The sequence below is a fragment of the Halomonas sp. 7T genome, assembly GCF_025643255.1.
GTDB lineage: Bacteria > Pseudomonadota > Gammaproteobacteria > Pseudomonadales > Halomonadaceae > Vreelandella.
Genome location: NZ_CP087112.1, coordinates 2009595 through 2470967 on the forward strand (window position 1 = coordinate 2009595; position 461373 = coordinate 2470967).

General features: G+C 54.6%; 424 protein-coding genes, 17 tRNA genes, 5 pseudogenes and 1 riboswitch (1 of these 447 cut by a window edge). Of the genes and pseudogenes, 198 read left to right on the top strand and 248 right to left on the bottom strand.

Going from position 1 to position 461373, the window contains the following annotated elements; genetic code table 11:
• Positions 1 to 438, top strand: a pseudogene (locus LOS15_RS09330) (carboxy terminal-processing peptidase) (it extends 1649 nt beyond the left edge of the window).
• An 81-nt stretch (positions 439 to 519) separates the two neighbouring features.
• On the opposite strand, the gene LOS15_RS09335 reads toward LOS15_RS09330, so the two are convergent.
• From LOS15_RS09335 to LOS15_RS09350, 4 genes are all read right to left on the bottom strand, one after another.
• Positions 520 to 816: a metalloregulator ArsR/SmtB family transcription factor gene (locus LOS15_RS09335; protein ID WP_411537750.1), complete on the bottom strand. Its 297-nt coding sequence runs from the start codon at positions 814 to 816 to the stop codon at positions 520 to 522.
• Positions 817 to 1049: 233 nt separating this feature from the next.
• Positions 1050 to 1125, bottom strand: a tRNA-Asn gene (locus LOS15_RS09340).
• Between the two features lie 39 nt (positions 1126 to 1164).
• A tRNA-Asn gene (locus tag LOS15_RS09345) sits at positions 1165 to 1240 on the bottom strand.
• Between the two features lie 69 nt (positions 1241 to 1309).
• Positions 1310 to 1385: transfer RNA gene (locus LOS15_RS09350), tRNA-Asn, on the bottom strand.
• Positions 1386 to 1567: 182 nt separating this feature from the next.
• Between LOS15_RS09350 and miaB the strand changes: the two genes are divergently transcribed.
• The 5 genes from miaB (at position 1568) to lnt (ending at position 7005) form a co-directional block, all read left to right on the top strand.
• Complete coding sequence (gene miaB / locus LOS15_RS09355; RefSeq protein WP_263065470.1) at positions 1568 to 2911, top strand: tRNA (N6-isopentenyl adenosine(37)-C2)-methylthiotransferase MiaB; 1344 nt, start codon at positions 1568 to 1570, stop codon at positions 2909 to 2911.
• 85 nt (positions 2912 to 2996) lie between these two features.
• Positions 2997 to 4088, top strand: a complete 1092-nt coding sequence (locus LOS15_RS09360) for a PhoH family protein (RefSeq protein WP_263065472.1) — start codon at positions 2997 to 2999, stop codon at positions 4086 to 4088.
• Positions 4085 to 4546, top strand: a complete 462-nt coding sequence (ybeY, locus tag LOS15_RS09365) for an rRNA maturation RNase YbeY (RefSeq protein ID WP_263065474.1) — start codon at positions 4085 to 4087, stop codon at positions 4544 to 4546. The genes LOS15_RS09360 and ybeY overlap by 4 nt, the downstream gene beginning before the upstream one ends.
• An 81-nt stretch (positions 4547 to 4627) precedes the next feature.
• Positions 4628 to 5512 carry an HlyC/CorC family transporter gene (locus tag LOS15_RS09370; protein WP_263065475.1) on the top strand — a complete coding sequence of 295 codons (885 nt, stop codon included), beginning with the start codon at positions 4628 to 4630 and terminating at the stop codon, positions 5510 to 5512.
• A 35-nt stretch (positions 5513 to 5547) separates the two neighbouring features.
• Positions 5548 to 7005 carry an apolipoprotein N-acyltransferase gene (gene lnt, locus LOS15_RS09375; RefSeq protein ID WP_263065476.1) on the top strand — a complete coding sequence of 486 codons (1458 nt, stop codon included), beginning with the start codon at positions 5548 to 5550 and terminating at the stop codon, positions 7003 to 7005.
• 104 nt (positions 7006 to 7109) lie between these two features.
• On the opposite strand, the gene phaC is transcribed toward lnt, so the two are convergent.
• The 3 genes from phaC to LOS15_RS09390 all read right to left on the bottom strand — a co-directional run bounded on the left by phaC (position 7110) and on the right by LOS15_RS09390 (position 10182).
• On the bottom strand, positions 7110 to 8960 hold the full coding sequence (gene phaC / locus LOS15_RS09380; protein ID WP_263065477.1) for a class I poly(R)-hydroxyalkanoic acid synthase: 1851 nt from the start codon (positions 8958 to 8960) through the stop codon (positions 7110 to 7112).
• A gap of 103 nt (positions 8961 to 9063) precedes the next feature.
• Positions 9064 to 9474, bottom strand: coding sequence for a phasin family protein (locus tag LOS15_RS09385; protein WP_263065478.1), 411 nt, complete (start codon positions 9472 to 9474; stop codon positions 9064 to 9066).
• Between the two features lie 294 nt (positions 9475 to 9768).
• Positions 9769 to 10182: a VOC family protein gene (locus LOS15_RS09390; RefSeq protein ID WP_263065479.1), complete on the bottom strand. Its 414-nt coding sequence runs from the start codon at positions 10180 to 10182 to the stop codon at positions 9769 to 9771.
• A gap of 87 nt (positions 10183 to 10269) precedes the next feature.
• On the opposite strand from LOS15_RS09390, the gene LOS15_RS09395 reads away from it, so the two are divergent.
• The gene (locus LOS15_RS09395; RefSeq protein ID WP_263065480.1) at positions 10270 to 10569 is read left to right on the top strand and encodes a putative quinol monooxygenase; all 300 of its coding nucleotides are present in this window, start codon (positions 10270 to 10272) and stop codon (positions 10567 to 10569) included.
• Between the two features lie 83 nt (positions 10570 to 10652).
• Here the strand turns inward: LOS15_RS09395 and LOS15_RS09400 are convergent, their stop codons facing one another.
• From LOS15_RS09400 to prmB, 3 genes are all read right to left on the bottom strand, one after another.
• A complete protein-coding gene (locus tag LOS15_RS09400) occupies positions 10653 to 11045 on the bottom strand; it encodes a hypothetical protein (protein ID WP_263065481.1) in 393 nt (130 codons plus the stop codon).
• Between the two features lie 61 nt (positions 11046 to 11106).
• Positions 11107 to 12198: a chorismate synthase gene (gene aroC, locus LOS15_RS09405; RefSeq protein WP_263065483.1), complete on the bottom strand. Its 1092-nt coding sequence runs from the start codon at positions 12196 to 12198 to the stop codon at positions 11107 to 11109.
• Between the two features lie 13 nt (positions 12199 to 12211).
• Positions 12212 to 13135 (bottom strand): 50S ribosomal protein L3 N(5)-glutamine methyltransferase, encoded by a 924-nt coding sequence (prmB, locus tag LOS15_RS09410; protein WP_411537752.1) that lies wholly within the window; start codon positions 13133 to 13135, stop codon positions 12212 to 12214.
• A 230-nt stretch (positions 13136 to 13365) separates the two neighbouring features.
• On the opposite strand from prmB, the gene LOS15_RS09415 reads away from it, so the two are divergent.
• The gene (locus LOS15_RS09415; protein WP_263065485.1) at positions 13366 to 13929 is read left to right on the top strand and encodes a Smr/MutS family protein; all 564 of its coding nucleotides are present in this window, start codon (positions 13366 to 13368) and stop codon (positions 13927 to 13929) included.
• Between the two features lie 6 nt (positions 13930 to 13935).
• Here LOS15_RS09415 and LOS15_RS09420 read toward each other — a convergent pair whose 3' ends face one another.
• Positions 13936 to 14976: a patatin-like phospholipase family protein gene (locus LOS15_RS09420; RefSeq protein WP_263065486.1), complete on the bottom strand. Its 1041-nt coding sequence runs from the start codon at positions 14974 to 14976 to the stop codon at positions 13936 to 13938.
• Positions 14977 to 15010: 34 nt separating this feature from the next.
• Positions 15011 to 15889, bottom strand: coding sequence for an alpha/beta fold hydrolase (locus LOS15_RS09425; protein WP_263065487.1), 879 nt, complete (start codon positions 15887 to 15889; stop codon positions 15011 to 15013).
• Positions 15890 to 16281: 392 nt separating this feature from the next.
• Here LOS15_RS09425 and LOS15_RS09430 point away from each other — a divergent pair, with 392 nt between their 5' ends.
• Positions 16282 to 16725 carry a LexA family protein gene (locus LOS15_RS09430; RefSeq protein ID WP_263065489.1) on the top strand — a complete coding sequence of 148 codons (444 nt, stop codon included), beginning with the start codon at positions 16282 to 16284 and terminating at the stop codon, positions 16723 to 16725.
• On the top strand, positions 16722 to 18068 hold the full coding sequence (locus tag LOS15_RS09435; protein ID WP_263065492.1) for a Y-family DNA polymerase: 1347 nt from the start codon (positions 16722 to 16724) through the stop codon (positions 18066 to 18068). The genes LOS15_RS09430 and LOS15_RS09435 overlap by 4 nt, the downstream gene beginning before the upstream one ends.
• Here the strand turns inward: LOS15_RS09435 and LOS15_RS09440 are convergent.
• Both LOS15_RS09440 and LOS15_RS09445 read right to left on the bottom strand, forming a co-directional pair.
• On the bottom strand, positions 18030 to 19493 hold the full coding sequence (locus LOS15_RS09440; RefSeq protein ID WP_263065493.1) for a sodium-dependent transporter: 1464 nt from the start codon (positions 19491 to 19493) through the stop codon (positions 18030 to 18032). The two genes, LOS15_RS09435 and LOS15_RS09440, sit on opposite strands and share 39 nt — an antisense overlap.
• 89 nt (positions 19494 to 19582) lie before the next feature.
• Positions 19583 to 20806, bottom strand: a complete 1224-nt coding sequence (locus tag LOS15_RS09445) for a YbfB/YjiJ family MFS transporter (protein WP_263065495.1) — start codon at positions 20804 to 20806, stop codon at positions 19583 to 19585.
• Positions 20807 to 20992: 186 nt separating this feature from the next.
• On the opposite strand from LOS15_RS09445, the gene LOS15_RS09450 reads away from it, so the two are divergent.
• From LOS15_RS09450 to LOS15_RS09460, 3 genes are all read left to right on the top strand, one after another.
• Entirely contained in the window at positions 20993 to 22324 is a 1332-nt protein-coding gene (locus tag LOS15_RS09450; protein WP_263065497.1) for a M20/M25/M40 family metallo-hydrolase, read from the top strand.
• A 368-nt stretch (positions 22325 to 22692) separates the two neighbouring features.
• Entirely contained in the window at positions 22693 to 22908 is a 216-nt protein-coding gene (locus tag LOS15_RS09455) for a hypothetical protein (protein WP_263065498.1), read from the top strand.
• A gap of 319 nt (positions 22909 to 23227) precedes the next feature.
• Positions 23228 to 24025, top strand: coding sequence for a MipA/OmpV family protein (locus LOS15_RS09460; RefSeq protein ID WP_263065500.1), 798 nt, complete (start codon positions 23228 to 23230; stop codon positions 24023 to 24025).
• 99 nt (positions 24026 to 24124) lie between these two features.
• Here the strand turns inward: LOS15_RS09460 and LOS15_RS09465 are convergent, their stop codons facing one another.
• Entirely contained in the window at positions 24125 to 24811 is a 687-nt protein-coding gene (locus LOS15_RS09465) for a type 1 glutamine amidotransferase domain-containing protein (RefSeq protein WP_263065501.1), read from the bottom strand.
• 144 nt (positions 24812 to 24955) lie between these two features.
• Here LOS15_RS09465 and LOS15_RS09470 point away from each other — a divergent pair, with 144 nt between their 5' ends.
• The 9 genes from LOS15_RS09470 (at position 24956) to radC (ending at position 32190) form a co-directional block, all read left to right on the top strand.
• Positions 24956 to 25741 carry a CLCA_X family protein gene (locus tag LOS15_RS09470; RefSeq protein ID WP_263065503.1) on the top strand — a complete coding sequence of 262 codons (786 nt, stop codon included), beginning with the start codon at positions 24956 to 24958 and terminating at the stop codon, positions 25739 to 25741.
• 586 nt (positions 25742 to 26327) lie between these two features.
• On the top strand, positions 26328 to 26702 hold the full coding sequence (locus tag LOS15_RS09475) for a DUF6746 family protein (RefSeq protein ID WP_263065505.1): 375 nt from the start codon (positions 26328 to 26330) through the stop codon (positions 26700 to 26702).
• A 387-nt stretch (positions 26703 to 27089) separates the two neighbouring features.
• Positions 27090 to 28286 (top strand): tyrosine-type recombinase/integrase, encoded by a 1197-nt coding sequence (locus LOS15_RS09480; RefSeq protein WP_263065507.1) that lies wholly within the window; start codon positions 27090 to 27092, stop codon positions 28284 to 28286.
• Between the two features lie 198 nt (positions 28287 to 28484).
• Positions 28485 to 28823, top strand: a complete 339-nt coding sequence (locus tag LOS15_RS09485; protein WP_263065509.1) for a hypothetical protein — start codon at positions 28485 to 28487, stop codon at positions 28821 to 28823.
• Between the two features lie 98 nt (positions 28824 to 28921).
• The gene (locus LOS15_RS09490) at positions 28922 to 29890 is read left to right on the top strand and encodes a DUF932 domain-containing protein (protein ID WP_263065511.1); all 969 of its coding nucleotides are present in this window, start codon (positions 28922 to 28924) and stop codon (positions 29888 to 29890) included.
• A 121-nt stretch (positions 29891 to 30011) separates the two neighbouring features.
• Positions 30012 to 30182 (top strand): hypothetical protein, encoded by a 171-nt coding sequence (locus LOS15_RS09495; RefSeq protein WP_263065512.1) that lies wholly within the window; start codon positions 30012 to 30014, stop codon positions 30180 to 30182.
• 22 nt (positions 30183 to 30204) lie between these two features.
• A complete protein-coding gene (locus LOS15_RS09500; protein ID WP_263065513.1) occupies positions 30205 to 30960 on the top strand; it encodes an ERF family protein in 756 nt (251 codons plus the stop codon).
• Between the two features lie 33 nt (positions 30961 to 30993).
• The gene (locus LOS15_RS09505; protein WP_263065514.1) at positions 30994 to 31605 is read left to right on the top strand and encodes a lambda exonuclease family protein; all 612 of its coding nucleotides are present in this window, start codon (positions 30994 to 30996) and stop codon (positions 31603 to 31605) included.
• Between the two features lie 87 nt (positions 31606 to 31692).
• On the top strand, positions 31693 to 32190 hold the full coding sequence (gene radC, locus LOS15_RS09510; RefSeq protein ID WP_081137418.1) for a RadC family protein: 498 nt from the start codon (positions 31693 to 31695) through the stop codon (positions 32188 to 32190).
• A 179-nt stretch (positions 32191 to 32369) separates the two neighbouring features.
• Here radC and LOS15_RS09515 read toward each other — a convergent pair whose 3' ends face one another.
• Genes LOS15_RS09515 through LOS15_RS09525 form a run of 3 tightly spaced genes read right to left on the bottom strand, consistent with a single transcriptional unit; the run spans position 32370 to position 34357 of the window.
• On the bottom strand, positions 32370 to 33185 hold the full coding sequence (locus LOS15_RS09515; RefSeq protein WP_263065517.1) for a hypothetical protein: 816 nt from the start codon (positions 33183 to 33185) through the stop codon (positions 32370 to 32372).
• A gap of 16 nt (positions 33186 to 33201) precedes the next feature.
• Entirely contained in the window at positions 33202 to 33936 is a 735-nt protein-coding gene (locus LOS15_RS09520) for a HupE/UreJ family protein (protein ID WP_263065519.1), read from the bottom strand.
• 52 nt (positions 33937 to 33988) lie between these two features.
• Positions 33989 to 34357, bottom strand: coding sequence for a hypothetical protein (locus LOS15_RS09525; RefSeq protein ID WP_139790094.1), 369 nt, complete (start codon positions 34355 to 34357; stop codon positions 33989 to 33991).
• 130 nt (positions 34358 to 34487) lie between these two features.
• On the opposite strand from LOS15_RS09525, the gene LOS15_RS09530 reads away from it, so the two are divergent.
• Complete coding sequence (locus LOS15_RS09530; protein ID WP_263065521.1) at positions 34488 to 34763, top strand: metal-sensing transcriptional repressor; 276 nt, start codon at positions 34488 to 34490, stop codon at positions 34761 to 34763.
• 33 nt (positions 34764 to 34796) lie between these two features.
• The gene (locus LOS15_RS09535) at positions 34797 to 36167 is read left to right on the top strand and encodes an MFS transporter (protein WP_081137409.1); all 1371 of its coding nucleotides are present in this window, start codon (positions 34797 to 34799) and stop codon (positions 36165 to 36167) included.
• A gap of 67 nt (positions 36168 to 36234) precedes the next feature.
• Here LOS15_RS09535 and chrA read toward each other — a convergent pair whose 3' ends face one another.
• Positions 36235 to 37611: a chromate efflux transporter gene (chrA, locus tag LOS15_RS09540; RefSeq protein ID WP_081195074.1), complete on the bottom strand. Its 1377-nt coding sequence runs from the start codon at positions 37609 to 37611 to the stop codon at positions 36235 to 36237.
• A gap of 81 nt (positions 37612 to 37692) precedes the next feature.
• On the opposite strand from chrA, the gene LOS15_RS09545 reads away from it, so the two are divergent.
• A complete protein-coding gene (locus LOS15_RS09545; protein ID WP_263065525.1) occupies positions 37693 to 38661 on the top strand; it encodes a chromate resistance protein in 969 nt (322 codons plus the stop codon).
• A 370-nt stretch (positions 38662 to 39031) separates the two neighbouring features.
• On the opposite strand, the gene LOS15_RS09550 is transcribed toward LOS15_RS09545, so the two are convergent.
• The 5 genes from LOS15_RS09550 to LOS15_RS09570 form a co-directional block, all read right to left on the bottom strand.
• On the bottom strand, positions 39032 to 39556 hold the full coding sequence (locus LOS15_RS09550; RefSeq protein WP_081137403.1) for a DUF4411 family protein: 525 nt from the start codon (positions 39554 to 39556) through the stop codon (positions 39032 to 39034).
• Positions 39556 to 40728, bottom strand: coding sequence for an ImmA/IrrE family metallo-endopeptidase (locus LOS15_RS09555; protein WP_170919469.1), 1173 nt, complete (start codon positions 40726 to 40728; stop codon positions 39556 to 39558). Before LOS15_RS09555 ends, LOS15_RS09550 begins: the two co-directional genes overlap by 1 nt.
• Before the next feature lie 532 nt (positions 40729 to 41260).
• A complete protein-coding gene (locus LOS15_RS09560; protein WP_016915536.1) occupies positions 41261 to 41455 on the bottom strand; it encodes a DUF2933 domain-containing protein in 195 nt (64 codons plus the stop codon).
• Entirely contained in the window at positions 41452 to 43731 is a 2280-nt protein-coding gene (locus tag LOS15_RS09565) for a heavy metal translocating P-type ATPase (protein WP_263065529.1), read from the bottom strand. Before LOS15_RS09565 ends, LOS15_RS09560 begins: the two co-directional genes overlap by 4 nt.
• Positions 43732 to 43810: 79 nt before the next feature.
• Positions 43811 to 44365 (bottom strand): Spy/CpxP family protein refolding chaperone, encoded by a 555-nt coding sequence (locus LOS15_RS09570; protein ID WP_263065531.1) that lies wholly within the window; start codon positions 44363 to 44365, stop codon positions 43811 to 43813.
• An 868-nt stretch (positions 44366 to 45233) separates the two neighbouring features.
• On the opposite strand from LOS15_RS09570, the gene LOS15_RS09575 reads away from it, so the two are divergent.
• The 6 genes from LOS15_RS09575 to cls all read left to right on the top strand — a co-directional run bounded on the left by LOS15_RS09575 (position 45234) and on the right by cls (position 51851).
• Entirely contained in the window at positions 45234 to 46661 is a 1428-nt protein-coding gene (locus LOS15_RS09575) for a multicopper oxidase family protein (protein ID WP_263065532.1), read from the top strand.
• A gap of 52 nt (positions 46662 to 46713) precedes the next feature.
• A complete protein-coding gene (locus LOS15_RS09580; RefSeq protein ID WP_263065533.1) occupies positions 46714 to 47577 on the top strand; it encodes a F510_1955 family glycosylhydrolase in 864 nt (287 codons plus the stop codon).
• Between the two features lie 15 nt (positions 47578 to 47592).
• Entirely contained in the window at positions 47593 to 48423 is an 831-nt protein-coding gene (lgt, locus tag LOS15_RS09585; protein ID WP_083007736.1) for a prolipoprotein diacylglyceryl transferase, read from the top strand.
• The gene (locus LOS15_RS09590) at positions 48420 to 49460 is read left to right on the top strand and encodes a L,D-transpeptidase family protein (protein ID WP_263065536.1); all 1041 of its coding nucleotides are present in this window, start codon (positions 48420 to 48422) and stop codon (positions 49458 to 49460) included. The genes lgt and LOS15_RS09590 overlap by 4 nt, the downstream gene beginning before the upstream one ends.
• A gap of 133 nt (positions 49461 to 49593) precedes the next feature.
• The gene (locus LOS15_RS09595) at positions 49594 to 50376 is read left to right on the top strand and encodes a ferric reductase-like transmembrane domain-containing protein (protein ID WP_016915544.1); all 783 of its coding nucleotides are present in this window, start codon (positions 49594 to 49596) and stop codon (positions 50374 to 50376) included.
• A gap of 125 nt (positions 50377 to 50501) precedes the next feature.
• Positions 50502 to 51851 carry a cardiolipin synthase gene (gene cls, locus LOS15_RS09600; protein WP_263069676.1) on the top strand — a complete coding sequence of 450 codons (1350 nt, stop codon included), beginning with the start codon at positions 50502 to 50504 and terminating at the stop codon, positions 51849 to 51851.
• A 550-nt stretch (positions 51852 to 52401) separates the two neighbouring features.
• On the opposite strand, the gene nadS is transcribed toward cls, so the two are convergent.
• From nadS to merR, 3 genes are all read right to left on the bottom strand, one after another.
• Positions 52402 to 52671, bottom strand: a complete 270-nt coding sequence (gene nadS / locus LOS15_RS09605) for a NadS family protein (protein ID WP_083844211.1) — start codon at positions 52669 to 52671, stop codon at positions 52402 to 52404.
• A gap of 27 nt (positions 52672 to 52698) precedes the next feature.
• On the bottom strand, positions 52699 to 53988 hold the full coding sequence (locus tag LOS15_RS09610; RefSeq protein ID WP_263065539.1) for an ISL3-like element ISPpu12 family transposase: 1290 nt from the start codon (positions 53986 to 53988) through the stop codon (positions 52699 to 52701).
• Between the two features lie 95 nt (positions 53989 to 54083).
• Entirely contained in the window at positions 54084 to 54539 is a 456-nt protein-coding gene (gene merR, locus LOS15_RS09615; RefSeq protein ID WP_008609174.1) for an Hg(II)-responsive transcriptional regulator, read from the bottom strand.
• Positions 54540 to 54610: 71 nt separating this feature from the next.
• Here merR and LOS15_RS09620 point away from each other — a divergent pair, with 71 nt between their 5' ends.
• The 6 genes and pseudogenes from LOS15_RS09620 to LOS15_RS09645 all read left to right on the top strand — a co-directional run.
• Positions 54611 to 54961: a mercuric transport protein MerT gene (locus LOS15_RS09620; protein ID WP_001294660.1), complete on the top strand. Its 351-nt coding sequence runs from the start codon at positions 54611 to 54613 to the stop codon at positions 54959 to 54961.
• Positions 54962 to 54976: 15 nt separating this feature from the next.
• Positions 54977 to 55252, top strand: a complete 276-nt coding sequence (gene merP, locus LOS15_RS09625) for a mercury resistance system periplasmic binding protein MerP (protein WP_106452759.1) — start codon at positions 54977 to 54979, stop codon at positions 55250 to 55252.
• Positions 55253 to 55277: 25 nt separating this feature from the next.
• Positions 55278 to 55685: an organomercurial transporter MerC gene (merC, locus tag LOS15_RS09630; protein WP_000522993.1), complete on the top strand. Its 408-nt coding sequence runs from the start codon at positions 55278 to 55280 to the stop codon at positions 55683 to 55685.
• A gap of 38 nt (positions 55686 to 55723) precedes the next feature.
• Positions 55724 to 57406, top strand: a complete 1683-nt coding sequence (gene merA, locus LOS15_RS09635; protein WP_263065545.1) for a mercury(II) reductase — start codon at positions 55724 to 55726, stop codon at positions 57404 to 57406.
• A 17-nt stretch (positions 57407 to 57423) separates the two neighbouring features.
• The gene (gene merD, locus LOS15_RS09640; protein ID WP_001277463.1) at positions 57424 to 57789 is read left to right on the top strand and encodes a mercury resistance co-regulator MerD; all 366 of its coding nucleotides are present in this window, start codon (positions 57424 to 57426) and stop codon (positions 57787 to 57789) included.
• A gap of 11 nt (positions 57790 to 57800) precedes the next feature.
• Positions 57801 to 58847: pseudogene (locus LOS15_RS09645) on the top strand (Tn3 family transposase); the annotation flags it as partial.
• Positions 58848 to 58853: 6 nt separating this feature from the next.
• Here the strand turns inward: LOS15_RS09645 and lspA are convergent.
• Both lspA and LOS15_RS09655 read right to left on the bottom strand, forming a co-directional pair.
• A complete protein-coding gene (gene lspA / locus LOS15_RS09650) occupies positions 58854 to 59357 on the bottom strand; it encodes a signal peptidase II (RefSeq protein ID WP_049015781.1) in 504 nt (167 codons plus the stop codon).
• Positions 59358 to 59360: 3 nt separating this feature from the next.
• Entirely contained in the window at positions 59361 to 60257 is an 897-nt protein-coding gene (locus LOS15_RS09655) for a cation transporter (RefSeq protein WP_072676343.1), read from the bottom strand.
• Between the two features lie 95 nt (positions 60258 to 60352).
• On the opposite strand from LOS15_RS09655, the gene cadR reads away from it, so the two are divergent.
• The gene (gene cadR, locus LOS15_RS09660; protein WP_004364961.1) at positions 60353 to 60760 is read left to right on the top strand and encodes a Cd(II)/Pb(II)-responsive transcriptional regulator; all 408 of its coding nucleotides are present in this window, start codon (positions 60353 to 60355) and stop codon (positions 60758 to 60760) included.
• 627 nt (positions 60761 to 61387) lie between these two features.
• Here the strand turns inward: cadR and LOS15_RS09665 are convergent.
• The 3 genes from LOS15_RS09665 to LOS15_RS09675 all read right to left on the bottom strand — a co-directional run bounded on the left by LOS15_RS09665 (position 61388) and on the right by LOS15_RS09675 (position 64191).
• Positions 61388 to 62098, bottom strand: a complete 711-nt coding sequence (locus LOS15_RS09665; RefSeq protein WP_016915552.1) for an inovirus Gp2 family protein — start codon at positions 62096 to 62098, stop codon at positions 61388 to 61390.
• A gap of 263 nt (positions 62099 to 62361) precedes the next feature.
• Positions 62362 to 62562, bottom strand: coding sequence for a helix-turn-helix transcriptional regulator (locus tag LOS15_RS09670; protein WP_016915553.1), 201 nt, complete (start codon positions 62560 to 62562; stop codon positions 62362 to 62364).
• 78 nt (positions 62563 to 62640) lie between these two features.
• A complete protein-coding gene (locus tag LOS15_RS09675) occupies positions 62641 to 64191 on the bottom strand; it encodes a helix-turn-helix domain-containing protein (RefSeq protein WP_263065552.1) in 1551 nt (516 codons plus the stop codon).
• Positions 64192 to 64513: 322 nt separating this feature from the next.
• Here LOS15_RS09675 and LOS15_RS09680 point away from each other — a divergent pair, with 322 nt between their 5' ends.
• Entirely contained in the window at positions 64514 to 65209 is a 696-nt protein-coding gene (locus LOS15_RS09680) for a hypothetical protein (RefSeq protein ID WP_263065553.1), read from the top strand.
• 1114 nt (positions 65210 to 66323) lie between these two features.
• On the opposite strand, the gene LOS15_RS09685 is transcribed toward LOS15_RS09680, so the two are convergent.
• From LOS15_RS09685 to LOS15_RS09740, 12 genes are all read right to left on the bottom strand, one after another.
• Positions 66324 to 66411 (bottom strand) — tRNA-Ser (locus LOS15_RS09685).
• Between the two features lie 93 nt (positions 66412 to 66504).
• A complete protein-coding gene (locus tag LOS15_RS09690; RefSeq protein ID WP_263065555.1) occupies positions 66505 to 67023 on the bottom strand; it encodes a thioesterase domain-containing protein in 519 nt (172 codons plus the stop codon).
• A 13-nt stretch (positions 67024 to 67036) separates the two neighbouring features.
• On the bottom strand, positions 67037 to 67597 hold the full coding sequence (locus tag LOS15_RS09695; protein WP_263065557.1) for a nitroreductase family protein: 561 nt from the start codon (positions 67595 to 67597) through the stop codon (positions 67037 to 67039).
• Positions 67598 to 67643: 46 nt separating this feature from the next.
• Positions 67644 to 68477 (bottom strand): NADPH-dependent 7-cyano-7-deazaguanine reductase QueF, encoded by an 834-nt coding sequence (gene queF, locus LOS15_RS09700; protein ID WP_263065559.1) that lies wholly within the window; start codon positions 68475 to 68477, stop codon positions 67644 to 67646.
• Between the two features lie 65 nt (positions 68478 to 68542).
• Entirely contained in the window at positions 68543 to 69316 is a 774-nt protein-coding gene (locus tag LOS15_RS09705; RefSeq protein WP_263065560.1) for an ABC transporter permease, read from the bottom strand.
• Positions 69313 to 70275, bottom strand: coding sequence for an ABC transporter ATP-binding protein (locus LOS15_RS09710; RefSeq protein ID WP_263065561.1), 963 nt, complete (start codon positions 70273 to 70275; stop codon positions 69313 to 69315). The genes LOS15_RS09705 and LOS15_RS09710 overlap by 4 nt, the downstream gene beginning before the upstream one ends.
• 186 nt (positions 70276 to 70461) lie before the next feature.
• Positions 70462 to 70536, bottom strand: a tRNA-Gly gene (locus tag LOS15_RS09715).
• 33 nt (positions 70537 to 70569) lie between these two features.
• Positions 70570 to 70645, bottom strand: a tRNA-Glu gene (locus LOS15_RS09720).
• Between the two features lie 97 nt (positions 70646 to 70742).
• Positions 70743 to 70817: transfer RNA gene (locus LOS15_RS09725), tRNA-Gly, on the bottom strand.
• Between the two features lie 26 nt (positions 70818 to 70843).
• Positions 70844 to 70919: transfer RNA gene (locus LOS15_RS09730), tRNA-Glu, on the bottom strand.
• 20 nt (positions 70920 to 70939) lie between these two features.
• Positions 70940 to 71014, bottom strand: a tRNA-Gly gene (locus tag LOS15_RS09735).
• Positions 71015 to 71039: 25 nt separating this feature from the next.
• Positions 71040 to 71115, bottom strand: a tRNA-Glu gene (locus LOS15_RS09740).
• A gap of 322 nt (positions 71116 to 71437) precedes the next feature.
• On the opposite strand from LOS15_RS09740, the gene msrB reads away from it, so the two are divergent.
• From msrB to htpX, 4 genes are all read left to right on the top strand, one after another.
• Positions 71438 to 71836 (top strand): peptide-methionine (R)-S-oxide reductase MsrB, encoded by a 399-nt coding sequence (gene msrB / locus LOS15_RS09745; protein WP_263065563.1) that lies wholly within the window; start codon positions 71438 to 71440, stop codon positions 71834 to 71836.
• A 96-nt stretch (positions 71837 to 71932) separates the two neighbouring features.
• Entirely contained in the window at positions 71933 to 72886 is a 954-nt protein-coding gene (ylqF, locus tag LOS15_RS09750; protein ID WP_263065564.1) for a ribosome biogenesis GTPase YlqF, read from the top strand.
• 57 nt (positions 72887 to 72943) lie between these two features.
• Positions 72944 to 74191, top strand: coding sequence for a pyridoxal phosphate-dependent aminotransferase (locus LOS15_RS09755; RefSeq protein ID WP_263065565.1), 1248 nt, complete (start codon positions 72944 to 72946; stop codon positions 74189 to 74191).
• A gap of 88 nt (positions 74192 to 74279) precedes the next feature.
• Positions 74280 to 75185, top strand: coding sequence for a protease HtpX (htpX, locus tag LOS15_RS09760; protein WP_263065567.1), 906 nt, complete (start codon positions 74280 to 74282; stop codon positions 75183 to 75185).
• A gap of 79 nt (positions 75186 to 75264) precedes the next feature.
• Here htpX and pdxB read toward each other — a convergent pair whose 3' ends face one another.
• Positions 75265 to 76410 carry a 4-phosphoerythronate dehydrogenase PdxB gene (gene pdxB, locus LOS15_RS09765; RefSeq protein WP_263065568.1) on the bottom strand — a complete coding sequence of 382 codons (1146 nt, stop codon included), beginning with the start codon at positions 76408 to 76410 and terminating at the stop codon, positions 75265 to 75267.
• A gap of 83 nt (positions 76411 to 76493) precedes the next feature.
• Between pdxB and LOS15_RS09770 the strand changes: the two genes are divergently transcribed.
• Positions 76494 to 76775, top strand: a complete 282-nt coding sequence (locus LOS15_RS09770) for a hypothetical protein (protein ID WP_263065569.1) — start codon at positions 76494 to 76496, stop codon at positions 76773 to 76775.
• Positions 76776 to 76786: 11 nt separating this feature from the next.
• Here LOS15_RS09770 and LOS15_RS09775 read toward each other — a convergent pair whose 3' ends face one another.
• Positions 76787 to 77122: a glutaredoxin family protein gene (locus LOS15_RS09775; protein ID WP_263065571.1), complete on the bottom strand. Its 336-nt coding sequence runs from the start codon at positions 77120 to 77122 to the stop codon at positions 76787 to 76789.
• Positions 77123 to 77142: 20 nt separating this feature from the next.
• Positions 77143 to 79353, bottom strand: coding sequence for a bifunctional 23S rRNA (guanine(2069)-N(7))-methyltransferase RlmK/23S rRNA (guanine(2445)-N(2))-methyltransferase RlmL (rlmKL, locus tag LOS15_RS09780; RefSeq protein WP_263065572.1), 2211 nt, complete (start codon positions 79351 to 79353; stop codon positions 77143 to 77145).
• A gap of 420 nt (positions 79354 to 79773) precedes the next feature.
• On the opposite strand from rlmKL, the gene rmf reads away from it, so the two are divergent.
• Positions 79774 to 79983, top strand: a complete 210-nt coding sequence (gene rmf, locus LOS15_RS09785; protein ID WP_263065573.1) for a ribosome modulation factor — start codon at positions 79774 to 79776, stop codon at positions 79981 to 79983.
• 97 nt (positions 79984 to 80080) lie between these two features.
• Here rmf and LOS15_RS09790 read toward each other — a convergent pair whose 3' ends face one another.
• The 5 genes from LOS15_RS09790 to LOS15_RS09810 form a co-directional block, all read right to left on the bottom strand.
• Complete coding sequence (locus LOS15_RS09790; protein ID WP_263065575.1) at positions 80081 to 81097, bottom strand: quinone-dependent dihydroorotate dehydrogenase; 1017 nt, start codon at positions 81095 to 81097, stop codon at positions 80081 to 80083.
• Between the two features lie 155 nt (positions 81098 to 81252).
• Entirely contained in the window at positions 81253 to 86076 is a 4824-nt protein-coding gene (locus LOS15_RS09795) for an NAD-glutamate dehydrogenase (RefSeq protein WP_263065576.1), read from the bottom strand.
• Positions 86077 to 86244: 168 nt separating this feature from the next.
• Positions 86245 to 87363 carry a tRNA (uridine(54)-C5)-methyltransferase TrmA gene (trmA, locus tag LOS15_RS09800; protein ID WP_263065577.1) on the bottom strand — a complete coding sequence of 373 codons (1119 nt, stop codon included), beginning with the start codon at positions 87361 to 87363 and terminating at the stop codon, positions 86245 to 86247.
• 58 nt (positions 87364 to 87421) lie between these two features.
• Positions 87422 to 88219, bottom strand: coding sequence for a glutamate racemase (gene murI, locus LOS15_RS09805; RefSeq protein ID WP_263065578.1), 798 nt, complete (start codon positions 88217 to 88219; stop codon positions 87422 to 87424).
• 114 nt (positions 88220 to 88333) lie between these two features.
• Positions 88334 to 88879, bottom strand: a complete 546-nt coding sequence (locus LOS15_RS09810; RefSeq protein WP_263065580.1) for a hemerythrin domain-containing protein — start codon at positions 88877 to 88879, stop codon at positions 88334 to 88336.
• Positions 88880 to 89150: 271 nt separating this feature from the next.
• Here LOS15_RS09810 and LOS15_RS09815 point away from each other — a divergent pair, with 271 nt between their 5' ends.
• Entirely contained in the window at positions 89151 to 90494 is a 1344-nt protein-coding gene (locus LOS15_RS09815; protein ID WP_263065582.1) for a replication-associated recombination protein A, read from the top strand.
• A 34-nt stretch (positions 90495 to 90528) separates the two neighbouring features.
• Here LOS15_RS09815 and lolA read toward each other — a convergent pair whose 3' ends face one another.
• Both lolA and LOS15_RS09825 read right to left on the bottom strand, forming a co-directional pair.
• Complete coding sequence (gene lolA / locus LOS15_RS09820; RefSeq protein WP_263065583.1) at positions 90529 to 91182, bottom strand: outer membrane lipoprotein chaperone LolA; 654 nt, start codon at positions 91180 to 91182, stop codon at positions 90529 to 90531.
• 186 nt (positions 91183 to 91368) lie between these two features.
• Positions 91369 to 94626: a DNA translocase FtsK gene (locus tag LOS15_RS09825; protein WP_317629606.1), complete on the bottom strand. Its 3258-nt coding sequence runs from the start codon at positions 94624 to 94626 to the stop codon at positions 91369 to 91371.
• Between the two features lie 116 nt (positions 94627 to 94742).
• On the opposite strand from LOS15_RS09825, the gene aat reads away from it, so the two are divergent.
• From aat to infA, 3 genes are all read left to right on the top strand, one after another.
• Positions 94743 to 95489 carry a leucyl/phenylalanyl-tRNA--protein transferase gene (aat, locus tag LOS15_RS09830; RefSeq protein WP_263065585.1) on the top strand — a complete coding sequence of 249 codons (747 nt, stop codon included), beginning with the start codon at positions 94743 to 94745 and terminating at the stop codon, positions 95487 to 95489.
• Between the two features lie 34 nt (positions 95490 to 95523).
• On the top strand, positions 95524 to 96258 hold the full coding sequence (locus LOS15_RS09835) for an arginyltransferase (protein WP_263065587.1): 735 nt from the start codon (positions 95524 to 95526) through the stop codon (positions 96256 to 96258).
• Between the two features lie 149 nt (positions 96259 to 96407).
• Positions 96408 to 96626: a translation initiation factor IF-1 gene (infA, locus tag LOS15_RS09840; RefSeq protein ID WP_007111068.1), complete on the top strand. Its 219-nt coding sequence runs from the start codon at positions 96408 to 96410 to the stop codon at positions 96624 to 96626.
• Between the two features lie 233 nt (positions 96627 to 96859).
• Here infA and clpA read toward each other — a convergent pair whose 3' ends face one another.
• The 3 genes from clpA to LOS15_RS09855 all read right to left on the bottom strand — a co-directional run bounded on the left by clpA (position 96860) and on the right by LOS15_RS09855 (position 102070).
• Positions 96860 to 99136, bottom strand: a complete 2277-nt coding sequence (clpA, locus tag LOS15_RS09845) for an ATP-dependent Clp protease ATP-binding subunit ClpA (RefSeq protein ID WP_263065605.1) — start codon at positions 99134 to 99136, stop codon at positions 96860 to 96862.
• Positions 99137 to 99274: 138 nt separating this feature from the next.
• The gene (gene clpS / locus LOS15_RS09850) at positions 99275 to 99583 is read right to left on the bottom strand and encodes an ATP-dependent Clp protease adapter ClpS (RefSeq protein ID WP_263065607.1); all 309 of its coding nucleotides are present in this window, start codon (positions 99581 to 99583) and stop codon (positions 99275 to 99277) included.
• A gap of 252 nt (positions 99584 to 99835) precedes the next feature.
• Positions 99836 to 102070, bottom strand: a complete 2235-nt coding sequence (locus LOS15_RS09855; RefSeq protein WP_263065609.1) for an NADP-dependent isocitrate dehydrogenase — start codon at positions 102068 to 102070, stop codon at positions 99836 to 99838.
• A gap of 254 nt (positions 102071 to 102324) precedes the next feature.
• Here LOS15_RS09855 and LOS15_RS09860 point away from each other — a divergent pair, with 254 nt between their 5' ends.
• The 9 genes from LOS15_RS09860 (at position 102325) to LOS15_RS09900 (ending at position 111148) form a co-directional block, all read left to right on the top strand.
• Entirely contained in the window at positions 102325 to 102927 is a 603-nt protein-coding gene (locus LOS15_RS09860; protein WP_263065610.1) for a pseudouridine synthase, read from the top strand.
• Positions 102924 to 103364 (top strand): NUDIX hydrolase, encoded by a 441-nt coding sequence (locus tag LOS15_RS09865; RefSeq protein ID WP_263065611.1) that lies wholly within the window; start codon positions 102924 to 102926, stop codon positions 103362 to 103364. The genes LOS15_RS09860 and LOS15_RS09865 overlap by 4 nt, the downstream gene beginning before the upstream one ends.
• Before the next feature lie 87 nt (positions 103365 to 103451).
• Positions 103452 to 104594, top strand: coding sequence for a tRNA 2-thiouridine(34) synthase MnmA (gene mnmA, locus LOS15_RS09870; protein ID WP_263065612.1), 1143 nt, complete (start codon positions 103452 to 103454; stop codon positions 104592 to 104594).
• The gene (gene hflD, locus LOS15_RS09875; RefSeq protein ID WP_263065614.1) at positions 104591 to 105229 is read left to right on the top strand and encodes a high frequency lysogenization protein HflD; all 639 of its coding nucleotides are present in this window, start codon (positions 104591 to 104593) and stop codon (positions 105227 to 105229) included. The genes mnmA and hflD overlap by 4 nt, the downstream gene beginning before the upstream one ends.
• Positions 105230 to 105311: 82 nt before the next feature.
• Entirely contained in the window at positions 105312 to 106697 is a 1386-nt protein-coding gene (gene purB / locus LOS15_RS09880) for an adenylosuccinate lyase (protein WP_263065616.1), read from the top strand.
• A gap of 74 nt (positions 106698 to 106771) precedes the next feature.
• Positions 106772 to 107950 carry a cupin domain-containing protein gene (locus LOS15_RS09885; RefSeq protein ID WP_263065617.1) on the top strand — a complete coding sequence of 393 codons (1179 nt, stop codon included), beginning with the start codon at positions 106772 to 106774 and terminating at the stop codon, positions 107948 to 107950.
• A 2-nt stretch (positions 107951 to 107952) separates the two neighbouring features.
• The gene (locus LOS15_RS09890) at positions 107953 to 108375 is read left to right on the top strand and encodes a GNAT family N-acetyltransferase (protein WP_263065619.1); all 423 of its coding nucleotides are present in this window, start codon (positions 107953 to 107955) and stop codon (positions 108373 to 108375) included.
• A 396-nt stretch (positions 108376 to 108771) separates the two neighbouring features.
• Positions 108772 to 110370, top strand: a complete 1599-nt coding sequence (locus LOS15_RS09895; protein WP_263065621.1) for an isocitrate lyase — start codon at positions 108772 to 108774, stop codon at positions 110368 to 110370.
• A 310-nt stretch (positions 110371 to 110680) separates the two neighbouring features.
• On the top strand, positions 110681 to 111148 hold the full coding sequence (locus LOS15_RS09900) for a glycine zipper 2TM domain-containing protein (protein WP_263065623.1): 468 nt from the start codon (positions 110681 to 110683) through the stop codon (positions 111146 to 111148).
• Positions 111149 to 111268: 120 nt separating this feature from the next.
• Here LOS15_RS09900 and LOS15_RS09905 read toward each other — a convergent pair whose 3' ends face one another.
• Positions 111269 to 111550, bottom strand: a complete 282-nt coding sequence (locus tag LOS15_RS09905; RefSeq protein WP_263065625.1) for a hypothetical protein — start codon at positions 111548 to 111550, stop codon at positions 111269 to 111271.
• Positions 111551 to 111730: 180 nt separating this feature from the next.
• On the opposite strand from LOS15_RS09905, the gene LOS15_RS09910 reads away from it, so the two are divergent.
• Positions 111731 to 112213 (top strand): peptidylprolyl isomerase, encoded by a 483-nt coding sequence (locus tag LOS15_RS09910; RefSeq protein WP_263065626.1) that lies wholly within the window; start codon positions 111731 to 111733, stop codon positions 112211 to 112213.
• 63 nt (positions 112214 to 112276) lie between these two features.
• Here LOS15_RS09910 and nikR read toward each other — a convergent pair whose 3' ends face one another.
• A complete protein-coding gene (gene nikR / locus LOS15_RS09915) occupies positions 112277 to 112678 on the bottom strand; it encodes a nickel-responsive transcriptional regulator NikR (protein ID WP_263065628.1) in 402 nt (133 codons plus the stop codon).
• Positions 112679 to 112783: 105 nt separating this feature from the next.
• Between nikR and LOS15_RS09920 the strand changes: the two genes are divergently transcribed.
• From LOS15_RS09920 to LOS15_RS09940, 5 genes are read left to right on the top strand one after another with little or no spacing between them, the layout of a single operon-like run.
• Complete coding sequence (locus LOS15_RS09920; protein ID WP_263065630.1) at positions 112784 to 114373, top strand: ABC transporter substrate-binding protein; 1590 nt, start codon at positions 112784 to 112786, stop codon at positions 114371 to 114373.
• Entirely contained in the window at positions 114364 to 115344 is a 981-nt protein-coding gene (locus tag LOS15_RS09925) for an ABC transporter permease (RefSeq protein WP_263065632.1), read from the top strand. The genes LOS15_RS09920 and LOS15_RS09925 overlap by 10 nt, the downstream gene beginning before the upstream one ends.
• Positions 115341 to 116141, top strand: a complete 801-nt coding sequence (locus tag LOS15_RS09930) for an ABC transporter permease (protein ID WP_263065633.1) — start codon at positions 115341 to 115343, stop codon at positions 116139 to 116141. Before LOS15_RS09925 ends, LOS15_RS09930 begins: the two co-directional genes overlap by 4 nt.
• A 45-nt stretch (positions 116142 to 116186) precedes the next feature.
• Positions 116187 to 117005, top strand: coding sequence for an ATP-binding cassette domain-containing protein (locus LOS15_RS09935; protein WP_263065635.1), 819 nt, complete (start codon positions 116187 to 116189; stop codon positions 117003 to 117005).
• Positions 116998 to 117615 carry an ABC transporter ATP-binding protein gene (locus LOS15_RS09940; protein ID WP_263065637.1) on the top strand — a complete coding sequence of 206 codons (618 nt, stop codon included), beginning with the start codon at positions 116998 to 117000 and terminating at the stop codon, positions 117613 to 117615. Before LOS15_RS09935 ends, LOS15_RS09940 begins: the two co-directional genes overlap by 8 nt.
• Here the strand turns inward: LOS15_RS09940 and LOS15_RS09945 are convergent.
• The 4 genes from LOS15_RS09945 to LOS15_RS09960 form a co-directional block, all read right to left on the bottom strand.
• Positions 117605 to 118795, bottom strand: coding sequence for an MFS transporter (locus tag LOS15_RS09945; RefSeq protein WP_263065638.1), 1191 nt, complete (start codon positions 118793 to 118795; stop codon positions 117605 to 117607). The two genes, LOS15_RS09940 and LOS15_RS09945, sit on opposite strands and share 11 nt — an antisense overlap.
• 52 nt (positions 118796 to 118847) lie before the next feature.
• Complete coding sequence (locus LOS15_RS09950; protein ID WP_263065639.1) at positions 118848 to 119483, bottom strand: C40 family peptidase; 636 nt, start codon at positions 119481 to 119483, stop codon at positions 118848 to 118850.
• 106 nt (positions 119484 to 119589) lie between these two features.
• Positions 119590 to 122055, bottom strand: a complete 2466-nt coding sequence (locus tag LOS15_RS09955; RefSeq protein ID WP_263065641.1) for a YbeU/YbeR family protein — start codon at positions 122053 to 122055, stop codon at positions 119590 to 119592.
• A gap of 181 nt (positions 122056 to 122236) precedes the next feature.
• The gene (locus tag LOS15_RS09960; RefSeq protein WP_263065642.1) at positions 122237 to 122479 is read right to left on the bottom strand and encodes a GlsB/YeaQ/YmgE family stress response membrane protein; all 243 of its coding nucleotides are present in this window, start codon (positions 122477 to 122479) and stop codon (positions 122237 to 122239) included.
• A gap of 158 nt (positions 122480 to 122637) precedes the next feature.
• Between LOS15_RS09960 and LOS15_RS09965 the strand changes: the two genes are divergently transcribed.
• The 4 genes from LOS15_RS09965 (at position 122638) to LOS15_RS09980 (ending at position 126271) form a co-directional block, all read left to right on the top strand.
• Entirely contained in the window at positions 122638 to 123507 is an 870-nt protein-coding gene (locus LOS15_RS09965) for a D-hexose-6-phosphate mutarotase (protein WP_263065643.1), read from the top strand.
• Positions 123508 to 123594: 87 nt separating this feature from the next.
• A complete protein-coding gene (locus tag LOS15_RS09970; RefSeq protein WP_263065644.1) occupies positions 123595 to 123786 on the top strand; it encodes a hypothetical protein in 192 nt (63 codons plus the stop codon).
• A 53-nt stretch (positions 123787 to 123839) separates the two neighbouring features.
• Positions 123840 to 125228, top strand: coding sequence for a YcjX family protein (locus LOS15_RS09975; RefSeq protein ID WP_263065645.1), 1389 nt, complete (start codon positions 123840 to 123842; stop codon positions 125226 to 125228).
• Complete coding sequence (locus LOS15_RS09980; RefSeq protein WP_263065647.1) at positions 125225 to 126271, top strand: YcjF family protein; 1047 nt, start codon at positions 125225 to 125227, stop codon at positions 126269 to 126271. Before LOS15_RS09975 ends, LOS15_RS09980 begins: the two co-directional genes overlap by 4 nt.
• Positions 126272 to 126292: 21 nt before the next feature.
• Here the strand turns inward: LOS15_RS09980 and LOS15_RS09985 are convergent, their stop codons facing one another.
• A complete protein-coding gene (locus LOS15_RS09985; protein WP_263065648.1) occupies positions 126293 to 127090 on the bottom strand; it encodes a Cof-type HAD-IIB family hydrolase in 798 nt (265 codons plus the stop codon).
• 181 nt (positions 127091 to 127271) lie between these two features.
• On the opposite strand from LOS15_RS09985, the gene LOS15_RS09990 reads away from it, so the two are divergent.
• Positions 127272 to 129221 (top strand): exoribonuclease II, encoded by a 1950-nt coding sequence (locus tag LOS15_RS09990; protein WP_263069680.1) that lies wholly within the window; start codon positions 127272 to 127274, stop codon positions 129219 to 129221.
• 89 nt (positions 129222 to 129310) lie between these two features.
• On the opposite strand, the gene rfbC is transcribed toward LOS15_RS09990, so the two are convergent.
• The 14 genes from rfbC to sdhC form a co-directional block, all read right to left on the bottom strand.
• A complete protein-coding gene (gene rfbC, locus LOS15_RS09995; RefSeq protein ID WP_263065649.1) occupies positions 129311 to 129859 on the bottom strand; it encodes a dTDP-4-dehydrorhamnose 3,5-epimerase in 549 nt (182 codons plus the stop codon).
• A 3-nt stretch (positions 129860 to 129862) separates the two neighbouring features.
• Positions 129863 to 131209, bottom strand: a complete 1347-nt coding sequence (locus LOS15_RS10000; RefSeq protein ID WP_263065650.1) for an NAD(P)H-dependent oxidoreductase — start codon at positions 131207 to 131209, stop codon at positions 129863 to 129865.
• Between the two features lie 7 nt (positions 131210 to 131216).
• A complete protein-coding gene (gene rfbF, locus LOS15_RS10005; protein ID WP_263065652.1) occupies positions 131217 to 131993 on the bottom strand; it encodes a glucose-1-phosphate cytidylyltransferase in 777 nt (258 codons plus the stop codon).
• Entirely contained in the window at positions 131990 to 133108 is a 1119-nt protein-coding gene (locus tag LOS15_RS10010; RefSeq protein ID WP_263065653.1) for an NAD-dependent epimerase/dehydratase family protein, read from the bottom strand. The genes rfbF and LOS15_RS10010 overlap by 4 nt, the downstream gene beginning before the upstream one ends.
• A 40-nt stretch (positions 133109 to 133148) precedes the next feature.
• A complete protein-coding gene (locus LOS15_RS10015) occupies positions 133149 to 134171 on the bottom strand; it encodes a glycosyltransferase family 2 protein (RefSeq protein WP_263065656.1) in 1023 nt (340 codons plus the stop codon).
• A gap of 454 nt (positions 134172 to 134625) precedes the next feature.
• Positions 134626 to 135498, bottom strand: coding sequence for a succinate--CoA ligase subunit alpha (gene sucD / locus LOS15_RS10020; RefSeq protein ID WP_263065657.1), 873 nt, complete (start codon positions 135496 to 135498; stop codon positions 134626 to 134628).
• A complete protein-coding gene (sucC, locus tag LOS15_RS10025) occupies positions 135498 to 136664 on the bottom strand; it encodes an ADP-forming succinate--CoA ligase subunit beta (protein WP_263065659.1) in 1167 nt (388 codons plus the stop codon). Before sucC ends, sucD begins: the two co-directional genes overlap by 1 nt.
• A gap of 151 nt (positions 136665 to 136815) precedes the next feature.
• Positions 136816 to 138255 (bottom strand): dihydrolipoyl dehydrogenase, encoded by a 1440-nt coding sequence (lpdA, locus tag LOS15_RS10030; RefSeq protein WP_263065661.1) that lies wholly within the window; start codon positions 138253 to 138255, stop codon positions 136816 to 136818.
• A gap of 110 nt (positions 138256 to 138365) precedes the next feature.
• Complete coding sequence (odhB, locus tag LOS15_RS10035) at positions 138366 to 139952, bottom strand: 2-oxoglutarate dehydrogenase complex dihydrolipoyllysine-residue succinyltransferase (RefSeq protein WP_263065662.1); 1587 nt, start codon at positions 139950 to 139952, stop codon at positions 138366 to 138368.
• Between the two features lie 38 nt (positions 139953 to 139990).
• Positions 139991 to 142825 (bottom strand): 2-oxoglutarate dehydrogenase E1 component, encoded by a 2835-nt coding sequence (locus LOS15_RS10040; protein WP_263065663.1) that lies wholly within the window; start codon positions 142823 to 142825, stop codon positions 139991 to 139993.
• A 340-nt stretch (positions 142826 to 143165) separates the two neighbouring features.
• Positions 143166 to 143876, bottom strand: a complete 711-nt coding sequence (locus tag LOS15_RS10045; RefSeq protein WP_263065665.1) for a succinate dehydrogenase iron-sulfur subunit — start codon at positions 143874 to 143876, stop codon at positions 143166 to 143168.
• Positions 143877 to 143903: 27 nt separating this feature from the next.
• Positions 143904 to 145676 carry a succinate dehydrogenase flavoprotein subunit gene (gene sdhA, locus LOS15_RS10050; protein WP_263065667.1) on the bottom strand — a complete coding sequence of 591 codons (1773 nt, stop codon included), beginning with the start codon at positions 145674 to 145676 and terminating at the stop codon, positions 143904 to 143906.
• A 3-nt stretch (positions 145677 to 145679) separates the two neighbouring features.
• A complete protein-coding gene (sdhD, locus tag LOS15_RS10055; RefSeq protein ID WP_263065669.1) occupies positions 145680 to 146027 on the bottom strand; it encodes a succinate dehydrogenase, hydrophobic membrane anchor protein in 348 nt (115 codons plus the stop codon).
• Positions 146021 to 146398 (bottom strand): succinate dehydrogenase, cytochrome b556 subunit, encoded by a 378-nt coding sequence (gene sdhC / locus LOS15_RS10060; protein WP_263069682.1) that lies wholly within the window; start codon positions 146396 to 146398, stop codon positions 146021 to 146023. The genes sdhD and sdhC overlap by 7 nt, the downstream gene beginning before the upstream one ends.
• Before the next feature lie 488 nt (positions 146399 to 146886).
• On the opposite strand from sdhC, the gene gltA reads away from it, so the two are divergent.
• Both gltA and LOS15_RS10070 read left to right on the top strand, forming a co-directional pair.
• Positions 146887 to 148173: a citrate synthase gene (gene gltA, locus LOS15_RS10065; protein ID WP_263065670.1), complete on the top strand. Its 1287-nt coding sequence runs from the start codon at positions 146887 to 146889 to the stop codon at positions 148171 to 148173.
• A gap of 122 nt (positions 148174 to 148295) precedes the next feature.
• Entirely contained in the window at positions 148296 to 149177 is an 882-nt protein-coding gene (locus LOS15_RS10070) for an NAD(P)-dependent oxidoreductase (RefSeq protein WP_263065672.1), read from the top strand.
• Positions 149178 to 149546: 369 nt separating this feature from the next.
• Here the strand turns inward: LOS15_RS10070 and LOS15_RS10075 are convergent.
• The 3 genes from LOS15_RS10075 to gltX form a co-directional block, all read right to left on the bottom strand.
• Positions 149547 to 149622 (bottom strand) — tRNA-Glu (locus tag LOS15_RS10075).
• Between the two features lie 40 nt (positions 149623 to 149662).
• A tRNA-Ala gene (locus LOS15_RS10080) sits at positions 149663 to 149738 on the bottom strand.
• Between the two features lie 117 nt (positions 149739 to 149855).
• On the bottom strand, positions 149856 to 151334 hold the full coding sequence (gene gltX / locus LOS15_RS10085; protein WP_263065674.1) for a glutamate--tRNA ligase: 1479 nt from the start codon (positions 151332 to 151334) through the stop codon (positions 149856 to 149858).
• A 298-nt stretch (positions 151335 to 151632) separates the two neighbouring features.
• On the opposite strand from gltX, the gene LOS15_RS10090 reads away from it, so the two are divergent.
• Positions 151633 to 152157 carry a helix-turn-helix domain-containing protein gene (locus LOS15_RS10090; RefSeq protein ID WP_263065675.1) on the top strand — a complete coding sequence of 175 codons (525 nt, stop codon included), beginning with the start codon at positions 151633 to 151635 and terminating at the stop codon, positions 152155 to 152157.
• A gap of 20 nt (positions 152158 to 152177) precedes the next feature.
• Here LOS15_RS10090 and LOS15_RS10095 read toward each other — a convergent pair whose 3' ends face one another.
• From LOS15_RS10095 to LOS15_RS10110, 4 genes are all read right to left on the bottom strand, one after another.
• Positions 152178 to 152762, bottom strand: a complete 585-nt coding sequence (locus LOS15_RS10095) for a hypothetical protein (protein ID WP_263065677.1) — start codon at positions 152760 to 152762, stop codon at positions 152178 to 152180.
• A gap of 346 nt (positions 152763 to 153108) precedes the next feature.
• Positions 153109 to 153309 (bottom strand): helix-turn-helix domain-containing protein, encoded by a 201-nt coding sequence (locus tag LOS15_RS10100; protein WP_263065679.1) that lies wholly within the window; start codon positions 153307 to 153309, stop codon positions 153109 to 153111.
• 139 nt (positions 153310 to 153448) lie between these two features.
• Positions 153449 to 153595: a hypothetical protein gene (locus LOS15_RS10105; RefSeq protein ID WP_263065680.1), complete on the bottom strand. Its 147-nt coding sequence runs from the start codon at positions 153593 to 153595 to the stop codon at positions 153449 to 153451.
• Positions 153596 to 154056: 461 nt separating this feature from the next.
• A complete protein-coding gene (locus LOS15_RS10110) occupies positions 154057 to 154659 on the bottom strand; it encodes a YajG family lipoprotein (protein ID WP_263065681.1) in 603 nt (200 codons plus the stop codon).
• An 838-nt stretch (positions 154660 to 155497) separates the two neighbouring features.
• Between LOS15_RS10110 and dusA the strand changes: the two genes are divergently transcribed.
• Positions 155498 to 156529 carry a tRNA dihydrouridine(20/20a) synthase DusA gene (gene dusA / locus LOS15_RS10115; RefSeq protein ID WP_263065683.1) on the top strand — a complete coding sequence of 344 codons (1032 nt, stop codon included), beginning with the start codon at positions 155498 to 155500 and terminating at the stop codon, positions 156527 to 156529.
• Positions 156530 to 156577: 48 nt separating this feature from the next.
• Here dusA and LOS15_RS10120 read toward each other — a convergent pair whose 3' ends face one another.
• Positions 156578 to 158026, bottom strand: a complete 1449-nt coding sequence (locus LOS15_RS10120; protein WP_263065684.1) for a catalase — start codon at positions 158024 to 158026, stop codon at positions 156578 to 156580.
• 164 nt (positions 158027 to 158190) lie between these two features.
• Positions 158191 to 159222, bottom strand: coding sequence for a succinylglutamate desuccinylase/aspartoacylase family protein (locus LOS15_RS10125; RefSeq protein ID WP_263065686.1), 1032 nt, complete (start codon positions 159220 to 159222; stop codon positions 158191 to 158193).
• 239 nt (positions 159223 to 159461) lie between these two features.
• Between LOS15_RS10125 and LOS15_RS10130 the strand changes: the two genes are divergently transcribed.
• Both LOS15_RS10130 and LOS15_RS10135 read left to right on the top strand, forming a co-directional pair.
• A complete protein-coding gene (locus LOS15_RS10130; protein WP_263065688.1) occupies positions 159462 to 160073 on the top strand; it encodes a TetR family transcriptional regulator in 612 nt (203 codons plus the stop codon).
• A 66-nt stretch (positions 160074 to 160139) separates the two neighbouring features.
• On the top strand, positions 160140 to 161072 hold the full coding sequence (locus LOS15_RS10135) for an alpha/beta fold hydrolase (protein ID WP_263065690.1): 933 nt from the start codon (positions 160140 to 160142) through the stop codon (positions 161070 to 161072).
• Between the two features lie 13 nt (positions 161073 to 161085).
• Here the strand turns inward: LOS15_RS10135 and LOS15_RS10140 are convergent, their stop codons facing one another.
• From LOS15_RS10140 to LOS15_RS10160, 5 genes are all read right to left on the bottom strand, one after another.
• A complete protein-coding gene (locus LOS15_RS10140) occupies positions 161086 to 161763 on the bottom strand; it encodes a hypothetical protein (RefSeq protein WP_411537023.1) in 678 nt (225 codons plus the stop codon).
• A 200-nt stretch (positions 161764 to 161963) separates the two neighbouring features.
• Positions 161964 to 165155 (bottom strand): efflux RND transporter permease subunit, encoded by a 3192-nt coding sequence (locus LOS15_RS10145; RefSeq protein ID WP_263065691.1) that lies wholly within the window; start codon positions 165153 to 165155, stop codon positions 161964 to 161966.
• Positions 165155 to 166423, bottom strand: coding sequence for an efflux RND transporter periplasmic adaptor subunit (locus LOS15_RS10150; protein ID WP_263065693.1), 1269 nt, complete (start codon positions 166421 to 166423; stop codon positions 165155 to 165157). Before LOS15_RS10150 ends, LOS15_RS10145 begins: the two co-directional genes overlap by 1 nt.
• Positions 166424 to 166558: 135 nt before the next feature.
• Complete coding sequence (locus LOS15_RS10155) at positions 166559 to 168025, bottom strand: TolC family outer membrane protein (protein ID WP_263065694.1); 1467 nt, start codon at positions 168023 to 168025, stop codon at positions 166559 to 166561.
• 192 nt (positions 168026 to 168217) lie between these two features.
• Positions 168218 to 170122: a sigma-54 interaction domain-containing protein gene (locus LOS15_RS10160; RefSeq protein ID WP_263065696.1), complete on the bottom strand. Its 1905-nt coding sequence runs from the start codon at positions 170120 to 170122 to the stop codon at positions 168218 to 168220.
• A 298-nt stretch (positions 170123 to 170420) separates the two neighbouring features.
• On the opposite strand from LOS15_RS10160, the gene LOS15_RS10165 reads away from it, so the two are divergent.
• From LOS15_RS10165 to LOS15_RS10185, 5 genes are all read left to right on the top strand, one after another.
• On the top strand, positions 170421 to 171833 hold the full coding sequence (locus LOS15_RS10165; RefSeq protein ID WP_263065697.1) for a CmpA/NrtA family ABC transporter substrate-binding protein: 1413 nt from the start codon (positions 170421 to 170423) through the stop codon (positions 171831 to 171833).
• Between the two features lie 2 nt (positions 171834 to 171835).
• Positions 171836 to 172693: a nitrate ABC transporter permease gene (ntrB, locus tag LOS15_RS10170; protein WP_263065698.1), complete on the top strand. Its 858-nt coding sequence runs from the start codon at positions 171836 to 171838 to the stop codon at positions 172691 to 172693.
• 54 nt (positions 172694 to 172747) lie between these two features.
• A complete protein-coding gene (locus LOS15_RS10175; protein ID WP_263065699.1) occupies positions 172748 to 173707 on the top strand; it encodes an ABC transporter ATP-binding protein in 960 nt (319 codons plus the stop codon).
• Positions 173700 to 174140 (top strand): cyanase, encoded by a 441-nt coding sequence (cynS, locus tag LOS15_RS10180; RefSeq protein ID WP_263065700.1) that lies wholly within the window; start codon positions 173700 to 173702, stop codon positions 174138 to 174140. Before LOS15_RS10175 ends, cynS begins: the two co-directional genes overlap by 8 nt.
• A gap of 156 nt (positions 174141 to 174296) precedes the next feature.
• Positions 174297 to 174608 (top strand): NGG1p interacting factor NIF3, encoded by a 312-nt coding sequence (locus LOS15_RS10185; protein WP_263065702.1) that lies wholly within the window; start codon positions 174297 to 174299, stop codon positions 174606 to 174608.
• A gap of 4 nt (positions 174609 to 174612) precedes the next feature.
• Here LOS15_RS10185 and LOS15_RS10190 read toward each other — a convergent pair whose 3' ends face one another.
• Positions 174613 to 175224, bottom strand: coding sequence for an NUDIX hydrolase (locus tag LOS15_RS10190; RefSeq protein ID WP_263065704.1), 612 nt, complete (start codon positions 175222 to 175224; stop codon positions 174613 to 174615).
• A gap of 92 nt (positions 175225 to 175316) precedes the next feature.
• On the opposite strand from LOS15_RS10190, the gene LOS15_RS10195 reads away from it, so the two are divergent.
• The 4 genes from LOS15_RS10195 to LOS15_RS10210 are packed head-to-tail and all read left to right on the top strand — an operon-like array spanning position 175317 to position 178929.
• Positions 175317 to 175976 carry a CoA pyrophosphatase gene (locus LOS15_RS10195; protein WP_263065706.1) on the top strand — a complete coding sequence of 220 codons (660 nt, stop codon included), beginning with the start codon at positions 175317 to 175319 and terminating at the stop codon, positions 175974 to 175976.
• The gene (locus tag LOS15_RS10200; RefSeq protein ID WP_263065708.1) at positions 175973 to 176641 is read left to right on the top strand and encodes a 2OG-Fe(II) oxygenase; all 669 of its coding nucleotides are present in this window, start codon (positions 175973 to 175975) and stop codon (positions 176639 to 176641) included. Before LOS15_RS10195 ends, LOS15_RS10200 begins: the two co-directional genes overlap by 4 nt.
• 3 nt (positions 176642 to 176644) lie before the next feature.
• A complete protein-coding gene (locus tag LOS15_RS10205) occupies positions 176645 to 178195 on the top strand; it encodes an ATP-binding protein (protein ID WP_263065709.1) in 1551 nt (516 codons plus the stop codon).
• Positions 178196 to 178239: 44 nt separating this feature from the next.
• A complete protein-coding gene (locus LOS15_RS10210) occupies positions 178240 to 178929 on the top strand; it encodes a response regulator transcription factor (protein WP_263065710.1) in 690 nt (229 codons plus the stop codon).
• Between the two features lies 1 nt (position 178930).
• On the opposite strand, the gene LOS15_RS10215 is transcribed toward LOS15_RS10210, so the two are convergent.
• A complete protein-coding gene (locus LOS15_RS10215) occupies positions 178931 to 179899 on the bottom strand; it encodes a L,D-transpeptidase family protein (protein ID WP_263065712.1) in 969 nt (322 codons plus the stop codon).
• A 547-nt stretch (positions 179900 to 180446) separates the two neighbouring features.
• Between LOS15_RS10215 and LOS15_RS10220 the strand changes: the two genes are divergently transcribed.
• On the top strand, positions 180447 to 180887 hold the full coding sequence (locus LOS15_RS10220; RefSeq protein WP_263065714.1) for a PRC-barrel domain-containing protein: 441 nt from the start codon (positions 180447 to 180449) through the stop codon (positions 180885 to 180887).
• A 145-nt stretch (positions 180888 to 181032) separates the two neighbouring features.
• On the opposite strand, the gene LOS15_RS10225 is transcribed toward LOS15_RS10220, so the two are convergent.
• The 3 genes from LOS15_RS10225 to LOS15_RS10235 all read right to left on the bottom strand — a co-directional run bounded on the left by LOS15_RS10225 (position 181033) and on the right by LOS15_RS10235 (position 183204).
• Positions 181033 to 181458, bottom strand: coding sequence for an OsmC family protein (locus LOS15_RS10225; protein WP_263065716.1), 426 nt, complete (start codon positions 181456 to 181458; stop codon positions 181033 to 181035).
• 108 nt (positions 181459 to 181566) lie between these two features.
• Complete coding sequence (locus LOS15_RS10230) at positions 181567 to 182415, bottom strand: flagellar motor protein MotB (RefSeq protein ID WP_263065717.1); 849 nt, start codon at positions 182413 to 182415, stop codon at positions 181567 to 181569.
• A 3-nt stretch (positions 182416 to 182418) separates the two neighbouring features.
• Entirely contained in the window at positions 182419 to 183204 is a 786-nt protein-coding gene (locus LOS15_RS10235) for a MotA/TolQ/ExbB proton channel family protein (RefSeq protein ID WP_263065718.1), read from the bottom strand.
• A gap of 245 nt (positions 183205 to 183449) precedes the next feature.
• Here LOS15_RS10235 and LOS15_RS10240 point away from each other — a divergent pair, with 245 nt between their 5' ends.
• Positions 183450 to 184355 (top strand): DMT family transporter, encoded by a 906-nt coding sequence (locus LOS15_RS10240; protein ID WP_263065719.1) that lies wholly within the window; start codon positions 183450 to 183452, stop codon positions 184353 to 184355.
• On the opposite strand, the gene LOS15_RS10245 is transcribed toward LOS15_RS10240, so the two are convergent.
• From LOS15_RS10245 to LOS15_RS10270, 6 genes are all read right to left on the bottom strand, one after another.
• On the bottom strand, positions 184309 to 185157 hold the full coding sequence (locus tag LOS15_RS10245; protein ID WP_263065721.1) for an MOSC domain-containing protein: 849 nt from the start codon (positions 185155 to 185157) through the stop codon (positions 184309 to 184311). The genes LOS15_RS10240 and LOS15_RS10245 overlap by 47 nt on opposite strands.
• Positions 185158 to 185262: 105 nt before the next feature.
• Positions 185263 to 186258, bottom strand: a complete 996-nt coding sequence (gntR, locus tag LOS15_RS10250) for a gluconate operon transcriptional repressor GntR (RefSeq protein WP_263069687.1) — start codon at positions 186256 to 186258, stop codon at positions 185263 to 185265.
• Between the two features lie 153 nt (positions 186259 to 186411).
• Entirely contained in the window at positions 186412 to 186936 is a 525-nt protein-coding gene (locus LOS15_RS10255; protein ID WP_263065722.1) for a gluconokinase, read from the bottom strand.
• Between the two features lie 12 nt (positions 186937 to 186948).
• Positions 186949 to 188229 (bottom strand): TRAP transporter large permease, encoded by a 1281-nt coding sequence (locus tag LOS15_RS10260; RefSeq protein WP_263065723.1) that lies wholly within the window; start codon positions 188227 to 188229, stop codon positions 186949 to 186951.
• Between the two features lie 2 nt (positions 188230 to 188231).
• Entirely contained in the window at positions 188232 to 188861 is a 630-nt protein-coding gene (locus tag LOS15_RS10265) for a TRAP transporter small permease (RefSeq protein WP_263065725.1), read from the bottom strand.
• A 72-nt stretch (positions 188862 to 188933) separates the two neighbouring features.
• Entirely contained in the window at positions 188934 to 190007 is a 1074-nt protein-coding gene (locus LOS15_RS10270; RefSeq protein ID WP_263065727.1) for a TRAP transporter substrate-binding protein, read from the bottom strand.
• A 249-nt stretch (positions 190008 to 190256) separates the two neighbouring features.
• Between LOS15_RS10270 and LOS15_RS10275 the strand changes: the two genes are divergently transcribed.
• From LOS15_RS10275 to yghU, 3 genes are all read left to right on the top strand, one after another.
• On the top strand, positions 190257 to 190706 hold the full coding sequence (locus LOS15_RS10275) for a MarR family winged helix-turn-helix transcriptional regulator (RefSeq protein WP_263065728.1): 450 nt from the start codon (positions 190257 to 190259) through the stop codon (positions 190704 to 190706).
• A gap of 156 nt (positions 190707 to 190862) precedes the next feature.
• Positions 190863 to 191288: an organic hydroperoxide resistance protein gene (locus LOS15_RS10280; RefSeq protein ID WP_263065730.1), complete on the top strand. Its 426-nt coding sequence runs from the start codon at positions 190863 to 190865 to the stop codon at positions 191286 to 191288.
• 207 nt (positions 191289 to 191495) lie between these two features.
• Complete coding sequence (gene yghU, locus LOS15_RS10285; protein WP_263065732.1) at positions 191496 to 192353, top strand: glutathione-dependent disulfide-bond oxidoreductase; 858 nt, start codon at positions 191496 to 191498, stop codon at positions 192351 to 192353.
• Positions 192354 to 192440: 87 nt separating this feature from the next.
• Here the strand turns inward: yghU and LOS15_RS10290 are convergent, their stop codons facing one another.
• From LOS15_RS10290 to LOS15_RS10340, 11 genes are all read right to left on the bottom strand, one after another.
• A complete protein-coding gene (locus LOS15_RS10290) occupies positions 192441 to 192962 on the bottom strand; it encodes a DUF421 domain-containing protein (RefSeq protein ID WP_263065733.1) in 522 nt (173 codons plus the stop codon).
• A gap of 105 nt (positions 192963 to 193067) precedes the next feature.
• Positions 193068 to 193394 carry a hypothetical protein gene (locus tag LOS15_RS10295; protein ID WP_263065734.1) on the bottom strand — a complete coding sequence of 109 codons (327 nt, stop codon included), beginning with the start codon at positions 193392 to 193394 and terminating at the stop codon, positions 193068 to 193070.
• Positions 193395 to 193428: 34 nt separating this feature from the next.
• Positions 193429 to 194418 carry a lipid A deacylase LpxR family protein gene (locus LOS15_RS10300; protein ID WP_263065735.1) on the bottom strand — a complete coding sequence of 330 codons (990 nt, stop codon included), beginning with the start codon at positions 194416 to 194418 and terminating at the stop codon, positions 193429 to 193431.
• A gap of 206 nt (positions 194419 to 194624) precedes the next feature.
• Positions 194625 to 195164 carry a YaeQ family protein gene (locus tag LOS15_RS10305; RefSeq protein WP_263065737.1) on the bottom strand — a complete coding sequence of 180 codons (540 nt, stop codon included), beginning with the start codon at positions 195162 to 195164 and terminating at the stop codon, positions 194625 to 194627.
• Between the two features lie 236 nt (positions 195165 to 195400).
• Positions 195401 to 196174: an enoyl-CoA hydratase/isomerase family protein gene (locus LOS15_RS10310; protein WP_263065738.1), complete on the bottom strand. Its 774-nt coding sequence runs from the start codon at positions 196172 to 196174 to the stop codon at positions 195401 to 195403.
• Between the two features lie 110 nt (positions 196175 to 196284).
• Positions 196285 to 197133, bottom strand: coding sequence for a 3-hydroxybutyryl-CoA dehydrogenase (locus tag LOS15_RS10315; RefSeq protein WP_263065739.1), 849 nt, complete (start codon positions 197131 to 197133; stop codon positions 196285 to 196287).
• Positions 197134 to 197149: 16 nt separating this feature from the next.
• The gene (locus tag LOS15_RS10320) at positions 197150 to 198781 is read right to left on the bottom strand and encodes an acyl-CoA synthetase (RefSeq protein WP_263065741.1); all 1632 of its coding nucleotides are present in this window, start codon (positions 198779 to 198781) and stop codon (positions 197150 to 197152) included.
• Positions 198782 to 198832: 51 nt separating this feature from the next.
• Positions 198833 to 200206 (bottom strand): solute carrier family 23 protein, encoded by a 1374-nt coding sequence (locus LOS15_RS10325; protein ID WP_263065742.1) that lies wholly within the window; start codon positions 200204 to 200206, stop codon positions 198833 to 198835.
• Positions 200207 to 200390: 184 nt separating this feature from the next.
• Complete coding sequence (locus LOS15_RS10330) at positions 200391 to 202181, bottom strand: acyl-CoA dehydrogenase (protein WP_263065743.1); 1791 nt, start codon at positions 202179 to 202181, stop codon at positions 200391 to 200393.
• Positions 202182 to 202300: 119 nt separating this feature from the next.
• Positions 202301 to 203677 carry an MFS transporter gene (locus LOS15_RS10335; RefSeq protein WP_263065744.1) on the bottom strand — a complete coding sequence of 459 codons (1377 nt, stop codon included), beginning with the start codon at positions 203675 to 203677 and terminating at the stop codon, positions 202301 to 202303.
• Between the two features lie 136 nt (positions 203678 to 203813).
• Positions 203814 to 204452, bottom strand: a complete 639-nt coding sequence (locus LOS15_RS10340; RefSeq protein WP_263065746.1) for a class I SAM-dependent methyltransferase — start codon at positions 204450 to 204452, stop codon at positions 203814 to 203816.
• A 39-nt stretch (positions 204453 to 204491) separates the two neighbouring features.
• Here LOS15_RS10340 and LOS15_RS10345 point away from each other — a divergent pair, with 39 nt between their 5' ends.
• From LOS15_RS10345 to LOS15_RS10360, 4 genes are all read left to right on the top strand, one after another.
• On the top strand, positions 204492 to 204896 hold the full coding sequence (locus LOS15_RS10345) for a VOC family protein (protein WP_263065747.1): 405 nt from the start codon (positions 204492 to 204494) through the stop codon (positions 204894 to 204896).
• Positions 204897 to 204992: 96 nt separating this feature from the next.
• Entirely contained in the window at positions 204993 to 205409 is a 417-nt protein-coding gene (locus LOS15_RS10350; protein ID WP_263065748.1) for a DUF4870 family protein, read from the top strand.
• A 3-nt stretch (positions 205410 to 205412) separates the two neighbouring features.
• Complete coding sequence (locus LOS15_RS10355; protein ID WP_263065750.1) at positions 205413 to 206348, top strand: lysophospholipid acyltransferase family protein; 936 nt, start codon at positions 205413 to 205415, stop codon at positions 206346 to 206348.
• A gap of 12 nt (positions 206349 to 206360) precedes the next feature.
• Positions 206361 to 206711, top strand: a complete 351-nt coding sequence (locus LOS15_RS10360; protein ID WP_263065751.1) for a DUF4870 family protein — start codon at positions 206361 to 206363, stop codon at positions 206709 to 206711.
• A 35-nt stretch (positions 206712 to 206746) separates the two neighbouring features.
• Here the strand turns inward: LOS15_RS10360 and LOS15_RS10365 are convergent, their stop codons facing one another.
• On the bottom strand, positions 206747 to 208156 hold the full coding sequence (locus LOS15_RS10365) for a mannose-1-phosphate guanylyltransferase/mannose-6-phosphate isomerase (RefSeq protein WP_263065752.1): 1410 nt from the start codon (positions 208154 to 208156) through the stop codon (positions 206747 to 206749).
• Positions 208153 to 209751, bottom strand: a complete 1599-nt coding sequence (locus LOS15_RS10370; protein WP_263065754.1) for an alkaline phosphatase — start codon at positions 209749 to 209751, stop codon at positions 208153 to 208155. Before LOS15_RS10370 ends, LOS15_RS10365 begins: the two co-directional genes overlap by 4 nt.
• 249 nt (positions 209752 to 210000) lie before the next feature.
• On the opposite strand from LOS15_RS10370, the gene LOS15_RS10375 reads away from it, so the two are divergent.
• The 4 genes from LOS15_RS10375 to LOS15_RS10390 are packed head-to-tail and all read left to right on the top strand — an operon-like array spanning position 210001 to position 215066.
• Positions 210001 to 211527 carry a glucan biosynthesis protein gene (locus LOS15_RS10375; RefSeq protein WP_263065755.1) on the top strand — a complete coding sequence of 509 codons (1527 nt, stop codon included), beginning with the start codon at positions 210001 to 210003 and terminating at the stop codon, positions 211525 to 211527.
• Complete coding sequence (gene mdoH, locus LOS15_RS10380; RefSeq protein WP_263065757.1) at positions 211520 to 213478, top strand: glucans biosynthesis glucosyltransferase MdoH; 1959 nt, start codon at positions 211520 to 211522, stop codon at positions 213476 to 213478. The genes LOS15_RS10375 and mdoH overlap by 8 nt, the downstream gene beginning before the upstream one ends.
• Positions 213478 to 214290, top strand: coding sequence for an FkbM family methyltransferase (locus LOS15_RS10385; protein ID WP_263065759.1), 813 nt, complete (start codon positions 213478 to 213480; stop codon positions 214288 to 214290). The genes mdoH and LOS15_RS10385 overlap by 1 nt, the downstream gene beginning before the upstream one ends.
• Positions 214287 to 215066: a creatininase family protein gene (locus tag LOS15_RS10390; RefSeq protein WP_263065760.1), complete on the top strand. Its 780-nt coding sequence runs from the start codon at positions 214287 to 214289 to the stop codon at positions 215064 to 215066. Before LOS15_RS10385 ends, LOS15_RS10390 begins: the two co-directional genes overlap by 4 nt.
• Before the next feature lie 4 nt (positions 215067 to 215070).
• On the opposite strand, the gene ribA is transcribed toward LOS15_RS10390, so the two are convergent.
• A complete protein-coding gene (gene ribA / locus LOS15_RS10395) occupies positions 215071 to 216177 on the bottom strand; it encodes a GTP cyclohydrolase II RibA (RefSeq protein WP_263065762.1) in 1107 nt (368 codons plus the stop codon).
• 175 nt (positions 216178 to 216352) lie between these two features.
• Here ribA and LOS15_RS10400 point away from each other — a divergent pair, with 175 nt between their 5' ends.
• Positions 216353 to 217117: a RibD family protein gene (locus LOS15_RS10400; protein ID WP_263069689.1), complete on the top strand. Its 765-nt coding sequence runs from the start codon at positions 216353 to 216355 to the stop codon at positions 217115 to 217117.
• Positions 217118 to 217240: 123 nt separating this feature from the next.
• On the opposite strand, the pseudogene LOS15_RS10405 reads toward LOS15_RS10400, so the two are convergent.
• The 4 genes and pseudogenes from LOS15_RS10405 to LOS15_RS10420 all read right to left on the bottom strand — a co-directional run.
• A pseudogene (locus tag LOS15_RS10405) lies at positions 217241 to 218071 on the bottom strand (lysylphosphatidylglycerol synthase transmembrane domain-containing protein); the annotation flags it as partial.
• 3 nt (positions 218072 to 218074) lie between these two features.
• Positions 218075 to 220036: a glycosyltransferase gene (locus LOS15_RS10410; protein ID WP_263065764.1), complete on the bottom strand. Its 1962-nt coding sequence runs from the start codon at positions 220034 to 220036 to the stop codon at positions 218075 to 218077.
• A complete protein-coding gene (locus LOS15_RS10415; protein WP_263065765.1) occupies positions 220033 to 220431 on the bottom strand; it encodes a 6-pyruvoyl trahydropterin synthase family protein in 399 nt (132 codons plus the stop codon). Before LOS15_RS10415 ends, LOS15_RS10410 begins: the two co-directional genes overlap by 4 nt.
• A 31-nt stretch (positions 220432 to 220462) precedes the next feature.
• The gene (locus LOS15_RS10420) at positions 220463 to 221455 is read right to left on the bottom strand and encodes a zinc-dependent alcohol dehydrogenase (protein ID WP_263065766.1); all 993 of its coding nucleotides are present in this window, start codon (positions 221453 to 221455) and stop codon (positions 220463 to 220465) included.
• A 273-nt stretch (positions 221456 to 221728) separates the two neighbouring features.
• Here LOS15_RS10420 and LOS15_RS10425 point away from each other — a divergent pair, with 273 nt between their 5' ends.
• Positions 221729 to 222526 (top strand): CDP-alcohol phosphatidyltransferase family protein, encoded by a 798-nt coding sequence (locus LOS15_RS10425; protein WP_263065767.1) that lies wholly within the window; start codon positions 221729 to 221731, stop codon positions 222524 to 222526.
• Here the strand turns inward: LOS15_RS10425 and bluB are convergent.
• The 9 genes from bluB to fabV all read right to left on the bottom strand — a co-directional run bounded on the left by bluB (position 222498) and on the right by fabV (position 232401).
• A complete protein-coding gene (gene bluB, locus LOS15_RS10430; RefSeq protein ID WP_263065769.1) occupies positions 222498 to 223202 on the bottom strand; it encodes a 5,6-dimethylbenzimidazole synthase in 705 nt (234 codons plus the stop codon). The two genes, LOS15_RS10425 and bluB, sit on opposite strands and share 29 nt — an antisense overlap.
• Before the next feature lie 184 nt (positions 223203 to 223386).
• Positions 223387 to 224745 carry an N-succinylarginine dihydrolase gene (gene astB / locus LOS15_RS10435; RefSeq protein WP_263065770.1) on the bottom strand — a complete coding sequence of 453 codons (1359 nt, stop codon included), beginning with the start codon at positions 224743 to 224745 and terminating at the stop codon, positions 223387 to 223389.
• Positions 224742 to 226214: a succinylglutamate-semialdehyde dehydrogenase gene (astD, locus tag LOS15_RS10440; RefSeq protein WP_263069692.1), complete on the bottom strand. Its 1473-nt coding sequence runs from the start codon at positions 226212 to 226214 to the stop codon at positions 224742 to 224744. The genes astB and astD overlap by 4 nt, the downstream gene beginning before the upstream one ends.
• Before the next feature lie 74 nt (positions 226215 to 226288).
• Positions 226289 to 227320, bottom strand: a complete 1032-nt coding sequence (astA, locus tag LOS15_RS10445) for an arginine N-succinyltransferase (protein ID WP_263065771.1) — start codon at positions 227318 to 227320, stop codon at positions 226289 to 226291.
• Positions 227320 to 228384 carry an arginine N-succinyltransferase gene (locus LOS15_RS10450; RefSeq protein WP_263065772.1) on the bottom strand — a complete coding sequence of 355 codons (1065 nt, stop codon included), beginning with the start codon at positions 228382 to 228384 and terminating at the stop codon, positions 227320 to 227322. Before LOS15_RS10450 ends, astA begins: the two co-directional genes overlap by 1 nt.
• A gap of 35 nt (positions 228385 to 228419) precedes the next feature.
• The gene (locus tag LOS15_RS10455) at positions 228420 to 229634 is read right to left on the bottom strand and encodes an aspartate aminotransferase family protein (protein ID WP_263065774.1); all 1215 of its coding nucleotides are present in this window, start codon (positions 229632 to 229634) and stop codon (positions 228420 to 228422) included.
• Between the two features lie 100 nt (positions 229635 to 229734).
• Positions 229735 to 230709, bottom strand: a complete 975-nt coding sequence (locus LOS15_RS10460; protein ID WP_263065776.1) for a GlxA family transcriptional regulator — start codon at positions 230707 to 230709, stop codon at positions 229735 to 229737.
• A 200-nt stretch (positions 230710 to 230909) separates the two neighbouring features.
• Positions 230910 to 231125 (bottom strand): hypothetical protein, encoded by a 216-nt coding sequence (locus tag LOS15_RS10465; RefSeq protein WP_263065777.1) that lies wholly within the window; start codon positions 231123 to 231125, stop codon positions 230910 to 230912.
• 70 nt (positions 231126 to 231195) lie between these two features.
• On the bottom strand, positions 231196 to 232401 hold the full coding sequence (gene fabV / locus LOS15_RS10470; protein WP_263065778.1) for an enoyl-ACP reductase FabV: 1206 nt from the start codon (positions 232399 to 232401) through the stop codon (positions 231196 to 231198).
• A 158-nt stretch (positions 232402 to 232559) separates the two neighbouring features.
• Between fabV and LOS15_RS10475 the strand changes: the two genes are divergently transcribed.
• Complete coding sequence (locus LOS15_RS10475; RefSeq protein ID WP_263065779.1) at positions 232560 to 232946, top strand: hypothetical protein; 387 nt, start codon at positions 232560 to 232562, stop codon at positions 232944 to 232946.
• A gap of 19 nt (positions 232947 to 232965) precedes the next feature.
• On the opposite strand, the gene LOS15_RS10480 is transcribed toward LOS15_RS10475, so the two are convergent.
• Together LOS15_RS10480 and LOS15_RS10485 are read right to left on the bottom strand one after the other, a co-directional pair.
• On the bottom strand, positions 232966 to 233451 hold the full coding sequence (locus LOS15_RS10480) for a glutathione peroxidase (RefSeq protein WP_263065781.1): 486 nt from the start codon (positions 233449 to 233451) through the stop codon (positions 232966 to 232968).
• A gap of 72 nt (positions 233452 to 233523) precedes the next feature.
• Entirely contained in the window at positions 233524 to 234141 is a 618-nt protein-coding gene (locus LOS15_RS10485; protein WP_263065783.1) for a LysE family translocator, read from the bottom strand.
• Between the two features lie 188 nt (positions 234142 to 234329).
• Here LOS15_RS10485 and LOS15_RS10490 point away from each other — a divergent pair, with 188 nt between their 5' ends.
• Positions 234330 to 235061: a YebC/PmpR family DNA-binding transcriptional regulator gene (locus LOS15_RS10490; RefSeq protein ID WP_263065784.1), complete on the top strand. Its 732-nt coding sequence runs from the start codon at positions 234330 to 234332 to the stop codon at positions 235059 to 235061.
• 4 nt (positions 235062 to 235065) lie between these two features.
• Here LOS15_RS10490 and LOS15_RS10495 read toward each other — a convergent pair whose 3' ends face one another.
• The 3 genes from LOS15_RS10495 to LOS15_RS10505 are packed head-to-tail and all read right to left on the bottom strand — an operon-like array spanning position 235066 to position 237880.
• Entirely contained in the window at positions 235066 to 235824 is a 759-nt protein-coding gene (locus LOS15_RS10495; protein ID WP_263065786.1) for a DUF429 domain-containing protein, read from the bottom strand.
• The gene (locus tag LOS15_RS10500; protein WP_263065787.1) at positions 235821 to 236651 is read right to left on the bottom strand and encodes a mechanosensitive ion channel family protein; all 831 of its coding nucleotides are present in this window, start codon (positions 236649 to 236651) and stop codon (positions 235821 to 235823) included. The genes LOS15_RS10495 and LOS15_RS10500 overlap by 4 nt, the downstream gene beginning before the upstream one ends.
• 8 nt (positions 236652 to 236659) lie before the next feature.
• Positions 236660 to 237880 carry a hypothetical protein gene (locus LOS15_RS10505; protein ID WP_263065789.1) on the bottom strand — a complete coding sequence of 407 codons (1221 nt, stop codon included), beginning with the start codon at positions 237878 to 237880 and terminating at the stop codon, positions 236660 to 236662.
• A gap of 152 nt (positions 237881 to 238032) precedes the next feature.
• Between LOS15_RS10505 and LOS15_RS10510 the strand changes: the two genes are divergently transcribed.
• A complete protein-coding gene (locus LOS15_RS10510; protein WP_263065790.1) occupies positions 238033 to 238305 on the top strand; it encodes a hypothetical protein in 273 nt (90 codons plus the stop codon).
• An 85-nt stretch (positions 238306 to 238390) separates the two neighbouring features.
• Here LOS15_RS10510 and LOS15_RS10515 read toward each other — a convergent pair whose 3' ends face one another.
• The 6 genes from LOS15_RS10515 to ybaK form a co-directional block, all read right to left on the bottom strand.
• Positions 238391 to 238924: an NUDIX domain-containing protein gene (locus LOS15_RS10515; RefSeq protein WP_263065791.1), complete on the bottom strand. Its 534-nt coding sequence runs from the start codon at positions 238922 to 238924 to the stop codon at positions 238391 to 238393.
• Between the two features lie 93 nt (positions 238925 to 239017).
• Positions 239018 to 240025, bottom strand: a complete 1008-nt coding sequence (locus LOS15_RS10520) for a zinc-dependent alcohol dehydrogenase family protein (RefSeq protein WP_263065792.1) — start codon at positions 240023 to 240025, stop codon at positions 239018 to 239020.
• Between the two features lie 104 nt (positions 240026 to 240129).
• The gene (locus tag LOS15_RS10525; protein ID WP_263065793.1) at positions 240130 to 242001 is read right to left on the bottom strand and encodes an ABC transporter ATP-binding protein; all 1872 of its coding nucleotides are present in this window, start codon (positions 241999 to 242001) and stop codon (positions 240130 to 240132) included.
• A gap of 93 nt (positions 242002 to 242094) precedes the next feature.
• Positions 242095 to 242970, bottom strand: a complete 876-nt coding sequence (locus tag LOS15_RS10530; RefSeq protein WP_263065795.1) for a PA4780 family RIO1-like protein kinase — start codon at positions 242968 to 242970, stop codon at positions 242095 to 242097.
• A gap of 33 nt (positions 242971 to 243003) precedes the next feature.
• On the bottom strand, positions 243004 to 244401 hold the full coding sequence (gene dbpA / locus LOS15_RS10535) for an ATP-dependent RNA helicase DbpA (RefSeq protein ID WP_263065797.1): 1398 nt from the start codon (positions 244399 to 244401) through the stop codon (positions 243004 to 243006).
• Between the two features lie 123 nt (positions 244402 to 244524).
• Complete coding sequence (ybaK, locus tag LOS15_RS10540) at positions 244525 to 244992, bottom strand: Cys-tRNA(Pro) deacylase (RefSeq protein ID WP_263065799.1); 468 nt, start codon at positions 244990 to 244992, stop codon at positions 244525 to 244527.
• 107 nt (positions 244993 to 245099) lie between these two features.
• Between ybaK and LOS15_RS10545 the strand changes: the two genes are divergently transcribed.
• Positions 245100 to 245285, top strand: coding sequence for a DUF3008 family protein (locus LOS15_RS10545; protein ID WP_263065800.1), 186 nt, complete (start codon positions 245100 to 245102; stop codon positions 245283 to 245285).
• Between the two features lie 67 nt (positions 245286 to 245352).
• Here the strand turns inward: LOS15_RS10545 and LOS15_RS10550 are convergent, their stop codons facing one another.
• Entirely contained in the window at positions 245353 to 245622 is a 270-nt protein-coding gene (locus LOS15_RS10550) for a hypothetical protein (RefSeq protein WP_263065802.1), read from the bottom strand.
• A gap of 104 nt (positions 245623 to 245726) precedes the next feature.
• Positions 245727 to 246590 (bottom strand): cation diffusion facilitator family transporter, encoded by an 864-nt coding sequence (locus LOS15_RS10555; RefSeq protein WP_263065804.1) that lies wholly within the window; start codon positions 246588 to 246590, stop codon positions 245727 to 245729.
• Positions 246591 to 246697: 107 nt separating this feature from the next.
• On the opposite strand from LOS15_RS10555, the gene LOS15_RS10560 reads away from it, so the two are divergent.
• Together LOS15_RS10560 and LOS15_RS10565 are read left to right on the top strand one after the other, a co-directional pair.
• Positions 246698 to 247567 (top strand): LysR family transcriptional regulator, encoded by an 870-nt coding sequence (locus tag LOS15_RS10560; RefSeq protein ID WP_263065805.1) that lies wholly within the window; start codon positions 246698 to 246700, stop codon positions 247565 to 247567.
• A 227-nt stretch (positions 247568 to 247794) separates the two neighbouring features.
• A complete protein-coding gene (locus LOS15_RS10565) occupies positions 247795 to 249204 on the top strand; it encodes a PhoH family protein (protein WP_263065807.1) in 1410 nt (469 codons plus the stop codon).
• Positions 249205 to 249307: 103 nt separating this feature from the next.
• Here LOS15_RS10565 and LOS15_RS10570 read toward each other — a convergent pair whose 3' ends face one another.
• The 10 genes from LOS15_RS10570 to LOS15_RS10615 all read right to left on the bottom strand — a co-directional run bounded on the left by LOS15_RS10570 (position 249308) and on the right by LOS15_RS10615 (position 262238).
• Positions 249308 to 250312 (bottom strand): YihY/virulence factor BrkB family protein, encoded by a 1005-nt coding sequence (locus LOS15_RS10570; protein WP_263065808.1) that lies wholly within the window; start codon positions 250310 to 250312, stop codon positions 249308 to 249310.
• Positions 250309 to 252081: a complex I subunit 5 family protein gene (locus LOS15_RS10575; protein WP_263065809.1), complete on the bottom strand. Its 1773-nt coding sequence runs from the start codon at positions 252079 to 252081 to the stop codon at positions 250309 to 250311. Before LOS15_RS10575 ends, LOS15_RS10570 begins: the two co-directional genes overlap by 4 nt.
• The gene (locus tag LOS15_RS10580) at positions 252078 to 253583 is read right to left on the bottom strand and encodes a proton-conducting transporter membrane subunit (protein ID WP_263065810.1); all 1506 of its coding nucleotides are present in this window, start codon (positions 253581 to 253583) and stop codon (positions 252078 to 252080) included. The genes LOS15_RS10575 and LOS15_RS10580 overlap by 4 nt, the downstream gene beginning before the upstream one ends.
• Complete coding sequence (locus LOS15_RS10585; protein WP_263065811.1) at positions 253580 to 255070, bottom strand: complex I subunit 5 family protein; 1491 nt, start codon at positions 255068 to 255070, stop codon at positions 253580 to 253582. The genes LOS15_RS10580 and LOS15_RS10585 overlap by 4 nt, the downstream gene beginning before the upstream one ends.
• A complete protein-coding gene (locus tag LOS15_RS10590) occupies positions 255067 to 255765 on the bottom strand; it encodes a hydrogenase subunit MbhD domain-containing protein (RefSeq protein ID WP_263065813.1) in 699 nt (232 codons plus the stop codon). The genes LOS15_RS10585 and LOS15_RS10590 overlap by 4 nt, the downstream gene beginning before the upstream one ends.
• A gap of 76 nt (positions 255766 to 255841) precedes the next feature.
• A complete protein-coding gene (locus tag LOS15_RS10595) occupies positions 255842 to 256507 on the bottom strand; it encodes an alpha/beta hydrolase (protein WP_263065815.1) in 666 nt (221 codons plus the stop codon).
• A gap of 73 nt (positions 256508 to 256580) precedes the next feature.
• On the bottom strand, positions 256581 to 258350 hold the full coding sequence (locus tag LOS15_RS10600; protein ID WP_263065817.1) for an SLC13 family permease: 1770 nt from the start codon (positions 258348 to 258350) through the stop codon (positions 256581 to 256583).
• Positions 258351 to 258642: 292 nt separating this feature from the next.
• Positions 258643 to 258846: a cold-shock protein gene (locus LOS15_RS10605; RefSeq protein ID WP_009101184.1), complete on the bottom strand. Its 204-nt coding sequence runs from the start codon at positions 258844 to 258846 to the stop codon at positions 258643 to 258645.
• A 198-nt stretch (positions 258847 to 259044) separates the two neighbouring features.
• Positions 259045 to 260700: a GMC family oxidoreductase gene (locus tag LOS15_RS10610; protein ID WP_263065825.1), complete on the bottom strand. Its 1656-nt coding sequence runs from the start codon at positions 260698 to 260700 to the stop codon at positions 259045 to 259047.
• A gap of 26 nt (positions 260701 to 260726) precedes the next feature.
• Complete coding sequence (locus tag LOS15_RS10615; RefSeq protein ID WP_263065827.1) at positions 260727 to 262238, bottom strand: CoA-acylating methylmalonate-semialdehyde dehydrogenase; 1512 nt, start codon at positions 262236 to 262238, stop codon at positions 260727 to 260729.
• A gap of 139 nt (positions 262239 to 262377) precedes the next feature.
• On the opposite strand from LOS15_RS10615, the gene LOS15_RS10620 reads away from it, so the two are divergent.
• The 3 genes from LOS15_RS10620 (at position 262378) to LOS15_RS10630 (ending at position 265644) form a co-directional block, all read left to right on the top strand.
• Positions 262378 to 263280 (top strand): LysR family transcriptional regulator, encoded by a 903-nt coding sequence (locus LOS15_RS10620; RefSeq protein ID WP_263065829.1) that lies wholly within the window; start codon positions 262378 to 262380, stop codon positions 263278 to 263280.
• Between the two features lie 107 nt (positions 263281 to 263387).
• Positions 263388 to 264017 (top strand): peptide-methionine (S)-S-oxide reductase MsrA, encoded by a 630-nt coding sequence (gene msrA, locus LOS15_RS10625; protein ID WP_263065830.1) that lies wholly within the window; start codon positions 263388 to 263390, stop codon positions 264015 to 264017.
• A 244-nt stretch (positions 264018 to 264261) separates the two neighbouring features.
• Positions 264262 to 265644 carry an NAD-dependent succinate-semialdehyde dehydrogenase gene (locus LOS15_RS10630; protein ID WP_263065832.1) on the top strand — a complete coding sequence of 461 codons (1383 nt, stop codon included), beginning with the start codon at positions 264262 to 264264 and terminating at the stop codon, positions 265642 to 265644.
• Positions 265645 to 265749: 105 nt separating this feature from the next.
• Here LOS15_RS10630 and LOS15_RS10635 read toward each other — a convergent pair whose 3' ends face one another.
• The 5 genes from LOS15_RS10635 to LOS15_RS10655 all read right to left on the bottom strand — a co-directional run bounded on the left by LOS15_RS10635 (position 265750) and on the right by LOS15_RS10655 (position 273038).
• On the bottom strand, positions 265750 to 266226 hold the full coding sequence (locus tag LOS15_RS10635) for a phosphatidylglycerophosphatase A (protein WP_263065834.1): 477 nt from the start codon (positions 266224 to 266226) through the stop codon (positions 265750 to 265752).
• Entirely contained in the window at positions 266226 to 266963 is a 738-nt protein-coding gene (locus LOS15_RS10640) for a tellurite resistance TerB family protein (RefSeq protein ID WP_263065836.1), read from the bottom strand. Before LOS15_RS10640 ends, LOS15_RS10635 begins: the two co-directional genes overlap by 1 nt.
• A gap of 115 nt (positions 266964 to 267078) precedes the next feature.
• On the bottom strand, positions 267079 to 270144 hold the full coding sequence (locus LOS15_RS10645; RefSeq protein WP_263065838.1) for an AAA family ATPase: 3066 nt from the start codon (positions 270142 to 270144) through the stop codon (positions 267079 to 267081).
• Positions 270141 to 271289: an exonuclease SbcCD subunit D gene (locus LOS15_RS10650; RefSeq protein WP_263069694.1), complete on the bottom strand. Its 1149-nt coding sequence runs from the start codon at positions 271287 to 271289 to the stop codon at positions 270141 to 270143. Before LOS15_RS10650 ends, LOS15_RS10645 begins: the two co-directional genes overlap by 4 nt.
• Before the next feature lie 108 nt (positions 271290 to 271397).
• Entirely contained in the window at positions 271398 to 273038 is a 1641-nt protein-coding gene (locus LOS15_RS10655; protein ID WP_317629643.1) for a DASS family sodium-coupled anion symporter, read from the bottom strand.
• Between the two features lie 271 nt (positions 273039 to 273309).
• Between LOS15_RS10655 and LOS15_RS10660 the strand changes: the two genes are divergently transcribed.
• Entirely contained in the window at positions 273310 to 273948 is a 639-nt protein-coding gene (locus tag LOS15_RS10660; protein ID WP_263065840.1) for a CDP-alcohol phosphatidyltransferase family protein, read from the top strand.
• A gap of 190 nt (positions 273949 to 274138) precedes the next feature.
• Complete coding sequence (locus tag LOS15_RS10665; protein ID WP_263065841.1) at positions 274139 to 274468, top strand: hypothetical protein; 330 nt, start codon at positions 274139 to 274141, stop codon at positions 274466 to 274468.
• A 127-nt stretch (positions 274469 to 274595) separates the two neighbouring features.
• Here LOS15_RS10665 and LOS15_RS10670 read toward each other — a convergent pair whose 3' ends face one another.
• Positions 274596 to 274925 carry a hypothetical protein gene (locus tag LOS15_RS10670; RefSeq protein ID WP_263065842.1) on the bottom strand — a complete coding sequence of 110 codons (330 nt, stop codon included), beginning with the start codon at positions 274923 to 274925 and terminating at the stop codon, positions 274596 to 274598.
• A gap of 233 nt (positions 274926 to 275158) precedes the next feature.
• Here LOS15_RS10670 and sstT point away from each other — a divergent pair, with 233 nt between their 5' ends.
• Positions 275159 to 276382 carry a serine/threonine transporter SstT gene (gene sstT, locus LOS15_RS10675; RefSeq protein WP_263069696.1) on the top strand — a complete coding sequence of 408 codons (1224 nt, stop codon included), beginning with the start codon at positions 275159 to 275161 and terminating at the stop codon, positions 276380 to 276382.
• A 68-nt stretch (positions 276383 to 276450) separates the two neighbouring features.
• Here the strand turns inward: sstT and LOS15_RS10680 are convergent, their stop codons facing one another.
• A complete protein-coding gene (locus LOS15_RS10680) occupies positions 276451 to 277755 on the bottom strand; it encodes an MFS transporter (RefSeq protein ID WP_263065843.1) in 1305 nt (434 codons plus the stop codon).
• 132 nt (positions 277756 to 277887) lie between these two features.
• Here LOS15_RS10680 and LOS15_RS10685 point away from each other — a divergent pair, with 132 nt between their 5' ends.
• The 3 genes from LOS15_RS10685 to LOS15_RS10695 are packed head-to-tail and all read left to right on the top strand — an operon-like array spanning position 277888 to position 279466.
• Positions 277888 to 278418, top strand: a complete 531-nt coding sequence (locus LOS15_RS10685) for a helix-turn-helix domain-containing protein (protein ID WP_263065844.1) — start codon at positions 277888 to 277890, stop codon at positions 278416 to 278418.
• Positions 278415 to 279137 (top strand): AzlC family ABC transporter permease, encoded by a 723-nt coding sequence (locus LOS15_RS10690; protein WP_263065845.1) that lies wholly within the window; start codon positions 278415 to 278417, stop codon positions 279135 to 279137. Before LOS15_RS10685 ends, LOS15_RS10690 begins: the two co-directional genes overlap by 4 nt.
• On the top strand, positions 279134 to 279466 hold the full coding sequence (locus LOS15_RS10695) for an AzlD domain-containing protein (protein ID WP_263065847.1): 333 nt from the start codon (positions 279134 to 279136) through the stop codon (positions 279464 to 279466). The genes LOS15_RS10690 and LOS15_RS10695 overlap by 4 nt, the downstream gene beginning before the upstream one ends.
• A gap of 9 nt (positions 279467 to 279475) precedes the next feature.
• On the opposite strand, the gene LOS15_RS10700 is transcribed toward LOS15_RS10695, so the two are convergent.
• The 4 genes from LOS15_RS10700 to LOS15_RS10715 all read right to left on the bottom strand — a co-directional run bounded on the left by LOS15_RS10700 (position 279476) and on the right by LOS15_RS10715 (position 282759).
• The gene (locus LOS15_RS10700; RefSeq protein WP_263065848.1) at positions 279476 to 280807 is read right to left on the bottom strand and encodes a serine hydrolase domain-containing protein; all 1332 of its coding nucleotides are present in this window, start codon (positions 280805 to 280807) and stop codon (positions 279476 to 279478) included.
• A gap of 74 nt (positions 280808 to 280881) precedes the next feature.
• Positions 280882 to 281763 carry a class A beta-lactamase gene (gene bla, locus LOS15_RS10705; RefSeq protein ID WP_263065850.1) on the bottom strand — a complete coding sequence of 294 codons (882 nt, stop codon included), beginning with the start codon at positions 281761 to 281763 and terminating at the stop codon, positions 280882 to 280884.
• 211 nt (positions 281764 to 281974) lie between these two features.
• On the bottom strand, positions 281975 to 282496 hold the full coding sequence (locus tag LOS15_RS10710; protein WP_263065852.1) for a DUF2442 domain-containing protein: 522 nt from the start codon (positions 282494 to 282496) through the stop codon (positions 281975 to 281977).
• Positions 282490 to 282759, bottom strand: a complete 270-nt coding sequence (locus LOS15_RS10715) for a DUF4160 domain-containing protein (RefSeq protein ID WP_189463936.1) — start codon at positions 282757 to 282759, stop codon at positions 282490 to 282492. The genes LOS15_RS10710 and LOS15_RS10715 overlap by 7 nt, the downstream gene beginning before the upstream one ends.
• A 166-nt stretch (positions 282760 to 282925) precedes the next feature.
• Between LOS15_RS10715 and LOS15_RS10720 the strand changes: the two genes are divergently transcribed.
• The 3 genes and pseudogenes from LOS15_RS10720 to LOS15_RS10730 all read left to right on the top strand — a co-directional run bounded on the left by LOS15_RS10720 (position 282926) and on the right by LOS15_RS10730 (position 284285).
• Positions 282926 to 283747 carry an aldo/keto reductase gene (locus tag LOS15_RS10720; protein WP_263065855.1) on the top strand — a complete coding sequence of 274 codons (822 nt, stop codon included), beginning with the start codon at positions 282926 to 282928 and terminating at the stop codon, positions 283745 to 283747.
• 37 nt (positions 283748 to 283784) lie between these two features.
• On the top strand, positions 283785 to 284036 hold the full coding sequence (locus tag LOS15_RS10725; RefSeq protein ID WP_263065857.1) for a type II toxin-antitoxin system Phd/YefM family antitoxin: 252 nt from the start codon (positions 283785 to 283787) through the stop codon (positions 284034 to 284036).
• Positions 284033 to 284285: pseudogene (locus LOS15_RS10730) on the top strand (Txe/YoeB family addiction module toxin). Before LOS15_RS10725 ends, LOS15_RS10730 begins: the two are co-directional and overlap by 4 nt.
• A gap of 100 nt (positions 284286 to 284385) precedes the next feature.
• Here the strand turns inward: LOS15_RS10730 and LOS15_RS10735 are convergent.
• Complete coding sequence (locus tag LOS15_RS10735; RefSeq protein ID WP_263065859.1) at positions 284386 to 284895, bottom strand: hypothetical protein; 510 nt, start codon at positions 284893 to 284895, stop codon at positions 284386 to 284388.
• A gap of 236 nt (positions 284896 to 285131) precedes the next feature.
• A riboswitch (TPP riboswitch) is annotated at positions 285132 to 285291 on the top strand.
• An 83-nt stretch (positions 285292 to 285374) separates the two neighbouring features.
• Here LOS15_RS10735 and tenA point away from each other — a divergent pair.
• Complete coding sequence (gene tenA, locus LOS15_RS10740) at positions 285375 to 286043, top strand: thiaminase II (RefSeq protein ID WP_263065860.1); 669 nt, start codon at positions 285375 to 285377, stop codon at positions 286041 to 286043.
• Between the two features lie 59 nt (positions 286044 to 286102).
• Complete coding sequence (gene thiC, locus LOS15_RS10745; RefSeq protein ID WP_263065862.1) at positions 286103 to 288019, top strand: phosphomethylpyrimidine synthase ThiC; 1917 nt, start codon at positions 286103 to 286105, stop codon at positions 288017 to 288019.
• A gap of 16 nt (positions 288020 to 288035) precedes the next feature.
• Here the strand turns inward: thiC and LOS15_RS10750 are convergent, their stop codons facing one another.
• The 5 genes from LOS15_RS10750 to LOS15_RS10770 all read right to left on the bottom strand — a co-directional run bounded on the left by LOS15_RS10750 (position 288036) and on the right by LOS15_RS10770 (position 293529).
• Positions 288036 to 289115, bottom strand: a complete 1080-nt coding sequence (locus LOS15_RS10750) for an NAD(P)-dependent alcohol dehydrogenase (protein ID WP_263065863.1) — start codon at positions 289113 to 289115, stop codon at positions 288036 to 288038.
• Between the two features lie 152 nt (positions 289116 to 289267).
• Positions 289268 to 290896, bottom strand: coding sequence for a BCCT family transporter (locus LOS15_RS10755; RefSeq protein WP_263065864.1), 1629 nt, complete (start codon positions 290894 to 290896; stop codon positions 289268 to 289270).
• A gap of 357 nt (positions 290897 to 291253) precedes the next feature.
• Entirely contained in the window at positions 291254 to 291793 is a 540-nt protein-coding gene (locus LOS15_RS10760) for a porin family protein (RefSeq protein ID WP_263065866.1), read from the bottom strand.
• A 188-nt stretch (positions 291794 to 291981) separates the two neighbouring features.
• Positions 291982 to 292491, bottom strand: a complete 510-nt coding sequence (locus tag LOS15_RS10765) for a porin family protein (protein ID WP_263065867.1) — start codon at positions 292489 to 292491, stop codon at positions 291982 to 291984.
• A 117-nt stretch (positions 292492 to 292608) separates the two neighbouring features.
• Positions 292609 to 293529, bottom strand: a complete 921-nt coding sequence (locus LOS15_RS10770; protein ID WP_263065868.1) for an EamA family transporter — start codon at positions 293527 to 293529, stop codon at positions 292609 to 292611.
• A 153-nt stretch (positions 293530 to 293682) separates the two neighbouring features.
• Between LOS15_RS10770 and LOS15_RS10775 the strand changes: the two genes are divergently transcribed.
• Positions 293683 to 294867 carry an acetate/propionate family kinase gene (locus LOS15_RS10775; RefSeq protein WP_263065869.1) on the top strand — a complete coding sequence of 395 codons (1185 nt, stop codon included), beginning with the start codon at positions 293683 to 293685 and terminating at the stop codon, positions 294865 to 294867.
• Positions 294864 to 297047 (top strand): phosphate acetyltransferase, encoded by a 2184-nt coding sequence (gene pta, locus LOS15_RS10780; protein ID WP_263065870.1) that lies wholly within the window; start codon positions 294864 to 294866, stop codon positions 297045 to 297047. Before LOS15_RS10775 ends, pta begins: the two co-directional genes overlap by 4 nt.
• Positions 297048 to 297154: 107 nt before the next feature.
• Here the strand turns inward: pta and cyoE are convergent, their stop codons facing one another.
• Positions 297155 to 298078 carry a heme o synthase gene (cyoE, locus tag LOS15_RS10785; protein WP_263065872.1) on the bottom strand — a complete coding sequence of 308 codons (924 nt, stop codon included), beginning with the start codon at positions 298076 to 298078 and terminating at the stop codon, positions 297155 to 297157.
• Between the two features lie 266 nt (positions 298079 to 298344).
• The gene (locus tag LOS15_RS10790; protein ID WP_263065874.1) at positions 298345 to 299097 is read right to left on the bottom strand and encodes a DeoR family transcriptional regulator; all 753 of its coding nucleotides are present in this window, start codon (positions 299095 to 299097) and stop codon (positions 298345 to 298347) included.
• Between the two features lie 279 nt (positions 299098 to 299376).
• Here LOS15_RS10790 and LOS15_RS10795 point away from each other — a divergent pair, with 279 nt between their 5' ends.
• The 7 genes from LOS15_RS10795 (at position 299377) to cdd (ending at position 306276) form a co-directional block, all read left to right on the top strand.
• Positions 299377 to 300222, top strand: coding sequence for an outer membrane protein OmpK (locus LOS15_RS10795; RefSeq protein ID WP_263065876.1), 846 nt, complete (start codon positions 299377 to 299379; stop codon positions 300220 to 300222).
• Between the two features lie 33 nt (positions 300223 to 300255).
• A complete protein-coding gene (locus LOS15_RS10800; RefSeq protein ID WP_263065878.1) occupies positions 300256 to 301539 on the top strand; it encodes a NupC/NupG family nucleoside CNT transporter in 1284 nt (427 codons plus the stop codon).
• A gap of 82 nt (positions 301540 to 301621) precedes the next feature.
• Complete coding sequence (deoC, locus tag LOS15_RS10805; RefSeq protein WP_263065879.1) at positions 301622 to 302428, top strand: deoxyribose-phosphate aldolase; 807 nt, start codon at positions 301622 to 301624, stop codon at positions 302426 to 302428.
• Positions 302429 to 303781, top strand: coding sequence for a thymidine phosphorylase (gene deoA / locus LOS15_RS10810; protein ID WP_263065880.1), 1353 nt, complete (start codon positions 302429 to 302431; stop codon positions 303779 to 303781).
• Complete coding sequence (locus LOS15_RS10815; RefSeq protein ID WP_263065882.1) at positions 303781 to 305025, top strand: phosphopentomutase; 1245 nt, start codon at positions 303781 to 303783, stop codon at positions 305023 to 305025. Before deoA ends, LOS15_RS10815 begins: the two co-directional genes overlap by 1 nt.
• 92 nt (positions 305026 to 305117) lie before the next feature.
• The gene (gene deoD, locus LOS15_RS10820; protein ID WP_263065883.1) at positions 305118 to 305843 is read left to right on the top strand and encodes a purine-nucleoside phosphorylase; all 726 of its coding nucleotides are present in this window, start codon (positions 305118 to 305120) and stop codon (positions 305841 to 305843) included.
• A 25-nt stretch (positions 305844 to 305868) separates the two neighbouring features.
• The gene (cdd, locus tag LOS15_RS10825; RefSeq protein WP_263065885.1) at positions 305869 to 306276 is read left to right on the top strand and encodes a cytidine deaminase; all 408 of its coding nucleotides are present in this window, start codon (positions 305869 to 305871) and stop codon (positions 306274 to 306276) included.
• Positions 306277 to 306376: 100 nt separating this feature from the next.
• Here the strand turns inward: cdd and LOS15_RS10830 are convergent, their stop codons facing one another.
• Both LOS15_RS10830 and LOS15_RS10835 read right to left on the bottom strand, forming a co-directional pair.
• Positions 306377 to 307066 carry a CBS domain-containing protein gene (locus LOS15_RS10830; protein ID WP_263065886.1) on the bottom strand — a complete coding sequence of 230 codons (690 nt, stop codon included), beginning with the start codon at positions 307064 to 307066 and terminating at the stop codon, positions 306377 to 306379.
• A 170-nt stretch (positions 307067 to 307236) separates the two neighbouring features.
• Positions 307237 to 308667 (bottom strand): hypothetical protein, encoded by a 1431-nt coding sequence (locus LOS15_RS10835; protein ID WP_263065887.1) that lies wholly within the window; start codon positions 308665 to 308667, stop codon positions 307237 to 307239.
• A gap of 114 nt (positions 308668 to 308781) precedes the next feature.
• Here LOS15_RS10835 and LOS15_RS10840 point away from each other — a divergent pair, with 114 nt between their 5' ends.
• Positions 308782 to 309783, top strand: a complete 1002-nt coding sequence (locus LOS15_RS10840; protein WP_263065888.1) for a J domain-containing protein — start codon at positions 308782 to 308784, stop codon at positions 309781 to 309783.
• A 66-nt stretch (positions 309784 to 309849) separates the two neighbouring features.
• Positions 309850 to 310281, top strand: coding sequence for a hypothetical protein (locus LOS15_RS10845; RefSeq protein ID WP_263065890.1), 432 nt, complete (start codon positions 309850 to 309852; stop codon positions 310279 to 310281).
• On the opposite strand, the gene LOS15_RS10850 is transcribed toward LOS15_RS10845, so the two are convergent.
• Positions 310237 to 312621, bottom strand: coding sequence for a mechanosensitive ion channel domain-containing protein (locus LOS15_RS10850; RefSeq protein ID WP_263065892.1), 2385 nt, complete (start codon positions 312619 to 312621; stop codon positions 310237 to 310239). The two genes, LOS15_RS10845 and LOS15_RS10850, sit on opposite strands and share 45 nt — an antisense overlap.
• 127 nt (positions 312622 to 312748) lie before the next feature.
• Between LOS15_RS10850 and LOS15_RS10855 the strand changes: the two genes are divergently transcribed.
• Entirely contained in the window at positions 312749 to 313756 is a 1008-nt protein-coding gene (locus LOS15_RS10855; RefSeq protein WP_263065894.1) for an amidoligase family protein, read from the top strand.
• A 26-nt stretch (positions 313757 to 313782) separates the two neighbouring features.
• A complete protein-coding gene (locus LOS15_RS10860) occupies positions 313783 to 314454 on the top strand; it encodes a gamma-glutamyl-gamma-aminobutyrate hydrolase family protein (protein ID WP_263065895.1) in 672 nt (223 codons plus the stop codon).
• Positions 314455 to 314482: 28 nt separating this feature from the next.
• On the opposite strand, the gene tpx is transcribed toward LOS15_RS10860, so the two are convergent.
• Positions 314483 to 314986 (bottom strand): thiol peroxidase, encoded by a 504-nt coding sequence (tpx, locus tag LOS15_RS10865; protein ID WP_263065896.1) that lies wholly within the window; start codon positions 314984 to 314986, stop codon positions 314483 to 314485.
• Positions 314987 to 315098: 112 nt separating this feature from the next.
• Here tpx and LOS15_RS10870 point away from each other — a divergent pair, with 112 nt between their 5' ends.
• A complete protein-coding gene (locus tag LOS15_RS10870; RefSeq protein ID WP_263065897.1) occupies positions 315099 to 315809 on the top strand; it encodes a glutamine amidotransferase in 711 nt (236 codons plus the stop codon).
• Here LOS15_RS10870 and nfi read toward each other — a convergent pair.
• Entirely contained in the window at positions 315802 to 316494 is a 693-nt protein-coding gene (gene nfi / locus LOS15_RS10875) for a deoxyribonuclease V (protein WP_263065898.1), read from the bottom strand. The genes LOS15_RS10870 and nfi overlap by 8 nt on opposite strands.
• 139 nt (positions 316495 to 316633) lie before the next feature.
• The gene (locus tag LOS15_RS10880; RefSeq protein WP_263065900.1) at positions 316634 to 318346 is read right to left on the bottom strand and encodes a DEAD/DEAH box helicase; all 1713 of its coding nucleotides are present in this window, start codon (positions 318344 to 318346) and stop codon (positions 316634 to 316636) included.
• A 543-nt stretch (positions 318347 to 318889) separates the two neighbouring features.
• Between LOS15_RS10880 and LOS15_RS10885 the strand changes: the two genes are divergently transcribed.
• Positions 318890 to 319087: a CsbD family protein gene (locus LOS15_RS10885; RefSeq protein WP_263065901.1), complete on the top strand. Its 198-nt coding sequence runs from the start codon at positions 318890 to 318892 to the stop codon at positions 319085 to 319087.
• A gap of 93 nt (positions 319088 to 319180) precedes the next feature.
• Positions 319181 to 319663, top strand: a complete 483-nt coding sequence (locus LOS15_RS10890; RefSeq protein WP_263065902.1) for a PRC-barrel domain-containing protein — start codon at positions 319181 to 319183, stop codon at positions 319661 to 319663.
• A gap of 122 nt (positions 319664 to 319785) precedes the next feature.
• Here the strand turns inward: LOS15_RS10890 and LOS15_RS10895 are convergent, their stop codons facing one another.
• The 3 genes from LOS15_RS10895 to LOS15_RS10905 all read right to left on the bottom strand — a co-directional run bounded on the left by LOS15_RS10895 (position 319786) and on the right by LOS15_RS10905 (position 323000).
• Positions 319786 to 320784, bottom strand: coding sequence for a glutathione S-transferase family protein (locus LOS15_RS10895; RefSeq protein ID WP_263065903.1), 999 nt, complete (start codon positions 320782 to 320784; stop codon positions 319786 to 319788).
• Between the two features lie 81 nt (positions 320785 to 320865).
• The gene (locus tag LOS15_RS10900; protein WP_263069698.1) at positions 320866 to 321786 is read right to left on the bottom strand and encodes a LysR family transcriptional regulator; all 921 of its coding nucleotides are present in this window, start codon (positions 321784 to 321786) and stop codon (positions 320866 to 320868) included.
• Positions 321787 to 321971: 185 nt separating this feature from the next.
• Positions 321972 to 323000, bottom strand: coding sequence for an IS630 family transposase (locus LOS15_RS10905; RefSeq protein WP_054645368.1), 1029 nt, complete (start codon positions 322998 to 323000; stop codon positions 321972 to 321974).
• Positions 323001 to 323334: 334 nt separating this feature from the next.
• Here LOS15_RS10905 and LOS15_RS10910 point away from each other — a divergent pair, with 334 nt between their 5' ends.
• Positions 323335 to 325002, top strand: coding sequence for a peptidoglycan DD-metalloendopeptidase family protein (locus tag LOS15_RS10910; protein ID WP_263065909.1), 1668 nt, complete (start codon positions 323335 to 323337; stop codon positions 325000 to 325002).
• A 139-nt stretch (positions 325003 to 325141) separates the two neighbouring features.
• Here the strand turns inward: LOS15_RS10910 and LOS15_RS10915 are convergent, their stop codons facing one another.
• On the bottom strand, positions 325142 to 326785 hold the full coding sequence (locus LOS15_RS10915; RefSeq protein WP_263065911.1) for a murein L,D-transpeptidase: 1644 nt from the start codon (positions 326783 to 326785) through the stop codon (positions 325142 to 325144).
• 119 nt (positions 326786 to 326904) lie between these two features.
• Between LOS15_RS10915 and LOS15_RS10920 the strand changes: the two genes are divergently transcribed.
• From LOS15_RS10920 to LOS15_RS10940, 5 genes are all read left to right on the top strand, one after another.
• The gene (locus tag LOS15_RS10920; RefSeq protein WP_263065913.1) at positions 326905 to 327630 is read left to right on the top strand and encodes a murein L,D-transpeptidase catalytic domain family protein; all 726 of its coding nucleotides are present in this window, start codon (positions 326905 to 326907) and stop codon (positions 327628 to 327630) included.
• A 174-nt stretch (positions 327631 to 327804) separates the two neighbouring features.
• Positions 327805 to 328893 carry a CZB domain-containing protein gene (locus LOS15_RS10925; RefSeq protein WP_263065915.1) on the top strand — a complete coding sequence of 363 codons (1089 nt, stop codon included), beginning with the start codon at positions 327805 to 327807 and terminating at the stop codon, positions 328891 to 328893.
• A gap of 92 nt (positions 328894 to 328985) precedes the next feature.
• Positions 328986 to 330005 (top strand): patatin-like phospholipase family protein, encoded by a 1020-nt coding sequence (locus LOS15_RS10930; RefSeq protein WP_263065917.1) that lies wholly within the window; start codon positions 328986 to 328988, stop codon positions 330003 to 330005.
• 215 nt (positions 330006 to 330220) lie between these two features.
• Positions 330221 to 330907 carry an SDR family oxidoreductase gene (locus tag LOS15_RS10935; RefSeq protein ID WP_263065918.1) on the top strand — a complete coding sequence of 229 codons (687 nt, stop codon included), beginning with the start codon at positions 330221 to 330223 and terminating at the stop codon, positions 330905 to 330907.
• A 109-nt stretch (positions 330908 to 331016) separates the two neighbouring features.
• Positions 331017 to 332009, top strand: a complete 993-nt coding sequence (locus LOS15_RS10940) for an LLM class flavin-dependent oxidoreductase (RefSeq protein ID WP_263065920.1) — start codon at positions 331017 to 331019, stop codon at positions 332007 to 332009.
• A 30-nt stretch (positions 332010 to 332039) separates the two neighbouring features.
• On the opposite strand, the gene LOS15_RS10945 is transcribed toward LOS15_RS10940, so the two are convergent.
• On the bottom strand, positions 332040 to 332672 hold the full coding sequence (locus tag LOS15_RS10945) for a LysE family translocator (protein ID WP_263065921.1): 633 nt from the start codon (positions 332670 to 332672) through the stop codon (positions 332040 to 332042).
• Between the two features lie 85 nt (positions 332673 to 332757).
• Between LOS15_RS10945 and LOS15_RS10950 the strand changes: the two genes are divergently transcribed.
• Positions 332758 to 333270 (top strand): GNAT family N-acetyltransferase, encoded by a 513-nt coding sequence (locus LOS15_RS10950; RefSeq protein ID WP_263065923.1) that lies wholly within the window; start codon positions 332758 to 332760, stop codon positions 333268 to 333270.
• 158 nt (positions 333271 to 333428) lie between these two features.
• The gene (locus LOS15_RS10955; RefSeq protein ID WP_263065924.1) at positions 333429 to 335042 is read left to right on the top strand and encodes a diguanylate cyclase domain-containing protein; all 1614 of its coding nucleotides are present in this window, start codon (positions 333429 to 333431) and stop codon (positions 335040 to 335042) included.
• On the opposite strand, the gene LOS15_RS10960 is transcribed toward LOS15_RS10955, so the two are convergent.
• Both LOS15_RS10960 and LOS15_RS10965 read right to left on the bottom strand, forming a co-directional pair.
• Entirely contained in the window at positions 335020 to 335583 is a 564-nt protein-coding gene (locus LOS15_RS10960; RefSeq protein WP_263065926.1) for a DUF1415 domain-containing protein, read from the bottom strand. The genes LOS15_RS10955 and LOS15_RS10960 overlap by 23 nt on opposite strands.
• Positions 335584 to 335664: 81 nt before the next feature.
• The gene (locus LOS15_RS10965) at positions 335665 to 336333 is read right to left on the bottom strand and encodes a GntR family transcriptional regulator (RefSeq protein ID WP_263065927.1); all 669 of its coding nucleotides are present in this window, start codon (positions 336331 to 336333) and stop codon (positions 335665 to 335667) included.
• 205 nt (positions 336334 to 336538) lie between these two features.
• Between LOS15_RS10965 and LOS15_RS10970 the strand changes: the two genes are divergently transcribed.
• The 7 genes from LOS15_RS10970 to LOS15_RS11000 all read left to right on the top strand — a co-directional run bounded on the left by LOS15_RS10970 (position 336539) and on the right by LOS15_RS11000 (position 344404).
• Positions 336539 to 337096, top strand: coding sequence for a chromate transporter (locus LOS15_RS10970; protein ID WP_263065928.1), 558 nt, complete (start codon positions 336539 to 336541; stop codon positions 337094 to 337096).
• Entirely contained in the window at positions 337093 to 337623 is a 531-nt protein-coding gene (locus tag LOS15_RS10975; RefSeq protein WP_263065930.1) for a chromate transporter, read from the top strand. The genes LOS15_RS10970 and LOS15_RS10975 overlap by 4 nt, the downstream gene beginning before the upstream one ends.
• Before the next feature lie 131 nt (positions 337624 to 337754).
• Positions 337755 to 338735 (top strand): Bug family tripartite tricarboxylate transporter substrate binding protein, encoded by a 981-nt coding sequence (locus LOS15_RS10980; RefSeq protein ID WP_263065932.1) that lies wholly within the window; start codon positions 337755 to 337757, stop codon positions 338733 to 338735.
• A gap of 54 nt (positions 338736 to 338789) precedes the next feature.
• Positions 338790 to 339260: a tripartite tricarboxylate transporter TctB family protein gene (locus LOS15_RS10985; RefSeq protein ID WP_263065933.1), complete on the top strand. Its 471-nt coding sequence runs from the start codon at positions 338790 to 338792 to the stop codon at positions 339258 to 339260.
• 15 nt (positions 339261 to 339275) lie between these two features.
• Positions 339276 to 340790 carry a tripartite tricarboxylate transporter permease gene (locus tag LOS15_RS10990; protein WP_263065935.1) on the top strand — a complete coding sequence of 505 codons (1515 nt, stop codon included), beginning with the start codon at positions 339276 to 339278 and terminating at the stop codon, positions 340788 to 340790.
• A 53-nt stretch (positions 340791 to 340843) separates the two neighbouring features.
• The gene (locus tag LOS15_RS10995; protein ID WP_263065936.1) at positions 340844 to 342448 is read left to right on the top strand and encodes a gamma-glutamyltransferase family protein; all 1605 of its coding nucleotides are present in this window, start codon (positions 340844 to 340846) and stop codon (positions 342446 to 342448) included.
• Positions 342449 to 342553: 105 nt separating this feature from the next.
• Positions 342554 to 344404, top strand: coding sequence for an ABC transporter ATP-binding protein (locus LOS15_RS11000; RefSeq protein WP_263065938.1), 1851 nt, complete (start codon positions 342554 to 342556; stop codon positions 344402 to 344404).
• A 432-nt stretch (positions 344405 to 344836) separates the two neighbouring features.
• Here the strand turns inward: LOS15_RS11000 and LOS15_RS11005 are convergent, their stop codons facing one another.
• Complete coding sequence (locus LOS15_RS11005) at positions 344837 to 346249, bottom strand: GGDEF domain-containing protein (protein ID WP_263065939.1); 1413 nt, start codon at positions 346247 to 346249, stop codon at positions 344837 to 344839.
• Between the two features lie 298 nt (positions 346250 to 346547).
• Between LOS15_RS11005 and LOS15_RS11010 the strand changes: the two genes are divergently transcribed.
• A complete protein-coding gene (locus LOS15_RS11010) occupies positions 346548 to 347195 on the top strand; it encodes a response regulator transcription factor (protein ID WP_263069699.1) in 648 nt (215 codons plus the stop codon).
• A 94-nt stretch (positions 347196 to 347289) separates the two neighbouring features.
• Here the strand turns inward: LOS15_RS11010 and arfA are convergent, their stop codons facing one another.
• Entirely contained in the window at positions 347290 to 347439 is a 150-nt protein-coding gene (gene arfA / locus LOS15_RS11015) for a ribosome alternative rescue factor ArfA (protein ID WP_263065941.1), read from the bottom strand.
• Between the two features lie 202 nt (positions 347440 to 347641).
• Between arfA and LOS15_RS11020 the strand changes: the two genes are divergently transcribed.
• On the top strand, positions 347642 to 348574 hold the full coding sequence (locus tag LOS15_RS11020) for a cation diffusion facilitator family transporter (protein WP_263069700.1): 933 nt from the start codon (positions 347642 to 347644) through the stop codon (positions 348572 to 348574).
• Between the two features lie 45 nt (positions 348575 to 348619).
• Here the strand turns inward: LOS15_RS11020 and LOS15_RS11025 are convergent, their stop codons facing one another.
• The gene (locus LOS15_RS11025) at positions 348620 to 349393 is read right to left on the bottom strand and encodes a metallophosphoesterase (RefSeq protein WP_263065943.1); all 774 of its coding nucleotides are present in this window, start codon (positions 349391 to 349393) and stop codon (positions 348620 to 348622) included.
• An 18-nt stretch (positions 349394 to 349411) separates the two neighbouring features.
• Entirely contained in the window at positions 349412 to 350203 is a 792-nt protein-coding gene (locus LOS15_RS11030; RefSeq protein ID WP_263065944.1) for an alpha/beta fold hydrolase, read from the bottom strand.
• A 717-nt stretch (positions 350204 to 350920) separates the two neighbouring features.
• On the opposite strand from LOS15_RS11030, the gene LOS15_RS11035 reads away from it, so the two are divergent.
• Positions 350921 to 351043 (top strand): hypothetical protein, encoded by a 123-nt coding sequence (locus LOS15_RS11035; protein ID WP_263065945.1) that lies wholly within the window; start codon positions 350921 to 350923, stop codon positions 351041 to 351043.
• 99 nt (positions 351044 to 351142) lie between these two features.
• On the opposite strand, the gene speG is transcribed toward LOS15_RS11035, so the two are convergent.
• Both speG and LOS15_RS11045 read right to left on the bottom strand, forming a co-directional pair.
• Positions 351143 to 351673 carry a spermidine N1-acetyltransferase gene (gene speG / locus LOS15_RS11040; RefSeq protein ID WP_263065946.1) on the bottom strand — a complete coding sequence of 177 codons (531 nt, stop codon included), beginning with the start codon at positions 351671 to 351673 and terminating at the stop codon, positions 351143 to 351145.
• Positions 351674 to 351736: 63 nt separating this feature from the next.
• Complete coding sequence (locus LOS15_RS11045; RefSeq protein ID WP_263065948.1) at positions 351737 to 352957, bottom strand: NAD(P)/FAD-dependent oxidoreductase; 1221 nt, start codon at positions 352955 to 352957, stop codon at positions 351737 to 351739.
• A gap of 103 nt (positions 352958 to 353060) precedes the next feature.
• Between LOS15_RS11045 and ltaE the strand changes: the two genes are divergently transcribed.
• Both ltaE and LOS15_RS11055 read left to right on the top strand, forming a co-directional pair.
• Positions 353061 to 354065, top strand: coding sequence for a low-specificity L-threonine aldolase (gene ltaE, locus LOS15_RS11050; RefSeq protein ID WP_263065950.1), 1005 nt, complete (start codon positions 353061 to 353063; stop codon positions 354063 to 354065).
• 361 nt (positions 354066 to 354426) lie between these two features.
• Entirely contained in the window at positions 354427 to 356220 is a 1794-nt protein-coding gene (locus LOS15_RS11055; RefSeq protein ID WP_263065951.1) for a 7TM diverse intracellular signaling domain-containing protein, read from the top strand.
• 66 nt (positions 356221 to 356286) lie between these two features.
• Here LOS15_RS11055 and LOS15_RS11060 read toward each other — a convergent pair whose 3' ends face one another.
• The gene (locus LOS15_RS11060) at positions 356287 to 356844 is read right to left on the bottom strand and encodes a cytochrome b (protein WP_263065953.1); all 558 of its coding nucleotides are present in this window, start codon (positions 356842 to 356844) and stop codon (positions 356287 to 356289) included.
• A gap of 83 nt (positions 356845 to 356927) precedes the next feature.
• Positions 356928 to 357800 (bottom strand): LysR substrate-binding domain-containing protein, encoded by an 873-nt coding sequence (locus LOS15_RS11065; protein WP_263065954.1) that lies wholly within the window; start codon positions 357798 to 357800, stop codon positions 356928 to 356930.
• Positions 357801 to 357900: 100 nt separating this feature from the next.
• Here LOS15_RS11065 and LOS15_RS11070 point away from each other — a divergent pair, with 100 nt between their 5' ends.
• Positions 357901 to 358788, top strand: a complete 888-nt coding sequence (locus LOS15_RS11070) for a DMT family transporter (protein ID WP_263065956.1) — start codon at positions 357901 to 357903, stop codon at positions 358786 to 358788.
• A 10-nt stretch (positions 358789 to 358798) separates the two neighbouring features.
• Here LOS15_RS11070 and LOS15_RS11075 read toward each other — a convergent pair whose 3' ends face one another.
• Complete coding sequence (locus LOS15_RS11075) at positions 358799 to 360205, bottom strand: hypothetical protein (RefSeq protein ID WP_263065958.1); 1407 nt, start codon at positions 360203 to 360205, stop codon at positions 358799 to 358801.
• 313 nt (positions 360206 to 360518) lie between these two features.
• Here LOS15_RS11075 and LOS15_RS11080 point away from each other — a divergent pair, with 313 nt between their 5' ends.
• Complete coding sequence (locus LOS15_RS11080; protein ID WP_263065959.1) at positions 360519 to 360899, top strand: septal ring lytic transglycosylase RlpA family protein; 381 nt, start codon at positions 360519 to 360521, stop codon at positions 360897 to 360899.
• Positions 360900 to 361208: 309 nt separating this feature from the next.
• Positions 361209 to 362197 (top strand): annotated as a pseudogene (locus LOS15_RS11085) (NADP-dependent oxidoreductase).
• A 68-nt stretch (positions 362198 to 362265) separates the two neighbouring features.
• On the opposite strand, the gene LOS15_RS11090 reads toward LOS15_RS11085, so the two are convergent.
• Complete coding sequence (locus LOS15_RS11090; RefSeq protein ID WP_263065960.1) at positions 362266 to 364314, bottom strand: TonB-dependent receptor family protein; 2049 nt, start codon at positions 364312 to 364314, stop codon at positions 362266 to 362268.
• A 199-nt stretch (positions 364315 to 364513) separates the two neighbouring features.
• On the opposite strand from LOS15_RS11090, the gene LOS15_RS11095 reads away from it, so the two are divergent.
• Entirely contained in the window at positions 364514 to 364687 is a 174-nt protein-coding gene (locus LOS15_RS11095; protein ID WP_009722289.1) for a YqaE/Pmp3 family membrane protein, read from the top strand.
• 88 nt (positions 364688 to 364775) lie between these two features.
• On the opposite strand, the gene LOS15_RS11100 is transcribed toward LOS15_RS11095, so the two are convergent.
• Positions 364776 to 365267 carry a nucleoside deaminase gene (locus LOS15_RS11100; protein ID WP_263065966.1) on the bottom strand — a complete coding sequence of 164 codons (492 nt, stop codon included), beginning with the start codon at positions 365265 to 365267 and terminating at the stop codon, positions 364776 to 364778.
• 133 nt (positions 365268 to 365400) lie between these two features.
• Between LOS15_RS11100 and LOS15_RS11105 the strand changes: the two genes are divergently transcribed.
• The gene (locus LOS15_RS11105; protein WP_263065968.1) at positions 365401 to 365616 is read left to right on the top strand and encodes a TIGR02450 family Trp-rich protein; all 216 of its coding nucleotides are present in this window, start codon (positions 365401 to 365403) and stop codon (positions 365614 to 365616) included.
• Positions 365617 to 365835: 219 nt separating this feature from the next.
• Complete coding sequence (locus LOS15_RS11110; protein WP_009095703.1) at positions 365836 to 366042, top strand: cold-shock protein; 207 nt, start codon at positions 365836 to 365838, stop codon at positions 366040 to 366042.
• Positions 366043 to 366158: 116 nt separating this feature from the next.
• Here the strand turns inward: LOS15_RS11110 and LOS15_RS11115 are convergent, their stop codons facing one another.
• Positions 366159 to 367016 carry a putative RNA methyltransferase gene (locus tag LOS15_RS11115; RefSeq protein ID WP_263065973.1) on the bottom strand — a complete coding sequence of 286 codons (858 nt, stop codon included), beginning with the start codon at positions 367014 to 367016 and terminating at the stop codon, positions 366159 to 366161.
• A 63-nt stretch (positions 367017 to 367079) separates the two neighbouring features.
• Entirely contained in the window at positions 367080 to 367835 is a 756-nt protein-coding gene (locus LOS15_RS11120; RefSeq protein ID WP_263065974.1) for a helix-turn-helix domain-containing protein, read from the bottom strand.
• Between the two features lie 133 nt (positions 367836 to 367968).
• Between LOS15_RS11120 and LOS15_RS11125 the strand changes: the two genes are divergently transcribed.
• Positions 367969 to 371109, top strand: a complete 3141-nt coding sequence (locus tag LOS15_RS11125) for an acyl-[ACP]--phospholipid O-acyltransferase (RefSeq protein WP_263065976.1) — start codon at positions 367969 to 367971, stop codon at positions 371107 to 371109.
• 82 nt (positions 371110 to 371191) lie between these two features.
• Here LOS15_RS11125 and LOS15_RS11130 read toward each other — a convergent pair whose 3' ends face one another.
• On the bottom strand, positions 371192 to 372940 hold the full coding sequence (locus LOS15_RS11130) for a mechanosensitive ion channel family protein (RefSeq protein ID WP_263065978.1): 1749 nt from the start codon (positions 372938 to 372940) through the stop codon (positions 371192 to 371194).
• Positions 372941 to 373290: 350 nt separating this feature from the next.
• Here LOS15_RS11130 and LOS15_RS11135 point away from each other — a divergent pair, with 350 nt between their 5' ends.
• From LOS15_RS11135 to LOS15_RS11160, 6 genes are all read left to right on the top strand, one after another.
• Positions 373291 to 373992, top strand: coding sequence for a response regulator transcription factor (locus tag LOS15_RS11135; protein WP_263065979.1), 702 nt, complete (start codon positions 373291 to 373293; stop codon positions 373990 to 373992).
• A 3-nt stretch (positions 373993 to 373995) separates the two neighbouring features.
• Positions 373996 to 375561: a sensor histidine kinase gene (locus LOS15_RS11140; RefSeq protein ID WP_263065980.1), complete on the top strand. Its 1566-nt coding sequence runs from the start codon at positions 373996 to 373998 to the stop codon at positions 375559 to 375561.
• Between the two features lie 84 nt (positions 375562 to 375645).
• A complete protein-coding gene (gene msrP, locus LOS15_RS11145) occupies positions 375646 to 376662 on the top strand; it encodes a protein-methionine-sulfoxide reductase catalytic subunit MsrP (protein WP_263065981.1) in 1017 nt (338 codons plus the stop codon).
• Entirely contained in the window at positions 376662 to 377282 is a 621-nt protein-coding gene (gene msrQ / locus LOS15_RS11150) for a protein-methionine-sulfoxide reductase heme-binding subunit MsrQ (protein WP_263065983.1), read from the top strand. The genes msrP and msrQ overlap by 1 nt, the downstream gene beginning before the upstream one ends.
• A gap of 169 nt (positions 377283 to 377451) precedes the next feature.
• A complete protein-coding gene (locus LOS15_RS11155) occupies positions 377452 to 378921 on the top strand; it encodes a metal-dependent hydrolase family protein (RefSeq protein WP_263065984.1) in 1470 nt (489 codons plus the stop codon).
• A gap of 8 nt (positions 378922 to 378929) precedes the next feature.
• Positions 378930 to 379673, top strand: a complete 744-nt coding sequence (locus tag LOS15_RS11160) for a hypothetical protein (RefSeq protein ID WP_263065986.1) — start codon at positions 378930 to 378932, stop codon at positions 379671 to 379673.
• Positions 379674 to 379730: 57 nt separating this feature from the next.
• Here the strand turns inward: LOS15_RS11160 and LOS15_RS11165 are convergent, their stop codons facing one another.
• Positions 379731 to 380501, bottom strand: coding sequence for a potassium channel family protein (locus tag LOS15_RS11165; protein WP_263065987.1), 771 nt, complete (start codon positions 380499 to 380501; stop codon positions 379731 to 379733).
• Between the two features lie 65 nt (positions 380502 to 380566).
• Positions 380567 to 381604 carry an SO_0444 family Cu/Zn efflux transporter gene (locus LOS15_RS11170; RefSeq protein WP_263065989.1) on the bottom strand — a complete coding sequence of 346 codons (1038 nt, stop codon included), beginning with the start codon at positions 381602 to 381604 and terminating at the stop codon, positions 380567 to 380569.
• A 73-nt stretch (positions 381605 to 381677) separates the two neighbouring features.
• On the opposite strand from LOS15_RS11170, the gene LOS15_RS11175 reads away from it, so the two are divergent.
• The 3 genes from LOS15_RS11175 to LOS15_RS11185 all read left to right on the top strand — a co-directional run bounded on the left by LOS15_RS11175 (position 381678) and on the right by LOS15_RS11185 (position 383101).
• Positions 381678 to 382124 (top strand): MerR family transcriptional regulator, encoded by a 447-nt coding sequence (locus LOS15_RS11175; protein ID WP_263065991.1) that lies wholly within the window; start codon positions 381678 to 381680, stop codon positions 382122 to 382124.
• Positions 382125 to 382193: 69 nt separating this feature from the next.
• On the top strand, positions 382194 to 382721 hold the full coding sequence (locus tag LOS15_RS11180; protein WP_263065992.1) for a hypothetical protein: 528 nt from the start codon (positions 382194 to 382196) through the stop codon (positions 382719 to 382721).
• Between the two features lie 83 nt (positions 382722 to 382804).
• The gene (locus LOS15_RS11185; RefSeq protein ID WP_263065995.1) at positions 382805 to 383101 is read left to right on the top strand and encodes a DUF1330 domain-containing protein; all 297 of its coding nucleotides are present in this window, start codon (positions 382805 to 382807) and stop codon (positions 383099 to 383101) included.
• 152 nt (positions 383102 to 383253) lie between these two features.
• On the opposite strand, the gene LOS15_RS11190 is transcribed toward LOS15_RS11185, so the two are convergent.
• From LOS15_RS11190 to LOS15_RS11235, 10 genes are all read right to left on the bottom strand, one after another.
• On the bottom strand, positions 383254 to 384045 hold the full coding sequence (locus LOS15_RS11190; RefSeq protein ID WP_263065996.1) for a PhzF family phenazine biosynthesis protein: 792 nt from the start codon (positions 384043 to 384045) through the stop codon (positions 383254 to 383256).
• 124 nt (positions 384046 to 384169) lie between these two features.
• Positions 384170 to 385108, bottom strand: coding sequence for a nucleotidyl transferase AbiEii/AbiGii toxin family protein (locus LOS15_RS11195; protein ID WP_263065997.1), 939 nt, complete (start codon positions 385106 to 385108; stop codon positions 384170 to 384172).
• Complete coding sequence (locus tag LOS15_RS11200) at positions 385092 to 385910, bottom strand: type IV toxin-antitoxin system AbiEi family antitoxin (protein ID WP_263065998.1); 819 nt, start codon at positions 385908 to 385910, stop codon at positions 385092 to 385094. The genes LOS15_RS11195 and LOS15_RS11200 overlap by 17 nt, the downstream gene beginning before the upstream one ends.
• 157 nt (positions 385911 to 386067) lie before the next feature.
• On the bottom strand, positions 386068 to 387201 hold the full coding sequence (locus LOS15_RS11205; RefSeq protein WP_263065999.1) for a Fic family protein: 1134 nt from the start codon (positions 387199 to 387201) through the stop codon (positions 386068 to 386070).
• Between the two features lie 326 nt (positions 387202 to 387527).
• A complete protein-coding gene (locus LOS15_RS11210; protein ID WP_263066001.1) occupies positions 387528 to 388049 on the bottom strand; it encodes a hypothetical protein in 522 nt (173 codons plus the stop codon).
• A complete protein-coding gene (locus tag LOS15_RS11215; RefSeq protein ID WP_263066002.1) occupies positions 388049 to 389113 on the bottom strand; it encodes a hypothetical protein in 1065 nt (354 codons plus the stop codon). Before LOS15_RS11215 ends, LOS15_RS11210 begins: the two co-directional genes overlap by 1 nt.
• 113 nt (positions 389114 to 389226) lie before the next feature.
• Complete coding sequence (guaA, locus tag LOS15_RS11220; protein ID WP_263066003.1) at positions 389227 to 390804, bottom strand: glutamine-hydrolyzing GMP synthase; 1578 nt, start codon at positions 390802 to 390804, stop codon at positions 389227 to 389229.
• A gap of 98 nt (positions 390805 to 390902) precedes the next feature.
• Positions 390903 to 392372 carry an IMP dehydrogenase gene (gene guaB / locus LOS15_RS11225; protein ID WP_263066004.1) on the bottom strand — a complete coding sequence of 490 codons (1470 nt, stop codon included), beginning with the start codon at positions 392370 to 392372 and terminating at the stop codon, positions 390903 to 390905.
• Between the two features lie 154 nt (positions 392373 to 392526).
• Complete coding sequence (locus LOS15_RS11230) at positions 392527 to 393213, bottom strand: phosphate signaling complex PhoU family protein (RefSeq protein WP_263066006.1); 687 nt, start codon at positions 393211 to 393213, stop codon at positions 392527 to 392529.
• A gap of 24 nt (positions 393214 to 393237) precedes the next feature.
• Positions 393238 to 394437 (bottom strand): Na/Pi symporter, encoded by a 1200-nt coding sequence (locus tag LOS15_RS11235; protein ID WP_263066008.1) that lies wholly within the window; start codon positions 394435 to 394437, stop codon positions 393238 to 393240.
• A 287-nt stretch (positions 394438 to 394724) separates the two neighbouring features.
• On the opposite strand from LOS15_RS11235, the gene xseA reads away from it, so the two are divergent.
• The gene (xseA, locus tag LOS15_RS11240) at positions 394725 to 396068 is read left to right on the top strand and encodes an exodeoxyribonuclease VII large subunit (RefSeq protein ID WP_263066009.1); all 1344 of its coding nucleotides are present in this window, start codon (positions 394725 to 394727) and stop codon (positions 396066 to 396068) included.
• A gap of 31 nt (positions 396069 to 396099) precedes the next feature.
• On the opposite strand, the gene LOS15_RS11245 is transcribed toward xseA, so the two are convergent.
• The gene (locus LOS15_RS11245) at positions 396100 to 396261 is read right to left on the bottom strand and encodes a hypothetical protein (RefSeq protein ID WP_263066011.1); all 162 of its coding nucleotides are present in this window, start codon (positions 396259 to 396261) and stop codon (positions 396100 to 396102) included.
• 415 nt (positions 396262 to 396676) lie between these two features.
• Between LOS15_RS11245 and LOS15_RS11250 the strand changes: the two genes are divergently transcribed.
• A complete protein-coding gene (locus tag LOS15_RS11250; RefSeq protein ID WP_263066013.1) occupies positions 396677 to 397531 on the top strand; it encodes an SDR family oxidoreductase in 855 nt (284 codons plus the stop codon).
• Between the two features lie 17 nt (positions 397532 to 397548).
• Here LOS15_RS11250 and LOS15_RS11255 read toward each other — a convergent pair whose 3' ends face one another.
• Together LOS15_RS11255 and LOS15_RS11260 are read right to left on the bottom strand one after the other, a co-directional pair.
• On the bottom strand, positions 397549 to 398433 hold the full coding sequence (locus tag LOS15_RS11255; RefSeq protein WP_263066015.1) for an alpha/beta fold hydrolase: 885 nt from the start codon (positions 398431 to 398433) through the stop codon (positions 397549 to 397551).
• 45 nt (positions 398434 to 398478) lie between these two features.
• Positions 398479 to 399081 carry a TetR/AcrR family transcriptional regulator gene (locus LOS15_RS11260; protein WP_263069701.1) on the bottom strand — a complete coding sequence of 201 codons (603 nt, stop codon included), beginning with the start codon at positions 399079 to 399081 and terminating at the stop codon, positions 398479 to 398481.
• Between the two features lie 210 nt (positions 399082 to 399291).
• On the opposite strand from LOS15_RS11260, the gene LOS15_RS11265 reads away from it, so the two are divergent.
• Genes LOS15_RS11265 through LOS15_RS11280 form a run of 4 tightly spaced genes read left to right on the top strand, consistent with a single transcriptional unit; the run spans position 399292 to position 405773 of the window.
• Positions 399292 to 400527: an efflux RND transporter periplasmic adaptor subunit gene (locus tag LOS15_RS11265; protein WP_263066016.1), complete on the top strand. Its 1236-nt coding sequence runs from the start codon at positions 399292 to 399294 to the stop codon at positions 400525 to 400527.
• A complete protein-coding gene (locus LOS15_RS11270) occupies positions 400524 to 403622 on the top strand; it encodes an efflux RND transporter permease subunit (RefSeq protein ID WP_263066018.1) in 3099 nt (1032 codons plus the stop codon). The genes LOS15_RS11265 and LOS15_RS11270 overlap by 4 nt, the downstream gene beginning before the upstream one ends.
• Positions 403622 to 405052, top strand: coding sequence for an ATP-binding protein (locus tag LOS15_RS11275; protein ID WP_263066019.1), 1431 nt, complete (start codon positions 403622 to 403624; stop codon positions 405050 to 405052). The genes LOS15_RS11270 and LOS15_RS11275 overlap by 1 nt, the downstream gene beginning before the upstream one ends.
• A gap of 10 nt (positions 405053 to 405062) precedes the next feature.
• Entirely contained in the window at positions 405063 to 405773 is a 711-nt protein-coding gene (locus tag LOS15_RS11280; protein ID WP_263066021.1) for a response regulator, read from the top strand.
• A gap of 9 nt (positions 405774 to 405782) precedes the next feature.
• On the opposite strand, the gene LOS15_RS11285 is transcribed toward LOS15_RS11280, so the two are convergent.
• Positions 405783 to 406697: an alpha/beta hydrolase gene (locus tag LOS15_RS11285; RefSeq protein ID WP_263066023.1), complete on the bottom strand. Its 915-nt coding sequence runs from the start codon at positions 406695 to 406697 to the stop codon at positions 405783 to 405785.
• Positions 406698 to 406882: 185 nt separating this feature from the next.
• On the opposite strand from LOS15_RS11285, the gene LOS15_RS11290 reads away from it, so the two are divergent.
• Both LOS15_RS11290 and betT read left to right on the top strand, forming a co-directional pair.
• Positions 406883 to 407278 (top strand): hypothetical protein, encoded by a 396-nt coding sequence (locus LOS15_RS11290; protein ID WP_263066025.1) that lies wholly within the window; start codon positions 406883 to 406885, stop codon positions 407276 to 407278.
• Positions 407279 to 407496: 218 nt separating this feature from the next.
• Positions 407497 to 409545 carry a choline BCCT transporter BetT gene (gene betT / locus LOS15_RS11295; protein ID WP_263066026.1) on the top strand — a complete coding sequence of 683 codons (2049 nt, stop codon included), beginning with the start codon at positions 407497 to 407499 and terminating at the stop codon, positions 409543 to 409545.
• 87 nt (positions 409546 to 409632) lie between these two features.
• Here the strand turns inward: betT and adhP are convergent, their stop codons facing one another.
• Together adhP and LOS15_RS11305 are read right to left on the bottom strand one after the other, a co-directional pair.
• Positions 409633 to 410661 (bottom strand): alcohol dehydrogenase AdhP, encoded by a 1029-nt coding sequence (adhP, locus tag LOS15_RS11300; protein ID WP_263066027.1) that lies wholly within the window; start codon positions 410659 to 410661, stop codon positions 409633 to 409635.
• Positions 410662 to 410781: 120 nt separating this feature from the next.
• Positions 410782 to 412302 (bottom strand): aldehyde dehydrogenase family protein, encoded by a 1521-nt coding sequence (locus LOS15_RS11305; protein WP_263066028.1) that lies wholly within the window; start codon positions 412300 to 412302, stop codon positions 410782 to 410784.
• Positions 412303 to 412419: 117 nt separating this feature from the next.
• On the opposite strand from LOS15_RS11305, the gene LOS15_RS11310 reads away from it, so the two are divergent.
• Positions 412420 to 413109, top strand: coding sequence for a LuxR C-terminal-related transcriptional regulator (locus tag LOS15_RS11310; RefSeq protein ID WP_263066029.1), 690 nt, complete (start codon positions 412420 to 412422; stop codon positions 413107 to 413109).
• Here the strand turns inward: LOS15_RS11310 and LOS15_RS11315 are convergent.
• The 12 genes from LOS15_RS11315 to LOS15_RS11370 all read right to left on the bottom strand — a co-directional run bounded on the left by LOS15_RS11315 (position 413106) and on the right by LOS15_RS11370 (position 427360).
• Positions 413106 to 414485: a hybrid sensor histidine kinase/response regulator gene (locus LOS15_RS11315; RefSeq protein WP_263066030.1), complete on the bottom strand. Its 1380-nt coding sequence runs from the start codon at positions 414483 to 414485 to the stop codon at positions 413106 to 413108. The genes LOS15_RS11310 and LOS15_RS11315 overlap by 4 nt on opposite strands.
• Positions 414454 to 415620 (bottom strand): nitric oxide-sensing protein NosP, encoded by a 1167-nt coding sequence (gene nosP, locus LOS15_RS11320; RefSeq protein ID WP_263066031.1) that lies wholly within the window; start codon positions 415618 to 415620, stop codon positions 414454 to 414456. The genes LOS15_RS11315 and nosP overlap by 32 nt, the downstream gene beginning before the upstream one ends.
• The gene (locus LOS15_RS11325) at positions 415598 to 417844 is read right to left on the bottom strand and encodes an ATP-binding protein (protein WP_263066033.1); all 2247 of its coding nucleotides are present in this window, start codon (positions 417842 to 417844) and stop codon (positions 415598 to 415600) included. Before LOS15_RS11325 ends, nosP begins: the two co-directional genes overlap by 23 nt.
• A complete protein-coding gene (locus tag LOS15_RS11330; RefSeq protein ID WP_411537758.1) occupies positions 417834 to 418331 on the bottom strand; it encodes an oxidoreductase in 498 nt (165 codons plus the stop codon). The genes LOS15_RS11325 and LOS15_RS11330 overlap by 11 nt, the downstream gene beginning before the upstream one ends.
• 210 nt (positions 418332 to 418541) lie before the next feature.
• Complete coding sequence (locus tag LOS15_RS11335) at positions 418542 to 419378, bottom strand: DUF2189 domain-containing protein (RefSeq protein WP_263066037.1); 837 nt, start codon at positions 419376 to 419378, stop codon at positions 418542 to 418544.
• Between the two features lie 288 nt (positions 419379 to 419666).
• On the bottom strand, positions 419667 to 420095 hold the full coding sequence (locus LOS15_RS11340) for a universal stress protein (RefSeq protein WP_263066038.1): 429 nt from the start codon (positions 420093 to 420095) through the stop codon (positions 419667 to 419669).
• An 11-nt stretch (positions 420096 to 420106) separates the two neighbouring features.
• Positions 420107 to 422710 (bottom strand): TRAP transporter permease, encoded by a 2604-nt coding sequence (locus LOS15_RS11345; RefSeq protein ID WP_263066039.1) that lies wholly within the window; start codon positions 422708 to 422710, stop codon positions 420107 to 420109.
• A gap of 132 nt (positions 422711 to 422842) precedes the next feature.
• Positions 422843 to 423823 (bottom strand): TAXI family TRAP transporter solute-binding subunit, encoded by a 981-nt coding sequence (locus LOS15_RS11350; RefSeq protein ID WP_263066041.1) that lies wholly within the window; start codon positions 423821 to 423823, stop codon positions 422843 to 422845.
• 347 nt (positions 423824 to 424170) lie between these two features.
• Positions 424171 to 424545 (bottom strand): DUF2798 domain-containing protein, encoded by a 375-nt coding sequence (locus LOS15_RS11355; RefSeq protein ID WP_263066043.1) that lies wholly within the window; start codon positions 424543 to 424545, stop codon positions 424171 to 424173.
• Positions 424512 to 425816: a TRAP transporter large permease gene (locus LOS15_RS11360; RefSeq protein ID WP_263066044.1), complete on the bottom strand. Its 1305-nt coding sequence runs from the start codon at positions 425814 to 425816 to the stop codon at positions 424512 to 424514. Before LOS15_RS11360 ends, LOS15_RS11355 begins: the two co-directional genes overlap by 34 nt.
• A complete protein-coding gene (locus LOS15_RS11365) occupies positions 425806 to 426285 on the bottom strand; it encodes a TRAP transporter small permease (protein ID WP_263066046.1) in 480 nt (159 codons plus the stop codon). Before LOS15_RS11365 ends, LOS15_RS11360 begins: the two co-directional genes overlap by 11 nt.
• Positions 426286 to 426349: 64 nt before the next feature.
• The gene (locus tag LOS15_RS11370) at positions 426350 to 427360 is read right to left on the bottom strand and encodes a DctP family TRAP transporter solute-binding subunit (RefSeq protein ID WP_263066047.1); all 1011 of its coding nucleotides are present in this window, start codon (positions 427358 to 427360) and stop codon (positions 426350 to 426352) included.
• A 239-nt stretch (positions 427361 to 427599) separates the two neighbouring features.
• Between LOS15_RS11370 and LOS15_RS11375 the strand changes: the two genes are divergently transcribed.
• Positions 427600 to 428466, top strand: a complete 867-nt coding sequence (locus tag LOS15_RS11375) for a DMT family transporter (RefSeq protein WP_263066048.1) — start codon at positions 427600 to 427602, stop codon at positions 428464 to 428466.
• Positions 428467 to 428490: 24 nt separating this feature from the next.
• Here LOS15_RS11375 and LOS15_RS11380 read toward each other — a convergent pair whose 3' ends face one another.
• The 5 genes from LOS15_RS11380 to pyk are packed head-to-tail and all read right to left on the bottom strand — an operon-like array spanning position 428491 to position 433077.
• Entirely contained in the window at positions 428491 to 429015 is a 525-nt protein-coding gene (locus LOS15_RS11380) for a DUF192 domain-containing protein (RefSeq protein WP_263066050.1), read from the bottom strand.
• Positions 429012 to 430154, bottom strand: a complete 1143-nt coding sequence (locus tag LOS15_RS11385) for an ABC transporter ATP-binding protein (protein ID WP_263066051.1) — start codon at positions 430152 to 430154, stop codon at positions 429012 to 429014. Before LOS15_RS11385 ends, LOS15_RS11380 begins: the two co-directional genes overlap by 4 nt.
• On the bottom strand, positions 430147 to 430815 hold the full coding sequence (gene modB / locus LOS15_RS11390; RefSeq protein ID WP_263066053.1) for a molybdate ABC transporter permease subunit: 669 nt from the start codon (positions 430813 to 430815) through the stop codon (positions 430147 to 430149). The genes LOS15_RS11385 and modB overlap by 8 nt, the downstream gene beginning before the upstream one ends.
• On the bottom strand, positions 430815 to 431588 hold the full coding sequence (gene modA / locus LOS15_RS11395) for a molybdate ABC transporter substrate-binding protein (protein WP_263066055.1): 774 nt from the start codon (positions 431586 to 431588) through the stop codon (positions 430815 to 430817). Before modA ends, modB begins: the two co-directional genes overlap by 1 nt.
• A gap of 4 nt (positions 431589 to 431592) precedes the next feature.
• A complete protein-coding gene (gene pyk, locus LOS15_RS11400; protein ID WP_263066056.1) occupies positions 431593 to 433077 on the bottom strand; it encodes a pyruvate kinase in 1485 nt (494 codons plus the stop codon).
• Between the two features lie 213 nt (positions 433078 to 433290).
• On the opposite strand from pyk, the gene uraD reads away from it, so the two are divergent.
• On the top strand, positions 433291 to 433833 hold the full coding sequence (gene uraD / locus LOS15_RS11405; protein ID WP_263066058.1) for a 2-oxo-4-hydroxy-4-carboxy-5-ureidoimidazoline decarboxylase: 543 nt from the start codon (positions 433291 to 433293) through the stop codon (positions 433831 to 433833).
• A 141-nt stretch (positions 433834 to 433974) separates the two neighbouring features.
• Here uraD and LOS15_RS11410 read toward each other — a convergent pair whose 3' ends face one another.
• Positions 433975 to 434331, bottom strand: coding sequence for a phasin family protein (locus tag LOS15_RS11410; protein WP_263066060.1), 357 nt, complete (start codon positions 434329 to 434331; stop codon positions 433975 to 433977).
• Positions 434332 to 434593: 262 nt separating this feature from the next.
• The gene (locus LOS15_RS11415) at positions 434594 to 435298 is read right to left on the bottom strand and encodes a glutathione S-transferase N-terminal domain-containing protein (RefSeq protein WP_263066061.1); all 705 of its coding nucleotides are present in this window, start codon (positions 435296 to 435298) and stop codon (positions 434594 to 434596) included.
• Positions 435299 to 435682: 384 nt separating this feature from the next.
• Here LOS15_RS11415 and LOS15_RS11420 point away from each other — a divergent pair, with 384 nt between their 5' ends.
• Complete coding sequence (locus LOS15_RS11420) at positions 435683 to 437374, top strand: L-lactate permease (RefSeq protein ID WP_263066063.1); 1692 nt, start codon at positions 435683 to 435685, stop codon at positions 437372 to 437374.
• 98 nt (positions 437375 to 437472) lie between these two features.
• Here the strand turns inward: LOS15_RS11420 and LOS15_RS11425 are convergent, their stop codons facing one another.
• Together LOS15_RS11425 and glcC are read right to left on the bottom strand one after the other, a co-directional pair.
• A complete protein-coding gene (locus LOS15_RS11425; protein WP_263066065.1) occupies positions 437473 to 437997 on the bottom strand; it encodes a gamma carbonic anhydrase family protein in 525 nt (174 codons plus the stop codon).
• Between the two features lie 58 nt (positions 437998 to 438055).
• Positions 438056 to 438835: a transcriptional regulator GlcC gene (gene glcC, locus LOS15_RS11430; protein ID WP_263066067.1), complete on the bottom strand. Its 780-nt coding sequence runs from the start codon at positions 438833 to 438835 to the stop codon at positions 438056 to 438058.
• 263 nt (positions 438836 to 439098) lie between these two features.
• On the opposite strand from glcC, the gene glcD reads away from it, so the two are divergent.
• From glcD to LOS15_RS11450, 4 genes are all read left to right on the top strand, one after another.
• Positions 439099 to 440598 carry a glycolate oxidase subunit GlcD gene (gene glcD, locus LOS15_RS11435; protein ID WP_263066069.1) on the top strand — a complete coding sequence of 500 codons (1500 nt, stop codon included), beginning with the start codon at positions 439099 to 439101 and terminating at the stop codon, positions 440596 to 440598.
• A gap of 51 nt (positions 440599 to 440649) precedes the next feature.
• Positions 440650 to 441750 carry a glycolate oxidase subunit GlcE gene (gene glcE, locus LOS15_RS11440; RefSeq protein ID WP_263066071.1) on the top strand — a complete coding sequence of 367 codons (1101 nt, stop codon included), beginning with the start codon at positions 440650 to 440652 and terminating at the stop codon, positions 441748 to 441750.
• Between the two features lie 14 nt (positions 441751 to 441764).
• Positions 441765 to 442997 (top strand): glycolate oxidase subunit GlcF, encoded by a 1233-nt coding sequence (gene glcF, locus LOS15_RS11445; RefSeq protein ID WP_263066073.1) that lies wholly within the window; start codon positions 441765 to 441767, stop codon positions 442995 to 442997.
• 73 nt (positions 442998 to 443070) lie between these two features.
• Entirely contained in the window at positions 443071 to 443472 is a 402-nt protein-coding gene (locus LOS15_RS11450; RefSeq protein ID WP_263066075.1) for a GlcG/HbpS family heme-binding protein, read from the top strand.
• Positions 443473 to 443601: 129 nt separating this feature from the next.
• On the opposite strand, the gene LOS15_RS11455 is transcribed toward LOS15_RS11450, so the two are convergent.
• From LOS15_RS11455 to LOS15_RS16975, 6 genes are all read right to left on the bottom strand, one after another.
• Positions 443602 to 443678, bottom strand: a tRNA-Asp gene (locus LOS15_RS11455).
• Positions 443679 to 443722: 44 nt separating this feature from the next.
• Positions 443723 to 443798, bottom strand: a tRNA-Val gene (locus LOS15_RS11460).
• Positions 443799 to 443847: 49 nt separating this feature from the next.
• A tRNA-Asp gene (locus LOS15_RS11465) sits at positions 443848 to 443924 on the bottom strand.
• 35 nt (positions 443925 to 443959) lie between these two features.
• Positions 443960 to 444036: transfer RNA gene (locus LOS15_RS11470), tRNA-Asp, on the bottom strand.
• A 48-nt stretch (positions 444037 to 444084) separates the two neighbouring features.
• A tRNA-Val gene (locus LOS15_RS11475) sits at positions 444085 to 444160 on the bottom strand.
• Positions 444161 to 444248: 88 nt separating this feature from the next.
• Complete coding sequence (locus tag LOS15_RS16975; protein WP_317629608.1) at positions 444249 to 445019, bottom strand: alpha/beta family hydrolase; 771 nt, start codon at positions 445017 to 445019, stop codon at positions 444249 to 444251.
• 161 nt (positions 445020 to 445180) lie between these two features.
• Here LOS15_RS16975 and ccoN point away from each other — a divergent pair, with 161 nt between their 5' ends.
• From ccoN to fnr, 11 genes are all read left to right on the top strand, one after another.
• On the top strand, positions 445181 to 446605 hold the full coding sequence (gene ccoN, locus LOS15_RS11480; RefSeq protein ID WP_263066077.1) for a cytochrome-c oxidase, cbb3-type subunit I: 1425 nt from the start codon (positions 445181 to 445183) through the stop codon (positions 446603 to 446605).
• A gap of 19 nt (positions 446606 to 446624) precedes the next feature.
• Complete coding sequence (gene ccoO / locus LOS15_RS11485) at positions 446625 to 447233, top strand: cytochrome-c oxidase, cbb3-type subunit II (protein ID WP_263066078.1); 609 nt, start codon at positions 446625 to 446627, stop codon at positions 447231 to 447233.
• A 3-nt stretch (positions 447234 to 447236) separates the two neighbouring features.
• Positions 447237 to 447458 (top strand): cbb3-type cytochrome oxidase subunit 3, encoded by a 222-nt coding sequence (locus LOS15_RS11490; RefSeq protein ID WP_263066080.1) that lies wholly within the window; start codon positions 447237 to 447239, stop codon positions 447456 to 447458.
• Positions 447455 to 448384, top strand: a complete 930-nt coding sequence (ccoP, locus tag LOS15_RS11495) for a cytochrome-c oxidase, cbb3-type subunit III (protein ID WP_263066081.1) — start codon at positions 447455 to 447457, stop codon at positions 448382 to 448384. Before LOS15_RS11490 ends, ccoP begins: the two co-directional genes overlap by 4 nt.
• A gap of 165 nt (positions 448385 to 448549) precedes the next feature.
• Positions 448550 to 449986, top strand: coding sequence for a cytochrome c oxidase accessory protein CcoG (gene ccoG, locus LOS15_RS11500; protein ID WP_263066082.1), 1437 nt, complete (start codon positions 448550 to 448552; stop codon positions 449984 to 449986).
• A 9-nt stretch (positions 449987 to 449995) separates the two neighbouring features.
• Positions 449996 to 450517, top strand: coding sequence for a FixH family protein (locus LOS15_RS11505; protein WP_263066084.1), 522 nt, complete (start codon positions 449996 to 449998; stop codon positions 450515 to 450517).
• Positions 450514 to 452997, top strand: coding sequence for a heavy metal translocating P-type ATPase (locus LOS15_RS11510; protein ID WP_263066085.1), 2484 nt, complete (start codon positions 450514 to 450516; stop codon positions 452995 to 452997). The genes LOS15_RS11505 and LOS15_RS11510 overlap by 4 nt, the downstream gene beginning before the upstream one ends.
• Positions 452994 to 453221, top strand: a complete 228-nt coding sequence (gene ccoS / locus LOS15_RS11515) for a cbb3-type cytochrome oxidase assembly protein CcoS (RefSeq protein ID WP_263066086.1) — start codon at positions 452994 to 452996, stop codon at positions 453219 to 453221. Before LOS15_RS11510 ends, ccoS begins: the two co-directional genes overlap by 4 nt.
• The gene (locus LOS15_RS11520; protein WP_263066087.1) at positions 453218 to 453913 is read left to right on the top strand and encodes a sulfite exporter TauE/SafE family protein; all 696 of its coding nucleotides are present in this window, start codon (positions 453218 to 453220) and stop codon (positions 453911 to 453913) included. Before ccoS ends, LOS15_RS11520 begins: the two co-directional genes overlap by 4 nt.
• Positions 453914 to 454088: 175 nt before the next feature.
• Positions 454089 to 455516: an oxygen-independent coproporphyrinogen III oxidase gene (hemN, locus tag LOS15_RS11525; RefSeq protein ID WP_263066088.1), complete on the top strand. Its 1428-nt coding sequence runs from the start codon at positions 454089 to 454091 to the stop codon at positions 455514 to 455516.
• A gap of 58 nt (positions 455517 to 455574) precedes the next feature.
• Positions 455575 to 456327 carry a fumarate/nitrate reduction transcriptional regulator Fnr gene (gene fnr / locus LOS15_RS11530; RefSeq protein ID WP_263066090.1) on the top strand — a complete coding sequence of 251 codons (753 nt, stop codon included), beginning with the start codon at positions 455575 to 455577 and terminating at the stop codon, positions 456325 to 456327.
• Here the strand turns inward: fnr and ttcA are convergent.
• The 4 genes from ttcA to LOS15_RS11550 all read right to left on the bottom strand — a co-directional run bounded on the left by ttcA (position 456314) and on the right by LOS15_RS11550 (position 461170).
• Complete coding sequence (gene ttcA / locus LOS15_RS11535) at positions 456314 to 457225, bottom strand: tRNA 2-thiocytidine(32) synthetase TtcA (RefSeq protein WP_263066092.1); 912 nt, start codon at positions 457223 to 457225, stop codon at positions 456314 to 456316. The genes fnr and ttcA overlap by 14 nt on opposite strands.
• A 122-nt stretch (positions 457226 to 457347) precedes the next feature.
• Positions 457348 to 458574, bottom strand: a complete 1227-nt coding sequence (locus LOS15_RS11540; RefSeq protein ID WP_263066094.1) for a cation:proton antiporter — start codon at positions 458572 to 458574, stop codon at positions 457348 to 457350.
• 113 nt (positions 458575 to 458687) lie between these two features.
• The gene (locus LOS15_RS11545; RefSeq protein WP_263069703.1) at positions 458688 to 459347 is read right to left on the bottom strand and encodes a DNA polymerase III subunit epsilon; all 660 of its coding nucleotides are present in this window, start codon (positions 459345 to 459347) and stop codon (positions 458688 to 458690) included.
• 5 nt (positions 459348 to 459352) lie between these two features.
• On the bottom strand, positions 459353 to 461170 hold the full coding sequence (locus LOS15_RS11550) for a putative nucleotidyltransferase substrate binding domain-containing protein (RefSeq protein ID WP_263066096.1): 1818 nt from the start codon (positions 461168 to 461170) through the stop codon (positions 459353 to 459355).
• Positions 461171 to 461373 lie beyond the last annotated feature (203 nt).

The following is a 461373-nucleotide window of genomic DNA, read 5'->3' on the forward strand; positions in this document are numbered from 1 at the left end:
CTGGGACACCGTGCAAAACGTTCAGTACCGCCGCTACGGCTCCCCCGAAAACGTGCTTGACGCACTGCTTGCCCGGCATGAAACACGGGCCGACGAGAACCCTAACTTCCGCTACCTCGAGCGCCAGTCGACGCTTGCCCGCCAGCTGCGCGAACAGCATACCAGCGTCAGCCTGAATCGCGAACAGCGCCAGCGCGAGCTGGAGGCACGAGAAGCGGAGCAACTCTCCCTTGAGAACCAGCGTCGTCGCGCCTTGGGACTAGCAGAGCTAGAAGAGTGGATGGATGCTAGAGTTGATAGCACCGAGCCTGGCATGGCATGGCAGATGAGAGCGACAGCGATGACATGCCCGTTGATCGCGCTCATGCACTGGAGGCTGCCGAAATTTTACTTGATTACGCCCACTTGGAAGCTAACCAGCGCATGGCCAAACGCTAAGTAATAGCGTGGCCTAGCCTAAGCACGAAGACGCCAGCCCTAGGGCTGGCGTTTTTGTGTGTGCTTACTGACTCACTATCGTTAGCAGAGAGCGGCACGCCGAGCTGGGCGATCTCCCATGCGCGCCAAACGCTGCGTTAGCGCCGCTAGCTTCACCGCGCTCCCCTGCGCACCCGATTCGATGATTGACTGCGCCCAGGCAGGCAGCTGCGGCGCTAAACGGTAGTAGACCCACTGCCCTTCCCGCTGATCAATCAGCAAACCACACTGGCGCAGCTGCGCCAAGTGGCGAGACACCTTCGGCTGAGACTCCTCCAGCGCATAGGTCATCTCGCAAACACAAAGCGATTGCTCTTTGGCAATCAGCAATACCAGCATTAATCGCGTTTCATCACTTAAACATTTAAATACCTGCAACGCTTCCAGGCTAGACACTCTGACCACAACACTCTTCCCAACCGGTGAATAATACCCATAGTTTACGCTAATAACACAGCCAACCATAAGACACAAAAAACCACCCAAGATGCCAAAGGCAACGGGTGTTTGTATCAATAAATAAGCAGAAGTTTAAAAGGGTGCGTGCTTAGAAAGGTACATTGTATGCTAAATGGCTCCCCGAGCAGGACTCGAACCTGCGACCCAATGATTAACAGTCATTTGCTCTACCAACTGAGCTATCGGGGAACGTTTACCGTGAACGGTAACTACAGCAGAACAGCAAATTGGCTCCTCGAGCAGGACTCGAACCTGCGACCCAATGATTAACAGTCATTTGCTCTACCAACTGAGCTATCGAGGAACAATGTAATTGCTGCTGTGTTTAAAGCGAAGCCATTAGCGTAAACATAAAAAAACTGCCTTAGCGTTTTGGCTCCTCGAGCAGGACTCGAACCTGCGACCCAATGATTAACAGTCATTTGCTCTACCAACTGAGCTATCGAGGAACTGCTCAAACACGGTGCGTAGTATACTGATAGAAACGCCTAGGTCAAGTATCGATTCCTGGCGAACGCTAGCCCCTGGTTTATTGTGCCCGTATAATGCCTCTATTCCACGGCAGCCTTTCGCTGCTCACGAGTTTTCATTCATCCCTCGTCCCCCGACGACCCATAGACGACAGGTACCGATGGCGAAGAAGCTTTTCATCAAAACGCACGGCTGCCAAATGAACGAGTATGACTCCTCCCGTATGGCGGATATGCTCGGCGAATCTCACCAGCTTGAACTGACCGATAATGAAAAAGAAGCAGACGTGATTCTGCTTAACACCTGCTCGATTCGCGAAAAGGCGCAGGATAAGGTCTACCACCAATTGGGACGCTGGAAAAAACTTAAAGACGCCAACCCCGACCTAGTGATTGGCGTGGGTGGCTGCGTGGCGAGCCAAGAAGGTGAAGCGCTGCGTAAGCGCGCCCCCTTTGTGGATATGATCTTCGGCCCGCAAACGCTGCACCGCGTGCCTAAAATGCTCGACGCCCGCAACAACAACCAAATTGCAGCGGTGGATGTCACTTTTCCAGAAATCGAAAAATTCGACCACCTGCCCCAGCCCACGTCTGATGGCGCAACGGCGTTTGTTTCGATCATGGAAGGCTGCTCCAAGTACTGCACTTTCTGTGTCGTGCCCTACACCCGTGGCGAAGAAGTATCGCGCCCGTTTGAAGCCGTGATGGATGAAGTCATCCACCTAGCCGACCAGGGTGTGCGCGAAATCAACCTGTTGGGCCAGAACGTGAATGCTTACCGCGGCGATAACGACGATGGCGATGAGATCGACCTTGCCGAGCTGATTGCCTGCGTTGCTGCCGTAGACGGTATTGACCGCATTCGCTTCACTACCTCGCATCCGGTGGAGTTCACCGACAGCTTGGTCGACGCCTTTGCCGACATTCCAGAGCTGGTGAGCCACCTGCATCTTCCAGTGCAGTCTGGCTCTGACCGCATTTTAAGCGCTATGAAGCGGGGCCACACTGCCGACGAGTACATCGAAAAGATGGAGCGGATTCGCGCTAATCGCCCGGATATTAGCTTCTCTTCTGACTTTATTATCGGCTTCCCTGGCGAAACTGAAGAGGACTTTGAGGCGACGATGGATCTGATCCACCGCATCGGCTTTGACCACTCCTTCAGCTTCGTTTACTCAGCGCGCCCCGGCACACCTGCGTCGGGTCTGCCGGATGAAACACCAGAAAGCGTTAAAAAGCAGCGCCTTGCCATTTTACAAGAGCGCATTCTGCAGCAGGCTGCACAAATCAGCCGCCGAATGGTAGGCACGACCCAGCGAGTGCTGGTCTCCGGTTTCTCACCAAGAGACCCAGGGCAGCTCTCTGGTCGTACCGAAAACAACCGCGTGGTTAACTTCCGCGCGGCCAATCCTACCGAGCTGATTGGCTACTTTGTTGACGTGGAAATCACCGAAGCACTGCCCAATTCACTGCGTGGTGAACTGGTCTCTGCAGAGCGTTATTAATTATTCGCTATCCTAGGTAATTGCCCCGGCACCGCCGGGGCAGTAAGCTGAAGCTCACACACATCAACTAACGGGTTTCTTACTCTTGAGCCAGCCATCACCTCAGGCCAATCGCATTATCACCCTAAGCCTTGAACCCAATGACCCGCAGCGGCTTGCCAGCCTATGCGGCCAACAGGACGAGCACCTAAAACTGATTGAGAGCCGCCTGGACGTGACACTTCGCAACCGGGGCAATATTTTTCAATTAGCCGGTGCTGCCAATCGTATTAAAGCAGCTGCTAACGTGCTGGAGCATCTCTACCGTGAGACAGCGGCTGACGAACTTGACGCCGACACGGTGCACCTGTTCCTTCAGGAGTCCGGCTTAGAAGCACTTGAGGAAGAGCAGGACAGCGAAGGCGGTGGTGATGAAGTGGTGATGCGAACGCCACGCACCATGATTAAACCTCGCGGGTTAAATCAGCAGCGCTACGTACAGAGTATTCGCGAGCACGATATTAACTTCGGCATTGGGCCAGCAGGTACGGGGAAAACCTACTTGGCGGTTGCCGCCGCAGTAGAAGCGCTTAACCAGCAGGAAGTGCGGCGTATTTTGCTAGTTCGTCCAGCGGTGGAAGCCGGTGAAAAACTGGGCTTCTTGCCGGGTGATCTTGCCCAAAAAATCGACCCTTACCTGCGCCCGCTTTACGATGCGCTGTATGAAATGATTGGTTTCGAACAGGTCGCCAAGTTAATTGAGCGTCAGGTCATCGAGATCGCACCGCTCGCCTATATGCGCGGACGCACGCTGAATAATTCCTACATTATTTTGGATGAGAGCCAAAACACCACGCCGGAACAGATGAAAATGTTCCTCACGCGGATTGGCTTTGGTTCGACAGCGGTGATTACCGGCGATATCACTCAGGTGGATTTACCGCGCGGGCAGCGTTCCGGCTTGTCTCAAGTGCTGGATGTGTTGAAAGACACCGCCGGAATCGGCGTCACTCACTTTGCGGCCAAAGACGTGGTGCGCCACCCGTTGGTTCAGCGCATCATAGAAGCCTACGATGAGTTTGAGTCCCAGCAGGAAGTGGAAGAGCGTGCCCGCCGCGAGGCCCGGCAGCAGGAGCGCGACGCCCGTATGCAGGCGCTTGAGCGCACCAATGATCGCGCTAGAGATACCTACCGATGAGCGACCTTCTGATTGATCGGCAAGTGGCCATTGACGAGCCACAGCTACCCTCTCTTGAACAGCTCACCCTTTGGGTGGGCTGTGTGTTTTCACGTCACCCAGAGGATGAGCGTTTAGAGCTGACGATTCGCCTGGTGGATAGCGCCGAAAGCCAAACACTTAACCGCGATTACCGAGGTAAGGATAAGCCCACCAACGTGCTCTCCTTCCCGTTTGAAAATCCACCCGGTATGACGCTGCCACTACTGGGCGATCTGATTATTTGTCACAATGTCGTTGCCCAAGAGGCCAGCGAGCAGCAAAAGCCGCTGACGCATCATTATGCCCATATCGTCATCCACGGCACCCTGCATTTAATGGGCTACGATCATATTGACGAGCAAGAGGCGGAGGAGATGGAACAGATCGAGCGCGAACTTCTCGCCTCCCTGGACATTCCTGACCCTTATAATGAGTAACCACCGTGACGACCTATCCGCCACGTGTTACGTCTAGCACCTGCCTGTAACTGTCTGCCCGCAACTGAGAGATGAGACGCAATGAGCGAAGACCGATCGAGCACTCCTAATCAAAAATCATGGCTCGAGAAACTCTTTGGCGCCCTTTCTGGTGACAATGATGAACCCAGCTCACGCGATGAGCTGATGACCTTTTTACGCCACACCGCAGGAAAACTGAAGCTGGACCAAGACGCCATTATGATTATTGAAGGCGCGCTTGAAATCAGCGACCAACAGGTGCGGGAAATATTAATTCCGCGCTCCCAGGTGTCGGCCATTACCCTTGATCAAACCAGCGATGGTTACCTGCCACTCATTCAGGAGACCGGCCACTCCCGCTACCCGGTGATTGGTGAAAACCTTGATGATGTTAAAGGTATTCTCCTGGTTAAAGACCTGCTTCCCCTGCTCTCGCAAACCCAAGAGAGCCGCGATGCCTTTAAGCTGGAAGACGTGCTGCGTCCGGCCATGTTTATTCCGGAGTCCAAGCGCTTAAACAGTTTACTCAAGGAGTTTCGCGACACCCACAACCATATGGCGATTGTGGTGGATGAGTATGGCGGCACTGCGGGCATTATCACCATCGAGGACATTCTGGAGCAAATTGTCGGGGATATCGAAGATGAACACGATACCGACGAAGAGGACGATATCCGCACGCTGGATAACGGCCACTTTGCTATTCGCGCCTTAACGCCAATTGAAGACTTCAACGAGCGCTTTGGCACCGAGTTTTCCGATGACGAGTTCGATACCGTTGGCGGCTTGGTGATGCAGCAATTTGGCCACCTGCCCGGTCGCGGCGAGCACACCTGCTTTGGCGGCTGGCGCTTTGTCATCCTCAATGCTGACAACCGTCGCATCCGCCTACTTGAGGCATACCCCGACCAAAGCGCCGAGAGTGATAATACCGGCGACGATTAACCGACCACTCAGATAAATTTCGATAGGATATCACCATGGGGTTAACGCCCACGCTCGCGCTTCAGCTACTGGCCGCTCTGGTGGCCGGCGGCTTTACCACGCTTACCGCTTCACCGTTTGAACTATGGTGGCTGGGGCCTATTGCGATTGCGCTTTTATACGCTGGCCTGCATACCCTAACCCCGGCCCAAGCAGCGCTAAAGGGCTGGCTATATGGCGTAGCGCTGTTTGCCAGCGGCACTTCCTGGGTATATGTCTCTATTCATGACTATGGCTATACCGGCATGCCGCTGGCGGTATTTCTTACCGCACTGTTTGTGGCCGTTTTGGCCCTGTTTTTTGCCGGTACCTTTTGGCTCTACCGGCGCTTTTTTGGCCCCCGTTGGGCGCTACTCACCTTCGCAGGTGCCTGGGTATTAGGGGAAGTGCTGCGTACTTATCTGTTTACCGGCTTTCCCTGGCTGCTGGTTGGCTCAAGCTATGTCGACTCCCCTCTAGCTAGCTGGGCACCCGTTGGGGGTGTTTACCTGCTTTCGCTGATGGTAGTGCTTACCGGCACGCTGGGTGCTGAACTCCTGCGCCGCCAGTGGTGGGCACTCGCGCCTATCGCTGCGATTTGGATAGCCCCGCTGGCGCTACCTACCCTCTGGACAACACCCGCTGAGGAACCGACACGCGTTGCGCTGCTGCAAGGTAATCTGCCGCAGCTTTTAAAGTGGACACCAGAAGGCCAGCGGCTGGCCGCTAATACGTATAGCGACCTAACCCGCGACGTCGCCGACGACGTAGACCTTATCTTATGGCCAGAAACCGCGCTGCCCATGATGGAACAGCAGGCGCGTCCGGTGCTAGAACGGGTGCAAGCCATTTTGCCCCCCGGCGCGGCGCTCATGACGGGCATCGTTCAGCTGGATGAACAGAACCGTTACTTCAACAGCGTGATCGGGGTAGGCAATGTAGAAGGCAGTTACCAAAAAGAGCACCTAGTGCCGTTTGGTGAGTATCTTCCGTTAGAAAGCGTATTACGCGGCGCTATTAACTTCTTTGACCTCCCCATGTCGAGCTTTACCAAAGGTGCCTCTGAGCAAGCCCCTATGCAGGCCGCGGGTGTCAGCATTGGCAACGCCATCTGCTATGAAATTATCTATCCACAGCTCGTTGCACGGCGCGCAGCGGATAGCGATGTCATTGTCACGGTCTCTAACGACACCTGGTTTGGCGCCTCCATCGGCCCCCACCAGCACCTTCAAATGGCCCGCCTGCGCGCCCTGGAAAACGGCCGCTATGTCGTTCGCGCCACCAGCAATGGCATTACCGCGATTATTGATCCAAGAGGCGAGATAGTAGACCGCGTTCCTCAGTTTGAAACTACCTACCTCACCGGCGAATTCTACGCCATGCAAGGTCTCACGCCGTTTACGCGAACGGGTAGCTGGCCCGCGTGGCTGCTCGCAGGCTTGCTACTGCTACCTGGGCTATACCGCCGCCGTTAGCGTTAGCCTCTTAACAAGAACCTAAAAGCCCCTGCCACCCAATGGGTGGCAGGGGCTTTTTTAGGGCTATTAACTCAGCTAGCCGTGTAAGAGTGACAAGAGCATCAATCGGTAGACGCTTCGCCCAGCACCTCAGGAATCGTCATTTTTACATAGCGTCCGGGCGCGGGCTCTATCACGCTTAACTCGCCCTCTCCTGGCTGACGGGCAGGCACCATTTTTTCCGGGTCTGGATCTGCATAGCCGTTCTCCGTTACCCATGCCTGCCAGTGCGGCCACCAGGAACCTTCGTGGAAGCTAGCGCTCTCCTGCCATGCATCATGTGTTTCGGGCAACGCATCGTTGGTCCAGTAGCCGTATTTATTCTTATGGGGCGGGTTCACAATGCCTGCGATATGGCCAGAGCCACCCAGCACGAAGGTCACCGGCCCTTTGGGCAGCAGCGCGCCATAATATGTGCTGTTCCACTTGGCAATATGGTCTTCTTTAGTCGATACGAAATAGCAAGGAGCCGATATTTTACGAAGGTCAATCTTCACCTCGTCCAGCTCAATACCACCCGGCTCTACCAAGCGGTTTTCCAGGTACATATGGCGTAGATACCAAGCGTGGGTTCCCGCAGGCAGGTTAGTGCCATCTGTATTCCAATACAGCAGGTCGAACGCTGCAGGTACTTCACCCTTTAGATAATTATTGATATAGAACGACCAGAACAGGTCATTCTCACGCAATAAATTAAAGGTATAGGCCATCGACCGGCCATCTAGATACCCTTTCATTTCCAGCGTGTTTTCAATTCCCTCAACCACGCGCTCGTTAAGGAATACGCCTATATCACCGGGGTCGCGGAAATCTTGCAGCGTCGCCATATAGGTAACGGACTTCACCTTGCGACCCCGCCGCGTGCTGGTTAGATAAGCGACCGTTGAAGCAGTGAGTGTCCCGCCCACACAGTAACTCAATAAGTTAACCGACTTCTCACCACAGGCCTGCTCGATGGCTTCCATCGCGCTGATGGGCCCCATTTGCATGTAATCCGCCCAGGTAATATCGCGCTGCTCTGGGCCAGGATTACGCCAAGAAATCAGGAAGACGGTATGGCCTTGATCTACCATCCACTTTACTAACGAGTTATCTTCCCGCAGATCTAATATGTAATATTTATTGATCCACGGTGGGACTATTAATAGTGGCGTCTTAAAGGTTTTTTCCGTGGTGGGTGTGTATTGAAGCAGCTGAATCAGCTCATTCTCATACACTACAGCACCGGGGGTAACCGCAATATTATCGCCTACACCGAAAGCGCTGCGATCGGTCATGCGAACGTTGATGCCTTCCGCTGAGTTAGCGAGGTCTTCCCGCAGCCGGGTCAGGCCATCGACCAGGTTCTGCCCTTTGGTTTCCAGGGTGCGGCGCATTACTTCTGGATTGGTCGACACGAAGTTGGTGGGCGACATCGCGTTCACTAACTGGCGCGCGTAGAACGCCAGGTTACGCTTATGGACAGGGTCTAACCCCTCCAGGCCGTTAATCAGCTCCTCCACCATCTGCGAAAACAGCAGGTACTGCTGCATGATCGCCATGTAGTAGGGGTCGGTGGTCCAGGCGTCGTCTTTGAAGCGGCGGTCGTGTTTTGGCGGTGTCACCAGCGGGGATACCTGCTCACCGGCCATGGCCCGCACGCCCTGCTGCCATAGCAGCCACTGGTCTTGCATCAGCCGCGACTGGGTTTGCCACAATAAGCTAGGGTCGCTCATTAACGACTTTGCGGCGGCTTCAAAGCTTTCGCGCATGTCGCTATGAACGGAGTCTGCGGCTTCGCTGGGTGCCATCCGCGTCAGCAAGTCTTCAAAAAGGCCTCGATACTGCTCACCGATATCACTAATCTGCGCTTTCCATGTCTCAATATCTTCTTGAGACATAGCTTTAGACGGCAATTTCCAACCTGACTGCATACTCGCTCTCCCCCTCACCTACCTGTGGCGTGGCCCACGTCCAGGCAATATCATTCAGAAACAACACGGCGCCCTTAAAGGCGCCGCGCATATACTGTTTTATTTAGCTTTTGCGTGAAGACTGGCTAGAGGCTTTCGCAGGCTGCTCACCTTTAGCAGCGGAGGTTGCCTGCTCGCTCATTTTCTGCCCCGCTTCGTTGAACAGTTTTTCCATTTCAGATTTAAACTGCATGCTCATTTCACCCATGACACGCGCATCTTCCTGCATCTGCTGGGATAGCTCGTTCATCATTTCGGCTTGTTTAGTGCCAAAATCGCGCAGGCTTTCTGCATCGTTAATTTCGGCGGCGCTGCGGATGCGCTCAGTCCCCATTTGGCTGTAGCGCTTCATGGCTTCTAGCTGATACTGCGTTAGCTTTTCCATGTTGTTAAGCATCAGCGAATTCATTTTACGCATTGGCTCAAACATTTGGCGAGTCTGAGTGTTGAAGGCGTCCATCATTTTATCTTGCATTGTATTTACTCCTGTCTCTCGTTCCTTGGCATGAGCCCAGAGAGGCTCATCACACGGCGCATTGCTGCACTGCAAAAAGAGTAGCCGCTGGCATGTTGCTTTGCAACACTCTTGCGAGAAAGGGCGCCTTGAAAAGCGCTCCTTCCTCAAAGTGTTTCCCGCAGTGCTAATCCACGTTAGTTAGAGCAATGGCGATATTTTTTAATCGCTTTGCAGCATTACTCTTATAAGTCTAGCAGGGCTATATCGTATAACCAGATCTACCGTTACAGGAGCAAAGCCCATTTGGACAGTTTAATCAGTTTTCGCTAAACATTGCCCAGAGACACAAGGGTGATAGAGCGGTTGAACGCTGTTACCGTCCGGGTCCAAACAGTAAAAGCTGCGAGCGCCATCGGGATGGTCATGAGGAGCACTCGTGACCTCGACACCCTGCGCTTTTAGATAATCATGCCAAGCGTCCACGTCTTCGGGAATATCTACTACAAAGCCAAAATGATCCAAGCGCTGTGGGGCTTCTCCCACAGGAGATTTGGCGCGGCTCAAAGAGAGGTTGTCATTACCCAGGGTCAAGTAGACCAAATCGTCGTGGGCACGGCGTAAGACGTCCATACCCAGTAGTTCTACATAAAAGCGCTCACTGGCTTCCAGGTCCTGGGCTTGCAGGGCGATATGACGCATGCCATTGAGGGGAGCTGGACGTTTCATAGATGCTTCCTTTGGTCGTTTATATGTTTATGTTACTTTATGGAAAATATTTCCATTTTAACTTTTCGTCAAGCCAAGGAGCCTTGAATGTTCTGTATCATTGTCAAGACACAACTCAAACCCAATCAGCGGGAAAACTTTCTAGAGGCGATGCTACCCAATGCTGCCGCATCAGTGCGCGACGAGCCAGGCTGCCATGTTTTTGACGTGCTAGAGGACCAGCAGGATGCCAATCTTTTTTATCTTTATGAGATATACCGGGATGAATCGGCCTTAGCCGACCATAAACAGACACCCCATTACAAGACCTGCCGGGAGGTCGTGAATCCCCTAATAGAACATCAGAGCGTGGTACGTGCCGAGGTGCTTGCTACTAATCAAGCGTAACTGAAAGGGGGCACTGATCGATACGTCATTGCCCCCTACCCGTACTCTATTTAACAACGGATGTAGTACGTCTGTTTTAACGCTTACTCTTTCGCCCGAGAGCGAGAGGTGGCGGTGGCTTTTGTTTTGCTACTTCTTTCGCTTTTGGCCGCTTTGTTCGCGTCGTCTTTACTGCTTTCGTGTCCAGCAGTATTACTGCTGTTTTCACTGCTTGCGGAACCTGCTTGGCGCAGCATATCCAGCATCATTTGCTGATAGGAGCCAAAATTTGCAAGCCCTTGTGAAAGCCCTTGCTGCATCATCGGTTGCTGCATAAAGGGCCGCATGAGGCTCATCGGGTCGTACCCTTCCACCCCCGACTCCATCTGCCGCTGAATATTTTCGAGCAGGCTTTGCTGAAACGCCTCAACATCAGGCAAGCCTAGCGATTGCCGAAACTCATCCGGCGTTAGATCAAACTCAACGTTAATTTTCATAGGCGACTCCTCAACTGTCTCATTTGAGTGTAGCAGTGAACCCGCTGGCTCAATTGAGACGTTATCGCTGATTTAAACGCGGCGTATCAACGCTAACATCGCCGTTTTGGCCCCGGTGGCGCAGCCAGTGATCCAACAGCGTGATGGCCATCATGGCTTCTGCAATCGGCGTTGCTCGGATGCCCACGCAGGGATCGTGACGCCCTTTGGTGATCACTTCAACCGGCTCGCCATGCACATCAATGGAGCGCCCTGGCGTGGTAATGCTGGACGTTGGCTTCAGCGCCAGCCGTGCGACGATGGGTTGGCCACTGGAGATACCGCCCAACACGCCGCCCGCATGATTAGAGAGGAAGCCTTCCGGCGTCATCTCGTCGCGGTGTTCGCTACCGTGCTGGGCAATGCAGCCAAAACCTGCGCCAATTTCGATCCCTTTTACTGCGTTTATGCTCATCAGGCCGTGCGCCAAGTCAGCATCCAGGCGGTCGAAGACCGGCTCGCCTAGGCCCACGGGCACGCCATCGGCAACCACGGTAATTTCCGCGCCCACGGAGTCTTGGTCCCGGCGCAGTTGATCCATATAGCTTTCCAGCTCAGCGACTTTGTCGGGGTCGGGGCAGAAGAAGGCGTTCTGATCGACGGCGTCCCAGGTTTTGAAGTCGATTTTGATCGGGCCGAGCTGGCTCATGTAGCCACGAATTTGAATGCCCTGCGCCGCCAGCACCTTTTTAGCGATGGCACCGGCCGCGACACGCATGGCGGTTTCACGGGCGCTGGAGCGGCCGCCACCCCGGTAGTCCCGGTGGCCATACTTGTGGTGGTAGGTGTAGTCCGCGTGGGCGGGGCGGAACTGGTCTTTGATCTTGGAGTAGTCTTTGGAGCGCTGGTCGGTGTTTTCGATCAATAGGCCAATCGAGGTGCCGGTGGTTTTGCCTTCAAACACGCCCGAAAGGATGCGCACCTGATCCGGCTCTTTGCGCTGAGTGGTGTGGCGCGAGCTGCCAGGGCGGCGACGATCTAAATCGCCCTGCAAATCTTCTTCGCTGATCGCAATGCCAGGGGGGCAGCCATCCACAATGGCCCCCAGGGCGGGACCGTGGCTTTCGCCAAAGGTAGTGACGGTAAACAGTTTGCCAAACGTATTGCCAGACATGGGCGTTTATTCCTTACGCAAAAGACGCCGCATGGGCGTCGAGTTCAGCGGCGCTCAGGGCAAACACGCCCTGGCCGCCACGCTCGAATTCTAGCCAGATAAAGGGCACCTCGGGGAAGGCGGCCTCCACATGGCGGTCAGAGTTGCCGACTTCTACAATCAGCCAGCCTTCCGAGGTTAGGTACTGGCGGGCCTCGCGCAGAATACGCCGCACGATATCCAACCCGTCGCTACCTGCGCCTAGCGCCAGCGACGGCTCGTGGCGGAACTCGGCGGGCATGGTGGCTAAGTCACGCTCATCCACGTAGGGCGGATTGGAAACAATCAGGTCAAAGCGTTGGCCTTCCAAACCGTTGAACACATCCGATTCTACGGCGCGCACGCGGTCACCTACATCGTGGCGCGTGATGTTCTGCCGCGCTACGGCCAAGGCATCCTGGCTGATATCCGCCAGGGCTACTTCACAGGTCGGCAGCACCAGCGCCGTGGCAATGCCTATGCAGCCAGAGCCGGTGCATAAATCCAGCACGCGGGCGGGGGGCTCTTCTGGGAACCACGCCGCAAAGCCGTCTTCAATTAGCTCGGCAATCGGTGAGCGGGGAATCAGCACCCGCTCATCCACGTTGAAGGGATAGCCTGCAAAGAAGGCTTCACCCAGCAGGTAAGGCAGCGGGCGGCGCGTGGTGACGCGCTCGCGTGCTAGGCGAATAATGCGTTCGCGCTCCATTGGCAGTAGGCGTGCATCCAACACGGCTGGGTCAACATTCCAAGGAAGGTGCAGCGCGCCTAAACAGAGCGCAACGGCTTCATCCCACGGCGATTCGGTGCCATGCCCATAGTGCAGCCCTGCTAAATAGAACTCACTGGAGACCCAGCGTAAGTAATCGCGCAGTGTAAAAAGCTCGCTCACCAAGGCCGACTCTGGCAACGAAAGCATTGAGTGGGAGGTCTCATCATTAAGAGGCGTGGTCACAGCGGCTCCTGGCGTATAAAAGTTATTATGCGATTGTACCTTTGACGCCGCCTGGTTCACAGCGCATGGTTGCACTCACAAGCGCTTCACAGCAACGGTTAACGGTAGTCGTTCACAGTAACGACAGTCTCGCTATACTGTGTGCTTCTCCATTATGCTTATCTGCTAACACTTCTTTTTTATTTGAGCCGACTATGACGCGACACCTGCCCAACGACGACGATATCAGTGTTTTTCGCCAAGCACTGCAAGCAGCAGGCGTTCGCCGTATTGCCACTAATCAAGCGGACCCCGGCAAACCCAAGCGTCAAACGGCCGCCAGCGAAGCGCGCCGCCGCGCGGCGGTCGAGAGCAACACGCTGCAAACCAGCGGGCGCACATCCGACGGCCGAGTAGAAGCCGTGCGCCCGTCAGAGTACTTGGAGTTCAGTGTGCCCGACCTGCCCTGGCGAACGTTTAGCCAACTTAAGCGTGGCCAAACGGCGTGGCAAGCGGGTTTAGATCTACACGGCTATACCTTGGAAGAAGCAAGGATTGAGCTGGAAAGTTTTTTGCGCGACGCCGCGGCACAAGGCATGCGTTGCGTGCTAGTCGTGCATGGTAAGGCTTGGGGCACCACCTCAGATTTTCCGGTGCTTAAAAGCCATACCAATGCGTGGTTAAGAGAGTGGCCTGGCGTGCTGGCGTTCTGTTCCGCCACCGAACTCGATGGCGGCACTGGGGCGGTATATATCCTGCTGCGTAAGCGCGGCCACTAGCCGTGGCTATTCCGCCGCATCCGAGGCAATGCCGGGCATGCGGCGCTCCAACGCCTGATCAGCCAAATGACGACCTAAGCGGATCAACTCATTCGCACGGTGGAACTCATACGTACTGCACACGGTTTTGGGTATTTCGATCAAAACATCGGGCGGGTAGCCTGCTACCTTATACTTCGCTAACGCAGCCTGGGTGATATCAAACGATTCAAGAATCATATCGAGCTTGCCCCACTCGCGCTTACCGCGAAGGTCCACCGTTTCATCATCGTCGCTCCCATCACCATTACTGCCCCCCAGGCCATCCCATAGGCGGCGCGTGGTAGCGCGCACATCGTCCATCCAGCCGCCAATGTTCGCATCGCGACTCCGCTCTAACGCGGTGCGGCTGTCACCACTCTCTTGTTGAGGCAGTAGCTCCTCCAGCGTGACCGGCTGCGGGCTGTGGGCGGTGACGTTTACCGCCACCACGAAATCCGCCTCATGGGCCGCGAGAATTGGCATCATCGGTAGCGGGTTGAGCAACCCTCCGTCAACTAACACCTGCTCGCCAAGATGCACCGGTGTAATAACACCCGGCACGGCGATAGAGGCACGGATTGCCTGGAGTAAAGGGCCATTTTGAAACCACACTTCACGCTGACGAACCAGATCCGTCGCTACGGTTGTCACAGGGATAGGCAAATCTTCGATCAGCCTATCGCCGACCAGCTCTTCTAGCTTGCTCATCACTTTATTGGCACGCATAGCCCCCATGGGGCTCCAGGTCACATCGACCAGCTTGAGCACGTCTAAATAATCCAGGTTGCACACCCACTCCCGGTATTCAGGCAGCTTGCCAGCGGCATAAATACCGCCAATTAACGCCCCCATGGAACAGCCGGCAATCGAAATAATCTCGAAGCCTCGCGCTTCCAACGCTTCAATCACGCCAATATGCGCGTACCCCCTAGCCCCTCCGCTACCCAATACCAGTGCCACCTTATTACCACCCTTCAAGGAGCTGCTTGCCACAGGTGCTTCAATAACATGCGCTACTTTCTTCATCATCATTTTCCTAACGCGAGCCATCAGGTACCCGCTACGCTTGCTGACTAATGGTGCTGGCCACGTGGTGAACCGCCTGAGGTTCAAGATGCAGGTGATGGCCCCCTGCCAGCACATGGCGCGTTAAGTTTGGCACCGCTTGGCGCGCTTTTTCCGCCCAGCTCCGCTCGCCTAAAATGCCCTGCTCCCCTTCTATCAATAGCACCGGTGCTTGAATGTCTGCCAGTAATGCCAACACCTGCTGGGGCGTAAAGCGCACCAAAGAAGGTTTTAATAAACGGCTATCGGTACGCATTTGCACATGCCCATCAGCCGTCGCCTGGGTGTTACGTTTCACAAGTGGCGTGGCGGTGATGCTATCCAGCGGCGTGACACCACCGGCTACCCGCGCGGCGACCGCACTCTCAACATCAGGATAACGAGGAGGACGGGAAAGCGGCCGCCTATAGGCCACTAACCCTTTGCGTAGTTGGCTGGCCGTCTCTTCAGCAGGTGTGTTGAGCGCGCCTAAACCGTCTAATAAAATGAGCTTATCCACCCGCTCGGGCAGTGCCGATGCCACCAAGCACGCCACGGCTGCCCCCATCGAGTGGGCAAGCAACGTTGTCTTTTCGATCGCTAACGATTCCAGGGCATCCAGCACGTCATGGGTATAGTCCCAGAGTGCATAGTCGTTTCCTGTAGGCGCATGAGCCGAATGCCCGTGACCGCGAAAATCAATCGCCACAATGCGAATATCCAGTGCTTTCACCAACAGCGGCGCCAGCCGGCTGAAGCTTGCCGCGTTGTCTAGCCAGCCATGCAGTGCTACCCAGGTAGGCGCCGTGCTACGCCCCCAGCTAAGCGCCGCCAGCCGCCCATTCGCCAGGGAAAGCGGTTGTGCAGCCGTACCCACGCCGGTCGATTCATTCATAAGCAGGTTCTCTTTAAAGCCGGATAACCAAGCAATGTTATATACGTCAGATGACGCTCTAGGACGTAAACGTTACCATGCTAAACGCAGCGCATCTGCCGCTTTTATACGGCGATCGCTCGCGTTCTGCTGCTACTTTGTAATGCGCTTAATGATGATAACCAACAGGAAAATGACTATGAAACCACGTCGTGACACCCGTGCTCGCAATCTTGTGTTCTTGATTACCGTGATCAGTGCATTGATGGTTGGCCTGTGGCTGGCTCGCTAGGCCACGAGCACTCGCTAAGCCAATCGCCCCCCGACGTCCAGCTTTGAACATCGCTTGCAATTTTTCACCCATGAATAAATACTGTATATAAATACACTATTTGTTCATGAGGATGCTGACGATGCCGTCTCAACCCACTACTGTTGCGACAGCCCAGCCGTTAACCTCTCAGCCGCTGCCATTTCCAACGTTATACGGCCGCGCTGGGTTTAGCGGCTTCCCTTCGCCCGCTCAGGATTACGAACCGCGCACGCTCGATCTCAACGAACGGCTGATCAAGCATCCTACCCATACGTTTTACCTCACCGCCACGGGTGACAGCATGGAAGGCTGGGGGATATTCGACGGTGACTTGCTAGTGGTAGATCGCAGCATACCGCCCCGCTTAGGGCATATCCTGGTCGCCATGTTGGAAGAGGAAGTGCTGATCAAGCGTTATGCGCTCTATCAAGGCACGCCACACCTTTGCTCGGCACACCCTCACTACCCGCCATTGCCGCTAGAAGAGACAAATTGCCAGCTATGGGGCGTGGTGCGCGCCGTCATCCACGAGTATCTGCCATGATTGGCCTGGTTGACGCCAATAACTTTTATGTTTCCTGCGAGCGTGTATTTAATCCTGCGCTTGAAGGCAAACCCGTTGGCGTAATGTCAAACAACGACGGCTGTGTGATTGCCCGCTCGGCCGAAATGAAAGCGATGGAAATCCCCATGGGTACTCCCTCCTTCAAGCTGGAAGGCTTGCGCCGACGAGGAGCGATTCACCTGTTGTCATCTAACTACGAGCTGTATGGCGACATGTCCGCACGTCTTACCCAGCTACTGCAAGATGCTTGCCCAGAGGTCGCGCCTTACTCTATTGATGAAATGTTTATCTATCTAGACGGCTTCAGCGACGCACAATGCCAAACGCTTGGGGAAGCCATGCGCCGCCGTATTCGCCGCTATTTAGGGCTTCCCGTATGCGTCGGACTGGCACCTACCCATACGCTCGCCAAGCTCGCTAATCACGTTGCCAAAAAGCAGCCTTACTACCAAGGGGTTTGCCTACTCACGGCCAATAGCCCAACCACTACGGCGCTGCTGAAACAGCTGCCGGTGAATGAGGTATGGGGTGTCGGCAGACGTATAGCAGAACGGCTCGCGGTAAGTGGCATTCGCACGGCATGGCAGTTACGGGAGTGCGACCCAAAGCAACTTCGCAAACGATTTTCAGTGGTACTGGCCCGTACAGCGATCGAGCTACGCGGCACCCCCTGTTTGGAAATGAACGCACTAGAAGAGCCGCGTCAGCGTATTATGACATCGCGCTCATTTGGACAGGCCACCGGCATCAAAGCGGAACTGCACGCAGCCCTGCGCCGCCATGCCCAGCGTAGTGCTGAAAAGTTGCGCCAGCAAAAAAGCCTTACCCGCGCTGTGTTGCTGTTTCTAAACACCAACCGCCACCGCAAAGACCAGCCTCAACTTTCGCCCAGCGCGATGATTCCCCTAGCATCACCAAGCGACGATACCCGCGTTATTTTAGAGGCCGTACGCGAGGGGCTTGAGCAGATGTATCGGCCGGGGTTTCAGTTCATGAAAGCCGGCGTCATGTTGTTGGATTTAGTGGATGCGCAGCAGTATCAACTTTCACTGTTGCAGACTCCCACCAAGGCGCATCCGCACTTGATGAATACCGTTGACGCTATTAATCAGCGCATGGGGCAAGGCACGATTCGTTTTGGTATGACAGCGGCAAAAGCACCGTGGCAGTTGCGCTGCGCGCATCGTTCTCAGCGCTACACCACGTGCTGGGAGGAGTTAATGGAGGCAGGCACTCACCCCGGCGCGATTGCCGCCGCCAGGGTGAAGCGTGAACAGCAGCGGTTAGCGCAAGCGCACCGCTTGGCGCAGCCGCGGGCTTAACGCCTCGCCGGCTAGCGCAAATATTACTAAGATCGCCAGTAGTATCGGCCAGTGAGCAGCAAACGACACTGGGTAAAGGCCCAGCGCGTCGACAAAAATAACCAAAATACCTAGCGGACTGACGTAACGCACCATGGCGAGCCAAAGTGCATAAGGCAAAGGCGCAAGGCCCAGCTCGTCGCGGAAGGTTTCGCTTTTCAGCACAAACCCTGCCAGCAGCACCATACCTAGGCCACCCAGTGGCATCATCCAGCGCGAGGTCAGGTAATCCAACCAATCAAAGAAGTTTTTACCTGCTACTGTCCAGTCGGCCCCGACGTTAAACGACAGCATTGCCAGCGTGCTGATCAGCCATAGCACGATACCCGTCGCCCAAGAGGCAGACTTGCGATTCATACCTTTGTTGTCGCATAACCACGACACCGTGGCTTCCACCATCGAAATAGATGAGGTCAGCGCCGCCATTGAGAGCATCAAGAAAAACAGAATGCCAAATAGCGTGCCCATTGGCATCGCCTGGAAGGCCAGCGGCAGGCTCATAAAGATCAGCCCCGGCCCTTCACCGGGGTTCATGCCATTGGCAAAAATCACCGGAAAAATCGCTAACCCCGCCATCAGAGCCACGACGGTATCAGCAATGGCCACGCTTACCGTGGTACGCCCAATCGAAGCACCTTTAGGCAAGTAGCTGCCGTAGGTCAGAATCGCGCCGGAAGCCAACGACAAGGTGAAAAAGGCGTGGCCCAACGCCGCCAACATGCCTTCACTGGAGAGACTTCCGGCGTTAAACGAGAACAAAAAGCTCACGGCTTCGCCGAACCCACCGGAAAACACGCCGAACACAATCAGCAGCACAAGCATGAGCACTAGCCCAGGCATCATCCAGCTGACATTTTTCTCGATGCCTTCCTGAACGCCTTTACCCACAATCACCATCGTGAGCACCGTCACCAGCGTGCTCCAGCCACCCAAAATGAACGGGTTGGCATTATTGGCCCCGAAGACCGCCGCCATATCATCAACGCTGCCGCCCGCCAGACCACCGGTGAGCATTTTCCATAAATAGGAGAATGACCAGCCTGCGACCACGACATAAAACGACAGAATCATAAAACCGCACAGCATCGCCATCCAACCAATCAGCGACCAGACAGACGCGCGGCCAGACTCATTAACAACACGCCGTATTGCGTCAATCGGGCTGCCGCGACCACGGCGACCAAAGGCAATCTCGGTCATCATCACCGGTACGCCGACGGCTAAAATGCACGCCAGATAGACCAGTACGAAGGCCCCGCCGCCATACTCCCCGGTGATATAAGGGAACTTCCAAATATTGCCAAGCCCCACCGCCGACCCGGTGGCTGCCAACATAAAGCCCCAGCGGCCTAGCCACTGGATGCGAGGTTGCTCAGTAGACGCCATGTCCTTCCACCCTATTTGAAAAAAGGCGCCTATCCTAGAGGATTTTTTATCTAAAGCCCAAGCCTCTGTTACCACGAGACGCCTACCAATTAGGCTACCTGGAGTGCTTTTGCTTCTGCATCTAGCCGCTGGGCAGTTTGATCCACCTTTCTTAACCACATCAAGAGCAGCGCCCCTAGCGCAACAAAGCCGCCTGCCAACCACAGTCCCAACGAGTAATTACCTGACGCCTCTGCCAGCATACCGGTAAGCGCGGGAGCAAAAATTTGCGCAGCCCCATAAGCCAGCGTCATTTGCCCCATTAACTTGGCAGGACTAGAAGGGTAGAGCCTACCCGCCATCGTGAGCACTAAACTCACGCAGCCCAAAAAGGTACCGCCATAAAGCACCGCGCTTAGCAGTACCCCAGGCAGGCTGGAGGTCATGGCAGGCAGCACAATGCCCACCACCTGTATCCACATCGCCACGCTTAACGCCCCCAAATAACCGATGCGCCGCGCCACTAAATCCCACAGCATTACCGCAGGCGCCGCCGCCAGCCCAACCAACGCAAACGCCCAATTACCCGCGCCCGCCAGCAACGGCTCGCGCTCGACAATCGTGACAATAAAGGTAGCGCTAATCACATAACCGTAACCGGCGCAAAAATAGGCCGGCAGCATCAGCCGCATAAAGGTACGCGAGGGAGGATGGGCAGGCGCTTCATGAGACGCACCTGCACCAGGCAGCGGCTTCACCGGGCGGGGCAGCCAGCGCCAAGCAGGCACCAGTAGCACCGCCCCCAGAACGCTAAACCCCCACCACTGCGCCTGCCAGTTTAACGACAGTTTCAGCATCAGCTCGACCGCCAACGCCGCCACCACAATACCAATGCCGACCCCTGCAAAGTGAATACCCAGCTCGCCACGCTGCTGGTGTTGAATCAACCAATGAAGAATTAACCCCGAGGCCAGTAGCATCGAGCCACTGCTGGAAAGCCCGGCAAAAAAGCGCAGCCCCGCCCATAGCCAGAAGTGTTCAGTTAATGCCATTCCCGCGGTGGTCAGCACCGCTAAGATCAAACCGATTCTGAACAGCGTATCTTTCAGATGAATACTACGAATAGAGGCAGCCAAGACCGCCCCCAGCATATAGCCTGCGTAGTTTAGCGCCGCTAACCAGCCACCATCAGCATCACCTATCCAACTCTGCTGCTGCATCACAGGGAGTAAAGGCGTGTAAGCAAAGCGGGCAACGCCGATACACAGAATTTGGCTAAAAACACCCGCCAATAGCACTTTAAAGCGCTGCGCGCGCAGGCTAACCGTCGGCATATATGCTCTCTCTTTGTAATAACAACTGTGATGGGTAAGGCACTAATGAATAGCTGGCTATCTTCTATAATACGCGGAAAGTAGCGCTGCACCATCGGCTAAACGTGGCATGTTGATCAGCGCATCCAAGCCAATAATCTGGCAGACTAAGGCGTGATGACCACCACTGATACGGAGAGTGCTTACATGAGCAATAGCGCCAAACCCTGGACACAGCCCATGCCAGACGCGCAGTTCAACTTAATGCGCGATATTCTTGCCGCCCCTAGTCCGGTCGGTCTGGAAGGCGCCATGACCTACGGCGTTCTGAAGCCTTACTTTGAAAGCTTCGCGCCGAGCGACTGGCATCTGCATCAATTTAAAGGCAATGCGGGTGTCGTGCTGGACACCCACCCTGGCCGCGATGACATGTTTACAGTGATGATCATCGGCCACGCGGATAAAATCCGCATGCAGGTTCGTTCGATTGGTGAAGACGGCAAGATATGGATCAATACCGACTCCTTCCTGCCGACGGTACTGATTGGCCATGAAGTGAAGCTGTTTAGCGAAGACCCCGACGCCCCCGGCAGCTACCGCTGCATCCAAGGCGGCACAGTAGAAGCCCTGGGCGCTATTCACTTTTCTGACCCCGCCCAGCGCGATGGCAGCAAAGGCATCAAAAAAGAGCAGATCTACTTAGACCTGCAGATTCACGGCGAAAATAAAAAGCAGCAGGTGCTAAACCTCGGCGTTCGCCCGGGTGATTCGATTATTTTCGACCGGCCTATTCGTCCTGGCTTTAGCCCAAACACCTTTTACGGTGCTTACCTGGATAATGGCTTAGGCTGCTTTGTTACCGCAGAAGTGGCGAAGTTAATCGCCGAATCAGGCGGCACCAAAAAAGTACGCGTACTGTTTGCCATTGCCAGCTACGAAGAGATTGGCCGTTTCGGCAGCCGCGTGATGGCAGGTGAACTCAAGCCAGACGCACTGATTGGCGTCGACGTTAACCACGACTACGTAGCCGCCCCCGGTATTGGCGACAAGCGGATGCAGCCGCTGGAAATGGGTAAAGGCTTCACCATGGCGGTCGGTTCTATTGCTAGCGAACAGCTCAACCGCATCATTGCCAGCGCCGCCAAAGAGCAGGATATTCCCCTGCAGCGGGATATCGTCGGCGTGGATACCGGTACTGACGGCATGGCGGGCGTACTCGCTTCTATTGATAGCGCGGCCACCTCCATCGGTTTTCCGATCCGCAACATGCACACCATCTCTGAAACCGGCAACACCCAGGATGTGCTCGCAGCGATTCATGCACTGACTCACACGCTCAAAGCACTGGATGCGCTGCCTGATTTACAGCGGGAATTTCTAGACAATCACCCACGGCTTGATCAGGCCAACCCACTTACTCACCAAGGCAGTGATAAGCCTGAAAGTGACAAGCCTGACAGCAACAAATCTGAAAGCGATACGCCTCCTAACAGCGCAGACAAAAAACACACAAAGTCTAAAAAAACAAAGAAGAAGTAGCGTAAAAAAACCCCGGCCATTTCTGGCCGGGGTAGTAGAATTTCCTCCGTAATCCTTCTTCATGAACGTCCTGTTCATGCATCCCTGGTTTAACAAGCTTTCCTTGCTTAGTCTTGCTCCTGAGCACCGCTCCTTGTGTTGCTACTCACCATGAACCTTCAATATGTCAAAAACATTAATCTAGGATAACAAACCCTATATTTTTATGATTTTGCCGTGTGCCCGCAAACTGTCCGTTAGCCTGTTTACAAACATGGCGAATAACCAGATGGCTGCTTATACTTTTAACGCATCAATCACTACCGATGCTGTTCGACACGGAGGTTACCACGCCTGAACCCATCAACCCCTCGCGTTAGGAGGTCAGCGTGCGACACATTATGATTAGTCCAACAGTGCACGGCGTGGATTTTATTTGCCGACACTGCGGCAATGCAGAATCCGCTACCACGTCGTACTTAAATCGTTTTCGCCTTGAAGGCTCGGGTAAAGACAGTGCTACGCTGCGCTGTATGAACTGCCAAACGGCTATCTCTACCCCCATGAGCACGCTCAGCGCACTGTTTTATCATCGCGCCAGCTAATAAATGAAAACGTTGAGCCATAAAAAAACCCCGGCGGTCCCGGCCGGGGTTTGATCATCTCCTCCTTGATCTTTCTTCACGAACCTCCTGTTCATGCGTCCTTGTACATCGCAAGCATTCCTTACCTGCACGTCCTTGTAACGCTTTCCCTGCGCTATGTGCACACAGTGAAGCCTATAGCCGCTGAGTTATCTAACCTAAGCTATGAAACAGTAAATAGTTTTAGATGATGGCTCATTCAAGCTATCAGATTAGCTTGCAGTGGCTTGAGCCAAAAACATACAATCACGCACGTTTGCAACACTAAAAGGATATCCCAGTGACGACTCTCGTTTCTCGCGCAACGCAACGCGCTTCTCAACGTAAGTGTATGGCCCCATGGCTAGCAGCGGCTTTCGGCATCGCGCTAGCCGCACCCGCCTGGGGAGATAGTTGGGAAGGCAGTATCGGGGCAGGCGTCACCTACTCTCCTGATTATCTAGGCAGCGACGACTATGACGCACGTGCCTGGCCCGTTGTTAACCTCACATATGGCGACCAGCTTTCGATCAACGTACGCAACGGGATTGAGTGGCACGCTATTCGTCAAGGCAACTGGACAGCCTCACCTTTCATTAGCTATACCTTTGGGCGGGATAATAAGGGCGATATCAGCCAGTTTGAAAAAGTCGATGGCGGTGCCACGTTAGGTTTACGAGTCAGCTATCAGCAAGGACTCTGGCGTTATAGCGTTGCAGGCAGTACGCCGGTGAGCGGCGATGTAGAGGGCGCAAAATTTTCAGCCAATGCCGCCTTGCGCATGCCGGTTAGCGAACGGACACTTTTTACCCTAACGCCCAGCGTTACCTATTCAAACGAGAAATGGACCGAGTCGCTGTTTGGTGTGTCGGTGCAAGACAGCGCGCGTAGCGGCGTGGCGGCCTACTCTCCGGATAGTGGTTACTGGCGCATGGGAGCCAATGCAAGCCTTAGCTACTTCCTGACGCCTGAATGGACAGCCACCGGCTTTGTGGGCGCAACGTATCTCACTGGCAGCGCTGCCGACAGCCCTATTGTTGATGAGCTAGGCAGCGATTGGCAAACCCTCACAGGGGTAACACTTAGCTATCGCTTTTAAAATAGGACGCTTTGACGTTGCCCCTGCGTCGCTAAATCAATCAAAACGGCGGGCACTATGGCCCGCCGTTATGGTTACTAACGTAAATAAACGTACTGTTTAACGCGCCAGCCACGCCACCAGTGCTTCAGCGGTAGCCGCAGAGGAAGGCGGGTTTTGCCCGGTAATCAACTGGCCGTCTTCACGCACATACGGCGTAAAGTCGTCTGCTTTGCTGTAAATGCCGCCACACTGCTGCAGCGCATCCTCCACCAAATGCGGCACGATACCTGTCAAACCGACCGCCTCTTCTTCGCCGTTAGTGAAGCCTGTCACCTGACGCCCTTTCACCAGCGGCTCACCACTGCTGTTTTTCGCATTAATTAACACGATGGGTGCATGGCATACCGATGCCACTGGCTTACCCTGCGCAATAAAGTTTTCAATCAGCTGGATAGAGTCTTGGTCGTTAACCAAATCCCACAGCGGGCCATGACCACCTGGATAGAACACCGCATCGAAATCATCGGCACTCATATTGCTAAGGCGATGGGTGGCCGCTAGCGCCGCATTAGCCTCACCATCTTGCTTAAAGCGCCGCGTTTCGTCGGTTTGGCTATCGTCTGCGTCACTTTTCGGATCCAGCGGCGGCTGCCCACCTTTCGGCGAGGCAAGCGTAATATCAGCCCCCGCATCTTTAAACACATAGTACGGCGCGGCTAGCTCTTCCAGCCAAAAGCCGGTTTTTTCACCCGTATCTCCTAACTGATCGTGTGACGTTAGTACCACCAAAATACGCTTGCTCATCTCATAACTCCTAATTGTGAAGAGTGCGATAGCGTCTTGCGTTACCTACCTACCTTACCTTGGGGCGTGTTTTCTTGGTTGCAAGGTAAAGCACCTTAGATAAGATAGCTCGGTGAACTTCTTTTTTAGATTAACGAGCACGCCGTGAGTATTGAAGCGCGAGAGTTTTACCGCCGTGGGCCCGTGCACCGCTCAGCGCGTGCCAGCAGCTTTGCGCTAATTCGTCGCCAGTTCGATTTTCGTTCCATTGAAATCGGCCGCTGGGTGACCACCGCCGAACGCGACCGCGCTGCCGAGCTTTTTCACGATGCACTGTGCGATTTAATGCTGATCCTGCGCGGCAATGAGGCACTGATTTCACTGCGTGGTTCGATAGCCCTGCAGTACGGAAGCGGTGGTAGGCCCGGCGTTTCCGCTCATTACGACCCCAGCCAGCGCTGCTTTTCGCTCGCTAAAAATGCGGGGCCTGGCAGCATTGCCCATGAATGGTTCCACGCGTTTGATCACTACATTGCTCAGAAGTGTTTTCATAACGTACCCACTAGCGCCTTTGCCTCGGCGGCATGGCTATCGGATGCAGCTCCGATTCCCCACCCGCTCAACCAGCGCTTACTCGCCTGCTTTAACGCTATTCTGCTTCATCCCGACGGCCAGCAGCCCAGCGCGCTTTTCAACTACTCCGCTGCTATGGATAAAGCCCAGGGCCAACTCTATTACAGCAAACCAGAAGAGCTGTGCGCCCGAGCGTTTGAAGCTTTCGTGCAGGACGCCACCATCAAAAACCACTTCCTAGTGAACGGTACCCAAACCTCCCACGAGGCAGAGCACGGCCTATACCCACAAGGCGAGCAACGCGAACGCATCAATGCGCTGTTCAGCAACTATTTTGCCAGCTTGGGGAGGGCGCTCAGCAAAGAGAGTCCTTCATAAAACGCGGGATGTGCGAAACACGCCAATGACAACTACGCTTCAATGACATTCATATCTCAAAGGAAGAGAAAAATGCCATCTACCACTACCATTGTCGTTATTATTGTTGTGATCGTTGCCGTCACTGGGATAGGTTTCAGCGGCATCCTTCCCTTTTAATGGGAACTACCCACTCATCGTGGCCTCCACATCGCCAGGAACTCAATGATTAAAGGCGCGCGGAAGGTGGCTCGGGCTAGTTTGTATCTAACGACCAAAAGCGTCCATTTCGTGTGCGCTTATTTAACGCCCATGAAAAGGCTAAGGCATCCAGACATCTGCCACATGCCATAACTCCCCTCCTCGCAACATAGATCCAAGCCCCCGTTGAGCTGCTGACAAGCCAACCACTCAGTCCCCATCGCTCTGCCTCTGGGGCCCTGCTTTACCGATCTTCCAATCGTTCTACAGAAGTCAGGCATGGACAAAAACGCAAACCACTGTTGCAATGCAAATAAAAAGAATTATCATTATCGTTGCCATAAAAGCCTGATGGTACTTCAATCATCCGTAATTATTTAAAGATCCACATATAATGAGGTTCTGTATGAAACGCATTTCCGTTTTGATTCTGGGAAGCTTAATGAGCAGCGGCGTTGTTTTGGCAGATGAGCAGAATCGCCTGGATCATTTTGAGGGAGTGTCTTCTGAAAATCTCACGCAAGCGCTGGAAAATCTTACAGAAGGCAATCAACAGCTCATTCAGCTTCTAAACGCTGAAACCCTCTCTAACGAACAAATGGGAGAGATTCATATGCTGACCTACACGCTTGAAAATGCACTTCAGCGGATAGATCAAGAAGTCGAAACGATGGCAGTTTCACTAGAAGAAGTGCACCTGGGCTCTGAAACGCTGAATCAAGAACGTGTTGCCACGAACGCTGCCGACTACCTAGAAGCCTCTGCGCCTCTGACCCAATAGCAGCACATTCATCGCAGTCCCGCTTGGTAGAGCATCCATTGCATAGTGAGGCCGGACGATAGTGCGGCTACCGTAGAACCGAGATAGATAGCGCCTAAATTGCTTGCTTCTGTTCAGTCAAAGCCAACGAAATCGTACGGACTGATTGGGAAGTGATGCACAAATGACAAGTGCAAAAAAGCCCGCTGATTTCTCAGCGGGCTTTTTCTATATTCTATGGCGGAGGGGGAGTCCGCTGATTTAACATCCACCACTATCTACCAAAAACTACAACTGCCAATAAAATCATGTGCTTGTATTGCATTTTTGTCTATTGAAGTCTATGTTGATCTATAACGTATGGGGGACTATTTGGGGGACTAACCCCAATTTTAAGAGAGGTAAGCCGTGGCAATACACAAGCTTAGCCCACGCAAAGTAGCTACTGCTGAACCGGGCAAACATGAAGATGGTGGCGGTTTACGCCTAGTGGTTTCTAAAGGTGGGGCTAAGAAATGGGTACTTAGATTTACTTTAAAAAGTAAACGCCGAGAAATGGGGCTTGGCAGCTTCCCGGACACAGGCTTAGCCGAGGCTCGTCGTAAAGCTGAAAACTATAGAAAGCTGGCCAAAGAAGGCACTGACCCAATTCACGCTCGCGAGCTGGAAACGCAGCAACAATCGACCCCTACGTTTACAAATTGCGCTGCACGGTATATTCAGTCTCACCGGCGTAGCTGGCGAAATGCTAAGCATGCTCGACAATGGGTTAGCACATTAAAGACTTACGCAAGGCCAGTCATTGGCGAAATGCCTGTTGATGAAATCGACACTCATCAAATACTCAATATACTTAGCCCCATATGGATAGCTAAGACTGAAACTGCTAAGCGTGTTCAAGGCCGAATTGAGAATGTGTTGGACTATGCTTCAGCACACAAATATCGAGATGAAGCCAACCCAGCACGCTGGCGTGGTCACTTAGATAAATTGTTGCCAAAACCATCAAAAGTTCAGAAAGTTACTCATCACCCTGCAATGCCCTACGAACAAGTGGCTGAGTTCATGGAGGCTGTACAAAATTACAATAGCATGTCATCAAAAGCGCTGCAGTTACTGATCCTAACAGCAACCAGGACGTCGGAAGTTCTCAATGCTGAGTGGAACGAAATTGATCTTGTTAACGCCACGTGGATTATTCCTGCGAAGCGCATGAAAGCTAGCCGTGAACATCGCATCCCCCTCTCCCGCCAAGCTTTAGTGCTGATAGCTAATCTGCCAAAGATTAAAGGCAATGCATTTATTTTTCCGGGTATGAAACCTGGCCGTCCTCTTTCCAACATGTCCCTACTACAGTTCATGCGCGGTCTTGGTTATGGCCCAAACGGTGACAAAGGCAACTATGTACCACATGGTTTTCGGTCAAGTTTTCGCGACTGGACAGGTGAAGTGACAAGCTATCCGCGCGATGTGGCTGAGATGGCGTTAGCTCATGCTATAGAAAATAAAGTAGAAGCCGCCTACAGACGTGGTGATCTTTTTGAAAAACGCAGGGCTATGATGCAGGATTGGGCAGACTACGTGAAAGACCATAATTTTCAATAACTTGGAAATCATCAGGGTGTTCACTTCTGCCATATTTACATCAGAAGCACACAAGATTTCTCCGCTTCATAATTTACTGGGGTATAAAATCGCCCAACTCATTGTCACTGAGCCTAAATATTCCAAATATTTTGAAATCTATATCACTCCTATGCATCCACCCCACGGGAACCTTTTCCGCTGCATAGGAGCTTCAATATGTCCCTACCCTGTAAGCGTTGTGCATCAACACGCCTACTGAACCTGGAGACTGCCCAACGCGTGAGCGTGGTAGGCAGCACATTGATTGGCGGTGCTATTGGCGCATGGCGCGCAACCGCCGTCACCGGCCCATTGCCATTGGCGGTGACTCGCTTTCCATTGGCAAAGCTGCCTGCCGCCATGATGGGTGCCGTGGCCGGAGGTCAAACCGGCTCACGCATGGCCACCTCGCTGTTTGAGCATTGGCTGCCAGTTGGCAGCGGGACACCGTGGTTATGCTTGTCTTGCGGCTGCACCTACCGCGACGCCTACCCGCCTTTAGCACCTAACGCTTAACCTATCGTTGTTCGCCCTGTGTGGGGCGAATGATCCGCCTATTCACTTTCGCGCGCTGGCCTTTGGTCAGCGCTTTTTTTATGTCTGGAGAATGACTCATGGCACATCTCGTTGAACACATGGCTTACATTGGTGATACCCCTTGGCATGGCCTGGGGCAGCAACTGTCTCGTCATCAACCGCTGGAGGTCTGGCAGCAACAGGCCGGTATGAACTGGCATATTGAAGAAGCGCCGGTGCGCTTTATTGCCGAAGGGGCTAGCCACCTGGGCAGCATTCACTCGTTCCCTGAGCAAAAGGTGCTTTATCGCTCGGATACCAAAGCACCGCTGTCGGTGGTGTCGCAGCGCTATAAGGTGGTGCAGCCCGAGGAGATCCTGGAGTTTTACCGTGACCTAACCGAGTACGCCGGGTATGAGCTAGAAACCGCTGGCGTGCTTAAAGGAGGTCGTAAGTTCTGGGCGTTGGCACGTAGTGGCTTAAGCACATCGCTGAAAGGCCAGGATGAAGTCAACGACTACCTACTGTTGGCAACATCCTGTGATGGCACGCTGGCCACAATGGCGACACCCACCACGGTACGGGTGGTGTGCAACAACACGCTACAGATTGCGGTGGATGGCACGTCGCAGGCAGTGAAGGTACCCCACCGTTCAGAGTTCGATCCTCGTGCGGTAAAAAGCCAGCTGGGTATTTCCGTTTCCCAGTGGAATGACTTCATGTACCGCATGAAGGCCTTGGCGGAACGTAAGATCGACCATCGTGAGGCACAGCAGTATTTTCAGTCGGTGCTCTGCGGTATCGATAAGCCGATAGATGACCCTTCCAAACTGCCCAACTACCGGGCACTCAACAAAGTGCAGAAGCTCTACCACGGCGAAGGCCGCGGTTCCCACCTCGACACGGCCAAAGATACTGCGTGGGGATTGCTCAATGCCGTTACCGAGTACGTGGATCACGACAAGCGGGCGCGTAGCAACGATACCCGATTGGATTCAGCGTGGTTTGGCCAAGGGGCGCAGCTGAAGCAGGAGGCATTGCAAACGGCTCTTGCCCTGGTGAGCTGACATGCTGTTTCTCATTATTTTACTGCTAATTTTCTTAGTTTTTGTCTTACCCCTCATTGGATAACGCAATAAGCCCAGCCCCTAACAGGCTGGGCTTATTGTTTTTAACGTGGAGCACATCATGGCCTCTCTTAGCCCCGATTTAGATATCGCTTTAACCCAGTTGACGGAACGACTGCTCACCCAGGATCAAACCTTTGCACAGACCTACGTCATGGCAAAGGGCCAGTTGTATCGCACCGAACTGCGCCTATGCCCCGTTCCTCCGCATGAACTTCCCGACGATCTTTAACCCCTATTGAAGGAGCCTTGTCATGGCCACCAAAACTAATGTGGTAAATCACGAGCCATCTGCATCCTCTTTACAAGCTGTTCCTGCAGCACCCACACCCCATCTTGCGGAGAGCACGGCCATTATTCAGGTGATTGAGCGTGCTGCGCTCAACCCGGACGTCGATATCGACAAAATGGAGCGCTTGTTACAAATGCAGGAACGGGTCATGGATCGCCAGGCCATGATGGCCTATAGCGCAGCCATGGCGGCCATGCAGACCGAACTCCCCAGCATTGAAGAACGCGGGCAAACCAATAACGGCTGTTACGCCACCTTGGAAGATATCGTCGATACCGTACGTCCCATCATGCAGAAACACGGCTTTGCTGTGAGCTTTCGTATTCAGACGCAGGAGCGCGGTATTGAGGTGACCGGTGTGCTGATGCATAAGGATGGTCACCGCGAAGAGACCAGTATGCTGCTGCCCGCTGATATCAGCGGTAACAAGAACGCGGTGCAAGCGTTTGGCTCATCCACCAGCTATGGCAAGCGCTACGTACTCTGCGCCCTACTCAACATCACCACACGGGGCCAGGACGACAACGGTAAATCCAGTACCAAAGTGGGTATCAAGCTAGTTACGCTCTTTCAGGCGGGACAGATCCAGCGGTTGATTGGCCAGTGCCCCGCCACGACCCAGGAATGGTTCAGCGGTAAGTACGGTTCAGCCGTGCAAGTGCCTCAGACTGACTTCGACAAGCTGCGCGCTTCACTTTCTAAGCGATCGGTTAAGTAACCCACCAGCTACCCCTTATGACAGGAGGCTTCCATGCAAGTGCTTAGTATGGAGCAAGGCACCCCAGAGTGGCTGGCGGCGCGGCTAGGTCGCGTCACCATGTCGGAGCTCAAAGCCTTGCTGGTTAAGGGTAAAGGCCCATGTGGGTTGGGTACCGGGGCGATTACCTACATGCACCAGTTAATCGGTGAGCGAATTACCGGGGAGCTGGCCGAGCCGTTTCAGGGCAACGCGCATACCCGGCGTGGGCATACGCTGGAAGGCGTAGCCCGTGCGCTCTACTGTGATACCACAGGAGAACCCAAGCCACACGAAGTAGGCATCATCCTTAATCACAATGTGGGTTACTCCCCCGACAGCTTGGTAGGCGCTAACGGCCTGCTTGAGATCAAAACCAAGCTGCCCAAGTTCCAAATAGAAGTGCTGCTCAACGGAGAGATACCCGATGAGCATGTGCCTCAATGCCAGGGTGGACTATGGGTCAGTGAACGAGAGTGGATCGATTTTGTGAGCTACTGGCCCGGTATGCCGCTGTTCATCAAGCGCGCCTACCGTGACGACTTCATGATTCGCATGATTGCTGAGCGAGTTGCGGCTTTTCATGAAGAGATGGAGCGGCGTATCAGCCAAGTGATGGCTGCGTGACGGAACTCATACCTCAAAACTCAACACGCTATCTAATGACATAGATGCCGGGGCCAACACCCCGGCATTTTTTTTCTGGAATCAACTATGACGTACTCAAAACTAAAAGCGGGCGAAGTAGCGGGTACCTACCACGTCACATCGCCCGTCACTGAAGCCGATATCATCAACATGGCCAAGCGCTTTGCGCGCCGCAAGCTGGCCAAAGGGTGCAAGATTACCCAGCCGTCGCAAGCCTTTGAGCACCTGCAATTATTGCTGCAAGACTACGAGCATGAAGTGTTCAGCGTTCTATTCTTGGATAGCCAACATCGCGTTATCCGTTTCGAGGAGCTTTTTCGGGGCACCATCGACACCGCCAGCGTTTATCCGCGGGAAGTGCTCAAAGCCGCGCTGGCCTACAACGCCGCTGCCGTCATTTTGGTTCATAACCATCCCAGTGGTGACCCGGAACCCAGCGATTCAGATAGGCGAATCACAGAGCGCCTGAAGGAAGCCTTGGAGCTAATGGATATCAAGGTGATTGATCACGTAGTGGTGGCGAGCGAAGGGTGCCAGTCATTTGCGGAGTTGGGGTATTTGTAGTGATACGGGAGGTAAAGCAAGAGCTGCCCAATGTGGTAGCTCTCAAAAAAGCTTCTTTTTTTGGCTGAAACAGATGCTATTGGTATCAAGGCTCTTGAGTATAAAGTGCGTTAATTGTTTAACGATGTATGACAGTCATGAAGCCCCTAGCACTCTAGAGAGCACTAGGGGCTAGTCCGTTAAAGGGCCTTCACTAACTCGCCATAATCTCCGTCCACGCGCAAGACAATGGTCACATCGTTGTCATTGCGGTTACGGAAGAACCAGCCATGATTGCCAGTGAAAGCGGCTTCTAGCTCCCCCTCATCCTCGGGTACGCCACGTCCTTTCTCGTAGCTGATGGAATTTCCATTGCCATCACCGTGCGTATCAAAGTTGACAGGGCCACCTTCTGATGCCCAAGCAAAGGTAGCAACCGCCCCTTCTTGCATGGTGAGTTTGTACTCCGTGCCTTGCCCTGGCGTCAGGGTAAAGCTCACCTCATCACGCCATGGGGACGCTTCTTCCGCTTGTGTCGCCTGGGAAGCGGCTTCCTCGGAAGCCAATGCCTCCGCTAGCGCGACGCTGGCGTCGGTCATCATCCTTTCAGATTCAGCGGGCGAAGGTGCGACTGGATCACTCGCTGGGGCTGAATTGGCTGTTTGGGGAGCCATCTCTGCCTGTGACGTGGCGGTCTGAGAACCAGCATCGCTTGCCGTCGCAGGCTGGCTATCGCTACTCGCCTCTTGAGGTGCAGTGGGTTGAGAAGCCTGTTGGACACTGGCTTGATCGTTGGCCTGGTCAAGCTCGGCCTCTTCGGCTAGTTGGTTCTTGATTTCACCCATCTCGGTCAGCCCCAACAAGCGGCCCGCGCCGGTGGGGTCGATGGCATACTCTGCGGGCAACACTACGGTGACCAATAGAGCAGTGGCTATTACCGCAGCAAGCAATGTAGATCGAAGTAATTTACCCGTCGAAGGTAACTCGGCACGGGTTGGAAGATCGGTATTGTACATTTGGGTCTCTCCTGAATTAGGCGATGAAGTAGCCGGTGAGCTGATAACCGACCAGCATAAAGCCAGCACAAATCATGGCGACGTTGGCGGTATAGGCGTGGCGTAAGAAACCGGCAGTGCGTCGCCAAAATCCCATGCCAATGAGGATCGCACCCAAGGCCAATAGCTGGCCTATTTCCACCCCGACGTTGAACGCCAGCAGATTGGGAACCAGCCCATCCGAGGAGATATCGTATTCAATGATCTTGCTCGACAATCCAAAGCCATGAAACAGGCCGAAGACCAGCGTTGCCACTTTGGTATTGGGCTGAAAGCCGAACCAGCGCTGATACGCACCAATGTTATCGAGCGCTTTGTAGACAACGGAGAGCCCGATGATGGCATCGATCAGGTAGCTATTGATGCCAATATTGAAGTACACCCCTAGCAGCATGGTCGTCGAGTGACCAATCGCAAAGAGGCTGACGTAGATAGCGATGTGCTGCATTCGATAGAGGAAAAAGATGACCCCTAGCAAAAACAGGATGTGGTCATACCCCGTCACCATGTGCTTGGCACCGAGATAGACGAACGAGATCAGGTGAACGCCATAGATCTCCTGGATGTACCCTTTATCGCCTTCAGCAACAGCGTGGGCAAGGGCTTCACCGCTGGCTCCCAGGAGCATTACCAGCAATGTGAGAAGGGTCAGTGCGTGGCGTCGGGTTATAGCAGACAAGCCGAACGCACCCCCTATTTGGGATGGAAACATAAAACCTCCACGGGTCTGTCATTAGGAATGGCCGTCAGGCAGACGGCCTCAGTCATCCAGCAATGACTGGCCGTGGAGGACGCTCAAAGCGGTAGACGCGACGCAGCGGTAGACCGCTTCGTTCACCTAGCCGCAGGGCGTTGCGGAAGTTTGGCTCAATGGTAATGCCCGACCCGAGCCGATCCGCTTTTTCGTGAAAGTGGCCGCCACTCTCATTATGGAGGTGGCGGCCGTCCTCATGCTCGTGACCATGGGTATGCCCATGGCCTTTCTGTACATTCTCGTGGAGAGACGGCTCAACGCCCATCATGCTCGCCGCCCCATGCGCACGCGCCTCGCCCACACTGGTGATTACCAGACTAGGCAGGAACACCAACAGCAGGGTCAGATAGCCAAGGCGGTGGCGCAGCCGATTGAGCATGTAAAGCAACCAAGATGAATGTAAAAAAAGAAATCGATAGCCGTCTGCTTTGAACTATAACGTTGGCAGAAAACCAGCAATAGATTAACATCCCCTCCAGGGGGATAGGAATATAATAAGGGAAAAGAAAATGACCATACACACTCACCAGTCACATCCCGATATCATCAAGCGCTTAAACCGCGCTCGGGGACACCTTTCGAGCGTGACGCAGATGATAGAGGACGGTCGCCACTGCCTGGACATTGCACAGCAGCTCCATGCGGTTGAGAAAGCCATTCAACAGGCCAAACGTACCTTGGTTTTAGATCATATCGACCACTGCCTAGATGATGCTTTGGGCCCTCAGGGTCAAACCCAGCGGGCGCGGGCTGAAGAATTCAAGGCCATAGCCCGCTACCTGTAAACGCATCTAAGCCCCTCACTTGAGGAACGCTCAATGCTTGATGTACTTGCCCATCGCGTCTATTGCCATCTCTTTTTCGCTCAAGTCATTGCACTGATTGGTACCGGTCTGACCACGGTTGCTCTGGCATTACTGGCTCATCACCTTGCTGAGGGTCAGGCGGGGGTCGTGCTCGGCACCGCGCTGGCGATCAAGATGGTCGCTTACGTGGGCATTGCCCCACTGGTCGGCGCCTATGCCTCACGCCTGCCTCGGCGCACCTTGTTGGTTAGCCTGGACGTGCTGCGTGCGGCCGTGGTCTGCACGCTGCCGTTTGTTACCGAGGTGTGGCAGATCTATGTGCTGATCTTTCTGCTCAATGCTTGTTCAGCAGGCTTTACACCCGTTTTCCAGGCGACGATCCCTGACATTCTCGAAGACGAAGAGCAATACACGCGAGCATTATCCCTGTCGCGCCTCGCCTATGACTTAGAAAACCTTCTTAGCCCGATGGCGGCGGCGGCATTGCTGATGGTGATGGGTTTTGATGTCCTGTTCGTACTCAACGCATTGGCCTTCTTTATTTCTGCCGCCCTGGTGATATCGGTGACCCTGCCTGCGCCTCTTGCCCTAGAGGATGTTCCCGGCGTTTGGCGTCGCGTTACCCATGGCACGCGAATTTACCTAAAGACGCCCCGGCTGCGCGGGCTGCTGGCGTTGAGCCTGGCGGTATCAGCCGCCGGGGCCATGCAGATCGTCAACACGGTAGTGCTCGTGCGCTCGGTGTTGGGTTTGGGCGAGAAAGAGGTAGCCCTGGCCTTTGCCGCCGCAGGCGGGGGCTCCATGCTAGTGGCCTTACTGTTGCCCAAGGTGCTGGATCGGGTGTCCGAACGGCCGGTCATGCTGCTGGGTGGCGTTATGATGGCTCTCAGCCTCTACCTGGGCTGGCTAGGCCCATCGTTTGCGGGGCTTGTCGGGCTATGGTTACTGCTGGGCGCAGGGGCCTCATTGGTCATGACCCCCACCGGGCGCCTGCTCAAGCGCTCATGCCAGCCCGAGGATCGTCCAGCGCTGTTTGCTGCCCAGTTTTCGTTGTCACACAGCTGTTGGCTGGTCACCTATCCGCTGGCAGGCTGGCTGGGGGTGAACCTTGGGCTGAAGGGGACGTTTGCTTTGCTGGGAACGGTGGCCCTGGCGGCAACGGCGCTCACAGCTCTTATCTGGCATAGACGTGACCCGATGATTGTTGAGCACGAGCACATCCCCATAAGCCATACCCACCGGCACTACCACGATGAACATCATCAGCACGAGCATGAAGGGTGGGAGGGGCCGGAACCTCATCGCCATTTCCACCATCATTCCCCAGGCTCGCATCGACATGTATTTGTCATTGATAACCACCATACGCGATGGCCATCATGATCTGATAAAGCTGGCGGAGGGATATTGCCCTCAAGTGGGCTCTAGCAAGCTTGACAGTGTGAGGTAATTAGAAGCTAACCAGGGAGGCTAGAACGCCGAGTAACGCACAGCCAAACAGCACCTTGAGCATGCCAACCTTGAAATGAAAAATCGCGATCATGGCGCCTGCCGCCAGTAACAACGCCAGTAAATCGAGGGACGCTAAGTTCGGCGCTAAAAGTCGCGCTCCCATCACGTGCCTTTCGCCTACGTCAGCGAAGATAACGTGAAGTCCAAACCAAATGGCTAAGTTGAGGATAACCCCGACGACCGCAGCGGTAATGGCGGACAGCGCCGCGCTGAGGGCGCGGTTGTCACGTAAACGCTCCACATAGGGAGCCCCTAAAAATATCCAAAGAAAACAAGGTACGAACGTTACCCACGTGGTCAGCAATGCGGCGAGCGTTGCGGCCAACATAGGATCAAGGCCTGTGGCCTCACGATAAGCGCCCATAAACCCAACAAACTGCACGACTTGAATTAACGGGCCCGGTGTCGTCTCCGCCATGCCCAGGCCATCCAGCATCTCGCCCGGTGCCAACCATCCATAATTTTGCACCGCCTCTTGAGTGACGTAACCCAGCACCGCATAGGCACCGCCAAAGGTCACCACCGCCATCTTACTGAAGAAGAAAGCAATCTGACTGAACACATTCTCGCTGCCGAATAGGGCCAATAGCAGCACTACCGGTGTTAGCCACAATAGGAGTAACGTGCCTGACATACGTAGCGACCACTGGCGATTGGGGCGTGCATGGGCAGGCAGCCCTTCGCCCAGTAGGGAGTCTCGGTCGCTAAGCACTGACTCGTCGGCATTTCCATGGCCACCTCCTACCTGAAAGGCCGTCATGCCACGTTTCCCTCCCCAATACCCCAGAAGGGCCGCGCCTAGAATAATCAGCGGAAACGCTACCTCAAAAAAGAAGATGGCGACAAACGCGGCAGCGGCGATGCCAAGCATTATCTGATTTTTCAGTGCCCTTTTACCTATACGGACGACAGCGTTAAGCACCACGGCTAGAACCGCCGCTTTTAGGCCAAAGAAGAGCCCTTCAACGGCTCCCACATTGCCCAAGGCGGCATACAGGTAGCTCAGGGCCAGAATGGCGATGAAACCAGGTAGCACAAAGAGGCTGCCCGCGACCAAGCCACCTTTGGTACGATGCATCAGCCAACCGATATAGATAGCCAACTGTTGCGCTTCTGGCCCCGGCAGCATCATGCAGTAGTTAAGCGCGTGCAGAAAACGGCGCTCGCCAATCCATTTTTTTTCTTCAACGAGTATGCGATGCATCACCGCTATCTGACCGGCGGGGCCGCCGAAGCTTAATAGTGCGATTCGTAACCAGACCCTAACGGCCTCACGGAACGGTACTTGATGGGGCGACTCAATGATGGGCGGCATGGCACACTCTTTAACGATGTCAGGGGTGTTATTTTGTAGAATGTATAACAATGGGGTTATACATACAACGAAAGAGGCGGTATGACAGATAACGTACAGCACTGGTTAATCCTGATCATGCGCCTCAGTGGGCGGGCGGGCACACCCCGTATGAGGATCTGGCGGGCACTTCGTAGTTTAGGTGCCGTGGTACTCAGAGATGGTGTCTACTTACTGCCTGCTAGCCCCTCGCGAAGGGAAGCGCTGGAGTTACAAGTCGGCGCTATTCGGGAGCTGGGAGGTAACGCGCTGCTGATCGAGATAGAAGAATCTGCCATAGATAGCGTCGATGTGTTGCCTTCGCTCTTTGATCGAACGCCAGATTTTCAAGCCTTACGAGCGGCAGTGGTTGACTGGCAGCAGGCTTGCCCTCAGTTGGAGGAGCGAGAAGCGCAGCGTCAATTGACCCAGTTGCAGCGACGTTTACAAGGCATTGTGGAGATCGATTTTTATCCAGGGTCAGAAAGCAAGCGCGCCGTTATGGCCTTGGCAGATGCGGAGACCGTCTTTAATCGTTGCTTTGTGCCAGACGAGCCCCAGCCGATCCAAGCCGAGATCCCACGGCTTGATCACTCTGCATTTCGCGGGAGATGGTGGGCCACGCGCCGTCGCCCTTGGGTGGATAGGCTGGCATCGGCTTGGTTGATCAAGCGCTTTATTGATCCCGAGGCTCGCTTCGTGTGGCTTGAGCATCCGAGCCAGTGTCCGACAGACGCGCTGGGGTTTGATTTTGATGGAGCTCATTTCACCCATGTTGATGACAAGGTCACGTTTGAAGTGCTGCTCGCGAGTTTTAGCCTTGAGACACAGGCAGGCTTGAGCAGGATTGCGGAGCTAGTCCACTACTTGGATGTGGGGGGCACCCCTGTGCCGGAGGCCGTAGGGTTAAAACTCATGCTGGCCGGGGCTAAAGAGCGTTGTGACGACGATGATGCCCTACTACAACATACAGATATGTTGTTTGATGACCTTTACCAGGCGTATTTGGCGGGAGACCCAAACGGGGAGTGAGCAATGCGCTAATAGTGAAAAGGCCGGGTTTACCCCAGCCTTTTGCTAGCGACCCTCGTGGCTCGAAATAAGGGTTCAGTCGGCCCGCGGACGTTCTAAATATTTCCAGCAATGGCACGAGGAGAAAGAAAGGTAGTTTAGGTTGCTAGCGTATTTCGCATTCCTTGAACGGCATAATTAGCCGCCAAGCAGCATGTGTCATGTATTCAGATGGAGTACGACAGGTGCCAGCTCCTTTCTAACCAGGCTATCAGAAGCCGAGGAATTTCGAGTTTGCGGCTGCGGCGTGAAAATGTGCTTGCACTGTTTTGACAAGAAAATTGACAGGCGACGATGTCTGGAGCAGTGATTCGTCAAACTAAAGCTGGCATTAAATACTGTCACGCCAATTAGTGCGGAAGTCCAGTGAGCGTAATAGCGCATAAACGGTACAACAACGGACTCCCATATCATCGCACACATCCGGAACTTTACGGTTCTTGCGACGTGCCGAGGGTTTAGGAATCTCATTGGATACCACAATCCTGTTGACTGGATCCCGAAGACCGTAAGCGATTAAAAATGGATCCTTCCCAACCTTCTCAAGTTCTATCTCATCGAGGTCTGATCCATATCCTTCGTCTAGCACTCTGTTCAATAGGTCCACATCAAATTCTTCTTGTAAAACAAGGAGGTCACGTATCTCTCGGCTTTTAGCCCAGTTTGCATGCTGTGCCTTTGTGCCGCCTTTTATCTCATCAATTGTCTCAAGCGGCATACAGATAGAACCATCGCCAGCATGAAACTCAAGCCAGCGCCAAAATTCTGGCACTCTCTCCATATGGTAGTAATAATCGTGGGCGTGAATGATGATATTAGCGTCGAGAAGAAACAGCTTTTTTTGTTTGTCAGGCATTAAAATCCTACCATTTCAGCGACATTACCTGGGTTAACTCCCAGAACACGACCCGCCTTGGTTTCAGTTAGAACGCCATCCTGTAGCGAACGACGAACAAGGCTGATAAGAGCGCCTCCTGCACGATGGCGCTGCGTATTGTAGAAATTTCCACTTGAGCCAGACTCGCTTTCCTTTGATTTGGCCTTACTGTTCAGCCACAACTCACGAAGCTCAGTGCTAGCCCTTTCCCATTGAGCTTGGTTGAGCAGATTGCTACGAAACAGCCGGTACGCTACCAGTGAAGCGCTAACATTGAGGTCTCCTGCCTCCCGCTGCAGCGCTATGACGAAGGTCTCTTCCGACTGCATGGCAGCTTCATAGACCTCGCTCACCTCATCTGCTGAAATCAGGATGTGGCTCGCGACATCGTTGCAGTAACGCTCAATTTTGTGTTCGTGCGTCTGGGCGCTGATGCCAGTTTTCCCCAGCCACAGGTGTACCACTTCATGAAGCAGAGTGAAGCACCAGGCTGATTTCGAGTCGTTCTGATTGATTACTACAAAGGGTGCAATAGGATCAGAGAGAGCGAAGCCGCGAAAGGCCTCGGTATTGATTGAAGAATGATTACTGCCCAAGTCTCCAATGAGCAACACATAAATCCCTTTGATCTCGATTTTTTCTCGGAGATATTTGAATGCCTCGTGGGCACCTTTCCTTCTTCGATATGCGGCAATATCGATTTCAAAATAGTCCCTTATTGTACGGCAGGCACTATCTACGGCTGAAGTGACTTGCCCTTTACCCACAAAATCGACAATCACGTCCTCCTCTTTGTCAATAAGAGCATCTTTAACTAGTGATTGGCGAAGGTAGATGTCACGAACAAGAGCGCTTACGCTACCTTGATGCTCATCCCGCTTCGCCTCAGGAAGACGACGGAAGTCTTCGCCCAACGAGGCACTACGCGGCGGAGTAGGCAGAAAAAAAGTTATGAAAGGCCTATGGTAATGCTTAACCATTTTCATCAATTGGGGCTGAGTGGGTGAACGGTCACCCGCTTCATACGCTGCCAACATTTCTGAGCCGGTCACTCTCTTTCCGCCAAGGGCTAGTTTGCTAGCCGCCTCCTCGAGGCTTAGGCCAGCAGTTTCTCGAGCCCACTTGAGAATTTCTGGATTTGCTTTGGCCATGTCTAGTCCTAACCCCACCGGTATTTTGGGTGCCGGTACGTACATAGTGAATGAATCAGCTTAGCTCTTTAGAATAGAGGATATAAAGAGGAGGACAGCGTGTTTTCCCGCATAATTCGTTATTTTGGCAATTCGGACGCGTCAGCATCTAGTTGGAATTGCCATCATCCAGCATTAGCACTACGGTTGCCAAGGAACAGAGCGAGAAACCTGAATATTTTGGCGATCATGATTTAGTAACTGGCCGGTTGCTTGCTAGCTTATGCCCATGCAGTTTGGGTAGTAGGGCAATGGTTATTTCCTTCTTGTTAAATTAAGTATTTGTTTTTATTTGTTTTTATTTGTTTTTATTTTTTCTATCTATATTCAAATCCAGGATATTGAGTAGTACCTATGCTAGTCCAGCAAAATCTATATATTTAAATAGCAGGTGGTCACTACTTGGCCACCTGTCTCTTTAAGGAAGACTGAAGCTAGTACTGGCTATATTTGATGCCGAAGACATCGATTTCATGAACGCAATGACGCTGGCTCACTTCTCATCCTTATTTCTTTGATGATGACCGAAATGGCGATGCATGAGGAAATGCATGCCAAGACAGAGTGTCAGGGGAAGCAACAGCCAGGCCCCAGTGCCCAGTGACTGGCCGCGCCACATTAGAAAGAACATGGCCACGCCCATAATTACTAAGCAAGCAGTCATCATCCAGTGGTGAATGCGGTTCATTTGGCGTCTCCTTGTGGGTTGTTTGTGGCGAAGCGCCGCTTGAGTAGCAGCGAGTTGCCAATGACGGAGAGAGAGCTTGCGGTCATGGCGATGACGCCGATCATCGGGTGCAGCAGACCAATCGCGGCGATGGGAATGGCTGCCACGTTATAAGCGCTGGCCCAGATCAGGTTTTGGACGATTTTGCCGAAGGTGGCGCGAGATAGGTGCATGGCATCCACCACGGCGGTCAGTTCGCCGCGCACCAGGGTCACATCGGCGGCCTCAATGGCCACATCTGCCCCCGCGCCGATGGCTATGCCAACGTTGGCTTGCTTCAACGCCGCGGCATCATTGATGCCATCGCCGACCATGGCCACGTGGTTGCCATGTTTCTCCTGAAGTTTACGGATGGCATCGACCTTACCTTCCGGCAACACCCCGGCCTGAACCTCGTCGATGCCCACCTCGTCTGCTACGGCACGGGCGGCGCGCTCGTTGTCGCCGGTGATCATCACCACGTGCAGGCCCAGGTCATGCATGCCGCGGATGGCCTCTACGGATTTTTCCTTGAGGGTATCGGCCACTGCCACCAGGCCCAGGGCCTGACCGTCGGCGGCGACGATCACAACGGTGCGCCCCTTGCCCTCGAGCTCTGCCATGGCGTCATCAAGAGCCTCAAGGCCTGTCACGCCTTCCTCTTCCAGCAGTCGACGATTGCCGATCAGCACGGTTTCATCGCCCACCTTGCCCGAGACGCCCCGCGCTCCGGTGGAGCGAAAATCGCTGACTTCACCGGACTTCACATCGCGTTCCTTGGCACCATCCACGATGGCCCGGGCGATGGGGTGCTCCGAGGCGTTCTCCACGCTCGCGGCGAGGGTCAGCAGGCGCGTTTCCTCGACTCCTTCGGCGGTGACGGCATCGGTGAGCTTCGGCTCGCCGCGGGTAATGGTGCCGGTCTTGTCGAGCACCATCACTTTGACGTCCTTGAAGGTCTGGATCGCTTCGCCGGAGCGGATCAGGATGCCGCGTTCGGCACCGATGCCGGAGCCCACCATCAGCGCGGTGGGGGTGGCTAGGCCGAGGGCACAGGGACAGGCGATGACAAGCACGGCGACGGCGGCAATCAGGGCTAGCGTTGGTGTGCTGGCATCTGGATTCACCCAAGGCAGGAAGGTCGCGCCCCAGTCCAGAATCGGCCGCAGGACGTCTGGAAACAGCGCCCATGCAATCAGGCTAGCCAGTGAAATAGCCAGTACCGCTGGCACGAAGCGGCCGGTCATACGGTCGGCGAATTCTTGGATTGGCACCCGTGAGCCCTGAGCCTGGTCGATCAGACGCACCACTTGGGAGAGAAAAGTATCGGCGCCGACGCGGGTCGCCTTGACCCGCAATCGGCCCTCCTTGTTGATGGTGGCGCCGATCACGCTGTCGCCGGTGCTCTTGTAGACCGGTATCGACTCGCCGGTAGCGAGGGACTCGTCGAGATGGCTCTCACCCTCGACCACTTCGCCGTCGGTGGGGATTTTATCGCCGGGGCGCACGATCATGATGTCACCGGGCGTGAGCTCTTTCACCGGCACTTCAATTTCCTCGCCGTCGCGCTCCACCCGCGCTGTCTTGGCGCCCAGCGTCATCAGGCGACGAATAGCCTGGGAGGCGCGCCCTTTGGCTAGTGCCTCCAAATAACGGCCCAGCAAGTGGAAGGTCATGATGGTGGCAGCCATCTCAATGAACGAGGTCATGGTGTAGAAAAAGCCGACCAGGCCAATCAGGTAGGGCGGCAGGCTGCCCATGGAGATCAGCACATCCATATTAAAGGTGCCGTTTTTCAACGAGCGCCAGGTCGACTTGTGGGTGGCTGCCCCGCCATAGAGGAAGACCACCGGGAAGGCTAGCAGTGCCACGATGGCCAGATAGCCGGGAATTGGCTGCCAGAACATGTGCGGAATCATTAGCAGCATGATCAGGGTGGTGGGTATCGCGGCGATGATCAGTCGCCTGCGAGCCTGACTTAGATAGGCCTCCTCGATCTCGGAGTCGCTCTCGGCGTCCTCCTGATCACTCTGCACGGCAGCCACGTCATAGCCTGCTCCTTCGACGGCTTTCTTCAAGGTGTCGCCATCGGGGCCGCTTGCTTCGATGGTCACACTGACATGGTGATTGGCAATATTGGTCTGAATCACGCCCACGCCATCAAGGCGTTCGAGCGTTTTACGCACGATACCGGCGCAGTGGTCGCTGCCCATGCCGGGCACCGTCAGGGTGATCGTGTTTGGGGTCGAATCGGACATCGTGTACCTCCTGCTGGCGTTGATGAGAGAACGGCCAGGGTTGGCCGTCCGTCCTAATGCCTACGCAGTGACATCTCGGTCAGTGGTGGGCGTCGTGGTCGTCAGGATTGACGCCGCCCTCGGGTGTGGCCTGCTCCAGCTGTTGGCGCTGCTCGTCGCTCATCTGGTCATGCATGGCATTTCGCATGCGCACCATCTCGGCCATCATCTCGCCGTGCAACTCGGCCATCTGTCCGTGTAGCGCTTGAACCTCATCAGGGTCTGGGCGATCGCCGTGCATCTCCGCCATCAGGTCGTCGCGTAGGTTCATCATCCGCCCCATGCGTTCGAACTGGGCAGGTCGGTGCTCCTGCATCAGCTCACGCATCTCGCTGCGTTGATCATCATCGAGCATCAACATCATGTCCATGCCGGCGCCGCCCATCATCGGGCAGGGCATCATGCCGCCACCCATCATTTCCCCCATCATGCCAGGCCCCATACCGCCTTGGCCGTCACCTATCGTTCCTCCCATCATGGAGCGTCCTTGGCCCGCTTGGTCACCCATCATCCCCTGGGCGAAAGCAACGCCTGTACCACTGGCTGAGAGGGCCAGGGTGAGTCCGAAGGCGAGAGTGAGTTTGCGAATATCCATGGTCGTTCTCCTTAGCGACAGGCCCATATTAGGCCCAGATGTCGAAGGCCTATATCAAAGGCCGATGCCTGAAGTATTGAGGATATGTGTAGCACCTAGGTCAATTCTCAATATGGCATTCAGGCATGCCTAAGGCATATCTGAACGTTAAATAAGGCAATTTATTGACCTGTATCAATTTTGGAGATTCGGCAACTTGCCAGCTGCACTTGGGTTGCGTGTATCTATGGAGCCATGAAATACTCTTATTATTCTCCACTCGACAGTGATTATTTCTTTCTCATGACTCGCCACTCATTTAAATGGTTGCTTTGTTTGCTGCTGGGCCTTGCCTTGGCGCAGCCAATGACGGTAGTGGCTATTGATCATCATGAAAATGAGCACTGTTTGTTCACTGAAACTGTTCCAATTAGTGAAGCGATCGAGAATACTGGATCGGATAGCAGCCACCATCACGATGACTCTCATACGTCCGAGTGCTGTATGCCTTGTGGCCAGTGTACGGCGAATCTAGCGCTACTTATCGAAGACGTAGCCTTCCCCGCTTCGACCTTGCCTCGTTACCTAGTCAACTGGTTACCAGCTCCACGCGTGCCTTTTGACCGGCCTCCTCGCGTTTAAAAATTCATCGATGAACATTCCGCTCGTTTGTGGCGGACCAAGATGATTTTTTTAATTTCGAGGAATATCCATGAAACGTCGCGAATTTCTTCGCTATACCACTCTGGGTGGTATAGCCCTCTCTGGGTCTGGCCTATTGGTCCACGCTTTGGCCGGACGACATACCGAGACGTTACCAACAGCTCTGTTAGATAACACTAGCATCCCTGCAGGACGACCCCTTCAACCACTGCCCCGGATTGCAAACTTGAGTGATCAGGTTGGACGCTTTCAAAGTGTGTTAACCCCAGCTGCCCATGCGGTGCCAGTGAGCGATGGGCTTGAGGCAAAGTTGTGGCTCTACAACGGCAAAGTGTTGCCATTGATTGAGGTGCGCGAGGGGGATGAGTTAGACATTACGCTGATAAACGAGCTTGAGCACGAAACTACGCTGCACTGGCATGGGGTGCCCGTGCCACAGACGGAAGATGGGGCTCCCTGGGAAGCCGTATTGCCAGGCAAGCCAAGACATTATCGTTATGTTCTTCATAAGGGGAGTGCAGGATTACACTGGTTCCATCCCCACCCACATGAGGGTACTGCGCGACAGGTAGCTCATGGTTTAGCAGGTGCATTATTGGTCAGACCTCGGCTTGACGACTTACCCATGGAGGTGAAGGAACACCTGCTAGTGGTCAGCGACCTGCGCCTGAATTTGGATGGCGAAGTGGCACCCCATACCAGCGAAGATTGGATGAATGGACGCGAGGGGGAGCTTCTGTTGGTCAACGGCCAACGCGAGCCACGCCTCGATGTTGCACCCGGCAGCACCTTACGGCTGCGACTGGTCAATGCCTGTGCTGGCCGGTACTTGCGTTTACGCCTGGACGAACATGAGCTTTCCCTGATTGGCACCGATGGTGGTTTGCTTGAGCGGCCACAGCCGCTCAGCGAACTGCTGCTCACTCCAGGTGAGCGGGCCGATCTTCTTGTGCGAATAAGCGAGAAAGCAGAAAAGAGTTTTGAACTGGCGAGTCATCCCTATACACGTGGTTGGATGGGAGCTAAGCCCACACATCTGGACGAGATTGCTCCGCTATTATCGATTCATACCCTTAACACTGGCGTATTCCCAGCCGTCGCGTTACCTGACCCCTTGTCCCATATCTCACCCCTAGGCGAACCAGCAGTGAGACGTCGAGTGGAACTGACCGAGGTGATGCCAGACCATGGCAATCACGGTGCGGTGAATGGCGATCCGCATGCTGGCCACGGCGGCAGTGACAGCCATCACGGAACCCATGGGCCGGGGCATGGGGCGAGTCACGCTAGCGACGATGATAGAGCGGTTCGACCCAAGGTGGATTTTCTGATCAACGGCCGTGCCTTTGCCATGAACGACGTCCTGTTTGAGGGGCAGGTTGGCGAGGTAGAGGAGTGGGAGATATTCAATAACTCCCATATGGATCACCCCTTCCATGTGCATGGCACCCACTTCCAGGTAATCGCGACTCGCGATGCTGACAGTGAATGGCGAGACGCGCCCTGGCTAGCCTGGAAGGACACTGTCAATCTGGCTCCTTATCAGCGCCTCAAGCTTCGTATGGTGTTCCTCAAGCCCGGCGATTGGCTGTTCCACTGCCACATTATTGAACACGAAGAGTTGGGCATGATGGCGACGATCCGTATTAGCTGAAAGTGACTTATTTTGCTCTAGCCCACCAGACGACTGATAAGGATGTGCTGTCATGACCTATTATCGCTGGCCACTTGCCGTGGCCTTCCTGCTTACCCTGCTTACGGGTTGCTCCCGAGAACCGAGTAGTATCAGTCTTGAGCAATTGCGAGAGCAGACCCATATTCATGGACTGGCTATCGATCGATCTGATAGCGAACGACTGTGGTTGGCCACCCACCATGGCTTTTATGCCGTTGGAAGTGATGGAATGGCCCGCCGGATCTCTGAGGAAACCCATGACTTCATGGGTTTTGCTCCTCACCCAGAAGAAGGCGAGACCTTTTTTGCCAGCGGCCACCCGGCCAGGGGGGGGGACCTCGGCGTGGTTAAGTCAAGGGATTCAGGCCGCAACTGGTCGCCATTAGCCACCGGCGTTGACGGCCCGGTAGATTTTCATCAGATGACAATCAGTGAGGCTACTCCCAACGTACTCTATGGAGCTAATGCTGGCCAGCTTCAAATCAGCCAGGATGGTGGTGCCAATTGGCAGATTCGCGCCAAGGCGCCGGCCGGGCTGATTGCCCTGGCCGCCTCGAGCCGTGATCCAGAGCAACTCTATGCCGCCACCCAGACCGGGCTATTGATGAGTCCTGACGGAGGCGAACGATGGCGACAAGTATACCCTGAGCGCCGCCCTACGAGCCTGGTGGTGGCCAGCCAAGGAGAGCTTTACGCCTTCATGATAGGTGTAGGCTTGCTGAGAGTTGAGGAGGGCAGCCGGGATTGGGAGGTAGTCAAGCGCGGCTGGGAAGAGCGCTATCTGATGCACCTGGCGCTGGATCCGCACGACCCACAGCGTTTGGCGGCGGTCGATGACCTCAACCAACTGCTGATCAGTACTAACGGTGGACGCGACTGGTCGCACCTCAAATAAATCGGGAGGTACCCCATGTTGCAATATCCCCAGATTGATCCAGTGGCCATCAGCCTCGGCCCGTTCGCGATTCACTGGTATGGCCTGATGTATGTGGTGGGCTTCGTCGCCGCCTGGTGGCTTGGGCGCCTTAGAGCTAATCGACTCAAGCTAACCCACGATGACATTAGCGACCTGATCTTTTACTCCGCTGTAGGCGTAGTGGTTGGTGGCCGGTTGGGCTATGTCCTGTTCTATGGAATAGAGCAGTTCCTGGCCAACCCCTTATGGCTGTTCAAAGTTTGGGAAGGCGGTATGAGCTTTCATGGTGGGCTGCTCGGGGTGCTGGCGGCGACGCTATGGTTTGCGCGAAAGCATCGGCTCGGCTTCTTTGCCCTAACCGACTTCATCGCACCACTGGTGCCGATCGGGCTTGGTGCAGGGCGAATCGGGAATTTCATCAATCACGAGCTGCCGGGGCGCGTCAGCAACCTGCCCTGGGCGATGCCGTTTCCCCACATGGGCCCAGAGCCACGCCACCCCTCTGCGCTTTATGAATTCGCCCTGGAAGGGGTGGTGCTGTTCGTGCTGCTGTGGTGGTTTTCCGCTGAGCCGCGGCGGCGAGGGCTAATCTCTGGTCTTTTTTTGCTGCTGTACGGCGTGTTTCGCTTCACGGTTGAATTCGTGAGGTTGCCGGATGAACACATCGGCTTCCTCGCGTTTGGCTGGGTCACCATGGGCATGCTGCTGACTGCCCCGATGATACTGGTTGGCATGGCGCTGATCACCTGGTCGCGCCAACAGCCGGTGGATAATCATAGCCAACCCGGTTCATACCTGTGCCGCCGAGAGAAGAAGACACAATGATACTAACGCTTAGGTACTCCAACACCATCACTGCCATGACTATTAAAACGGGGCTAGGGGCGTTGCTTATTGCTACGCAGCTGAGCACTTTACCTGTGCTTGCTGAAGAAACGGGGGAGTGGCCGCTGGGCCACTACAGGTTGCCTGAACACGGTGACCTGATTGGTGAGGCCTATACGGTAGTGGTAGGCAACGAGGCGGATACACTCCTCGATATCGCCCGCACCCATAACCTGGGCTACGAGGAAATCCGTCGAGCTAATCCGGATGTCAGCATTTGGGTGCCGGGCGTAGGAACAGAAGTGCTCGTGCCAGCCCAGCACATCCTGCCCGATGCTGATAGGACTGGTATTGTCATTAACATCGCCGAGTTGCGTCTCTATTATTATCCGGAGGTAGGCGAAGGTGAGGTGCCCCGAGTCGAGACTTATCCGATCGGCATTGGTCGAGACGGCTATGACACCCCACTGGGAATTACCACCACTACCATGCGGCTTGAGGATCCTGCCTGGTATCCGCCACGTTCCATGCGTGAAGAAGCGGCGGCGCGTGGCGAATCAGCACCCGCCGTGGTGCCGCCAGGTCCCGATAACCCACTCGGCAAGCATGCCATCCTACTCGATATACCTGGTTATCTAATTCACGGTACCAATGATCCAGACGGCATTGGCATGCGCGCTAGCCGTGGCTGCATACGCATGTTTCCGGAAGATATTAAAGCAATATTCGGTGCTGTGCCTTTAGGCACTCAGGTTAATATCGTCGATCAGCCCATCAAGGTCGGCTGGGACGATGGCACTGCGTTTGTGCAGGTATATCAGTTTCTTGAAGATCAGAATCACGGAATTCAATCACTGCTTGAGACGCAGCCGATGCTCAATCAGTACGTCGTGGATCAATCGGTAAGTTATTCACAACTCCAAGAACTGCTGGAGAGATCCGACGGTCAAGTAGTGCCCATCGATACGCCAACTCAGGATGAGCTTGTAGAAGAGCAAGAGCAACCCTTGATACTGTTTCATGAGGTGGGTCTTTAACGCTTTCATACGGGTGTATGGGACGCTGAGAAAAGACAGCCAAGCTTCACAGGCACCCGAATAAAGTCGATATTAATCAAGCGTGAAATAGGGCTAGCATTTCGATGAAATGGTGTCTAGGTATGAGAAAGATATGAACAATCACGTTATAGCTAAAAAAGTCAGTGAAGAGAAACCGGCGTCTTCAATAAAAGCCAATAAGTCGACTAGGCGTCATAGAATTGGAAGACATTTCGTTGTTGTACTGATTGGTGCCATGACAGCTTATCTTTTTTGGTTGAGCCGAATGGAGTGGGACGCTGAGATGCGCACTTGGCGTGCTTTAGGCGATGCTGCTTTTATCCTGTTATTTGTCACCATGGTGATAGGCCCTGTGGTGAAAATATGGCCTAGGCAATTGAGCTTTCTTGTCAATTGGCGGCGAGCCTTCGGGATCTGGTTTGCGATCTTTGCCTCTGTGCATGCTTTTCTAGTGTGGGATGGCTGGGCACGGTGGTCGATTCGTGGATTTTTAGGCTATCAGGAGCTGCCTTTGGCGGGGCTTTCAGGCCCGGTTCTTGTGGATCCGGGGTTCGGGCTTGCGAATATGGTCGGGTTAGTCGCCCTCTTTTTTGGGCTCGTCCTGTTTGCCATATCATCCGACAAGGCCATGCGCTTCCTGGGAAGCTCAACATGGAAGCATCTTCAAAATTATGCCTATGTGGTTTTCTATCTAGTTGCTCTTCATGGAATCTACTTTCTCTTCCTACATTATGAGCTGAGTCTCAGGAATCTAGTTTTCCAGAGTGGGGTGTCTGGGCCCAATTGGTTTCGGTTCTGGTTTGTAGGGCTCGTGAGTATTGTCTTTACCGTTCAGGTTGCGGCAATGATAAAACTGATTTTACAGCGAAGAAAAGGTGGTTTAGGGGGAGCATGAGCGATGAAAGGGAAAAGCCGGGGGCAGTAACGCTGCCCTCCAGGCGACGTCGATTCTGGCGTCGTTTACTGCTCGTGGTGGGAGTTGCTCATCTGGTTGGGTTTGTGTCGTCACTGGATGCGATGATGTCGAGCCGTACCTCTCAGGGAGCTGTGGCCTGGATCGTTTCACTAAACACATTGCCCTATGTGGCGGTGCCAGCCTACTGGGTGTTCGGCCGCACGAAATTCCAGGGCTATGTCTCTGCACGACGCGACGAGAACTCGGTGTTGGGGCAGGCGCTTGCTGAAAAACTGGCCGAGCTGCGGGCTCATGGGGTTTCGGATGAACACTCTGACAAGCATCTGGTGGGTGTCGAACAGCTGGCCAAGCTGCCGTTTCTAGGTGGCAACCGGGTGGAACTGCTGATCGACGGTGAGCAGACCTTCGAGAGCTTGTTTGCCGGTATTGATGCTGCTGAGCGCTATCTGCTTGTGCAGTTTTATATCGTTCGGGCTGATGCAGTGGGATTGGCGCTGCAGGCACGGCTGATTGAGAAGGCTAGGCAGGGCGTGGAGGTCTTCTTTCTATACGATGAAATTGGAAGTTATGCGTTGCCGAGCCACTATCTCCAGACGCTGGAAGAGGCGGGTGTTCGAGTACATCGCTTTCATTCTACGCGGGGGACAGGTAATCGCTTCCAGCTCAACTTTCGCAACCATCGCAAGATAATGGTGGCCGATGGGGAAAGAGCTTGGGTCGGTGGATTCAATGTTGGCGATGAATACTTGGAAGGCCACCCACGAATTGGCCCGTGGCGTGATACCCACCTAATGATTGAGGGGCCTGCGGCCTTGGCGCTGCAGCTGGTGTTTCTTGAAGATTGGCACTGGGCGACTGAGGAAATCCCCGAGCTTCCCTGGTCACCGCTAATTCCAAGCGGCCATGGTACACCGGTGCTCATTCTTCCGAGTGGGCCCGCAGACCGATTTGAGACGGCTAGTCTGATGATTCAACAGGCAATTCACGCCGCGCAAGAGCGTATCTGGATATCCAGTCCCTACTTTGTGCCAGATGAGGGGGTGCTGGCGATGCTTAAACTAGCCTCGTTAAGCGGAGTAGAGGTGAAAATCCTGATTCCCGAACGTCCAGATAACCTTCTAACCTACTTTGCGGCCTATGCCTTTCTCGATTCGCTTCTCGAGGCGGGGGTCGAGGTCTATCGCTACGAGGGGGGCTTCTTACATGGCAAAGCCTTTTTGGTTGACGAAATCGGTGCGGCAGTGGGTACCGTTAACCTCGACAACCGCTCCTTTCGACTCAACTTCGAGGTGACGGCGATGGTGATGGACGCCGACTTTGCCGCCGAGGTTGATGCGATGTTCAAGGCGGATTTCGCGCGGGCACGGCAGATGCAGCCAGAAGAGATCAGCGATAAGCCGCTTTGGCATCGGGTGGTGGCTCGAGCGGCCTATTTGTTTGCGCCGGTCTTATGAGTGTGCTTGATCACTCTATTGCCCGCTGGCCTGTGATTTTGCATTCAAGTCTTCGCTTTGGAGTTTCAGGCCATGATGAAAGCCCCTCGTGCAATACTCAATCCAGATAGTAAACTTCAGGCAACCTCTCGGTTTTAAGCTGAAATAAAATGAACAGTTGAAGAAAAGGTAATGCGATTCACCGAGTTGGCTCGGGCTGGTGTGGTAACTGTACGCCATTAAACTCGTTAGGGTCTGGTACAACCGTAACGAGATCTGTGCAACGGCTGTTGACTCTGTGACGAGCAGGCTATTGGACGCCTCCGATTCGTTGACTGCGCAGATTCCCTAGGAGAGGGTCTTAGTTAATGAAGAAGATATTGTTGCGCAGACCAAGACAACCTTACGGTGGTTGACAGTAGTATGTAGCTGGCTGAACAAGGCCATTGCATTCGCATGCGGATTCAAGGGCTTCAGGTGATGGCGCAATTTTTCCGGGAGTGCGCGTCTAAGAATGCGCTTTTCACACTCACGTCAAATTACCATTATTCTTATGTCAGGAAAGTAGGTGTTAGTGTGAAGCAATTTCATTGAAAAAGTCTGGGTTATTCCGAATCGTCGCCAGTACCTTAGCGGCTAGCCCCGTAGGATTATTACGTTTGCCTTCCCAGCTTTTGATCGTATCCACGCTGGTTCCCATTGCGCTGGCAAATTCCGCCTGAGAAACATTGAGCTTGGTACGAATGGCTTTTACATCGGCTACTTCATGGCGTGCTGTGCGGCTAGCCTCAGTGTTGCCCTGATTAATCTGGGTATACGGATTTAATGGTTGATGGGGCACCTTCACCCCATCAATCTGATACCACCCTCAGATGGTTGATAGATCGACTCCGTAGTTGAGTTCCTCTGCGAAGTCCGGCAGTCCGTAACCGATGGTTTTCTTGTAGAAAGGAGAGACCTTCGCAGTCGGTGCCTTCTTCTTGTGCTTCGTGGTGTAGAGCATTCGTGCCCGCATCACCTCGAAGGAGTAACCGCGCCCTTCACGGTTCTTGTCCTTGGCCAGTCGGTTGATGGACTCCGTGTAAGCGTTGGTGACGGGCATGTCCGTCTCGAAGTAGGTCATGGTCTCTTCGCGCCAGTTTCCCACTGCCCTGACCAGATCGCTCCAGACTTCCTTTTGGCCCTTCGGGATGGTGGCTATCCACTCGTCCAGGGCGGCTTCTGCCTGGAGCCGTGTGGTGGCGTCCCAGATGCCGTAGAAGCGCTCCTTGTGCTCGTAGGCGGCCAGCAGTTGCGGGAACGCGCCTGTCCAGGTCTCCATGATGAGGCACTCCCGGTCTGAGACTTCGTGAGCGCGTTTCAGCAGGATTTTCCGGTCTCCCTTGAGAGTCCGGCTCTGGGACGGTTTCAGCTCCTTTCTGAGGCCCTTGCGCACTCTCTCTAGGGCATCGTTGGCCATGCGCACCACATGGAACTTATCGACCACGATACGGGCCTGGGGCAGCACAGCCTTGACCGCTGCCCGGTAGGGGTTCCACATGTCCATGCTGACGATCTCGACCTTCTGCCGGTCTTTCAGCTTCATCAGGTAGTTGGTCACCACGTCCTGGCGGCGGGTGGCCAGCAGGTCGAGCAGGGTTCGCTCCTCAATGTTGGTCAGAATGCAGCGGTAGCGCTTGTTCAGGTATAGCTCGTCAATGCCCAGGATGCGGGGCGTCTCGAAGCGGTGCCAGCGCCCCAGGAACTCGGCGCGGGCGTTGAAGATGTCGCGCACCGTCTTCTCGTCCAGGCCGGTCTGTGCCGCCACAAAGGTGTAGGGGTGGTTGAAGGATTCCTTCTCCACGTACTCATGCAGCCGCAGTGTCATACGGAATCCGTCCACCATCTCCGGTAGCTGGGGCCTGAATGTTGTCTTGCAGGCCCGGCAGGTGTATCGGCGGCGGACCACCCAGAGAGTGACCCGCTTGCCGTGGATGGGCAGATCACGATAGGGAACGTCACGCTTGCCGAACCGTACGAACTCACCCTGCACGCCGCATTCCTCGCAGGCGATGGGATCGGGCACGTCCACCTGGAAGTGCATTTCGTCGTCGGTTGATTTGCAGCCCAGTACTTGGTATTGCGGCAGGTGAAGGATGTTGTCGGGAAGTTCGGTCATGGTGTTGTATAGGCGTAGGTGTCAGTCAGATCCATCCGGCTCGGCATTGGTGTTTGCTTTTTGGGGTCGTCTCAGAATTCGGAAAATAAAGCACGCTAAGGCGTAGTCACCCCGTGACTCCCCCGCGCCGATGCAGCGAGCTTCGTTCCGTCTTGCAGTGACACAATCAGCGGGCAGGAAACGTTCCCTTTCCGCGCATGGCAGGCGCACACCAGTTCAGACAGCACGGCCTCCATGCGTGCCAAGTCGGCCATCTTCTCGCGCACATCCTTGAGCTTGTGCTCGGCCAGGCCGCTGGCTTCCTCGCAATGGGTGCCATCCTCCAGCCGCAGTAGCTCGGCGATTTCGTCCAGGCTAAAGCCCAGCCGCTGGGCCGATTTCACGAACCGCACTCGTGTTACATCCGCCTCGCCATAGCGGCGAATGCTGCCATAGGGCTTGTCTGGCTCCGGCAGCAGGCCCTTGCGCTGGTAGAACCGGATGGTCTCCACATTGACCCCGGCCGCCTTGGCAAAAACGCCAATGGTCAGATTCTCAAAATTAATTTGCATATCGCTTGACTCCGTACATAACTACGGAAGTAAGCTTAAGCTATCCAAACCAAATTTGAAAGGACAAGCGTATGTCTGAACCACAAAACGGGCGCGGCGCGCTCTTCGCCGGTGGGCTGGCCGCCATTCTTGCGTCGGCCTGCTGCCTGGGGCCGCTGGTTTTGATCGCCTTGGGGTTCAGCGGGGCATGGATCGGCAACCTGACGGTGCTGGAACCCTATCGCCCGATCTTCATCGGCGCAGCGCTGGTCGCGCTGTTTTTCGCCTGGCGGCGCATCTACCGCCCGGCGCAAGCCTGCAAACCGGGTGAGGTCTGCGCGATTCCCCAAGTGCGAGCTACTTACAAGCTCATTTTCTGGATCGTGGCCGCGCTGGTCCTGGTCGCGCTCGGATTTCCCTACGTCATGCCATTTTTCTATTAATCACAGGAGTTCATCATGAAAAAACTGTTTGCCGCCCTCGCCCTCGCTGCCGTTGTTGCCCCCGTGTGGGCCGCGACCCAGACAGTCACGCTGTCCGTACCCGGCATGACCTGCCCCACCTGCCCGATCACCGTCAAAATGGCGATTTCCAGGATTGAAGGCGTTGATAAAGTTGACGTTACCTTCGAACCACGCGAAGCGGTTGTCACCTTCGATGATACCAAGACCAGTGTGCATGAGTTGATCAAGGCCACTGGCGATGCGGGCTACCCGTCCAGTGTTAAGCAATGAGCCACTGAGTCCGAACCTGGCGATCATGGGACTGATTACACGCATTGCCGACAAGGCTGGCGCGCTTGGCAGCGTTGTTTCCGCGATGGGATGCGCTGCCTGTTTCCCGGCTATCGCCAGCCTGGGCGCGGCCATCGGCCTTGGCTTTCTACAGGAATACGAAGGGTTGTTTATCTCCAAGCTGCTGCCGCTGTTCGCAGTCGTGGCTTTGCTGGCGAATGCACTGGGCTGGCTGAGTCATCGGCAATGGTACCGCAGCCTGCTCGGGATGGTCGGCCCAGCCATCGTGCTGGCGGCCATGCTCTTGTTTTTTGGCAATTGGTGGACGGCGAACCTCCTCTATGTCGGTCTGGCCTTGATGATCGGGGTGTCGATCTGGGATCTGCTCTCACCGGCCAACCGCCGCTGCGAACTACCACCCAAACACGGCTAACTGCATTGGCAGTTGCCGAAACGAAAAGGAACGATGCAATGTATTTGAATATCACCGGAATGACCTGCGACTCGTGCGCGACACATGTCAAGGACGCCCTGGAGAAAGTGCCGGGCGTGCTGTCGGCGCTCGTGTCCTACCCGAAAGGCTCCGCGCAACTCGCCACCGATCCCGGCACCTCGCCAGAGGCGCTGACCGCCGCTGTGGCCGGCCTCGGCTACAAGGCCACACCCGCCGATGCCCCATCCACTTCAGCGCGGGGCAGACTGCTTGGCAAGGCGCTGGGATGGCTGGGCGGTGGCGACAAGGCTGGTGGTGATGGGGACGGACTGCACGTCGCCGTTATTGGCAGCGGCGGAGCCGCGATGGCGGCGGCGCTGAAGGCCGTCGAGCAAGGTGCGAACGTCACGCTGATCGAGCGCGGCACCATCGGCGGTACTTGCGTCAATGTCGGCTGCGTGCCGTCCAAGATCATGATCCGCGCTGCCCATATCGCCCATTTGCGCCGTGAAAGCCCATTCGACAGTGGCATCGCGGCGACTGTGCCTGCGATTGATCGCAGCAAACTACTGGCCCAGCAGCAGGCGCGCGTCGATGAGCTGCGCCACGCCAAGTACGAAGGCATCCTGGACAGCAACCCGGCCATCACCGTGCTGCATGGTGAAGCGCGTTTCAAGGACGACCAGAGCCTTGCCGTCCGTTTAAACGATGGCGGCGAGCGTGTGGTGGCGTTCGACCGCTGCCTGGTCGCCACGGGTGCCAGCCCGGCCGTGCCGCCGATTCCGGGCCTGAAAGAGTCACCCTACTGGACTTCCACCGAGGCCCTGGTCAGCGACACCATTCCCGAGCGCCTGGCCGTGATCGGCTCGTCTGTGGTGGCGCTGGAACTGGCGCAAGCCTTTGCCCGGCTGGGCAGCAAAGTGACGATCCTGGCACGCAGCACGCTGTTCTTCCGCGAAGACCCGGCCATCGGCGAGGCCGTTACAGCCGCGTTCCGTGCCGAAGGGATCAAGGTATTGGAACACACGCAAGCCAGCCAGGTCGCGCATGTGGACGGCGAATTCGTGCTGACCACCGGGTACGGTGAAATACGCGCCGACCAGCTGCTGGTCGCCACTGGCAGGGCACCGAACACGCGCAGCCTGGCATTGGAAGCGGCGGGAGTCGCTGCCAATGCGCAGGGGGCCATCGTCATCGACAAGGGCATGCGCACCAGTACGCCACACATTTATGCGGCTGGCGACTGCACCGACCAGCCTCAGTTCGTCTATGTGGCGGCAGCGGCCGGCACCCGTGCTGCGATCAACATGACTGGCGGCGATGCGGCCCTGGACCTGACCGCAATGCCGGCCGTGGTGTTCACCGACCCGCAGGTCGCCACCGTGGGCTACAGCGAGGCGGAAGCACATCACGACGGGATCGAGACCGACAGTCGCACCTTGACCTTGGACAACGTGCCGCGTGCGCTTGCCAACTTCGACACACGCGGCTTCATCAAGCTGGTCATCGAGGAAGGTAGCGGACGGCTCATCGGCGTGCAAGCGGTGGCCCCGGAAGCGGGTGAACTGATCCAGACGGCGGTGCTCGCCATTCGCAACCGTATGACCGTGCAGGAACTGGCCGACCAATTGTTCCCCTACCTGACCATGGTCGAAGGGCTGAAGCTCGCGGCGCAGACCTTCAGCAATGACGTGAAGCAGCTTTCGTGCTGCGCCGGATGAGGAAAAGGAGGTGTTCAATGAGCGCCTACACAGTGTCCCGGCTGGCCCTTGATGCCGGGGTGAGCGTGCATATCGTGCGCGACTACCTGCTGCGCGGATTGCTACGGCCGGTCGCGTGCACCACGGGCGGCTACGGCTTGTTCGATGACACCGCGTTGCAACGGCTGCGCTTTGTACGGGCTGCCTTCGAAGCGGGTATCGGCCTGGACGCACTGGCGCGGCTGTGCCGGGCGCTGGATGCTGCGGACGGTGACGGTGCGTCTGCGCAGCTTGCCGTGTTGCGGCAACTCGTCGAGCGTCGGCGCGAGGCCCTGGCCAGCCTCGAAATGCAACTGGCCGCCATGCCAACCGAACCGGCACAGCACGCGGAGAGTCTGCCATGAACAGCCCAGAGCACTTGCCGTCTGAGACGCACAAACCGATCACCGGCTACTTGTGGGGCGCGCTGGCCGTGCTCATTCGGCAACCCTTCGCCGGCAACTGGGGTGACGGCACCACGTCATCGTCGGACGGCCAGAACTTCAGAACCGGCAGCAAAGCAGAAAGCACTGGTCATATCAACCCGAAGTATGGAAGCAGTCCAGGACGGACTTTCTACACCCATATCTCCGACCAGTACGCGCCCTTCAGTGCCAAGGTGGTCAACGTGGGCATTCGTGATTCAACTTACGTGCTTGATGGCCTGCTGTACCACGAGTCGGACTTGCGCATCGAGGAACACTACACCGACACGGCAGGCTTCACCGATCACGTGTTTGGCTTGATGCATTTGCTGGGATTTCGCTTCGCGCCGCGTATCCGTGACTTGGGCGAAACCAAGCTATTCATCCCCAAGGGCGATGCCGCCTATGACGCGCTCAAGCCGATGATTAGCAGCGACAGGCTGAACATCAAGCAAATACGCGCCCATTGGGATGAAATTCTGCGGCTGGCCACCTCCATCAAGCAAGGCACGGTAACGGCTTCGCTGATGCTGCGCAAACTCGGCAGCTACCCGCGCCAGAACGGCTTGGCCGTGGCGTTGCGCGAGCTGGGGCGCATCGAGCGCACGCTGTTCATTTTGGATTGGCTGCAAAGCGTGGAGCTGCGCCGCCGCGTCCATGCGGGGCTGAATAAGGGCGAGGCGCGCAACGCGCTGGCCAGGGCGGTCTTCTTCTACCGATTGGGTGAAATCCGCGACCGCAGTTTTGAGCACCAGCGCTACCGGGCCAGCGGCCTCAATCTGGTGACGGCGGCCATCGTGTTGTGGAACACGGTATATCTGGAGCGTGCCACCAGTGCTTTGCGTGGCAACGGCACGGCGCTGGACGACACATTGTTGCAATATCTGTCGCCGCTGGGGTGGGAGCACATCAACCTGACCGGCGATTACCTATGGCGCAGCAGCGCCAAGGTCGGTGCGGGGAAGTTTAGGCCATTGCGACCGCTGCCACCGGCTTAGCGTGCTTTATTTTCCGTTTTCTGAGACGACCCCTTTTTTACCCAACAAGCTGCTGGAAACGAAAAGTAAGGCACCGAGGACAATTGCAATATCAGCCAGGTTGAAGGCCGGCCAATGCCAGTCTCGCCAATAGAAATCAAAGGAATCCACAACATAGCCGCGAAAGACCCGGTCAATCAGGTTGCCCATGGCGCCACCGAGGATAAGACTGTAAGCGATGGCTTCTCCTTTATGACGATTTTCAAGGATCAGCTTGATCAGAAAAATCGAGACCACTACCGCGATTCCGATAAAAAAGTAGCGCTGCCAGCCTCCACCATTCGCAAAAAGACTGAATGCGGCACCGGTGTTCCATAGGTGCACCCAGTTAAAGAACGGGGTCACCGAAACATACTCGCCATAGGCCATTGATTGCTGCACCAGCCACTTTACAGCCTGATCAGACGCTGCCAGCAGGCCCGATATGGACAATAGGGCATACGGCGAGAGCTTTTTGCCAATAATGAGCATTATTTAACCCTTCAACGCCAGAATGCGTCTGGCACCGTTAAGTACAATGACCCCCGCGATGGTGCCGATAATCAGATCCGGATAATTGGACCCGGTCCACGCGACCAGGGCGCCGGCGGTGATGACCCCCAGGTTGATCACCACGTCGTTGGCCGAAAATATCCAGCTAGCCTTCATATGAGCTCCGCCCCCTCGATGTTTGGATACCATCAGCAGACAGGCGGTATTGGCAATCAATGCGACGAATGCGATGGCTATCATCACCAGCGATTCAGGCTCACTACCGAATACAAAGCGCCTCACGACCTCTACGAGTACGCCAACAGCCAAAACCAGTTGGACCACACCAGCAACGTGCGCAACACGGACCTGCCTTTTCACGCTATGCCCAACCGCATAAAGAGCGAGTCCGTACACTGCCGCATCAGCAAAATTGTCCAGGGACTCTGCAATGAGGCCAGTTGACTGAGCCATCAGACCGGCAGTCATTTCCACCACGAACAGAAGTGCATTGATGCCGAGCAACCAGCGCAGGGTCCCGGATTCTTGCTTAGCAGAAGCTGCCGAAAACTCGGCGGCCTTGATGGTCTCCGGATTTGCAGCGACGGTTTCCTGAAGCGAGGCGCCTAGCCCCAAGGTCTTCAGTTTCGAGGTGACGGGCTCGACCTCGCCGTCATGCACGACCTTCAGCCGGCGGTTCGACAAGTCGAAGGACAGCGCCCGAATCTCCTCAAAGCCGTTCAGGGCTAGGCGAATCATTCGTTCTTCTGATGGACAGTCCATCTTCGGCACGGCATAAACACTGACCCATCTCCCTGGCGCCTCGGAGGAGGCCTGTATATCGGTATCCGCTGCGGACGTTGCATCACCGCCACAGGCGCCACCACAGGATTTGCTCATGATACGACTCCACTTGAACAATGTTGTGGTACCATTTAAAACTATAAAGCTACTATAAGGTCAATAGAGTAAAGAATCCGTTGGGGAGGAGGCTGATGCGCATTGGTCAGTTGGCGCAGTTGGTAGGGGTCGAAACACAGACGATCCGCTTCTATGAACAGCAGGGCTTGTTGCCGCCGCCTGATCGGCAGGACAACGGTTACCGTGTCTATACCGAGAAGCATGGTGAGGGGCTGGCCTTCATCCGTCGCTGCAGAATCCTGGGCCTGTCACTGGCTGAGATTCACGAACTACAGAGCTATCAGGACGACCCTCATCAGCCTTGTACCGCCGTCAACGCCTTGCTCGATGATCACATCTCTCATGTGCGGTCGCAGATAACCGCTCTGCAAGCGCTTGAGAAACAACTCGTTTCACTGAGAGCGAGTTGCAACGATGACCGGGAAGTTGAGGCGTGTGGGGTTCTTGCTGGAATTAGCGAAGGAAACATGCACCAGCAGTAGGTGAAGCATCAACCAGATAATCCGATGAGATGCCGGTCTGTCTCACTCTCATGCAAAGGTAAGATCAACCATTTAATCCGCTTACCCATTAATCTCAACGGCTTCCTGCAGCGATGTTTGGAGTTCGTCAAAAATGCTCATCCAGAAACTTCCTCCTTTAATTGGTGGGTCAGTGTTTTCAATGCGGCCTTTTCAGCAAGTGTTATGTTGTCCTTCATGTTCTTAGGGTAGGCCAATATCACAGATATATGGTCGCCGCCTGGTTGTCATCTGGCTGCTAACAGGATGAAAGACATGTGAGTAATGTAATCCCTGGAAAAGATAACGTATTGATAATTCTTGGTTTCCGCATTGCAGGCGCGATACCAAAGTTTATTTTGTTGCACTCATAATCTCTTGGTCGTAAATTCATGTGCTACTGGAGTTTCCAGCTGTTGCAGCGTAACGGTGTAGCTCATCGATGATTCCATATATGGCAGTAATCGTCGGCATGGTGGATACCTAGCCCCCACAAAAGAGTGAGCCGAGTTTAGCGGTGTGGGGGCATGAGGGCAAAGCGATACTCCACTGACCGTATCCATTGCCTGGATAGGTTTAGTGAGCTTGTGGATCGATAGACAATGTCCCTTATTGGCGGCTAGTACCAAACGCTCGTACACCTAGCCCGTACTGCTTTGTATTCGTTTTACAGAGATAAGAGGCACGTGTGAAAGCCTGCTCAAAGCTAGTTAGGTCACCTCGGTCGATCCAGTAGTAAGGGTTATCAGGGACGTGTACCCATGGCTCTTGAGGGTTCCAAGTGATTCCCAGCGCGCTGTACCAAGCACGTGACACCCGGCTGATAAGGTTCTCGTTTTGAGAGCCTGCCTTACCTGGCATGTGATACGCGTCACGATTCAGTAGGAAGAAGAAGTGATAGTGCGGCTTGCCGTTAAGGCCAACCTCCCGGCACCATACGTAGCGCACCTTAGTGTCAGGCACCCAGCCAGCTTGGCGTTTACTCTCACGATCATGTTTGATAATCGCTTTAAAGGAAGCGATGAACCTTGCGATAAGGCCTTTGTGATCCTCCGGCCTCATCCGGTCGCTTATCGTTGTGGGAATGACAGGATCGACCCTGAAGGCTAGCACGCGAGGGTAGTCAGCGAGAGCCTTGTGCATTGTAATGTAAAGGGCCTGAAGGTATTCATCGGCCATTGGGAGATGTTTCACTTGGAGAGCAAGCCCGTTGAAGGTAGGAGCAGCGTTCAAGCACAAATTAGCGTTTGATGGGTGTCGTTGAAGCATTTTAATTACCTCGATAGTGAGATCGACCCATGCCTTCGGAGGCATGAGCATGTATGTCAGGCACGACGAAGCCTCCAGCGGAGGCTGGATTCATTGAGACGGATACGTGTGGATGGCTACCTTTACGCTCGCTACTCAGGGACGGGGCTTGATGCCCCTCCCATTACCCTTTGATTTAACTATTTGATTTAACTAATAATAATTAAACAAGGTTCTTGGGAATGGGTAGTGACCGATAGGTACTGATGGTTGCTGGTGGGAGTGAGTCGCCGTCAGCGAATAATCACTCTTCAATTAAATGAGGAAAGATTGAGTTACTTCAGCACTGCTTCATTCCTGCGCTCGATGCTTTCGCAGATCCAGGCTTCCACTTCACGCTCGACCCAGGCAACAGCCCGAGTGCCCAGCTTGATGGGCTGAGGGAACTGCCCAAGGCTGATGTACTTGTAGACCGTCGATCTAGCCAGCCCAGTACGATCCATGACGTCTTTGATGCGGATTAATCGATTGCTCATGACGAACTCCTGTTATTCGTTCATGAGATGAGGCAGGTGAGTATTTTTTAATTGGAGAGTGGCTTTGGCGACTGGTGGTTATGCGTCGCTAGGCTCTTGAGCGTCAGACTCTGTGGCATCATCTGACTCATCATTGATAGCTGAAAGGCAATCCTGATGATGTGTTTGCCAATAGGTTTTTAGATCCTCGCTGACAGGGCTGCGGGATATAGTGGTCGTTGGCTCTTTACCGGCATCTTCGGAACGCAGGCCATAGCTACGTAGTTGAAACGCGGGTAAGGTCGAGCCGTTAGGTGAATTGGGAAAAACAGGCACAAGCATGTAGGTCATTGCTTCGTCGTCTCCGTGTCCATTACGGATGATGTCACGCTGAAGCTGTTTGGCTAGGTGATGTGACAGGGCATAAAACAGTAGCGCCAAGGGGTGATAAGAGAATTGTTCTGTTATTGGTTCTACTGTGGGAGGCTTACCGTCCAAGGCCTTTGTATAGTTGTCTGCTTTTTCAGACGCCCATTCTGACTCCTGCTCAGGTTTCGTTTCGATCACATATTCAGGCGTTATGCCTAAACGACGAGCAGTCGCCACTATAACGTCATGTTGTGGCTGTTCAGGCCCGGAACAACCTTCTTTCAATTCATTCCAGGAGGAAGTTAGCAGACGACAAGTATCGATATGAACACTGGTAAGTAACCAGCTTGCATCCTCCGCATCGTAGCGCTTAAGCAGTTCTTCAATACCGCCTTCTAGATAACGAGTGCTTGGCAGCATTGATAACGCTAGGTCAAAAACCATTTTAATTTCGTTATATCTCTCTTGGTATTTTTTAGCCTCGCGATAAGGATCATGCTCTCGTTTTGATTCAACCTTAGTATCGTCTGACACGGTACTATCAGAATCCTTGTTGGCATCGTACTCCTTCAACAATGCTTCGATTTGCAAGCTGCATACCCCTGAGGTCATCACTGCATCCACTATTCCACTGACTAACTCCGTTCTTTTTATTTCAACTTTTTTTGATTCGGTTGCTTCAGGTTTGGTGCTTGAGGGTGGCGACACAATTGTAATGGGCGTTCTTGTGTGTTTTCCAAATGAGGGGTGGGCTAAATCAAGCAGATAAATAGAGGTTTTGCGTTTTTTAGCTTGGTGTGAGTATCGCCCTGGCTCATGGTGAGCAACGATCCCTAAATCGACCAACTTCTTCAGTTGCCTATCTATGCGGGAGCGTGACATCCCAGTGAGGTGACGTATTGTTGATATTCCAAGGCTGGTTATTACACCTGGCGTATCAGCATGAGCTAGCAACACCATTAATAGCCACCGGTTAGGTAAGGTCAACCTTGAACGGCGGCGACGTCCATCTCTTACCAGGTCCTTAGTTTTATTTTCAGCAGATAGTAGGGTCGTTTTTGTAAGTGTGGCTATTTCTTCTACGTGGTGCGTAGAAGACAACGGATACTTCTGTAGTTCCTTCACAAACTTTGCTGATAAACGATAACGTGCCGCTGGCCGTCCTGGTCCTTTAATAGGTAGGCGCTCAATCTCAATAAACTGTTTTTGCCTTTCTCCGTGTTTTTTTATGAGACAGCCCCAGGCTCGACGGCCTTGCGCATAGGTCATTCCTAGGCTCATGAAGAGATCCTTCAAAGTGCCATCAAAGCTCTGGTCAGCGCCTATCACAGACGCCCACTGCATCAGTAGCCATCGTTCTTCGGGCGTTAGGCGAGCGTTCTTGTAGGTCAGTATGGATGTGTGCATAGCATGCAGCTTACGGCATTCATACAAAAAATAAAAATCCGATTTCACGGACTTTTACCGATTCATTTTTGCACGTTGTTCTATTACATTGTAACCAAACATTGAAACCATACATTGCATGTGTACAATGTATTGGGCATATGACAGTCGACTCAAAAAAAATTAGATATATCTAATTCATTAGTGGAAATTGTTCATGACTCAACCATTCGATTGGATCGTAACTCGTGATCCTGCTCAGCTGGAGTGGATAGCTAGTTACTTGGCGCGTAAGATTTTCAAAGGTTCTACGGCGTTCATTTCGGTAAAACCGCCTGCTGAGTACGGTTATGTTGAGATGGCTAAAAGCTTGAAGAAGCTTCCTGATGAAGCTGAATATCGAGAAGCCAGCAGGCAAATGAAAGGAGCCTGGAATACGTACCAATACCGTAAGAAGAATGGCAACCCAGTCTCTCTTCAAATCCCAGAGAAAAAAATAAAGCAATTAAAGCTTTTAGCGAAAAAGCGTAAACAGTCTCAAGCACAAACACTCAGTGATCTTATTAACGAGGCGCTGGAAAAAAAGAATTTTATAGCTAAAGAAACCAGCAATTTAAGCGATTCGTTTTTAGATGTAGCACAACAATATATACATCAAAGTGACGTGGATAGTTTGATCGATGAATTGATGAACGAAATCAACCACCGCTGTAGCCTTGAAGTACTGAAGAATGGAGGAGATCCAACTAAAGACTTTAACCTACGCACCATTTATTTTAAATTAGTCAGAGAACGCGTTACAGAGCTAGCAACTACAATATCTATCATGCAGTCTCCTGATGGCTCTATAAACCCTGAAACACTTGAAAAAGCCTTAAAAAAAGGTTGGAAATATGGCTTTTACTACTACTAAAAAACGCCAATCATTAAAGCTTTAAGATGGCAACCTAAAAATAAACAATGGCGTTAAACTTAACAATTACACCAACCTAAAAATAAAGACTGCCTATTTCGGGAGATCTCACAGAGCCCTCACATTCCGGCCTATTATAACTGGATTAACAGGGAGTCTCTTATTAAAGTTATGAGCGTGGGCCAGACAAGGCAAAATCAACGAAAATCGCAGTTTACGAAGTGTAAATGAAAATTTACAGGCGGTTTTAACGCAGCATGGTTCATGCTCAATATTTAATCAGAGGTTTCAAAGAAAACCCTAAGCTCTTTAACTCCTATGGCAAATACAGAAGGTCTTACTAAGACCACCTTATCGTTCACTTTAAAAAATGCAAATACACGCTCCTGCTGGTATCAAAAATAACACTAAAGTCCGCACGATGACCTAGAACATCATTGGCGATCCACAATGCATTCGATTTTCTATTTAGCGTTGGTTGAGGCTTATACGTCACTATTGGCTGGGTTAGTGATAATCCACTGCTGAGTTCCATGAAAACTATAGCAAGCAAAGCAACAACATCAATACTGTGGAAAAGGTGAAGCCATTAAAGTCCAAAAGTATTTTAGATTACCCTTGAACTATTGAAGTGCTCCCCCTTCGTAGCTGCACAGGTTATAGTGCAGCCACCAGGAGGACGTTATAAACCAGCCCAGCTGCTTGATCAATGCTGAGCTGGTCAGCCGGGTAAAACTAGCCCTGGAGCGCTTTCCTACTTACGGCTATCGCCGTCCCATACAGCGCATCCTTCAGCTGAAGGGTTGGCAGGTACGCAAGCGGCCTCAAGACTTTCGGCCTCGGGCCAGGAGCCTACCGTCAGTTGCCTCAAGGACGGATGAGCGTTGGGCAACCGACTTGTCGCACTATGGTGTAGCAAGGATAGGTAGCCTAACGGTCATCATTGGCTGCTACATACGCGAGATCATCGGCTGGCGATTATCGGACAAAGGCACTAGCAAGACAGCCGAGACACACTCTCCTACCACCTGAGAGCGCTGGGGGACTAATTGGGGGACTGAAAAAACTATAAAAACAAAAAAGCCGCTGAAATCAGCGGCTTAATCTATATTCTTGGCGGAGAGGGAGGGATTCGAACCCTCGAAGCCTTTCGACTTACACACTTTCCAGGCGTGCTCCTTCGACCACTCGGACACCCCTCCGCGTTGTTGCTCAGTTGTGAAGGCATTACTTTTCCCAACAGAACGGCGCATATTCTATGGTCTAAGGCCTAAAATAGCAAGCCTTTTAAAGATTTAAGCAACGGGCAGCACGGCGTAGCGCCCGCTGGCTTCCAAGCAGAGCGTGTCGCCGCAGTAGAGCTGCTGAGTCAATGCAATGCTGCCCTTGCCCCGTGCGTTAAGCTTTTCCGCAAGCTGCTCTGGGCCTTGGAGGTCACTCGGGGTGCAAATAATGCGGTAGTCGCCCGTGACAGGCGCCAAAAAACGCTGGCTAGCTTCGGCTACTACCACATCTTGCGCCCGCCCCCGGGCACGCAGCCATAGCGTTACCCAACACCAGCCCTGCAGCGTGGTTTGCGCCGTTAGCGCACCGCCAAAGCCTGTGCCCTTGTCATTTAGGTTGGGACTAAGCGCTAGCTGCCACGTCAATGCCCTACCCTCTTGATCGGTGCTTTGGAACATACCCTGAATACCCAGTGCACTTACCATAGGAATCGCCTTTCCTAACCACTGCTGGAAAGCGGCAAGATCTTCCAGATTCTCGGGCAATGGCAACCGGGGGTACGGCACTCCTGGCTGACGTGACTGACTCATCACGCACTCCTCGTTAATCCCAACGCTCTACAAAATCTTCCACATTGTGCTGAGGTAGCGGTTTATGGCGACCTGCCAGACTTCCCAAATAGATAAACGCGACCACCTCGTCATCTTCGTCTAGCGATAAGCCTTTACGCACCACGGGGTCAAAGGCGTACTTACCACTGCGCCACATGGCGCCTAACCCTAACGCGTGAGCAGCTAATAAAATGCCGTGGGCCGCGCATCCAGCTGAAATCACCTGCTCCATTTTCGGCACACCGGGAATATCCGGGGTGACTTTGGCAATTACCGCAATAATCATCGGCGCACGCAACGGCTTTTTACGCGCGGCATTTAGCGTGTTATCGCTAGCGCTGGGGTCTTCTTGAAACTCCGCTTCTGCGAACAGCTCGCCCAGGCGCTCGCGCCCTTCACCGATAAATTCAATAAACCGCCAGGGGCGCAACTCTTTATGGTCTGGGGCGCGCAGCGCCGCTTGATAGATAGCGCTGAGCTGGTCGACACTGGGCGCAGGCTCGGTGAGTTTGCCCATAGAGCTACGTTCGTGAAGCACCGTGAGTGCGTCCATTATGACTCCCCTTTTATTTCGTTGAGCGCTAGGTTAGCGCCGTTGGTTACTGCCTGGCTAGACGCAAAGGGCTGGGCGGCGCTAATCCTGGCGTTGCTCGCCATGGGCTGATATCAAGCCCACCACGACGAACATAGCGGGCCAGCACCAGCAGCTCTGAAGGCTTAACCCGCTGTATCAGGTCGGTAAAAATATGCTCGACACAGTGCTCATGAAAGTCCTGGTGCTGACGATAACCGATTAGGTAGCGTAGCAGCCCTTCACGGTCGATTTTAGGGCCTTTGTAGCGAATTAATACGCTACCCCAGTCGGGCTGGCCGGTGACCGGGCAGTTAGATTTGAGTAGATGGGAATACAGCGTCTCTTCAACGATCTCTTCCCCTACCACCAGATGTTCAGCGCTGGGGGTGTAGTCGCTGATATCGATATCCAAGTCATCCAGGCATTCGCCCGGCAGGCGCTGGGGGGCAAGTGCGCTGTCGTCGACATCCAATAGCGCTACGCTAACGGCGGCACCCGCTGCGGCAGCTAAGTCGCGAACAAGCGTGCTTTGCACCGCTTCTTGGCTATCAAAGCGCGTTTGGTTAAGGCTATTGAGATAGAGCTTCCAGGATTTGGACTCAATCAGGTTGGGCGAATTCGCAGGCAATCGAAAACGGGCAACCGCCACGATAGGTTTACCGCGGTTATTCAACCAGGAAACTTCAAACGCGTGCCACTCATCCTCGCCTACAAACGGCAGCTTACCTTCTTCAATGCCCAGTGGAGCGCGGTTAGCAGCACGGGGGATGGGATACAGCAGCCCAGCGTCATACTGCTCTGGGTAAGCGGAATCGCGCCCTAAAGGCGCGTGTTCTAGGGTATCGGGGCGGTGTGCCATGACGGATTGCTCTCTTGATTAGTAGCGTATCTACTTAGCGCCCTCTACCGGGCGTTATCACACGTTTAACTGCGGATGCCTTTGCCGCGCTCCAGCATGGTAAGTGCCACCATAAATAGCACCACAATAAAGGCAAGTATTGCCATTAGTGCCCAAACGACCGGAATATCAGAGACGCCTAAAAAGCCATAGCGGAAGACGTTCACCATATAGAGTATGGGGTTGAGCATGGAGACGCCCTGCCAGAAATCAGGCAGCATCGAAATCGAGTAAAACACACCGCCTAAATACGTCAGCGGAGTCAAAATAAACGTCGGCACGATGGAGATATCGTCGAATTTATTAGCAAACAGCGCGTTAATAAAACCGCCTATGGAAAACAGCGCCGAGGTCAGCACAACGACCAGCACCGTAAGTAGTGGGTGCTCAACCGTTAAACGGGTAAAGAACAGCGACACCAGCGTGACAATTAACCCCACGCCCAAGCCACGGGCCATGCCACCCAAAATAAAGCCGGATAAGATCACCCAGTTGGGCATGGGCGAAACCATCATCTCTTCAATAGAGCGCTGAAACTTATTGGAAAAGAAACTAGAGGCCACATTGGAGTAGCTGTTGGTGATCACCGACATCATGATCAGCCCCGGCACAATGAAGTCCATGTAGCTGAAGCCGTCCATATCGCCGATGCGCGATCCAATCAGATTACCGAAGATAATGAAGTACATCGCCATGGTAATGGATGGCGGCAGCAACGTTTGCGGCCAAATCCGCGTGAAACGCTTGATCTCTTTAAGCACTAAGGTCCACAGCGCGATGAGGGTTTGCGTTGCATTCATGCCTGTGCCTCCTGCTGATCGCGCTGATCAATCGCTTGCTGGCTGCTTTCCACCATGGAAACGAACATCTCCTCTAAGCGATTGGCGCGATTGCGCATGGACACCACGTTTAGTCCCTGTTCGCTTAAGGCACTGAACACATCGTTAAGCTGCTGGCCCTTGTGGATCACTAGTGCCAGTTGAGAAGGCTCGATCTGCTGCACTTCAAACCCTTCAATCACAGGTGCTTGCTCAATCGGGGCGGACAAGTCGAGCAAGAAGGTTTCGGTATTTAGCTCTGTCAGTAGCTCACGCACGCTGGTATTACGCACAATGTTGCCTTGATTGATAATGGCGATATTTCGACACAGGCTCTCGGCTTCTTCGAGATAGTGCGTGGTAAGAATAATAGTGGTGCCTTCATCGCGGTTAATACGCCGCATGTATTCCCACATACTGCGGCGTAGCTCGATGTCGACCCCCGCCGTTGGCTCATCAAGAATCAGTAGCTTTGGGCGGTGCATCAGCGCACGGGCAATCATCAAACGACGCTTCATACCGCCCGAAAGCATACGCGCACTGCCGTTGCGCTTATCCCATAGTCCCAGGTCAGTGAGCAGTTGTTTAGCACGGGGCAACGCCTCTTTACGGGTCATTCCGTAATACCCCGCCTGGGCCAGAATGATATCAATGACCTTTTCAAACTGATTGAAATTGAACTCCTGGGGTACCACGCCAAGTTGGTATTTGGCTTTGGCGAAGTCTTTGTCAATATCGATGCCAAAAATCGACACCTTACCGGCTGACTTCTGCACCAGCGAGCAGACCACGCCGAGGGTGGTCGACTTACCCGCTCCGTTAGGCCCTAACAAAGCAAAAAAATCGCCCTGCTGGACGTCTAAATCAATACCTTTTAACGCTTGAAAGCCGTTGCCATACACTTTTGTGAGGTCACGGATAGACAATGCCGGTTCGGCCATGAATATGTCCTGTCAGCAAATGGGGAGCATAAGAAAAAAAGCTAGATGGGGGGATATCGGGGCATCCGTATGTTTTTTCAAGCCACTCGAAAGACAGCCACGCAGAAATATCGCCGACAGATGTGCGATATGGTGTTCAAAAATAGACAGAAAAATAAGAAAGAAACAAAAAGAAAGGTGTTTGTTTGGAGCGGGAAAAGAGATTCGAACTCTCGACCCTCGCCTTGGCAAGGCGATGCTCTACCACTGAGCTATTCCCGCGTACAACAAACGGTGCTACTAAAGAGTGCGAGATGGCGTCCCATAGGGGGTTCGAACCCCTGTTACCGCCGTGAAAGGGCGGTGTCCTAGACCACTAGACGAATGGGACGCTGTAAGCATATTAAATGCTTGGAGCGGGAAAAGAGATTTGACCGGGCTGGCGTTCCAGCTCTCGACCCTCACCTGCTTTGCCACGCTTTACAAATTGGAGCGGGAAAAGAGATTCGAACTCTCGACCCTCGCCTTGGCAAGGCGATGCTCTACCACTGAGCTATTCCCGCTTAATCTGCATTTCTCACAATCGGATTGGCGTCCCATAGGGGGTTCGAACCCCTGTTACCGCCGTGAAAGGGCGGTGTCCTAGACCACTAGACGAATGGGACACTGTAAGCAACTAAGTGCTTGGAGCGGGAAAAGAGATTCGAACTCTCGACCCTCGCCTTGGCAAGGCGATGCTCTACCACTGAGCTATTCCCGCAATTCCGATACCTTAACGATTGAATTGGCGTCCCATAGGGGGTTCGAACCCCTGTTACCGCCGTGAAAGGGCGGTGTCCTAGACCACTAGACGAATGGGACGTTTCATTACCTCGTCGAGGTGGCGCGTATATTACTCAGCGCGCCTCAATGTGTCAAGCACTCCCAAATCGAAACGTTTTTTACCTCTGGTTACTACGCTCTAATATCGCAAACCCAACAACATTATAGTAAGCACGCGGCTCGCCAACGTGTTGGCGCACTGCGCGCAACAACATTAACGTGTCATTCGTTAACTGGCGATTTACTTGGTCTTCGCACATGCTGAACCCAGACAGGCTTTCTACTGTCGCTCTGATTAGGGATACGATAGCCTGCTTAGCACGCTTCTGATTAACGGTAACTGGAGGGAGAGGAGAACCCCATGGCGAAAATAGAAAAATCCCCTGACGAATGGCGCCAGCAGCTCACCCCAGAGCAGTATCGAGTTGCCCGAGAGAAAGGCACCGAACGGCCATTTACTGGCGACTACCAAGTGAGCGACGCACAAGGCATTTATCACTGCGTATGCTGCCACGCGCCGCTGTTTGAAAACGAGCACAAGTTCGATGCAGGCTGCGGCTGGCCAAGCTTTGATCGTCCGCTGGGTAATCGCTGCGTAGAAGAGCACCGCGACACTACCCACGGAATGATTCGTACCGAAGTGGTCTGCTCCCATTGTGACGCCCACCTAGGTCATGTCTTTCCCGATGGCCCCCCAGATACCACCAGCCTACGCTACTGCATTAATTCGGTATCGTTAGAGTTTCACCCCGACGAGTAATTGTCAGCAAAACGAAGCACAGCAAGGCGGGCACCATCTGTTAGAATGGCGGCCCGCTTTTTTATGCTCGTATTTTTGTGCTTGTAGGAGAAACCCATGCTCGGCTGGTTCCCCGGACATATGAACAAGGCCCGCCGTCAGATCAAGGACGCGCTGCCGGAAATTGATGTGGTGATAGAGGTGCTTGACGCGCGCCTGCCCTATTCCAGCGCTAACCCAATGCTGGCCGAGCTAACCCGCCATAAACCAGTACTCAAAATACTCTCGCGCGCTGATCTTGCTGACCCAGAGCGCACCGCTGAGTGGGTGGCTTATTTCGATGCCCAGGAAGACACCCGCGCCCTGGCCATTACCACCACGAACACACGCGAGTTAAAGAAGATCCCCAAGCTGTGCCACGAGCTGGCCGGGGCCGTGCGTGCGGATCGCGACGTGCGCGTGATGGTGATGGGCATCCCCAACGTGGGTAAGTCAACGCTGATTAATGGCCTGGCCGGACGCAAAATAGCTAAAACCGGTAACGAACCCGCCGTCACCAAGCGACAGCAGAAAGTGCGTATTGATGGCCGCGTGGCGCTTATCGACACGCCTGGGGTGCTGTGGCCAAAAATCGAAGATCAGGCCAGCGCTTACCGCCTCGCCGCCAGTGGGGCTATTCGTGACACCGCCATCGAGTATACCGATGTCGCCATTGTCGCCAGCGCGGAGCTTGCCAAGCGCTATCCGCAAGAGTTAACCGCCCGCTATAAGCTAAAAGCGCTGCCTTCCTATGAAGCGCCAGCGGCTACCAATGTTGATGCTGACGGCCCTGAAAAACCGGATTTTCTCGCTATTGCCGGTTTTGACGGCCAGGCCATATTGAAAGAGATCGCCGGAAAGCGCGGCGGCCTGCGTCCCGGTGGCGCGGTCGACCTGCACCGCGGCGCCGAAGTACTGCTTCATGAGCTGCGCGATGGCAAACTTGGTCGGATTACGCTAGAGACTCCCTATGATATTCCGCCTCCTATTGTGCAAAACGACCAAGACAGCCCGCTACCATCCGACGCATAATGGGCGAATAATCAGCTACTTCTAACGGCCACTGGACACTTTTGGATAACGCACCCCATGGACACCCCGCAGCCTACAGAATTACAACCGCTTAAAAAGTCACACAAACTGCACAACGTTTGCTATGACATTCGCGGCCCGGTACTCGACCACGCCAAACGCCTGGAGGAAGAGGGCCAGCGAATTTTAAAGCTCAACATTGGCAACCCAGCACCGTTTGGTTTTGAAGCACCGGAAGAAATTCTGCAGGACGTAATGCGTAACCTGCCCACTGCCCAGGGTTATTGTGATTCCAAAGGCCTCTACTCTGCCCGTAAAGCGATTATGCAGGAGTGCCAGCGCAAGCAAATTCCTGGGGTGGGCATTGAAGATATCTATATTGGCAACGGCGTTTCCGAGCTGATCGTCATGGCCATGCAGGCGCTGTTGAACGATGGCGACGAAGTACTGATCCCAGCGCCGGACTACCCACTGTGGACGGCGGCCGCTCACCTTTCCGGCGGTCACGGTGTGCACTATCTGTGCGATGAGCAGGCCGACTGGGCGCCGGATATCGCCGATATACGCGCCAAAGTCACCAGCCGCACCCGCGCCATTGTGATTATCAACCCCAACAACCCCACCGGCGCGGTCTATCCACCAGAAGTAGTGCGGGAAGTGTTAGATATCGCTCAAGAGCATAACCTTGTGGTGTTCTCCGATGAGATCTACGACAAGATTCTCTATGACGGCGTTGAGCATACCGCCACCGGCGCACTGGCCGACGATGACCAGCTTGTGATTACCATGAACGGGCTCTCCAAAAGCTACCGCTGTGCCGGCTTTCGTTCTGGCTGGATGAGCATTTCCGGTACCCTGGCCAAACAGCGGGCGAAGGACTTTATTCAAGGCCTGACCATGCTGGCCTCAATGCGGCTATGCGCCAACGTTCCCGCCCAGCATGCCATTCAAACGGCGCTGGGGGGCTATCAATCCATCAACGACCTGATCCTGCCCGGCGGTCGCTTGCTGGCGCAGCGCGACATTACCGTTGAGAAGCTGAACGCAATTCCCGGGGTCTCCTGCGTCACGCCTAAAGGCGCGCTCTACGCCTTCCCGCGGTTAGACCCCAAGGTATTCAATATTAAAGATGACCAGCAGCTGGTGCTGGATCTGCTGCTGCAGGAGAAAATTCTGCTGGTACAAGGCACCGCCTTTAACTGGCCAGAACCCGACCACGTGCGCATTGTCACGCTGCCCTGGGCTGACCAGCTGGGTGACGCGCTGGACCGCTTTGCTAACTTTCTGTCGCGCTATCGTCAATAAATTCACGGGCTTGAAACTGCTAACCGCTACACGTATCTAAGCAATCATTCTACAACCGCTTTTAAATGCTTTAAGGAGAACCTTAACGATGATGCGAATTCTGCTTTTTCTGGCCACCAACTTAGCGGTCGTGCTGGTGGCCAGCTTTACGCTGCGCCTATTTGGCGTAGAAGGCTACCTGCGCAGCCAAGGCATCAACTTCACCAGCCTACTGCTGTTCTGCTTTATTTTCGGCATGGTGGGGTCGATGATCTCACTATTCATTTCCAAATGGATGGCTAAACGCAGTACCGGCACGGTCATTATCGAAACGCCCTCTAATGCCACCGAACAGTGGCTGGTGGATACTGTCGCAGAGCTTTCCCGGGAAGCCGGCATTAAAACGCCAGAGGTGGGTATTTTCCCGGCCCAACAGTCCAACGCGTTTGCCACTGGCTGGAACAAGGATGATGCCTTAGTGGCGGTCTCTGCGGGTTTGTTAAACCGTATGCGTCCTGAAGAGGTACGCGCAGTACTGGCGCATGAGATTGGTCACGTGGCCAACGGCGATATGGTAACGCTGGCACTGGTTCAAGGCGTGGTAAATACCTTTGTTATGTTCTTTGCCCGCGTTGTCGCGCATTTAGTCGATAACTTCCTGAAAAGCCGCAGCGATGGTGAAGGCGGGCTGGGGTTCATGGGCTACTTTGCCGTGGTGATGGTGGCAGAAATTGTTTTCGGCATTGTCGCGTCCGCGATTGTGGCTTGGTTCTCACGCTTCCGTGAATACCGCGCGGATGAAGCCGGTGCCCGTCTAGCCGGTACCGGCGCCATGGTTAATGCCTTAGCACGCTTAAAAGCAGAAACGGAACTACCTGACCAAATGCCTGACACCATGCGCGCCATGGCGATCACCAAAGGCCAAACACGCTCTCTGGTTGAGCGCCTGTTTGCTAGCCACCCACCCCTGGATGATCGTATCCGGGCGCTGAAAGAAGCCGCTTACCGCCAGTAAGCAAAACGCTTAATACACTACGCCAAGGCCCGCAGATGCGGGCCTTGTACGTTTAAATCACCCCTTTAATGTGCCTAACCTAGACGCAATGCACCTGAAAACCCGCGGCCTGAAGGGGCCGCTGCAAAGCCACCGCGTCTTTTTCTAACGTCACGCTAAGCGTGGCGAATTCGCGGCGCAGAGGGTATTGGACACGGCAGCGGTCAAACCCCTTGGCAAGACCCTCATGCAACACCTGTCGCTGCAGGGCATCGTGGTCGCGGCGCACGTCATACACCGCACGCACGCACAGCCGAAGCGCCTCTTCCACCGGCAGCGCACGCTGTAACGTGAGTGTGGAAAGCGCCGGCGGCGGGCAGAGTTCACTAAAGGGCGTGGCACTGGACTGACCTAACTGCTCTGCCAGCGCTTGCTGGATCATCCAGCTACCCCGCAGCTTGCCATCCAGGCTGTGCCCGGCAATATGCGGCGTGGCAAGAGCCACCAAGTCCCGAAGGCCAGCATCAATCCCCGGCTCGTCCTCCCATACGTCCAGCACGGCGGTGAGATCGCCCTTCCCCGCCAACCGGCTCCGCAAGGCTAGGCCATCAATACAGTCACCTCGTCCTGCGTTTAACAGCACCGTGCCTGGGGCTAATTCGTTAATGCGCTGGGCGTTAAGCAGTTGATAGGTAGCATGGGGCCCTTGTTTCACCAGCGGTGTATGCAGGCAAATGACGTTACAGCGCTCGATCAGTGTATCTAGTGCAACAAAATCACCTTCTCCTTCCTGCTCGGCTCTTGGGGAGTCGCACACCAATACCTCTACGCCTAACGCCTGCAAGCGGCCTTTCAAACGGCTACCCACGTTACCAGCACCAACAATCCCCACGGTGCGCTCCAGTAGCCGCCAACCCTCGCGCTCGCTCACCGTCAGCAGGCTGCTCAGCACGTAATCCACCACGGCCTCAGCATTGCAGCCAGGAGCGCTGGCAAAGCCAATATTGCGCTCAGCCAAATAAGCAAGATCAATATGGTCGGTACCGATAGTGCAGGTGCCCACAAAGCGCACTTGGCTATACGCTAGTAACGCTTGATTGACCTGAGTGATCGAGCGAACAACCAGTGCATCGGCATCGCGGATGTCAGCCGCACGGATCTCACGGCCTGGCAAGCGGTGCAGCACACCAAAGGAGCCAAAACAGGCGTCGGCGGCAGGGATATTGGCGTCGATTACAAGTTTCATAGGCGTTTTGATATCCGGGCTTTACAATACCCCGCAACAGCTTGATACGCAGGCGTGTTTGAGGGCCATTTAAGGAGAGTGTTGTGATCGTACGCTGGGAAACCGACCATGACTATGTGTTGGTGCATATTCACCAGGATATGTTTGGCGACTGGATTTTTAGCCGTGCCTGGGGGCAAATTGGCACACAGTTTGGCGGGCTAAAACACCAGTTGGCCGACACTCGAGAACAAGCGCAGATGTGGATGGAGGATGAAGCCACGATTCAGTCCTCCCGCGGCTTCCGCAAGGTGCTAGAAGCCGCCGATCACTCGCCAGAAGGCCAAGAAGCCATGCGTCAGCTTTCGCTACTTGACGCCCTGTAGCCGATGCCCTGCTAGCCTAAAAATCGTCGCCCGTTGCGCTGGTGCGCACCCACAGGCGGTACGTGCGCAGGCGGTGACGTCATCGCCTCTAGCGCCGCCTGATCAAGCCAATCGCGCGCTTGTAGCCACGCACTGAGGCGTTCTAAATCAAACCCTCTATCTAACTCCTCTCCTTCGCTGTCCACCAAGACGGGAATACGCACCCCGTAGCGCTCAGTAAGGGCGTCATCATCGATAATCTCGATGCGGTTCAACGCTATCTCTTGGTTAGCCAGCGTTGTTACTAGCGCCTCAAGTTGAGCACAAAGATGGCAGCCCAGTGTCGTGTAAATTGATAATTGAATCATTACCTTTGCTCTTCAACTGCTTATGATTTGTGGCGTAATAAAAATACGTGGTGCAAGTTGGTACGCCGCTGGAAATCCGGGTCGAAGGTACGCGAAGTGATCTCTTCTACCGCGTACCGCTCGCTAAGCGCTTCGTCTAGCTTGAAACGCCGCTGATTGTTTGAGAACACCAACGTTCCACCGGGGGCAAGGCGCGCCATGGCAAGTTCCACTAACCGCGGGTGGTCGCGCTGCACATCTAGCGTGTCGCGCATCTTTTTCGAGTTTGAAAACGTTGGCGGGTCCATGAAGATCAGGTCGAACTCGGCATTGGCGGTTTCCAACCAGCGGAAGCAGTCATCCCGCACTACCCGGTGAAGCCGAGGATCGAGCTTGTTGAGCGCAAAGTTATCCCGCGCCCACTCAAGGTAGGTATTGGACATATCTACGCTGACGCTGTCGCTTGCGCCACCCAAAGCAGCCTGTACCGTTGCGGTGGCGGTATAGCAGAACAGGTTGAGAAAGCGCTTACCGCTGGCCATCTCGCCCAGCATACGACGCACCGGACGGTGATCCAAAAACAGGCCAGTATCCAAGTAGTCCCGCAGATTAACCCACAGTCGCGCGCTGCCTTCGCGCACTTCAAAACGTTCACCGCTAGCGGAGCGTTTCTGGTACTGAGCGCTGCCTGCCTGCTTCTCGCGGCGTTTAATATACACGTTGCTTGCATCGACACCCAGGGCATCGGGCAGCACTTCCAGTGCATCAAATAGCCGTTTTTGCGCCTGGGCCGGATTAATTGAACTCGGTGCGGCATACTCCTGAACATGAACGCGGTCGCCGTAACGATCCACCGCCAGCGCGTATTCCGGCATATCGGCATCGTAGATGCGATAGCACATTTCACCGCTCTGCTTCAGCCACTTTTTCAGACGTTTTTGATTTTTCGCCAATCGGTTGGCAAACATCTGCGCATTTTCCGACACTGCCGGTTTTGCTGTGCTGCTTTCCTGATGCGCTACGCCCGCTGCTGACGGTTCACCGCTCTCCTGGGGCGCAGGGCGGGCGCTGCCAATCTCCATCAGCAGCAGCTTGGCATCCAGCGCGCCGTTTTTTAGCGCGTACTGTTTGTGGGCACGTAGACCTAGGCGGTGGCCAAGATCCGGATTGCCGGTAAATAGCGCCAGCGTCCAGCCGGGGAACAGCGCTTTGGTTTTATCGCCTAGCTGGGCGTAGAGCCGCACCAGCTCAGGCAGCTCGCCCAGGCGCTCGCCATAGGGCGGGTTGGTAATCAATAGTCCCTGCTCGGCAGTCAGGGTCTCTGGCCGCGTGAGTTGGCTAAGGCTTTGGCCGTGTAGGGTGATCAGCGCCGGAATGCCCGCTCGCATAGCGTTGGATTTAGCGGCAGTAAGGGCTGCGGGACTTTGGTCAAAGCCCAACAGCTGCGTTTTACAGCGCTTGCGACCAATCGAGGCACGCGCATCGGCTTCGCGCTTTAGCTCCCGCCACATCGCCTCGTCGTGGCCCGCCCAGCCGTGGAAACCAAACCGCTCACGGTTCACGTTAGGGGCTTGGTCGGCGGCCATCAATGCGGCTTCGATTAGCAGTGTACCAGCACCGCACAGCGGGTCGATCAGTGGCTCGCCTGCTTTGGCACGCTCAGGCCAGCCGGCACGCACCAGCAGCGCTGCCGCCAAGTTCTCTTTGAGCGGCGCGTGCCCCACGTCGCGGCGGTAACCACGGCGGTGCAGACTCTCACCGGAAAGATCGATACCCAGCGTTAAATTCGCCCGATGCAGGTGCGTATAAATGCGCAAATCGGGCGTTTTAGTGTCAATACTAGGCCGCTCTATGCCCGCCAACTGAAGCGAATCGACAATGCCATCTTTAACAGTTTGGGCGCCAAAGCGCGTGTGGCGAATATGGTCGCTGCGGCCATGGAAATCGACTGCCAGCGTTTTACCGGGAAATACGTGCTCCGCCCAGGCAATCCGAGCAGATGCATCGTGCACTTGTTCGGCAGTTTCTATCATTGATTCTCGCGCTAACAGCAAAATAATGCGGTTCGCCAGCCGAGACCACAAGCACACCCGGTATGCCGTTTCTTGGCTAGCAGAAAAATAGACGCCTGCCACGGTGGTTTTGCCCGGCACGGCGCCCAGGGCCGTTAATTCATCCGCCAGCAGGCCTTCAATGCCTTTAGGGCAGGTCGCTAGGAGGTTTAGTAGCGCAGTTTGGTTCAACTCGGTCATGGTATTCGACGCGCGTAACTGCGCGATATTCCTATATATGGCAAATGAGTTTACGTCTTATGACAATTTCATGGTCGACAAGTGACCCCATGATGGTCTAACAATAAGAGTGTAGCTACTGAAAAAACGCATGCGTTGTTGGTTATGGTCGTTAACGGGTTCATCCACTCGATGTGAACACTTTAATGACGCATGACTTGTCGAGATAACCGCTTTGCCCGTTCAGCACGTGAGTGCTAGACATTAGTGCTTGTGCGGTATCTCACTGTTGTTAAGGTCAGCTCTCGGAATAGGCGCTGGTGCGATTAAGGCTTACATAAACTGTTTATACAAACACTGTTTATACAAACTATGTATACCTAAGCAGCACAGTATCAGGCTCTATTTCTTATCAAAGGCTTTCATGAATGAGGTTAGCCAATGAAACGACAAAAACGTGATCGCTTCCAACGGGCTTATGTTCACGGATATAAAGCGGGTATTACGGGTCGCTCCCGTGATGATTGTCCCAGTCAAGATGTCAATTTACGCGAATATTGGATGAGCGGTTGGCGTGAAGGTCGTGGCGATCAGTGGGATGGGATGACCGGCGTTTCCGGTATCCACAAAAACCCCCTGGTCATGGCCTAGTTAGTTTACTTTTTACCCAAACATTTGGAGAACGGAGCCCGCTGCCAGGCGGGCTTTTTATTGCTTAACGGATCGCCCCACTTCATATCTTCAATGGCTAACCGCCCTGCTTAAGCGCTTCGGCACACTGCTTAACAAGCTCCGGCCCTTGATAAATCAACCCTGAATAGAGCTGCACTACATCAGCCCCTGCGGCAATTTTAGCTTTGGCTGCGTCGCCGCTGTCGATTCCCCCCACGCCAATAATGGGTAGCGTAGGAAGCTGTGCCCGCAGCAAGCGAATAACGGTATTTGAAGCCTCAAATACCGGCTTACCCGATAGCCCCCCCGCCTCTTCTGACTGTGGGTCGCTTTTTACTGCCTCTCGGGAAACCGTGGTATTAGTGGCAATGACGCCATCGAGCGCATTACCGGCAATGCTATTTGCTACCAGCGTGACTTCCTCTTCACTCATATCAGGAGCAATTTTGACCAGCAGCGGCACTTTGCGGCCTGTTTCAGCATCCAGCGCATGGCTACGAGCGCGTATCGGCCCTAACAGCGCGTCTAGCTGCTCGCCAAACTGGAGAGTACGTAGACCAGGGGTGTTGGGTGATGAGATGTTCACTGCGATGTAATCAGCCACACCGTGCACCGCCTCTAAGCAGAGCAAATAGTCATCCAGGGCATGCTCAACTGAGGTGGACAGATTTTTGCCGATATTGATACCGACAATGCCGTTATAGTGGCGCTTTTTTACCTGCGCTACTAAGTGTTCAACCCCTTTGTTATTAAAACCAAAGCGATTAATGATGGCATCGTGCCCAGCAAGCCTGAACAGGCGCGGCTTCGGGTTGCCTGGCTGGGCTTTGGGCGTCACAGTGCCAACCTCTACAAAACCGAACCCTAGCTCGCCTAAGGCATCGAGGTGGTCGGCGTTTTTATCAAGCCCGGCGGCGAGACCAACCCGGTTATTAAAACGCAGCCCCATCAGTTCAACCGGGTCGCTTACCGGTTCGCCGTATACGCGTTTAACGCCCCCAACCCGATGCAGGGCATCTAACCCACGCAGCGCCATACTGTGCGAAGCTTCCGGGTCTAAGCGAAACAGCAGCGAACGGGCGAGGTTATACATCAGCGGGGCTCTCCTGGGCGTTGGGATAGGCGTTAAGCGCGGCGGGCGCAGTATAGCGCAGATCTGCGGCGGTTCGCAGAGAAAGCCGCCCACAAAAAAGCCGTCCCCTGGCGAACCAGGGTACGGCTTATGCTTAGTAGCGCTCGGCGTAAGGATTACGCTTCGCTATCGCTTTCCGCAAGATCTACCAGTTCACGAATAGCAACGGCAAACAGTGCAAAGCCACCTTCACTGCCACCACGCACCTCGTCAATCAGGCGGCACCAGCGACGGTGCAGCTCAGCATGCTGCTCCAACCATTGGGCGACACGCTCTTGGGTATCGCGGCTGCCCGCCTCAAGTTTCAGCACGCTTGTAGTGAGTGCTAACTGCTGGCGGTCAATGTCGTCACGGAAGGTTTCCCGTGCCTGCGCTTGCCAGGCATCGCGCACTTCTAAATGGGTTACCTGCTGAATCATCCAGGGAAGCTCTAGACGGCTGCCGATCTCGTAGAACACTTCGGCTACCCGCTGGGGCTTCTCATTGGTGACACGTGCCGCTTGAATAATACCCAGACCTGCATAAAGGCTCGGTGCGGCTGCCACCGTTGAGGCTAAGGCTTCTGGCACGCCCGCGTCCTGCAGCTCATCACAGCGCTTGCGCCATGCAGCCTGCTCTTCACCGCTTAGCAGTTCACCAATACCCTCTTGCAGCTGCGCCAAGCGCGGACCGAAGAACTCAATAGCATCTTGCGTGGAAAGTCCCAGGTGCGTGCGCAGGAACCAGCGCGTGGCACGACGAATCATGCGCATCAGTTCTAGCATCATGGAATACTGCACGCGGCTTGGCACTTGGTTGTCCAGCGACTCGATCTGCGCCCACAGGGCAGGCAGGTTAAACGCATCCCGGGCCACAATGTAAGCACGAGCAATATCCGCCCGGCCAGCGCCCGTAGAGTCCATTAAGCGACGTACAAAGACGATTCCCATGTGATCAACCAAATCGTTGGCTACCTGAGTAGCCACAATTTCACGTTTCAGGCGATGCTCGTACATTTCGCTCTGATAGCGCTCGGTTAAAACAGCCGGGAAAAGGCGCTCTAGATGGCGATGAATGTAAAGATCATCCGGTATATCGGAGTTGATCAAATCGCCCTTCAGGGTGCTCTTGGCGTAGGAGATCAGTACTGCCAATTCGGGCAAGCGCATGCCCTGGTTGCTGCTGACACGCTCTTTAAGCACATCGTCAGCGGGCAGGAACTCAAGCTCACGGTCAATCTGCCCAGCGGACTCAAGCTCGCTGATAAAGCGACGGAAGGGCCCCATGCCTTGCTTGGAAAGGATTTCTGAAAGATCCAGCGCCTGGGTTTGGCGATAGTTATCCAAAATAACCAGGTCAGCGACCTCTTCGGTCATGTCCGCTAACAGCTGATTGCGCTGTTTGTCGGTCATATCGCCACGCTTAACCACTTCATCAATCAATATCTTGATATTGACCTCGTGGTCGGAGCAGTTAACCCCACCAGCGTTATCAATAAAGTCGGTGTAAACCCGTACGCCGTTGGCGGCGGCTTCCATACGGCCTCGCTGGGTAAAGCCGAGGTTCCCCCCCTCGCCTACCACGCGGCAGCGCAGCTCAGTGCCGTTAATGCGTAGCGCATCGTTAGCTTTATCGCCCACGTCGGCATCGGTTTCTTCAGAGCCTTTTACGTAGGTGCCGATGCCGCCATTCCAAAGCAGATCAATTTTGGCCTTCAACATGGCTCGAATCAGATCATTGGGCGATAGGCGTGCGTCTTGAATGCCAAACACCTGCTGCATTTCAGGGCTGATGGCGATAGATTTAGCGCTACGGTTAAACACGCCGCCACCTTTAGAAATCAGCTCAGCGTTATAGTCTTCCCAACTGGAGCGAGGCAGGTTAAACAGGCGTGTGCGCTCGGCAAAGGCGGCGTCTGCGTCAGGATTTGGGTCGACGAAGATATGCAGATGGTTGAACGCGCCAACCAGCTGGATCTTATCGGACAGCAGCATGCCATTACCAAACACGTCGCCGGCCATATCACCAATGCCCACGGCAGTGAATAAATCCTTTTGGGTATTAACGCCCAGGTTTTTGAAGTGGCGCTTAACGGACTCCCAGGCGCCACGGGCCGTAATCGCCATCTTCTTATGGTCGTAGCCGTTGGCACCGCCGGAGGCAAAAGCATCGCCCAGCCAGTGGCCGTACTCTACAGAAATCTCGTTAGCGATATCCGAGAACGTCGCGGTACCTTTATCGGCGGCAACAACTAAATACGTGTCATCTTCATCGTGGCGCACGACGTTTTGCGGCGGTACTACCTCCCCCCCCACAAGGTTGTCAGTAATATCTAGCAGGGCGCGGATAAAGATTTTATAGCAGGCGATCCCTTCTTTCTGCTGCGTTTCACGGTCAGCGTTCTCAGGCATGCGCTTGCAGACAAAGCCGCCCTTCGCCCCTACCGGCACGATGACCGAGTTTTTCACCTGCTGCGCTTTTACTAGGCCAAGAACTTCGGTACGGAAGTCTTCCTGACGGTCGGACCAGCGCAAGCCGCCTCGGGCAACTTTGCCACCGCGCAGATGCACGCCCTCCACCCGCGGCGAGCAAACAAAAATCTCAAACGCCGGGCGTGGCTTGGGCATGCCCGTTACCTTTGATGGCTCAAGCTTATAGGCGATATAGTCTTTAAAGCCGCCGCTCTCCGTTTGCTGGTAATAGTTGGTGCGCAGGGTGGCTTGAATCAGCTCCATAAAGCGACGCAGCAGCTGGTCGTCGTTTAAGCTCGCCACGCCTTCAAGGTGCTCGTTTAAGCGGGCGACACACTCCTCGGTTGTGCCATGCTGATGCGCCGGGTCAAAACGCAAGCGGAAGAGCTCCACTAGCCCCTGGGTAATCGCTGGGTAATTTACCAGGGTAGCGGCAAAGTAGTCTTGGGACATGCCAAAGCGGATCTGCTTCAAGTAGCGGGCGTAGCCGCGCAGCATCGCCACTTCGCGCCAATCCAGCCCTGCGCCAATAATCAGCCGATTAAAAGCATCGTTTTCCGCTTCTCCCGCCCAAATGCGCTTGAACGCTTCACTGAAGGTGTCGCGCATGGCACTAAGATTCACCCCTTCACTGCTGTGCTCAAGCTCGAAGTCATGAATCCAATAGCGCTGCTGAGGGGCATTAATATCGTAGGGGCGCTCACCAATGACCCGCAGGCCGAGGTTTTCCATCATCGGTAAAACATCGGATAATGGAATCTGAGACTCACGGTGGTAAAGCTTTAGATTCATACCGCCCGCCTGCTCTTCAAGAGGACGATAAAGAGAGAGGGAGATATCTGAACCGCTATCTAAATTCAACAGGTGCTGAACATCGAACACCGCCGTGCGGGCATTAAAGTCTTCACGGTAGCTGGCCGAGAACGCTTCGTGGAACTGTTCAATCAGCAGATTGGCGCGCTCTTCGCCAAACCCTTCGATCATTGCGGCTTGCAAGTCGTCACGCCAGCTGCGCGCTAAGCGTGCCACCTTGCTTTCCAGGCGTTTTAGGTCGTACTGGCTTGGGGCCTCACCATTAAAGCGCAGAATAAGCTGAATACGCGCCAGCACCGACTCCGATAAGTAGGTGTTGAAGTCACCAAAATGGGCGTCGAGTTCGTCGCACAGCATCGCTTGAATACGCTGACGCAGGTCGGTAGAGAACACATCCCGAGGTACAAAAACTAAACAGGAGTAGAACTTACCGCTAACATCTGCGCGGATAAACAGACGTACCTGACGGCGCTCACGGATGTTAAGGATGCCCAGCGCCGTGCTGGCCAACGCCTCTGTGCTGATCTGGAAAAGATCATCTCGGGGATATACTTCCAGCACTTGGAGCAGCTGCTTGCCGTTGTGGCCGTGGGGATTGAACCCCGCAATATCCATCACGGCTTTCAGCTTACGCCGCAACAGCGGAATATTGCGCGGCGACTCGTTGTACACCGTAGAAGTAAACAAGCCAAAGAAACGCCGCTCGCCAATCACATTGCCATCATCATCGTAGCGATCAACGGTGATGTAATCAGGGTACGTGGGGCGATGCACTCGGGAGTGATGGGCACTTTTGGCAAACGACAGCAGTTGAGGCACCAGCACGTAGGCGTTGTGCTCATCGATACCCTCTTCGGTGCGGATACGCTCCCGATAGCGCGGTTGGTCAAGGCGGAAAACACCGAGCACGCTGTTGGAATCGCGCTGTAGCTCATTACCTTCCAATAAATATTCGTCGTAGCCCAGGAAGGTAAAGTTATCCTTTAGCAACCACTCTAAAAAGGCGATGGCTTCTTCGTGGTCATCGGGGTCAATTTGTGGCGGGCAGTTTTTCTCAAGCTCTTGAATGGCCGTGGTAATCTGGCCGCACATTGCGTCAAAGTCGCTCACGGCGGTGCGCACATCCCGCAAAACTTCGTGTAGTTTGCTCTCGATATTCGCCAGTGCATCAGGATCGGTGTGGCGGTCAACCTCAATCACAATAAGTGATTCCCGCGCATCCGGCGCGTCTTCATCCCGTGGCGAGGCAAGGTTTTGAAGCTGGTACTGACCATTGCGTGCAACGGCAAAAACGGCGTTTTGAATGGCATGTACCGTTAGGCCGCGGCGATTTAGCTCAATACGCACCGAGTCGACCAAAAACGGCATATCTTCATGCAAAACGGCCACAAAAGTGTGGGTAGACTGCCAGCCGTGCTCTTCGAAATCGGGGTTAAAGACCCGCACTTTGGGGCTTAAGGGGTCATGGTTTTGCAGAAACTGCCAAATCGATAGCGTGGCGCCGTAAAGGTCGTCTAGTCGACGATCAATCAGGTCTTCAACGGGCACCGTGGCATAAAAGTGCCGAGCGAAGGCTTCAACGTCTGCCGCGCGTGCAGGCTCCAGTTGCGCTTCCAATCGCTCTTGTAGCTGCTTTAAAAGATCTTGCCGACTCTCTTCAATCGCAACGTAATGCATCCATCACCTCGACTTCCTAGGGCCACTGCTTTGGCCAAAAAACGAAGAACAATAGGCCTTTAGGCCACGCTGCTCATTAGCTTACGCTACCCATGGTCACCACCCTAGTCATCTGACAGGTTATTCATGGTGTATGCCGCTTATGCATCATAAGCACTATTGACAATTTCACTCTTGAGCGACTGGGTTCCGCGTGAGCCATACTCCACACTCACAGTGGTGGGTAAACGGAAACTGATCAAAAAGCGCAAACCGCTCAATGCGGTGCGTCTTAGTCAGTATGGTTAAATTTTCAGCGAGCGTTGCCGGGTTGCATGAAATATAAACGATCTGATCATATTCACTGATTTGCTGACAGCTCTGTTCGTCTAATCCAGCGCGTGGCGGATCGACTAATACGGTAGAAAAATCGTAGCTTTCTAGCCCCATCTCAGCTACCCGCCGACCTACTTTTTCACCTCGCAGTGCTAGGGAAAACTCCTCTGCTGACATTCTTGCGATTTGGGCATTGGTTACGCTATTCGCCGCCAAGTTAACATTGGCACTGGCGACTGAGGTTCGGGAAATTTCGGTTGCTAACACTTGGCGAAAGTTATCCGCGAGTGCAATGGTAAAGTTACCGTTACCGCAGTACAGCTCTACCAAGTCTTCACTTTGACGGCCAGCGGTCACTTCATGCGCCCACTCCAGCATCGTTTGGCAGATGTGGGCATTGGGCTGGGTAAAACTGTTTTCTACTTGCTGGTAATGCAGCGTGCGACCGTTGACGGTTAAGCGCTCCCATACGTGGTCTTGGGTGAGCACGATGCGCTGTTTGCGTGAGCGGCCAATAATCATAATACCCAGAGCTTTTTCCAGCGCGCGGGCCTCTTCTTCCCAGGCTTCCCCTAGCGGGCGGTGGTAAATCAGCGTCACTAGCGCTTCGCCTGAGAGCGTGGTTAAAAACTCAATCTGAAAAAGTCGGCGGCGCAGCTCATCGCTGGCTAAGAACGCCTCGCGTAGCTGTGGCATCAGTGCATTAATCTGCTCACTGGCGACCGGAAACTGATCAAGGCGCACTACTTTTTTGTTCTTGGGGTTATCGGGATCCACTTCAAACATGGCATAAAACAGGTCATCCTTTTCATGCCAAATACGAAACTCGCAGCGCTGGCGGTAGTGGCTTGGCGGCGAAGGATAAACTTCCAAGTCAGGTGTTTTAAACGTGGCAAAGGTACTTTCCAGATAAGCTTGTTTATCAGCCAACTGTGCCGCATAGCGAGCGGGATCTACGGTAGGAATCGCCAAGGTGTCTCCTTGTGATTAGAAAATTAAAGTGGGTAAAAAAGCGTTAATCATTGGTCGATTAACTAACGGCGGGCAGTAATAGCTGCTGGGGTTTGCGAAACCCGTAGCGAGCAAATCCATCAATCAAAGCATTTGCTGGCGCCGTGGTAAAACAGCGTCCGTCGGACGCGTCAAACGCCAGCTGCTTGGCTATCTGGCCTACTCGGCGTGCGATGGCATCGCCAGAATCAACCCACGCAAGCGGCGTTGGCGCGAGCGTGGTCAGCATAGGCTTTAATAGCGGAAAGTGGGTACAGCCAAGCACCACGGTGTCCAATGCAGGGATAGCCTGCGTGGCTTGCCAGAGCGGCTGTAGCGCTTGGTAAATACGGGTAGCGTTGAGCGGCGTTCCAGCCAGCCAAGCTTCCGCCTCAGTGACCAGTGCATCGGCCGCGACCTTTGTCACTAGGCAGTCACTCGCGAAGCTGTCGATTAGCCCCTGGGTGTAAGGCCGGTTGACCGTCGCCGTCGTTGCCAGTAGGCCAATATGGCGTGTTTTACTTGTGAACGCCGCGGGTTTTATCGCCGGCACCGTACCTACCACGGGAATCATTAACGTCTGACGCAGTCCATCCAGCGCCAGCGTACTGGCGGTGTTGCAGGCAACCACCAATAAGCTGGCTTGGCAAGCGTCAACGGCTGCTTGGCACACCGCCACAATACGCGCAGCCAGCGCGTCATCGTCACGCAGGCCATAGGGCAACCAAGCATTATCACAGGCGTAGCACATCGATACCTTGGGATAGTGCGAACGCAAAGCGTTAGCGACGGACAGCCCTCCCACGCCTGAATCGAAAATCAGCACTGGGCCCGTCATATCCTCCATCCCAATTTGTCATACGCTTTTGCCACGCCAACCCTCGCTAAGCTATCAATACGGGGCGATAGTTTAACACGCCCCGTGGTGCTCTAAAGGGTTCTAGAATGGCCTCTACAGCGAAGGCACCTCGGCGCCGCACAGTTCAGCATATAACTCAGGGTAGGCGTGCTGTAGACGCTCCAACTCCTGTTCAGCCCCTTCTGGAAGGGCGTCGCGAAGTTCTTGCATATCTTCAGGGCTAAAGTGTTTATCAATCAGCGGGAATAAGCCTTCGCGCTCAAGACGCAGGTAGGCACGGTGCGCCTCAAGATACGCTTTTAAATCTTGTGTAAAGCGATCCATCGGCAGGACATTATCCATCAGAATCGTGTCGATATCGTTGGAAAGCTGCCGCAGACGCGGCTTAAGCTCACGATAATCAGCCGCCATTTGCTCCATTAACTGAAGATGTTCAGGCGCTTTAGCTTCTAGCCGCTCCACACAGATCCGTTCCAGCGGACTAGCAAAACCTTCCATATAGGAAAGAATGTAGTCCACCACCTCGCGCATCAACTGAAAGTTAGGGCGCTCCCCCAGGAGCAGTGTTTTCTGCTTTAGCTGTAGCACATGGAGCATACGCGCCATATTGGCATGATCTAGACGCAGTTGGTTTAACATCGTGCCGTCTCCTTCATAAGTGTCATGCTTGCCGCTCCCCTCAGGAGCCAGGCACGCGATCATGAACTCTGCCTGCTGATCTTGGCTGGTTTCCACTACACTAGCGTTACTATTTACCATGCACCCCACGGCGATTACTAGCTAACCACTGTGGCCATCCGCACGGACTTTCTCATGAGTTATGCCAAAGGTAGTCTCACAAGACGCCGTTTACCACAGACACTTGTTTACAGCGTGTTGTTCAACGTCTCGATTTACAACGGAAGTTTACATGGACCTTTTTGACCGGCAGCATGCCTCACCCGCCGAAGATGCGCCGCTCGCTTACCGCATGCGACCGCAGACACTCGATGACTATATTGGACAGAATGCGCTGGTAGGGCCAGATAAACCGCTGCGACGTATGGCGGAGTCTGGCGTGGTGCGCTCAATGATTTTATGGGGGCCACCTGGCGTAGGTAAGACCACCCTAGCAGAACTGTTAGCACGCGCTTCCAGCGCCCATCTGGAGCACCTGAGCGCCGTTATGGCCGGGGTAAAAGAGATTCGCTTAGTTGTCGAGCGCGCCCAACAAAGCACCTCACCAACGCTGCTTTTTTTAGATGAGATTCACCGGCTTAACAAAAGCCAGCAAGATGCGCTGCTACCCCACGTTGAGTCAGGTTTACTCACCCTCATAGGGGCCACAACCGAAAATCCATCCTTTGAAGTGAACTCTGCACTGCTATCCCGTGCACGGGTCTATGTACTTAAATCTCTCAGCCAAGATGAGTTGATAGCGGTAATGCGCCAAGCGTTAAGCGACCCACAGCGCGGCCTTGGCAAGCGCGCTATTGACGTTGAAGATGGCGTTTTGGAAGCGTTCGCACACGCCAGCGCTGGCGATGCGCGCCGAGCCTTGGGGCTGTTGGAAACCGCCTGCGACTTTACTGAACCGAGCAACGGCCGCGAGGTGCTTAAAAAATCTGTCTTAGCCGATGTGGTAGGCCATCAATCCAGCGCTTTCGACAAACAGGGCGATGCTTACTACGATTTGCTTTCGGCTATTCATAAATCGATCCGCTCATCGCGGCCTGACGCGGCGCTATTGTATATGGCGCGCTTTGTACAAGGCGGCGGCGACCCGCTGGATATCGTACGGCGCTTAACGGCTATTGCCTCTGAAGATGTGGGCAATGCAGACCCTCGCGCCCTTCCCTTGGTAATAGCTGCTTGGGATGCATATTTACGCCTGGGTGACTACGAGGGCCAGCGCGCCATTGCCCATGCGGCCATTCACCTAGCGGTGGCGCCTAAAAGCAACCGTATTGATCGCGCATGGAAAGCTGCCAAACAGTTTGCCCAGCAGCAGCCTCAGTTGGAAGTGCCAAGCTATTTACGTAATGCGCCTACCAAGCTCATGGAGCAGCTAGGCCATGGGGAGGGGTATCGCTACGCTCATAACGAACCAGACGGCTACCCTGCAGGCAGCGCGCATAACTGCTGGCCAGAGGCGTTTCCCGTCGTACGCTTTTATGAGCCCAGCACGATAGGACAAGAAAAGCGCTTTGGGGAGATAATGGCGTGGCGAGAGGAGCGCGATCAGAAAGCAGATCAGGCGCCCAAAGGCGCCTGAAAGCGTGCGAACATAGCGGCCTGGCCGCCCAAGCTTAGAGCCCTTCGCGAATTACATCGGTGCCTTCTGGAATGTCAAAATCAAACAGGCTGCGGTCAATAACGCCATTGCGGGTAATATTGCTAAAGGTAATCGCTGTGCGCTGGCCGGTGCTATCCATCATCCATAGCTCGGTCAGCGTTTGGTTATCAAACACCATGCTTAGCTCTTCAAACAGGGTATCCGCAGAAGAAGGAATCAACGTAAATACGTCATCGCCATCTTCCTGCTCATAAAACACCTCGTAACTAGCGGTCAGATCGTCGGCGCTACCTGACAGCAACAGCGCAGGCGTATGGGAAACCCGATTATCCATTGCCTGTACCGTTACCTGCTCAAGATCCGGGTCATATAAGTGAACGTCGCTACCGTCTGACACTACGATTTGCGAGTACGGCGCCTCCACTTCCCAGCGCAGCATGCCAGGGCGAGAGAGCCACATTTCGCCTCGGGCGCTCTGCAAGCGCTCGCCGTCGCCACCCAGTATTTGCTGTTCAAAGCTTGCGTGATAGCTCTCTAGCGGATCGAGCCGTTCGGTCAGGCGCTCGGCTGCTTCATTGGCCCACAGGGCTGGGGATGCAAAGGTTAAACCCAATGCGCTGGCAGCCAACATCAGTGGTGAGGTGCGTCGTGTATGCGTCTCGCGCATTACTTTACTCCCTAGGCAGTGATTGCCAAAAGCGGTGGTACTTAAAACCGACGTTGTAACAAATGTTCTAACGGATGGCCTTAAGAGATTCCATATAGCCTCTATGACGCGAAACGCACCGTAGGGTTTCACCCACGGCGCGACTTCCACGTTTGTTGCATGTTTTATAATGTGTTTACTGCTGCTTTAGTGGCCCACCGGGGGCGGCGCCAGCACCTCGCGGGCACCGTTAGTGCCCATTGAGGAGACTACGCCTGCACTCTCCATGGCCTCGACCAACCGTGCGGCTCGGTTATAACCGATTTTAAAGCGGCGCTGCACTGCTGAAATAGAGGCTTTACGGGTTTCCGTTACAAACTGCACGGCCTCGTCATATAGCGCATCTTGTTCAGCGTCGTCACCATCCACGCCGTCAGCTTCCAGGCCAGTCAATGCGTCTGCCGTCACACCGCCGGAAAGAATCTCCTCAATGTACTCTGGCGCGCCTCGGCGCTTCCAGTCGTCGACGACCCGGTGGACTTCATCATCATCGACAAAGGCACCGTGAATACGATTGGGAGGCCCTGACCCCGCAGGCAGATAGAGCATATCACCGTGACCGAGCAAGCTTTCCGCCCCGCCTTGATCAAGAATGGTGCGCGAATCAATCCGTGATGAGACCTGAAACGCCATCCGCGAGGGAATGTTTGCTTTAATCAAACCGGTCACCACATCAACCGATGGGCGCTGGGTGGCGAGAATCAAGTGGATACCTGCCGCACGCGCTTTTTGCGCCAACCGCGCGATCAACTCTTCCACTTTTTTACCGACAATCATAAACATATCGGCAAATTCATCGATCACCACCACGATGTAGGGCAGCTTTTCAAGCACCGGCGGCGTTTGGTGCATTTCCCATGGCTGTGGCTCCCATAACGGGTCGGCCACTTGCGCGCCAGCACGTTCGGCCTCATCCAAGCGGCCATTAAAGCCGGCGATATTCCGCACGCCCATCGCGGCCATCAGCTTATAGCGACGTTCCATTTCCGCCACACACCAGCGCAGGCTATTGGCCGCCTCTTTCATGTCGGTGACCACGGGTGCCAACAGGTGCGGGATGCCATCGTATACGGAAAGCTCCAGCATTTTCGGGTCGACCATGATCAGTTTTAACTCGTCGGGTTTAGCTTTGAGCAGCATCGAAATCAACATGGCGTTAACGCCTACCGATTTACCCGACCCCGTGGTACCGGCCACCAGCAGGTGGGGCATTTTACCCAGGTTGGCCACGACCGGGCCGCCACCGATATCCTGGCCTAATGCCATGGTAAGCGGCGAGGTTTCCTGCTGGTAACGGTCTGAGTCGATCACTTCACGCAGGCGAATCATCGCCCGGTGCGGGTTAGGAATCTCTATACCTACTGTTGGACGACCAGGAATCACCTCCACAACGCGAACGCTCTTCACCATCAGCGAGCGCGCTAGGTCTTTGGCAAGGTTACTAATTTTCGATACCTTAACCCCGGCAGCAGGCTTAATCTCAAAACGGGTAATCACCGGCCCCGGCCAAGTATCGACAACTTCCGCCTTAACGCCGTATTCGCGTAGCCGAACTTCCAGCAGCTCCGCCATATCGGCCAACTGTTCTTCGGTATAGTTGGGTTGATGCGGCTCTGGTGGCGTTAATAGCTGCAGGCTTGGCACTTCTCCTTCCGGCTCGTCCAGGGTTTCAAAAGCTGGACGCTGGCTCTGTAAGTGTTCAACTGTCCACAAAGTGGGGCCATTATCAGCCTCCTCCTCAGCGGGCGCTGAGAACGTTGGCTCATGACGCCCCGTTGCCGGTTCCGCTGCCGGTTTCGGTTCCGCTGCTAGTGGAACATCCTGTTCATCTTCGTCCCATACGGGCTCTGGCACGACTTCTGGCACCCGCTCACGACGCGGCTCTGCGGCTATTGGCCCCGCAGGCTCAGCCGTCTCAGCAGGCGGGAAGTGTGGCGATAGGGGTGCCACTGGCTCTGCTGCTATCCGCTCTGCTGCTAGCGGCTTTGGTGCTATCGGTTCTGGTGCTGTTGATTCCGCTGGCTGTTGCGCGTCCGGCTCAGGCACATAGTGCTCTGCCTCTGGGGCGGGTGCTTTAGCAGACATCGGCGCAATAGGCTCTTCAGGCGAGTCTGCGCGAATTGCAAAGGCGTCTTCCCGCGGCGGTCCGCTAGGCGTTGGCTCATTCGCGGTAGACTCATTAGCGGGCTCTACGGGTGGCGGCTCAACCGGTGCAACCGAGGGCTCTGCCTTAGCAAGCCGCTCGCTTGGCACTGCTGCCGCTTCCCAGGGGATAGAGGTATCTGTTGTGGTGGAAGTCGCTTCTTCTGTACTCGTAAACGCGGTAGAGAAACTAGGTTCACGCCGTTCTCGCCCACGAAAACGTATGGATTGCGGCTCTTCGTGCTCCGCTTCACTGCCCGCCCCCTCGTCATGCTCGTGGCGCTGCTCCGCCTCTGTCTGAGGTGCCTGACTAACCTGTTTCCCGCTATCTTTTGTCGCACGGAGTGGCACTGGCACATCGTGCTCCTGGGTAAACCGCTCAGGCTCTGGCACCACGGGTTCTGCACTGGGTTCCGTAGCCGGATGAGGAGTGTCGTCATCTGCTGTGGGCACGGATGCTTCGAACTCGGCTGTTTGAGGCTCCATGCGGGCCCGCTCTTTTACCTTTTGCGAAGCGGCTTTGGCCGCTGCACGCACAGCAGCACGTTCGGCTCGCTTCTCTTGCCCTTTCGCACGCCGAGCGCTGAACCAGCCGCCTAACTTACATAGCCGACGTCCCACTTCATCAGCGACTTGCAGCCACGACATGCCGCTAAATAACGGAAAGCCGATTAAAATAAGCGCGGCAGCTATTAGCCCAACCCCACCGCTGCTCACCAACGGCTTTAACGTGCCGACTAAGCCCTCACCTAGAATGCCGCCGGAGGCATAGGGCAAAATACTGTTGGGATGATAAAAATGCAGTGCACCCAGCATTGTGGTGCCAAACATCAGGAGCAATAAGCCACCAGTATGCACAGCGATAGCGATAGGATCGACTTCAAAACGCACTTGTCGGGAGCGCATGAGCCACCAAGCGGCGTAGCCCAACATCCCCGGCCACCAAAGCGCACTGGCCCCCAGCAGCGAGTAGAGGACATCGGCGAGCCACGCACCCACCGGGCCCATCCAGTTACGCACGTCTGTTTCCGGCCCTTGATATGACCATCCAGGGTCTGCGGGATGGTAACTAAACAGTGCTAATAATAGGAACACACATAACGCCAGCAGCACCACGACAACGCCTTCGCGCACCGAGCCCTGCAAACGCAGACCAAACCGGCGGGCTTTATCCTTTGCCGCTTTAACCCTGGCCGAAGAGGTTGATGATGATTGACGCGAATTTCGCTGCGTTCGCTTGTCTACTGCCTTATTTACTTTCAAGCGATTCTCCCTTTACACCTCAATGGCGTCTTTAATCCACTTGCGAGTTTGCATCATACCGAGCATCCTTGCGCCGTCACAGAGCTTCTTGAAGCGCTCAGTAACAGGAGCAAGCAATGCTACCTTGGCTTTCATCGCCAGATCCGCGATTCCCTTCTACCATGCAGGCGCTCGACTCACCCAATGGCTTGCTGGCCGCCGGTGGAGAACTCTCTCCCAACTGGTTAGTCGACGCTTACCGCCGGGGTATTTTTCCATGGTACAGCGACGACGAGCCTATTTTATGGTGGAGCCCTAACCCGCGCATGGTCTTGCAGCCTGCACAGTTTATACGGCGCCGCAGTCTTACCAAGCGCCTGCGTAATGGTGGCTTTACCGTTACATTAGATCAACACTTTGAGCACGTGATTGACGCTTGCGCAGCCCCCCGTCAAGGCGAGCCAGGCACATGGATCAACACGGATATGCGCCGCGCTTATCAGCGCCTGCACACGTTAGGCATTGCCCATAGTATTGAAGTACACCAGTCAGATCAGTTAGTAGGGGGCCTGTATGGGTTAGCCATGGGGCCCGTATTTTTTGGCGAGTCAATGTTTTCACACGTTCCCGATGCGTCAAAGGTAGCCCTTGCCCATCTAGCCCATGCCATGCAGCACCATGGCGGTGAATTAATCGACTGCCAAATGCATACACCTCATTTAGCAAGCCTTGGCGCAACAACGGTCGCTCGGGAGACATTCATCAACTATCTTGAGAAGTGGTTACCAGAAAAAGCATTTAGATTAACACCTTCAGCCCATGCGGCACCCATTGTGCCAACGTCACCATGGCTGGCTGCTGTAGCCTCGGTTGAACACCCCTAATCGATGGACGCCAGTTTAAACAAGGAGGCAAGCCGTGAGTAGTAACGCACCTCGTCGCCCTGTGCGGGATTTGCGCTTCTTCCTGACCGTGCCACACGCTTGCAGCTACCTGCCAGATAGGGAAGCGACTACGCTGTTTCTAGACCCCCAAGAATCGCCGGTTCCTGGTGTTTACGACTCACTGTCACTGTTGGGTTTTCGGCGCAGCGGCCGCCACCTGTATCGCCCTCATTGCGAAGGCTGTAATGCCTGTCGCTCGGTACGTATTCCCGTTAGCCACTTTAGCGCCAACCGTACCCAGCGAAAAATCTTACGCCGCAATCAAGATATTACCATGCGCGTAGTGCCCGCTCGTTTTTTACCTGAACACTACGCCCTGTATGCTGACTATATCCGCTTACGCCACGCCGACGGCGATATGTACCCCCCCAGCCGAGAACAGTACCGCACCTTTCTCACCCTCAATGAGCCATATGCCCAGTTATTAGAAATGTATTTGGGCGAGGAGCTAGTGGCCGTCGCCGCCTTTGATCAGCTGGAGCATGGCCTTTCCGCGATTTATACATTTTTTGCGGTAAGTGACGAACTCGACAAGCGCTCTCTTGGCACGCTGGCAATTCTTAAGTTAATCGATCTTTGCCATAAAAAAGCGCTGCCCCACCTCTATTTGGGTTACTGGATTGAGGAGTGTCGAAAAATGCGCTACAAACGCGCTTTTTCACCCATTGAGATACTGGATGGGCGACACTGGCGGCCATTAATTGACTAAACTAGCCAGCTTTTTTGCCTTGACGGCAGGCTTGCGGCACAATATAGCGCTGTTTCTCTGGCGCCTGAGATATAATAACGCCTTACGAAGCAACTGTTCGACTAACCGTTATCTTAAATACTACGTTAAATAAGTGAGGATCTGCCTATATGGCACGCGAAGATCATATTGAAATGGAAGGTGTTATTGTTGATACCCTTCCCAACACCATGTTCCGTGTTGAGCTTGAAAACGGCCATGTCGTTACCGCTCACATTTCTGGCAAGATGCGTAAAAACTACATCCGCATCCTGACAGGCGATAAGGTAAAAGTGGAACTGACGCCTTACGATCTTTCTAAAGGCCGTATCGTCTACCGTTCGCGCTAAGCCTTGATGACGCTTGTTGAGTAAGCTCTGCTAGTGCATGTACGTCTGATTTAAATACGGCGCCGCTCCCTGGAAACGACAACGCCCCGTCGGTGACAGGGCGCTGTGCGTATATTTTGCTTACTGAGGTGTCTTGCTTACTGAGGCTTACACCACACCGACTCTTTTAGCATTAAATGTCAGACACAAAGAGTCGAGCATGGTGGTGCTTACAAAGCGACTTAGCGCCCTTCTCAGGGCGCATCCGCCATTTCCGATTCGGTAGAAAGATGCAGTTCGCCCTCTTCCAGGCTGACATGCACTATCCCACCCTGGTCTGCCAACTCGCCGAACAAAATCATCTCAGCCAGCGGCTTCTTGAGTTTCTCTTGAATCAAGCGGGCCATGGGGCGTGCGCCCATATCGGGATCGTAGCCTTTCTCGGCCAGCCAATCTCTTGCCGTATCATCTACCTCCAGCTGAACGCGTTTCTCATCAAGCTGCGCCTGAAGTTCAATCAAGAACTTATCAACCACGTTGCGCACCACAGAGGTATGCAGCGCATGGAACTGAATAATCCCATCCAAGCGGTTGCGGAACTCTGGGGAGAAAGTCCGACGAATCACTTCCATGGCATCGGTAGAGTGATCCTGACTCTGGAAGCCAATCGAACGGCGCGACGCCTGCTCAGCGCCTGCGTTAGACGTCATAATCACGATCACATGGCGGAAATCGGCTTCACGGCCGTTGTTATCCGTCAGGCGGCCATGGTCCATAACCTGCAGTAGCAAGTTAAAGACTTCTGGGTGCGCCTTTTCAATCTCATCAAGTAGCAAAACACAGTGAGGCTGCTTGGTGACCGCTTCTGTGAGCAAACCACCCTGGTCATAACCCACATAGCCAGGAGGAGCGCCAATCAAGCGCGATACGGTGTGGCGCTCCATGTACTCCGACATATCAAAGCGCACCAGCTCAATGCCCATAATATGCGCAAGCTGCTTAGCCACTTCGGTTTTACCCACCCCAGTAGGCCCTGCAAACAGGAAGCTACCCACGGGTTTATCGGGTGACTTGAGCCCAGCACGAGACAGCTTGATCGCAGCAGAGAGCGAGTCAATCGCTTCATCCTGGCCAAACACCAGCATTTTTAGATCGCGATCAAGCTTTTCAAGCAGCTTGCGATCCGAGCTTGATACGCTTTTCGGCGGTATACGGGCAATGGAGGCTACAACGGCTTCCACCTGCTCTACATCAATCGTGGGCGTGCGCACTTCCGGCGGTAGCATACGCTGGTGCGCGCCTGCTTCATCAATGACATCAATGGCTTTATCGGGTAAAAAACGATCGTTAATGTAACGATCCGCTAAGCGCGCCGCACTTTCTAAAGCACCGTCGGTGTACTTGAGCTCGTGGTGCTCCTCAAAGCGTGAGCGCAACCCTTTGAGGATCTTGATGGTGTCTTCGACAGAGGGCGCAAGCACATCCACTTTTTGAAAGCGGCGCGCCAGGGCACGATCTTTCTCAAAGATACCGCGAAACTCTTGGAAGGTTGTTGAACCGATACAACGTAGCTCGCCAGAGGAGAGCAACGGTTTTAACAGGTTAGACGCGTCCATCACGCCGCCAGAAGCCGCACCGGCACCAATCACGGTGTGAATTTCATCGATAAACAGCACAGCGTTGGGTTGCTTACGCAGCTCACTCAACAAACTTTTCAGACGCTTTTCGAAATCACCGCGGTACTTCGTACCCGCTAGCAGCGCGCCCATGTCCAATGAGTAAACGACTGCATCGGCGATGACCTCAGGCACGTCCTCTTCAACAATACGTTTAGCCAAGCCTTCGGCGATAGCGGTCTTACCTACACCGGCTTCACCCACCAGCAGCGGGTTATTTTTACGGCGGCGGGCCAGAATTTGTACCACGCGCTCTAGCTCATGGTCACGGCCAATCAATGGGTCAATTTTACCTTGCCGCGCCTGCTCATTCAGGTTGGTGGCATAGCCAGTCAACGGGTGTGCGGCACCTTCTGCGCTACCCTCTTCAGCATCTTCGCTTTCTGGCGAAGAAGGAGATTGTGCAGGGCCATGGCCCGCTACTTTAGAGATACCATGGGCGATGTAATTCACCGCGTCCACGCGCGCAACGCTCTGTTGCTTCAGGAAATAAACCGCTTGGCTCTCCTGCTCGGAAAAGATAGCGACCAGCACGTTAGCACCGGTGACTTCACTTTTGCCGGATGACTGTACGTGGAACACCGCACGCTGCAGCACACGCTGAAAACCAAGCGTTGGCTGCGTTTCACGGTCACCCTGTCCTTCAGGGATCAGTGGCGTGGTCGAGTTAATAAAATCCTGCAGATCGGACCGCAGCTTATCGAGGTTAGCCCCGCACGCCTTCAATACGTCCACCGCTGAGGCATTGTCCAACAATGCTAGGAGCAGGTGCTCAACGGTCATGAATTCGTGACGCTTAGAACGCGCCACGGTAAAGGCCGTGTTCAGGGTCAGTTCAAGTTCTTTGCTCAGCATGGCAGTCCCCTTTTCGCTACTACCTAGGGCATATTGCCACCTAGGGGTTGCATCGGATCAGTTTAATCGACCGGCACTTTCAACATCGGGTACAAATGGCGCGGTTGCAAGCCCCTCCGCTAATTTTTTTCAACGCTTTCAGTTAGCGGATTCGATATCACACATTAATGGGTGCTCGCATTCACGGGCGTATTCATTGACTTGATAACTTTTCGTTTCAGCAATATCGCGAGTAAAAATACCGCAGGTCGCTTTCCCTTGAGTGTGCACCGCCAGCATTACCTGCACTGCTTTTTCACTATCCATACCGAAAAAGCCTTGTAGAACTTCAACGACGAACTCCATGGGCGTGTAATCGTCGTTATGTAGCACCACTTTGTACAACGGCGGCTGAGCTAACTCTGGCTTGGCTGTTTCTACCGCCAAGCCATCGTCATAGTCAGGCATATCAGGGCGCGAGACGCTTATTTGCAGCGTTGTCGCCAGGTGTGAACTATGAATATTGGGCATAAGCAACAAAGGTTATCGTCTCTCAGCTAACATGCGGCATCCATTGAGAATCGCTATCTTTATGAGACGCGCGCCATCAGCAAGGGTTCATGAAAAAATTAAATTATCACACTGGGTCAAACAAAAAACCCCCGCCCGCATCGCGGACGAGGGGTTTAGCAGCACTTAACGCGCTACCTATTTTGCTGATCAGTCTTTAGCGACCATCGCCAATGCGTTGTTAAGTGTTTTACTCGGACGCATGGCTTGGCTGGCCAGCTCACCGTTAGGATGGAAATAGCCTTGAATATCCACCGGCTTACCTTGAACGCTGTTGAGCTCATCGATAATGGTTGCTTCGTTCGCTTTCAGCGTTTCGGCCAAGCGGGCAAAGAGCGTTTTCATCTCCGCATCCTGGTCTTGGGCGGCTAACGCCTCAGCCCAGTACATTGCTAGATAGAAATGGCTGCCCCGATTATCCAGCTCGCCCACTTTACGCGAGGGAGACTTGTTACTGTCCAGGAATTGGCCGTTCGCCTCATCCAGCGCCTTTGCCAGCAGCGTAGCACGGGCGTTGTCGAAGGTGCTGCCCAGGTGTTCAAGGGACGCCGCTAACGCCAAGAATTCACCTAATGAGTCCCAACGCAGGTGGTTCTCTTCCAGGAACTGCTGGACGTGCTTCGGTGCGGAACCACCGGCGCCCGTTTCAAACAGGCCGCCACCGTTCATCAGCGGCACAATCGAGAGCATCTTGGCGCTGGTGCCCAGCTCCATAATCGGGAAAAGGTCGGTGAGGTAGTCGCGCAGCACGTTACCCGTGACAGAAATAGTGTCTTCACCTTTACGAATACGCTCCAGCGACACCTGCATGGCATCTACTGGGGCGAGGATACGAATATCCAAACCAGCCGTATCGTGCTCTTTGAGATAGGTTTCTACTTTTTTGATCAGCTGCGCATCGTGGGCGCGGTGTGCATCCAGCCAGAAAATGGCCGGCGCACCGCTGTCACGGGCGCGGGTGACTGCAAGTTTCACCCAGTCTTGAATCGGCGCATCTTTGGTTTGACACATACGCCAAATATCGCCCGCTTCTACGGTATGGCTAAACAGCGTGTGGCCTGACTCATTCGTCACCACGACGGTGCCATCGGCAGGCATCTGGAAGGTTTTATCGTGAGAGCCGTACTCTTCGGCTTTTTGCGCCATTAAGCCCACGTTAGGGACGCTGCCCATCGTAGTCGGATCAAACGCGCCATGCTGTTTGCAGTCTTCAATCACTGCTTGGTAAATCGTGGCGTAGCAGCGGTCTGGAACCACTGCTTTGGCGTCCTGCAGCTCGTCGTTGACGTTCCACATTTTACCTGAATCGCGAATCATTGCCGGCATGGAGGCGTCAATAATCACGTCGCTAGGCACGTGCAGGTTGGTAATCCCCTTGTGGGAATTGACCATCGCCATCGCGGGACGCTCTTGATAAAGCGCTTCAATATCGCTTTTGATCGCTTCCTGCTGGTCGGTTGGCAGCTTACCGATAGCGCTGTATAAGTCACCAATACCGCTGTTGGGATCGAAGCCCGACGCTTTTAACGCATCGGCATGCTTTTCAAGCACGTCTTTGTAGAACTCCTCCACCACGATGCCGAACATGATGGGGTCGGATACTTTCATCATGGTGGCTTTCAGGTGCAGCGAGAACAGCACGCCAAGCTCTTTGGCATCGCTAATTTGCTCTCCAATAAAGCTGCGCAGGCGGCGGCTACTCATGCTGGCAGCGTCAATTACTTCGCCTTCCAACACTGACAGGCTCTCTTTCAGCACCACGGTGGTGCCATCTTTTTGCTGCAGCTCAATTTTAAGCTTAGTGGCCTTTTCCATGACGGCTGACTGTTCGCTGCCGTAGAAGTCACCTTCACTCATATGCGCCACGTGGGACTTGGAGTCCGCGCTCCACTCGCCCATGCGGTGCGGATATTTGCGCGCATAGTTTTTGACAGATTTAGGCGCGCGGCGGTCAGAGTTGCCTTCACGCAGCACAGGGTTTACCGCGCTGCCCTTAGCTTTGTCGTAGCGTGCCTTAATGGACGCCTCTTCATCGTTTTGGGGCTCTTCCGGGTAGTCCGGCAGTGCATACCCCTGACCTTGCAGCTCTTTAATAGTGGCCTTTAACTGCGGGCCAGAGGCACTGATGTTCGGGAGTTTGATAATATTGGCTTCAGGCGTCGTCGCCAGTTGACCCAGTTCGGCTAAGTCATCACTTACGCGCTGCTCTTCGCTAAGCACATCGGGGAACTGCGCCAATACCCGCGCCGCCAAAGAGATATCTCGCGTTTCAACTTCGACACCGGCTGAGTCGGTGAAGGCATCTATGATCGGTAACAGAGAGTAGGTTGCGAGCGCAGGGGCTTCGTCGGTGAGCGTATAAATGATCTTCGGCGTTGTGGACATTTTTGCGTTAACCTCTTTTTTTCTGTCGCTGTGATTATAAAAAATCTCAAGCTACGCGGCGCATTCAAACAAAGACCAGGCCGCGAAGTAGGCGGAGCATTTCTTGGCTGCCCCGGCATCACTCGGTGGTTTACTACGGTGGTGGTTACGACAACTCAAGCACGTCTCAAACGGCTACGCCGAAGTATACCAGCGCTGAACTTTAACCGCATGACCGATTGTCGACAAATTAAAGGCACCCTTAAAGAGGCATCATGAGCACGCTTTATTTACTGCATAAACCCTACCGAATGCTCTCACAGTTTACCGACAGCCAAGGCCGTGCCACTTTAGCCGATGTAATTACTGCACCCGGCGCTTATGCGGCTGGAAGGCTTGATTACGACTCAGAGGGCCTGCTACTGCTCAGCGATGACGGCAGCCTGATTCACCGCATTGCCCACCCACGGCATAAACAGCCTAAAACCTACTGGGTGCAGCTGGAAGGCAATATCAGCGATGAGGCGATCAATCAGCTCAAACGCGGCGTAACCCTAAAAGATGGCCCTACCCAACCTGCGAAAGCACGGCGCATTGAAGCGCCAGCCATTGCACCGCGCGACCCCGCCATTGACCCTAAACGCCACCCATCTACGAGCTGGCTAGAGCTTACGATTAGCGAAGGCCGTAATCGCCAGGTGCGGCGGATGACCGCCCATGTCGGCTTTCCCACCCTACGCTTAATTCGCGCAGCGATTGGCCCTTGGCAACTCGGAGACCTAGCACCCGGCGAATGGCGAAAAGAGACACTGCACGCTCCACGCCCGGTCACGACTACCAAACGAGGTCAGCCATCGAAACGCAGGAGAACCCCATGAACCATATTCGCAGCACGGTGGCCTGTGTAATCCAGCAAAACGGGCGCTACTTGATGGTGGAAGAAGCGCGCGGTGGTGCACTGACTGTTTTCAATCAGCCCGCCGGCCATGTAGAGCCAGGCGAAGGGCCACTGGCAGCGATGTCACGAGAAATTAAAGAAGAGACCGCGTGGCAGGTAACGCTCACCGACTATCTGGGGCTTTACGTTTTTCACACGCCAGACGGCCTCACATTTCATAGCCACGGCTTCATTGCCACCCCAAAGGCCCAGCTGAACACGCCGATCGATAGCGATATAACGGCGACCCATTGGCTCACGCTCCAAGAAATAGAAGCACTTAATGCTGCTCAGCGGCTACGCAGCCCCTTAGTGCTCAAACGCATTATTGATGCCAACAGCGGACACCGCTATCCCCTTAGCGTGATTCAGGAGTGAAGCACTCGAAGCGTGAAGCCCCCATCGTGTATAATCGTTAACCACTTGTTTATTGCTTTTTGCACACTACGTCTATTGAGGATGCCTATGTCGGCCACCACTGGGTCGTCCACTACCGAGCCAACTACGAACGGCAAAGTGATTGTCGGTATGTCGGGTGGCGTCGATTCGTCTGTTTCCGCCCTTCTTCTACTCCAACAGGGGTACGAGGTCGAGGGCCTGTTTATGAAGAACTGGGACGAAGACGACGGCACCGAGTACTGCACAGCGAAGGAAGACCTTGCCGACGCTGAAGCGGTATGCGAGAAGCTGGGCATTAAGCTGCACACGGCCAACTTTGCCGCTGAGTACTGGGATAACGTGTTTGAGCACTTTCTGGCCGAATATAAGGCTGGGCGAACACCTAACCCTGACATTCTGTGCAATCGCGAGATCAAATTTAAGGTCTTTCTTGAGTACGCTGAAATGCTAGGCGCGGACAAAATCGCTACCGGACACTATGTACGCCAAGGGATTCGTGAACAGCGCCCGCGCCTGCTGAAAGGTCTGGATGGCAATAAAGACCAAAGCTATTTTTTACACGCGGTGCCCGAAGCAGCCATTGCCCGCACGCTGTTCCCTGTGGGCGAGCTGGAAAAACCCGAAGTACGCGCACTGGCTGAGCAGCACGATTTAGTCACCGCAAAGAAGAAAGACTCCACCGGCATCTGTTTTATTGGCGAGCGCCGTTTCCGCGACTTTCTTCAACAGTATTTGCCCGCCCAGCCCGGCACCATTGAAACGCCTGAAGGCGATGTCATTGGTAAGCACATGGGGCTAATGTATTACACCCTAGGCCAACGCCAGGGCTTAGGTATCGGCGGCCTTGCCAACTACTCGGAAGACCCTTGGTACGTGGCGGCGAAAGATCTCGACCGCAACGTACTAATTGCGGTGCAGGGCAAGCATCATCCGCTGCTCTATACCGACACCCTCGCCACTGAAAAAATGGACTGGGTTGCGGGCGAACCGCCTACACAGCAAGGCCGCTTTACCGCAAAAACTCGCTATCGCCAAAGCGACTGCCCCTGCGAAATGCACGCCCTCGCCGATGGCAGTGTGGAAGTGTTGTTTGACGACCCACAATGGGCCGTCACGCCAGGGCAGTCGCTGGTTCTATACGATGGTGATATCTGTTTAGGCGGCGGCGTCATTCGCGCCACTTGGAACGCCTCGGAGGCTGCTGCATGAGTGCCACCCCTATTCATCGCGCCCCGGACTCTCCCGCTGCCCGCCAGGCGCTCGCCCTGGCGGGCGTTTTTCAAGCGGCAAGCCTTGTGGACGAGCTTGCCCGTACGGGCCACGTTGACACGCGTGCCTGGGAAACACTGATCAACGCCACGGTAGATACCAATCCGGAAAGCTTCGAAGCTATTTATGGTGGCCACCCCAACAACCTGCGCCGCGGGTTAGATACCCTTGAGGCGCTGGTAGGCCGCAAACAAGCTAATCCCGTGGTGCTGCGCTATGGCTTCTCACTGCTGCTATTAATGAACAAGCTACGCACCGACCGTCATATGATGGATGTACTCGGCCAGAAGCTCTCCCATGTTCAGGGCCAGTCGGAGCACTTCGGCACGACCCATGAAAATGTCATTGCCAGTCTTGGTGAAGCCTATCAAGAGACCATCTCGACATTTAAAACGCGCATTGTGGTGCAGGGCGATCCGTCTCTGCTGCAAACCCGCATGATGCCGGAGCGGGTTCGCGCGTGCTTAATGGCAGGCATTCGATTTGCACTGCTTTGGCATCAACTGGGTGGCCGCCGCTGGAAGCTTGTTTTCCAACGCAAAGCTCTGCGTCGCGCGCTCGATAGCCTTAGCTAACGCTTTTGCATAAAACCGCTCTTTTAACGACTTTGTTAACTACCCTTTTAACGACTCTCTCGACCACCTGGAAGCTTACGCCATGCAACTCTCTGCTTTGACCGCCCTCTCCCCTGTTGACGGCCGCTACGGCGCGAAAGCCGCTGTGTTACGTGAACACTTCAGCGAATTTGGCCTGATCCGCGCGCGTGTAATTGTGGAAGTGCGCTGGCTGCAGCGTCTGGCAGACCACGGTCAAATTATTGAAGTCCCGCCGCTTTCTGCAGAAGCAACGGCATTTTTAGAGCAGTTGATTCGCGACTTTTCGGTAGAGGACGCTGAGCGCATCAAGGAGATTGAGCGCACGACTAACCACGATGTCAAAGCGGTTGAGTACTTCTTGAAAGAGAAAATTGCAGGCCAAGCCGAACTCAATGCCGTCACCGAGTTTATCCACTTTGCTTGCACCAGCGAGGATATCAACAATCTCTCGTATGGCGTGATGCTGGCCGACGGCCTAAAAGCCTTGCTACCCACTATGCACGAGGTGGCTGATGAAATTGCTAAGCTGGCGATTGCCCATGCAAGCCAGCCGATGCTCTCGCGCACCCACGGCCAAACGGCCAGTCCCACTACGCTGGGCAAAGAGATGGCCAACGTGGCTTACCGCTTAAAGCGCCAGCTTAAGCAGATCGAAAGCGTTGAAATTTTGGGTAAGATTAACGGCGCCGTTGGCAACTACAATGCCCACTTAACCACCTACCCCGATATCGATTGGGAAGCCAATGCGCGCACCTTTGTAGAAGGTTTAGGCTTGAGCTTTAACCCTTACACCACGCAAATCGAACCCCACGACTACATTGCTGAACTGTTCGATGCCATCTGCCGCTTTAACACCATCCTGATCGACTTTGACCGCGACGTATGGGGCTATATCTCACTGGGCTACTTCAAGCAGCGCACTGTGGAAGGCGAAATCGGCTCATCTACCATGCCGCACAAAGTTAACCCGATCGACTTTGAAAACTCAGAAGGTAACCTGGGACTGGCCAACGCGGTACTTAGCCATTTAGCCCAAAAACTGCCGATTTCACGCTGGCAGCGCGACCTGACGGACTCCACCGTCCTGCGCAACCTCGGCGTCGGTTTAGCCTATGGGCTGATCGGCTACCACGCCAGCCTAAAAGGCATCAGCAAGCTGGAAGCCAACCCAGAGCGGCTGGCAGAAGATTTAAACAACAGCTGGGAAGTGCTTGCCGAACCGATCCAAACGGTAATGCGCCGCTACGGCATTGAAAAACCTTACGAAAAACTCAAAGAACTCACTCGTGGTAAGCGTATTGATCAAGCAGGTTTTGCCGCCTTTATTGATACACTCGAATTACCCGCTACGGTAAAAGATGAGCTTAAAGCACTCTCGCCGGCGAGCTACATCGGCAATGCAACGGCGCAAGCCGAAGCGATTACCCAACGGCTAAACTCACTGTAACGGGTCGTTGCTCTTACTATTCGTCGTTGCTCTTACTATTAATAGCGCCGCGTTCACCTATTTAGGATACTGCCATGAGCCAACCCAACACGCCATTAACGCTGCTGGGCGATTTGACCCCAGAAGACTTTTTGGCCAACTACTGGCAACAGAAACCGCTGCTGATACGTGGTGCTATTCCCGAATTCATCAGCCCCATTGACCCGGATGAGCTAGCCGGGCTCGCCTGTGAGCCCGGCGTTGAAGCTCGGCTCGTAGAAGAAGAAGGCCCTGATGGTCCCTGGCAGGTTTCCCATGGGCCGTTTGACGACGCCACCTTTGAACGGCTTCCAGAAGATAACTGGAGCCTGTTGGTACAGGCTGTAGACCACTACGTCCCCGCCGTTGCGGCGTTAATGGATGAGTTTGATTTTCTGCCCCGCTGGCGGTTAGACGACATCATGATCAGCTACGCCCCGCCTGGCGGCAGCGTTGGCCCACATATTGATCAATATGACGTCTTCCTGCTTCAAGCGAGCGGCCACCGGCGTTGGCAGCTGGGTGGCAAGCAGTCTGACGATGCACCGATCATTCAAGGAATCGATCTGCGCATTTTGGAAACCTTTGAGGTAGAAGCAGACTCCGACTGGACACTAGCCCCCGGCGATATGCTCTATCTCCCCCCAGGCTGGGCACACCATGGGGTTAGCCAAACCGATGACTGCATGACGATATCGGTAGGCTTTCGCGCCCCCTCAGCAGATGAAGCTATCACCTCCTACGCTGATTACCTCGGTGAACAGCTACCTGCCTCCCAGCGTTATAGCGATGCAGGCATGTCACCCGCCGAGGAAGTAGGAGAACTGGATGATGCCGCTGTTGAGCGTATGCGACAGTTTATCTTAGAAACCCTGGATCAGCCGGAGCAAATGGCGCAATGGTTTGGCCGCGTGATGACACAGCCAAAATATATTGACCAAGTCGTACCGCTTGAAGAGCCGATGAGCGAAGACGACCTTGTTGCTCAACTACAAGGCGGTGAGCCACTGTTTCATATGCCGGGTTCTCGCTTTGCATGGCGCAGCGATGCTTCTGGAACCACGCTGTTTGTTGACGGTGATGGCCATGCCTGCTCTGAACCACTGGCTAAGCGACTTGCGAATTCCACACCCATTCGGGCTGATGTGCTGGAGCTAAGCGGTGCCGCCGCGCTTGTTACCCAGCTTATCAATACGGGTAGCCTAGGCTTTATGGCCGAAGAGGACGAGGAGTAGCGGTGCATTCTGAAGACATCATCAGCGGTGATTGGCATACGCTAGGGGATGCGGCTTCCGCTATTCGCTCTACGGTGTTTATCGACGAGCAGCGCGTACCCCAAGAGGAAGAGTGGGATGGCCGTGACCCTGAGTGCCACCATTTTTTAGCCACACTGGATGGCAAACCAGTGGGCACCGCCCGCTTACTACCCGACGGCCATATCGGTCGGGTAGCGGTGCTATCCAGTGCCCGTGGCAAAGGAATTGGCATTCAGCTCATGGAGGCCGCCATTCAAGCCGCGCGCGACGCTGGCCATACAACCGCCGAGCTAAGCGCCCAATTACATGCGCTGGCGTTTTATGAGCACCTAGGCTTTGTGGCCCATGGGGATGTGTTTATGGACGCCGGCATCCCTCATCGCCACATGGCGCTAACGTTGTAAGAAGCGCCATTGTTTAAGGCACACTGACGCGCCACCCCGCTGGGTGGCGCTTTTTTTGGCCTATTCGTCACCACCTGACGGAAAACGACTACATAAACACGGCGTTGTGCCTAGGCCCTGTAGTCGAGTTACAACCCCTTCTGCCCCCAAGTGTCAATTGTTCAATACGTCCGACTGGTTGATAGTTGTTGCATTGCAGTACGGCGCATTCGATTGATTGCCCCATGGCTTTTTAGCGCATGCGACGTTCCGCTTAGAGACGTTTTTCTTAGAGACGATTATCTAAGCGACACAGCAACTTAAATAAGTAACTCTGAAACAACTTCGCAAGTGCAGCATAAGCGTTAGCTAACATTACTTGCGATATCGCTATCACGACCCCGGAGGTATCAGCTCATGTCAGGACTTCTCGACGATATTAAAGCCATCGCCCAACTACGCGAAGCACAAGGCGGTAAATGGGAAGCGATCAAGCCAGAATACGCCGCTCGTATGCGTGCCCAGAACCGCTTTCACACCGGCCTAGATATTGCCCGCTACACCGCAAAAATCATGCGTGAAGATATGGCGGCCTACGATGCTGATACATCAAAGTACACCCAGTCGCTGGGCTGCTGGCACGGTTTTATCGGCCAACAAAAGCTGATCTCGATTAAAAAGCATTTTGGCACTACCAAGCGCAGCTACCTCTACCTCTCCGGCTGGATGGTTGCCGCACTGCGCTCTGAGTTTGGTCCGCTGCCCGATCAGTCCATGCACGAAAAAACCTCCGTTGCCAACCTGATTGAAGAGCTATACACCTTCTTGAAACAGGCAGATGCGTGGGAACTTAACCACCTCTTCCGTGCACTGGATGATGCCAAAGAAGCCGGCGATAGCGCTAAAGAGCAAGAGCTGATCAGCAAAATCGATAACCACGAAACACACGTTGTGCCGATTATTGCCGACATCGACGCTGGTTTTGGTAACGCCGAAGCGACCTACCTGCTGGCCAAGAAGTTTATCCAAGCGGGCGCGTGCTGCATCCAGCTGGAAAACCAGGTATCTGACGAGAAGCAGTGTGGTCACCAGGACGGCAAAGTTACCGTTCCCCATGAAGACTTCCTGGCCAAAATCAACGCTGTGCGTTACGCCTTCTTAGAACTAGGCGTAGATGATGGTGTGATCGTGGCACGTACTGACTCACTGGGCGCAGGCCTAACGCAGAAAATCGCCGTTACCAACGAGCCAGGCGACCTGGGCGACCAGTACAACAGCTTCTTGGATGGCGATGTCATCGAGAACGCTGCCGACATCAACAACGGCGATGTGGTTATCAAACAGAATGGCAAGCTTGTGAAGCCGAAGCGCTTGGCTTCAGGCCTCTACCAGTTCAAACCCAACACCGGTGAAGACCGCGTTATCCTGGACTGTATTACCAGCCTGCAAAACGGTGCTGACCTGCTGTGGATTGAAACCGAAAAACCCCACGTTGGCCAAATTGCCAGCATGGTTAACCGCATTCGCGAAGTGTGCCCGGATGCCAAACTGGTTTACAACAACTCACCGTCTTTCAACTGGACGCTGAACTTCCGTCAGCAAGTATTTGATGCATGGGAGAAAGAAGGTAAAGACGTTTCTGCTTACCAGCGCGACAAGCTGATGAGCGTTGAGTACGACAACACTGAACTTGGCCAATTGGCGGATGAGTGGACACGTAACTTCCAGCGCGATGGCGCCCGTGAAGCCGGCATCTTCCACCACCTGATTACGCTGCCGACTTACCACACCGCGGCTCTCTCTACCGACAACTTAGCGAAAGGCTACTTTGGTGACGAGGGAATGCTAGCCTACGTGAAAGGCGTTCAGCGCGAAGAAATTCGCCAAGGCATCGCAACTGTTAAGCACCAGGATATGGCGGGCTCAAACATTGGCGACGACCATAAAGAGTTCTTCCACGGTGATGCCGCACTGAAAGCTGGTGGTAAAGACAACACAATGAACCAATTCGGTTAATTCATACCGGATAAGCAATAAAGCTTAAGCAGTCAACCAAAGGGGGCGAAAGCCCCCTTTTTTGTGTTGGATAGTTTTTCGTATTGGAAAGTTGGCCCACTCCTTGTCGCTTATTGCCACCCATAGGCGTGCATCACGCATGTGCAACGTATTTGCACACTGTTTGCGTAATATACCGCTACACAACACTTTATGACCTTTTTCACTGACAGCTGGTCAAAGCCCTACGCTTCCGTTATCTTTTAACGAACGCTGTTCTATTATCATGCTATCCGTTGCAGCCCATTGCGCTGAGACACTGGAGGTTTTAATGAAACGTCTACTACCCGTTGCTGCGTTAAGCATTCTGACATTGGCGGGCTGTGCCAATACTGCTCCTTATTCAGGCGATGTATACCGCGGCAGCCAGGCCCAAACTGGCCAAAGCGTGGCGTACGGCACCATTGTTGCAGTACGTCCGGTACAAATTCAGGCGGATAGCCGCACCGGCGGCCTGTTAGGCGGCGGCGGCGGCGCGGTTATCGGCGGTATTTTAGGTAATCAGGTAGGCGGTGGCACCGGCCGTCAGTTGGCAACCGTAGCAGGCGCATTAGGCGGTGCGGTTGCTGGCACGGCAGCCGAAGACCGCGTTAATCGGGTTCGCGCACTGGAAATGGAAATTCGTCGCGATGACGGCACGGACGTTATTGTGGTTCAGCGCGCCGACCGTCAATTCCAAGCGGGCCAGCGGGTCCGTTTGATTGGTAGCGGTGCCAACATGAGCGTTGCGCCTTACTAAGCGCTTGCTATACAGTTTTTAAAATCAAGTAAATTAAAAGCGCCCGATCAGTAGGCTGATCGGGCGCTTTTTTATAGCGGCACTCTTTATGTTATGGCTTATAGAGTCACACTGTTGAAGTTAGTGAGTAGCTTTGCTGCTCGCCCAGTTCGCTAGCTTCATGACAACAAGACCAATGATTGCCACCAAAATGACCACGAGTAAAATATCCACCGGGCGCACAAGCGTTGTGGCGCCTAATACGGCCATCGCACCAATCCAAAGGTAACGATTTTCACCATGGGTTTTTAAAACGCTGGGCAGCATCTTATCAAGCCCTTGGCTGACACCGCTGTCCCAACGCTTATTGGCAAAGTAGGCAATCAGGGCAAAAGCGATGACCCAAATCAAGAAGATCGTCATAGAACACTCCGTTGAAGGTTGTCTAAAAGAGGGAAAAAGTTGTGGCTGTAGAGTATCCCTGCACACCGCAGTGCGCAATACCGCCAAAGGCCAGTAGCGGGAAAAACCCGGCTTACCCCCTGACAAGCCAGCCCACACGCGTTACCATATTGGGACATGCACTCACCGAAAGGTTATTCAATGCAAATTGCGCAAAACTCGGTTGTCGCGTTCCACTATACCCTGACCAACGATGCAGGTGAGGTGCTTGACAGTTCCGAAGGCCGCGAGCCGCTGACGTATCTCCACGGCGCTGGCAACATTATTCCAGGCTTGGAAAAAGAGCTCGAAGGCCGTGCAGCTGGCGACAAACTTAATGTCACCGTTTCACCTGCTGAAGGCTACGGTGAAGTTCAAGAGCAGTTGATGCAAGAAGTACCGCGCGATGCCTTCCAAGGCGTTGAAAGCATCGAGCCGGGTATGCAGTTTCAGGCGCAAACCCAAGGCGGCCCATTAATGGTCACCGTTAAGAAGGTTGAAGGCGATACGGTTGTTGTCGATGGCAACCATCCGCTCGCAGGTCAGCAGCTCAACTTTGATGTTGAGATTGACACGGTTCGTGAAGCCAGTGCAGAAGAAGTCGAGCACGGCCACGTACACGGCGAAGGTGGCGTCGAGCACTAAGTGTCTCGAATGCGATCAAGGGGCGGCCAATAGGCCGCCTTTTTTATAGGCGCCGTTGGGGTTCTACTCGTCAGGAATCAGCACAAGCTGACCGTAGCGCACGCTGCGCGACGAAGTCACCTCATCGGAAAACTGTTTCAATACGCTGCCTTGGCCCTTCAAAAGCGCGACTTCCAGGCAGCTATCGTGATTGATGTGCACATGTAGCGTTGAAAGCGTCAGGTCGTGGTGGTCGTGGGAGTGGCGAGTTAAGCGTTTAGATAAATCCCGCGCGGCATGATCATAAACATAGACCAGTGCCCCCATGCACGGCGCATCAGGCGCCACTTCCTCTTTCGCCTGCTTTAGCCCGCTACGGGTTAAATCGCGGATGGCCTCCGAACGATTTTGATAGCCCCGCAGCCCCATCAGCGCATCAACGTCGCTCAGTAGCTCCTCATCCAGCGTCACTGTTACCCGCTGCATACTCCCTCCTTCGCCGATTGGGTATGGTGCACTGCCGCAACTTCCAGCGCTGATAGTATGATGTTATTGTGAAAACATCATACCTTTAAGTCAAAAGGCTAAGCTATGCTCCGCTTCAAGCGCCCCCTCCTACTGGGACTGACCACTATCTGCTTAGCGCTGAGTACCGTACTGCAAGCGAAAGATCAGCTTGTACTCGCCATTGGTGGTGAGCCCGAACAAGGGTTCGACCCTCTGTTAGGCTGGGGTCAATATGGCAACCCTCTGTTTCAAGCAACGTTGCTATCCCGCGGTCACGATTTAACCCCTAACCCTGCGCTTGCTACGGCGTGGTCACTGTCAGAAGACCGGCTCACCTGGACGCTCACCCTCCGTGACGATGCCTATTTTTCGGATAACACACCGCTGACGGCGAGAGATGCTGCCTATACCTTTAATACAGCTTCCATGGCAGGCGGGCGAGCCGACCTTAGCGCGCTAAAAGAAGCCCGAGCCATTGATCGATATACCGTTGAGCTAACCCTCACAGCTCCCCGTATCACCTTTATCGACCAGTTAATGACCTTGGGGATTGTACCTGCCGCAGAGCGAGACAATGGTTATGACGATCAGTATGGCAGGCAACCGCTTGGCGCTGGCCCTTACCAGCTGGTGGAGTGGCAGGAAGGCGAACAGCTTATCGTTGAGCGTAACCCCTACTATTACGGCGAACCACCTACCTTTGAGCGGTTAGTGTTTCTATTCACCGAGGAGGACACCACCTTAAGTGCCGCGCATGCCGGTCAGGTCGACCTCGCTGCCCTCCCTCCCGCGCTGGCGGCCAATGCTCCTCCTCATATGCAGCGCGTGGTGATGGAGAGCGTTGATAACCGCGGCATCTTATTCCCGATGCAGCCCTCAAGCGGTGAGCATGCGCCTTCAGGCGCCCCGATTGGTAATGATGTCACCGCCGATATCGCTATCCGCCGGGCGATTAACCTGGCCCTTGATCGAGAAACGCTGGTAGACGTTGCCCTACACGGCTATGGCCGCCCGGCGTTTGGCCCTGCCGATGGTTTAGCTTGGAGCCATACAGATGAAGCTTTTACAGCGCCTGACCTTACACAGGCGCATACCCTGTTAGATGACGCAGGCTGGGAGCTTCGCGCAGACGGGCTGCGCTACAAGGACGACCAACCGGCGCGCTTTCGCTTAACCTACCCAGCGAGCGATATCACGCGCCAATTATTAGCCCAGGTGAGTGCTGATATGGTGCGCCCCTTGGGGATTGAGATGCAGCCCACAGGGCGCCACTGGAACGAAATACAGCGTGAGGCGCTTCACCAGGATGCCATTGTGTTCGGCTTCGGCAGCCACAGCCCTCAGGAAGTGTACTACTTGTTTCATAGCCAGCACGCAGGCTTTGGCTTCTACAACAGCGGCTACTACGCTAACCCTGCAGTAGACCGCCATTTAGACGCAGCTCAAACAGCGGCTGACCAGGAAACCGCCAACCAACACTGGCAGGCTGCCCAATGGGATGGCAAAACAGGCTATGGTATGCGTGGTGATACCAGCTGGGCATGGATGGTTAATCTTGCTCATGTCTATGCTGTCGATCGCTGCCTGGAGGTTGGCGAGCTGAGTATCGCTCCCCATGGACATGGTTGGCCCATTACCGCAAATCTTCAGGATTGGCGCTGGGAATGCGATTAAGCCGCTGGCTAGCCTACCGCTGTCTGCGCTTAACACTGGTGCTGTTTTGCGTCGCCACGCTGTCATTCGGGCTCATGATGCTGTCACCCATCGACCCGGTAGACGCCTACCTTGGCCCGCAAATGGCCCAGGTGAGCCCTGAACAGCGTGCCCTCATTGCCGAGCGTTGGGGCTTTGAGGCACCTCCGGCCGTTCAGTTTGGCCATTGGCTGCGCCAACTACTCAGCGGTGAACTCGGCTGGAGCCATATCTATAACCAGCCGGTTAGCGAGGTCATCAGCCAGCGCTTTAAGCGTTCTATCCTGCTCCTCGGCAGCGCTTGGTTTTTCTCGGTGCTGGTGGGCTTGGCGCTCGGCATTATGGCAGGCGCCAAAGAGGGTTCCGCGCTTGATAGAGTAATTAGCGGCTATGCGTATATCACTGCATCAACCCCCACTTTTTGGCTGGGCATAGTAGGCGTGCTGCTGTTTTCGGTTTACCTGGGCTGGACGCCTGTCTGCTGTGCCGGCCCACCAGGGATGCTGAGTCAAGAGGTCAGCCTACTCACCCGGCTACATCATCTAGCACTTCCCGTTGCGACATTGACGCTCTTGGGCATTGCCTCTATTACGCTACACACGCGTACGCGCATGATTGCGCTGATGCGCTCTGAGATTGCCACCCATGCCTTTGCCCAGGGGGCCAGCCGTATTGATATTGCCTGGCGCCACGGTACACGCCACGCAAGCCTCCCCGCGCTTACCTTAGCGTTTGCCTCATTGGGCGAGCTGTTTGGCGGCGCCATATTAATCGAACAGATTTTTGCCTACCCAGGGCTTGGGCAAGCCACCGTTGAAGCAGGACTGCGTAGCGATGTCCCCCTGTTACTGGGCATTGCGCTCTTTACCGCGCTGTTCGTCAGCGTAGGTAATCTCATTGCCGACAGTCTTTACCACCTGATTGACCCACGTATCGAGCAGGGGCCGCTATGAGCGCCTTCCAGCCGCGCCTTTATGCTGTGGCGTATATCGCATTTGCAGTGGTGCTGTTAAGCACACTTATCGCCAGCCCCTTATGGCTCGGGACAGCACCACTACAGATGCAGTTTGATGCGCGCCTTGCGCCACCCAGTGCCACCCACTGGCTAGGCACCGATGCGCTGGGCCGTGAGTTATGGGCACGCACCCTGGCCGGGCTTCGGCTCAGCTTTTGGGTCGGTATCAGCGCGGCACTGCTGGGCACCGCCATTGCGTTAACCTTGGCAGCCATCGCCACGCTGTCAACTAAACTTGATGCGCTGGTCAGCCTACTGATCGATACGCTGCTCAGCGTGCCGCATTTGATTTTACTGCTGTTAATTGCCTTTGCATTAGGCGGCGGCACCCAGGCCGTCATTATTGCCGTCGCCCTTACCCACTGGCCAAGCCTAGCGAGGGTACTGAGGGCTGAGCTACTCACCCTGCGTCATGCCACTTACGTGCGTATTTCACGCTCGCTGGGCAAATCCCGTGGCTTTATCCTGCTGCATCATTTATTACCCCACGTACTGCCTCACTGCCTTGTTGGTGCCCTGCTACTGTTTCCCCATGCTATTTTGCATGAAGCCGCCCTCACCTTTTTAGGGGTTGGCCTAGATCCTAACCAACCGGCCATCGGGGTATTACTGGCGGACGCCATGCGCTACATCACCGCAGGCTACTGGTGGCTTGGGGTATTTCCAGGGTTAGGGCTACTGCTGCTGGTGCTGTGTATTGACCGCCTAGCGTTTACGTTGCGGCGGGCGTTATAGCTCGCTGGGGTCACCGCCTGTTGTCACTCACTCAAGGAGCCTGTTGTGCTGCATATTGATCGTCTCACGCTACAGCTGCCCTACTACCAGCCCTGGTGGAAGCGGCGATGGGCGACTTGCTTTGAGCAGATAACGTTAAGTCTTATACCAGGAGAAGTACACGCCATTGTCGGCGCCTCAGGTGCAGGGAAGAGCCTGCTCGCCTACGCGATTATGGGCTTATTGCCTGAAGGAGCTAAAACCAGCGGTCAACTTATTTTTCACTCTGAACCGTTAACGCCTGCCCGCCAATGCGCGCTTCGCGGGCGCCAGCTTGCATTAATCCCCCAGTCACTCAGCGCGCTCGACCCGTTAGTCCGTAGCCAATGCCAGGTAAGCTGGGCAGCCCGCCGCGCAGGGCAAGCGAAAGCCAGTGCCTGGCAAAGTGCTGGGAAAGCGCTCGTCCATTATCAGCTCGATGACGCTGCACAGCGTGCTTTTCCCCATGAGCTTTCAGGAGGCATGGCACGACGAGTGCTCACGGCCATGGCCCACGTTAGCCACGCGCAGCTGATTATTGCCGATGAGCCCAGCGTTGGGCTAGACCCGCTGCAGCGTGAGCGCGTGATGGCAGCGCTGAAAGCACTTGCCGATCAAGGCAAGGCCGTTATGTTGATTACCCACGATTTACGCCACGCCCTGCCCATTGCTGACCAGGTGACGATTATGCGCCAGGGGCAGTGCGTAGAAACGACCACCGCCTGCGCCTTTCAAGGCAGCGGTGACACGCTAAGCAGCGGATACGCCAAGTCGCTTTGGCAAGCACTGCCCGATAACGCTTTCAGCCTCCCTGTGACGGATAGCAAGGAGTCAAATATTGCTTGAAGCCCAGTATATTCAGTTTGGCTTTCGCCCTGATAAGCGGCTGCTCCATGATATTTCACTCACCCTGGATAAAGGGGAGTGGCTCGGGCTAAGCGGTGATTCAGGGGCAGGAAAATCGACCCTGGGTAAACTATTGGCGGGCCAGCTTAGCCCTAAGGGTGGGCGTATTTATATTGATGGTGGGCCGCTCCCAGCTAGCGGGCTAAGCCCGGTACAGTGGCTGCCACAGTCGCCCGAGCTTGCCGTTAACCCCCGCTGGCGAGTCGGTAAAATACTTAATGAGGCATGGACGCCGCCAGCCGCGCTTCTTCACGCCTTTGACATTCAGCCCGCTTGGCTGTCGCGCTTCCCCCATACCCTATCCGGTGGGGAACTACAGCGTATTTGTGTACTTAGAGCCTTAGCACCTGGAGTGCGGTACTTAATTGCCGATGAGATATCCACCATGCTCGACCCGATTACCCAGGTGACGCTGTGGCAGTCACTTAAAACATTTGCTGAAGAACATCAGCTTGGGGTGCTGGTCATTAGTCATGACACCGCTCTTTTGAAACGCCTATGTCAGCGGCGTTACCACCTTACCCAGGGTATATTAGCTGCTAGTGGTTAATGGCGCGACGCTCAACGCGCCACATACCGATTCCAATGGCCAGGGTGACCGCCAACAATAGCCATGAACCAACGGCCACCCCTTGCCACTGCCCCCAGCGCCAGAACGGCTCCAGCCAAAACCCACCTACGCTGGCCCCCAAATAGTAGAACACCAAGTAGAGTGCCGAAGCGCTGCCCCGTGCGCCCTGGGCGTAACGCCCCACCCAGCTGGATGCCAGCGAGTGGGCCAGGAAAAAACCAAACGCATTGATGGTTAAACCGACAATAATCAACACCAAACTATCAGCAAGCGTGACCGCCGTGCCGAACATCAAAACCATCACCCCAGCGCTGATACAGCTAGCAGGAGAAAAGCGCCCGGCTAATCGGCCTGAGACAGTAGAGCCAAAGGTGCCCCCTAGGTAAGTGAGGAAAATTAAGCCCAGGCTGCTGGCCGCTAAGTGATAAGGCTCACTCGCTAAACGAAAGGTGATATAGCTATATTGATTAATAAAGATAAGAAAGTTGATGCCGCCTAAGCAGTAGGCTGCCAACAGCACGGGCGTACGCAGATGGCCCAGCAGATCCCCTGCCGCTTGGCGCAGCTTAAAACGCTTGGCGGTAAACGCACGGCTATTGGGCAGTAGACGCCAAAACACCGCACACCCGACGACCGTCATTACTCCCACCGTTAAAAAGGCAGCGCTAGAACCGCCTACATCAGAGGCAACACCACCAACAACTCGCCCGCTAATGCCGCCTAGGGAGTTGGCGCCAATATAAAGCCCTACAGCACTCAACAGAGCGGGGTTATCGAACTCATCCCCCATCCAGGCAATCGCAACGGCAGGCAAACCGCCCAAAACAAATCCCTGCAGTAGGCGCAGAAGCAGAAGACTTTCAAAGGTCGGCGCAAACGCCAGCGCCAGCGAAAGAACGCCCGCCAGTAGCAGCGTAATGCGCATGATGGCCTCTCGGCCAATCGCATCAGAAAGCGGCCCAAAGACTAACAGCGCCAAGGCGAGTGAAAGCGTGGATACCGACATCAACAGGCTGACGCCTAGAGTGGAGACGCCATAGGCTTCTTTTAGCCCAGGCAGCAACGGCTGAGGCACATACAGATTGATAAATACAAGAAACGACCCCAAGCAAAGGGCCGCCGTCGCGCGCCACCAGGCGCGCGTTTTGGCTTCGATCATGCCATTCCCACTATTAAACGCCGATGATGAAAGTGGTGATGGTGGCAGGCACTTACTGGGTAAAACGGCTACCCAACTGGGCGAGGTTAGTCGGCTCTAAGGTGCGGCGTGACTGCCAGTAGTAGCGCTGCCAGTAACTATTATCCAGGCTGGAAATAATCACCCCTTGGGAGGTAGAGGCGTGGAGGAAGCGACCATCCCCCACGTAGATCCCCACATGATTATAAGCTCCTGGAGGTCGGAAGAAGACCAGATCGCCCGCCTGCAGCTCTTGGCGGTCGATCGGGCGTCCCTCATGCACTTGATCCTGGGTAGAACGGGGTAGCTGTAAATTAAACGTATCGCGGAAAACGTTTCTTACCAGAGCGGAGCAGTCGATCCCTCGCTCCGTCGTTCCTCCAATCCGATAAGGCGTACCGGCCCATTGCTGGTGCTGCTCTAACAGCGCTTGGCGAATAGCTGTTGGCGGAGGCGTCTGGAGGCTACGCAGATGTGCATCGATAGGATCAACAGGCGACATTTGGGGAGTAGCCCCCTTCATCCCCGGAAGCGACATCGAGAAATAATCTTCAGGGGCTTCCATGCCTTGGCGTGTAGCTGAGCCAGCGCAGCCAGCTAAAAAAGCAACAACGACACAAGCACTTACAACACGGACAGCGGTCACAGCGGGGTGTGGCAACGCAACCATGCGCTTAACCTCGTAACAGTGTGGACGGTGAAAAAGAGTAAAGTACGACAAACCTCATTTTTCCAGCCTAAGGACTATAAGCTAATTATCTTATGTTTGGCGAGCATCAATGTAACGTTCGCTGATCACCCGGCAGGGTATCAATATGTAGCGGCGCAAAATGGCGCGGCTTATTGCCAGGAAAATCGAGACTCGACCACGGGCCTGCCAATACAGGCGCACCGCATATCCAAGCGACCATCGCCTGACGAAACCCGGCTAAAAAGCTGTCTCGCTCAGGGGTCTCTCCCATAAAAAATGAAAAACCTGCGTACATACCTGCCGCGTACTCTTGCCAACCGGCGTAGTGGTTGGCGGCTAAATGGTATGCGCGATCCAATACATCCGCGAAGGCTTTGCGCTCCAGCCAACCAAGCTGTCGAGCCGCAATGGCAAGGTCTACCAGCTGAGCAATATCCCAGGCCGCCATGTCTACCTCGTTGCAGCCATCTTCATTGCTACGCACACGGCGCAACCGGAGCAAATGATGCCGCTCCTCTTCACCGCAATCGCCCGACTCCAAAATAGCGATTTCAGCATCTAGGCGTTCAGGATTAAGCGTGTAAGGCGCATAGTTAATCTGATACTCCTGCCGGTCGCCGGACTCCAGCATGAAGGTTAAAAACTCCTGCATGTCACTTGCACTGCTCAAATGGTAGTGGCTTTCTACCCACTCGCGAATATCAGCGCACTCTCGCGGGCTTTCTACCTGAGGCTCGCTCCAAACAGCGCTATTGAGCGGTCCTACCAGCGACATCGCCGTAAAGTGACTTAGCGTCGGCCGCTCGCCGGGCTCACACCAGGCATCGTGGCGCCAGTCAAGCCAATGAAACAGGCTGCCAGGGTCATCAAGGTGCCATGCAATCTCGTTAATCAGCGAATCGTGCTCAGGCTCGGGCAGGCAGCTCTCCCAGGCGAACCATGCATCCAACAAGCGCTTAGGCGTGGCATAAAAACGGCACAGGCAGCTACGCAGGGCGTTGGCGTACTCCATCAGTGGCGCTTGTTCAAACAGTCCACTGTCCAGCGCCATATGCAGATAAAAAGCGAATTTCTCCGCCATATGAATAGTGGCCGCATGACGACTCACGCCTTTCAAGGCATTGCGCTGCTGAAGCTCATCAGGCTTCGGTTGGCCAAACGGTGTTTGTGAAGGCGGCCTCACACCGTGTACTGCATCCGCGGCCAACTGGTTAAGGTGGTGCGCCTGGGCGGGCAACCAGTAACGGGCTAATGCCTGATGGCCCTCATCAGCATGTAAGCCTAATGAATCTTGGAGGTAAATCGCGGCATCAGCACGGCGCTGCTCAGCGACAGGTGCGGATGGAGTAAGCTGGCGCAACATGACATCCGGTTCGCGCACGCTCGCTAACGCAAGTAGCCAGTGGTGCGGTGAGTTCCGCCACTGCTTGATAAGCGTTCGAGAAGCGCTGCGCGTTGCATCATCCAGCAACGCCCCCAGCGAGTGCTTCCAGGGGCTATGGGACGCATGCATCAGCAGCTTATGGCGAACACTGGGCGTCATGCCTCGACGGTCGACCCCTTCGAACAGGCTTTGACCACGCAGGTAAGCTTTCAACACGGCATGCCAATCATGATAGCGGCGCCCTATTAAGTCGGCAGCATGAGCCGCCAAGGCATCAGCCTCTTCTTGACTTAGCCACTCACAGCAGGCACCCGCCCAGGCTAATTCAACTACCCGAAGCCAGTCCCAGGCTGCCCACTCTAGCGGCTCACCTTCACTGACAAACTTATTCAGCACCGGCGCATAGGGGGAGTCTTCAAGCACATTACGCTGCCACTCCAGCCGCTGTGCATTATCCATGGCCAGTAATTCACGGGCTTCAATGTCCCAGCGTTGGCGCTCGCCCTGGGCGCTTAGCCACAGAATGACTTCAAGCAGCTGTTCACGGCTGTGAATCTGCCAAATACGCTCTAACCATGCCGGTGCATCAGGCCAGTCGATGGTAGTCGCCGGATAACTCATCACCGGCCTGAACAGCGCACATAGCCGCCACGGCTGAGCAGCAGGCATCTGCGGCCATAGCGACGTAGGGGCTGGCAAGGCTAATAAAGCGTGTTCGAGCGTTTCCCAGGTAATCCCTTCACCCTCGCTCTCCAGGTCGGCTAACGCTTGACAGGCATCAATAAAACGGTCATCTGCCCCCGTTTCCCAGCCCTTGGCACCCAGCGCTCGGCGCAGATCCGAAAGCCAAGCCCGCAGGTCACTGTATTCTGTGGTGATCCGCCGGGTAACGTGGTGGGCCCAGCGGGTAGCCTCTGCTTGGGATATCCAGCCCGCAGCACCCGCCAGCGCTGCCCACTCAAGTGCACCTAAAAGCCGATCGGCTTCACCCGAGGGCGCACCCAAACCGTGGAAAAGCTGGTCGGCCAGCTCGCCCCGGTGGGCAATGCCTAGCTGCAGTAGGCGCTGCTCGGCCGCCACTGCATCCACCGCTAGCGGGTGTGGAGTAAACGCCCAATCACACAGCACCAGCTGTTGGGCCCACCAGGCATTCAACGCGTCGACCAAAAGACACCTCGAAGAAGCAGAAAACGATCAATGAAAGCCAAACAAAATGAAGCAGCCCTAATCAGGCTGCTAAAAGTTGCATAGTGTAACGGAAACTTGTGCCAAGACCGATAGCAACGCCACAAAACAACGCTGCCCGACACAAAGGCCGGGCAGCGCATACAGGACAGGCTGTGTGGCGCTAAGCGCTTTTGACTTTACTGATGACCCATAGCAAGACGACGGCACCGACGGTCGCCGTCACCAGCGAGCCGATAAAACCTCCTGCCTGAAGTCCTAAGAGGCTGAACAGGAAGCCGCCAACCAACGCACCAACAATACCGACACCGATATTACCCAGCACACCGAAACCGCCGCCGCGCATGATGTTGCCAGCAATCCAGCCAGCTAAACCACCAATAATTAACCATGCAATAAAGCCCATAGTGCCTCCTTGATATTCACTTTGCTTGGGGTTTTATCTATCTACGTTAGCTACTTCATCTAGCCAATGGTTTTACCTACGCATCGCGCTTGTCCTAACATAGCACACAGCGCTAATGTTCGGCGCACCGGATGCTTGCTCTCTATAAAGGAAATCCCATGATCCCCGACTCTCTCAAACAGCTCCTTAGCAACGTAGATGGCCAGCAGCAGGCCAACTGGCAAGGGCGCGAGGTAGTGCTGTTCAAGATGGCCTGGGGGGAAATGGTGATCAGTCTTCAGGGCGCCCAGGTTCTACACTTTCAACCTGCTGGCGATGAGAGCTGGCTATGGGTCACCCCTACGCCACAAGCACTACCCGGCGCCATCCGTGGCGGCATTCCGCTGTGCTGGCCGTGGTTTGGAGATGAGCGCTATGCCGATGAAAGCCCTGAACGTGATGGCCCCTTTCACGGCCTTGCCCGCCATGCCCAGTGGCACCTTGAAGCCGTAGATGAGCACGCCGAAGGCATCGAAGTTCACCTTTCCCCCGCTCAGCGTCTACATAGCGTATTGACGGCACGCGTGGTTATTCAAGCCAACGCCCAGCGACTAAACGTGGAACTAATTAGCGAAAACGTTGGCGATACCCCGATTAAAACCAGCGGCGCGCTGCATACCTACGTAGCTGTTGCCGATACCCATCAGTGCCGCCTGGAAGGACTAGCAGGCGCGCGCTACCTAGACAAGTTGCGCGATTTTGCTGAAGACGAGCAACAGGGAACGCTAGCTATTCGCGGTGCGGTTGACCGCATATACCACACCAATGAAGCCGTACTACTTAACGATGGCAAGCGAAGCCTACGCATCGCCAAACAGTCCAGTGACTCTACTGTCGTATGGCACCCAAACAGCGAGCTGCCCAGCGACACTCCCGCCGAGGCAGCGCGCCATTTTCTCTGTGTCGAAGCGGCCAATACCCGTCTAGATCCAGTATGGCTGGTGCCCGGTGCGCAGCATCTACTCGGTACGACATTAAGCCGCGGCTAATTCGAACGTTAGTAACCACTGTCGCATCAATAACTTGGTAATGTAGACGTATCGAAAGATGCCACATAACTCAGACAAGGAGCTTCCATGAATCCTCAAGATTGGCTTGAGGCAGCCACGCTTGCGTTTAACCTAGTGGGAATGGTGGTGTGCTTGGTTGGCCTGACGCTCGCCCAAAAAATGTCGCGCAAATGGCCAGGCTATGTCATCGCAGTGATAGGCTTTCAAATTGCAACGATGCCGATGTTTTACCAGTTGGTGCTCATGCTGCGGCAGTAGCCGCTACGCTAATAGCACCCTTTTAGTTATATGATGCCTACGAGGCCTGTTTTATGCGCCAGCCGTTAAGCCGCGAATTGAGCAATCTATTAGAGCGTGGCCGTGACCGACAGCTACGGCTGGCGGTCACCGGATTATCGCAAGCGGGAAAAACGGCGTTTTTGACCTCGTTAGTGAATCAGCTGCGCCACGCCGGGGTAGAGGCGCAGCTTGATTTGTTACCGGCAGCGCGCGAAGGGCGTTTATTAGGTGCACAACGGCTGAACCAGCCCGATCTCGGCGTGCCGCGCTTTCCTTACGACCCTGGCATGGCGGCACTGCGCAATACGCCGCCGCGCTGGCCTGAGCCGACCCGCGGCATTAGCGAGCTACGCTTACAGCTACGCTACCGGCCCGCCCAGCAGGGCTGGCTGACGCCAGACATCGCCCACTTAACCCTTGACCTATTTGACTATCCCGGCGAGTGGCTGCTGGATCTCCCCCTGCTACATCACGATTTTTATAGCTGGTGTCAGGCCCAGTCGCAGCTTGAAGGACCACACCGGCAAGCGCTGTTTAGTGAATGGCTGGCCGAAACGGAGCAGTTAGACCCCGCCGAAGAAGCCAACGAAGCCCAACTCGCCACGCTTGCAGAAGCCTACGCTCAAGGCCTTCGGCGCGCCAAGCAAGCGGGGTTTTCGGACCTACAGCCCGGGCGTTTTTTACTGCCAGGAGAGCTTGACGGCGCGCCGGTACTGCAGTTTTTTCCACTGCTTGGGCTTAATGAGCCCAAAGAGACCCTGGAAGCACTGCCCGACACCAGCGTTTACGCCACATTAGCGGCGCGTTTTCGCTACTATCAGCAGCAGGTGGTACGGCCTTTTTACCGTGACCACTTCCGCCGCTTTGACCGCCAAATCGTGCTGGTCGATGTGCTTGGCGCGCTTAATGCCGGGCCTGAGCGCTTTGAAGATCTTTCTAGGGCCCTGCGCCAGCTAATGCAGAGCTTTGATTACGGCAAGCGCAGCCTGCTGACGCGCCTGTTTGCGCCCAAAATTGATCGCTTAGCCATTGCCGCTACCAAAGCGGATCATGTGACCCCTGACCAACACGGCAACGTGGTAAAGCTATTAGAGGCCTTACTGACAGAGCCTCTTAAAGATCTACGCTTTGCTAACGTGCCGGTTAAAGCACTTTCGCTGGCGGCTATCCGCGCCACGGAAGCCCGCGAGGTCACCCACGAGGGTAAACGTTCACCTGCACTGCGCGGCACTACTTTAGAGGGTGAAGAGGTATTGGTTTACCCCGGCGATGTACCCGCCCGGCTACCCGATGCCGATTTTTGGCAGCAGCAAGGGTTCGATTTCCCCAGTTTTCGGCCAATGCCTACCCACTCAGAGGCGCTGGTTCATATCCGTATGGACGCCGCCATCGACTGGCTGATTGGAGATAAACTGTCATGACTACCCCACAGCCACGCCGCCACTTTACGCTGGATGACACCCCGGAAGAGGTCCCCGAAACAGCTTCGGCTTTGCGCCAACGTGAAGCCTTTGCTGACACCAGCGAGCATCACCCACTGGCACCGTTGGCAGAAGAGAAAGCCCTGCCTGCCGCCAGCTTAGGCGCACCACGCAAGCGCCGCTGGGGGTTGCTATTTGCCCTGGGCGGCGGCGCTGTACTAGGCACTGCCGAACTCGTCACCGGCATACCCGATGCACTCGCACAATCGCAATGGCTGGCCATTGCCTGGCAGCTGTTCGGCATTAGCCTGATTGGCTTAGGCGGAATCTCACTGCTTAAAGAGCTGGGGCGTTTGCGCCGCCTGAAACGCCACGACAAACTGCGCGCCGACCTTGCCGAACTACCACTGCGCTCGCCGCAGCAGGCCCGCACCATGGCCGAGCAGCTTAGGCGCCAGCTCAAATTGGCCGATGATGACCCGCACTGGCTGGCTTTTCAACGCGCGTGCCAGCCCCACCACAGCGGCGAAGAGATACAAACCCTGTTGCGCTATCACCTGCTACTGCCCCGTGACCGTGAAGCCCAGCGCTTGATTACCCGCATGTCCGGGGAAACCGCCATAATGGTCGCCATCAGCCCACTAACCCTGGTGGACATGGCGTTAGTGGCCTGGCGAAGCCTCGCCATGGTGGATCGGTTATGCCGCCTATACGGACTTGAGCTTGGCTACGCCAGCCGTCTACGGCTGTTTCGCAACGTGCTGCACAATATGGCGTTTGCCGGCGCTAGCGAACTCGCCACCGATGCCAGCATGGATATGCTCTCGCTGGATTTGGCAGGCAGGCTCTCCGCACGGGCAGGCCAAGGCCTCGCGACCGGGCTACTCAGTGCTCGCTTAGGCCTCCGCGCCCAACGCCTCTGCCGTCCAGTGGCCTTTACCCCTGAAGAACAGCCTAAGCTCGCTGACCTGCGCCAAGACCTGTGGCGGCAGATCAAGCGCCTGGATAAAGAGGCGGTTCCCGCAGACAGGGCACGCGATTAACGCGATAGATTGTTAACAGAGCTACAGCCCAAACCGCTTGCTCAACCAAGCCGCCACCGCGGCTTCACCGTGATGGCCAATGCGCTCAGCGCCTTGTATACGCTCGAATAGCTCAGGGTGTGCGTTAGCCATTACCTGCGCCTCACCTGCTAAATTAAGCATTTCGGTATCGTTAAGATTATCGCCAAAAGCCAGGCAATCTGCGGGCGTTAAGCCTAGCCGCTCAAGTAGCGCCGCCAGCGCCACGCCTTTATTAACGCCACCGGCCATGATCTCTAATGCATCGGTCGTCGAGTAAGTAATGTGCAGGTCGGCACCATGACGCTCCAACGCCAATGCCTCTAGCTGCGCTAGCGCCTTCGGGTCACCTAAATAGAGCACTTTCCCTACGCCGCTAGCGTCCATCTCTTCCGGCGGCACGACCTCATAGGTAAATCCCGTTGAAGCGTGCAACGATAGTAAATGCGGCGCTTCGGCATCCACATGCCAGCCGTTTTCACGGTAGAGGCTAAGGCGCACTTGGGGCGGACGCGGTAGCTGAATCAGCGCTTGGGCATGGGCAGGCGCAAGGTGTGAGGCGCTGACTAAACCATCGTCTGGGGCGTGGGTATAGGCCCCGTTGGTGCTAATCAAGTGGGCGGGGATTTTCAATTGATCACGAAATACCCGCATATCATGGTAGTGACGACCCGAGGCCAACGCGACATGATGCCCCTGTTCCGCTAGCGCACGCAGCACTTCAATCGTGCTTTGGTGCAGCCGGTGGTCGCTGCCCAACAGCGTGCCGTCAAGGTCGGAAACAATCAGCCGCGGTGTCATAAGCACTCCTCGTTAAACAATGGATCAGCAGCCCTGCGTAAACTTCAGCTTAACCGATTCAACGAAGCACGGGTAAGTCATTGACCTGGCGTTGAGGGACCAACTTCCCCCCGGTGGGTAATTGGCGCAGCCAGTGGGAATCCGTATAGTGTCAGCCTACTCTCGCCAACTGATTGAGCACATGCTTCAAAACAACTCCCTGCTTGCCCAGCTCAAGCAACAGATTCGTCAAACCACCCCACGCGCCGAAGGGGTGATCAAAGCCACCGAAAAAGGGTTTGGGTTTCTCGAAACCGACGACGGTGAATCCTATTTCGTACCACCGCCCGCCATGAAGCAGGTGCTTCATGGTGACCGCGTGGAAGCAATCATCCACGAAAACGGTGACAAGAAGTCCGTTGAGCCGGAAAAGCTGATTGAAGCGGGGCTGGATCGGTTTGTTGCCCGTGTGCAGAAGCGCGAAGGCCGTCTCGCCGTCGTACCCGATCACCCCTCAATTAAAAACGTTCTCAAATCGCGCATTAAGAACAGCCTAGATGAAGCCACCATTGCGGATGGCGATTGGGTTGTAGCGCGACTTGTGCGTCATCCGCTAAAAACCGACGACCGCGCCTTTTTTGCCCAAATTGACGAGTTGGTCGCCAAGAGCGATGACCCGGCCGTGCCGTGGCGCGTTACCTTAGCGCGTCATGCGTTGGAGCAAGAGTGCCCCGATGCGGGTACCGAGTGGCCCTTAATAGATGAAGACCTTACCCGCGAAGACCTAACCGCCACGCCTTTCTTTACGGTCGACGGTGAAAAAACCCGCGATATGGATGATGCGCTGCACGTGCAAGCGCTAGAAAACGGCGGTTGGCAGCTAAGCGTAGCGATTGCCGACCCCACCGCCTACGTGGAAGAAGGCCATGCGGCGGATTTAGAAGCCCGTACCCGCGCTTTCACCGTTTACCTGCCCGGCCAAAACGTCACCATGCTGCCGGAGCAGCTAGCGGATGATCTCTGCTCACTGTGGGAAGGCCAGGAGCGCCCTGCCCTCGCCTGTACGCTGGACATTAACGCCGACGGCAGCCTGGGCGATTACCGCTTCTTCGCGGCGAATGTAAAATCCCACGCCAAACTCGCCTACGACCGCGTTTCTGACTGGATCGAAGGTCAAGGCGATTGGGCGCCAGCAGAGAACATTGCCGAGCAGCTGACTGCCCTGCGTGATTTGACTGAGGCGCGTACCGCTTGGCGTAACGAACACGCGTTGGTGTTCAAAGACCGCCCCGACTACGTGTTTGATCTCGATCCCGCTGGCAACGTGCTGGCCGTGCGCACCGAAGAACGCCGCATAGCCAACCGCATGATCGAAGAGTCAATGATTGTCGCTAACGCCTGCTGTGCGGACTTCCTGGCACAACATATCGGCCACGGCATCTTTAACGTGCATCGCGCCTTCGAGCCGGAAAAAGCCGAAGCCGCTCAGGAGTTCCTGGCAGGCCAAGAGATTGTGGTTGAGCGCGAAGCGCTGACCGAGCTTGCCCGCTACACCGAGCTAAAGCGTGCGCTAGAAAGCCGCGATGACGCTTGGCTAGATGCGCGCCTGCGCCGCTTCCAAGGCTTTACCAGCATGTCGGCCCAGCCTGGCCCGCACTTTGGCTTAGGGTTACCCGCCTACGCGACCTGGACATCACCGATTCGTAAGTATGGCGATATGGTCAACCACCGCTTGATCAAGCGCGTGCTGAAAGGTGAACAAGCCCCCGCTGAGGCCACCCAGCAGCTCACCGAGCAGCTCACCGAACGCCGCCGCCTGAACCGTATGGCCGAGCGCGATGTGAAAGATTGGCTCTACGTGCGTTACCTAACGCCTGCCGCACAGAACCAGGACACCTTTGAGGCCGAGATCATGGCCATCAACCGTGGCGGCATGCGCGTTCGCCTGTTGGAAAATGGCGCGACAGCCTTTGTACCTGCGCCTTTAATGCACAGCGACCGCAGCAAAGTGGTGATTGACGATAAAGAGGGCCGTATCCAGATCGAAGGCGAAGAGCGCTACAAGCTGGGCGATCCGCTTCGCGTGGTGCTCACTGAGGCCCGTGAAGAGACCCGCTCGCTGGTAGCGAAGCCGACGGCGGCTGATTCTTAGTAAGCAAAGGCCTTACCGGAAAGGGGCAGCGATAACGCTGCCCCTTTTTTTGTGGCACGGCTTGGTGGATAGCGAGCAGCCGCTAAAGGTTAAAAAAGCGCTTCGTTTCGCTCACTGATTAAGGGCCAGCTAGCGTCTTTTTCAGACACCACCGTGGGTGGAATGGGCCACTCAATGGCGAGACGTTCATCGTTATAGCGCAAACCACGTTCCGCCTCAGGATGATAGGCCGCAGAGACCAGATAGCTGACTTCAACATCATCGGTCAGCGTCTGAAAAGAGTGCGCAAAGCCTGGCGGCACATAAAGCTGGAGGCGGTTGGTATCAGTCAATTCAAACAGTTGATGCTGTAAATATGTTTCCGAATCCTTTCGAATATCCACGATAACATCGACAATTGCGCCTTTAAGGCAGCGTACCAACTTGGCTTCTGCATGGGGCTGCCGTTGGTAGTGCAACCCCCTTAACGTTCCACGCTGGGCAGAAAAAGAGGTGTTTTGCTGCACAAAGTCACTTAGTAAGCCCTGGCGTTCAAACTCGACGCGACACATGGTCCGCGCAAAAAAACCACGCTCATCCCCCCGTGGCTCAAGCTCAATCAGCCGGGCATCCTTAAGATTCGTTTGATGAAAAAGCATGGCTTACTCCGTGGGGGTAGCAGCAGCCGCAGGCATCAGTGTCGGGGTAAACATGGCTTCCTGCTCGGCATACAGGCGATCAATCAAGCGCCCTGGCGGTATGCGTACATCATCAAAGGTCAGCGCCGCATCTTTTTCAATAGGACCTACCACCTGGCAGCCCAGCGCCAACCCGATAGGCAGTAGCCGCTCTCTGCGTATTACCTCAATGTTTTCTGCCACCCCATAGACTTCGAAGCCGCCGAGTTCTTGAATGCTCTCGCCCGTCTGCAAGGCTTTCTTGGCTATGGCAATAACGCCCACGCTTGGGCCACCCAAGGGTGTTAACACGGGATCTCGAAACAGTACGGCGCGGGCAATTGAGGTAGGCACTTCGAAATGACATAAATGATAAGGCGTTGTAAAGCAGTAATAAGGCCCCTTGCCCATCTTGTAGAGTTCGAGGTAATGACGCTGGCGAGGGCTTTCAATCGTGCCTAGAACAAACACTCCCGGTCCCGGCTGCGCCCCTACCACGTAGTCAACCAACCCCGGCCCCTCTGGGTTAAGGTAGGGTTCAAATGCCGACACGGTTTGCTCGATGGGCACTAGCGTTCCATCGGGCACGCCGCCAGAAAAATCAGGGCCAAGCATGCCGCGCTGCGCGACCTGCATACCGGTGCCATTAGCCACAATCGCCTGTTCAAACGATATCTTAGTGCCATCAGCAAAAGAGGCCACCATGGCGGGCTTTTGCCCCCAACGTTTGGCAAAGCTTTCCTGGGTAGCTGGGTTGCGATAAGGGTCATGCAGGCCCTTAATATTGCCGCACAGCACAGGCTTAATACCCAGCCCAGCGACGAACCGATAAAGATTCATCTGTACACCGGGCTGGTCGCCATCGGCAAAGCTATAAACAACGCCTGCCGCATCAGCTTTTACTTTTAAAATAGGGCCAACCGTACCATCGAGCTCCGCATTCATTTGAATGACATCTTTGCCGCTCTCCAGCGCTGCCACTACCACATGTGCCGCAAACTCCAGTGAGCCGGTGACCTCGACAATCGCATCCAAGCCTTCAGCGCGCGCTAGCGCCACGGCATCCTCAGTCACCACCGCCTGCCCAGCCGCCACAGCTGCTTCAATCGCTTGCTGGGTGTCACAGGCCACTGGCTCAATGTCGGTTTGCTTAAAAACGTTAACGGCAGCAGCCAAGTGGCGATTGGCAATGGCGCAAAGGCGTATCCCAGGTGTCGCGGTCATGATCTGAAGGCCGATTCCGCTAGCTTGAAACCCTGCGCCGACTAACCCTACTCGAATAGGATTACCCTGTGCCTCTCGCCTAGCAAGCGCTGTATCAACAATAATCATCGATGGTTCAATCCTTCCAGAGCTTCCAGGGGGCACCTTTTACCCAGGCGGTCTCAAGTACCATTCTGTCTCTCAGCGTATCCATGCTTTGCCAGTAACCGTTGTGATGAAAATAGCCTAGTTTGCCAAGCTCAATCATCCGATTCATGGGGCCGTTTTCCCACACGGTCTGGCTATCGTCGATCATTTCAAACACTTCAGGGTTGCACACAAAGAAGCCACCATTGATCAGCCCACCATCAATTTCCCCCTTTTCGCGAAACCCTTCTACTTGGCTATTGCCTTCCTTCAAGCGCAGTGCCCCGTAACGGCCTGGCTGCGTTACCGCCGTCAGCGTGCACCAATTTTTCGAGGCTAAATGTGAATCGATCAGCGCAGTGATATTCAGGTCACTCACACCATCGCCATAGGTTAAACAAAAGGGTTCATTCGCCAGATAAGGCATGCCCTTTTTAAGCCGTCCACCGGTCATGGCATCATCACCTGTATCTAATACGGTGACTTTCCAGTCATCATTCACGCTTTCGAGCCAGTCGACGCTACCTGTTTTCAGGTCGATGGTGTAATCGGTTCGGTTGCCGCGATAATTAAGAAAATAGTCGCGGATGTACTCCACCTTGTAGCCGCCTAAAACGACGAAATCCTTTAAGCCATGATGGGCATACATTTTCATGATGTGCCAAAGGATTGGTCTTCCCCCCACTTCCACCATCGGCTTGGGGCGAATCGTGGTTTCTTCACTCAAACGCGTGCCATACCCACCGGCAAAAATGGCGACTTTCATGGCCTCACCTCCGTTAAAGGTGTCGAAGTAACATGGGTAGCTGCAGCCGGAGTGGTAGGATTCACTCTATGGCGAATTTGCCACCGAAGGTTTTCGGTTAGACGTCCTGACGTGATATGCGCTTGTAGCGCATGCAGTCGCATATAGCGTGAAGCTCTGAACTGGGCATCAGAAAAGGTCATACGCTCGAGCCCATCGACCAACCCTATGATCGAATTTTGCAGTGTCATTTGTGGCTGATGGTGGGGCGCCAATGTAGCGAACAAACTGAAATCAACTTGGTAGGAACGGCTGTCTGCTGGCGCTTGAGTATTAATACTCAACGTGGTGCCAGGGATAGCCTGGGCAACTGCCGTCGCCAAATCGCGTACTTGATGATTGCGCGCGTTAGAGCCGGTATTGATCTTGAGTATGCGGCCACCGTTTTCAGGCTTACGCTGCACCGCCCAGTCGATGGCCCTGGCCATATCCACCACATCGATCAAGGGTCGCCAAGGCGTGCCATCGCTCAGCACGGTAATGTGCTGCTGACTCAGTGCACAGGCGACGAAATCATTAAGCACCAAGTCCAGGCGTAACCGTTCCGACATTCCACACGCCGTCGCAAAACGTAAACTAGTAATCACCATGTCGCTGTCGATGCCCGCCAATGCGTTCTCAGCGGCAATTTTCGAACGGGCATAAGCGGTAACCGGTGCCACCGGATCTTCTTCACAGCGTGGAGCGCCCAGTGCGACGCCATAAATACTGCAGCTAGAAGCAAACACGAAGTTTTCTACCCCCGCCTGCGCTGCTGCTTGCGCCATCTTCAGCGTTGCCTGATGATTGATGTCATCTGTCACTGCAGCGAAACGGTCGCCCATAGGGTCATTGGAAATCGCCGCCAGTTGAATCACCGCCGTATAGCCTGCAAAAAAACCGGCGGGAATATTCCGAACGTCGCCTAGAAATTGTTGATCCAGATACCGTTCCGGTAGAAGCTCAGCCCCCGTCAAGCAATGCGCAAAATACGCATTGTCATAACCATGAAGAGTGGCGGCAGGATGACGTACGGCTAGCTCTCGCACCACAACGGCGCCAACATACCCCATATTCCCCACGATTAAGATTTTCACGATGACCACCTCACCCTTGCTATTAATGGGTTACACCGACCTATGAACCTACTTCTACCCCCACTCCGCCTTGATGACTTTCATCCGCTTTTTCTATACAAGGGCGCTCTACAAGTCGCATCGTGGTTATCATTTTTTCATTAGGCGTGTCCGCCATTTCTGGCTCGGGGAAAAACCATATACTTTCGATGACTCCCCGCAAAACGATTGCAGATTTATTAAACTCACCTTTCAATAAGAGCGTAAAAAAAAGTCGAGATGCTCGGAAAAACTCAGAAATCATGCCATAGCGAGAAAAGGTAAAGCGGTAATACTTGCGAGAGATAAAGAGCTTATTGCGAATAAAATATCGATACAGCTTTAAACGCCCAGGGTTGCTTTCAGTCAGTATACTGATCGGCCCATCTTCTTGTCGCAAATGGTTAACTTTACTCAAACCCACTAAATAACCAGGCGTTTTTTGGGTAATACGGAGTGTGAACTCGGTATCTTCTCCCCATATAAACATGGCTGTTATAGGCAAACCATATTGCGCTAATACAGCCCGTGGCAGAAGAATTGAGACAAACGTGGAGCGCTGAACAGCGACCATGCCCAGCTCAAGCATGTCAGGCCAATTCCGATAACCAATACGGTTTTTCAATGTGCTGATAGCGGGCGTGTTGGTCGCAAGCCCGGTCTCTGTTAATGCTTGAGAAATAAGAAAAGCTGCTTGGCTTTTTTTCTTTTTCAGCGCTTTATCGGCCTTCATTAACTGATGAAGCGCATCCTTTTCGGGTATGACATCATCATCCATTGCCCAAATAAAGTCGGCCCCCTTCTGGTAAGCAAGGCGCAAGCCCGCATTGTAGCCACCCGAAGCCCCGATATTATCCTTCAACACACTGACAATGAGGCCGGGATACTCAACCTCCGATAGCATTTTCTCGGTATCATCAGTACTCGCATTATCAATAACAATGACACAATCACAGGGTCGCGTCTGGGAGTAGACCGCATTGAGGCATCGCGTCAGCAGATCCTTCCGATTATATGTAAGGATTACCGCGAATACTTTAATCATAAGACACGCCCCAGAAAAAAATCACTCGCGTAATAACGATCGACCTATCAAACTGGCCAGCAACTACTTAATAAAAATCAATATTTATTAACTCGTTGGCTGCGACTTTATTCTTTTAGTAATAAACAGGTGAATAAAAAAGCAACGCCACCACAAAACACAATAAGAAACCAAAAAACACTAAAAGTTACAATAAAAATAAGCGTTATGTTTTTTACTGTCAATAACTAACAAGGATTAACTATCTAATCGGCAGTACTATTTTTTCCATCCAATAACGCCACCTAAAACAGCAGTTTTCCAATTGTCCTTTATTATTCATTGCTTTATTTCATCTTGAGACGCAAATGTCTTCTTATGAGGCAACTAAAAAAAGCGGCAAACATTAACCGAGCACCAACGAATAAGGGCGCCCCTAGGGGCGCCCTTATAGCGTGCGAGTAGAGGTCAGGGCTTACCAGCCAGTGACTTCTTTCAGTGCATCGCCGATTTCAGCCAAAGAACGCACGGTTTTCACGCCGGCATCTTCTAGGGCAGCAAACTTCTCATCAGCGGTGCCTTTACCGCCGGAGATGATCGCGCCCGCGTGGCCCATACGCTTGCCAGGAGGTGCAGTGACACCGGCAATGTAGGAAACCACCGGCTTGGAAACGTTGGCTTTGATGTAAGCTGCGGCTTCTTCTTCGGCGGTACCGCCGATTTCGCCGATCATTACGATCGCTTCGGTTTTCGGGTCCTTCTCAAACATCTCTAGGATGTCGATGAAGTTGGAGCCCGGGATCGGGTCACCGCCGATACCAACGCAGGTAGACTGTCCGAAACCGTGGTCAGTCGTCTGCTTAACGGCTTCATAGGTCAGGGTACCAGAGCGGGAAACGATACCAACGCGGCCCGGCTGGTGGATGTGACCCGGCATGATACCGATTTTGCACTCGCCTGGGGTGATAACACCCGGGCAGTTCGGGCCAATCAGGCGCACGCCAAGCTCATCGCATTTTACTTTTGCGTCGAGCATGTCGAGGGTCGCAATACCTTCGGTGATGCACACGATCAGCTTGATACCAGCGTTAGCGGCTTCAAGGATCGAGTCTTTACAGAACGGTGCCGGTACGTAGATCACGCTGGCTTCTGCACCGGTTTTCTCAACCGCTTCTTTCACGGTGTTGAAAACGGGCAGGCCCAGGTGTGTCTGGCCGCCTTTACCCGGCGTAACACCACCGACCATCTGCGTGCCATAGGCAATCGCCTGCTCGGAGTGGAACGTGCCCTGGCCACCGGTAAAACCTTGGCAGATGACCTTGGTGTTCTTATCGATCAGGATGCTCATTACTTGCCCTCCGCTGCTTTAACAACCTGCTGAGCCGCGTCGGTCAGACTGGTAGCAGCGATGATGTTCAGACCGCTAGACGCCAGTTTTTCAGCGCCCAATTCAGCGTTGTTACCTTCCAGGCGAACGACCACCGGGACGTTAACGCCCACTTGCTCAACGGCACCGATGATGCCTTCAGCAATCATGTCGCAACGAACGATACCGCCGAAGATGTTCACCAGAACAGCTTTGACGTTGTCGTCAGACAGGATGATCTTGAATGCTTCGGCTACGCGCTCTTTGGTCGCGCCGCCGCCAACGTCCAGGAAGTTAGCGGGCTTGCCGCCACTCAGGTTGACGATGTCCATGGTGCCCATGGCCAGGCCTGCGCCGTTAACCATGCAACCGATGTTACCGTCGAGCGCTACGTAGTTAAGTTCCCACTTCGCGGCGTCGGCTTCACGCTGATCTTCCTGAGAAGGATCGCGCATCGCCTGAAGGTCCGGGTGACGGTACAGGGCATTGCTATCGAGACCCAGTTTGGCATCCAGACAGTGCAGGTTGCCTTCGTCAGTGATGACCAGCGGGTTGATTTCCAACAGGGCCAAGTCTTTTTCATGGAAAAGCTTGGACAGACCCAGGAAAATATTGGTGAACTGTTTGATCTGGTCGCCTTGCAGACCCAGCGCAAATGCCAGTTCACGCGCTTGGTAGGGCTGCGCGCCGACCAGCGGGTCAATCTCAGCTTTAAGAATTTTTTCCGGCGTTTCTTCAGCAACCGTCTCGATTTCCACGCCACCTTCGGTAGAGGCCATAAAGACCACACGGCGGGTAGTACGATCGACCACCGCACCGAGGTAGAGCTCATCGGCGATATCGGTGCAGGTCTCAACCAAAATCTTAGCAACCGGCTGACCTTTCTCGTCAGTCTGGAACGTCACCAAGTTTTTACCCAGCCACTGCTCGGCAAACGCTTTCGCTTCAGCTGGATCTTTGATCAGCTTAACGCCGCCCGCTTTACCACGGCCACCGGCGTGAACTTGGGCTTTAACCACCCACATGTCACCGCCGATTTTTTTACACGCTTCTTCCGCTTCTTCGGGAGTGTCCACGGCAAAGCCTTTGGACACTGGCAGACCATAATCAGCAAACAGCTGTTTGCCTTGATACTCGTGAAGGTTCATCGATTCATGCCATTGGTTGCATGTGACTCGAACGATGACCAGTGACTTTTAGAGAACTGGCCATCCCCGTTCTTTTGATCCTTGTGTTTCATTACAAGGCCAAAAGTGTGGCGCCACCTAGTAGGTGGCGCTTCGTTATTACTGAAGTAAATTATTTACGCTTTTTGCGGTTAGCCATATGAATGGCATGACCTTCAACTGCAAGCGCTGCTTCATGCACTGCTTCCGACATGGTCGGGTGCGCATAGCAGGTTAATGCAAGGTCTTCAGCGCTAGATCCGAATTCCATCGCAATCACGCCCTGAGCAATCATCTCACCGGCGTGCTGGCCAACAATATGCATGCCAAGGATACGATCAGTTTCCGCATCAGCGATGATCTTGGCGCTACCTTCGGTGGCGTTGTTCGCCATGGCACGGCCGCTGGCCGCGAAGGGGAAGCTACCGGTTTTGACTTCGATGCCCTTAGCTTTGGCATCTTGCTCAGTCATACCCACCCACGCCACTTCTGGGAAGGTGTAGATCACGTTCGGGATGGTGTCGTAGTTCATCTCGGCTTTGTGGCCGGCGATGATGTCAGCCACCATGATGCCTTCTTCAGACGCCTTGTGTGCCAGCATCGGGCCGCGTACACAGTCACCGATGGCGTAAACGCCCGGCACGTTGGTACGGCACTGGTCGTCGACGAAGATAAAGCCACGCTCGTCAAGTTCTACGCTAACGCCGTCAGCGATAACGCCTTTCGTGTAAGGGCGGCGACCAACACATACAATGAGCTTGTCGAAGGTCATTTCCTGCTCGCCGTTGCTGTCGGTGTATTTAACGACGACTTCTTCACCTTTCGCTTCCGAGCCGGTCACACGAGCACCCAATTTGATGTCTAGACCCTGCTTTTTGAGCAGTTTCTGAGTCTCTTTGGCAATCGCGGTGTCGACCATCGGCAGGAAGGAGTCCATCGCTTCCAGCACGGTCACTTCAGAACCTAGGCGGCTCCAAACGCTGCCCAGCTCAAGGCCGATAACGCCAGCACCGATAACGCCAAGACGCTTCGGCGTCTCTTGGAATTCCAGCGCACCGGTGGAGTCAACAATCAACCCTTCTGTCAGCGGCGTCGGCGGAATTTCCACCGGCACAGAGCCTGCTGCAACGACGATGTTCTCAGCGTCGTAAGTGGTCGTGTTACCGTCCAGGGCAGTCACTTCTACCTGCTTACCAGACACCACTTTACCGGTGCCTTCAATGGCGGTAACGCCATTGGCTTTGAACAGGCCAGAAATGCCGCCGGTCAAGTTCTTAACGATCTTGTCCTTACGGGCCATCATCTTTTTGACGTCCATCGTGACGTCGCCCGCTTCGATACCCATATCGTCGAAATCGTGCTTGGCTTCAACAAACTTGTGCGACGCTTCAAGCAACGCTTTAGACGGGATACAGCCCACGTTTAAGCAGGTTCCGCCGTGGACAACATTACCTTCTTTACCGATCCATTTTTCAACGCAGGCGGTTTTGAGGCCCAGTTGTGCAGCGCGAATAGCGGCAACATAACCACCAGGGCCTGCACCAATAACGATCACGTCAAACTTATCAGCCATGTTGGCTCCTTTAGCTTGGTTGCCCCAGCCCGGTTGATCTAAACCGGGCTGAAGGCAGTGTGCGATTGCATAAGAACGTTAGTTAAAACAGAGCAAATTAACGCGCTTTGTTAAACGTCCAACAGCAGGCGTGCAGGATCTTCAAGTAACTCTTTAATCGTTACCAGGAACCGCACTGCGTCTTTACCATCAATCATACGGTGGTCGTAGGACAGCGCCAGGTACATCATGGGGCGAATTTCGACCTTACCGTTCACCGCCATCGGGCGATCCTGGATTTTATGCATACCCAGAATCGCGGTTTGCGGCGGGTTGATAATCGGCGTCGACATTAAGGAACCAAACGTACCACCATTGGTAATCGTAAAGGTGCCGCCAATCATGTCGTCCATACCCAACTTGCCTTCGCGGCCGCGCTTGCCGAAATCGACAATCGTGCGCTCAACGTCGGCAATTTTCATGCTGTCTGTGTCACGTAGTACCGGAACCACCAAACCGCGGTCGGTAGACACAGCAACGCCGATATCCTGGTAGCCGTGGTAAACAATGTCGGTACCGTCGATAGAGGCGTTGACATCCGGGAAACGCTTGAGCGCTTCGGAAGCCGCTTTAACAAAGAAGCCCATGAAGCCCAGCTTAATATCGTGAGCTTTTAAGAACGTATCTTTGTACTGAGCACGCAGGGCCATGATTTCAGTCATGTCCACTTCGTTATAGGTGGTCAGCATGGCTGCGGTTTGCTGCGCTTGGACCAAACGCTTAGCAATGGTTTGGCGCAGACGGCTCATGGGGACACGTTTTTCGATGCGCTCGCCTTCCGTTACCGGTGCTGTCGCACTAGCCTCTTTTGACGGTGCAGCAGCCTTAGCGCCTTTCTTGGCGGTACCCTCTTTTACGGCCTTCTGAACATCTTCTTTTAGGATACGGCCACCTTTGCCGGTGCCTTTGATCTTAGCCACGTCCAGGTCGTGCTCAGCGGCCATCTTACGCGCTGCCGGGGCGAGAATTTTATCACCAATTTTCTCGTCGCTCTCGCCATCATCTGCAGATGATTCAGCAGGCTTATCAGCAGCCGTTGCAGGCTCATCACCGGCACCTTCTGCAAAAATAGCTAAAATCGCTTCGGATTCAACCTGACTGCCTTCTTCGGCTTTAATTTCAGCCAAAGCACCATCGGCAGGGGCGACCACTTCCAATACAACCTTATCGGTTTCAATGTCGGCGAGTACTTCATCGCGCTTCACCGCTTCGCCGACTTTCTTGTGCCATGTTGCCACAGTGCCTTCCTGAATAGACTCAGGGAAGCTCGGTGCTTTTACATCGTGCTTTTTACCACCGCCGTTGCCGCCGCTGGCTTTCTTCTCAGCGTCTTTTTCTTCGGACTTCTCTTCGGACTTCTCTTCGGACTTTTTCGCATTGGCATCGTCAGATGATTTGTCTTCTTTACTGCTTGACGCACTAGCGTCGCCAATTTTGCCCAATACTTGCTCAGACTCGACGGTATCACCCTCTTCTGCCATTACGTCGGTCAACGTTCCCGCTTCCGGTGCGACGACTTCGAGCACCACTTTATCGGTTTCAATTTCAACAATCAGTTCGTCACGTTCGACGCTGTCACCCGGCTTTTTATGCCACGCAGCAACAGTGCCCTCGGCAACGGATTCCGGAAAGGTTGGCGCTTTGATATCAATAGCCATGTCGTTTCCCTTATATGTTCTCTAAATCCGATGGGCGCTTATAGGTTAAAAGCGTCTTCCACCAGCTGGCGCTGCTGTTCAGTGTGGACGGACATATAGCCTGCTGCCGGAGCAGCTGAGGCAGGACGTCCTGCAAATTTCAACTCACGTCCGAAGCCATCTTTCAACATATCGGCTACGGCACGCATGTGGTGCTGACTGGAGTACCAGGCGCCTTGGTTCAACGGCTCTTCCTGGCACCACACAATGTCTTCCACATTGGCATACGCCTGGAGCACATCCAGAAGCTCTTCTTTCGGGAAGGGATAGAGCTGCTCAAGGCGAAGAATCGCCGTGTCGTTACGCTCGTTTTCAGCGCGCCAGTTGGCTAAATCGTAGTACACCTTACCAGCGCACATAATCACACGGGTGACTTGCTCGGCGGCAAGCTCTGCCTGATCCGGCAACACCATGTGGAACTTGCCATGGGCAAGGTCTTCAAGGCTAGACACTGCTTCTTTATGGCGCAAAAGCGACTTGGGCGACATAACAACCAGCGGTTTGCGCAGTGGACGAATTACCTGACGGCGCAAAAGGTGGTAAATCTGCGCCGGCGTGGTCGGCACACACACCTGCATGTTGTGCTCAGCACACAGTTGCAAGAAGCGCTCCAGACGCGCAGAGGAGTGCTCTGGCCCTTGACCTTCGTAGCCATGCGGCAGCAGCATGGTTAAACCACACAGGCGACCCCACTTGGTTTCACCGGAGGAGATGAACTGGTCAACCACCACCTGGGCGCCGTTGAAGAAGTCACCAAACTGCGCTTCCCAGATAACTAAGTCATTTGGGGCGGTGGTCGAGTAACCATACTCAAACGCCAGCACGGCTTCTTCTGATAGGAAGGAGTCGTGAATGGTGAAGCGTGGTTGGCCGTCAGACATGTTCTGCAGCGGCACGTAGGTAGAGCCATCTTTTTGGTTGTGCACCACCGCGTGCCGGTGAGAGAACGTACCACGGCCCACATCCTGCCCGGTAATCCGGATCGGGTGGCCTTGGTCCAATAGCGTGGCGTAGGCCAACGTTTCCGCAAAGCCCCAGTTGAGACCCATGCCGCCCGCCTGCATTTTGCGACGGTCTTCATAGATCTTGGCAACTTGACGCTGAACATCCACACCATCGGGAATGTCACACATCTTCGCAGCTAGCTGCTGAAGGCGCTTCATATCGAAGGTGGTGTCGGCGTCGCCGGTCCACTCGTGGCCAAGGTAAGGCGCCCAGTCCACAAATAGCGTGGTGTTAGGCTCTTGCACCAACGCATTAGCAACATGGTTGCCTGCCACCAAGTCATCGCGATAGGTTTCAACCATCGCTTTGGCGTCTTCTTCGGAAATCACGCCCTGCTCGACCAAACGCTGAACATAAACCGTACGCGATGAGGCATGGTCTTTAATCTTGGCGTACATCATCGGCTGAGTGCCTGACGGCTCGTCAGCTTCGTTGTGGCCACGACGGCGGTAACATACTAGATCGATCACCACGTCTTTCTTGAACTGCTGGCGGTAATCCAGCGCCACTTGGGTCGCGTGAATCACTGCATCTGGATCATCGCCGTTAACGTGGAAAATTGGCGCCTGAACCATTTTGGCTATGTCAGTACAGTATTCCGTAGAGCGTGCATCCAAGGGGTTCGAGGTGGTAAAGCCCACTTGGTTGTTGATGACGATATGCACCGTGCCGCCCGTTTTGTAGGCACGGGTTTGAGACATCTGGAATGTCTCCATCACCACGCCCTGACCGGCGAAAGCGGCGTCACCATGGACGTTGATCGGCAGTACTTTGCTGCCCTCTTCGTCGTTGCGGCGATCTTGGCGTGCTCGCACCGAACCTTCAACCACCGGCGCGACGATTTCCAGATGCGACGGGTTGAAGGACATGGCCAAGTGGACTTCGCCACCAGGCGACATGACGTTAGAACTAAAGCCCTGGTGATATTTGACATCGCCAGAACCACGTTCAATCACTTTCTTGCCATCAAACTCATCGATCAAATCCGCAGGGTTTTTACCCAGAATATTGACCAACAGGTTGAGGCGGCCGCGGTGGGCCATACCGATAACGACTTCTTTGGTGCCATAACCACCGGCACGCTGAATCAGTTCATCCATCATCGGAACAAAAGATTCGCCGCCTTCCAAACCGAAACGCTTGGTGCCTGGATATTTAGACGCCAGGTAATTTTCCAAACCTTCAGCGGCGGTTAGGCGCTCAAGAATATGCTTGCGCACGTCATCGCTAAATTTGGGAGCACTGCGAACCGACTCAAAACGCCGCTGCAGCCAGCGCTTCTCTTCGGTATCAACGATGTGCATGATTTCGCAACCGATGGAGCGACAATACGTCTGCTCCAACGCGTCAACGATTTCACGCAGCGGCGCTTTATCGATACCTAAGAAAAACGAACCGGTCTGGAACTCGGTGTCAAGATCAGCTTTGGAAAGCTGATGAAACGACAAGTCGAGGTCGGGAACGGGGGTGGGATTACGCAGCCCTAGCGGGTCGATGTTGGCCTTCTGATGACCACGGAAGCGGTATGCGTTGATCAGCTGCAGGACTTTGACCTGCTTTTTATTTTCACCACTATCAACAGCGGCAACTACCTGCCCAGGGCGGCTTTCCCGTCCTAGTTGGTAGAACTGATCACGAATCGGGCTTAGTGGAACATCGTGGGAGGCACTGCCCTCAGGACGTGGCAACTCGTCAAAATAGCTGCGCCACTCGTCGGGGACAGAATCGGGATCGGCGAGGTACTGCTCATAAAGCGCTTCCACGTAGTGGACATTGCCGCCACTAACGTGAGAAGAACGCCACATCAAATCCATTATGCCTTGTTGCATCTCTCGGTCACCCTGCACTGATGGGGTGGTATCGGCATCGCTACGCTAACGCAACGACATCGCTATTGCCCTGCCGGCGGGGCGGGACATTTGCCGGCGGCGCCGACCGGAGGCCGGAAGCCCTGTTCATCCTACGTTTTTCATGACGCGCTATTTTATTATCAGTTCATGCTCAAAAGCCGGCACTTGCAGCACCGGCTTTTAAGCTTGACTCGTCATGGGGTGCGACGCGTCGCCGCACAGCATGATAGCCCCTATGATAACAAGCGAAGCGCCACGATTTAAGTAGCTTTGTTGCTGAACTTAAGTGGCACTCGCTTTTTTCTCATACTTTAGGCATTTACGTAGCGTCTGCCAGCAACATTTCACGAATCTTACCAATTGCGCGGGTCGGATTCAGCCCTTTTGGACACACCGCAACGCAGTTCATGATGCCGCGGCAGCGGAAAACGGAGAACGGGTCTTCCAGACTGGTCAAGCGCTCGCGTGTTGCCGTGTCCCTTGTATCTGCGAGGAAGCGATAAGACTGCAGCAAGCCAGCAGGGCCAACAAACTTATCGGGGTTCCACCAGAAAGAGGGGCATGACGTCGAGCAGCAGGCACACAGAATACACTCGTACAGGCCGTCTAGCTTATCGCGCTCTTCCGGCGACTGCAGGCGCTCAATGGCTGGTGCAGGGGTGTCGTTTTGCAGGTACGGCTGAATACGCTCGTACTGCTTATAGAACAGCCCCATATCAACGACCATATCGCGGATAACCGGCAAACCAGGCAGCGGACGCAGCGTCAGCTTGTTGCTTTTCACAACATCTGACAGCGGCGTAATACATGCAAGGCCGTTTTTGCCATTCATGTTCATGCCATCGGAACCGCACACGCCTTCACGGCAGCTACGACGAAACGCCAGCCCGCTATCCTGCTCTTTCATCAGGTGCAGAACATCCAACACCATCAGATCGCGGCCTTTTGTATCGACCTGGAACTCCTGCATGTAAGGTGCGGAGTCGGTTTCCGGATTGTAACGGTATACGGATACCTGAAGATTTGACATGGTGACTCCCTCTCGTCAATGCGGAGATTAGTAGGTACGAACCTTAGGCTCAAAGGTATCAACGGTTTTTGGCTTAAAGTTGACGTCACGCTTCTTCAGCACCTTGGTGGCGGGGAAGTAAAGCGAGTGTTTCAGCCAGTTGACATCATCACGGTCAGGATAGTCGTAGCGTGAGTGAGCACCACGGCTCTCTTTACGCTCTAGGGCAGCAATCGCCGTTGCTTCCGCCACTTCCATCAAGTTATCCAGCTCCAGTGCTTCAACACGCGCGGTGTTAAAGGCATTGGATTTATCCGGCAAGTGCGCGTTAGCAATGCGGGCACGCAGCTCATCCAGCTTCTTAACCCCATCTTGCATGTTTTTCTCTTCACGGAATACACCGAAAGAGTTCTGCATGATGTCTTGCAGCTCAGCTTTAAGCTCAGGGATGCTTTCGCCGCCCTCTGATTCGTTCCAGCGCGTGATACGCTTCATGGCTGATTCGATATCAGACTCAGAGGCATCCAGATACTCGATACCTTCGTTCAGCGCGCCTTCGATAAACATACCTGCCGCACGGCCGAACACGACCAGATCAAGCAGGGAGTTACCGCCGAGACGGTTAGCACCGTGAACCGATACACACGCCGCTTCACCACAAGCGAACAGACCGTTAACGATATGGTCTTTGCCATTCTCGTCTTGGGTGATGGCCTGGCCATGAACGTTAGTTGGGATGCCGCCCATCATATAGTGGCAAGTAGGCACGACCGGAATCGGATCTTTAGCAGGATCGACGTGAGCAAACGTCTTGGATAGCTCAACAATACCCGGCAAGCGCTTACCAAGTACATCTTCACCCAGGTGATCAAGCTTCAAGAAGACATGGTCGCCCTTATCGCCACAGCCGCGGCCTTCGAGGATTTCCATGACCATGGAGCGTGCTACTACGTCACGACCCGCGAGGTCTTTAGCGTTCGGTGCGTAGCGCTCCATGAAACGCTCGCCATCTTTATTGATCAGGTAGCCACCTTCACCACGGCAACCTTCGGTCACCAAGGTGCCCGCGCCGTAAATACCGGTCGGGTGGAACTGCCACATTTCCATGTCCTGCATCGGGAAGCCAGCGCGCAGCGCCATGCCAATCCCGTCACCGGTATTAATCAGGGCGTTAGTCGTAGAGGCGTAGATACGGCCTGCACCGCCGGTGGCCAATACAGTGGCTTTCGATTTAACGTGAACCACTTCGCCGGTTTCAATGCACATGGCAATACAGCCAACAACGTCACCGTTAGCATTCTTCACCAGATCAACCGCATACCACTCGTTCAAGAACGTCGTGTTGTTCTTAAGGTTGTTCTGGTAAAGCGTGTGAAGCAACGCATGGCCGGTACGGTCAGCGGCTGCACAGGTACGTGCCGCCTGACCACCTTCACCAAAGTTCTTCGACTGACCGCCAAACGGACGCTGATAAATACGACCGTTATCAAAGCGAGAGAACGGTAAACCCATGTGCTCAAGCTCGAATACCGCTTTCGGGCCTTCAGAACACATGTACTCAGCCGCATCTTGGTCAGCGATATAGTCGCCGCCTTTAACGGTGTCGTACATGTGCCAGCGCCAATCATCGTTCGGATCGGCAGATGCGATCGCACAGGTAATACCGCCCTGGGCAGAAACGGTGTGAGAGCGCGTCGGGAACACTTTGGACAGTACCGCTGTCTTTTTACCGGATTTTGCCAGCTCTAGAGCAGCACGCAGGCCAGAGCCACCGCCACCAATAATGATAGCGTCAAACGTCAGGCTACGAAGGTTAGACATGTATCAAGCTCCCCACAGAATTTGAATGCCCCACACCAGGTATACAAAGATGGCCAGAATAATCAGCGTCTGGGCACCTACACGCAGGCGAGTGGACTTGAGATAATCGGTGGTGACAGTCCACAAACCGATCCAGGCGTGCGCTGCAATGGAAACAAACGCTAGCAGCGAGAAGATACGCATCCATGTTTGGCTGAACAGCCCGCTCCAAGCGTAGTAATCCAGGTTTGGATTGAACAGCAGGTAAGCGACCACAAAGACCGTATAAAGGGCCAGAATAACCGCAGAAACGCGCTGCATTAGCCAGTCAGAAAGACCGCTACGGCCAAAGCTAGTGATGTTAGTTACCATACCCAGACTCCTGCCAAAATGATCAGAACGGCACTCACCACGACAGTGATCTGTGCTTTTTTCACACCACCTTCAAGGGTGACGCCAATATCAGCATCCATTAACAGGTGCTTGATACCTGCAACAAAATGGAATGCTAAAGCGGACAGCAGCCCCCAAGCGATGAACTTGGCCAAAAAGTTGTTGGCCAACGCATTGCTGACGGCATCAAAGCCAGCCGGAGATGACAGGGATTTACCCAGCGCCCAAAAAGCGAAAATCAGGCCAACGAACAGGATGACACCCGTGATACGGTGTGTGATCGACGTTAGCGCCGGAAGTGGGAAATGTATCGTAGTTAGGTCTAAATTTACGGGTCGTTTGCTATTCACGGCGTTGTACACACTCTCTTGGCCCGCTCTGCGACTGTTCGGGCATGGCCCGAGCGGGCAGTGATTGCTGGAAGGGGCTCGGCCGTTGCCAAGTCGAGCACGACCACCTACCTGCCGGTCGCGCGCCGTGGATTATAAGAACCTTCGCCCCCGCTGACAAACTGAACTCAGGCTAGACTCGACCATGGTGCAAGATAATTACCCCTAAACCGAGTCGATTTTGCGTTGCAGCATAGCTATAGTGACAGGAGTTTGGCGATTTGATAAGTCTCCTAACGTATCGTCAATTCTCTGGCACTTAGATAGTATAAGCTGCCTACTCATCATATACAGAAATTATTCATAACAACAACTCTTGTATAACCATGGTTGGCGAATAGGCTAATTGACAAAATGCCGCACGCTTCTATAGTGGGCAGGCCTTTTCGCCGGCGCGGTAAGCGAAACAACGACTTTACGTCCCAAACCGAATTCGAAAGGAGGCCAGCATGGCTGACAGGAAAGCGACATTGACGGTAGACGGTCTAGATAAACCGATCGATCTACCCATGTATTCCGGCACACTTGGCCCCGACGTCATCGACGTACGCGGCCTTGGTGCTGAAGGCCTGTTTACCTACGACCCCGGCTTCATGGCCACCTCTTCCTGCCAGTCCGCAATCACTTATATTGATGGCGGCAAGGGTGTATTGCTGCACCGCGGCTACCCCATCGACCAGCTGGCCAAAGAGTCTAATTTTGTCGAAGTATGCTACACCCTCCTCTTTGGTGAGCTACCTGACGACGAGCAGTACGCAGATTTCGAATCACGCATTCGCAATCACACGATGGTGCATGACCAGATCAACAACTTCTTCAAAGGGTTCCGCCGTGATGCGCACCCTATGTCGATTCTGTGCGGCGTGGTAGGTGGCTTAGCAGCTTTCTATCACGATCATATGGACATCACCCAAGAAGAAGACCGCGTCATCAGCGCTGTTCGCCTCATTGCTAAAATGCCTACCTTGGCCGCAATGTCGCACAAGTACAACGTTGGCCAGCCCTTTAACTATCCGCGCAACGATCTGAGCTATGCAGAGAACTTCCTCTACATGATGTTCAGCAACCCGTGCGAAGAGTACAAAATCAATCCGGTATACGCGAAAGCCATGGACCGCATCTTTATGCTACATGCGGACCATGAGCAAAACGCTTCCACCTCTACAGTGCGCTTAGCGGGCTCTACTGGCGCTAATCCGTTTGCCTGCATCAGTGCCGGTATCGCCGCACTGTGGGGTCCGGCTCACGGCGGTGCCAACGAAGCCGTACTGAACATGCTAGATGAGATCGGCGACGACTCCGAAGAGAATATTCAGCGGTTTGTCGATAAAGCCAAAGATAAAGATGACCCGTTCAAGCTGATGGGCTTTGGACACCGCGTTTACCGCAACTTCGATCCGCGTGCCAAGGTAATGAAAGAGACCTGCGATGAAGTACTCGCAGAACTGGGCATGGCTGATGACCCGCAGCTGAAAATTGCCAAGCGGCTTGAGCAGATCGCCCTGGAAGATGAATACTTCATCGAGCGTAAGCTTTACCCGAACGTTGATTTCTACTCGGGTATTATTCTCAAAGCAATGGGTATTCCAACCAATATGTTCACCGTTATTTTTGCGGTATCCCGGACAATTGGCTGGATTTCTCACTGGCACGAAATGCTCAGCGAGAGCTACAAAATTGGTCGCCCGCGCCAGCTCTATATTGGCCATGACCAGCGCGACTATCCTAAAAAATAACGCTGTCGCTGTTAGACAGAGTTATAGGATATTGAAAGGCCACCTTAGGGTGGCCTTTTGCGTATACCCCACCAACCCACGTATTGAAATCCGCAAAACCTACACTCACCAAAAGGTGCTCTATGAATACCATTAAAACCGTCGCCTTTATTGGCTTAGGCGTTATGGGCTACCCCATGGCAGGTCATCTCGCTAAACAGGGTTTAACCACCCGCGTGTATAACCGTACTCACAGCAAAGCCGACGCTTGGGCCAAAGAGCACGGAGGCACCGCCCATGCCACGCCTAAAGAAGCCGCTGAAGGCGCAGACCTTGTATTGATATGTGTAGGTAACGACAACGACGTAAGACAAGTCACTACGGGGAGCGATGGCGTATTAAGCGCTATGAGTCGCGGCAGCTTTCTCATTGACCATACGACCGCTTCAGCAGATTTAGCGTTAGAGCTTGATGCCGCCTGCCGTGAACAGGGCGTCGCCTTTCTCGATGCACCGGTCTCCGGCGGCCAGCAAGGCGCCGAAAATGGCGCACTAACGGTTATGTGCGGTGGCGAACAGCACCACTTTGATACTGTCCAGCCCATCCTGGCCCACTACTCCAAAGCCGTCACATTGATGGGCACTGCTAGCAGCGGTCAGCTCACCAAAATGGTTAACCAAATCTGCATTGCCGGATTAGTACAAGGGCTTTCCGAGGGACTGCATTTTGCTGAGCAGGCCGGGCTTGATCAGCAGCAGGTGATCGACGTTATATCAAAAGGCGCCGCCGGCTCCTGGCAGATGGAAAACCGCCACAAAACTATGATTGCCGATGAGTATGACCACGGCTTCGCGGTGAACTGGATGCGCAAGGATTTAAACATTTGCTTAGAGCAAGCTCGCCGCTTGGATGCCACTCTTCCCGTCACCGCGCTGGTTGATCAATTTTATGCGGATGTGCAGCGCATGGAAGGCGGCCGCTGGGACACTTCGTCTCTCTTGAAGCGGCTACGAAAGCCACAATAACCCTTGACTTTTTAGCACCTCGGTCTTGAACAGGGTTTTCCACACTATCTGTGGATAACCCTGTTCACAACCACTAGAAAACGTCCCACAATCGCCATGAACAGTGACCCAGCCTTAAATTGGTTATTTTTTAACCTAACGTAAGCCACTGTTTTAAAACAACTTAATTTAAATAGCTGATTTTTTAGGCTAACCTCAAGGGGTTGTGCACAACCCTGTCACTAGAATCGCAAAAGTGGACAAGTCAAGCACAAAATCACTCAAAAAGTGACCGATATAGAGGGGAGGTACAAATGGCAGGCAAACGAAAAGTGCCAACTAACAGGCATGAACCCGTTGGCAAATTGATAAGATAAGAAATAGTAGAAGTGGCGTCCCATAGGGGGTTCGAACCCCTGTTACCGCCGTGAAAGGGCGGTGTCCTAGACCACTAGACGAATGGGACGTATCTAACCTTGAGAGCAATAACGTGAAGTGCTCGTTATTGGTGGAGCCTAGCGGGATCGAACCGCTGACCTCAACACTGCCAGTGTTGCGCTCTCCCAGCTGAGCTAAGGCCCCACATGTCGTTAAGACGGAGCGTATAATACTGATTAAGCTGATCTTCGTCAACCCTATCACTCACCGGAAAGCGCCAAACTCGCCCAATACGCGAAACTTGGCGCTTCCCAATCGGGCTTACAGCTCCCGGTACTCTTTTTCAAAGCGCTTGGCTTGCTTCTTAGACACACCACCTAATACGTCAATCGCATGTCGAAGCCGCGCACGAGTGACATCCGACCCCAAAATCGCCATGGCGTCCATCACCGACGTGCTTGATGAGCTACCCGTAATGGCAATAAAGACCGGCGCTAAAAATGCCTTCATTTTTAGCTCAAAGTGCTCTGCTAGCGTTTTCACTTCGGCTAACAATGCTTCTTTATCCCACGCAGAGACGGCTTCAAAACGCCATACCAAGAACTGCAGCAACTTCACCAGCGTTTCTTTATCGAGTTTAACGCTATCGAAGTCATCTTCTGTTAAAGCAGGCAACCCTGAGAAGAAGTGCCCAGCAAGTGGCACCACCTGCGACAGCGTTTCAACCCGCGGACGTACCTGGGGCAAAATTTGCTTTACATAGGCATCATTAAATGCCCATTCGCGCAGCGCTTGAAGCAGTGCATCGTCATCTAGGTCTTCACGAATGTAGACACCGTTTAGCCAGGTCAACTTCTCCAAATCAAACACCGGCCCACCCAGCGATACCCGCTGAATATCAAATTCAGCCATCATATCAGGCAGGCTAAACTTCTCCCGCTCATCCGGCATCGACCAACCCATTCGGCCCAAATAGTTGGTCACCGCTTGGGGAAGGAACCCCATGCGGCGGTAGTAGTTGATCGACGTTGGGTTCTTACGCTTGGAGAGTTTGGATTTATCCGGGTTACGCAACAGCGGCATATGGCAAAGCTCAGGCATTTCCCAGCCAAAGTACTCATATAAAAGCTGGTGCTTCGGCGCGGAGTTAATCCACTCCTCCCCTCGCAACACATGGGTAATACCCATTAAGTGGTCGTCCACCACGTTTGCAAGGTGGTAGGTGGGCATGCCGTCAGATTTCAGCAGAATTTGAGCGTCTACCTGCGCCCATTCCACCTCAATAGCTCCGCGCAGCATATCCTTCACCACACATACGCCGGTGCTAGGTACCTTCATACGCACCACATAAGGCCAACCTTCTTGCTCGCGGCGAGCTTGCTCGTCCTCGTCTAGCGCCAGGTCAACCGGCTTTAGCGCCAACTGCATCCCAGCGGCTTTACGGGCCTCTCGCAGCTCATCAAGCTCTTCACTGGTGCGATAACATTTAAAAGCATGACCGGCATCTAGCAACTGCTGCGCATATTGGGCGTAAATGTCCCCCCGCTCGCTCTGACGGTACGGACCGTGGGGGCCGCCAACATCCGGGCCTTCATCCCACTCAAGACCCAGCCAGCGCAGGGAATCCAAAATCATCTGTTCCGACTCAGGTGTAGAACGCACCCGATCCGTATCTTCAATCCGCAAAATGAACTGCCCGCCATGTTGACGTGCAAAACAGAGATTAAATAGCGCGATGTAGGCTGTTCCTACGTGAGGGTCGCCCGTGGGAGAAGGCGCGATACGCGTACGTACGGTCATCAAGTTATCCTTTTGCAATTAAGCGTGGCGACATTATACGCACCCTTTAGCCAACCAACAGTACCGTCCAGGGAACGAGTTTCCCTTAAAAGCGTCATATCGGATGCCTAAGAGTAATAGATTGCAAGATGCGCGTTAAAGCACAATCGCTTAGTATGGCGCTGTACCTATGATTCGTGTTCATGTTTGAAAATGCGACGCACTCTTGGCAAACCATTTTTAGCATGACCAGAGCGCCACCGTAAGCGGTGGAAGTACATCCAACGAGCTTTCTTAAGCTCATCGATAGGAAAATGAAATGGAATCGCTAGGCTCACGTATCAAGCAACTGCGGCTTAGGGCCAAGCTCAACAAAGCTGCCCTTGCACGTAAAGTTGGCGTATCAGATGTCACTATTTCTTATTGGGAGTCTGGTGCGATCAAGCAGATTGGCCATGAGCGCTTAGTAGCGCTTGCTGATGCTCTTGATTGCTCTTTGGCGACTCTCTTGGAAGGTGATAGCGCCCCCCAGCTCTTAACGTTGACCCATACCGGCCCCCTCCCCTGGGAACAGGTTCAGGCAACGACTATTACAGTACCCAGCCACCTTCCGTTGAAGATTGACTGGAAAGCCCCTTGTGTCATGGCCACCCCGGCTAGTAACACGGATTTTTCTCCGATTGCGGCCGGTGACTTGCTGCTGTTAGGACCAACACACGTGTTTCACAAAGCAGGACATTACCTCATTCAGCGTGACGAGCGTTTTATCATTGAGCATTTTTCGAAAGCGCCCAGTGATACGTCCATTCACGCTGTACTGTTAGCCCATTGGTGCCCTGCCTAAAGCATCTTTCCCCTAGATCCTTAATTATCTTCAACAACGGTCACCTGGTCACGCGTGCGTCTTGGTTCACTCCCCACCAAGAAGCGGCGTGAGTAAGTGGCCACCTGCCCCAAGCCATGGCGGGATTGGCTCACAAGCTCTCCCGTCAGGTACTCGCCTTGGGTGCCAATGCGCGCTTGAACATCCCTAGGCTGAACGCTAGCTTCGGAAAGCTGAACTCGAACAATGTACCCGCCATCGGGCAAACCGCTCCCAGAACCAAATGGCCCAGCATCGAACTGCCCATCCATAACGCTGGTGCGCGACTGCCAACGTACACGACTTATCTCACGCTCAATGGTTACCTGAACCTGAGCGCCGTCCGGCAGATTTGTCTCGCCCTCAACCATCAAACGGCGATCAGTACGCAGCGTAGCGTGAGTGGAGATAGCCACCTCTAAAGGCTCGACGTCTTCAACAACCATTTCTTCAGGCTGCTGCAACTCCGCCTCCCTACTCGCCGCGTCGGACTGCACCGCCGCTGGCTCCTCTTCCTGGCTACCGCAACCTGCCAATAGCAAGGCACTCACTAGCACGATACTGATGCCACCTAGTGTTTTATGCATAGAGACTCCTCAACAGCGAAACTCAAGCTTACCACCGCCTAACATTTACCACAGCGATTTAGACCGCAAAACACGCAAAGTGCTGCAGGGGTTTCTAACGAAAGGGTTATTTCTGAGGTGGTTGGCAATCTTATTCCCAAACCTACCCTCCAATGACGGCTTTTAGGCACCGGTAAGGCGTAAGAGTGAGAAAGCTATTGAAGCGCCATTAGTACAGAAAAGCTTTATCGCCGTTAAAAGGGAGGGTGGCATCGTACCTAACTGAGCGCTACCTACCCCACTCACTAAAATGCCCCACCGTGAAAAGTGAGGCACTGTTAATCTATCGTCGAGAAAAGCATAACCGCTAGGTTAGGTCACTCAACTCCACATCTAAAGCAGCCGCAATGCGTTTCAGCACACTCAACGAGCCGCTCTTTTTGCCTGACTCTATTTCAGAAAGGTAGCCCTGGCTAATGCCTGCTTTTTCCGCCAGCTCTCCAGCACGAAGGCCACGGTATTCGCGGTACCCCTTCACGGGGGACACGCCTTCCCGCAGCGTATCCACGACCGCTTCCGGAAACGACTCTTCACCGCGCGCTACTACCGCATTGGCTGCGTCGATATCGTCCTGATCTTCTAATCACGCAAGCAGGGCGTGGTACTTCCTGTTCATTAACTGTTATCGGTGCGTTTTTGGCGCTTTATTAGTAAACACCGCCATGAGCACCGATGTTGATGATATCCAGCACATCGCCGCGCTCATCGATGATCACCTGCCAGTCACCTACCCGCAGGCGAATATACTCGCTACCCTTCAACGCGCTTTTACGGTGGGTAATCGTTTTCAACACGGCAGTTATAGCTAAGGGCGAACAAACACCGAACACTTATCTAACAGCTAAAAACAATCCATAACCATCTACCTGCAGTCACAGTGTACCCCCCACTCACACTCATCACCGCTTCGCCTTTACTAAACGCCGCCGCAGGTTAGCCGGAGTCGGCCCAATCGAATTCAAATTGCTGTTCACCAGCGCCGAGCGCCTCAAACTCAAAGAGCTAAGAGCCAGCGACCCAGCCCTATGGCTTCTTTGAGACTATCGAAAATTCCTATCTGCAGCACATTGACCTGTCTGTCACTCCGGTCGACTCAAAACGGCGTGGCACTTTGCCTGGGATTACTGGTAACGGCCCACATTATTGATGAAGAAAATGTGGAAACTCGCTGCAAGCAGCCCCTTTCAGATGAAATGCTGTAAAGGTTTTGAAAGCTGACACAAAAAAGCCCGCCAGTTGGCGGGCTGATACATCTTTATCGTTGCGCACTAAGCAACGCCTCTATAAACAGCGGATCATTAAACAACTCATCCAACGTTTCTTCTATTGCCATTTCGATAGGCCTGGCAAGATTAGACGCCGACTGGTACATCACGCCTTTATGTTCTGGCTTAACGGAGATATCTCTGCTGAACAACCGCTCATTAGCTACTGACATTACATCTACTTGGATTGTCGACTTACCAACTGTTTTACCAGTCAGTAAAGTGTCAATCAGGTGCAGGTTTGAGTACAGTTCTAAGATGTCTCCCTGAATAATGACTGGCGAATCACCATCAATTTCAAACCCTCTGGCCAATAATTCCTGTTCAATGGCAGCTTTCAGAACATTTTCTACAGGCTCCTCGCTATGAATCGACGCCATCGGGAAGCCCCAGCCATGTCGCTTATGGCTGATACGTCGCTGATCTTCACGCCCATCCGCCACCACCACATTCACCGACACTTCAGAAGCTCCATCTACAGCGGCAACATCCACTTGCGGTTCATACGTCAGCTTATGAGACTCAGGTATCGCCGCACACCCATGCAACAGCGCCAATGCGGCGAACACCCCTAGTAATTTCAGCAATTTCATCCGGTTCCCTTACATCCAATCGGTTAGTTTTATGGTTGTCCCGCTTGGAAACCTAAACATCGAATTATCGTTAGTCAATTTATTTTGGGCGAAGGTTATTGGAGAAGTGATCAGAGCAGCTGCGAGTGCAGCGGCCAATACGGAAGAAAATACTTAGGCACTGGTGGCAAATATGAAAAGGGATTGAAAAACTCAAATACCTAAAGCCAGGTAAAATTAGGAAATCATCTATTAATCACTATTGGCGATGTCAAAAGAAGATCGAACTGTGACTCATCAATCAGGCAGTCAAGCAGCATTTGCAGGACTGATTTAAAGCCGACCGGAGGATAAATAAGCAGATCGACGCGGCAAATACCAAGGCGTTATATGGAATAGAGATAGCGGGGGCGTTTGAGGAAACGATGGTGGGTATTCTAGGCAACCAATAACCAAAAGCCTGTAGATGGCTGGCTTTAAACTGGCCTGCTTTCAGCCCGCTTCGGCGGGCTTCTTTGTGTCCATTCTTACCCATCATCTAAACCTCGCCACTTACACCCATCACCGCTAACACTGGGTCACGAGACTCCACACGATACCTGCGCTAAGAGCCATAGCGACACGCTCATTACCTGCAGCACCTTTTCCCGATACTGTTTTGACGTATACCCTCCGTACCTGAGTGCGAACTTTGTGCTGCCGACCCTTTCTTGCGTACAATTGCCCGCCAACGCGCCCACTACGTCTGATCGGCCTCCATGCTAGGCCATGGTGCTGCTGTTCATTTAGCGAATAGCCGCAATCAGAGGGCAATAGATTTGTGTACTTACACCGCATACCAAGTATGCAAGTGATTGATATGAAAATAGAAAGCCCTGCCAACGCCGCCCGCCTCTTTTCTGTGGCCCCGATGATGGACTGGACTACAAGGGACTACCGAGCTTTCGCACGCACGTTAACCAAGCGGGCGCTGCTGTATACCGAGATGGTGACGACCGGTGCGATTTTGCATGGCTCGCCCCGTGAGCGCTTTTTGGGCTTTAGCGAGGTTGAGCACCCCATTGCGTTGCAGTTGGGCGGTAGCGATGCAGGGGAGCTTGCGGAGTGCGCGGCGATTGCCGAGGCGTGGGGCTATGATGAAGTCAACCTGAACGTGGGCTGCCCCAGCGACCGCGTGCAGAACAATATGATTGGCGCCTGCTTAATGGGCTACCCTGAAAAAGTGGCGGAGGCTGTACGCACCATGCAGGCGGCGGTGTCGATCCCCGTCACGGTGAAATGCCGTATTGGCATTGATGATCAGGATGAAGATGCGGACTTGGCGCGCTTTATCAATATCGTCGCGGATGCGGGCTGTGAGGTGTTTACCGTTCACGCACGTAAGGCGTGGCTGCAGGGTTTGTCGCCTAAGCAGAACCGTGATGTGCCGCCACTTAACTACCCCCGCGTGCATCGTTTGAAGCAGCACCACCCTGAGCTCCATATTGGCATTAACGGCGGTATTAAAACCCTCGACGAGTGCCAAGCGCAGCTTGAGCACGTAGATAGCGTGATGGTAGGCCGTGAGGCGTATCAAAACCCGTGGCTGTTAGCGGGTGTGGATGCGCAGCTGTTTGGCGAACCTGGGCCAGCACAAACACGCCTTGAGGCGGCCATGGCGTTTCGCCCCTATATTCAGCAGCGGTTGGATGAGGGGGCCAAGCTGAATCACGTCACTCGCCACCTGCTGGGGCTATTTCAGGGCTGCTCGGGCGGCAGGCGCTTTCGGCGTCATTTGTCAGAACACGCTCACAAAGAGGGCGTTGGTTTGCGTGTTTACGATGAAGCGCTCAGCTTAGTGCGTGAGCCTTCCACCGAGCCGCTAGAAGTAGAACAGCCCGCCACGTTGTAACGTAGCGGGCTGTTCTGAGCGGGGTAAAATCGTTAATCGCTTATCGGCTTAGCTACCCCGCACGCCTTTCTCAATGCGCTCACCGACCTCTTGATCAATATTGCGCCAGTATTCAAAAGCGCGCTCTAGCACGGGCTCGGTGACGCCGCCAGACAAGTGACCTACCACGTTAGAAACTAACCGATCACGCTGCTCGTCATCCATCACTTGGCGAACAAGCGCGTGGGCTTGGCTCCAATCATCGTCATCAGGGCGCAGCGTGTAGGCAGAACGCACCAGCTGGCCATCGGTCGACCACACGGCATCCTCTGGAAAGCGCTCAGAGTCAGCCTTGGCGCCACCTTTACTGTTGGGGGTGTAGACCGGGTCGGTGGAGTGCTTAATTCGCATCGCGCCACCCTGGCTGTAGCTATGTACCGGGCATTTAGGCGCGTTGACCGGGATATGCTTGTAGTTAACCCCCAAGCGGGCGCGGTGTGCGTCTGCATAGGAAATCACCCGCGCCAGCAGCATTTTATCCGGCGAGAAGCCCGTGCCCGGCACCGAGTTGTTGGGTTCAAAGGCGGCTTGCTCAATCTCGCTATGAAAGTCCGTCGGATTACGGTTCAGAGTTAACTTGCCCACTTCCATCAGCGGGTAGTCATCATGGGGCCAGATTTTAGTTAAGTCGAAGGGGTTGATGCGGTAGGTCTTGGCATCTTCAAACGGCATGATCTGCATTTGCAGCGTCCAGGAGGGGTAGTCACCCCGTTTGATCGCCTCGAACAAGTCACGACGATGGTAATCTGCATCGCTGCCTGCCATTTGGTCGGCCTGCTCCTGGGTCATGCACTTAATGCCTTGATCGGTTTTAAAGTGGTATTTCACCCAAAACCGTTCGCCTTCATCATTCACCCACATATAGGTGTGGCTGGAGTAGCCATTCATATGCCGCCACGTGGCGGGCACCCCCCGGTCTCCCATTAGCCATGCCACTTGGTGGGCGGACTCAGGCGCCAATGTCCAAAAGTCCCACTGCATATCGTGATCCCGCAAACCGTTGTCAGCGCGGCGTTTTTGCGAGTGAATAAAGTGCTGGAACTTCATGGGGTCACGGACGAAAAACACGGGGGTATTGTTACCCACCATGTCGAAATTGCCTTCATCGGTGTAAAACTTAATCGAGAAGCCGCGTGGGTCACGCCATGTGTCTGGGCTTCCGCTCTCCCCCGCCACCGTCGAAAAACGGATCAGTACGTCGGTCTTAGTACCCGGCTGAAGAAATTTTGCTTTGGTGTACTTACTGACATCTTGGGTAACTTCAAAATGGCCAAAGGCGCCACTGCCCTTTGCGTGGGGCTGGCGGTCGGGAATCATCTCTCGGTTAAATGCCGCCATCTGCTCCATGAGATAGTGGTCATGCATGACGATTGGGCCATCGGCCCCCACAGAAAGGGAGTGCTCGTCGCTGGAAACCGGGATACCCGCTTCGTTCGTTGTGTACTTGCTGCTCGTCATTGCTCTTCCTCCTTGTCGCGCTCGACATGGCACGGTTTGTACCACTGGAAAGCACCGTTCATTGCCGCGTTGTTCACGTAAGCTTAAAACGGTACCCACACAGGTATAGCTAACAAGACGGTATCGCGCCATCCGTGGCGTGGTTTCGGCAGCGTATAAAAGCGTTAATACATCGCATCAGGCGGTGGTGTGAGGCTAGATTGAAAGCTTTCAATCGCAGTTTCTGCCTCTTCAATCTCATCAAAACGAGCGATGTGATAAAGCGCCTCTCCTTCATTGGCCAGCGGTAGTCGGCTCATACCAATCACAATGCCGTCAGCCATAGAGAGCACCTCATCCTCATCATTACCGAAAGGGTCCGCGACCTTGCCCAGCACTTCGCCTTTGGCCACCCGCGCGCCTAAGCGCACTTTAGGACGCAATATGCCGTCGATCGGCGCCCGCGCCCAGCTAGACCCATTAGCCAATTCAGCAGGTGCCGAGGAGCGTTGCCGCTGCGCGCCTGCTAGCATGTCCAGCCGGCGCATCACCCGTAAAACGCCCCGCACACCTGGCGCAATAGCCCACTCATCAAAGCGCAATGCTTCACCGGCTTCATAAGTGAGCACCGGTATCCCGCGGTTCTGGGCATAATGCCGAAGGCTTCCCTCACGCAGTTCTGCATTGAGAATTACCGGCGCACCAAACGCATCAGCCATACGCTCTGTTTCGCTACCCGCACTGAGCTGCGCACGAATTTGCGGTAAATTTGTACGGTGGATAGCCCCGGTGTGCAGGTCGATAATGTGCGTTGCGTGATCGACAATCTCCTCACGAAATAGCGCCGCAATGCGGCCACCCAGCGAGCCTTTTTCGCTCCCAGGAAAGCAGCGGTTTAAATCACGCCGGTCAGGCAAGTAGCGAGTTTGTTGTAAAAATCCAAACACATTAACGACCGGCACCGCAATCAGCGTTCCCCGCAGGCTATTAACCGCTTTTGAGCGCAGTAAACGGCGCACAATCTCGACACCGTTAATTTCATCACCGTGAATACCACCGCAGACCAGCATCACCGGCCCCGCTTTGCGGCCATGTACCACTTCAAGCGGAATATGCAGCGGCGTGTGGGTATATAAACGCGCAACCGGCATATCGATTTGTAAGCGCTGGCCGGGCTGAATGGTATGTCCAGCTAATTCAAAGGGAGCTCGTGCCATGCTGTTTGTCCTATAACGGGCGTAGAGTGGGTACTCTACGAGTAACGACATACGTTTTAAAACGGTGCTTTCATTAACACTCGGCTCATACACTCATCTTATACGCTCATTCATTATAAAGAACGATTTTGCTCCCTCATGCTACAGCGCTCACCCAACAACCATACAGTTTTGAATGTAAAATCACCCGTTTTCAGATAAAATGCGCGCGTCCGTATTGATAGTGAGGTTACGTTTTCATGGCCAGAAAGACCAAAGCAGAAGCGGCAGCGACTCGCGAAGCGCTGCTGGATGCTGCTGAAGAAGTGTTTTTCGCGAAAGGCGTAGCTCGCACATCGTTAGAACAAATTGCTCGCCATGCTGGCCTGACCCGTGGCGCGGTTTACTGGCACTTCAAGGATAAGGCAGATCTCTTCAAGGCATTAGTCGAGCGTGTCCACATGCCTTTTCAGTCGTTGATGGACGAAGTAGACGTCTCTGACGCTGATATTTCGCCATTAGAGTCGATGCGCCGAGCCTGCCATGCCGGTATGGCTAGGCTCGAACAGCCTTCGTACCAGAGAATATTGTCAATTTTGATGCATCGCTGCGAATTTTTTAGCGATATTGATCCTCTAGAAATGCAGGATAAGATTGGCAAAGAGTGTTTTGATGAAATGCTAGCCCTCTTTGAGATGGCACAGCAGCAGCACCTACTGTGCGACAGCCTTAGCCCCGAGGTGGCAACAAGAATGTTGCAATCGATGTTAGGTGGCCTATTCCACGACTGGCTGCGAAACCCCAGCGTTTATTCCGTTAGTGAGCGTAGCGGCGAAATGATTGATGCGTTCATCAGCCTAGTAAAGCGCTAACGTCTCTATTTCGCTGCGACGCAGCAAAGACCTATACTGAGCGAGTTGCCAGCATAGGACTGTGTTATGGATGCATTGGAATTTGTTCGTGTACGTGAACTTGATATCGCCGTTCGCATTTGGAACCCCAGCGCATCGCGCACGCTGATCGCGTGGCATGGCCTTGCGCGCCATGGGGGTGATTTCGAAGCGCTGGCCCACCAGCTGGGCAGCGAATGGCGCATTCTCGCGCCCGATACGCCCGGCCGCGGCCTCTCTAGTTGGTCACTGTTTCCTGCCCACGACTATCTTTATAGCCATTATATAACCGTAGCACTGACCGTCTTAGACCACTTTGAATTAAAGCAGGTAGATTGGCTAGGCACCTCAATGGGTGGGCTACTGGGCATGCTGCTTGCTGCCGACCCAACGCAGCAGCGCCGGATTTCCAGACTGATCCTTAACGATGTTGGCCCCGAACTCAATAAAGAGGGCTTAATCGCGCTATCCAGCTATTTCAGCCTAACCCACCGTTTTACGAGCTTTGCAGACCTGCAAAAAGAGTTAACGCAGCACTACGCCGGCTTTGGTATTACCCGTGATGCTGAGTGGCGAGCCCTGGCATTGGGCAGCGCGCGGCGCCTGCCTGATGGCAGCTGGACCTATCACTTCGACCCCCGTATTGGGGAGCAGTTTATCCATGACACACCGCGAGACACATGGGCTGACTGGGCCAACATCCGCTGCCCATTAATGGTCATTCGTGGTGCCGAATCGACACTGCTGGATGCCGAAACGCTGCCACGAATGAAAGAGGTGCAACCTGACTTAGTCACGTTCACCGCGCAAGGCTGCGGCCATGCCCCAATGCTGAACAATCCTGATCAAGTAACACCCATTCGGCAGTTCCTTAATGCTCCTTTGATCACCTTCAGGCATAGCAAACCAGCAAGCGCCGAGACGGCTTCGTTGCCTATTGTTCAATGGTTCGTTAAGCAGTGGCGGCGCTTGTTTGGTTAACCCCCACCACTGCCTAGGTGGAATAGCCGTTTGAATGATGCTTGCGGTGCAAACGCAGCTTTTTCACGCGAACGCGCGTATCAAGATACTGCTGCTCAATCACACTGCGGTATGAGCCTTCGTCAGCAAGATACTTCACCAGTACACGGCGTTCGCCCGTTTGCGGGCAATCCTCCGCTTTGCAGTGCAGTTTAACGGTGCTGCCGGGCTCATTTTCCAATTGCGCAGTTGCGTATTCATTATTATGGCGCTCTAACACAACCACCGTGGCACCTAATAAACAGCGCCGCTTAAACGGCTGGTAGCGATGAAGCGCCCGTTGCAATGCATGGCACACGGCGGCCGCAATGGGCGATGCCACCGCAAATGAGATCCATAGCACAAGCACGCCGACAGGCACTCTCAACATACCCAGCGAAAACCAGCGAAGAGCTAGCAGCTCAATCGCCAGCGATAGGGCACCTGCGAAAAGCACCAAAACGCTTAACGCAAGCGTGGCAGGCACGCCCGCAAAACCCAGGGATACAAGGGTGCTGGCCATATGATCATCGCGCAGGCTGTCACGCTCAAACAGCTCCAGCGGCGCAAGCCTGATCAACACCAGTAGCCAGTAGAGCGCTATCAACGTCAGTAAGAAAGTAACCACAACCGTGGGAAATTGCAGTGCAGCGGAAACAAGTGATGGCAACATGGCGTGTTCTCCTCCAGACAAAGCCTGGTCATGTTTTCGCTTAACGTTATTTTTATTAGCACAAGCTAAAAACAGCGGTCTCTTTTAGCGTAGACCACCTTAGCTGTTTATGTGGCACGCCATTTTGCTCCCAATCAGCTAAGCAAAAAAAAACGGGCACCATGTTTTCATGGTGCCCGCTAGTAGGTCGCTAAATAGCGTTACGGCTGATCGTGACCTAGCGCTGTCTGCTCGTCATTACCATCCCGGTTGGGGTGGCGTTTGCGATAGAGCCAATCAGAAACCGTGGCAATCATGGCGTAGAAGCTGGGAATAAACAGGCTTCCTAGCACCGCCACAGACGCCATCCCCACCGCCACGGTAGTACCGATGTGATGACTGCTCACATCACTAGCACCCGTGGCCAATGCCAACGGCAAGGTGCCAAAGATAAACGCAAGAGACGTCATGACGATAGGCCGGAAGCGCAACTCGGCTGCGGTAATAGCTGCTTCACGAATTGTTTTACCCTGCTCTTTACGTTGCAGCTCAGCAAACTCAACAATCAGGATTGCGTTCTTAGCCGCCAGCCCGACCACCACCAGCATGCCAATCTGCACATACACACTGGTGTCCAAGCCGCGCAGCACAATGCCAGCAATCCCCCCTAGGAAGGCAAACGGCGTGGCGGTCAGTACCGCCAGCGGTAGCGACCAGCTTTCGTACTGTGCCGCCAGGATCAGGAACACCATCAAGATACCGAACACGATAGCAAGCGTGGCGGTATTGCCAAGGTTAGACTCTTGGTAGGCGGTCCCTGTCCAACCCATCCCCCAGTTTCTACCCAGTGTTTCTTGAACCACTTCCTCCATGGCTTCAATCGCCTGGGTAGAGCTGTAACCTGGCGCTGGGTTGCCTTGGAACTGAGCGCCTGCATAAACACCGAACCGAGAGACCACAGAGGGGCCCGTTTGGCGTTCAAGCGTGACAAACTCAGAAAGAGGAATACGCTCGCCATTGCCACCGCGAACATAAACGCTACTGACGTCATCCGGTGTTTTACGGAATTCATCTTCGTTCTGTAGATAGACCTGGAAGTTACGGTTTTGGTAGCTAAAGAAGTTAACAAACCCGTTACCGAAGGTGTTGGCGAGCGCTGAGTTAATATTCTCAAGGGCAACACCGTAGCTAAGTGCTTTTTGCTGGTCTATCTCCGCACGGTAAGAAGGCACGTTGACATTAAACGTGGTGAACACGCGGCTCAGTGCCGGGTGCTGATTAGCCGCCTGCATAATTTGCAATGACGCTTCATAAAGCTCACGTGTGGAAGCGCCCTCAAACGATTGCAAATAGCCCGTGAAACCGCCCGTTGTGGAGAGCCCCATTATCGGCGGCACGTTAAATGCCATCGCCGATCCCCCATCAATACTCGCGCCCAGCTGCATAATACGGCCTACCAGCTCATTTGCTGTCAGGTCTCGTTCAGCCCACGTCTTCATATTGACAAACATAATGCCACGCGCGGTGTTAACGGCGCTCGACAAAATGTCATACCCCGCGACCGCAGAGGAGTACTCAACGCCAGGTATGGCTTCGATCTGTGAACTTAGCTCGGCCATATAAGCTTGCGTTCGGCTAAGCGACGCGGCGTCGGGCAGGGAAACGCTGACCAACACAATACCTTGGTCAGTTTCCGGCACGAGCGTGGAAGGCGTATTCGCATAGAGCCAGTAAGACCCAGCCCCTACCGCTACGGTTAGCGCAAGCGCTAACACCCAAAAGCGAACCAGCTTTTTCACGAACCACATATAAACGGCGGTAAAACCAGCGAAGAAGCGGTCAAATAGACGCAGCGGTGTGGTAATTGCGCGCCGAAACGCGGACTGTTTCGTTTTATGCAGGTTATGCTTAATGAAAATAGCCGACAGTGCGGGGGTAAACGTCAGGGCCATCAACGCTGATAGCGCCACCGATATCGCCACGGTAATCGCAAACTGCTGATAAATTTGCCCGGTAAAGCCACCCAAAAAGGCTACTGGCACAAATACCGCCGCCATAATGAGCGATGTGGCGATAACCGGACCACCCACTTCCTTCATGGCGCGAATCGTCGCATCACGTACTGAAATATCGTCTTCTTCGCTCAGTACCCGCTCGACGTTTTCGACCACCAGTATCGCGTCATCCACCACGATCCCTATCGACAGCACCAAGGCAAACAGCGTGAGCAGGTTGATGGAGAAGCCAAACAGGTAAAAGCCTGCAAAGGTGCCGATCACCGATACCGGCACGACCGACATAGCAATCACCGTAAAGCGCCAGTTCTGCAAGAAAATAAACAGAATCACGATAACGATCAGGAACGCTTCGATGAAGGTTTTTAATACGGTTTCTACCGACGCATCAATAAACAGCGTGGTGTCATATGGCGTGACGTATTCAAGCCCCGGCGGGAAACGCCCAGACAACTCCTCCATCGTGGTGCGTACCGCATCAGCAGTTTCCAACGCGTTGGCGCCAGGCTGCTGATTAATAATAATAGGCGTCATGGTGGCGCCGTTTAAGCGCGCATCCACCCCGTAAAACGAAGCGCCCAGTTCAATACGCGCTACATCTTCTAAACGCAGCGAAGAACCGTCTGGATTGGTACGCAGAAAGATATTGCGGAAATCATCAGTGCCCGACAAACGCCCACCGGCAGTGATCGTGTAAGTATACGCGCGCGGCTCGCTTTGTGGCGTGGCGGCTAGGTTACCTGCAGGAATCTCGGTATTCTGCGCGCGGATAGCACCGGCGACTTCGCTGGGTGTCAGGTCGTACTGGGCCAGCTTATCGGGGTCCATCCAGACCCGCATCGCAAACTCACCGCCGCCTAATACTTCAGCATTCCCTACGCCGGGCACTTGGCGTAACTCATCCAAAATATTCAGCGTGGCGTAGTTCTGCATGTAGATTTTGTTGTAGTCACCGCTGGGTGAGGTCAAAGCCACCAGCATCAAGATAGAGTCAGAGCGTAGCTCGACCGTTACCCCTTGCGACTGAACCGCCTCGGGCAGCTGCGAAAGCGCGCCCTGCACCCGGTTGTTTACGTTGATGGTGTTGATGTCACCATCCGTACCGATATTGAAGGCGACACTCAGACTCATGGTGCCGTTGTCGGCACTGTTAGAGGTCATGTATAGCATGTCCTCAACACCGTTAATGGCTTCAGCCAGCGGTGCAGCGACGGTCTGCGCCACCGTTTCAGCATCGGCACCTGGGAACTGCGCCTGCACCGACACCGTAGGAGGTACCACGCTGGGATACTGCTCAATGGGCAGTATGCGCATCGCCATCGTACCTACCAGCGTCAAGATAATCGCCAATACGGTGGCGAAAATCGGTCGGCTAATGAAGAAGTTGGAGAAGTTCATTATTGCGCGCCCTCTTCCCCTTCAGGAGGCTGTGCGTCAGCCGCCACTTCCTGCATTGCCTCTGCCTGTTCGGCTTCTTGCTGAGCCTCTTCCTGTTCGGCCTCTTCGACAATAGCGCCAGCGTTACCCTCAAACGGTTGAGGTTCAATGGCCCGACCTGGTTCCAAGCCCGCCGGGTCACCCACCACTACACGCTCGCCAGCGGTCAGGCCATCACGGATGATCTGCCATGGGCCAGCCACTTCACCGAGCTGAACCGTGCGCTCGCGGGCTTTATTGTCATCATCAACAATAAAGACCTGCGGCCCCATTAAGCCTTGAGTCACGGCAATTTCCGGTACGGCCAGTACATCAAAGCGCTTCAAGCCCTCAATACGAACCCGCACAAATTGGCCGGGCAATACCGCGCCATCCGGGTTGGCGAACGTTGCTGACGCCTGCACCGTGCTGGTACCGGTATCCACACGCGAACCTAAGAAGTTTAGGCGGCCTTCAAGTTCAGTGCTGTCATCGCTATTTTGCCCTGGCACAGTCAACCGTGCGGTAATGTCTGATGCACTGCCGCCCTCACCCAATTGACGACGCAATTCAAAGGCATCGCGCTGCGGTAGTTGAAACCGCACCTCAAGGGGATCAAGCGGTGTGATGGTGGCTAACTCGGTTCCTGGGGTTACCAGGTTACCGACGTTTATCTGGCTTAAGCTGATCATGCCAGACACGGGGGCGGTAACGTTTGAGTAGCCTAAATCCAGGTTAGCGCTGGATAACGCAGCTTCTGCCTGAGCGACATTTGCCTGAGCAACACGCTGGTCGGCCAGTGCTTGGTCATACTGCTGACGACTCACTGAGTTTTGGCTCAACAGCTGTTCAAAACGCTGGGCATCGCGCTGGGCGCGGGCCAACTCAGCACGTGCACTCTGCAGGTCAGCCTCACGCTGGTTCACCGTCGCTTGGTAAAGGTCTGGCTCAATGGTATAGAGCCGATCGCCCTGCTCCACGAGCTGCCCTGGTTCAAAATGACGCTCTTCGAGAAAGCCATTTACCCGCGCCACCAACGTCACTTCACTGTCGCTGCGCAGTAGCGACGGGTAGGATTTATTCAGTGGGATATCCTGCCGGGCTATCTCAGTGACTTCGACCGCATAAGGCGGCGCTTCCTGCTGCCCGCCTTGCTGTTCCTGAGGCTGCTCCTGGCCGCATGCGGCTAGCGCCAATGCCGCTATCAGCGTCACTAGACTCGCTCTACCTGAGTGAATCGTCTTCTTCATACGTTGACTTCCCATTCATCTTTTTTTGGACATTGACGGATAGCAACATAGCGCCTTGAAGCTTGGCACTAAGTAAATATTTCTAGCGTTAAGTAGATATCACGCAGGCGTTAACCATCTGTTGCGCGGCGTCAGCTACGCGCCCGGCGTCGGCGGTGCGCCAATATTTATCGCTCGCTGGTAAGCGTCCGCATCTCCACTTTCCGGCAGCGTAAAGTTCACGGCATCCCCGGTTAACCACGCATTAACTTCTTCAATCGCCGCAACATCTAGCAAACCAGCCTGCTGGCGTAGAGACAGTAAGTTCACCACGTAGTCGTAGCGGGCCTCGGCATAGTTGGCAATGGCGTTGTAAAGGCTTTGTTCGGCGTTTAGCACGTCAACAATGTTACGCGTGCCAACTTCATAGCCCGCGCGGGTGGCTTCTAATGCACTACGGTTAGAAACAATCGCCTGTTGGCGTGCTTCAACGGTTTCGACATTGTTGCTGACTTGGGTATACAGCGAACGTACCTGCTGAATCGTGGTGCGGCGCTGAGATTCAAAGTCGTACTGGCTGCGTTCGAGCTGGAAGGTTCCCTGACGGATACTCGCACTTGTGCTGCCGCCGGTGTAAATAGGCAGGTTCGCCGATACCCCTAGCTGGCTTGAGGAGTCGTGGCCACTGAGGGCCTCCCTATCACTGTCAGCGTATTGATAGTTGGCAAACGCCTGAACGGTAGGAAGGCGACCCGCCCGAGCGACCTCTACCCCCACTCTGGAAAGCTCAATCCCCGCCTGCTGTGCCAGCACTTGAGGATTACGCTCGATCGCCTGCTCAACCCAGTAATCACGGCTGCTGGGAGAGGGCAACTCAACGGGCATATCGCCCAACGCATCGATGGTGGCATAACGGCGTCCCGTCAGTTGCTCAAGCACTTCGAAGGCCACCTGGAGATTACTTTCAGCGGCAATACGGTCGGCTCGAGACTGGTCAAAACTCGCCCGCGCCTCTTCCACTTCGGTAATCGCGATCAGCCCGACCTCAAACTGCTCACTGGCCTGCTCTAATTGGCGGCCAATGGCACGCTCTTGGGCTAAGCGTGCGTCTAACACTTCATGAGCACGCAAAATGTCAAAATAGGCACCCGCCACATCAATCAACAATTGCTGCTCGGTGGCCGCTAACAGGTACACCTGCTGGTCAATTTGACGCTCTGCTTGGTTTACTTCTTGACGGGTGACCGCGTTAAACAGAGCCTGCGTGGCTTCCAGTGACAGCGACGCTGTATTGAAGTTGTCCTCACTTCCACCTACGCCTGGGGACGTTGGATCGGTAATCCCCCCAGCCCTGGTCGAGGTTTGGCTTTCATACTGGCGGTTGTGAACCACGTTACCCGACGCATTGACCTGCGGCAGTAAACCGCCGCGCACCACATCTCGTGACGCTTCAACACTGGAAAACTCAGCGCGTGCCGACGCCAGCGTCGCATTATTGCTGATCGCATCACGCGTGATGGTAACCAGGTCTGCCGCCTGGGCAGGCAGCACAAAGGAGGACGTAAGCACTGCTAACAGCAGGGGACGAAAAGGGGCATTGACTGCCCAGTGTGCCAGTCGCATGGGGTTGCCTCTAGGTGTCAGCGTAGGATGGCGCAACACATATGCCATTCAGAAGGAGTGGCATTATAGTTACATTCATGTATGTATGCCAGACTTGAACTTCGCGCATTTATGTGGACAAACGGCCTGTCAAGCTTGCACCCCTTTACCTTAGCCCAAAGCGCCATGAGCAGGCACCCTTTTAGCTGCTGGCTAGCGAAAACCCCGAGGGTCAACTCCCCATTTCTGCAACCTAGAAGAGAGCGTGGTGGGTTTGAGACCCAGTAGCTCAGCGGCCCCGCCGCCGCCCGATATCTTGCCATTGGTGATAGCAAGTGCCCGCAAGGTGTTATCTCGCTGCCGTTGGCACAATGCCTGCTCTGTCATAAGGATGTCTGCCTGCGTAGTAGGCTGCTCTTCCTCAACACTGTGCGGAGTATTTTGCACCGGCGACTCTGCTAGCAGATCATCAAAAGAGAGTCGCCGATTCTGTGTAACAATCACTTGCCGCTCGATCACATTCTCAAGCTCACGAATATTGCCTGGCCAAGGGTAGCGCTGCAGAGTCTCCAGTTGCGCTGGCGGTATGCGTACGCCCGGCTTATTAAACTTGAGGCAGGCGCGGTGTAAAAAGTGTCGTGCCAGCAGCGGCACGTCTTCAATCCGTTTGCGTAGCGGCACCGAATCAATCGGAAACACATTCAGGCGGAAATAGAGGTCTTCACGGAAGTGGCCTTCGTCGATCATGTCTCGCAGTTCACGGTTGGTGGCGGCAATCACCCGCACGTCGACTTCGCGCGTGCGATTATCCCCCACGCGCTCAAACTGCTGATCCTGTAGCACTCTTAGCAATTTACTCTGCAGTTCTAAGGGTATTTCACCTACTTCATCTAAAAATAGCGTGCCACCGTGGGCCAGCTCAAAGCGCCCGGTTCGATCCTGAACCGCGCCGGTAAAAGCACCTTTCACATGGCCGAAGAATTCACTCTCAAAGAGGTCCCGGGGAATCGCCGCACAGTTCACGCGAATAAGCGGCCGGTCGCTGCGTGTGCTGCCCGCATGAATGGCGCGGGCAATCAGCTCTTTGCCAGTACCCGACTCGCCGCTAATCAGCACGTTAGCGGTTGTGGGTGCGACCATCTCAATCTGCTTGATTAGCTTTTCCACCGCAGGACTATTTCCCACAATATTGCGGTGGTTCAGCTCGGCTTTAATCTCTTCTTGAAGGTATTCGTTTTCCAGCTCTAAACGCTGCTTGAGTGATTCCACTTCCGCCAGCGCATCACGCAACTGCTGCTCTGCACGCTTGCGCTCGCGGATATCACGAAACAGCACCACGGCCCCCACTAACCGGCCCATCTCAAAAATAGGTGTAGTGGTGTACTCCACCGGAATCGCTTCGCCGTTTTTGTGCCAAAACACTTCATTATCGACATGATGTACTTGGCCGTCGCTAAAGGAGGCATGAATCGGGCACTGCTGCACGGGGAAGTGGCTCCCATCAGCATGGGTGTGGTGGAACATTAAGTGGGCATCGTGGCCCACCATATCTTCCGTGCTCCAGCCCAAAATGCGTTCGGCGGCGGGATTTACAAAGGTGGTTTTGCCATAAGCATCCAAGCCATAAATGCCCTCACCCGCGGCACTAAGAATCAGCTGGTTTTGCTTTTCAATCTGCTCAAATACCTGCTCAACACGCTGCCAGCCCACCTCTCCCTGGCGATGCTGGCGCCCCAGTTCCGCTTTTGCCCGCTGCTGTTCGGCTTTATGGCGATCAATCAGGGTTAATAACAGCTGCCCTGAGCCCTCAATGCGCTGGGCGTAAACCTCCACTCGGTAGGGCTGGCGCAGCATATCGAGTATTACCAAATCATCTGACCATGCCGTTTTTTGTACCAGCGCCTCATCGGTAAAGCTGACCCATAGCGGCAGTGATGCGCTTAGGCGATGGCTAAACGGGGCTGCTAATGGCTGGGATTCAATGCAGAGCAACTCGCAGGCGGCGTGATTGGCGGATAACAGCCTATCGATGTAAGGGTCTATAAGGATCATCGCCAAGGGAGAAAAACGCCCCATCAAGGCGGTGGCCGAAGCGTGAGTGGGTGCTTGCTCATACATTGGCATCTATCTCATGGATCAAAGGGGGCTGTTTAATAACCATTCAATTCCCACGCCACTTACGATTTTCCGTCAATAAAACAACGAAATATCGTTATTTACGATTTTTCGTTATGCCTCACGCCTACTAAAACGCTTGCTAATAATACGAATTAAATATTTAAAAACAGATAGTTACCTAAAAAACACAAAAGTTGGCACACAAATCGCAAAGACATGGGTAGCGCCGCACGCTTTCGTTCTTTTCGCACCAAGACGGCGCAGCCAATTGTTTTTTGCTCCTGTGAGGTGAACGTCCATGAAAGACAATAACGACCACAGCAGTCTCGGCAATCCATTCGATCACCGGCAATCACTGATTCATGGACGACACTGTGATTGTCACGACTGTCAGCCGACGGCGAAATCGATGACCACCCCGGCACAGGCAAGCGCCTCTTCGGTGCCAACCGACAGCGACGCGATGATGGACCGAATGGTCGAAAGCGCCCTGGTACGCGGTATGTTTGGTCACAGCGACATGCATCGGCGTCAATTTATGAAACTAGTCGGCGGCGGCACTGCCGCTGCAGCGCTCGCCAGCCTGCTGCCCATGGATGCCATTAAAGCAGCGGTTAAAGAAGATTTAGGCCCGCTGGAAAAAACCCAGTTAAACGTGGGTTTTGTGCCGATCACCTGCGCCACGCCCATCATTATGGCGCACCCTATGGGCTTTTATCAGCGCTATGGCCTGGATGTCTCGGTGATTAAAACCGCAGGCTGGGCGGTCGCGCGGGATAAATCGCTCAACGGTGAGTATGACGCGGCCCACATGCTGACGCCGATGCCGCTGGCCATGACCTTAGGCGCAGGCTCTAACCCCGAGCCGTTCATCATGCCCGCCGTAGAGAACATCAACGGCCAAGCCATTGTGCTGCACAACGACCACATCGATAAGCGCGATCCGCAGCAGTGGAAAGGCTTTATCTTCGGCGTGCCGTTTGAGTACTCCATGCACAACTTCCTGCTGCGCTACTATGTGGCCGAACACGGTCTTGACCCCGATCAGGACATTCAGATCCGTGTTATTCCGCCCCCCGAGATGGTCGCCAACCTGCGCGCGGGCAATATAGATGGTTTCCTATCGCCCGACCCGTTTAACCAACGGGCCGTGTTCGAGCGCATCGGCTTTATTCATCTGCTGACTAAAGAGATTTGGGACGGACACCCCTGCTGCGCCTTTGCCACCAGCGCCCGTTTTGCCCGTGAAAACCCCAATTCCTACGGCGCCCTGCTGCGGGCAATCATCGATGCTACGCAGTACTCGTCCGACCCTGCCAATCGCTCGGAGATCGCCGAGGCGATTGCCCCGACGAACTATCTTAACCAGCCCGTCACGGTCATTGAGCAGGTACTAACCGGGCGCTTCGCCGACGGCTTAGGTGGCGTGCAGAACGTACCCGATCGCATTGATTTCGACCCCTTCCCCTGGCACTCCATGGCAGTGTGGATCCTGACTCAGATGAAGCGTTGGGGGTATATAGAAGGCCATGTGGATTACCAGCAAATTGCCCGGGATGTGTATCTCGCGACCGATACGCAAACGGTCATGCGCGAGCTGGGTTATGACGCCCCCGAAGAGACCTCGCGCAACTACCAAATCATGGGCAAAACCTTCGATTACACCCAACCCGAAGCTTACGTCGAAAGCTTTGTTATTCGCAGGAGCTAACCATGGATCGCACAACCACCGAGTGGAACATCAGCCTAAATATGCGGGCCAGCGTGCTCGCGGTGCTGATTTTGCTGTTAGGCCTGGGCCTCTGGGAGGGCCTTAACCAAGCGCCCATGTTAGGAGGCGGTGAGGAGCTTAGCGCATATGAGCAGCTGCTCGCGGGGACTGAAGAGAGCGCCAAAGTTCCCCCGCCCTCCGAGATTCTGGTACGCGCCTGGGAAGAACTGTCCAACCCTTTCTACGATGCCGGGCCTAACGACAAAGGCATTGGCATCCAGTTGGGCTACTCGCTCTACCGAGTGCTAGCCGGGTACCTTCTAGCCGCTGCAATCGCCATACCGATTGGCTTTTTAATCGGCATGTCGCCGCTGATGTACAAAGCGCTGAATCCGTTTATTCAGGTGCTGCGACCCATTTCACCGCTGGCTTGGATGCCGTTAGCACTGTTTATTATTCGCGACTCTGAAGCATCGGCGATCTTCGTGATCTTTATTTGCTCAATATGGCCGATGCTGCTGAACACCGCCTTTGGGGTCGCTGGCGTCAGAAGCGATTGGGTTAACGTCGCCCGCACCCACGAGCTTTCATCGCTTAAAACTGCCTTCAAGGTCATTCTGCCTGCCGCCGCGCCAACCATCTTGACCGGCATGCGGATCTCCATTGGCATCGCCTGGCTGGTTATTGTGGCCGCCGAGATGTTAGTAGGCGGTACCGGCATTGGCTACTACGTGTGGAACGAGTGGAACAACCTGGATCTGACCAGCGTGATTTTCTCGATCTTGATGATCGGTGTCGTTGGCATGCTACTCGACATGTCACTGGCCTATGTGGCGCGCTTTGTGACTTACGCGGAATAAATGCGAAGAGCACGTAAAGAGAGCGACCACAAAGAATATGGTGAGGAGTTACTAATGAGTCACGCTTTTGTCGAAGTTCAGCAAGCCGCCAAGCGCTTTCCCGGCGCGAGTAAAAACGCACCGCCGCTAACGGTTTTTGAGAATGTTAGCTTCCAGCTACAAAAAGGCGAGTTCGTTTGCATCATCGGCCACTCAGGCTGTGGCAAGTCAACCATTATGAATGCCCTGGCTGGGCTGGATCAGTTCTCTGATGGCTCCATGGTTATGGAGGGCAAAGAGATTAATGGCCCTGGTCTTGAGCGCGGCGTGGTGTTTCAAAACTACAGCCTACTGCCGTGGCTTTCCGCTCTGGAAAACGTTCGCTTTGGGGTTCGCGCCCGCTGGAAAGCCTGGAGCGAACGCGAAGTTACCGAGCACAGCATGCAGTACCTGGAGATGGTTGGCCTGAAGGAGGTGGTTAGCCGCAAACCTTCACAGCTATCAGGCGGTATGCGCCAACGGGTCAGCATTGCTCGGGCCTTTGCCACCAAGCCAAAGCTTCTGCTGCTAGATGAACCCTTCGGCGCCCTGGACGCGCTGACACGCGGGGTCATTCAGGATGAGCTGATCAAAATTTGGACCCAGGATCAGCAGACCGTCTTCATGATCACCCATGATGTTGATGAAGCAATCCTGTTAGCCGACCGCATTTTCTTAATGACCAACGGCCCTGAAGCCCGCATTGCCGAAGCGGTTGAAATCGACTTACCACGCCCGCGCAATCGCGCCGAAATCATCAAGCACCCCCATTTCTACAAGATTCGTAACTACTTGGTCGATTTTCTGGTTAACCGCTCAAGCACTCTGCGCGTCCAGGAAAACGAACCCAAGGGCTTGCTCTACCCCACGTCGGTTAATCCGGTACACGCGGAGGCAGCGACCGAGCCACCCACTAACCCGCCAGAGGCAGCGCCTGCCGCTGAGCAAGAAGAAAAGTTAGTTAAGTTCACACCTAAGGAGGTTCGTCATGGATAAGCTTGAGATGCGTCATACCCTGCTCGCCGCCAAAGCGCGCAAAAAAATGAGCTGGGACGATATTGGTAACGCGGTCGGCATGTCGCCAGTCTGGGTGGCCTCTGCCTGCTACGGCATGAACAGCGCCAGCGCAGATGTGGCGCATAAACTCTGCGACACGCTGGACTTAGAGAGCGATGTCGCCGAGGCCTTGGTGGCCTTCCCCACCAAGGCATGGGACGAAGCCATACCACAAGACCCGTTCGTCTATCGCCTGTATGAAGTGGTTGGGGTTTACGGCGACACCTTAAAAGACGTGGTGCAGGAGAAGTTTGGCGACGGCATCATGAGCGCCATCGACTTCACCATGGAAGTCGACAAAATCGAAGACCCTAAAGGAGACCGAGTCCTGCTGACGCTAAACGGCAAATTCCTGCCCTACAAATCCTGGTAACGCCTAAGTTAGCGATAAACACCTCAGCGAATCGGCTGGGGTGTTTTCGTTTCTATCCTAACAGGGGCATCACCTCTAAACCCCTTGGCCTTTATTCACCTATCATTAACACTGCTAGTCTTCAGGTAGAGTCTCTCAATTTAAGGGCGTATTGATATGTACAAGCTTGCGTTTTTTGTGCCCGTTGAAGATGCAGCAAGTGTTAAAGAAGCCGTGTTTGAAACCGGCGCTGGCCGGATAGGCGATTATGAAGCCTGCTGCTTTCAAACGCGCGGCACTGGACAATTCCGTCCGTTAAACGGCGCAGATCCTCATATTGGTCAAGTAGGAACGCTTGAAACCGTGGAAGAGTATAAAATCGAGCTGGTATGCGAGGATGAGCTGATTAAAGCAGCCATTGCAGCGCTAAAGCTGGCTCATCCTTATGAAGAAGTGGCCTACGATGTCTGGCAACTTGCCGATCTTTAAGCGCTTAAGCGCTACCGAAATAGCGCTCTCGGTCTTCGGGCATAATGGTACTGCTATGCAGCGGGTAATCTGTGCCTTGAGGGGCTGAAACGTTTTTACGATCCGCTACGTTTTTGCGATCTGCTTCTTTTTTACGATCTGCATAGTAGTGCTGCAACGTACGCTCTATCGTGGGGAAGGCCAGCGCATCCCAGGGAATTTCATGCTCTTCAAATAGCGCCACTTCCAGGCTCTCTGGGCCTGCACTAAAGCCGCCTAGTAAGTCAGCAAGAAAAATCATATACACTTGATTGATATGCGGCAGGTCGATCAGTGTGTACAGCTCGCCTAAGTTAACCTCCGCAAAGGCTTCTTCCCAAGTTTCCCGCATGGCGGCTTGCTGGGTGGTTTCAGCGTTTTCCATGTAGCCCGCTGGCAGTGTCCAGTACCCCTTGCGCGGAGCAATCGCTCGTTTACACAGCAGCACTTTTGAGCCACTGATGGGCAACGTACCCGCCACAATACGTGGGTTTTGATAGTGAATAGTGCCGCAAGCATCGCATAAGTAGCGAGAGCGGTCGTCACCTTCGGGAACAGCAAAACGGACTTTTTCACCACACTGACTACAAAAGTTCATCGCGTTTTCTCTAGGCTGAGGGAATTGGCTTCAACAAGCTTGACGTTGATCACTGCGGCTGGGTAAAAGGGAACAAAGCAAATGGAACCCCTATGTTAGAGACTCTACGTAAACAGCTGCAACAGCACACGCCTCAACGCTTAGACCACGTTTCGCTTCCTGAAGCGGCTGTCTTACTGCCGATTGTTGAACGTCCCGCCCCAACGCTACTTTTTACCCGCAGGGCAAGCCACCTAAGCACCCACAGCGGCCAGGTCGCGTTTCCTGGCGGTAAGCGCGAAGCGGGCGATACCGACCTCTACGCCACCGCCCTACGGGAAGCAATGGAAGAGATTGCGTTAGCGCCAGGGCTAGTGCAACCCCTGGGACGGCTGTCGGATGTGATTTCTCTTCACGGTATTCGCGTGACGCCCTGGGTGGGTATCATTCCTCCTGATTTACCGTTGGTAGCAGACCCCTCCGAGCTAGATGTGATTTTCGAAGTGCCGTTAAGCCACTTTTTAGACGACAAACGCACCCATACCGACGTCATTACCGTCGACGGCGTTACCCACTATGTACCTAGCTACCATGTGGATGGCCATGTCATCTGGGGATTGTCAGCGATGATGCTAGTAGAGCTATTGGCCGAGGGGTTTGGTATGCCGATTAACCTCCATCAGCGCCCGGTTGGCGCATTGCGTCACTATCCTGAGAGAAGCAGCCGACCCCTCAAGGCAGCTCACACCTCTGGTACGAGAACCCCCAAATGATCGCAGCTGACATTTCTTCCCCGACCGTTTTTGAACCTGCGGCACATAAAGCGCTCGTGGAAGCACTGGTTGAACAGGGCTGGTACGTCGGTACCCAAGTGATTGATCCAGCGCTTTGCCAAGCCCTGCACCGCGAACTGCTGTACATGGCCGAGCACGACGCGCTTAATGAAGCAGGCATTGGTCGCGGGCAGCAGCACCACCTTCGTAAGGATATCCGCGGCGATGCGATCCACTGGCTGGATCGTGAAAGTGAAGCTCAGCGCCTCTATCTCAATGCCATGGGAGAGCTACAGCAGTCGCTTAACCAAGCACTGTTTCTCGGCCTGTTTGAATACGAGGCACACTTTGCCCACTACCCGCCTGGTGCCTTTTACCAGCGCCATTTGGATAGTTTTCGCGGCCGCGCTAACCGTGTCATTTCCACCGTCGGCTACTTAAACCCACACTGGCCCAGCGATGGCGGCGGTGAAATGGTCATTTATCACCCTGATGACCCAACGCATGAGGTAGCGCGTGTGATACCCGAAGCAGGGACCTTCGCCTGTTTTTTATCCGACTCTATTCCCCATGAAGTGCTACCCACTCAGCACCCCCGTGCCAGCATTGCGGGATGGTTTAGGCGTAACGCCTCGCTGGGGGGTGTGCTGGACCCGGCGCGCTAAACCATGCCACAGCCTCATGAAAAAAACGCCGCGCTATACCGTAAAGTAGCCGCACTAGAAGCGCGCAATGCGGCGCTGGAAGAGGAGAAGCGCCACTACCAGTGGCTAGCAGAGAGCACCACCGACCTCATTTCCCGCCACGCCCGTGATGGTACGTTTCTATACGCCTCTCAAGCGGCGCGGGATTTATTAGGTTATGAACCCGACGAGCTGATCGGCGTTTCCGCGTACCAACTTTTCCACCCTGCCGATCTAGACGACCTGCTCAGTAAATCTCCCCAGGTTTACTACCATGATGGTTTTTACCAACAGACCTACCGGTTTCGTGCCAAAGCGGGCCACTACGTCTGGTTTGAAACCACCAGCCGCACCCGGCGTGATGGCACGACAGGTGAATTGATCGATATTTTATGCGTGTCGCGGGATGTTGGGCGGCGAATTCATGCTGAGGCCACCCGAGAGCGCTTAGCCCAAGTGGTAGAATCCACTACCGACTACGTGCTTTTTTTAGGCCCCAATCAACAAATCTTTGGTGCCAATGAAGCTGCTCGGCGCTGCTTTGTGTTACCTAAAGATGCTATGCAGGTCGCACTTAATCAGCTCTATCAGTCGGACTCTCTTAGCTTACTCAAAGAAGTTGTTTTTCCTGCTGTGGAACGTTACGGCTCCTGGAGCGGCGAACTGGAAATGCGCGGCGCAAGCGGGCCAGTTCCCGTTTTAAGCGTGGTACTTGCTCACCGAAGCCGGGGAGCGGAGCCCGGCCATTTTGCACTGATCAACCGCGATATCAGCGTTCGCAAAGCCGCCGAAGCCCAGGCACGGCGACATCAGGAGCAAATTGCTCACGCTAACCGTTTAGCAGCGGCTGGGGAGCTGGCCTCCAACATTGCCCACGAAATCAACCAGCCCCTTGGCGCCATTGCTAATTACACCAGCGGAGCGCTTTTTAAGTGCCAGCAAACGCCCGAAATGCCCGCTAAGGAACTCCAGCTCCCGTTGTCGCGTATTGATGAGCAGGTGCAGCGCTTGGCTCAGCGGCTTCGTCATATGCGCAGTTTTGTGCGTAAGCGCAGCCATCGCGTTCGCCCGATTGTTCTCGAAGAGGTGGTGAAGGCCGCCTGCCAATTGTGTGACTGGCAATATCAGCAGGCCACATTAAGGCTTACTCCTTGTCTTACTCCGGGGTTACCGCGTATTTATGCAGACCCTATTGCCCTGGAGCAGGTCATCGTTAATCTACTGCTCAATGCGCTGGCTGCCAGCCGCGAACAGCATAACGCTGAGCAGGTGGTGGTGCGAGCCTACATGAGCGATAGTCGCCAAGTGACGCTCAGCGTAGAAGACCAAGGGCCAGGCATCGAGCCCGAACACCGTCACGCGATCTTTGATGCGTTTTTTACTACCCGCGATGAAGGGTTAGGAATGGGGCTAGCCATTAGTCGCTCGTTAATGGAGAGCATGGGGGGCGCGCTCGCCCTACGCTCGGCGGAACCGGGCGCCACTTGTTTTGATGTTACCTTACGCGCCGAATCCCCCGCTCATAATGAACGCTAAACATTCGCTTACTGACAATTGCGCCAGCTTAAGGAAGAAGACTTATGCCCCGCAACGACGCAAAACAGCCCACATCTGCGACCCCGCCGCTGAGCTCTATCACTTCAATTATTGCCGTGGTGGATGACGACCAAGCGTTGCGCGATTCCCTGGTATGGCTATTAGAGTCCGTTGGGTTAACGACGCATGCGTTTGCCGATGGCGAGGCGTTTCTAGCCGCTGAACACGGCGACTACGGAGCACTGCTGCTGGATGTGCGAATGCCAGGCATGAGCGGCCTTCAGGTTCAACAACAGCTGGTTGAGCATCGCGCCGCACTGCCTGTCATCATGATGACAGGACATGGCGATGTTCCCATGGCGGTTGCGGCACTCAAAAATGGGGCGTTCGACTTTATCGAAAAGCCCTTTAACCATCAGCAGCTCATTGATGTCGTTCAGCAAGCATTGGGCAACGCTTATGAACAGCGTCGTGCTGTGCAGCAGCACCGGCGACTGAAAGCGCGCTACCAGTCATTACGACCCAAAGAGCAAAACATTGTCGCTCACGTAGCAGAAGGGATGACCAGCAAGGAAATTGCTGAACACATGCAGATTAGCGGCAAAACCGTTGAGGTCTATCGGCTTCGCGCCATGAAAGCCATGGGTGCTGCTAACTTGGCAGAACTCGTGCGCCAGGCGGTAGCGTTGGAACTCGTTCCTACCCTTACGCCAACGCCCTCCCCTGACGAATAACTTAGCTTAGCGGGACGATCTGACCATTAGCATTTTCTAACACGTTGCGCACCTGCTCATAATCGATGACGTGCCCATCCTCGTCTTTATGCGCTTCAATAATGCTGACAACGTCTAGTAGGGTTTCCATGCCAAATGCCTGCTCATCAGTGGCGGTAAATGCCTGCACATAGGCCTCTCCTCCCGCTCCCCAGCCAACCTTAATCGGGGCATCAATAATATTAACCTTAGTGCCTACGGGCACGCGCCAAAATACCGATTCAATGTCTTCTGGGTGCATACGAATGCAGCCTCGGCTGGCACGCATGCCAATGCCATCTGGCTGGTTTGTGCCATGGATAAGGTAACCCGGTATATCCAGCAAAATGGCGTATTGGCCAAGTGGATTATCTGGCCCCGGCGGCACAACCGCTGGTGGCGGATCGCCTCGCTCGGCGGCCTCACGCCGAATAGATTCAGGCGGATACCAGGCTGGGTTTTCAAGGCGCATGGTGGTTTTGGTAATTCCCAGAGGCGTATTGTAGGCATCGCGGCCAATACCGATAGGATACGTCTCTACCCGTGGCGTTTCGTCATCACCCACGTCAGGGTAGTAATAGAGCCGCAGCTCGGCCACATTAATGACGATACCGGTTCGCGGCTCATCCGGCAGAATGAACTGGTTAGGAATCGTCACCTCAGTACCTTCACCAGGCACCCAGATACTTACCTCCGGATTGGCCATACGAATTTCTTCGTAACCCACATTATGCAGCCGGGCAATATCCAGCAGAGTATCCTCGCTACTCGCCGTGACCGTATATACCTCACCGACCATATTGCCCTCTTCTGGCAAAGCAAAATGTCCCTTAGGTGAATCCTCCTCACTCGCGCTAGCAATACTTGCTAGCAGCCAAGCCCCCAGTGCGAGACTAGTAACACCTAGCTGCTTGATGCACTGTAAGGGTTGGTAGCGCGCCATTGTCGTCATGGGTTCTCCTTTTTATACGGCCCCGGGCATTGCCCGCGCGGCCATTTAGCTATGAATATGCCCATTGCCTTGAGCTAGGTCAATTCGGCAGACTGTCGCAGCAGTTTCGCATCTCAGCCTTACCCTTATCTGCCATACCGTTATGGTCAGTGCCCCTGACACCTAGCATTTTTTTGAAACTGTTTGCCGATGTTTGTTGAACGTCATGCCAATACTTGGAAAATAAAAAAGCCTATGAATCAGAGGCAAACAGTAACAGTCATAAAAAAGCTGCTTTTATCGTTGCAAAAACGAGTACAGCATCTACATTTTAAGTGTCTTAGCGCAGTGAAGCGTTAAGCAGGGTTTACTATCTCCCGTAGTTACACCCAACGATTTAACGAATTAGCCCCAGCGGCTATCAGGAGCAATAACGATCTAGCGTGCGTAAGCAGAAACTACGTAACAGGTATTAAAGCAAGATTAAAAGTACCCGGTGACGCGCATCGTTATTAATTTTTAGACATTGACGTCTTTTCGTTATGTCCTATTGCATGGAGCAAAAGCAATGAAAATGATTAAACCTGTTTTTCTAGGCACTCTGATGGTACCGGCATTTATGTTTGCAGCGACAGCTGTCAATGCCAATGAACATACAGAGACGTCTGAAATCACCACCTCAATGGAAGCCACGTACCTCACCAGCCAGCCTGAAGGCACCTTCCACGCTGACTCATTGACCGGCAATCAGGTCAAAAGCTCCGTAGAAGATGATGAAGATATTGGCACCATCTCTGACCTAATTATCGATGAAGATGGCCAAATCAGAGCAGTCGTGGTTGGCGTTGGCGGCTTCCTCGGCATGGGCGAAAAAGATGTCGCTATTGAGTGGGATTCGCTTGAATTAACTAAAGACGAAGACGGTGATGACTACGTTATTCGTGTTAGTGCTTCAGAAGATGCACTTGAAAACGCAGAAGAGTACGAGCGCGACAATGATAATAACTAATCATTGATTCGCCTCTAAAAGCCCTGGAAAATTCCAGGGCTTTTTTATGCATTTCTTTTATCACTAATTTTTATTTAATAAATAGAAAAGCGCCGCGTAAATAACGCGGCGCCATAACGCATGTTATAAAATGTCAAAAAAATGCTTAGCTTTTAAGCTTCGCTTGCATGGTAATCTCTGCATTCAATACTTTAGAAACTGGGCAGTTATCTTTAGCCATTTCAGCGGCCTCCTTAAATACCGCTTCATCAGCACCACTGATAGATGCTTCAACCTCCAAATGGATTTTAGAGATATCAAAACCATCTGCGCTTTGCGAAAGCGTAACCTGCGCATTGGTATCAATGGATTCAGCAGTATAGCCTTTCTCGCCCAAAATCATGGAAAGCGCCATGGAAAAGCAGCTGGCATGGGCAGCGCCAATTAGCTCTTCAGGGTTCGTACCTGGCTCGTCTTCAAAGCGCTTTTTAAAGGAGTAGTGAGTAGCTTTTAAAACGCCACTTTCTGTGGATACGGTGCCCTGACCATCCTTCAAGCCACCTTCCCAATGCGCACTAGCTTTACGATCCATCCTGTTCTCCTTTCCTGTGGTGTTTCGCTAATTGCATTAGTAGACACACACTGCGTCCACTTGCTCCTTCAGCGTAGTCGATTCCACTGACTATGCCGAATGTGGCGGCTACATGCCGGCTGCGCCCTGCTCGGCACTGCGTTGCAACGACTGTATAGAACGCTCTCCCCGCTCTTCAAAAGGGTCGCTGAGATCTACCACTATCTCTACACGGCGATTTTTTTCTCGCCCTTCAGGGGTTAAGTTAGGCGCTAACGGTTTAGTATCAGCAAAGCCTTGAATCAACAGCCGCTCCGGCGACAGCGCTTGTGTGGCAACCAGTATGTTCGTCACCGATGCTGCTCGCATAGCCGATAGATCCCAATTACTGCGGAAACGAGCAGTGTTGATAGGCACGTTATCGGTATGGCCGTGAATAGAAACGGTGCCATCAACCGATGCCAGCAAGGTTGCCAAGTCGTTGAGCAAATCAGCAAACGCAGGCGTTACATCAGCATTGCCCGAGCCAAAGGTGCCCTTCTCAGCAATCCTGATCACCACGCGAAATTGATCAACTTCTATCTCAGCGACCCCATTTAACGACGATGACCTTAATAGCTCTTCTAGACTGCTGGCCACTTGAAGCGCCCTCTGCTGTCGTTGAGCATCAATCATGCTGCGCATCGTCTCAAGCTGTGGCTGTTGAGGGGTCGTGCGTTGACGAACCTCATCAACAAAGGTGCGGTCCGGCGTAGCGGGGGAAAAATTTTGTAGTACCGCACTGGTTCCCATGGGTATTTGCATAGCCTCTATGTCGCGCTGAACACCAAAGGCTTTTGATAACTCATCTGCCACTCGGCGAAATTTTTGAGCATCCATCTCTGCGAATGAGAGTAGCAGTACGAAAAAACACAACAGTAGTGTCATTAGGTCGGCGTAAGTGACCATCCATGCAGGTATGTTGGTTTTCTTAGCCATAGATTACTTTTGACCTACAGGACTTTTATCATCGGCGTTTGATGCACCACGCCGCTCAGGGGGCACGTAAATCGTTAGCATTTGCTCCAATACACGCGGATTTTTGTCACCTTTGATTGCCAGCAGCGCATCAATCCACAGCTGCTGCATTTTAGCTTCTTGCTGCATTCTCACCCACAGCTTATCCGCAATAGGATTGGCGATCATGGTGCCAATCATCGCCCCATAGAGCGTGGTTAATAGGGCAACCGCCATTGCAGGACCAATCAACGCAGGATCGTTCATGTTTGCAAGCATCTGAACCAGGCCTACCAGCGTACCGATCATCCCCATAGCAGGCGACACCTCACCAAGTGCAGAAAAAACGCGGCCGCCTGCCTCGTTACGTTCCAGGGTCAGCAGACGCTCTTTTTCCATCATCTCTTTAATCAGCTCAGCGCTATAACCATCCGCAAGCATTTGCAGACCCTTCGCAAGAAAGGGTGAATTTACTTCTTTGTTTTCTAAGGCAATCATGCCTTCTCGGCGAGCCACTTTCGACAACTCTACTAACTCTTCAATGCTCTCCTGAACGTTAGGCAGCTGAAATTTAAAAGCTCTCGCCGCTGCTTTAAAGGCAAATTTGAATTGCGTAATACTGAACTTTGCCAGTACGACAAATAAACTCCCCCCAACAACTAGCAGCAGACCAGTCGGGTTCATAAACACTTCCGGTGATGTGCCCAGTATCACAGCGGCACCCACCAGAACAGCAGCCCCTACCAAACCAATCAGCGTTGCGAGATCCACGGCCTTTCCTCAAAATTGTAAAAAAGTGCTTACGCACCGTTTACCGAGACAGTAAAGACTGGCTACATTACCGTCAACGCTAACTACGTCACGATACACAGATTGACATTATCGCATGGTGCCAACCTAAGAAAACTGTTAATCGATAACACCGCACGAACTGTTAGCTGTCAGATACATTGTCTCTACACGTTTGAGTACCATAACAATCACTATAATTAATGTCATCGACATAAGGACATGCCATGTCACCGGCGGATACGCTGCGCCTGTTGCTGCTCTCTTCTCTCTGGGGGCTTTCCTTTATTTTTATGCGCGTTGCGGTGCCAGAATTTGGGCCTGTACCGCTGATTTTAGTGCGCATGGGAGTAGGAGCACTGCTACTGGTACCGCTGCTGCTGAGCCTGCACTACTTGCGGCTTATTTGGCAGTATAAAGGGTCACTCCTGCTGCTTGGCATTATCAACCATGTACTGCCTTTCTCACTGCTAGCCCTGGCGACTACACGCCTAGAAGCAGGCTTCACCTCACTACTAAATGCCACAACGCCGATTTTTACCGCGCTACTAGGCGCCGCTTTTTTCGCAACCCCCGTGCAGCGCCAGCAGTACGCTGGGTTAGCCCTGGCGCTGCTGGGGGTGTATATACTTTCCGCTAACCGGCTAGACTTTGCGCTGGGCGGCGACGGCTGGTTTATTGTTGCCGTGTTAGGGGCAACGTTTTGTTACGGCATTGCCAGTAACTATTCAAAGACCCGCCTGGGGCATCTGCCCAGTCGCGTACTCGCAGCGGGCAGCAGCGCGATGTCTGCCTTAGTTCTGCTAATACCCGGCCTGCTGCTATGGCCAAGCGAGCCAGTGAGCCCTCTGGCTTGGGGCAATGCACTCGCGTTAGCAGCGCTCAGCACCACGCTAGCGTTCCTACTGTATTTCGGTTTACTCGCCAGTGCAGGCGCGACGGTCACATCTACCGTTACTTTTTTAGTACCGGTAAGCGCACTAATTTGGGGCTACTTGCTATTGGACGAAACGTTAAGCCTTCAGATAGTAGCAGGCATGGTCATTACCCTGCTGGGCACAGCCATAGCTACCCGATTATTACGCTTTAAGCCTCGCGCTGCGTTGTCACCATCTCATCCCCCACACGAATAACGTTACCGTGCCCAGCGGTCAACGTCGCATTCTGGCCAAAATACGCACCTTTAAGGTAAGGCTGCGTGTTTAGCGCCAGCAATGTTCTTAATGGTTCGCCCGGGGCAGGAATCGCCGCCGTTTGCTGATCGACGGTGGTGATTTTGCAGCGTTGGCAGGGCTTGCGTAAGGTGAGGACATAATCGCCCTGCTCTGAGGCTAGCGTTGCCCAGCGGTCTTCCGCCCACGCGTCAGCACACTCTATAACGATATTAGGGCGAAAGCGGTTCATGGGTATGGGGGCCTGCCCCTCGGCAATGAGCGCTTGATTTAACGCGTCTAAAGACGCAGTAGTGGTAATCAGAAAGGGGTAACCATCGGCAAAGTAGGTATGGGCTTCTCCGCCGGCTAAAAAATCCGCCTCAACCGCACGCGTAAACTCGGCTGCAAATCGCACCATACTGATTCCGCGTGCCTGCTCGCCCAGGACTGACTCAAGCCAGCGGGACACCTCTTCACGCTCAGGTAGCGCTTTACAGTGGTCGTCCCACACCTTGACGATACGAAGATTGCCCTTGGGCTCTTCTAGGGAAATAGCGATTGGATCAACACTGGGATGCGAGAGCACCAGCGCGTCAGACGTGAGCGCAACCGAAATAGTGGCTAGCGCAGGCAGCTGGCGTTGGGTGACAAACCGCTGCTGAGCGTCCACCAGCATCCAACGGCGGTCCCAGGCCAAGCCATGGGCATAAATCTCACTTTGGGTAACGTCGATCCCCTTCAGCGATTTAACCGGATAGACGGTGAGTTGGGTAATGATCATGACAATCTCACGCTCAACATGGCAAATTGTTTAATAGCTTTTTTATGGTAAATCATTAATTAGCAGCCTATCGAGTTTACCAACGCGCCGCTAGCAGCCCCGCTGCTAAAGCGTGTTACCCGTTTCAACTCGATACCCCAAATCCATCACTTGGTGCTCAAGTAACTCACCGCGAATGCGCGACAACAGCGTTTTCGCGGCGGCTTCACCGATGGCTTGCCGAGGCGTAATGACGCTGGCCAGGCGCGGCGTCATCGCTTGGCCGACATCGTGACCATGAAACCCAGCAATCGCCATCTTCCCAGGGACATCGACACCATGGCGCAAACACTCAAAGTAAGCCCCCACCGCCACGTCGTCGTTGGTACAGAAAACACCGTCGGCATCAGGGTAGTCACGCTGAATTTCTTGCATGAGTGCCGCCCCGACACTATAGGAAGAGCGCTGACTGCTCTGAAGCGTTATCGGCGCTAAGCCCTGCTCTTCCATGGCTTGGCGATAGCCTTGCTCGCGCTGGCGTGTCCGCTCATCCAGGCGCACAGCCAAATAAATCACCTTTCGCCTGCCACGGCGAATCATCTCCCTCACCATGTCGTAAGCGGCCTGGACGTTATCGTAACCCACCGCCTGCTGCAGCGGCGGGGAACGGGTATCCATAATTTCCACAATGGGAATACCGGCTGTCTCCAGCATCCGCAGGCTACGTGGCGTGTGATCGCGGTCAGACAAGATAACGCCGTCTACATTATAAGAGAGCAACGATGCCAAGCTGCGCTCTTCTAGCTCAGGGCTGTAACCATAGTGGGAAAGCATCAAGTGATAGCCTGCTGGCTCGGTGTAGGCTTCAATGCCTACGATCACATCCGCAAATACTTGGTTGGTCAACGAGGGTACCAGCACGCCGATAGAGTGGCTGGTGGCACGCGAAAGCAGGTCTGGCGCCCGATTGGGAATGTAGCCAAGCTGTTCGGCAACGCTAAAAATGCGTTCACGAAGCCCTTCCGATACCGTATCCGGGTCCCGCAAGCAGCGACTGACGGTCATTTTGGTTGCATCAACACGGTCAGCAATATCTTGTAATGTCGGGCGTTTTTTCTTCAATGGCGTCACTGGTTATTCGGTTAAGTGCGTAAGCCTGTTAAGTACGTAAGCCTGTGAAACATGGAAAAGGTTGCTCAATCCATAGGCCTGTTGAACACGCAGGGGGCATACCATAGCGAATAGTAAGGCCCCTCGCCTATCCCATCCTTTAGGCTAATGAACACCACGCGCAGACGCTAGCGTTGACGTGAAGCGCTTCACAATCTCATCGGGCGAGAGCGCAATGGATATGGTCTGCGCTTCATCACTGCTTGGCGGCTCTAAGTCGGCAAGCTGACTTGCCAGCATGCTGTCGCCTTTAAAAAAGTGCCCTGCCCTGGTTTCTAACCGCTCACGCAGCAGCGCATGACTCCCTTCTAGATATAAAACACGTAGCGTGGGGTCACCTTTACGTAGGCGTTCACGATAGCGTTTTTTAAGACCGGAACAGGCGATGACCACAGATGCATTACGCGCCTTATGGGCCGCGAACAAGTCAGCAAGCGTTGCCAACCAGTCACGACGATCATCGTCATTGAGCGGCGTACCGCTGGCCATTTTCGCCACATTCGCCGGCGAATGATGATCGTCACCGTCAATAAACGTGGCTCCCAGCGCTGCCGCTAACAGCTTGCCAACATGAGACTTTCCTGATCCCGAAACGCCCATGACAAGAATACGATGTGATGGCTTATTCACTCGATACTCCTATCAATTGCCGCGCACGGCGGTGAGATCAGGCAGCCAGGTTACGATGCCAGGAAATGCTATCAGCACCACCAGAACAACGATTAAGGCGGCGTAGTAAGGCAGCATGGCTTTTACCAGGAATTCCATTGAGACCTTGCCGACGCCACACCCCACGTATAGGCAAGTGCCAACCGGTGGGGTTAACAGCCCAATCCCTAAAATAAAGGCCATTAGAACGCCAAAGTAAGCGGCATCAACACCCACCGATGTCACGATCGGTGCAAGCATTGGCGCCATAATCACCATGGCTGGCGTTAGATCCATTACAAACCCCACCAACAGCAGTAGCCCCGCCACAATCAGCAGCAGCAAAAACGGCTCCTGGGTAATCGCCTGTACTTGGCGCACTAAGGTTTGTGGAACCATGTTAATGGTTAAAAACCAGGCAATAACGGTGGCAAAAGCCAACAACATCATCACCATGCCAGTAAGCCTTGCGGTGCGAATTAACATACCGCCCAACTCGCTGAGCTTAAATTCACGGTATACCAGCAGGGAAATCGCCAACGAATAGAGCAGCGCAGCAACGGCGGCTTCTGTGGCGGTAAACACGCCGCCAATAATGCCGCCAATAACGATCACAGGAAGTACCAGGGCTAGCCAGGCATCCTTAAACGCTTTCCACAAGCGATCCCAGCGGAATTGGCGAACGCCGCCACCCTGCTTGCTCGCTAGAATAAAGGTGGTCACCATTAGCGCCGCGCCAATTAACAGGCCAGGCACAATCCCCGCGATAAACAGACGACTGATCGACGTCTCGGTAACAATGCCATATAAAATAAGCGGTATAGACGGTGGAATAATAATGCCGATCACCGACGATACGGTGTTAATCGCCGTGGCATTTGCGGCGGTGTAACCTTGCTGTTTCATTGAGGGGATCATCATCGCGCCGGTCGCTGCGGTATCCGCAACCGCCGAACCGCTGATCCCGCCAAAAAACATCGAACCGGTAATGGCTACCTGGCCAAGCCCGCCGCGCATAAAGCCAACTAACGCGCCAGCAAGCTCCATCAAGCGTCGTGCAATGCCACCATTACTCATCACTTCGCCGACGAGAATAAAGAAGGGAATCGCCAGTAGCGGGAAGCTATTCACGCCACGAATTGACTGCTCAATCATAATCGATAGCGGGATATCAGACAGCACCGCCATGACTAAGGCTGCTACCCCTAGGCCAAACGCAATCGGCAAACCAATCACAATAGACGCCAATAATATGGCTAGAAAAATCCACAGCATGATTAACGCTCCCCTGGGAAGTCCGCCGATTGGCGATGCGGTTGACGGATAACTCCCACGCTGACCCACATCCGCCAAAGCGATACCGCCGCGATAAAAATGACGCACAGCACTAACGAAAGGCTGACCAAGCTTAGCGGCACGCCCATGATGGCGGAGCGCCCGCTTGAGCGCGTGAGCACTTGATAGCCACCCCAAATCATTACCAGCATCAAACCGCTAATAATCAGGTGTTGTAAGAAATAGAGCAGGTGCGCAACACGCAACGGCAAACGCCTTACCAGCGCATCAACCGCGATGTGCTCGTAGCGTGCAAACGCCGCTGCTGCGCCGATAAACACCAACCAGATAAACAGCATGCGCGCCAACTCATCGACCCAAGGCAGTGAGTGATTGAACACAGAGCGGCCAACGACATTACTGGAAACCGCGACAATTAGCGCTGCCAAAATAGCGCCAATCAAATACTCCATAGCGAGCGTTAACCAGCGGAACAGCGCAGGACCCCGGCGCGTTTCGATGTCGATTTCCAGCAGCTTACGATTGGGATCATCTAAATAAACCGACGGATCTTCCAACGTGGTCGCAGCCGAAGAGGATTCAGCGTTAGGAGGTGTTGAGGAGGGTGTCATAAGAACTCCAAGGGGCACTGACACGTCGGGCAGGCACAATGGCCTGCCCGAGAACGTGCTAAATAGTGCTTGTTAGTTGCTGCTTTCTTCGACAATCTGCTGGATTTCAGCGATCAGATCTTCACCGATACGCGGCGCCCACTCTTCATAAACTGGCTGCACGGCGTCTTGGAAAGCGGCTAACTGCTCATCGCTCAAGCGAGTGATTTGCATACCGCGTGCTTCCAACTGTTCACGCGACCAGTCGTCATACTCAGCAGAGAGCTGGATTTCGTACTCCGCTGATTGAAGTGCAGCTTCCTGAACCAGCGCTTGGTACTCAGGTGCCATGCGGTTCCAAGTGCGCTCTGAAAGCATCATGATAAATGGCGTGTAGACGTGGCGAGTTTCGGTGCCGTAGTCCTGCACTTCGTTGAAGTTAGAGGTCAGAATGGTGCTCCAGGGATTCTCCTGACCGTCCACAACGCCTTGCTCAAGTGCTGAAAATAGCTCACCGAAGGCCATTGGCGTTGGGTTGGCGCCGAGCGATTCCCAAATCGCCAGATGCACCGGATTCTGCATGGTACGTACGCTCAGGCCGCGCACGTCCAAGCCTGCAACATCCTCAGGCGACTCAACCGGACGCGCGCTGTTAGAGAGCTGGCGGTAGCCGTTTTCAGAGAAGGCCAGCGCTTTTAGACCTGTGCCCTCAAACGCATCGAGCATTTCCTGGGCAACGTCACTCTGCATAACAGCAACCGCGGCTTCGCGGCTCGGCAGCAGAAACGGAAGGTCAAACACAGAAAGCGCTTGCACATAGCCGGTGGTCGCCGAGCTGGAGGGGTAGGTCATGTCCAACGTGCCAGTTTGCAGCATTTCCATCATTTGGACGTCATCGCCCAACTGGCTGTTTGGGAAAACATTGACCGTAATACGACCATCCGTACGCTGCTCAAGAATTTCGCCGAAGTACTGGCTAGAAAGAAACTGCGGCGATGTTTCAGACAGGCCAATGCCCATACGTAAGGTATGGCTTCCATGGTCAGCTACTACCTCGCCTTCAATAGCGGGTGGATCAGAAAGTTCCGGACTTTGAGCATGTGCCATGCCAAAAGTTAGAGTGGTCGCACCGACCAGAGTAAGCGTGCTGCGCCAAATCGTTGTCATGACGTTATCTCCAGAATAGTCGTTGTTGTTGGTGTGCTATTTATCAAAAGCCTATCGAATCGTATCGGCCATCAGATTAACGACGTATGTTTAAATAAATTGTTACCGGTAACATTCGATAGATGAAGGCTAGCTATCGCGTCTCGCTGTGTCAAAACAAAACGTCAAACTTGCGACCAACGTCTAGGGATAGCTACTCTCTGTCTTGCAGGCTACATTACGTGCTATGCATTCTGTCCCGGAGTCGACATGCCAGCGCCAGACCCTTGTACCGAGCTTGAGCTAGACCACCAGCTCTGCTTTGCGCTCTATTCAACGTCACTGATGATGACCAAAGTTTATAAACCGCTACTTAAAGAGTTAGGGCTTACTTACCCTCAATACCTTGCCATGCTAGTTCTGTGGCAAGAAGATGGCATTACCGTTGGCACATTAAGTAAGCGCTTACTCACTGATCCAGGCTCCTTAACTCCGCTGTTAAAGCGGCTTGAAAATGAGCAACTCCTCGTCCGTCAGCGTAGCCACCAAGACGAGCGAGTCGTCGAATTATTCTTAACGCACAAAGGCCGTTCACTGAGAGCGCAGGCCCGCCATATTCCCAGCTGTATCGTCAACGCCAGTGAAAAATCCGTGGAAACCCTGACTCAGCTTAAAGAGGATTTAGCCCAATTGCGCGAAAGCCTACAGAAGCTTCAGTAACTGAGTTTCAATAACAAAGTTCCAATAACCCCGCAGGCACCCCCTTGAGGTGCCTACTTTTTCCATCAATTTACTTGCGCGCAAAATAAAGCTGCACTAAATTAAAGTCGCTACACATGTCATTCACTTACAACAACCACCTATAGGAAATAACGTATGTCTATCGAAACAATTGCTTACCGCGCTCACGCTACAGCTAATGGCGGCCGCGAAGGCCATGCTAAATCTTCTGATGGCGCGCTGAACGTTCAGCTCAGCACACCTAAAGAGTTAGGTGGCGCAGGCGGTGAAGGCACCAACCCTGAGCAACTGTTTGCAGCAGGCTACTCGGCTTGCTTTTTAGGCGCTCTTAAGCACGTGGCAAGCCAGGAAAAAGTGACGCTACCCGAAGATACTCAAATCGACGGCAGTGTGGGTATTGGCGCTATTCCTACCGGTTTCGGTATCGAAGTGGAGCTTAAAATTAGCCTGCCTGGCTTAGAAAAAGATGTAGCGCAAACATTGGTCGATAAAGCTCACATCGTTTGCCCCTACTCTAATGCTACCCGCGGCAATATTGATGTCACACTGACCCTGGTTTAATCACCCAGCGCTCCGTCCACCGTCTTGCCTGCGTGCAAGGCGGTACTGCCACAGCCCTTTTTAATCATTGCCCATCTGTCTATTTTATTAATAGGCTAACGAAATCACCGTGTGACTCTTCTTGTACGTCCCCACATATCGATAGCCCAATCAGCTAGTCTAAGAGTCTGCACAGCTTTTTTTCATCTGTTTAACAGCGAGGCGACTATGAGCGATACGACCTACACGCCACCACGCGTATGGAAGTGGGAACCTGGGAACGGTGGTCAGTTTGCCAACATCAATCGTCCTGTGGCGGGCGCCACTCACGAGAAGCCGTTACCCGTCGGCAAGCACCCGCTGCAGCTATACTCGCTGGCAACCCCCAACGGCGTGAAAGTCACCGTGATGCTTGAAGAGCTGCTCGAAAAAGGCATTACAGCGGCAGAGTACGACGCGTACCTGATACAGATTGGTGAAGGCGACCAGTTTGGCAGCGGTTTTGTGGAGGTGAACCCCAACTCCAAAATTCCGGCGTTGATGGATCACAGTGTTAATCCGCCCCAGCGGGTATTTGAGTCAGGCGCTATTTTGCTGTACTTGGCAGAAAAATTTAATGCCTTCTTACCCGCAGATCCAGCCAAGCGCACCGAATGCCTCTCGTGGCTATTTTGGCAAATGGGCAGCGCACCGATGCTGGGCGGCGGTTTTGGACATTTTTATGCCTACGCGCCGGAAAAATACCAGTACCCCATTGACCGCTACACCATGGAAGTGAAGCGTCAGCTGGACGTACTGGATCGGCATTTAGCGGATAACCGCTTTATGGCAGGTGATGAGTATACGATTGCCGACATGGCGATCTACCCATGGTACGGGGCGCTGGTGAAAAACCGCGTTTACGAAGCCGCTGAATTTCTTGAGGCACATACCTACCAGCATGTTATACGCTGGACTGAAGAAATTGACGCGCGCCCTGCCGTTCAACGAGGCCGCATGGTCAACCGTACCTGGGGCGAGCCAAGCGAGCAGCTCCCTGAGCGTCACGATGCCAGTGACTTCGATCAACTGCAGATCAATAATTAACGGTAAGAGTGAGCATTGCCAAGGAGGGCAATGCGTGACACCGTGGAATCACCTCTAAGCAGGGGGATATAGGCACGCCCCGCAGGGCTAATGAGGCCCGCGAACGCCCGACAAGCTTGAGCCGTCACCCTCTTCATCACGCCTCACTACGCTCAACGAGCCGTCGGTTTCTAGCACTACGGCTTCCACCGCGCTAAGTTGCCCAATGCCACTGCTGCGCACCGCTGAGCGCACTTCTTCTTTGGTAACCCGAGCTTGGCGCAAAGCCGCCGTTAAGTATTCTCCACGGTATAGCAGCATTAACGGCTCTCCCGTTATCAACCGCTTCACCCAGCTGACGCGTACGCTTAACCAGGTAATCACAAACTGAAGAGAAATAAGCAGCGCAAGGGCTAGCGCGCCTTCCGCCAAGGCAATGTCTTTTGACAACAGTACGGTCGCCAACGTGGAACCCAGCGCCACGGTCACAATCAGGTCGAAAGCATTCATTTTAGACAGCGTTCGGTTTCCCGAAATACGCAAAAAGGCCACGAGCACGCCGTAAGCAAGCACCCCCACTATTAACGTCCGCAGAAAACTTTCCCAACTGCTAAAAAAAACCATATCCATATGAGCCTGGCTCCCCGTTCGTTACTACTCGGTGAATGAACCTTACCCACTGAGTGTAGTGAGGATGGAGCGCAGGTCATAGGGGTTGCGATTATGGGTGGCGATTCAATCGCTGGCGTGCTCTTTCCACCAGTCGGCATAGGAGCTGTTATGAGGGGCAAAACCACCTTGATCGGGCGCCCCATCTTGCCACCAGACAGGGCCGCGTTCGCCAAGTGCCTCTTTGGCCGCTTGCACGCCCTCGCGCGCTTGGCGCAGTGCAGTTTCGTCGTTTTGCTGTTGAGCGCTACGCACCGCTCGCCGAGCTTTCATTAACGCTTTAATGTGGGTGCGCTTTTCATCTTCGCTAAGGTGAGGGTCGGTACAGCGCCATAGCCGATTTTTAGCGACAAAGTAGCGGCCATCAGGCGTATGTGGATATTTATTGGCCATACCGCCCTCTCCTTGCTTAAGCATGCTGATTAATTCAGAAACGTTTAGTCAGCGTGACTTCACCAAATTTATCCTGCTCATCTTGCCCGTCAAACTCACGGGTTCGTTGAACCGCTGCATAGGTGACCTGCCAATCTTCCCACGCTAGCGCAAGCCCAGCCGAGGCATCGGCAACCCACTCTTTGCGATCAACCGTGTGGCTATTAGAGAATGTATTGCCGTCCAACGTAAGGTTTTGGGCCATGTAGTAGCCCTCAATATTAGCAAACAGGTACCACTGCCAGCCGGTGCTACTTCGCATGAGATGGCGGCTGCCAGGATTAGGCGTCAGTGTGGGTATGCCCTGGGCATCGTCTCCCCAGCGAACACTGTAACCTGCACTTGCGTAGGTATATAAGTTACCCAGTGCAGCACCAACGCTTGGCCCGTGGGCAAACTGCTTTCCCGCTAACGAGATATCGTGCCACCACTGGCGGCGCAGCGTGAGGTTGACCAACGGCTCATCGCCCAGTTGGTTTGACCAACCACGGGGGCGGTCGCTATCGGTAACGCGATGGACTTCTCGCTGGATACTGTCTGCGAGAGAAGATGGCCCCACCAGGCCGATATCAATATGTAAGTCGGTTGCCTGAGTCCAACGGCCAGCAGGCACGTCTTCATAAAGCGACAAACCTGCGTAAACGAGCCCTGCATAGGGGCGGTCATCTTCGATTAAGCGCCGCTGTTCAATCTCATTGGGCGTATAAATTTGATGAACAAGACGATATGAGGCCCGTTCCGCTTGGCTGATAAGTGCATTCGGTATTATGGCAGCGACGCGTTGCGTCCAGCTTTGGGGTTCAGGTGTAAATGTCCAGTTTAGCTCAAAGCCGCTGGTATAGTGCCCGTCGTCGCTACTGGCCAAGCCATCGTTTTCAAACGTTAATGAGAGTGAACTGTCATTCGCCAGCACCACACCGGACAGCAGGCTTAGCGGCAAAGCAGCTGTCAGCACCGTTCTGCATAACGCAGAGGATTTTTTCATCGCTCGTTCCTTGAGTACGTTGGATAAGGGTCGCTTGCTAACAAACAGGTGTGATTGTATGTAATTGTACAAATAGATAGCAAGCGTACCTCTTAGTCATTGACCGTCGACGTTCAATTCCGCTGACGCTTATGACTACGCCCTAGCCCTCTCAATGACTCGCCTATGATGTGCCTCTCGATGCCCACCTCTTCCTTACGAAACCTTTAGCGATCGCGTAGTAACCATTGGGGCGTAATCTCATGCTGGCCATTCTCATCAGTAATAAACAGTGAGCCATCGCTAATCATGACAGCCCAGTTAATAGCGCGAGGGAGATCTGCCGCAACGGTGGATAAGGCTTCTTGGGGCAGCCCGGCCACATGAACATTTTTCAGTGCCGAAACGGACGGCAATACCTTGCTTTCCCAAATATCGACCCGCCCATATGCCAATAGCGAGACCCGCTCAGCGCGGCGCGAACACCAGGTAAGACGCTCCGCATCCGGCAGCCCTACCTCTACCCAGTGCAGCACTCGGCCATCTAAGCTTTTTTCCCACAAAGCAGGTTCGTCCACATCGGAAAGCCCACGCCCGAAGGCCAGTGCCTCGCTGTACCAGAGTATGTAAGCAATCAGACGCGCACACATTCGGTCTTCGGTTTCAGACGGGTGGCGGGCCACGGTAAACCGCAGCGTTTCATAAACATTGCGGTCAAGGTCGGTAAGGTTGATATCAACTTTATAAGGGGTAGCACTTAACGCCATAGGGAATATCCATCTAAAATTTGCGTCAGTGTAGCGGATTTAGAGAAACGATTTATCAAAACACAAGGTGGCCGTGCGCTAAACCGCCCGGTAATCCGTTAATAAAGGAAGCGCTTAGTGGCACTGCGGTGCCATTCAAGCATCGCTAAGGAGGATTACAGCCATTTTCGGGTTACATAAAAGAGGGGTGACGTCGCCGCCACCCCTCGTTAACCAAAAATCTTGCAGACTAAAGATTAGAAATTGGCTTTACGCTTCTCAACAAAGGCGCTCATGCCCTCTTTTTGCTCCTCGCCTGCAAAACAGAGCGCGAACAGGCTGGTTTCCAGCGCCAAGGCGCTACCGAGGTCTTGATCCAACCCATCATGTACGGCTTGCTTGGCACCGCGCACCGAGTGCGGACCGTTGCCTTTCAGCTGCTTGGTGAGCTCTTCCACATAGCTTTCAAGCTCTGCTTGGGGCATCACGCGGTTAACTAACCCAATGCGCAGCGCTTCCTGAGCATCGATTTTGCGGCCCGTAGTGACCAGATCAATGGCCATAGCGGGGCCAACACGACGTGGCAAACGCTGGGTACCGCCAAAGCCGGGAATCACACCAAGCAATACTTCAGGCTGCCCGAAAACAGCATTATCGCTTGCTACCGCCCAGTCGCAGGCCAGTGCCAGTTCGCAGCCGCCGCCAAGGCAAAACCCATTAACGAGCGCGACCACCGGCACGGGTAACGTTTCTAGGCGTTTAATGGTGCGCAGCGCCTGGCTTGCGAAAGCACGGGCTTCTTCAGGCGTTTTATCGCGCATTTCGGTGATATCCGCCCCGGCAACAAACGACTTTTCACCAGCGCCGGTAATCAGCACCGCGCGCAAATGGGGATGCGCCTCTAGCTCGACAAGGTGTGACTCCAACGCGCTTAGCACCTCGCTATTCAGCGCGTTGAGTGCCTTAGGACGGTTAATCGTCAGACGCACCACACCCTCATTATCAATTTTCTCAATGACTGCGTCGCTCATACTGGCTCCTTAATTGTTATTACGCATGACAGTGAATACCCAACAACCCTAGCGAACGCTTGGTTGGTAGGCAATCACTTCTTTTGTCGAGCCTAGCGGCGTTGACGATTTTATTCGTATATATGGAAGCCTCGACCACTTTTACGACCCAAGTAACCGGCATCAACCATGCGCTTTAACAACGGGCATGGACGATATTTAGGGTCGCCAAAGCCTTCTTGAAGCACGTCCATAATCGCTAGGCAGACATCTAATCCAATAAGATCCGCCAGCGCCAGCGGCCCCATGGGGTGGGCGGCGCCTAGCTTCATCGCTTCATCAATCGCTTCAGGAGTGGCGGTTCCTTCTTGAACGATAAATGCCGCTTCGTTGATCATCGGCACCAGCAAGCGGTTAACCGCAAACCCCGGCGCGTCGCCAATCGGCACGGCGGTTTTACCCAACGCTTTGGTAAGCGCCTCGATGCGTGCCACGGTGGCATCAGAGGTCTGCTCGGCACGAATCACCTCTACCAGTTTGAGCACCGGCACCGGGTTAAAAAAGTGCATGCCCACCACCCGCTCCGGGCGCTCACAAACGGCGGCCAGACGCGTCAGCGAAAGCGACGACGTATTAGAGGCTAAGATGGCATCGTGGCTTAAGTGGCTAAGATCACGAAACAGCTTTTCCTTGAGCGCAGGCTGCTCGGGTGCAGCTTCAATAATAATGCTGCAGTCACTAAGGGCTTCAAGCGCCGTGGTGGTGGAGAGCCGTGCAAGCGCATCACCCTTGTCGGCTTCGCTGATTTTTTCTTTTGCGACCAGCTTGCCAAGCCCTTTATCGATAGCGGCTTGGGCACGGGTTAGCTGCTCGTCGGCCACATCATAAAGACGCACCGTAAATCCACTGGCAACCACTACCTGAGCAATCCCCTGCCCCATAGTACCGGCGCCTACCACGCCAATGTGTTGGTCATTCATGGCTCTGTTCCTTTGATTAATGCTGTTTGGCTTCTTCACGCAGAACAAATTTCTGAATCTTGCCGGTAGAGGTCTTGGGTAACTCGCTAAAGATGATCGTCTTCGGCACTTTGTAGCCCGCCAAGTGCTCGCGACAGTGGGCGATAATATCGGCCTCGGTCACTTCTCCATAGCCAATTTTCAGCTTCACGAACGCGCAGGGTGTCTCGCCCCATTTTTCGTCGGGCTTGGCGACCACAGCGGCTTCTTCTACGGCGGGGTGGCTGTAGATGGCATCTTCCACTTCGATGGTAGAGATGTTTTCGCCCCCAGAGATAATAATATCTTTAGAACGGTCTTTGATCTCGATGTAACCATCGGCGTGCCAAACTGCTAAATCCCCCGTGTGGTACCAGCCACCTTCCAATGCGTTAGCGGTCGCATCCGGATTTTTCAGATAGCCCTTCATCACGTTATTGCCGCGCATTAAAATTTCGCCGATGGTCTGCCCATCTTTGGCGACCGGCTCTAGGGTCACAGGGTCAGCAACGCAGAGTGCTTCCAGCATGTGGTAACGCACGCCTTGGCGGGCCTTAATTTTAGCGCGCTCCTCTAACGGGAGTTCATTCCACTCCTCACGCCAGGCACATACCGTCACAGGACCGTAAACTTCGGTCAGGCCATAAACGTGAGTTACTTCAATGCCGAGCTTCTCAACCCCAGCAATCACCGAAGCAGGGGGCGCAGCGCCTGCCGTGGTGACCTTCACGGGATGATCAAATTCGCGCTTCTGGTCAGCGGCGAGGTTCACTAAGCCATTGAGGATAATGGGGGCGCCGCTAAAGTGAGTGACCTTTTCATCCACAATCAGATCGTTGATTCGCTTCGGGTCTACTTTGCGCAAACACACGCTAACCCCAGCGTTGGCCGCAATCGTCCAGGGGAAACACCAGCCGTTGCAGTGGAACATTGGCAGCGTCCAGAGGTAAACCGGGTGGTGGGGCATAGCCCACTCTAAAATATTGCTAACGGCGTTTAAGTAGGCGCCACGGTGGTGATAGACCACCCCTTTCGGCTTTCCGGTGGTGCCAGAGGTGTAGTTAAGCGAAATCGCCTGCCACTCATCGCTTGGCAGCTGGTAGGCATACTCAGGATCGCCTTCGGCGAGTAGCGATTCATACTCTATTTCACCGATACCTTGGGTTTCGCCGAGAAACTCCACATCAGCGACATCGATAATTAGCGGTTTTTCATCTAGCAGGGCGACGGCATCTTTAATCACCCCCGCAAATTCAGGGTCTACCAGAATGGCTTTTGCTTCGCCGTGGCTCAGCATATAGCTGATGGCTTCAGCATCGAGACGAATGTTAAGGGTATTCAGCACGCAGCCCGCAAGCGGAACCCCAAAGTGTGCTTCAAACATCGCGGGAATATTAGGCAGCATGGCCGCAACCGTTTGGCCGGGCTGAATGCCACGCTTTTCAAGGGCGGAGGCAAGCTGGCGGCAGCGGGTCCAGGTTTCTGACCAAGTACGTCGGGTGCTACCGTGAACCACTGCCGGAAAATCGGGATAAACAGAGGCTGAACGTTCAATAAACGTCAGCGGGGAAAGCGCGACATGGTTGGCGGCCGTGGGTGATAAGCCTTGATCGAAAATGGAAGCGTTCATAAATCACCTTAGTGTATAAATAGTTAACGATATAATGCGTTTTTTTATAATTTAGCGCTGTTCTTGCTCGTCCGTTTCTTTCTCAGGCCCAGGCTCACGCCCAAACAGGTTTTGCTTTTGTACGAGCATATACAGCACAACGCCAGCAGCTAATCCCCAGCCTGCACCATAAACCGCCAGCACAACCGCCATGGTGCCCGCCACTCCGCGCTCTGCGGTGGTTTTGGTCTGTTCGATGCCCACCATTAGGCAAATATAGCCCGTAAGCAGCAGGGTAAGCGAAAGGGCGATAGGCAGTACCGGCTGAAACATACTGACCAGCGGCAGGGTGAAGAGCGCCATAAAACCGGTAATCCAGAAAGTGCCACCGCCGCTATAAATAGACTCCATGGCATTGCGGCCATTTTTGTAACGCTCGGCCATGGTAGCGGTCACCGCCGTCCAAATGGGACCTGCTAACCCTGGGTAGGGTGCAAAGAAGGCGTGCAGGCCATTACGAATGGCCGTGACATGGTGGATACGGTCGGTGCTGTAATCGATTTTTTCATCGCTGCGAATATGGTCGACGCGGGACATCAGCGTGCGCCCGACCACGATGTCACCAAACGCGATGACGTAGGCAATAACGGCGGTAGGCACGGCCAGCATGAACACGTCAATACTGGGAAACCCCACGACGAACGGCAGGTAGCTCCACATTTCGGTGAAATTTGGTTGGGTAATCCCCCACTCGATGGTCGGGCGCGGATACTCCCCAATTGCCCAGGCAATTAAAATAGCGGCGATCATTCCCGGCACCATGCCGTAGTTGGCAATTTTGCGCATGATCGCGTGATCTTGTACCCAGCGCTTAAAGGCCACAGAAAACAGCATAAAGATCGCGATTAACATACCGGCAATTAGCGAAACGGGGGTTTCAGCCAAGCGGCCGCCCTGCTGTATTTCCCCCGTAATAGCGGCAATACCCGCGCCGATGATGATCCCCGCCTGCAGAGAGTTAGGCACCAAGTGCACCAGCTTACGTCCTAGCCCCGTTACCCCCAGTATGAAAAAAATTAAGAAAACCAGAAACTGCAGCGCGAACAGCGCCTGGATCGCCTCAGGGCCGGGTTCAAAATCCCCTAAAAAAACCAGTACCACCGGCACCGCTGGGGTAATCCATCCCGGTACCATGGGCACTCCCAATAGGGCGGGGAGCATAAAGCCAACGCCACATACCACCACAAAGGCGAGTGCTACATCGTAGGGAAGGCCCAGGTACTGCTCTAGAAGGGGAATCATGGCTAGGCTGACCACAAACATAATCAGCCCCTGAATCATCTCCGCCATTTCCCAGCGGTAATGAATAAACGGCAGGCGCACTTTAAAGGGGCCTGCAGGCCAGTAGGGCTGCTCTTCGCCGTGCTGGCGGTGCTTTAACTGCATGAAATGCTCCTTAGTTTTTAATCATTGTTCACTGTTGATTTGCAGGAGCGTGCGGTTTACTGGCACAGCTACCCCCGCAGGCGCGTTTTAAAACGCCCGTTTTATTATTAATTAACGTAAGCCGCCGACCTTTAAGGGTCGGCGGATAGGCAGTTAGATGGGGCAGTCGCGCTGCCCAGCAAGGCTACGCAGTCACGTCAAAATCACTCAGGCACTGCATGCCAGATTCAATGATGGCGCGTTGGGCGCGACCCACCGGCAGCCACTGTGTAATAGCAAAATTCGCGCTGCACAGTTTGGCGGTGTAGAACGGCTCATCACTACCATCGCTCATCGCTTTTGTCGCTTTCAGCGCTGCTTGCCCCATTTGCCAGGCACACAGCACGTGGCCAGCAAGGTTCAGGAAGGGAGTGGCATAGGCTTGTACGGCATCAGGGCCATTCTCTGGGTCGCTACCCTGTTCCAGCACGCTCACCATAGCGGCACGCAGGTCTTCAGCGCCGGTAGCAAGCGCGTTACCCAGCGCCGCAAGTGAAGGATCACCACGCAGTGCTTCAGCGGTTTGATTTACTTCGTTGATCAGCGCTGAAAGGGCGGCACCGCTGTCGCGTTGCAGCTTACGTCCGGCTAAATCCAGCGCCTGAATACCGTTAGTGCCTTCGTAAATAGGTGCAATTCGCGCATCGCGCAGAAGCTGAGCAGCGCCGGTTTCTTCCACATAGCCCATGCCGCCGTGCACCTGTACACCCATCGAGGCGATATCCACGGCTTGGTCGGTCGAAAAACTTTTTACGATAGGGATTAGTACATCGGCACACGCCTGAGCGGATTGGCGCTCGGCTTCGCTTTCACTATGGCGAGCAAGGTCAAGTTGGCCCGCGCAGTAAAGCGCCAATGCGCGTAGGGCATCGGTGCGAGCGCGCATAGAGAGCAGCATCCGGCGCACATCTAAGTGGTCGCTAATGGCACACTCATTGCCACCGCGAGCCTTGGGCGAGCGCCCCTGGGTGCGGTCTTGGGCATAGGCAAAGGCGTGCTGGCAGGCCCGTTCGGCCACGCCAATACCTTGAATCCCCACCTTATGGCGCGCTTCGTTCATCATCGTGAACATATGATTAAGCCCGCGCCCCTCTTCGCCCACCAAATAGCCGATGGCACCGCCCTTTTCGCCGAAGCTGAGGGTGCAGGTAGGCGAGCCATGAATGCCCAGCTTGTGCTCGATGGAGGCGCAAGTAACATCATTTTGCTCACCCAAGGAGCCATCTTCATTCACTAGGAATTTAGGCACTAAGAAGAGAGAGATGCCTTTATTGCCTTCCGGCGCGTCGGGCTTACGGGCTAATACCAGATGGATAATATTGTCAGCGGCGTCGTGCTCACCCCAGGTGATATAGATTTTCTGACCGCTGATACGGTAATGCTCGCCTTCAGGAACCGCTTTGGTGCGGACTTTGGAAAGGTCTGACCCCGCTTGGGGTTCGGTGAGGTTCATGGTACCCGTCCAGGTACCTTCCACTAACTTAGGGAGATAGGTGGTTTTCAGCGCATCGTTGCCATGGTGGGCTAACGCCTCGATAGCCCCTGCGGTGAGCATTGGACAAAGCCCCAGCGCCATATTGGCTCCGTGAAGCATTTCCTGCACGGCGCTCGCCACTACTTCAGGCAGGTTTTGACCACCTAACGCTTCAGAAACACCAATGCCGTTCCAACCGCCCTCAACGTAGGCTTGGTAGGCCGAAGCGAATCCTTCTGGCGTTGTGACACTGCCATCGACATGACGTTTAGCGCCCTGCTGGTCGCCAACGCTATTGAGCGGCCCCCACACGTCGCCTGCCAGTTTTGCCGCCTCTTCCAGCACAGCTTCCACAAGGTCCGGAGAAGCTTCTTCAAAGCCCGGCAGCGTTAGTGAACGGTGCGCCAACATCTCTTCCAGTACGAAGCGTAGATCGCGTACCGGCGCGGCATAATAATTCATGGCAAAACCTCAGGCAAAACGTGATAATCGGCGATTAGCAAAAACACTACACAAGATAGTAGTTTCACTACTTTTATCACGCCATTAGCCCAAGGTCTCACCTTGGCAAATAATAATCGCTATTTACTGACGCTACTCATCTGCTCCACGTCGTCATAGTAGGTAATATGCACTGCATCTTCGGCAGGGGGTCCTACGACGGGCTCGGCCACGTCGACCTCTGGGACAACGTCAGACAGGTCTTCTAAATGCTCATGTTCAAGCGCGCCCTGCACAAGCTCTTCTGTCACCACCAGCTCGGCCCCTGCACTGGACATCGGCGTTGTGGCGGTAAACGGCGCCACCGGCACGGGGGCAGGACGAACGCTGCGCCGCCAGCTGAAAAACAGCACAAAAAACAGGCTAAGCGAACCAAAGGCCCAAAACAGTCCGGCATCGCCCATGGCCGTCATCACCGGAGAGATCATCAGCGGGCTGATCGTGGCGCCGATGGAGTTGATCAACAAAAGTCCCTGGCTCATACGCACTAGCGCCCCCGCTGGTGCACGGTCAGCCGCGTGGCTAACCGCTACCGGGTAAAGCGCAAACACCCCACCCCCCAGCAAAAACAGCAGCGCCGCCAACAGCGGCGTAGAAAGCGGTAGCCACAGCATGGCCGCTGAAATCACCACGCAAAACGCGCTAATACCGATCAGCACCATCTGGCGGTCGTGGCGATCCGACCAGCGGCCAATCGGGTACTGCAGGAGCATAGCGCCCAAGATCACCACGGCCATCATTTGGCCGACTTGATGAACACTCATGCCGTTGCGCTGCAGGTAAAGCGGCAACAGCGTATACGCCGCCGCAACGACCATCCCCGAGCCCAAGCTTCCCATCACGCCGGTGGGGGTCATGGTAATCAGCCGGAGCGGTGGCAACGGTTCGGCATGCTCTATAATCGGCGAAACGCGCGGAATCATCGCCATCGGCAGTACTGATAATGAGGCTAATAAGCCAATCACCATAAACGGAGCCGTATCGCCCATGGCGCTCGTCACCCCCAGCAACAGCTGGCCTAATACGCCCGCGGCGTAAAGCGAGATCATATACATTGCCAGCAGGCGGCCACGCACTTTTTGTTCGCCCGAGGTAAGCAGCCAGCTTTCAATGACTAAGTACACGCCCACCGTCGCCCAACCGCCTATCAAACGCAGAACAAACCAGGCCCAGGGATCAAAAAACAGCCCTTGTAACAGTACGGTGACCGCTACTAGCGATGCAAAACTGCCGTAAGCGCGAATATGGCCAATGCGCAGCAGCAGACGGTCATTAAACATCGCCCCCAGCGCCAAGCCGATGAAGTAAGCAGAAGAGACAACCCCGATGACCGTGGCAGATTCACCCGCAGCGTCCAACCGCACGGTAATTAAGGTGGCAAGAAAACCGTTGCCAATCCCAAGAATAAAAAGCCCTAATAGGGGCGCCAGCGCCATGGCCAGCAGTTGCCGCGACATGCGTACCTCACCTTGCCAGATAGTTAATGTGTCACCGCTTACACGCCTATCACACCTGGCAGGCAAGAAAACGGGCGCGCAATTATTGCTTGCATTGTCACAAAGTCAACGCTTTTTCATACTCAAATTAAGCATCTTAGTGTTTTGTGAGAATTACCGTGTCATTACCAGGAAATTCCACTGCCAAACCCTGCTCGCTGGCCCACCAGCGAAAGGTGGCATCACTAAAAAAGCTCACATGGGTAGGGTCGTTAATATAGTGCCAGCGACCAAACGCCTCCTGGCTAGTCACACGCTTGGTCATCAGCCCAAGATAGCCGCCCGGCTTCAACTTTGCGACCAGCTGCGAAAGTACCTCGCCAGGCGCGGCAAGATGCTCCACGACTTCGGTGGCGGTAATAAAGTCATAGGTGCGATGTAACACTTCCTCGTCGGGAGCGTAGTAAATATCGTAAATCGCCATGGCATGCCCGGTCTCTTCAAACATCAAAGACAGCGTCGGGCCAGGGCCTGAGCCAAAATCCAACCCCGACGCCCCGGCGCTAAGCTTGGCACGCATTGGATCAAATAAACGCCCTAAGAAGCGTCGATATCCCGTATCATGCGGCGAATTCTGATGCTGATCGTACTCGGCTTTCTCTTCCGCTGGGCTCACATGCTGCTCAAAGGGCACAAACACTAGCGCACACGTGGCACACTGATAGTAGTCACGACGGTGGTCCTGGTGATAAAGCGCTGGTTCAGGTGAAGTGCATAGCGGGCAACGTCGCATCATCGTATTCTCTTGTTTTACGTTTGGATTAAGGAAAGTGGCATGCTCACAGGTTTAGATCATCTGGTGGTGACGGTGACCGATATAGGTCGCGCAGTCGATTTTTACTCCCGTGTACTGGGGCTAGATGTCCGTTACCGGGATGCCCAGCGGGTAGATTTAATGCTCGGCGATACCGCCCTGCGGCTACACCAAACGGACACGGATATCGCCCCTGTATCCGCTACCCCTACGCCAGGGAGTCTCGACTTATGCTTACGCTGTCAGCTACCGCTTGATGAGTTTAAAGACCACTTGGACGCGCTAGCGGTCGATGTGGAGCTAGGCCCGGTGGCACGTCAAGGCGCCAATGGCCCCATTGAGTCCATTTACCTGCGCGACCCGGATGGCAACCTGCTGGAAATTTGTCGCCCTTCATCCCGCGACCAGCAAGCTAATGCCTATTAATGCGGTTCCCGACTGACCGCGCTATCATAGTGGGCTCAAACAGCGCGCTCAGGCGTTTGTTGATAGCCGATAATGAAGAGTAGATAAGGAACCGTCATGCGCGATAACGCCAATGAGGCGCCAATTGAAGGTGAAGTCATAAATAACGACCCACATTCAGAGCAGCCAGAGAAAGCGCCATCATCGCCGCCCGACACTACCATGGCCATGGTGATTTACGCGCTCTACTTAGCCAGCTTTGTGGTGGGCTTTACATCGATTATCGGCGTGATTATTGCCTATGTATATAAAGGCAAAGGGCCCGTTTGGCTGGACGAACATTACCGTTACCAGGTGCGCACTTTTTGGATCGGCTTACTCTACGCCAGCATAGCCACACTTCTTACCCTTGTATTGGTGGGCTTTCCACTGCTGTTAGCATTAGCGGTCTGGTTTATTGTGCGCTGCGTTAAAGGCTTTAAAGGTCTTCAGGAGAAGCGTGCGCCGTCTAACGTGGACAGCTGGCTGATTTAAGGTATGACCCAAGACGCCCCTTCCGCACGCAAACGCTTTTCCCAAGCCAGTGCTATCGCTTGGCTGTGGCAGTCACTCGCCTCCTGGCCACTGGCCAGGCTATGGTGCTGCGCCACTCTGCTCGGCCCCCAAGTGTATCGCTTTAGCAAACGAGAGCGGCAAGTCACCGATATTAATCTTGAGGTGGTATATCCAAACGCTACCTCAAGCGAGCGCAAAGCACTCGCCCGGCAGAGTTTAAAACACTCTGCTGCCACCATGCTGGAGCTTGGTCACGCCTGGATGGCCGCGCCCGAAAAAGTGGATGCCAGCATTCTCGCCGTGCATGGCCGCGACAAACTGGACAGCGCCCGGGCGGAAGGCCGCGGTGTGATTGTATTAGCCCCTCACTTTGGCAATTGGGAAGTGCTGAACTTCTGGCTATCTAGCCATTTCCCTTTTACCGCCATGTACGAACCGCCCAAAATGACCGATTTAGAGCCCATTACCCGCCATGGACGTGAACGTATGGGCGCACGTTTGGTGCCAACCAACCCGCGGGGGGTCGCCGCGCTACTTAAGGCCCTTAAACGCAGCGAGGCCATTGGCATTCTGCCCGACCAAGAGCCTGCCTGGGGAAGCGGTGTGTTTGCGCCCTTTTTTGGGCGCAACGCTTACACCGCTACGCTGCTACCCAAGCTTGTGGCCCGCACCCAAGCGCGGGTTGTGACAGGGGTGGCGCTTCGGATACCGGGTAAAGGGTTTGAAATTCATTTTCTGGATGCCGATGAACGTGTGTATAGCGACGACGACATCGCCTCTGCCACCGGCGTCAATGCCAGTGTAGAAGCCTCGATTGCCCTGGAGCCGGCTCAGTACCAGTGGGAGTATAAGCGCTACCGCAAGGTAGTCGAAGAGCAGCAGGGGCTACCCAACGCGAACGATTTCCGGCTCTACTGAACAAGGTAATTTATGATCCAGCGTAATACCCCCAACGAAGACACGCGGCCGCCACAAATTATTTACGCCCTCTATTTAGCGGGGTTGGTAACGGCCAATATCACGCTGCTGATTGGTGTCATTGTGGCGTACGTTTACCGAAAAGAAGCTCCTTCTTGGCTTCAGCCCCACTACCGCTATCTCATTCGCACCTTCTGGATGGGTTGCCTCTATTTTATTATTACGTTCACGTTGAGCATAACCGTAGTAGGTGCTCTGCTGTGGCCTCTTCTGGCGATATGGCTAGTGGTGCGCTGCATACTTGGCTGGCTAGCGGTGCGCAAAGGCGAGCCACCCGCACGCCCTGGCAGCTGGCTCTGGTAAGAGATAAGAGACAGCGCGCCACACGTTAGGTCACTCTATTCATCGCTGTGTCGGGCATACACGTCGTCCAAACGCTCAATATCATCTTCGCCTAGGTAGCTGCCCGACTGCACTTCGATCAGTTCTAGAGGAATTTTGCCTAGGTTTTCCAAGCGATGCGGCACACCAATTGGAATGTACGTGGACTGGTTCTCACTGACTAAGAAGGTTTTTTCATTAACCGTGACTTGCGCCGTGCCGCTCACCACCACCCAGTGCTCGGCGCGGTGGTGATGACGCTGTAACGACAGACGCCCGCCCGGCTTAACCGTTATATGCTTTACCTGATAACGCTCGCCGCTGTCCATCGCTTGAAAGCTTCCCCACGGGCGATGCACCTGCGCTGCCGTATGCACCTCACTGCGCCCCGCCTCGGTAAGCGTTGCCACTAAGTGCTTCACCTGCTGGGCATACTCACGGTGCGCGACCAGCACGCTATCTGGGGTTTCAATGACGACTAAATCGTCTACGCCAAGGGTTGTCACTAAGCGGTGCTCGGCAATCACCAGTGAGCGATGGGTATCACGCAGCACACCATCGCCCTGCACAACGTTGCCTGCCGCATCTGAAGGCTGCGCCGCCCATAGCGCATCAAAGCTACCAATATCACTCCACTGCGCGTCTAGTGATACCACCGCCGCTTGCTGACTCTGCTCCATAACCGCGTAGTCAATCGAGTCCGCCGGACAACGACGAAACGCCTCTTCCCCTAAACGTAAAAAATCCAGATCCCGGTGCGCTTCAGCAACCGCTGCCTCACAGGCGCTTAACATGTCGGGCTGGAAGGCTTTTAGCTCGGCAAGGTAGCTTCCCGCTCGCAGTAAAAACATACCGCTATTCCACAACGTGTTGCCTTGCGCTAACAGCGCCTGCGCTCGTTCAGCGCTGGGCTTTTCAATAAACGACGCTACCCGATGCCCCTCGCCTAACGGGCTGCCGCAGGCAATATAGCCATAGCCCGTTTCCGGGTAAGTAGGCACAACGCCAAACGTTACCAGATGGCCCCCCTCAGCAAGGGGCACTGCAGCGTTAACACTGGCTTGAAAGGCTGTCAGATCACCGATGACATGGTCAGCGGGAAGCACCAGCAGTAGCGGGTCGTCTCCCCCTTGGCGGGCAATTAATGCAGCGCACGCGATGGCCGGTGCGGTATTGCGTCCTTCAGGCTCTAGCACCAGAGAGCCAGCACAGCCGCTTTCCCGAAGCTGTTCGGCCATTAAAAATCGGTGGGCATGGTGGCCCATTAAAATAGCTGGCGCCGCTTTCAAGCCCTCCAAACGCGCCAACGTTTGCTGCAGTAAGCTCTGCGAGGAGGTTAAGCGCAGGAACTGTTTAGGCATCTGCTCCCGTGAGAGTGGCCACAGCCGCGTACCGCTGCCACCGCTGAGAATTACCGGCTGAATCATGGTGTCATCCTTGTCTGTGAAGCCGAAGGGCCAAAATCTGCCTGCAGCCAATGACGCAGTTGGCTCATTCTTGAAGCATTTTCGGCATTCCCCAGCGCTGGCAGAGTCCCATCGATAAACCCACGCTCACGAAACGGCGCTAAAAGCGCTGGGTCGCCACTAATCATATGCACGGGTACCGCAGCGCTGGCACTGTCACCGGTGATTAGCGGTGCCGCCTGATGGTCACCAAGCACTATTAACAGCGTATTATCATCCACCACTCGCTCAGCCCAGCGGCCAGTCACGTTTACAGAATAGTCTACCGACCAAGCATAATGGTCACGAATGCGCTCTATATCTCGCCATAGCACGTCAGGTGGATCACCGGCATGCTCCCAAGGGGCAAAAATCTGCCCATCCCCTATCATCGACCAGTTTTCCAGCACCGGCAGAATAGGCGTCCAAGGTGCGTGACTAGAGATCAACGCTAACTGAGCAAACACCGGGCTATCGCCCAGCAAATGGCGCTGGGTGTAGTCGAGGGTAAATTGATCTGGCATGGTCACCCAGTGAAGCGGTGGCCCCGCATAGGGAATATCCTTTGCCGCGGCTATTTCGTCAAAACCGTAGGCCACCCCTTCAGGCCATGCCAGCGTAATGGCGGGCATCACAGTTAGCGTGCGCTGCCCGGTCGCACGAAAATCATCAATCATCGTGGAGTGGCCGCTCTCTAGCATTAACCGATACCAAAGCTGGTTATCAATCCAGCGGCCGCTAAGTGCTGTGGCGTGAGCGAGCCACGACTGCCCCCCACGGATAGGCGCCTCTAGCAGCCCTGAAACAACTTGAAGGTTTTGGTCTGCCAGCCGCTGCTCCATCTCCGCGAGCGTCAGCAAAATCTGTTCACTGTAGCGGGTGTTATCAATCGCCGAGACACCGTAAGACTCGATGAATGTTAAAAGCACATTCCGCCCTTCAAGACCGGGTAGCGGCTGAGTCTCAATGGGTGAGTTCTCTAGCTGCTCGGTAAATGCCTGCCGTGCCTGGTGAGTAACGACGACCTGCTCCCACTGAAAACGCGTGGTGTTAACAGCAGGTAGCGTGGACTTAGGCACTAACCGGTGGCCATTTGCTTCGAGTACGGCGAAGAGCAGCGCCACTCCCAGCAGCAGTGCAACCACCGTACCCTGCGGCTGCTTTAGCGTTAAGTAACGCTTGGGTAGTAGTAACCAGACAAGGCCCCATAGGGTGCCCAGCACCAGCATACCCCCCAGTAGCATCAGGAAAACCGCCATTAGTTGGCCTACATTACCTACAAGCAGGTGATAAACCGAACGCACCAGGGGTAAATCTAAGTAAAGGTTCAGCGAGCGGCCAAAAGCCGTGTGAGTGGCGGCATCGCCAAGGTTCGCGGCGATGACCAATGCCAGCCAAGCAATAACCACAACGACGAGCCAGCGGCGCACAAGGCCTGGCGGAACGAGCTGTATGCCTGCCGCGACTACCCATGCTTCCCAAGCAATGAGTGGCGAGCCGATGTCACCAAAGCGCCACCATAATGGCACTACCAGCAGGCAGTTAAGAGCAAGAGCCGTGAATAAAAAACGAAGCATGGGCACCTCTGCCGCCCGGGATAATGATGACTACGCAACTACCACGACAAGGCATCGTAGTTAACGTAGCGTTGAATGTTACTAATACACAGCACAACCGGTGACTATTTTAACTGTCACCCTAGTGGATGAGGCTAGAAAATCGAAAAAAACATATACTCATCCAGTCAATCGTATAGTTTTCGTTCAAATATTTCATATACTGATTTTGTTAGCGCTAATTTTTACGCACTTGAAAGGAACTCGCTCATGGGTGGCCGTTTTACAACAACATGGATATTGTCGTTAAGCTGCTTGATTACACTTCCTGCGACCGCCAACGATGACGAGGTATTCAACCACGTTATTGAGCGCGCGCAAGCACTCGCCAATGAAGCCTATCAAGCGCCTGAGGAATCCCTGCCCAGCGCGCTTAAGGCGTTAAGCTATGACGACTACCGTCAAATTCGCTTTAACCCCGAACGGGCATACTGGCAGGATGAAAGCCCTTTCTCAGTTCAGCTTTTTCATAGCGGCTTTTTATTCCAAACCCCTGTAAACATTAACGTTGTCGATAATGGCGACGTGTCTCCCCTGCCTTTCTCAGCGGATGACTTCAACTACGATGGCGATGCTAACCGCCTGCTTGAACAAGATTTAACCGGCAGCGGCCACGCGGGATTTCGTTTGCACTACCCCATTAACAGCGACGACTATGCCGATGAGTTCGCCGTTTTTCTGGGAGCCAGCTACTTTCGTTTGATTGGCCGTGACCAAGCGTATGGGCTGTCAACCCGTGGGTTGGCCATTGATACCGCCACCCATACGGGGGAGGAGTTTCCCGCTTTTCGCGAGTTCTGGCTTTATAAACCCAACGAAGAAAGCAGTACGTTGACGCTGCTCGCGCTCATGGATAGCCCTTCGCTCAGCGGCGCTTATCGGTTTGTTATCCAACCCGGTGACACTACCCAGGCAGAAATAGAAGCAACGCTGTTTGCGCGGGAAGATATAGACAAACTCGGCATTGCCCCGTTAACCAGCATGTTTGCCTTTGGTGAGATCAGCGCTGCACGACCCGATGACTTTCGCCCTCAGGTTCACGACTCCGATGGATTACTGGTTCACACCGGCACCGATGAATGGATATGGCGACCGCTGGATAACCCATCAGCCCTGCGTATTTCTGCTTTTCTGGATGATAGCCCGCATGGGTTTGGTTTAATGCAGCGAGAAAGGGATTTCAACCGCTATTTGGATTTAGAAGCCCACTACCACCGCCGCCCAAGCCAGTGGGTGGAACCGCTCGAAGATTGGGGCACAGGCCATATAGAGCTGGTGGAAATCCCCACTCCCGATGAAACCCACGACAACATTGTCGCTTACTGGGTATCTGAAGAAGCCTTCAACGCCGGTGAATCGCGCCGCCTGCACTATCGCACGTACACGCTGAATACTCAGTCCGACGCACACACATTAGGGCGAGCCGTTCGCAGTCGCCAAGGCAGTGCGGCCGTTCCTGGGCAACCCCCCACCGAGACGGCTAAACAACGGCAGTTTATTGTCGATTTCAACGGCGGTGTGCTGGATGACATTTCGGCAGACCAGCCGGTTGAGCTTGATATTAGCTCCCTCACTGGCGAGATACTGCTACCTCAAGTAGCCGCCTTACCCGACGGCGGCTGGCGTGTGCGCTTCAGGATTCCCGATGATACTCCCAATGATATTCGCCTTCGGCTACTGCTGAATAATGCGCCTATCAGCGAAACCTGGAACTACGTGTGGTACCCCGATGCCTGAAAACCGCGAGGCCGTGCTCTCCATACCGTGGTTGAAATGCCGCCGCGCCTTGTTTGCTATTCTAGTCGTGTCGACCAGCCTAGCAGGCTGCGCAGCCATGGCACAGGTAGTGACTCACTTACCCATGGGCTGGCAAATCGCGATGCTGACGCTATTTGCACTGACCTTTAGTTGGATCGCCCTCGCCTTCTGGGGCGCAGTGTGTGGCTTTGTGCTCTGCGCCCTTCGTCTTGATCCACTTAGCCTGCGCCGCTTCCCTTCCTCTTCCTCGGGTGTAAAACAGCTGACAAGCCGCACGGCGCTGGTCATGCCGATCTATGCAGAGCCCCCCATTCCGACCATTGCCGGGTTAGAGGCTACCTGCCGCTCGCTGCTGCAACAGGCCAACCGCCTCGGCTCAGCAGCGGTCATGCGTGATCACGTTGAGGTATTTATTCTGAGTGATACTCAGGATAGGACGCTGGCGCAGGAAGAAGCTAATCACGTGGCGGCCCTGCAGCAGCGTCTTGCCGGACAACTGGACGTTCACTATCGTCGCCGACCTAACAATCATGGCCGCAAAGCAGGCAATATCGCTGAGTTTTGCCGCCGCTGGGGACGCCGTTACGACTACCTGGTGGTGCTGGATGCCGACAGTCTCATGAGCGGCGCAACGCTTTTACATCTGATTGATCGCATGCAGCGCCAGCCCAGGGTAGGCCTGATTCAAACCATCCCAATTCCCGTAGGGCAGCGCACCCTATTTGGCCGCTTTAGCCAACTGGCATCGGCGCTGTATAGCCCTATGCTGGCGGCAGGACAGAGTTTTTGGCAGGGCGATGCGGCGAACTATTGGGGCCACAATGCGATTGTCCGTACCCGAGCTTTTATGGCCCATGCAGGCTTGCCCACCCTTTCAGGTAAGCCCCCGCTGGGTGGTGAGCTGCTCAGCCATGATTTTGTAGAAGCCGCGCTGCTTAAGCGCGGCGGCTGGCAAGTGCTACTGGATACAATGGCCACCACCGCCGTTTCACGCCACGCCCCTCACATGAGCGCTTCCCATAATAGTTTTGAAGCAATGCCCAGCAACCTGCTCGACTTCGCTAAGCGCGATCGTCGATGGCTACAGGGCAACCTCCAACACTTACGGTTACTCACGGGGGCTGGCTTCCACCCCATTAGCCGTTTGCACTTCTTTTTTGGCGCGTTTGCCTATCTCTCGTCGCTTGTTTGGCTAGGGCTTTTACTCTGTACAAGCATCCTGGTGGGATACCAAGCGGTAGACACGCAGCCTCACTACCCTTTACCCGAAGCGCTTTCTCTTGGGCTACTCTTCATCACCTTGTCCATGCTGGTCGCTCCCAAGGTAATGGGGTTAATACTCACTTGCTGGCAATGTCCTCAAGGGTTTGGGGGACGCTTTAGGCTAACCCTCAGCACGCTATTAGAGATGCTATTTGCTGCGTTAATTGCCCCTTTAATGATGGCGTGGCATAGCCTGTTTATTATGAACGTTCTGATAGGACGAGCCATTGATTGGCAAACCCAGCATCGCGGTGAGCGCTCGCTAAGCTGGAAAGAGTGCTGGCAACACGCGGGCTGGATGAGCCTCTGCGGTGCTGCCTGGGCAGGCATGCTGGTGCTGTTTTCGCCCTCGGCTTTTGGCTGGTTAACGCCCGCCTGGCTGGGCCTTATTGCAGCCGTGCCCATTGTTAAATATACCAGTAGTGCTACTTGGGGAGACGCGATGAGTGATCGTGTAGGGCTACTCGGCACTCCCAGTTCTGTTTTAAGGCCTCCGCTTCTAGCAGACTTCTCGGCGCTCAACCAACCGTCTAATGAGCGCTCTTTTTACATAACAGGACTGAAACCTCCTCCCAGCGAGCTACCCGGCGATATGCCGTGCCAGTCGTTCCGAGGCCCTCTCCCTTATGCGAATGCTAGCGCTTCTACTGCTAAGGAGCACAACTGATGCCCTTGATGTCGTTACAAGGCTTGCGAGGTGCCGGCGGGGTGGCTCGCTCACTGTTTATCTATTGGCGCCCTGGTAGGCAGCGCAGCCTGCGGCGCCTCTACCGTCCATTCATTCAACCGGGCGGGGTCGCGTTTGATATTGGCGCGCATTTAGGCGATCGCAGTGCAGCGTTTCATGCGTTAGGCGCACGGGTAGTGGCCCTTGAGCCACAGCCAGCGCTTGCCACTTGGTTCAAACGGCTGGTTAACCGGCCAGGGGTCACGCTACTCCCTCTAGCCGCCGGCCCGCAGCCTGGCACCGCCGATATCGCGATCAGCGTGGGCAACCCCACGCTCTCCACGTTGGCCACTGAATGGCGCCAGCACGTCGGCGCGCGCAATCCTGGTTTTCGCCAAGTCCGCTGGGAAGAGCAGCTGCGGATAGAGGTCACAACACTCGATCAGCTGATTGCCACCTACGGCGAACCTAGCTTTATTAAGATCGATGTTGAAGGCTTTGAGGCTGAGGTACTGATGGGCCTTAGCCATCCAGTGGCGGCGCTTTCAGTGGAGTTTGTCGCGGGCGTGTTAGACGTCAGCCATGCCTGCATGGAACAACTTGCCCGCCTCGGTGATTACCGCTTCAATGCCATCGCCGGAGAACAGCGCACGTTCCGCTGGGAGGAGTGGCAGACGCCCGACACGATCACCCAGTGGCTGAACGGTGGCGCTGAAGGGCTGGCATCAGGCGATCTTTACGCTTGCCGCAGTGACCACCCCCTGTTGAACACACCAAATACTTTCTCTGATAACGAGTCGCAAAACGTATGATTTATCACTGGCACACCCTCACCGCGCCGCAGATCAAGGCGATAGCCAATAGTGACCCCGTCGCGGTAATCATCTTAGGCGCCATTGAGCAACACGGCACCCATCTACCGCTGGGCACTGACCTGATCATTGGCGAAGGATTGCAGGCAGCTATGCTTAGCATGATGGACCCCGCCATCGACGTGCTTTGCCTACCCTCACTCGCGGTAGGCGCTAGCGATGAACACGCCAGCTTTCCGGGAACGCTTAGCCTACCCGCGCCGTTAGCCATCGCGACGCTGGAAGCTTACGGCGCAAGTATCGCTCGCGCGGGGATCAAAAAACTGGTGCTGATCAATAGCCATGGTGGCAATAAAGCCGTGATGGACCTTGCCGCCCTGACCTTGCGAAAGCAGTTTGCGATGCGTGTGGTAAAAGCCACGTATACGCGGCTACCCGCACTAGAAGGCGCCATTGATGCCGAGGAGCTGCGCTATGGCCTGCACGGCGGGCAGCTAGAAACCGCCATGATGCACTATTTGGCTCCCTCCCTGGTGATGCTGGATGGCTATCAGCCGTCACCGCCCGCCACGCCTGCGTCCGGTGCGCTGGTTAGCCCCGAAGGCAGCGCTGCGTATGCTTGGCTGGCAGAAGATTTAGCCACTCAGGGCGTTGCTGGCGATGCGACGGGAGCCAGTGCAGAGCTGGGTGAACGGCTAGTAAAGCATTACGCTACACAGCTAGCGCAAGTGGTGGCCGAAACCGCCCACTTGCCACCACTGCCTCCTAAAAAATGACCCGTTAACGCCCACGCCCCTCAAGCACGTCGTCTAGAAAATGTCCTGCGCGGTTCGCTTTAGCACTCAGATAACGGTGATTATGGTCAGTCACGCTGCCATACAGGGCTTGGCGAGAAACCACCTCAATACCGCCTTCGCGCAGAGCAGCCATTTTTAAGGGATTATTGGTCAGTAGCTGTACGGTGGAAATCTCCAATGCATTAAGCATATCCACCGCCACCGCATATTGGCGCTCATCATCGCCAAAGCCAAGCATCTGGTCGGCGTCTACTGTGTCCAGGCCGCCATCTTGCAGGGTGTAGGCACGCAGCTTATTTGCCAAACCAATGCCTCGGCCCTCTTGAGCTAAATAGAGCAGTACGCCGCCGCCCATGGCTTGTATATCCGCTACCGCGTTGCGCAGCTGCTCGCCACAATCACAGCGCAAACTGCCAAATAAGTCGCCGGTTAAGCAGGCAGAGTGCATCCGCAGCGGTACCGCTCCTGACAGCGAATCAGGCTGCCCAATCACCACCGCTACGTGCTCCCGCAGGCCGTCAGGCTCACGAAATAGCACAAAGCGACTTTCTGGCGCGTCTTCTAACGGAATACGCGCTTCGCTGACCCGCTTCAACATGCCCGGGGCGCCTGCAAGACACTTCTCAGCATCCTGAGCATTAACCTCCAACAGCTTACCGCTGGCCAGCTGTTGTTCAATATGGGTCGCCGCTGACTCGCTTACCTCAGCGCTTAGCGCCGCAGGGATTAATAACGCACGGCGCATTAACGCCACCGCTCCGCGCCCACCCATCCCCGCAGCCTTTAACCCACTCAGCAGCGCAGGCGTTAGCGGCGTGCTCTCTTGAGATAGCGCCAAACGGTGCAGGTCGGCTTCGCTCACGTGGTGGGCTAGCGGCAAACAGGCCGCCTCCGCCGTTAATGCTACTCCCATGGCCTCAAGCCGATGGCGCGTTAGCACCAGCGCAGGGCGGGAGCCAGAGAGCTCAGCCAAACTGCTTACGGATGCGCTGCCTTCTAATGCTTGCACCAGTAGACGCTGCTCGCCGGTATTCAATACCACCGGCAAACCACGACGAATATCAAAAATAGCGCGTTCAATGTGATACATGTAGGCCTCCAGGTTGCCTTCTATAACGGGCAAAGTGCGCTTGCGCTGGGCAACATGGCCCCGCATGATGAAGTGATTCGGTTTGTAGGGAGGCGTTATGCCTGACTCCAAGAGTGGTAAAATCTCTGCCCGTGAAGAGGGCAGCATTGACAGTGACGCTGCGTGGCAGTGGTTGATGGCCGTTCGTCATGGCTCGCTCAGCCCGATAGACATCGCTCTTAACCAACCGGGGTGGCAAAGCCACGCCGCGGTAACGGAAGCTGCCCGCGTGCTGCTGGACTGCCTGACACCGCTGGCGGCTCAGTCGCGCTGGGTCATTGCCCAGCTGGGGCAGAGTTTGGATGGGCGAATTGCCACGGAAAGCGGTCACTCCCACTACATCAACGGCTTTGAAAGCCTGGTGCATTTGCACCGCCTGCGGGCGCTGGCCGACGCCGTGGTGGTCGGCGCGGGTACGGCAGCCGCTGATAACCCCCAGCTCACCGTGCGTCATGTCACCGGCAAGCATCCCGTGCGGGTAGTGATTGACCCAAGAGGCCGAGTACCCGCCGAGCATGTGCTGTTCACCACGGATACCGCGCCCACGCTGCATATCACCGGGCCGGACGTTAACAGCACCACCGGCAACGCCGAACGCTGCGTACTGCCACTGAATACCCACGGGCAGTTCACTCCCCACGATGTTATTGACCTGCTGGCGCAGCGCGGCCTGAAGCGGGTATTGGTTGAAGGGGGCGGCGTTACCGTCTCGCAATTTATTGAAGCAGGCGCCATTGAGCGATTGCACCTGCTGGTGGCGCCGCTGCTGATTGGTTCCGGTAGGCCTGGGCTGCAAATGACCCCCATCGACACCCTGGAAAGCGCCCTGCGCCCGTCGATGCGAACGTTCCGGTGTGGAGACGACACGCTGTTTGATGTGCAGCTGCGTGCCAGCCCCTGAGGAAGAGGAAGAAGACAATGGCGCAGCCGATGCACGCCTAGCAAACGCCACCCAAATGCCTGGCAAGCTGGCAAGCAGCACCAGCACTCCGTAGGCCAGCGAAATGGCAACACCCTGCGCAGAGGACAGGCCAACAAACGTCCAAATAGCCGCTGCCGTGCCTTCTCGCAGCCCCCATCCCGCAATGGAAAGCGGTATCAGCATCGCCAGTAGCAGCACTGGCGCCAGCGCCAAAATATCCACGGCCGCAAGCTCCACGCCTATTGCGCGTGCCGCGCAGACCATGACCACGCCATAGCTAAACACGATGGTTAACGACGAAAGAAGCTGCCTCGGCCATACCCGCCGCTTGAGCAAACTGCTGCGTATTTCCTGCCCAAACGCCGCGCTCCACGCCGGTAGTGCGATCAGCGATGTACGCCGCAGCCATACCGCAACGGCTAATACCGCCACCGCCAATAGCGCTACGCCTAGCACAACGCTCAGTAGCAAAGGCGTACCCAATGCCGACTGCCACAACGGCGATAAAAGCAGCGCCAATAGCGTTAAGAGTACAACCGCTACCTGACCTGATGCCCGTTCAATGACCACCGCACGCCAAGCACTCCCCTTTGAAGCCGCTTGCCCCGCATGGCGATGGGCGCGGCCCGCATCTCCCAATACCCCACCCGGCAGCAGCTGGTTAACCAGCAGCGCCAAATAGTACTCTCGTAGGGCGTAACCAAAACGCATGGGTACACCCACTAGCCCAGCCGTAAACTGCCAGCGCCAGGCACTCAGCATGATCTGTCCTACGCTAACCAACAGTGCAAGGGCCATCCACCCCAATGAAAAGCGCTGTACTTCGGCAATGACCGCCCCAGGCTCTACCCACAGCACAACGGCCACCAGCAGCCCCAGACTCACCAGCCCACGCTGCACCCAGGGGATGCGTAAACAGCGCCCAATGGCCATGGGCTATGCCTCATCCGCTGGCAATGCCAGCAGATCGCGATGACTTACTAGAATACCCACTGCACCCTCTTCAACCGCCTGTAGGCGGCGGTCGCGCCATTGGCTAATACGGTTTGCGGCCTCCTCGGGGGCTTGCTCGGTGGCTGCGTCAGCCCACCCAGCCACCAGCGCGTGCATTAATGGCCGCACGGCAGGGTCGCTGGCGTTAAGCTGCCACGGCGTTTCTGCCTCACTCACTTGGAAGCCCTGCTGCTTGAAAGCCTCCATCAACACGCCATGAGCATCGCCCCCCAGCGCGTCTCCAAGGCCCTTATCACGCTGCTGATGAGCCACAAATAGCGACTGCACCCAACAATCTTCATCGTTCTCGACGGGGGTCAGCTGCCGGTCGGTGAAACACCACGCACCGGTCACGCTCATCGCCATCAGCACGCCTTGGCGGTGCCTCACACACTGGCTAACCAGCGCCTCTATCCACGCACGGGAGACAAGATCCAGCAGCGCAGAGGCCGTTACTAGGCGCGCCTTTTCCAATGCTGGGTGTTTAAGCGTGGTGAGCGATACGCAGTGACTCTCTACCGAAACAGGCTGCCCCTTGGCGCTACGCAGCGCTGCCGCTCGCTCGAGTGCTTCATTGAGTAAGCCTGCATCATGGTCAAACAGCATCCAGTGCTGCGGGTTAGGTATTTGGGGCGCTAGAAACTGCATATTGCTTCCCCGCCCACAGCCTAAGTCTGCAATACAGGTCGGAGGCACTTGGTCGCTAGGCCGACCCTTTACATCGACACCGCTGACAAGCCACACAGCGGCAGCCTGAGTAAGCTCCTTACTTCGCGCATGGGCATCCACGCGCTCGCGCAGCGTCAGCCAGTCCGCTTGGAATTGGCTACCCGCAGCCAGCGAAGGGGGCAGCTGCAATGCCTTTGCAAACGCAGCCCCTGCGGCTTGCCAATCGTGTAAATTGCCCCGTGCTTCTGCTGCCCCTGCGCGTAACGTAGTGCGCAGCGCCGCATCTGCAATAAAATCCTGCAATGCCGCTTTTAGCGCGTTTACGTCTCCAGGCGCTACGCTTAGGCCCGCCCCTTCCGGCAGCGTATCTTTAAGTGCTCCCCCGGTGGTGGTAATCACTGGCAAACCATGGGCCAGAGCTTCGGTGACCACCATGCCATACCCCTCGTACCAGGAAGGCAACAACAAGGCGTGTGCGCTCTGGTACGCGGCTTCCAAGGTGGCTGCATCGCACTCGCCATGGAGCACTACGCGACCTGAGAGCCCATTGTCATCAATCAGCTGTTGCACACGCTGGGTAAAGGCCACGTCTCGGGCGCCACCATAACAATCGCACTGCCAGTTCAAATCACTTAAACCCGCCAGCGCGTTTACCAATACATCCTGCCCTTTGCGGGGCGTCAGCGTGCCCACACACAGCAGACGAATAGGCACGTCAGGCTCTGCCGCTGGGCTAATGGGCGCGGCCGCCACACCGGGTTCAACCACGCTAATCGGCGTGTTCATGGGCAGCGCATAGTGGTTGGCAAGCTCGCGTAAGCGGCGCTCGGTAAACCGGCTAGTGACGATGACCCTGGCAACGCTTGCGATCCCGGCTAATTCGCTACGGTGTAAGCGCTGCTGATCTTCGCTGCGAAGGCCCTGCTCATCCCCCAATGGGTGGTGCAGCAGAGCGGTAATGTCTAATCGGTGAGTATGGCGACGCACAATGTCGGGCAGCGCCCCCATCGCCAGGCCGTCAATAATCACCCGCGCACCGTCGGGCTGGGCGGCTAGCGTCTCGCCCAGCCCGAGGGAAGCCGTCTCATCGGCATCAGGAAAGCGGCCAGGCAGCCCTATCACATCAATCGTCACTCCCTGCTCACGCAGCGCGGCGACGATCTGTGCATCATAAATATAGCCGCCGGTGCGCTGGTCTGGCGCACCGGCCACAATAAGCGTCAAACGTTGGCTCATAGCGCGCCTTCATAGCTTGCCCAGGCGATATGAGACTCGTGCAGCTTAATTTCCATACCTGTTAGCCCCTGGGCGGTTGTGCCCATCTTGCCCGCCCGAATCGCCTCGGCCAGCTGGTCAAAAATCACTTTGGCCATAAACTCGGTGGTGGTATTGCGACCGCTAAACTCGCTCACGTCATCCAAGTTTTGGAAGTTGTAGTTCGCCAGCACCTCTTTGACCGTTTCGCTTGCCAAGCCGATGTCAATGACCAGCCCATCTTGGTCAAGCTCTGGGCGCTGAAACACCACATCCACGACATAAGTCGCCCCATGGGTGCGCTGGGCAGGACCAAAGATTTCACCTGTAAAACTGTGGGCAATCATAAAGTGGTCACGGACACATAAACGGTACATAGAGACTCCTGTTTTCAAAAGGCGAGGCTGTTCAAAAAGATGACATTGGGTAGCGGATACGGTGGCAGAGGGCGGTACTGCCGGGACCAAAAAGCTGTGGCGCAATAGCAGGAAAATCAGCAAACGCGCTTTCACCACTAATCAGCGCGTCTAAACGCGGATCAGTGAGTAAGCTCAATGCCAGCGTTAAGCGGCGGCGGTAGTTCCAGCGGGGCAGTAACACAGCGGGCAGTTGCCCAACCTGACTGGCTTTGAGGGTTAGCCGCTGGGAGTGAAACGCACCGCCGAGCGGCAGCGCCACGTCCCCTTTGCCGAACCAGCTCATTTCAATTAAGCGGCCTTCATTGCCCAGCAGGCCCATCCCGAGCCTTAAGCCTTGCGGATGGCCGCTGGCATGGATGACGCAGTCCTGGTCGACGGGTGCTTCGTCTGGCGTACAGAAAGAAACCCCTAACTGAGCGGCCAAGGCTTCTCGCTCGGGATTAATGTCGATTAATCGCACGTCCACACCCGGAATTTGCGCACATAGATAAGCGACTAGGGCACCTACAACGCCCGCACCCACCACACAAAGGCGCTCGCCCAGCATGGGATTAGCATCCCATACGCCGTTAATGGCTGTTTCCATATTGGCGGTTAATACGGCACGGTGAGCAGGCACCTGCTCGGGCAGCGGCAGCACTGCATCTGCGGGTACCACGTAGTGGTCTTGATGGGGATAAAGGCAAAAAACTGTTTTGTCGCGTAGTGTTTGAGGCCCTTTCGCTACCCGCCCTACGCTGCAGTAGCCATACTTAACAGGCGTAGGGAAATCACCAGTTTGAAAGGGAGCGCGCATACGCGCGTACTCGCTTTCAGGGACTCGGGTATTAAACACCAGCGACTCGGTACCCCGGCTAATGCCACTGTAGAGGGCGCGAACAAGAACCTCGCCCTCCTCTGGAGACGCTAACGGTTCGCGCCTTAACTCGCCGTAGGCTTCGCGCGTTATCCAAAAAGCTGTCGCAGTATCTGGCACCGACATGACATTTCCTTATGAGTGAAGCACTTCTTCCATCCACGGTGGCAGCTCGTCGATCATGTTGCGCTGCTGCTTCGCTTTTCTACAGCGTAGCGTAGAAAACAGAGTGGATGTTTAACGCTCGTTAAGCTTTAGAATGCCCTAAACAAAAAGACTGCTTACAAATTGAGCTTACGGTGTAGACAGTTCTACCACCGTATACAAGAATGGTACATAGAAAAACAATTGCATCATTTATTTTCAACTGCGGCTAAACGCGCCGCTCTGTGAGTCGCCATGCGGTTTTCTCTTAATACATCAGATGGCTCCCCTCCCAAACGGCTGTATAGTGCTGCGGAGTTACTGCTAGGTGGCTTGGTGCTGTTTGTTGTAGGCAGCGGTTTACCCGCGCTGTTGGCAAGTCCAGCGCACTGGAAAGTAGCCTATGGCCTTTACGCTTGTATTAGTGTGCTAACGCTAACCTTTTGGCCTTACGGCTTACTGGGCTGGGCAAATCGCGTCACGTTGACGAGAGCTACCTTAGTGGCGATCGTGGCAGGCGGATTAGTGGCGGATACGTTTACCACCGCACTGTGGCAGTGGCTGGCCATTGCAGCCATTGCGCTGGCACTAGACGGGGTAGATGGCTGGATTGCTCGGCGCTTTCATAGCCAATCAGCGTTTGGTGCGCGTTTTGATATGGAGCTGGATGCTCTGTTGATAATGCTGCTTTGCGTGGGGCTACTAACGCTAGAGCCAACCATAGGCGCTTGGGTGCTCCTCATCGGCGGGATACGTTACCTGTTTGTGGCCGCGAGCTGGCTCTTTACTTGGCTGAGCAAGCCGCTATTCGCCAGTTTTCGCCGCAAAGCCGTATGCGTTTGGCAAGTGGTTGCACTGCTGCTGGCGTTAGCGCCACTAACCCCAGCCACTGCTTCTTTTTGGTTAGCCATAAGTGCTCTTGCCACACTGATCTACTCGTTTGGCGTTGACGTATGGTGGCTGCATAAGCAACGAGTGGAGGCTGTCACAACGACAAACCACCTTCACCAACGTGGCAAGCCCACTACTTCCGACCACGTAACGCCGCCTTAAGCGCTCCATTGTCTAGCGGCTGCCCCCAGGTATCGCTATGCACTAGCTCATTTAACGGCAGCCGGGAGCGCCAGCCGCTGGCCTCCAGTTCCGGCTGATCTAAAAACTCACTCACATACCCCAGGCAAAGGTACGCTAAAGGATAAACATGTTCAGGCAGGCTCAACGCCACACTCAACTGCTGCTGATCGAGAATACTCACCCAACCGACGCCAATGCCCTCTGCTCTTGCCGCCAGCCAGAGGTTTTGCACGGCTAAACACGTGCTGAAAAGATCAGTATCGACAATGCTATTACGCCCCAACACGTGAGGGCCACCTCGGCTTCGGTCGCAGGTAATGCAAAGGTTAAGCGGGCTTTCCAAAATACCTTGCAGCTTTAGGCTACGGTAAAGCGCCTTGCGTTCGCCCTCATAATGCTCACTCGCCTTCTGGCTCTCCTGTTCAAACAGCGCTAAGACCAATGCTCTCACTTCAGGGCTTTCGATAACAATAAAGTCCCAAGGCTGCATAAATCCAACTGAAGGAGCATGGTGGGCCGCCTGCAAAAGACGCGCCAGCACATCGCTAGGAATGGGGTCAGGCAGGAACTGGGAACGTACGTCACGCCGCTCAAAAATCGCACGATAAAGACCATCGCGCTCAGCAGCGGAAAAAGAAGTATTAGAAGTAATCATTCGTTTAACAAGCCTTTGGCATCTCGATAAGCAAATGATACCGAACTCGCTAAGGGTGAAGGGCAACAATATCCTAACGTCACACGTGATTTTTATGCGCTAACCTTTAGCGCTATCTTTTCAATACAAAACGCCAAGGCTATTCAAATGCCTTGGCGTTTTGATTTATTGCTTAGCTTAATTTTTACCCCAACTGGAATGGATACACCGAGCCAATTTGCAGTAGCTGCGTCAGCTCATCCAGCGCGGTGAGCACTTCCGTCGCAAGCTGTGGGTCGGCGAGATCTTCACTGGTAAGGCAGTCGCGGTAGTGGCGGCTCACCCAGGCGGTAAGATCATCATAGAGCGCGTCGTTGAGCAGTACGCGTCCGGTAAGTGCGTCGCGCTCCGCTTCCGACAGTACCACTCGCAGGCGTAGGCAGGCGGGGCCGCCGCCGTTACGCATGCTCTGCTTCACATCTTTAACGATGACTTCACCGATGGGGTTATTGCCCGCCAGGATGAAGTTTTGAATCGTGTGCCACACGGCTTCGCGCTCTTGGCACTCGCTGGGCACCACCAGAGTCATGGTGCCATCTGGGTTGGAGAGCAGCTGAGAGTTGAACAGATACGATGCCACGGCATCTTCCATGCTCACTGCTTCCACCGGCACCCGCACGGGAATCAGCGGCGTGCTCATTTTGGCGCGCAGTTCGTCCAGCGTGCGCTCTTCATCGAGAAACGCCATTTCGTGATAGAGCAGCACCGGGCCGTTGCCGACGGCAATTACATCGTTGTGGAACACCCCGGCATCGATGGCTTCCGGGTGCTGCTGGGCGAACACGGTTTGTGCCTCGCTCAGCCCGTGCTGGCGAGCCACCGCTTGGCTGGCTTCCAGGGTTTGGCGGGCGGGGTAGCGCTTGGGTTCGCGCTCGCCGCTCCGCCCATCACCAAACGCCTGGCGACCATACACAAACAAGTGAACGCCGGGCTCGCCATACTCGCCGCACAGGCGGGTGTGGTTAGCTGCCCCTTCATCAGAAAAGGCGGGCGTGGCAGGTAGCACCGGGTGATGGGCGAAGTGCTGCTCATCACGGAACATCGCCTGCAGCACGCGGCCGGTGGTTTTCGGCTCCAGGTATCGGTGGAAGCTGGATTGTAGATTGGCGGGGGTAAAGTGCACCCGGCCATCGGGCGCATCGACGCTAGGCGTAATGGTGCCTGCGTTAGCCGTCCACATACTGGAGGCCGAGCACACCGCCCGCAGCAGCTGCGGCGCTTGCTTCGCAGCTTGAGCGAGGATCTCGCTATTGCTGCCGCTAAAGCCTAAATCACGCAGCGCACCTAAGTCCGGGCGCTGCTGAGGAGGCAGCACGCCCTGGGTGTAACCTGCGTCCATCAGCGACTTCATTTTAGCCAGCCCCTGAAGCGCCCCCTCTTTGGGGTTAGAAACCAAACCGCCGTGGCTCATCGAGGCCACATTACCGTGGGCCAGCCCCGAGTAGTTATGGGTAAGCCCCACCAAGCCGTCGAAGTTAACTTCCCGGATGCTGTTCACGTTCATAGGTTGACTCCCGGCGGCAGGGTTTCCGGCATTTCCAGACTTTCAGCCTCCATGGAGGCGACCGGGTAAGCGCAGTAATCCGCCGCGTAGTAGGCGCTGGGGCGGTGGTTGCCGCTGTCGCCGACGCCGCCGAAGGGTGCGTCACCAGACGCGCCGGTAGTCTGGCGGTTCCAATTCACAATGCCTGCGCGAATGCGCAGCAGGAAGTCGTCCCAATCCGCCTGCTCACCACCAATCAACCCAGCGGAAAGGCCGTAACGGGTGTCGTTGGCAAGGACCAGCGCCTCATCCCAGTCCGCGTAGCGATGGATTTTCAGCAGCGGGCCGAAGTGCTCCTCATCGGGCACATCCAGGCCTGTCACATCGATCAGCGCAGGGCTGAGTAGGCTGGTGTTCTCCTTGAGGCGCTGCATACGGTTGATCACGGTGCCGCCCATGGTTTCCAGTTCATCTTGGGCTTTGAGCAAGCCATCGGCGGCAGCAATGCTCACTAGGCCACCGTAAAACGGCGCGGGATCTACCTCAAACTGCCCTGCTACATGCAGCTTGCTAATCGCATCGGAAAGCGCGTCGATAAGACGGTCGCCCGCTTCGCCGTTAGGCACCATTAGACGACGAGCACAGGTACAGCGCTGGCCGCCAGAGAGAAACGCCGACTGCAGAATCGTTAGCACCGCTGCGCGCTCATCGTCCACATCCTTCACCACCAGCGGGTTATTGCCGCCTAATTCCAGTGCGAGGATTTTATCCAGCTGCCCGGCAAACTGCTGCTGTAACAGCCCGCCTACTTTAGCGCTGCCGGTAAACAGTAGACCATCGATACCGGGGTGGGCGGAGAGCGCCTGCCCGACGGCCACGCCGCCTTGCACTAAGTTGATCACCCCAGCAGGTAAGCCCGCCTCTACCCAGCACTGCAGCGTTAAATCGGCGGTAAGCGGCGTTTGGTCGCTGGGTTTGAACACCACGGTGTTACCCGCCAGCAGCGCTGGCACCATATGACCGTTGGGCAGGTGGCCGGGGAAGTTGTAAGGGCCGAACACCGCCATCACGCCATGGGGACGGTGTCGCAGTACCGCTTTAGCGCTGCCGACCTCTTTTTCACGCTCCCCGGTGCGCTCGTGGTACGCCTTGATGGAGAGCGCCACCTTACCCACCATCGCGCCGGCTTCGGTGCGTGCTTCCCAGAGCGGCTTGCCGGTTTCCGAGGCAATGGCGATGGCTAAGTCGTCCTGACGCGCCTTGAGCACTTCCACAAAACGTTCTACCAGCGCTTGGCGCTCAGCAAAGGAGGTACGCGCCCAGCCAGGAAATGCCGTGCGCGCTGCGTCAACCGCCGCGCCTACTTGGTGGCTAGAGGCCGCTGCGCCTTGCCATAGCAGCGCACCCGCCACGGGATCGTGCTTGGTCAAGGCGTCGGCATCGCCGACTACCCAGGCACCGTTGATCAGTTGCTGCTGCTGGGCGTGCATGTTCTGGGTGTGCATCGTGCTCTCCTTCACTGAGCCTGCGTGTCTGTCGAGTCATTTTGTGAGCGAGCCGGGCGTTAGGTTTCCAGCAGGCGAACGGTATCGCCACTGGATACCCCTAGCCGTTCAGCTTCTTCGGGGGTGAGCACTATCGTGCTGGCGTCTGCGGGCGCCCGGCCTATCCAGCTAGCGGTAAAGCTGAGCATCTGGGTAGATGCCGCCAGCCAGCGGCTAACGCTCTCTTGCGGCGCGTTGGGCGAGATTTCCACCTGATACAGCGCGGAGTTACGAATTCCCCGCACGTCATCGATATAGGCTTCCACAGTAGGACCACCATCGAAGATGTCGATGTATCCTTCCCAGCGTAGACCCTCTTTTTTGAGCATCTCCAACGCCGGGCGGGTGTGCCGGTGCACCTGGCCAATACACGCCCGCGCCTCTTCCGACATAAACGTGGTGTAGATGGGAAACTTAGGCATCAGCTCGCCGATAAAGCTTTTCTGGCCCAGCCCGGTTAAGCGGTCGGCTTCGTTGAAATCCATGGGGAAGAAGTGTTTCCCCAGGCTCTCCCAGAAGGGGCTGACGTTGTTTTCATCGAACACGCCGCGCATCTCGGCCAGCACTTTCAGCGGAAAGCGGTCGCGGAACTGAGCAATAAACAGCCAGCGCGCCTTCGAGAGCAGCGCCCCGTTGCGCAGGTGTTTGTTGGCCTCGCCGCGATACTCCGGGCGTAGAAACAGCGAGCACACTTCGGCGTCGCCGGTATGGTCAGAGCTTAAAAACAACGTGTCGATAGTGCGATGCAGATCAAGCTGTACCGAGGAGTGCGCCAGCGTACCGAGCCGGTAGTTATAGAACGGCACTTCGCGCCCCACCTGGCCCTCAATGGCGCAGCAGCCCGCTAGTTCGCCGCTCTTTTCATCCTCTAGTACAAAGAAGTAAAGCCGGTCATCAACGGGCGTGCGCTCTTCAAAGGCGCGGGCGGCCGCCTCTATTTTACCGGCCAGGAACTCACGGTTATCCGGCAGCGAGGTAAACCCCACACCTGCCTGCTGCGCAAGCGCCTGGAGCCCATCCAGATCATCACGGGCAATGGGTCGAATGCGCATTACATCTCTCCTTCATCGAGCGCATCGTCCGCGCTTGGCAGGGTTAACGGCGCGGCCAGCACTGCGCGGCCCTCTTCCACCCCCAAACGCGCTGCATGCTGCGGAGTGAGCATTAGCTGCCCCGTGGGCGAGAGCGCATAGCGCGCCACAATACAGCGGAAATCGCCCAGCGTCTGATTGGCAATCATCGCCGGCTCAGCATCTGGAAGCGCGTGCTCAGGGCGCACACGCACCGGGTGCCAAGCGGCATTACGAAACGTTTCCAGGCGCTCACGCTCGGCTTTGACAATCGGACCTGCGTCAAAGATATCCACGTGCCGGGAGCGCACGAAACCTTCTGCCAGCATTTCAGCCAGCGCCTCTTCATGGGCCGGGTGTTCACGGCCAATGGCGGCGCGGGCCTGGGGTGTTAACAGCGGCAAGTAGAGCGGGAACTGGGGCATCACTTCGGCAATAAAGCTTTTTGAGCGCACCCCCGCAATGTGATTCATCTCTTGGAAGTTGCGGGCAAAAAAGTGGCGCCCGACGCTTTCCCAAAAAGGGGATTCATTATGGCTATCTAAATAGCCGGGGAAGGCGACCGCCAAAATCCGCGAGAAGCGCTCCGGGTATTGGGCAATGAACATCAGCCGCGCCCGGCGCAGCAGGCTCTCCGCGCTGGTGCCTTTGTAGCGCGGGTTGAGCGACAGCGCGCAGAGCAGCGTAGCATCCGACGCTTCGTGAGAGAGCGCCAGTGTTTGCACCTCACGGCGAACGTTGAGCTGCTGGGAGGCGTGGATTAGCGTCTCTTGACGATAGGTGTAGTAGGCTTCGGCAGCCCCCGCCTGGGCGCGAATCGTGGCCGTTCCCAGCACCTCGTTGCGGCTATCATCTGCCAGCACGAACATATAGTGCTCGTTGCCAGGGAACTCGATATCGCTTGAGAACGCTTCCTGGGAGCGCACAATGCGCTCCTCAAGGCGGTCTCGGTTGGCGGGCAGGTTGGTAAGCCGTGGCACCGCATGCTCTGCCAGTTGCTCTAAGGCGGGAAGGTCAGCCAGCGTGACCGGACGGATTACCAACATGTTTAACGCCCCCTCTTTTTTAACTTGCGGCTTGCTCATGCGCTAGCAACAAGTCGCTCGATGGCACGTTCAAGACGCGCCATGCCTTCGGCAATATCTTCCTCAGGAATCACCAGCGAGGGCGCCATACGAAGCACGTTAGGCCCTGCAATCAGCGCCATCACCCCCTCTTCAATGGCCAGCGGCAGAATATCTTTGGCGCGGCCTTCAAAGGCATCCGACATCTGCGCCCCCATCAGCATGCCCATGCCGCGAATCTCTTTAAACACGCCGTACTTGCGGTTGATAGTCTCTAGATGTTCGCGGAACAGGTCGTGGCGATGTTTGACACCCTGCAGCACCTCGGGCGTATCAATAAACTCAACCGCTGCCAGCGCCACTGCAGACGCCAGCGCATTGCCGCCGTAGGTGGAGCCGTGGGTACCAATCGCCAGCGATTTGGCGATGGCATCGGTGGTCAGCGTGGCGCCAATGGGGAAGCCACCGCCCAGCGATTTAGCGCTGGTAAGGATATCCGGCGTGATGCCGAAGTTTTTATAGGCGTACAGCTCGCCGCTGCGGCCAACGCCGGTTTGCACTTCATCAAAAATCAGCAGCGCATTGTGCTCGTCACACAGATCGCGCAGGCCCTGCAAGAACTCCTGGGTGGCAGGCACGATACCGCCTTCACCCTGCATCGGCTCCACCATAATGGCGCAGGTATCGTCGCCTACAAGCTTACGCACGCTCTCCAGGTCGTTGAAGTTGGCATGCAGAATGCCGCCCGGCACCGGGCCAAAGCCTTGAGAGTACTTGGGCTGGCCACCCACGCTGACGGTGAAGAAGGTGCGGCCATGGAACGACTGGTAGAACGAGATGATTTTATCTTTATGCTCACCGTGGTGGTCTACCGCCCAACGACGGGCCAGCTTCAGTGCAGCTTCGTTGGCTTCGCCACCGGAGGAGCACAGGAACACTTTATCGGCGAACGTGCGCTCGGTGAGGGTTTTGGCCAGTTTTAGCGCTGGTTCGTTGGTAAACACGTTGGAGAGATGCCAAAGCTTTTCGCCCTGCTCTTTTAACGCATTCACCAGCACCGGATGGCAGTGACCCAAGGAGTTCACCGCGATGCCACCGGCAAAGTCGATGTACTCACGGCCCTCTTGGTCCCACAAGCGGCTGCCTTCACCACGCACAGGAATAATCTGCTGCGGCGCGTAGTTAGGCGTCATGTAGTGGTCGAAATCTTGACGGCTCGGGGTGTGGCTCATGGGACAGTACCTCCAGTGGAGTAAGCGATAGAATCAGTATACGGGGGGCGATGGACGCCCTGCTTTCAGTATTGGGACGGTAAATTATGAAAAGCTGCGCTTAACCCAGCCGCTCTTCTCGCGGCGTAATGCCAAAGTGGTTGCGGTAAGCGGTGGAAAAGTGCGCGCCAGAGGAGAACCCGGTCATCAGAGCAATATCCCCCACCGGACGATCGCTCTCTCTCAGCTGTTTACGGGCATCCTGCAGGCGTAAATCCAGGTAGTAGCGGCTGGGGACCGCCTGAAGGTATTTCTTGAACAAGCGCTCTAGCTGACGGCGGGAAATGCCTAGATGTTCGGCGAGTTCCAGCGTCGAGAGCGGTTCTTCGATATTGCTTTCCATTAGCGTGACCGCATCCACCAAACTTTGGGGCGCGTGGCCCAGGCGGTTGCGCAGCGGGACGTGCTGACGCTCGTCGGCTAGGCGAATACGATCGCAGACAAACTGCTCGGAGACCTGTTCGGCCAAGCGCGGGCCGTGATGTTTGCCAATCAGCGTGAGCATCATGTCCATCGCGGCGGTGCCGCCCGCACAGGTTAAGCGGTCACGATCAATTTCGAACAGCTGCTGAGAAAGCGTGACTTGGGGGTAGGCTTGGACAAAGGCGTCAAAACGTTGCCAAGGCAAGGTGGCGCGGTAGCCTTCCAGTAAGCCACAGCGAGCGAGCACCTCGGTGCCCCCAGCCAAACCGCCAAACGCCACACCTCGCCCCTGATGGCTGCGCAGCCACTCATTGAGCTTCGCGGGCAGTGCGTACGGCAGCGGCGTGGGCGCGCATACCAGCAGTAGATCCAGCGGGCCAAGAGGCGCTCCCAATGCGTGCTGCGCGATGAGTGAAAGCTGCGCACCGCTGCGCACCGGCTCGTCATCTAGGCTGAGAGTCACCGTTTGGTACAGCATTTGGCCACTAAGCTGGTTGGCCATTTGCAGCGGCTCCATGGCGCTAGCGTGCGCCAATAGCGAAAACCCTGGCAGCAGCACAAAGGCCACCCGCCTGCGGTGGCTTGGGGGTGGCGTTAACGTACTGGAATGCATGTGAATTCGCTGTGCGGCCTATTGCGCTGCATGAAAACCGTCCGCTGGCTAACTGGGTCGACTGTAATGGTTACATCTTACCCAATTGTGCTCTTTAAGGCAGCGCTACGGTGTTTTAAACAAAAACAGAGCGCATAAATGCAAATTGCCGGGCAAAAAGCCCGGCAATCGATTTCTTACAGGAAAAGAGAGACCGTTCGTTAGCCTCCTCCATTCCCTGCACCAAGAATGAGAAACCCAGCAACCACTACCCCAAGCACGATAATAATTAAGGGTAAGAGCTTATGAAGGCCTTTAGGCGGTTTTTTGGCCTCCGGCTGGCGCTGAGGTTCAGCACTCTCAAAATCCTCAGGTATACGCTGATTTATGACGTGCTCTTTCTCCTCTTCTTGAGTCTTGCTTTCCCTAGTATCCATAAACGCCTCCTGTTACTACGGCAGAAAAGATGAGTACGAGTTCTTGTTGCTAGCGCTACTGCCTCACCACTTATAAGTTAATGACATCGAACTCAACGTCTGGGTTCACATCCACATCATAGTCCACATCATTACGCTCAAAGCCAAATAGCTTTAAAAACTCATGCTTGTAACCAGCATAGTCGGTAATTTCGAATAGGTTCTCCGTTGTGACTGCTGGCCACAGATCTTGGCAAGCTTTTTGAACATCGTCACGCAGCTCCCAGTCGTCTAGGCGTAGGCGTCCTTGGTCGTCAGTCGCCATTTCGCCAGGCTGACCTGAATAAAGGCGCTCGCCGAACAGGCGGTTTAGCTGATCGATAGTGCCTTCATGCAGCCCCTGCTCCTTCATGATGCGGTAGACCATGGCGATGTAGAGCGGCATCACGGGGATCGCGGCGCTGGCCTGGGTTACCACGGATTTCAGCACCGCTACGTTGGCTCCCCCACCGCTCTCTTTCAGCTTGGCATCGATGGCCGACGCTGCGCGGTCCAAGTCCTCTTTGGCTTTACCCAGGGCACCGTGCCAGTAGATCGGCCAAGTGATTTCGGTGCCGATATAGCTAAACGCCACGCTGCGGGCGCCTTTAGCCAGCACGCCCGCGTCATCCAGCGCGCTCATCCACAGTTCCCAATCTTCGCCGCCCATTACGGTAATGGTGTCGTCGATCTCTTGCTGAGTGGCGGGTTCCACTTCGGCTTCGATGATGGCGTCTTTGTTGGTATCAATCGCCGTGGCGCGGTAGGTCTCACCGATTGGCTTTAGGCTGGAGCGTTTGACTTCGCCGGTATCCGGCAGCTTGCGCACGGGGGATGCCAGGGAGTATATGACCAGGTCAACTTCACCCATGTCCTGCTTAATCAGCTCGATGGCCTTTTCCCGCGCTTCATGAGAAAACGCATCGCCATTGATGGATTTACTGTACAAGCCTTCCTGTTTGGCGAATTTGTCGAAGGCAGCGCTGTTATACCAACCTGCCGTGCCGGTTTTTTTCTCACTGCTGGGCTTTTCAAAGAAGACACCCAAGGTGTCGGCACCGTAACCAAAGGCGGCAGTGATACGAGCCGCTAAGCCGTAGCCGCTAGACGCACCAATCACTAAAACCTTTTTGGGGCCCTGACTTTTATCCAGCCCACGGGCACGCGTTGCTTCGATCTGTTCTAGAACGTTCTTCTCGCAGCCTACAGGGTGGGTCGTGGTGCAAATAAAGCCGCGCACTTTGGGTTTAATAATCACGTTGAACCTCTTTATCGATTTGATTTCATTATCAACATGGCAATGCCATCAGCTAATGAGGCTATTCTAGCCATCTACGGGCGCCCTGTCCGCACTTGAGCTTCGCTGTCGATCGCGGCAGGATAGCGGCCTATTCATCCATTGCCGACGAGTTATCCATGAATGCACAGCAGCTAGTCGATGAGCGCGGCGACCTATGGCTGGCTCTTGCCCCGCTTTGGCTTGACCGCGAGCCCAGCGAGCGCGACTACGCCAAGATGATCGACGTGATTCAACAGCATGATATGACGCTGGAAGAGCTTGAGTGGATGTTCCGTTTGGAAATGGCGCCTGTCATGTCTCGGCATCAGCTGTCGGTTGCCAGCGAGTGGCGTCAGTTCGATGATTATAAACTGATGAAGCAGCTAGTGAGCCACAACCTGCGGCTAAAAGGTTGGCGGCGAAAGAGCTGGGCGCTGTTTTCCTCTTTAACGACGATGATGGTTCGCCATCGCTGGGAGGCATTGATGAGCCGTTTGATGGTCGCTCGCGGCGAACAGCACTAAAGGCTGCGACGACGGGTATTCACACTTTATCAAGCGCGGCTTCTAGTGCTAATCGTAGTGGCAAGCCATGGTCTTTAGGCCCAAAACGAGCGATCACTTGGCCATCTCGCCCTACTAAAAATTTTGTAAAGTTCCATTTGACGAGTTTAGTGCCCATCACGCCTGGCGCCTGCTGCTTCAAAAGTACAAATAGCGGGTGAGCATCGCGGCCATTGACGTCCACTTTTTCCATTAATGGAAAACTCACGCCGTACTCTTGCTCGCCAAAGGCGCAAAATGCTTCCGCACTTTCGGGAGCCTGCCGGCCAAACTGGTTACAAGGAAACCCCAGCACTGTAAAGCCACGATCGCGATACCGGGTATAAAGCCCCTCCAACTCTTTTAACTGCGGCGTAAAGCCACATTTGCTAGCCACATTGACCACCAGCAATACTTGTCCACGCAGGGCGCGCAAATTGAACGGCTCGCCTTGGTGGGTATAGCAATCTTGATCATAAATCGTCATCGCAAGGCCCCTACTTGCCTTCGCTAGCATTGTGTCACCATGCCACGGTAGATGCGCTTACGCCAGCGCTGGTTAACTGATTGGCCCCACAACAACGCGAAGCGCCAGTGCGATCAACAGCACCCCTGTGGCTCGGTTAACCCAGTGCGCGTGACGCTGCAGCCACGGCAATACGCTGGAATGGGAAAGACCCAGCGCCACCAGCACGTACCAACCACCATCAATGACCATAGCGGTAACCACAATAATCGCTTTGGCCAGGATGCTCATCTCGGGCGTCACGAATTGGCTCAACAGCGCGACAAAGAAAATAATCAGCTTAGGATTACCGAGTGCTACTAACACTGCCTCTTTGGCTGCCTGACGCGTCGTGGTTTTAACCGCGCTTGGTGATAACGCGCTGGCCCTGCCTGCTCTTAGTGCTTGCACCCCTAGCCAAGCCAAATACGCGGCGCCAAGCCATGTGACCACCTGGAATAGCTGGGGATGGCGCGCAATCAGCGCACCTAGCCCCCACACCGTAAGCAGCGCATAAAAACCGACCCCTAACGCGTGAAAGATACCCGCGGTCATCCCAGGCAAACGCCCGCCCCCTAGCGTGTGGCGCAATACCAGCGCCAGGCTCGGCCCCGGCGACATAGCCCCCATAGCGCAGATCGCAGCCAGCGACAGCCAGAGTGACAGTGGCATGTTCTCTCTCCGTACAATCAGTAGTTAAGAAGACGCTATTATACGCTAACTCGATCAACCGCTAGTGAATAAATGCAGACACTTAAATAACGCTGTTAGCATGGTACGCTGTTGGGTAAAATTTCTCCTTTTTTGAATCAAGGTGACGCCTGCACGCAGGCGATTCATGGCTAATAAAGGACTTCAACATGGGTAGGGCGTTTCAAAACCGTAAGGAATCCATGGCCAAAACGGCCGCTGCGAAAACCAAGGTTTACAGCAAGTACGGACGCGAAATTTACGTTTGTGCCAAAGCGGGCGGTACCGACCCAAACGGCAACCTCGCACTACGCGGTTTGATGGAGCGCGCCAAGAAAGACCAAGTGCCGTCTCACGTGATTGATAAAGCCCTGGATAAAGCCAGCGGCGCAGGCGGCGAAGACTTCTCTCCGGCGCGTTATGAGGGGTTTGGCCCTGGCAACGCCATGGTGATTGTTGACTGCTTAACCGACAACCCCAACCGCACCTTTGGCGATGTACGCGGCTGTTTTACCAAAACGAAAAGCAAGATTGGTACGCCGGGCAGCGTCAGCCACATGTTCGACCACTGCGCAATTTTCTCCTTTAACGGCAGCGATGAAGAAGCCGTATTGGAAGCGCTGATGGAAGCCGACGTGGATGTCACCGATATTGAGCAGGAAGAAGGCCGCATCACAGTGTTTGCGCCGCACACCGACTACGCCAAAGCGAAGCAGGCGCTGTTGGATGCCTTTGGTGAGATCGACTTTGAGGTCGACGAAATCCAGTTTCTGCCGCAAACCACCACGCCGATTGAAGGCGATGATGTGGCGATGTTTGAAAAATTTCTGGGCATGCTGGAAGAGCTCGACGACGTGCAGAACGTTTTCCATAGCGCGGAGCTGCCAGAAGAGAGCTCCTAAACGGCTAGTCGCTTAGCGCATCCTTTGGTACAAAGATCCACCCTTCCGCCGCTGGCATCTCTGCTGGCGGCCAAGCGATATGCTCAGGCGCATGCTCAAGGCTCCAGGCAAGCAGTGCACAAAAGCAAGCGTCCTGGCTATCCTGCTGTTTCGGCGTTGGCTGGTGCAGCATGGAGACGAACGCCTCAGGCAGGCGAATTTTCCCTTGCAGCGTAGCAAACGCCGCCGAGCGTTTGGCGGGCGACGGGTAGCCCTCGACGGCTAACAGCTCACCCTGCTCACTCGCCCACTGGCCGCGGCGTACGCTATGGGGCGCAAAGCGCGCCAAAAGGTGCATGCCTTTAGTGGCTTGGCTGCCAATCATGTCTTTGATCGGAGAGAGAGGCGTCACGCCTCGGGCAAATAGCCAGCGCTCCGTTTGACGGTAGAGGTAAGGGTTCTCCTGTGAGCGGCCCAGGGCATCGACGGGCTCGCCACGAGCAAGCGCCAACAGCGCTTGCGGGAGCGCTAACGGCGTATCGATTGCCATCACTACCCGTTCGTGGCCGCTGGCCGTGTAGTGGCAAAGCGCCAGCAGGCGATTCAGCAGATCGCGGCTGGAGTTGGCCTCATTGAGCGTGGTGCGCAGGTTGCCGCGCCACGGCGTGCCCACCATGGTCAGCGACTCATCCAATACCACCAGCGCATCGCGGCTAGCGGGGTTGCTATCACAGTTCCAGCCACCTACATCCCAGCCGACATAAAGCGTTGGTCTTAACGTCATCGACTGGCTTCGCTCTGTGAATCCAATACCGCATCAGGTGGCAGTAGCGCTGGCTTAATGCCCATATCGCTCAGCACCTGCTTACCTCGCACGGTAAGGTCGGTAATGAATAAAAACTGTTGCCGTGGGTCAACTGGGTAGGCGCGGATGCGATAGTGAGTGCCCCACGGTTTCTCTTCTGCCACGACGATAATGGGCCTGTCAAACTTAAGGTAGGCGCTGGTAAGTGCCACATCTCGTAGGGTTTTGCGAACGCGTTCTGCCTCATGCTCTGGGTGTAAGTAAAAATGCGTAACGCACTGCAGGCTGGTGCCGCCGTTATTCGCATTATGAATCGCTGAGTCCCACAGCTTGAGATGGGGCACCGCGACCATATCATCATCGGGCGTTTGGATATCCACGGTACGCATCCCAACGTGCTTTACCTCGCCGTATGTACCCTCGATACTCACCCAGTCCCCCGGACGATAGGGCAGTTCCACTGCTGAGACCACCCCGGCTATCAGGCTACTCACATAATCTTTTAGGGCAAAGCCAATCGCTAAACCGATCGCCCCTAACAGCGTCACCATATTGCGCATGGAAGGTTCGATAACAATGGGCACCGCCACGACCAGGGCAGCAATTAAAATAAGCAGCCGTGTGAGCGGCACAAGCGCAAATACTCGGAACCGAAGCTGACCATGTAGCCGATTAGCTAGCCAGTTCAAGCCATACTGGCTCGCAATAATCAACAGTACTGTACTAGCCAGCGTAACGCCGAGAATGATGAACGCTTGGCTATCGATATCGTTAAATAGTCTGGCGTACTGCTCGTTATCGTCCATTTGCCCTCCTAAAGCGCATCCACTAGGTAGTTGCGAGATTCCAACAACTGTCGCACGCTGGCGTAGCTTAACGGCGACACTTGCCAGCGCCCTTGATGGAAAACGAGTAGCCCCTTGCGAGCCAGCGATAGCCGTGCAGTTAACACTTCATGATGGGAAAAAGGGAGTACATCCCCTAGTGCCTGATCCTCCAGCCCGCCATGAATCAAGAGCGCATGCAGTAACAGCGTCGCTAGATCTCCAGTCTCCGCTGGCAGCTCCGCTTCCGCCAAGGCGTCCAGCAGCCACAGCTCTTCAGACGGCGCAGCATTTTGAGACTGGTTTTGAGACTGGTTCTGAGACTGTGGTGAATCGCTGTTTTCAGCTGGCTCGCGCAGCTGCTCCCGCCAGTAGTGCCAAGCGATGCCTAAGTGACCACGGCAGTGGGCCGCTAAGCGCTGTAGTTCTTTATGCACCGCTTTACGCCCATTTTCGGCGTTATCGTCACTATCGTCGTTTGCAAGAATAGGGTTACCGGTACGGGTGCTATACACCGTGGGGCAGCTACCGCCATCCGCCAAGTGCGCGAAGTAATAGGCAAGCTGTTGGCCCTCAACTGCCTGAAGCGTAAAAGCAGGCGCGCCATCGAGACCTATCGCCTGTTGCAAATAGGCGTATGTCCAACTGTCACAGCCAATTACCCCACGTCCCATACGCCCGCTTAACGCACGCTCCAGTAGTGCACGCACCCCTTGCAAGCCTTGGGTATGGCGCAAAAAACAGCGCTCCAATGCTGGCAGCACCCAGCGGTGCTGGTTTTCACAACGCGCTAACCATTCAAGCGTGCCTTCTGAAAGCTCCTGGTAGGTAGGGGACGCCAAGCAGTTAATACCCTGCTGCTGAGCCCAATGCTTAACAATGGCGCTATGCCCGCCATGCGGCGGGGTAATGAAAAACACCACCGGCTCTTCGTTAAGGCCCTGCTGGAGAAGCACCTGAGCCAGTGCCCTCGCCCCAGGCGACCAGTCTATGTCAGGTACCAAATGGGCTAGCCTTACTTCTGGCAGGGCGCGCAGTTCGCTCTCTTGTTTCGCTTTGTGCTCGGCGGCCTCTCGGCCCACTAGCCAACGGGTTGCCGCCAGCCAGCTACGCCGCCACTGGCTAGCCTGGGTACGCTCAGGGGTTGTAAAATCCGCTAGCGCAACCACGTCCCACAGTGGTGGGGCCTCTTTGCTTGAGCGCAGCACCATAAGGCTACCTTCGGCTAAATAAGAAAATAAAGATTAGCACGCCAATCGGTTTATGGCCGCGCAATACGAACGTGGCGCCTAAAATGAAGGGGCTAGAAATATCTACTAAACTGGTGGCTACTTAATGTGAATATGATGCGCAGGAGACATAGATGAGCGTAGTAAACGTGACCACGGAAGAGTTACACGAGAAGCTTTCAAAGTGCATTGCTGGCGAGCGAGTGCTTATCGACCACGACGGTAACAGACTGAGCGCGCGCATCCAGCATGTTGGGTTCGCAGGCGTCAAAGTCATCCCTGAAACGGATATCAAAAATAGCACTCGCGAGCCTGGCGATGTCGAGGGCACCATGGTTCCTTACGAAGATATCTGGGAACTGGAGGTAAAAGGGGTGGTATACAGCCGGCTACATGAACAGGCCTAGTGGGCTTAAGCTCGTCTGAGTCTAATAAGTAGTAACTGCTAATAACCAAAGGGCAGAGAGCGTATAGGGCATAGAGGAAATCGGGCTAGCGGCTCTGCGCCATCGCCACACGCTCAAGCACCAGAGTTTCGCGGTGAATGGAGAGGCCCATGGAGGATGGGCGACGTGCAATAACACTGCGATTGTGGCGTAGAGCCTCTTCAATAGGTACCCACTTCGCCGACATGCCGTTGGCCGTTTCGTAATCTTCCATTTTCGCTTCCCCCAACGCAGTGCCAATTTGGCAGGTAAACCAGTGGGACGTTTGAAACATTACGTCCCACTGCTTTTTCCAGGTGGGTGTATATTCTGTTACGTAGCCAAAATGTGAGGTTACTTCGATATCCTTGGCACCCGTCTCTTCAGAGAGTTCACGATGAAGGCCCACTTCAGGGCTTTCGCCTGCGTCAATACCGCCGCCTGGAAAGCTAAAATCGTCGTAGCGTTCGGTATAAAGCAGCAAAATCTGGTCATCACGCATGACGATCGCACGGGAGGCTTCGCGCGTTAAGACGCGCATCTGCTCTAACACAAGCGGCGCGGACAGTGCCTCATGAACAAGATGAGCAATATGCTGCATGAACTTTCCTGGCAAATAAAAGCGGCCATTCTACGCAAATGGCCGCGTTAGTTCACTCGCTCAATGGATCACCTCTGAGACGAAGGCGAACACTTAGAAAGTGAGGCAGATTTTGCCAAAGTGCTTACCAGATTCCTGATGGCGGAAAGCGTCAGCAATGTCATGGAGCGCAAACTCGCGGTCAATAATCGGCCGCAGATTGGATGCTTCAATGGCGCGAATCATCTCGACTTGGTGACGGCGACTGCCCACGATTAACCCCTGTAGCTTGGCCTGTTTGGCCATGAGCTTGGCAGTAGGAATCTCGCCTTCACGACCGGTGAGCACGCCAATCAGTGAGATATGCCCACCAATTTTGACGGCATCAATGGACTGCGGCAGCGTGCCGGGGCCACCTACCTCAACCACATGATCCACGCCTTCACCGTTGGTAAGTGCTTTAACCGCCTTACCCCAGTCTGGCGTCTCTTTATAGTTGATCGTGTGCTCGGCACCCAGCTCACGCAGCCGCTCAAGCTTTTCATTAGACGAGGACGTTGCGATCACACGTGCCCCCATCATCTTGGCAAACTGCAGCGCAAAGATTGAGACGCCGCCGGTACCCAGCACCAGCACGGTATCACCTGCTTTCAGCCCGCCATCTACCACTAGGGCGCGCCAAGCGGTTAAACCTGCAGTAGTAAGCGTTGCAGACTCCGCATGACTATAGCCTTCAGGTTGATGGGTAAACGACGTCGCGGGAGCCACCACCTGTTCACGGGCGTAGCCATCAACGCCATCCCCTGGTGTGGTGGTGAAGTCACCAACTCGCGCGGGGCCTTCGAGCCAGTCGGGGAAGAAGGTAGACACCACCGTATCACCAACGGCAAACTCACTGACGCCCTCGCCAACGGCTTCGACCACCCCTGCTCCATCTGACATGGGTATACGGCCATCGTCGGTGGGTATCATGCCCGCGACCACTGCATAGTCATGGAAATTGAGCGAACTCGCATGCAGGCGTACTTTAATTTCGCCGGGGCCAGGGTCGCTGGGGGCGGCGAGATTTACCACGTTCAATTTCTCTAAACCGCCGGGGTGTTGAAGCTGAATGGCTTGCATTGCTCTACCTCCTTTAAAAACGCGCTCGGTTAAGTCGAGCTGTAAACGACCAGTCTACTATTAAGTGAGGGTAGTGCAATCACGTTCAAGCCCCTTCAAACGGACTAGTCTAGGTCGTGACCCAAAAAACCACCTGACTGTCGCTGCCACAGGCTGGCGTAAATGCCGTTTTGCGCCAGCAGCTCCTGGTGGGTGCCGCTCTCTACCATGCGCCCCTCATCCACCACAATCAGCCGGTCGAGCATGGCGATCGTGGAAAGCCGGTGGGCAATGGCAATCACCGTTTTGCCCTCCATCAACGCATCCAGCTGTTCTTGAATCGCCGCTTCTACTTCAGAATCCAGCGCTGACGTGGCTTCATCCAGCACCAAAATGGGCGCGTTTTTAAGCAGCACGCGGGCAATCGCAATGCGCTGACGCTGACCACCGGAGAGTTTCACGCCGCGCTCACCCACGTGGGCATCCAAGCCCCGTCGGCCTTTGGGGTCGACTAAATCATTGATGAACGTATCCGCATGGGCACGGCGTACTGCCTGCCATACGTCATCATCGCTGGCATGGGGGCTACCGTAGCGGATGTTATCGCGCAGCGAGCGGTGTAGCAGCGAGGTATCCTGGGTGACCATACCAATCTGATGGCGTAGCGAGGTTTGGGTGACGTCGGCAATATTCTGGCCGTCGATCAGAATGCGCCCGCCCTGCAGGTCGTAAAAGCGCAGCAGCAGGTTGGCAAGGGTCGATTTACCCGCGCCTGAACGGCCAATCAGGCCAATTTTCTCACCGGGTTTAATGGTCAAGCTCAGCCCATCAAAGACGTTTTTGCTCTCCCCCTTCGCCTGGGTGTAATGAAAACGCAGCGCATCAAACACAATCTCGCCGCTGGGCACGACAAGCGCTTTAGCACTGGGTGCGTCTTTGATGGTCGGCTCTTGGGCGATGGTGTTCATGCCATCCTGCACCGTGCCAATATTTTCAAACAGCCCAGCGACTTCCCATAAGATCCAATCGGACATAAAGCGGATACGCATCACCAGCGCAATGGCGATGGCCAGCACGCCTAGGGAAATAGCGTCCAGGTACCAAGCACTGATCGCCATGCCCGCCGTGCCCACGAGCAGCAGCGTGTTGAGCAGTGTTAAACAGACGCTCATCACCGTCACCAAGCGCATTTGACGGTGTACGGTGACCATAAAGCCCTCCATGGCGTCTTTTGCATAGCGTTGTTCGCGCTCGGTATCGGCAAAGAGTTTGATGGTTTGGATATTGCTATAGCTGTCTACTACGCGACCGGTCATCTGGGCACGGGCATCGGCTTGGGCCATGGAGACATCCCGCAGGCGCGGCACAAAAAAGCGCATGATGCCCAAATAGCCGATAAGCCAAAGGCCCAGGGGCAGCAGCAGCCACGGGTCGGCACGCCCTAACAAAATAGCCGCCCCGGTAAAGTAGACGATGGCGTAAACCATCAGGTCCATTACCTTGGTGACGGTTTCGCGGATGGCCAGCGCCGTCTGCATGACTTTTTGCGACACCCGCCCGGCAAACTCATCCTGATAAAACGCTAGGCTTTGGCTGAGCATATGGCGGTGGGAAAGCCAGCGGCCAATCATGGGGTAGTTGCCAAAAATCGTCTGATGGGTGACCAGCGACTGCATTAACACCAGCAGCGGCAGGCCCACTATCACCAATAAGCCGACTCCCGACAGCCAAAGGCCGTGGCTTTGCCAAAAGCTTTCCCGCTCGACATTGCCCAGCCAGTCGACCAGCTCGCCCATGTAGCTGAAGAACACGACTTCTGCAGCAGAAACCAACGCCGTCAACAACGATACCGCTAGTAGCCAAGGCCAAACCGGGCGCGAAAAGTGCCATATAAACGGCAATAAACCTTTCGGCGGCGTGGTGACCTCATCTTCCGGATAGGGGTTTACGCGCCCCTCAAAGTAACGGAATAGCGGCGTAAGAATACGAGACAGCATGGAACATCCTTGCATGAGGAGCTGTTACACGCGTGCTACCACAAGTGGCACCACGCGGGATTCGCCTAAGCACGGCATTGGTGGGGAGACTAGTTAATAAGGCTGCGGGGGCTCGTCATCATCGTCGTCGTCACGCATGCGCGCCTGGCGTTCGGCCTCTTCCTCTTTAGCATCGTCGATAACCTCCATCAGCTCGTCGACGTTGGCAATGTGCGTATCGGCATCGAAGTGGCCGGTGAGCTTGCTATCCGGGTGCAGCTCCCCGGTTTCATACAGTGCCCACATCTCTCGGCCATATTCAGTCGTCAGCAGCGCCGGCGCGTACTGGCCGAAATAGTTACGCATGTTATCGACATCGCGATACAGCATGGCAGCCGCGCTGTTATTGCCTGCGGCATCAACCGCCTGGGGCAGATCGATAATCACCGGGCCGGAGGCATCGACCAGCACGTTAAACTCTGACAAGTCGCCGTGGATCAAGCCCGCGCACAGCATGCGCACCACATCTTGAATCACTTTGGCGTAGTAAGTTTCGGCCTGCTCGGGCGTAAGCGTCACTTCATCTAAGCGCGGCGCGACGTTACCTTCGGCGTCGCTGATCATCTCCATCAGCAGTACGCCGTCCACGAAACCGTGGGGCTCAGGAACGCGGACACCCGCTGATGCAAGGCGATAGAGCGCGTCCACTTCGGCATTTAGCCACGCCTGCTCCTGCTCTTTTTGGCCATAGCGGGTTTTTTTAGCCATGGCCCGGGCACGGCGGCTGTTACGCTCTTTACGTCCCTCTTGATACTGCACCGCTTGTTTAAAGCTGCGCTGTTTGGCCTCTTTGAACACTTTGGCACAGCGGATATCCTCGCCACAGCGCACCACGTAAACCTGCGCTTCTTTACCACTCATTAACTGAACCAACACCTCATCGATCATGCCATCATCGACCAAGGGTTGTAATCGCTTAGGGATTTTCATGGTTAGCTGCGTCGGCTCCTCTTTGGTACGCGTTCAATAACGGATACGGCGAACACGGAAAGCACGCCCTTTTAATTTGTCACGTTCAAGCTTCGCTTGGGCTTTTTGAACAACGCTATGCTCTACCGCGACATAGGCGCTGCGCGCCAGCACTTTAATTTTACCGACCTGATCACCCCGCAGCCCGCCTTCACTGGTCAGCGCTCCCAGAATATCCCCCGGGCGCAGCTTGTCTTTTTTACCGCCTGCGAGTTGTAGCGTGGCCATAGGCGGCTCAAAAGGCACTGAGTGCTGGGGCTTTGGCAGTGGCTCTGTGGTAATCGGCTGCTCTAATAATCCTTCCAGCCGCTCTAACCGGTAATGCTCTTTAGGGGTTACCAGGGTGCAAGCAACACCACTGGCACCCGCGCGACCGGTGCGCCCTACCCGGTGCACGTGAACATCAAGCTCTCGAGCGATTTGGTAGTTGAACACCGCATCTAGCTGGGCAATATCTAACCCGCGCGCCGCCACATCGGTGGCCACCAAGATAGACGCACTTTGGTTAGCAAACAGGATCAATCGACGATCACGATCTTTTTGCTCTAGATCGCCGTTCAGCGCCACGGCACTAAACCCCGCGTCGGTCAGCTGCTCTGCCACCGCCTGGGTTTCGCGCTTGGTATTGCAAAACACCACGCTGGTTGCCGGCCGATAGACCAGCAGCAGCTGTTGAAGGGCGGCAAAGCGTGCCTCTTCATTGGCAACTTCATAAAAGTGCTGGTCAATGGTGGTGGCATCGTGAAGCTCGGCCACTTTGACGGTGACCGGGTCATGCATCACGCCACGGGTCATGGTGGCAAGGCCGCCCGATGACTCTTCATCTGGGAAGGTCGCGCTGAACAGCAGCGTTTGGCGGTCTGCGGGCGTGTCGGAAATGATATCGTCGATAGTCGCCTGGAAGCCCATATCCAGCATACGGTCGGCTTCATCCAACACTAGTGTGGTAAGCGACCCAAGCGTTAGCGAACCTTTACGCAGGTGCTCGTCAATGCGCCCAGGGGTGCCCACCACGATATGCGCGCCATGCTCAAGCGAGGCCAGCTGCGGCCCAAAAGGGGCGCCGCCGCATAGCGTCAGCACCTTAACGTTAGGCAACCCCCGCGCCAAACGGCGCAGCTCATCAGCCACTTGGTCGGCCAATTCCCGGGTGGGGCACAGCACTAAGCCCTGGACCGCAAACGCTTCTAGACGAAGCTCGGCCAACAGCGCTAGGCCAAACGCGGCGGTTTTCCCAGAGCCCGTCTTAGCTTGGGCTAGCACGTCGCGCCCAGCCAACATTGGCGGCAGGCTTTGGGCCTGAACCGGCGTCATTTCATGGTAGCCAAGGGAGTCTAGATTCGATAAAAGCGCAGATGAGAGCGCTAGCGATGCAAAAGAGGTGTCGGACACAAAAAATTCCTGAAGGGGCCATTCAGCCCAGCAAACCGATAATGTAAAGCACCATACCAGAAAGCGCTTTCCACTGCCTTGCTGTATGGGTCAAGGGTGGGCGTAACAGATCCTGTTAAACGCTCACGTTGCCAGCACCGCAAAGCGCCCATGGCTCAGTGATGCCAAGTCGCTGGGGGAAAGCTCAATCTCCAGCCCCCGCCGCCCAGCGCTAACGTAGAGTGTGGAAAATCTTTGCGCTGAGGCGTCAATAAAGGTCGGCAGGCGCTTTTTCTGCCCCAGCGGGCTTACACCGCCCAGTACATAGCCAGTGGTGCGTTCAACCTCTGCGGGGTCAGCCATGGCGGCTTTTTTCGCCCCAGCGGCTTTCGCGATCTGCTTAAGCCCTAGCTGACAACTCACCGGCACAATGCCTACCGCCAGCTGTTTGCCATCCAACTTTACCACCAGCGTTTTAAAGACCTGTTCAACCGCGATAGCCAGTTTTTCAGCCGCTTCCAGTCCATACGACGCGGCAGCGGCATCGTGGTGATACTCATGGATTTGAAACGCAATACCTGCGTGCTTTGCGCTATTAATCGCCGGGGTCATGAAATTCTCGTCAGTTAACGTTATTCGCTATGCTGGAAAGGCTACCGCCCACTGCTAGGTTTAATAACGTGACCGCTTAATGGAAGTCAACTGACAGGAGTCTAGCCATGAAAGCAACCTCTAAAGCCCAGCAAAAAGCCGCAGGGGCAGCCCTTTCCGCTAAGCGCGGCGAGACCCGGCCAAGCGAGCTGGTTGGCGCTGCCAAGGAGATGTATGACGCAATGAATGAAGCGGCACTTGAGGAGATGGCAGCCACCCAACGTAAAGGCAAGCCTGCGAAAAAAGAGGAATAACAAAATAGAAACGTCCGCGCCCGCATTTTATGCGGGCGCGGATATAGTGCACATAGCGACTAGCTCATTACGGGCAAGGCACCACACGGCGCAGGGTGTCTTTCGCCCACAAGGTTTGGCCATCTGGCGTGCGACCATGCTCGTTCCAGCGCTCGGTGGTTTCGAGACAGAAAGAGCCAGCATCGTCGGTACGCGGGTTAGCGCTAATCGGACGCTCCCCACCAATACGCATCACATCTGGGTTATCCGTCGTGTAGCGCGGGGCAACAGTAGAACTTGCGCAGCCAGCAACCAAAGCGGTTACCAGCAGCACGGGCAAACAGCGGCGCAGTGGCATGTTTTAAAACCCTCAAAATAGCGATAGTAGGCCGACACCATTTGTCGGTAGCGCTAAATATCACTGCCACTAAGCCTACGTCAACACTTATTCAAACAAGCACATTATGTCACCAGCGTAATACTGGTGACTGGGCGTAAATTGCGCAACCGACAGTGCTGTTCAACGCTTTCAACAATCTCTTCGGCATCGCCGATTTGCTGCTTATCCAACTGAATATCGACCATTAAAAAGCTGCCCACCTGCGCTAGGCGCACATCGTCATCGGCGATATCAAAGTCCGCTACTTGTTGCACCATCTCTTGGCGCACGCTGCCCACGGGCTCTCCAAACATTAGCTCCCGCAGCGCGCCGCGCACCATACGGATGGGCATCGGCAAAAAATAGCCCGCAATAATCAGCACCATCACAGGGTCGGCAAAGCGCGCATAGCCTGCCCACGGGGTTAATGTCAGCCCCCAGGTAAGCGCAAACCCAAGCATCACCGCAGCGCTTAGCCAAGTGTCCATCTGCCACTGGCGCAGCTCAGCGGCTAATAGCGACGAGCGGGCAATTCGCGCGTAGCGATTTAGCCACCACCAGGTAAGCAAGCAGCCGGTCACGTTCACTATTCCAAACATCAGCGCCAAATCCAGGGTAACCAATCGCCCACCCTGGGCCAAGCTCCATAGGGCAGACACCAGCGAAAATAGACACACCAGCGCAATCACCACGCCTTTGAGCAGCACGGCTAATGGCTCTACCGTTAGCCGCCCAAAGGGGTAGTGATCATCGGCAGGCTTACGCGCCTGCTGTAGCGCAAACAGCGAAAGCGATGCCAGCACTAAACTTAATAGCGAATAGCCGCTATCAAATAATATAGTGATTGAGCCGCTAGCAAGTCCGAGTGCAAGGCCGGTAAAAGCAAATAAGCTGGCAGAAATAGCGGAAAATCTTAGCGCACGGCGCTCGGCGACAAAGGGGGTCACACGAAATACTCCAGTAAAGTGTGTTAAACGCAGCACATCATAGTGAGTACACTAACGTTTAACCAATCGCTCAGCGCCAACTTTTTTGGCTCTCCACGGAGTAACTCATGCGTTCAGAACAAGTGCAGGCATTCATCGATGTAACTGAACATGGCTCCTTTGCCGCCGCCGCGCGACATACAGGGATAAAACGCAGCACCTTGAGTGCTACTGTCAATGCTCTGGAAGATAACCTAGGGGTCGTGCTATTCGAACGTTCAGGCAATAGTCTCCAGTTAACGGCGGTAGGTGAGAGTGTGCTACCCGACTGTTACCGGCTACTGACCAGCGCCAGCCGAATTAAAAAACATTGCCAACAGCATTTACAGGGCGTAGAGAGCCAGCTGTGCATTGCGAGAGATGATGCGTTACCCGAAGCGTTTTGGCGGCAAGTTATGCACGACTTAAAACAACGCTATCCGCTTACAGCCATCTCAGTTTATTTATTGCCGCCCCAAGAGCACCCACAGTTTGTGCTTCGCCAAACCGTCGATATTGCCTTTGGGCTGTATACCGCTGAGGGCGCCGATATTAATGCCAGTAACCTTGCACCGGTTAGCATGTGTTTGGTAGCCGCAACATCTCACCCGCTAAGCCGTCTACCCAGCGTTACCCGCGATGATCTCGCCCAATATACTCAAGTGTGTCTAACCTATGAACAGGGCGACAAACTAGTCAGCGATGCACTTTTTTCGACCAATTACCTGGGCCTCACCATGTTTGAGGTCATCCGCGATGCCGCGATCAACGGCACCGGCTGGGCATTGCTACCCTACCCGTTGGTAAAAGAAGCCATAGAAAACCACCAGCTTTGCGCTCTAAACCATGACCTTGCGCTGGACAGCCATTACTACCGCTACGTGGAAGGTGAAAGTTTAGGGGTGGTCGCAACCGCGCTACTGACGAAGGTGTCACGCTTTTTAGGAACTACCCGTTGATTTTTTGTCGTAACGTTGAAATAAAACAGTGGAAAAAATTGCTTACGCCTTCCACTCTCCCAATAGCACCTTGTTAAATAGAAACTTGTTAAAAGCACACTGTTAAAAATGCTACGAAAGGAGGCTAAAAGGACACGCTAGAGAAGCGACACAGGGGCAGTGTCATCTACGCGTAAAGTACCTCTGCCAGTGTCGATGTTGCCGTCAACTAAGGAGTAGTTTCCACGATGGTAAGACTCGATAAAAAAGCCACTAGGCTCTATGTCCTAGATACTAATGTTCTTATCCATGACCCCGCAGCGCTCTACCATTTTGATGAGCACGACGTGGTTATCCCCATGACGGTGCTGGAAGAACTGGACAAGCACAAAAACGGCGTTCGTGAAATCGCACGCACAGCGCGTCAAATCAGCCGTACCCTCTCCGACCTAACCAGCCAAGTCACCTTTGATGAGATACAAAAAGGCATTCCCATTCCCCGCATCAGTGGTGAATCCGGTCGCCTACACTTTTTGTGCTATAACGATCTCAAGCCCTTCGACTCCCTTGACGACAGCCCAGATAACCGAATCCTGGCCGAAACCTGCCGGCTACGGGATGAACGCCCCGATGCCTCCGTCATTCTGATCACCAAAGATATCAACCTTCGCGTTAAAGCCGCCGCATTGAAAGTGCCGGTGGAAGACTATTTGAACGACCGCGCCTACTCTGACAGCGATGCCATGATTGAAGGCGCACAGGTTTATGCGTCGGCAGGCCAGGATGGCGCATCGCTGTGGGAAGCGCTGAACGTGGATGTCACCGTCGAGCGGGTCGACCACCATACTTTCTACTTGCTAAGCGGCAATATGCCCCGCCACTGGCACGTGGGTATGCTGGTATCGGATAGTGAGAATGGTGCTGAGTTTGAGGCTATTGTGCGCGAACTCTCCCCCGCAACAGCACGCTTACAGCTGCTGACTAACTACCGCCACCATGCCGGGGTTTGGGGCGTTCACGCCCATGATAGCCGCCAAAACTTCACACTTAACTTATTGATGGACCCAGACATCGACCTAGTCACCATTGCAGGCAATGCAGGTACCGGCAAAACGTTTATGACACTGGCCGCAGCGTTTCAGCAAACCCTAGACGCCAAGAACTTTGAACGCATTGTGTTTACCCGTGCACCCATTCCTATGGGTGAAGACATTGGCTTTTTGCCAGGCACTGAAGAGGAGAAAATGTCGCCGTGGATGGGTGCCTTCCACGACAATATGGATAACCTACTGCGCAATGAAGAGGGCGAGTCTAGTTGGGATAACGGCGCCACGCGGCAGCTGATCGGCTCACGGGTGCAAATCCGCTCGCCCAGCTTTATGCGTGGGCGCACCCTCAACGACACCTTTTTGATCATCGATGAGGCACAGAACTTCACCCCGAAACAGCTGAAATCGCTGGTCACACGGGCGGGCCGCAATACGAAAATTGTTTGCCTGGGTAACGTTGGCCAAATCGACACCCCTTACCTTACTGCCAATACCTGCGGCATGGCCGCCGTGGTCGAGCGTTTTAGGGATTGGCCCCATGCGGGGCATATTACGTTGAAGAGCGTCGAACGCTCGCGGCTGGCGCTGGCGGCGGAAGAGCTGTTATAGCGCCAACGTTCCATAGGAGTTTTTCTAAACTACGTGGCTAACTAACCGTTTCAACCCAGCCCGCTGCGCAACTCAGCGCAGCGGGCTGCTTCTTAGCTACGGGTTAGCGGTCAACGGTATCGGAAGAATCGCCATTCCAAGGGTTCTCAACCCCAACGGTGTCAGCAGCGAAAGCCTTGCGTTCACCCAGCGGCCTAGGCGCTCCTACCGTGGTGTCGTTGTAGGTTTGGCGCTCCATCTCGCAATTAATCTCTGCACCAAATAGCACTATAAATGCGGAAAGCCAGAACCATAGCATTAACGCCACAACGGCCCCGATAGAGCCGTACAACTCGCTAAAGGTAGAAAAGTAACGCACGTAAAGAGATAAACCACCGGAGCCTAATAACCACATGACAGTGGCAAACAGCGTACCGTAGCTTAACCAACGCCATTGGGCAGAGCGCCGGTAAGGCGCGTAACGATAAAGTAAGGCAATAAGTACGCTCATCAGCAACAATAACGCCGGCCAACGCAACCACTTCAAAACAGTGTCTACCGGTGGCTCAATCATTAGCGTATCAACAACGATGGGCACAATAGCGATAAAGCCCAATGACACTAGCGTCATGGTGATCAAACCCAACGTCAGTGACAGTAGTACCAAACCACGTAACAGCAGTGGACGCTTTTCATTTTCCCCATACACGACGTTTAAGCCAACCACCAGTACGGCAACACTTTTGGAAGCAACAAACAGCGCAATTAAGAGCACGGCTAGCGCTGTCATCATATTGCCAGCTTCCGTGCTTTCCACGACGTCTTGAGCCTGCTGATCAATCAAGTTCGCCGCATCCGGTGGCATAAAGCGGCTAATTTCGTACAACTGGCGACCCGCTTCCACAGGGTCAAACAGCAGCCCCCATAAAGCAATAACCGCTGCAATGGTGGGAAACAGCGCCAACAAGGCATAAAAAGCAACCCCTGCCGCGTACATGGTAATACGATCGCGCCGCGCTGCACGTAAAACCCGCCACGCTATATCGTACCAACCCATACGCGGGATATCGTCAGGCACTGTCGCTTTTCGGCCACGCCAGTGAGTGTTCACTCTCTCTTGATCGCTCATCGCAGCCCCTCCCACAGTAGCAAAAGCGCCAGCACCACAGCGAACGCCATCATCAAACCGCTGCCATGGTGCCGCATCCACGCCTCGCTAGATAAAAGCCGCGTTAACCGCCCCATGGCGTATCGCTCAAAGACCAACGCCGCATTCACGCTTGCTCCTTTTACCTTTTGGCATTTGTACGCCATGGCGCTGGCCACCTCAACAGCGTTTATTGCCACGACGCTATAAAGCCACCATAAATCACCCGCAGGCGGCCTTTTAATGCGCACGTGTCGCAACCCGTAGAAGCCCCCCACCACCAGCATTACGCCTGCGGGAAATGGCCATACGACGCCCCACCACTCACCTATCGGCGGCGGCACAACGCTCCCCTCAGGCAGCGGAAGCCAGAGCGGAGTAATTAGCGCCGCCAGGATTGCAGTAAGCCAGGCACCTGACTGAAAATTATCACTGCCCCCGGAGTGGCGCTGCTGCCACTGGCGCCACACACATACACTCACCAGTGCCGCTGTGCCAATAGCCGCCCACGTGAGCAACATGATTAAGGAGGTATGCTCCATCTTATAAAGCGCATCCTTTACCCCCCACTTGCTCACCATGCCTGCGGCTAGCGCCCCGGTTAGCGACACCCCTGGCAAGGCAATCAACGCAAACAGCAGTGGCTTTGGCAAACGGGGCATGTGCTCGCTTATGCTGGTACCCATAAATAACGCGCCTTTCGCTAACGCATGGTGTGCCGCAAACAGCACCAAGCCAGGTAGCAGCAGCGGCCACACGCCGGGGGCGGTCAGCCCCATCGCAACCATCGCCGTTAACATGCCCATCTGGCTAATACTGGAGTAGGCTAATACAGCCTTGGGTTGACGCTGCCAGATCCCATAAAGCGCTGCACCAAACGCCGCCGCCAAGCCTGCGACCAACATCCCATTACCTAACTGCGTTAACGCTGGCGAGAGTCCTTCTAAACCTAGTGGCAATACGTTAAGCCAGCCTAAGAGGCCCGCTTTTATCATCGCCCCACTCAACACCGCGCTAGCGGGGGCGGGCGCCACTGGGTGAGCCAGCGGCAGCCAAACGTGGAGGCCCATTATCCCTGCTTTTACGCCGAACCCAAGCCACAGCAACAGCGCCATGAGGGCCCCTTGTTCGGCACTGGCGATCCCTTCACGTACGCCTTCAAGCGTCACCGTCTCAGCAGTGCCTGCCGCCCAGAGCAAACCGCCAAGGATTAGCCCTTCGCCAATGACGGCTAAGATTAAATACGCTTTTGCGCCTAACCGCGCTTCCGGGCTACCGCTGTGCACCACCAGGGCGTAGGCGGCAAACGTCATTAACGCGAAGCCTAGGTAGAAGCTAGCAATATCCTGGGCGACAATCAGCAGCACGTTGCCCAGCAATGTCAGCGGCCAAAACAGGGCTAGGCGCAGCAAACGGCGCTCAGCGGCTTGGTCTCCCGCCTGGGCCTTTGCCTGCTCGGCTGAGAAATACCCCCGCCCATGCACGGCGGCCAAGCTCCATAGCAGGATAGTGAACGCAAGCCACGGTCGGCTGAGAGCGTTCAACTCCCAGTAACCGCCCAGCATCCAGGCCTCAACCATCCATTGCGCCTCACCCGCGTAGGCCAGCAGCAACGCAGGCCAAGAAGCTGATAACCATATCAGTGAAAAGTAACGTCGCGTTGCCACCGGCGTGCGGTAGGCCTGCCACACCACGTTACCCGCAACACAAAGAGGCCACAGCAAGGCAGCCAGTAAAAGCAGCGTCATCATGGCAGGTACTCCCCGACCGCAACACGGGTCGCCCAGTCCAGCGGGCTAAACGGCAGCCCTGCCAATAACCCTGCCCCAATACTGACTATCGCAGTAAATACCGCGGGCCATAACAGCCAACCGTGGGTTTCCAAACGCCCCAGGCGCTGCTCCTTGGGCCACTCCCCGTCACCATGGGCCGGCCCCTCGCGGAACCACAAGCGGTGCAAAATCGGCAGGAAATACATCGCATTCAAGGTACTGCTCACTACTAGCACTGCCACCACCCAGTTCATCTGTGCTTGTATCGCGCCTACTCCCAGATACCACTTGGTGATAAATCCTGCCACCGGGGGCAGCCCAATCATCCCCAATGCTCCCACCGTAAACGCGATACTGGTGAGCGGCATACGCTTGCCAGCGCCGTCCATTTCATCTATCCGGTGTATCCCCAACTCTTCAGCATAATTACCCGCGCAGAAGAACAGCGTAACTTTCATCAGCCCTTGATGAAGGAGGTGGGCAAGCGCACCAATGGTGCCAAACGGGCCGAACAGGCTGACCCCCAACACCACGTAGGAGACTTGGCTAATGGTTGAAAACGCCAAACGGGGCTTAAGCTCATGCTGCGCAATCGCCAGTAGCGAGCCATAAATAATGGTGATCGACGCGGCTACTGCCAACACCGTGGTCACGCCTAGTTCGACACTCAGCTCGATCCCGTAAAGGTCATAGATAATCCGCATGATGCCAAATGCACCGGCCTTAACGACCGCCACCGCATGCAACAGCGCGCTCACCGGCGCAGGCGCTACCATTGCCCTGGGCAGCCAGCCATGAAGGGGCACCATCGCCGCCTTTACGGCTAGCCCACCCACCAGCAGCGCAAATATCAGCGTTAGCTGCCCACGGTGGTCGTTAAGATAGGGTGTGAGGCCGCGCTCTGAGGCAAACGAATGGTCGCCTGTTAAGCTGTAAAGCATTACGACACCCAACAGCAGCACTACCCCACCGGTCAGCGTATAGCGCAAATAAACCCGCCCCGCCGCTAACGCTTTAGCGGTACCCGCATGTACCACCAACGGGTACGTCGAAAGCGTCAGCATTTCGTAGAAAATCAAAAAGGTAAACAGGTTGCCAGCCAGCGCGATGCCCAAAGTACTGGCTACACACAGGCTGAAGAAACCAAAAAAACGCTTGAGATTCGCCCCACTTTCTAAGTAACCAATGGCGTAAATGGTGGTACATAACCACAAAAGCGACGACAGGCCAGCAAACATAACGCCCAAGGCATCGGCGCGCAGCACAAAATCAATACCGCCGACAATCTGAAAACTAAAGGTGTCCTGGTAGCCCTGGGAAACGCGTCCAACCATTAACGCCACGAGAGCAAGTTTACTAACGGCAGCCACTAGATTGACGCTGATGCGCAGCCGCCGCGCCTCCTCGGGCAAAAGAAAGATCACCACCGCTGCAATAATTGAGGTCGCCAACGTTGTCAGGGGAAGCCACGCCGCATTCATAGGCCACCTCCTTGTAACAGCGATAGCGGTAGATGGGCCAGCAAGCCCAACGCAAAGGCTGCCAACGCCAGCGCTAGCGCGACGATCTCCATACTTGGCGCCAGCGGCTGGTAGCGGTGCCTTGGCGCGGTTTCATCAAAAGAGTAGCGGAAAACACGAAATATGTAGGCCGCAGATAACAGGGTACCCACCAAGAGTGCGGCAACAGCAACCCAATGCTGAGTCATTATCATCGCCTGTAGCAGCAGCCATTTAGCTGTGAAACCAGCACTGGGCGGCAAACCCATCAGCGTCACTGATGCAATGCCGAATACCAATAACGACAGCGGCAAACGACGGCTAGTACCCGCCAGCCCCTTCAGCGAGCTTTCGCCCGTGGCGAGAACCAAATTACCTGCCGCCATAAACATCGCGGCTTTTGCCAGCGCGTGGCCCATCAGATGTAACCAAAACCCATCCCACGCCAACGACCTGGGCAGCGGTGAAATGTCCGGCCCTATCAGTAAAGGGAACGCCACCATTAGATAACCCAACTGCGCCACCGTTGAAGAGGCGACCAGGGTTTTAAGCGAGTCCGCCCGCCATGCCACAATGCCTCCCCACACAATGGCCAGCATGCCTAACCAAGCGATAAAGCGCGGGGCAAATACAGAATCGGGAAGCAGAATGCTCCACAGCATCACCAACATGAATAGCGAGGCTTTCACCACCAATGCCGCATGCACTGCGCTGACAGGCGTCCACGCGTTTTCATGCACCGGCGTTAGCCAACCATGCAAGGGAAACAGCGCTGCCTTTAGCGCAAGGCCCGCGCCGATTAGCGCAGCGGCTATCCAAGCAACCGGGCCTGGCTCTACCACTTCCGCCAGTACCCGTAGATCAAGCTCTCCCCAATAACCCAGTATTAGGGCAACTCCCAGCAGATACGCCAATGAGCCAACCAGTGCCAGCAACAGATAGCGCATGCCCGCCAGTAGCGCTGCCGGTTTACCCGATAAAAGCAGCATGCCCACCGCAGCTAGCCCCAAGAGCTCTAGAGCGGCGTAAAGCGTTAACAGATCCGCCGCCAACCATATGAGTGAAAGCGCACTGATTAACACGCCCATCAATGGCCACAGCCAGCGCGCCCGCGGGCCGGGGTTAGTTAAACGCAAGTGGCCCGGGGTATATAGCGCCGCCGCCGCCCCCACCCACTGGGTCACCAGCAGCATTAAAACGCTAACACCGCCCAGCCGGAGAGACAGCGTGACGCCCGCTACCTGCCACTGCCAACGCAACAGCCCTGCCTGCTGGTAATCCATCGTTAACAGAGCACCCGCCAATAGTACCGGCACGCAGGCAAGCCCAATAGGTAACGCGCGACGGGGGGAAACTAGTGCGCCCAGCAGGCCAAAAAGAATGGGCAATACCAGCGCGGCGGCTAGCGCCCAGTGCGTTAGAAGAAGAGGCTCGAATGTCGCTTCTGTCAGGCCAAATCGCCATGTCATTGGGCTTTCTCCTTGGCGCTACCGTCGTGACCCAAAGCACTCTCGCCTCCAAGCAGAAGAAGATGGCGAATCAACAGCGCACCTAGCAATGAGCCTAGCCAGGCAATCAACAAGCCAACGCTCACTAATGCCTGTGCACCATCCACGGTACCGGCCATACCGGCGAGCAGCAGAAACACCCCGGAGCCAAGAATATTAAAGGCGAGCAGGCGGCGCAGCAGATGGCGATGCAGGGCAAACGCACCCATCGCCGTTGCCGCGATAAATATCGCGGCTAGCACAAGGGGATGCTCGGTTGGGGAGTAGGCCATTACCGGCATTACATAGCGGATTGCGCCGCCCATCATTAAGCACCATGCCAGCGCTAACAGCGCCCGCGCTACGCCATGATGCCAAATGCCCTGTAAATTGTCGTAATAGGAGACACGCCTACCGTAGCCGGAAGAGTCAACGTCAGAAGGAAATACCCTTAACGCATAAAAAAAGCTGGCGCCTGTTAACACCGCCCCCAATAGCAGCTCGGCTAACGCCAACCAAGGCGCACCCAACCACCACCATGCCAGGGTCATGAGCAGCGCAAAGAGGATAAACAGGCTGCTAGCCCGTAACAGATGGCGATCAAACAGGCAGGCCAGCGCAACTACACATAAGCAGAGCGCCAACCCTCCTTCTAATAACGTAGAGGAAGCTATCATGCGCCTTCGCTAATCCCTTGCTTCGGCTTTGGAGATAATTACTTTGCCTGCCTTTTAGGCACTTGTCGACGCAGCCCTAGGCTAAGCGCTCACTCAGCCAACGGCCAATATCCCCTACCTGCTGGGGGCAAAGCGCATGCGCCATTGGATACTGACGATAATTAACTGCGTAACCCAGGGTCTTTAAACGCTCGACACCGCTGCGGCCCAAGGTTTCAGGCACGATGGGGTCGAAGTTGCCGTGATGTACCTCAATCGGCACCTGACGGTTCGCATCGGAAGGCTCGATGCTATCGGCGGTGGCAAAGTAGGTCGACATCGCTAGCAAGCCGCCTAATGGCTGCGGGAAAGAGAGCGCGGCCTGGTAGGCAACGGCCCCACCCTGAGAGAACCCCGCCACAACAATGCGCCGGCTATCAATACCTTGGTCGAGCTGCTCTTGAATCAGCGCCTGAATTCGCTCAGCGGATTTCATCAGCTGAACTTCATCAACACGACGTCCTAAATCCATGGCAAGAATGTCATACCAAGCAGGCATCACCATACCGCCGTTAATGGTTACCGGTAGGCGCGGCGCATGCGGCATGATAAAGCGCACATGAGCGCTTTCCGGTAGCGCCAAGGCAGGCACCAGCGGCTCAAAATCATGCCCATCGGCACCTAAGCCATGAATGATAAACACACACGCATCGGCGGGTTGACCATTTTTCGGTTCAATAATCAGTTCGCCTGGGGCTGTCATGGGGCTAATTCCTTGCTGAATTTAAAAGCGCCACCCTAGCGCAAAGTAGCGTTAACAGCGAGTTATTGTCCGCTTAAAACGGCCACACCAACGGAATAAGCGTCAACGCAATGGCGCCCGTCAGCACGTTTAAACCACCACCTACACGCAAAAAGTCACTAATACGGTACCCCCCGGGGCCGTGCACCATTAGGTTCGTTTGATAACCAATCGGGGTGAGAAAGCTTGCCGAGGCAGCAAACATGACCGCAATCACGTAGGGCATCGGATTAACGCCTAGGCTCTCTGCCGCCGCCATCACTACCGGAAAAATAATCACTGCGGCGGCATTGTTGGTGACTAACTCGGTGAGTAGCGCCACGACAACGTAAGTACCAATAAGCAGTAGCATTGGGTTACCGACCACCAATGAAAGCACGCTGCCCGCAATTTCATCGGCGGCACCTGAGCTTTGAAGCGCTGCCCCAACACCAAATGATGCAGCGATGGTCAGCAGCACCTGAGTATCTAATCCACGCTTGGCGGCTCCCACAGTGCAACAGCCGGTAAGAAGTGCTAGCGCAGCTCCAAGCATCGCGGCATTGAGCATACTAAGCACACCCAAGGCCGCTAACAGCACCGCTCCCAGCAAAATGGCCCAGGCCAGCGGCGCTTTTTCATGCACCGGGCGCGCTGCGCCGTTCAGCTCGCTGATGAGCAGAAAGTCTTTTGATTGGCGGTGACGTTCAATAAACGGTGGGCGCGCTTCCAACAGCAGTACATCCGCAGGCTGCAAACGCACTTGTCCCAGGTTACCTGTCACCCGTTCACCGCTGCGACAAACGGCCAGCACAGCAGCGCCGTAGAGCGTTCTAAAACGTCCATCGCGGATACGCTGGCCGATAAATTGGCATTGATTGGAGACTACCGCCTCTACCAGTCGGCGCTCCTTAAACTCTTTCTCTAAGCTGGAAGCGCCATCGTGAGAAGGAATTAAGCCGCGTATCTGCTGTAGCTCAACGGCGGCATCCGAGGTGCCCACAAACACTAATCGATCCCCCGCTTTTAGCTGCTCCCCAGGCCCCACAACGCTCACGACGTTACCGGCGCGCTCTATCTCCACCAAAAACAGCTCCTGCAAATGACGCAGCCCCGCCTCTTCCACAGTGCGATCAACCAGTACACCAGCAGGATCAACTTCCATTTCAATAGTGAACTCACGCGGGTTCGCAAACGCTTTAGCCACACCCTCTCGGGAAGGCAGCAGACGCGGGCCCAGTAGAATCAGGTAAGTAAGCCCTACCACTGCTACCGGAATACCCACCCACGCCAAATCAAACAGCCCCATAGCAAGATGAGGGTAACGCTCGACCAATAACCCATGCACCACCAGGTTCGTACTGGTGCCAAACAGGGTGATGGTGCCGCCCAGAATAGACGCAAAGCTCAGCGGCATTAACAGCCGCTGGGGGGAAAGCCTCAAACGTCGACTCCAGCTCATTACGGCGGGGATATACGTAGCGACAACGGGGGTGTTATTAAGAAAACCGCTCAGCGATGCCACCGGCAGCAGCAGCCTTACCAGCGCACCCCGCTCGCCTTTAGGGCGGCCCAGCACATAGCGGATAATCAGATCAATGCCACCGGTTTCACGAATGCTAGCGACCAGTACATACATAAACGCGACGGTAAACAGGCCGCTGTTTGAAAAACCGCCCAGTGCCTGTTGCGGGTCAATCACCCCCAGTGTCATTAACACCACCACCGCCCCCATTAAAATAATATCGGGGCCAAGACGTGTTAGCGCCATCAAGGGGAAGATAGTCAGCACCACCCCAACAGCAATCCAAGCATCCAGCGACATAACACCGCGTCCTTAACAAAAAGAGCCTGCCGGTATTGTGACGCCTAACATATATTCTAAAAAGTTATTTTTAGAAACAGATCAAGATCAAAAAAGAATATATGAATATGAGGTGTGAGGTGTGAGGTGTGAGGTGTGAGGTGTGAGGTGTGAGGTGTGAGGTGTGAGGTGTGAGGTGTGAGGTGTGAGGTGTGAAACAGAATAAACGACATAGAAACAAAAAACCCCGCACAAAGGCGGGGTTTTTCAGCAAGCTAGCCTTAGCGGCTAGTTGCGAACATCATAAATTCTATTATAGAACTTTGATGTTAGAAGCCTGAAGGCCTTTTTTACCCTGGGTGACGTCGAAGGAAACCTTCTGGCCGTCTTGCAGAGTTTTGAAGCCGTCAGCTTGAATTTCGGAGAAGTGTGCGAACAGGTCATCGCCATTGTCATCCGGAGAAATGAAGCCGAAGCCTTTAGTGTCGTTAAACCACTTAACGGTACCAGTTGCCATGATCGAAATCCTCGATAAAGCGAATTATAAAGCCGGGGTAATACCCGAGTTGCAGTGGGTAGAACAAGAAACTTTCACCAGACTCACGCTTGGGCGTTCGATACTGCTGACAACGTTCGACTTGCTAACCAACTGCATTCAGCATGCGCTTAACTTAGCCGCACGTCAACACTATGATGGAAAAAAATGACATTGCAATTACTTTTCTTGCAAAATCCAATCAGCCGCCTTTTCTGCAATCATTAATGTCGGTGAATTGGTATTTCCACTGGTGATCGTTGGCATAATACTGGCATCTACCACGCGTAATCTGTTGACCCCTCTAACCCGCAGTTTTGAGTCCACCACTGCCATCGGATCATCATCGCGGCCCATCTTTGCGGTGCCGACCGGGTGGAAAATCGTTGTGCCGATATCGCCCGCCAACTTCGCCAACGCTTCGTCGCTCTGATACTCAAGCCCTGGCTTAAACTCTTCTGGCTGATACTTGGCAAATGCCTGCTGTTCAGCAATGCGCCGTGTGACTCGCAGTGAATCTGCCGCTACCTTACGATCCTCTTGCGTGCTCAGGTAGTTAGGCTCAATGGCCGGTGCCGTTTGAGGGTCACGGTTTTTAATCTTTACCGAGCCACGGCTGGTGGGATTCAGATTGCAGACACTGGCGGTAATCGCAGGAAACCCATGCAACGGCTGGCCAAACGCATCCAGGCTCAATGGCTGAACATGATATTCAATATTCGCGTGCTGATACTCGTCAGAACTACGCGTAAAAATACATAGCTGTGACGGCGCCATGCTCATCGGGCCCGTACGCTTAAACACGTACTCAATACCAATTTTAGCTTTACCCAACAGCGTGCTGGCCATGGTATTGAGCGTTTTTGCCCCTTTCACTTTATATACGGAGCGAATCTGCAGATGATCCTGCAGGTTCTCACCTACGCCGGGCAGCGCTTCTACTACCTCTATTCCATGGCGTTGCAACAACTCTGGCGCGCCAATCCCGGAAAGCTGCAGAATCTGCGGCGAGCCGATGGCCCCCGCACTCAGCACCACCTCTTTATTGATCGACACCTTGAGCGTTTTTCCCTCGCGTAGAAGCTCCGCACCCGCGCAGCGCGACGTACCCTCTTGCTGCTCAAATAGCAGGCGATTGACGTGGGTAGAGTGCCAAACCGTTAAGTTAGAGCGCCCTTTGATAGGTCGTAAAAACGCTTTAGAGGTATTCCAGCGCCAGCCACCACGCTGATTAACCTCGAAGTAGTTTACGCCTTCGTTGTCACCGCGATTGAAGTCATCAGTGCGTGGAATACCGGCTTGAACCGCCGCTTCAGCGAAGTCGTCCAACACTTCCCAGCTTAAGCGCTGTTTCTCAATCCGCCACTCGCCGCCATGACCATGATACTGGCGATGCTCTTCGTCACCGTCGCCGCCCTCATCCAGCCGGTGGTGGTCTTCATGCTTCATGAAATCGGGCAGGCAGTTATCCCACCGCCAGGCGTCATCACCGGTCAGCTCCGCCCAGTGGTCGTAATCCCGCGCTTGGCCACGCAGATAAAGCATTCCATTGATACTTGAACAGCCCCCTAGGGTTTTCCCACGGGGGTAAATCAGAGAGCGGCCGTTAAGTCCTTTATCAGGCTCGGTACGAAACAGCCAGTCAGTCCGCGGGTTGTTGATGCAGTAGAGATACCCCACAGGGATATGAATCCAGTGGTAGTTATCTGGCCCACCCGCTTCAACCAGCAGCACCTTGTTATTCGGATTGGCGCTAAGTCGATTAGCTAACAGGCACCCTGCGGTGCCTGCGCCAATCACGATATAATCAAAATTGTTATTAGCAGCATCTGACATGAACTGGCTCCCGTAACGTGGTGGCGTTACTTCGCCGTAGGCATCACGAATTCAGCGCCCGCGTCGATAGAGTCGGACCAGCGCTGCATAATAGATTTCTGCTTGGTGTAGAAGCGCACGCCCTCTTCTCCGTAGGCGTGGGTGTCACCGAACAGTGAACGCTTCCAGCCGCCAAAGCCGTGCCACGCCATGGGCACTGGAATGGGCACATTAATACCTACCATGCCGACCTGAATGCGGCGACCAAACTCACGCGCCACGCTACCGCTTTCGGTAAAGCAGCTAACGCCGTTGCCGAATTCGTGATCGTTAATCAACTGGATCGCGGTCGCGATATCCGGCACTCGTACACAGACCAGCACCGGGCCAAAAATCTCTTCTTTGTAGATCGTCATTTCAGGTGTGACATTGTCAAACAGCGTTCCCCCCATCCAGAAACCTTCACCGCAGCCTTCGCCGGTTTGGCCGGTATCAAATTCACGACCATCGACCACTAGCTCAGCGCCTTCAGCCACACCTTTTTCGATGTAGCCGGTAATCCGCTGGTGCGCCTGCTGGGTCACAATGGGCCCCATTTCGGCATCCAGCTGCATGCCATCTTTCACCTTCAGGGCTTTCGCCCGCTCGGTGAGCATAGGCACGACCTTATCGGCCGCATCGCCTACCAGCACGGCCACACTAATCGCCATGCAGCGCTCACCGGCAGAGCCATAGGCCGCCCCAATCAGCGCATCAACGGCCTTATCAATGTTCGCATCGGGCATTACCACCATATGGTTTTTAGCCCCACCCAGCGCTTGTACGCGCTTGCCATGCTTAGCCCCGCGCTCATAAATCAGGTTAGCAATCGGCGTTGAGCCCACAAACGAGAGCGCTTTAACGTCAGGGTGATCGATCAGCGCTTCAACACTCTCCTTATCGCCCTGCACTACGTTAAATACGCCATCCGGCAGGCCCGCCTGCTTGAGCAGGTCAGCAATCATTAGTGATGCGCTGGGGTCCAAGGGACTGGGCTTGAGAATGAACGTATTACCCGCTGCAATGGCGATGGGGAACATCCACATTGGCACCATCACGGGGAAGTTAAACGGCGTGATACCCGCTACCACACCTAACGGCTGACGCAGGGTCCAGTTATCAATACCGGTGCTGACCTGCTCGGTGTAGTCACCTTTCAGCAGCTGAGGAATGCCACAGGCGAACTCCACAATATCGATGCCCCTGGCGACTTCGCCCTGGGCATCGGTGAAGACCTTACCGTGCTCTTTGGTAATCGCTTCTGCCAACGCATCTTTATGGGCATTTAAAAGCTCTAAAAACTTGAACAGCACCCGGGCGCGGCGAATGGGCGGGGTATCTGCCCAGGCAGGAAAGGCCGCCTGGGCAGATTGCACCGCCGTATCCACATCCGCCTGGGAGGCCAGTGTTACGCGTCCCGTCGCCTTGCCTGTGGCAGGGTTAAAAACGTCTTGGGTATTCGTCGAGCTGCCAGCGCTTACTTGACCATTGATGAAATGCTGAATCGCTGTTGTTGTCATGGGGCTACCTTTATAACGAGAGCTTAAGTGATTAGTAATAGCCCAACAGCCTACCCCGCTTTACAACGCGATCAATTGAGTAATTTTAAACCCAGATATAAGCTTTACTGATAACACACCGCTATTTAGGAGCCGTCCCATGCAGGAGTACGCAGCGCTACGCGCCTTTGTTGCTGTCGCCCGCACCGGCAGCGTGTCACGGGCGGCCGAGCAGCTACACCTAACCCAGCCCGCTGTTAGCCTAAAATTGAAGCAGCTGCAGCAGCACCTGGGCCTGACGCTGTTTACCCGCCGTCCCCAAGGGCTAACCCTCACCGCCGATGGTTATGCGCTGCTACCGGCCGCTGAAAATGCCCTGGCCAGTGCCCTTGCCTTTGAACAAAGCGCCAGCGCGTTGCACAGCACACTGCGAGGCAAACTAAAAATTGGCACTATTGTCGACCCGGAATTTATTCGTTTAGGCGACTTTCTTAGCCGCTTGATGGCCCGCGCGCCGCAGCTGGAAACCGAGCTACACCACGGTATGAGTGGTAGCGTATTGGGCAACGTAGAGCAGGGCGAACTGGATGTGGGCTTTTTTCTCGCCCCGCCTGGGGAGGGCACTGGCAACAGCGCACTGGCGTGGCGAGAACTGACCCACTTTCACTACCACGTAGTGGCCCCACCAGGCTGGGAAGCTAAGCTAGCAGACACGCGCTGGGAAAGCTTAGCGCGGCTCCCTTGGATTGTGACGCCGCCCGTGTCAGCCCACTATCGGCTACTAAATCGCGCATTAGCCGAAAGCGGCGCTACGCCCAACCGCGTCGCTCAGGTAGACCAAGAAGCCTGCATGCTGGATTTAGTGCGTGCAGGCGTGGGGCTTAGCTTAGCCAGGGATGCCTTAGCCATGGCTGAGCGACAGGAGAGTGGTTTAGCTGTCGCCGATAATGTCCGCCTGCCCTGTGCGCTGAGTTTGATATGGCGTAATGACCGCGCGACAGAAGCCACTATTAAAGCAGCGCTAGATACGCTGGATACCGTGTGGCCCCACCGGCCAGGTTAGACATTTAATGTACAAAGCCACTGCTTTATGTATAAGTTATTGGAACCTAGCGTCGCTCACCGACTCCTACTCAGCGATGACTCATTACGTATACAGGAGCGTTTTCCATGTCTCGTTTTGCCCACCTTCGCCCCTTGGCGCTTTGCGCACTGGCAGCCGCCAGCGTTACCAGCGCCTCGCTCTACGCCCAGGACCAACCCAATGCAACGGTGACGTTTGCGGGCGGCTGTTTTTGGTGCATGGAACCGCCCTACGATAAACAGCCGGGCGTCAGCGCCACTATTTCAGGTTATATGGGGGGCGAGCTTGAAAACCCTACTTACGAACAGGTTTCTCGCGGTGGTACCGGCCATATAGAGGTCGTACAAATCGAATATGACGACAGCCAGATTAGCTACGAACAGCTTCTGGAGGTTTTCTGGCGCAATATAGACCCCTTCGCCGTCAATCGTCAGTTTTGCGATGTCGGTGACCATTATCGCTCGGCTATTTTCTACAGTGACGATGAACAGCGGCAATTAGCGGAAGCCTCAAAAGCCGAGATGGAAGCCAGGTTTGATCAAGAGATCACGACCGATATCTTGCCCGCCAGCGAGTTTTGGGAAGCAGAGGAGTATCACCAGAATTACTATGAAAAAAATCCACTTCGCTACCGTTTCTATCGCTTGAGCTGTGGCCGTGATGATCGCCTCGAAGAAGTGTGGGGCGCAGAGGCCGGCGGCCCAACCTTCGAGTAATCCGCACCCCACACCCTAATCGCCAAGGTGTTAACACGCCTTGGCGTTTTTTGGAACGATTTCCAATGCGGCTTGCCCCATCGTTAGCTTTATTGAATGGATAACCCTTGTTTGGGCAAAACGCCATTTTTCTACTAAGGTTAAAAGCCAGTAAAAATAGACCAGTCGACTAAAGAGCTGTTCTATCTCACTAATTGAACGCCCCGTTGATCTAAAGCCCGTTGATCTAAAGATAGGAGATCTTATGAGCAACACCATTACGACCGTGAACCCGACCACCGGCGAAACGCTTGAAACCTATGCGCTGATGGATGAGAGCAAGGCCAAGCAGGTAGTCGAGGCCAGTCATGCGGCGTTTCTTGATTGGCGGCTCAAGCCGCTGGAGCAGCGCGCGAAGGTAGTCAAAGCCATTGGCGAAGCGATGCACGCCCACAAAGAAGACCTTGCCAACCTGATGGTCAAAGAGATGGGTAAGCTGCCATCGCAGGCGCGCCAGGAGGTGGATCTCTGCGTCGGTATTTGTAACTACACCGCCGAACACGGCCCTACCAAGCTGGCCGATGAAGAGCGTAAACCCGGCAATGGCGAGCGTGGCATTGTCACCTATTCCCCGATGGGCGTGATTTACGGTATTCAGCCGTGGAATTTCCCCGCGTATCAAGTCGTCCGCTACTCCATCGCCAATATCATGGCGGGCAACAGCGTGCTGCTCAAACACGCTGAAAACGTGACGGGTAGCGGCCTGCTGCTGGAAAAAATCTATCGCGAAGCGGGCTTACCGGAAAACGTCTTCCGTACGCTGGTAATTTCTCACGACGTCTCCGACACCGTGATTGCTCATAAAGCCGTGCGTGGCGTGACCTTGACCGGCAGCGACGGCGCTGGCCGCAAGGTGGCCGCAAAAGCTGCCGAGCACCTGAAAAAAACGGTACTGGAGCTGGGTTCCAACGATGCCTACTTAGTGCTGGACGATGCCGACTTGGACGTCGCGGTCGACACCTGCGTGATGGGCCGTGTGTATAACGGTGGCCAAACCTGCGTGGCGGCAAAACGTTTTGTGGTCACCGAGAAAAACTACGAAGCGTTCAAAGAGCGCTACGTGGCACGTATGAAAGATCTAAAAGCGGGCGACCCGACCAAAGAGGATAGCGACCTAGGCCCCATGGCCCGCGTTGACCTTCGCGACGGCCTTCACGAGCAGGTGGAAGAGAGCGTGCGCAAAGGCGCGAAAATCCTCTGCGGCGGTGAAAAACCCGAGGGTAAAGGTGCATTCTATCCGGTCACCGTGCTGGACAATGTCACCCCCGGCCAGCCCGCCTACGATGACGAGCTGTTTGGCCCGGTGGCTGCGTTGATTCGTGCCAAAGATGACGAAGATGCCATGCGCATTGCCAACGACAGTCGCTACGGCTTAGGCGGCGGCATCATCTCCAAAGACGTGAAGCGCGCCACCGAACTTGCCAGCCAGTATTTCGATACCGGCATGGTCTTTATTAACGGCTTTGGCGTGGCAACCCCTGAAATGCCCTTTGGCGGCGTGAAAGACTCGGGCTACGGCCGTGAGCACGGCGGCTTTGGTATGCATGAGTTCGTCAACGCTAAATCGGTGATTGTGGTGCAAAGCTAACATCGCCAAGCCCATCGGCTCACGATGGGCTAACCCATAAAAACGCCGCAGTGTCGTTTTCACGACCTGCGGCGTTTTTATGGGTAGCATATTTTAAAAGCAGCGTTAGGCGATTTGCCGCCGGCGCTGCCATAGTGTCACCATTAGCGCGACCACCAGCCAGCTTACTAGCGCGGCAATCACGTCATCCAGCACAATACCCAGCCCACCAGTCACATATTCCGCCAAATGAATAGGCGGCGGTTTTAAAGCGTCAAAAAAGCGGTAGACGCCAAACGCCAACGCCAGTACCAGCGGGTGGCGGGCGGCTTTTAGCCCCAGTACCACCAGCGGGAAAGCGACGTACTCGTCGGCGACAATGCTACCGTGATCCAAACCATCGTAGTGCCATGCCGCTACATGACAGACCGGCACGGCGGCCATCACCATAAGCGTAATGATGGCAGCCTGCTGTCCCACCGGACGACCAAGAAGCCACCACGCCAGCGGCAGGCCAATCAGTGAACCAAAGGTGCCGGGCGCAACAGGCGCAAGGCCCAGCCCAAAGCCGGTGGCGAGCCAAAAATTAAGCGTATCGAGCATTAGCCAGCCTGCTGCGCCTGACGCTCAAGCTCCGCCGCCATTTCTGGTGTTAGGTTCAGCGCGCTGGCCAGCTGATCTAACCATGCCCGCTCCATGGGGTTTTGGTCATCAATCACCGCCACGCTGATCAGGTACATCTCGCGAGCTGCCTGGGGGGAATCCGCTTCACGCGCCAGAGCTTGGGCGTCCAGCGGTGCTTTTAACTGCTGCTCTACCCAGCGGTGCATCTCTTGGTCAGCGCCGAGGGCATCAATCTGATCGGTGATCAGCGCCTGCTCCTGTTCATCGATATGACCATCGGCCCGAGCCGCCATAATCATGGCCTGTAGCAGCTCCAGGCTGCGCCGCTCTTGATACTCACCGCTCAGCACTTCGACGCGCTCGCCTTCAGCAGACGAAATATCCGACCCTTTCTTTTCCTGAGCGCTTTGCCACGCTTTCCAGGCCAACGCGCCCACTCCCGCAATCGCGCCATACTTTAGTGCTTTACCACCCATGCTACGGCCACGTTTAGAGCCAACCAGCAGCCCCATGGCGCCGCCGCCCAGCAGGCTCTTCATATCAAAACCGCTAGAGCTGGAACCACCGCCTTGACGCGAATTCTGCCCGCTATTGTTTCCGCCACCTAACTGGCGCGATAGGCCATCAATCACGCCTTTAACATCCATGCCGCCGCTGCTGCCTTTGCTACCACTGGCTTGACTCATCAGCTGTTGTAAAATCTTGCTTGCGTTCATCCTTGTACTCCTAAGAAGATATTATATCGAGCGCGCACTTAGCGATTAACTCACGTTATAGACCATGCTGTATGAACGCAGCATGAATTAAACGCTACCCAAGCATTAACAAGCATTAAAGAAGTGCGCCTTTCACTTCCACCGAGCTGCCGTGCCGGCTGGCACGTACGTCTATACGGACTGGCATTTGCTCTTTGAGTTCGCTGACATGGGAGATGATGCCGATCATACGCCCCCCCATTTGTAGCTCACTGAGCATGGCAATCGCTTGGTCTAATGCATCCTGATCAAGGCTGCCGAAGCCTTCATCTATAAACAGCGTATCCAACTGGATACCACCCGCGTAAGCCTGCACCACGTCGGAAAGGCCTAGTGCCAGCGCCAAGGCCGCCATAAACGACTCGCCGCCGGAAAGCGTCGCTACCGAGCGGCTCTTGCCGGTGTAGGTATCCGCCACGTCCAGCTCCAATCCCGAAGCTTTATTGCCTTTGGACGGGTCTTCGCGGCGCACCAATTGGTAGCGCCCGCGGCTCATACGTATCAGCCGCTCAGACGCCTGAATCAACACATCATCCAGCAGCACGCCTAGCACAAACCGCTGCAAGCTGATGCGGTTGCCGGTTCGCCCGTTAGCCACCTCACTGAGCGTTCCCCACACCCGGTATTGGGCTTCAAGCTCCGCTTGGGCCGCGTGGGCCGCGGTCAGTTTTTGGCGAATCCCTTGCAGGGTGTTTAGCCGCCCATCCAACGCCCGCCACGCCTCAAGCTGGCTATCCTCTTCCGTCTGGGCGGCATCGGTGAGCGTGGTGAGTGCGGCGAGATCAGGCGGCGTTTTTTCCGCAAGCTGAGTACGGTAACTCTGTAACGCGCCTTCAAGCTCGGCTAAGCGGCGTTGATACGCCTCGACCTGCTGAGCAACGTCATGCCGCTGGACGTCATTAAGCTGCGCCGCTTGAAAGGCTGCTTCATCGTCAAAGGGGCTTTGCTGTAGCGCGGTTTGCCAATCCATTTGAGCCTGCTCAAGCGCGTGCAAATCGCGCTCTACGCGCTGCTCCGCCGCACGCAGTTGCTCTTCTGCCCGCGTCTGTTGGGTTTGGCTCGCCGAGAGTGCCTGCTGTGCATCCTCCCATGCTTTCTCAAACTCAGCCATCTGACTTTCAAGCTTGGTGAGCGTTTGGCTCATTACCTCGGGGTGACGCGCCTCTTCTGGCAACGCCTGGCTCAGCTGGTCACGCTGACTCTCTAGGCGCAGCGCTTCCTCTTTGGCCTTTTCAACCTCCGGCCGCTGGACTTTGAGCTGTTTGTCCAGCGTACCCCAGTCACGGCGTAGCGCGTCACGGGCACTGTTTTGCTGGTTAATCTCAGGCGCTACGCAGTTACGCCGCTGCACTTGCCGATGCGCGCTCTCGCAGGCGTTTTGCAGTTCGCTTAGCGGTTGGGTGGCCCATTCGCCTAGCTGTTGAATAAGACGCTGCGCCTGCTCAGCGTTGTAGCTAATCTGTTGTGCTAACTGTTGTTCCTGACGCTCGGCGGTTTGTAATGCGTGGCGCGCCTGCTCCTGGGTTGAGCGGGCGGCTTCCACCTGCGCTTGGCTGACAATGTCCGCCTCATTGGTTTCAGGCGCCGGGTGTTCAAGGCTGCCGCAGACCGGGCAAGGTGCATTTTCCTCTAATGTCAGCGCTAACAGCGCGGCCTGCCCCCGGTGCCAGCGCACCTCTTGCTCTGTTGCATGCCGCTTAGCCCGCTCTGCCTCAGTTCCACAATGGCTCAGTATCTCGATTGCCCGCTGCCGCTGGGTATCTAGTTCACGCCGGTGCTGGTTGAAGCTATCCAGCTCTTGGCGCTGAGTTAGCAGGCTTTGAAAACGGCTTAACTCTGACGGGGCGCTCGCTAACTGCTGAAATTCGGCGTGTAACTGCTCAAGCTTAACGCCAATGGCCTCGCCTTGTTGGCGAATGCTCTCTAGCTGTACCTCATCGCGCTGCAGTGCGCTATCTGCGCGCTGCCAAGCGGCCTGCGCTGTTTGGCAGCGCGCTTCAAGTTCGCTTAACTGATGACTTTTTTGGATAAACTCGCCCAACTGGCGATGGCGCTCGCGTAGTGCGGGTAGCGCTGTTTGGCGCTGACGCACTTCTTCAAATACATGCTGGGCCTGTTCAGCGCTTGCACGTTGGGCCGTTAGCGTGGCATCTGCCTGCCGCTGCTCGGCGCGGGCAGCAGCCAGTAACTGTTGCGCTTGGGCTAATGCATTACTGTAAGGGCGTAGTGCTTGGGCGTGTTCACTTTGGGCCAATTGTTCCTGAAGCGTGGCTATCTGCGCCTGCTGCTCAAGGTGGCGTGCTTTGTCAGCGGCCAGTGCATCCCGCGCCTCAAATTGGCGCTGCAGCGCGTGGCCCTCGTCACGCTGTTTTTCAGCACTGCGACGCTGCCGCTGGGCGGCGTCAAAACGCTCGCGTGCCTGCCCGACTTGAGGTGTTAGCGCCGCTACTTCTTGCGCTAATGACGCTTCACTTTCCAGTTCGCCGCCGGCCAAAATGCCACTAATATGCTGACGATGATCATTCACCGCCCGCTCAATTTGATTCGCCTGGGTGCGCAGGCGCTCTTCAATGCGCTGAAAAATCTGGGTTTGAAACAGCTGGGAAAAGATTTTTTCGCGGTCCTTCGACTCTGCTAACAGTAGCTCACGAAACTTCCCTTGGGGCAGCACCATCACTTGGCGAAACTGATTAGCATCCAGGCCGATTAAAGCGTGCAGCTGGCTGTTGGCATCGGTGACCTTACGCGCCACCAAACACTCCTCTAGTTCGCCTTCAGGGGTCAGCCGCCACAGCTGGGCTTCAGCACTTTGCATGGTCGTGCCTTCGCCACTGGCTTTGGGGCGCTCCTGTTGGGGCACACGGCGCACTCGGTATGACCCATCGCGCAGTCGAAAATCCAAGCTGACCTCCGTCAACAACGTATCAGCAGCTTGGTCACAGCGCATTTGGCCGGCATCTCGGTCATTGCCGGTGGTTTGGCCGTAAAGTGCAAAGCAGATGGCATCGAGTATCGAGCTTTTACCGGCACCCGTAGGGCCGTTAATCAGAAACAGCGGGCTTTTCCCCAGCGCCGTGAAATCAATCGTTTCACTCCCTGCAAAAGGGCCAAACGCCTGCATGGTGAGCGTTAACGGCGTCATGACGGGTTCTCCTGCTCGCGGCTCAGGCTGGTGATGAGTTCACGCATGGCACTGGCCTGCTCATCACTCATGGCGTCTCCGCTGGTTTGGGTAAAGAAATCGCTAAACATATCCAGCGCGCTAAACTGCAGCCGCTCACGGTCTAGCTGCTGGCGTCCTCGCGCCTCTAACATGCCAGGCTTTTCTAAATGCAGCACGTTGGGGTAGACATCGCGCAGCTTGCCCATGGGATCAAGAATTGTATGGCGGTCGGTCAGCCGCACCAATATATAATCATCGGCTTGGGCATCAGTGCTGCCTTGCGCTAATAGCTCAGCCAGCTCACCTTCCAGCACGCGGACTTCCCGGCGCGGTGTCAGCGGGCGGTGCTCAATCTGGCTAACGCCGTTTGAGTCAATATCCACCAGCGTGACGCCTTTACGCTGGTTAGCCTCAGAGAAGCTGTATTTAAGCAGCGAACCGCTGTAGCGAATATGCTCGCCGCCGCGATACTGCGGCCCATGAAGGTGGCCAAGCGCCACGTAGTCAAACGACTGCATCGGCTCCCAGGCAACACTTTCCGCACCCCCTAAGGTGAGCGGGCGTTCGGAATCGCTGGCACTGCCGCCATCCACAAAGCAGTGGCTCATCAGTACGGTTGGGCGGCCTGCGTGACGCTTTGCCTCAATACGCTCTACCAAGTAGCGGTGAGCGCTATCAAAGTCGCGCACGTCTGCGCCAAACTCACTGCGCACAAACTCTGGGTCGGCGTAGGGGATGCCGAAAATATCTACCGTGTCGTCGTTAATCGACAGCGTGACTGGGTGGTCGCAGGCAGATAGATCAGACAAGATATGCAGCCCGGCTTGGCGCAGGTGGCGCGCTCCAAAACCCAGCCGCTCAGCGCCGTCGTGGTTGCCGGAAATCATAATCACTGGCAAACCGCGCTTTTCACACAGTTCGCCCAGCACATCATCCAGTAGTGTGACAGCGGCGGCTGGAGGTACCGAGCGGTCGTAGATATCGCCGGCAATTAGCACGGCGTCCACCGCGTCGCGGTCGATAATGTCCAGTAACTGGTTCAGCACATGGCGCTGGTCTTCCAGCAGTGAGAGATTGTGAAACAGCCGCCCTAGGTGCCAATCGGCGGTATGGAGTAGTCGCATGGCAGGCTCAAGATGCAAAAGATGCTTCATCATAACAATGCCGCCCACCCCCTACCCAACAAAAACCCCGCACGTTGGCGGGGTAATCGCTACATCTTATAAGAGTCGTTAGTTTCGGAAGGCATCTGGATAGGTGGTGAGGTCGATTCCCCACAACAGGGGTAACAAGAAGTACACCGACGCGACAATCAGCAGTAGCGCAAAAATATTCAGCCAGAACCCATTGCGCACCATTTCGATAATTTTGATCTTACCGGTGGCAAAAATAATCGCGTTGGGGGGCGTGCCCACCGGCAGCATAAAGGCGCAGTTAGCCGCCATGGCCGCCGGTACCATCAGCACAAAAGGATGGATATCTAGCGCCAGCGCTAGTGACGCAAGTACCGGAAGGATCATGGTGGCCGTGGCGGTGTTAGAAGTAATTTCGGTTAAGAACAGCACCATTCCGGCGGCTAGCAAAATCACCAGCAAGAAATTCACGCCTTCCAGCACGCTCATCTGACCGCCGATCCAAGCCGCTAAGCCAGAGGAGCCAAAACCAGCCGCAATCGCTAAACCACCGCCAAACAGTAGCAAGATGCCCCACGGCACGTCTTTTGCCACATCCCACCCCAGCAAGCAGCCACCTTTATTAGGCGAGGGGATTAAAAACAGCAGAATCGCGGCAAAAATAGCGATCATAGTGTCGTTAATACCGGGAATCGCGAGTATCTGCCCCTGCCACAAGAACGAGCGGGTAATCCAGAAAAACGCTGCAAACAGGAAAACCCCCAATACCGCTTTCTCTTCAAACGTAATGCTACCCAGCGCTTCCTTTTCTTTAGCAATGAGCGCTCTGCCCCCTGGCAGCTTGGTGAACTTAATCGGGTAAATAAAGCGCGTCAGCATCACCCAGCCGATAAAGAGCAGCACTACCACAACCGGGAACGCAAACATCATCCAGCTTGCAAAGGTGATCTCAACACCAAACAGCTCATTCACAATGGCTGCCAGGATGATATTGGGCGGCGTACCAATCAGGGTGCCCAAACCACCGATAGTGCCGCCGTAGCCGACGCCAAAAATCAGCGCTTTACTGAATTTATCGATGTCTTCGCTGTGGTCTTCGCCGCTTTTATTCAGTTCCTGGGTGACTTGATACACAATCGCGGTGCCAATAGGCAGCATCATCATGACCGACGCCGTGTTGGAGACCCACATCGATAGAAAGCCGGTAGCCGCCATAAAGCCGAACACAATGCTGTTAATGCTGGTGCCCAATACGGCAATAATATTCAGTGCGATGCGCTTATGCAGATCCCACTTTTCCATGGCCAGCGCAATCATAAAACCGCCCAGGAAAAGGAAAATAATTGGATTACCATAAGCCGCCGTGACAGCACTGCTCTCCAGCGCCCCCGTCATCGGCAATAACACAATGGGCAGTAGCGACGTCACCGGAATAGGGATCGCTTCGGTAATCCACCAAACGGCGACCCACAGCGTGGTGGCAAGCACCATACGACCTTCAAAACTGAGGTCTGCCGGGTGGAAAAACAGCACGACAAAGGCAAACAGCATCGGCCCTAACAGCAAACCCACTTTTTGAGCGGCGTTATAGGCGGGTGGGCGTGGTGGCTTGTCGCCACTGCTCTGCCGTTTGTCTGAAGAACCTGGAGAGGAGCTACCTGTGCCCGTGGTTGGCAACGCGCACATCAGGAGGTTTTTGACTTGGTCATGGGAGTGCCAAAGCGACTCCCAGAGTGTCATCGTGGCAGTTCTGCGCATTTTCAAAGTACCGCTTGCAGTCAGGTGATCGAAAGGGCGCTTCGCTTAGCAAACCCTTATGGCGTATTCAAACCAGCCTAGCTGGCTTTTGGGTGCCCTTTATTCACTCAAGCCACGCATTAGTCCAGTTAATTAGCGGCAATTACAACCAAAGTCTAACTACTTTAGTTGTATTCGCTAGTGCACTGTCCCCTTGCATGACATGGCAAGCTGATCACGGTAGGTTGGGGCCATTTTCCAAGGAGATACTCACGTGCTCGACCGCTTTACTATGCCGTTAACCCACCGACCGCTTGCCCGCCTCGCTCGGCATCTCCATAACTGGAAGGTCTCCCCTGACCAAGTCACGTTAGCCGCTTTTTTGGTGGGGATGAGCGCGCTCCCGCTGCTCGCTTTTGAATATTACGCTTTTGCACTTATAGCGATTTTACTCAACCGCCTGGGCGATGGGCTGGATGGCGCCCTTGCCCGATTGAGCGGGCAACAAAGTGATGCCGGTGGATTTATCGATATTGGGTTAGATTTTGTCTTTTATGCAGCGGTCGTGCTGGGGTTCGCGCTAGCCAACCCTGCGCAAAATGCGCTAGCCGCAGCAGTGCTACTGTTCGCTTTTATTGGCACAGGCACCTCCTTTTTAGCCTTTGCCATTGCGGCGAAAGCACGCAACGTCGAACGGCCAAACTTTCCACAAAAGGCGTTTTACTATTTAGAGGGATTAACCGAAGGCACAGAAACCGTTATCGCGTTAGTGCTCTTCTGTTTATTTCCTGAGGATTTTCCATGGCTAGCGGGGGTATTTTCCGCCGCGTGTATGATAACGACGGCCACACGGCTATGGGGAGGTTACTGGACGCTGCGCGCTCACCCACGCAGTGAAAACATACGCCGCTAACGCTTAGACGCAACGGCTTGCCGTTAGGCGTAACGAGATTTTTGTATGTATAACTTTTTGTAGCTTTTTTGTATTGGTGATTGATTCTGACTAACTCGCGTATTAGCCTCGATTAGGTGGAAAGGCGCAAAAACGCGTCCAACCATCATCTAAGCGACTGTAACCATTAGCATTCACAAGGAAAAGTGGCATGCCATCTATTGATTTAAAAGATATTTCTCAACAAGGCCTGCAACTGGCTATTCAAGAAATCAGGGAAGAAATGTTTGATACCCCTGCCTGCGATCACACCATTGCCAAACTGCTTAGCCACTGTGGCCAGTTTGAAGCCGCTGAACGACACATCGATGAAATGCTGCTGAAATGGGGTGCATCCCCTGAAGTGGTTCGCCTTACCGAGCAGGCTTATATCACCATGATGACGTGCCGCGCCAATACTACCGATGAATCAGCCTCCGCGACTGTGGCAAGTCATCCCTCCCATTCCAATGCCGGCTCTCAACTCTCTGCTATTGCCTAACGACATTGCACCCTTAGACATTTCACCTTTAACCGTTAATAGCAGCGTGAAGTGAACAAAACGGCTTGCCCCACATAAAACATCATCAGCGGGGTCGCTGTTCGCGGTGGCAAGCCGTTTGGAGTGTCTAGTCTAGGTCGTCAAGCGTTACCACCACGTCTTGAGTTGAGACGTCAACCTTCCAAAAAGTGTAGCTGTCGCTGTCTTCATCGACGACACGAATATCGAAGATAGGGCTGTTATAGCCCGTAATCGTCACCCGCTGTGTTTCACCATCCACTAGAACGTCATTGCCGAGCACATCCTCTTCCCAACTTTGCGAATCTGCCGGACTTACGTACATGTAGTACAGGGTATACCCCGTGCGGTTAGTGACATCTACGTAGTAGTCGGCCGCCATAACCAGCGACGAACTACACAGCATCAGCAGTGCAGCTAATAACACTTTAATGCGCATTGATACATTCCTTATTCTTTTTCTTCTTTGAGAGAAGCCATTGATGACATGAGATGTGCCGCTAAGCGTGAAACTTAGCGACTGACGCAGTATATCGCCCACTGCTCATTTAAGTGAGCACCTTCACAGAGTTTTTAGCACGCCTCCCCGCGCTCTACTCGCAACTGGTAGAATATTGCCCCTTTCAGGCATGCCCACGCACCGTTTCCCTTCTACTACCTGAGAGCCGCGCAATGATCGCCACCTTCAACACCGTGTTTCAGCCACTCTTTCGGCTGGGACTTATCCCGCAGATTTTAATTGGTATTGTTGCCGGGGTTTGCATCGCCCTTTTCGCACCCGATATGGCAGGCAATGTGGCGCTGCTTGGCCAGCTATTTATTGCCGCGCTGCAAGCGGTTGCCCCCATTTTAGTGTTTGTACTGGTTGCCGCGGCCATCGCTGCGCACAAGAAGGGTCAACCCACGCATATCCGTCCCGTGCTGCTGCTCTACGTTGCCGGTACATTAATCGCTGCGCTGATTGCAGTAGGCGCCAGTTTCCTGTTCCCCACCGAGCTTTCGTTAAATGCGGGGCAAATTGACGGCAACCCACCTGGGGATATTTTTAGCGTTCTAAGAGACCTGTTATTAAACGCGGTGGCTAACCCGGTAAGTGCGCTAATGGAAGCCAACTTTATCGCTATTCTGGCATGGGCCATTGGCCTTGGTTTAACGCTGCGCCAAGCCAGCGATACCACCCGCCAAGCGTTAAGCGATTTATCCACGGCCGTCACCCGCATCGTCACCCTGGTGATTCGGTTAGCCCCCATTGGCATCTTTGGCTTAGTCGCGGGAACCTTGGCAGAATCAGGAGTCGCTGCACTGCTGAACTACGCTCAGCTGTTGGGTGTCATTGTGGGCTGTATGCTCTTTGTTGCGCTGGTGAGCAATCCGCTGCTCGTTTACTTCACTACCCGTCAGAACCCTTACCCGCTGGTGTTCACCTGCCTGCGCGGCAGTGCTATTACCGCCTTTTTCACCCGCAGCTCAGCGGCGAATATCCCTGTTAATTTAGAGCTTTGCCGCCATCTAAAGCTGGACGCCGACACCTACGCTATTTCCATTCCGCTGGGCGCCACCGTCAATATGTGCGGTGCCGCCATCACCATAACGGTGATTACCTTGGCGACTGCCCATACGCTAGGCATTAGCGTCGACTTCCCCACCGCCCTGCTGCTTTGCGTGGTATCGGCACTGGCCGCCTGCGGGGTTTCAGGCGTCGCCGGTGGTTCGTTGATGCTCATCCCCATGGCCGCTAACCTATTTGGTATTCCCACAGAAGTTGCCATGCAGGCGGTGGCGATTGGCTTTGTGATTAGCGTGGTCCAGGACGCAACCGAAACCGCGCTTAACTCCTCAACGGATGTGCTGTTCACGGCGGCGGCCTGCCAGGCAAACGAGGCGACGCGCACTTAACCTGTTCAGCGGGGGAGCCGCTGCGTGATGTAGCGCTCCCCCACTTCAGCATTACCTCGTTGCTGGCATTAACCCTTTGCTGGCTTAAAAAGCCCCACCAGCCGCTGGCGTTCCTCCTCTTCATAAAAGCTTGGGTCGTCAAATAGATCACGCTGCGTATCATCAAAGATCATTTCCAGTGCCTCTGCACTACTTTGTACCATTGGCTCAAAGTGGGCGGTATGCGTCACCAGGGCCGACACATGGCGGCGACGGTAAAGCGCGTAAATACCCAGCAAGGTAAACACGCTGGCGATATAAAGGGGTAAGCCGTGACTTCCTACAACCGTCATCAGCGCCCCCGCTGCAATAGGTGCCACGGCACAGCCCGCGCCGTGCATCACCAGCATATCCGCCGAGCCGGAGACAATTTCATCCGGATGCAGCTGGTCAATCAGCTGGGCGACCGCCAGCGGGTAGAGCGAAAATGCCAAACCACCCCAGATAAAATAGAGCACCAGCAGTGCTTCCTGGCTAGGTGCAAACGGCATGCCCGCGGCGATTAGCGCCGCAAGCAATACCACCCAGGTCATGACTCTGGGGCGGTCATGGGTATCTGAAAAACGCCCGATGGGGATCTGCAGCAGAGCACCCCCGATAATCGCCACGCTCATAACCAGCCCCACGCCGCCAATATCAAACCCAAGCTGTGTGGCGTACACCGGCGTCATCGACCAAAACGCCCCCATGGCTAATCCCGATAAGGCGGCAGAGGCCACCGCCAGCGGCGCAAAGCCTAGTAGCGCCCGCAGGCTGCTTTTGGGCCGCTCGGGAAGTTTAGGCTGAACCCGGCGGGTCATGGTGATGGGTAACAGCGCCCAGCTAATTAAAATGGCGATCACCACAAACAGCAGAAACCCCTGTGGCGACGCAAGCCGCAGCAGTTGCTGTGCCGTAGCGAGCGCCCCTAGGTTAACCACCATATACACCGCGAAAATACGCCCCCGCTCGTGGCTAGCGGCTTGGCTATTCAGCCAGCTCTCAATCACGGTAATCAAGGTGATAAACGAAAGTCCGTAAACCACCCGCAAAGGCAGCCACACCCACGGGTTGATAAACACAAGGTGCAGCAGTGCCACCGATGCGCAAATAGAGGCGCAGAACCCAAAAGTGCGAATGTGCCCCATCCGCCGAATTAAGCGCCCGCTTACCCAGGTGCCACAAATGAAGCCGACAAAGTAGCCGGACATAATCATCCCCAGCACCGCGCTGGAAAAGCCCTCCCCTGTACCACGCAGTGTTAGCAGGGTATTCAGCAGGCCATTACCCAGCAGCAACAGCGCCACGCTCCATAAAATCGATTTAACCGGTTTAAGCATTGCCAACGAACGCATTGCGCTTCCCCATCGCAAACACCTAGAGAGGAAGATGCATAAAGGGTGCCAGCCAGCGGCGCCAAAACAATCGTTGACAGGCTAACGTTCCTTATATAGAACGTTCTATAAAAGGAACAACGAGATAATAAAATGGATGAACACTCACTAAGTACCCTAGGCCAGCACTTACAGTCACTCCGCCAAGCGCAAGGCTGGTCGCTCTCTTACCTGGCTAACGCAGCAGGAATCGCCAAGTCCAATTTAAGCCGCCTGGAACAAGGTAATGGCAACCCCACGCTGGACACCCTTTGGCGGCTAGCCGTACAGCTCAATGTACCGTTTGGCACGCTGGTGGCGCCTATCACGATGCCCCTTGGGGAAGATGGCGTTCAGGTTCAACTGATTGACCAGGGCAAAGATTCACCCCAAGTGGACGCCTACTGGATGCGCTGCGCGCCCCATACCTTGCGCCATGCGGAAGCCCACACGCCAGGCACCCAGGAAACCTTAACGCTGATTAGCGGCTGGTTAGAAGCCGGCCCGGAAGGGGCTGCCACGGCACTCGCCCCCGGTGAAAGCGTGACCTTTCCTGCCGATAAGCCCCACCTTTACCGCACCCATGACAGCGAGGCCACTATGCTACTCACCGTGACCTACGGCACACAGAGGAAAATGCCATGAGCGAGCTTGTTAGCCACTCTCCTGGGCGAAGCACCCTGCAAGGCGTGCGGGACGCCATTCCGCTGCTGGGCGGCTATATTCCGGTGGCGCTGTCGTTTGGTTTAGTCGCTAGCCAAGCGGGATTTAGCACGCTAGAGGCCGCCGCGATCTCGCTGCTGATCTACGCCGGTGCTTCGCAGTTTCTGTTTGTCGGCATGATCGCCACCGGCGCGCCGCTGTGGCTAGTGGTGGCCTTAACCCTGCTGATCAACGTGCGTCACGTGGTGTATGGCCCTAACCTTGCCCACCTGCTGCCGCGCAGCCGCCACTGGCCCTGGTTAATGCACGGCCTGACTGACCAAGTATTTGCGCTCGCGCTCACCCGGCTTCCCCAACTGCCCGAAGCCAAGCGCTTCTGCTGGTTTGTAGGGGCATCGCTTTTTGTCTGGGCGGCATGGGTAGTGTTTACGATGGTAGGCGCCACCGCCGGTGAAGCGTTTACCGCCCGCTGGCCGCTGCTAGGTGAGATTATGCCCTTCGCCCTGCCTGCGCTGTTTCTCACCATGGTAGCCCCGCGATTTACCGATAAACGCTGGGCTGCCGCCATGGGCATCACCATTGCCGCCGCGCTTGGCTTAACCTTAGTGGGCGGCAGCAACGTGGCCATTCCGTTAGGCGCCGCCTGCGGCGCGCTGTGCTTTTACACCGTGAAGTTTCAAAAAGGGAGGCACCCACAATGAGTACCGGACTCTGGCTCGCCGTACTGATATGCGCCTTCGGCACGCTGCTGATGCGCGTCGTGCCGTTCTTATGGATGCAGCGCCGCTTGGGCAGCGATACAGATATGAGCGCCATGCCCCAATGGCTGGGCATTCTTGGCCCGCTGATGATTGCTGCGGTGCTGGGCGTTTCCATTGTACCGGTCAACCCCAGCGCCATTTCATGGTTCGCTACCGTTATCGGGCTGAGCGCCACCTTACTCACATGGTGGCGGCTACGCTCGCTAGGCTGGCCGGTAGCCGCTGGGGTAGCGGTGTTTGGGATAGTGGAGATCGCCTTTGCTCTATAAACCAGCCCGTTAAAGCGTCGCTGTGCGCTCCATCAAATACTCCGCCACCGCCTGATACGCTGGTAGCGAGGTCGGGTCGTTAGCGGCATTGCCCGCCACCGGGTGCGAGGCAAAGCGCACAATCACCATCTCGGCGGTGGGGTCGATATAAATGGTTTGCCCATGCACCCCACGCGCCGCGAATGCGCCATGTTCGTTATGCAGCGACCACCACATACCGCGATAGCTACCGCCGGGTAAATAGCGGTAGCCAGCCTGTGCAAATGCCTGCCTATCGCCGCCTTGGCGAATGCGTTCTACCACTGCCGCTGGAAATAGCCGCTCGCCGTTTATCTCGCCTTCGTTTAACACTAGCTGGCCGACTCTAGCCAAATCACGCAGGCCCGCGCTAAGCCCGCCGCCTGCAAACGGCGTGCCGATAGAATCGACCGTATAGTAGCCATCCTGCTCCGCGCCTATTTGCTGCCAAATGCGCGACGACAACAGCGATGCCACTGACTCGCCGGTCGTGCGTGCGATTACCCACCCCAGCGCATCGGTGTTGATGGTTTTATAGCCAAACGCCTGCCCGTGCTCGCCTTCCGGCTGCACGGTAGCGAGATACTCATAGTAGGTACGCGGCCCGGTGTAATCCTCTGGCTTAGGCAGCGGGCTTGCCGCAGCGTTATACGCCCAGATTTCTGCGTTGGGGTCGCTGTACTCTTCACTAAACGCAAGCCCGGTGGTCATTTCCAAAAGCTGCTGTACCGTGGCATTGCCAAAGGCGCTCTCCCCTAGCTCGGGTATGATCTCCCCCACCAGCGCCTGCTCATCCAGCACGCCCTCCGCCACCAGAATTTCACCCAGCAGGCCGGTCATGGATTTGGTCACCGACATGGCGCCGTGCTGACCCGCCTCATCCAGGCAGCCGGAGTAAGTTTCATACACCACCTGCCCCTGGTGCAAAATCAGCGCGCCATCGGTGTAGTTTTCGTTCAGCGCAGCCTGCCAGGTCATTGGCTCGCTACCATCAATCGGTGTGAACGTCACATCGTTAATCCCATCGTCCAACGCGTAGTTAAACGGCACCGGCGCGCCTAACCCACGGCTGACCTGCTTGGTAGGCAACAGCTCGCGAAAGTGGCACACCGTCCAGCGCATTTTGGGAAAGCTGAAATAGTTGGCATCCGGCTGGCCGATGATGCGCTCTGGCGGTGGTGGAAAGCCCTGCATCCAACCCAGTTGCCTAGGGTCAGAGTCTTCGGCACTTAGCACCTCCGCCTGCGCACCCTGGGCAAGCACGGCGGACACGCACAGCACAGCGGGCAGCACCGAGCGGATAGCAAAACAATACCTTGGCATAATTCACTCCTTGATCAGCCGCCCGGTACAGCACCGAACAAGCATGCTCCTCAGTATAGCGAGAACCACTGCGCTTATTGCTGGCCTTGTAGGGTTTGTTGAATCACTTCCCCTAGAGACGCAATCGCTGCATTACGCGCTTCAAACGACGCCTCGGTTTCGGTGATATAAAACACTACCACCGTGGGTGCTTGCTCCGGCGGCCAAATAATCGCGGTAATTGAGCGTGAGCCATAACCACCCGCGCCGGTTCTGTCCGCAATTTCCCAGTCCGGCATAGCGGCGCGAAACAGGCCATCGGCCACGGCGTTGCCCTTCATCCATGTTTCAAGCTGCTGCCGAGCCTCTGGCGTTAGCACATTACCCAACACCAGCTTTTCTAACGTGGCCAACATGGCGTTGGGCGTGGTGGTGTCGCGCTGATCTCCCGGCGTGGCTTCATTTAGCTCAGTCTCAAAGCGATCTAGGCGAGTGGTGCGGTCATCTATGCGACGCGCAAACGCGGTAACCGCTTCCGGCCCGCCCAGCGCTTGCAGCACTAGGTTAGCGGCGGTGTTATCGCTGGTGGTCATGGTAGCGTCACATAGCTCAAACAGCGTCAGAGGCTGATGGCCCGCGTACTGCTCGGTCACCGGCGAGTAAGTCACTAGCTCCGACGCTTCAAAACTAACCTCGGTGTCCAGCGCTAGCTGCCCTTCATCCACCTGCGCCAGCAGTGCGCCACAGGCCAAGGTCTTAAACGTGCTGGACATGGCAAAGCGCTCATCCGCATTCACTTCCCAGCGCTGGCCCGTGGCTAAATTATGGGCGGCAAAGCCAATACGCGCTTCTAAGGTTTGTTCGATGCGCTCAAGCTCGGCGGTAATGCGATCTTGCTGTGCCATCACAGACGCTGATACCAACAGCAGGCACACTGAAAGAGCCGCCTGCAGCCAGCGTGGTTGGGGGAGAGTCATTGTGTTTATTCCTAAGCAGTGAGTGAAACAATTACGCTGAGTTTAGCAGGCACGCGAACGCCTCCATCAAATGCCTACTCGTGCCCACGGCTGTAGCGTTGATCGACAAAGGCCTCATCGGCCCGAATGGAAGCGGTGTATTCGGCCATTTGGGTTCCTCTGGTTAAATAGCTAGGTAGAGTAACGTCGATGCGTAAGCGCAGAACCCAGCTTAAATGTAAGGCTCGTTGATACTTGCGGCACGATCTTTCGCTAGCTCAATGACGGCATGCCCCAGCTGCACCAGCGTGCCAAAATTAGGCTTGGTTTCAGGTTTTAATGAACGGTAAGCGCTGGTGCGACTTTTGATACCTGCTTTCGCGATCACTTGGCTATGACCAAATTGTTCCACATAAGAGCGAATAGCGGCTTGCAAAATATCAGGGCGACCCTCTTTCATTGACTCCCAAGAAGCCTGCTTAATCACGGCTTCCATTTCTTGAACGTTAAAAAAAACGTCTACGGGCTTTTGCTCACCTTTGGTAATGGCACGCAGTGTTGCCGCAGAAAGCTCATTGCCGCTCCAATTGAGGGAGCCTTCCGGCGTTAAGGAAAAGCGCTTGAAGTCTTTGACCTCAGAAAAGGGAGGCTTATTGAAGTAAGCTGCCAAATCAGCGCGGCCCTGATAACCATCGCTGAACGTTAGCGCCAGGGCATGACCTGAAATGACATCAACATCCACGATTTTTAGCATACGTCACCTAGCTTACCTGGGTTTTCGCCATTCACTGCTTTGTGCCACATCACCATCAACTGTTCACGGTGCTCGAAAATATGGCTCTCCGCTCTCTTACGCTGCTTGTTAGGCAGATAGCCCTCTAGACATTCTCCCGTTTCAATCGCAATGATTAGCTCGTAGCTACCATACTTCACATGAAGGTGGGGTAGCTTATGTTGCTTGTTATCAAAAAAATACAAGCAAAAAGAAAGGCCTAGCAACGCATCAATTTCCGGCATGGTATCTCTAACGCCTGTTACTTCAATAGACTATAGCAACGTATCCTTGAAGAGACAAAATAGAAAATTTTCGAGACACGGATCGTCTACGATGGAAGCATGAACGGCGATTGCACTAGGCAGTCAGAACCTCATCACAGTAGGAAATACAACAGGAGCGCAAGACATGCAGACGGTTAAGCTAGGCGGAGAAAGCGTACCCCGTATCGGCCAGGGCACCTGGCATATGGGCGAGGATGCGGGGCAGCGCCAAGCGGAGGTTAGAGCGCTGCGTGCAGGCCTAGACCTGGGCATGACGCTGATTGATACCGCCGAGATGTATGCCGAAGGCGGTGCTGAAGAGGTGGTTGGCCAAGCGATTAGCGGGCGGCGCGATGAGGTGTATCTGGTCAGCAAGGTTTACCCGCACAACGCCAGCACTAAGGGTGTTCAAGCGGCCTGCGAGCGCAGCCTGCGCCGATTGGGCACCGAGACGATTGATTTCTACCTGCTGCACTGGCGCGGCCAGTACCCGCTGAGCGAAACCGTGGAAGCGTTTGAGCGGCTGCGCGAGCAGGGCAAGATTCTGCGCTGGGGCGTGTCGAATTTTGACGTTGACGACTTAACCGAGTTGGACGCGCCCGCCTGCGCCACCAACCAAGTGCTCTACAACCCCGCAGCACGCGGCATTGAGTACGACCTACTGCCCTGGCAGGCACAGCACAACATGCCACTGATGGCCTACTGCCCAATCGGGCAAGGAGGCGCGCTGCTGCATAACGCCACCCTGCAACGCATCGCCGACAAACACAGCGCCACCCCCGCGCAAGTCGCGCTTGCCTGGGCACTGCGCCACCCTCGGGTGATCGCTATTCCTAAAGCCGTGAATCTGGATCACCTCAAACAGAACGCCGCTGCAGATAGCGTCAAACTCGATGAAGAGGATTTGGCACAGATCGACGCCGACTACGCGCCGCCAACACGTAAGCAGGGCTTAATGATGGTGTGAGTAAGTGCTCATCAACGGCCCGTTCAGGAGTACCCTTATGGATGCCATCAGCTACACCGCCGCTAGAACCCATCTAGCAAAAATCATGGAGCAGGTCTGTGAAGACCACTCCCCTGTGGTCATTACCCGCAATAAGGCGCAATCCGTGGTCATGATCTCTCTGGAAGACTATGAGGCGCTGCAAGAGACCGCCTATCTCCTGCGCGCGCCGAAGAACGCCCGCCGTATGCTTGAATCCGTTGTCGAGCTGGAACAGGGCGGTGGTCGAGAGAAGCCACGTCTTGAGTGAAGTTCATACTCTCTGCAAACGCCGGTGTAGACTATCTGCAGGAGCAAACAACCAACAAAAACTCTTTACCGAATCAACAAGCTAATCAAAGCAACCAAGCGAGAGCCATTTGAAGGAGTCGGCAAGCCAGAGCCCCTTAAACATAACCTCGCGGGTTACTGGTCTCGGCGAATCAAAGAAGAACACCGCATCGTTTACAAGGTCACGGATGACGCTTTGCTTATTGCCCAGCTTCGGTATCACTACTGATTTAACGCCTTTGTTCAGCGGTGCCCTTGTAGCGCAGCAAAAAGGGCACCCGGTGGAAGACCGCCAGGCCCAGAATGCACTACAACAATTTGTTAAGTTTTTATGGCTGCGTCACGTTGGGCGAGAAATACTTTGTCATTGGCAATCTTGCCCAATCATACTGGTGCTCAATATAACCAATGCCGAAAAGCGTAAAGACCAATAGAGCCGATGCCAGGATTCTAAAAAAGAACAACCGGAATTTGCTTGCCCAATCGTGTTTGGCCTCCAGCTTTAACTCTTTTTCTTTCAGTGCCACTTTACGCGACTCTTCGGAGTTAAGGTCTTCGAAAGTTCTGTAAAAGCGAAGAAACTTTACCAGGGAATCTTCAAGCTCGTCTTTCAGCGCTATAAACTCTTCTGGCTCCGAGGTATCGAGAGTCTTTTCCTTGAGCTCTTCCAGGGCGGCAAAATCTAATTGTTCTAATTTTTTTTCAAAATCCTCCCGTACTTCCGCTCTGCTTCGATTGTCAGGGACATGTATAGGGGGCGGTTCATAGTTCGGCGTGCCCAGCCCAGAGAAGCCTTGTAAGGTTTGCATCATAGTTGAAGGATCAAATTGTCCAGACAAGCCAAGAACCTCTTTTTATTGCATAACAGTGTTTTACACACCCCGCTACAACCCCCAATAAAAGCGACAACACATTCATTGGGGTTTTGCATCCACTAATTTGACTCTACCCATCAGCCCCCTTGATAGCAAAGCCAATTTTGGCCGCTTAACCAAAAGTCGCAGCTTAGCCGATTGACCATTTCCAATCATGCCCCCTTGCATCTCCCCCACCCGCAGCCTAGACTCCGCTAACTAACTGCTTGACGGGGTGCCGGTGATATCCGGCTGAGATGGCGCAGGGCGTATCTGCTTGATACTGCCATAGCGCTGGTCCCGCTGAACCTGATCCGGCTAATGCGCTGCTCCTATGATGAGCGCGCGGGTACCGGCGTAGGGATCAAGCGATGGCCTTGGCTAGCTGTCACGATTGCACGCCACCTTCCACGCCATCTCCTCGATCTCCGCCCGCCCTCCGGATCACCACTACCGGAGGCATCATGGGCTACCGCTTTACTGATTTAACCACCGCTTGCCAGGAAGACTGGCGCGCCTATATTGAGCACGATTTTGTGCGCCAACTGGGTAACGCCACGCTGCCTGAGGCGTCGTTTCGCCACTACCTGAAGCAGGATTACCTGTTCTTGATTCACTTCGCCCGCGCCTATGCATTGGCCGCCTACAAAAGCCCCACACTGGCGGATTTGCGCCAAGCCCATGAAGGTTTAAAAGCCATTGTGGACGTGGAGCTGGGCCTGCACGTGGGCTTTTGCCAGGAATGGGGCATTAGTGAAGAAGAGCTTGCCGAACTCCCCGAAGCCCGCGCAACGCTGGCCTACACCCGCTATGTGCTGGATACCGGCAACCGGGGCGACCTGCTCGATTTACACGTAGCGCTGGCCCCCTGCCTCGTCGGCTACGGTGAAATCGCCAATTGGCTGAACGCTCAGCCTTCCACCCTGCGCGGCGCGCAAAACCCTTATGACGCCTGGATTGCCATGTACGAAGGCGAAGAGTTTCAGGCCGCCATGCAGGCAGAGCTTGAATGGCTCAACGCCCGCCTTTCTGACGTCACCCCCACCCGTTTTCGTGAGCTTGCCAAGATTTTCCGCGATGCCACGCGCCTGGAAATCGACTTCTGGCAGATGGGCCTGGAACTTAGCGAATAAGCCCCACACGCATCACCCAAAAACACCAAAAACACCAAAAACAAAGGAATACCACCGAAATGACTAAGACCGTTAAGAGTAAAACCAGCCACTTTTTAGCCGAAACCGCCCAGGTAGATGCCGCAGCCATTCAGCCGCTGCCCGCCTCGCGCAAGGTGTACGTAGAAGGCTCGCGGCCGGATATTCGCGTGCCGTTTCGGGAAATCACCCTGTCGCCTACCAAAACCAGCAGCATTGATGAACAGAACCCGCCGCTGCTGGTGTACGACACCTCCGGCCCTTACACCGACCCAGACGCCCGCATTGATTTGCGCAAGGGCCTGCCAGAACTGCGCCGCACTTGGATTGAGGAGCGCAACGACACCGAGTTTTTAGACGGCCCCACCAGCCATTACGGCAAGCGCCGCGCCAACGACCCAACGCTTGCCCAGCTGCGCTTTGACCTAACCCGCACCCCGCGCCGTGCCAAAGCAGGGAAAAACGTTACTCAGCTACACTACGCCCGCCAGGGCATCATCACGCCAGAAATGGAATTTATTGCCATCCGCGAAAACCAGCGCCGCCAGGCGTTGGGCACTGCAGAAGTAGAGCGCATTCTGGGCCATCAGCATGGGGGCCAGAGCTTTGGCGCCAGCCTGCCCAAAGAGATCACCCCGGAGTTCGTGCGCGATGAAGTCGCTCGTGGCCGGGCGATTATTCCCAATAACATCAACCACCCGGAATCCGAGCCGATGATTATTGGCCGTAACTTTCTGGTGAAGATTAACGGCAACCTGGGTAACTCAGCGGTCACCTCTTCGATTGAAGAAGAGGTCGATAAAATGACCTGGGGCATCCGCTGGGGCTCAGACACCATCATGGACCTCTCCACCGGCCAGAACATCCATGAAACCCGCGAGTGGATCATCCGCAACTCGCCGGTGCCGATTGGTACAGTGCCCATCTATCAGGCGCTGGAGAAAGTGAACGGCGTTGCCGAAGATCTCACCTGGGAAGTGTTCCGCGACACCTTGATTGAGCAGGCGGAACAGGGCGTGGATTACTTCACCATCCACGCCGGCGTGCTGCTGCGCTATGTGCCGCTCACCGCCAACCGCGTCACAGGCATTGTTAGCCGTGGCGGTTCTATTATGGCGAAGTGGTGTTTGTACCATCACCAGGAAAGCTTCCTATACACCCACTTCGAAGAGATCTGTGAAATCTGCAAGCAGTACGACGTGGCGTTTTCGCTCGGCGATGGCCTGCGCCCCGGCTCGATTGCCGATGCCAACGACGAAGCGCAGTTCGCTGAACTCGAAACCTTGGGCGAGTTGACGAAGATCGCCTGGAAGCATGACGTTCAGGTAATGATCGAAGGCCCCGGTCACGTGCCCATGCACTTGATCAAAGAGAACATGGATAAGCAGCTTGAAGCCTGCCACGAAGCGCCGTTCTACACCCTCGGCCCGCTCACTACGGATATCGCCCCCGGTTACGACCACATTACCTCCGGCATTGGGGCGGCGATGATTGGTTGGTTTGGCTGCGCCATGCTCTGCTATGTGACGCCCAAAGAGCACCTGGGCTTGCCCAATAAAGATGACGTGAAAACCGGCATCATCACCTACAAAATTGCTGCCCACGCAGCGGATTTAGCCAAGGGCCACCCAGCCGCGCAGCGTCGCGATAATGCACTTTCCAAGGCGCGCTTTGAGTTCCGCTGGGAAGACCAGTTCAACTTGGGGCTAGACCCGGATACCGCCCGTGAATACCACGACGAAACCCTGCCGAAGGATTCCGCCAAGGTGGCGCACTTCTGCTCCATGTGCGGGCCAAAGTTCTGCTCGATGAAGATCAGCCAGGAGGTGCGCGATACCTACCGAGATCGCACACCCGAGAACGCCGCCAAGAGCGATGCGGAAGCGGTGAAGCGCGGCATGCAGGAGCAGGCGGAGAAGTTCCGCCGGGAAGGCAGCGAGCTATACCAGGAGGTGTAGCCCGCCACCTACGGCGCTAGGCAGTGCTTAGCGCCACTTTTAATACGCCATCGCGCTGGTGGGAGAAAAGGTCGTAGGCTTCGACGATATCCTCCAGCGCGTAGCGATGGGTCACCATGGGGCCAAGGTCCAAGCGCCCAGCGGCGATGATGCTCATCAGGCGGCGCATGCGCTCTTTGCCGCCAGGGCACAGTGAGGTAATGATTTTGTGATCCCCCAGCCCCGCACAGAAAGCGCCCAGCGGAATGGTCAGGTCTTCGGAATAAACGCCAAGGCTCGATAAGGTGCCGCCGGGTTTTAGCACCCTCAAGGCAGATTCAAAAGTTTGCTGCAGGCCGAGCGCTTCAATAGCCACATCCACACCCCGCCCGCCGGTCAGCTTGAGAATTTCTTCCACCACATCCACTTTACGAAAATCTAGCGTGATATCCGCGCCCATCTGCTTGGCTATCGTCAGCCGCTCATCCACACCGTCAACAGCAATGATCATGCCCGCCCCACGCAGCCGTGCCCCTGCGGTGGCGCATAGGCCAATCGGGCCTTGAGCAAACACCACTACGGTGTCGCCAATGTTGATACCGCCCGCTTCTGCGCCCGCAAAGCCAGTGGACATAATGTCGGGGCACATCAACACTTGTTCATCGGTTAAGCCATCCGGCACGGGGGAAAGGTTGGCCTGGGCATCGGGCACCAATAAGTACTCCGCTTGGGCACCGTCAATGGTATTGCCAAAGCGCCAGCCGCCCATCGGTTTATAGCCGTGGCTGTGGTGGCCGCCATCTTGCGAGGAGCACCCATCCTGGCAGGCGTAAGAGGTAAAACTGGGGCAGATCGCACCGGCAATCACCCGCTGGCCTTCTTGGTAACCTTTCACGTTGGCGCCGAGTTTTTCAATCACGCCCACCGGCTCGTGGCCGATGGTAAGGCCCCGCTCAACCGGGTATTCGCCTTTTAAGATGTGGACATCGGTACCGCAGATGGTGGTGGTGGTCACGCGCATTAGCGCATCGTTGGGGCCGATATCGGGGATGGGCTTGTCGTCGATTTCGATACGGCCCGGCTCAACAAAAATGGCGGCTTTCATCATGGTAGGCATGGCGCACACCTTAAGTAAGAGGAGTCATAACACGTCACTCTTAAGCGTAGGTGATTAAGCGGTTATTGATAGCCGCTGAACATGCGCCATGTCACGTTGTGGTGCGTTAATCGACAAGCGCTGCCCGGCTAGCCGCAGCGCTCATCAGGGCGTTAATTGCGCTTAAAGTTTTCATCCGGTGTAACGGGCGTTGCCTGGGTACCGGCATCATCCAGGTCGGCCCACGGTTCACGCGGCGCCTCGGCACGCGAACCGGTACGGGCGGCAAAGCGCTCGCCATGCAGTGCCTTAAGCAGCCCAAACACCATTAAGATCACCACAACCGAAAACGGCAGCGCCGCCATGATGACCGCAGACTGCAGCGTTTCAAGGCCGCCAGCCAGCAGCATGACAGCCGTGAGCAGCCCAAGCACAGCGCCCCAAATAATACGGTGTGCCGTAGGTGGTTCAGGGTCACCACCGGCCAGAATGGTATTGATCACCAACGTGCCCGCGTTAGCAGAGGTAATCAGGTAGGTAGCAATCAGCACCACTAATACGGCTGATAGCCCCACGCCCAATATGCCTAAGTTCATTGCTGATACGGTCGCAAATAGCGCGGTTGCGACATTTTCATCTACCGCCTGGACAATACCACCCGACCCAAACAGTTCATGATAGAGCGCGGTGCCACCAAACAGGCCAATCCAGATAATGGTGATTACGGTAGGTACCAGCAGCACGCCCATCACAAACTCACGGAAGGTGCGCCCACGGGACACCCGTGCGATAAACATGCCGACAAACGGCGACCAGGCCAGCCACCACCCCCAGAAGAACACCGTCCACTCTGACTGCCAGCCGTCTGCAATGGTGGCGTTGGTGTGAAAGGTCATGCCGAATATGTTTTGCAGGTAATCACCGGCGGACTCGATGGTAAGTGCGATGAGGTATTGGGTAGGCCCGAACAACAGCATAAAGGCCACTACCGCAATGCTCAGCCAGAAGTTGGCCTCTGAAAGTAGGCGCACGCCACGCTTAACACCGGAGACCACCGAGAACGTCGCCACGCTCATAATCACGGCGGTAATCATCAGTTGCAGTTGGACTGACGTCTCCAGCCCAAACACGGCTTCTAACCCCGCATTCATTTGTTGAACGCCTAGCCCCAGGGTCGTCGCTATACCGAACACGGTGCCAAACACCGCCAGCAGGTCGACCATGTCACCCAATAGGCCATGGTTACGCTTGCCTAGAATGGGCTCCAAACCAGAGCGCACCGTCAACGGCAGGTTGCGCCGATAGGCAAAGTAGGCCAGCACCAGGGCAACAAAGGAGAAAATCGCCCAGCCGTTTAACCCCCAGTGGAAGTAGGTAAGCCGCATGGCCACCCGCGCCGCCTCTGGGCTCATGCCTTCGGCAATAAAGGGGTTTTCTTGAAACTGCAAAATGGGCTGCGCGACCGCCCAGAACAGAATCCCGACCCCGGTGCCTGCGGCAAACAGCATTGAAACCCAGGAGAAAAACGTAAACTCAGGCTGCTCAAAGTCACCGCCTAAGCGCACGTTTTTGTAACGCCCAACGCCTAGCCAAATCATAAACAGCAGCAAAAATGCCACCAGCAAGACGTAATACCACTCAAGGAAGGGGTTTAACGTGCCACGCATGTGGTCAAGCACTTCAGCAAGGTGTTCGGTGTAAAACGCCCCGTAGCTCAGCGCAGCCACCACTACCACAATGGCGGCTAAAGTGACGCGGGCATTCATTCCTTTCAACACCCCTGACGTAGCTTGGCGATACATCCTATCTCCTCATTAAGCTTTTGGGTTTTGTTTTATTCTAAACATCTAGCGATACCAACCCAATGCACCTTTATGGCTGCCAGAAAGCTTAACGCCAAATGCGTGGCTAGCGCCTAGGGAAGATGGTGGAAAGCAAGCTTGATGATGAGCGTAGTGAATCTGCTTTTCGGGTAGTGATTAACAAGCCCATGGTGGGAAACTCTGGACACTGCGGGGCTTAGCATTTCAGCGATAACCGCTTTAAAAAACGACTTTCGATAACCCCTTTTTAGGTCAGTTTATATAAACGTATACAGGGGCCAAAAGCCCCTATATTAATAACCGCTAAGACCATCACCGCTTGGAAGCGGTGAGGCTTTAAAAGCGGTAACGTAGACCAATGCTGTAAGCGTCTAAGTCGTAGTCTGAATTACTCAGATAGCGTGTAATATCGGCGCTAATTGCAAGAGTATCAGAAACATCGAACTCAGCACCTGCACCAAATGAAACGTCATCGTCGCGGCCACTTTCGCTTAAACCGTACCCACTAGCAGTGAGCTTTACTTCGGAATAGCCTAGCAGGCCAAACAGGCGGGCAGACTCACCTAACGGCACAATGCCTTTCAAGAAACCGCCAACTAGATAATCTAGTTCAATATCTAATCCGTAATTGCTATCAGACCCACCAGTAGCGCCATGCAGCTCAACCGCTAGATAATCATCTAGCTTCATGCCTGCCACAAGCCGAAGGCCTACAGAGTTAAAATCACTATCAACACCGTCAAGATCCAGATTCCAGGCCATAGCGTCGGCACCGATATAACCCTGGGGATATCCGGCTTGAAATGATTGCGCTTGGGCAGCGGTAACAAACAGCAGTGAAGAAGCAACTACAAATAATTTCGCCGATTTTTTCATCTTATTCCCTTGGTATAGTGACACTATTAAAATGCCTTAAACTAATCATTAATTTTAACTAAAATTAATAATACTTACAATTTAAACAGGGTCACGTATTCATTAACATGTTGTACATAAAAAAAACCCACTGCTTTGAAGCAATGGGGTTTCTTTTCATATAGAAGACGTGGCTAACGCCCGTTTGTTTAGAAACGGTAGCGTAGGCCTACACTGGCCGCATCAAAGGTGTACGCCGATTTATCCAAGTAGCGCATGTAGTCGGCGCCAACGGAAAGGTTAGGTGCCACGTCCATCTCAGCACCAGCACCGTAAGAGAAGCCGCTTTCACGGTCATCGCTGATCTCTACTTCGCTGAAACCGGCAAGGCCATATAGGCGTACTTCGGGGGCAACCGGGATAATGCCTTTGGCATAGGCACCGGCTAAATAATCGAGCTCTGCCCCACCGTCGGAACCGCCGGTACCCAGGTGGCCTTCAAGGGCAAAGTAGTCGTTAAATTGGGCACCGCCGCGCACACGCAGGCCTACATCGTCGCGGGAGGAACCACGGTCTGGGTCTAGGCTCCAGAACATGGCGTCGCCACCCACGTAACCTTGTGGGTATTGAAAAGGTTGCTGCGCTTGAGCCGATGCCGCGAAAGCACCCGCACCAACCAGAAGCGCTGCAGAGGTGAGTGATAAAACGGTCATCTTCATAGGTAAAGCCTCAGTTAAAAAACAGTGTTTCCTTACGCTTTTAAAGTGTGGTTCAACTCTATGAAGAACGCAATCCGCAGCCCCCAATGACCTGTAATTTCCTTTTTTCCTCCCCTTTTAACGGCCACGGGAAAGGCTAAGTACGACAATGCCACCCACCACAACCGCGCCTCCCACTAGCTGGCTGGGGCTAAGCATTTGGCCAAGCACGAGATAACCGATTAACAGCGAAGCGACCGGCTCGAAATTCATCACCGGTGCGTTGCGCGCCATATCCAACCGGGGTACAAAAATAAACAGTACTGAGAATGCCGTACCGTATAGAAGCGCTAAGAACGTTAACCCCATCCAGCCGGTGCTGTTGTCCGGTAGGCTCATGCCGCCCGGCACTGCGCCCAGAAGCCCGCCAATGACCATGGCGATAAACACAGTTTGCATGGTGAGCAGGCTGCGTAAGGTGCTACCCACCCCTGCCAAGCGGTGCTCGGTGATCCACAGCGCGCAGGCAAACGCAAAGGCCGCGCTTACACCAAAACCAATTCCTGTAAGCCATCCTGGCCCCATGGCATCGGCGTCCGCTATCCAGCTGGGTATATCGAGCACTACCAGCAGCCCCACTAAAATAGTGCCCATAATCAGGCAGCTACGCAGTGAAGGCCGCTTTCCCCCCAACGCCCAACTTAATAGCGCCAGTTGAATCGGGAAGGTATTCACCAGTAGCAGCGCAATCACCACCGGCAGCCGCGCCACCGCTGAATAGAGGCTAACGCTTTGAATGGCAATACATACCCCCACCGCTAATTGCCAAGGCCATGTGCCGGGCGGTAACCAAAGTCGCTTTTTTTGGGCGATGACCAACGCTAATAAAATAAGGCAGGCCACACCCGAGCGGGTGAGCACCGCTAGCAGTAGGCCAGTGCCATTATCAAACGCCAGACGTGCCGACACATGGTTAGCGGCAAACATGGTGGCAACGGTCATCATCAGCAAAATAGCCAGATGCCGAGGGAGTAGCGCGGGGGGAGCAATAGAAGACATAGCAGCAAAGCGGCTCATGGTAGGTATGATAAAAAGTAGCTAACCGACATTTTACATAGAAGGCTAACGAAATACCGCGCTAATATCCTGCAGCGCAGCATGTTAAACTAAGGTCTATCCCCACTTTACGCTAACTACTTTACAAAGGTTGTTATGAACGCACCGGTGCTGGTTATAAACTGCGGCTCATCGTCTATTAAATACGCCTTGATTGATTCCGACCCACAGGCGCCACGCTTGGGCGGTTTAGCGGAGCGTTTAGGCAGTGAAGACGCACGAATAAAAGGCAAAAACAGCGCCGGTGAGAGCTTTACCCAAACGCTGCCCAATGCGGATCATGCAGAAGCCCTGAATGCCATTTTGGAGCGCCTTGAAGGCCGTATACCTGGCGCCGTTGGCCATCGCATTGTGCACGGCGGAGAACACTTTACCCAAGCGGCGCTGATTGATGATAGCGTTGTTGAGGCCATCAACGCGACGTCAGCACTGGCGCCACTGCACAACCCAGCGAACTTGGCCGGCATTGCCGCCACGCAAAAAGTGTTTCCTGAACTGCCCCAGGTGGCTGTGTTTGATACCGCGTTTCATCAAACGCTGCCGCCTCGCGCCTACCGTTACGCGCTGCCTGAAGCGCTCTACACTGAGCATAGCATTCGCCGTTACGGTTTCCACGGCACCAGCCACGCCTTTGTTAGCCAGCGAGCCGGTGAACTGAGTCGCCGTGGTGCTGGCGGCTGGTTAATCGCTCATTTAGGCAACGGTTGCTCCACCAGCGCGGTGTGGAATAACCAGAGCCTGGATACCAGCATGGGCCTCACCCCGCTGGAGGGCTTGGTGATGGGTACCCGCAGCGGTGATGTCGACCCTAGCCTGCATGCGCACCTACACCGTCAGTTGGGCTGGTCGCTGGATGAGATCGATAGCGTTCTCAATAAACAGAGCGGCCTATTAGGCCTTTCTGGCCTTACCAACGACATGCGTGAAATAGAAGACCAAGCACTGGCGGGGCACAGCGGTGCCCAACTGGCACTGGATGTATTTTGCTACCGCGTTGCCAAATCGCTGGCGGCGCTCTCCTGCGCCCTGCCCACTCTGGACGGCGTTATTTTTACCGGCGGCATTGGTGAAAACTCACCCACCGTGCGCCGTGCAGTGCTCGCCTTACTGCCCCACTTTGGTTTCAACCTGGACGAGGCGGCCAACCAAGCCACACTTCGCGGCAAAGAAGGCACGCTGGACAGCGCTGGCCACAGCGGCCCAGAAGTGTGGGTAATCCCCACCGATGAAGAGGGCCGTATCGCCATGGAAACTCGCCAACGCGTGGAGACCCCTGAATGAACAGTATTCCTGAACAGCCCCAGGCTATTTTATTAGTGCCAACCAGCGTAGGCGCTGGGCTTACCTCAGCCTGTCTAGGGTTAATTCAAGCGCTGGATACCATTGGCTTAAAAGCCGGTTTTTTAAAGCCGTTTATGCAGAATGAATTAAACGGTCCAGGGCTAGACCGCTCAACGGCGCTGGTCTCGCGCACGTTGAACCAGCGCCCGCCATCGCCTATTTCTCAAACTCGCTTGGAGCGTTTGCTACGTGATGACCATACCGATGAGCTGATGGAAAACGTCATTGAGCTCTACGAGCAGGTTACCCAGCAGGCTTACCGAGATGGCAGCGCACTGGATCTTGTGGTGGTCGAAGGGGTCGTGCCCACCCAGCATACGACCTACGCCACCCAAACCAACGCGCAGCTAGCGGATGCGCTGAATGCGCGGATTATTCTGGTGGGCACCGGTGATTTAAATGAGCCCCAGCGACTTGCCGAAGAGCTGGATATGCACGCCCGCAGCTTTGGCGGAGTCAGCTCTAGCCGCACCTTGGGCGGCATTTTAATGCGCATGAAAAACCTGCCCAACGGGCAGGAGGACGACCTTTCTGCCGCGCCGGGCACCATGAAGCCGCAGCTAGAAGAGCCGGTGCTTAACGAGCTGCGCCGCTACTCTCCCGCGCTGGCTACCGACAGCTTCCATCTAATTGGTGTGGTGCCCTACAGCAACACCCTAAGTGCGCCGCGCACATTAGATGTGGCCCGCGCCTTGAACGCCAAAATGCTCAATGAAGGCGAAGCCGCCAGCCGTCGCGTGCTCTCAACCAGCCTTTGCGCCCGCAGCGCGGCCAATGCGCTGCACATTTTCAAACCCGGCAGCTTGGTCGTCGCCTCGGGCGACCGTGATGACGTGGTGCTGGCGTCTGCGCTGGCCACCATGAACGGCACCCAGTTGGCGGGCGTTTTGCTGACTAACGGCTTTATGCCTAACGACAATATGATTGAGATGTGTCGCCCAGCGCTAAAAACCGGCCTGCCGGTACTCGCGGTTGAAACCGACAGTCTCACCACCGCGCAAAATCTGAGCCAGATTAGCCGTGAAATCCCCATGGACGATTTCGAGCGCGCCGAGCAGGTAGCCCGCTACGTGGCCGCTCACCTGGATTTAGAGTGGCTTAAAGCCAAACTCAGCCGAGGCTATACCCGCCGCCTCTCGCCCTCTGCTTTTCGTCATCAGTTGGTTAAACGCGCTCAGCAGGCTAAAAAGCGCATTGTCCTGCCCGAAGGTGATGAGCCACGCACCATCGAAGCGGCGATCATCTGCCAGCGTCGCGGCATTGCCGACTGTGTGTTGCTGGGCAAGCGTGATGATATTGAAAACGTTGCGCGCAATCGTGGCCTGACGCTACCCGACGCGCTAACGATTATCGACCCAGAAAGCAGCCGGGCGGATTATATTAGCCCGATGGTGGAACGCCGCCGTGGCAAACTCAACGAGATCACCGCAGAGGCCCAACTGCAGGATAACGTGGTGCTCGGCACCATGATGCTGCAGCTAGACGAAGTGGATGGGCTGGTATCTGGCGCGGTACATACCACCGCTAATACGGTTCGCCCTGCCTTTCAGCTGATCAAAACCGCCCCCGAATATAAGCAGGTGTCGTCGATCTTCTTTATGCTGCTGCCCGAACAGGTAGTGGTGTACGGCGATTGCGCGGTGAACCCAGACCCTGATGCCGAAACCCTGGCCGAAATCGCCCTGCAGAGCGCGCGCTCGGCAGAAGCGTTTGGCATCGAGCCACGCGTTGCCATGATCAGCTACTCCACCGGCGACTCAGGCACCGGCGCGGATGTAGATAAAGTGCGCGAAGCCACTCGCATTGCCAAAGAGCGAGCGCCGCATCTTGCCATCGATGGCCCGCTGCAGTACGACGCCGCCGCCATTGAGAGTGTTGGCAAGCAGAAAGCGCCGGACTCCCCTGTGGCAGGCCGTGCCACGGTGTTTGTTTTCCCCGACCTCAACACCGGCAACACCACCTACAAAGCCGTACAGCGCAGCGCGAGAGTGGTTAGTGTTGGGCCAATGCTGCAAGGCTTAAACAAGCCAGTAAACGATCTTTCCCGGGGAGCTTTGGTCGACGATATCGTTTACACCATCGCCCTAACGGCCATGCAGGCCAGTCAGCGGGAAAGCTAAGCGATTAGCACAGCCAACAGAATAGAATGGCTAACAGAAAGGCCCCGAGCGATCGCTCCGCTCAGGGCCTTTCTTTCTTAAGCGCTGTGGTTAGCAGAATGGGGAAGTCATACCCACATAGGCACCATCGCTTCCAATACCATTACCAAACTCATCGCGGTAATGGTGAGGATCGAGACGCCAAAAATCTTTTTGGCCCAACGCACATCATCCTCTAAACGAAAGCCACATAGCGCCAAGTAAAGCCAGTAGCCGCCCATTGCCAACGCCACGAGGAGGTAACCGGTACCTGCTTGGCTTGCTAGCACGAGGGCCAGTGAGGCGGGAATAAACGCAATGATGTAGCCAAGAATATGGTGTTTTGCCCGCTTAATACCGTGAACCACCGGCAGTACTGGAATGGACGCCCGTTGATAATCCGCATAGCGAAAAATTGCGATGGCGTAAGAGTGGGGCATTTGCCACAAGCAGAAAATAATAAGCAGCATGAGTGCGCCGCTGTCGAACTGCCCCGTGACCGCGCAGTAGCCAACAACTGGCGGCATCGCGCCGGAAAGGCTGCCCACTAAGGTGCCGTACTCAGAGTGGCGCTTCATATAGAGGCTATACACTCCCACGTAAACGCCCCAGCCAATCACCGCTAGCGCCACAGCCAAGCCGTTGGTTCCTAGCGCTAAACAGACCACCCCCGCCACCCCCAGCAGTGCCGAAATACCCAGCGCCTGAGTGATCGAGATGCGCCCTTTCGCCAAGGGGCGGTGGCGCGTGCGAGCCATCAACGCATCAATATCGCGGTCGATAACGTTATTGCACGCGCAACCAGAAGCGATAATCAGGGCAATACCCACGATAACCGAGGTAAACGTGACCCAATCAAACGCCCCTTGAGCCGCTAAAAAATACCCACCCACGGTGGCAATTAAGTTACCACCGATAATGCCGGGCTTGGTGAGCGCCAGCAAATCGCGCCAGCGGCTGGGATGACTCTTTAAGCGACCATCATGTTGAGATACCGATGCAGCATGTTCCATAAGCGAGCCCTTACCACCAGGACGACAATCGTCAGTATTTAAACGAAGACATCAAGCCTTAGCCTGCGCCTGCTTTGTTGTTCTTATACGTATGCTTTTACGTGCGTAGCTGATGCCTACATCACATACCGCATTGCACGCTGGCGATGACACCCCCGTGGGGCTGACACTGCCTGTCGTTTATCAAGGCCGCAAATGACATCACGGTTAGCACTAAACATAGCAGAAGAGTGGCAATATAGAATTTAACGCTATCGAAAATAGGACTAGATAACGGTACTTACCGCCACTCCCTCAAGGGTGGCGGCGCGTGCATCGTCGGTCACCACACTATCGAAATCGGATAACGCGGCGAAATAAGCAGGCCGCACAACCCCAAACTTACTCGCATCCACCACCAAAATTCTCTGCATTGCGGTGGCAATGGCGGCTTGTTTCGGGGCTACTTCGTGGAAATGAAAACAGCTGACCCCCCGCTCATAATCCACCCCCGCTGCGGAAATAAGCGCCTTATTAATCCCCAGCCGCTCGATGGCCGCCCCTATCCCGTCGCTGCCAAACGACTGCGACGAGGCATAAAACAGCCCGCCCAAGAGCACTAAGCGCACATTAGGCAGCGCGGCAACAGCGTTAGCCACGTTTAGGGCATACGTCACTACGGTGAGTTCGCGGAAATGGCTTAGCTGACTCAGTAATGGAATTAGCGTTGAACCGCAGTCAATGAATAGCGTATCGCCGTCTTCAATAAAGCTGGCAACGCGCTGGCATAAGCGGTGCTTAATCTGATAGTGGCTCGCCTGCTGCTCGGTAAGGTCGTATACCTGCGCTACCCCCGGGTAGCTCGCCATCACTAACCGCCCCCCTAGCAGGCTAATGGGCGAGGGCTGAGTTGTCAGGTCGCGACGAATGGTCATTTCGGAAACACCACACAGCTCGGCAGCCTCACGAAGATGCAGGGTTCCCCCGCTGACCAGCGCCTCTTGTAGCATCGCCAAGCGCTGTGCGCTCCGGTCATTCATGGCAGGCACCTCCTTATGATTCATTTTTATCGACGTTAGGCTCTACTGGGCTGCCTATGCTGGGCTAGGCCCTCACTTATTTCTACTGCAATGCACCACTTCCCCTACGCATGGTGCGTATATCACATTTAAACAGCGTTGATGTGACGATACTTGCAAATCAGCGTTAAAAAAATAACACTCAATGTTATAATTTTAACATTAACGCCAGCCCACACGATTCATAACGTCGGTAAGCCAACCGCCCTGGCACCGAGATACCACCCTGTTGAGGCTTCCATGACTGCTCTATCTCACGCTCGTTCTTCTTCGTTCGTCACGCTTGGCGCTGGCGTCTTACTGACCAGTGCTGCGCTGGCAACTCCGGCTATGGCCGACGATGCCACGCCACGCCCCCTTGATCGCCTCTGGTCGTTTGCCAACGTCTCCGTGAACTACCTGGACTGGTCAAACGGCACTGAAGCGCGCACTGCCAACAACGCGGCAAAAAGCGACTTCACGTTTGTTGAAATCGAAGGCGGCGTCGGCTTTAGCTGGGGTGAATTCTACGGCTTCTTCGATTTCGAGAACCCCACCAACGACCAGTTCGACCAATCTAGCGGTGGTAAGGACAATTTCCGCACCGCCGGTAAAGTGACGTCGCATATTTACTTGGGCGACAGCCCACTATCGATCTACGCGCATCTTTACGACTTCCGCGATTACGGATTCAACGCCCGCGAGCAGGATCAAATTCTTGGTTTAGGCTACCGCACCACGTTTGACAACGGTCTATGGTTCAAGCCGTTTATTGGTGCCGCGCGCGTGCAAAGCGATGGCTACACCGGTATGAATGGCTATATGGCCGGCTGGGTTGCGGGTTACGACTTCACCGCCATGAACCAGAACTTCAGCGTCACCAACTGGCATGAGCAGACCTTTGGTCGTGATGACGAGTATCTGGAGCAGAATTACGTTGGCGATAAAGCGGGCAGCGTAGGCACCAACGGCGCGCTTAGCCTGTGGTGGCACCCGACCGACTTAATTACCACGGGCGTGCAGTATCGCTACTCAGATAATAAGCTGGGTACCCCGAACGCTTACCAAAACGCGATGATTTACTCAGTAAAGCTAAACTTACTGTAATCGCCCCACTCCACACGCTCGGAAGGTACCCATATGACCCTCATCATGAGCTTGGTAGGTATGGTTACGCTGGTAACCATCGCAATACTCTTCTCTTACGACCGCAAGTCGATACGGCTGCGCACCGTGCTGGGTGCTTTTGCTATCCAGGCAAGCATTGGCGCCTTTGTACTGTATGTTCCCTTTGGCCAAGCGGTGCTACAGGCTATCTCATCCGGTGTTAGCCAAGTGCTCGTTTATGCTAATGACGGGATCGGCTTTCTGTTTGGCGGTTTAGCCGATGTGGAAAACGTCGGTTTTGTGTTCGCGATTAAAGTGTTACCTGTGATTATCTTTTTCTCGTCACTCATCGCGGTACTTTATTACATCGGCATTATGCAGTGGGTTATTCGGATTTTAGGTGGCGCGCTGCAAAAAGCCCTTGGCACTTCGCGCACTGAGTCGCTTTCGGCAACGGCGAACATCTTCGTCGGCCAAACCGAAGCACCGCTGGTCGTCCGCCCATTTATCGCCCGTATGACCCCTTCGCAGCTATTTGCCGTGATGTGCGGCGGCTTGGCATCGGTAGCCGGTTCCGTACTGGCGGGCTATGCCGCGCTGGGCATTCCCATGGAGTACCTGGTGGCAGCGTCCTTTATGGCGGCTCCGGGTGGCCTCTTATTTGCCAAGCTCATCATGCCTGAAACTCAGGACGCCACCGATAGCGACAGCGTTTCAAAAGTGGAAGAAGAGCTGAAAGAGCAGGACGACAAGCCGGCTAACGTACTCGATGCGGCGGCAGCAGGCGCTACATCAGGCATGAAGCTCGCCGCCAACGTCGGTGCTATGCTGCTCGCGTTCATCGCGCTTATCGCCCTGATTAACGGTATTTTAGGCGGCATTGGCGGCTGGTTTGGCTTTGAAGCGTTAAGCCTTGAGCTGATCCTTGGCTGGGTATTTGCTCCGTTAGCATTCCTACTTGGCGTCCCCTGGGAAGAGGCAACCCTGGCAGGCTCGTTTATCGGCCAGAAGCTGGTGGTCAACGAGTTCGTGGCCTTTATCAACTTGGCCCCTTACATCGATGGGGAACAGGTCGTCGCCGCTACGGGTCAGATGATGACGCCTCACACCATGGCAATCCTCTCTTTTGCTCTGTGTGGTTTTGCCAACCTCTCGTCTATCGCTATTTTGCTAGGCGGCTTAGGCAGCATTGCCCCGACGCGTCGCAAAGAGATTGCCCGTTTTGGGGTGAAGGCCGTCCTGGCAGGCACACTCTCTAACTTGATGTCTGCCTCAATTGCCGGTTTCTTCCTGGCCTTGAGCAGCATGACTGCTTAATGCAGCAAGCACGACACCATGCAACGGGCGCTGCTATTTTATGCAGTGCCCGTTTTGTCTTTTACTAATTTGCGAGATTTCCATGACTGCGACTGCTCCTTCCCAGCTCACCCAAGCTCAACTTACTCAGGCTGCCCGCCAAGCACTCACCCTCATGGATTTGACCAGCCTGAACGATAGCGATACCGACAGCACGATTGAAGCACTGTGCCAACAGGTGAAAACTCCCTTTGGTAACCCAGCAGCGGTGTGCGTTTTCCCCCAGTTTGTGGTCACTGCACAGCGGGCACTCACTGCTCACAAGCTCAGCGAGCACGTTAAAATTGCGACGGTCACCAACTTCCCTCACGGTGGCGACGACATCATGGGCGCTGCCCGTGAAACCCGCGATGCCGTCGCTTCCGGCGCCCATGAAGTCGACGTGGTGTTTCCCTACCGCACGCTGATGGCCGGTGACGAAGAGGCCGGCCTGGAGCTGGTGGAAATGTGCAAAGCCGCCTGCGCCGGTCAAGCACGCTTAAAAGTCATTATTGAATCCGGCGAACTCAAAACGCCTGCGCTCATCAAACGTGCTAGCGAGCTGGCCATTGAAGGTGGCGCGGACTTTATTAAAACCTCCACGGGCAAAGTACCGGTGAACGCCACCCTGGAAGCCGCTGAGATCATGCTCAAGGCCATTAAAGCCAGCGGCCAAGACGTTGGTTTTAAGGCGGCTGGTGGTGTTCGCACCGCTGAAGAAGCCGCGGAATACCTAGCGCTGGCCGCCGATATTATGGGCCCACAGTGGGTCACACCCGAGCACTTCCGGTTCGGTGCATCCAGCCTGCTGAAGAACTTATTGAACACGCTAAACGGCAATGCTGATGCCGTGACGAATGGAGGCTACTAAATGCCGTCGAACGCTTCTCACCACACCCTGCTTCCTCAAGAACTGATTCGCCTGAAGCGCGACGGCCAGCCGCTGCCCGCCGAAGAGATCAAAGCCTTCGTACAGGGCATCGCCGATGACCGCATCAGCGACGCGCAGATTGGCGCCTTCACCATGTCGGTGTTTTTAAACGGCATGAGCCGCGAAGAAGTCGTCGCGCTGACCACCGCGACGCGCGATTCTGGCCACGTGATGCAGTGGGATTCGTTGAACCTGCCGGGTCCGATTGTGGATAAACACTCCACCGGCGGTGTAGGCGACTTAGTATCGCTGGTACTCGGACCGTGGGTCGCCGCCTGTGGTGCGTTCGTACCGATGATTTCTGGCCGTGGTCTGGGCCACACCGGCGGTACGCTAGATAAGCTGGAATCCATTCCCGGCTACAACCCCTATCCCGCTCCCGAGCGCTTCAGCGACGTAGTGAAATCCACCGGCGTGGCGATTATCGGCCAAACCGGCAACCTCGCTCCAGCGGATAAACGCATCTACGGCGTGCGTGATGTCACCGCCACCGTGGAATCTATTCCGCTGATTACCGCTTCCATCCTGGGTAAAAAGCTGGCCTCTGGCCTGGACGCCCTGGTAATGGACGTTAAAGTCGGCAGCGGCGCGTTTATGCCCACCCCGGAAAAATCCCGTGAGCTGGCGAAAAGTATCGCCAACGTAGCCACCCAAGCGGGCACGCCCACCACCGCACTGCTCACCGACATGAGCCAGCCGCTGGCTCCCTGCGCCGGTAACGCGGTCGAGATCGTCGAAACTCTGGCGCTGCTGCGCGGTGAACGTGCCAACAGCCGCGTGATGCAGGTCACCCGCGAACTCGCCGTTGAGATGCTGATGGCGGGCAAGCTGGTGGCTAACCGCGAAGAAGCCCTCACCAAGCTGGAAAAAGCGTTGACCTCCGGCGCGGCAGCGGAAGTCTTCGCTCGCATGGTGCGCGAGCTGGGTGGCCCCGCCGACTTTATGGAGCACTCGGATAGCTACCTAGCCACCGCTCCGGTGATTCAAGCGGTATACCCGGAGCATAACGGTATCGTGCAGCGCTTTGATACCCGCGCAGTCGGTATGAGCGTGGTAGAGCTGGGCGGCGGCCGCCTGCGTAACGACGCCAGCGTCGATCACAGCGTCGGCTTTAGCGATATCGTCGAAATCGGCGACCGCGTGGATAGCCAGCGCCCGTTGGCCATCGTTCACGCCCGCACAGAAGAAGCTGCGGCCCGTGCGGCTGCGCAACTTCGTGCGGCAGTGACCATTAGGGATGCCGACGCCACCGCCGACACCCTGCTGCAAGAGACCTTCCGAGGAGAAGCCTAATGCCCCGTGCAATTGTCTTAGTGCTCGACTCTTTTGGTATTGGTAGCGCACCCGATGCTGCGACCTTTGGCGACCAGGGTGCCGACACCCTGGGCCATATCGCCGCTGCCTGCGCCCGTGGCGAGGCGGATACCGCCGAACGTTCCGGCCCGTTGACGCTGCCCAATATGGCCGCACTCGGGCTGTTCCACGCCCACCGGGATGCCACCGGCAGCGTGGCGGAAGGCGTCAGTTTGCCCGAACAGCTGACGGGCGCTTACGCTCACGCGAAAGAGATTTCCAGCGGTAAAGACACCCCTTCTGGCCACTGGGAAATTGCCGGTGTGCCGGTGCGCTTTGACTGGGGCTACTTTCTCGATAAAACCGACAGCTTCCCCCTGGAGCTGCTGGATGCCATCGTTCAAGAAGCGGATTTAACGGGCGTGATTGGCAACTGCCACGCCTCGGGCACCGAGATTATTGCCCGCCTGGGCGAAGAGCATATCGCCACCGGCAAGCCGATTGTGTATACCTCCGCAGACTCCGTGTTCCAGATTGCGGCCCACGAAGAGCACTTTGGCCTAGAGCGCCTCTACGCACTGTGTGAAACCGTGCGCGAACTGCTGGAGCCTTACAACATTGGCCGCGTGATCGCCCGCCCGTTTATCGGCGACGACCGCGAAAGCTTTGCCCGCACCGGCAACCGTCGCGACTACAGCGTTGAGCCGCCCAGCCCCACCGTGCTGCAAAAGCTCGCCGACGCCGGCGGTGAAGTGGTGTCGATTGGCAAGATCGCCGACATCTACGCCCACTGCGGCATTACCCACAAGGTCAAAGCCAGCGGCCACGACGCGCTGATGGAAGCCACCCTGGCGGAAGTCGCGCGCACCGCTAAAGAGCCCAGCGATCGTCCGACCATGATCATGACCAACTTCGTGGATTTTGATTCGGTCTACGGCCACCGCCGGGACGTACCGGGCTACGCCGCTGCGCTGGAGCACTTCGATGCCCGCCTGCCGGAGCTGCTCGCCGCCCTTAACGACGACGACCTGCTGCTGCTCACCGCCGACCACGGCTGCGACCCCAGCTGGGAAGGCACCGAGCACACCCGCGAATACGTGCCGATCATGGTACGCGGTGCAGGTTTCGCCCCCGGCCCGCTGGGCGAGCGCGGCACTTTCGCCGATATTGGCCAAACCCTCGCGGCGTTCTTTGCCGTGGACGCCATGGCCGATGGCGAGAGCTTTTTACCTAACGCGGCGTAAAGGCCAACAACCTAATTAGCACGCTGAAGTGCACGGCCTGAATGCCACTGACTGGGTTATTCAGGCCAATTATTTTTAGAGAGGAGTGTTCCATGGCTACCCCCCATATCAATGCCGAGAAGGGCGATTTCGCTGATACCGTACTGATGCCCGGCGACCCGCTGCGCGCCAAGTACATCGCTGATACGTACCTGGAAAACGTGCGCCAAGTAAACGATGTGCGCAGCATGTTCGGCTACACCGGCACCTACAAAGGCCGCGAGATCTCCGTGATGGGCCACGGCATGGGCATCCCTTCCGTGTCCATTTACGCCAAAGAGCTGATTACCGATTACGGCGTCAAGTCGATCATTCGTGTGGGCTCCTGTGGCGCGGTACGCGACGATGTAAACGTGCGTGACGTGGTCATCGGTATGGGTGCCTGCACGGATTCCAAAGTGAACCGCATGCGCTTTAACGACCACGACTTCGCGGCCATTGCCGATTTTGAACTGGTCAGCCACGCCGTCGCCGCCGCCAAAGCGCAGAACGTAGACGTGAAAGTCGGCAATATCTTCTCAGCGGATCTGTTCTACAACCCGCAAACCGACATGGCCGAGCTAATGAAACGCTATGGCATCGTGGGCGTGGAAATGGAAGCCGCTGGCCTGTACGGCGTTGCCGCCGAGTTTGGCGCCCGCGCGCTGACCATCTGCACCGTTTCTGACCACATTCTAAAAGGTGACTCGCTCTCCAGCGCCGACCGTCAAACCACCTTCAACGACATGATGGTGATTGCCCTCGACACCGTCCTGCGCGACGACGCCGCCAGCGCCTGAACGTCCATACGATGAGGATAACGACATGAGCCAAGCGGATCAGGCATTGGTAGACACCCTGTTAACCACCCTGGGCAACGCTTACGCGCCCTACTCCAACCACCCCGTGGCGGCGGTGATGGAGTGCCCAGATGGTCAGCAGTTTGCGGGTAGCAACGTAGAAGTGGCCCACTACAAAGGGCTATGCGCCGAAGCCTCGGCCATTTCCGCCATGATTACCGCTGGCCAGCGCAAGCTAGCCAAGGTGTACGTGATGGGTCCCGGCGAGCACCTCTGCACGCCCTGCGGCGACTGCCGCCAGCGCATCCGCGAGTTCGCCACCCCCAGCACGCAAATCATGGTGCTCTCCAAGCAGGGTGAGGTGTTAAAAACCTACACCATGGACAGCCTGCTGCCCGATGCCTTTGGCCCGGAGCAGCTGCCGGGGCGTTAATTCGCCCGCGCTATAAAAAAGCCCACTGCACGATGTGTGCAGCGGGCTTTTTGCTTTTTTAACAACACCTTTTATGCACTATCCATAGCGACCCATGCGTTTAAAAGTAGCCTGCGCCTCTGGGCATCATACCCAGGTTATTTTCGACCTTGGTAACACCCGATACGTTTTCTGCGGCCACGGTGACCGCCTGCTTCTGTTCAACGGACTCCACCAGCCCCCAAATTTCCACAGCGCCACCATCCACAATCAGGCTGATGCTTTCGACGTGCACCCCAGTATTTTGCTCTACTTCTTTTAAAATCGCGTCGCGAATTTTGCGGTCATCCGTCGGCGACTCTGTAGGCGCAACCGCTGCATTGGCAATGCCCTGGAGTAAATTCGCGCGGCTGACAATGCCAACCAGCTTACCTTCCCGCACTACGGGCACCCGCTTTATATGGTGTTTTTCCAATAACCGAGCAATGGTATGCAGCGGCGTGTTCTCTTCGACGGTGAGCGGGTCTGGTGTCATGACTTCCCGCGCTTTTCGCCCGTGGGATTTCACATACTCTCCCGGGTCTTTGCCACCGGTAAAGAGTGACAGCCACCAGGAGCGGCCTTCGCGTTCATCACCTTTGACCCGGCGCATGAGGTCACCTTCACTTACAATACCCAGTACGCGGCGCTCATCATCCACCACCGGCACTGCACTGATACGATGCTCAAGCAGCAGCTGTGCGATTTCCCGCACTTCTGCATCCGGGCCTACGCTGATGACTTTAGGCGTCATAATGTCGATAGCTTGCATGGTGCATCCCCTTGAAACTGATTCTAATAGCTGACCTGCACGACCCACGTTGGCGCGTTGCACATGGACGGTAAGTTCAGTTTGAGCGGTTGTTCTTTGAGCCTAGCTCGCTGCCGGCGATTTATCTATGCCCGCGCACGATCACCAAGACTCTTATGATCTAGCTCAGTTTATGGGCTACTTTCCTCGGGACTGCTATCGGCCACTTTCTCCACATCCACAATACCTGAGCGGCTGACCACCACCTTCCAGCGGGCAAGATAGGGGGTGTCCTCACTGCCGGTTTCGCGTATCACCAAGTTGAATAAATGCCGGCGCTCAACGCTCTCCCTCACCGACTGGCCGTCTTTTAGACGGTAAATATGGTGCTTCTCTTTGCTCATTAAGCGAATCAGCATGGAAAGATCGACGTGTAGCGTTTCACGGGTGTGTTCATAACCGCTTAAAAAACGCGTAGGCGACATACGTGAGCTAGAGCGATAGTGCATGACCACTTCTTCACGCTGGGCCACCGTGCGGCGGCGCATTTTTTGAATGTCGCTATCCAGCGCGGCATAGCGCTTATAGTCAAACCACTCTAGCTGTCGCCCTACCAGTGCATTGCGAGTGGGGTCGATGTACTGTCGCCGCCACTTGGGGCGCCCGCGGCGTAGCCAGCGCCATAGCGTATTACGCAGATCATCCTTAAACACCTCCCGCATGGCATACAGCAGCGCCATAGCCAGCACAAACAGAGCGGTTATATCACCGACCACACTCCTCAAGTGGAGCACTCCCAGCGATACAAAGGCCATCACGACGGCCGTAGCCAGCGCTTTGACTGCCTTTTGTTCGCCACCGCCTAGCTCTATCGCGCTCTGTTTTAACGTAATGGGGTACTCAATCAGACGCCGCAGTAACCGCATCTTGTTAGACATGCGTGTAGGGTCATCCATGACCCGCTGGGCGTTGTACTCTTGCTCGCGACGGTACTCCTCCTCTCGGCGACACACCGTAATGAAACGCTGTTTGATATCGTTAAACTCTTTGCCCCGAGGCATATGTGCCACCAGCGCCAGCAGTTGCTGTTCTGTAAACCAGGAGAGATAGTTATCAATATTGGCAAAGTACTTATAAAGCCGTTCATCGCTTGGGGGGTTACGCCTTAAACGCTTTAAAATGCCATCGCTTAGTTCACTCATTTCAGCAAACTGCTGACGCAGCGCTTCTTCAGACTCATTGGTATCGCCCTTCCCTTCACGCTCATCACTTCGGGCATGGCGAAACTTACGCGCGCTCACAAGCATTGTCTGGGTGGTGCGCTCCAATGCCACCACATACTGGTAAGCATAAAGGCTCAAACTTAAGCGATACGAGTCGCTGCCTAACTGATTGCGGCTTGCTAAGCGACTATGCACTAGGGGTAAATGATATTTATCGCTGTAATAGGTACGTGAGACATAAATAGCGCCATGGTAAAACGCCTCTTCAGAGATCACGTGGGTACTCAGGCCTAGCTCGCCGGGTACAAATAGATAGACATCGAGCGTATGCGACGTCTCTTCCTTGAGCTGGCGCGAGAGCCGTAGCTGAAAGCTGTTTTTACGCTCAACATGGATCACCTAACCAATCTCCTACTTCATTGCGTAACGCGATGATATACCATGGCTAAAAACAATCATGGTGGCACGCGCTAATGCAGCTACGGTTTAATTTCTACGCTTTGGAGCTAGGCAATGTCCATTGCCCGTTTCTCAACCTTTGAGCTGCTACTGCTAAAAAGCCGCAGCCAAGTGGATACGGCTACCCTGCTACTGCTGGCCTGGGTGCTGGTACATCGTCAGCATGTTTCTGAAGGGCAGCGGCGCCGCCGCTTGGCCCAGGTAACCGCACAGTTTCGCCACGGTCATGAGCTGGGGCCCGTCATGGGTATTGCCCATAGCCAAGACCTGCAGGCGATTCAGCTCGCCGCCGAGGTGGTTCGCAAAGAGTGCTCTAAGGAGCGTAGCCTGAGCGTTATTCATCAGGCTATTACCGTGGCCACCGACGACGGGGATATTTCCCTGGCAAATCACTATATTCTGCGCTTCCTAGCCGACCTGTTAGACGTAACACCCAGTACGCTTAGTACGCTGTTTCAAGAGCTTACCGGTAAACCGCTACGCGCACCGGAAGACCCAAGCCGGGACGCCTACTGGCAACAGCACGACCCAGAGTACCACGCCCGCCAGGCCCAAGAAGCCCAAGCGGCTGAGCAGCAAGCCAAAGATGCTGAAGCCAAAGCGGAGCAGCGCCAGCAGGCAAAGACAGAAAAGCGGCAGGAGAAGCAGCGTCAACAGGCACAAGCGCGTAACGCTAAAGAGCGTGCGCAGCGAGAGAAAGAGAAGAGGCGCCGGGAAAAAACCCAGCAGGAAAAAACGCGACGAGAACAGTCTCAGCAGGAGCGAGCTCGTCGGGAACGCTGGCAGCAAGAGCAAGCACGTCAGGAGGAGTCTCGTCGCCAACAGCGTCAGCGTTCCAGCAGTGCGCCACCACCTGACCGCAAAACCCGCGCCTTGGCGGTGTTAGGCTTAACACCCGGCGCCAGCCGAACCGATGTGCGTCAAGCCTATCGCCGCATGGCGCAGCTGCATCACCCGGATCGCTTCTATTCAGAGAGCGAGCACCAGGTTGCCCTGGCATCGGCACGCTTCCAACGCATAAAAAGCGCCTATGATTATTTAATGCAAACCTACTAAGCCGCCCTTATAACGTTACACTAAGACGTCTTAATAACGTCATAGCCTGCGAGTATTCACCACGTTATGCGCGATTTGTATCAACGACTAGTCCTCTCGCCCAGCGCAAATGAAGCTGACATTAACAGTGCGGTGGCCCGCTGCCCCAATAGCGCACTTCGCCAGGATGCCAAGGCCGTATTGGCAATCGCCGAACGCCGTGAAGCCTACGACGCGCTCCACGATACGGTGAGTGATATTGGTCGTTTACGGGCTCGTTTAGGCTTAACCCATGGCGCGCACTGGCAGGGCGATGTTGCCAATGACTTTTCGCTGCCGCCGGACAACGCGATTTCCCGCCATGATGAGTTGGTCGACCGCGTAAGCCTTGCTGTTTCGCTTTATAACCGTTGGCGGCGCTGGCGAGGCCCCTGGCTACTCATCCTAACGTTCGCCGTAGGCGCGGGCATTGGTTTAGCCCTTGGGTACGCCTTGAGCCTGGGGCTTGCCCTGGGGTAACTCCCCCTCACGCTCCAGGGCATCTCGACGCTTTTCAGAGGTTGTCGGGCGTGGCGCTGGCTTTGGGGGAGCTGGTTTCTTGTGCGCACCCTCCTCCTCATGACCCGACTCGTCAATGGAGAAGACACTTCCCTCACTAGAAGAGTCACGGGCATCTGAACGCGCCTCCATACTAACGCTAAGCCGCGGTACGCCCAGATCCATTTCCTGCGCTTCCATACGCTGCTTGAGCAGCAGGTTAAACGCCCTAGACACATCCCACTGCATTTCAGGCGCGGTACGAAAACGCATGCGTAAAATCGGGCAGCCATCTTCAAAGCCCTGCACGCCCTGCATCTCCAGCGGCGACCAGATGTAGTGGCGCATCATCGGGTCTTTGCGCAGCTCCTGTGCGGTCTCTTGCATCAGCGTAATCGCATCGTCAATCTTCATATCGTAAGGGATACGAATCCGCATTAACGCAATGCCAAACTGGCGCGACATGTTGTGGATCGATTCAATACGGCTGAAGGTAATGATATGCACGACGCCATCCAAATCGCGCAGCTTAACGGTGCGCAGGGTGAGCCCCTCCACCGTTCCCATATGGCCATTGATCTGCACAAAGTCATCAACCGCTAGCGAGTCTTCAATCAGGATAAAAATCCCGGTGATTAAGTCCTGAACCAGCGTTTGCGCCCCAAAACCAATCGCCAAACCAATGACACCGGCACCCGCCAGCAGCGGCGTGACGTTCACGCCTAGATTGGCCAGCCCCGCAATCACCGCAATGATCAAAATGGTGACAAAAATTACGTTGCGGATCATCGGCGTGATGGTTTGCGCACGCGCCTGATTCACCCGGCGCCCGCGGGAGCGCGCCGACGATGTCAGCGCGCGCTGAATCGCCGTATCGGCAAAAATCCACACCAGCCACGCTAGCAGCACGGTCGAGCCTAAGCTAATCAACGCTTGCCCAATGCGAGCGCTGGCCACCGCCTGCTGGCCCAGGCCGAACAGCGACCCTCCCCAAACTTGCATCGAAAGCTCGGCAAACACCATCCAGGTACAAATATGCGCCAGCACAAACCCGAACCGCTCCAAACGTTTACGGTATTGGCTGTAGCGGTGGCGATGGCGACGCTTGCCCATACGCTCGGCCTGGCGGCGCAGTAGCCCTGTCGCTACCAGCGTCAGCACCAGTAAGCTGGCTGAGATAATGGAACGGGCCAGCGCCGTGCCCACATCGCCCACGGTAATAAAGATCGCTAACAGCGAACCTCCTACCATTAAAAGCGCCGGGATATGCCACAACCCTCCCAAGGTACGCACCATCTCAACCGCAGCACTGGCATCGCGGCGCTGTTTATAAGGACGGTTACAAATCAGATGACGGATAGGACGCTTGAAGCGGAAAATAAACCGCGCCGAAAGCAGTGCCGCCAGCATATTGGCCAGCACAGATACCAAACTTGAAAGCTCCGCGCCTAGCAGATCCACTAAGCGTGTTGAGTTGACGGCATCGCCTAGTGCTATCAGAGCACCAATCACAAACAGCCCGCGCAGCGCCTGCTGCTGAAGCAGCTGCACTGCGGTAAAACGATGCCCGCGGCTGAAGAAGGCAATGACTGTTTCAAATACTACCGAGAGTGCCCGACCGCATAGGCAAACATAAGCGACCACCAGCACAATTGTGCGGCCCGAACTGGAAGGCAGCAATTGCCCAATGCCCAAGGTAATGGCAAACGACAGTGTCCAAGGCAGCATGCGGCGTAAAAAGTGAACGACCAATAGCCAGGCTTTCGGGTCGCGGGGAAGATCCAGCGGCCACTCACGCCGCGTTGCGACTAGGCGGCCCAACGCAATCATCAGGATCAGTAACACACTCCAGACAACACCCAGCACGGCGGCATCCGCGATCACACGAATTGCTTCGCCCTGGCCAGCACCCTCATTTAAAGCGCGTAAATCATCAGCCCCCTGTACGAGCTGTCGCGACCACTCATCAATGGGCGAGTTACCTGCCTGAGCCTGCTCGCCAAGATCAGACAACGTATCGGCAAGCGCGCCTAGTAGCCCCTGACGCACCACGCCGTCCTCGTCGGCAGCCTCCGTACTTATCTGCAGCTCACGCAGCGAATTCAGCAGCTCACTGCGCCGCTCCTCACTTTCAAGCATCGAGATAACGTCATTCAGCGAGCTTTGAAAATCATCGCTACTAACGTTTGGCTCTTCACTTGCATCGCTTCCACCGACTAGGCTGGGCAGTGAAACACTCTGTGCTTGAGCCTGCGCCATTACCCCTAGCAGAGCGGTGATAATGACGCCCATCATCAGCTTGATTATCCAGTGCTGTCGCACGCTTCACTCCTGTAATGGACTGGCTTAACACACCGATTTCACAACACTTGCCTGACTGAATACGCTCAGCCTCAACGCGTGACTATGATAGGCTGAGTGCTTAAACGTTCACCTCAAGGATAGCGAGATGACGCTGCAAGCTCCCCCTCACCGTTTAAATAGTAACGGGCAAACGAGGCGTGTTGGCGTAGAAGTTGAATTTGCCGGCCTACCGCCTCGCGACACTGCTGCACTGGTGCGCGACTTATTTGGTGGTGAGCTTAACGTGGTAAGCCCCCACCGGCTACTGGTAGAAGGCACGCAATGGGGTGAGTTTGGCATCGAACTAGACACGCAATACGCACATCCCGACAAAGCGCTGCTGGAAGAGCACCACGAAAACGACAGCGAATGGGCTCGCCAGCAACACCAGCGGCGCGTGGAGTTTCATCAAAAAACCCGCGAGCTGATCGGCGACATGGTCACAGGCCTCGTGCCCACTGAAATTGTCTGCCCACCGATCCCTTGGGATGAGCTTGAGGCATTAGACGCGCTCTTCCAAACCTTGCGCGATAGAGGTGCCAAGGGAACCGATGCGAGCCTGCTGTATGGGTTCGGACTGCACCTCAACCCTGAGGTAGAGCGCTTTGATGTTGATTATCTGCTCAGTATGCTGCGCGCATACTTACTTCTGGCCAGTTGGCTGCGCGATGAAATCAAGGTAGACATTACCCGTGAGGTTCTTCCCCACGCGAACCCGTTTCCCAAAGAGTACGCGCTGAAGGTTCTCGACTTTAACTATCAACCTGACCTGGAAAGCTTTATTGCTGATTACCTACACTACAATCCGACCCGTAATCGTGAGCTAGACCTACTACCGCTCTTCGCGTTTCTGCGTCCCGAGTATCCTCATGAATTGTTCCATACGTCTCTCATTAAGCCCCGCCCTACGTTTCACTACCGGCTGCCCAATGCCCAGCTTTCACAACCCGGCTGGGGCTCGGTAATGGAGTGGAACCGCTGGGTGGAGGTTGAAAAGTTGGCCGCCGATGCCAGTGCCTTACGCGCACGCTGCGATGAGTATGTTGCCTACCATAACCGCCCTTTGCACACGCGGCTTAAAGAAACGCTGCTGCAGCTACTCGGTCGTCGCTAACCCACTGCCATGTGAGCTTTGTCAGAATGTCTCGACCGCTAATTGGAATTACCTCATCGGATCATAAAAGCCAGCTAGCTTTTTTGTTTGACTGGTTTGCCGTATGGCGACACGGCGGCAAGCCCCTGCGTCTATCGCCCTCTCGCCCGCTGCCCGACCACTTGGACGGTTTGATTATTGGCGGCGGCGACGATATTCAGGCCCACTTATACGGTGGTGAGGTGCAGCTAGACGTGCGCCTAGACCCCGCGCGGGACGCGCTAGAACTCAGTCTGCTGGATCGCTTCATCCCAAAGGACACGCCGGTACTGGGTATTTGCCGAGGAGCGCAGTTAATCAATGTCCATTTAGGCGGCACCCTCGACCCCGATATCTATACGACCCACGAAGGTTTGAAACGGCGTCGAACGGTACTACCTCGTAAGACGGTGGATATTGTCGGCGCTAGCCAACTCCATAGCCTGCTTGGGGTAACGTGGTGCCGAGTGAACAGCTTGCACCATCAAGCGGTGAATAAGGCAGGTAAAGGCATTAATATCGTTGCCCGTGATAGGGATGGGCTGGTACAGGGTATTGAGTCAACGGAACACGCGTTTTTGATTGGCGTGCAGTGGCATCCAGAGTGGCTAGTATTTAACCGCCCCCAACAGCGCTTGATTAATGCGCTGGTAGAGGCGGCCAAAAAAAACAGGCGCTAACTGGCAAGCCACGCTTACCAGTAAACCGCTAGCTTTTTAATGCTGCCAGCGCCGCCTCGTAATCTGGCTCGTTTTTCAACTCGCTGACCAGCTCGCTGTGCAGCACGCGGTTATCCGCATCCAGCACAACCACCGCACGGGCACACAGCCCTTCCATGGCACTGTTACATAGCGCCACTCCCCAGGTTTCCTGGAATTCCCGATGGCGAAACGTAGAGAGCGTTTCAACATTGTCCAGCCCCTCAGCACCGCAAAAACGCTTGGCGGCAAACGGCAGATCGGCTGACACCACCAGCACAATAGTATTATCCAGGCTGGACGCCAGCTCGTTAAAACGCCGCGTCGACATCGCGCAGGTGGGTGTATCAACACTGGGGATAATATTCAGCACCTTACGCTTACCCTGGTAAGTGGCCAGGGTGACATCTTCCAGGTCGCTGTTGGTCAGCGTCATCTCGGGGGCGGCTTGGCCAACGGCAGGCAGCGTACCAGCCACATCCATCGGCGCGCCTGCGCGGGTAATCTGTTGCATATCAAACTCCTAATCTATGGTAAAACAGTCACAGCGTGAGGCGTTCCAGCTTACAGCGGAACGACCTGGTTCGACTATCTTTCCTCAGCCGCGACACGATAACGAGAACGCAATGGCCTCTTTAGTCATTATTAAAACCGGCGACGCTTTCCCTGAAGTAGTCGACCAACACGGTGATTTTGAACAGCTGTTTATGCAACGCCTGCGTGACGCGCTGCCCGCACATTTAACCCTTTGCGTATGGGACGCCCGACTGACCACCACGCCTTCCGATGACATTGTAGGCGCCGTGATCACTGGCTCGCACAGCATGGTGAGCGAACAGCCCCCGTGGAGTGAAGCCCTCAAACCCTGGCTACAGCAGGCATTAGCTGATGACTTGCCACTGCTAGGCGTTTGCTATGGCCACCAGCTTATGGCGGCGGCGTTTGGCGGTATTAGCGACTACCACCCCGCGGGACGTGAATCGGGCACACGCACGGTGCGTTTAACTCAGGCAGGCCAGCAGGACGCGCTGTTCAGCCAGTTGCCAGGTCAATTTTCCGCGCATCTTACGCACGCTCAATCAGTCATGCAGCTGCCGCCCAATACCACCGTACTGGCGCATAACAGCCACGACGCCCATCAAGCGCTGCGCTACGGGCCACGCCAGTGGAGCGTGCAGTTTCACCCTGAGTTCTCCCCTCCGGTGATGCGCGCCTACATTGAGCGCCAGCGGGCTGCCCTGCGCGACCAGGGCGACGACCCGGATCAACTGCTGAGTGAGATTGGCGAAACCCCGGAGGCCACCCGCCTGCTGCAGCGCTTTATCAGCTTTATTTAACGCTTTTTTGATCTCGCCTTGATGCCAGCCGGTCCGCTAAGCGGGTCGGCTCGGGGAGCTTGGTGGGCCCTAAACAGCGCATGACCCATTCAAGCGACGTTGCCAACGTTAGCCGGTGACCCGGTGAAACAAACACGGGTTTCACGCTCGTTCGTGAGCGCAGTACCGCGCCAATCACCTCTTGCTTAGCCATCAGCGGCACCCAGTCGCCTCGCGCCTCGCCCACCTCTGCGTGGGTTCCAGTTAGGCGTGATTTAGCAATGCCAATAGCGGGTAAGTCCAGCCACAACCCCAGATGGGCTGCCACGCCCAACCGCCGTGGATGGGCGATCCCGTGACCATCCACCATCACCAGCTGCGGCGTGGTGGTGAGCTTGGCAAAGGCGCCCAGCGCAGCAGGAATTTCACGAAATGAGAGCAGCCCGGGTATATAGGGCATCCGGGTGGGCTCACGGTGCACCACTTGCTCGACAACCGGCAGCTGTGGAGCCGTTTCTGGCGACCACTTCACCACCACCACTGCCGCCCGCGTAATCGCACCGCCTTCCTCAAAACCAATATCCACCCCCGCGATATGTGTCACCGGATCGATGCGGTCACCAAGCTCCAGCTGTTTGGCTAGTTGATGTTGCAGGGCAATGGCCTGTTTGGGAGATAGATTCCATTCATGTAGCGCGGCGTCCATGCGTACTCCTTGTGTCACACAGTGAGAGACGTTTAGCGTAGCCAAAAAAAATCCCCCTACGCCAGTTGGCACAAGGCCAGTGGCATAGGGGGATGGACGTGACTCACACGTTAGGCGATGTTACGCGCCCAGCGAGGAGTTACGCACGTTCGCGGCGGCGAACCGGCGCGTCGCCATCGTCACGACGACGGCGCGGCGCACGCTCAGGAGCGCTATCTTCACTAATTTCCAGCGGGCGACCGGCCACACGGGCGCGAGCCATTTTCGCTAGAATAGTGGAGGGCAGGCCACTGGGTAGCTCAACAACGGAGAAGGCGTTGCGGATATCAATACGACCGATACGCGCACCTTCAATACCGCCTTCGTTGGCCAACGCGCCCACCAATTGGCCAGGCTTAACGCCATCTTTATGGCCAACGGAAACGCGGTAGCGGGTCATGCCTTCGCTTGGCGCACCCGTGCGCTCACGACGAGCACCACCTGGTTTGCCCATTCCGCCATCACGCATCGGCTTCTCTTTACGCGGTGCCTGCAGACGACCGATAGGTGCTTCATCAGCACGCGCCATCGCAGCAAAGGCGCAGGCCAGCTCAACCGCATCGTGGCCTTCTTCAACCAAACGCTCAACCAGCGCACGCTGCTCTTCAGCACCTTTGGTCAGCGCCGCAACAACGCGGTGATGGAACACTTCATCGCGATGGGCACGAATAGCAGCTTCGTCAGGCAGCGGCATTTCGGTCATTTTCTGGCCGGTTGCCTGCTCCATCCAGCCCACTTTGCGGCCTTCACGGAAGCCAGCAAAGGTAATCGCGATGCCGCTGCGACCCGCACGGCCAGTACGGCCAATACGGTGGGTATACGCTTCTGCGTCTTGCGGCAGATCGTAATTGATAACGTGGGTAATACGCGGAACGTCCAGGCCACGAGCTGCAACGTCGGTCGCGATCAGTACATCGACTTTGCCACGCTTCAAGCGTGTAATGGTGCGCTCACGCAGGCTCTGGTCGAGGTCACCCGACAAACCAGCGGCGTTAACGCCACGCGCCGTTAACTGCTCAACTAGCGTCGTACACGCCGCACGAGTACGCACGAAGACGATAGCAGCATCAACTGGCTCGACTTCAAGAATACGCGCGACGGCTTCAAGCTTAGCGCCGCCATCAACGCGCACAATGCGCTGCTCGATGTTTTCGCCAGTCGTTGTGCGTGACTCAATCGCGACTTTTACCGGGTTAACCAAGTAGCGGTTAACGATGCGCTCAATTTCAGTCGGCAAGGTAGCCGAGAAGAACACACGCTGAGCCTCTTTCGGGGTATCGGCAACCACGCGTTTTACGTCGTCGATAAAGCCCATGCGTAACATTTCATCGGCTTCGTCCAGCACTAGTGCTGACAAGCCGTCTAGCTTCAGACTGCCACGATCAAGGTGATCGATGATGCGGCCCGGTGTACCCACAATCACTTGGGCGCCGCGTTTCAGCGCGCCTAACTGTTCACGGTACTCTTGACCACCGCACAGGATCGCTACTTCAAGACCCTTAAGGTTTTGGCCATATTTACTAAACGAAGCTGCCACCTGCTGTGCGAGCTCACGGGTCGGCGCCATAACCAATACTTGTGGCTCACGACGAGTGAGTTCTAAACGCGATAACAGTGGTAGTGCAAACGCAGCGGTTTTACCGGTACCGGTTTGTGCTTGGCCCAGCATATCGCGGCCTTCCAGCAACGCAGGAATGGTCTGCGCCTGGATGGGCGAAGGAATTTCGTAGCCTTGTGCTTCAACAGCAGAGAGAACGGCAGGCAATAGAGCAAGATCGCCGAAGCTCGGCGAAGCGACAGAAGTCGAGGTCATTAATCACACCTTGGTAGGCCGGCTGAACCGGCAAAAAACATCGTAAGCGTCCCTGACTCTGTTTTATGCAACGCGTGACAGTGCGCAGCAAAAGAACAAGGCTCCGCGTAAGCGGATATCGTCATCAGTGGAGTCGGAGACGCCGGTCGCACCTAGCATCCGGCTAGCAAACACCGCTTCAGCGGGCTAACCGTTGTGGCGACCTTCTGCGCCGATTTCACCCGTTTGGTGAAATACTGGAGGCGCGCCATCTTCACAGCAATGAACATCTGCTATCAGCGAGATGTTCCCGCAAGCGTTATTACGCATAAATTAAAGCTACGTAAGTAAACGCTTATCGTCATGATGGAGGGGTCAACACATGCGAGGAGGGCGCATGCTAACACTGCTAATAGCCCATGACTAGCTTTTTTACATGCGCGGTGATGGGAACCAGTGATTGAAAATGAAAAACAGTGATTGAAAACGGGACTTGCAGATATACGCTGTTCGTCTAACCTGAGGGATGCCTGATGATGTTCACTAACTTCAAGGAGTGATGCTATGAACTGGGATCAAATCGAAGGCAATTGGAAAGAAGTGAAAGGAAAAGCGCGTGCTAGCTGGGGTGAGCTAACCGATGACGAGCTCACTCAGATTGGCGGCAAAAAGGATCAACTTATCGGCAAGCTTCAGCAAAAATACGGCTTAGAACGGGATGAAGCCGAGCGGCGTGCTGACGATTGGGCAAACGGCCTTTAGCGGGCGTGACCCGTATCATATTTTGTTTGCCTTAAGCGCTACATTACCTATCTAGATTACCTGTCTATATCTATAGCTACACGGAGAGAAGCTATGCGTAAATCAATACTCACTACCGCTATTAGTACCGCCCTTTTAGGCAGCCTTGCCTTTGGTGTTCAGGCATCAACCGAACCTCAAGGGATGTACTCTGCCGATGACATCCTGGATGCCGAGGTATTCTTCGTTGGCGGTTCTGGTGAAGAGATCGGCGAAGTCGAAGATATCCTTTTTGATGAAGAAATGCGCATCTCGGCACTGGTCATTGAAAGTGGCGCAGTACTCGGATTAGGCGGTCGTGAAATTGTGATTAATACCGACCAGTTCACGCTCGAAACGCATACCGAAAGCGATGGCGACACTGAGCATCGCATTATGCTAGACGCTTCTCAGGAAGAAATAGAAGCGTTTCCTACCTATGATCGCGACTGGTGGGAACAAACTAAAAGCAATGCACGCGATGCGTGGCAAACGACCAAAGAAGGCGCTCAGAGTGCCTGGCAGTCTACTCGCGAAGCCGTTAATGACAACGAGTAAACCGTCAACGTATCTCGCTTAATCTAGCGTTAAACGAACTGTCAAATGCACGAAAGGGCCATCCAGCTGCTGGATGGCCCTGTTTATGATGGCCCTGTTTATTTTAGCCACGCTGCTAAACGCTACCGTTCCCGACGACGAATCCCCTGCCCCGGTAAACGCTCCCGATCATGGGGACGCTCAAAATCCAATAGCGGGCCAGCAGGCACAATGCGCGTTGGGTTAATGGTGTCGTGGCTGTAGTAATAGTGGCGTTTGATATGATCCATATTGACGGTTTCAGCTACCCCCGGCCACTGATAAAGCTCGCGCACGTAGTTAGCCAAATTGGGATAGTCTTCAATGCGCTTGAAGTTGCATTTGAAGTGGCCGTAATAAACAGCATCAAAGCGGATGAGCGTGGTGAAAAGCCGAATATCCGCTTCGGTCAACCACTCACCAGCAAGATAGCGATGCTCGCTCAGCCGTTTTTCAGCGCGTTCCAGAGCCTCAAACAGCGCATGGACATGCTTTTCGTAAACACCCTGCTCCGTGGCAAAGCCTGATTTATAAACACCGTTGTTAATGTGCTCGTAGACATCGTCATTGACCTCATCAATCACGGGACGGAGATCTTCCGGGTAAAAATCTAAATCGTTGCCGGTTAGCGCATCAAACCCACGGTTAAGCATGCGCAACAAATCGGCCGATTCGTTATTGACGATCGCACTGCGCTTTTTATCCCATAACACGGGCACTGTGACACGTCCGGTATAGCTAGGGTCCGTTAGCGTATAAAGCTGATAGTGATAGTCTGCATGATTAATTGGGTCGCCGCTCGCGCCGTCATCTTGATGGTACGTCCAGCCTTTATCGAGCATTAATGGGCTGACATGAGAAACACCGATCACATCTTCAAGGCCTTTCAGCTTACGCATGATCAGCGTGCGGTGTGCCCATGGACAAGCCAACGACACATAGAGGTGGTAACGGCCTGCTTCCGCAGGATAACTCTCTCCAGACCCTTCTGGGCTGGTTCCTACCCAATCGCGCAGCTGGGCAGATTCACGCACAAACTCACCGCCGTGCTTTTTAGTGTCATACCACTGATCAACCCATTCGCCGTTAACAAGTAGTCCCATTGGGGCTCTCCTAAATGAACGTATCGTAATTTCAATTTACGTTCAGCATACGCTCGCCCCCAGGATGCTCAAGCGGATGTTTTACGGCGTTTCATTCGAGGGAATCGAATCATCAGAGCACTCCTCGGCAACCGCCTGCCTCAGCGCTTGCGCCATTGCATGAGCGGCCGGACCGGCTCGATCCCGGTCACGAAAAATGAGCTGTACCGGCACTTCACGAATGCTACCTGCTGCCAGCGGTAGCGGTTTTAGCTTCCCACTTTTTAGATCATCCACAATGCGCGTTTCAGGCATCCAGGCAAAACCCAATCCTCGCTTGAGCATATCCAGCGAGGTATTAATGTGACTCACCGTCCAGCGCTGCTCTGCTTTTAACCACCCAGCGTTAGCTGACTGACGCAGCGCGGAGTCACGCACCACCAACTGTCGATATTGAGACAAATCGCGTAAATCCAGCGAGCGCCCCAACTGATGAAGGGGATGCCTTGGATGCGCCACGGCCACAAAACGCATGAATGCCAAAGGCTCTCCTAAAAACCCCTGGGCGTCGATGCCCGACACAACCAAGTCAGCGCGGCCATCGTAGAGCATTTCGATGCCGCCATTGAGAACACTCTCATGGAGCTGAACCCGAACCTGAGGATAGGTTTCTGAAAAACGTTCAAGCGCTTTGGCTTGGGCGGCCGCTGGAAAAATCTGGTCAATCGCGACGACAACCTCGGCCTCCAGGCCAGCCGCTAATCGCGATGCTACATCCTCAAGCGTGTCAGCGCTTTCAATCAACTGGCGCGCGCGGCGCAACAGCAATTCACCCGCCTCAGTGAGGCGTACCTGCCTGCCCACAGGTTCTAACACCTGGACACCCAACTGCTCTTCTAATTTATGAACCGCATGGTTAAGCGTAGAGGGACTTTTATGAACGGCTTCTGCCGCACGCGCGAACCCTCCGTGGTCAACCACGGCGGCTAGCATCTGCCATTGTGCAAGTGTTACCCGAGACATTTCGATTTCCTCGACGCTAAACAGCGAAATAATCCGCTTCATCTTCGAAAAAACCACACTAGAATGCCAGTAAATAAAAAAAAGTACCTGTTTGAAAAAAATTATTGCTCATCGGCCAAGTAACCAAAGAGATAACAAAAATGGATGGCACTCCACGTACTAATTCGAAATAAAGTAAGCGAACATTACCCGGAGATATAAGCCAAATCCGGATGGCCAAAAAACGATTTCAATAGTCGTGGCAATTTTTGCAAACGTCGAAGCTGCCGGTAAACAGTGCTCCGAAGTTGTTCTTTGCTGTTAATGATCTTTTTACCGACGTGATGGTATTTGATATAGCCCCAAACAGACTCGTCAGGATTCAGCTCCGGCGAGTACGGCGGCAGGAAGAACAACCTGAGCTTGCCGTCGAGACTCTCAACATAGTCTCGAACCCGACGAGCATGATGAACCGGGTGGTTATCGAGGATCAGGAAAACCGGCTTGTCAACGTCTTGCACCAGAGCCTTGAGGAAACCAAGAAACGCATCGGTGTTCATGTTGCCCTGAATGGTCTTAAAGCGAAGCTCGCCGCGAGGCGAGATGGCCGAGATCAGATTGATGCTGAAGCGACTGCCCGTATTACGGATGATCGGAGTTTCACCCCTGGGTGCCCAGGTGGTGCCACTGTGATAATCAGACCGAATGCTGGCTTCATCGCCGAAATAGATGGTGGCGCCGACTTTTTTTGCTTCCTTGCGAATTTCCGGGTAGGTCTCTTCTTTCCATTGTTTCACGGCCTCTGGCTTTTGCTGGTAGGCCCGATGCAGGGGTTTCTGAGGCGTCAGCCCCAGGTTTCGAAGCAGACGACCGACCGAGACATCGCTTAACCGGACGTTGAACTTTTGCCGGATGAGCTCACGCACTCGGCCCCGAGTCCACAGGGCAAAATCAAACTTCAACTGGTCCGGCGTAAAGGTCGTTATCCAGATATACAGCTCCCGGATCTGAGCACCGCTCAGTTTCTTGGGACGACCGGAAATCTGCTTGGCCTTGAGCGCGTCAAAGCCACCCTCGCGGTAGGCAGCCAGCCATTCATAGATTCGTGCTCGGCTCATCCCCAGCGCTTTGATGACGACTTCTGGACTCTCGCCATCCATGACCCGTTGAACGGCGCGAACGCGAATGGCTTCTAATGTTTTGTGATCAAGTTTACGACCGTCATCGTGGCGCATGTGTGTAAATATCCGATAAGCTTGGCGAACGGAGCCTACATTATAAATGATGTTCGCTTACTTTCGAACCCATTAGTATGTCTATCCGCTAACACCGGTTTAACCAGCAGTCTCATTAGAAAAAGAGTGATTAATGTGCCTGCTAATTGGTTACTTTTGTTAGCAAACAGTGTTCAAAAATCGTAATATTTGCTTAATACCTCTGCATTTTGACGGAAGTATATTTTGTGGATGAATATACAGTCTATTCACTCCATCGTCGTTGGGGTATGGTTCATGGGCTTACTCACATTTATGTTACTTTTTTTACACGAATCTGGTGGTCCATTTACCCATGTTGCGAATCCTTCATTCGCTGCCCCGCACGCATAAATTATTACTGTTACCCGTGGCCACGATGGTCACTGTGCTGGGCACACAAAAGCTAGTAACGACTTACCATGACTTAAACCAGCCTCATACCCCGCTAGAAAGCGTGTTAGTACCGCTTCCCAGTGGTTCTGCGCCGGGCGTCCCATCGCTTCGCCAAGAACGTACCCCCGTTGCAGAAGCGATTGATCGCGCCTCCCGCGCGCTCGACGCGACCCGAGATCACATCCCGCTGAGCGACCTGACTGCCACGGAAATTATCGACCTTGATGACATGGAGCTGAATGTCATTGCCAGCGCTGATGCATCGATGACCAGCGAACGTCCTGAGGCAACACTAGACGACGGCGCACTACACATGGCCGTTGTGTTAGGCACGCTATCAAGTGGCATGCTCAATATCGACAATACACCCTCTGTCGACATCGCTGATGCTACTTCCTACGAAGATTACGGCATTGACCTGTTCGACGATGTCTCGTTTCTTGAGCTTGAATTGGCGGCAGAAGAGCCTTTTGTGCCTGAGTGGAAAACGCACATTGTCGAGTCTGGTGAAACCTTCGCGGTACTTGCGCAAAATAAGCTAGGCCTTGGCTATAGCGAGGTGCTTGCGTTACTTGAGGATTTGCCCGACCCGCGCATGCTAACTCACTGGCGCGCAGGCAATAGCTTCGATTATCAGCTAGATGAAAACCAGCGTTTGCTTTCGCTGCGCATGATGAAAAATGCCCGCGACGGTGTTTTATTGGAGCGTGACGAAGATCAATATGCTATTACCGCTATAGAGCGCCAGGGTGAGCCGGTGCAGCGCCTCTATGCCGGTAGTGTCAGCGGCAGCTTTGCCCGTTCCGCGCAGGCAACCGGCTTGACGAGCAGCTCCGTTACCGAACTTACTCGCCTGCTTGAAAAGAAGCTCGATTTTCGACGTGACAGCCGCCGTGGTGACCGCTTCCAGGTGCTGGTTGAGTCAGACATGATTGATGGGGAAACCCTCGACTCCCGCGTACTGGCCGTAAAGTATGACGGTGAGCGTATGGATTTAACCGTGGTGCGTAGCGCTACCGACAACAATTTTTATACCCCAGAAGGCAGCAGCTTAGATCCTGCTTTCGCCCGCTATCCCTTTGAAGGCAACTATCGCCTTAGCTCCAACTTTAACCCACGCCGTTTGCACCCGGTGACAGGGCGCGTTAGCCCTCATAATGGAACCGACTTCGCAATGCCAATTGGCACCCCGATTGTCGCGCCCGCCAATGGTCGGGTTGAACGAGTCGGTAACCACCACGCCGCAGGCCGCTACATCATAGTTCGCCATGACAACGGTTATCGAACGCGTTATTTGCACTTGTCGCGTCCACTGGTTAGCCAAGGTGAGCGTGTGGAAATGGGTAAACGTATTGCGCTGTCTGGCAATACTGGGCGCAGCACCGGCCCCCATTTACACTACGAAGTCATCGTCAACAACACGCCGGTTAACGCCATGACTGTCGACCTGCCTGAAAACACTAGCCTAAGCGGCGATACACTGATTGCGTTTCAACGCCACGCTGAGCCAGTGCTGGCCGCGCTTGAAAGTGGCGAGACAGGCCCAGTTAACGTCGCCAGCTACCAGCGTGAAGAGAGTAGCCAGTAACGTCCCGTCTCCAGCACTAGCCTCCGTGTACTAACCCATCACGCCGCCCCGAGGGGCGGCGTGATGGGTTTATAGCTGGCGATATAGCCGGTTTACGGCGCGTTAGCCGCTGAAACGTGGCTCTAGGTGTCTGGACGAACTATATGGTTTTCGACAGCGCATTGAGTAACGGCGTGTCGCGACGGTAGATATCATCACGAAATTCCACGTCCCCCTGGGCATTTGGCCAAGCCGTCAGGTAGTGCAACGCGACCGGAATACGCTGCGGCAGGTTAACATTACGGTCACTGGCGCTGCTGTTCATCAGGGAAGAGAGCTGGTGACGACTGCCGCTGTCCTGCAGCAACATTTGCGCAAACTCGACCACGCCCTCCACTCGTACACAGCCAGAGCTGAGCGCCCGCTGCTCACGTTGAAACAGGCCCCTTGCCGGCGTGTCATGCAGGTAAATCATATCGTTATTGGGAAAGCGCACCACAACGCGACCAAGAGGATTAGACCGTCCCGCTACTTGGCGCAACATGACGTTTCCTGGACGCTGCCAATCAATAGTGGCAGCGTCTAAGCGCTCACCCGTGGGGCTTAATACCTGAATATTCTGCTGCGCTAAATAGCTAGGATCCTGCCGCAATCGTGGCAAAACATCTTCACGCATAATGGTGGGGGGAATCGTCCAACTAGGGTTAACCGTTAAATGGCTAATAGAAGAGTGAATGATGGGCGTTTCACGCCGCGGGGTTCCCACGACGACTCGCGCATTCCAATGCTCACCGTTAGGCCGGAGGTAGTGCAGCCGATAGCCAGCAATGTCTACCCACACCTGTGGCTCGGTCGTGAGGTTCGGGCCAATCCAACGGGCTCGCTCTAAGTTAACCCGTAACTGATCAATCCGTGAGGCGACCGGCGTGTTCAGCGCTAAGCGCGTTCGCTCGCCCACAACACCATCGTCTTGTAACTGGTGACGACGCTGAAAGCGCTTAACTGCACTTTCAAGTTCAGTATCAAAGTACAGAGGATCACGAACGGAAGACTGAACCCCAATCATGGGATACGCACTGCCGTCGGCCGCTAATAAGCTGGTATCTCCCCATAACGCTAGCCGCTGGCGTAGCACATTGATATCCCTGCCCGTGTCACCAAGGCGCAGCGATGCCTCACTCCCAGGCAAATAGGGGGCACTGCCTTGGGTTTCGAGATAGCGATAATGACTGAGCGCCTCACGTAGCTGGGCATACGCAGGCGTTTCAGGGCGGGCTAAAACGAAGGCCCGCTCTAGGTCACCGTCCTCAACCGCGTGAACAACACGCAGCATAGAGTAACGGTTTTCCGGACGTGGCAGTGACCAGTTGGTGGCCATATCACGCGGGTCGACCTTGCCACGCCCAAGATGCTCCAACACGAGCAGCAGTGCCTGGGTTGCCTTGAGATCAAACCGCGCTTGAGCGGCTGCTCCTGCTTGCTGACTAAAACGAAAATCTTCGAGCAGGGTATGCGCCGCGTAGTCGCTGGGGGTTAAACCATCGCTTTCTAGGCCATTAAGCGCATCCACCAATGCTTCAACGGCTGCGTTTGTTTGCCACGCAGGCTCGCCACCCTTTTGCTGATAAAACGCGTCTACAGGTAAGCGGTGATTGGTTTCAGCTAGCTGCTGTGCCAATGCCTGCTGTAGAGGGGCATTACCCGACGCAGCATAAGCCGTGGTGAGCGCGTAAGGCGCCTGGGTCAGCGTCAAGCATAGCGCTGCGCCCATCGCCCATCGTCTTAGTCGCTGCTTCTCGTTCATCGCCCCTCCTTGCGTTACTATGCTGAGTCGCTGTACCTATAGATTCCGATCGGTACGCTTAACTTTATAATAGCTGCTTACGTGCATTCATCCCGTTATCTATTCCAGGATTACACCCTATGTTACGTCATTCACGTCTTGCTACTACGCTGTTTTCCTTACCTGTTTTATTATTTAGCCTGCCACTCTACGCCGCCAGCTTCTTTGCTCAGGTGGCGTCGGCGCCCCCACAAGGGGTTTCTACCCTACATCATCAGTTACTGCAGCTAGCCCCCTCCGCCACCCCAGAAGCCCTGCGCCTTGCGGCGCAAGCGCTTAGCTGCGCAGATCCTTCTGCCGAGCGCTTAGCGGTGATTGACTACTCGCTGCCCTCCACCGAAGCACGCATGTGGGTCTTTGATTTGCACCGCCATACGCTGCTGTTTGAAGAGTTAGTGTCTCATGGGCAAGGCTCAGGAGATGCGGTAGCAGACGTTTTTTCTAACACGCCAGAAAGCCACCAATCCAGCATTGGCCTCTTTCGCACCATGAACAGCTACTATGGCCGTAATGGCTACTCACTGCGTCTTGAAGGTCTGGAAGAAAACGTCAATCATCTCGCCTTTGAACGGGCGATTGTGATCCATGGCGCGGATTACGTTAGCGAGGATTTTATTAAGCAAACAGGCCGACTAGGCCGCAGCCACGGTTGCCCCGCCGTGCGCGAGGAGATTACCTACCCGCTTATCGACAGCCTAAAAGAGAGCCAGTATGTCTTCGCTTATTATCCTGACAAAGAGTGGCTCGCTACCTCTGCCTACCTTCGCTGCACTTCTGATCAGTTCCCGCAATTGGCGCAACGTTAATAAAAGTAAGATGCTGCAAACAGCTGAGCTACCCGTGCAACGTCTACCACTATACAACCAAACGGCGACTGAATTTGCTCATTAACGACCGTTAAACCAAGCAAGCATGACAACGCTCTGCAATACTTTGTGACAAAACAGCACAAACGTATTTTTACATTTGCAGGTACGGTCATGTTTGCTTTTTTGCGCCCCTATCACACAATCCGTCAGTTAGAGCAGGAAGTCTCTGACCTTCAAGAGCAGCTGGATGCTGAAAGGGTATCCCACAGCTGCCGCGCGCTCAGCCTGATGACACCGACCGAGTCGTTGAGCATGCTTCAAGCTAAAGGGGCCGATATGCTGGCCTCCATCAGCCAGGGCATGGAGACGCACGCGGGCCAACTAGCGGCAGAGCGGGCCACGCTAGTCGATATGTTTACACGCTTACATCACGCCGAACACACCGCACAAGTGCTAAAAGAGCAGTGCGATCACCACGACACGCCTACCTCTAACGCCATTACTCCCAAGCCGGCGCTGCACGATATTCGTCAACTCAGCGTGACGCTCGCACGCAGCGCAGCCCATACAAGAGCCCTGGCGATGAGCGCAGCCCTTGAGATTGCCCACACAGACGCGCCATCTTCCGGCATGGCCGCGGTCGTTCAAGATATGGAGCGCTTAGCCGAGTACACCCAGCGATTATCTCGCCAACTCGACCAGTGTGCTGAGCAGATCGCCGAACAAATCAAGCAGGATGCCCAAGCGGTGGCCCACCAATGCCAGGTCACCCAAACGTTAACTCAAGCAGCGCAAGAAGCCGAAAAAGTCATAGAGCAGTTAACCGACCAAGCGCGGCATATGTACAAGGTGATTCACCACAGCACTACAACGGCCTGCCTGCACGCCGCAAAACTAGAGCACGCTGCTTGGAAAAGCCGACTTTATAAACAGCTGCTTTCCGCCCAGCTCGATGAAACATTAGAGGATCACCAACACTGCACCCTTGGCCAGTGGTACTACCTGGGCGATGGAAAACGCTTCCAACAGACAGCTGCTTACCGCGCCCTGGCCGGCCCCCATCGCCGCTTCCATGAAAGTGGCTTGGAAGCACTGCGCTTTGCTCGGCAGGGAGACCATACCGGGCAATTGGCGTCGCTTGCGTTAATGGAAGAGGCGAGCCTCCAACTCGTGCAGCAGCTTGATCAGCTGATTGAGTATGCCGTCTATGAAGTGCCGCTTGCGACGGGTCATCGCTCCCCCCTGGCGGATGCACCCTAACGCCTACTTATCTGCTGAGTGCACATCGTATTGGCATCTGTGCCATGCTGAAGGGGTATTACTCTTCCCCACTGTTCTCAGCAAGAGGCTATATGGTGCAAATCAAAAAGCTAGACCTCGCATTACAAGGGGGTGGCTCTCACGGTGCTTATACTTGGGGTGTCATTGACCGTCTTTTAGCAGACGACCGTATTGAAATTGAAGGCATTAGCGGCACCAGCGCAGGCGCTATGAACGGCGTTGTCATGGCGGATGCTCTCACCCGTGGCGACAAAGAGACAGCGCGCAAAGCGCTCAGCGATTTTTGGCATGCCGTTAGTCGTGCAGGTATGACAAGCCCCATTCGACGCTCTCCACTGGATGTGCTGACGGGCAACTGGAGCCTGGATCACTCGCCTGGCTACATTGCGATGGATCTCATGAGTCGCCTTGTGTCGCCTTACCAATTCAACCCACTTAATATCAATCCACTGCGCGATATTGTGGCTGAACACGTCAATTTTGAGCGTGTGCGAGGCTGCGAACAGCTTAAACTTTTTGTTGCTGCCACCAATGTACGTACGGGTAAACAGCGGGTGTTCCGGCGTGAAGAGATGAGCATTGATGCGGTAATGGCTTCCGCTTGCTTACCTTTTGTTTTTCAAGCCGTAGAAATAGAGGGCGATGCGTACTGGGATGGCGGTTACATGGGCAACCCAGCGCTGTTTCCATTAATGGAGGAGTGCACGGCGCGGGATATTATGCTGGTACAGATTAATCCTGTCAGCCGCGACGATGTGCCTACCTCCGCTTCAGCCATTATGAATCGTCTCAATGAGATCACGTTTAATGCGTCGCTGATAAAAGAGATCCGCATGATTGCGCTGTTGAAACACGTCTTTGAAGAGCAAGGTATCGAAAATAACTATCAGCAGGCCCTGTTTCACCGCATCAGCGGCGAGCAAGCATTAGAAAACCTTTCCGTCTCCAGCAAGATGAATGCAGAGTGGCCTTTCCTCTGCCACCTGTTTGAACAAGGACGCGATGCCGCCGACCGCTGGCTCGCAGAGCATTTTGAGGCACTGGGTAATTACTCATCGTTGGATATCGACGCCGTGTATCTGCATGAATAGACAGGGCTTCATTCCAAATAGGCGGGCGTGGCTCTAACCTGGGACCTTGCTGAACCAACGAATAGCATGGTCAACGTGGGCGATCCATTTCCGGCTGTCTGTGCACTACCCAAAAGAGCAGCACGTCCTATTTGCAAGATGAGTGCTCATTGACCATTCTTATAATTCGGTTGCCTAAGTATCCCCGACTGAAATGGACAAGGAGCACCTCTCTTATGCACCATCAGGTACTTTTGATTACCGGCGCCTCAAGCGGCATTGGTGCCGCCACTGCACGTGCCGCCGCTCGCAAAGGCTACAAGCTAGTGCTTGCCGCCCGCTCAGCCGACAAACTGGCCTCCCTTGCCCAGGAACTAGGCCCCGAGAACGTACTCACCTGCGATGTGGATGTCACGGACCTAAGCCAGCAGCAGGCGATGGTGGATCATGCGCTTGAAACGTTCGGCCGTATCGATGCGGTCTTTGCTAACGCAGGGCGCGGCGGCTCACCCGGTGGTTTTAGCAGCGCTGATCACCATGCTTGGCGAGAGATGATTCTTACCAACATCTATGGTGTTGGCCTGACGCTGCAAGCCTGCCTGCCCGCGTTAAAACGTAGCCAAGGGCACGTGCTGCTCACCGGGTCTGCTGCTGGTCGGACGACCATCCCCGGCTCTATGTATAGCGCCACTAAATGGGCTGTCACCGGTATTGGTTACAATCTACGCGAAGAGTTACGCGGTACCGGCATGCGTGTAACGCTGATTGAACCTGGCATGGTCGATACCCCCTTCTTTGATGAACCGCCCGAATACGCGCTGGAAGATCGCGATATCGCTAATGCTGTGATCTATGCACTCTCACAGCCGCCCCACGTGGATGTGAACGAAATTCTGGTGCGTCCCACTCCCCCCAAAGAGTAACGTCACCCAATCGACGGCTTGCATTTACCCGCTCTCGCCCGCATAACGATGAGTTACCAAGCGTGCTAACGAGATTAGCCCGACAAATGTTACGTTCTGCAGGTGACCCATGAGCCAACTCGCTACCACTGCACTGTCAGTGCTGGATTTAGCACCCATTCGCCAAGGCGGCAACGCGGCTGAAACGTTTGATAATAGCGTTGCCCTGGCACAGCGAGCTGAACAGCTCGGTTACACCCGTTACTGGCTCGCCGAGCATCACAATATTGCGGGCATTGCCAGCGCAGCAACCGCTGTACTGATTGGACACGTTGCTGGGCACACCTCAACCATTCGGGTGGGTAGCGGCGGTATCATGCTGCCTAACCACCCGCCGCTGGTGATCGCAGAACAGTTCGGCACACTGGAAACGCTCTATCCTGGCCGTGTTGATTTAGGTTTAGGCCGTGCGCCTGGCTCTGATGGCGCGACCATGCAGGCCATGCGCAGGAATGCTCACGCGGGAGTCGATGACTTCCCACAGCTGCTCAATGAGCTACGCAGCTATTTAGGCGATGCCGACCCTCATCAACGCGTGAAAGCCGTTCCAGGCCAAGGCACTCACGTCCCCATTTGGCTACTCGGCTCTAGCGGCTACAGCGCACAGTTGGCCGCTAAACTAGGGCTACCCTTTGCCTTTGCGGCCCAGTTTGCGCCGGGCTACTTATTTGAAGCGCTCAGGCTCTATCGTGACAACTTCCGCCCTTCTGAGCACCTAAGCAAGCCTCACGCCATGGTGGGCCTTCCTGTGATGGCGGCTGAGAGCGATGCGATGGCGCATTACCTAGCCACCACCGCGCAGCAGAAGTTTCTTAACCTTATCCGCGGCAAGCCTACGCAGTCGCTGCCACCGGTTGAGCAGCTAGACTGGTCACCGGTTGAGCAGGCTCAGGTCAGCCAGTTTTTAGGCGCAGCCATTATTGGTGGGCCAGCGACGGTTAAAGCAGAGCTTGAAGAATTCCAAGCACGCACGGGCGCGGATGAACTCATGATTAATAGCGACTTTTACGACCATAAAGACCGCATACGCAGCTATGAAATCGTTGCGGATGTAGCCCGCTAAGCGACCACTCTTAACAGGCCTTCAGCCGCCCTACCCTTTGGCGATAAGAAAGGCACCGGCTGCGACCATGAGCGAGCCTGCGGTCCGGTTGGTGCCTTTCTGCGCGCGCTCTGACTGGAAGAACCGCCGTGCAGAAGAGGCAAACGAGGCCACCAGCATCAGCCCCATCATTAGCCCCACTAACGTTAAGCCCACTACGAGGAACATATCACTTCGGTTAAGCACGGTGAGATCAATAAAGGTGGGTAAGAACGCAATATAAAATAAAATTACTTTTGGGTTAGACGCCGAAATTAAGAAGCCTTGCGTAAAGCTCTTGAGGAAATCGCGGGTAGACACGCTGTTGTCATAGTGGGCCGACGTTAACGCATTGTTCGTCACCTCGGCTGTCCACATCTGCCAGCCAAGATAAAACAGGTAGGCAGCCCCCACATAACGCAACAGGGTGAACGCCTCACCCCAGTTTTCGGCCAACGCTGCTAAGCCATAAAACGCCAGTAGCAGATAAATAATGTCGCTTGCCGTCATACCCAGCGCCAGCGGAACACACGGACGAGTGCCCGCAGCCATTCCCTTAGCCAACAGCGCAAAAATGCCGGGGCCTGGCGTGACCGCAAAAATAAAAATCGCTAAAAAATAGGTGAGCGCACTTTCTATCGTCATGATCTGACCCTATGAACACATCAGAGTATGCTAACGTACGCCATGCTTTCGTTATCTAGATAACCGTTTTACGGAAACACTGCCCATGCCAGCACACACATTTACACCAATGACGTCTGAAGATTTCATTACGTTTTGGCCAACGTTTCAGGCCATTGTAGCGGCACAGGAAACCTACGCGATAGACCCTAACATCACGTATAACGATGCCGTTACATTATGGTGCCAAACACCGCTTCACAGCATCGCGGTTAAAGATGGGCAAGGCCAACTGCTGGGCGCTTATTATTTAAAAGCCAATGCCGCAGGCCCCGGCAACCATGTGTGTAACTGCGGTTATATGGTAACGCCACAAGCGCGCGGCCAAGGCGTTGCCAGTGCCATGTGCGAACACTCCCAAGCATTGGCAATAGAGGCCGGCTTCAAAGCCATGCAGTTTAATGCGGTGGTGGCAAGCAATCAGGTGGCCGTCAAACTGTGGCAACGGTTAGGGTTTCATATCGTGGGCACCGTACCCAACGCTTACCGCCACGCCACGCTGGGGTTAGTCGATACGCATGTGATGTATAAAACGCTGTCAGCCTCAGCTTACGTTTAACTACCTTTCACGCCACTCAATGTGCACGCTTGCACTGCCATCGCCCCTCCTTCCTCATTCGTACAAATACCAAAACTACGATAGGGTAAAACACATATACCGACTACTCCTTTTAGTGCCCTATGCCCATATACCTTTCAGGCCTGAAGCGCCTCTCCTTGCGCACCCGCATCATTGCGCTGGTCACAACGCTGGTATTTACCATCACGATGCTGATTAGCTGGGTGGCCTCCCGTGAGTCGGCCGCTCAGCTGGAAGCAAATATCGGCGAAACCAGCGCCAATAAAGCCTACCACATGGTAGACAAGCTTAATCGCAGCATGGATGCGCGTATTAAGGAGGTTAAGCTGTTACTGGGCCTCAAGGACGGACAATCAGGTGGTCAGCTCACGCGTGATCAACTTGAGTACTTACAGCGTAATTACGACGTGGTGTCCTGGCTTGGCATCACCGACACCCAGGGCACCGTGGTAGCTGCCACTGGCGGTATTTTAGAAGGGCAGTCCATTGCCCAACGCCCCGTCTTTACTGAAGGGCGGCAGGCACTATGGATTGGTGATGTGCATGATGCGGTGTTGCTGTCGCAACTACTGCCCAACCCCACTGGGGAGCCTATTCAGTTTGTGGATATCGCAGCCCCGCTGGAAGATGCTAGCGGCGCGTTTAGCGGCGTACTGGCCGTTCATTTAAGCTGGGAATGGGCGGCGCGCGTTAAAGACTCTATGTTTTCGCCAGCGCTACAAGAACAGCAAACCGACCTTCTATTACTTTCAGAGGATGGCACTGTCCTTTTAGGCCCACCTTCTTTGCGCGGCCAAGCATTGCCTTTTACGCATGATAAAAGCGATCCTTCAATGCCTCAGTGGTCCGTTGAAACATGGCCCGATGGGCAACGCTATGTGACGGGGATCGCGCATAGCCAAGGGTTTGGGGATTTTCCTGGGCTTGGCTGGGTGGCGATTAGCAGGCAGCCGGTTGATGCCGCCTTTGCCCCTGTAGCACGTCTGAACGAACTGATTTTAGGCACAGGACTACTCGTTGCACTGCTCTTTTCCATTGCTGGCTGGGTATTGGCAGCGCGCCTTATCGCACCGTTAACTCGGCTTGCTCGTGCCGCCGACACCATCCAAACTACCCAAACGCATGGCGCCTTTACCCTGGAAACCGGCTCCCCCGAATTTGAACGCCTTTCCACGTCTATGCGCGATATGGTCGAGCGGCTATTAGACCAGCGTCAAACCATCAGCCGCCTAGAAGATTTAGCCAATACTGACCCGCTGACAGGCCTCCCTAACCGCTCTTTTCTTGATCAATATTTGCAGCACACACTGGCAGAAATGGAGCGTCAGCAACATAGTTTGATAGTACTGATGTTTGATTTGGATGGCTTTAAACGGGTTAACGACACGCTTGGGCACCATGCCGGAGACCTGCTGCTGATAGAAGTCACCCAACGCTTGAAAGCAACGCTGCGCAGCGGCGATGTTGTGGCACGCTTAGGCGGCGACGAGTTTGTCATGATCATCAAAAGCCCTAGTGTATCCAGCGCCACACTTGCTAATGACATTAGTCAGCGCTTACTTACCCATATTGCTAAGCCGGTGTACCTACCTGATGGGCAAACCGCACAGGTAGGATGCAGCTTGGGAGCCGCCATTTGGCCCCAGCATGGTCACGCCATTAGCCAAGTGTTTCAGCGGGCAGACGCCGCGCTCTATCAAGCCAAACACCAGGGTAAGCATCGCCTTGTTATTTACGAACAGCCTCACTGAAGCAACGCTGTAACGCCGCTTCGGCAGCGGTGCTACCCATGGTGGTCAAATGAGCAATATTCCGCTCGGGTATCAGCGCTGTGTCGCCATAAAAAGCGATCGCTTTCTCAACGCTCGCTTCACGCAGCAAATGCACCATCGCATAGGGCGAGCGGTTGGTGTAATTTGAGGCTTCTTCCGGTTCGGCATCAGCAAAGCAGTAATCTGGGTGAAACGTGGCTAGCTGGTAGATACCGTCGTAGCCTTGCTCTTCCAGCAGGCTTTCCGCGAGTTCAACGTAATCTAAGTAGTGGTCGAAATTTTTAAACAACGTGGGAAAGACCAAGAGCGTGGTCTCTGTTTCAGGGTGCTCATTCAGCCACTCAATCTCAGCCACTAGCTCTTCCAGGGCGACTTCCATTTTTTTTGAGCGCACGACTTCCACGCGAATACTGCCATTCTCTAACTCTCGTTTAGCAAAGGGACAAATATTGTGCTCCACAATAAAGCTGCGTACCCATGCCAACGTCTGTTCGATAATGGTGCTGTCTGTTGCTTGCATGACGACTCATACCTTCGGTACTGAATTAAGGGCGAAATCTCTCAGATAGCGCGAGTTTACCTGGCAACCGCTGTCTTGGCTTTAGGCATGCGCTTGGTAACGTGCCAGCGCCACTTCATAAGACTTGTGAATATGGTCGTCCATCAGCGCTCGTGCGGCGGTTGCGTCGCGCTGAAGCGCCAGTTCCACTAATTCATGGTGCTGCTCATCCAATGCTTGGCGAATGGTCGGCATTTTTGGCCCTAACCGCCGATAACGATCAAACTGGTCGTGTAACTGCTCAATAAAGCGCAGTAGCCACACCGAGCCACAGGGTGCCACTAGCGTACGATGAAACTGAGTATGTAGGCGCTCCCACTCCTCCCCTTTATCCAGCGTAATATCCGCACGCTTTAGCCGATGGGCGGCGGCTAATAAATCTGCCTCCCATAGGGCATCCCCTTGGGCAATGGCGCGCTCAAGCGCCATGCATTCCAGCTCAGTGCGCATCTGAGCAATATCATCCAGCTCATCACGGGAGAGCTTGGGCACTCTAAAACCACGTTGATTCTCTTGTTCTAGCAAGCCATACGCCGCCAGTTTGTTGAGCGCTTCACGCAGTGGGCTAAGCCCTACTTGGTACTGATCTTTTAGCGCATTAATCGCCAATTTTTCCCCTGCTTTAAAGCGCCCCCCCACCAAATCTCTGCGCAATAGATCGTAAATGGGGCTAGATGCCTTACCGGTAGGGAGCTGGATATGCTTGTTCATGCCGGAGTCCTTTTGCGTACCTTACGCAATGCATCGGTTAACGGAGATTATTCATGTAGATGTTGACGCCTCTTGCAAGGCTCACCTATATTCTATTTTAGACAAAATAATCGATTTTTTAACTTAAAAACGATAAACAGGTCGTATCGATGCTTTTTTACACAGCGTTTTTTCGTACACAGCTCCCTCTGCAGGCACCTGGCAAATGAAGCAAACCGCACTGTTGTGGGCCTTTTTCCGCGTCGGCATTTTTGGTTTTGGCGGCGGCCCTTCCATGATACCGCTGGTGCGTGCAGAAGTTGTAACACGACATCAGTGGCTCACCGATGAAGAATTTGCCGATGTGTTGGCGATTGCGAACACCTTGCCTGGGCCTATTGCAACAAAAATGCCTGGGTATATTGGCTACCGCGTGGCAGGAACCAGCGGCTGTGTCATTGCGGTACTCGCGACTATTTTCCCCATGGTTGTGGCCATGATTGTGATGCTGGGCATTTTTAGCCGCTACCGCGACGTAGGCTGGATACGGGGCATGGGGCAGGCCGTGATGCCGGTCGTCATGGTTATGATGGGACAACTGACTTGGGATTTTTTCGACAAATCACAGGCAGCGCTAGGCTGGCTGGCAAGTGCTGTCATGGCAGTCGCTGCCGGTGCCATTATTTATTGGCTGGGCGTACACCCAGGCTGGGTGATTGGCGCCATTCTGCTAACAGCCCTACTTCGGCCCACGCATAAAAAACCTGCGGAGGGCTCAGCATGATCTATTGGGAGCTGTTCTTAGCTTTTTTTATTCCCAACATTATTGGTTATGGCGGCGGCCCGGCCATTATCCCGCTTATTGAAGCGGAGGTGGTGGGTCGCTATGGCTGGATGACAGCACAAGGCTTTGCCGAAACGCTGGCTCTCGGCAACGCGCTTCCCAGCCCGATTGCCACCAAAATGGCAGGCTATATCGGTTATGAAGTAGCAGGCATCGGCGGTGCGTTGATTGCCGTTGCGGCGACGGTCATTCCCTCGCTATTACTGATGCTAGGAGCGCTTGGGTTGCTCTATCGCCACCGAGACTCCCCCCGTGTCAAACGGATGAGCCAATGGGTTCGCCCGGTCATCGCGATGATGATGGCGTGGTTAACCTTAGGCTTTTTACTCGAAAGCGTTACTACCAGTGGAGCCATACACACGCTGATTATTGGCATCGTAGCAGCAGTTGCCTTGATTCTCTTTAAAACGCATCCCGCCTTTGTGGTTATGGGTGCATTGATTTACGGAGGTTTTTTTCTCGGCTAATGCTGGTTAACCATTAACGCTTATTGACGATTACCACAATAAAAACCCGATAACGGGACCACGCGCTCACCACACCGCTGCAGTAAGGGCGGAATCCCATAGCACCACCCTATCCATAAAGGTGTAGAAAAATGACGCGCTTAAAATTGACTCTAAGCACTACCCTCGTCGCCATCGGCCTTGCGTCTAGTATGGCGATCACCACCACGGCTCAAGCAGACTATCCGGAGCAGGATATCCGCTTAGTTATCCCCTACGGCCCAGGCGGGGCAACCGATATTCTGTTTCGCTTGATTTCTCAGGAAGCTGAAAAGCACCTGGGTGAATCTATCGTTCCCGTCAATATGGCAGGCGCGGGCGCTACCCTTGGCTCCCGCAATGTTAAAGAGGCGTCCCCAGATGGTTACACGCTGCTGGGTAGCCACGACACCATTGCGCTTTCCAAGTTAGCCGGTACCGTCGATTATTCGTTTGACGCATTCGAGCCGGTAGCGCTGCTCACCCAAACCATCAATATCCCAGCGGCTCACGCCGATCATGACGTACAAAGCGCCGACGAGATCGCCGACTATGTTCGTGAAAATCCTGGTCAAGTGCGCTTTAGCATCATCCCGAGCTCAACGGATCACTTCTTCTGGGCACAGTTTTTTCAGGAAGCGGGCATTGATATGGCAGACGTTCGCCTAGTCGGTTACCCAGATACCGGTGAACAGGTGTCGGCCTTAATGGCGAAAGAAATCGACTTTGCGATGTTTAATCTGCCGTCTGGCGGCGCATTCTTTGAAGATGGCACTTTCCGTGCCCTCGGCATCGCCCACCCTGAGCGCCTGGATGGCATGCCTGATGTGCCAACGCTGCGCGAGCTTGGCATCGCGATGGATCACTCTACCAGCCGCGGTATCTTTGCCCCCAAAGGCACTCCCCAGGACATTCTAGACACTATCGCCGAGGCTTATGGCCAAGCGCTTGAGAACGAGCGCGTGCAAAGCCGCATCGAAAACGAATTTGGCTCTGTCGTGCGATTCCTCGCCGGGGATGATTATCAAGCGTTCTTGGATGAGAACGAAGCCGCATTAACTGCTGCCGCCGAAAACATCGACTTCCAGAACTAAGAGCGCTTCCTCTAGCCCACGTAACGTGGGCTAGAGATGCCGGAGGCATCACAAATGCTGACGCTAACGAAAGACCGCGCCCTGGCGCTGGCGCTGCTCCTGATTGTGGCTGTCATGTGGATTGAGTCGGGCGATATCCGCCCACCTACTAGTTGGCAACCGTATGGATCAGCGCTTTTCCCTCGTATTTTGCTAGTACTCATCGGGCTGCTGTCCCTCACTATCCTGGTGCGATCACTACTGGTGACAGTGCCCGAGCGGGCAGGTACAAAACAGCTGCTCCAAGAGTGGTTTCAGAAGCGACGCATCATCGTTGCTATCTTTTTCCTGTTTGGGCTTTATACAGCCTTACTCCCTTTGGTGGGCTACATCGTGGCGACGATAGGCTTCTTAGTCGCTTCGCTGGCACTTCTCATGGGCATAAATACACGACGTAAGTGGGTCATCAACCTCACGCTCAGCTTTACGCTGACGTTGGTTATTTTTGTCATTTTCCGCCATGGCCTGAACGTCTGGCTGCCTTAACCTATGGAGTAAATAATGACTAATTTTTTCCTCCAAGCCCTCGCTGAGGTCGGCACGCCATCGGTTTTGGGTTTGATCGTGATCGGGGTGTTGTTCGGAATCATCGGCGGTAGCATTCCTGGCTTTACCGTCACCATGGCCATTCTGGTGGTCTTTCCATTCACCTTTGCGATGGACCCGGTAAGCGGCGTTTCATTGATGGTCGGCGTGTTCGTGGGTGGCTATTCAGGTGGCATTGTGTCGGGCGTAATGCTCGGGATACCCGGCACACCCTCCTCCATTACCACCGTGTATGACGGCTACCCCATGGCACAAAAGGGCGATCCTGGGCGCGCGCTCGGTATTGGTGTTGTCGCCTCGTTTTTAGGCACCCTGATTAGCGTGGCAGTGCTGGTCTTTTTCGGCCCGTTAATTGCCAGTTTCAGTATGAATTTTCGCCCTTGGGAAATCACTGCACTCATCGTATTTGCGTTAACCCTTGTGGCCGGGCTTTCAAACGGCGCATTACTAAAAGGCTTACTCGCGGCGGCGTTGGGCTTGTTGATTACCACCGTGGGCTACGACCGAAATAGCAACTTACGGTTTGATTTTGGCATTCCGGCCCTGGGGTCAGGCTTTGAAATTCTGCCCGTTATGATCGGCATCTTTGCCTTCTCCCAACTGCTTGGCAATATTGAAAAGCTCAAGGATGGCGGTAGCGGCGCTAAAGATATCAATACCAACGTAATGATTCCCTATGGCCGTATTATGAAAGATATGGCGAGGCAAAAGCTTAATACGTTGCGCTCTGCCTTAATCGGCAGCTTAGTCGGCGCGTTACCTGGCACGGGCGGTACGGTGGCTAACTTTTTAAGCTACGACCAAGCCAAAAAATTCTCTAAGCATCCGGAAGAGTTTGGCAAAGGCACTCCAAGCGGCCTCGTGGCTTCAGAAGCATCTAATAGTGCTGTTGCCGGTGGCGCCTTTGTTCCCACCCTGGCGCTAGGAATACCGGGTGACTTGCCGATGGCCATCATGATGGGGGTACTCATCCTGCACGGCATTACGCCAGGGCCAATGATGTTTGAACAAAACCCCGTACTGGTAGGTGCTATCTACGCCAGCCTGCTGATCGGCGCAGTGGTCATGGTGCTCTGCAACCTGTTGCTAGTGCGTTGGTTCGCCAAAATATCGCTCATTCCACAGCAGATTCTCGTTCCCGTCGTGTTAATGCTATGCGCGATTGGCGCCTATGCGCTGAATAACAATCTGTTCGATATTTGGGTGCTATTTATCTTCGGGATTATTGGTTACCTGCTGTGGAAAGCGGAAGTGCCGCTAACGCCGCTGATACTGGGTGTGGTGCTTGGCAACAATCTTGAGCGCCAGTTATTTCGCGCCCTGGAGCTTAACGATAGTTGGCTCACCTTCTTAACACGGCCACTATCAGCGCTTTTCTTAGCGTTAGCCGTCGCCTCGGTCATCTTCTCTCTCTATCAAGACCGAAAGATACAACATGCAAAAACAGCGGCTCAACAAGAGAACGTTTGAGAAGCCCATGCCCATAACGCTGAACTGAACTAACGACTTAAAAGGAATCTGGTATGCAACACGATGCACTTTACTACCCTAGCGCCTCCCGCCGTATGGCGACATTTGGCAAGCGCGGCATGGTGGCCACATCGCAGCCATTAGCCGCCCAAGTGGGCATAAGTATTCTGCAGCAAGGCGGCAATGCGATTGATGCCGCCATCGCCACGGCAGCTGCGCTGACGGTCGTCGAGCCAACGTCCAATGGCATTGGCAGCGACGCCTTCGCTATTGTTTGGGTAGACGGTAAACTGCATGGCCTTAACGCCAGCGGCCCTGCCCCCCAGGCGGCCACCATTGAGGCCCTGAAAGCGCTGGGGCATGATGCGATACCTAACCATGGCATGCTGCCGGTCACCGTACCTGGCGCGCCTGCGGCCTGGGCGGCACTGTCAGAGCGCTTTGGCAAGCTGCCGTTTGCCGAACTGCTCGCCCCGGCTATCGCCCTAGCAGAAGAAGGCTTTGCCGTAACGCCCGTGATTCACCAAATGTGGGAAGAAGCCTTCCATACCTACTCCGCTTATTCGGATACCGCATTTAAACCATGGTTTGACACCTTCACACCGAATGGTCATGCGCCGCGCCCCGGCGAGCTATGGTCCTCTCCCGACCATGCCAACAGCTTAAAAGCCATTGCAGACACCAAAGCAGAGGCCTTCTATAAGGGCGAGCTGGCGGAGGCGATTGATGCTTTTTCTCGCGAGCATGGCGGCTTACTGCGCAAAGAAGACCTTGCGGCCTATCAGCCCGAGTGGGTTGAGCCCATCAGCGTGCGTTACAAAGGACACGATATTTGGGAAATCCCGCCCAACGGTAGCGGCATGATTGTGCTACAAGCGCTGGGCATGCTGGAGCACTTGAAGCCCGCAAGCGACCCCTTCGAAACGCTGCACCGACGTATTGAAGCCACTAAGTTGGCCTACATGGATGGCTTCAAACACATCACCGAACGCAGCGAGATGCTGCCCACCACCGAGCAAATGCTGGATGATCGCTACCTGAAAACACGCGCCGCGCTGATTGGCGAACAGGCCGTTGACCCAGCACACGGCAATCCGCTGCAAGGCGGCACGGTCTATCTCGCCACCGCCGACGACGAAGGCAATATGGTGTCGTTTATCCAAAGTAATTTTAAAGGCTTTGGTTCCGGCATGGTGGTGGCCGGCACCGGCATTAGCCTGCAAAACCGGGGCTGGTCGTTCTCCCTTGACCCGCAGCACCCCAATGCCTTGGCGCCAGGAAAACGCACCTACCACACCATCATTCCAGGCTTTATTACTAAAGATAATCAAGCCGTTGGGCCGTTCGGCGTGATGGGTGGCTATATGCAGCCGCAAGGGCAAGTACAGGTCGTCACGGCTATGCTGGATGACCAGCTAAACCCGCAGGCAGCGCTGGATATGCCGCGCTGGAAGTGGACGGCTGGCAAAACCATTGAAGTTGAAGCTGATTTCCCCAACCACTTAGCACTCGCGCTGGCCCGTCGCGGTCACAACATCGTTAAGGTTGCTGATTCGATCAGCTTCGGCCGTGGCCAAATCATTCTGCGCGACCCTGAAACGGGCGTACTGCAAGGTGGCACCGAGCCCCGCACCGACGGCGCTGTACTGCCGCTTTAACGCTTCACGCCTACTGCTACGCAGCGTAAATGCGGCGGGCAGTAGGCTGGCTATCAACGCCAAAGCCCCGCATCATAGCAGCCTCTTTTTTTATGTTGCTGATCAATGACACCGCCACCATCACCTTCACAACCCCACTCCCCCTTTAGCGGCTTTTTTAGCGTTTTTCGCTATAGCCGCAGCGCGCTTACCCTGGTTTGGGAAACCTCCCGCTGGATGATGCTGGGATTAGCACTCTGCACCTTAGTGGCGGGTGTGCTGCCTGCGGTGGCAGCGTGGGTCGGCCAGCTGATTGTGGATGGCGTGGTAGGCGCCATGGAAAGCTATCAGGCGCAAAGCTCACCCAATCTCTGGGAAACGCTCACCCCCGTATTAGGTTTAGTGGCTCTTGAAGGGCTGATTATTGCGCTGATTGCCCTGGCCCAGCGTGGGCTATCGGCCCAGCAGTCGCTGCTGCGGGCGCTGCTAGGCAACAAAGTCAACGTAATGATTTTAGAAAAAGCGGGCACGCTCTCGCTTGGCCAATTTGAAGACTCAGAGCTTTACGACAAACTGACCCGCGCCCGCCGGGAAGCCTCTACCCGCCCGCTTGCCTTAGTCAATAAAACCTTTGGGCTGCTACAGAACGCCATTTCGCTGGCAAGCTTTGGTTTCTTATTGGTGCAGTTTTCCCCCTGGGCGCTGCTTATTTTAGTTGTGGGCGCACTGCCGGTGTTTCTTTCAGAAGCGAAATTTTCCGGCGATGCGTTTCGGCTATTTCGCTGGCGTTCGCCCCAAGCCCGCATGCAGATGTATTTAGAAACCGTACTGGCTCGGGAAGACAGTATCAAAGAGGTAAAGCTCTTCGGCTTAGAGCCCTTGTTTTTGCAACGTTACCGAGACATCTTCAACCGGCTGTTTGTTGAAGAGCGCCTCTTAACGCTGCGTCGAGAAAGCTGGGGGTTTATCCTTGGCCTACTTGGCACGCTCACCTTTTATGCTGCGTACGGCTGGGTGGTGGTGGAAACCATTGTGGGGGCGCTCACCCTTGGCCAAATGACCATGTACCTGATGGTGTTTAAACAGGGGCAAGGCGCCTTATCAGCCAGCCTGACCGCCATCAGCGGCATGTATGAAGATAACCTGTACCTATCCAATCTTTATGAATACCTTGAGCAACCCACCGACGTTGAAGAAGGTCATCTCACCCAGGGCGTTGCCCCGGGTGACGGGCTGCGCTTTGAGCACGTCAGCTTCTCGTATCCTGGTGGTGGTGAAGTGCTACACGATATTTCGCTTCATTTGGTGCCGGGAGGCAGTCTCGCGCTAGTGGGAGAAAACGGCTCGGGTAAAACCACGTTGATAAAGCTCTTAACGCGGCTTTACCACCCGACTAAGGGGCGAATTCTGTTAGATGGTAGCGACTTAAAATCCTGGGATACTCAGGCATTGCGTGAACGGGTCGGGGTCATTTTCCAGGATTTTGTGCGCTACCAATTAACGGTTGGTGAAAACCTCGGCGTGGGCGATACCCAAGCGTTTGACGACGAACAGCGCTGGCAACAGGCGGCGCACAATGGCATGGCGGATGAATTTATCACACGCATGCCCAGTGGCTACCAAACCCAGCTGGGCCGTTGGTTTAAAAATGGTCAGGAGCTCTCAGGCGGACAGTGGCAAAAAGTAGCGCTTTCACGCGCTTATATGCGCAAAAATGCCGATATTTTAGTGCTGGATGAGCCCACTGCCGCCATGGATGCCGCCGCAGAAGCGGAAGTATTCGCCCGTTTTCGGGAACACAGTAGCGACAAAATGACGATTCTGATTTCCCACCGCTTTTCCACCGTGCGTAGTGCCGAGCAGATCGTGGTGATTGACCAAGGACGCATTATTGAGCAAGGCACCCATGAAACACTGCTAGAAGAGAACGGGCGCTACGCGTCGTTATTTCACTTACAGGCCGAAGGATATAGGTAAAAAGTGATAGTGATATAACACAACATCTAGCTTGCAATAAAAGAAGTGTACAGAGCGGTTAGCTTTTTGCTTTGCCAGCAATGCTTCAAGACCAAAAGTTTTATTTTTGGCCTAAAATCGTTGATATTTTTCTTTAGCTTTTCTACGGTTAATAAGTATCTCGAAGGTAAAGCAGGGATGTTTTCGGAGGCACGGAGCCTCATGGGGCAGGACGCTCATAGGAACAAGGAAGGCTATTCATGTTTGCAGGATGCACACTATAGCCACGGAGTTTTGAAAGTAGACGTACCGCTGCCCAAGTAAGAGAATGCAGCAGCGCCCTCACAGTCATGCTGTGGGGGCGTTTTTTTATGTATAGGGTAAAAAATTTGACTGGGCGTTTATGCCTCCTGATTAACAAGAGGCATAATAATTTTTTATAAAGCTCCGGGGCTAATGACCATATACAGCGATACCGCTACGTCCATTGCGCTTGATGAAATACATGCTCTGATCAGCAGCTTCCACTAGTTCGTTAGCACTGGCAAACCCGCCATCTTCAAGGCTTGCAATACCAATTGAGGCAGTCACGTAAATAGGCTGATCTTGGTACCAAGCCATTGGTTGCTCTTGTAGCCGGTTAGCAACGCGCTGGGCAAATTTTTTGGCGCTGCTTGCATTTTCTCCCGGTAAAACAGCCATAAATTCTTCTCCACCATAACGACCGGCCAGGTCGCCATCGCGTATGATGACATTGAGTAATTTGGCAAAGCTTACCAGTACGCTATCACCAATAGCATGACCAAATTGGTCATTAATCAATTTAAAGCGATCAATATCAAAGAAAACAATGGAAAGCGTGCTGCCACCTTCACGGCATTTCCAAAATCGCTTATCTAGTTGCTCCTCTAACCACCCCCGGTTTGCTATCCCTGTCAATGCATCGGTACGACTTCGTGCCTCAATTACGTTTTGACGTTCAAGCAGTTGCGCTAACTCTTTTTGCTGTTGGTCTAAACGAGCGCTCAAGGCTAAGGTTTGCTCAAATAACAGCTGCTGAGCTTCTGCCAGCAATGCTTCGTTATAGTGTTGTGTCGGTGCTGTGATATCCAGGATATTAGCGAGGCTGGGAAGCTGAGTTTCAATAGTGTTAAGAATTTCGCCTAGCTCGACATGTTCTACTAACGGGTGGCTTTCCAATTTACGCATAAGGTTCACCAGTGCCTGGGCAGGCGATGGCGAAAGCCAAGCATCAGCAATATGTCCAGAAAGCCGGATGCACAGTTGGTCTGCTGATGTCACCGAAAAATCCAAATGACTAGTTTGAATTGCTTCTGCTATGGGAGTGGGGACTCCCCACTTTGCGGCAAGCCAAGCACCTACAATGGCATGATCACAGCCAAATAACACGTGCTCATTGTGATTCAGCTCTGGGTGAAAAACGGCGGGTGTTTCATAAACACTCGCGACTTCTTCAGGGTAGAGAGCCTCTAAGGCTAGAACTCCAATATCCTGTAATAAAGCCGCTGTAAAAACAAAATCTTTCTTAGACGGACACAAAAGATTGGCCAGATAGCGCGAGGCAATGGCAGCGATGAGTGAGCGGCTCCAAACCCTTTGCAGATAGGCATTGGCCCCTTTCTGGCGAAATAAGCTAAAGCTAAGCGTTGCTGCCAAAGTAGTATCTAACCCAATACGCGCAACAGCCTCCTGGCAGCTACTTATTGACGGTGCACTGTTACGGGTATAGTGAGCACTGTTAGCTAACGCCAGTAAACGCGCAGTAAGTACTGGGTCATGCTCGATAGCATCAGCGTAAGCCTTGACATTCGCATTTGAGGATCTCGCAATGGCGAGCACTTTCATGGCAACTGAAGGCAGTGTGGGCAGTGTTGCACAACCTTCGAGGCTATGACGAATGAAGGCGGGCAGTGGAGAGCTAAGCGATAGTTGAGCACTATAGTCGGTTGGTTGAATAGCCATCATAGCAAGTCCCTGTGTTTATCCGGCTAGTGATAGGGGATCATTTTTTATAATCAAACAAGCGTTTTTTAGCATAGGACAGAAGTAAAAGGGTGGGAAGCAATGGAGGCGTCTTTTTTGATTGATTAAAAAAGAGGACGTACTTCATGAGCCGCTCTTACGGACAGTTCATTCTGTGATTATGAACGAGTATGACCGCAGCGGCGTTGCAAGCGAGCTGAGACGCGCCACGCAAGAGCAGCGCTTCGATTTTCTCATTATTGACTGGCGATTACCGGATGGCTGCGGCATGGATGTCGTTGCCCATCTACGTCAAAACGATGGCTGGCGTGGCCCGATCCTCTTCATCACTGCAAGCCAAAATGAAGAGGACGTTGTAACAGCGCTGGAGCAAGGCGCCGACGACTTTTTGGCCAAGCCGTTACGTCCAAGAGAATTAATTGCCCGGGTTAGCGCACTTGGCCGTCGCGTAGGTTACGAGACATCAGCTCATGCCATCGCTTGCCCAGATATATTTGCTATTAATCAGGAAGAGCACAGCATCAGTATCGCGGGAAACTATGTGGCGCTGACCGAACGCGAATATAGATTAGCCATCCTGTTTTTCTCTAAAGTGGGCGAGCTACTGACACGCGCCTATCTTTTGGAGCTAGTGTGGGGAATCAAAGGCAGTGTTTCTACTCGTACGGTGGATACCCACGTCAGTCGGCTGCGCCGTAAGCTGGAGTTGGATGGGCGTCATGGCCTACGCCTACGCAGCGTATATCAATCGGGCTATCGCATGGAGGTGTGTAGCATCTCCTCCGTAGAGCAAGCAGCCAATCACTAAAAAGCCGACACACTCGGTCGGCTAAACTGATGAGAGCTGCTCAGTAAAGCTTGAGCAGTGAGATGCTTGTGGAAGGCATCGCCAAAGCGCCTGATTAAGCGGCTTGGCGATGCCCTCGCCCAACGGACTTACCTTTACGGGAGTAGCTACCCTTTCCTTTTTTCGGTGTTTGCTGCTGCATTTTGAACATCGGCGTTCGCAGCTGCGCTTTTAACGCATTGTCGCGAATCTTACGCTGTTTCATCTCTTTCTCCTGTTATGAATAAGCACTGGCCTGAGTGGGCGCTCACTATGACACCTTCTCGCTTTTAGCGTTCATTTCTTAGCGCAAGGAGGGTTTCCAAAAATTAGTGAGCAAATGCAAGAATAAGTGACTGACAAAGCCGCTGTCGATATTGCTATGCTTGCCGCCTGTTGGTGATACAAGCATGGGAGATAACACGTTCGTGAAGACAGAATCCAGCACCCTGGCCTTTTCCGCCTTTATGGCGCTTTTCATTGGCTGTGCGGGCATCGTGGCTACACTTGCCTCCAACTCTCAAGCCATCCTGCTGGATGGGCTTTTCAACTTGATCTACTTCAGCGTAGCGTTGGTCACCATCAAGGTAAGCAAACTGGCCAGCCGCCCAGATAGTGACGCTTACCCTTTTGGCTATAGCTATTTTGAGTCGCTGGTCAATCTGTGCAAAGGGCTGCTGATTTTAGGCGTGTCTATTTTTGCGTTAGTGGATGCTATCGCTGCGCTGCTCACCGGTGGCCGGGAAATCTCTGCTGGTTTAGCTGTTCTGTATGCGCTTTTTGCCACCGCCGCCTGCTCGCTCACTGCGTGGGTCATGCACCGTAGCCAACGCCATGTGCATAGCCCTCTGATAGCGGCTGACAAGCTCAATTGGGTGGTTAATAGTGTCATCTCGGCCGCCGTGCTCGCGGCATTCTGTTTGGTGTTGCTGTTTGAGCGCATAGGCTGGCAAGCTATCCTGCCCTACGTCGACTCAGTGCTTGTCATTGCAGTGGTCATTCTCTGTCTGGGTGTCCCGGTTCGTATGGCCTCTCAAGCGCTACGGGAACTGCTCAATAAAACCCCAGAAGAGTCCTTGGCAGAGCCTGTACGCCAAGCTGTTGTGCGTGCGCTGGCCGACGTTGATACCCACGAAGTGCGGGTACGCATGGTACGCCCCGGCCGCTTACTGTATGTAATGGTACACGTGGTCTTACCCGGCGCCTCATCAGAAGCGTCACTGACTCACCAAGACCGGCTGCGCCAGCGCATTGATGAAGTAGTACGCCGCGAATATTCGCCGGTGGTGTGTGATGTGGTGTTTACCGCCGATACCCGATGGGCAGCGCCCTCCTGTGGGCTGCTGGTTAAGAAAGCATAAACTTTCTTAACGCGACTCCATACACAAATAGGCCCCCGACGATGGCTAGCGTTCAACCTCTAGGTCGACCACTAAGTCATCTCGAAATAACGGCGGGTTAAATTCGTCAGGGTAGCCACCTGGATTGGCGACGATACGGGTGCCGTTATGCAGCAGATCGACCGGCTCATGGACATGCCCATGCACCCACAGATCCATTTTGCCCATCAATTGCGGCAAGTGCGAAGCAAAGGCGGGAGAAAGCGCATCACCGAGATATTGTTCAGGAATGCAGCGATGCAGCGGTGCGTGATGACTAATGACTACTTTGTGGCCATCAAAAGGCTCAGCGAGTTCGCAGCTTAACCAGCGAAGCGCTGCTGCATGCAGTTCCCGGCTAGCTTGGGGCGTAAAAGGCTCCCCAGGTGCCGTTGTAACGATACGAAAATCGGGCATGTAGCGCAGTGCTTTTGCTTCGGTATCTTGCGGGTTGCGCGTTGGGTCGTCTGCATAGAGTGCAAAATCGGTCCATAGCGTCGTCCCATAAAAGCGCACCCCGCCTAGCGTAACGGCCCGGTTATCCAGTAACTCAATCTTATGGCGCGCAGCTTCAAGGGCTAATTCTTCGCGTAATAAAGGCATACATGTGCCATAAAACTCATGATTGCCAGGCACATATAAAATAGGTTGCGTTGGAAACTGTTGCCTAGCCCAGGCCAGCCCTTCTGTTTTCCGGTGAATATCTCCAGCTAGAATGATGATGTCCGCGTCAACCTCTGGCAGTTCGCGGTGACCGTCAAAAAACTCTAAATGAAGATCCGATAAAATTCGTAAGCGCATCGTTATCCTCGCGTTTGTTTATGAACGCACACGGCTCATAAACTGACTGATCAGCTGAACAACAAGCGACTCTGCTTCGCGATGCGGCACGTGATGGATACCGGGTAACAACTCACAGTGGGCTGGGCCGTTTACATAGCGCGCTATTTGCTCAGGTTGGCGGTGGGAGCCGTACTCATCGTTTTCACCGTGAAGCACCAGCGTGGGGCACATGACCCGCTCTAATGCTGGCCTAAGTGACCACTGTTCAAACGCGGGGTGTAACCACGTATCCGTCCAGGCATTTAGCACCCAGCGCGCTTTCTCGCCATGGTATTTTTCTAACTTGGCAAACTGCTCTGGGGCTTCAAATACAGCCTGAGCGTCCTGTATTCCCTGACGAGTACGGCGTTCGTTAATAGACTGAGCCGCAATGGTAATCAGCACAATGCACTGCTCAGCGTAGTGCCCGGCACAGTGCACCGCCATACCGCCGCCCACGCTATGCCCTAAAGCAATGAACTTCTCAAACGGTAACTCAGCGTGGAGTGCTGCAAAACTTGTCGTCGGCTCATCATCAATAAAACTGTGAAGCGGGGCCGCTGTGCATTGCTCTGAGCGGCCATAGCCCAATCGATCATAGGCAATGACTCGCCGCTGAGTGGCGGAGCAAAGCGCGGCAGGAAAGCTGCGCCACAGCTCAACACACCCCAGGGAGTCGTGAAAAAGGATAATCGGAATATCGCAGCATGCGGTTTGTGGCTCCCAAGTGCGGGTAAATAAGCGTCCGCCGGGGGCGTTTATCCAGCGGTCATGGGGAGTGGTCGTCATGGCACAGCCCTTAAACGAGTTAGTTGTTATATGTCATTGCAGTCAACATACCATGCTAAAGACGGCTCGGAGCCTCTAACCGTTGAAGAAATGACGCTATTTACGCTCATAAACGACACGGAGCCGCCTCGGATCTTTTTAGTCGCGGTGTCAAAAACGGTACCAAAAACAGTATCAATAACAGCACTAAAGCTTGGCGGCTGACCGGTTTCTGTGCTGTCTTGCGTTGGCTGTGGTGAAATCGAATGCTGCAGTGCAACAAAAAGACGCTATACTGCAGGTGTGTCCCTACAGGAGGACCACCCATGATGTTGACACTAACAACCTATCCGCAAGACGATGAAGTTCTCTTTTTTTGGGGTTTACAGGCCCGATGGCAACAAGCCGCTAACGAAGCATTAGCCGCCTATTACGGCTAAGCTTGGTCGTATTCACCGCTTTTACACCCCTTTAGACGAAAAGATAACTCTCCAAGCCGACGTGATTCGTCGGCTTCTTGGTATTATGAAAATCTTTTCCATTCAACAACGTATGAGATTTTTACCCTGATTTGTAAGCCAAAGCTTACGCTTTATAGCAAATCACTTACGTCCTTTGGACTACCCATAGGGCTGAAAAACGCCTAATATCTGAGGTTAGAGCTAACTTGCTGCATCGCACAATGTAAGCCGTGTATAACTAAAAATCCCCTTAACCTCCCCACTAGGAGTGCTCGCCATGCAACACTCAGTTACCCAAGGTCAGGCGATGGAAGTCGATGTCATGGAAGTTTGGGCGAAAAGCGCACAAGAGCAACGCGCCGCCTTTGATGCGGTTGCCGCGTATATGCGCAACCAATAAGCACGCATGATTGTTAGTGTCCCCACTGCATCGGCTCCCCTGCCGATGCAGTTTTCTTCTCTTCAAAAAGGCTACGCTTTCTTTGCGGCTGTTTGCACTCTACTGGTCGTCGTGAAGCTCAGCCAAGTAAGTATCTTGCAAGATATACATTCGCTTTACATCACGGTACTTGCCGTTGATGAAAAACTCCTTAACTAAATGCCCTTCTTCGATAAACCCACTCGCTTCGTAAAGATGAATGGCTTTGATGTTATCCACTGCCACAATCAGGTACACCTTGTGCAGGTTTAAGATGGTAAACGAGTAATGCAACGCTTGACGGATAAGCGAGCGGGCAAACCCTTTACCTTGATGGTCGGGCGTAATAATGATCTGAAACTCAGCGCTGCGATGGATATAGTCAATCTCAATTAGCTCTACCAAGCCAATGGCATGCCCTCTGCTATCTTCAGCAACGAAGCGTCGCTCCGCGTTGTCATGAATATGCTTATTGTAAAGCTCTTCCAGCTCGTCAAAGGATTCGTAAGGCTCTTCAAACCAGTACGACATAATGCTCTGGTTATTATTTAGCTCATGAACGAAGCGTAAGTCGTTACGCTCCAGAGCACGTAAATAAAGTTGATGGCTCATTGCTAATGACTCTTGGTAACGGCACTAAAGACTGATGATGGAGTGCTTAACGGTGCAATAGGTTCACTGCTGACGCGTTAATCGTTGAAAAGAATACAGTTCTGCGAGTGGGTGGTCGTTACCTTCAATGAACGCGCGCAACAGCTTGGCCCCTACTGCGCTGTAGGTAATGCCATTGCCCCCATACGCCAGCGCAAAATGCACCCTTGGCCCAAGCGATGTATGGGGGCCAAAGTAAGGCAGGCCGTCACGCGTTTCCGCAAATGTTCCTGCCCAGCTAAAGGTCGGGTTGATATCTAGCGAAGGCCAAAGCGCTTCAATTTTCGCGGCTAACCCTTGGGCCTTTTCTATTACCCTCGCATCACGGCGTTCGGGAAGGTCTTCGTCGTCATCATCGCCACCAACCAGCAGGCGCCCATCCTGAGTAGCACGCATATATAAATAAGGGCGTGCCGACTCCCATACCAGAGTATGGCGAAGTGGGCCGAGTGCTTCATTAGCTAACGGGTCAGTCACAAACGCATAGCTACTTCGGTTAGCCGCCACGGGCTCTGGTAGCCAATTTTGCGACTCGTACCCTGCGGCAATGATGACCTGCTGACAGCGTAGCGAGGCGCCGTTAGTGAGGATCATCTCAACGCCTTGCTCGCTGGGTTCCATTCGCTCGACTTGGGTACGGTCGTACACCTCGCCTCCCCGCGCCACTACCTTCTCAAACAGCTGATAAGCCATGCGATAAGGATCTATGCTGGCAGCCAGTTCGGACAAAATAGCGCCTGGAGCTTCGAACCCATACGTCGACAACACGTCATGGCGTTCAAGCCACGTAACATCGAACCCATGCTGCTGGCGTAACGCTAGCTCCGCTTTCAGCGCGGCCACGTCCTCATCGTTGCTTGCGTAATAAAGGCTTTGATGGCGCTCAAAGGCTACATTACCCAGCTCTGCGGCTAAGCTTTCCAGCGTCAAAATGGCATCAGCGCAAGTCTGGTACGCCATGACCGCGTTTGCCTCCCCATACTGCTCGGCCAGGTCCACCATGTGAGTGTCAATTTCGTACTGCAGCAAAGCAGTGCTGGCCGCCGAGCTGCCCCACCCTATATCACGGCGTTCTACTACTACCACGTGATGGCCATGGCGGCTTAGCTCGTCAGCGATTAACGCACCGGTTATCCCACCGCCGATCACGACTACTTCGCCTTCGTGGTCTCGGATTAATTGCGGAAACGTCTTCAATAACCCGTTTTTTACTGCCCAAAACGGGTAGCCACTTTTAAGATCCATCTCATCACCTATGCGGAGTTATCCTACAGTATGCTGTTAACAATAGTTCGTTACGGCCATATTGCTCTATTAGCTAGCGACGCATTTAGGCGAGGAGATATAGATGATTGATTTACGCAGCGATACGGTGACCCGCCCTACGGCCGCCATGCTGGACGCCATGATGACTGCCCCATTGGGCGATGATGTATGGGGTGACGACCCAACCGTCAATGCTTTTCAAACCAATCTGGCAGAGTTGGCAGGTAAGGAGGCAGCGCTGCTATTTCCCAGCGGCACCCAAAGCAACTTGGTGGCGCTGATGGCCCACTGCCAGCGGGGCGATGAGTACATTGTTGGGCAATCCGCCCATACCTACCGGTATGAAGGCGGCGGCGCGGCGGTGTTAGGCAGCATTCAGCCGCAGCCCATTGAGAACGACAACGATGGCAGCCTTCCCCTGGAAAAAATTTCTGCGGCCGTAAAAGCCGACGACTTCCACTTTGCCCGCACTCGCCTACTGGCATTGGAAAACACCATTGGCGGTAAGGTATTACCCGCTGCCTATATACAGCAGGCGACCGATTTAGCCCGCGAACATGGTCTAGCAACCCACCTAGATGGCGCTCGGCTGTTTAATGCGGCCGTGGCAACAGGCAGTTCGCTTCAGCAGCTCTGCCAGCCCTTTGACAGCATATCGCTGTGCTTTTCGAAAGGGCTCGGCACGCCCATGGGGTCTGCACTGGTTGGCTCCCAGGAGTTGATTAATAAAGCGCGCCGATTACGCAAGATGGTCGGCGGTGGCATGCGCCAATCCGGTATTATTGCTGCGGCTTGCCAGCATGCGCTGAATCACCACGTTGCCGACTTAGCTTCCGACCATCGCCGGGCAGCCCGCTTGGCAGAAGGGCTCTCGGCCCTCCCTGACGTTGCGGTTACCTCTCAGGCCACCAACATGGTGTTTGCCCGCTTTCCTGATGAGCATGTGCAGCCACTGGCGGCTTGGCTCAAAAAGCACGGTATTTTAATCGAACTGCTCTATGCAACGCGCCTTGTTGTCCATCGTGATATCGATGATGCCGACATTGATCAGGTCATTTCGGTTATGCAGCGCTATTTCGAGCAATAATTGCGTCGCCCACAGACGCATTTAGGCATTAGTCAAAAGTCTGAACCGCCTCACGCTTTCGCCTCATTAACGTGGGGCTTGGCGCAAAAGGCGTCTACACTTTGTTTTTGCTTTTAGTAAACAAGGGAACTAGCTAATGACGCCATGCGTCTGCCCCACCGCTCTTTTTCTAGCCACGTAGACGCTTTTTGGCGCACATTAGCCACTTTTTGGTAACAATATATTACCATCTAGATACAATCTGCACTACTATAGGCACTGAAGTAACACTGAGATGATGAAAAACAGCACCTCGGCGTAGGCAAGAAAATTGAGTCAATACGGTTCGGGGCAATACAACTAGACTACATATCGGAACACTATGCATGTTTCGGGCTGGGTGACACGCTTTCAGGCGGGTCTTTACATACTCTTGATCTGGTGTTGTCCCGTTGCGGCTAATGCGGACACGCTACAGCTGTCGCCCCCTTTTCAAGCGCACTACGCCTTAGGCCCAACGACGAGCTATTGGCACGATGCCCAAGGGCTTCGTTTGCCAGCCCTATTAGCGCTGGACCCGACATTTGAAAACTCCGAACATAATCGTGCGTTAAACTTCGGCTATACCCAGCGCGATACATGGCTCCGCACTCATATACATAACGATTCCGCCGAAGCCACCTCATGGATGGTGCGATTTGAATACCCTTTTTTAGATCACGTAATGCTTTATACGCTGCGAGGCCAACACAGCGAAGCGCAACAAAGTGGCAGCGCTCTGCCCGTTCCCATGCGCGCCTTAGCCCATCGCCAAGCCGTCTTTCCACTAACGCTAGCAGCCGGTGAACAGGTCACGCTGTATACCCGGATTAGTGCGTCGGGCAGTAAGTTCTTAAGCTATGATTTGATGGCGCCAGAGGCTTTTTATGCACAAAATGACCGCCATAATTTCTGGCTTGCGACCTATTTTGGCATGCTGCTAGCGCTTAGCATTTACAATCTGCTGCTATTTTTTGGGTTGAAAGAGCGGGTATTTCTTTACTATGCGCTATTTGCGTTCGGCTTTACCTTGGCAATATTGACTTTTAATGGCCTTGGTACGCTGATGTTTTGGAGCTTTTTAGGCGATAGCTCTGCACGGTTAGTCGCATTAGGTTTTACCTTTGCCTCCACCATGGGCACACTGTTTGCCCAAAGCTTTCTCAATACGGCTCTCTATTGCCCTCGCTGGCACCGTGCTATTACGTATTTCCGGTGGTACTGCTGGCTGGCGCTTTTTGCTGTATTGCTTTTACCCACGCAACCCGCCCTGCGGCTAATGGACATAACGGGGTTTACGGCATCGTTATTAATGCTGGTGTGCGGCTTGTATTGCAGCTGGCAGCGGGTGCCCAGTGCCCGCTTGTTCGTCGTTGCTTGGTCGCTATTTTTACTTGGCGCCGCCGTTTTTGCCTTGCGCAACCTTGGCGCACTACCCGCTAACTTTATTACGTTACACGGCATACAAATCGGTTCCGCGCTGGAGATGCTGCTGCTTTCGTTTGCGCTTGCGGCGCGTTTTAACAAGATGAAGAAACAAAAAGAGCAGGCTCAAGCAGAAACCGTTGCCATGCTGAAGCAGCAGGAAACACTCTTAGAGGCCAAAGTAGCCGAGCGCACCCGTGCGCTAGAGCGCTTGGCCAATCACGATATGCTTACCGGATTACTCAACCGCAATGGATTGGCCCGAAGTGCTGAACAAGCGCTAGAACGCAGCCACCAGCAACATATCCCGCTATGCCTGTTTATGTGTGACCTAGATCGGTTCAAGCCGATTAACGATGAGCATGGCCACGAAGCAGGTGATTTTGTACTGCAGCAAGTTGCTAAGCGGTTAGCACACTTAGCCCGTAACAATGACCGCTGCGCGCGGTTTGGCGGTGATGAGTTTGTGATGCTTTTTGAAGGGCTATGCGACCCAAAAGCCATTGATGAACTACGCTGCCGCATCGACCAAGCGATTCACCAGCCGATTAAACTTCCTAATGGCACACTGGTCTGCGTAGGCGTAAGCATCGGTGCCAGCACCAGCCATGGTGTTACGACAACGTTAGAGAGCTTAATGCGCGAAGCTGACCATAATATGTATGCAGTCAAGTCGTGCCAACCGCGCTATCGCTATGGCTCGGCGGGGTAACGGCCACTATGCCGGTACGAAAAAGCTTCGTACGAAAGCGATAGCTAGGGCCGTTAATATGCCAGGCTAATCGAATAGACTCATACGCTTCATCACGTTGTCGCGCTTAATTCGCCAATGGTAAAGCGCTCCCGCCACGTGAAGGGTTAGTAAAGCGAGAATTGCCCACCCCAAGCGTTCATGCCACATGAACAGCGCCTCTGAAAGCGCCTTATGTTCGCCTATTAGCCCCGGCAAGTGCCAGTGGAAGAACTCCACAGGGAACCCACCGCTAGCGGTCGCCGCCCACCCTAGCAGCGGCATGACAATTAATGCCAAATAAAGCAGATGATGCACGCTAGTACTGGCAAACCGTTCAAATCCATTAAGGGGCGGATCATGATCCGGAACGACAAACGCCAAGCGGGTAATTATGCGCAGCGTCATCAACAGTAAAAGGGCGACACCTAGCGTTTTATGGCTGGTATAGAGAACATTCGTTAACGCATTGCCTACTAAGTTGACAGTCCCCTCATAACCTAAAAATCCAAGCGTTAACCCACTCACTAGGGAAAGCAGTACAACCCCTGCCACCAACCAGTGCAGTATCCGGTGTGGGTAAATATAGTGATCCAACTCGTGCATTGAGTGCTCCTAACGGCTAATCACGTGAACTCATCGTGTATGTCATGTGTTAAGCGTAGTTCAGCCACGAACGTTGTAAGAATTTATAACGCATCCTGTGGCACCGCCAGCTGTTCTCGAATTAATTCACCCAGCCGGCGGGCAGGTTCTGAAGGCCGGTGAGGGGCACGATGCAAGGCTAGCTCAATCACAGGCAATGCGGGCATCCCGCTGCTCTCATCTAACGGCCGTAGCGAAGGGGTCAGCATACTGCGCGTGACCACCACCACGGCTAACCCTGCGGTAACGATAGGCGCAAGGCCCGCCATCGACTGACTCGTATACGCCACTCGCCACGCCCGTCCCGCAGCCTGCAGCGCTTGCTCTGCTGCGTCACGAAACACATCAGCACCGGGAGAATAGAGAGCAAGCGAAATGGGGTCGCTCAATGAAGGCTGCTGGTGTGTTCCCACGGCCCAATAAAGCGGCTCTCGGCGAATGACCTCACCGCCCGGCGAATTACGCTGACGCGTGACCAGTGCCAAGTCGATCTTAGCAGCTTTTACCTGCTCAACGAGGTGCGCACTGGTGCCACAAATAACCGTTAAGCCTACCGCCGGGTAGAGTTGGTGAAAGTAGGCAAATACCGACGGCAGCAGCGAAGCGTAGTCTTCGGGAATACCCAGTGTTAAATCGCCTGTGACTTGCTGAGCCTGCATATCGCTCCAGGCGTCGTCATTAAGCATTAATAAGCGACGAGCGTGGGTCAGTAAGCGCTCACCTTCTGAAGTGAAGCGTAAACGTCGTCCTTCGCGTTCATGTAAACGAAGCCCTAACTGCCTTTCTAAACGCTGCAGCTGCATGCTCACCGTGGACTGGGTATACGCCAACCGCTTGGCCGCCGCGGTCACGCTGCCGGTATCCGCGATGGCGACAAAAGTGCGCAAAAGCGCCAGATCTAACGTGGGTGCCCGCATACATCACCATTGTTGATATAACCAATCATAAAAGATCGATATTGTGATGAATGATTCCTGAGTATGCTGCGTGGAGTTTATCAAAGGCAAGGAGAACTCCATGTATCGCGCTCATTCAACCGTTGCGACACCCTCTTGGTTCAGCATTATCGCAGCGTTAGTGGCCGTGATGCTCTGGAGCGCGGCGCCGCTATTGGCAGCGCTTGCTCACACCTCGTCTCCACTGCAACTAACCGCACTGACACTGTTGGCAGGTGCACTCGCCACGCTTCCGCTTAGCCGCAGCGTCCCCATGGCAAGGTTGAGTAAAGGGTGGCAAGCCAGCGTTTGGCTGGGCATTCCACTGCTTATTTTTGGCGCTGTTAGCAGCTACTTTGTGGGAATGCGTTTAGCGCCTGCCGCAGAAGCAGCGCTCATTACTTATACATGGCCCGTTGTGTTTGTGCTGTTAAGCCAATGGAGTCGTTTAAGAACACTGCGCCTATCGGGGGTCATCGGCGCACTCATCGCATTTTCCGGCGCTGCGTTACTGCTGCTCCCTCAAGCGCTCAACGACGGTCTTGGCGGGGCAGCCAACGGCTATGCCTTAGCCCTACTCGCGGCTTGTTGCTGGGCACTTTACTCTTGGTTAGGCCAAACGGCGCCGGTAGCTTTAACGCCGCTGCTACCCCGCTTGCTTCTGGTGGCTTGCGCTATTGCTGCCGCTGCCAGCTTGCTAGTGGAAGGTAGCCCTAAGGCACTCAGTAGCGAAGCCTTGTTAGCAGGCATCGCCTTAGGATTGGGGCCTTATGGCATAGCCATGGTTGCTTGGGACAAAGCGCTGCGTTTGGGACAAGCCAGTATCGTTGGCAGCCTTGCCTATGGCGTACCGATTCTAGCGGCCGCATTGCTAGTAGTCGCAGGAATGAGTGTGCTGGACTGGCGACTGCCCTGCGCCGCTATATTAGTGGTGGTCGGTTGTTGCAGCGCAGGGCGTCGTGATGGCTGAACGTCAGCGTTTAGGTCGTCGGCTGGATATCTGCTGGCGCGGTACTCACCTGAAGCTCAAACATTCCACTACCGCTGGCACTAAAACCCCGTGCACTCACGGTATAGGTACCCGGCAGCAGCGATGTCTCCAGCAAAGAATCGGTGCCATTGCCACCATCATCATTGCTGTGGGAAACACCTTCACCGTATAGCTCAATGTAAGTGTCAAAATCGCTGGAACGCATGGCGAGCGTAACGTGCGTGCTCTCTTCCAGCGTAAGTTCGTAGGTAAGCGGTTCGCCACTGTACCAACCGTTTAAAGTTTCGTTAGGCGTCAAAGCACCTTCATTGCGTAGTTCGATACCGTTCGACAGATCACGCGGCGTGACGGAAAGAGAAAACAACCCACTGTCGTTACCAAAGGCGGTTCGCGCAGTGACCTGGTAAACGCCAGGGGCTAAAAAATCCGCGATTCGCGCATCTAAGCTGCCCGCGCTGTCATCATCTTCGCGAAAATACCCGTTAGGTCCCTCTAATTCTAGGTAGGCATCCACATCGTTAGAACTCATCTCGATTTGGTACATGCCCGCTTCTTCAATGTCCAATTCATAGTGAAGCGTCTGACCGCTGTACCAGCCATTTAACGCCTCGTTTGGCGCAATCGCGCCATCGTTACGCAGCTCACCGTTTCCCGGCAACGCTTTTGGTTCAGCGGTTAACGTAAATAAGCCATTGCCGTCGCCGTAGGCTGCGCGTGCGGTTAACTGGTAGTCGCCAGGGGCGAGAAAATCGGCAATTCGAGCGTTGAGGTTGCCAGCACTATCGTCGTCTTCACGATAGTAGCCATTCGGGCCTTCCATTTCTAAGTAAGCGTCAAAGTCATCGGCGAGCATTTCAATTTGATACATGCCGGCCTCTTCTACCGTAAGCGTTAGCTCTCGTGAGGCACCCTCAAGCCAGCTATCAATGGGGGTATCGATAGTGAGGGTATCTGAATCGCTTAGCTCAATGGCGCGGCTATTAATGCTAAAGGGGCCATAGCTATGCTCATCGGCGCCACTAACCACTACGATGTACTCGCCGCCCTCTTTAATAGGCTGACGTAGGGTCGGTGCGCTCCCCAATAGTGCTAGCTGATCGTCATACAGTGCCACCACGCCTTGTAACGCACCACGCAGTGAGAACTCGACCAGCGCTCCTTCTTCCAGGTTAATGGCATAGCGTAAAAATCGGCTGCCATCTTTACCGTTCAATTCGCTGGCTGAGGTGATTTCACCGTTCGCTCGCTCGCCCAGCGTTAAGCTTTCCAGCGTGTTTTGTGGCTGCGGTTCTTCGGTATCAAACATGGAACTTGTAAACGTTTGCGCTGCTAAAAAACCAACGGCAGCACCGCCAACAGCAACAACAATAAGCGACAAAGGAGAAGACTTAGCCATGGGGCATCCTTATGAGTGGTAATAAGACACGAGCGATAACGAAACTAAATTATATATTGCTTACATGCACAAAGAGAGCACTTAAAAAATATTGCAGCGCACAAAAACATTGTTTGATTATCAATCGGCCTGAAGACAGTAACTGACTGAATCCCAAGGCCAACCGCAAAAAATTAAAAAAATCGCAATTATGAAGCCATTTGCATCGATCTTCTTAAAGCTTGCTGACTCAAAACGAGCGCGTTACTATCGGGAAGCCTCATTAGGCCCTCATCGATAAATGATCCGCAATATGAAAAACTGAGGTACTCCCATGGGAGCCCATAAGCGACTGATTCGAACGAGCTGTTTAGCAGCATTATTGATAGCTTGCACGGCAACAACCGCCGTTGCCCATGAGTTAGAAACCGAGCGCGGCGTCGCCTCTTTTTATAGTGACCGCTTTCAAGGTGCTACCACTGCTAGCGGTGAACGATTTGATCAGCAGGAATTAACGGCAGCTCACCCAAGCTTACCGTTCGGCACCAAAGTCTTGGTCACCCGCCCAGATACAGGGCAAGAAGTCGAGGTACTGATCAATGATCGCGGCCCCTTCGTTCAAGGACGTGTCATTGACCTTTCAAAGCGAGCGGCAATGAAACTTGGCATGATTCGCCGTGGCACGGCGCCGGTTCTACTGACTCTGCTGGATTAGTCCTGCTGGTCTAGCCCAATGGCATGGACGGCATAGCGAGTTAACGGATAGCACACCCGCAAGTGTGTGATACCCCTTAAACGATCAACTCAATACATCTGGTTCCGTTACACCTATCTAGCGCGGCTTCTGGGCCGCGCTTTTTATTGGAACCATGCTTTATGACGAGCATTTTTCAAAAAAAATAGGTTTCCACTGTGCTTTGCAGCCTCAGTTCAATTTCCTCTTTCTGAGTGGCGAACTTGCGAGCATGCTAACAGTCTCTATCCTGCTAGAAGGAAATTCACTTCGCATCAGCAGGAGGCACACATGCAATCCCACTTCTTTACCTTAACGGGCTACCCCACAGGCCTTCCCGAACGCGAACTGTTTTCGCTACAAAGCCAGGAACTTCCGGATCTCAGCGAAGGCGAAGTTCGCATTCGCAACCACTGGCTGTCTGTAGACCCCTATATGCGTGGCCGAATGACCGGCATGCACACCTATAGCTCGGCCAACCCATGGAAGGCGGCGCTATTGGAGAGGTCATCGAGTCCAATGACTCACGGCTTAAAGTGGGAGACACGGTGAGTCATATGGGTGGCTGGCGAGATATTGCGCAGATTTCTGCTGAAGGCGTCACACCGCTCCCTGATAGTGATGTGCCAGAGCAGGCCTATTTAGGCGTGTTGGGCATGCCAGGTATGACCGCCTGGACAGGCTTGAACCTCATTGCTGAGTGCAAACCCGGCGATAACGTATTAGTCAGTGCCGCCAGCGGTGCTGTTGGGTCGTTGGCGGTTCAACTTGCCAAAGCAAAAGGGTGTCATGTAGTGGGCATTGCCGGGTCGGCCAATAAGCTTGCCTGGTTGGAGTCGCTGGGTGTCGAACCGGTTAGCTATCGTGACCGCACGGCTCAAGAACTAAGCGATGCCATCAAGCTGGCGAGTCCGAATGGTATTGATGTCTATTTTGAAAATGTGGGCGGCATCTGCCTTGAAGCAGCGCTTAGCCAGCTTAATGAAGGCGCGCGAATTGCTGTTTGCGGCATGATTGATAGCTACAATGCCCAAACGCCGCCACCGGGTCCTCGCAACTTGGCGCAGCTGGTGGTGCGCAAAGCCAAAATGCAGGGCTTTATAGTGGCGGATCACTGGGCCAGCTACCGCTATTTTCTCAACGAAGTAGCGCCACAGGTTGCAAAAGGCAGCATCAGCTATAAAGAAACGGTCAAGGAAGGGCTTGAAAGCACGCCTGATGCATTTTTAGCGCTTTTTGAAGGCGCCAACACCGGTAAAATGCTCGTCAAACTGGTGTAAATATTGGCAGGGCAGCCTCGGAGCTGCCCTGTTTATCAAAATACAAACCAAGCGTTAACAAGCGTACTTTAAAAACTGACCTCTATCCCACCATATACGCTGCGCCCTGGCGCGGGTTCATAGTAGCGGCCAAAAGTACCGTTCAAACGCACATTGTCAAAATATGCTTCATCAAACAGGTTCCGGACGCCTACATAAGCGTTTAAGCGCGTATCGCCGCCTATTTGCCAACCGTCCCCAAATCGCAGGTTGACCAACCAGTAGCTACCCACCTCTGTCTCATTGGCGTTATCCGCTACCAAATCGCCCACATAGTGCGTTTCCAGCGTTGCAAAGCGCTCATCGCCCCCTTGCCACGTGAATTGGTTTATCCAAGTTTGCTCGGGCAAGCCTGGGATGCGATTACCATCGAAGCGCTCGTTTGGGGTGGCAAAGCTATCAAACTCATAGCGCGCCAGCGTTAAAGCGCTATCCAAGCGCCACTGGTCGGCCAGCTGCCAGCCAAGCGCCAGTTCCACACCCTCGCGGCTAGTATCACCAGCGTTTTGGTAGAAGGTGCGGCCACCATCATCAAAAGGCACCAGCTCGTCACGCACACGCACTGAAAATAGCGCCACATCGTAGTCCATCGCTAGCGGAGCAATATAGCCACGCGCCCCTACTTCTCGGTTCCACGCTTTTTGCGGCTCCACCGTAGGGTTAAAGCCACCGCCTACAGGGTTAGCAAACTCTGCGAACGTTGGCGTTTCAAAGGCGGTACCAGTATTCGCGTAAACCTGATGCTGAGGCCGATAGCGATAGCTCAGCCCCGCCGAACCGCTCCACTCATTAAAGGTGCGCTCGCCACTTTGGTCGCCATCTTTAACATAGCGGTCATCTACCTCCAGCGTCACGCGGTCAAAACGAGCGCCAAGAGACAACGTCACTTGCTCGCTAAACGCCAAATCCCCCTGGGCAAACACCCCGGTCGCGGTCGCCGTTTGCGTCTCTTCCGCCGACTGCGTGCCAACCACGCCTTGAGTGTTAACATTGTTACGAAAGCGCTCATCCTCTTGGCGCGCCACGTCAGCGCCCACAATGTAGTTTAGCGGTAGGCTGCCCAAGGTGATCTCGTGGTGATATTCGCTGCTTGCGCCGGCATAATCGCGCTGATAGCCCAACCGGCTATCACCGACAAAAGGCAACTGTTGCTCAAAGCCCCGCCGAGCAATGAACCCTTTGAGATAAAACGCACCAGGGCCAGCGGATAAGTCTTCGTACTGAAGGCCAAGTAACTGTTGGTCTACGCGTTGCCTTGCATCTAACGTCCTTGCGTTTGGCGCTGCTTGATCACGACGACGGACTACTTCGCGCGCGTTGAGCGCGCCGGGGTCTTCGGAGCGAGGGTTTTCGAGAAGATTGATGATCGTGGTTAACGCCCGGCCGCTGCCCAACTCACGGCGCAGCTTTGCATTTAATAAGTACTTCTCAGTGGAGCTTTGTTCCCGGTAACCGTCCACACCGAGCGCTGAAACGCTCACGTGGTGCGACCAATCCCCTTGAGCGCCACCTGTCTGCACGACTGCTTTACGATAGCCGTCGTTTCCCATCTCCATGCGCACACTGGAACCAGGATCATCGCGACCATCGAAGGTGGTGACATCAATGACCCCACCCGCTGCGTTGCCATAAAGCACCGAGGAAGGCCCGCGAATCACCTCAATACGCTCGGCGCTGTCCAGGTCAATGGCGTCTAGCTGAGCCTGCCCATCAGGCAGGGTATAAGGAATACCATCAACCATCACCGTGATACCGCGCACCCCAAACGGCGCGCGAGCCCCAAACCCTCGAATGGCAACACGCTGCCCCTGGGCAAAGTTATCGCGGTTCTGCAGGAACACACCCGGCACTCTCGTCAGCGACTCATCCAGCCGCGTGCGCTGCTGGCCTTGGGCAATCGTGACGCGGTCAACTGTTGAGACAGCCGCTGGCGTAGCGTAAAGCTCACGCGCCAAACGCGGGGCACTTACCTCTAGCGTAGGCAGCACTGCGTCTTCACTGTTAGACACTTGCGCCCACGCAGGGCTGACGAGAAAAGCGCTAACCAGCAGGAGTGAGGGCAGTGAAGTCGAAGACATGGCGTCCTTTCCTCGTCAGTATTCAGTGGGGCCTGTAAAAACACGCTCTCTGGCAGAGAGGCGATGAGAGAAAAACTTTACACCTAAGTCGTAATAGTTCGCGAAGCGCAACTGCTATGACTACACTCACGGTTGTGCCATCAACATATTGATATCAAACCGCTATCAAAACACTGGTTATGTAAGCAAAGGAGGCTTTATGGCATTTACCGCGACGGACCCGATTAAAATGATCTTTGCCGTTATTCTGCCCCCCTTAGGGGTATTTTTTGAGGTCGGCTTCAAAGGACATTTCTGGCTGAATATCATTCTGACGCTATTTGGTTTTGTACCAGGTATCATCCATGCCTTTTATGTCATATTGAAACACTAGACATACTAGAACACTGATGTCGTTTTTGTACGCAACGATTCAACACCGCCTTATTAAATATAGGGCGGTGTTTTGCAATCAGCGCTACTTATTTAGAGGAAAAGTCAGCTTCTCTACGGCGACGATGTAAGGCATGCACCTGCTCATCCAACCCGGGAACCGGGCCATCGACAGCCAAATGGGGCACCACCGCATTAATTGGCAGCGTAGCAACGGGCGGTGGCGCTACGCCAAGTTCGGATAGCCACACACCCAACTGTTCAGAAGAACTGACGTAAACGATACGACCTAGCCCTACCCAGCCATGAGCTGCCGCACACATCGGGCAATGCTCTCCAGACGTATACACAGTCGCCTTCGCACGTTCATCAGGCGTCATATGATTCGCTGCCCAACGAGCCAGCGCAAACTCCGGATGCTGAGTCGCGTCTCCACCGGCAATACGGTTGCGGTCTTCCGCTAACACCTTGCCCTCGGCATTTACCAGCACGCTGCCAAATGGCTCATCCCCAGCATTTAAAGCTTCTTCAGCCAAAGCCACGGCGCGTTTTAAGTAGCCCCATTCGTGTTCCGCAATCATAAGACACTCCTCTATTTTGACAACGTGCTTGAGTGGCCCCATTGTCTTTTCAAAGATGCTCTACCAACGATACCATTTTTACCGATAGCACTCTGAGCTACCGTAAAAGCGCCACTACTTCTGGAGCATCCTCATGAACACCATCAACCCGAACAAGCTTTACAACAGCAAATGGACGGCCACCCAGCCGCGTAATAAAGAGAAGCACTTTATCGTCACGAAACTTTTGCGCAATGAAGAAGAGCAGGTGGTGGAAGTGGTCATCGAAGCGGTTCACTCAAACCGCGAGATCACTCTTGCCTGGCAAGAGCTAACGGACGCTAGCGTTTGGAAAATGGGATGGAAATGAAGGCCGCCCTGGCCCCCCTAGAAAATATTCATGAAAGGCTTTGACCCAGCAAAAAAAACATGGCACTGTAGCGTCAGTTGGTTAGCAAGCGGCATGGTTTCAGAAGTGTACGATCTTTTTCGGCAGCCTGATATTGTATTCCTTGTTTCACCCGCTACTTAAATCTGGGTAATACCAGGAACTTTATTACGGCGCTTTTAGCGCGAAAGGATCTAGACAATGGCAACTGGCACAGTTAAATGGTTTAACGACACTAAAGGTTTTGGTTTCATCGCTCCTTCTGACGGCGGCGACGACCTTTTTGCTCATTTCTCTGAAATTCAGTCTGACGGTTTCAAAACCCTTCAAGAAGGTGCTAACGTTTCTTTTGACGTTACCCAGGGTAAGAAAGGCCTTCAGGCTTCTAACATCAAGCAAATCTCCTAAGCTCTAAGCTTTAGAGTTTGCCCAGGTCTTTCGAGATCTGGATAACAAGGCCCGCTTATGCGGGCCTTGTTGCGTTTAGGCGCCCGCCTTATGGGTGCCCACCGTAGATACGCGACTCATACTCGCAAATAAGCCACTAAGCGTACATCGACCGTTAGTGTTAGCGTTTCCAGCGCTGCCGCACGCGCACGCCCTTCAGCACTCGCTCGGTAAAAATGCGGCGTCATGGCCAGCAAATCAGCTATCTTCTCGCCCCCCTCTAGCAATAACTCATAACAACACGATAGAGTTTGCTGATGCGCGAAGCCCTCAGGCATGTTTGGCGCCATAGAGCGCTCTGGCTTTAACGTGGGGTAAATCACCTCCCGCAATTCACGCAAATGGTTTGGCCCAGCCTCAACCTGCAATAGCAGGCCACCTGGCTTCAATACCCGGGCAAACTCCCCCGCTACCGGAAAACCAAACATGCACAGAACGCAATCAAGCGCCGCCGACTGTACGGGCAAATGGGCATTGCTGCCAACCACCCAACTTGCTGAATGCGTCTCTTGCTTGGCGGCGGCTAACACTGCCCATTTAGAAATATCTAAGCCCATTAATGATAAAGGCGATGAATCGGATACCGCTGCTGCCAATTGGCGCAGGTAATACCCTTCGCCACACCCTGCATCCAGGCAGCTATAAGGGGCATGAGACAAACCCGAACGCGCGCGATGCGCTTCCACAATGCTATTCGCTGCGTCTGCGATAGCGTCATAATAACCACTATTAAGAAACCGCTGACGAGCGGCCACCATAGCTTTACTATCGCCGGGATCATGGGAGCGTTTGTGCTGAACGGGCAACAGGTTGACGTAACCCTGCTTGGCGATATCGAAACTATGTCCTGCCGCACAACGCCACGTGCTGCCTAACATCTCTAACGGCTCGCCATCTAACGGGCAAGCCATTGCCTTGAAAGGAATGCTACTCATAACGACGTAAACTCATGAAATTGGGCTTATCAACATAGAAATGCATACAAAATCAGCGGCTCATTAAGGGCTTTTTGCCTTGTATCCAGCACGGGCAATATCTTTAAACAGCGTGGACTGCCACTGGCGCACCGCTAGTACTGAGGTAGTACCAAAACGCTGATGAATGGGCAGCCCGCTCTCTCGTTCGCATAACGCATGAAACTCGTTCGCTAGGCGCTGCATGATTTGCTGCCACTCTGCATTACCTGCCTGAGAGAGCAACCCATTAAGTACCGTTAGCTTTTCATTGTCGCTATCGAAACGGGAGTGAAAAAATTCTGTCGCGATATGCTGCTGGAAAAAGCTCTGAATAGGTCCGCCAGGCCGCCAACGAAAATTTGCCGCCACGCGCCGCCGAATACGGTTACCTGGCAATAGATCAATTAGTTTTAACCGCTCTAGCGCCAGCAACTGCCGAATACACTGTGCTTCGCTGAGCTGGTACTGATGATGAATTTCATCAAAGCTGTACCCGTTAATTACACACACCGCGACTAGGAATAGCTCTCGGTCATCAACAATACGCTGCTCTTGCGCCTGGGTTAGCTCCTGCAAACGGTGCTCTTCTGCATGCATGGCCTGCACCAGCTCGGAAAACTCAAGGTTAAGCTGGTCGCAAATGCGCTCTAGCCGCTCTAAGGTAAGATGCTGCTCGGCGAACAGCCGCTTTACCGAGGCCTCGCTTAGCTCAAGCCATCTCGCCACATCGGCATAGGTTTTACCCTGAGCACGCAGCTGGCGTTTTAAGGTATCGATTAATGCATTCGTCTGAGACACGTAACCTCCAGACCCCAAAGTAGCGTATAACGATACCGAAAAGCCCATATAACACAACTTTATCTAACCAAGTTGCAGTGATACCCATATATAACGAAAGTGCCCTCACTTCAGGTTTATAAGGCGACACACCATGCAACCATTGTTGCGCATTGCAGGCGCTTGGCCCTACTTGATTGCCATTTTTCTAAACGCTTTCGTGGATTTAGGGCATAAGATCGTTATTCAAAATACCGTGTTCAAAAGTTATGACGGCACGACCCAGGTGGTGCTAACTGCGCTGGTGAACGGGCTCATCTTACTGCCGTTTATTTTACTGTTTAGCCCAGCAGGCCACGTCGCCGATAGCTACCCGAAGGTGCGCATTTTGCGGGTTTCCGCTTGGGCCGCTGTCGCCGTGTCTTTGGGCATCACCACCGCTTACTATCAAGGCTGGTTTTGGCTGGCATTTGCCATGACGCTACTGCTGGCAATTCAATCAGCTTTCTACTCGCCAGCTAAATATGGTTTGGTAAAAGGGCTGTTTGGCAAGCCGCGTTTAGCAGAAGCCAATGGGTTGATCCAGGCCGTGACCATTGGCGCCATTCTGGTGGGTACCGTGGCGTTTACCGCACTGTTTGAAAGCTGGGTGACGCCTGATGCTAAAACACCCAATCAGTTGTTGCGCCAAATAGCTCCCCTAGGTTGGCTGCTAGTGCTTAATAGCATCATTCAGGTTACCACGCTGTATCGCCTCCCGCTGGATAGCACCACAGGCTCAGAGACGCCGCTAACCTGGCAGCGCTACATTAAAGGCGCAGCCTTGAAAGACAACCTGCGGATCATCGCGCGTCGCCCCGTCATTAGGCTTTCGATTATTGGCCTTGCGACCTTCTGGTCCGTGGGTCAGGTGCTGCTAGCAGCCTTCCCTGCCTACGCCAAAGATGCCCTTCGTATTGATAACACTTTAGTGCTGCAAGGCATTCTTGCGGCCAGCGGTATTGGTATTGCGCTGGGCTCTTTGCTTGCCAGCAAGCTTTCTCATAACCGGATTGAAACCGGCTTAATTCCCGTAGGGGCTCTCGGGGTGGCGCTGGGGCTATGGTGCCTACCGTTATTCACTACGCCCATCGGACAAGCCGTGAACTTCGTCTTTATTGGCATGATGGGCGGGCTATTTATTGTGCCGCTCAATGCGCTGATACAGTTTCACGCCGCTGATAACGAGCTAGGCACCGTGCTGGCAGCCAATAACTGGATTCAAAACCTCGCTATGCTGGGCTTTTTGGTGCTCACAGCCCTGTTTGCATTGGCAGGTGTCGATAGCCTCTACCTGCTACTGCTGATTGCCAGCGTCGCGATGGTAGGCGGCGGTTACACCGTCGTAAAGTTGCCGCAAAGCTTGGTGCGTTTTCTGCTGAGCTTCTTGATGACGCGCCGTTACCGGGTCGATGTTCACGGGCTGGAAAACCTGCCGGCCCAAGGCGGCGTATTATTATTGGGCAATCATATTAGCTGGGTGGATTGGGCCATGGTACAGATTGCCAGCCCTCGCCCAGTACGTTTTGTGATGCTGAAGTCCGTTTATCAGCGTTGGTACCTTCGCAGTTTTCTCAAAGCGCTCGGCTGTATTCCCATCGAACGCGGCAGTGCCGCTGAACATGCCCTAGCCACAGTTGCAGAACAGCTGAACGCCGGTGAAGTGGTGTGCCTGTTTCCTGAAGGCGCCATTAGCCGCACTGGCCAGCTGGGCGAATTCCGCCGCGGCTATGAACGGGCCTGCAAAATGGCCAATCCCGATGTCAAAATCGTGCCCTTCTACCTGCGTGGGCTATGGGGCAGCCAGTTTTCACGCTCCTCTAGCAAGCTTAAAGCGTTGCGTAACGCCCCGCTGCACCGGTCGGTTGTGGTCGCCTTTGGCAAGCCGCTAGTGAAAGACACCCCTGCCGATGTCCTCAAGCGGCGCATTTTTGAACAAGCCACCCACTCTTGGCAGCACGCCATCGATGAACTCTCCACGCTACCCGACGCCTGGATACGCAGTGTAAAGCGTGCCCCAACCGCTCGGGCGCTTACCGACGCTAATCACTCACTCAAGGCAAGCCAAGCGCTTACCAGCAGCCTGTTGCTGGCGAGACGTATTCGTCAACTTGCCCCTGGCCAAAAAAACATCGGGTTACTGCTACCAAGCAGTAGCGCTGGCGTACTCGCCAACATGGCAACGCTCTTAGCTGGCAAAACGCTGGTAAACCTTAACTACACCGCCAGTCAGACAGCGCTTGAATCAGCACTCACCCAAGCTGAGATCGGTACCGTGCTTACCTCCCGCCACTTTGTTGAAACGCTGCAGCAACAAGGGCTAAACGTCAGCCTGCTGCTTACCAATATTCAGGCAGTTTACTTGGAAGACCTGCAGTCATCGATAAGCCGCACTGAACGCCTCTGCACCTGGCTGAGCGTTCGTTTACTGCCTACGGGGATACTGACGCGCCTGTTCTGCGGCAACCAAGATGCCGACACTACCGCCGCCATTGTGTTTAAAAACGGCAGTGGAGGCCAACCAAAGGGCGTAATGCTCAGCCACCGTAACCTGATGGCTAATATCAAGCAGACTTCCGATGTGCTTAATACACAGAGTAACGATGTGGTCATGGGATCGCTGCCGCTCTTCCATGCCTTTGGGCTAACGGTAACCCAGCTGCTGCCACTTATCGAAGGGCTGCCACTGGTTTGCCACGCGACCCCCGACGACGCACCTGGCATTGCTAGCGCTATAGCCAAGCACCAAGCCACGATTATGTTCGGTACATCGCATTTTCTAGCCCTATTACACCGTAGCCAGGAGGTGCAACCGTTAATGCTGGAAAGCCTGCGCGCAGTGGTTATCAGTGCGGAATCATTGGATGAACGTGTATGCCAAGACTTCACGCGCACGTTCCAAACGCCTATCTACATAGGCTATGGCGCCACAGAAACCGCGCCCGTTGCCTCGGTCAACCTGCCCGATGCCACAGGAGCCAACTACCAGCACATTCAAAAGGGCAATAAATCAGGCACTGTCGGCATGCCACTGCCCGGCACCAGCTTCAAAATCGTTGACCCAGAACGCTTTGAAGAGCTGCCTACCGGTCAAGCCGGCATAATTCTGATCAGCGGCCCTCAAGTCATGCAGGGTTACCTCAACGACCCAGCCCGCACGGCCGCTGCCATTAAACAGCTCGACAGCAGCCGTTGGTACGTTACGGGTGACACCGGTTTTATCGATGCAGATGGCTTTTTGACGCTGTGTACATAGCTCACGGCTCAGTCAACCCAGCAGCGGCGCTGGCCGCTGCCTTTTCAAAAGGGCTTATTAACGGATATTCACGACTGTTTATTCACGACGGCTGTTCACCACTATCAGAGGGCTGCTCATCGGCACTATTCGCTTTCTGCGAGCGTTTTCCTTGAATTTCTCCCCGTGCAATATCCTCATGGCTGATAACCATGATTTCCCTAGGCCACCACTCTGGATGGTTATTGCGGATAAAGGCTAGCAGTTTCTCGCGCAAGTTCATCTCGGCTGTCCAGCCAGCCATGGGGTCTGACGTCATCAAGTAGCAGGTGATGGTTTGGGCCGTGCCGGTTTGCGCTGTCACGTAACACAACAGCTTATGGTGCTCGATTACGCTATCTTCCTCTTTAGCGAATTCGAGGAATTTATCTCTTAGCAGCCCTATATCGGCGCTTAGGTGAAGTGTCAGCACCAAGGATCGGTACAATTTAGTACTCTTCACCGACAAATTATCGAAAGGCTTAGAGGTAAAGTAGGTGACGGGAACAATCAAACGTCGCTCGTCCCATGATCTCAGTCGAATAAAGGTATAAAAGATGCCTTCCACATAACACCACTCACCTTCAAAGATCACCAGGTCGCCAATACGAATAGGCTTGGCAAACGATAACTGAAAGGAGGCGAGAATATTACCCAGCACCGCCTGGCCCGCCACACCCACTAATACTGCCAATACGCTGGCAGACGCCAGAATAGACAAGCCAAGGGTTTCGAAGAGCTTAACCTGGCCTAGGATATAGACCGATACGCCGGTCACAGCAATCAGAATAATGGCGCGGCGCAAGGCGTATAGAGAGGTTAGCAGCCTGCGCTGATCTTTAGGCTTCGTGTCGTCAATTTCGCCTACCAGGCGTCGCGTTAAGCGCAGCATGATCGTGTCGACCAAGCGCAACGCAATGACACCTGCTCCCCAGGCCATAATTGAGATCAACAGTACGCGGAATGTTGTCGTCGCAATCGCGGAAAACGATACGACATAGTCCAGCAGCATCTGCGTGACCAGCGACATAACAATCATCGCCACGGGCATGCCAATTTGATCGGCAAAAATAGTAGACACGCCCGAAGGTAGTATGCGAGCCACAAGACCAACAGCGTAGTAAGTGATCACACCCACCATGCCAATGACGATTAAAAAAACCGGGATCGCTAACCACTCCCAGATTTTTAACATGCCAAACGATGCCTTTAACCGATCGGGAATATAGCGCTCCAACATTGAAGGCCCGTACTCTTCGTAGAGAGCGGGAATAAACGACACGCTCTCTGGCATCACTAACCAAACAGGATCCTCTTCCCCCACACGATAACGGCCTAGCCGGACATCGTAGGCTTGGCCATCGACCGTTAGGGCTGCCAGCTCAATATTGCGCTGGGGCTCGCCTGCTTGCGGGTTCTGACCAGAAGCGTCTTCAATCGCCGCGTCTTGACGACCGGACATATTAGACGCATTCAACCACTCTCCACGCTTTAATACCTCAGCCAATTGCATAGCGAACTCGGCACCCTGTGCCGGCTGTTCGCCCGGGTCAATATTGTTGAGATTAAGCAAGTGCGCCGCAGCAGCGTAATTTTCGCTTTCGGTGAGCGATAAAAAACTGCGAACCATATCCCGTGGCGACTTGCGCCTCACCTCTTCAGGCGGATCGTCTAACCCTGTATTAAGCGCATCAATGGCATACCATCGTTCATTCTCGCTCTCATCTCCTTGAGATTGCGCCGCACAGAGGTTAGTAAAAGCAAGTGTGATAACCAGTACTAACCATACTGGCCATGAATAATTGATGTTCATATATGCCTTATTGCTCAAGGTGAGCCAAGTTAACATTCGTCCAAGCACGCCCCCTACAAGCCTGTCTTTAATAGCGGGCCTTCCATGGCGGCGGTAAGACCAAGTACAGCCCACCATCGTTGATCAGGCAAGAAGTGTGATGGCGTGGCAGTCCGTGACACATTTGTGAACATTGCGCGATACACTCTATTACTAACTCTCTATTACTAACTCTCTATTCCTAGCTCGCTAACTCAATTCCCAACACTCTATTTCCCAGTGAACCTCCCGTGATAGTGCACTGCGAAGATGGCCGCTGAATCCACCCGTCCATTTGATGACACGCCCTCACAGGCTAGAGCCAAGAAGTTATGACACGACACGTACTGATTATTGAGGACAACCCAGGCATCCGAGAACTCGTCCGGATGCACGTGGCCGAGCTGGGTATGACACCCCTTCTTTGTGAACGAGGGGATGCTGGGCTAGCGCGCTTTCGCGAAGGCGGAATCGATTTAGTGATACTCGATCTGATGCTACCCGGCTTGGATGGGCTTTCCGTATGTCGCGAGATCCGCACCGCCCCTGGCTACGTGCCGGTACTGATGCTGACGGCAAAAAGCACCGAGCTTGACCGGGTGCTGGGCCTGGAAATGGGGGCCGATGACTACCTCACCAAACCCTTCAGCGTGGCAGAACTCACGGCAAGGATAAAAGCCCTGTTTCGGCGCGTGGATGCCATGTCGTCTGTCGCTGTTACAGAAACCCGCAGTGCTGAACTGACCGCCAATGGCCTGCGGATCGATCCCGCTCGCCGTCGGGTGTTTATCAAGGAGCAGCCGGTCGAGCTCACCGCGCGCGAGTTCGATCTACTTTGGCACTTTGCCAGCCATCCGGGGCGGGTCTTCAGCCGTGCCCAGCTACTAGATACCGTGTGGGGTTACAGCCACGAAGGCTATGAGCATACCGTGAACACCCACATCAATCGCCTGCGCGGGAAGATTGAAAACGATCCCGCTCGGCCGGAATTTATTCAAACCGTCTGGGGAGTGGGCTACCGTTTCCGTGAGTAAATTATGCTAAAAACACTCTATACACGGCTCTCTCTCGGGCTGTTTTTACTGCTGCTGGCCGTTGGGCTGCTGTATACCTTTATCAGCCTCTATTCGCTGCGCGGATACAGCGCCTCAGTCAGCCAAGCATTGCATCAGGATTTGGCGCAAACCTTGGTCTCCGACCGAAACTTAGTCAGCGACGGCGGCCTTAATCCCGGCGCCCTGGAAGAGCTTTTCTCCCTGTATATGGCCATCAACCCCAGCATTGAAATCTATCTGCTGGATTTAGATGGCGCCATTCTGTCCTACTCGGCCAACCCCACGCAGATCAAACGTAACCACGTGTCGCTGACCCCCATACATCAACTGATAGAGGACAGGAGCCTTTACCCACTGCTCGGCGATGACCCCCGCAGCCACGACCGGCAGAAAGTCTTTTCCGTTACCCCAGTGCCCTCGACAGATAACCCACAAGGGTACCTCTACGTGGTGCTACGCGGAGAGCAGTACGATGCGGCGGAAACCATGGCCCGTGGCGGCAAAGTCCTTGAGATGAGCGCCTGGGCACTACTGGTGAGCCTCGCTGTTGCGATGGTAGGCGGGTTGGCGATCTTCCACCTGCTCACCCGCCGCCTAAGATCGCTCACGCGACTAGTGGCGGAATTTGAAAACAGTGATAAGCGCCAGCCTCTCCCTTCCCATCACCCTAGCGCTCTCCAGCACTCTCACCCCTCAGAGGCCAGCGTAGCGCACTTCAGCAATACCCGATGGCGCAACAAGCAACCGGTAGTGCGTGATGAGATCGACTATTTGGGCGCCTCCTTCGACGACATGGCCCGGCGGATTGCCTCTCAGATTGAACAACTCAAAGAGAAAGACGCCCAGCGCCGCCAGCTAATCGCCCAGGTGTCCCATGACCTGCGTACCCCGCTAGCCTCCATGCAAGGCTACATCGAAAGCCTACAATTACGGCGTGACCGTTTAAGCCCCGAGGAGCAGGATCGCTTTCTCACTATCGCCCTCAAAGAGGGCCGCCGTTTAAGCCGCTTGGTGGATGAACTCTTTGAGCTTGCCGCTCTTGAGGCAAGAGAGAAACAGCCGGTGCCAGAACCCTTCCCACTAGCGGAACTTGTCCACGATGTGGTTCAGAAACATCGCCCAGCCGCTTATGAGAGCCAGTTAACGCTATCGCTAAGTGGCGACCCGGAACTGCCTCTCGCCTATGCCGATTTAGCCATGACGGAACGCGTGCTAGATAACCTGATCAGCAATGCCATTGCTTACAGTCCTGCGGGTAGCGGTATTAACGTGGTAGTGGGCCAAACAGGGGGCGAACCCGAGGTATGCGTAAAGGACAGCGGCCCGGGCATTGCAGAACAAGACCTCCCGCATATTTTCGAGCCTTTTTATCGCGGTGACGCCTCTGGCGACTCCGGTCACGCAGGCCTCGGGCTGGCGATTGCGCGCAGAATTATGATGCTTCAGGGCGGTGATATCCGCGTGGAAAACCTGGCTACCGGCGGCGCCTGCTTCTGCATACGTTTGCCGGTAAAAGCCGCTTTCTCACCCGGCGTTATAAATACGTAATAACTTTGAGAGTTGTTTGTGATAACTCTGATGCAAACTGCTTTTTATATTCATACCAACCGTTTTCCCTCGTGGAGGCATCCATTGCTTATCAAGATTGCCAAACCCAGTGACCTACGCGAATCTGATGTAACGCCGGAATCTATCTACCTCTCCAGGCGGCGCTTTATGGGCGGCATGGTGGGGCTAGGCGCGGGCCTCGCCCTCTCCGGCAACGCACACGCCAATGCCGATTATTCGGATGTCTCTGAAGGGAATGGGCCGGCATGGCTAAAGGAAAAAATCAGCGATACCCAATGGCGCGCGATTACCCCAAGCAACCCCGAGAAGGACAAGATCGCCCCCTTCGATGACGCCAGTGGCTACAACAATTTCTACGAATTTGGCACCGGCAAAACCGACCCCGCCCGACATGCTGGCAGCCTGGAAACCCAGCCCTGGAGCGTGGTGGTGGATGGCGAAGTGAATAATGGCGGGCGCTTTACCCTGGAGGACTTTGCCAAACCTTCTCAGTTTGAAGAGCGCATTTACCGGCTGCGCTGTGTTGAGGCGTGGTCGATGGTGATTCCCTGGCTGGGCATTCCGCTGGCTGACGTTATCAAACGCGCCGACCCCACCAGTAACGCTAAATACGTGCGCTTTGAAACCCTGGTCGACCCCGAACAGATGCCCGGGCAGCGCTCTTCGTTTTCACTGATCGACTGGCCTTATGTGGAAGGCTTGCGCTTAGATGAAGCCATGAACCCGTTAACGCTGCTGGCCATGGGCATGTACGGCCGCGAACTGCCCAACCAAAACGGCGCACCTTTGCGCTTAGTCGTGCCCTGGAAATACGGCTTTAAGAGCATCAAATCGATTGTACGTATCTCTCTAGTAGAAGAGCAGCCGGTCAACACGTGGCAGCTCATCGCCCCAAATGAGTACGGTTTCTACGCCAACGTTAACCCCCAAGTCGATCACCCCCGCTGGAGCCAAGCGACGGAGCGACGGCTACCTAATAGCCTGTTCAGCCCAAACACCATCGATACCCTGATGTTTAACGGCTACGCCGACGAGGTCGCTGAGATGTATGCGGGGTTGGATTTGAGGGCAAACTACTAATGGCCACGCCAAAAAAGTGGCTAGCGTGGCGTGTCGGTGTCTTTCTGGCGGCGCTGGCGCCGCTGCTGCTCTGGAGCTGGCAGGTCGCCAATAACGCTGCTGGCCCCGAGCCAGGTAACTACCTGTTGCTGAACATCGGCATTGGCGGGCTATGGATGCTGCTTCTCACACTCAGCCTTACCCCACTCACTAAACTCACCCGGTGGAAAGGCTTTGCCCTCATCCGCCGCCAGCTTGGCCTCTGGGCGCTCGCCTATGCCACCCTGCATATGCTCTGCTATGTTCTGTTTATTTTAGGCCTTAACTGGGCGCAGCTGGGTAGCGAACTGGTCAAGCGGCCCTACATTATTGTGGGCATGCTAGCGCTGCTTGGCCTTGCCGTACTGGGCGCCACTTCCAACCGCTGGTCGATGAAGCGCCTCGGCAAACGCTGGAAGCCGCTGCACAAATTTTCCTACCCCATTTTGGGCTTGGTGCTGCTGCACTTTTTCTGGGTAGTTCGCGCAGATATGCAAGAGTGGGCGATGTATGCTGCTATTGCTGCGCTCATCATGGTCACCCGCTTGCCCCCGATTGCCCGCACGCTGCCTACGTTACGCTATCGGCTCAGCCGTGGTTAAAAACCGCTAACGCTGACACATCGTGACCGGGGAACAGCAGCGACGCATAGAGACATAGATTTCAGCTTGTGCAATGCATTGCCTCACTATAATTTATTTCTATCCACGGCTCAGCATTACTGCGTTTATGTTGCTTAACGCTTAAACAAAACTGACAAAGGTGTCGTCTATGCCCCCCGCCGCCCCCTCACCACACGCTCCATTACTGCACCACCATGGCCATGGCGCTTGCTGCTGTGGCTCACCGCTGCTTCAGCGCTTCCATGAACGCATAATGGCCGAGATCACCCGTCGCCAATTACTCGGTGGTGCCGCTGCGGTGATGGCGCTTTTTGCGGGCCTACATGCCCCCATGTCGATCGCTAACCAACCCAAGCGACAAGATGGACCGCTACTGCTGACCAACCTTGCCCTATTCGATGGTAACGGCACTGCGCTGCGCGACGGCGTGACCGTGCGCATCGAAGAGGGCCGCATTCAGGCCATTTTGCCCCAGGACGCCCCCGCAGAAGGCGCCGAAGTGATTGATTGCGGCGGCCGCGTACTCATGCCGGGGTTGATCGACGCCCACTGGCACACCACCTTAGCGGCGATTAGCCAGGTCGCCGCCATGACCTCAGACGTAGGCTACGTGCATTTGGTGGCCGCTCAGGAAGCAGAGCGCACGCTGATGCGCGGCATTACGTCGGTGCGGGATGTGGGCGGGCCTTCGTTTGCGCTAAAGCGCGCTATCGATGAAGGCATTGTGGCCGGGCCGCGTATTTTTCCTGCTGGCGCCATGATCTCCCAAACCTCGGGCCACGGCGATTTCCGCATGCGCCATGAAGTACCTCGGGGTAGCACGACCCCCTTGAGCGAACAGGAGCGCCAAGGGGTAGCCGCCATCGCCGACGGCGAAGCCGAAGTGCTACGGCGCACCCGTGAGCAGCTGATGCTGGGAGCATCGCAGATCAAATTAATGGCGGGTGGCGGAGTCGCTTCCACCTACGATCCACTGGATAGCACCCAATTCACCGAGCGCGAACTACGCGCAGCGGTTGAAGCAGCGGAAGACTGGGGCACCTACGTTATGGTGCATGTGTATACCCCCCGGGGCATTCAACGGGCGCTGAGGGCTGGCGTTAAATCAATCGAGCACGGCCAACTGGCCGATGAAGAAACCGCCCGAATGATGGCAGGCGAAGGCGCATGGTGGAGCCTGCAACCCTTCCTCCAGGATGAAGATGCCAACGTTTACCCCGATGCCGCTCGTCGCGAGGCCCAGCGCCAAGTGGCAGAAGGCACGGTGCGGGCCTATGAGCTCGCCCAGCGTTTCGATATTAAAACCGCCTGGGGCACCGACATTCTGTTTAGCCCGCAAAATACGCCCAATCAACTGCGCCAGCTAGCCAAACTGACCCGCTTTTACGACCCCTTAACGGTCCTGGCTATGGCCACAGGACGCAACGGCGAAATGCTCGCGCTTTCTGGCCCGCGTAACCCCTACCCTGGCACGCTTGGCAAAATTGAGACAGGCGCGCTTGCCGACCTGCTCCTAGTCGATGGCGACCCCACCCAAAACCTTGATTTTCTTCATGACCCAGAACGTAACTTACGCCTGATTATGAAAGGTGGGCGCATCTACAAAGACACCCGATAAGGATAATCATGATGCCTACATCACGCTCACTGGTTGCCGCCATTGGCCTTATCGCTGCAGGCGTTGCCACTCAATCTCCTGCGCAGGAAAGCAGCTGGCGTTACCAGCTAACCCCCTATGGATGGATGACCGGATTATCCGGTGACCTGCGCCCACTGGACAATGCCCCCACTGTCAGTACCTCACGCTCGTTTAGCAACGTGATGGATGACCTGGAAGGCGCATTTTTTATGGCGGGTAGCGCCCGAAAAGACCGCTGGGTACTGTTTGGCGATATTACCTGGGCCTCTCTTAGCCATGAGAGCATGCTATTGTCGGGCGTTGTGGTAGAAGGCAACCTGCGCCAGCGTTCACTAACCGCTGCCGCCGGTTATCAAGTGGTCAGCACGCCGACCCAATACCTTGATCTACTAGCAGGCGCACGCGCTTGGCGGATCGAAGCCGACGTAAAGGTGCCCGCCTTAGGGGTTAGCGCCAGCGCAACAGAACGCTGGGTCGACCCGCTCCTTGCCGCTCGCCTGCGCTCCACGTGGTCGCCTAAGTGGTCAACGCTAGTGCATGTTGATACCGGCGGTTTCGGCGTGGGTTCTGATAGCACCTGGCAGGCAGTCGCTACCGCCAACTACCTGATCAATGACACCTTACATCTCTCAGCGGGCTTTCGACACTTAGCCGTAGACCGCGATGAAAATGGCACCCGCATCGATGTATCGATGAGCGGCCCACTACTCGGTGCCACTTGGAGGTTTTAATGAAGCGTTGACGTCACAGCGCACCTCGTCAAAGCTGCCTCCAAAAAGCTCAGAGATTTATTCGTCTCCTGAGTAGACGCGTTTCTTCTGAAACGCATCGCTAAACGCCGCCGCTAAAATGCCGGTGGGCATGGCGATAATTCCGATGCCTGCGACTGCCGTTAGGCCTGCAAAAAACTTACCGATTGCAGTTATCGGCGTAACATCGCCATAACCCACCGTGGTCAGCGTGGCGATACTCCACCATAACGCCCGGGGTACGCTGCCAAAGGCGTCCGGCTGGGCAGCCGCTTCCACCACATATAAGCAGCTAGAAGAAAACAGCAGCAGCAGGCCTGCCACCCCAACACTTAACAACAGCTCATGACAACGGGTTTTCAGCGCATCCGCCAACGCCGACCATGCTTGGCTAAACCTGCCCAATCGCGCAAGACGTAGCATGCGAAGCAAACGAAACAGCCGTACCAAAAAGGCATTATCTTGAGCCATAAAACCCAGAAAGTACGGCAAGATAGCGATCAAATCGACCAAGGCCCAGAACGAGAAAATATAGCGGATTCGGCCCCTGACACCACGATAGCGTGGCTCTTCGCCAATGGCGTACAGCCGTAGCAAATACTCCCCTATAAAGAGCACCACAAACACGGTTTCTAAGATGGGAAAAAGGTGTGGTGACAGCGCGCGTAGCGTTGGCTCAGTCTCCAAAATGGCCGTCAGTGATGCCAACAAAATCAACACACAAATAGTGCGATTAGTTACCGACAACCCAAGCTGCAAGCGGGTTTCTGGCGCTAACTGTCGATACAGGGCAACTCTCGAAATTTTCATGCGTTGGAAGGCTTCAGTTATGTGACGCTTCAGTTATATGGCGTTAGAAAGCAAGCACTATACGCTTAAAACCCTAACAACCGCTTACGAACAGGCCGAATAGCGACCAGTACCAGGACGACTAAGGCTAACCACTCGACAGAGGCCGGTAGCAGCTCCTGCACTTGGCTGGCCTGTTGAACCGGGTTCCAGCCCGTCATCGCCAGCGTTTTATCAAACACCCAGCCGATCAGCACCGTCACCAGCAGAATGCTACCCAGGTAAACCGCCAAAGCTTGGCTGCCAAACTCACGCCGCAGAATGGCTAGGGTGGCCAGGCTCGTCACAGGGCCAGCCAGTAGAAAAACTAACGCCATTCCCGGCGAAATGCCCGCCAATAGCAAACCCGCGGCAACCGGCGTGGCGGCGGTCGCGCAGATATACAAGGGAATGCCAATCACCGCCATGAGAATAAGCGCCAGCAGCCCACCCGAAAAACCTACCAGGGTTTCTGGCGGCACAAAGGTCACCAACACCCCTGCCAGCAATAAACCAGCAAACATCCAACGGCTGATGTCATCCAGTAAGTCACTAAAGGCATACTTTAACCCTGCCGTTACCCCCGTCGCTTCAGCGGCAGCGCCTGTTTCATCGCTCACCTCTTTAGATTCACAGCCTTTTGATGCACAGCAGCTGCTAACAGGGGTATTGTTCGGCACTGCTGATTGTCCGGTAAAGCCCACTAAAATGCCCGTTACTATCGCGGTTACCAAGGCCCCTAGCACCCGCGCCAACGCCATTAATGGGCCTAACAGCACACTGGTAATGAGCATGGAATCCACGCCAACACCCGGTGTACTAATCAGAAAAGACGTGGTGGGGCCACGGCCCGCCCCACCCCGGTGCAAGGCCAGCGCAGTGGGAATCGCCCCACAGGAACACAGCGGCAACGGCATTCCAATGAACGCTCCGCGAGTAATACTGCCCAGCCCGCGTCCCCCCATCCAACGCTGAAGTAAGTGCTCCGGCATCCATGCCTTAATCAGCCCTGCAATCCCCAACCCCAGCAGCAGCCAAGGGGCAGCGGTCAAAGCAATACTTAACAGTTCATTGATCAACGTCATCGTCGGTTACCTGCTTGTTAACTCACAAAGTAACGACTAGCCTAAACCCTGTAACTGTTACAGGGTCAAGCTGATGAAACGCCACTATCGTATTGGGGAAGTTGCCAGCCGAACCGGATGCTCGCCGGAGAGTATTCGCCATTATGAAAAACTCGGATTACTCACGCCGCCACAGCGGGGGGAGCAAGGCTATCGCTCTTATGATCAAGCAGCACTGGAACGCATTGGCTTTATTCGCCATGGCCGCAGCCTGGGGCTAGACCTGCACAGCATTCAGGAACTGTTAGCGCTTTCCGACAACCCCGATACCGACTGCACCGCCGCCGATGACATCGCCAGCCGCCATCTTGAACATTTGGAAGAACGCATCGCTGCTTTACAAGCACTGGCAGGCGAGCTGCGCCAAGTGGTTCATCAATGCCGAGGCGGCAAGGCGGCTAACTGCCAGATTATTCAAACACTGTACGACCACCAACCCGCGTGTAGTGAACGGGGCTGTGGAGAAGTGAAAGCGTTATAACCCTTGCCACGCCGACGTTCAGCCAACCGCCGGTAACGGTGATGTCAGCCTCTTAAAAAGGAACGCCGCATGATCGAGACACGGGAAGAACTCGACGCTATTAAAGCGTCATGCTATGCGATGGTGACCAAAAGCGCAGGGATCTCGGCGGGCGCCGCTGTTGTTCCGATTCCTGGGATGGATATCGGCTCAGATGTCGCCATCTTAATGCGCCTAATTCCTAACATTAATGCCCAGTTTGGCTTAACTCCCGAACAAATCGAAAGCCTGGATACCGAAACCAAGCTCTTTGTGATGACCACCATTTCCAATACCGGAAGCAAGCTAGCCGGTAAGTACATCACCCAGAAATTAATCGTCACGCTGCTGCAAAAGATGGGCGTTAAGGTCGCCGCCAAAGGGGTCTCTAAGTTTGTGCCCTTCATTGGCAGCGCCGTCGCAGGCGGCATCAGCTTTACCGCCATGAAATACATGGGCAACAGCCATATCGACGATTGCTACAAGATTGCCCTCGCCACGCTGGAAAATAAGCCGCGAGAACCCGAGACGAAAGCGCAGAGCGATACCGCAACCGACGCCCCCAACAATATCGATTAACCCCATCGCTGCGGGCAGCGTGTGTTGGCAATGTTATGCTTTAGCCGCTTTTGATCGTGTTTATAGTCCGCCAGGAGAAAGGAATGCCCGCTTACATCGTACTAACCCGTGAACACACCCACGACAGCGAAGAGATGAAGCGCTACAGCGAAAAAGCCAAAGCCGCACGTGAAGGCCACGACCCACAGCCGATTGCCTTTTATGGCGATTTTGAAGTGCTGGAAGGCAGCGCCATGGAAGGGGCAGTGATTCTACGTTTCCCCGACATGGCCGCCGCCCGCGCTTGGTACGAAAGCCCCGCCTACCAGGAAGCCCGCAAGCACCGTTTCCTAGGGGCCGATTACCGGGTATTTTTAGTAGATGGCATCGAAGAGGCATGATGTTCTTTTAGATGACCGAAGCATCGCACTCAGTGAGTTCTGAGTGCGATTGAATGCCTGCCTTGACGTTAAAAAACTGCAAAAACCTATTCGGCTCACTTATTGAGCCGAATAGCCGCTGTATTCGGCTCAGCCACGTGGTTAATCTCACCTCAGGCGTTAGGCAGCATAATCTGCCCGGTTAAATAAGGCGCCACACGCCCTTTAATAACCACCCGATCGCCCTCTACCACACAGCTTAGCGCTCCTTTACGTGCCCCGCCCTGGCGGGCAGTAAGCGCTTGCTTACCCAAACGCACCGCCCAGTAAGGGGCAAGCGACGTATGCGCCGAGCCAGTCACCGGGTCTTCCTCCACGCCCACCTTGGGGCCAAACCAACGCGACACAAAGTCCACATCATCGCCTTTCGCGGTAACCGCCAAGCCACGCCCCGGCAGCTGTTTAAGCCGCTGCATATCCGGTGCAAGGTGCTCAATCACGCTCGCCTCTTCAACCACCACCACAATGTCATCCGAGATCAGCAGCTCCTCAATCTCGATACCGCCGAGGGCTGCGGCCACCTCCGCGTGCATGTCTAGCGGCGCTAGCGTTTTCGCAGGGAAATCCATCGCCAGTTCATCGCCCTCACGCTGCACTAATAGCGGCCCGCTACGCGTTTCAAACTGCAGGGTTTCTGCGCTATCGCCCAGCACATTAAAGATCACCCACGCCGCCGCCAGCGTGGCATGGCCGCATAAATCCACCTCCACCGAAGGCGTAAACCAGCGCAGGTGGTAGCCCGCTTCCGTGGGTACAAAGAAAGCGGTTTCGGAAAGATTATTCTCTGCGGCAATGGCCTGCAGCATCGCATCCTCCAACCAGGCATCCAGCGGGCACACCGCCGCTGGGTTGCCTTCAAAGGGTTGTGAGGCAAAAGCATCTACTTGGTATAGATCTATTTTCATGGCATCCCACTTAATAAATAAGCGTTTGAAGACAGCAGCCTATCAAGAAACATAAGGCTGCTTCCTCCGTGAATAACAGTTGCAGATAGTAAAGCGCATAGCTGCTGGGACGGAGCGCTTCTCTTCACGCATCAGATGCTATCCGTGCCAGAACCTGCTCAAGTTCATGGCGATCCGCTTGGCGCTTGGCCTTCGAGCGACGGGTAAGGTTTTGCAGCTTTCGCCCTACCCCTGGTAATGCTGCCACTCCCTCTAGTTCAATCAATGCAAAATCAGGCTGCTCATCTTCAACGGACCATAGAAAGTCACATGACGGCTTATCCAGCTTTTTGGATATCCATCGCAGTAAATGTGCTCTGTTCTCCAGCAATTGCACCACGGTCACCGGCTTGGCGGTCATTCCCTTGAAGTGGGAATCAAAGATAGCTTCAAAATCCACCGGCTCTCTGGGAGCCAAAAGTTCCCAGGCTGGTTTAGGGCTGCACGCTAGATACACCAGAAAGGTTTGCCACAATGTCGCATCAGCGCGTTCATCTTCCAGCATCAAGCCAATGTCGAACAGGTCCCTGGGATGCTGGCGAGACAAGGCCGCCGCCAATTTTCCAGCGTAGAGATCGGCAAAACTAAGCACCTGTGTTGAAGCAAAGCCGAAGGCCTGCTCGACTTCTGGCTGGACCACCATTGTTCGAACCGGATGTACTGTGCCTCGCATCACCGGGGTGGTTTCGATCTGCACACGTGCACGGCCGCGGCTGCAAATCAACCGCGTGATGCCCCCGGTATTCGCGCCACCCGATGTTTGCACGTGTAACTGCAAAGGGCGGGCACGCAATGTCTCCGCCAACTGCTCCAATGCCGCTGCAATTTCCGCCACGCCTGTCTCAAAGTCCTGCACAGGCAGCCAAGTTAGGTCGATATCCACTGACAGCCTGGGAAGATTATGCTCAAACAAGTTGATGGCGGTTCCACCCTTCAGTGCAAATCGGGTTTCCTTTGCCAGTACCGGCAGGATATCTACCAGCAATTGCACTCGGTCGCTGTAGCGTTTATCCCAACTGCTCATCAAGGTCTCCCGGTAGAACAATTTGATACTTGGAATGCAAACGGCCACCGGGAACCAGCGATCGCTTGCCACGACCAAGATCCACATCCTTGGTCGATAGATGCGAAAACCAAGCGTGCCCATGACGTTCGGCCAGCGCGAGAAACAGACGCTTAGCCTTGATGCTTTGGCAATGGCGCAACAGCATTTCAAGCCGCTTTGGACGCAGGGTAGCCATGCCCTGCATCAATGCATCCACCTCGTAGACCCCGCCTGCTTCAGACGCCTCAGTACACAACTCCAGCATGGCGCGCTCCGGTGTCGAACACACCAGCATACCGCTCGGCACTGCTTCACGCCGTTCCAGCCCTTGGTTCAGCAGCGCCTGATCCGTTGTCTCCTCAGTAAACGGAATCACTGGCAGATCAAAAGGCCCCTTGCCGCAGTATTCAAAACGCTCCACCAACGGCAACTGGTACACCCACCCCGGCACACGATCCGTCCCATAGAGTGTGACCACTTCGGCTTCGCCCAGCCGCAGGTAGTGCTCATGCCCCAGCCAAGCCAACGCAAAGCGCCCACCTACATGCAGCGACAAACCCTCCCTCCGTTGCAGTGTGCTTACAACCCCTTCCCACTGCAGTGAGCCGCCTTTGCGCATGTATACACCACGCGCTGGGGACACCAGCCAGCCACTGGCGACATAGCGGGCCAACAAGCTACTGTAATAGCCATGCGCGCTTAGCCACCGGCTGGAAACGACGCCGGTATCACTTAACCCAGTCAGCAGGCGGTTTAATTTACTTTCATTTTGATCACTCATAGTGACTAAAATACACTTTCTATAAACCAATACAATGGCCTGGGTTTAATAAATAACAAAAAAAGTCACTCAAGGTGACTTTATAAGGAGATTTATAAACCTCACCAGCAGGTACCTTATGCACATTCCATGGTATAGAGGCTTTGTGTACTCTCCACTAAAAGGTGCTATTCACTGTTCGCCCAAGTAACACCGTATAGCGCGTGCTGCGCCCACCGCCGGGTAGCTTGGAAAGGCAGCCTTTTTCCATCAGTTCTGCCAAATCCCGCGTGGCGGTGGCTTTACTCACCTTGGCAAGCGACTGGTACTTACGAGCATTGATACCCTGCGCAAACTCCTCCCCTGCGGTATCCAACAAACGGTTCAACACCTTAATTTGCCGTTCGTTCAGCACGGTTGTCGCATGGCGCTGCCAGAAGGTGGCCTTTATAAGCACACGATCGATCCTTAACAGCGCCTGCTCAAGCGCTTCTTTCAGCGTATCGAGGAACCACAACAGCCAAGGTGTAATATCGAGGCTGCCTTTCTGGGTGCTTTCGAGATAATCGTAGTAAGCGCTGCGACGCGCCATGATCGCCGTACTTAGAGAGTAGAAACGCACCGACTGCCGCTCTGCCTGCGCGAGCGCCCGGTCGGTGACGGCACGAGTGACGCGCCCATTGCCATCATCAAAGGGGTGCAAGGTGATCAACCATAAATGGGTTATGCCAGCTCGAACCAACGCATCCAGCCCCTGTGGTGGATGGTTGAACCACGTCAGAAACGCATCTAATTCGGCATCTAGCTGTTCACGGGGCGGCGCTTCAAAATGAACGGTAGGCCGATCAAGTCGCCCCGATACCAACTGCATGGGATGATCACCACGCAACTCCCCCACCCGTATCTGACTAATCAGGCCAGGGCCTTGCACAAACAGCATGGACTGCCAAAGACACAACCGCTCATGGGTAAGCGGTTCATCCAATTGACGCGTAGATTGCAGCAATAGCTCGACCAGCGCTTCAGATTCAGGTGTTGTTCTGCCAGACATACCGGCCGGCTCGATGCCCAACTGGCGAGCCACGGAAGACCTCACGGAGCCAACATCCAGGCGTTCGCCTTCGATTTCGCTGGTACGAAGTGCATTCTGGATCAGCGCATCCATCTCCACATCCAGATCTGCCTGCCCAGGCGCTGCCTCAGTTTTACCCAACACATGCCCCTGCAGCAGCCGCACGGCATCTAACGTAGGTCGCAGCGCGGACTCGTCCCACTCAAAATGCGGCCAATGTGGCTGTTCCCAGATATACATGAGCCGGTTGCCCTGCCTATTCAGATCATATTATGAGCCGATTATGGTTGATATTTGGCTCATGGGCTAGTAAGGGGATTGATTCGGATGGGAAAATTGTTGCAGAAGAGAATGAATATTGAGGCTGAGCGTATAATCCTAAGATAACCTGTAAAAACAGTTTTAAAAGCTTCTTTAATTTTGCGATCTTTCAGTGGTAATGGCTCCGAAATTTGAATACTTATAAAAAGCCAATATAGGTTTTAATTAAAAAACGACACTACAAAACCATTATAATCGTATAAAAATGAGCCTAAATCACATCTCAATGTTAAATATTTGAAGATTCAAACATCATTATCAGCTTCACGCTCTTCTCTTTTGGTATGAAGCTCGTTAATAAACATGACATTACTATACATAACATAAAAAACAGACTCTAACTGCAAAAAAGTAAGAACAATCACTAAAGAAACAGCCAACTGCTTAATATTCAAAAAATATTCACTATCAATCAAGAAAAATCCAAATACTAACTCTCCCAAAAATATAAGCACCACTGCTGTTACTACAAAAGCAGATTTGAGCACACTGGCAACCAACCCTTCCAACCGCCTAGTTTCATTAAGAGAATCATTAAAATCTGCATACTCCACTTTTTTAGGGTTAACTATTTTACTTAAAGCATTAGGATACAAGAAAGCTATCCATATACCCATAATAGTAAAGACCATAGCAGAGACTGTCAGCAGTGACTCCATATATTCTTTAAGCTCGGAATATTCATAATCAAAATCTACAGTATGAAAAATTATAAACAAGCAAAAAAGAAATGCCATGTATATTAAAATTTTAGTAAAAATCTTCATTATACGGCCTCCGAAATAGAGCTCCGCAAAGAAGATTCTTCCTTTAATTTAGCCACATAATTATGCCTACCGTCTTTAATTTTATTATGAAGCTCTTTTGCGCTTATTAAATCTTTTTTGCGATTAATGAATTTTACTGTATTTTTTAGCCTATATTTGTCGACCCAAACTATCCCAGCTTCCGTTTCAAAACCAACATTATCCCAGTTGTTTTTAGAACGACCCTCTTTCGCTGTTTTCTCAACAATCTCACGAATTTCTTCTACCGAAGGTTTAGCTTCGGCCTTTATTTCTATTTTTCTAGATTTAGATTTAGATTTCACAGAAACATATGGCACTAAATCAGTAAATTTCTTAACCCATTCTGCACGCGCGTCCTGTGAGTCAACACGAACAGTTTCTCTTTTCACGATGTGCGTTACTCTTTTAGAAAGTTCTTGAAAGCCTACACTAGCAGTCTCCATAATTTTTAGTGACATGGAGAATGAGAAACGATACTTTTCGTCACTTTTTCCCACAAATGCCAACCTGACATGCCCTTGCTCTGTATATGTTCTTTCTCGATTCGGATGCTTAACTCTATTACTTATACATGAAGTAACAAAATCTTGGAAAAGCTGGGCATCACAAACAGAATGATCAAATTTAATTGAGACTATGACATTATATTCCGGAATCACCCAGTAGTAACACGGCCTTCCCCAAATCACTTTTTTCCCTCGGTGCTTACCATTATGCTTAACAACTTGGCTTCCGGAACCAGCTTCATCTTCGGGAACACCCCATAACCCTTCCACCCCACCTGGATCAGACTTCCATAAAACTATAAAGAAATCACCGGTAGCATCATCTTTAAAGATATCTTTGCAATAAGCACTAGGCTTATTAGATTTAGCCTCTTGCGCGTCCCATGGTATGGTACTCGCAAACGGGCGACCGTCTAACCAGCTTGAAATTAGGGAAAATGTTTCATCAACCTCACAGCCATATGTTTTGTTACCACCTGCGCGATACAAGCCACATCGATCTATTTTAAAAAAATTCATATGACCTGTATCAGACATAATATCAACACCGATTTTTAAATTTAACTAGGATATTAACTGAAATTAAAAGGCCCGCCTAGGGGCGGGCCTTTAATAGGGATATATTCTAACTTTAGTTCTATACGACACCCTCACTCCCACTCAATCGTAGCAGGCGGCTTGCTGCTTACATCGTAGGTAACCCGAGAAACCCCTTCCAACTCGTTGATAATGCGGTTGGACACCTTCTCCAGCAGCTCGTAGGGCAGGTGCGCCCAGCGGGCGGTCATGAAGTCGATGGTTTCGACGGCGCGTAGCGCAATGACCCACTCGTAGCGGCGGCCGTCGCCGACGACCCCTACGGATTTCACCGGCAGGAACACGGCGAATGCTTGGCTGGTTTTTTCGTACCAGCCAGAGGCGCGTAGCTCTTCGATGAAGATGGCGTCGGCATCGCGGAGGATATCGGCGTAGTCCTTTTTCACTTCACCCAGAATGCGCACGCCTAGGCCGGGGCCAGGGAACGGGTGGCGGTAGACCATATCGTAGGGCAAGCCGAGTTCGAGGCCGAGTTTGCGCACTTCGTCTTTAAACAGTTCGCGCAGCGGCTCGACCAGCTTGAGCTTCATGGTTTCCGGCAGGCCACCCACGTTGTGGTGGGACTTGATCACGTGCGCCTTGCCGGTTTTGGAGGCGGCGGACTCGATCACGTCAGGGTAGATGGTGCCCTGGGCCAGGAAGTCGACGCCATCGATTTTGCTGGCTTCTTCATCGAACACGTCGATAAAGGTGTTGCCGATGATTTTGCGCTTGGCTTCCGGGTCTTTCTCGCCTTCCAGCTTGCCGAGGAACAGCTCTTCGGCATCTACGCGAATCACTTTCACGCCCATGTGCTTAGCGAAGGTTTCCATCACTTGGTCGCCTTCGTTCTTACGCAGCAGGCCGTTATCCACAAACACGCAGGTTAGCTGGTCGCCAATCGCTTTGTGCAGCAGTGCGGCTACTACAGAAGAGTCGACACCGCCAGAAAGGCCGAGCAGTACGTGGCGATCGCCTACTTGCTCGCGTACGCGCTGTACTTGGTCTTCGATGATTTGTGCCGGTGTCCACAGCTTTTCGGCACCGCAAATATCCAGCACGAAGTGCTCAAGAATGCGCTGGCCTTGCAGGGTGTGGGTCACTTCCGGGTGGAACTGTACGCCATAGAACTGCTTTTCTTCCCAGGCCATGGCGGCAATCGGGCAGCTCGGGGTAGAGGCCGTCACGGTGAAGGTGTCAGGTACTTGGGCGACTTTGTCACCGTGGCTCATCCACACATCCAGCAGCGCGTTGCCAGAAGCAGCGTCTACGTGGTCTTTAATGTCTTTGAACAGTGCGTTTTCAGCGTCGATTTGAATTTGGGCATAGCCAAATTCGCGCTGGTTAGAGCCTTCGACTTTACCGCCCAGCTGCTCGGCCATGGTTTGCATGCCATAGCAGATACCCAATACCGGCAGGCCCATTTCAAACACGCACTGTGGGGCACGCGGGGAATCCAGCTCGGTCACAGATTCCGGGCCACCGGCCAGGATGATGCCGTTAGGGTTGTATTCGCGAATCTCTTCCTCGGTGATATCGAAGGCGCGGATTTCAGAGAATACGCCGATTTCACGTACCCGGCGGGCGATCAGCTGGGTGTACTGGGAGCCGAAGTCGAGAATCAGAATCTTATGGGCGTGAATGTCACTCATGGCAGGGTCTCGGTTAAGCGGTGCGGGTGCCGCTGGTAAGGCCAAAAAGCAAGCGGCGAGCTGCAATGCTCGCCGCGCCATTTAATAAAACGTGCTGGTTAGCTCACCCGGTAGTTGGGAGCTTCTTTAGTGATCTGCACGTTATGAACGTGGGATTCGTTAAAGCCAGCGCTGGTAATTTGTACAAACTCCGGCTTGGTGCGCATTTCTTGGATATCGCGGCAGCCGGTGTAGCCCATGGAAGCGCGCAGCCCGCCCATCAGCTGGTGAACGATAGCGCCCATCATGCCTTTATAGGGTACGCGGCCTTCAATGCCTTCCGGCACCAGTTTCTCGGCGCCTTCGCTCTTGTCTTGGAAGTAGCGGTCGGCACTGCCCTGGTTCTGAGACATGGCGCCCATGGAGCCCATACCACGATAGGCTTTGTAGGTACGGCCTTGGTAAAGCTCAACTTCACCCGGCGCTTCTTCGGTACCGGCCAGCAGGCCACCCACCATCACCGCACTTGCGCCTGCGGCGATGGCTTTGGCTAGGTCACCTGAGAAGCGAATGCCGCCATCGGCGATCAGCGGAATATCGAATTCTTGCAGCGCTTCGGCCACGTTAGAAACCGCAGTGATTTGCGGTACGCCAACGCCTGCCACAATGCGCGTGGTGCAGATAGAGCCGGGGCCAATACCCACCTTAACGGCGTCTGCACCTGCTTCCGCCAGCGCTTTTGCGGCGGCGGCGGTGGCGATGTTGCCGCCAATCACTTGAATGTTGGGGAAGTTCTCTTTAATCCAGCGCACACGGTCGATAACACCTTTGGAGTGACCGTGGGCAGTATCCACAATAATCACATCCACACCGGCGTCGGCTAGGGCAGCAACGCGATCAGGCGTTTCGGGGCCGGTGCCAACGGCGGCGCCTACCAATAAGCGGCCATCGCTATCTTTAGCCGCCATCGGGTAGGTGCGGGCTTTTTCGATGTCTTGGAAAGTCACCAAACCGCGCAGGTGAAACTCGTCATCAACAATCAGCATTTTCTCAATGCGGTGTTCGCGCATTTTGGCTTTGCTGGTTTCAAGGTCGGTGCCTTCCTTGACGGTAATCAACCGCTCACGGGGGGTCATGATGTCCGCAACGCTGTCGCCGTGATTGGGCTGGAAGCGCATATCACGCTCGGTCACAATCCCGACCAGCGTTTCGCCTTCAACCACGGGAAAACCAGAGAAGCCGTTCTCACGCGCCATTGCCAGCAGGTCATCCAGCTTCGCCTTGGGGCTAACAGTGACCGGATCTTTTACAATCACGCTTTCGTGCTTTTTAACCTTACGCACTTCAGCGGCTTGCTGGCTCATGGCCATGCTCTTATGGATAATGCCAATGCCGCCTTCCTGAGCCATCGCAATTGCTAGACGCGCTTCGGTAACGGTGTCCATTGCAGCAGAAAGCAGCGGGATGTTGAGTGAAATATTGCGGGTCAGGCGGGTTTTGAGGCTGACATCCTTGGGCAGAATATCGGAGAAGCCGGGAACGAGGAGTACGTCATCGAACGTAAGTGCTTCTTGGGCCATACGTAGCATAGCGGCAACACCCTGATGGAAGAGGAAGTGGGGCGTGGAAAGTTAATCCCCTATTATAACGTTTGGAGGGGTGTACCAGCAATGCGATGGGAGCATATACAAAACAAGCAGCCCCCCTAAAGGGAGCTGCTTGTCTGTTTCAAGCTAGACGACGTTAATCCAGCGCGCGGTCGTCTTCTTCACTGGGGAAGTCCAGATCCTCCAAACGCCCGGTCACCGCCGTGGCGATATTGGCCAAGTGCGAAGAAACCCGCTTGTAGTGGCGCGCGAGCAGCGAGTACGCCACGGCTTCATGAAATTCAACCGCCTCTTCTTCACCCAGCAGCGCTTCAATGAGGTCATCGCAGATGCCGCCAATTTCGCGAGCGGCGGTGATGATGCGATGGGCCTGGGCTTCGTCTGAGTCCCGCGTAGCCGTGATCAACTCTTTAAACAGACCGGATAGACGCTCGGAGATCTTATCCAAGGGCTTCTGATAGCGATCAACATGAAAGCCCTCACTGTAGAAAGCGCCAACTTCAAAGACGTTTTTACAGTAATCGCCGATGCGCTCAGCATCTTTTGCAACGCTCATCAACGCCAGGCAGATAGAAACATCATGGCCGGGATTAACGGTCAGGTGGCGCAGTACTTTACGGCGGATAGAGCGCTCAAGCTCGTTGACCGCCACATCCCGCTGATAAAGCGGCTGGCGCACGTCTTCGGCCGGCACCGTGCTGTAAAGCACCTCGTTAGCACGTGCGAACATCCAGGCACCATGCTCCAGCATTTTGGTCAGATCCGCGTAGGCCTGATCAATGCTGGTTTCCGAGGTAAGCGCACTATAAAGCTGTTTGAACATGATAAACCCCTCGGTTGGCCGCGCTTAGCGCAGGCGCATGAACAATTCGGTTAAGGTAATGCCGACCACCGGCACCACCAGGAATACGCCTATCAGGAACATGAAGGCGTAGCGGATCTGCTTACCAGCCAAGCGGCCATACCACGTGGCAATACGCAGCGGGATCACCCTCAGCGGCCACCAAATAACCGTACCAGTTAAGTTAAAAATAACGTGAAACAGCGCCACCGTCATCGCCGCAGCGATAGGGTTAGCAGTCGCCGCCAGTACGCTGGTAATAGTGGTGCCCAGGTTAGCTCCCATCATAAAGGGTAGCACTCGGCGTAGGCGCACCACGCCCGCACCCGCCAGGGGCACCATCAGGCTGCTGGTAATAGAGCTAGACTGCACCAGCACCGTAGACACCACCCCGACACCGTAGGCCCGCGCATCGGTACGGAAGAAATAGGTACGGAAGAGGCCATCCATATGGCGCAGCAGCGCACCGCGCAGATTCTTCACCATAAAGACCAGCGCTGTGAACATCAGCAGCAGGCCCAACCCTGCGACGAACAGGCCCGCAGAGGCCACGCTAGGCATCAGAGCGTTACCTAGCCAACTGGCAACATCAACAATGGGGGCAGTGATTACCTTAATCGGACTACTGGGCTTGGCAACTTCCTCCAAGCCAATCAGGTCCGCTAACCAACCGGCTAGCCGTGTAAAGATGCCGTAACCATTCTCATGGAACATTCCCGTCAGCCACTCCACCGGGAAGACCAGCAAGACCGTGAGAATATTGAATAAGTCATGCATCAGCGCCGCAGTAAACGAGCGGCGGAAGTTACGTTTGATCCGCACGTTCGCCAGAGCCACGATGACGCCGGTAACGGCGGTGCCGATATTGGCGCCCATGATGGCGAAAACCGCCGTGCCCAGCGTCATTTCGCCGCTAGCCACCAAGGTGACAATCAGCGCCGACGTGAACGACGAGCTCTGCACGATCATGGTGACCAACACCCCAGCCATTAAGGCAATAAAGGGGTTCGCACCAAGCGCGAAGGCACGGGCTAACAGGTCGCTATCGCTACCGAACGTACCCAGGCCAGCGCCCAGTACGTTAAGTGCAGCCAAGAACAGGTAAAGGCACAGGCCGGCGTAAATACCGCGCAACCACGCGGGCACCTCACGCGGCACCTCGCGAGCTAGAGCAGGACGATCGGTTGAAGGTCCGAGATTCGACATAAGTGGTCTGCCGTGTTGGTGGACAATCTATGTATGACGCTTTGATGACAGTTTTGTGTCGGCGAGCAACTTAGCACGGTTATGTGACAATTTGATGACGAAAACAAAACAATCTAGTGAATAACCGAGGCACGGCGGTCTCTCCCTGCCCCCATTGCAAAGACCCTCTCGAAGACCAACGCGAAGACCGTCGCAAAGAGCATTGCTGATACACGTTATCGTATTGTCTAATGATCATCTCCCTTCATTGATGACCGCACTGCAAGCGTTGGATGACACCTGCCTCCATGACCGCCTCAAACAGCACTATCTTCTCAGTCAGCGAACTCAACCTCAAGGCGCGCAAGGCGCTAGAGCGAGACATGGGCGAAGTATGGGTCGAGGGCGAGCTGTCTAACGTTTCTCGCCCTGCGTCGGGGCATATCTACTTCACACTTAAAGATGATCGCGCGCAAATACGCTGCGCGCTGTTTCGTCAGCGGGCGCGGTTTGTAGCCGCCCCCATGCGCGATGGCGACCAGGTCAAACTACGCGGGCGCGTATCGTTATTTGAGCCGCGGGGCGACTATCAATTAATTGCCGAAGCGGTGCAGGCAGCGGGCCTAGGCGAACTGCTAGCTGCCTTTGAGCGTCTGAAAGCGCAGCTGGAAGGTGAAGGCGTGTTTGCCAATACCCGCCCCCTGCCCTTTCCGCCTCGCAAAATTTTGATTTTAAGCTCTGCCAGCGGCGCGGCCATTCGCGATGTACTGGCCGTGTTTGAAGCACGCTGGCCGTTGGCGGATGTGACGCTAATTCCAGTGCCTGTTCAAGGGGCTGATGCGGCACCGGCGATGATTTCGGCGTTGGGCCTGTTAAACCGCCAAACACGCCTCGACCCCGAGCAGGATATCGTGCTGCTGACTCGTGGTGGCGGCAGCCTTGAAGACCTATGGGCTTTCAATAATGAACATCTCGCCCGGGCGATTTTTCACTCCCGCTTGCCGGTGATGTCGGCGGTGGGCCACGAAGTGGATGTCACCCTAGCGGATTTTGCGGCGGATATGCGCGCTCCAACCCCTTCCGCCGCCGCCGAGCGCTTAGTGCCCGACCAAAAGACCCTGAAGCGCCAGCTGGAACAGGCGGAAAACCGCCTGCACCGCGCCATGCAGTCACGCTTAGAGCGCGACAGCCAACGCCTAGATACCCTACGCGCCCGCCTACGCCACCCCGGCGAGCAGCTCAACCGCCAGCGTCAACACCTCACCGCCCTTACACAGCGGCTGCAGCGCGCGATGCAGCACATACTCCTCCAGCAACACGCCCGCGTCACGCAATTAGAACGGCGTTTAGCCAGCCAGGATATGGCACGGCTGTATCGCGCTGAGCAGGAGCGCCTATTCAGCTTACAGCGCCGCTTGGGCAGTGCCATGCAGCGCGCCGTGGAAGTACGGCAAATGCGCCTCAATAGCGCCGCCCGTGAATTAAACGCGGTTAGTCCGCTTGCGGTATTAGGGCGCGGCTACGCCATCGCCCAGGACGAAAAAGGCCACATTATTCGTCGCGCAGACGACACCGCCCCTGGCCAAAAGCTCTCGCTACGGCTAGGTGAAGGAAAACTCAGCGTGGAAGTAAAACGGCGCTACAAAAAGTAGCGCCGCGAATGTTGGGCTAGCCAACACACATCTATTTGCGATCTTTCTTGTCGGATGAATCGCCGTCGCTATCGGGATTAACATGATGCGTATCCGGCATCGGATTGGCGTCGTCGTGATGGTCATCACGCTGGTCTTTCTTAGGGTCGTCTTTATCGGGGTGCGCACTTGCGGCAGAAAATTCGCTGTTCATATTACCTCCTACTCCATGGTGGTAGTCATAGGGTAGCGGTGTAGATGGAACGTTAAACAACCTCCACTACGAACCACAGCCTAAGAGCTAACCGTGATTATCAATTAGCTCTGCTCACTATAGTCGCTCTTCTCTTTCTTGCCATTTCCCATCCCGGCAAGGCAATCAGTTGCTACCCCACCCGCCTGATTAAAAAATATTAAAAATATCATTAGCTTTTACTAACAGCGCTGCAGAAAACAACAACTATCAGGGTTTTAAATAAGACTTATAACGTGTGGCGATACCTTGCCCTTGGCGGTTAGTCAGTTCGTGTTTGCCCTTCAGCAAACGCCTGGACTACGTTGAAATTGGACAGGCACCAGAAAGCACGGGTGCCCGTTGAACCAATGTGCTAACAAAGGAGTGACCGCACATGAGCAAACAGCAACAGCCACCCCAGCATCAAACCAAGCAGCCAGGCGACGAGCACGCTATGCATCCCGAACCGGAATACATCCGCGATAGCTACCGAGGCGCTGAAAAGTTGCAGGATAAAGTCGCGATTATTACCGGCGGTGACAGCGGCATTGGCCGTGCGGTGGCAGTGCACTTCGCCCGGGAAGGCGCCGACAGCGTGATTGTGCACTTAAAAGAGGATAAAGATGCCGAAGCAACCAAACGACTGGTGGAAGCGGAAGGCCGCCGCTGCCTGGTACTAAAAGGCGATGTGGCAGAGCCCAGTTTTTGCCGTGAAATAGTAGAGCGAACGCTGCAAGCGTTTGGCAAGCTGAACATTGTCATTAATAACGCTGCCGAGCAGTACGATTGGGAAGATATAACCGATATTCCTGACGACCAACTGCTGCGCACGTTTCAAACCAATCTATTCAGTCATTTTTACTTAACAAAAGCAGCGCTGCCTCATTTAAGCGAGGGCGATACCATTATCGCCACGTCTTCCATTAACGCGTTTAAAGGCAACGATACGTTAATTGACTACACCGCTACCAAAGGGGCCGTTCAAGGGTTAGTGCGCTCGCTGGCAATCTCGTTGATAGATCGGGGCATTCGTGTCAACGCCGTGGCGCCTGGGCCCGTGTGGACGCCGCTCATTCCGGCAAGCTTTGATAAAGAGAAAGTCGCCGCGTTTGGTAATCAAGTGCCTATGAAACGTCCCGGCCAGCCCAGCGAAATGGGGCCAGCCTATGTGTACCTCGCCAGTGAGGAGTCATCCTACATGAGCGGCCAAACGCTGCACCTAAATGGCGGGGTTATCCTGAATACCTAACGGTGAAGAGGCACGGCTTAACGCGCTTCCAGCAGAAACGGCAGCGCCTCATCCAGCAGGATATCGGGTATCTCTTCGGCGATGTAGTGGCCGCACGGGAGTGCTTTGCCTTCCACCTGGGTCGCTACTTTGCGCCATTCGGCAAGCGCATCAAAACACGCCTCTATCGCCCCTTCGACCCCCCACATCACGTTTAATGGGCAGGTAAGTTTAACGCCAGCGTCTATATCTGCTTGATCGTGAATCAAATCAATACTGGCGCTGGCGCGGTAATCACCGCAAATACCCGTTGCGGCGCCAGGAAGCAAAAGGCAGCGCTCGTACTCCGCGAGCGCTTCTGAGGCGAAAGGCGCCATGCCTGCACTGCGCGCCCCCATCACGCTTTTTAAATACTGGGCGGGGTCACTGTTAATCAGCATTTCCGGCAGCGGTTGGGGACGAATGAGAAAAAACCAGTGCCAGTAGGCGCGCGCAAAGGCTTCGGTAGTGCCGCGATACATGGCCAGGGTGGGGGCAATGTCCAACAGCACCATACGCTCAACGCGCTCCGCGTGGTCTATGCCCAAGCGATGGGCCACCCGCGCCCCGCGGTCGTGGGCCAGTACCTTAAAGCGCTCAAAACCCAACGCGCTCATTAACGCAGCCATGTCGTTAGCCATGGTGCGCTTGGCGTAGTTGAGGTGCTCTGGGTCGTCGTCGGGTTTAGCGCTATCGCCGTAACCACGTAGGTCCGCCGCCACAACGGTGAAGTGCTGGGCCAGGGTAGCCGCCACGTTATGCCAAATCACATGGGTTTGCGGGTGACCGTGAAGCAGCAGTAGCCCAGGGCCGCTACCGCCCAGGCGAAAGGCAATATCCACGCCATTAACCTGGCGCGTGTGCTTCTCAAACCCTTTAAACATACTTTCACCCCACTGCATGCTCTAACGTGGCTGTGCCAGAGATGTTTAAGCGCTGATGGGCGACTCTGCCTTTAATACCTGCTCGAACAAAATCGCCTCAAAGTGCTCCATCGGTGCGACAGATTTGAGCGTTTTAGCGCGTAAAATCGCGCCTTCCCAACCAGAAAGCACAAAGCTCGCCAGGGCGTCTGGCGCAATCGTCGTACTGACGGCGCCTTCGGCTTGGGCATCGCGCAGGCAGGTCACCAGGCGTTTTTCCCAGCGCTGGAACACAAGGTTAAGCGCATCGCGGAAGGTATCGCTCTGGCCGGAAAGCTCTTGCCCCAGATTGCCAATTAAACAGCCGGTTGTATGATCGCATTCGCGCATGTGCGCACGGCCAGCGGCAAAATAACGGCGCAGCCGCTCTAACGGCGGTAAGGTGGCGTCTTCAAGCAGCATGGCCAAGTTATCATCGTACTCTGTGGCAAAGCGCTCTATCACCGCCAAGCCAAAATCTTCCTTGCTGGAGAAGTAGTGATAAAACGAGCCTTTGGGCACACCGCAGGATTTTAGAACGGCATTAATACCCGTCGCGTTATAGCCCTGTTGGGCAATAAGTGCAGCGCCAGTTTCAATTAACTTATCGCGGGTCGCGGTGTTTTTTATCATGTGACGTAGACCAGTAGTCTAATGATGTTCAAATACAGTGAGCGGTCGTTCTTTTTACGACGCTATTAGGTAACGCCATGCCGGGCAAGCGTGTTGCACATAAATTGCACATTACTTACCTAATCGCTGCTTAGGAATCGTAGATGCTAGCATGATACGCCTAATGACCTGGAACTTTCGCCCCTAGCCAACGGATGACGCCCGTTAATGACCCCTTCTCGCTATTACGCTTCACTTCAACAAGGCCGCATTCATTTCGGCGCCCTAGCCGCGCTGCTGGTATTCGCCGGCGGGCTGGCGCTGGCCTGGTGGATTATTAGCCAGCCGCCCCGCATTGAACGGCGCCCACCGCCGCCAACACCACCGCCGGTGGTGGATGTCATCAGCGTAGAAGAGCGCCTCCAAGCGCCGCAACTCAGCGGTTTTGGCCGGGTAGAGGCAGAAAAATCCACCCTATTGGCCAGCCGCGTTGCTGGCCAGCTGGAACGTTTTGGGCAAGGCGTCCTCCCCGGCCAAGTGGTGGAGCAGGATGCCCCCCTGGTATATATCGACCAAGCAGACCTACAGCTAGCGCTTGAAGACGCTGAGGCGCAGCTGGCTAACGCCCAAGCGCTGCTCGCCTTAGAACAGGCGGAACAGCAGCGCGCCCGCAGTGAATATGAATCCTTTGGTCGCCAGCTTTCCGCTGAGCGCCGCGCCTTGGTACTGCGCGAGCCCCAGCTGCGTCAGGCCCAGGCGCAGCTTACCCAGGCACGCGTAGCGCGTGATCAGGCGGCATTAAATTTAGAGCGCGCTACATTAAAAGCGCCCTGGCGGGCCATGATTCAAGACCGCTTAGTCGGCGCAGGCAGCCTGCTCAGCCAAGGCACGGAAGTGCTTAGCTTGGTGGGGGTTGAGCAGTTTTGGGTACGCGCCTCGCTACCTGGGGAGACCCTGGCGTGGCTACAGCCGGGCGACACCGTGACGCTGACCAGCCAAGGCTGGCCAGAAGGCGCCTCACGGGAAGGCCGTCTGCTATCAATACTGCCCAACCTGGAGGAGAACGGTTTACAAGCGCAGCTGCTAATCGCGGTGGATGATCCTCTCGCCCTTGAAAGTGACACTCTTGAGAACAGCGCTCTTGAAAACAACACCCCCGCCCTGCGCCTGGGCGATGTGGTGCGTATTCGCTACCACACCACGGCTATGGAAACGCTGATTGCCCTGCCCTCTGCGGCGCTGCGCCCTGGCGAGCAGGTGTGGTGGGTTGATGAGGATGAGCGCTTACGCAGCACCACCATTACGTTGGCCTACCGCGGCCAGGAAGAGGCGCTGGTACGCAGTGGCCTAGAGGCAGGCCAGCGCGTCGTGGTGGCCGGGCTTGCCCAGCCACGCGAAGGCCAGCAGGTACGGATACGCCAGCGAGGCGACACCCCTGCACGTGATGATGGAGCCACCCAATGACCCGCCGCGGCCCGCTGGCATGGATGGTCGACCACGGTGTAGCGCCCAACCTGCTGATGGTGCTGTTTATTGTTGGCGGCCTCTTTGCGTCTTTCGCGATCAAAAAAGAGGTCTTTCCTGAGTTTGAGACGGAAATTGTCCAAGTCACCATTAGCTACCCCGGCGCGACCCCGGAAGATGTCGAACAGAGCCTGCTTCTGCCTGTAGAAGCGGCCATTGCCAACGTTGAAGGCATTGATGAACTCACCGCCAGCGCCAGCGAAGGCAGCGCCAGCGTGCGCGCAACCCTAACCGATGGCGTCGACGTTATGCGCGCCTATCAGGATATCCAGCAGGCAGTGAACGCGATTACCACCCTGCCCAGCGCCGCCGACCCACCGCGCTTCACCCTGGCGGGCCGCTCGCGCAGCGTGGTCAGCCTGCAGGTCTATGGCACGGTGGGTTTAGCAGCGCTCCACGACGCCGCAGAGGACGTGCGCGCCGAGCTTCAGGCCACCAGCGGCATCTCTCGTGTCGAGCTCTCCGGCAACCGAGATCGCGAAATTCAGGTGCACCTGGACGACGAAGCCATTGAACGCTATGGATTGGATCACCAGCAGTTAGCCAGCCGCATCGCCGCTGAAGCGCTGGACTTAGCCAGTGGCCAGCTCACCACCGCCGAAGGCGAGTGGCTAATCCGCTATCAAGGGCGGCGTAACAGCGCCACTGAATTCGCTGAACTGCCCATCCTCACCACCCCGCAGGGTGCTCACGTTGTGTTGGGCGATATAGCCCGCGTGAGCGAAGGCTTTGCCGAAACCGACCGCGAGGAGTTCTACAACGGCCTGCCGGGGCTTTCAGTGGATGTTTACCAGGTGGGCACGCAAACCCCCACCAGCCTTTCCACAGCCGTGCATGACGAGCTTGAGCGGCTGCGCACGACGCTGCCAGAAGGCGTGAGCCTGGACGTGTCCCGAGACAGCTCTGTGGTATACCAAGACCGCCTTAGCCTACTGTTGAAAAACGCCTGGATGGGCCTAGCGCTTGTCATGATCCTGATGGCGCTGTTTCTGGAAGCACGGCTGGCGTTTTGGGTAACGCTGGGTATACCCACCGCGTTTTTAGGCGCCATGCTGTTCCTGCCATGGGTGGGCGTCTCCTTGAACCTCATGTCGATGTTCGCTTTTATTATTGCGCTCGGCATTGTGGTAGATGACGCCATTATGGTGGGTGAAAACATCTACAGCTACCGCGAGGAGGGCTACTCGCTGCGCGATGCGGCGGTGAAGGGCGCGGGGGAAATCGCAGTGCCACTCACCTTTGCCATCCTATCTAATATTGTGGCGTTTTTGCCGCTGCTGTTTTTACCCGGTTTTTTAGGGCTAATTTTCGCCACGGTGCCGGTGGTGGTGATTACCGTGTTCTTAATCTCCTGGGTGGAAGCGCTGTTTATTCTTCCCGCCCACCTTGCCCACAGCCGAAAGCCGCGCCAAACACCGGCGTGGCAGCGCCCCCTTGAAGCGGTGCGTCAGCGCATGCAGGGTGGCTTGCACCACTTCACCTACCAGCAGTTCGAGCCATTTTTGCAACGCGCACTCAACCAGCGCCTGCTCTCAGTAGCGCTCGGGGTGGCGATACTCTCGATAGCCCTGGCCTGGGCAATGAGTGGTCGGCTGGGGTTTTCACTCATGCCACGCGTGGAGTCCGACCAAGTGCAAGCCAGCGTGACGCTTCCCATTGGTAGCCACATCAGCATTAGCCGAGAACTTAGCCAGCAGCTGCTCAACGCCGCTGAGCAGCTTAGCGAGCGTGAAGAGACCCTCAGCTTTAGCAGTTCGCGCAGCCGCCTGGACGGTGAAAGCCTTTCGGTGCGTTTGGATATCGCCAGAGAGAGTCTGGACGCCTGGCCGCCTTCCCGTATTGCCGGGGAGTGGCGGGAGCTCACCGGCGATTTAGTCGGCGCACAGTCCGTCCGTTTTGAGTCTGACGTGGGTGGCCCTGGCAGCGGTGCGGCGCTGAGCCTGCGCCTCTCTCATCCCGACACCTTGGTGTTGGAAGCCGCCGCCACCCGGCTGGCAGAGCTGCTGGGAGAGTACGGGTTAACCGATATCGACAGCGGCTTAGGCGATGGCAAGCCGCAGCTTGAAATGCGCCTTTCCGCCGAAGGGCGGGCGCTGGGCTTAACCGGCAGCGACTTGGCCCAGGCGCTGCGCGGCCCCCTACAAGGCGCCACCGCCGTTGAGCAGTTTATAGGTCGGCGGGAAGTCAGCGTGGAAGTCCGCCTACCCGAGCAGGCGCGCGATAGCTTAAACGAGCTATATCGCCTGCCCATACGCACCCCAGACGGGCTCAGCGTACCGCTATCACGGGTCGCCGATATCACCCTCAGTCAGGCGTCCAGCAGTTTGCAGCGTATTGATGGCCGCCGGATTATCACCGTGACCGCCGATACGGAAGGCGATGGGTCGATTAACCAAGTGCTTGCCACCCTTCAAGAGGACGTTTTCCCCACCCTCAGCAATACGTGGCCGGGGCTTGAGGTCAGCATGGGCGGGCGCCAGCAGGACACCGCTGACAACTTAGCCACCCTACGTACCGCGATGTGGTTAATGCTCGCAGCGCTCTATGCACTGCTCGCTATTCCGTTTAGAAGCTACCTGCAGCCGCTGCTGGTACTCGCCGCCATTCCCTTTGGCATTGTGGGTGCCGTGGCTGGGCATATGATTATGGGCTTTGGGCTTTCGATTATCAGCCTGTTAGGCATGCTGGCGCTCTCAGGCGTGGTCATTAACGATGCTCTGGTATTAATCGACTACGCTAACCGCAAGCGCCGCGAAGGCATGGCCCCACGAGAAGCCATTGTGGCCGCCGCGACGCGGCGTCTACGGCCGATTATGATGACCACGTTAACGACCTTTTTAGGCCTTGCCCCGATGATCCTTGAAACCTCCCGCCAAGCACGCTTTATGATCCCTATGGCGATTTCGCTGGGGTTTGGCATGCTGTTTGCCACGGTTATCCTGCTGGTGCTGGTGCCCTGCCTTTACCTTGGCCTTGAGAATCTGCGCGAACGACTGAGCAAGCCACACTCGCCAAGCCCAGAAGGAGCACGCTGATGGCACGGCTCGCGTTATTGCGCCAGTGGCAGCCTTCGCGGCTCGGGTTAAAGTTGTTTGTGGTGATTTTGAGCGTCAACGTCGCCATTGCGGCCAGCATATTTCTGGCGGTCTCCTACAGCATCGATCGCGGCTTTTTAGATTACCTGAACCAAGCCCAGGAGCGTCGGGCGACACTGCTCGCCGATGGGCTGATTACCCGTTGGGAAACCCAAGGCAGCTGGGAGTGGCTGGAACAGTCCCCGGAACGCTGGCCGTTTATTGTGCGTTTCGAGCTTGGCCAGGAGCACCGCGACCGCCCCTCCTCGCTGGGCGAAGCGAGTGATTTTGCCCTACGCGACGCAGAGGGCAATGACGTTATCGCACCGAGCGGCCGTCGCCTTGGCCCGAGTGAGTGGCGCTGGCTCACGCTCTATAGCGACATGACGGGCAACGGCGATAACCACGCCATTGGCGCTCTTGGGTTTCGACCGCCGCAGCATATGATGGAGCGGATGGAGAGCCGCTTTTTAGAGCGCCAGCAACGCAATCTAGTGGTTATTGTGGTCTCACTGGTGCTGGCATCCTTACTGCTGGCGGGAGGAATCTCCTGGTGGTTAGGCCGACGAACCCGCGCCTTAGCGGGCGCCACTCTGCGACTCACCGAAGGGGATTACCACACTCGCCTAGCGGTTAAGGGCCGGGATGAACTTTCTCGCCTCGCGCGGGACTTCAACGTACTAGCGGCCACCCTGGAGGCCAGCCGTGACGCCCGGGCGCGCTGGGTTTCCGATACGGCTCACGAACTGCGTACGCCGCTGGCGGTGCTGCGCGGTGAAATTGAAGCGATGCAGGACGGTATTCGCCCTCTCGACCAGGAGAACCTTGCCTCGTTAGCCCAGGAGGTCGCCCAGCTTGAGCGGTTAGTGACCGACCTGCGCCTGCTCTCCCAAAGCGATGCAGGCGCGCTGGATATTCAGCTCGCGCCCATGAACCTGAGCGAATGCTTGAGCGGCCGCTTAAGCGATGCCGACCGCTGGCTTGAGGAGAGCCGCTTGACGCTGATTACCCACATAAGCCCTGAGGTAATGATTCGCGGTGATGCCCAGCGTCTGCGCCAGCTGTGGAGTAACCTGCTCGATAACAGCTGCGCCTATACGCAGCCCCCTGGCGAATTACAGGTCACCCTAAGCGTCGCGAATAAGCACGCGGTGATCGAATGGCAGGACAGCGCTCCGGGCGTACCTGAGAGCGAGCTTACGCGACTCACCGAGCGCCTTTACCGCGTTGAAGGTTCGCGCAACCGCGCCAGCGGCGGTAGTGGCTTAGGGCTTTCCATTGCCAGCGCGCTGGTGAGTGCCCATGGCGGTACGCTGGAGGCCAGCGCTTCGCCCTTGGGCGGTCTAAAGTGGACGCTGCGCTTCCCTCTATTAACGTCTACCCCTATCTAGCGAGCTGACGATGACCTCACAAGATACGCCTCCCACCCGCTCATTACTGATTGTTGAAGATGAGCCGAAAATTGCCCGACTAATGGCCGACTACTTAACCAGCCACAGCTTCGACACCACCATCATTAGTCATGGCGACGACGTTATGCCGTGGTTAAGCCAGCATGTTCCGGCCCTGGTGCTGCTGGACGTTATGCTGCCGGGTAAAGATGGCTTAACGCTCTGCCGAGAAATTCGCCAGCAGTGGCCAACGCTGCCGATTATTATGGTCACCGCCAAAGTAGAAGAGGTCGACCGCCTGCTAGGGCTGGAACTGGGTGCCGATGACTATATTTGCAAACCGTTTAGCCCCCGCGAAGTAGTCGCCCGGGTGAAGGCCGTGCTACGCCGCAGCCAAGCGGCCGTTGAGCCGACAGAGGCGGGGGGCCAAGCGCCCGTCACGCTGGATGAAGAGGGCTGGCAGGCATTGGCCCACGGCCAGGATCTCGGCCTGACTGCGGTTGAGTTTCAGCTGCTCCGCGTCATGATGCAGTCGCCGGGGCGCATCTTCAGCCGCGAGCAGCTGATGGATCACATGTACCGCGACAACCGCATCGTTTCCGAGCGCACCGTGGACAGCCATATCAAAAAACTGCGCAAGAAAATCCACGAAGCGCTGCCGGAGCTGGAAATCATCCGCTCGGTGTATGGCGTTGGCTATAAGTACCAGCCAGAGGGATAAATGCTGGGGCTAGGGCATTACCTGCCGGTTAAGAAACGCGATGCCTGCATCAATAGCGCTGCCGCGTAGCAAAAAGCTGCCAAAGTGGCCGCGAAAGCGTTGCAAGTAAAGCTCGCTCTCGATGTTGTTGTCCTGCAGCGCCTGATAGAAATCGGTGGCGTGGTCGACAGGCACCAACTGATCCCACTTGCCGTGAAAGAGGAAAAACGGCGGTGCCTCTGGGGTGATCTGCCGAATGGGGGATGCTAATCGATAGGCTTCATTTTTTTCAGCACGGGTACCCCCAATGAAATCCACCACAAGCCGGCCATCGTTAAACTTAAGCAGATCGCTCGGCAAGCCGCCGGCCAACACAGCCGCTAATCGCGTACGCTCGCCGCCATAAGGGTCGGCTAATGGCCCCTCTTCCCCCGCCAGGGCCAACAAGCTCACTAGGTGCGCCCCGGATGAGAACCCAACGCCTACGATTCGCTGTGTATCAATGTTCCACGCTGCCGCATTGGCATGAACCCATGCCATTGCCTGCTGTAAATCATGCAGCTGGGCGGGAAAACGGTATTCAGGGGCAAAACGGTGCTCGATATTCACCGCGACATACCCTTGCGCCGCTAATTGTTCAGCGATGCCCTCCATATCGTCTGGGCCGCGATTACGCCAGCCGCCGCCGTGAACCACCAGCGCGGCGGGTCGCCGTTCAGCCCCCGGTGTTGTGGGCAGCAGCACTCGGGCCTCTAATGCCTGGGGCCAATCCGCCGGGGTGAAGCGCTGAGGCGGTAAACGGGTAAAGGGGATGCTCCTCTGCTGGAGCGAGGCTTGTTCAATGGCTGGGACGGTGGTGCTTTGATGGGTGGCCCCGCAGCCGCTGATCAATAGTACAAGGGCGCTTAGGCTAAGGTAGTGACGTACAGCGCGTAGAGCTGGCATTCATGTCTCCTCATTCAACTAGCGAACGATTAACCGGGCCCCCACCCTGACGCTATGACCCCCTAGCGCCTCAAATGATCATGATTGTTGCACACTTCATGCAAACGGTTTGCACGCGTCTCAACCATACTGACACTGTCTCATTAGCTATTTAGAACGCTAAACCCTTATTGAGAGGTATTTTTATGTCACTTCGCCAACTATTTGCCCCCGCTCTCCTGGCCGTCGCATTAACGCCGTTAGCGTTTACCGTACAGGCAGGCCAGCATGAAGATCGCGTCTATGATCGCGAGCACATGGTAGAACGCATGGAAGAGCGCCGCCAGGAAGTGTTTCAGCGTGCCGGGTTAAGCGAAGAGCAGCAAGCAGCGCTGACCGAAATCCACGCTGAACACCGTGAGGCCGTCCAAGCCTTACAAGAGGAACACCATGCGCGTGTCGCTGACATTCTTAGCGAAGAAGAGCAGCAGGCAGTGCGCGAAGCGATGCGTGAGATTCATCAAGAGTACCGTGGCGAACGTGGACACGGTAAGCGTGGCGCGCATCATAACGGTACTGAAGAGGACAGTGCTGCAGAGTAAAACGCTACTCAGTTAGCAATGACTGTCAGCAATTACTCACCGTTTAGTTTCGATGACATGCCCGGCTTTGCCGGGCATTTCTGTTTCTACACGCCTAAAAACACCCAGGGTTGAGAAGGCGTTGACTTGAACTGGGCGTCGAAACCACGTATTTTATTTGAACGTTCATTCAAAATAAATATTCCCCTTACCTTGTCTAACAACAGGAGTCCGCCTCCATGGCGAAAGACAATTCCGTTCTTCCCTCCCGCGACCGGCTGAATCCCGTGGTTTTTCACGGCAGCGTAGCTGGCATTCTCGTGTTTCTTATCCTAACGATGCTGTTCACAGAACAAGCGGGCGCTTTTTTTGATGCTGGCCTCGCCTGGGTAAGCAAAACGTTTGGCTGGTATTACATGCTAGCGATTGTGGCTTACCTACTGTTCGTAGTAGTGATTGGCATGTCCCGCTTTGGCAGCATACGGTTAGGGCCTGACCATTCTCGCCCAGAGTTTTCGCTGCTCTCCTGGTCGGCGATGCTGTTTGCCGCCGGGATCGGTATCGACCTGCTTTTCTTCAGCGTGGCTGAACCCGTGGCGCACTACCTGGCACCGCCAGATTTAACCCCAGAAAGCCAGGAGGCAATGCGCAACGCCGTCGTTCAAACCTATCTGCACTGGGGGCTCTCTGGGTGGGGGCTGTACGTGTTGATGGGTATGGCGCTGGCCTACTTCAGCTACCGTCACCGCCTGCCGCTGGCGATCCGTAGCGCGCTCTATCCACTGCTGGGCAAGCGTATCCACGGCCCTATTGGTAATGCGGTGGACATTACAGCGGTCATCTCTACCGTCTTTGGTATCGCGACCAGCCTGGGTATCGGGGTCATGCAGTTGAACTATGGCCTGGCCTATATGTTCGACGTGCCTGAGTCGCTCACGGTACAGGTTATTTTGATCGCCCTTGTGGTGGTGCTTGCGACGATTTCAGTGGTGACGGGTGTTGAGAAAGGCATCCGTCGCTTGTCTGAATTCAACATGCTGTTAGCGCTCGCGCTGATGCTATTTGTGCTGTTCTCTGGCGATACGCTGGTACTGCTGGATAAAGTGGTGAATAACGCCGGTGACTATCTATCAGGCTTTGTGGCAGCAAGCTTTGACACCTACGCCTTTGCTGATGAAGGCGCTCAAGAGTGGAAGATGTGGTGGACGATCTTCTTCTGGGGCTGGTGGATTGCCTGGACACCGTTTGTCGGTCTTTTCTTGGCGCGTATTTCACGCGGCCGCACTATTCGCCAGTTTGTTGCAGGCGCCCTGTTTATTCCGCTCTCCTTCATGATGGTCTGGATGTCAGTGTTTGGTAATAGCGGCATTGAGCTGGTGGCTAACCAAGGCGTTGTCGAACTGGGTGAACAAGCCTTGAATACTCCGCAAACCACGCTCTACACGCTGCTTGAGTACTACCCCTATGTAGGTATTACGGCAGCGGTCGTGACCGTACTCGGCATTGTGTTCTTTATTACCTCGGCAGACTCTGGTGCGCTGGTACTGGCTAACTTCACTTCTATATTGAGCGACGTTAACCACGATGCGCCGGTGAAGCTGCGTATTTTCTGGTCCGCGGTCATTGGCTTAATTACTATCGCGCTATTGATGGCAGGCGGGCTGGCCGCACTGCAGAGCGCCGTGGTGATTACGGCCCTGCCCTTCTCGCTGGTGATTTTCGCCATTATGGTCGGCACCTATAAAGCGCTGAAGCTGGAAGGCAGTAAAGCAGATGCCCGGCGCATGATTGCGGGAAGCGCCCCCGGCGGCGACTGGCGCGAGCGGTTGGATCGCGCGTTAGACACCTCTAACCGTGCCGGTGCGGCCGCCACGATTGAGCACTCAATCCGCCCCGCCATGACGCAGTTTGCCCAGGAACTTGAGAGCCGTGGACAGACGGCCAACGTGACCGAAGAGCATGTTGAGGGAGAGTCACTGCCCAACCTGATGCTGCAGGTCGATTTTGGCGATGCAACGAGCTTTGTTTACCAAGTGTGTCCGCACCGCATGCGTACCCCAAGCTTCATCCCCGCTGATGATGACTTCTACGTGCGCTTGGATGTGTTTTTAGCCGAGGGTGGCCAAGATAAAGACCTGAACGGTTACACCCGAGGCCAAGTGATTGGCGACTTAGTAGCGGAGTATGAACGCCATCTACACTTCCTCACCCTGGCAGGCCAGCAGATGGGCCATGTGCAAGCGATGCCCGGTACCATCGGCGAACCACCTGAAGATGCGCAGATGTAAGTAGCGCTTTAAGCACAACGCTAAGTACAAAGCGTAGAACGAAGAATCCCGGCCACGCGGCCGGGATTTTTTATGCACGCTTGGCGTTTAGCCCGCCATGTCTAACACAATACGCCCCTCGATTTTACCGTCTATCATGCGCTGGAAAACATCGTTGATATTGTCCAGTGTATCCGTTGCAACGGTGGCCTCCACTTTGCCCTCTGCCGCAAAATCGAGCGCTTCCTGAAGGTCGCTACGCGTGCCGACAATCGAACCACGAATAGTGATGCCGTTGAGCACGGTGCTAAAGATAGGCAGTGGAAAATCGCCTGGTGGTAAGCCATTAAGGACCAGCGTACCGCCACGGCGCAGCATATTTTGCGCCTGATCGAAGGCCTTCGGCGACACCGCCGTGACCAGCGCACCATGGGCGCCGCCAATGGTCTTTTTCAGGTATGCCGCGGGGTCAGTTTTCATGGCGTTTACCGTGACCGTCGCGCCCAAGCGCTCAGCCAGCGCCAGCTTGCCGTCGTCAATATCGACAGCCGCTACGTTAAGCCCCATGGCTTTGGCATATTGCACTGCCATGTGGCCTAGGCCACCAATGCCCGAAATCACCACCCACTGGCCGGGACGGGTATCGGTCATTTTTAAACCTTTATAAACCGTTACGCCGGCACACAGCACCGGGGCCAGCTCGACAAAGCCAACGTTATCAGGCAGCCGCCCCACATACCCCGCGTCGGCCAAGGTATAGTCAGCAAACCCACCGTTAACGCTGTAACCGGTATTTTGTTGGGATTCACATAAGGTTTCCCAGCCGCCTAGGCAGTGTTCGCAAAAACCGCAGGCCGAGTAGAGCCAAGGAACACCGATACGGTCTCCCTCTTTGACATGGGAAACACCGGCCCCGACTGCCACGACATGCCCAACGCCTTCATGCCCTGGAATAAAGGGAGGTGAGGGTTTTACTGGCCAGTCGCCGTGCGCTGCGTGTAGATCCGTATGGCAGACCCCCGAGGCCGCCACCTTCATCAATACCTCCCCCTGCTTTGGGCGTGGAACATCGACTTCTTCTATGGCTAACGGCTGTCCGAACTCGCGCACGACAGCCGCCCGCATTGTATTATCCATGATGCGACTCCTAATAATGGTTAACGGCAGTTCTAAGCTGCTCTTATCCGTAGAGTTAGCGCCAGAGGATGTGCAGCATCGCCCGGCCTAGGCCGGGCGATGGGAGGACATAACAAACGTTTAGAAGAACCCAAGCGGGTTGATATCGTAGCTGACCAGCAGGTTTTTGGTTTGCTGATAGTGATTCAGCGCCATTTGGTGCGTTTCGCGGCCAACGCCGGATTTCTTATAGCCACCGAAAGCCGCATGGGCGGGGTACTGATGGTAGCAGTTGGTCCATACACGGCCCGCTTGAATGCCACGACCCATGCGGAAGGCCACGTTCATATCGCGGCTCCATACACCCGCGCCCAGGCCAAACTCGGTGTCGTTGGCGATCGCCAGCGCTTCCTCTTCATCTTTGAAGGTTGTGACCGCGACAACCGGCCCAAAGATCTCCTCTTGGAAAACGCGCATCTGATTATTGCCTTTCAGCAGCGTGGGCTGAATGTAATAGCCGCTGTTGATGCTGTCATCCAGAGTCTCTTTATCACCGCCGGTCAGGAATTCAGCGCCTTCGTCACGGGCGATATCCATGTACGACATAATTTTATCGAACTGCTCTTGAGACGCCTGCGCGCCCACCTGCACGTCGGTATCCAGCGGATTGCCGCGCTTGATGGTTTTGGTGCGCTCAATCACCTTCGCCATGAACTCGTCGTACATACTCTCCTGAATCAAGGCTCGCGACGGACAGGTACACACCTCACCCTGATTGAAGAACGCCAGCACGAGTCCTTCTACCGCTTTATCAATGAACGTCGGTTCGGCATTCATGATGTCGGCAAAATAGATGTTGGGGGACTTGCCACCCAGTTCGACGGTGGAAGGAATAATATTCTCTGCCGCGCACTTCAGAATATGCGAGCCAACGGGCGTTGAGCCCGTAAAGGCAATTTTGGCAATCCGCTTGCTGGTCGCCAACGCTTGGCCTGCTTCTGCGCCAAAACCATTGACGATGTTGAGCACGCCGGGTGGCAACAGGTCGCCAATCACTTCCATCACTTTCAAAATGGAGGCGGGAGTTTGCTCAGCCGGCTTGAGCACCACGCAGTTGCCTGATGCCAGCGCGGGGCCTAGTTTCCAGGCCGCCATCAGAATTGGGAAGTTCCAGGGGATAATCTGCCCCACGACACCCAGCGGTTCGTGGAAATGATAAGAGACGGTGTTAGCGTCGATATCCGCAGCGGTGCCCTCTTGGGAGCGCAGGCAACCTGCAAAATAGCGGAAGTGATCAACAGCCAGCGGAATATCCGCATTGAGGGTTTCACGAACGGCTTTACCGTTGTCCCATGTTTCGGCCACAGCGAGCATTTCCAGGTTCTGCTCAAGGCGGTCGGCAATTTTGAGTAAAATATTACTGCGCTCTTGAACCGAGGTTTTGCCCCATGCCGGTGCGGCTTTGTGCGCAGCATCCAGCGCTTTATCGATATCTTCTGCGCTAGAACGAGGAATTTCACAGAACACTTTGCCATTAACTGGGCTAATGTTGTCGAAGTACTGGCCGTTGACAGGGGGAACAAACTCACCGCCAATGTAGTTGCCATAACGTTTTTCAAATGACACCACAGAACCGGTATCACCAGGGTTGGCGTAGATCATCGTAAAGCTCCTGAGTATTATGATTATTAAAAGGTGCCTACCCAGTGTTGAACACATAGGCCTTTATCGATATAGCCCGATGGCAGGACGCACCCTCATCCCTTGGTAGGAGACGCCATGTACTCGCTGTTAGTGGCAGATGATCATCCACTGTTCCGCGATGCGTTACTTGCAGTGGTAAGCGCTGGTTTAGCCGACACCCAACTCCTGGAAGCCGACAGCTTGGCAGCAGCGCTCCAGTGCGTTGAAAATAACGACGGGCTGGATCTGTTACTGCTCGATTTAAGCCTGCCCGATACGGAAGGCTTGGAGGGGTTAAAAATCCTGCGCGATACCTGCCCGTGGCTGCCCGTTGCGATTGTGTCTGCGCTTCAAGAGCGTCAGCTGGTGCTGGACGCCATTGCACTGGGCGCGGTGGGCTATATTCCCAAATCAACGCCAAGGGAGCAGCTCTTGGCAGCGATCACGCAGATACTCCAGGGCCAGCTCTACTTACCCGCCGATATTATGCGCCGCCCGCCTCCGCGTAACCTTCCCTCCGCCACGGTGGAAAGCGCAGACCACCCACAAAACCGCCTGCCTCGGCTCACCGACAAGCAGCTGGATGTATTGAGCTGTATGAGCCAAGGCATGTCGAACAAGCAGATTGCCCGCGAGCTGACAATTGCTGAAACTACGGTGAAGACCCACGTCTCGGCTATTTTGCGAAAATTGGGGGCCAGCAGCCGAGTACACGCGATTGTGATTGCCGGGGAAGAGGACTTAAGCGGCTATACCGCTAAACGCGCAGCATTATCGAAGGATTAGCCGCTTTCGAGCAGCGTACCTAGCAACATTTTTAGACGCAGCGGTTTCAGTGGCTTTAACAAGCAGTGCATGCCCGCTTGCCGTGTGGCGCGTTTAACAGCCGCTTCATGGTTAGCCGTAATGACTACCGTGGCCAAGCCAGGATAGCGGCGGCGCAATCGGGCGGCTAAATCAATACCGTTTTCTCGATGCTCGCCTAAGTGGTAATCCACTAGCAGCGCTGCCGGGCGCTCTCCGTCGCTGGCAGCCTCCAGTGCACTCACCGTGGCCGCTGCACGCACTCGACATCCCCAACTGCCTAACAACGCCTGCATACCTTCAATAATAGCCGGGTCATCGTCGATCACCCACACCACACAGCCTTGCAACGGATCATCGTTCCATGGAGTATCCAGTCGCGAACGGGGCGCTGTTTCTGCGCTGCCGCCGGGCGCTGCGTAAGGGACTAAGATCGAGAACAGCGAGCCTTGGCCTAGCCGTGACGCCAGCGTGACGGGGTGGTCTATCATGGTGCTAATGCGGTCGACAATCGCCAGGCCTAAGCCCAGGCCTCGACTATGATGGGCCTGCGGCTGACTAGCGCGACGGAACTCTAAAAAAATTGCTTCGCGCTGCGGTTCTGGAATACCCGGACCAGTATCTCCTACCATGATCTCCACCCCCTCGGGACGGCGGCGGCAGCCTAACAGCAGATGCCCCTGCTCGGTGTAGCGCACTGCGTTACTGAGAAAGTTACGCACCACCCTCGCGAGTAGGGCCAGATCAGAGTCGACCCATGCACGTGAAGGAACATAGTGCAGCGCCAGGCCCCGAACGGCCGCCACCTGCCGGTACTCTTCAGCCAGTGCATCCAGCAGCGTACTCACGGCAAACGGCGCTTTATCAGCATGCAGTACCCCGGCATCCAGGCGGGAAATGTCCACTAGCGTGCCCAGCAAGCCTTCAACATCTTTCAGCGAGCGCCCTATATGCCCCACCAGCGCTTGAGAGGCATCAGGCAGCGCATGGGTTTCCAGAGCACTGGCAAACAACCGGGCGGCGTTTAGGGGCTGTAGTAAGTCGTGGCTAACCGCGGCCAAAAATTTCGTTTTAGAAAGATTAGCCGCTTCCGCTTCGGCATTCGCGGCTAATAGTCGTGCATTCACCTGGCTGAGTTCATCGAGCGTGCGGTGCAGCGCATCGGTACGCTCACGCACCTGTTCAGCCAGCAACACTGAGCGCTCAAACGCCGCGTAGGGGGCACCGTTGGGGCTGCCTCCCGACTCGACCCGCTCCATCAGCGCATGGCAGACTTTACGCAGGCGGCGATTTTCTTCGCGTAGCGTCGCGTTATCCGCCGTTTCATCACTGCTTGTCGCTAGCTGGAAGAGCGCCAAACGCCACCCCCGTAAAAGTTTGGTTCACATGCATACCGTGGTGCTGTTCGCCGTAGGTATTAAATCCCACGACGCGCGCCTGGCGTAGCAGCGATGATGCCTGATCCAACTGCTGTAGGGACTCCAGCGCCATGCGGCGCAGAAAACAGTCGCAGCCGATAATCGTTGCGGTATCGCCTAAGCGCTCGCGCACGCTGAGCAGCATCGCTTCTAGATCTTCTAACAGCGGCGCTGGCTGCATGGCGGTCAGCACAATACCGGTCTCCACCGCGCAGTAAAAGCTGAGGCTGCCATCGTCGTTGACTCGCTGAATAGAGCGAATGTAGTGCTGCTCGCCTAGATGCACCGCAAGAGGGTGCTGGGCAAAAACGTGGGGGGTCAATTCATCCACCCGGCAGCCCACCAAAGCCGCATATACCTCGGCGGCAGGCAGCCCGTTAAGCTCTAGTACTCGCCGCTGCTCGCGGTCCGCTACCGTAACCACTAGCTTATGAGCCAGTGGCACTAGGTGATGACTTGAAAATACCTCAAACGGCAGCCGAGTATTCAGCATGACCACCACTGCAGCACGGGTATGGAAGCGTCCATTGGCATACACATGGGTGTGCGTTAGGTGGTTATCATCCCCCGCTGAACCGCCAAAACTGGGTATACGTCCCAGCGCAGCGTCCAGCGTTGCCAACACCTGCTCTTCACGGCTGGACAATCCGTCTAACAGCGTGAGCGCAAAGCTGTGCTCATTAATAGGCGCCAACGCCTGATGACGACAGCGCTCTAGTAGGCCGTCCACCAACGACTGCGCACGGGTAAGATCAAAGTGTTCCAGGTCATCAACCAGCTCGGTTTCAACCGCGAAAACCCGACGATCAAACCCAATAGCGACAATAGACCCCCGATCATACCCCTCAGGCGTCATCTCCCCAGCCGTCGTACAGCCACTCAGTGGCACATCACCAAACGCGTCGCTAAGGGCGTCAGCGAGGGTGTCTAACGGGTACTCGGCGCTGCAGAAAAACAATACAAACCCAAGCTGCGCATGACATAGCGCCTGGGACAGTTCCATGGCCGCCTTGGTGGGTTCAGGGTGACGACTGGCGGCGGAGCGCAGCCCATTAGGCGTTAGGGAGGTTGTCACGGTACCACGCCTCCAATGCGCCATGAGTACGCGCAACACTTTGTCGTAACGCACCAAAAGCTTCTTCAGTTTGGCCGTGAGAGCGCTGCGCCTGCGTCATCAATAGCTCTAGCCCCTGCGCCCGCCACGCCAGCTGTTCTGCGCCCACGCTTAGCGATTCGCCTTTCAGCTGGTGTGCCAAGCGCTCCACCTGCTTAGCCTCGGCACTCGAAAGTTCGCCAGGCCCGGTGAGGTACGCGCCAAGCTGTGCCGTGTAGTCATCTACTTGCTGATGATAGAGCACGACCAACTGAGCAACGCTCGCCTGCCCTAAAGAACTCAACAGCGTTTGAAGTGTGGTGCTGTTAAGCAGGGCCTGCCCATCATTTGGCTTTGCGTACGCCTCTAAAGTGGGCAGCTGCTGCGATGATGGAAAAAGCTGCAGGGATAAAACGTTGCTTAATGACAGAAGCGACAGCGGCTTGATGATGTAATCATCCATTCCCGCTGCCAGACAGCGGTTTCGATCATCTTCAGCACCGCCTGCCGTCATCGCGACAATGGGGACACTCGCCAGCCAGCCGCCTGTCTCTCGCAGCATTCGCGTCACTGTCAGGCCATCCATATCCGGCAACTGAACATCCATAAAAATAAGATGTACTTGCTGAGCCTGCACCATCTCCAGCGCGTCTTGGCCATTTTCGGCACACACCACATCACATCCCAAACGTGAGAGGAGGCCCGTGGCCACTTTTCGGTTAACCGCATTATCTTCAACTAGCAGTAGCGACGTACCGATAAAGTCCCGCGTGGGTTCAGAAGGCAGCGGGGAACTTTGGGGGGGCGCCTCAATCAAGGGCAGATCACAATAGAACGTACTACCCTGGCCCGGCGCACTGACGACCCGCAGATGCCCTTGCATGGCGTTACACAGGCGCTTGCAAATTGCCAACCCCAAGCCGGTTCCACCAAAACGCCGAGCGACGCTTTCATCTGCCTGCTGAAAAGGCTCAAATAGAAGCGTCTGCTGCTCTTGGCTTAACCCGCAGCCGGTATCGCTCACTTCAAAAGAGAGCTCGTTCACAGTGGCATAGAGCCGAAGCGTGACCTGGCCATGGTCGGTAAACTTGATCGCATTGGCAATCAGGTTCAGCAAAATCTGCCTCAGCCTACCTGCATCCATCATGACCCAGGCCGGTACTAAGGGGTCAATGTGCAGCACTAGCTGAAGCCCCTTTGCTTGGGCTCGAGGTTCAAAGAGCGCCATCACGCTATCCACCAGCGGTTTTACCGCCATGGGTGACGTTTCCAGCGTTAAGTGGCCCGCTTCGATTTTAGAAAAATCGAGTATTTCGTTAATCATCGCCAACAGCTGGTTGGCGCTGTCGTGGATAGTGCGTGCGTAGTCTTCTACCTGAGCAGCACTGACCGGCTCGCGCAGCAGCTCGCTCATGCCAATAACGCCGTTTAGCGGCGTGCGAATTTCATGACTGACCATCGCCAAAAAATCAGACTTCGCGTGGTTGGCGGCTTGCGCCTGCTGAGCGGTGACCTCTAACTGGCGACTTAGCTGCTCCTGTTCACGCCGCGCGGTAGCGCTTTCTCGCATTTCACGCACTAGAAAACCAATGACGAGCAGAACGGCCAAGCTCATTCCTATCAGCAGTGTCATCAATACGTTATATAACGTACTGAGCAGCGCACGCTCTTCCGTTGCGGATTCGGCCAAATAACCATTGATCGCGATCACAAAGCGCTCGGTAAGCCGAGTGAGCACCTGCAACTCTGTTTCTAAAAGGGTGATGGGCAACTGGGCGAGAGAGTCGTGGGGGGCAAGCATGGGGTCCAGCGTGTCTAGCTGCTGCTGGATTTGGTCAAGCAGCTCGTTTGCCATACTGACATTTTGCAATAGGGCGTTCACCTCACCCTCATTTAGCAACGTAATGCGGCTATAGAGCAGTTCAAAGCGTAAGTTGAGCGCATCCTGTTCAGCTGGCGAGATAGGTCCACGGGTTGCCGCCAGTAAATGATTAAGCAGCTGAACCGCATCGCGATCCAGCTTATAGACAACCCAGGCGGTATCTTCTCGCAGGCTTTGCGTTAGTTGGTCTTGCCGCCAAGCTGCCAGCGCCGCAACGACCAACGCCCCGGCAAACAGCAGCACGGTAATCATCGCCACGACTTTAAAACGTCGTGGATAACGCAACAGGCGTGGCGTACTCACCATAGAGCTGTTAATGGACATTAATATGCATAACCTGCCAAACAGCCCTGAAACGTATTTTCTCGCTTAACAGCTCCTCATTCTGATCAAAAGGATACAACACCCATAACGGGCCGTACTCGCGGATAGGGATAGCCTTTTGATCGCGTTCGAGTGTCAAAATCACGTCATAATCATAAAAATCGCTAACGGGAATGGTGGCTTCGTAACCGTTAAGCGCCAGCACATGCACGCTTTCACCCTCGGCATCCAGGTGCTCTAGCAAGGTACGCATTAGCGGCCCGCTATAGTGGCTAGTGCCTTCAGTCCATGGGGTGCTCGTTTTAAAAGTATGTTGTGATAATGACTGCAGCATTTCTCTATCAAAATGCGCTTCTCGATTATGGCTATCAGCCGTATTCGTGCGTGCAATATTACCTTTCACTTGCAGAATCACAGGCCCATCCGGCGACGCCAATGCCGCCTGCGTTTCAGCTTGCCCCGCTTGAGGAATGCTGAACGCCAGCATAACCCACCCCAATAACAACGCTTTCACAGCCACTACCTCGCTTTAAAGCGCTCAGAGCATAGCCTGATACATCCCGGCCACCCAGCGCGAGCAATAAAAAAAGAGACAACGTAGAGGTTACGCCATCTCTTTTCGTAGGTCAGGTAATTTACGCGTTTTTCGTCAACGAACGGACGCCTTTAAACGGCTGCTGTTTTGAACGCGAAGCGATTAGGTTTTTATCTCCTCAATAGTCTCAAAGCGCACGAGTTCCTCATAAGCGTGCCAGCTTGCATGACCCAACACTGGCAATATAAGTGCTAAACCGATGTAAAAGGTCATTACCCCCACCAACACGCACCCTGTGAGGATGGCGGCCCAAAGCAGCATCGGGCGAAAGTTACGCGCAACGCAGCGTACACTCGCTTCTATGCCTTCCATAAACGTCAGGTCTTGATCCATTAAGGTAGGAATAGCCACTACGCTAATGGCAAAGGCACCAAAGGCGAGAATAGCGCCCGCCGCTGTGCCAACAGCCAACATGCCGATTCCTTCTGGGGTTGTGAGTAGCGCGGTGTAAAGCGTTGCGGGACTTGGCACTTCAAAGCCAAAAAACAGCGCGAACAGCAGCGTGGCTAGGCGAATCCAGGCAAGAAAGAAGATCATCATCATGACGCCCATCATCGCTAACTGCCCAGCGTGGGGTTTCCAACTACCAAATGCATCACCCAAATTAGGCGCTCTACCCTGCTCTAGCGCTTGGCTAATGCCATAAGAACCCACCGCGACCAAAGGGCCTACAAACATAAAACCTGCAATCATCGGCAATAGCCAATACCAGTATCCCAGAGTAAATGCCCCTAACGTAATAGCAATACTCAAGCCCACCCAAAACATGCCGTAGGACAAACTAACGGCGGTGGCACGCCGGAAGTCTTCAAGGCCAGACGTTAACCAGGCACGCGGACGATCCATTCCCACTTTATTGATAGTGATTTTAACTGAGGGTGTCTCTTTAGTTGTTGGCATATGTGCGTGGTCTTGTGTTTTTGTAGTGGTCGCATTCATGGCATAACTCCTGTGATGTACCAGGGCTGCATTCTTGCCTTTAACATTAATTCCAACTTAATGGCTTAACGTACTTTTAATGTAGTTGAACGCCGTAATACTGAGAGCCAATAAGGCTAGCAAGTACAAAAAATCCACCATTAACCTATTCCCGCGAATTAAATTGATGCGTTAGCGCCTCCTAACATTCCCAAACGCACAAAAGCACCAGCGGCGACACCCGGCAGAAACCACAACGCCAGGCTCAAGGCCTGGCGTTGTGGGCGTAAGTGCAGATACTCAGGGCGCCTACCGTACAATCATTACCGATATTTTCGCGTGGTGAACCACGTGTTCGGCATTAGGCCCCAGTACGTAATCGACAAATTTCCGCTTATTGTGGGAAGCCATGACAATCAGGTCGACATCCAGCTTTTTGCCGGCCTTAATAATGGCTTCCCAGGGTGAGCCATCCACAATCACACTCTGAGTTTGGATACTTTCAGGTATGTTCTTTTGGATGAACTCATGCTGCGCTTCTTTAATAGCGTCGTGCGCCTTTTTGGAAAAATCTTTCGGAAAATAAGCGCCCACCATGGGCATTTTAAATTCCGGCAGCACTGTCACAATATGCAGCGAAGCCCCAAAGGTTTCACATAGCGTAATTGCCGTGGGTAGCGCCTTCTTCCATGACGCCTCTTCGTTTAGATCCACCGGCAACAGAATCTTTTGGTACATGGTGACCTCCTTTAAGCTGCGGCTGCCGCGTTATCCGGCCGGTCTGTATGACGGCGGCGGCGTTGAAGAAGAACCACTAAGGCAAAAATGGCAAAGCCAGGAATCCACATCCACTCCTTCGCCCAACGGTCTACCGGTGCAAGCACTTCGATGATCTCCTGGTCGAAGTCAAAACCGATATCCTGTGCCAAGCTGCCAAACTGAACAAAATCAACGGTCGCTTGTTCACCGTCTATCCATAGCTCTATGCCTAGCTGCTCCATGCGTTCTTCAGCCGTATCGCCGCGAGGTACCGGCACAAGCAGGTAGGTGGTCATGGGATCACCAAAATCGTCTTCCCCTGCAATTTGGATGCGCAAGTTACTGCCATCCTCCACCTGACCTAGTGCCTCTGCAAACTGTGCCGGCGGAACCGATTCGTAAGGGTCGTGAATACGATCCATCCAAAAGCCAGGACGGAACAGCGTAAAGGCCACCAACAGCAGCAACAGCGACTCATACCAGCGATTACGAGCAATCATGTAACCCTGTGTTCCCGCTGCAAATATCAGCATAGCGGTGGTCGCGACGATGAACACGACAATCCCCTGCATAAACGTAACGTCAATCAACAGCAGGTCGGTATTAAAGATAAACAGGAACGGTAGTGCGGCTGTGCGCAGGCTGTAGTAAAACGCCTGGAAGCCGGTACGCAGTGGGTCACCGCCGGAAACCGCCGCAGCGGCAAACGAGGCGAGCCCCACGGGCGGCGTGACATCTGCCATGATCCCGAAATAGAACACAAATAAGTGCACGGCGATCAGCGGCACGATAAGACCATTCTGCTGACCCAGCAGCACAATGACCGGTGCCATGAGTGCAGAGACCACAATGTAGTTAGCCGTAGTGGGCAGGCCCATGCCTAAAATCAAACTCAGCAGTGCCGTTAGCAACAGAATCATCATCAGGTTGCCGCCGGAAAGGATTTCCACCACATCCGCCAACACTAGCCCTACGCCAGTTTGTGAAACGGCACCTACCACGATACCGGCGGTGGCGGTAGCAATACCAATACCGATCATATTACGGGCACCGGCGACCAGGCCGTCCCACAGATCCTTAAAGCCCTCTTTAACATCCGCGCCGAACTGGCTGTGGCCCCGGAAGAAAGCAATCACCGGACGCTGAGTGACCATGATAAAGATCATAAACATCGTCGCCCAAAACGCTGACAGCCCTGGCGACATACGCTCCACCATCAAACACCACACCAGCACAATAACCGGCAGGATGTAGTGTAAGCCCACCATCACGGTGGGCCGTGTTTGAGGCAGCTTTACGACGGCTGAATTGGGGTCATCCATTTCCAGCTCTGGGTATTTCGAGCTGATCTTCAATAAGCCGATATACGTTACTGCTAAGCCCACGGCGATTACCCAAGGAGTGGCCTCACCAAGCACCGGCTTAAGCCAGCCGAGCCCGTAATAAACGGCAAAAGAGAGGGCCATCAACAGTATCAGCCCCGTCATAAAGCCTAGGACCTTGTTAAGCAGCGGGCGCGCAGGGTTGCTTGAAGGCAGCCCCTTCATATCAGCCTTCAACGCCTCCAGATGCACGATATAAATCAACGCAATATAGGAAATAATCGCTGGCAGAAAGGCGTGCTTGATAACATCAACGTAAGAAATGCCTACATATTCCACCATCAAAAAGGCAGCTGCCCCCATTACCGGCGGCATAATTTGACCATTCACCGACGAGGCGACTTCAACAGCACCCGCTTTTTCGGCGCTAAAGCCCACACGCTTCATCATCGGAATTGTAAAGGTGCCGGTGGTCACCGTATTGGCAATCGACGACCCCGAAATCAACCCGGTCATGCCCGACGCCACCACCGCCGCTTTAGCAGGGCCACCTTTAAAGTGGCCAAGCATAGAAAAGGCTACTTTGATGAAATAGTTACCGGCACCCGCCTTATCCAATAGGGCACCAAACAGCACAAATAGGAAAACAAAACTGGTAGAAACCCCCAGCGCGATACCAAACACCCCTTGGGTACCCAACCACTGGTGATTAATCAACCCGCCTAGGCTAACGCCGCGGTGGGCCAATATGCCCGGCATGTGGGGGCCAAATAGCGAGTAAATAATAAACAAACCGGCCACAATCATCAGCGGCGGCCCTAGCGCACGCCGAGTGGCTTCCAGCAACATAACAATACCGATCACGCCAATAACGATGTCTTGGGTAATCGGGCTGCCCGGGCGCCGAGCCAGGTCATCGTAAAATAGAAACAGATAAGCGCCGCAAAAAGCGGCTATCGCTGCAAACGCCCAATCCTGAAGAGGAATACGATCGCGCGGAGAGCGTTTTAAGGCGGGGTAAGCCATAAAGGCTAAAAACAGCGCAAACGCTAAATGTATCGAGCGTGATTCAGTAGCACTGAACACCCCAAAACCCACCATGTAAGAGAGTGGTGATGCTATCCATAGCTGGAATAGCGACCACGCTGCCGCAATGCTTACCAGCAATTTCCCCGGCACCCCCGCTGGCTTTCGTGCCCCGGAATCGCTGGATGCGACCATATCCTCCAGGTCAGTATCAGCGGCCGCCGAAGGTTGTTTGTCATCACGCATACGCTTGCCCTGCCTATGGTCAGCGCTGACAATCAGCGCTTTCAACAAGAAGCGCGGACACTCTGGGCGTCCGCGCTTTATTACTTGCGGTGAACGCTGTTCACCTGCTGCTCTTTATGTGGCGGTTCGGAATTACTCGATCCAGCCACGCTCACGGTAGTAACGCTCTGCACCATCGTGCAGCGGCGCCGTTAGGCCGTCAGCAATCATGTCTTCTTCGTTCAGGTTTTCAAACGCTGGGTGGAGGCGCTTGAAACGATCGAAGTTTTCAAACACGGCCTTAACTGTTTCGTAAATTACGTCTTCATCAACGGCAGTGGAAGAAACGAACGTTGCTGCAACACCAAAGGTTTCAACATCTTCGTCATTGCCACGATATAGGCCACCCGGGATCACAGAGCGGGTGTAGTACGGATACTCTTCAATCAGTGCGTCAATTTCGTCGCCCGTTACCGGTACTAAACGCGCATCAATCGTCGTAGTGGCTTCTTGGATAGAACCGTTAGGGTGGCCTACCACGTACACCATGGCATCGATGTTGTTATCCGACAGTGCGGCGGACTGCTCAGCGGCATCCAACTGTGAGGCAAGGGCAAAGGTGTCTTCGTCCCAACCGAACGCATTCATGACCACATCCATGGTGTTACGCTGGCCAGAACCAGGATTACCAATGTTGACGCGCTTACCGGGGAAATCGGCAATCGTTTCAATACCGGAATCAGCACGAGCAACAACGGTGAGCGGCTCGCCGTGCATGGTAAATACGGCGCGCATATCTTCCCAAGGGCCCGTCTCTTCGAAATTGGCTTCGCCATTGTAAGCACGGTACTGGACATCCGACTGCACCACGCCCATGTCCAGCTCGCCGCTCTTCATGCCGTTAACGTTAGCGACCGAACCACCGGTAGACGGTGCATTACAGCGAATATTGTGCTCGTCGCTGCCGCGGTTAACCATCCGGCAAACCGACTGGCCCACCACATAGTAAACGCCGGTTTGACCACCGGTACCGATGGTAATGTAACGATCTTGAGCCACTGCCGGAGAGGCAAAGCTTGCCGCTGCAATCAGCGCGCCTGAAAAGGCAGCGGTAGAAAATACATGGCGTTTCATGGAAATACCTCTTTATCTTGATGTTGTGAGCGTTATGCGCTTTGAAACCACCTGCAGAACGGTTCCCTTCAGGTGCCTCGATATCAAAACGTTTTCAAGACAATCTTTTATCTGCATCGGCGGTTAGTGCCGATTTCTACTACTTTAGCGAAAAAACACGCGTTTGGCGAAACCCCATTCTGTCACAAGCACTTGTGTTTCAAGCACCGCTAACGCTAGGAATTTTTAAGTCTAGCGGGCTTAAACGTTTAGTAGGCGTTAATTGGTGCTCAGAGCGAAAGAATATGCGTTTCGCGCATAGCCTATGAATATTTAAGCATGCACCTATCTTGCTTCAGGTTTAAGGCTCATCCAGCTTTTTTGATAAGCGCTGCCGATAGCCGTTGCAGCCGTGGCGCACCAAGCAAAATCAAACAAAATGCGATGGGCCAAGCAATATAGAAAGCGCGCCACCAGCGCCCTAAAAAGCCTTCTATCAAGCCCGTATTTGCCCAGGTGATGACAAACGTCATCAGCGTGACCATGTAGATCGACATCAAAAATGCGAACACTAATGGGGCGAAGCGTGGGGGGAATATCATCTTATCTCCAACGTAAATACGGCGTAGGGTAAGCGGCACAACATACAACAAAAAGAAATATACTAATAACCAAAAGCAGAACCAAAACAGGATGCACCGGCCAACTATCAAACGTTGTAACCCAACATCGTCGGCAGCCACAGCGCAATGCTTGGAAAAATGGCAACCAGCGCCAGCGCGCATGCCATGGCCACTACAAACAGCAGTGCCCAACCGATAGTGTGCTCCAGACGTATCTTGGCGACTTCCGTCGTAACCATCAGGTTCACCGCGACGGGCGGTGTAAATTGTCCAATCGCAATGTTCATGGCTAATAGAATCCCGAACCACACCGGGTTCCACTCAAAGTGCTGCATCACAGGAATCAGAATCGGCATCATAATCAGATAGATGGAGATCGCATCCAGCAGCATACCGGCCACCAATACCGCTAACATCACGAGCACCAATAGCAGCACGCCGTTATCAGTCAGACTAATGATCCATTCGGCCAAATGGCGGAAGGTGCCCAGCATGGTGCCCGCCCAGGCAAAAATGCCTGCCAGGGCGATAATGAGCATCACCACCCCAGAAATAATCGCCGCTTCGCCGAGCAGCTCCCATAAATCGCGTAGCGACAGCTCCTTGGTGAGAAACAGTCCCACCAGGGTGCCATAGGCCACCGCCACCACCGCAGCTTCGGTGGGCGTAAACAGGCCAGAGCGGAGACCACCTAAAATGAGCACCGGAGCAAAAAGGGCGGGCAGCGCCTGTTTAAACGTCGTGCGTACGCTGAGCAACTCAGCGCCTTCCACCGGCGTGCCGCCTTCCCATCCGTAGCGTTTAGAAACCATTAATGCCGGCACTAAAAGCGACAACCCCGCTAAAATGCCGGGAAAGAGGCCTGCCGCAAAAAGTGCGCGAAGGTCTACTCCGGGAACCACAATAGAGTAAAGAATCAGCGCCACCGACGGGGGAATCAAAATCGCCGTAGAGGCGGAGGCAGCAATCAGCGTGGCCGAAAACGGCTTGGGGTACCCAGCCTTCGTCATGCTTGGCAGCATCACCATGGCCACCGCTGCGGCGTCTGCGGGGCCGGAGCCGCTCATACCGCCCATAATCATACACACCAGCACCGCCACCAGCGCCAAGCCACCATGGCGCGGGCCAATTAACGCTTGGGCAAAGCGCACTAAACGTAGCGCAACGCCAGAACGTTCAAAAATCAGCCCGGTAAGAATAAACAGCGGTATCGCAATTAACGGGTATTTAGCAATGCTGTTGTACGTGTTGGTGCCAAGCGTTGCCAGCATATCGGGTGATAGCCCTGCCAAGATGCCTACTGAGCCTGCGAGCGCTAGCGAAAAAGCCACCGGCACACCGGCAATAAGCAGCCCGGCGAAGGCTAGGATCATCCAGCTATCAGGCGTCATTATTCAACTCCCCCTTCAACCGATCGCGGGTTTGCTGAACCAAGCGCCACAACATAGCGCCAGAAAGCACCGGTAACCAAAGAAGATACCACCACTGAGGTAGCCCCAGGCCAGGCGAGAGCGATTCCCACTGATACTCCTGCCAAGCAAGCTTGCCGCCGTACCAGGTAATCAGCCCCAGCACGACCAGCCCGCACACTGCCTGGAACAAAATCAACGCACTCCGCCACCGCCCTGGCAGTGCGCGCTCTAAAAAACTAATGCGGATATGCCGGTTACGCCTCAGCGCCACCGATGCACCCGCAAACGTCAGCACCACCAGTAGAAAAACCGAAAACTCTTCGGTAAACGAAAACGAGCCGCCGGTGAGGTAGCGTGTGACCACGTTCCCCAGGCTAATCAGCGAGATAACAACAAGAGACAGCGCACCAAGCCAGCGTTCGGGGCGCGCATCGGGAAAGCCTTTCATCGGCAACCTCTTAAAAAAGCTACCGGCCCAGTCATCGGGCCGGCAGTTGAAGCATCAGGCGTAATTAACGCGCGTCGATAGCCGCTTGAGCGGCTTCTACCAGCTCTTCACCAATGCGGGGTGCCCATTTTTCATAAACTGACTGCGTTGCTTCGACGAAGGCTTGGTACTGCTCGTCAGTCAGCTCCGTTACCGTAACACCGCGCTCCTGAATAGCCGCCAGGCGCTCGCTCTCCTCCTCACGGGTCATAGCGATTTCCCATGCGCCCGCTTCTTCAGCGGTTTCACGCAGTAACGTCTGATGCTCTTCGCTCAAGGAACGCCATACCTGCTGGTTGACGGCAAAAATCAGCGGGTCATTCATATAGTTCCAGAGAGTTAAGTGCTCCTGGCCGACTTGGTCGATACGCGCCACATCAAAGACGGAAAGCGGGTTTTCCTGGCCATCAACCGCGCCAGTGGTCAGCGCGGGCTGGGCATCCGTCCAGCTCATTTGCGTGGGGTCTGCACCCAGTGCTGAGAACGTATCTTGGAACAGTGGCGAGCCGACAACACGAATTTTCAAGCCATCCAAATCACTTGGCTGGCTAATCGACCCGCGGGAATTAGAGACTTGGCGGAAGCCATTTTCGCCCCAGGCGAGTGGCACTACACCGCGAGACTCAATGGCTTCGAACACCATTTCACCCGCGTCACCGCCAGTGACGGCATCGACGGCAGCCTCATCGGGGATAAAGAACGGTAAAGAGAACAGGTTAAGTTCAGGCACTTGAGGCGACCAGTTGATAGTCGACCCTACCGCCGCATCAATTAACCCTGACCGCATGGCAGAAAATTCGCGAGTTTGGTCGCCAGAAACCAGCTGCGAGTTTGGATAAACCCGAAGTGTCAGCTCTCCTCCACTACGCTCCTCCACCAGTTCAGCCCACTTTTCAGCGGCCTGCCCCCAGGGAAAAGCATCCGACAACACCGTGGAAACCGAAAGCTCACGCGCCTGGGCAGAAAGCGAAGCGGAAAGTAATGCGGCACCGGCCAAGCCAGCGGTGAAACGAGCCATAGAGCGTGTCAGCGTCATTGTGTCGATCCTTTTTGGTTTTTATGGTGTGCGTTTTTTATGAATAGTGCTGCTCAGCGCATATGTGCAGGCACTGCACGTTATCCAAGCAGCTCTCCATTGTAGGCACTCGCGGTTTGAAAGAAAGCGAAGGATTGAGCTTTTAACTTTCAACTTTTGGTGCAAATAGCGTTGAACGTTACTGCGTCGCTTGCTTGCTGCTAAGCTACCTCACTTTCTCTCACTTCAGGGACAGCCACGTGCCGCTTCGTGATTTACTATTAGGCCTCTTTGTTATTGCTATTTGGGCACTCAATATTATCGTGATCAAAGTAGGCGTAGCAGAACTCCCGCCGCTGTTAATGACCACCCTCCGGTTTATGTTAGTGGCCGCCCTGCTGGTGCCTTTTTATCCGGTTGCTCGCGCTCAGCTGCCGTTCTTACTGCTGCTCTCAATCACCTTTGGCAGCCTGCACTTTGCGCTACTGTTTATTGGCCTGGGCCAGGCAGAAGCGGGCACCGGTGCGCTGCTGGTGCAGATGGGCACGCCCTTTGCCACGCTATTAGCGGTGGTATTTCTTAACGAGAAACTGGGCCCCAAACGTATCGTGGGCCTTTTGCTCTCATTTTCAGGAATCATTGTGTTAGCCGGTGGGCCCACGTTGCCCACTCCCCTTCCCCTGGCAATTCTTTTGCTGAGTGCATTCGGCTGGGCGGTCTCTCAGCTATTAATCAAACGTGGACCGCCCATTGCCCCGCTGGCACTAGCAGGCTGGGTGGCGCTATTTGCAGTTCCACAGGTTGCACTGGGATCGTGGCTATTTGAAAGTGGCCAGTGGCAGGCGATGCGTCAAGCCAGCTGGCTAGGGTGGGGGGCGATGATTTACACCGCCGTGATGTCATCGATTGTGGCCTACGGCATTTGGTACGGGTTATTGCGGCGTCACCCGGTTAATCGTGTGGTGCCAATGACGCTGCTGATACCCGTTCTCGCCGTTGGCCTGGGCGCGCTGCTAATGGGCGATAGCTTAGGCTTTCACAAGCTTACCGGCGGCGGGTTAGTCGTGGCGGGTATCGCGCTGATCGTTTTGAAACTGGGTAAGCGCCGACGTTCCAGCGCCGCCTAATTCACCGCATGCAAAAACGCACGTTTAACTATCGGGGCGGCAGAACCCCGCTAAAGCAGGCACGGACACACAGTCACCCACTTGAATGCCACGCTCTGCGAAATAACCGGCGTTTACTTCAAGTGCAGAGTAATAGGCGGTTCCTGCTGGGTAACTAGGGCACTCTCTCGGCGTCTCAGCATCACAGGGCTGCATGGTGTTAATCGCGACAATGCGCCCTTCGCCGTCAATATAAGCAATATCCAGCGGAATCAGCGTGCGGTACATCCAAAATGCATTACCCGCTGGCTGTTCGCTCTCAAACCGAAACAGCATTCCGCGCGTCTCCGGCAAGTGTTCACGCCCCATTAGGCCCCGCTGGCGCTGAGCCGTAGTTTCCGCTACTTCCACATCCAATCGGTGGGGGCCATCCTGGCTGTGAATCGCAAGCGGTAGCGTAGCGGCTTGGCTGGACGCCACCGCCCAAGCCGAAAGCAGCGGCATCGGCAAGCTGGCGGCCAGAGAAACGCCAAGGGAGGTTTTTAACAACTGACGGCGCGTCATAGTCATAGCGAGTTCCTTTTGTTATGCGGTGCCACATGAGGACGGTGCGCTGGCATCAGGTGTATGCCTTCCGCCAGTAGCGACACGTGCACGTGCTCGCCAAGCGTGAGCTGGTTACGCCTAGCCGCATGCGTCGCGATGTCGAAACGTAGCATATCGCCATTTGAAACACGCAGCACAATCGACGTAATACCCCCTAATACCACCATTTCACTCACGGAGGCGGCTACAGGGTTTTCGCGCTCACCCTGGGAAGGCCGCCCTCGTCGATGCAGTACAATATCCGATGGCGGTAGGTACCAAGCAACACGCCTGCCCACGGCAAACGACTGGAGCCCCTCGCCGACTTCCAGCAGCCATTCGCCCCACTTGAGACGGCGTTGCCCCTTCCAGTCCACCACTTCGCCCTCAAAGACATTATGACGATCAAGCAACCGCGCGACTAACGGAGAGACGGGGCGTCGGAACAGTGCTTCCGGTGCCCCCTGCTGAAGGCTGGTGCCGTTATGTAGCACGCAGATTTGATCCGCTAGCGCCGCGGCTTCCTCTAAGTCGTGGGTAACCAGCACAATGGGGATAGGTATTTGCTGGCGCAGCAGCGCCAGCTCCCGCTGTAAGCGGCGTCGCGTAACTTGATCGACGGCCGAAAAGGGCTCATCTAGCAGTAACACTCGTGGCTCACGGGCCAGTGCTCGCGCTAGCGCCACCCGCTGGCGCTGGCCACCGGAAAGCTCATTGGGAAAGCGTGCCTCTAATCCCTCCAAGCGTACCTTGCTCAGCCACTGCATTGCATGGGCATAGCGCTGAGATTTGGGCAGATGGCTAAGGGCAAGCTGAATATTATCCAGTGCGCTTAAATGCGGAAACAGCGCGTAATCTTGAAACACCATGCCGATTTGGCGCTGCTGGGGAGAGAGCGAAATCCGCTTGCCGCCTGCCCGCTCAGGCGTTGAAAACCAGCTCTGCCCGGCACAAGTCACTTGACCATGTTTAGGTTGGTAAAGCCCCGCGATAGTGCGCAACAGCGTGGTTTTACCACTGCCCGATGGCCCAACCAGCGCCAGCAGCTCACCCGGCGCGCAGCTAAACGACGCACGGAGCGGTATCGGGCCGCTTTGCTCAACCGTTACCGTGAGATTAGCCACGTGCCCACCTGCGCTTGCCCGCTAGGCCATATACTAGGCCCAGAGTGGTGAGCGATACCAACAGCAGCAGTGCCGACATACGCGCTGCTCCCTGCTCATCAAATGCCTGCACACGGTCGTAAATTGCAATCGCCAGGGTGCGGGTTTCACCATCAATGGCCCCCCCGACCATCAAAATGACGCCAAACTCGCCCAACGTGTGGGCAAAGGTTAAGGCGGCAGCCGAAAGAATACCCGGCCATACTAGCGGAAGCTCAATACGCCAAAGGGTTTGCCAGGGGCTAAGGCCGCTACACCACGCCGCTTCGCGCAGGTTAGTGGGCACATGCTCAAAGGCCCGCTGGATAGGCTGAATAGCGAAGGGAAGGTTTGCAATTAATGACGCTAACAGAATGCCGCTGAAGGTGAAGTTTAACCCGCCTCCCGTCAGCGTTGCCCATACGCTGCCTAACGGCGCGTCGCGGCCAAACTGCTGCAGTAAGTAGAACCCAAGCACCGTGGGCGGCAGCACCAGCGGCAGCGCAATAAGGGCTTCGCATAGCCCTTTGCCACGAAACCTTGCCGTTGCCAGGGCACGACCTGCCCATATTCCGACGGGAAGTAAAAACAGGCACGTTAACGCGGCCAAATGGAGCGAAACAGACAGTGCCGACCAATCCATTACTCGGTACTGAAGCCATACTGCTTGAGAATCGCCAGCGCTTCGTCTTCCTGAAGCCAAGCATAAAAGGCTTTCGCCACGTCACCCGCTTGGCGGGTGAGCACCATGCGCTGGCGCAGCGGTGCGTGCCACTCCTCAGGGATCAGTACGTACTCACTGCGCTGGGCAAGGGCTGGGGCTAACGCCAGCGAATAAGCCACCAAGCCACCGCGGGCATCGTCTGCCAAGGCAAACTGGGCCGCTTGGGAGACATTCTCTCCTAGCACCCGAAGTGGCGCGACCGGCGCCCATAACGAAGCATGGCTCAACGCCTGCTGGGCGGCAACGCCGTAAGGCGCATGCTCCGGATTTGCCAAGGCAATACGCTCGCGCGCGCCGTTTGCGAGGGCAGCAATCGCTTGTTCAACACCGGCTAACGGGGCAGCCTCATCGGGCAAATCCCCGCGCTGTGAACGCTGTAGCCACACCAGCCGACCAATGGCGTAAATAGTGCCCTCATCTAGAGTATGGCCTTCCTGATGAAGCGCGAAGACATACGCCTCATCGGCAGAGAGATAGAGTTCAAAGGGCGCCCCCTGAGCAATTTGACGGCGAAAGTTGCCCGATGAGCCAAAGTTCAGTCTTACGTCTGACCCCGTTTGCTCTTTGAAGCGCTCGGCCGCTTCGGTAAGCGCAAACTGAAGGTCTGACGCCGCCGCGATTATCGGCGGCTGCGCACCGGCCAGTGCCGGCATGCTGGCGAGCATCAAAACAGTCAACAGCAGTGCACGCATAGCGTTATACCTGTGCTTGCGCGACGTGGAGCTCGGTGATGGCCATTACTTTCATGGTATTGGTTCCCCCATGGGCATTCATGTGGTCGCCACGGGTAAGAATCACGAAGTCACCCGCCTTCGCGACCCCTTGCTTCACTAACAGGGTAAGCGCCTGGTCGTTGAGTTCCGTGGCACTCATTTCAGAGGTATCAAAGGGAAGTGATACCACGCCCCGGTAGAGCGCCATACGCCGCTGGGCGATAGGGTTATGTGCCAAGCCAACAATGGGCAGGCCCGAGCGGATGCGGGAAGCAATTAGCGGCGTGTAGCCAGACGAGGTCATACACGCAATGGCTGTGATGCCTTCCATGTGGTTCGCCGCGTACATCGCAGAGAGCGCGATGGTTTCATCAGGCCGAGAAAAACCCTCATGCATACGGTGGCCCGATTCTTGAGCGGTTTTTTCACGCTCGGCACCTAAACATACCCGCGACATGGCTTCTACGGTTTCCAGCGGATAGTCACCGGCGGCCGTTTCCGCCGACAGCATGACGGCATCGCTGCCATCTAACACTGCGTTGGCAACGTCAAACACCTCAGCGCGGGTGGGCAGCGGCGCTGAGATCATGCTTTCCATCATTTGCGTGGCGGTAATGACCGCGCGGTTCAGCGACCGCGCACGCTTGATCATGCGCTTCTGTACCCCCACCAGCTTGGCGTCACCAATTTCAACGCCCAGATCGCCCCTCGCCACCATTACTGCCTCAGAGGCTTCAATAATGCCATCCAGGGTAGCGTCGTCTGCTACGGCCTCGGCGCGCTCTACCTTGGCGACTAAACCAATCTCTTTGCCTTCTTCGCCCAGCAGGCGGCGCGCCTCGTGCATGTCTTCAGCGTGGCGCGGGAATGAGATCGCCAAATAATCGACGCCAATCTCAACAGCGGTTTTTAGGTCAATTTTATCTTTTTCGGTTAATGCCGGAGCAGACAGCCCGCCACCCTGCTTGTTGATGCCTTTGTGATTGGAAAGCTTACCGCCAACCACCACACAGGTATGCACCTGCTGGCCATCAACGCGGGTCACGTCAAGCACTACGCGCCCATCGTCTAACAGCAAGCGATCTCCAGCAGAGACATCTTGCGAGAGTGTTTTATAGTCACAGCCAACTTGGTGGATATCGCCAGCATCGCTATCCAGCGACATATCCAGCACAAACGGCTCTCCCTCTTTCAGCACTATCGCTCCGTCCCGAAAGCGGGCAATACGGATTTTAGGGCCTTGTAGGTCACCTAAGGCAGCCACACTGCGGCCAAGCTGGGACGCGATTTCACGCACGCGCATCAAACGACGCCGATGATCATCGGCGGTGCCATGTGAGAAATTCAAACGCACTACATCTACACCCGCCGCGAGCATGGCCTCAAGTACCCCTTCCCGGTCGCTGGCAGGGCCAAGGGTTGCGACAATTTTAGTGCGACGGATCGAGGAGAAGTGCAGTGCGTTCATAGCGTTCCAACCATGCAAATTAACGTTTAATGTCGTTAGCTTATCAGTTTAACGCGCGCTACATGACAGTTATGGGGCATTCCTTAAAGGCGGCACCTTATTTGCGATCAGTATTAAGATTATTTACGGAACCTGACCTATCGGTCAAAGAGTACAGTTGCTACTATTTATTGTATACAGCTACTTCACCATAGATCGCTTTGGAGAGTTTTCGTGCCCACTTCCCCCTTGCCTACTCTTTCACCTGCGCCAAGCGCCTGCAGCCTAGAACGCTTTACTGAACATTACGGCGATATCTATGAGCACTCACCGTGGGTGGCAGAAGCCGCGTGGGAGCAGGGACTCAGTGAAGCGCATAATGCCCCCGACGCGCTGGCGGATCTAATGGGGCTGATGCTGCAGCAAGCATCGCCCGAGCAACAAATTGCGGTCATTCAAGCGCACCCGGATTTAGCCGGTAAAGCCGCGTTGGCAGGTGAACTGACAGAGGACTCCAGCCGCGAACAGGCAGGGGCAGGTTTAGATCAGTGTACACCTGAAGAGTTTGCGCGCTTTGAACAGCTAAACGCCGCGTATAAAGCTAAATTCGGCTTCCCGTTTGTGATTGCCGTTAAAGGCTTGGATCGCCACGCTATCTTGGCCGCGTTTGAAACGCGCCTGGATAACGACTTAGCCCAGGAGCGGAAAACCGCCATTGAACAAATTATCCGTATTGCACGCTTTCGACTAAAAGCACGGGCTGAACAGCCGCTGTGAACGCGTTAAAAGATAGAAAAAACGGCTAGACATCGCGTTATAAAAGCAGCGTTAAACACGCATTGTTTGAAATGCCGTTTTATGCTGCCACAAAAATGCCGCGCCCAAGGGCGCGGCATTTCAGCTTAGAGCGACGGTGAGTTACTGCTTAACCGCTTCAACCGCCTTTTTGGTGCTCTCTTCCGCTCTTTTCTGGCTATCTTCCATAAAGCTTTGGCTAATAGAGGTGACTTTTTCAGAATCCCCTTTGATGCGCTCCATAAGATCAGTTGCCGTTTTTTGCTGGCTATCCATGGCTTTTTTAAAGCCCTCGGCATCTTTGACATCTAGCCAAACACGCGCCTGGGCAATGGTCATATCGGAGTACGCACGCGCCGCGTCTAACTGAGCGCTGACAAGCAGCTCATAGTAATCAAGCGCGGCCAGCGTATAAGAACGCATGGGCGTTACGAATGCGGATTCAAGCTGCTGGTTAGTTTTCTCGACTGCTTTATTCATTAGAGAGTCTCCTTAAGCGTGCTAGCAATTCAGTGCGCCTTTGCAGGCAGTGGTTAGGCGTTTACCTTTAACTATCTACAAAGCTAGCAGTGCTTTTTGTGCAGTGCAACATGATTTTCATCATCCACTTACAAGCCACCTCTTGAAAATCAAAAAACTGCTTAACGACTTCCTAATAACCTTTATAAAACAGTCGATTAAAAACCTCCCTATAACGGCATTAAAAGAGTAACAGGCTAATTTAAAACCCAGCTTCCGTGCTTTAGTTCGCCATCGACAAGTCTCGCACAGTTATCGCTTTACCCGCGACACCGTTATGCACCTTAAGCATGCGTTTAAACCATTCGTCTACCGGATCACCCGGCTCGACTAACGCCTCTAATGACACCGTGTAAGCCCACATCCAACTACCAAATAGCAGGTAGTCGGCGCCGCTTGGCGCATCGCCATCCAAGAACGCACTCTCTCTTAATAGATCGCGTACTGGGGCAAGTGCCTGTTTAAGCTGCTGACGCCCCTGTTCTGGCTGGTGAACGTCTTCTAAACGCGCACCGAAACGCGCCTCTCGGGTTTCACGAAAATAGGCGCGATCATCCGGGTGAATGGCGTTTAGCAAGTCCATGACGACTATCCGAAACAGTGCCGGGGTCACGCTGCGCTCTACAAAGAGTTTAAAAAACAGCACGCGCTGGAAGCTCTCCCCTTCGCCCAGCACAGGCGCATCCGGATACGCGCGGTCTAGGTAGCGCATAATGTCGAAGCTGTCGGTAACCACTGTATCGCCATCGGTAAGGACGGGCACCTTGCCGTAATCCGCAAACGCTAACACCTCCTTTTCAAGAAAGCGCCAGGCGACGGTCTCAAACGCCAGACCTTTATGGGCCAGCGCCATGCGTACCCGCCAGCAGTATGGTGAAAAGCGTAACTGTTCGTCCCGCCCACACAGATCATAAAGAGTAATTGCCACTTTCAGAACCTCGGAGAAATTGATTGTCGTTATTAAAGAGTGTTACCGATGATAACAATGGGCGTAAGCCACTTACGACGCAAGCTACGTTAGATCTGTAACTATTTTTTAGATGACAACTGTACTGTCTATTAGTCTAATGAGTTTGCCAGCCCCCTTTTTTCTAAAAATACTTAAAAATTCAATCAAAACAATTAGCTAGAAAACTAAAAATAGAATAAACCCAGATATCATGGCGCCCCTCTGCTGGTAAGACCAATTTTCCAATGTAGTCATTCTCTCGGCCTAAACGTATCTTTCACACTGACCCAACCAGTATTGCAGTCGCAGGCTGGTCGGCTACTGCGGCGCATACCAAATTAATAACAAGGGGCAGTTCCTCCCATGAATGAAACGACACTTGCACTCCTGGCATTTCTGCCGCTGTTGTTAGCAGGTATTTTGCTCATAGGCTTTAAAATACCTGCCAAAATAGCGATGCCGATTGTCTTCCTAACCGCTGCGGTTATCGCTCTGACCGCCTGGGACATGTCATTCAGCCGTGTAGCTGCGTCGACTGTTCAGGGCTTGATTCAGACCGCCGGCCTGCTGTGGATTATTTTTGGCGCTATTTTGTTGCTCAATACGCTAAAGCATTCAGGCGGCATTACTGCTATTCGTAACGGCTTCTCGGGCATTAGCCCTGACCGCCGCGTCCAAGCGTTAATCGTTGCCTGGCTATTTGGCTGCTTTATTGAAGGCGCCTCAGGCTTCGGTACACCGGCAGCCGTTGCAGCGCCGCTTATGGTAGCGCTTGGCTTCCCCGCCCTGGCAGCGGTCGTTGTAGGCATGATGATCCAGTCTACGCCGGTTTCATTTGGTGCTGTGGGCACCCCCGTTGTGGTGGGTGTTGGAAGCGGGCTTGACCGAATCGGCATTACCGCTGAGCTAGAAGCAGCGGGCTCAAGCTGGGATGTATTTTTCCAGATGATCACCAATGGCGTTGCCATTACTCACGGTATCGTTGGTATTTTAATGCCGCTGATTCTAGTGTTGATCATGGTGCGTTTCTTTGGTGCTAATCGCTCGTGGAAAGAGGGTCTTTCCATTGTGCCTTTCGCTATCTTTACCGGCGTATCTTTCGTCGTCCCCTACACGTTGGTTGGCGTTTTCCTAGGCCCAGAATTCCCGTCTATGATTGGCGCAATGGTGGGCTTAGCAATTGTGGTACCGGCTGCTCGTAAAGGGTTTCTGCTGCCCAAAGATACGTGGGACTTTCCCGAAGCTACCTCATGGCCCGATGAGTGGATTGGTAACCTGCAGATCAAGCTAGATGACGTGGCAGGCAAAGCGCCAATGTCGACGCTGAAAGGCTGGATTCCCTATGTACTCCTGGCAATTTTCCTGGTCGCTTCTCGTACCGTTGAGCCACTGCGTAACGCGCTTACCTCGATCAACCTAAGCTGGGCCAACATTTTCGGCGAAGCCGGTGTTAGTGGCGGATTGCAGCCCCTCTACCTGCCGGGCGGCATTATCGTTGCCGTGGTTATCGTGACGTACTTCTTGCATCAAATGAATACACGCCAGATGAGCGCAGCAGTATCGGAGTCCACCAAGACGATCTTTGGTGCCGGTTTCGTACTGATTTTCACCGTGCCGATGGTGCGTATTCTAATCAACTCCGGTGTGAACGGCGCTGACCTGGTCTCCATGCCAGTCATGATGGCGCAGGCGGTTGCTAATAGCGTCGGGGGGGTCTATCCGTTCTTTGCGCCCGCGGTAGGTGCCATGGGCGCCTTCATTGCCGGCTCGAACACGGTATCTAACCTGATGCTGGCAGAGTTTCAGTTCAGCATTGCGCAATCGCTGGGCCTCTCTACCGCGATGATGGTAGCGCTCCAGGCAGTCGGTGCGGCGGCGGGTAATATGATTGCGATCCATAACGTTGTAGCCGCCTCAGCCACCGTTGGCTTACTTGGCCGCGAAGGCGCGACGATTCGCAAAACCATTATCCCAACCATCTACTACCTAGTATTCACCGGTATTATTGCGCTCATCGCGTTCTATGTTATCGGCGTTACCGACCCGCTTATGTAAATAAGCCGAGTTAGCACATAGAGCTAATCACCAGATAGCGCACTTCCTACACCCCAGGCCTGGCCTGGGGTGTAGCGTTTTAAGGCATATCAGAACGGCTAGCCGATACGCTTTAGGGTTGTTGCATGTTGCTGACCGCGCACCACATAGCTTTGCGCGTTTAGCTTCAGCCCTTCGACAGCCTCGGCAGAAAGCTCTCGCACTACTTTGGCCGGCGAGCCAACAATCAGCGAGTTGGGAGGAAACACCGCGCCTTCCTTGATAAACGCCCCCGCTCCTACCAAGCTATTTTCCCCAATCACAGCCCCATTGAGCACCACCGCCTGGATACCTATTAAGCAACCATCACCAACCGTGCAACCATGCAGCATTGCCTGATGCCCCACCGTGACACCTTTACCAACTTTAAGCGGGTAGCCTGGATCCGCGTGCAGCACGGCGCCATCCTGAATATTGCTCTCTTCGCCTACTTCTAAATGGTCGCTATCGCCGCGCAATACTGCCTGGTACCACACGCTTGAACGCGCTTTAAGCGTCACCTGACCGATAACGTCGGCTGTCTCGGCGATATACACATCCTCACGAACATCGGGCGTAAACTCGCCAAACTGATAAATAGCCATGCATTACTCCTTTTTATGGGTTGTCGCCTTGGGGGCACTGTCAGCGAATCTTGTCACATCACTGCCACTGCTCTAAACGCATAGCCGAGCGCTCTAAGCGATCATGTTCTGCTTCAACCTCGCGCAACAGCTCACTAATACTGGTCAGATGCTCTAACGCGATGCGCCTTGCCTGCTCAGCATCGCCACTCACCACCGTATCATGCAGCTGAGCATGCTGCTGATTGATCATCTCCCGGGGGCCTGGACGATGGTAAAGGTGCTTCACCGAGGCAAATACGGAGCTCAGCAGTAAATCGGTTAGGCTTTGCAGCGTATGGACCAGCACCGGGTTATGGGAAGCTTGCGAAATGGCTAAGTGGAACGCGTGGTCAAGCCGAGCCAACTGCTCAACATCAATGTCGTCGGGTTGAGCGGCATACTCGGCTAGTGCTCGGTAGCGGCGGGTGATCAGTACGCGGTCCATAGACGTCCCGCGCCTGGCGGCCAAATAAGCGGACTCGCCTTCCAGCAAGGCGCGCACCTCCAGCAAGTCAAACAGCGTGCGCGGGTGGTCACGAAACAGATGCATTAAAGGGCTTTGCTGGTGCATCGGCAGCAGCGACGCTACCGTCGAACCGTGCCCCTGACGCGTATTGATAATGGCTTTGCTACGCAAAATTCTTAATCCTTCGCGCAGGGAGGCGCGAGAAACGCCTAAGCGCTCGCATAAACGCCTCTCGGAGGGCAGCAGCTGTCCGGGCCGAAAAACGCCTTCTAGAATTAACTCTTCGAGCTTAGCAGCCACATGCTCGGGAGTGCGCCGCCCCATGGGAACATCGTCACTATTTACTACCACTGGTCGCTCCTTCGATCAGCCCTCCCCTCCCATCAGGTCAGACCACATTGCAAATGTTGCTAGCCAACGTAAAGGCCAAGGCGATAAAAGCCACTAGGATGGGTGTGACTATCGACTAATTACTGGTCAGACCATTGCACCACAACCTAGACAGGCGCACAAAAAAAGCTCAAATTGGTCACCAGGTAAAACAGTGCTGCCGTTACCCTATGGCCATTACCACTCATCCATTACTTCTCATGATAAAAAGCTAGGATGTCGCCATGAATATCCTTTTTGACGAGCGTCTTGATGGCGAATTCGTCCACCGTGATAAAGCTGAGGTGCTTAGCGACCTGCAAAGCGCCGTTCCTTCTTTAACGCTACTTCACCGTGAAGAAGATCTACGCCCCTTCGAGTGCGATGGACTGGCGGCCTACCGCGTCCTACCCATGCTGGTCGCGATGCCCGAAACCCTTGAACAGGTGGAAGGCCTTCTGAAACGCTGCCACGCGCTAAGTGTACCGGTTGTCACACGCGGGGCAGGCACCGGGCTTTCAGGCGGCGCCCTTCCGCTTGAACATGGCGTGCTGCTGGTGATGTCGCGGTTTAATCAAATTATTAAGGTTGACCCCGACGCGCGCATCGCCCAAGTACAGCCTGGCGTGCGCAACCTGGCTATCTCTGAAGCAGCGGCGCCTTATGGGCTCTATTACGCCCCCGACCCCTCTTCGCAAATAGCCTGCTCCATCGGTGGTAACGTCGCTGAAAATGCCGGCGGCGTACACTGCCTCAAATATGGCCTTACTGTGCATAACGTCATGCGGGTCGATATTTTGACCATTGAAGGCGAACACATGACGCTGGGCTCTGAAGCGCTGGACACCCCAGGCTTTGATCTGCTCGCGCTGATGAATGGCTCTGAAGGCATGCTAGGGGTGGTCACCGAAATCACCGTCAAGCTACTACCCAAGCCTGAAACCGCTAAAGTATTGATGGCAAGCTTTGATGATATCGAAAAAGCTGGCCAAGCCGTGGGCGATATCATCGCTGCAGGCATCATTCCCGGCGGCCTGGAAATGATGGACAAACTGGCTATCAAAGCCGCCGAAGATTTCATCAAAGCGGGTTATCCCGTTGAAGCAGAGGCGATTCTACTCTGCGAGCTGGACGGCGTTGAGGCCGATGTAGACGATGATTGCGACACCGTACGCCGTGTATTAGAAAAAGCGGGCGCCACGGATATTCAGCAGGCACGCGATGAAGCCGAGCGCGCCAAATTTTGGGCAGGCCGCAAGAACGCCTTCCCTGCGGTTGGACGTATGTCACCCGATTACTACTGCATGGACGGCACCATTCCTCGCCGGGAGCTGCCGCGGGTACTTAAAGGCATTGCCGCCCTGTCTGAGGAGAGTGGCCTATTAGTCGCCAACGTATTCCACGCCGGTGACGGTAATATGCACCCACTGATTCTGTTTGATGCCAACAAAGAGGGTCAACTGGCGTTAGCAGAAGATGTCGGTGGCAAAATTCTTGAGCTTTGCGTGGCGGCAGGCGGCTCAATCACCGGTGAACACGGCGTCGGTCGGGAAAAAATCAACCAAATGTGCAGCCAGTTCCAGGCCGATGAAATCAGCGTTTTTCACGCCTTAAAAGCCGCATTTGACCCCCAGCGCTTACTAAATCCAGGGAAGAATATCCCGACTCTGGCACGCTGCGCTGAGTTTGGCGCGATGCATGTCCATAACAATGAGTTACCGCACCCGGAGCTACCGCGCTTCTAAGGCGGCGCCTAGTTATCACCATCACTAGGAAAATAATCATTAGGAATCACCATGACCGAACTAGCGATTAACGCTGCCGACCAGGACATTTCTGCCCAGCTGTGTGAACAAGTCCGCAGCGCCTATGCAGAGCAAACGCCGCTGCGCATAGTGGCGGGCAACACCCGCGCCTTTTATGGCCGTCCGGTGGAGGGGCAAACGCTAAACATCGCCGAGCACAGCGGGATAGTGTCGTACGATCCCGTCGAGCTAGTCGTGACTGCTCGCGCGGGCACACGCTTAAGCGCGCTTAACGCCGCGCTGGCTGAACACAATCAAATGCTGGCCTTTGAGCCCCCCATCTACGGCGAGGCCAGCACCATCGGCGGCGCCGTAGCCACCGGGCTCTCTGGCCCACGCCGCCCCTGGGCAGGCGCAGCTCGCGATTTTGTACTGGGCACTCGGGTCATTACCCAAGAAGGCAAGCTGCTGCGATTTGGTGGCGAGGTGATGAAAAACGTAGCGGGCTACGACCTTTCGCGCTTAATGGTCGGCGCTCAAGGCACGCTTGGGGTACTCGCTGATATCTCCTTTAAGGTATTGCCCATTCCCACTGCAAGCCACAGCCTTCGCCTGACGATGGGGTTAGATGACGCACTGAAAAGGCTCTCAGAGCTTGGTCGCCAACCGCTACCCATAACCGCCGCCGCATGGCGCGCAGGCGAACTTTTCATTCGCCTGGAAGGAGGCGCAAGCTCTGTTAACGCCACCCAAGAACGATTGGGCGGGGAAGCGCTTTCCGCTGAGTTTTGGCAGCAGCTGCGCGATCAGCAGCACGAATTTTTCACGCTTAGCGAAGGCAAGTCGTTGTGGCGGCTATCGCTACCGCCCCACACGCCGCGCTTGGCGCTGGATATTGCTGAAGACGATATCTTCTACGACTGGGGCGGTAGCCAGCGCTGGGTAAAAACTCACCTCGACGCCGATACCCTGCGCGCGGCTTGCCAAGCGGCAGGCGGCCATGCCACCTGCTATACCCCTCACGCAGAGGGCGGCGCAGCGTCACCGTTTACGCCGCTCAACCCAGTGGTTGAAAAATATCATCGCAACCTGAAGGCGGAGCTAGATGCCCACGGCATTTTCAACCCCGGTCGTCTTTATGCGGCGTTTTAATCAGGAGAGCTGACATGCAGACGAATTTTACCGACGCTGACCTTCAAAAGCCGCACATTCAAGAAGCTGAGCGCATTTTACGCACCTGTGTACACTGCGGCTTTTGCAATGCCACCTGCCCCACCTACCAACTGCTGGGCGATGAGCGCGATGGCCCCCGAGGGCGCATCTATTTAATGAAAGAGCTGCTTGAAAGTCGCGATGACGATGATCAAGTCACTGAAGAGACGCGCCTACACTTAGACCGCTGCCTCACGTGCCGCAACTGTGAAACCACCTGCCCTTCTGGGGTGGAGTACCACAAACTGCTCGATATTGGCCGCGCTGAAATTGAGCGCCGCGTGCCACGCTCGGCCCCAGAGCGCGCCCAGCGATATGCCCTGCGCAAAATGCTGGTGGAACCCAAGCGCTTCCAGGCGCTGCTCAAATTAGGGCAGACCTTTAAACCACTGGTCCCTGGCAAACTGCGCAGCAAAATGCCACCCGCCCCCGTGGATGCCGGCCAGCGGCCGAACAGCCAACGTCACGAGCGAAAAGTATTAATATTAGAAGGGTGCGTTCAACCCGGGCTTTCACCCAACACCAACGCAGCCACAGCGCGCTTACTCGACCGTTTAGGCATCAGCGTCACGCCCGTCAATGAAGCGGGTTGCTGCGGCGCCATTGATTTCCACTTAAACGCTCAAGATGACGGCCGCGCCCGCATGCGTGCCAATATTGATGCCTGGTGGCCACAGATTGAACAGGGTGCAGAAGCCATCGTGCAAACCGCGAGCGGCTGCGGCGCTTTCGTTAAAGAGTATGGCGACATGCTCAAAGATGACCCAGCGTATGCCGATAAAGCCCAAAAGGTCAGCGCGCTAGCGAAAGACTTGGTCGAAGTACTGCGCGACGAACCTTTGGAGAAACTACAGCTGAAAGAGCAACAGCGGCTAGCGTTTCACTGCCCCTGCACGCTGCAGCATGCACAAAAGCTCAACGGTGCGGTTGAAGGGGTACTCAGCAAGCTGGGCTTTGCACTTACGCCCGTTCAAGATAGCCACCTTTGCTGCGGCTCGGCAGGCACTTACTCGGTTACCCAACCGGTGCTGGCCACTCAATTGCGGGATAATAAGCTAAATGCATTAGAAGCAGGCAACCCAGAGGTCATCGTAACTGCTAATATTGGTTGCCAAACACATTTAGCGAGCGCCAACCGAACGCCGGTTCGTCATTGGGTAGAAGTGGTTGATGCTGCGCTGGTATAACCGCTAACGTACCTTGCCGTGCTTGCCACGCCTGACTGGCTGCACGGCCTCCCCTTACTAAAAAGGAGTTTTCATGCAAACCAAAGCTATTCTCGGCCAAGCTGACGTCATTACTGTCTTAGATGCCGCTCAAAAAGAAGCTGACAACAACGGCTGGCCTGTCACCATTGCCGTCACCGACGACGGTGGCCACCTGCTGGCACTGCGCCGTCTAGATGGCGCAGCGCCTTTCAGTGCGGATGTTGCCACACAAAAAGCACGCAGCGCAGCGCTTGGCCGCAAAGAAACCCAAGTGTTCGAAGAGATGATTAATGGAGGCCGCACCGCGTTTATTTCTGCTCCGCTCCAGGGCCTGCTATCAGGCGGCGTTCCAATCACGGTAGATGGTCATGTGGTGGGCGCTGTCGGCATTTCCGGCGTTAAGCCCGATCAAGATGTTCAAATTGCCAAGGCAGGTGTGAGCGCTATCGCTTAATACAAGCGTGCAGCCTTTGGCTGCACGCCATCTACAAAGTACAAGCCATAAAAAAAGCCCGGATCAATGATCCGGGCTTTTTAGAATTCGTTCAGCTAGTGCTGATAACTTTCACATGTGCAACTTGAATGGCGGACCGGACGAGACTCGAACTCGCGACCTCCGGCGTGACAGGCCGGCATTCTAACCAACTGAACTACCGGTCCACATCAAGGCACTAAAACCATCTAATCACACAAGTGCTTTTAAATGGTGGGCGGTACTGGGTTCGAACCAGTGACCCCCAGCTTGTAAGGCTGGTGCTCTCCCAACTGAGCTAACCGCCCAAAGCGTTTAAACAGGATATGCTTAACACTTTGATTTCTTAAGTTATCGTGGCGGACCGGACGAGACTCGAACTCGCGACCTCCGGCGTGACAGGCCGGCATTCTAACCAACTGAACTACCGGTCCACATAACGACAACTAATTACAATATAAACTGATGATGGCGGACCGGACGAGACTCGAACTCGCGACCTCCGGCGTGACAGGCCGGCATTCTAACCAACTGAACTACCGGTCCACTACTGCATCAATTAGTACTGTTTTACGCTTCCAGGCACCATTTAAATGGTGGGTGGTACTGGGTTCGAACCAGTGACCCCCAGCTTGTAAGGCTGGTGCTCTCCCAACTGAGCTAACCACCCGCTGGTCACGTGGCGCTGCATTCTACAGAAGCCTGACTGGATGTCAATACATCGTGTTTAAATCTTTTGATTCAAACCAATACGTTGCTCACCCTGCCGCTACCGTGTGGTGAGCGCGGACGAAGGATGCCGCATAAATAGCCGCCTCGTCAATCAAAACCGTATGTTTTAGCCCGGAGGCCCGACGCGGCTTAAAATCATGATCGCCATCTCGGAGCCACTTAAACTGTGTAGTGGGTGGGAGTGCATAACCAGAAACCTCCTCAATATTCCCAAATGGGTCGCGTTCGCCTTGGAGAATTAACGCTGGACAACCCACAGACGCAAAGTGCGCCAAGCGAAGCTTATGGGGCTGTCTGGGAGGGTGAAAAGGGTAGCCTGCAATGACCAGGCCGGGACACCCTTTTTCATGTCCAACGACCTCACATTTTAATGCATCACTTGCAAACATAGAGGCGACACGCCCTCCCATTGACTTCCCTCCTACCCACAGGGGGGAAGATCCAAGTGAGCAAAGCAACTGATACCATCGACCAAAGTGTGCCAACGTGTGACCGACAGGCGGTGGAGGGCGCCGTTTTCCCAATTCATAGGCGTGCTGCATATAAGGAAAATCAATCGCCAATACTTGCAAACCACCGCCTGCTAACGTCGCGACAAATTGACGCATAAAATCTGACAAGTGCCCTGCTCCGGCACCGTGCGCAAACAGTATTCGACCGAATCGTGGCTCTCCGGATATCGCTAAAGGCCCGTAGCCATCGACTATAAACCGCCGATTCGTGGCGCTCTCCATAGCATGAGGCAGTTCATCTGGCGCAATGTTAACGAAACCCAACTCACTATAACGAGACACCATATACTCCTAGTCATTCCGTGTTATTCCAATTGGCTTGTTCAGCTTGAGGCCCCGCTGCGCTAGAATCGCGACTGGATCTTGACCTGCATCATCAAGCGGGTGGCCGCATCCGTGCAAAATGCCACGGGTTACCCCCTAACCGCGTTCGATGGGAACATGAAATGAGCACAGCACTGGAACACCCGACCTACAACTACAAGGTGGTTCGGCAGTTCGCGATTATGACCGTTGTGTGGGGCATTGTAGGTATGACCATTGGTGTCATCCTTGCCGCACAGTTGGTTTGGCCGGAACTGAACCTCGGATTACCTTGGACGAGCTTCGGACGCCTGCGTCCGTTACACACTAACGCCGTAATTTTCGCCTTTGGTGGCTCGGCGCTGTTTGCGACATCGTACTACGTCGTTCAGCGTACCTGTCAGACACGCCTTTTCTCTGACAAGCTCGCAGCATTTACCTTTTGGGGTTGGCAGGCAGTCATCCTCTCTGCCGTGGTGACGTTGCCGCTAGGCTATACCACGACCAAAGAGTATGCAGAGCTTGAATGGCCAATCAATATCTTGATTGCCATCGTTTGGATTAGCTACGCGATTGTCTTCTTGATGACGATTAAGAAGCGAACCACGTCGCATATCTACGTGGCCAACTGGTTCTTTGCTGCGTTTATTATCACGGTGGCCGTACTGCACATCGTGAACAACGCTGCCATCCCTGTGACCCCCATGTATTCCACCTCGATCTACGCGGGTGCGGTGGATGCCATGGTGCAGTGGTGGTACGGACACAACGCAGTAGGCTTCTTCCTGACAGCAGGTTTCCTGGGCATGATGTACTACTTCGTGCCAAAGCAGGCTGAGCGTCCGATTTACTCCTACCGCCTGTCTATTGTCCACTTCTGGGCATTGATCATGATCTACATGTGGGCTGGTCCTCACCACCTACACTACACCGCGCTGCCGAACTGGGCACAGTCGCTGGGTATGATCATGTCTATCATCCTGCTGGCCCCCTCCTGGGGCGGCATGATTAACGGCATGATGACGCTGTCAGGTGCTTGGCATAAGCTGCGCACGGATCCGACACTCCGCTTCTTGGTAGTGGCGCTCTCGTTCTACGGCATGTCGACTTTTGAAGGCCCGATGATGGCTATTAAGACCGTCAACGCGCTTTCTCACTATACCGACTGGACTATTGGTCACGTACACTCTGGCGCGCTTGGCTGGGTAGCCATGATCACCATTGGCTCTATGTACCACCTGATTCCTCGCCTATTTGGCCGCACTGAAATGCACTCTGTCAGTCTGATTGCCGTGCATTTCTGGCTGGCCACTATTGGCACCGTGCTTTACATCGCCGCTATGTGGGTGAACGGCATCTTGCAAGGCCTGATGTGGCGTGCAATTAACGCTGACGGCACCTTGATGTACACCTTCGTTGAATCGGTTGAAGCCAGTGGCCCCGGCTACTTTGTTCGCTTGATTGGCGGCCTCTTCTGGATCACGGGCATGCTGATCATGGCGTTTAACGTCTACATGACGGTAAAAGGCCGCGAAGCTATCAGCCAACCAGCGCCGCAAGCCGCTTAAACCGGGGAAGTTGAGACCAATGAAACACGAGATTGTTGAAAAGAACGTTGGCCTGCTCGCCGTCTTGATCCTGGTTGCGATCAGCTTTGGCGGCTTGGCCGAGGTGGTTCCACTGTTCTTTCAAAAAGACACCACCGAACCGGTTGAGGGGCTGCGCCCCTTGACTGCACTGGAGCTAGAAGGGCGGGACATTTATCGTCGCGAAGGCTGCGTTGGCTGCCACTCGCAAATGGTGCGCCCCTTCCGTGCTGAGACCGAGCGTTATGGCCACTACAACGTTGCTGGCGAGGAAGTGTACGAACACAACTTCCTGTGGGGTTCGAAACGTACTGGTCCAGACCTGGCGCGTGTAGGCGGTCGCTACAGCGACGACTGGCACCGTGCACACATGTATAACCCTCGTGATGTGGTGCCAGAGTCTATTATGCCGGCTTACCCCTGGCTATTTGAGCGCACCCTCGATGGTGATTCCACTCCGGCTAAAATGCGCACCCTGCGTCAGTTAGGCGTGCCTTATACCGACGAAGATATCGCCACAGCCACTGCAGATGTTCGAGGCCAGCAGGAAATCACTGCGCTCGTTGCCTACCTGCAGCAATTAGGAACTGTGCTTGAGGGCACTCGTTAAGCTATGGATACGGGAACTTTCCGCGGTCTTATTACGCTGTTTTTGATTGTCGCTTTTATAGGCATTTTTATTTGGTCTTATTCAAAGCGACGCAAACCAGACTTTGACGAGGCAGCTAACCTGCCCTTCGCCGACGACAGTGATGAGCAACCAGCCCGTGATAAGCATGTTTCGCCTGATCGCGAAGCAGATTCCCGCCACGATAGGGGAGATAAAAACAGATGAATAATTTATGGGGTGACTCCCTATCCAGCTTCTGGAGCGCCTGGATCATTGTCATCACACTGGGCACTATCGCTCTAAGCGTTTGGATACTACTTGCCAACCGCCGAACCGATAAAATCCCGGATGCTGACGGTAATGTTGAAACCACTGGCCATGCCGCCGACGGCATTGAAGAGTATGACAACCCGCTGCCCAAGTGGTGGTTCCAGCTCTTCGTTCTCACGGTGGTATTTGCATTAGGCTATTTGGTGCTTTACCCAGGGTTAGGCAACTTCGCAGGTGTTTTGGGCTGGTCTCAAGAGAGCCAGTGGGAAGAAGAGGTCGCTGATGCTCAGGAGCGCTTTACGCCAATCTTTGCACAATACCAGGAAGTGCCTATTCCTGAGCTGGCCAGAGATGCGGAAGCCATGCAAGTAGCTGAGCGCGTTTACCTTAACAACTGTGCTGTATGTCACGGCTCTAATGCGCAGGGTGGCTATGGCTTCCCGAACTTGACCGATGACGACTGGCTGTATGGTGGCGAACCAGAAAACATTATGATGTCGTTGAATAACGGCCGTAATGGACTGATGCCCGCCTGGCAGCAGCTGGGTGAGAACAACATCGAAAATCTCACACAGTACGTACTCTCGCTCTCCAATCTTGAACATGATGAAGAGCGTGCGGCCAGCGGTGAAAGCACCTTCCTTGCCGCGTGTGCTGCGTGTCATACACCCAGCGGAACGGGCAACACTGCTCTCGGCGCGCCCAATCTGACCAACGACATTTGGCTCTATCAAGCGCCGGGGCAAAGCGTTGCAGATTCGGTTCGTCAAACGCTGCGTAATGGCCGTAACGGGCACATGCCAGCACAAGCAGCTTACATTGGTGAAGAGCGTGTTCACCTAGTTGCTGCATATGTATACAGCTTGCGGTTTAATGATTAAACAGCGCTAAACTGTTTCATAACGCTGCTTTAAAGGGGTGCGGTTACATACCGCACCCTTTCTTCATCCACAACCCGATACACTATTCATTATTAGATGTTATCTGGTTGACAGCTATTCCCCGTGCTGCCGTCTATTCCTGCTATGTGAGCTGCGATCATTGCCATGGAAAAAATACCTAGCCACGATATTACGCCGCCGACTGTTGGGCATCACACTCCTGGTGAAAGCCACACCCAGGAAATGTACGCCAAGCGTCGACACATCTACGTGCGCGAAATTAAAGGGCTGTTCCAAAAGATTCGACGCAGCGCTAACTGGGCGCTCATGTTGGTATTTTTCTTACTCCCGTGGATCAACTGGGGAGACCGCCCGGCTATTTGGTTTGATTTACCCGGTCGTGAATTCCATATTTTTGCTGCTACGTTCTACCCGCAAGAGTTTGTACTACTCTCGTGGCTACTCATAATCTGCGCCTTTGGGCTATTTTTCATTACCGTCTTTGCAGGGCGTGTTTGGTGTGGCTACACCTGCCCGCAAAGCGTCTGGACGTTTCTATTTATTTGGCTTGAACACCGCATCGAAGGCTCCCGAAACCAGCGCATCAAGCTAGACAAACAGCCACTCAACACCAATAAGGTCTGGCGTAAGAGCGCTAAGCATGCCGCTTGGCTAGTAATCGCGCTCGCCACAGGCATCACTTTTGTTGGCTACTTTACCCCTATTCGCACGCTGGTAACCGAGCTACCTACGCTTGAAGCCCACGGCTGGTCTTACTTCTGGGTAGGCTTCTTTTTAGTATTTACCTACTTAAACGCCGGCTGGCTGCGTGAACAGGTGTGCATTTATATGTGCCCCTATGCTCGCTTCCAGTCGGTGATGTTTGACCGCGATACACTCATTGTTTCCTATGACAAAGAGCGTGGCGAACCTCGCGGCAGCCGCAAAAAATCGCTTACTCACACACAAGCGAGAGAAGCTGGCTTTGGCGACTGTATCGATTGCGACCTATGTGTTCAGGTGTGCCCAACCGGCATCGATATTCGTGATGGACTGCAATATGAGTGCATCACGTGCGCGGCGTGCATTGACGCCTGCGACAGCGTAATGGATAAGATGGGCTACCCAAGGGGTCTTGTCCGCTACACCACTGAAAATGCGCTGGAGGGCAAAAAGAGTCACATATTACGCCCTCGCCTGCTTGGCTATTTCGCGGCACTCATCGTGATGGTAGCGGCATTCGCCTGGGCGGTGAATGACCGTATGCCGCTAGGATTCGACGTTGAACGAGAACGCACCCAGCTCTATCAAACGACTCGAGATGGACGCATTAGCAATGTGTACAGCTTGAACATTCGCAACTTAGATAACCAAGACCATACCTATCGCTTGAGCGTATCCGGCTTACCGAGTGTGACGCTCGACGATGTCGTTGTCAGCGTTCCAGCAGGTGAAGCTCGCCTGCAGATAGTGACAGTACTGGTGGATGCAAGTGACCTCACTGAACCAAGCCACCCCATTATATTTACCTTGCAAGCCCAGCAAGACGAGAGCCTCCGTATTGAGCGTGAGTCGCGTTTTCTGGGCGACATTAGGAGATAAAAAGACACCATGTCCTCCCCCAACGTTACCCCCTGGTACAAGCAATTTTGGCCATGGTTTTTACTTGGCTTACTGTTTACGTCCATTGTATTAAGTACCACCTTTGCGGTCGTCTCGATCAAAACCGCAGATGGCATGGTGGTCCAGGAAGATTACTACGAGCATGGGAAAGCCATTAACATGGTGTTTGCCAAGCAGGAGCGCGCCAATGAGCTAAACCTCTCGGCAGAGCTACGCATCGACCCGCTGACCAGCGATATCGTGCTGGACTTAGCAGGCGATGACCGCCCAGATAAGCTTCATTTGATGCTGATATTCCCAACCCAGGATGACCGGGATCAAGAGTTTGTTTTGGAACACGTACGGGATGGCCGCTATATCACCCAAGGACCAGATAATCTTCGCTACCGCTGGTATATCCAGCTTCAACCAGAGCAGACCAACGCCGACTGGCGGTTGATCGGTGAGGCGCGCTTCCCTGATGAAAATAGCATTGCCCTACTGCCAGGAGGTCGTCCTGCAAGCGAATGAGCACCACCGTCACCTCTCCTAGCTGCTATCACTGCGGCAATCCGGTGCCCTCTGGGGCACCGTGGCAGATTAAACTAGACGAAATCGCCCACCCGCTTTGCTGCCCAGGCTGCGAAGCAGTGGCCCATGCCATTGTGGATGGAGGGCTGGAAAGCTATTACCGCTACCGCACCGAGCTACCTGAACGCCCTGATGAACGCCAAGCTGCTAAAGCGGAAACCTGGTCCGTTTTTGATGACCCGGGGCTGCAGGCGCAGTTTGTGCATACCGATGGTGATGAGGGGTTTGTGAGGGCGACATTAGCAGTCGAAGGCATTACCTGTGCCGCCTGTGCCTGGTTAATTGAACACCGTTTAAATGCCCTTGAGGGCATACAATCCAGTGCGGTGAACTTAACCCATCACCGCCTGCGGGTAAGCTGGGATCCTAACGTCGTCAAACTATCGCAACTATTCGCCGAACTGGCAGCGATTGGTTACGATGCCCAACCCTACGAGCCTGACCAAGCCCAAGCGCGTTTGCAGCACGAAGAGCGCATGAACGTACGCCGCCTGATTGTCGCCGCCGTCGGCATGATGCAGGTCATGATGTTCTCTATCCCGATCTACGTCGCAGGACCAGGTGAAATCAGCGCGGATTTTTATGCACTTTTCCACTGGCTATCGTTTGCCCTAGCAACGCCGGTAGTGCTTTTCTCAGCCCAACCCTTTTTCCGTAATGCGCTGCGCGACCTTAAAACCGGCGTGCTGGGTATGGATGTGCCGGTCTCGCTTGCCATCGGTGGCGCCTACTTGGCCAGCAGCTATGCGGTGCTTTTTGGGGTGGGTGAGGTGTATTACGACTCAGTGGCCATGTTTACGTTCTTCCTGCTGTTTGGCCGCTATGTAGAAGGCCGCGCCAGGCGTCGTAGCGGCCACAGTGGCAACGCCTTAAGCGGGGTTTTGCCCGTTTCAGCTACCCGCCTTGAACGTGATGGCAGCGAGCGTATTCTGCCTGCCAGCGAGCTGGCGAAAGGTGACCGAATACTGATTAAGCCAGGCCACGGCGTGCCCGCCGATGGCATTATTGAAGAGGGTGAATCCAGCCTAGATGAGTCCATGCTGACCGGCGAGTATCTGCCGGTCACACGCCGTGTTGGCGATAGCGTCACTGGCGGTAGCCAGAATATGGAGAATTCGCTAATCGTTACTGTTACCCATGCGGGTGGCGAAGCACGCGTGGCGAGTATTGTGGACTTAACCGACCGCGCTTTTGCCAGCCGCCCAAGGCTTGCCCAGATGGCTGCGCGTATGGCGCATCTGTTTGTTTTGCGCCTGCTGGTGGTGACGGCTTGCGTTACCGTCGCCTGGTGGTTCATCGACCCTTCGAGAGTGCTGTGGATTATGCTGTCGGTGCTGGTCGTCACCTGCCCCTGCGCGCTAGCCCTGGCCACCCCAACCGCATTAACTGCTGGGCATGGGCAGCTTCGCAAACGCGGCGTACTGATTACCCGCGCCGACGCTATGGAGTCGCTCTCAAACGTGACGCGGGTTATTTTCGACAAAACAGGCACGCTAACCCGAGGAGAAATGCACCTCGTACAAACGCTTCCGCTGCCCAGCCCCAGCGCCCCTGTTGAACTGCTCGAATTAAGCACTGAACGAACAAGGGCAATTGCCGCAGCGTTAGAAGCACACTCAGAGCACCCGATTGCTCGGGCATTCCGACCTTTCCGCGACGCCACCCTGCAAGCTCGCCATGTACAGAGCTATACCGGCGCTGGGTTAGAAGGCACGCTCAACGGGGCCACTTGGCGCCTAGGCAAGCCCGACTTCGCCAGTAAAACGGCTATCGCACTGCCCGGCGCCGGACAGTGGCTACTGCTGAGCGAGAATAGCGAGCCGCGCGCATGGTTTAAGCTGCATGACGGCATTCGTGAAGATGCCGCCCAAACGGTGGCCGCCCTGCAGGCTAGAGGTTTAGCGGTTGAGCTTCTCTCAGGGGACACTCAGGAAGCGGTTGAGAGCCTGGCTCAGCAGCTCAACATCACGACATGGCATGCAGGAAAATCGCCTGAAGGGAAACTTGAGCGACTACGCGAACTACAGGCACAGGGCGAGTGCGTGGTCATGATTGGCGACGGCATCAACGACGTGCCGATCTTAGCCGGTGCGGACGTGGCCATTGCCATGAACGGAGCCACTGACTTAGCCCGCACGCGTGCCGATGCAGTGCTCCTCAGCCCACGCTTGATGCGGATATATGACGCTATCGAGATTTCCGGAGCCACCCGTAAGATCATGCGACAAAACATGTTATGGTCAGTTTGCTACAACTTTTCGGCGCTGCCACTGGCAGCCATGGGGTTGGTGCCACCTTGGCTTGCCGCTATCGGCATGTCGCTTAGCTCGCTAGTCGTGGTGGGTAATGCGCTGCGCTTGTCTCGCTGGCGTACCTCTCCTGCCCCGCTGACAGCCTCTACTCATCCGGTGAGCGCATGACCATTCTCTATCTGCTGATTCCCTTGTCACTCATCTTGCTGAGCCTCGCGGTCTGGGCATTTTTCTGGGCAGTGAAACATGATCAGTTTGACGATCTTGAAGGCCCCGCCCATCGCGTTTTATTTGATGACGACGAGAACGACTTAACCAAGGAGCAGCGTGCCGAGCGTAAAAAAGCGACTTCCGCGCAAACGAAATCCGATAGCTCAGAGCCGCCGCCATGAACCCGACAGGGTTAGATTTACCACCGGTGATGGCGGCGTTTGTATTTGGTTTGATGGGGGGCGCCCACTGCATTGGCATGTGCGGCGGCATTATGAGCGCTCTCACCTTCGCCGTACCGCCAAGCATGCGCCATCCCGCCCGCATGGGGGGACTTCTGCTCAGCTATAATGCTGGCCGGATCCTCAGCTACATGGTGGCGGGCGCTATCGTGGCCGCTTTAGGGACGTTTATTTCCCTTTCGCCTACCGCTCGCATTGCACTGCAGGGATTTGCTGCGCTCATGCTAATCTTAATGGCGCTGTATATCGCCAACTGGTGGAAAGGCCTGCTGAAGGTCGAAGCCATCGGACGATACCTTTGGCGCTACATAGAGCCGCTGGGGCGCCGTTTAATGCCTGTTGTACATCTTCCTCAAGCGTTTACCCTTGGCGCATTATGGGGCTGGCTTCCCTGCGGTCTGGTCTATTCCATGCTTACCTGGAGTCTCGCGATTGCCGACCCGCTTCAAGGCGCGCTACTCATGGGCGCCTTTGGATTAGGCACCCTACCTGCCCTACTCGCAACAGGCTTAGCCGCCCAGCAGCTTAGCCAGCTAATACGCCACCCGGCCACTCGTAGCATTGCTGCACTGACAATTATTGGTTTTGCAGTATGGCAATTATGGACGCTGGTGGGGCATAGCACCCCTTAACACCCCGGCACGCATTACTTGATATAGCTCAACGCTTTCATGGTTTGCTTGTTCTAGCATTTAACAGCGTTTAAGCCTGTTTGCCAGGCATAAACACCTGTTATCCCCTGTTGCTTTTGAAATCTTGCTATTCAAGCTTGGTGACACCTTGCTTTTAAACCCTGGAGCGCCTTCCATGCGTGCACAAGCCACTGCTGCCGTTTCACACCCTACACTTGCAGCGCCTTCGGCCACTGCCTGGGACGAGGCGCTGCTACGCCGTTATGACAAAAGCGGCCCACGTTACACCTCTTACCCTACGGCACTCGCTTTTCATGAGCAGTTCACCGCAGACGACTTTACCCAAGCGCTAGAACGCAGTAATCACCACCAGCGGCCACTCTCACTTTATGTACACGTGCCTTTCTGTCGCAAAATTTGCTTCTACTGCGCCTGCAATAAAATTGCGACCAAGAATACGCAGCTGGCAGAGCCGTACTTATCTAGGCTCGACCGTGAAATGGTCTTAACTGCTCGCCATTTAGATACCCATCGACCAGTGCAACAGTTGCATTGGGGCGGCGGTACACCAACGTTTCTTTCGCTCTCCCAAATGAGCGATCTGATTGACCGCCTTGATGCGCGCTTTGGTTTATCCATGTCGCCTGATCGTGACTACGCCATTGAAATTGACCCACGGGAAGCCGATGTTTTTACCCTTCGCCACTTGCAGTCGTTGGGCTTTAATCGGCTGAGTCTTGGCGTACAGGATTTAAACCCACAGGTACAAAAAGCGATCAATCGCGTGCAGCCACGGGTGCTCACCGAAACACTGATGGATGAAGCTCATCGACTGAGCTTTCGCTCCCTCAATCTGGATTTGATCTATGGTCTCCCCTTCCAGACTGAACAGAGCTTTGCCGATACGCTTCGCCAAGTCATAGAACTCAACCCTGCACGACTATCAGTGTTTAACTACGCCCACATGCCCGCCCGCTTTGCGCCCCAGCGGCGTATTAACGAAGAAGACCTACCAAGCGCCGATGAAAAACTCGCTATTTTGCATACCACTATTGAGATGCTGAGCAATGCAGGCTATGTACATATTGGGATGGATCATTTTGCTCGGCCAGATGATAGCTTGGCGATTGCACAGCGTAACGGCTCGCTGCAGCGCAATTTTCAAGGTTACTCCAGCCACGCCCAGTGCGACTTGGTAGGACTTGGTGTTTCAGCCATTTCTCGCGTGGATGACGTCTATGCGCAAAACCCTACTTCTCTTGAGCACTTTGAGACAGCGTTAGATCAAGGTAGGCTAGCGACTGAAAAAGGTTTACGATTAAATCATGATGACCTAATACGTCGAGATGTTATTGAACGCTTAATGTGCGATATGCGAATTGATTTAGCTGCGATAGGCCAGCGCTGGGGAATTGATGCTGCTGACTATTTCTCCCCGGTTCTTGAGCAGCTTAACGCGGCAGAGCAGGACGGTTTGCTGATGCGTGATGGCCTCTCTTTGAGCGCCACACACACTGGCCGACTGCTTATTCGTCATATTGCCATGGCTTTCGATGCTTATTTACCAGGTCAATCATCTCAGCGTTACTCAAAGATTATGTGACCCTATTGAGGCGCTTTTGTCTGGCGCCTATCATGGCAAATGATAAATGGAGAATTACATGCCTCACCAAGCCAGCTCCCGACGTTCACTGCTGCAAGAAGCGCGCTGTCAAACCTGCAGTCTTAGTTCGTTGTGCCTACCGCTGGCCCTGGAGCTTGAGGATATGGGGCAGTTCGATGCAATTATCCGCCGTCGCGCGCCGCTTAAAAAAGGCGAATCTCTGTTTCGTCAGGAAGACCCGTTTACCAGTGTCTATGCCGTGCGCTCAGGTAGCCTTAAACAGGTTACCAGTGAAGGTAATGGCAATGATCAGCTCACCAATTTTTATCTGCCCAGCGAATTGGTGGGGTTAGACGGTATCGATGAAAACTATTACCCCGGCAGCGTTATTGCTCTGGAAACCACCACCGTTTGCGAAATTCCTTTCGACCGCCTGGATACGCTCTCTGAAGAGCTGCCCGAATTGCGGGGACAGCTCTACCGGAGCATGAGCAAAGAACTAAAGGATGATCGGCGCATGATGCGTTTGTTGTCACGCAAAACCGCTGATCAGCGGCTCGCCAGCTTTTTAATTACCCTTTCAGACCGCTTTCGCCGCCGTGGGTACTCGCCCTTCAGCTTCCGGCTCTCTATGTCTCGGGCGGATCTAGGTAATTACCTAGGCTTAGCCGTGGAGACTGTTAGCCGGATTCTTAGCCGTTTTCAGCAACAAGCCGTGGTAGCCGTGTCAGGACGTGAAATTAATATCCTCGACATGCAACGGTTAATTATCTTGGCCGAAGAAGACGAACAGACGTCTATACCACGTTGAAGGCTTGGATTCGTCCGGCCATCATTGCGGCTTGTTTGTCTTCCAGGTTTTCAAAATCAAATAGTTGACGGTCGGCGAGCTGGGAAGGCGTCACATTTGTGACTGCTTTAAACATACTTTCCAGCCGTCCAGGATGCTTTTTATCCCACTCGGCCAGCATGTCTTTAACAACCTGTCGCTGAAGATTAGGCTGTGAACCACACAAGTTACACGGAATGATGGGAAACGCCATCAGTCGTGAAAACTCGGCTATGTCTGCCTCTTTACAGTAAGCAAGCGGGCGAATAACGATATTTTTTCCATCATCGGATAGCAGCTTAGGCGGCATGGCTTTTAAAGTCCCGCCAAAAAACATATTCAAAAACAGCGTTTCTAAAATATCTTCACGGTGATGACCCAACGCGATCTTGGTAGCCCCAATTTCTTCAGCAAAGCCATACAGCGACCCTCGGCGCAAACGTGAGCAGAGCGCGCAGGTGGTTTTACCTTCGGGCGTTTTCTCCTTTACCACGGAGTAGGTATCCCGCTCTAGGATATGGTATTCCACACCTAGCTTCTCTAAATAGCGCGGTAGGATATGCTCTGGAAACCCTGGCTGCTTTTGATCCATATTCACCGCCACCAGTGAGAAGTTCACCGGAGCGTTACGCTGCAGGTTGCGCAAAATCTCAAGCATGGTGTAGCTATCTTTACCACCTGACAGGCATACCATTACCCTGTCGCCTTCATTAATCATCTGATAATCAATGATGGCGTTCCCCACCTCACGGCGCAGACGTTTCTGCAACTTATTGAATTCGCGCTTCTGTTTAGCGTCGTGAAGCTCAGACGAATTCAGCTGTTTGCCAGCTAAAATCGTATCTGTCGTTGCGGGGTCAAAATGATCAGGTTGTTGCATGATAGTAAACACTGCCGAGGTTAGAGAGAGCGACACATATTCTAACAATTATAACAACGTTCACCCAATACAAACCCGTAGCGTTATCTTTAACGCAATGGCGCCGGATAACCGAACGTTGATCAATGCGTATTGTGTTGATCTGAGTTGGTGACAGTGCGCTTGACCAGTAGCGGACCAAATAGCTCAAAAACGATCGTCGAGGTGACCACCGTTGCCACAATTAGCCGTCCTTGATCAGGAAAACGCTCAGCAGCCAACAATGCCATCCCCATTGCGACCCCTGCCTGCGGCAGCAGCGCAAGGCCAATATCGGTATTTAAGCTCGGCTCACGCCGACGCATGGCCAATACTCCTAGATAACCTCCTATATAGCGCCCAATGCTACGCAAAACGATATACGCAGCAACCAGCCCCAATGCTGAGCTTAAGTGGGCCAAGTTGAGGCTTGCACCCGCTAATACAAAGAAAAAGACCAAAAACGGCCACTCAATTTGCTCTATTTCGCTAAAGGAGCGCGTGTGATGTGAAGAGACATTGACGATTACAAAACCTGCAATCATCGCTGTTAAAAGCGCGGAAACATTGAGATAACTGGAGAGACCCGCGATCAAAAGCATAAGTGCCAAGGCTTCGGCCTGAGTTGGGCGTCCTGGTTTAAGGTGGCCGGTTAACCACGCCGCTGGAAACCCAAGTAATGTCCCAAGCAATACGGCCCCTCCAAGCTCCCAAAGCGCATGCACTAAAGAGCCTCCACCGCCAGTCGCTCCTACCCAGCTAAGTGCCGCCATGCTTAACCCAAAGATAATAATGCCCCAGGCATCGTCAATTGCCACAATACCGAGCGTCACGCGCGCGGCGAGGCTTTTTTTACCGCTCTCTTGAATAGCCTCGCTGACGGCTGCGGGGTCAGTCGCCACCGAAATAGCGCCTAACGCTACCGCCACAGCCACCGAATAACCCAATAGCCACAAGCCTGCAAATACTGTTATTAGGGAGCCTACAACCACTGCCGCAGACAACGCGAATATCAAGGGCCCTGTCGACTTGAGCCGTGGCAGCGTCAATTCACCACCTAGTAGAAACGCCACCATTACCAGCGCTAAATTAATTAGCGGCTCGCGTAGCCCGCCCAGCGGTTCAGCCTCATATCCTAGTAGCCCTTGCTGGATCAGCGCATACCCAACGCCTACCAACACCAGCAACGAAATTCTTGGCAGCGCAGTGCGGCGCGAAATGGTATCCACGACAATGCTGAGCGATAACAAAATACCAAGAATCAGAAGTATCCACGCACTGCTGCTAATTACCTGACTCTGCTCACTGATATAGCCCCATAACGCCTGCATGAAAATAGCCGCTCCTTAGAAAACACCTTTAAAGGGCTATGGTGTCAGAAGCCAAATTAGCTCGCTACATTTGCTAGCACTTCCTCAGGGTGGTCAAATTACCGTGGAATTGCCTAAGAGTAATACTGGGCTGTTACAGTCTCACGCTGTAAACGGATGTACAGCAACGCACTCGCAGCAGCGTCGCTTAACACACCGTGGCTATTTATAGCGGGCAACTGCCAACGCTCGAGCGCTTCGCCTAGATCATTACTCTCATCTACGTAAGGGTGTAAGCGTCGCAATTGCCGATAATGAAGTTTAGCCACGTCCACCTGAGCGTTGGGTAGGCCAAAACCAAGCCCTTCCTTGAACAGCGAATTGAGCCGGTCAAGAGAGCGATCTATTTGCCATCCTATCAAAGGCCGGTTGCCAATAAATTCAGCAAGCGCCCCAAGGTTTTCCGCATTGGGAGACAGCGCAACTGTCGTCCCATAAACCCGGTGTTGGCGCCTAAGCGTGGCGGCATCCGCGCTGCGAGTGTTTGCTATTGTGGCGACCCATGCACGGCTGGTTTGGACATGGCGCTGATTAAGAACCACAGCGGCTACACTCACCGCTGGGTACTCACCATTAGACGTATAACATGCCAACGCCACCTGCTCCTCCCCCATATAGGGTTGGAACAGCCATGCGTAGGGAGAGCCAACGTACCGGCGGCGATCGCTTTCCCGCTGAAGAAGCGTACGCAATGAGCCGCTAAAAAGCGTCACGTGTCGATCTAACCATCGCATGCCGCTCACGAATACTCCAAATGATAACGGTGTGAAAGGCGCTGCTTGAAGTCTTTAACAATGTGCATTGCTTCGCGCAGTAAATCACGCTCAAGGGAAGAGAGTTCCTGCACAACCACGCGATTAGTGCGCTTTTCGGATGCGCCATCAAGCTCCTGTAGCTGCTGCTTGAGACGCAGCTCTGTGAACAGCGCCAGCGCCTCTCCCAAATCATCGGCGAAGCGACGATCCAAACGGCCATCTGTCGCTAACGCATCTAACCGATCTAGCGTCGAGGTTGCCTTGATCCGCCGCTCAAGCGCCATCGTACGTACGCCGTGCACAATAGGGAAAATGCCGCCTTTTTTTATATCAATACCGTGCTGAGGTTTTTTCAGCGAGCCAAATAGCGTCAGCGGCGTCGAAAAACGCAGAGCCGTTCTGGCAAAGTAGGAAAGCAGCAGCTCATCGCGGGAGCAGCGCTCAAAGAGCTCTTCCCGCACGCTCTCCAATAAAGCAGGATTCCCACCCACCGCATGGGCATCAAGCAGAATCGCCAGCTTCATCAAGCTATCGCCATCCCGGGCACTGGCCCACTTCACAATATTTTTTTTCCATTGCGATACTGTCCCCACCCACTCGGGGTTAGACACCATAATGTTGCCGGGGCACGGCGGGTAGCCTAGCTGAATCAGCGTATCAGTCAGCGTTTGCATTTGCTCAGCCACATCAGGCCACTGGCTGTCATCGGCTAAAATAAGGCCGTTATCCTGGTCTGTTTTAAGAATCTGCTCGCCTCGCCCCTCGCTCCCCATCACCATCATGCAGCTGTCGTTGTGGTGGGCTTCATCAACGGTAAATGCCCAGGCTTTACTCATAATGCGGCCATTGAGCGCGGCCAACAGGTCCATCGCAAAACGTAATTTCACCCCTTGGGCCATCAAGGCGTTTACCAGCTCAGGGGTGCGGCGACTTGCCGTGGCTAACGCATCCAAGTCATTGGCCTGCTCAATTTGCAGGCTAACAACATAGCTACGGCTGGAAAAGTAGCTCAACACATCGGTTAGCTCTACAACCCCTTTAAGTGTCTCTTGCTCCATCACCACCACACGGGCCACCTTGTGGCGCGTCATCAGTACCAGGGCTTCAAACAGGTATTGATGTGGCGTTACGGTTACGAGAGAGAAGTGGGCCACCTCTTCAACAGGTGTTGCTTTCGTGCACTTGCCGAGCACTAAGCCATTAAGCAGGTCTGTTTTAGTGACCATCCCATGCTTGCCCTGGGTTTTAACCAGTAGGCTGTCGGCATGGCTCTCGTTTAATTGGGCAACAGCACTGGCAATATCGGCAGAGGCTTCTATGAGTAGCGGTTCACGCATGCATTCGCTGACCTTAGCAAGCATAAAACCGGCCATGGTGACGCCACTTTCCGCGCGTTTTTCAGTCAGCAAGCGCGTTTTATGGGAGAGCGTCTGCTTAAAGAAATTTTCAAAGTCGGGATAATGGCGGCAAAGCTGCATAAATAGCGCTTTGGGCATGATATAGCACAGGCTTTCTTGTTCCGCTTGAAAACGGTAGCGGCTTTTACCATTTAAAATACTAATCGCACCAAACAGATCACCCGCCGTGTAGTGGCCGATGCGCGCACTCGATGCAGGCAATGTAGGGTCAATCTCAGCAACTTCGCCTCTGTGAATAAGAAACACCGACTCACCCGACTGCCCTGTTTCTAAAATAATCTCGTCTCGGTCAAAGTAAGCTAAGTCTACTCCACGGCGAACATAATCACGCCCCTCTTCATCCAACAGCGTAAATGGCAGCTGGGACAGCTCAACGTCTACCATGTGTGACCTCACTCCACTAAAGGCAAAAAGTACCTGATGACACAGCAGCCTAATGTCCTAGCAGCTGCTCCCTCTGGCAAGTTCTCTCTTTTTACAAGCGCTTTTCTGCCAGCCCAACTTCACTCTCACACTGCTATCAATAAGTTGTCTCTTCAGAGTCGCTATATTTTCTTGGATGACTCAACTACTTATACCTTTAGCTA

Excerpts from the sequence above, each read along its gene's own strand:
- LOS15_RS09335 (WP_411537750.1), bottom strand. The coding sequence starts at position 816 with ATGCTGGTATTGCTGATTGCCAAAGAGCAATCGCTTTGTGTTTGCGAG.
- miaB (WP_263065470.1), top strand. The coding sequence starts at position 1,568 with ATGGCGAAGAAGCTTTTCATCAAAACGCACGGCTGCCAAATGAACGAG.
- ybeY (WP_263065474.1), top strand. The coding sequence starts at position 4,085 with ATGAGCGACCTTCTGATTGATCGGCAAGTGGCCATTGACGAGCCACAG.
- LOS15_RS09370 (WP_263065475.1), top strand. The coding sequence starts at position 4,628 with ATGAGCGAAGACCGATCGAGCACTCCTAATCAAAAATCATGGCTCGAG.
- lnt (WP_263065476.1), top strand. The coding sequence starts at position 5,548 with ATGGGGTTAACGCCCACGCTCGCGCTTCAGCTACTGGCCGCTCTGGTG.
- phaC (WP_263065477.1), bottom strand. The coding sequence starts at position 8,960 with ATGCAGTCAGGTTGGAAATTGCCGTCTAAAGCTATGTCTCAAGAAGAT.
- LOS15_RS09385 (WP_263065478.1), bottom strand. The coding sequence starts at position 9,474 with ATGCAAGATAAAATGATGGACGCCTTCAACACTCAGACTCGCCAAATG.
- LOS15_RS09390 (WP_263065479.1), bottom strand. The coding sequence starts at position 10,182 with ATGAAACGTCCAGCTCCCCTCAATGGCATGCGTCATATCGCCCTGCAA.
- LOS15_RS09395 (WP_263065480.1), top strand. The coding sequence starts at position 10,270 with ATGTTCTGTATCATTGTCAAGACACAACTCAAACCCAATCAGCGGGAA.
- LOS15_RS09400 (WP_263065481.1), bottom strand. The coding sequence starts at position 11,045 with ATGAAAATTAACGTTGAGTTTGATCTAACGCCGGATGAGTTTCGGCAA.
- aroC (WP_263065483.1), bottom strand. The coding sequence starts at position 12,198 with ATGTCTGGCAATACGTTTGGCAAACTGTTTACCGTCACTACCTTTGGC.
- prmB (WP_411537752.1), bottom strand. The coding sequence starts at position 13,135 with ATGCTTTCGTTGCCAGAGTCGGCCTTGGTGAGCGAGCTTTTTACACTG.
- LOS15_RS09415 (WP_263065485.1), top strand. The coding sequence starts at position 13,366 with ATGACGCGACACCTGCCCAACGACGACGATATCAGTGTTTTTCGCCAA.
- LOS15_RS09420 (WP_263065486.1), bottom strand. The coding sequence starts at position 14,976 with ATGAAGAAAGTAGCGCATGTTATTGAAGCACCTGTGGCAAGCAGCTCC.
- LOS15_RS09425 (WP_263065487.1), bottom strand. The coding sequence starts at position 15,889 with ATGAATGAATCGACCGGCGTGGGTACGGCTGCACAACCGCTTTCCCTG.
- LOS15_RS09430 (WP_263065489.1), top strand. The coding sequence starts at position 16,282 with ATGCCGTCTCAACCCACTACTGTTGCGACAGCCCAGCCGTTAACCTCT.
- LOS15_RS09435 (WP_263065492.1), top strand. The coding sequence starts at position 16,722 with ATGATTGGCCTGGTTGACGCCAATAACTTTTATGTTTCCTGCGAGCGT.
- LOS15_RS09440 (WP_263065493.1), bottom strand. The coding sequence starts at position 19,493 with ATGGCGTCTACTGAGCAACCTCGCATCCAGTGGCTAGGCCGCTGGGGC.
- LOS15_RS09445 (WP_263065495.1), bottom strand. The coding sequence starts at position 20,806 with ATGCCGACGGTTAGCCTGCGCGCGCAGCGCTTTAAAGTGCTATTGGCG.
- LOS15_RS09450 (WP_263065497.1), top strand. The coding sequence starts at position 20,993 with ATGAGCAATAGCGCCAAACCCTGGACACAGCCCATGCCAGACGCGCAG.
- LOS15_RS09465 (WP_263065501.1), bottom strand. The coding sequence starts at position 24,811 with ATGAGCAAGCGTATTTTGGTGGTACTAACGTCACACGATCAGTTAGGA.
- LOS15_RS09475 (WP_263065505.1), top strand. The coding sequence starts at position 26,328 with ATGAAACGCATTTCCGTTTTGATTCTGGGAAGCTTAATGAGCAGCGGC.
- LOS15_RS09485 (WP_263065509.1), top strand. The coding sequence starts at position 28,485 with ATGTCCCTACCCTGTAAGCGTTGTGCATCAACACGCCTACTGAACCTG.
- LOS15_RS09490 (WP_263065511.1), top strand. The coding sequence starts at position 28,922 with ATGGCACATCTCGTTGAACACATGGCTTACATTGGTGATACCCCTTGG.
- LOS15_RS09495 (WP_263065512.1), top strand. The coding sequence starts at position 30,012 with ATGGCCTCTCTTAGCCCCGATTTAGATATCGCTTTAACCCAGTTGACG.
- LOS15_RS09500 (WP_263065513.1), top strand. The coding sequence starts at position 30,205 with ATGGCCACCAAAACTAATGTGGTAAATCACGAGCCATCTGCATCCTCT.
- LOS15_RS09505 (WP_263065514.1), top strand. The coding sequence starts at position 30,994 with ATGCAAGTGCTTAGTATGGAGCAAGGCACCCCAGAGTGGCTGGCGGCG.
- radC (WP_081137418.1), top strand. The coding sequence starts at position 31,693 with ATGACGTACTCAAAACTAAAAGCGGGCGAAGTAGCGGGTACCTACCAC.
- LOS15_RS09515 (WP_263065517.1), bottom strand. The coding sequence starts at position 33,185 with ATGTACAATACCGATCTTCCAACCCGTGCCGAGTTACCTTCGACGGGT.
- LOS15_RS09520 (WP_263065519.1), bottom strand. The coding sequence starts at position 33,936 with ATGTTTCCATCCCAAATAGGGGGTGCGTTCGGCTTGTCTGCTATAACC.
- LOS15_RS09525 (WP_139790094.1), bottom strand. The coding sequence starts at position 34,357 with ATGCTCAATCGGCTGCGCCACCGCCTTGGCTATCTGACCCTGCTGTTG.
- LOS15_RS09530 (WP_263065521.1), top strand. The coding sequence starts at position 34,488 with ATGACCATACACACTCACCAGTCACATCCCGATATCATCAAGCGCTTA.
- LOS15_RS09535 (WP_081137409.1), top strand. The coding sequence starts at position 34,797 with ATGCTTGATGTACTTGCCCATCGCGTCTATTGCCATCTCTTTTTCGCT.
- chrA (WP_081195074.1), bottom strand. The coding sequence starts at position 37,611 with ATGCCGCCCATCATTGAGTCGCCCCATCAAGTACCGTTCCGTGAGGCC.
- LOS15_RS09545 (WP_263065525.1), top strand. The coding sequence starts at position 37,693 with ATGACAGATAACGTACAGCACTGGTTAATCCTGATCATGCGCCTCAGT.
- LOS15_RS09550 (WP_081137403.1), bottom strand. The coding sequence starts at position 39,556 with ATGCCTGACAAACAAAAAAAGCTGTTTCTTCTCGACGCTAATATCATC.
- LOS15_RS09555 (WP_170919469.1), bottom strand. The coding sequence starts at position 40,728 with ATGGCCAAAGCAAATCCAGAAATTCTCAAGTGGGCTCGAGAAACTGCT.
- LOS15_RS09560 (WP_016915536.1), bottom strand. The coding sequence starts at position 41,455 with ATGAACCGCATTCACCACTGGATGATGACTGCTTGCTTAGTAATTATG.
- LOS15_RS09565 (WP_263065529.1), bottom strand. The coding sequence starts at position 43,731 with ATGTCCGATTCGACCCCAAACACGATCACCCTGACGGTGCCCGGCATG.
- LOS15_RS09570 (WP_263065531.1), bottom strand. The coding sequence starts at position 44,365 with ATGGATATTCGCAAACTCACTCTCGCCTTCGGACTCACCCTGGCCCTC.
- LOS15_RS09580 (WP_263065533.1), top strand. The coding sequence starts at position 46,714 with ATGACCTATTATCGCTGGCCACTTGCCGTGGCCTTCCTGCTTACCCTG.
- lgt (WP_083007736.1), top strand. The coding sequence starts at position 47,593 with ATGTTGCAATATCCCCAGATTGATCCAGTGGCCATCAGCCTCGGCCCG.
- LOS15_RS09590 (WP_263065536.1), top strand. The coding sequence starts at position 48,420 with ATGATACTAACGCTTAGGTACTCCAACACCATCACTGCCATGACTATT.
- LOS15_RS09595 (WP_016915544.1), top strand. The coding sequence starts at position 49,594 with ATGAACAATCACGTTATAGCTAAAAAAGTCAGTGAAGAGAAACCGGCG.
- cls (WP_263069676.1), top strand. The coding sequence starts at position 50,502 with ATGTCGAGCCGTACCTCTCAGGGAGCTGTGGCCTGGATCGTTTCACTA.
- LOS15_RS09610 (WP_263065539.1), bottom strand. The coding sequence starts at position 53,988 with ATGACCGAACTTCCCGACAACATCCTTCACCTGCCGCAATACCAAGTA.
- merR (WP_008609174.1), bottom strand. The coding sequence starts at position 54,539 with ATGCAAATTAATTTTGAGAATCTGACCATTGGCGTTTTTGCCAAGGCG.
- LOS15_RS09620 (WP_001294660.1), top strand. The coding sequence starts at position 54,611 with ATGTCTGAACCACAAAACGGGCGCGGCGCGCTCTTCGCCGGTGGGCTG.
- merP (WP_106452759.1), top strand. The coding sequence starts at position 54,977 with ATGAAAAAACTGTTTGCCGCCCTCGCCCTCGCTGCCGTTGTTGCCCCC.
- merC (WP_000522993.1), top strand. The coding sequence starts at position 55,278 with ATGGGACTGATTACACGCATTGCCGACAAGGCTGGCGCGCTTGGCAGC.
- merA (WP_263065545.1), top strand. The coding sequence starts at position 55,724 with ATGTATTTGAATATCACCGGAATGACCTGCGACTCGTGCGCGACACAT.
- merD (WP_001277463.1), top strand. The coding sequence starts at position 57,424 with ATGAGCGCCTACACAGTGTCCCGGCTGGCCCTTGATGCCGGGGTGAGC.
- lspA (WP_049015781.1), bottom strand. The coding sequence starts at position 59,357 with ATGCTCATTATTGGCAAAAAGCTCTCGCCGTATGCCCTATTGTCCATA.
- LOS15_RS09655 (WP_072676343.1), bottom strand. The coding sequence starts at position 60,257 with ATGAGCAAATCCTGTGGTGGCGCCTGTGGCGGTGATGCAACGTCCGCA.
- cadR (WP_004364961.1), top strand. The coding sequence starts at position 60,353 with ATGCGCATTGGTCAGTTGGCGCAGTTGGTAGGGGTCGAAACACAGACG.
- LOS15_RS09665 (WP_016915552.1), bottom strand. The coding sequence starts at position 62,098 with ATGCTCATGCCTCCGAAGGCATGGGTCGATCTCACTATCGAGGTAATT.
- LOS15_RS09670 (WP_016915553.1), bottom strand. The coding sequence starts at position 62,562 with ATGAGCAATCGATTAATCCGCATCAAAGACGTCATGGATCGTACTGGG.
- LOS15_RS09675 (WP_263065552.1), bottom strand. The coding sequence starts at position 64,191 with ATGAGCCTAGGAATGACCTATGCGCAAGGCCGTCGAGCCTGGGGCTGT.
- LOS15_RS09680 (WP_263065553.1), top strand. The coding sequence starts at position 64,514 with ATGACTCAACCATTCGATTGGATCGTAACTCGTGATCCTGCTCAGCTG.
- LOS15_RS09690 (WP_263065555.1), bottom strand. The coding sequence starts at position 67,023 with ATGAGTCAGTCACGTCAGCCAGGAGTGCCGTACCCCCGGTTGCCATTG.
- LOS15_RS09695 (WP_263065557.1), bottom strand. The coding sequence starts at position 67,597 with ATGGACGCACTCACGGTGCTTCACGAACGTAGCTCTATGGGCAAACTC.
- queF (WP_263065559.1), bottom strand. The coding sequence starts at position 68,477 with ATGGCACACCGCCCCGATACCCTAGAACACGCGCCTTTAGGGCGCGAT.
- LOS15_RS09705 (WP_263065560.1), bottom strand. The coding sequence starts at position 69,316 with ATGAATGCAACGCAAACCCTCATCGCGCTGTGGACCTTAGTGCTTAAA.
- LOS15_RS09710 (WP_263065561.1), bottom strand. The coding sequence starts at position 70,275 with ATGGCCGAACCGGCATTGTCTATCCGTGACCTCACAAAAGTGTATGGC.
- msrB (WP_263065563.1), top strand. The coding sequence starts at position 71,438 with ATGGCGAAAATAGAAAAATCCCCTGACGAATGGCGCCAGCAGCTCACC.
- ylqF (WP_263065564.1), top strand. The coding sequence starts at position 71,933 with ATGCTCGGCTGGTTCCCCGGACATATGAACAAGGCCCGCCGTCAGATC.
- LOS15_RS09755 (WP_263065565.1), top strand. The coding sequence starts at position 72,944 with ATGGACACCCCGCAGCCTACAGAATTACAACCGCTTAAAAAGTCACAC.
- htpX (WP_263065567.1), top strand. The coding sequence starts at position 74,280 with ATGATGCGAATTCTGCTTTTTCTGGCCACCAACTTAGCGGTCGTGCTG.
- pdxB (WP_263065568.1), bottom strand. The coding sequence starts at position 76,410 with ATGAAACTTGTAATCGACGCCAATATCCCTGCCGCCGACGCCTGTTTT.
- LOS15_RS09775 (WP_263065571.1), bottom strand. The coding sequence starts at position 77,122 with ATGATTCAATTATCAATTTACACGACACTGGGCTGCCATCTTTGTGCT.
- rlmKL (WP_263065572.1), bottom strand. The coding sequence starts at position 79,353 with ATGACCGAGTTGAACCAAACTGCGCTACTAAACCTCCTAGCGACCTGC.
- rmf (WP_263065573.1), top strand. The coding sequence starts at position 79,774 with ATGAAACGACAAAAACGTGATCGCTTCCAACGGGCTTATGTTCACGGA.
- LOS15_RS09790 (WP_263065575.1), bottom strand. The coding sequence starts at position 81,097 with ATGTATAACCTCGCCCGTTCGCTGCTGTTTCGCTTAGACCCGGAAGCT.
- LOS15_RS09795 (WP_263065576.1), bottom strand. The coding sequence starts at position 86,076 with ATGCATTACGTTGCGATTGAAGAGAGTCGGCAAGATCTTTTAAAGCAG.
- murI (WP_263065578.1), bottom strand. The coding sequence starts at position 88,219 with ATGACGGGCCCAGTGCTGATTTTCGATTCAGGCGTGGGAGGGCTGTCC.
- LOS15_RS09810 (WP_263065580.1), bottom strand. The coding sequence starts at position 88,879 with ATGTTAAACCAACTGCGTCTAGATCATGCCAATATGGCGCGTATGCTC.
- LOS15_RS09815 (WP_263065582.1), top strand. The coding sequence starts at position 89,151 with ATGGACCTTTTTGACCGGCAGCATGCCTCACCCGCCGAAGATGCGCCG.
- lolA (WP_263065583.1), bottom strand. The coding sequence starts at position 91,182 with ATGCGCGAGACGCATACACGACGCACCTCACCACTGATGTTGGCTGCC.
- aat (WP_263065585.1), top strand. The coding sequence starts at position 94,743 with ATGCTACCTTGGCTTTCATCGCCAGATCCGCGATTCCCTTCTACCATG.
- infA (WP_007111068.1), top strand. The coding sequence starts at position 96,408 with ATGGCACGCGAAGATCATATTGAAATGGAAGGTGTTATTGTTGATACC.
- clpA (WP_263065605.1), bottom strand. The coding sequence starts at position 99,136 with ATGCTGAGCAAAGAACTTGAACTGACCCTGAACACGGCCTTTACCGTG.
- clpS (WP_263065607.1), bottom strand. The coding sequence starts at position 99,583 with ATGCCTGACTATGACGATGGCTTGGCGGTAGAAACAGCCAAGCCAGAG.
- LOS15_RS09855 (WP_263065609.1), bottom strand. The coding sequence starts at position 102,070 with ATGTCCACAACGCCGAAGATCATTTATACGCTCACCGACGAAGCCCCT.
- LOS15_RS09860 (WP_263065610.1), top strand. The coding sequence starts at position 102,325 with ATGAGCACGCTTTATTTACTGCATAAACCCTACCGAATGCTCTCACAG.
- LOS15_RS09865 (WP_263065611.1), top strand. The coding sequence starts at position 102,924 with ATGAACCATATTCGCAGCACGGTGGCCTGTGTAATCCAGCAAAACGGG.
- mnmA (WP_263065612.1), top strand. The coding sequence starts at position 103,452 with ATGTCGGCCACCACTGGGTCGTCCACTACCGAGCCAACTACGAACGGC.
- hflD (WP_263065614.1), top strand. The coding sequence starts at position 104,591 with ATGAGTGCCACCCCTATTCATCGCGCCCCGGACTCTCCCGCTGCCCGC.
- purB (WP_263065616.1), top strand. The coding sequence starts at position 105,312 with ATGCAACTCTCTGCTTTGACCGCCCTCTCCCCTGTTGACGGCCGCTAC.
- LOS15_RS09885 (WP_263065617.1), top strand. The coding sequence starts at position 106,772 with ATGAGCCAACCCAACACGCCATTAACGCTGCTGGGCGATTTGACCCCA.
- LOS15_RS09895 (WP_263065621.1), top strand. The coding sequence starts at position 108,772 with ATGTCAGGACTTCTCGACGATATTAAAGCCATCGCCCAACTACGCGAA.
- LOS15_RS09900 (WP_263065623.1), top strand. The coding sequence starts at position 110,681 with ATGAAACGTCTACTACCCGTTGCTGCGTTAAGCATTCTGACATTGGCG.
- LOS15_RS09905 (WP_263065625.1), bottom strand. The coding sequence starts at position 111,550 with ATGACGATCTTCTTGATTTGGGTCATCGCTTTTGCCCTGATTGCCTAC.
- LOS15_RS09910 (WP_263065626.1), top strand. The coding sequence starts at position 111,731 with ATGCAAATTGCGCAAAACTCGGTTGTCGCGTTCCACTATACCCTGACC.
- nikR (WP_263065628.1), bottom strand. The coding sequence starts at position 112,678 with ATGCAGCGGGTAACAGTGACGCTGGATGAGGAGCTACTGAGCGACGTT.
- LOS15_RS09920 (WP_263065630.1), top strand. The coding sequence starts at position 112,784 with ATGCTCCGCTTCAAGCGCCCCCTCCTACTGGGACTGACCACTATCTGC.
- LOS15_RS09925 (WP_263065632.1), top strand. The coding sequence starts at position 114,364 with ATGCGATTAAGCCGCTGGCTAGCCTACCGCTGTCTGCGCTTAACACTG.
- LOS15_RS09930 (WP_263065633.1), top strand. The coding sequence starts at position 115,341 with ATGAGCGCCTTCCAGCCGCGCCTTTATGCTGTGGCGTATATCGCATTT.
- LOS15_RS09945 (WP_263065638.1), bottom strand. The coding sequence starts at position 118,795 with ATGATCGAAGCCAAAACGCGCGCCTGGTGGCGCGCGACGGCGGCCCTT.
- LOS15_RS09950 (WP_263065639.1), bottom strand. The coding sequence starts at position 119,483 with ATGGTTGCGTTGCCACACCCCGCTGTGACCGCTGTCCGTGTTGTAAGT.
- LOS15_RS09960 (WP_263065642.1), bottom strand. The coding sequence starts at position 122,479 with ATGGGCTTTATTGCATGGTTAATTATTGGTGGTTTAGCTGGCTGGATT.
- LOS15_RS09965 (WP_263065643.1), top strand. The coding sequence starts at position 122,638 with ATGATCCCCGACTCTCTCAAACAGCTCCTTAGCAACGTAGATGGCCAG.
- LOS15_RS09970 (WP_263065644.1), top strand. The coding sequence starts at position 123,595 with ATGAATCCTCAAGATTGGCTTGAGGCAGCCACGCTTGCGTTTAACCTA.
- LOS15_RS09975 (WP_263065645.1), top strand. The coding sequence starts at position 123,840 with ATGCGCCAGCCGTTAAGCCGCGAATTGAGCAATCTATTAGAGCGTGGC.
- LOS15_RS09980 (WP_263065647.1), top strand. The coding sequence starts at position 125,225 with ATGACTACCCCACAGCCACGCCGCCACTTTACGCTGGATGACACCCCG.
- LOS15_RS09985 (WP_263065648.1), bottom strand. The coding sequence starts at position 127,090 with ATGACACCGCGGCTGATTGTTTCCGACCTTGACGGCACGCTGTTGGGC.
- LOS15_RS09990 (WP_263069680.1), top strand. The coding sequence starts at position 127,272 with ATGCTTCAAAACAACTCCCTGCTTGCCCAGCTCAAGCAACAGATTCGT.
- rfbC (WP_263065649.1), bottom strand. The coding sequence starts at position 129,859 with ATGCTTTTTCATCAAACGAATCTTAAGGATGCCCGGCTGATTGAGCTT.
- LOS15_RS10000 (WP_263065650.1), bottom strand. The coding sequence starts at position 131,209 with ATGATTATTGTTGATACAGCGCTTGCTAGGCGAGAGGCACAGGGTAAT.
- rfbF (WP_263065652.1), bottom strand. The coding sequence starts at position 131,993 with ATGAAAGTCGCCATTTTTGCCGGTGGGTATGGCACGCGTTTGAGTGAA.
- LOS15_RS10015 (WP_263065656.1), bottom strand. The coding sequence starts at position 134,171 with ATGATTAAAGTATTCGCGGTAATCCTTACATATAATCGGAAGGATCTG.
- sucD (WP_263065657.1), bottom strand. The coding sequence starts at position 135,498 with ATGAGCATCCTGATCGATAAGAACACCAAGGTCATCTGCCAAGGTTTT.
- sucC (WP_263065659.1), bottom strand. The coding sequence starts at position 136,664 with ATGAACCTTCACGAGTATCAAGGCAAACAGCTGTTTGCTGATTATGGT.
- lpdA (WP_263065661.1), bottom strand. The coding sequence starts at position 138,255 with ATGGCTGATAAGTTTGACGTGATCGTTATTGGTGCAGGCCCTGGTGGT.
- odhB (WP_263065662.1), bottom strand. The coding sequence starts at position 139,952 with ATGGCTATTGATATCAAAGCGCCAACCTTTCCGGAATCCGTTGCCGAG.
- LOS15_RS10040 (WP_263065663.1), bottom strand. The coding sequence starts at position 142,825 with ATGCAACAAGGCATAATGGATTTGATGTGGCGTTCTTCTCACGTTAGT.
- LOS15_RS10045 (WP_263065665.1), bottom strand. The coding sequence starts at position 143,876 with ATGTCAAATCTTCAGGTATCCGTATACCGTTACAATCCGGAAACCGAC.
- sdhA (WP_263065667.1), bottom strand. The coding sequence starts at position 145,676 with ATGTCTAACCTTCGTAGCCTGACGTTTGACGCTATCATTATTGGTGGC.
- sdhD (WP_263065669.1), bottom strand. The coding sequence starts at position 146,027 with ATGGTAACTAACATCACTAGCTTTGGCCGTAGCGGTCTTTCTGACTGG.
- gltA (WP_263065670.1), top strand. The coding sequence starts at position 146,887 with ATGGCTGACAGGAAAGCGACATTGACGGTAGACGGTCTAGATAAACCG.
- LOS15_RS10070 (WP_263065672.1), top strand. The coding sequence starts at position 148,296 with ATGAATACCATTAAAACCGTCGCCTTTATTGGCTTAGGCGTTATGGGC.
- gltX (WP_263065674.1), bottom strand. The coding sequence starts at position 151,334 with ATGACCGTACGTACGCGTATCGCGCCTTCTCCCACGGGCGACCCTCAC.
- LOS15_RS10090 (WP_263065675.1), top strand. The coding sequence starts at position 151,633 with ATGGAATCGCTAGGCTCACGTATCAAGCAACTGCGGCTTAGGGCCAAG.
- LOS15_RS10095 (WP_263065677.1), bottom strand. The coding sequence starts at position 152,762 with ATGCATAAAACACTAGGTGGCATCAGTATCGTGCTAGTGAGTGCCTTG.
- LOS15_RS10110 (WP_263065681.1), bottom strand. The coding sequence starts at position 154,659 with ATGAAATTGCTGAAATTACTAGGGGTGTTCGCCGCATTGGCGCTGTTG.
- dusA (WP_263065683.1), top strand. The coding sequence starts at position 155,498 with ATGAAAATAGAAAGCCCTGCCAACGCCGCCCGCCTCTTTTCTGTGGCC.
- LOS15_RS10120 (WP_263065684.1), bottom strand. The coding sequence starts at position 158,026 with ATGACGAGCAGCAAGTACACAACGAACGAAGCGGGTATCCCGGTTTCC.
- LOS15_RS10125 (WP_263065686.1), bottom strand. The coding sequence starts at position 159,222 with ATGGCACGAGCTCCCTTTGAATTAGCTGGACATACCATTCAGCCCGGC.
- LOS15_RS10130 (WP_263065688.1), top strand. The coding sequence starts at position 159,462 with ATGGCCAGAAAGACCAAAGCAGAAGCGGCAGCGACTCGCGAAGCGCTG.
- LOS15_RS10135 (WP_263065690.1), top strand. The coding sequence starts at position 160,140 with ATGGATGCATTGGAATTTGTTCGTGTACGTGAACTTGATATCGCCGTT.
- LOS15_RS10140 (WP_411537023.1), bottom strand. The coding sequence starts at position 161,763 with ATGTTGCCATCACTTGTTTCCGCTGCACTGCAATTTCCCACGGTTGTG.
- LOS15_RS10145 (WP_263065691.1), bottom strand. The coding sequence starts at position 165,155 with ATGAACTTCTCCAACTTCTTCATTAGCCGACCGATTTTCGCCACCGTA.
- LOS15_RS10150 (WP_263065693.1), bottom strand. The coding sequence starts at position 166,423 with ATGAAGAAGACGATTCACTCAGGTAGAGCGAGTCTAGTGACGCTGATA.
- LOS15_RS10155 (WP_263065694.1), bottom strand. The coding sequence starts at position 168,025 with ATGCGACTGGCACACTGGGCAGTCAATGCCCCTTTTCGTCCCCTGCTG.
- LOS15_RS10160 (WP_263065696.1), bottom strand. The coding sequence starts at position 170,122 with ATGTATGAGCAAGCACCCACTCACGCTTCGGCCACCGCCTTGATGGGG.
- LOS15_RS10165 (WP_263065697.1), top strand. The coding sequence starts at position 170,421 with ATGAAAGACAATAACGACCACAGCAGTCTCGGCAATCCATTCGATCAC.
- ntrB (WP_263065698.1), top strand. The coding sequence starts at position 171,836 with ATGGATCGCACAACCACCGAGTGGAACATCAGCCTAAATATGCGGGCC.
- LOS15_RS10175 (WP_263065699.1), top strand. The coding sequence starts at position 172,748 with ATGAGTCACGCTTTTGTCGAAGTTCAGCAAGCCGCCAAGCGCTTTCCC.
- cynS (WP_263065700.1), top strand. The coding sequence starts at position 173,700 with ATGGATAAGCTTGAGATGCGTCATACCCTGCTCGCCGCCAAAGCGCGC.
- LOS15_RS10185 (WP_263065702.1), top strand. The coding sequence starts at position 174,297 with ATGTACAAGCTTGCGTTTTTTGTGCCCGTTGAAGATGCAGCAAGTGTT.
- LOS15_RS10190 (WP_263065704.1), bottom strand. The coding sequence starts at position 175,224 with ATGAACTTTTGTAGTCAGTGTGGTGAAAAAGTCCGTTTTGCTGTTCCC.
- LOS15_RS10195 (WP_263065706.1), top strand. The coding sequence starts at position 175,317 with ATGTTAGAGACTCTACGTAAACAGCTGCAACAGCACACGCCTCAACGC.
- LOS15_RS10200 (WP_263065708.1), top strand. The coding sequence starts at position 175,973 with ATGATCGCAGCTGACATTTCTTCCCCGACCGTTTTTGAACCTGCGGCA.
- LOS15_RS10205 (WP_263065709.1), top strand. The coding sequence starts at position 176,645 with ATGCCACAGCCTCATGAAAAAAACGCCGCGCTATACCGTAAAGTAGCC.
- LOS15_RS10210 (WP_263065710.1), top strand. The coding sequence starts at position 178,240 with ATGCCCCGCAACGACGCAAAACAGCCCACATCTGCGACCCCGCCGCTG.
- LOS15_RS10215 (WP_263065712.1), bottom strand. The coding sequence starts at position 179,899 with ATGACGACAATGGCGCGCTACCAACCCTTACAGTGCATCAAGCAGCTA.
- LOS15_RS10220 (WP_263065714.1), top strand. The coding sequence starts at position 180,447 with ATGAAAATGATTAAACCTGTTTTTCTAGGCACTCTGATGGTACCGGCA.
- LOS15_RS10225 (WP_263065716.1), bottom strand. The coding sequence starts at position 181,458 with ATGGATCGTAAAGCTAGTGCGCATTGGGAAGGTGGCTTGAAGGATGGT.
- LOS15_RS10230 (WP_263065717.1), bottom strand. The coding sequence starts at position 182,415 with ATGGCTAAGAAAACCAACATACCTGCATGGATGGTCACTTACGCCGAC.
- LOS15_RS10240 (WP_263065719.1), top strand. The coding sequence starts at position 183,450 with ATGTCACCGGCGGATACGCTGCGCCTGTTGCTGCTCTCTTCTCTCTGG.
- LOS15_RS10245 (WP_263065721.1), bottom strand. The coding sequence starts at position 185,157 with ATGATCATTACCCAACTCACCGTCTATCCGGTTAAATCGCTGAAGGGG.
- LOS15_RS10260 (WP_263065723.1), bottom strand. The coding sequence starts at position 188,229 with ATGCTGTGGATTTTTCTAGCCATATTATTGGCGTCTATTGTGATTGGT.
- LOS15_RS10265 (WP_263065725.1), bottom strand. The coding sequence starts at position 188,861 with ATGACACCCTCCTCAACACCTCCTAACGCTGAATCCTCTTCGGCTGCG.
- LOS15_RS10270 (WP_263065727.1), bottom strand. The coding sequence starts at position 190,007 with ATGACAACGATTTGGCGCAGCACGCTTACTCTGGTCGGTGCGACCACT.
- LOS15_RS10275 (WP_263065728.1), top strand. The coding sequence starts at position 190,257 with ATGCCAGCGCCAGACCCTTGTACCGAGCTTGAGCTAGACCACCAGCTC.
- LOS15_RS10280 (WP_263065730.1), top strand. The coding sequence starts at position 190,863 with ATGTCTATCGAAACAATTGCTTACCGCGCTCACGCTACAGCTAATGGC.
- yghU (WP_263065732.1), top strand. The coding sequence starts at position 191,496 with ATGAGCGATACGACCTACACGCCACCACGCGTATGGAAGTGGGAACCT.
- LOS15_RS10290 (WP_263065733.1), bottom strand. The coding sequence starts at position 192,962 with ATGGATATGGTTTTTTTTAGCAGTTGGGAAAGTTTTCTGCGGACGTTA.
- LOS15_RS10295 (WP_263065734.1), bottom strand. The coding sequence starts at position 193,394 with ATGGCCAATAAATATCCACATACGCCTGATGGCCGCTACTTTGTCGCT.
- LOS15_RS10300 (WP_263065735.1), bottom strand. The coding sequence starts at position 194,418 with ATGAAAAAATCCTCTGCGTTATGCAGAACGGTGCTGACAGCTGCTTTG.
- LOS15_RS10305 (WP_263065737.1), bottom strand. The coding sequence starts at position 195,164 with ATGGCGTTAAGTGCTACCCCTTATAAAGTTGATATCAACCTTACCGAC.
- LOS15_RS10310 (WP_263065738.1), bottom strand. The coding sequence starts at position 196,174 with ATGAGCGACGCAGTCATTGAGAAAATTGATAATGAGGGTGTGGTGCGT.
- LOS15_RS10315 (WP_263065739.1), bottom strand. The coding sequence starts at position 197,133 with ATGAATGACCAACACATTGGCGTGGTAGGCGCCGGTACTATGGGGCAG.
- LOS15_RS10320 (WP_263065741.1), bottom strand. The coding sequence starts at position 198,781 with ATGAACGCTTCCATTTTCGATCAAGGCTTATCACCCACGGCCGCCAAC.
- LOS15_RS10325 (WP_263065742.1), bottom strand. The coding sequence starts at position 200,206 with ATGCAGTTAAAGCACCGCCAGCACGGCGAAGAGCAGCCCTACTGGCCT.
- LOS15_RS10330 (WP_263065743.1), bottom strand. The coding sequence starts at position 202,181 with ATGAATTATTATGCCGCGCCGGTACGCGATCTACGCTTCGTACTGGAA.
- LOS15_RS10335 (WP_263065744.1), bottom strand. The coding sequence starts at position 203,677 with ATGTCGCGGCAACTGCTGGCCATGGCGCTGGCGCCCCTATTAGGGCTT.
- LOS15_RS10340 (WP_263065746.1), bottom strand. The coding sequence starts at position 204,452 with ATGATGCGACGTTGCCCGCTATGCACTTCACCTGAACCAGCGCTTTAT.
- LOS15_RS10345 (WP_263065747.1), top strand. The coding sequence starts at position 204,492 with ATGCTCACAGGTTTAGATCATCTGGTGGTGACGGTGACCGATATAGGT.
- LOS15_RS10350 (WP_263065748.1), top strand. The coding sequence starts at position 204,993 with ATGCGCGATAACGCCAATGAGGCGCCAATTGAAGGTGAAGTCATAAAT.
- LOS15_RS10355 (WP_263065750.1), top strand. The coding sequence starts at position 205,413 with ATGACCCAAGACGCCCCTTCCGCACGCAAACGCTTTTCCCAAGCCAGT.
- LOS15_RS10360 (WP_263065751.1), top strand. The coding sequence starts at position 206,361 with ATGATCCAGCGTAATACCCCCAACGAAGACACGCGGCCGCCACAAATT.
- LOS15_RS10365 (WP_263065752.1), bottom strand. The coding sequence starts at position 208,156 with ATGATTCAGCCGGTAATTCTCAGCGGTGGCAGCGGTACGCGGCTGTGG.
- LOS15_RS10370 (WP_263065754.1), bottom strand. The coding sequence starts at position 209,751 with ATGCTTCGTTTTTTATTCACGGCTCTTGCTCTTAACTGCCTGCTGGTA.
- LOS15_RS10375 (WP_263065755.1), top strand. The coding sequence starts at position 210,001 with ATGGGTGGCCGTTTTACAACAACATGGATATTGTCGTTAAGCTGCTTG.
- mdoH (WP_263065757.1), top strand. The coding sequence starts at position 211,520 with ATGCCTGAAAACCGCGAGGCCGTGCTCTCCATACCGTGGTTGAAATGC.
- LOS15_RS10385 (WP_263065759.1), top strand. The coding sequence starts at position 213,478 with ATGCCCTTGATGTCGTTACAAGGCTTGCGAGGTGCCGGCGGGGTGGCT.
- LOS15_RS10390 (WP_263065760.1), top strand. The coding sequence starts at position 214,287 with ATGATTTATCACTGGCACACCCTCACCGCGCCGCAGATCAAGGCGATA.
- ribA (WP_263065762.1), bottom strand. The coding sequence starts at position 216,177 with ATGTATCACATTGAACGCGCTATTTTTGATATTCGTCGTGGTTTGCCG.
- LOS15_RS10400 (WP_263069689.1), top strand. The coding sequence starts at position 216,353 with ATGGCCGTTCGTCATGGCTCGCTCAGCCCGATAGACATCGCTCTTAAC.
- LOS15_RS10410 (WP_263065764.1), bottom strand. The coding sequence starts at position 220,036 with ATGAGCCAACGTTTGACGCTTATTGTGGCCGGTGCGCCAGACCAGCGC.
- LOS15_RS10415 (WP_263065765.1), bottom strand. The coding sequence starts at position 220,431 with ATGTACCGTTTATGTGTCCGTGACCACTTTATGATTGCCCACAGTTTT.
- LOS15_RS10420 (WP_263065766.1), bottom strand. The coding sequence starts at position 221,455 with ATGTCGGTGCCAGATACTGCGACAGCTTTTTGGATAACGCGCGAAGCC.
- LOS15_RS10425 (WP_263065767.1), top strand. The coding sequence starts at position 221,729 with ATGCGGTTTTCTCTTAATACATCAGATGGCTCCCCTCCCAAACGGCTG.
- bluB (WP_263065769.1), bottom strand. The coding sequence starts at position 223,202 with ATGATTACTTCTAATACTTCTTTTTCCGCTGCTGAGCGCGATGGTCTT.
- astB (WP_263065770.1), bottom strand. The coding sequence starts at position 224,745 with ATGAACGTGAACAGCATCCGGGAAGTTAACTTCGACGGCTTGGTGGGG.
- astD (WP_263069692.1), bottom strand. The coding sequence starts at position 226,214 with ATGCACGCCCAGCAGCAGCAACTGATCAACGGTGCCTGGGTAGTCGGC.
- astA (WP_263065771.1), bottom strand. The coding sequence starts at position 227,320 with ATGCGCATTCGACCCATTGCCCGTGATGATCTGGATGGGCTCCAGGCG.
- LOS15_RS10450 (WP_263065772.1), bottom strand. The coding sequence starts at position 228,384 with ATGTTGGTAATCCGTCCGGTCACGCTGGCTGACCTTCCCGCCTTAGAG.
- LOS15_RS10455 (WP_263065774.1), bottom strand. The coding sequence starts at position 229,634 with ATGAGCCACACCCCGAGCCGTCAAGATTTCGACCACTACATGACGCCT.
- LOS15_RS10460 (WP_263065776.1), bottom strand. The coding sequence starts at position 230,709 with ATGCATTCCAGTACGTTAACGCCACCCCCAAGCCACCGCAGGCGGGTG.
- LOS15_RS10465 (WP_263065777.1), bottom strand. The coding sequence starts at position 231,125 with ATGGATACTAGGGAAAGCAAGACTCAAGAAGAGGAGAAAGAGCACGTC.
- LOS15_RS10475 (WP_263065779.1), top strand. The coding sequence starts at position 232,560 with ATGAATGCACAGCAGCTAGTCGATGAGCGCGGCGACCTATGGCTGGCT.
- LOS15_RS10480 (WP_263065781.1), bottom strand. The coding sequence starts at position 233,451 with ATGACGATTTATGATCAAGATTGCTATACCCACCAAGGCGAGCCGTTC.
- LOS15_RS10485 (WP_263065783.1), bottom strand. The coding sequence starts at position 234,141 with ATGCCACTGTCACTCTGGCTGTCGCTGGCTGCGATCTGCGCTATGGGG.
- LOS15_RS10490 (WP_263065784.1), top strand. The coding sequence starts at position 234,330 with ATGGGTAGGGCGTTTCAAAACCGTAAGGAATCCATGGCCAAAACGGCC.
- LOS15_RS10495 (WP_263065786.1), bottom strand. The coding sequence starts at position 235,824 with ATGACGTTAAGACCAACGCTTTATGTCGGCTGGGATGTAGGTGGCTGG.
- LOS15_RS10500 (WP_263065787.1), bottom strand. The coding sequence starts at position 236,651 with ATGGACGATAACGAGCAGTACGCCAGACTATTTAACGATATCGATAGC.
- LOS15_RS10505 (WP_263065789.1), bottom strand. The coding sequence starts at position 237,880 with ATGGTGCTGCGCTCAAGCAAAGAGGCCCCACCACTGTGGGACGTGGTT.
- LOS15_RS10510 (WP_263065790.1), top strand. The coding sequence starts at position 238,033 with ATGAGCGTAGTAAACGTGACCACGGAAGAGTTACACGAGAAGCTTTCA.
- LOS15_RS10515 (WP_263065791.1), bottom strand. The coding sequence starts at position 238,924 with ATGCAGCATATTGCTCATCTTGTTCATGAGGCACTGTCCGCGCCGCTT.
- LOS15_RS10520 (WP_263065792.1), bottom strand. The coding sequence starts at position 240,025 with ATGCAAGCCATTCAGCTTCAACACCCCGGCGGTTTAGAGAAATTGAAC.
- LOS15_RS10525 (WP_263065793.1), bottom strand. The coding sequence starts at position 242,001 with ATGCTGTCTCGTATTCTTACGCCGCTATTCCGTTACTTTGAGGGGCGC.
- LOS15_RS10530 (WP_263065795.1), bottom strand. The coding sequence starts at position 242,970 with ATGAAAATCCCTAAGCGATTACAACCCTTGGTCGATGATGGCATGATC.
- ybaK (WP_263065799.1), bottom strand. The coding sequence starts at position 244,992 with ATGACCCCGGCGATTAATAGCGCAAAGCACGCAGGTATTGCGTTTCAA.
- LOS15_RS10545 (WP_263065800.1), top strand. The coding sequence starts at position 245,100 with ATGAAAGCAACCTCTAAAGCCCAGCAAAAAGCCGCAGGGGCAGCCCTT.
- LOS15_RS10550 (WP_263065802.1), bottom strand. The coding sequence starts at position 245,622 with ATGCCACTGCGCCGCTGTTTGCCCGTGCTGCTGGTAACCGCTTTGGTT.
- LOS15_RS10560 (WP_263065805.1), top strand. The coding sequence starts at position 246,698 with ATGCGTTCAGAACAAGTGCAGGCATTCATCGATGTAACTGAACATGGC.
- LOS15_RS10565 (WP_263065807.1), top strand. The coding sequence starts at position 247,795 with ATGGTAAGACTCGATAAAAAAGCCACTAGGCTCTATGTCCTAGATACT.
- LOS15_RS10570 (WP_263065808.1), bottom strand. The coding sequence starts at position 250,312 with ATGAGCGATCAAGAGAGAGTGAACACTCACTGGCGTGGCCGAAAAGCG.
- LOS15_RS10575 (WP_263065809.1), bottom strand. The coding sequence starts at position 252,081 with ATGATGACGCTGCTTTTACTGGCTGCCTTGCTGTGGCCTCTTTGTGTT.
- LOS15_RS10580 (WP_263065810.1), bottom strand. The coding sequence starts at position 253,583 with ATGAATGCGGCGTGGCTTCCCCTGACAACGTTGGCGACCTCAATTATT.
- LOS15_RS10585 (WP_263065811.1), bottom strand. The coding sequence starts at position 255,070 with ATGACATGGCGATTTGGCCTGACAGAAGCGACATTCGAGCCTCTTCTT.
- LOS15_RS10590 (WP_263065813.1), bottom strand. The coding sequence starts at position 255,765 with ATGATAGCTTCCTCTACGTTATTAGAAGGAGGGTTGGCGCTCTGCTTA.
- LOS15_RS10595 (WP_263065815.1), bottom strand. The coding sequence starts at position 256,507 with ATGACAGCCCCAGGCGAACTGATTATTGAACCGAAAAATGGTCAACCC.
- LOS15_RS10600 (WP_263065817.1), bottom strand. The coding sequence starts at position 258,350 with ATGTCGCTGGATGCTTGGATTGCTGTTGGGGTGGTGCTGACTATCTTC.
- LOS15_RS10605 (WP_009101184.1), bottom strand. The coding sequence starts at position 258,846 with ATGGCAACTGGTACCGTTAAGTGGTTTAACGACACTAAAGGCTTCGGC.
- LOS15_RS10610 (WP_263065825.1), bottom strand. The coding sequence starts at position 260,700 with ATGTCAGATGCTGCTAATAACAATTTTGATTATATCGTGATTGGCGCA.
- LOS15_RS10615 (WP_263065827.1), bottom strand. The coding sequence starts at position 262,238 with ATGACAACAACAGCGATTCAGCATTTCATCAATGGTCAAGTAAGCGCT.
- LOS15_RS10620 (WP_263065829.1), top strand. The coding sequence starts at position 262,378 with ATGCAGGAGTACGCAGCGCTACGCGCCTTTGTTGCTGTCGCCCGCACC.
- msrA (WP_263065830.1), top strand. The coding sequence starts at position 263,388 with ATGTCTCGTTTTGCCCACCTTCGCCCCTTGGCGCTTTGCGCACTGGCA.
- LOS15_RS10630 (WP_263065832.1), top strand. The coding sequence starts at position 264,262 with ATGAGCAACACCATTACGACCGTGAACCCGACCACCGGCGAAACGCTT.
- LOS15_RS10635 (WP_263065834.1), bottom strand. The coding sequence starts at position 266,226 with ATGCTCGATACGCTTAATTTTTGGCTCGCCACCGGCTTTGGGCTGGGC.
- LOS15_RS10640 (WP_263065836.1), bottom strand. The coding sequence starts at position 266,963 with ATGAACGCAAGCAAGATTTTACAACAGCTGATGAGTCAAGCCAGTGGT.
- LOS15_RS10645 (WP_263065838.1), bottom strand. The coding sequence starts at position 270,144 with ATGACGCCGTTAACGCTCACCATGCAGGCGTTTGGCCCTTTTGCAGGG.
- LOS15_RS10650 (WP_263069694.1), bottom strand. The coding sequence starts at position 271,289 with ATGCGACTACTCCATACCGCCGATTGGCACCTAGGGCGGCTGTTTCAC.
- LOS15_RS10655 (WP_317629643.1), bottom strand. The coding sequence starts at position 273,038 with ATGACACTCTGGGAGTCGCTTTGGCACTCCCATGACCAAGTCAAAAAC.
- LOS15_RS10665 (WP_263065841.1), top strand. The coding sequence starts at position 274,139 with ATGCCATCTATTGATTTAAAAGATATTTCTCAACAAGGCCTGCAACTG.
- LOS15_RS10670 (WP_263065842.1), bottom strand. The coding sequence starts at position 274,925 with ATGCGCATTAAAGTGTTATTAGCTGCACTGCTGATGCTGTGTAGTTCG.
- sstT (WP_263069696.1), top strand. The coding sequence starts at position 275,159 with ATGATCGCCACCTTCAACACCGTGTTTCAGCCACTCTTTCGGCTGGGA.
- LOS15_RS10680 (WP_263065843.1), bottom strand. The coding sequence starts at position 277,755 with ATGCGTTCGTTGGCAATGCTTAAACCGGTTAAATCGATTTTATGGAGC.
- LOS15_RS10685 (WP_263065844.1), top strand. The coding sequence starts at position 277,888 with ATGGATGAACACTCACTAAGTACCCTAGGCCAGCACTTACAGTCACTC.
- LOS15_RS10690 (WP_263065845.1), top strand. The coding sequence starts at position 278,415 with ATGAGCGAGCTTGTTAGCCACTCTCCTGGGCGAAGCACCCTGCAAGGC.
- LOS15_RS10695 (WP_263065847.1), top strand. The coding sequence starts at position 279,134 with ATGAGTACCGGACTCTGGCTCGCCGTACTGATATGCGCCTTCGGCACG.
- LOS15_RS10700 (WP_263065848.1), bottom strand. The coding sequence starts at position 280,807 with ATGCCAAGGTATTGTTTTGCTATCCGCTCGGTGCTGCCCGCTGTGCTG.
- bla (WP_263065850.1), bottom strand. The coding sequence starts at position 281,763 with ATGACTCTCCCCCAACCACGCTGGCTGCAGGCGGCTCTTTCAGTGTGC.
- LOS15_RS10710 (WP_263065852.1), bottom strand. The coding sequence starts at position 282,496 with ATGCTAAAAATCGTGGATGTTGATGTCATTTCAGGTCATGCCCTGGCG.
- LOS15_RS10715 (WP_189463936.1), bottom strand. The coding sequence starts at position 282,759 with ATGCCGGAAATTGATGCGTTGCTAGGCCTTTCTTTTTGCTTGTATTTT.
- LOS15_RS10720 (WP_263065855.1), top strand. The coding sequence starts at position 282,926 with ATGCAGACGGTTAAGCTAGGCGGAGAAAGCGTACCCCGTATCGGCCAG.
- LOS15_RS10725 (WP_263065857.1), top strand. The coding sequence starts at position 283,785 with ATGGATGCCATCAGCTACACCGCCGCTAGAACCCATCTAGCAAAAATC.
- tenA (WP_263065860.1), top strand. The coding sequence starts at position 285,375 with ATGGGCTACCGCTTTACTGATTTAACCACCGCTTGCCAGGAAGACTGG.
- thiC (WP_263065862.1), top strand. The coding sequence starts at position 286,103 with ATGACTAAGACCGTTAAGAGTAAAACCAGCCACTTTTTAGCCGAAACC.
- LOS15_RS10750 (WP_263065863.1), bottom strand. The coding sequence starts at position 289,115 with ATGCCTACCATGATGAAAGCCGCCATTTTTGTTGAGCCGGGCCGTATC.
- LOS15_RS10755 (WP_263065864.1), bottom strand. The coding sequence starts at position 290,896 with ATGTATCGCCAAGCTACGTCAGGGGTGTTGAAAGGAATGAATGCCCGC.
- LOS15_RS10760 (WP_263065866.1), bottom strand. The coding sequence starts at position 291,793 with ATGAAAAAATCGGCGAAATTATTTGTAGTTGCTTCTTCACTGCTGTTT.
- LOS15_RS10765 (WP_263065867.1), bottom strand. The coding sequence starts at position 292,491 with ATGAAGATGACCGTTTTATCACTCACCTCTGCAGCGCTTCTGGTTGGT.
- LOS15_RS10770 (WP_263065868.1), bottom strand. The coding sequence starts at position 293,529 with ATGTCTTCTATTGCTCCCCCCGCGCTACTCCCTCGGCATCTGGCTATT.
- LOS15_RS10775 (WP_263065869.1), top strand. The coding sequence starts at position 293,683 with ATGAACGCACCGGTGCTGGTTATAAACTGCGGCTCATCGTCTATTAAA.
- pta (WP_263065870.1), top strand. The coding sequence starts at position 294,864 with ATGAACAGTATTCCTGAACAGCCCCAGGCTATTTTATTAGTGCCAACC.
- cyoE (WP_263065872.1), bottom strand. The coding sequence starts at position 298,078 with ATGGAACATGCTGCATCGGTATCTCAACATGATGGTCGCTTAAAGAGT.
- LOS15_RS10790 (WP_263065874.1), bottom strand. The coding sequence starts at position 299,097 with ATGAATGACCGGAGCGCACAGCGCTTGGCGATGCTACAAGAGGCGCTG.
- LOS15_RS10795 (WP_263065876.1), top strand. The coding sequence starts at position 299,377 with ATGACTGCTCTATCTCACGCTCGTTCTTCTTCGTTCGTCACGCTTGGC.
- LOS15_RS10800 (WP_263065878.1), top strand. The coding sequence starts at position 300,256 with ATGACCCTCATCATGAGCTTGGTAGGTATGGTTACGCTGGTAACCATC.
- deoC (WP_263065879.1), top strand. The coding sequence starts at position 301,622 with ATGACTGCGACTGCTCCTTCCCAGCTCACCCAAGCTCAACTTACTCAG.
- deoA (WP_263065880.1), top strand. The coding sequence starts at position 302,429 with ATGCCGTCGAACGCTTCTCACCACACCCTGCTTCCTCAAGAACTGATT.
- LOS15_RS10815 (WP_263065882.1), top strand. The coding sequence starts at position 303,781 with ATGCCCCGTGCAATTGTCTTAGTGCTCGACTCTTTTGGTATTGGTAGC.
- deoD (WP_263065883.1), top strand. The coding sequence starts at position 305,118 with ATGGCTACCCCCCATATCAATGCCGAGAAGGGCGATTTCGCTGATACC.
- cdd (WP_263065885.1), top strand. The coding sequence starts at position 305,869 with ATGAGCCAAGCGGATCAGGCATTGGTAGACACCCTGTTAACCACCCTG.
- LOS15_RS10830 (WP_263065886.1), bottom strand. The coding sequence starts at position 307,066 with ATGCAAGCTATCGACATTATGACGCCTAAAGTCATCAGCGTAGGCCCG.
- LOS15_RS10840 (WP_263065888.1), top strand. The coding sequence starts at position 308,782 with ATGTCCATTGCCCGTTTCTCAACCTTTGAGCTGCTACTGCTAAAAAGC.
- LOS15_RS10845 (WP_263065890.1), top strand. The coding sequence starts at position 309,850 with ATGCGCGATTTGTATCAACGACTAGTCCTCTCGCCCAGCGCAAATGAA.
- LOS15_RS10855 (WP_263065894.1), top strand. The coding sequence starts at position 312,749 with ATGACGCTGCAAGCTCCCCCTCACCGTTTAAATAGTAACGGGCAAACG.
- LOS15_RS10860 (WP_263065895.1), top strand. The coding sequence starts at position 313,783 with ATGTCTCGACCGCTAATTGGAATTACCTCATCGGATCATAAAAGCCAG.
- tpx (WP_263065896.1), bottom strand. The coding sequence starts at position 314,986 with ATGCAACAGATTACCCGCGCAGGCGCGCCGATGGATGTGGCTGGTACG.
- LOS15_RS10870 (WP_263065897.1), top strand. The coding sequence starts at position 315,099 with ATGGCCTCTTTAGTCATTATTAAAACCGGCGACGCTTTCCCTGAAGTA.
- nfi (WP_263065898.1), bottom strand. The coding sequence starts at position 316,494 with ATGGACGCCGCGCTACATGAATGGAATCTATCTCCCAAACAGGCCATT.
- LOS15_RS10880 (WP_263065900.1), bottom strand. The coding sequence starts at position 318,346 with ATGACCTCGACTTCTGTCGCTTCGCCGAGCTTCGGCGATCTTGCTCTA.
- LOS15_RS10885 (WP_263065901.1), top strand. The coding sequence starts at position 318,890 with ATGAACTGGGATCAAATCGAAGGCAATTGGAAAGAAGTGAAAGGAAAA.
- LOS15_RS10890 (WP_263065902.1), top strand. The coding sequence starts at position 319,181 with ATGCGTAAATCAATACTCACTACCGCTATTAGTACCGCCCTTTTAGGC.
- LOS15_RS10895 (WP_263065903.1), bottom strand. The coding sequence starts at position 320,784 with ATGGGACTACTTGTTAACGGCGAATGGGTTGATCAGTGGTATGACACT.
- LOS15_RS10900 (WP_263069698.1), bottom strand. The coding sequence starts at position 321,786 with ATGTCTCGGGTAACACTTGCACAATGGCAGATGCTAGCCGCCGTGGTT.
- LOS15_RS10905 (WP_054645368.1), bottom strand. The coding sequence starts at position 323,000 with ATGCGCCACGATGACGGTCGTAAACTTGATCACAAAACATTAGAAGCC.
- LOS15_RS10910 (WP_263065909.1), top strand. The coding sequence starts at position 323,335 with ATGTTGCGAATCCTTCATTCGCTGCCCCGCACGCATAAATTATTACTG.
- LOS15_RS10915 (WP_263065911.1), bottom strand. The coding sequence starts at position 326,785 with ATGAACGAGAAGCAGCGACTAAGACGATGGGCGATGGGCGCAGCGCTA.
- LOS15_RS10920 (WP_263065913.1), top strand. The coding sequence starts at position 326,905 with ATGTTACGTCATTCACGTCTTGCTACTACGCTGTTTTCCTTACCTGTT.
- LOS15_RS10925 (WP_263065915.1), top strand. The coding sequence starts at position 327,805 with ATGTTTGCTTTTTTGCGCCCCTATCACACAATCCGTCAGTTAGAGCAG.
- LOS15_RS10930 (WP_263065917.1), top strand. The coding sequence starts at position 328,986 with ATGGTGCAAATCAAAAAGCTAGACCTCGCATTACAAGGGGGTGGCTCT.
- LOS15_RS10935 (WP_263065918.1), top strand. The coding sequence starts at position 330,221 with ATGCACCATCAGGTACTTTTGATTACCGGCGCCTCAAGCGGCATTGGT.
- LOS15_RS10940 (WP_263065920.1), top strand. The coding sequence starts at position 331,017 with ATGAGCCAACTCGCTACCACTGCACTGTCAGTGCTGGATTTAGCACCC.
- LOS15_RS10945 (WP_263065921.1), bottom strand. The coding sequence starts at position 332,672 with ATGACGATAGAAAGTGCGCTCACCTATTTTTTAGCGATTTTTATTTTT.
- LOS15_RS10950 (WP_263065923.1), top strand. The coding sequence starts at position 332,758 with ATGCCAGCACACACATTTACACCAATGACGTCTGAAGATTTCATTACG.
- LOS15_RS10960 (WP_263065926.1), bottom strand. The coding sequence starts at position 335,583 with ATGCAAGCAACAGACAGCACCATTATCGAACAGACGTTGGCATGGGTA.
- LOS15_RS10965 (WP_263065927.1), bottom strand. The coding sequence starts at position 336,333 with ATGAACAAGCATATCCAGCTCCCTACCGGTAAGGCATCTAGCCCCATT.
- LOS15_RS10970 (WP_263065928.1), top strand. The coding sequence starts at position 336,539 with ATGAAGCAAACCGCACTGTTGTGGGCCTTTTTCCGCGTCGGCATTTTT.
- LOS15_RS10975 (WP_263065930.1), top strand. The coding sequence starts at position 337,093 with ATGATCTATTGGGAGCTGTTCTTAGCTTTTTTTATTCCCAACATTATT.
- LOS15_RS10980 (WP_263065932.1), top strand. The coding sequence starts at position 337,755 with ATGACGCGCTTAAAATTGACTCTAAGCACTACCCTCGTCGCCATCGGC.
- LOS15_RS10985 (WP_263065933.1), top strand. The coding sequence starts at position 338,790 with ATGCTGACGCTAACGAAAGACCGCGCCCTGGCGCTGGCGCTGCTCCTG.
- LOS15_RS10990 (WP_263065935.1), top strand. The coding sequence starts at position 339,276 with ATGACTAATTTTTTCCTCCAAGCCCTCGCTGAGGTCGGCACGCCATCG.
- LOS15_RS10995 (WP_263065936.1), top strand. The coding sequence starts at position 340,844 with ATGCAACACGATGCACTTTACTACCCTAGCGCCTCCCGCCGTATGGCG.
- LOS15_RS11000 (WP_263065938.1), top strand. The coding sequence starts at position 342,554 with ATGACACCGCCACCATCACCTTCACAACCCCACTCCCCCTTTAGCGGC.
- LOS15_RS11005 (WP_263065939.1), bottom strand. The coding sequence starts at position 346,249 with ATGAAAGTGCTCGCCATTGCGAGATCCTCAAATGCGAATGTCAAGGCT.
- LOS15_RS11010 (WP_263069699.1), top strand. The coding sequence starts at position 346,548 with ATGAACGAGTATGACCGCAGCGGCGTTGCAAGCGAGCTGAGACGCGCC.
- arfA (WP_263065941.1), bottom strand. The coding sequence starts at position 347,439 with ATGAAACAGCGTAAGATTCGCGACAATGCGTTAAAAGCGCAGCTGCGA.
- LOS15_RS11025 (WP_263065943.1), bottom strand. The coding sequence starts at position 349,393 with ATGCGCTTACGAATTTTATCGGATCTTCATTTAGAGTTTTTTGACGGT.
- LOS15_RS11030 (WP_263065944.1), bottom strand. The coding sequence starts at position 350,203 with ATGACGACCACTCCCCATGACCGCTGGATAAACGCCCCCGGCGGACGC.
- LOS15_RS11035 (WP_263065945.1), top strand. The coding sequence starts at position 350,921 with ATGCAACACTCAGTTACCCAAGGTCAGGCGATGGAAGTCGATGTCATG.
- speG (WP_263065946.1), bottom strand. The coding sequence starts at position 351,673 with ATGAGCCATCAACTTTATTTACGTGCTCTGGAGCGTAACGACTTACGC.
- LOS15_RS11045 (WP_263065948.1), bottom strand. The coding sequence starts at position 352,957 with ATGGATCTTAAAAGTGGCTACCCGTTTTGGGCAGTAAAAAACGGGTTA.
- ltaE (WP_263065950.1), top strand. The coding sequence starts at position 353,061 with ATGATTGATTTACGCAGCGATACGGTGACCCGCCCTACGGCCGCCATG.
- LOS15_RS11055 (WP_263065951.1), top strand. The coding sequence starts at position 354,427 with ATGCATGTTTCGGGCTGGGTGACACGCTTTCAGGCGGGTCTTTACATA.
- LOS15_RS11060 (WP_263065953.1), bottom strand. The coding sequence starts at position 356,844 with ATGCACGAGTTGGATCACTATATTTACCCACACCGGATACTGCACTGG.
- LOS15_RS11065 (WP_263065954.1), bottom strand. The coding sequence starts at position 357,800 with ATGCGGGCACCCACGTTAGATCTGGCGCTTTTGCGCACTTTTGTCGCC.
- LOS15_RS11070 (WP_263065956.1), top strand. The coding sequence starts at position 357,901 with ATGTATCGCGCTCATTCAACCGTTGCGACACCCTCTTGGTTCAGCATT.
- LOS15_RS11075 (WP_263065958.1), bottom strand. The coding sequence starts at position 360,205 with ATGGCTAAGTCTTCTCCTTTGTCGCTTATTGTTGTTGCTGTTGGCGGT.
- LOS15_RS11080 (WP_263065959.1), top strand. The coding sequence starts at position 360,519 with ATGGGAGCCCATAAGCGACTGATTCGAACGAGCTGTTTAGCAGCATTA.
- LOS15_RS11090 (WP_263065960.1), bottom strand. The coding sequence starts at position 364,314 with ATGTCTTCGACTTCACTGCCCTCACTCCTGCTGGTTAGCGCTTTTCTC.
- LOS15_RS11095 (WP_009722289.1), top strand. The coding sequence starts at position 364,514 with ATGGCATTTACCGCGACGGACCCGATTAAAATGATCTTTGCCGTTATT.
- LOS15_RS11100 (WP_263065966.1), bottom strand. The coding sequence starts at position 365,267 with ATGATTGCGGAACACGAATGGGGCTACTTAAAACGCGCCGTGGCTTTG.
- LOS15_RS11105 (WP_263065968.1), top strand. The coding sequence starts at position 365,401 with ATGAACACCATCAACCCGAACAAGCTTTACAACAGCAAATGGACGGCC.
- LOS15_RS11110 (WP_009095703.1), top strand. The coding sequence starts at position 365,836 with ATGGCAACTGGCACAGTTAAATGGTTTAACGACACTAAAGGTTTTGGT.
- LOS15_RS11115 (WP_263065973.1), bottom strand. The coding sequence starts at position 367,016 with ATGAGTAGCATTCCTTTCAAGGCAATGGCTTGCCCGTTAGATGGCGAG.
- LOS15_RS11125 (WP_263065976.1), top strand. The coding sequence starts at position 367,969 with ATGCAACCATTGTTGCGCATTGCAGGCGCTTGGCCCTACTTGATTGCC.
- LOS15_RS11130 (WP_263065978.1), bottom strand. The coding sequence starts at position 372,940 with ATGAACATCAATTATTCATGGCCAGTATGGTTAGTACTGGTTATCACA.
- LOS15_RS11135 (WP_263065979.1), top strand. The coding sequence starts at position 373,291 with ATGACACGACACGTACTGATTATTGAGGACAACCCAGGCATCCGAGAA.
- LOS15_RS11140 (WP_263065980.1), top strand. The coding sequence starts at position 373,996 with ATGCTAAAAACACTCTATACACGGCTCTCTCTCGGGCTGTTTTTACTG.
- msrQ (WP_263065983.1), top strand. The coding sequence starts at position 376,662 with ATGGCCACGCCAAAAAAGTGGCTAGCGTGGCGTGTCGGTGTCTTTCTG.
- LOS15_RS11155 (WP_263065984.1), top strand. The coding sequence starts at position 377,452 with ATGCCCCCCGCCGCCCCCTCACCACACGCTCCATTACTGCACCACCAT.
- LOS15_RS11160 (WP_263065986.1), top strand. The coding sequence starts at position 378,930 with ATGATGCCTACATCACGCTCACTGGTTGCCGCCATTGGCCTTATCGCT.
- LOS15_RS11165 (WP_263065987.1), bottom strand. The coding sequence starts at position 380,501 with ATGAAAATTTCGAGAGTTGCCCTGTATCGACAGTTAGCGCCAGAAACC.
- LOS15_RS11170 (WP_263065989.1), bottom strand. The coding sequence starts at position 381,604 with ATGACGTTGATCAATGAACTGTTAAGTATTGCTTTGACCGCTGCCCCT.
- LOS15_RS11175 (WP_263065991.1), top strand. The coding sequence starts at position 381,678 with ATGAAACGCCACTATCGTATTGGGGAAGTTGCCAGCCGAACCGGATGC.
- LOS15_RS11180 (WP_263065992.1), top strand. The coding sequence starts at position 382,194 with ATGATCGAGACACGGGAAGAACTCGACGCTATTAAAGCGTCATGCTAT.
- LOS15_RS11185 (WP_263065995.1), top strand. The coding sequence starts at position 382,805 with ATGCCCGCTTACATCGTACTAACCCGTGAACACACCCACGACAGCGAA.
- LOS15_RS11190 (WP_263065996.1), bottom strand. The coding sequence starts at position 384,045 with ATGAAAATAGATCTATACCAAGTAGATGCTTTTGCCTCACAACCCTTT.
- LOS15_RS11195 (WP_263065997.1), bottom strand. The coding sequence starts at position 385,108 with ATGAGCAGTTGGGATAAACGCTACAGCGACCGAGTGCAATTGCTGGTA.
- LOS15_RS11200 (WP_263065998.1), bottom strand. The coding sequence starts at position 385,910 with ATGAGTGATCAAAATGAAAGTAAATTAAACCGCCTGCTGACTGGGTTA.
- LOS15_RS11205 (WP_263065999.1), bottom strand. The coding sequence starts at position 387,201 with ATGTATATCTGGGAACAGCCACATTGGCCGCATTTTGAGTGGGACGAG.
- LOS15_RS11210 (WP_263066001.1), bottom strand. The coding sequence starts at position 388,049 with ATGAAGATTTTTACTAAAATTTTAATATACATGGCATTTCTTTTTTGC.
- LOS15_RS11215 (WP_263066002.1), bottom strand. The coding sequence starts at position 389,113 with ATGTCTGATACAGGTCATATGAATTTTTTTAAAATAGATCGATGTGGC.
- guaA (WP_263066003.1), bottom strand. The coding sequence starts at position 390,804 with ATGAGTGACATTCACGCCCATAAGATTCTGATTCTCGACTTCGGCTCC.
- guaB (WP_263066004.1), bottom strand. The coding sequence starts at position 392,372 with ATGCTACGTATGGCCCAAGAAGCACTTACGTTCGATGACGTACTCCTC.
- LOS15_RS11230 (WP_263066006.1), bottom strand. The coding sequence starts at position 393,213 with ATGTTCAAACAGCTTTATAGTGCGCTTACCTCGGAAACCAGCATTGAT.
- LOS15_RS11235 (WP_263066008.1), bottom strand. The coding sequence starts at position 394,437 with ATGTCGAATCTCGGACCTTCAACCGATCGTCCTGCTCTAGCTCGCGAG.
- xseA (WP_263066009.1), top strand. The coding sequence starts at position 394,725 with ATGACCGCCTCAAACAGCACTATCTTCTCAGTCAGCGAACTCAACCTC.
- LOS15_RS11245 (WP_263066011.1), bottom strand. The coding sequence starts at position 396,261 with ATGAACAGCGAATTTTCTGCCGCAAGTGCGCACCCCGATAAAGACGAC.
- LOS15_RS11250 (WP_263066013.1), top strand. The coding sequence starts at position 396,677 with ATGAGCAAACAGCAACAGCCACCCCAGCATCAAACCAAGCAGCCAGGC.
- LOS15_RS11255 (WP_263066015.1), bottom strand. The coding sequence starts at position 398,433 with ATGTTTAAAGGGTTTGAGAAGCACACGCGCCAGGTTAATGGCGTGGAT.
- LOS15_RS11265 (WP_263066016.1), top strand. The coding sequence starts at position 399,292 with ATGACCCCTTCTCGCTATTACGCTTCACTTCAACAAGGCCGCATTCAT.
- LOS15_RS11270 (WP_263066018.1), top strand. The coding sequence starts at position 400,524 with ATGACCCGCCGCGGCCCGCTGGCATGGATGGTCGACCACGGTGTAGCG.
- LOS15_RS11275 (WP_263066019.1), top strand. The coding sequence starts at position 403,622 with ATGGCACGGCTCGCGTTATTGCGCCAGTGGCAGCCTTCGCGGCTCGGG.
- LOS15_RS11280 (WP_263066021.1), top strand. The coding sequence starts at position 405,063 with ATGACCTCACAAGATACGCCTCCCACCCGCTCATTACTGATTGTTGAA.
- LOS15_RS11285 (WP_263066023.1), bottom strand. The coding sequence starts at position 406,697 with ATGCCAGCTCTACGCGCTGTACGTCACTACCTTAGCCTAAGCGCCCTT.
- LOS15_RS11290 (WP_263066025.1), top strand. The coding sequence starts at position 406,883 with ATGTCACTTCGCCAACTATTTGCCCCCGCTCTCCTGGCCGTCGCATTA.
- betT (WP_263066026.1), top strand. The coding sequence starts at position 407,497 with ATGGCGAAAGACAATTCCGTTCTTCCCTCCCGCGACCGGCTGAATCCC.
- adhP (WP_263066027.1), bottom strand. The coding sequence starts at position 410,661 with ATGGATAATACAATGCGGGCGGCTGTCGTGCGCGAGTTCGGACAGCCG.
- LOS15_RS11305 (WP_263066028.1), bottom strand. The coding sequence starts at position 412,302 with ATGATCTACGCCAACCCTGGTGATACCGGTTCTGTGGTGTCATTTGAA.
- LOS15_RS11310 (WP_263066029.1), top strand. The coding sequence starts at position 412,420 with ATGTACTCGCTGTTAGTGGCAGATGATCATCCACTGTTCCGCGATGCG.
- LOS15_RS11325 (WP_263066033.1), bottom strand. The coding sequence starts at position 417,844 with ATGTCCATTAACAGCTCTATGGTGAGTACGCCACGCCTGTTGCGTTAT.
- LOS15_RS11330 (WP_411537758.1), bottom strand. The coding sequence starts at position 418,331 with ATGCTGGCGTTCAGCATTCCTCAAGCGGGGCAAGCTGAAACGCAGGCG.
- LOS15_RS11335 (WP_263066037.1), bottom strand. The coding sequence starts at position 419,378 with ATGAATGCGACCACTACAAAAACACAAGACCACGCACATATGCCAACA.
- LOS15_RS11340 (WP_263066038.1), bottom strand. The coding sequence starts at position 420,095 with ATGTACCAAAAGATTCTGTTGCCGGTGGATCTAAACGAAGAGGCGTCA.
- LOS15_RS11345 (WP_263066039.1), bottom strand. The coding sequence starts at position 422,710 with ATGCGTGATGACAAACAACCTTCGGCGGCCGCTGATACTGACCTGGAG.
- LOS15_RS11350 (WP_263066041.1), bottom strand. The coding sequence starts at position 423,823 with ATGAAACGCCATGTATTTTCTACCGCTGCCTTTTCAGGCGCGCTGATT.
- LOS15_RS11360 (WP_263066044.1), bottom strand. The coding sequence starts at position 425,816 with ATGACGCCTGATAGCTGGATGATCCTAGCCTTCGCCGGGCTGCTTATT.
- LOS15_RS11365 (WP_263066046.1), bottom strand. The coding sequence starts at position 426,285 with ATGAAAGGCTTTCCCGATGCGCGCCCCGAACGCTGGCTTGGTGCGCTG.
- LOS15_RS11370 (WP_263066047.1), bottom strand. The coding sequence starts at position 427,360 with ATGACGCTGACACGCTCTATGGCTCGTTTCACCGCTGGCTTGGCCGGT.
- LOS15_RS11380 (WP_263066050.1), bottom strand. The coding sequence starts at position 429,015 with ATGACTATGACGCGCCGTCAGTTGTTAAAAACCTCCCTTGGCGTTTCT.
- modB (WP_263066053.1), bottom strand. The coding sequence starts at position 430,815 with ATGGATTGGTCGGCACTGTCTGTTTCGCTCCATTTGGCCGCGTTAACG.
- modA (WP_263066055.1), bottom strand. The coding sequence starts at position 431,588 with ATGCGTGCACTGCTGTTGACTGTTTTGATGCTCGCCAGCATGCCGGCA.
- pyk (WP_263066056.1), bottom strand. The coding sequence starts at position 433,077 with ATGAACGCACTGCACTTCTCCTCGATCCGTCGCACTAAAATTGTCGCA.
- LOS15_RS11410 (WP_263066060.1), bottom strand. The coding sequence starts at position 434,331 with ATGAATAAAGCAGTCGAGAAAACTAACCAGCAGCTTGAATCCGCATTC.
- LOS15_RS11420 (WP_263066063.1), top strand. The coding sequence starts at position 435,683 with ATGAATGAAACGACACTTGCACTCCTGGCATTTCTGCCGCTGTTGTTA.
- LOS15_RS11425 (WP_263066065.1), bottom strand. The coding sequence starts at position 437,997 with ATGGCTATTTATCAGTTTGGCGAGTTTACGCCCGATGTTCGTGAGGAT.
- glcD (WP_263066069.1), top strand. The coding sequence starts at position 439,099 with ATGAATATCCTTTTTGACGAGCGTCTTGATGGCGAATTCGTCCACCGT.
- glcE (WP_263066071.1), top strand. The coding sequence starts at position 440,650 with ATGACCGAACTAGCGATTAACGCTGCCGACCAGGACATTTCTGCCCAG.
- glcF (WP_263066073.1), top strand. The coding sequence starts at position 441,765 with ATGCAGACGAATTTTACCGACGCTGACCTTCAAAAGCCGCACATTCAA.
- LOS15_RS11450 (WP_263066075.1), top strand. The coding sequence starts at position 443,071 with ATGCAAACCAAAGCTATTCTCGGCCAAGCTGACGTCATTACTGTCTTA.
- LOS15_RS16975 (WP_317629608.1), bottom strand. The coding sequence starts at position 445,019 with ATGGTGTCTCGTTATAGTGAGTTGGGTTTCGTTAACATTGCGCCAGAT.
- ccoN (WP_263066077.1), top strand. The coding sequence starts at position 445,181 with ATGAGCACAGCACTGGAACACCCGACCTACAACTACAAGGTGGTTCGG.
- ccoO (WP_263066078.1), top strand. The coding sequence starts at position 446,625 with ATGAAACACGAGATTGTTGAAAAGAACGTTGGCCTGCTCGCCGTCTTG.
- LOS15_RS11490 (WP_263066080.1), top strand. The coding sequence starts at position 447,237 with ATGGATACGGGAACTTTCCGCGGTCTTATTACGCTGTTTTTGATTGTC.
- ccoP (WP_263066081.1), top strand. The coding sequence starts at position 447,455 with ATGAATAATTTATGGGGTGACTCCCTATCCAGCTTCTGGAGCGCCTGG.
- ccoG (WP_263066082.1), top strand. The coding sequence starts at position 448,550 with ATGGAAAAAATACCTAGCCACGATATTACGCCGCCGACTGTTGGGCAT.
- LOS15_RS11505 (WP_263066084.1), top strand. The coding sequence starts at position 449,996 with ATGTCCTCCCCCAACGTTACCCCCTGGTACAAGCAATTTTGGCCATGG.
- LOS15_RS11510 (WP_263066085.1), top strand. The coding sequence starts at position 450,514 with ATGAGCACCACCGTCACCTCTCCTAGCTGCTATCACTGCGGCAATCCG.
- ccoS (WP_263066086.1), top strand. The coding sequence starts at position 452,994 with ATGACCATTCTCTATCTGCTGATTCCCTTGTCACTCATCTTGCTGAGC.
- LOS15_RS11520 (WP_263066087.1), top strand. The coding sequence starts at position 453,218 with ATGAACCCGACAGGGTTAGATTTACCACCGGTGATGGCGGCGTTTGTA.
- hemN (WP_263066088.1), top strand. The coding sequence starts at position 454,089 with ATGCGTGCACAAGCCACTGCTGCCGTTTCACACCCTACACTTGCAGCG.
- fnr (WP_263066090.1), top strand. The coding sequence starts at position 455,575 with ATGCCTCACCAAGCCAGCTCCCGACGTTCACTGCTGCAAGAAGCGCGC.
- ttcA (WP_263066092.1), bottom strand. The coding sequence starts at position 457,225 with ATGCAACAACCTGATCATTTTGACCCCGCAACGACAGATACGATTTTA.
- LOS15_RS11540 (WP_263066094.1), bottom strand. The coding sequence starts at position 458,574 with ATGCAGGCGTTATGGGGCTATATCAGTGAGCAGAGTCAGGTAATTAGC.
- LOS15_RS11545 (WP_263069703.1), bottom strand. The coding sequence starts at position 459,347 with ATGCGATGGTTAGATCGACACGTGACGCTTTTTAGCGGCTCATTGCGT.
- LOS15_RS11550 (WP_263066096.1), bottom strand. The coding sequence starts at position 461,170 with ATGGTAGACGTTGAGCTGTCCCAGCTGCCATTTACGCTGTTGGATGAA.